The sequence below is a fragment of the Clostridium felsineum DSM 794 genome (assembly GCF_002006355.2).
GTDB classification, from domain to species: domain Bacteria; phylum Bacillota; class Clostridia; order Clostridiales; family Clostridiaceae; genus Clostridium_S; species Clostridium_S felsineum.
Window position 1 is genome coordinate 2,133,843 of the sequence record NZ_CP096980.1, and the last position, 461,373, is coordinate 2,595,215.

Genomic DNA, 461,373 nt, shown 5'->3' on the forward strand with positions numbered 1-461,373 from the left:
GTGTAGCTAGTTATTTCAATCTTAATATAACTAGTAGTAATCTTGATGGTCAGTACCACATAAGTGCAAATAACAGCACAGGTGGAAAGATTTTTCAAACAGGAACTACAGGTAAAATAACTCCAGGAGCCGCTGTAGATACTAGTGCCCCAGCTGATGTTGTAGTAGGTGTAGGAGGAGTAACTGGAGGCACTGGTTCTCTTGGAGCAGTAGATTATAGTGCAGGGCAAAACTTTTTTACCAATATATTTGGAGCAGGTTCAGTTAATTCAGCAGCTAGTGTTACTGCTACAAATGCAAATAGTGTAAGTACAACTCTAAACAATGTAACAGGTATAAGCATGGTTGATGGTGTTAATGCAAATGTTACTATAATAGAGCCAAATGGTTCAAAAGGTACTGTTGAAACTATGAATAATGATTTTATGATGGATGGTGTAGAATATGATGTAAGTAAGATTCAATTATCTCAATCTGGAAGTACATACACACCACATACAGCAAATATTCAAATGACTCTTAATGTGGACAAGATTTATAAAAAGGTAACGGATTTTATAGATAAGTATAATACTTACGTTCAGCAGATTAATGATAAAATAAACGAAACTAAAACCTATAGCTATAAACCACTTACAGATGCACAGAAAAAGGCAATGACTACTGATGAAATAACTAAGTGGGAGACTCAAGCTAAGCAGGGAATAGTTGCTAATGACTCTTATTTAGGTAATATGATTACAGATTTAAGAAAAGCATTTTATACCCCTGTTGATGGATCAGGTTTTACTTTGACAGATTTGGGTATACACTCCTCTTCTGGTGTTGGGGATGCTGTAAATAAAGCAGGACAAATGCAATATAAGCCAGATGAGTTAAAAACCGCCATAAAGAAATATGGAAGTAGTATATACAATTTATTTGCTCAAAAATCTACTGATGAACCATCATATATAAAAAATAATGATATAAATCAATCATCTCAGCAAATAGCAGCTACAATGGCTAGAAGAGAAAAAAGATATTCTCAAGAAGGAATTTTTCAGAGGATAAATGATGTTTTGCAGGATTATACAAGAGTAAGTGATGTACCACCAGGTACTTTAGTTCAGCTTGCTGGTTCGGCTACTGGTACAGATACTACAAGTACTTTAACTAAACAAATAAAAGATAAGCTTCAAGCTATATCTAATTATGATGATACTTTAGCAGAGAAACAAGAAGAATATTATAAGCAATATTCTCAACTTGAAACTTATTTGGCTCAGGCTCAAAGTCAGCAGCAAACTCTTCAATCACAATTATCAAAACTATAGTAATATACACAATTCATTTTGTAGGAGGATTTTCTACATATTTAAATATAAAATGGATTGTGTATATATTAATTTATAAGTAATTTATATTTGATAAAATAAAAATTAGGGGCAGTGGATTATGAAGAACTTAACGGAGCTTTTAACAAAATATAAAGAGTTAACGGTAAAGATATATGATAAAGTGAATAAAGATGAATATGATGAAGAAGTAGATACTTTTTTTGATAAAAGAAAAATTATAATAGAGGAAATTAGAGATAAAAATTACACAGGAGAAGAGCTTAGGACTACTGTTAAGGCTTTAAGAGTACTAGAAGAGGAAAAGAAATTAGAGGATGTTTTAAGTTTAAAAAAGTCTGAAGTCCAAAGAGCTATGGCCAAACTTAGAGTAGGAAAAAATGCTAGAAACACCTATGGCAAGGGCTTCAGTGTAGGATCATTTTATATGAGTAAAAAAATATAAATAAAAATAAATAAATATATAAAGTGATGATAAAATGAACCGATATATCTATTGTAAGTTAATTAAATAAAAAAAAATGAAGGCAAGGATGCCTAAATTCAAAATCAGGGAGGAATTTTATTATGGTTATCAATCACAATTTAAATGCAATGGATGCATTAAGACAAATGAACATCAACAATGATCAATCAGCACAATCTATTCAAAAGTTATCTTCAGGATACAGAATCAACAAGGCAGGAGATGACGCAGCAGGACTTGCAATATCTGAAAAGATGAGAGCTCAAATAAATGGTCTTAATCAATCTACAAGAAACGCTCAAGACGGTATTTCTTTAGTACAAACTGCTGAAGGAAATTTAAATGAAACTCAAGCTATACTTCAAAGAATGAGAGAGCTTGCAGTTCAATCATCAACTGGTACTAACACAAGTACTGATAGAGCTAACCTTGAACTTGAGTTCAAACAATTGCAAAGTGAAGTTACAAGAATAGCTGTTCAATCAGAGTTCAACACTAAAAAGTTAATAGATGGAAGCCTTAGCGGAACTGGTAAAGAAATGGTATTCCAAATTGGAGCTAATAGTGGACAGACTATATCTCTTGCAATCAGCAATATGAGTGCAACTTCATTAGGAGTTAACACTTCATCTGCTTCAATAGCATCACAATCAGGTGCTCAAAAAGCTATAACTTCAGTTCAAAAAGCTATTGATTCAGTTTCAAGTGAAAGAGCTAAATTAGGATCAGTTCAAAACAGACTTGAACATACTATTAACAACTTAAACACAGATGCAGAAAACTTACAATCAGCTGAATCAAGAGTAAGAGATGTTGATATGGCTAGTGAAATGATGAACTACACTAAGAGTAACGTATTAGTTCAAGCTGCTCAAGCAATGCTTTCACAAGCAAATCAAACACCAAACAACGTTCTTCAGTTATTAAGATAGTCTATTTTTTAAAAGGATGCCTAAGGCATCCTTTTATTTTTTTAAAGAAATTTTATTTTTTTTCGATAAATATATAAAATGTGAAAATACTAACATTAATCTTATAAAACATTCTTGTATAAAATAAAACGAAGAATATTCATGAAGATTGATATAAAAATAATGATATAGGTGAAAAGAATATGAATACTATAACAGAGATTACTTTAAATAATATATCTAAAGAAGAATCAGGGTACTGTATAGAAAAAAGTAAAGACGATAAAAATATTATGAAATGTTTTAAAAACGGTAAAAGTATATATCTTGGAAGCAAATATAATGTTCAAAGGGATATAGAAAATTTTTTAAAGGATATAGGGGAATATAATAAGGAAAGTGTTTTTATATGTTTTGGACTTGGAGCAGGAGAACATATTAAAGAGCTTCTTAATATAACAGAAAATAATCTGATAATTATAATTGAACATGATAATAAGGTCATAAATGCTTTTGTTAGTAAGGAAGAAAATTTAGAATTGTTAAGAAGGGATAGAGTTATTTTAACTAATTTTTGTGGAACTGATATGATAAGAGCATTTCAGGTAATGATTCCTAAGGATGAAGTTAATAATACGAATTTTGCGTTTTTTGCCAATTATAAAAGAGTATATGAAAAAGAAGCTATAGAAACTTATAAAATTTATGCTAACTTCTTAAATGGAGCACTAATTGAAATAAATACAATGATAGTTCATTCGGAGCATTTTTATGAATCCTTTATGAAAAATCTAAAATACATATTGGATAGTGTACCCGTAAATAATTTTAAGGAAAAATTCAACAAAAATATGCCAGCAGTAGTTGTTTCAGCAGGTCCTTCTCTTGAAAAAAATATTCACTTTTTAAAAGAGTATAAGGATAAGTGTGTAATTATAACAGGAGGAAGAACTTTAAAAACTCTTCTTGATCTAGGTATAAATCCCGATTATGTATGTGTCATAGATCCAGATATTCCTGCTTATAATGTGATGCAAGGAACTTTTAATTGTAATTCGCCACTAGTATTTTGTGAATATACTTATAGTGATATTCTTAGGGATTATAAGGGTGAAAAAGTATTTTTTAATGATATAGGAATGCTTGGTATACAGAAAGAATTTTTGAATTATGACGTGGATAATATATATGAAGGTGGTTCAGTTGCACATGTTTGTGCAGGGTTAGGTGTTTATATTGGATGTGACCCAATTATTTTTATAGGGCAGGATCTTGCATATACAAATGACAAAGCCCATTCTTCCTCTGCAGGCGACACAGTTATAGGAAATAAAAAAATAATTTATGTAGAAAATATAGATGGGGGAATGGTAAAGACAGATTCTGTTTTGAATCATTACAGGCTTAAGATTGAGGAAATGATAATATTTTATAAACAAAATAATTTTATAAATTCCACAGAAGGTGGAGCTAATATAAAGGGAACAAAAGTAATTCCACTTAAAAAAGCTTTAGAAAAATATTGTTCAAAAGAAAAACAATCCACTTGGGTAGATTGGAAAATAAGTGATAGAATAAGTAAAAATGAAGTTATAAATAAACTAGTTCATGCAAAGATGAAAATGCAGATTTTAAAAAAGGAATTAGAGAAGTATATTGATTTATGCAATAGTTTCCTTGAAAATGAAAAGAATTGGAATAAAACATCAATAAATAGTTTGAATAAAAAACTGTCTAAAATTGATAAACTTATAAATAGCAGTATAAAGGAAATGGAATTTATGAGAAATTTAATGATTCCTAACATTTATGAAGTTAGTATGGATAAAAAATACAAGGAAAAATATAACGAAATTGAAAAAGATAAGATAAAACGTATTTATAAAAAGAACTTATTGTTATATAATGGAATTATAGGCTCCATAGTAGATGCAATACCTGATGTCGAAGCATGTATAAAAAGTTTAGAAGGTATATGAATTAAAGAAAATTCAAATAAATACGATATAAAATATATAAAATGCTAACTTTAGGAGGATAATCATGAGTGAAAAAATAGAGGCTTTAAAAACAGCAGCTGAATATATACCTAAATTAAAAAAAGGAATAAAGGATATATATGAATATTATGAAAAGGGAGAATATGAAAAAGGAGCAGAAATAATAACGGAGGCTTCAGAAGGATTTGGATGGATAATAAATCTTATAGCAGTCACTAAGGATGTATTGAGTGAAAGTTTAGATGAAACAGAGCTTACACAAAAATTTTCTGAGGTCATAGAGGCAATGGAAAATGAAGATTATATACTTGTGGGTGATTTATTTCAGTATGAAGTTTACCCTATAATTGAAAATTATGAAAGAGTAATAAGTAAAAGTATTTTAAATTAGGGATAGGATTATAATGAATAGGAAGCTTGAAATTGTAAAAACAATGGTTGATAATTATACGTTAAAAGTAGACGGTGTATTCATTCATAGTAAATACAATCCTTTAAAGGAAGCAAAAACGTTTGTTAATAGCAACATAGAACAAATAAAAGGTGAAAAGTATGTGGTTATTTACGGATTCGCATTAGGATATCATATTGATACTGTTTTAAAATCTATGGATGAAGAAAGTTCACTTATTGTATTTGATGCGGATAAAGACATTGTAAATATAGCTAAAAGTGGAGCTTTATATAAAAGATTAATTAAGGATTCTAGGCTTAAATGTTTTTTTAATTACGATGATAAGTTTTTAAGTGAATTTTCAAAAGCACTTAGTTTAGTTAATTCGATTATTATATATAGACCATCTCTTAAAGTACTGCCAGAAAAATTTAAAGATATAAATAGATTACTTCATGGATATGAACTTGCTAAAATTGAAATAGAAAAGCATGGAAAAATTGCAGAGAATAATTATTGTGTTAACTTAAGTGGAGATTATAAGAAAATTAAAGATTTTTTAAATGCTTCTAGCTTAAATAAAAAGGATATAGTAATTGTTTCTTCAGGTCCATCTCTAGACTTTAATATAGATGCTTTAAAAAGAGTAAGAGATAAAATCAAGATATTTTGTGTTGGCAGTTCAGCTGAATTTTTAGCTAAAGAGGGCATTATACCAGATATGATATGTATAATAGATCCTCAAGATATAGTTTATAATCAACTTAAATTTGTTCTAAATGAAAATGTACCACTTTGTTTTTTAGCTTCGGCATGTAGTAGGGTAGTTTCTGAATGGAATTACGAAAAATTTATGTTTTTTAATGATTATAAACTAGCTAGCGAACATAATGATATTTTAATTGAAACGGGAAAATCCGTAGCAACTGCAGCATTAAGTATAGCAGTACTTAGTAAACCTCATAAAGTAATCCTTATTGGACAAGATTTGGGCTATTTAAATGGTAAATCTCATCATGATAATTACGGGGATGGAAAAAGCAAAGGCGGTAAAATAGTGAAGTCTGTTGATGGAAAATATATTGAAACAAATGAAGGATTTTTATATTTTAAAAGTTGGATTGAAGAGAAAATACGTAAATCAAGTGGAATTGAATTCATAAATTGCAGCAGAGGGGCACATATAGAAGGAACAAAGGTAAGTAGTCTTATTGATGCTGTTAACTAATTTTATGGAGGTAAAACATGACTACAGCAGAGTATATTAAGGAATACAAAAAGCTTAAGAATAATGTTTATAATAAAAATATAAAAATTGCATATTTACCAAGCTCAACCCTTAGAGGAGTAAAGGAAACTCTTGGGGTTATGTGCGATTCTATAGGAGTAAAAAGTGAAATTTATGTAAGTGAATATAATCAGTATACTCAACAAATATTAGATAGCAGTAGTGAATTATATAAAATAAAGCCTGATATGGTGATTATTGCGATTGATTTAGAAACTGTGCTTGGTGATGATTATTTTAGAAGTTTTACAATGGAAGGTTTTCAAAGGCAAAAACTAAAAGACAAGATTTTAAAGGAAGTAAAAAACTTTGTAAATATAATAAGAACAAGTTTGAATTGCAGCATTATTCTTCATAATTTTGAAGTGCCCTATTATTCTCCTATGGGAATATTAGAGAGCAAGCAAGAATTTGGATTTTTAGAAATGGTTGAGGAAATTAATCATAACTTAAGAAAAGAATTTAAAGCGGTTGATAGAGTTTATGTTTTTGATTATGACAAATTCTTAAGTAAACTGGGTAAAAATAGTGAAAGAGACTATAAGATGTACTATCTTGGAGATATGAAGTTAGACATGAAGTATGTTCCGGATTTGTGCATAGAATATATGAATTACATAAAGCCAACTTTGTCCATAATAAAAAAATGTTTGGTTTTAGATTTGGATGATACTCTTTGGGGTGGAGTTGTAGGAGAAGACGGCATAGAAGGAATAAAATTAGGTCCTACAGGTCAAGGAAAACCTTTTTATGAATTCCAAAAATTCATAAAATTACTTTTTGAAAAAGGGGTAATTTTGGCTGTAAATAGTAAAAATAATTATGAGGATGCCATAGAAGTTATAAGAAATCACCCTTATATGCTTCTTGGTGAAGAAAACTTTGCGGATCTTGAAATAAATTGGAATGATAAAGCATCAAACATTAGAACAATAGCAAAGAAATTAAATATAGGCACCGATAGTATAGTTTTTCTTGATGATGATAAGCTAAATTGTGAAATAGTTAAAGAAAGTCTAAAGGAAGTTAAGGTTGTAAATATGCCTAAAGATCCATCTTTATATTTAAAAACCATTATAGATATAAGTTCTGAATTTAATGTTTTATATCTTACAGATGAGGATAGAAAAAAAGGACTTATGTATGCTGAGAATAGAAAAAGGCAGGAACTAAAAGAAGAAATTCAAAGTATAGATGAATATCTTAAGGCTTTAAATATGTGTGTTGAAATAAAGGTGGATGATGAGTTTAATATTGCAAGAATAGCTCAATTAACACAAAAGACAAATCAATTTAATATGACCACTAAGAGGTATTTTGAAGAGGATATTAAAAAGTTCATGCTGGAGGATAAATATTCAGTATTAGCTATAGCTGTTAAGGATAAGTTTGGTGATAATGGAATCGCTGGAGTTTGTATAATAAAAAAAGAACATGACGTATGGTATATTGATACTTTGCTTTTAAGTTGTAGAGTAATGGGAAGAAAAATAGAATATGCCATAATGAACTATATTGAAAAGAGCGCATATAAAAAAAGTGTAAAAACTATAAAAGCAGTATATATACCTACAAAGAAAAATATTCCTGTAAAATCTTTGTATGAGGATATGGGCTTTAAATGCGTAAAGGAAGAAGAAAAAATTAAATTTTACGAAAAAAGTACAGAAAATGCAGTTAAGAAGCCTGAATTTATAGATATAGTTTAAACGAAAGGGTGTAGATTATGGATAAATTAAAATTAATATTTGCAGAAGTATTAGATATAGAGCCTGATAAAGTAGAGGATGGTTTAGAGAGAGATGTAATAGATGAATGGGATTCTTTTAGTCATTTAATGCTTATAAATGAAATTGAAAATAGACTCCAAATAAAATTTACCATGGATCAAGTTGAAAGTATTAGAACTTTTAAAGATCTTAAAAATGTTGTAAGCCAAAAATGTTAGAAGGTATTAAGTATGAATTTTCTTTATGAATTTGAGAATAAAAAGATAAGCAATTATGATTTTAAAGAAGCTCTTTTTAATTTAGGAGTTAAAGAAGGAGATATTGTATTTCTTCATAGCGACATAACCGTATTTGGAAAGCTTATATTATCCAATAGAAAAGAATTTTTTAATAGTATTATCTCCTCTGTAAAAGAAGTAGTTGGAGAAAATGGAACTATTATAATGCCAAGCTTTTCTTATAGTTTTTGTAAAGGAGAAATTTTTGATGTACAAAAGACTAAGGGAACAGTTGGAGCATTAAATGAGTTCTTTAGAAAAAGTGATGATACGGTAAGAACAGTTCAGCCTATATTTTCTTGTTCTATATGGGGAAAGGGTAAAAATGAATTTAGGGAGGTTTCTCTTGATTCCTTTGGTAAAGATTCAATATTTGATAAGCTTTTTAAAAGTAGAGGGAAACTTTTGTTTCTAGGTGCAGATTTCCATGCATGCACGTATCTTCATTATATAGAACAAAGTTTTAAAATTCCATACAGATACTTAAAAGTTTTTAAGGGAACAATAAAGAACGGAGAAAAAGATTACTTAGCAGAGTGTAAATTTTATGTTAGGTATTTAGATAAAAATGTAATTCTTGAAACAGAAAGATTAAAAAATCATCTTTTGGGAAAAAATATTATGAAACAAACTAAAATTGGAGCGGGAAGCATTTTACTTATAGGTTCAAAAGATCTTTATAATGAAGTATTTGAACTGCTAAAAAAAGACATATTTTATTTGTTAAAGGAACCAGTGAAGATATAGACTATATATTCTTTTCTCTAAGACCTTAGGGGGGATGGCAATGAATGAAATTACAAAAAATTCTATAGAAAAATCTAAAGAAAATCATTTTGAAATTAACTATGTTATTGAGAAGAGCAAGGATAATAGAAGTGTATTAAAAATCTTTAAGGATGGGAAAAGCATATATATGGGGAGTAAATATAATTCTTCCAGGGACATAGTAGATATATCAAATAAAATATTAGAGAAGAATAAAAGTATAGTAATTATCTTTGGACTTGGTTCGGGAGAGTATATAAAAGATATTCTACAGAGTTATAAAGAAATAAGGAAAATTATAGTGATTGAACCAGAGTTAAATACAATAAAGGCGTTTATGTTTACAGAATACTTTAAAGAAATAGTAGAGGATAGAAGGGTTTATTTATGTCTTTTATTGAAAGATGAGTTCTTTGTTAACCTGTCCAGTATGTTAAAGGAAAACGAGGTAGGTGAAATAAATTACATAGTATTTCATAATTACAATAGAGTATATAATGATGAACTTAAATATTGTACTGAAGTTCTTCAACATTACATAGATATAGCTTTAAGTAATAGTGGTACAAATAATAAATTTTCAAAATTATGGTTTAAGTGTTATGTAAAAAATTTAAGATATATAGTAAAAAGTACTCCTGTATATTATTTCGATAATTTATTCAGAAGTTTACCAGCGGTTATTGTATCTGCAGGTCCATCTCTTGAAAAGAATCTATCTTATTTAAAGACTTATCAGAATAAATGCGTAATAATTTCTGGAGGAAGAACCTTAAAGTCACTTTTGGAGACAGGAATAGTACCAGACTTTTTGTGTATTATAGATCCAGCAGATATTGCATACGATCAAGTTAAATCTTATGACTATAGTAGAATACCGCTTGTATATTTTGAAAAAACCAATTGGAAGGTAGTCCAAAATCATAAAGGAAACAAGATAATAAATTCTTATGATGAAAACTTAAAGAGATTACTTAAAACAGATGTAGGAGCACTTGATCATGGTGGTTCAGTTGCACATAATTGTTTAGGTCTTGCTGTTAAATTAGGCTGTAATCCTATAATGATGATAGGACAGGACTTTGCCTATACAGATGATAAAGCCCATGCTGATATTGCTAGTTCAAAAGGTGAAATAGGAAATTTAAATGATATAGAAGATAATATTTATGTTAAAGACGTATTTGGGGGGAAGGTTAGAACTGATGCACTTTTAAATATGTATAGAAAAACTATGGAGGAAATGATAAAAATTTATAATGATAGAAAGTACATAAATTGTACAGAAGGTGGAGCATACATAGAAGGTGCAACAGTGGAGGAATTTGAAAAATCTCTTTATAACCACTGTAAGGTGGATTTGAATAAGAATATTTCTAGTGTTTTTTCAAAAAATAATAAAATAAAAGTAAATAATGTAATAAAAGAATTAAAGAATACGCTTTTAGAAGGCGAAAGAATAATTGAAGATATAAACAATTCTACTATAGAAGATGGAAAGTATGAAAAAATAGTTAATTATATTGAAAAGCATTTTCTTTTGAATCATATGAGTGAAGCTTTAGATAAAAATAATTTAGATAGTAGTAAATTATGTAATGAATTGATAGAAAACTTAAAGCTTATAAAAGAAACTATGGAATATATAAAAGGACCAGGAGTGGAATAACATGGAAGAGATAAATGAGTTTATCAAAAATAGCAATGAAGTTGGAAAAAAAATATTTGCATTTATAGAAGAACTTTTTCCAATATGTAGAAGTATAACTGGAAATGGTGTAAGAGAAACTATGGGTATGATAAAAAATCATATACCATTAGAACTACATGAAGTGAAGTCTGGAACTAAAGTATTTGATTGGACTATACCTAAAGAGTGGAATATAAAAGATGCATATATCAAAAATTCTAAGGGCGAAAGAGTAGTAGACTTTAAAGAAAATAATCTTCATGTTATGAACTATAGTGTTCCAGTTCATAAAAGCATGACATTAGAAGAGCTTAAGCCGTATTTGCACACTATTAAAGATCATAAAGACAGAATACCCTATCTAACCTCATATTACAGTGAAAATTGGGGATTTTGCATGTCAGAAAATAAATTTGAGGAACTCATAGAGGATAAATATGAGGTAGTAATAGATTCATCTCTTGAAGATGGCAGCCTTACATATGGCGAATATTATATAAAAGGTGAACTTGAGGATGAAATATTATTTTCCACATATACATGTCATCCATCTATGTGTAATGATAATTTGAGCGGTGTGGCATTAATTACTTTTATAGCTGAAGCTCTTAGCAAAATAAAAACTAGATATTCTTATAGATTTTTATTTGCACCTGAAACTATTGGGTCTATAACTTGGCTTAGTAGAAATGAAGATAAACTAAAAAATATAAAAATGGGATTGGTTGCTACTTGTGTTGGCGATGGAGGAATGAAAAATTATAAAAGAACGAAATTTCATGATGCCGAAATAGATAGAATAGTAGAAAAAGTTTTAATGCATTGTAATGATAAATATTTTATAGCAGATTTTTTCCCTTGGGGTAGTGATGAAAGGCAATTTGCATCACCTGGAATAAATTTGCCAGTCGGTTCACTAATGAGATCATGTTATGGGTTTAATGGTTATCATACATCAGCAGATAATCTGTCTTATATGAGCATAGAAGGACTTTCCGATTCATATAAGACATATCTTGAAGTAATTTATACTATTGAAAATAATAAAACTTATTTAAACTTGAATCCAAAATGTGAGCCACAGCTTGGTAAAAGAGGAGTTTACAGAATGATTGGAGGAGGGAGTGATTATCCTTTCGATGAATTTGCAATGTTTTGGGTATTAAACATGAGTGATGGTAAGCACTCGCTTTTAGACATAGCTTACAAATCAAATATGGATTTTAAAAGGATAAAATATGCAGCAGATACACTTTATAAGGTAGGACTTCTTAAAATGGTATAAAGATAAGGGAGGTACTCAAAATGGGTTACTTTACAGGGAAAAACATATTGATAATTGGTGGAACAGGTACTATAGGTCATGGACTTATTAATGAGCTTTTAAGAGAAAATCCAAAAGTAATAAGGATATTTAGTAGGGACGAATATAAGCAGTTTTTAATGCAGGATGAATTTAGAGGGATTTTAGATAGATTTAGATTTTTAATAGGTGATGTTAGGGATTATGATAGGGTAGAGAGAGCAATGAATGGAATAGATATTGTGTTTAATCTTGCTGCTATGAAGCATGTGCCAGCATGTGAATACAATCCAGGGGAAGCCATAAAAACTAATATAACAGGTATGCAAAATGTTATAAAGGCAGCTACATATTATAATGTGGAATGTGTTGTTTTTACAAGTTCGGATAAGGCAATAAATCCCACTAATTCATATGGTGCAACAAAGCTTCTTGCTGAAAAATTAGTACAGGCGGCTAATTATAGTAAAGGAAATGCAAGAACAAAATTTGTAGCAGTTAGATTTGGTAATGTAATGGGTTCACGTGGTTCAGTAATACCGCTATTTAAAAAGCAAATTGAGGATAATTTAACTATAACTGTAACAGATCCTAATATGAGCAGATTCATGATGACTTTAAATCAAGCAGTGAGACTTATAATGACGGCGGCAGAGGAGTCTATTGGTGGAGAAGTGTTTATACTTAAAATGCCAGTTATAAAGCTTATTGATCTTGCGAAGGTTGTAATTGAGGAAACCTCTAGAAAACTAGATAGAAGCCCTGAAAGGATAAAAGTGAAAGAAATAGGCTTAAGGGCAGGTGAAAGGTGTTATGAAGAGCTTATGACACAAGAGGAATCTGTTAATGCCTATGATATGGGACACTCTTATGCTGTAATTCCATCAAGCTTCTATATGGGAGATTATACAGCTAGATATAATAAGTATAAAAAAGCAGAGATTGGAAGCTATAATTCATCTAATATAGAACCAATAACTTTAGATGAGGTAAGAAAGCTTTTGAAAAACTGTGGACTTATTTAGAGGAGGTAATCTGTGAATATTATTTTTGAAAAAGCTAAAAATGGCAACACTACATGTAAAATTGAAGAAAATAATAAAGTAAAATATATTTATTCTAAGTACTCACCTGAAAGAATAAATATTAATGAAAAATTTCAGTGTAATAATCTTATATTTTTAGGTTTAGGACTCGGATATGAATTGAAAGAAATTATGAATACATTTTCTGGAGATGTGTTCATCTTAGAATGTGAGGAAAAATTTGTAGAAGAAACTCAAAAGAATAAATTTACAGAAAATCTTTTAAATAGGTCAAATGTACATTTGTATATAGGTAAAGAGTATAAGAATATTCCGAACCTAGATAGTAAAGTTATTTTTAATAATGAAAAGATAACTGATTTATACAGAGAATTTTATTATGAGGCCTATAGTTTTTTACAAAATAAAACTGAGGGAATAAGAAAGAAAAAAATAATGGTTTTTGATCATGTCACTATAGCAAGAGATTGTATGGATGCTTTTGAGAACATTGGATATGAGGTTATTAGAGCGAAAAGTACTAACGAATATAATGTGGAGGATATTTTCAACATGATAAAAAAATATCTTCCGGATTATGTGTTTACAATAAACTTTATAGCAGCTATGTCCAATGTTTGTAGTAGTATAGGAGTGAAATACATATCTTGGACAGTAGATATTCCAGATTACAGTTTTTATAAAGAAGAAGTCTTTAATAGTGTAAATTACATGTTTCATTTTGATGAAGAAATGGTTTCTGAGATAAAGAAACTCGGAGCCTTAAAGGTATATTATCTTCCACAAGCGGTAAACGTTTCTAGAATAGATAGAATAAAGGTAAATGATGTTTTGAAAGAAAAGTATTTTTGTGATACAAGTTTTGTTGGAAATACTATAATGAAAAACGAATTTAATTCTATAGAAAATGATCTTAATGATGATGAATTAAATAAGATAGATGCCATTTTTAGAGTTCAAGAAAAATTTTTATCTAAGGATATAATAAATGAAAAGTTAGATAGTGGGTTAGTGTTGAGTCTTAAGCGGTTTTTTAGTAAGGAGAAGATGCCACTTATTTCAAACAGGAAATTCATGTACTTTATATTATCTAGAAAATTCGATGAACTTCAAAGAATAAATATGGCAAAGACAATTTCAGAAAACTTTAATTTTAAAGTTTATGGAGATTCAAATTGGAAAAAAGTATTTTGTGATACTAAAGTTTACAGTGGAAATGCTGAACATTATTTAGAAATGCCGCTTGTATTTAAATTTTCAAAAGTTAATATAAATCTAATAAGATCGAGTTTTAAAGCAGGGCTTCCTATGAGAGTTTTTGATATTATGGGAAGCGGTGGTTTTATGGCAAGCAATTACAAAAAAGATTTGGAAAAATTTTTTGTAGAAGGCAAAGATTTTGTGCTTTATAGAGATTTTAAAGAGCTTACTGAGATAATTAAATATTATATATGTCATGAAGAAGAAAGAAAAATAATAGCTAAAAATGGCTATGAAAAAGTAAAAAGGTATCACACTTATGAGGTAAGACTTAAAGAAATGATGGAAGTTTTAGAAGGAAAAATCGTGTAGGAGGATAAAATGAAGGTACATCATATAGGTTATGCAGTAAAATGCATAGATAAAGCTTTAGAGAAATTTAAACAGCTTGGATACACTGAAGAGACAGAAGTTGTAAAAGATGACATACGGGAAGTTTATATAAAGTTCATAATAAATGATGGCTATAGAATTGAACTTATAGCACCCAGTGGAGAAAATTCGCCAATTAATAAGACTATAAAAAAGGGGAGTACACCCTATCATATTTGTTATGAGGTTGATGATATATATACATCTATTGAAGAAATGTCAAAGATAGGATATACCCTTTTTAAAGAGGTACAGATAGCACCAGCAATAGATAATCGTAAGGTTGCTTTTTTATTTTCAAGAGATATAGGTTTAGTAGAATTATTAGAGAAGTAGGGTGATTAAAATAATAAAAGCAGTTATATTTGATTTGGATGATACCTTATATAATGAAATGGATTTTGTAAAAGAGGGTTTTAAATGTGTTGCATCTTTTCTTTCTAGTAAATATAATTTTGATGAGAAAAAATTATTTGATGATATATTAGAAATATTAAGGTTAAAGGGAAGAGGAAAAATCTTTGATACCCTATGTAAGAAATATAATATTAAAGAAGATATAAAAACTTTAGTTGAGATATATAGGAAAACAAACTCACCACTTCAAATTTATGACGATGCAAAAGAGGTTTTAGAGAGTTTCAATGGTAAATATAAAATGGGTGTAATAACAGATGGAAAAGCCTCAGTACAGTGGAATAAAATAAATAATTTAGGAATAGAAAAATATTTCGAAAAAATAATTGTAACAGATGATTTTGGTGAGAAGTTTTGGAAACCAAGTGAATTTGCTTTTATAGAAATGATAAAGTTTTTAGGATGTAAGGCTTGCGAAGCTGTGTACGTAGGAGATAATCCAAGGAAAGATTTTATTGGTGCAAGAAAAGTAGGCCTATATACTGTAAGAATAATAAGGGAGCAGGGAGACAACATGTGCTTAGAGGCAGAACATGGATATGAAGCACATAACAGTATTAATAATTTAATGGAACTTTCAAGCATAATTAAAAACATATAAAGGGTGGATAGTATGGGAAAAGTTTTTTGTATAGTACAAGCAAGGATGGGATCAGAAAGACTTCAAGGAAAGGTTCTAAAACCAATTCTAAATAAGCCAATGGTTATATATACTTTAGATAGATTAACAAAGTCAAAATACATAGATGAAATGATTCTAGCAACATCTTTAATGGAAAGAGAACTTCCCCTTGTTAAAGTATGTGAGCAATATGGCTACAAGGTTTTTAGAGGTTCTGAGAGCAATGTATTAAAAAGATATATAGATGCAGCAGAAAGCTTTGGGGCTTCTGAAAATGATGTAATAATAAGAGTTACAGGAGATTGTCCACTGGTCGATCCTATAATAGTAGATAATGTTATAACGAAATTTTTAAGTAATACTTATGATTATGTGAGATTGGATGTTCCAGATACTTTTGTAAGAGGTTTTGATGTGGAGATTTTTTCAATGAAAGCACTTAAAAAAATAAATAGTTTATTAAATAATATAGGTGAAGAAATGGATATGTATAAGGAACATGTAACTCTTTATATGTATAAGCACCCTAAAGAATTTAAAATAGGTTATGTACGTGGTGATGAGATTTATTTAAGACCTTACAGGCTTTGTGTTGATACAGAAGAAGATTTCAAGCTAGTAGAGAATATATACAAATATTTTAATGATGAATTTGTTTCTGCAAAAACTGTAATAGAGTATCTTGATAAAAATTCTGAAATAGCACAAATTAATAACAATATAAAACAAAAAGAAGTTTAAGTAGGAGAGTTTAAGATGAACATACTTTTAACAGCAGTAGGTAAAAGAGTGCAACTTATAAAGTGCTTACAAAGGAATGCAAAGGTATTTGGATGCGATATTTCAGGTTTAGCACCTGCAGCCAAGTTTGTAGATGGTTTTTTTAAGGTGAAAAAATATAATGAAGAGGGCTACATTGAAGATATTTTTAATATATGTAAAAAAGAAAAGATAGATTTTTTAATTCCACTTTTTGAAAGAGAATTTTTAAGCCTTTGCCAATATAGAGAAGAGCTTAAAAACCTTGGTACAGAACTTCTTTTAAGTGGAAAGAGTATAATTGAAATTTGCAATGATAAATGGAAAACCTATGAATTCTTTAAGGAAAATAATATAAGTTGTCCAATTACGTACATGAAAGACAAAATTAATAAAGATATTATTTATCCACTAATTATAAAACCACTTGATGGTATGGGGAGCAGCAGTGTGTTTAAAATAAATAATGAAAAAGAATTGAATTTTTTTTCTCAGTATGTTAAAAATCCAATATTGCAGCAATTTATAGAAGGAAAAGAATATACTATAGATACATTATGTGATCTTAAGGGAAGAGTTATATTTGCAATACCAAGAGAAAGGCTAGAGGTTCGTTCAGGAGAAGTTACAAAAAGCAGAACTGTAAAAGATGAAAATATCACAAAGTCAGTGAAAAACTTATGCGAAAAACTCCAAAAGGAAGCCTCAAAAAATGGTGATAATGTAGTAGGTCCTCTCACTATTCAGTGTATTGTAGATAATAGAGGAAAAGTATATTTTATAGAAATAAATCCTCGTTTCGGTGGCGGAGTGCCACTCTCATTTGAAGCAGGAGGAGATTATGGAAAGTGTTTCAAGGATATAAAAAATAATATAAATATAGAGACTATAGATGACTTTAAAGAGTTAACTATGCTTAGGTATGATGAGGCAATATATGTTTAGAAAACATTGTAAAGTGAAAATTTGCAGAGGCTTTGAATATAATGTTTTCTTTAATTAAATACATGAATAAAACAGTTTTATTAATTAATAATAAAGGTATATAAATACTCAAGTATTATGTGTAGTAGAAGAATTTTGCTCTTCAAGTTTTAAAAAAATGTCCGATAATTTAGTAAAATTAATAAGTGATAGAAAATATTATAAAGTCATGTCTAAAAAAGGCAAAAGGGAAGGCAAGTATACTTTTAAATACAGAAAAGAGTTTGAAAAAAGATTAAAAATGTAGAAAAACAAAATGTTTTTGAAGTGAGGGGGTAAGAAATGAATAAGATCGTGGACATTGGAGGAAGAAAAATAGGTGAAGGACAAAGAACCTTTATAATAGCAGAGATGTCTGCCAATCATAATCAAGACTTTAATAGAGCTGCTCAAATAATAAAGGCAGCAAAAGAGGCAGGAGCAGATGCTATAAAACTTCAAACCTATACACCTGACACAATAACCTTTAACTCAGATAATGAGTATTTTCAAATAAAGCAAGGCACCATATGGGATGGTACAACGCTCCATAAATTGTACGAAGAAGCTTACACACCATGGCAGTGGCAACCAGAATTAAAAAAGATTGCAGAAAAAGAAGGGCTTATATGCTTTTCATCTCCATTTGACAATACTGCTGTTGATTTTTTAGAAGAAATGAATGTGCCAGCTTATAAAGTAGCTTCATTTGAACTTACAGACATACCATTTATAGAATACATAGCTTCAAAAGGTAAGCCTGTTATAATGTCAACAGGTATTGCAGAAATAGGGGAGATTTATGAAGCTGTAGAAGCATGCAAAAGGCAAGGAAATGAAAATGTTATGCTTTTAAAATGTAGTAGTTCATATCCATCACCGCTAGAAGATATTAATCTTAAGACTATTCCTAATATGAGAGATACCTTTAATTGCAGTGTTGGGCTATCTGATCATACTATGGGATATTCAGTAGCTACAGCAGCTATTGCTTTAGGAGCAACTGTAATTGAAAAGCATTTTACGCTTAAAAGAAGTGATGGTGGGCCTGATTCGGCGTTTTCAATGGAGCCAGAAGAATTTAAAGCTATGGTTAAAAGTATAAGAGAAGTTGAAAAGGCTTTAGGAAAGGTAACATACGAACTTACAGAAAAACAAAAAAATAGCAGACAACATTCAAGATCATTATTTGTGGTTAAGGACATAGGGAGGGGAGAAATATTTACAAATGAAAATGTTAAAAGCATAAGACCAGCATTTGGGTTAAAGACAAAATATACAAAGGATGTAATTGGAAAGAAAGCAAGAAGGGATATTAAAAAGGGTACACCTTTGGACTGGAGTTTACTAGAATAAAATTAAAAAGGTGTGGTATAATTGAGGATTTTAATCAGAGCCGATGGAGGCAGGGATATAGGTATGGGTCATATAATGAGGACACTTACCTTAGCAAGAGAACTTAATAAGTATTTTGAGGTTATATATGTTTGTAAAACAGAAGAGGGAAATAAGAGAAATATAACTAATGGAAAATATTCTAAAGGTATTCATAAGGTTCTATCAAGTGGGTTTAAGGTGGAAATGGTACATGAAAATGATGTACTTGAAGATTTGAAAAGAATAAAAGGTGATATGCTAATAACAGATAGTTATGATGTGGATGACATGTATTTTAAGGTTACAAGTGCAGTATTTCATAGAACTATATATATTGATGACATGTGTCGTTATGATTTTAAAGGGCTTGATATGATAATAAATCAAAATATAAATGCAAGCGATTTAAAGTATAATGAAACTTTTGATAAAACTCTTCTTTTAGGCTGTAATTATGTGATGCTCAGAGATGAGTTTAAAAATCTAGAGGATAAAATTATAAGAAGAAAAGCTCGGGATGTAATGATTACGGCAGGTGGAGCAGATCCATTTTTATTAACGCTTAAACTGCTTTACTATTTAAGAGATGAGAATTATAATTTTCATGTAGTTGTTGGAGCATCCTTTGATGAAGCCTATATAGATAAACTAAAAATATATGAAAAATCAAAAAACTTAAGCTTTTATTATAATGCAGATATGTGCGAACTAATGAAAAAATGTGATATATGCATATCAGCAGCAGGAAGTACCCTATACGAGCTTTGCAGCGTGGGTGTTCCATCTCTTTCTATTACAGTAGCTGAAAATCAAAAAAAATCAGCAGAGAAATTTGATAGTCTTAAAATAATAAAAAATCTTGGGTGGCACAATGAATTAAATAGGGAAAAGGTTTTAGAAGAAATACATACCCTAAGTAGTGACTATAACAAAAGAAAAAATATTTCATTGACAGCGCAGGCAATCATTGATGGAATGGGAACTCAAAGAATAGTTGAGAAAATATTAGATATGGTTTGAAAAAATAATAGAATGTAAGAATTTAAATATAAAATCCACTGGCGAGGCAGTGGATTTTTTAAATTTCTTATTTAATATAAAACATAACTTAATTAATGCAAAATGCTTTATTTCTCACAAATAAAGTCATCTTCACCACAAAGCATTTTTAAAAGATTACATGACTTTAAAAATTCATCTATCCATCTTACATAACCATTTAAATCGCAATTTGAATATTCTTTAGGATTATTTGTACATTGCCAAATATAACGAGGAATAAAAGCAATAGATTTATGTTTTAGTGGTCTAGGATGAAAACAAACTTTATTTTTATAGGGTAAGTTATCAAATCTTTTTATAAGTTTTTCATTATCATTTGTTATTACCATCTTTATAAATAAATTTTCTTTGTTTATTTTTGATTTTCTTCTATCCCAATCATTTTTAGCATCTTCAAATGATGAATGATGGTTAAAATTAAATATAATTTTGTTATCACCTATACCTAATGAACCCTTAGGTGATTTACAGGAATAAATATCTCATTTATCGTACATTTGTAAATCTTCTTCTAAATAATAATCCATGTTTTCCGAGGATTTCATATAATCATCATTATATAAATAGAAATTAATAAAAGAAGAAGTAAATTTTAATGATAAATATTTACTTACTTTACCATCCCAGCAATCATCAGAAATAATAGTAATAGGGTTCTCAATTAATTTACAATATCTTTTAAAATCAAAATTAGGAGTAAAAAAACTTTTCCATTTATTATTTTATCTTCAGGTATACGTAATTCAATAGCTTCGTTTTTAATATTTGAAAATCGCTCTTTGTTGAATACTATTATGTAATCAAATTGATAGTTGGATATTTTAGTTTTGTCTATTAATTTTTTTTCATCAATATAACTAGAATATTTGTCTCATGATATTAGTGCTTCAATTGATAAATTTCCTGTTAATGTTTCAAATAGTATTTTATCATGTACTAAATTATATTCGTCACTTGTTCCCAAAATCGAGTAGTTATACATTTTATTGGATCTGTTAATAAAATTAGTATTATTATTGAATAAATTCCTCAAATAGTTAGTATTCATAATAAATTAACTTTATGGAATACAATAAAGGAGGTTAATTGTAAAGATAAATTAGGTTATAACGATAATTAAAGTATAAAAGGAGGGATTTTATGGATATAGCACTTTTAGCAACTATTAATAGCAATCAGAAAGTGAGTGATGCAGCAAATCTTGACGTTTTTAAAATGGCTATGAACAATTGTAAGCAAACTGGTGAAAATACAGCAGAAATGATAGAAGCCATGGACCCTAATTTAGGAAAGAATATTGACGTCAGAGTTTAAACAAGGACATGTTGTTATAGTGTGTTAATAAAAAAATTTTTTATTAACATGCTATATTTAAGTTTCATGTGGTAACTTGAGGTTAATGTTATTTCATAACTTTAATACATAAAAAATAATTGTATTGAAATAGATTACATAGTAGTATATTATATATACTTATTACCATAATATTCATAGTATGTATTAATAAAATATATACTGAAAAATTTTAAATAAATACAAGAACGTGAGCAATGATGTAAAATGTAGTTTTATTTTGAAATTATTTTAATAAGTATTAATTTTTGGAGGTGTTTTTTTGAAGGCAGTTATACTTGCAGGTGGTTTAGGGACAAGATTAAGCGAAGAAACAGTTGTAAAACCTAAACCAATGGTTGAAATAGGCGGATATCCAATCTTATGGCATATAATGAAGACATATTCTTATTATGGAATAAATGATTTTATAATATGTTGTGGTTATAAGGGATATGTGATTAAGGAGTATTTCGCTAATTATTATATGCATATGAGTGATCTTAAGGTAGATTTAAGCTCGGGAAATATAAGTTATTATAATTGTAAGGCAGAGCCGTGGAAAATAACTCTTATTGATACAGGCTTAAATACTTTGACAGGTGGTAGAATTAAAAGAGTTAAGGACTATATTGGTAGTGAGACATTTATGCTTACATATGGAGATGGTGTTTCAAATGTTGATATAAAAGCTCTCTTAGAATTTCATAGGGAACATAAGAAAATAGCTACAGTTACGGCTGTTCAACCATCAGGGAGATTTGGAGCGCTTAATATAGATGATAGTTATAATGTTAATAAATTTATGGAAAAACCTAATGGAGATGGTGCATGGATTAATGGAGGATATTTTGTGCTTGAACCTGATATATTTGATTACATAGAAGGTGATAATACGACATTTGAAAGTGAACCACTTGAAAATATTGCAAAAGAGGACAAGCTCTGTGCATTTAAACATGAAGGTTTTTGGAAACCTATGGATACTTTAAGAGATAAAAATGAACTTGAATTATTATGGAAAACAGGAAAGGCACCATGGAAAATATGGAGATAGTATAGTTAGTAATCTGATTAAATTATAGTTATCTATCAAGTTTTTACAATTAATCTGATTATAATTTAGATTTTGGTGTTAGAGAGAATAGTTCTTTAGGAATGGAAGATATATGAGCCCATAATATCAGATGGAGATAAACCATTTGATTTATTAAAAGAATTTAAAGATTTGTGGTGAATAGTATGGAAAAAATAGTTTTAACAGGTGCTACAGGATATATTGGTTCTAATCTTACTAAAAAGTTAATAGAGGATAAAAAAGAAGTATATGTAATTGCGAGAAGTACTTCTAAGTTTGATATGTTGAGTGAAGTTTTAGACAAAGTTAATGTATTTATTTATGATGGTAATGTGTTTAAATTGATAGAGCATTTTAAGCAAATTAAACCTGATGCGGTTTGCCACTTGGCATCATTATTTATTTCAGAACATAGTAGTGGGGATATTAATGATTTAATTGATAGTAATATTAAATTTTCTACCGAGATTTTAGAATCCATGAGCAAAGCAAAAGTAGATAAGTTAATAAATGTTGGAACAGCTTGGCAACACTACAATGATGAAAGTTATAATCCAGTATGTTTGTATGCAGCGACTAAGGAAGCATTTGAAAAAATAATAGATTATTATGTTCAAGCAAATAAATTTAAGGTTATTACATTAAAATTATTTGATACATATGGACCTAAGGATAATAGGGGTAAAATAATAAACCTTTTGGAAAAGTACTCTAAAAATGGGGATACACTTAAAATGTCAAAAGGAGAACAATTACTAGATTTAACATATATTGATGATATTGTTAAAGGGTTTTATACAGCGTTATTTAGCTTAGATGAAATAAAAAAGCAGTGTTTTCATGAAAAATATGGTTTGTACGGTATTAAGAGATATAAATTAAAAGATATAGTATCTATGTATGAAGAGATAACAGGTAGAAAAGTACTAGTTGAATGGGGAGCAAGGCCATATAGAAAAAGAGAAGTCATGAATCCAGCTACTTTAATAAGTCCTTTACCTAAATGGAATGCTGAAATTGATTTAAAAACTGGATTGAAGTATATGGATGAAACAAATAATTTGAATGATGTAGGTGATATAAATAATGGATGAATTATTTGCTGGAGCATACAAAGATAGTAAAGTTCTTTTAACAGGAAACACAGGTTTTAAAGGATCATGGTTATCTATATGGTTAAATAAACTTGGTGCAAAGGTTACAGGATATTCTCTTGAATCTTCAGATAAAGAACCATCAATGTTTAGAATATGTAATTTAGAAAATAAAGTTACAAATATAATTGGTGATGTAAGAAACTTGAAAAAATTAAAGCAAGTTTTTAATGATTATAAACCAGAAATAGTATTTCATCTTGCAGCTCAGCCACTTGTAAGGGTATCATATAAAAATCCCATCGAAACTTATGAAACAAATGTTATGGGAACAGTAAATGTGCTTGAGGCAGCTAAAGATTGTAAAAGTGTAAAAGCAGTTATTATAATTACAACAGACAAGTGCTATGAAAATAAGGAGTATATCTATGGATATAGGGAGAATGATCCTATGGGAGGATATGATCCATATAGTTCTAGTAAAGGATGTGCAGAGTTGGTTGTATCTGCATATAGAAATAGTTTTTACGATTCAAATAATATAGGCTTGGCATCTGTCAGAGCAGGAAATGTAATAGGTGGAGGAGATTGGGCACAAGATAGATTAATACCAGATTTTATAAGAGCAACTTTAAAAAATAGAAAAGTATTAGTAAGAAATCCGTATGCTACGAGGCCATGGCAACATGTGCTTGAACCCTTATCTGGTTATTTATGGTTGGGAGCTTTAATGTTAAAGGATAGTAAGAAATATAGTAGTGGATGGAATTTTGGACCTAATGACACGGATGTTTTAGATGTTGAAGAAATTCTAAATTTATGTATAGATAGCTATGGTGATGGGAATATAGAGATAGATAATTATCAACAATTACATGAGGCCAATTTATTGAAGTTGGATATAAGCAAAGCCAAATATTATTTGAAGTGGTATCCTATATGGAACGTAAAACAATCAGTTGATATGACAATGAAATGGTATAAGGAATTTTATGAAAACCAAGATGGAAATATGTATCAGTATACATTAAGGCAAATATATAAATATGAACAAGATGCTAAAAAAAACGATTTATTGTGGTATTAATTATAAATGTAAAATATATGAAAACAAGAAGATTTAAGGACATAATGTAACAGAAAACTTTTGATACTATAAGGTTAAATAAGAAATTTATTTTATAAAAATATACGTGAACTATCAAGGAAAAGCTTATAGGAACTGTGTTGCATTTTTTATTAATAAAATATGAATTTTAAGGAGGAGTAAGGATGTCAAAATGTAGATTTTGTGGAACTGAACTAATGCATACTTTTGCCGATTTAGGTATGTCGCCTTTGTCAAATTCTTACTTAAAAAAAGATCAACTTAATATTAAAGAAGAATTTTATCCACTTCATGCTTATGTATGTGAAAAGTGTTTTTTAGTTCAACTTGAGGAATTTGAATCACCTCAAAATATATTTTCTGATTATGCATATTTTAGTTCTTATTCAGAAAGTTGGCTTATGCATGCTAAAGAATATACAGAAATGATGATTGGAAGATTTAATATTGATACAAGTGAGTGCATTGTAGAAATAGCAAGTAATGATGGGTATCTTCTGAAAAATTTTAAAGAAAAACATTACAATAATGTACTTGGAATAGAACCAGCACAAAATATTGCAGAAATAGCTAATGAAAAAGGTATAAAAACAATCTCAGAGTTTTTTGGAACTAAATTAGCAGGTGTATTGAAAAATAAACATAAGGCAGATGTTCTCATAGGAAACAATGTTCTTGCGCATGTCCCCGATATTAATGATTTTGTAGAAGGAATGAAAATAATACTTAATAATAAAGGTATAATAACTATGGAATTTCCTCATTTATTAAGATTAATAAATGAAAATCAATTTGATACAATATACCACGAACACTTTTCTTATTTATCACTTATTTCAGTAAAAAAAATATTTGAGACTCATGGACTTGAAATATTTGATGTTGAAGAATTAAAAACACATGGTGGTTCTTTAAGAATATACGCAAGACATAAAGAGAATATTAGTTTAACAGTAAGTGAAAATGTACAAAAGATCTTAAATGAAGAACTAAAAAGTGGATTAAATAAAGTGGAGAGTTATAGGGAGTTTTCAGAAAAAATAAAGAAAACTAAAAGAAATATATTAAGCTTTTTTATAGATGCTAAAAATAATGGAAAAAGTATTGTTGGGTATGGAGCTCCTGCAAAGGGAAATACACTCCTTAATTACTGTGGAATAGCTAATGATTTTTTGGATTATACAGTAGATATAAGTCCACATAAGCAAGGTTTATACCTTCCAGGAAGTCATGTTCCAATTTATTCACCAGATAGAATACGAGATACTAAACCTGATTATGTAATAATTCTTCCTTGGAATTTAAAAAGTGAAATAGTAAAACAAATGGAGTTTATTAGAGATTGGAATGGAAAATTTGTAACATTGATTCCTAGTGTAGAGGTGTTTTAATTGATATTTAAAGAAACAAAATTAAGAGGTGTATATATAATTGAAATAGAACCAGTTGAAGATGAAAGGGGTTTTTTTGCACGTTCGTGGTGTAAAGAAGAACTTGATAAATATAATTTGGATTCTAATTTAGTTCAATGTAATATATCCTTTAACAAAAAAAAAGGAACGCTTAGAGGAATGCATTTTCAAAAAAAACCTCATGAAGAAGTGAAAATTGTAAGATGTACTAAAGGTTCAATTTATGATGTAGTTGTTGACATAAGAAAAGATTCAGAAACATACATGAAATGTATTTCTGTTGAATTATCTGATAAAAACAGAAAGATGATATATATACCTAAAGGGTTTGCACATGGATTTCAAACACTTGAAGATAACACAGAAGTATTTTATCAAATGTCTGAGTTTTATCATCCTGAATGTGCCTCTGGAATTAAGTGGGATAGTAAGAATATTAATATTCAATGGCCTATAAAAGAAAAAATAATTTCAGTAAAGGATAAAGAATATAACGATTTAGAATAGGTGTGTTTTGTTAATATAATTAAGTGTGTTTTTATGATGTGATTTTTATAAAAAATATGCTTGCTATTTAAGATAAAAGTGTATAAAAAAATAAATAAATTATCGAATTTTAGGAGATGATTAGCATGAAAATATTAATGGATACAGATAATAATAAGATGTCAATTGAAGAAAATGGAATCAATAAACAAATAGAGTTGTATTCTAAAGAAGCATTTGAAATAATATCAAATCAGTGGGTAAAAAGTAGGTTGGAATGAAAAATATACATATACATTTAGCTGGTTTGACAAGACCTATAATTCAATTGCCTGAAGATATGGTGAGGATTCAAGAGGTTATATATGATTTGAAACCTGACTGTATTATTGAAACAGGAGTAGCCCATGGAGGCTCTTTAGTGTATTATGCAAGTTTATGTAAAGCAATGGGAAAAGGAAGAGTTATTGGGGTAGATATTGAAATAAGACCTCATAATAGAAAAGCAATCGAGGAACATGAGCTATATCCATTAATAACATTAATAGAGGGAAATTCAACTAGTGACGAAGTTATTAATAATGTCAAAAATCTTATAAAGGAAGATGAGACAGTATTAGTTATATTAGATTCATGCCATACAGAAGAGCATGTTACTAGTGAATTAGAGTTATATTCTAAGTTTGTAACAAAGGAATCATACATTATTGTTCAAGATGGTATAATGAAAGACTTAGATGATGTTCCTAGAGGGAATATTTCTTGGAAAAAGGACAACCCTTCAGTAGCAGCTATCAACTTTTTGAAAAAACATAGTGATTTTATTTTAGAACAGCCAAACTGGAAGTTTAATGAGAGTAATTTAGATCAAAATATAACTGAATGGCCAAATGCATGGTTAAAAAGGAAATAGTTTTATTACAATAAAATTAAAGGAGATATAACAAACAAATGTAAAATTTTGATTCTATTGGGTGTATCTAATTAAGGAATTGAATTTTATAGAAAATAAGTACAATAAGAAATTATATGCTATAAAATTTTAATCATAATAGAAAAACTAAAATTATGAAAATATAAAACTATAAATCATTTAATTAGTTACATCTTATAGTATTAGATAGTTGAAAGGAAGTAATATTATGGATAATGTTAAATTTACTATATTGATACCAACTAGAAATAGAGCAGAAACTTTAAAGTATTGTTTGATGACATGTATAAATCAAAATTATGATAATTATGAAATAATAGTTTCAGATAACTGTAGTTCTGATAATACAAGGGAAGTTATAGAAAGTTTAAACTGTAATAAAATAAAGTATTATAAAACAAAAGAGCTATTACCAATGACTAAGAATTATCAATTTGCGTTAGAAAAAGTTAAAGGAGAATATGTTATATGTCTAGGAGATGATGATGGATTACATTTTCATGCACTAGAGTTATTAAATAAAGTAATAAAATTAGTAAAGGCACCAGTAATACACTGGGATTTAAACTATTATTCATGGCCAAATTATTTGCTCAACAATTTGGCAAATTATTTACAACTAAAAAAAATCAAAAAAAGTGAATTCTTTTGTGGGGAGGAAAAAATAAAGAAAGTTCTTAACTTTGAGGAAAGATATGATGTATTGCCAATGCTTTATATGAATTCTGCCATTAAAGTGGATTTTATAAGAGGAATAGAAAAAAAGAATGTAAAAGTATTTGATTCTTGTGCACCTGATGTATATTCTGGATTAGTAATTGCATATTATGCGAAATACTTTTTTTATTTGGGATTCCCTGTAAGCATTGCGGGATCAAGTAAAAAAAGCAATGGCATGGGAAGTATAACTTTAATAGAAGGAAATAGCGTTACTAAAGAATTTAGCATGCTAAACGAAAAATTCGGAATTAGATATTATTCTAGTTTTGATAAAATAAGATTTTCTGAAACATTAGCTGTTGAGGATTCAATGAATCATGCCCTGTCTAATTTCTTACCACGTAATAATAAATTCAATATAGATTATAAGGCTTTAATATCAAGGTTAGTAGAGGATGTCAGACACTGCTGTGGATATTATTCAGAGGATGGAGAAAAAATTTTTAAAGAAACGTTAACATATGTATATGATGTTATTAAAAGTAAATTTGATGATGATATAAAAGTATTTTTTGAGAACGAAATATTGAAAAAATTAAAGCCTATAGAATACTATGACTTTAACGAAAAGTTTTTTCCTGATTTTAACGATAAATACTTAGTTATAGATGCAAAAAACTTTGAAGCTACTAATATATTTGAAATAGCCAAGTTATCTGAAAATATATTAGGTTATAAACTTAGAGTAGATGAGTATGAAAAAAAATTGAAAAAGGTAATTAAAGCTGTAAATAAAATATGCACAAATAACAATATAGGTATTTATGGAGCAAATACTCATGGTAAGGTAGTGTTAAAACTAATAGAGTATATATGTGATATTAAAGATTATAATATTTATTTCTTTGATTCAGATAAAAACAAGTGGGGAACTAAGATTGAAGAATATACTATTAACAATCCCGAACTTATAAAAAAAATGAATATTGATAAGGTTGTAATTTGTAGTTATACATATCAAGAAGAAATATATAAAACTTTGAAAGAGTTGATAGACGATAGTAAAATCATGAAATTATATACAAGCGATGAAGAGTTCTATTTTGATATTTTAGTATGATAATATAAAAAATATTGTTAGACAAAGGGAAGGGGAAATGAAGGTGAACGAAATACCTAAAATAATACATTATTGTTGGTTTGGTGGAAATCCGAAAAACAGTATTATTGAAAAATGCATGAAATCATGGAAGAAATATTTACCTGATTATACTTTTGTAGAATGGAGTGAAAATAATTTTAATATTAATTCTGTTAAATTTGTAAAAGAAGCTTATAAAAATAAAAAATGGGCATTTGTTAGTGATTATGTGAGACTATATGCTTTATATAATCAGGGAGGAATATATCTAGATACGGATGTTGAGATAACGAATAATTTAGATAAATTTTTGAATGGTGGTTTTTTTGCCGGATTTGAAACAGAGGAATTTATAGGCACTGGAGTTATTGGTAGTAAACCCAAACACTCATTTTTAAGTAAGGTACTTAAATACTATGAAAATTTAAGCTTTGAGTATTTTAAAGATAAACTTGGTAGTATAGTAATACCTAAGATATTAACTGAAAATTTAATTAATGGATATGAATTAAAGAAGATTGATGGAGAACAAATACTAAAGGATGAAATATATATATATCCTAGAACTACTTTCTGTATAAAAAGTATACAAAAGGATAATTATGCTATACATCATTTTAATGGTTCATGGTTGCCAAATGAAGAGTTGAAAGATGAAAAAATGAAATACAAGAAGAATTATATTTTGTTATCAGAACTTACTAATGCTTATCTAAGTAATGAGAATTCATATGTAGAACAAATTAAAAAATTAAATTCAAATCATATGGCAATATACGGTATTGGTAATATAGGAAAAATGTTTTATAGTCAACTAAAAAATAATAATATTAAAGTAGAATTGTTTATAGATAATAATTCAATAACTAATATTTATGATGGAGTCAATATTGCTAAGTCTCATAAAAATGAAATTGAAAATATTGATTGTATAATTGTTACAGTAACATATGAATTTTATAAGATAAAAGAAAACTTAGAGAAAATAACTGGGGCGAAAATTGTTTCATTAGAAGAAATATTAGGAGTTAATGTATTGTTTTAACTAATAACTTATCTAATAGGGAGGTGCTTAATATGGATAAATGTAAAATCTCAATTGTTATGCCAGTGTATAATTCAAAGGAATATTTGAAAGAGGCAATTGAGAGCATATTAAATCAAACTTACAGAGATTTTCAATTTATAATTATAGATGATGGATCTACTGATGGTTCACTAGATTTAATTAATGAATATAAAGAGATGGATGATAGAATTGTAGTTATTTCAAGGGAAAATAAAGGACTTGTTTTTTCATTAAATGAAGGAATAAGTTTAGCAATAGGTAAATATATTGCTAGAATGGATTCAGATGATATATCAATCCATGATAGAATTGAAAAACAGTTTAATTTTCTAGAGGCAAATAGGGACATTGATATATTAGGTACAAACCTATATGTTTTTGGTAATGTAACAGAAAAACAAAAAGCTGCTTATTACGAAGAATTAGCTGCAAAATTTAATGATAATAATATAGAAGAAATATTTTTGACATCATGTGCAATATCACATCCATCAGTAATGTTTAAGAAAGAAGTATTTACAAAGTTGGGGGGATATAACGAAGAATATGATACTGCAGAAGACTATGATTTGTGGTTAAGAGCAATAAAAGGTGGATATAAAATATCAAGATTAGATGAGAGATTAGTTAGGTATAGAATTCATAATAAGTCTAAAACGGCTAGAGAATGGTCAAGTTATAAAACATTAAAGTTTAGCATGAAAGCAAAATTAAATTATATTAAAGATTTTAAGAATGATGATAAAGTTAACTATATAATCTGGGGTGCAGGAACAGCAGGAAAATTTGCAAAAGAGGTTGTTGATAAAGAGACAGATAATTTTAATTTTATGGGATTTGTTGATAAATTTAAAACAGGAGATTTGTGCGGATATAAAATATACAAGCCTGAAGAAATAGCTAAAATAAAAGCTGATTATATCTTCATAGCTACAGCACCAGGAAAAAAAGAAGCTAATGATTTTCTGATAAATATTGGATTGAAAAAAGTTGAAGATTATATAGATTTTGTAGTATAAAGGAAAAAGTTTATAGGGGGTGATAATTGTGAATAGTATAAGCGTTATTATGCCAGTATATAATTCAGAAAAATATTTAAGAAATGCTATTGAAAGTGTACTTAGTCAGACCTATAAAAACTTTGAATTTATAATAATCAACGATGGTTCTACCGATAATTCTATTAATATAATAAATGAATATGCTAAATTAGATGATAGAATTATTGTTGTTTCAAGGAAAAATAGAGGGCTGGTATATACATTAAACGAAGCGATAAATTTAGCAAAAGGTGAGTACATAGTAAGAATGGATGCGGATGATATTTGTATTCCTGAAAGATTAGAAAAGCAAATTAATTTCTTTAAAGAACATAAAGATATAGATATATTAGGTACTGAAGTCAAGACTTTTGGAGATGTGTCACCTGAGATAAAAATAAGAGATGAAAATAAATTAAATAGAACCTTTGATATAGGTAAGAGCAATAGAGAAACAATAATAAATTATTGGTATTGTTTGGCTCATCCATCTATAATGTTAAAAAAATCTATACTTAATAAATTAAAAGGATATAGAAACTTTAAATCAGAGGATCTTGATTTATGGTTAAGAGCAATAAAAGCAAAGCTAAATATATACAAGCTTAATGAAAAACTTATTTATTTTAGACTTCATGATGATTCCAAAACTAAGGTGGATAATAAGAATAATGAAGGACTAAAGGATGGAATTAAAATAAAGCTAATGGACGTTTTTGAAAATAAAATTGAAGATGATTTTAAATACATAATATGGGGTGCAAGTAATGGTGGTAAAACTACAAAGGAAGTTGTAGATAAATATTTTAAAAAGTCTAAATGTGTTGGATTTATCGATAAGTTTAAAGCTGGAGAATTTTTGAATAGAAGAATTTTTAGTCCAGAAAGTGTTGAGAATATTGAATTCGATTATGTTTTTATTGCGACAGAACCAGGAAAAGAAGAAGCTATTGGAAAGTTAAAAGAAATAGGTTTAAAAAGTATAGACGACTTTTTTTGCACCGTCTGATATTTTAAGAACAGGGGTAATAAAATGAAAAAGTTAGCAGTGGTAATTTGCAATTATAATAAAAAGGATTATGTACTGAAATGTATAGCTTCAGTTCTTAAATCCTCATATAAAGATTTGGATATTTATGTTATAGATAATGCATCTAATGATGAATCTATAGAAGCTATTAAAAATGAATTCTTAAGTAAAGTGAATTTGATTGAAAATAAGCAAAATTTGGGTGGATCTGGTGGCTTTAACACAGGAATAAAAGAAGCCTTAAAGCACCAATATAAATATATTATGCTTTTAGATAATGATGTTATTTTAGATAAAAATGCAATAGAAAATTCAGTTGATTATATAGAGAAGAATATAGATACTGCTGTAGTTGGTTCAAAGATATATTCAATGGATAATAAAAATAAGATTCAGGAAATGGGAGCAAAAATTGATTTTCAAAATTTTTATATAGAGCCACTATATAAAGGATATACTGATAGCGCTGATTTACCAGAAGTAGTTCAATGTGATTATGTTCCTGCATGTGCTATGTTAATAAGAGTTGAAGCTTTAAAAAAAGTTGGTATGATGGATGAAGGGAATTTTATATATTGGGACGATATTGACTTTGGATATAGGTTTAAAAAAGAAGGATATAAGGTTTCTGTTTATTCAAAATCAATAGTTTGGCATAAGATGGGCGTAGCTCAAAGAACAAATACTTTTGGAACATATTACTTTTGGCGTAATAGAATACATTTCTTTTCTAAATATATTGAAAAAAGCAAAGTTGAGAAATTTTCTTTGAAGTTATTTGATGAAGTTATGCAGGCAGTATATTCTTGTAATTATATTGGAAAATACAACAGTGCTAGAACAATACTTACAGCAGTAGATGATGCTGTGAACAATGTACGAAAAAAAGCAGATGAAGAAAAAATACTACATATTGAAAATATAGAGGATAGATTTTCTAATATAATTAAAAATAAGAAAGACATACTTATAGTAAATGATTTAAGTATAGAGATTTTGAGAAATGTTATAGAAAAACTCAAAAGCTTAAATTACAGAGGAAAATTAAATATAGCTGTAGAAAAAGATATAGATAAAATAAAAAATCAATTTAAAGAGTGTGATGTACAGAATTTAAAAAATACTAACTTGAGTAAGCATGAATTGGTAATTAAATTATGTAATCATATATTTGATGTAAGATATAAAATAGAAAATAATTTAGTTTATGTTGATAGATTTTTTAATGTAATAGAGTCTGAAAGAGATAAAGGTTATGTAGCTAACTATGATTATACATATAATTTAATGAAAAATACATGGTATCCTATATTAGAAAGTAAAATAAGAAAATTGAATAAAGAGTTAAGTTCGAAATAATATATAGGGGTTAAAAATTTTAAAGATACTAGTTATAGCGAAATTTGCTATAATTAGTATCTTTTTTTGTTATGTAAAAAATCTATAAAATAAAGTATAAATAAACAAATATATAGAACGATAATATATGTAAATGTCACATAAACAAGAAAAAAGTATAAAAAAATAGAAAAATGTTTATTATTGCTTGAAATATATTTTTAGAATTAATAAAGCATAGTTTGGGAAATAATATATTTATTGAGATAGTAGTTAAAGGAGGAATCGCAGTGAAAAAAGCTATTATAACTGGAATAACAGGACAGGATGGATCGTACTTAACAGAATTTTTACTAAAAAAAGGCTATGAAGTACATGGAATAATACGGCGTGCCAGTTCTTTTAATACGAAAAGAATAGATCATTTATTTGAAGATCCTAAAATAGGTAATAAGACACTGTTTCTTCATCATGGTGATTTGACAGATTCTAGTAATATAAACAGAATATTAGAGAAGGTACAGCCTGATGAGATATATAATTTAGCAGCTCAAAGTCATGTTCAAGTTTCTTTTGAGGTACCTGAGTATACAGTAGAAACTGATGCTGTTGGAACCTTAAGATTTTTAGATGCTATAAAGGAATCAGGAATCAAGTGTAAATTTTATCAAGCTTCTACCTCTGAGCTTTTCGGGGGAATGAAGGAAACAGCACCTCAAAATGAAAAAACTCCCTTTTATCCAAGAAGTCCATACGGAGCTGCAAAACTTTATGCCTACTGGATTACTGTGAACTATAGAGAAGCATATGGTATTTTCGCTTGCAATGGTATTCTTTTTAATCATGAATCGCCAAGGAGAGGAGAGACCTTTGTAACAAGGAAAATTACAAGAGCAATTGCAAGTATTGCAGATGGCAAACAGGATAAAGTTTCACTGGGAAATTTAAATGCTAAACGTGATTGGGGATATTCTGGGGACTACGTTGAAGCTATGTGGTTAATGCTTCAACAGGATAAACCACAGGATTATGTAATTGCAACAGGAGAGACTCATACAGTTCGTGAATTTGTAGAAAAAGCATTTAAGGTTATAGGAATGGAAATAGTTTGGAGAGGTACTGGAATAGATGAAATAGGAATTGATAAAGCTACAGGAAAAGTTCTTGTGGATATAAACCCAAGATATTTTAGACCAACCGAGGTTGAGGTGCTTTTAGGAGATGCTTCAAAAGCAGAAAGAGAGCTTGGCTGGAGGAGAAAAACTAGCTTCGATAAGCTTATTCGTATGATGGTAGCCGCTGATTTTAATGAAATATGCGGTATTAGCTTAGAAGAATACATAAAAAGAGAACAAACTTTTGAGGAGATGACATAAATTGAATAAAGCGAGCAAAATTTATGTTGCAGGACATAGAGGACTTGTAGGTTCTGCTATAGTTAGAAATTTAAAAGATAAAGGATATACAAATATAATTGGTAAAACACATAAAGAATTGGATTTGACTAATCAACTAGAAGTTAGAAAATTTTTTAAAGAAGAGAAGCCAGAGTATGTGTTTTTAGCCGCTGCTCGTGTTGGAGGAATAAATGCTAATAATACCTATCCAGCTGATTTTATATATGAAAATTTAGAAATACAAAACAACATTATAAAGACAGCTCATGATTTTAAAGTTAAAAAGCTTTTGTTTTTGGGAAGTTCATGTATATATCCTAAGGAATGTAAACAGCCAATAAAGGAAGAATATTTACTTTCAGGTTATCTTGAAAGTACAAATGAAGCTTATGCCATTGCAAAAATAGCAGGGCTAAAAATGTGTCAATTTTTCAAGAGGCAATATAAAGATAATTTTATAAGCTGTATGCCAACAAATTTATATGGACCTAATGATAATTTTAATTTACAAACCTCTCATGTTATGCCAGCGCTTATAAGAAAGTTTTATGAAGCTAAGGTTAAAAAGCTCCCTTTTGTAGAGGTTTGGGGAACGGGTAAACCATTAAGAGAATTTTTGCATGTGGATGATATGGCAGATGCCTGCACGTTTTTAATGGAAAATTATGAAGGAGAAGAACATGTTAATATTGGCACAGGAAAAGAAATAAGTATAAGTGATTTAGCTTATATGATTAAAGATATTATTTCATATGAAGGTGAAGTGAGATTTGACAAAGGTAAACCAGATGGAACAATGAGAAAGCTTCTTGAGGTTAAGAAACTTGAAGGTCTTGGGTGGAAATATAAGATTAAACTGGAACAGGGAATAAAAAACGTAGTTGAGTATATATTAAAGAACAATATACTTTCGTTATAGAGAGAGGATGATATAAATGTATTCAAAACCAAGAGTTATAGCAGAAGTAGGCTGTAATCATATGGGAGAGATGAATTTAGCAAAGGAGCTTATAAAGGTAAATGCTATTTTTTGCAAAGCAGATATTATCAAGTTTCAAAAAAGAAATCCCAAAGAAAGTCTTACAAAAGAACAATATTATGCACCTCATCCAAACCCTCAAAATTCATATGGAAAAACCTATGGGGAGCATAGAGAATTCTTAGAGTTCACAATAGATCAGCATAGGGAATTAAAAGAATTTTGTGAAGAGATGGGCACTGTTTACAGTTCATCAGTTTGGGATATGACCTCCACAAAAGAAATAGCATCCCTAAAGCCTAAAATGATAAAAATACCTTCTGCTTGTAATAATAATTATGAAATACTAAGGTGGTTATGTGACAATTATGGAGGTGAAATACATGTTTCATTAGGAATGACCACTAGAGAGGAAGAAGAAAAGCTTATAAAACTATTTGAAGATAGGGATAGAAATAAAGATTTAATTTTGTATAGCTGTACTTCAGGATATCCCGTACCTTTTGAAGATGTATGTCTTATGGAAATAAAAAGGCTCAAAAAATCCTATGGAGATATTGTAAAAGAAATTGGATTTTCAGGTCACCACAAAGGAATAGCTATTGATATAGCGGCTTATACCCTTGGAGCTGTAACAGTAGAAAGACACTTTACATTAGATAGAACCTTTAAAGGTACTGACCATGCAGCTTCATTAGAGCCAGATGGTATGAGAAAATTAGTTCGTAATTTAGATGCTGCTTACAAATCACTTACTTATAAAAAAGAAGAAATATTAGATATAGAGAAAGTTCAAAGGGATAAGCTAAAGTTTAAAGAAGGAGTAAGATGATTTCATGAAAGAAAGATATAAAAATGTTGCCTTTATACCAGTAAGAGGTGGAAGTACTTCTATAAAAAAAAAGAATATAAAACTTATAAATGGTAGACCTTTAGTATATTGGGTTTTAGATGCAGCAGCAGAGTGTAAGTACATAGATAAAATTTTTGTATCTACAGATAGCGATGAAATAAAAAGTACTGTTGAAGATTATAAAAATGAAAAAATTAAGGTTATTGATAGATCAAAGAAGGTATCCACAGACACAGCTAGTACAGAATCTACTATGTTTGAATTTGCCAAAGAATATGATTTTGAAAATATGGTTCTTATCCAAGCAACTTCACCATTACTTACATTTAAGAATTTAAATGATGGCTTTGAAAAATTTTTAAAAGAAGATATTGATAGTGTTATTTCTGTAGTTAGACAAAAGAGATTTATTTGGCAAGAAGAGAAAAACACGATTTTACCACAAAATTACGATCCTATGAACAGACCAAGAAGACAAGATTTTAATGGCTTTTTAATTGAAAATGGAGCTTTTTATATTACAAGTAGGGAAAGCTTTATGAAAGAAGGATGTAGAATATCAGGAAAAGTAGGAGCGGTTGAAATGCCGGAAGAATCCTATTATGAAATAGATGAGCCTTTGGATTGGATTATAGTAGAAAATCTATTAAAAATAAGAACTACTAAGAAAATAGGAAAAATAAAGGCTCTTTTTATGGATTGTGATGGCGTTCTTACAGATGGTGGAATGTATTATTCTGAAAATGGAGATGAACTTAAAAAGTTTAATACCAAGGATGGAATGGGAATTGAATTATTGAAAAACAAGGGAATTATAACTGGAATTATAACTGGGGAGAAACGAGAAATAGTTAGAAAACGATGTGAAAAACTTAAAATAGATGAGCTTCATATGGGAATTAAGGATAAATTAAGCGTTATTGATAGTTTAATTGAAAAGTATGAGCTTACTTATGAAGAAATTGCTTACATTGGTGATGATATAAATGATTTAGAAGTTATAAAAAAGGTTGGTTTTGGATGTGCTGTAAAAGATTCTATGGAAATTATAAAAAATGAAGCTGATTATATAACTAAACTTGATGGTGGAAAAGGTGCAGTTAGAGAGGTGGCGGAGGTTATTTTAAGAGAAAATTATGATTTATGATTATATAATAGATACTATATTTAGTAATTTGGAATTTTTAGAAAATAAAAAAGTTATTATTTTTGGAGCTGGAAATGCTGGAAAGTTCACTAAATATATTTTAAAAGGTTTATCAGTAGAGGTCATCTGCTTTATAGATAATGATAAGGGTAAAAAAGGCAAAAATATATTAGGTACTAGAATTGAAACTATAGAAATCTTAAAAGAAATGAATTGTGAATATATTATACTTATAGCTAGCACATACTATAAGGAAATTATTAAACAGTTAGATAGTATGGAATTTAATAAAGAAAAACATTACATAAATTTATTAGAAAAATTTGAGCCTAATGAAGAATATGGGTTTACAGTTGGAAAGCATACCTATGGATATGAGCAGTTTATGTATAAAGAAAACAATATAAAAAGTATAGGAGCCTTTTGTTCATTAGCTCCTAAAATAACAATAGCTAATTTTAATCATCCATTAAACTTTATATCAACTCATCCATTTTTGTATTTATCAAATAGAAGTTTTATTAAAGAAGATTTAGATGAGGTAGTTTCTAATGATGACAATAAAAAGATTGAAATAGGTAATGATGTTTGGATAGGAAGTAATGTAACTATTCTTCCAAATGTAAAGATAGGAAATGGAGCGGTTATTGGAGCGGGAGCAGTTGTGAATAAGGATATTCCTGATTATGCAGTAGCAGTTGGAGTTCCGACTAAAGTAATTAAGTATAGATTTAATAGAGAAGAAATTAAAATATTAAATGCTTCTAAATGGTGGGAATGGGAAGATAAGAAGATAAAAGAAAATGTACTTTTATTCAGAGATAAAAATGAATTCATTAGGAAGCTAAGAAATTCAATTGGTGGTGAAGAAAATGATAAGTAATAGATTTAAAGATGATGGAAAAGAAGTACTTAGTTTAAATAAGGTACAAAGTTTTATTAGGGATAATGTAAAAAAAGAGCTTGAAAAAGGCATATATAGCTGTGAAAGTGTTAAATGCATTTGTGGTAGTGAGGATTTTGAGATTTTAGCGAAAAAAGATAGGTACGGTTTGCCTGTAAGTACAGCTATTTGCAGAAAATGTGGTTTAATAATGACTAATCCTAGAATGACTCAGCAAAGTTATAATACTTTTTATGATACAGAATACAGAAAATTATACGTAGGGAAGGAGAGTCCTACGGAGGAATTTTTTAATGAACAGTTTAAAAGAGGGGGAATTATAGATGAGTATTTAAAGGTTAATGGTGTAAAAAACATAAAAAAGGTTTTAGAAATAGGTACAGGTGCAGGAGGAATTTTAAAAGCATTTAAAGATGATGGGTATGAGGTTTTAGGAGTGGATTTGGGCAAGGAGTATATTGAATTTGGAAAAACAAAGGGGATTAATTTAGTTAATTGTGAAGCTAGTGAACTATTAAAGGATTACGAAGGTGAATTTGATTTAATAATACTCAGCCATGTTATGGAGCATTTTTTGGATATAAATAGAGAGTTGAATATAATAAAAAAGCTACTAAAGAAAGCTGGAATTTTATATATTGAATTGCCAGGGGTTTTTAATATGCATTATTCCTATGACTGTGATTTTCTTAAATCGCTGCAAAATGCACATACATATTATTTCACATTGGGGACTTTAAAACAGGTTATGGAACTTAATGGTTTTTCATATCTCAATGGAGATGAATCTATTAAGAGTATATTTAAAGTTTCAGAAGATAAAATAGATAAGAGAATAATGAATTTTTATGAGGAAATAAAGGAATATCTTATGGATTTAGAAACAAATAGAGAAGAGTATTTAGAAGAATACAAAAAATTTCAAAGTACTCAAGCTGAGAAGGAAAGAAACTTTAAATTTAAAAAGGTTAAGGAGTTTTTAGAAAAGTATAGTGATAAAAGTGTAATGATATATGGAACTGGTAATCATACAAAACTTTTATTAGATGAGCTTAATTATAGTAATAAAATTTTAGGGCTTTTAGATAACAATAAATCACAGTTCAATACTGAACTTTATGGATATAAATTGATGGATATGGAAAAAATAGAGTCAAAGGTAGAGGCCATAATAATTTCTTCAGATGTATATCAAGAAATTATATATGAAAGAATAAAGCATTATCAAAAAAAGGGAATAGATATTATAAAAATATATTAAGTGTGAGGTTTTTATGTAATGTATTGTGATGAGTTTAATTTTAAATCCTTAGAGATTCTAAAAAATAAAATTAACAATAGTCCTGTTGTGTTTTTTGGTGCATCAAATCTTGGAATAACGACTTTAAAAGAATTTAAAAAAATAAAACTCCAGGTGGATTTTTTTTGTGATAATGATTCTAAAAAATGGGGAGAAGATTTTCAAGGTATTAAAATTATTTCAGTTAAAGAACTGTGGGAGATGCCAATAAATACTACTGTTATAATAACCAGCAGCTATACGGATGAGATATATAATCAAATTTCAAAGCCCCATAAATTTAATATTTTTTCTTTGAAGACTTTAGAAGTACTTTCTGAAGATGGAAGAGAGTATACACTTATTGAATATTATGATTTTAATGAAAACCAGAAACTTTTGAATAAAAATTTAGTTTATAAAAATAGTGAAATTAATAAAAGAGCTTTTTTATTAGCCACAGGACCAAGTATAAAGCTTGAAGATTTAAAAAAGCTTGAAGGTGAAGATTGCTATAGTGTTAGTAACTTTTTTTTACACAAGGATATAGAAGCAATTTGTCCTAAAATACATTTTTTTGCACCATATCATAAACCGCTAATATTAGAAAATTACATAGAATGGCTAAAGGTTTCGGATAGTAAACTACCTAAGACTACAAATATATGTATAGAAATAAGTAATAGAAGATTTGTAGAGGATTTTAAAATTTTTAAAGATAGAAAGGTCAATTATGTTAAATTTACAGATAAACCCATTAAAGAAGATGTTGATTTAACTTTGAATATCTTAGGGCCTCAAACCTCACCTATAATGGTTTTAGCTATGCTTATATATATGGGATATGAAAAAATATATTTGCTAGGCTGTGATCATACGGTTTTAAGAGACTATGGAAAAGTAACCCAAAACTTTTATGGAAAGAATGAAGATATGAGAAAAAACTCCACAGATAATAAGGCGTGGTTTGGAATAATTGAGTATCTTGAAGCTACAAAGAAAATGTTCCTTCAATATAAGTTTTATAAAGAAATGATAGCAAACAAAGGCATAAGTATAGTGAATTTATCAAGAGATTCTTGGCTTGATTTATTTCAATTTGATGTATTAGACAATGTAATTAAGAGGTGAAAAAGATGCTAAAAAATTGTTCACTTGAAGAATTTATAAATATTTTAAGCATTAATAAAAATAAAAAGCTTATTGTATTTGGAGCTTCTAAAATGGGAGAAACCGCACTAAAAATACTAAAACAAAGGAATATAGAAGTTAATTTTATTTTTGATAATGATTCTAATAAAAATAACAAATTTGTGGAAAATGTAAAAGTGGTAATGCCGCATAAAAATGAAGGAAGTAATTATATTATACTCATCACTAGTATGTATTACAATGAAATAGCTGAACAGCTTGTAGAACTAGGGTATTTAGAAAATGTGTTTTATATCAAAAACATTTGTAATTCTTATAATAAATTAGCGGATATTATTGAAAAAAATAGTTCTTATGCTCAGATAGATAGCAGTAGTGTGCTTATGGGAGATTTTGAAATTGTACGTGGTGAACTTGAAGAGAAGGTTCATTTGGTTATAGGTAAAAATTCACTGCTTTATTGCAAAATTTCTTATCAAAGAAATACTGGTTTAGTTGAAATAGGTGACAGAAGTTACATAGCTAGTAATACTAATCTAATTTGTGTAGATAAAATACATATTGGAAATGATGTTTTGATATCTTGGGATTGTACAATATACGACAATGATTCTCATGGCATTGAATTTAAATATAGAAAAAATGATGTACTTAACATGCTTGAAAGTCTTAGTACTACAGGAGAGGTAAATAGCAATAAACAGTGGAGGAATGTGAAAAGTAAACCAATTATTATAGAAGATAAGGTTTGGATTGGTTTTGGAGTTACTATTTTAAAGGGAGTTACTATAGGGGAAGGTGCTGTAATAGGTGCTAGGAGTGTTGTAACGGGTGATATACCACCATATACAATAGCAGCAGGAAATCCAGCGAGGGTAATAAAGTCAATTAATTAATTATGAAAGAGTGATTGTATGAATAAAGAGCCTTTAGTTACAGTAATAACACCATCATTTAATCAAGGAAAATATATAGAAGAAACAATAAAATCTGTTTTGAATCAAACCTATGATAATATTGAATATATTGTTATGGATGGTGGGTCAACAGATAATACTATAGAAATTTTAAGAAAATATGAAGGAAGAATAAAGTTTTTTTCAGAAAAAGACAAAGGGCAAACAGATGCAATTAATAAGGGCTTCAAAATGGCAAAAGGAGAAATAGTAGGGTGGATAAACTCTGATGATGTTTTAGAAAGTGAAGCAGTTAAATGGAGTGTAGATGAATTTGCTAAAAATGATAAGCTGGCTATAACGTATGGAAATATAATGTATATAGACGAAAATGGATTAGCAAAGACTGATGTAAAGCTTGAGAGAAAACCAATAATTACAAGAAATAAGTTGCTCCATAAAAATCCAGATATTATTCAACCAGGTAGCTTTTATTCTCATAAATTAGTTCAAAAAGTAGGCTATTTAGATGAAAAGTTAAATTATGTTATGGATTATGATCTTTTTATAAAACTACTTACCTTAGGGGATATAAAATTTATAGATAAGTTACTTGCTAAATTTAGATTGCATAATGAATCTAAAACTGTTTCTGAAAATCATAATTTTTCAAGGGAAATTTATGAGGTGATAAAAAAGTATAATATAGAACCTGAGGCTGTTTCAAATAGATATATGAAAGAAAAAGACTATAAATATTGGCACAATAAAATGGAAAAATTTATAGATAGGTTATTTGGGAAAAATACATCAGATAACATAGGCATATATGGAGCAGGAAGTCATACGAAATATTTACTTGAATTGTATAAGGAAATAAAAGGGGATATACACAGAAATATATTTATAATCGATTCAAATAATAATTTAAAGGGTAAAAAAATAATGGATTTCACCATATATACGCCAGAAGATATATCTCAATTAAAGCTTAATAACATTATTATTTCTAGTTTTACCTATCAAGAGGATATATATAATAAAGTTAAAATTTATAAAAACCATGGTGTAAAAATTACCAAAATATATGAAGAAGATGATAAGCCATTTTTTAATTAAAATATAGTACTAGTAGATTTAGGAAGTGATAATTATGAAAATACTGTACCTAGCAGATCAATTTTTGCCAGAGGCTTCAACAGGTACGACAAAGTTTATTTACAATGTAGTTAGTAATATTTTAAATAGAGGCATTGAAGCTTCATTAATAACCTATAGTTCATATCCAGATGAAGAATATAGTGAAAAGATAGATGATATTTTAGTTAAGAGATTTACATATAGAAAAATTAATGTTATTGCAATTAAGTGTTTAAATAAAAATGCTGATTTTGAATTTCAACTTCAAAATAGAAAGTTGTTTAATTTAAAGAAAATTATAATGGAAGAAAAGGCAGATATGGTTCATATTTGTCATCCAAGAAGAGTAGGTGGAATTATAGAATTGGTAAAAGAAATGAAAATACCATACATAATTACTCTTACGGATTGTTTTTTAATATGTCCAAAATTGTTTTTGATAAATAAGAAAAATGAGATCTGTTCAGGTGCAAATAGGGGAAAAGAATGTGAAAGACAGTGTGATGATTTAAAATTAAATTATAATAGTAGATATATTAAGGCTCAAGAAATATTGGAAAATGCAAAAATAATTATTACTCCATCTATATTTTTGAAAGAATTATATATAAGGGAATTTAAAGATATATCTATAAAAATAACTGTAATAAATCATGGTATGAAATTTGAAAATATTGATATAAACAACACAGTTTATGATAATAAAAGCAAAATAAATTTTGGATTTGCTAGCGCTGCATCGTATATAAAAGGTATTTTTGTACTTATAAGTGCTTTTAATAGACTTAAAAAAAATGAAAATATAAAGCTTAATATCTATGGTGGAGGAAATGAGGATTTATTAGCTATTTTGAATGAAAATTCCAATGTTAATATGTATGGTGAATATAGTAATGATAATATAAATGAAGTTTATAATTCCATGGATGTACTTATTTGTCCTTCAATATGCTATGAAAGTTATTCTTTTGTTATAAATGAAGCATTTCAGAGGAAAATTCCTGTTATAGCAAGTAATATAGGTGCTATGGCTGAATTTGTTAAGAGTGGAATAAATGGATTCACTTTTGATGTAGGGGATTCTGGGCAACTTTCAAGGTTAGTCAGGATGATATCCAATAATCCTAGAATTTTAAATTATTTAAAATCCAACATAAATATTTCTAATAGAAATATTTATAATGAAGTGAATTCATATATTGATATTTATAATAAAATAAATAATAAACAGCCAATTAAAATAGATAATCATATAGAATCAAAATATAGTTTTAAATACATACATGATGAATTTTTAGGTAAAAATATTGATAAAAGAATTCCTTTTGATATAAAAGAAGATTTTTATTATGCATTTGATATAAAGCTGAATTATTTAAGGAAAAAATTCAAAAATAAAAGAATAAATTATTTAATATGGGGAGCAAGTTATTCTGGTGAAATGACGGAAAAGCTTATTACAAATAAACTTAAAAACTTTTATTTAGTAGGTTATGTTGATAGGTTTAAAACAAGCATTATAGGGGAAACACCAATATACAATATAGAGCAAATTAAATATATAGATTTTAATTATGTATTTATATGTACGACACCTGGAAGAAAAGATGCTTGCGCTAAATTAAAAGAGCTTAACCTTAAGGTTTTAGAAAATTATTTATATGGGTATGGACAATAATTGAAGAGATGGTGATTAGATGGTTGAAAAACTTATATCTAGATTAAAAAACAAAAAACTTTTAAGCTTGGATGTATTTGATACACTTTTGTTTAGGGCCGTTAAAAATCCTTGTGAAATTTTTACAATTACAGCAAAAGAGCTTTTGAAAAATGAAAATTTGGATTTTGAATTGAGCGAAGAAGAGTTTAAAATTATGAGAATTGAAGCAGAAAAAAATGCTAGGATTAAAAAAAAGAAAATTTTAGATACAGATGAAGTGTTTTTAGAGGAAATTTACAACGAATTTCCTGATTCTATTATTAAAAACAAAAAAGAAGCTGTAAGGACAGAAGTAGAGATTGAAACAAAGTACTGTTATGTAAATTCAGAAATAATTAAATTAATAGATTATGCTTATGATAACAAAATAAATATAATTTTAACCTCAGACATGTACTTAAAAGAAGAAGATTTAAGATACATATTCTATAAAAATGAGTTTAGCTTAAAGAAAATAGATAATATATTTATGTCCAGTGAATACGGAGTATCTAAAAGAAATGAAGGACTATTTAAAATTATTTTTAATGAGTATAAGAACATTGAAAGAAATGAAATGTTACATATAGGCGATAATAGGATTTCGGATGTTACTGTTCCACATAAGTTAGGAATGGATTCGTTTTTTTATGATGTAGTTCATGAGAATGGAAACAAAGTATTTGAGTATGAAAAAATTTTATACAATTATCCACTTAAAGCTTTAGATTCACTTAGAAAATTAGCCTGCTATGATTTTAAACAAGATTATGAACTTCAAATAGGAATTTTAGTATTGGGACCATTTTTAACTGTGTACATAGATTGGGTAGTTAATAAGCTCCAGAAATATAATATTAAAGCTATATATCCACTTATGAGAGAAGGAACCTTATTAGCGAAGCTTTTAAAAAATGAAATTGAGAGGAGAAAACTAAAAATTAAAGTTAATCCAATATATGTTTCGAGAAAGTCAACCTACATTCCATCTATTTTAGAATACAATGAGGAAGAGGTAGAAAAACTATTTTTAACTAATTGGAAGCTTTGTGATTTGGCAAGAAACTTTAATTTAAACAGCCTTCTTGAAGTTTTTGGACAATTTTCAGAGGTTTATTTGAAAAAAGCTTCTGAGGTGAATTTTAAAGAAGGTTCTTTATACGATGCTTTAAAGAAATTTTTACTTAGTGAAGATATTAGAACTGAAGTTAATAAATATATTAGTAAAAAAAGAAAAGCACTTAATATGTATTTGAGACAAGAAATGGAGGGATTTGAGGAAGTAGCAACAATAGATGTGGGCTTTTCTGGAACAATTCAAAGTGCTATTGAAAATAGCTTAAAGGGTGAAAATATACAATTTAAACTTTATCATTTTTTGGCAATGTCAGATGAAAATGTGAAAAATAAATTGTTCGATAAGATAAATATATTAGGATTTTGTAGTTCATTTAAAGAAAATGAAGATTTAATAAAAAATATTAAGAGGAATACTTTTATTTTAGAACAGCTAATATTGGATTCAGTGGGAACAACATTAGATTATAAACTTACAGAAAATAAAGTTCTTCCAGTACTTAAAGATACTAATTTTAATATAAGTGAAAAAGAGAAGAAATGGTGGAAAGGCGTTATTATATTTCAAAAAAGGTGGATGGATTTAGTGAGTAAAAAGCCACTTTTGTGTAAGAATATAATAGAAAACAAAAGAGAAATATTACAAATAATTAGTAGATTGGTTAATATGCCTACCCCTGTAGAAGTAGAAGTCATAGGAAATCTAACCTTTGAAGATAAATTTGGACTTAATGTAGAAAGAAAAATCTGCACAGATAAAGATGTAGATTTAGTGAAAAAGTATGGTGAAGATTATATAGATAAAAATGGCTTTAAAGGATTTGATGAATTCAATATTCTTTGGTATGAGGGAGTTATAACGAAAGCAAATCCAAATTACTATGTAAAAAAGTATTTGGAAGATAAAAGTAATGATGAATATTTTAATGCAGCAAGAAAAGTTATTGAAAAAGTTAAAAATTATGGTCTGGATGAGGTTGTTGTATATGGAGCTGGAAAAGTAGGAGAAGCTGTAATAAAAGCGTGTTCATTTTATAGTGTTAAGATATTAAATATTGTAGATAGGAACGAAAGTCTTTGGGGAAAGAGTATAGAGGATATTAAGATAATATCTTTAAAGGATTCTTTAAAATTAGGATATAAAAATTATATTGTAGCTTCTTTTTCTTTTATAGAAGAAATTAGAAAGACCATATTAGATAAAGCAAAAGATATAGGTGAAAGTAATATAGAAATCTTTTATTTTAAGTAATAATTGTATAACTATAGTAAAAGGATGATTTTATGATTAAGGTAGGTATAATAATTTGTAATTATAATAAGAAAGAATATGTGCTAAAGTGTATAGATTCAGTTCTAAATTCATCGTATAAAGATTTTGATATATACTTAGTAGATAATGCCTCTACAGATGGTTCGGTTCAGGCAGTTAAAGAACGATTTTGTAACGAATTAAAAATTATTGAAAATGAGGAAAACATAGGTGGATCAGGCGGTTTTTATACAGGAATTAAATTTGTAATAAATAAAGGCTATAAGTATATATATCTTCTTGATAATGATGTAGTAATTCATGAAAATTCCCTCGAAAAGCTTGTTGACTATATGGAGAAAAATTTAAATGTGGGGGCTACTGGTTCCAAGATATATTATCTCGATAATCCCAAAGTAATACAGGAATTTGGATCTTTTGTTGATTGGGATGATTTTAATATGAAATTAATGAATAAAGGAAGTATTGATTTAGGTTTCAGTGATATGAAAAGTGATTATGTACCTGCTTGTTCAGCGCTTCTTAGAGTTGATGCGTTAAAAGAAGTTGGAAACATTGACAAAGAGTATTTTGTATACTGGGATGATATAGATTTATGCCATAGATTAAAACTTCAGGGATATGAAATTTGGGCTATTAACGATTCAAAGGTGTGGCATAAAGGAGGGGGAAATGTAAGGCGTAATACTTTTGGTACCTACTATTTTTGGAGAAATAGAATACATTTTTTTATAAAGTATAGCGAAGAAAGTAAAATAGAAAAGGTTGCAGCTAAACTTTTTGATGATATTTTTGATGCGGTATATGCATGTAATTATGTGGGAAAATACAATAGTGCAAAAACTATAAGCTTAGCTTTAGAAGATGCAATTCATAATGTAAGAGGAAAAGTTAGCGATGATAAGATATTTAAGGTCGAGAAAATTGAAGATAGGCTTAAAGAGATATTAAGAGGAAAAAAGTCTATAACCATTATAAGTTATAATAATGTAGATATACTTATGAATGTTATAAATAAAATTAAAACTATTAATAATAAAGTAGAATTGAGAATACTTTCCAATAACAAACTTGATATTGAACGATTCAAAGAATGCAAAATTTTAAAATCAAATGACTATAAATCAAAAGAGAGTGAAATAGTAATCAAACTATGTAATCATATATTTGATATGAGAAATGAACTTTGCAATAATATAATCTATATTGATGGATATTTTAATACTATAATTACACAGGAAGATAGAAAATATATAGAAAATTATGAAAATATATATTGTATGATGAAAAATATATGGTATCCTAATTTAGTAGATGGTATGAGAAGACTTAATAAGAAATTAAATAATTAAATTGATATTAGGAAGTGTTGTATTATATATGATGTAATATGATACTTCCTTTTTAAAAATGGTAAAGGTTTCATTATGATGCAACATAAATAAGTATTAGTATTAATTTTTATTTTACTTATACGATAAAATAATATAGTATATTTAATAGCAGGAGGGAGCATATGAAAACTCCATTAGTAAGTATTGTAACTATTTGTTGGAATAGAAAAGCTGAAATATGCGAGAGTCTTTACAATATAAAAAAAATAGATTATGAATCTTTAGAAATTATAGTTGTAGATAATGCATCTACTGATGGAACTATAGAAAAGATAGAAAAAGATTTTAAAGAAGTAAAACTCGTAAAAATGACTAAAAATTTGGGGATAGAAGCATATAATGTGGGCTTTAAAGAAGCAAAAGGAGAGTATATAGTAATTCTTGACGATGATTCCTTTCCAGAAAAAAATTCTATTAAAAGAATGGTGGAAAAATTTCAAAAAGATGATGAACTTGGTATGGTAGCTTTTGATGTTAGAAATTACTATAATTATGATGAAGTTAAAAAAATGAATTTAGAGGAAAATTTTGATGGCGAAGCAGCGGAAGCTGATGATTATATCATGGCATTTAATGGGGCAGGAGCAGGAGTTAGAACAAATGTACTCAAAGAAGCTGGTTTTTATCCAGAAGAATTCTTTTTATATTGGAATGAACAAGATACTGCTTTTAGGATATTAGATATGGGTTATAAGATAAAGTTTTTTGCCGATGTTATAGCATATCATAAATATTCACCACAAAACAGAACATCCCTAAGGGCACCTTTTTATTATACACGAAATGCCTTTTTTCTTGTGTGGAAGAATTATTCTACAAAATTTGCTTTAAAAAAGACTATGGAGCTTATATATAGTTGTTTCTATTTTTCAATGGAACAAAAGACTAGTATATATTTAAAGGCCATGTGGAATGCTTTTATCAATTTTAATAAAATAAAGGGAAAAAGAAAAGTTGTTAATAAATACATTGAGGAAAATTTAAGGATTCCACTTAATGTTTCATTTACGTTTTATAAATAACTTTAAGTAAAGAAGGTACAGTATGAAAAAATTACTTATAGTTCGCTCAGCGAGTTTTCAGCAATTGGATTTAAATTTAAAGGCTATAGAAGAAAAATATAAAGGATACGAAATAAGTATGTTAACTCATGAACATGGAGTGAAATTAGCCGAAAAGTATAATGATATAAAAAATATATATGTGTATCGTTATAAAGAATCTTTTAAAAAAGGAAATAGTGTGAAAGAGATTGAAAATATAAAATTTGATGTTATAATTGTTCCAGTCACTAATATATCGGGTGCAGGTTTTTTTAATGTTTTTAAATATGCACTGTCCATTAATGGTGATAAAATTGTAATGTGTAATGTTGTTTCTGAATTAAAGGATGTAAGTGTGTCTTCATTATATGTTATGAGAATATCAAATTTTATATTTAGGATAGTAGCGTTTCTTATTACAGGGGTTTTAGGAGTTATATTAACACCAGTTTTGCTTTGGAAATTTAAATCAGTTAGAAAAAAATAAAGATATAAATAAATTTGTAGGAGGAAACTATGTTCGATTATTTAATAGTTGGTTGTGGATTTTCTGGTGCTGTTTCAGCAAGGCTTTTGGCAGAGGAAGGAAAAAAAGTTTTAGTTGTGGATAAGAGAAATCATATAGGTGGAAATTCTTATGATTATTATGATAAAAAAGGAATACTAGTACATAAATATGGGCCTCACATTTTCCATACTAATAGTAAAAAAGTATGGGAATTCTTATCTAGATTTACTAAGTGGTATCTTTATCAGCATAAAGTATTATCATATGTTGATGGAAAACTTGTACCAATGCCTATAAATGTAGACACTGTAAATGAACTTTATGGTACAAATTATACAAGTGATACTATTATTGATTTTTTCGATAAAGTAAGGAACAAGAATATTGAAGTGAATAATGCTAAAGATATGGTAATTACCAAAGTAGGAGAGGAACTTTATAAAAAATTCTTTGAAGGATATACTAAAAAACAGTGGGGAATTATGCCTGAAGAACTTGAAAAGGAAGTTACTGCAAGAATACCTATAAGAACTAATAGAGATGACAGATATTTTACTAATGTATATCAGGGGCTTCCACTCTATGGATACACAAATATGTTTGAAAATATGTTAGAGCATGAAAATATACATATAATGCTTAACTCTGACTATAGATTTATAAAAAATGAAATTAGTTATAAAAATTTGATTTATACTGGCTGTGCAGATGAGTTTTTTGATTATAAATTTGGTAAACTTCCGTATAGATCAATAAACTTTGAGTTTGAAACTTTAAATGAAGAATGTTATCAAAGAGTTGGAACAATAAATTATCCAAATGATTATGATTTTACTAGAATAACAGAATTTAAATACTTAACAGGTCAAAAGTCTTTAAGTACGACTATAGTAAGGGAGTATTCCTCCGCTGAAGGTGAACCATATTATCCAGTGCCACGAAAGGAAAATGAAAAACTTTATCTTAAATATAAAAAAGAGTCAGAAGCTTTAGAAAATGTTTATTTCTTAGGAAGACTTGGACAGTACAGATATATGAATATGGATGTAGTAGTAGATGAGGCTATAAAGCTTGTTGACAGAATAAAAGAAAAAAATTAAAGTGGGAATTTCCTGCTTTTTTTAAATTGGGTATGGAGGGGTATTTTGAATATAGTGACATTCAATACTGTTAAGGAGTGTGAGAATACTCTAAAAGAAGCAGCTATAGAAAAAAGTTTAGATAATAGAAATATACTTCTGTTAGATGGTAAATATATTGGAAGTAAAGAGAATGTGAAAAAAGACATAGAAAGATTTATAAATAGTCTTAATATAGAAAATGCAGAAAGTGATTTTGTAATATTTGGACTTGGAAGTGGAGAACATATAATAGAGCTCATAAATATGAGGTTAAATAAAATAAGAATTTTAGTTATTGAGCCAAGAGTTGATGTTGTATCAAGCTTTCTAAATACTAGTTATGCAGATAAAATAATAAATGATGATAGAGTGTTCTTATATCTTTATAATGAAGAAGATTTAAGTGGGGTTCTTAACTTGTTTTTAGATGAGTTCAATATAGCTAATACAAAATGCAGCGTTTTTGCAAATTATAGTGATATATATTATAAAGAAATAGCTAACTTATATAGCAATTATTTAGAAATTCAAAATAGTGTGCTTGTAAATATGGGTACACATATGGTTCATTCAAAACATTTTTTTAATTCATATATGAATAATTTAAAGAGCATACAAAATAGTACAATGATAAATTATTTTAAAAATATTTATGAAGGTATGCCTGCAGTTGTTGTCTCAGCGGGGCCCTCTTTATCTAAAAATGTGGATTTGCTAAAGGAATTTCAAGATGAATTTATTATTATAACAGGTGGAAGAACACTTGAAATCTTAATAGATAAAGGAATTATACCTGATTTTGTATGTGTAATAGATCCGGATGAGCCGGCATTTGAAATAATGAAGAATGCTATGGATTCTAAAGTCCCGTTAGTATATTCTGAATTTACAAACTATAAGGTAGTAGAAGAGTATAAAGGACATAAGATATTCTTTACAGATATAGGTGCCGAAAATGCATCTAGAGATTTTTTTGAAAAAGATATAGATAATTTATATGAGGGAGGTTCAGTAGCTCATGTATGTACCTCTTTGGCAGAGTATATTGGATGCAATACAATAATTTTTATAGGTCAAGACTTTGCTTATACTAATGATATAACCTATGATTTAAGTGTTGGTGGAAGTGGTGATATAAAGAATTTTTTCTATGTACAAGACATATATGGTGAAAAAGTAAAGACAGATAGAACCCTTTATTTTTACAAAAAATCTATGGAAGAATTTATAAAGGCAAAAAGAGATATAAAATTTATAAACAGTACAGAGGGAGGAGCAAGTATAGAAGGAGCTCCGGCGGATATACTAAAAAATGTTCTTGAAAATTATAGACATAAAGTTAAGGATAGAAATGTTATAGAAAATATAATAAAAGATAATACTGAACTTATGAGTAAAGAGAATGTAGATTTAAAAATGGAAAAGATAAAACAAAATCTTACAATAGTAAATGAAATGTGTATTTCAGCTGTAGAAGATTATAATAGTTATATTATGGCTAATAAGGATGATATACAAGAAAGGGATTTTGTAGCTTACAATTTTAATATTACAAATGAATGTATATTTAGTATGATGGGAAGTCTTAAATTTCTAAATATACTTTTATCTCCAGCAATAATAAATATACTTGGTAATCCAAATTTTAAAGAAAAACAAGATATGATGGAAGAAGATAGAATTAAAATACAACTTAAGAGAAATATAATATTTTATAATAATATTATAGAATCAGTTAAAGAGTTTATGAAATATTAAGTTATATTTTATAAAGCATTAAAAAAAAATAACGATAATAATATTAATAAAATAACCTTTAGGAATTTTTTTCAAGATTTTATAAAAATTTTGGGAGTTGATATATAGTGAGAATAAATCATAATATAGCGGCATTATCGCTTTTCTATGAACAAAAGAATGTTGAAACAGAGCAATCAGGTGCTCTTGAAAGAATAAGTTCAGGATTGAAAATAAATAGCGCAAAAGATGGCCCCTCAGCTTTAGAAAAAAGTGAAAAGATGAGAATGCAAATTAGGGGAATGCAGATGGCAGCAAGAAACGTTCAAGATGGTGTTAGTATGTTTCAGACAGCAGAAGGTGGAATGAATAATGTATCAGAAATGCTAGAAAGGATGAGAGATCTTGTTCTTGAATCCGGAGATTCTAGTAAAACAGACTCAGATAAAAAAAATATACAGCTTGAAATTGATCAAATAAAAAAAGGAATAGACGATATCACAAAAAATACAAATTTTAATGGTAAGCCTCTTATAGCATCTGATGAAGAGAGCGAAATTACTATAGGAAATAATGTAGGGGATAAAGTGAAGTTTTCTTTTTATGATTTAAGTTCAGCAAGTTTAGGACAAAAAGATGCAAGTGGAAAAGTAACTAATAGTATAAATGATTTAAATCTTGAAACAAATTCCTTAAATCAAAATCTTGATACAATTGATACAGCATTATCAACAGTTTTAGATGCAAGAGCTCAGTATGGTGCTATTGAAAATAGGTTTAATGATACTTATAATGATTTAAATACATCAGTAGAAGGAGTTCAGCAAGCTGAAAGTGATATTAGAGATTCGGATGTAGCTGAGGAAATGATTACATATACCAAGACAGGTGTACTTATGCAGGCAGGTGATGCAATGTTAGCTCAAGCAAATCAATTTCCAAGGGACATTCTAAATATATTAAGTAATGTTAAATAGAGAAATTAAAATAATCTGATTAGGCTTAACGGTTTGATCAGATTATGTTTATGAAGGATACTTTTAATTATTTTCTATTTATGTATAAAAATACCGAATAATAAATTGAGATAGGAGATGAAATAGATTGAATATACTTGTAACTGGAGGAGCTGGATTTATTGGAAGATGGGTTGTAAAAAAGCTTTTAGAGGACGGCAATAGTGTTACTGCATTAGATAATCTATCAAACGGAAGTCTTGAAAATATAAATGAGTTTAAAGATGAAAAATTTAGATTCATAGAAGGAGATATAAAAAGTAAAAATGATCTGGATAAAGTTTTTGAAGAAAAGTATGATATAATCTACCATCTTGCTGCATCTATTGTAGTTCAAGAAAGTATAGATGAACCAGAAAAAACTTTTTTTAATGATACAGTAGGTACTTTTAATATTCTTGAAAGAGCAAAAAAGCAAATGTTTGGTGAAAATGGAAAGATGAATGGAAGCACATGGGAAATAGATGAAAATGATGATATTCATCCATGTAAAGTTGTTTTTATGAGTACTTGTATGGTCTATGATATTTCGGGAGAAGAGGGGATAGATGAAAATCATAATGTAAAACCAGTATCCCCTTATGGTGGCAGCAAAATAGCTGCTGAAAATATGGTGCTTTCATATTTTAATGCTTATAAGCTTCCAGTTGTTGTTATAAGACCATTTAATACATATGGTCCATTTCAAAAATCTAATGGTGAGGGCGGAGTTGTATCTATATTTTTAAAGAATTTTATTGATAATAAGCCTATAAACATTTATGGGTCAGGTAATCAAACTAGAGATCTTTTATTTGTAAAAGATTGTGCTGATTTTGTTGTTACTTCTGGATACAAAAGTAAAGTGGATGGGCAAATAATAAATGCAGGAACAGGAAATGATATAACCATAAATGACCTAGCAAAGCTTATAGCTGGAAATAAAGTTCCCGTAAACCATGTAGAGCATATTCACCCTCAAAGTGAAATTATGAAACTAAAATGTAATTACTTAAAAGCAAAGAAATTAATGGGTTGGAATCCGCATTACACACTAGAGGAAGGTATAGCTGAAACCAAGGCGTGGCTTGCGTTAAGGGTGAAATAGAATGTGGAATTAAATGGAGTGTTTAATTTGTCTAAAAATTTATATAAAACCTTTTAGAATGTTCTGAAATATAGTATAATATTTTTGTGTGTTAAAATTATATTTGTACGTTTTTATAAAACGACTTAATTTTTAAATTTTAAGAGGAATTTTAAAATTTTTGTCCAATTAAATAATAAAGGGTATTAAAGTTTATCAAAGGGAGGAGAGGAAAATAATGGCAATAAACGGCATATCAAGTAGCCAATACACGTATAATTTACTTGGAAAAGGACTTGATGCAACCTCAGAAAGAGGAAAAGCAATATCTAACAATATAGCAAATGTAAATACTAAAGGCTATAAAAGATACTATGTTAATTTTGAAGATAATTTGAAAAGTTCAATGGATAATCTTGCAATGGAAAGAACAGATTCTAGGCATATAAATGATGGGGCATCATTTGGTGATATTCAATTAAAAAAAGATACAGCAAGTAGTGTAAATGAAGATGGAAATAATGTAGACGTAGATTCAGAAATGTCAAATGAAGCTCAAAATACATTAGAGTATTATACACTTATAAATCAAATAAGCAGTAGAATAAGTATGGAAAGAAGTGTTATAAATGGGAGGTAGTAATTTATGAGTTCTTTTAGTTCTCTTAATATAAGTTCAAGTGGTCTTTCGGCAGAAAGATTAAGGATGGATACTATATCTTCTAATATAGCCAACATTTCTACTACAAAAACAGCTGATGGAGGCCCCTATAGAAGAAAGATAGCAGTTTTCCAAGATAATTTTGAAAATACGTTTAATGAGGTTACAGGTAAATATGATAAAAAACCGTTAGGTGTTAGAGCAGTAAAAATTAGCGAGGATCAATCACCTTTTAGAATGGATTATGATCCTGGAAATCCAGATGCAAATGCAGATGGTTATGTTGCAATGCCTAATGTTAATATTTTAAATGAAATGGCAGATATGATGGCATCTACAAGAGCGTATGAGGCTAATGTAACTGCAATGAATGATGAAAAGGGAATGTATACTAAGGCTTTAGAAATTGGTAAATAAGGAGTAAATATTTATGAGAGTTGATGAATTTATACCAGATAATATGAAAAATATATTGGCGGGAAGCCTGCCTAGTAATAATGTGATTGGTGGTAACAAGGCAAATGAAGACCAAAATAGTACAGGCAGTGTGGATTTTGGAAGTATATTAAATGAAAAGTTACAACAAGTTAATGACAAGCAAATAGATGCAGATAACACTACCAATGATTTTGTTAAAGGTGACGATGTTGATGTGCACAAAGTAATGTTGTCAACAGAAGAAGCTAAGTTATCTTTAGAACTTGCAGTCCAGATGCGAAATAAGCTAGTTGATGCGTATCAGGAGTTAAATAGAACGCAGTTATAGTTGGGAGTGCTGGTGATGAAAAAACTATTGGAAGGTTTAAAAAACTTGCGGAATAAATGGAGCGAACTTAGTAAAAGGAAAAAAATAGTTTTTGTGGTAATTGTTGCAGCTGTTATATTGTCATTAGTAGTCTTTTTAATGTCTACAACTAAAACTAAATACGCAGTTTTATTCTCAAAATTAGATTCAAATGATGCAGCAACAGTTATTAGCAAACTTGATAGTGATAAAATACAGCATAAGGAAGATTCCGCCACTAATACTATTTATGTTCCAGCAGCAGATGTTGATAAACTTAGACTTGAATATGCTACTAATTTAAAAGGTGGAAGCACAGGCTTTGAACTTTTTGATAATAGTAGTAATAAATTCGGAACAACGGATGCTGAGTTCAATGTTGAATATCAAAGAGCTCTTCAAGGTGAGCTTGAAAGAACAATAAAAAGTTTTGGCGAGATTGAAGATGCTAGAGTTCATTTAGTTATGGCACAGGATTCTGCTTTTGTTAAAGATTCAACTTCAGCAACTGCGTCAGTAACTGTTAAAATGAGAGCTGGAAAGACTTTAAGTAAAGAACAAGTAAAAGCAATAATATCTTTAGTTTCCGGAAGTGTTAAAAATTTACCTAAAGAAAATGTACAAGTAGTTGATGATAAGATGACACTTCTTAGCAAGGATTTGTATAATAGCAATGGTAAGGATACTGATGATAGCGGTACCGATTCAGCCGAAAACAGAAATAAAATGGAAACTAAGGTGGAAAATGACTTAGAAAAAAAGGCACTTGACTCTTTGGAAAGCATTTATGGTAAAGGAAAAGTTAAAGTTAAGATTAATGCTGATTTGAATTTTGATGCTCAAGAAACAAATAGTCAAACCTATTATGATAATAAAGGAAATCCTAATGATCCTAAGAACCCTACTATAGTTAGTCAGCATAGTCAAGAAAGTTCCAATTCAGAACCACAAAATAGTGCTTCTAGTCCTGTAGATAATAATACTAATTCAAACACTATTACAAATAACACTGGAAATTCTACTTCTACTAGCAAGGATGTTACAACTAACTATGATGTAAGTAGTGAGACAAACAAAATAGTTAAATCCCCTGGAGATGTAAAAAGACTTACGGTTTCAGTTATTGTGGATGGTAAAATTAGTGGAGATACTCAATCTACGCTTAGTAATATAGTTAGTAATGCTGTTGGTTTTGATCAACAAAGAGGAGATACTATAAGTGTAGAAGGGTTACCTTTTGATAATACAGCAGAAGCTGAGGCTAAAAAGGCCCTTAAAGACATGCAAGATGCTCAGAATGCAGCTAATAAGACTAAGCTTTATACAGAAATTGGAATAGCTGCAGGAGTTTTAGGATTAGCTTTAATTATATTCATTATAGTAATGATTAGAAGAAGAGCAAATAGAGAAGATGAAATAGATGAAGATTTAGATGGTACTCAAAATTTTGAAGCTGTAGTTGGTGACGATATTAAGAGAACTAAAACTAAATTTGAACCAATTGATTTTGAAGGCGAAGAAAATGAACAAAGTCATATAGAAAATGAAATCAAAAAATATGCTTCAACTAAGCCAGAACAAGTAGTTGATATTGTAAAAGCTTGGTTGACGAATGAAGAGGGGAGATAAAGTATGGCTAAAGATCAAACACTAACAGGAGTTCAAAAGGCGGCCATACTATTTATTACTCTTGGTCCAGAAGCTTCAGCTAGTATAATAAAAAAATTACCAGAAAGAGAAATTCAAAGAATAACTTATGAAATAGCAAATATTTCTTCTGTTAAAAATCAATATAAGCAAGAAGTTCTTACAGAATTTATAGAAATGAATAAAGCTAAGGACTATATCCTAGAGGGTGGAGTAGATTATGCAAGAGAACTTCTTTCTAAAGCTTTGGGTAATCAAAGAGCAAGGGAAATACTAGAAAAGGTTGCGGAAGAAACTGAACAATATAGACCATTTGCAATTGCTAGAAAGGCAGATGCTCATCAACTTTTAAATGTTATAATGAATGAGCATCCTCAAACAATTTCTCTAATATTATGTTATCTTCAAGCTGATAAAGCTGCACAGATTTTGTCTTCTCTTCCAGAAGAAGTTCAAAACGATGTAGCATATAGGATTGCAAATATGAGTAATACTTCTCCTATGGTTATAAAGGAAATAGAAAAAGTTCTTAATACTAAATTATCCTCGGTTGTAAGATCAGATCTTACTGTTATTGGAGGAGTTACTACACTTGTTGATATATTAAATCAAGTTGATAGAACAACAGAAAAGAATATTACAGAGGGCTTGGAAAAGGAAAATCCAGAACTTGCAGAGAAAGTCAAAGAATCTATGTTTGTATTCGAAGATATTATTACGCTTGACGATGCAGCAATTCAAAGAGTTCTTAGAGAAGTTGATAACAAGGATCTTGGAATGGCACTTAAAGGCTGTTCAGAAGAGGTTGCAGAGGCTATTTATAGAAATCAATCTAAGAGGGCTTCAGCAGCACTTAAAGAAGATATAGAATTCTTAGGACCTGTAAGACTTGTAGATGTTGAAAAGTCACAACAGAAGATAGTTTCTGTTATAAGAAGACTTGACGATGCTGGTGAAATTGTAATTTCAAGAGGTGGAGAAGATGCAATTATCCTCTAATATTATAAATAACAATAGAGTACTTGATGAAAAGAAAAAACATGTGATTACAGTTGCTGATATTAAGCCTTTTATCGCAGAAAAAGTTTCTTCAGAAGATTCAGAAATAGAAAGTTATAGTTCTATTGGTGATGCTATCATAAAGAAGGCTAGATATGAAGCTGAGTGTATTAAAAATAAGGCACTTGAAGAATCAAGAGAATTTTACAAAAAAGCTTATGATGAAGGACTTGAAGATGGTAAAAAAAGAGGCTATGAAGATGCTTATAATGAAACTGTAGTTAAAGGAAAAAATGAAATAGAGAATCTGAAATCTCTTGCGGAACAAAATGTGGCCAATATGGTTAGAAGTGCTAAATTTGAGGTGGAAGAATATTTTAAAGATATGGAAAGAAAAATAAAAAGTCTTTCTATTGAAATTGCTAGTCACATAATGAAGGAAAGAGCTAAAGATGTGGATGGCATAGATAATATGATATATGAAGCCTTAGATATATGTAAAAAAAGTAAGTCTATAATAATTAAATGCAGCAGTAATCATGCTAAAGGTGTTAAAGAGTCTCTTGATAACTGGAAAAGTACTCTTCCATATAGAGGAGATTTCTTTGTAATTGAAGATGGATATGTAGATGAAGAATCAGCTGTTATAGAAAGTGACAGTGGAAAAGTTAAAGTTAGTATTGATGATGCTCTTGAAAAAATAAAAGAAGTTGTATTTAAAACTGAATAATTCAGGTGATTATATGATAGATATTAATTTCGATAAAGTCATAGAAGAAGTAAGAGAGTGTAAGACTGAATATGTAGAAGGAATTGTAAATAAGGTTGTGGGTCTTACAATTGAAGTTGATGGAATAAAAGCTTTTGTTGGTGAAGTTTGTACAATATATAATGAAAGAAATAGACCCATACAATGTGAGGTTGTAGGCTTCAATGAAGGACATGTAATATTAATGCCGCTTGGTGAACTTGAAGGAATATCTCCTGGATGTAGAGTTGTTCAAACAGGAATTCCACTTTCAGTTAAATGCTCAGAAAATCTTTTAGGCAAAGTTTTAGATGGTTTAGGTATGCCTTTACGAGGAGAAGAAATAGAAGGTGGAGTACTTTATGCACTTGACAGAGAACCTCCAGATCCTCTCAAAAGACGTAGAATTAAAAATTCAATTGAAACAGGGGTAAGGGCAATAGATGGCTTTTTAACCTGTGGAGAAGGACAAAGGGTTGGAATATTTGCAGGTAGTGGTGTTGGTAAAAGTACGACTTTGGGTATGATTGCAAGAGAAGCAAAGGCTGATATAAATGTAATAGCACTTATAGGAGAAAGAGGAAGAGAAGTACTTGATTTTATAGAAAAAGATCTTGGAGAAGAAGGAATGAAAAGATCAGTAATAGTATGTGCTACATCAGATAAGCCAGCTCTTGTAAGACTTAAGGGAGCCTTTACAGCCACAGCAATTGCTGAATATTTCAGAGATAAGGGTAAAAAAGTAATATTAATGATGGATTCTGTTACAAGATTTGCTATGGCGCAAAGAGAAGTAGGACTGGCTACTGGAGAACCTCCTGCAACAAAGGGATATACACCTTCTGTTTTTGCCAAGTTACCAAGATTAATGGAACGTTCAGGTATGGCTGAAAAAGGTTCCATAACAGCATTTTATACTGTTCTTGTTGATGGGGATGATTTTAATGAACCTATAGCAGATGCTGTAAGAAGTATACTTGATGGACATATTGTTCTTTCAAGAAGTCTAGCTGCACAAAACCATTATCCTGCAATAGATGTTTTAAGTAGTGTTAGTAGACTTATGTCAGAAATTGCAGATAATGACCACAAAAAGGCAGCAGGACTTGCTAGAGATCTTCTTGCAGAATATAAGAAAAATGAAGATCTTATAAATATAGGAGCATATGTAAAAGGCACTAATAATAAAGTTGATGCAGCAATAAATTATAATGATAGAATAATTAGTTATTTAAAACAAGGTATAGAAGAAAAATCATCTTTTGATGAAAGTATAAATTCACTAAAAGGTATGTTTAATATAACACAGTAAAGGAAGTGAATTATGGCTGGATTTGATTTTAGACTTCAAAAACTTTTGGATTTAAGAGTTCAAAAGGAAGAAGAGAGTAAAGTAGAGTTTAAAAAATCACAAGATGTGAAATTGAAAATTGAGAAAAACTTAGTCAATATGACTGAAAATTATCACGAATATTCCCTTAAGAGATTATCAGGAACAGTAATAGAACAAAAGATTACACAAAATTATTTAAATGCATTAAATGTTCTTATTGATGAGACTAATATTAATCTCGAAAAACAAAAAAAAGTGGTTGAAGAGAAGAGAAATGTTCTTATAAAAAAGCAGGTTGAAAGAAAAACTGTAGAAGTTTTAAAGGATAAACAAAAGCTAGAATTTGAGAAGAATGAGAATTTAAAAGAACAAAGAGTTAATGATGAACTAGCTTTATACAGTTTTATTAGGAACATTGAAAGGGGGTGAGAATAGAGAATGGTTATGGTTAATGTTAAAGGTATTGGGATTTCAGAAAAGGATTCATACGAATTCAAATCAAATAATAGTAACAATTCAAAAAATACATCTTTTGAGGATGTTCTAAAGGTTAAATCTTCACAAAATGATGCAGTAAATAAATACAAACAAGATGATTCAGATTCTGAAACAAAGTCTAAAATTGATAAATATTCAGACAAGGAATCTAATGATAGTAAGAATGTAGAAGCTGATAAGTCTAAAACTACTTCAAATAAAGATACCAACGTATCTAAAAAGATTAATAAGGATGAAAGTACTGAGGACGATAAAACTGTTAAACTAAAACATGATTTAGAGGATTTATTAAATGATGTTAAAGGGGATAATGGTACTTTAGCGCTTATTAAACAAATGCTACAAATGGTAGACCAGGGAAATGGCGAAGTTAGTGATGATAAATTTAAGAGTGCCATGAAAATGCTTGGAATATCAGATGAAGTACAAGAGAAAATCATGAAGGTAGTTCATGATGTTAAGGAAATGGTAAAAAATAATCCTGGACTTGATTTTATAAAAACTCTTCAAGATACAGTAGGTGCAGCTTTAAGTTCAGACTCATCAGATCAGAAAAAATTAGTAAGTGATATAGTTGATGTATTAAAAAAGAAGTTAAGGAATGATGGTACTACTGAAAATAATTTGGTGAATTCTAATAAAGTAAATGTTGAAGATAATGAAAGTTCTAATGAAGGAATTAGTAATATTCTAATGAATTCAACTAAAAATGAAGGTAATACTAAAACTTCAGAGAATACTGAAAATCAAACTAAGAGTGGAGATTCAAAGGATTTTCTAAAAAATCTTATATCCAAAGATGATAAATCAGAAACTCAATTTTCAAAGGTTACTGCTTTTATGAATCAATTTAATAGTACTTCAGGGGCTGCAGAGGTTCAAGGAGATTCAAAGGTAATGACTGCAAATAAGGTTACTTTTGTAGAAGATATAATAAAATCAGTTAAGTTCATGGAAAACAACAACATCAAAGAATTAACTGTAAAAATTAATCCTAAGGAGCTCGGAGAAGTTATTATAAGAGTAACCTCTGAGGCAGGGGTTATGAAGGCAGAACTTACAACAGCTAATAAAGACGCTTATAATCTTTTAAATGCTAACCTGAAAGATATGAATAGTAGCTTAAATAATCAGGATTTAAAAATACAAGCTTTTTCCTTAAATGTATATAACGATGACACTACATTTTTCTCAGGGCAGGGAAATGACTCAAAGGATAGTAATAAAGAAAACCAAAAGAATGCTAAAGAAAATAGTGTAATGCTAGATTCTGAAGAAGATGATACATCAAATGCTTCGGAAGATGGTTTAATAGGTAGGTTAAATATGCTTGCATAGGAGGTATTTGTATGGCTGATACTACTAATCCACTTAATGGATTGAGCACAGTTAAAATTACTGATAACAGTAAAACAGCAGATGGAACCAAAATAGTTCGTGATACAGGTAATACATTGGGACAAGATGCTTTTTTGAAAATACTTATAGCTGAAATGTCTCATCAAGATCCTACAAGTCAGCAGGATTCAACACAATATATAGCCCAATTAGCTCAGTTTTCAAGTCTAGAGCAAATGACTAACCTTAATAGAACCATGACCTTTAGTGGTGCATCTTCGCTTATGGGAGGAACCGTTACCTTAAAGCAATATGATGATAATGGTGTTCCATATAGAGGAGAAGTTGAGAAGGTAACTAAAGATGGTGACAACATTCAGGTATATGTCAAATTGATTGACAGTGATGGAAATTTTGTTAAGCAGGAGAAAGTTGATGCAAATGGGAATATAGTTAGAGATGCAAAAGGAAATATTGAATATGAAACAGAACAAGTGCCACAAACAGATTCAAATGGAAATGTGGTTAAGGATTCAAATGGAAATATAGTTTATAAAACTCAAGATGTATATAAAGTAGAGGCTTTTGATTACAGTCAAGTTAATGGTGTTTCTGTTATTAAGGATAATATATACGATACAACGCAAAAGCAAATAGATGATCAAATAGCATCAAAAAGTGATAGTTCATCTACCACTACAAGTTCATCTGATACTACTCCATCTACTAAAACAAGTTAAAATTAAAGTGTGTGAAGAATTTAAGTGTAGGTGAGAAAGTATGGGTTATAGAGTTGTAAATGGTAAGTTATTTCAAACTCAAGATATAGCTGATTATTATATTAATAATACTTCTGCTATGAGAAAATTAAATAATCCTTCGAATGATTTTGAAAATATTCTAAACAATAGAATTAAAAATCAGAATGAGTTTACTATTTCAAATCATGCAGCTGAAAGATTAAAATCTCGAAATATTGATTTTAGTGAAAGCGATATGAAAAAAATAAATGAAGGAATTAATAAAGCTCACGATAAAGGAGCAAAGGACTGTTTGATTTTTTACAAAGATGTGGCATTAGTTGCCAGTATAAAAAATAGAACTATAGTTACTGCTGTAGATAAAAGCAGCAGCAAAGGGAATGTATTTACTAATATAGATAGTGTGGTTTTATTATAGCTGGACCTTTTAGGAAGCTTGTTTTGTGGAAAGAAGGAAGCAAAACATAAGACTATGCTTAGTATGTTATAAAAATTAGGAGGTAGAATTTATGTTAAGAGCAATGACGTCAGGTATAAGTGGTCTTAAAGTTAACCAAAATAAATTTGATATAATAGGTAGTAATATAGCCAACTCAAGTACAACAGCTTACAAGAGTCAATCAATTAATTTCTCAGATGCAATGAGTGAAACTATAAAAGGAGCATCTGGTGCAACTGCAAATTTTGGTGGTGTAAACCCAGAGCAAATTACACTGGGAGCCAAAGTTTCTGCAATAATTACAAATACAACAGGTGGAAGTGTTAATACAACAGGTAGAAACTTAGATGTTGCAGTAACAGGTGGAGATGGATATTTTATGACAGCAGCTGGTTCTGAAATGTCTGATGAAACAGATTGTATTCAGGTATCCCCTCAAGAACATAGTATAACTTCATCACCAGCAGGTGTTGATATTTCCTATACAAGAGATGGTTCTTTTAATTTAGATAATCAAGGAAATTTAGTTACAGCAGATGGTAGAAAAGTTTTAGGATATTCTATGATTGGAAGAAATACTCTTTATACAGATAGTACTGATACAACTAAAAATATATATGGAAATGTTGTTAGCTTAACAGGAGATCAATCAGCTACAACTTTAGACGCAGATGCAGAAAACGGAACTGCTTATATAACAAATGCCGCAAAAGGAAATAATGATATAAATACATCTATTGCAAAAGCTGTTGATTCATCTCCAGCAGCAGGAGATACTATATTAGTAAATAAAGGTACAGTTGCTTTTGTTGATTCCAATGATACAGATTTAAGAGCTGATAATAGATATCTTCATACTCTAAAAATACCAGCTACAGTTACAAAGGTTACAGCTACTCGTGATGCAGTAACTGGAAATCCTGTATATAAGACACAAGAGTTAAAGGTAAAAGGTTTTTCTATAGGACAGGATGGAGTTATTACGGCAAATCTTGATGATGGATCAGCAGCAGCTATAGGACAAGTAGCAATGGCATCATTTACGAATGCAGGTGGTCTTGAAAAGACAGGTGGAAACTATGTTAAACCTTCAGCAAGTTCAGGAGAACCAATGATAAGAAGTGGTGCATATAGTACTAAAATTCCTGGTGGATTTCTTACTTCCGCAAAGGGTGAAGATAACAGTGGTGGATATGGAAATATTTATAATGGAGCACTTGAAATGTCAAATGTTGATTTAGCACAGCAATTTTCAGATATGATAGTTGCAAGCAGAGCTTATCAAGCAAATGGTAAGATAATAACAACAAGTGATGAAATACTTCAAGATTTGGTAAATCTTAAGAGATAGTTAAAGCATTTAATTACTGGAAACTTGATGAAGATTTTTTACCAAGTTTCCAGTTTAAAAAAGTAGAGAGGTGAGTTAATGATAAAACTTACTGGAATGAATGGAAAAGAATTGATACTTAATGAAGAAAAAATAGAAAAAATAGAAAGAGTACCAGAGACAGTTATAACGTTTATAAACGGAAATAAGTACATTGTTGAAGAAGATGTGGATGAGGTTATAAATAAAATTGTAGAATTTAAGAGAAAAATATGTAATGGAACCTTTAAATAAATATAGGATAAGATAAAAAAATCGTATATACTATAGAAGGGAATGAGAAATTAATGAGTGAGAAGAAAAAAGATAAAGCAGAAAAAGGTGGAGGAAAGTCAAAATTAATAATAATAGTATTAGTAGCAATTATTGTAGCATTTTTAGTTGGTGCACTATTGTATTTCTTTGTATTATCTAAAAAACCTGCAACAACAAAATTACAAGAATCAAATACTGCAACGCAGCAAGAAAGTGTTGAAGAAGATACTTACAGTTTTGATGAAATTATAACTAATCTTGCAGATACTGATTCAGCTAAATATGTAAAAATAACAGTTGCTATCGGTTTTGATGCTAAGAATTCAAAGCTTAAAGAAGAAATTGAAGCTAAAGAAAAAGATATTAAAACACCTATTATGAGAGATGTCATAGTAAATGTTTTAAGAAGCAAAAAAGCAGCAGACTTTACCCCTAGTGGAATTGAAGAAATGAAAAAAGAAATAAAGTCGGGAATAAATCCACACCTTAAAAATGGTCAAATTAGTAGTGTGTATTTTTCAAATTTAGTTATTCAGCAATAATTTAATATAAATTAGGACGGGATTGTAATGGAAATTTTCTTTATGCTAATAAAAATAATAATATTTTTACCAATAGTTATACTCTTAATATATTTATCGTTGAAATACGGTGGAAGTAAACTTCAAAATATACAAAACGGTAGGTTCTTGAAGATAATTGAGAAGACGCCAATTTCAAAAGAAAATAGTATTATAGTAGCTCAAATGGGAGAAAAGGCTTATGTACTTTCTAGTACTCAGGGTAAGATCGAAATTCTTAAAGAACTTACAGAGAATGAGCTTTTAATGCTAAAGGAAAATAAAAACATTCCTGAATATAAAAATTTAAACGAACTTATTGTAAAGATTCAAAACAAACTCAAGAATAAAAAGGAAGAATAATATGAAAAAGAAAAGTTTTATTATGATTGCTGTTTTAGTAGTATTCCTTGCAGTTCTTGGAGCTAAAGTTCATGCGGCACCAATTGATACTGCAAATGCTATACAGTTACCTAAAGTCAATATTTCAGTTGACAATGCAAATTCGAATAATCCTAAGGATTTTGTAGATAATATAAAACTTCTTTTAATACTTACTGTTATTACTCTACTTCCTTCAATAATAATGATGATGACAAGTTTTACAAGGATAATAGTAGTATTGGGATTTTTAAGAACTTCTATGGGTACGCAGCAGTCACCACCTAATCAAGTACTTATAGGGTTAGCGTTATTTTTAACTATGTTTATAATGTATCCAACATATAATCAAATAAATAAAAATGCTATACAACCCTATTTAAATAAAACAATAAGTCAGCAGCAAGCTCTTGTAGAAATGGAAAAGCCACTTAGAACATTTATGTACAAACAGACCTATCAAAAAGATTTGAAATTATTTATTGATTTAGATAATAAAACAGGTAAGGTTACAAAGGATACTGTTCCTTTTCATGATATAGTTCCAGCATTTATTATAAGTGAGCTTAAAACTGCATTTACAATAGGATTTTTATTATATATACCATTTCTTATAATAGATTTGGTAGTTGCAAGTATACTTATGTCAATGGGTATGATGATGTTACCACCGGTTATGGTATCTATGCCATTTAAATTGCTTTTATTTATAATGGTAGATGGATGGTATCTTATAGTTAAATCCCTTGTATTAAGTTTTGGAGGGTGATTAAAATGAGTGAGAATATGATAATTACGATAATGAAGGATGCAATAACTACTGGACTTCTTGTAGCTGCGCCTATGCTTATAGTATCGATAATAATAGGTCTTATTATAAGTATATTTCAAGCAACAACGCAAATTCAGGAACAAACTCTTACTTTTCTTCCAAAACTTTTAGCTGTAGCTGTAGTTGGTTTTGCAGCTGGCAGTTGGATGCTTCATATGATGATGGGATTAACTAGTAGAATGTTTGATATTATTGCAAATATAACGCGTTAGGTGTGATAGAATATGAGTATTGCATATTTTACTTCGCTTTTTATGGTTATGTTAAGGGTATTTGCATTTTTTATAGCATTTCAAATTATTTTTCCTCAATCGTTTCCAAAGACGGTTAAAGTAATGTTATCAGTGTGTGTAGCATTTTTCGTAATGCCATATATAGATTTATCGCAGGTTAGTGCGCTAAATAATGGACTTTTGTATACTTGGCAGTGTATATGCGAAATTTTAACTGGACTTATATTGGGCTTCTTTGCTAACTTGATGTTCCTATGTGTAAGAATTGGCGGTCAATTTTTAGATTTCCAAATTGGATACAGCATGATGACAGCATATGATCCAACAAGTGGAAGTAGTGCATCTTTAATTGAAAGATTTTTGAATATGTTTTCAGTAGTACTGTTCTTTTCCGTAGGTGGAAATGAAGTAGTTATACATGAAATTGTGAATAGTTTTAAGACGGTTAAATTAGGTACATTTGTTATAAATGATCAGAGTGTTATGGCTGCATTTGATGTGTTTGTCAAATTTTTTACTATAGGCTTTAAAATAGCACTACCTGTGGTATTAGTACTGCTTATTACAGATATAGTTATGGGACTCATGTCGAGAACTGTGCCGCAGCTAAATGTAATGATACTTGGTCTACCAATAAAAATATTACTTGGGCTTACTTGTCTAATGATTATTTTACCACTTATAGCTAATATTTTAATTACATCATTTTCATCGCTGCCAGATATATATAAAGAGTTTTACAAATTAGTTCCTGTAGGACTTATTGTTTTTGCCGATTCCGAAAAAACAGAAGAGGCAACGCCTAAAAAGAAAGGTGAAGCGAGAAAAAAGGGTCAAGTAGCTAGAAGTAAGGAGGTCCCTCTTGCAGCAACACTTGTTACCATTACATTTATTATATCGCTCTTTGGGGACAATTTCTTTACGGGTCTTAGAGTAATGATGCAAACTTTTTTTCAATCATATATGACTAAAAACCTTACAGAACTAGGTTTAAGAGATATTATAATATTCGTAATTTTAAATGCTGGAAAATTTATATTTATGTTTGGGCTGCCAATAATGGTAGTTGGAATTGTAGCTAATATAGCTCAAAGTGGATGGTTAGTAACAACAGAACCAATAAAACCAGATTTTAAAAAGTTAAATCCTATATCTGGCTTCAAAAGAATATTTTCTATAACTACAGTAGTAAATCTTTTGAAGGATTTGGTGGTAATTACTGTACTTGGAGTTATAGGTTACAAATTTCTTATGGCTAACTACGGGGATATAGCTAACTTAAACAATTTAATGATTGATTATATTCCAAGTGCATACTTAACATATATAATAAGTATTTTTAGAATAGTAGCAGTTGTTATGATTGTTATTGCAGGATTTGATTTTGTATATAATAAATATAAATATAAAAAAGATATGAAAATGACCAAACATGAAGTTAAAGAGGAAGCTAAGCAAGCAGAAGGAGATCCTGAAATAAAAGGAAAAAGAAAACAAAAAATGCGTGAACTTTTAACAAGGACAATGCTTAGTAAGGTTCCAGATGCCACAGTTGTAATTACAAATCCTACTCATATTTCCGTAGCTATTAAATATGAGCGAGGTGTTGATAGAGCTCCTACAGTAGTCGCTAAGGGAGCAGATAGAACGGCACTTAGAATAAAAGAAATTGCAAAAGAAAATAATGTGCCTATTATGGAAGATAAGCCACTTGCAAGGTTAATGTTTAAACAAGTGGAAGTAAATGAACAAATACCTGCTGATTTATATCAAGCAGTAGCTGAGATTTTAGCTTTGGTATATAAATTAAATAAGAAACAAGGGTGATAATTGTGGAAGAGAGTAGGAGATTAAAATTTAATGTTAAAGACAGTAAAGATATTATAGTTTCACTAGCTATTGTAGGAATAGTTATTATGATGATTGTTCCGCTGCCAGCGAAGGTACTTGACTTTTTTATAGCCTTTAACATTTCTATGTCAGTAATCATAATACTTCTAACTATGTTTATTACAGAAGCACTTCAATTTTCAGTGTTTCCAACATTATTACTTATAACAACGCTCTTTAGAATTTCTCTTAATATATCCTCTACAAGACTTATTCTCTTAAATGGATATGCGGGAGACATAATAAATGCTTTTGGAAGCTTTGTTGTTGGGGGAAACTATGTTGTTGGTGTAATTATATTTTTGATAATTATAATAGTACAGTTTGTTGTAATAACCAATGGTTCAGGTAGAGTAGCAGAAGTTGCAGCTAGATTTACTCTTGATGCAATGCCTGGTAAACAGATGACAATAGATGCAGATCTTAATGCAGGGCTTATTACTGAAGATGAGGCTAAAACTAAAAGAAAGAATCTTCAGCTTGAAGCAGACTTCTTTGGAGCTATGGATGGTGCTTCTAAGTTTGTAAAGGGAGATGCAGTTTCATCACTTATAATATGTTCAATAAATATTATAGGTGGAATTATAATGGGAGTGCTTATGAGAAACTTAAGTATTGGTCAGGCAGCCCAGCAGTATGTAATACTAACAATTGGTGACGGTCTTGTAAGCCAAATACCAGCTCTGTTAATATCTGTAGCAACAGGTATACTTGTTACAAGAAGTAAAAACAATGAAAATCTTGGTAATGAAATTTTAGGACAAATAACAGCTTTTCCAAAAGTTTTAGCACTTGCTTGTGTAGTACTTATAACCCTTGCTATCATTCCAGGTTTTCCGCATTTAGTATTTTTGATTCTTGCTGTTGCAATGGGAGTTTCAGCTTATCTTCTTTTTAGAGATGAAATGTCTCAAAAGATTATAGAAAAGCAGCATGAAAATATGCAGGTTATGGAGCAAGAAAAGAGAGAACCTGAGAACGTAATGAAACTTATTTCAGTTGAACCAATGGAAATAGAAATAGGTTATGGATTAATTCCTCTTGCAGATGAGAATTCCGGAGGAGATTTACTACAAAGAATTGCATCAGTAAGAAGGCAATGTGCCATTGAGATGGGAATAGTTGTTCAACCTATAAGAATAAGAGATAATCTTCAACTTAAAACAAATGAATATGTTGTTAAAATAAGAGGTACAATAGTATCAAAGGGTGAATTGATGCCTAATATGCTTTTATGCATGGATCCTGCTAACGAAAATGCTGATATAAAAGGAATACGAACTGTTGAACCTACATTTGGACTTCCAGCTATGTGGATTAATAAAGATCAAAGAGAAGACGCAGAAATAAGGGGACTTACGGTAGTAGATCCTACAACAGTAATGATTACACATTTAACAGAGACTGTAAAAGATCATTCTTTCGAGCTTATAGGAAGACAGGAAGTAAAAGAGATTGTGGAGTCAATGAAAGAAAAGTATTCTGCTGTAGTTGAAGAGCTTATACCAGATTTATTAACTATAGGAGAACTTCAAAAAATTCTGCAAAATCTTTTAAGAGAGAAGATACCTGTTAAAGATATGGTTACTATAATGGAATGTCTTGCAGATAATTCTAGGAACACAAAAGATATTGAACTTTTAACTGAGTATGTTAGAATGTCATTAGGAAGAACTATTTGCGGTAATCTTGTAGATGAAAATAATAGCATAATAGTTGCAACTCTATCACCGGAAGTGGAAAATTTAATTTCTAATAATATTCAAAAATCATCAGTACAGGGATCATTTCCTGCAATTAGTCCTGATGTAACAACTAATCTTTTGAATTCTATAAAACAAGTTGTAAATACTGTTAATTTTAATGATGGGCAACCAGCTATTTTGGTTTCACCTAAGATAAGACCTGCTTTTAGAAAGCTTATTGAGATGGTTTTCCCAGGGGTAGCGGTTCTTTCACTTAATGAAATTCCAAATGATATACAGATAAGGACTGAAGGAGTTGTGAGCTTGTAATGGTGGTAAAGAAATATATTGTTAAAAGTATGAACGAGGCTATGAGCAAAATAAAGTATGACCTTGGAAGTGACGCTGTTATAATAAGTCAGAGAAAAGTAAAAAAGCAAGGAATTTTTGGATTTTTTTCACCGAAACTAATAGAAGTAACAGCAGCAGTTGACAATTCTAGAAGTGCGCAAAAAAGGGAAAAAGTATATGCTAAGCCTCAGTATGCTGAAGACAGTTCTGATTTAAACGAAAGTGTAGAAGCCTTAAAAAGAGCAATGCAAAAACATGAAGAGACTTCAAGAGTTGAAAAAAGAAAAGTTTTAAATGAAGTAGAAGATAAAAACAGTGAAAATAGAATTCTGAGGGAAATGGAAGAAATGAAAAAGCTTATAGGTAACATTTCTTCCTCCAAGGTTGATGAAGAAGAAAAATCTCAAATGGAGTTGAAACTGGAAGAGGCGGACGTAAATAAAAGATACATAAATGAGATTGTCAAAAGTGTGATGGAGGATAAATCCAATATCGACGAAACTTTAAAACTTAAAAATGCTTTGGAGAAAAATGTAGAAATTTCCAATACAGAGGAAAAAGGTATAATTACTTTTGTAGGGCCGACAGGTGTTGGGAAAACTACAACAATTGCAAAACTTGCTGGTAAATTTTCGTTAATTGAGAAAAAAAAAGTTGGGCTTATAACTGTTGATACCTATAGGATTGGTGCAGTAGAACAACTTAAGACCTATGCTGATATCATGAATCTTCCTTTTAAAGTAGTTTTAACATTAAAGGAAATGGATGAGGCTATAAAAAGCATGCAGAATTGTGATATAATTTTAGTAGATACTACAGGTAGAAGCAGTAAAAATAAAATGCAAATTTCAGAACTTAGAGCTTTTGTTAATAAGACAAATAGTTCTAACATAAATTTAGTAATAAGTGCTACTACCAAAAATAGAGATTTAGAGGCTATCGTTGATGGTTACAGACAACTTGATTTTCAAAATGTTATAATTACTAAACTTGATGAAACTACTACCTATGGAGCTATAGTTAATATATTAAATTATGCTCATAAGCCTATAAGTTATGTTACTACAGGGCAAAATGTTCCAGATGACATAAGAAGAATATCAAAAGGTGAAATTATAAGCTTGGTGCTAGGAGAGGATAATGTATGTTAGATCAGGCTGAAAGACTTAGAAATATGGCTCTTTCAAAAAACCATGAAAATATCAAAAAAAAGCCTGTAATAATTACAGTTACATCTGGTAAAGGCGGAGTAGGAAAAAGTAATTTTGTAGTTAACCTATCCATAACTCTTCAAAAAATGAACAAGAGAGTTTTGATTTTTGATGCTGATGTTGGAATGGGTAATGATGATATTTTACTAGGTTGTATAGCCAAATATAGTGTGTTTGATGTAATATATAATGATATGAAAATAGAAGATGTAATGGTAGAAGGACCATTAGGCGTAAAACTCTTGCCTGGGGGATCTGGAATTACTAGATTTAAGGACTTGACAGAAAATCAAATTAATGCCTTTGTTGAAAAACTGTCTAGCATTGAAGATTTTGATTATATAATAATGGATACAGGTGCTGGGGTAAATAGAAGTGTTTTAGGATTCATATCTTGTTGTGAAGAATTAATAATTTTAACAACACCTGAACCAACTTCACTCACGGACGCATATAGTCTTTTTAAAGCAGTTGTTCATTTTAATATAAAATCATATGCAAAAGTAATTATAAATAGAGTAGTTGATAACAAAGAAGGTATAGAGACATATAAAAAATTTGAAAGTGTAGTAAATAAATTTTTAAAGACAAATATAGAATTTTTGGGGAGTGTTTCTGAGGACTCAAGGCTTATTAGAGCTGTTAGGAAGCAAATACCCTTTGTTGTTGAAAATCCTAATTGTGATGCTGCTAGAGATATAAATCATATAGCGAGTAAGCTCATTGGAACTACTACCGAAAAAGATAGACTTGGTCTTGACGGTTTATTTAAGAAAATGTTTAAGATTTTTTCATAAGGAGTTGTGGTTATGAGTGACCTTGGTTTTATAGCTATTAATGACAAATGTGAAATTGTAGTAGATGACGAAATTTATAAAAGTAATATACAGGGAATTGAAGATAAATATATTGCTATAAGTATGCCAATAAATAACGGTACTTATGCCATTATGCATAAGGGGGATATAGCAGAAGTTTGGTGTTACCACAATAAGCAAGTTTATTCTTTTACATCTACTGTTATAGATAGAAAAAAAGAAGATAAAATAAAATTAGTATTAATATCAAAACCAAATTCTAAAGATGTAAAAAGGGTACAGAGAAGAAGAAATTTTAGAGTTGAATTGATTGAAAATATAAGGTATAAAATATTAAATAAAAGTGTAGCAGAAGAGGAAGCTAAGGAACTAAAAAATGGTTCCGTGCAAGAACTCTCAAATGGATACATGGTTGATTTAAGCGGTGGAGGATTAAAAATACGTATAAAGGAAAAGCCCAATATAGGAGATAGTATTTTTGTAAATTTACCTGTTGGTGATGAAAAAGTGTTTTTAATAAGTACATGCGTTAGGGCAATTAGAGAATTAAATGGTGAATATTTATGTGGACTTGAATTTGATGATGATGTAGATGAAAAAGTAAGAGAACACATAATAAATTATACTTTCAATATAATGAGAAAGCACATGAAAAAAGGATAGGGAGGATTTTTTATATGGCAATAGATGGGATTGTAGATGATAGAGAGGCTGTAATAAAAAAATATATACCACTTGTTAAGTATATTGCTTCAAGGGTAATAATTGGTAAGAGTAAGTATATAGAGTATGAAGATTTGGTAGGTTATGGCATGATAGGACTTATGGATGCCTTAAAGAAGTTTGATCATAGTAAAGGAATGAAGTTTTCAACATATTCATCTATAAGAATAAAGGGAGCTATGATAGACGAATTAAGAAAGAATAGTCCTATCTCTAAGGGAGCTATGGACAAGCTAAATAAGTATAATTTAGTAGTTGAAAGATTAGAAAAAGAATTATGTAGAGAACCAACAGAGTTAGAAATTGCAAGTGGTCTTGGTATTGAAAGAAAAGAAGTTGGTGAAATTGAAGGGTACATTAACTATATATCAGTTGTATCTCTAGAAGATTTAATATTTTCAGAGGATGATGATATGCCTTTAATAGGAACTATAGAAGATGAAAAAAGTCCAAGTCCTGAGAAAAACTTAGAGGAAAAAGAAGAGATTGAGTATCTTGCAAAGGGTATAGAGCTTCTTAATGAGAAAGATAGAATGGTTTTATCATTATATTATTATGAAGAATTAACTTTAAAGCAAATAGGAAATATTCTAAGTGTATCAGAATCAAGAGTTTGTCAGCTTCATACTAGGGCTATAATGCACCTTAAAAAAGCGCTTAAAAAATTAAAATATGAATAATTTGGAGTTGATTTAATGGCAGGAATTATTTTGATATTTATAGGGATTATTCTTATTGGTATAAATATAAAGGCAATAAAAAATGATACTTCTTTTGAAGCAAGTTTTGACAATCAGATTAAGAACACAGACAAATATGATTTAGAAATAGGAAAACTGAGACAAGAATTTGCAGAGACAATTTTAGAAATGCAGCAAGAAATAGATAGACTTAATAATGATGATTCAAATAAGTATAAAAATAATGAAAAAATAGACGATAATGAACGTAAGGCTCAGAATACAAGCATAAATGTTGTAATCGATGATAAACAAAATGTTATAGAAGAAAATGAGAATGAAAAAATAGGAAATGTAAGAAAGCTTTTTAAGGAAGGAAATACAGTGGATGAGATATCAGAAAAGCTAGATTTGGGAAAGGGTGAGGTATTATTAATTCAAAAATTGTACACAAACTAAAATCAGCTTTTGCAATTATATGTGATAGAAAAATACTTTTTGGTATAGGTGTAGGAATGATTATATCTACATTCTTCATGTACACTGTTAAAATTGGTAACTCTATGTCCAAAGGTCAAATAGAACAAAAAGCATATTCTTATGGGATGAAATATCCAACAGATATGAAGGTAAGTAAATAATAAAGGAAGTGGTTATATGGTAAGAGGGCTTTATACTGCTGTAACCGGAATGGTAGTTCAAGAAGCAAAGCAGGATGTAATAAGTAATAACCTTGCAAATACAAATACGGTTGGTTTTAAAAGTGATAGTTTGTCATCTCAATCATTTGAAGATGTACTTATTCAAAATTATTCTAAGAGGGAGAATGGTACTCCAACTAGAACAATTTTAGGAAATCTTAATTTAGGATCTAAAATAAATGATACAGCTACAAATTTTTCAGGTGGAAATATACAAACAACCAATAGTGATACAGATTTTGCAATAGAGGGAAGAGGATTTTTTACTGTTAGAAAAAATAATGGCTCAGATCAAAATTATTATACAAGAAATGGACATTTTCATGTAAACTCAGGGGGATATCTTCTTGATGATAATGGTGATTATATAATGGGAACTAATTTAGCAACTAATACTACTGAACCAATGAATCTAGGTAAGGGAAGTGTTGATTGCGATCCATATGGTAATGTAAGCGTTAACGGACAGGCTAAATATAAATTTAATTTTGTTGACTTTAACGATTATACGAAATTAAAGAAAATTGGTGATAATCTTTTTCAGGGAGATAACCCTACTCAAAATTTTAATGCTAGTGTAGAAAATAAAGCTTTGGAATCATCCAATGTAAATGTCATGAAGGGAATAACTGACATGATGACTACAATGAGGGTGTTTGAAAGTAATCAAAAAACAGTCCAATCTATTGATGAGACTGTTGGAAAAGCTGTAAATGAAGTAGGAAAGGTTTAATGGAAGTTTAAAGGGGTGTAAGAATTATGTTTAGAATTATGTGGAATGGTGTAAGTGGTATGGCAGCAGAGCAAGAGAAGCTTGATGCTATATCCAATAACTTAGCCAATATGACCACTACAGGATATAAAAGTGAGACTGTTGGATTTAGTGATTTATTATATGAAACATTAAACAGAAATGGTTATCCAAGAGTTGAGAACGATAATAATCGATATACTGGAGCAGGAGTTAAGGCTGATGAGTGGATTAGAGATGGATCTCAAGGATCATTAGCTCCAAGTGATTCTAAAACAGCATTAGCTATTGATGGAAGTGGATATTTTAGAGTTACCATGCCAAATGGAAGTAAAGCATATGAAAGAGCAGGAAGCTTTAGTGTAAATCCTAATGGAAAAATAGTTGATCCAAATGGAAATTATTTAGATATTGATTATAGTGTGGATCCTAATACCTTTAAGTTTACTTCAGATAATGTTGTTGTGACTCAAGATGGTACTGTAGGCATTGATAATGGACAAAGTACAACAAATGTTGGAAAAATAAATATATATGATGTTACGGGCAGTGATTCTATGATGTCTGCTGGAAACAGTTTGTTTGTACCTAAACCTGGAGTACAGGTATTCCAAAATAATAAGGCATCAATATATCAAAACTATTTGGAAAACTCAAATGTTGATTTGGGAACAGAAATGACAGATATGATAACTGCGCAGAGAGCATATCAGTTAAACTCAAAGAGCTTAGAGACAGGCGATAATATGTGGAGTATTGTAAATAATATGAAAAGATAAAAAAAAGCACTTATGTGCTTTTTTTTATTTTGCTTCTATTGCAGAAGTTAGTGGTGGTATTACTTGTTTTTTTCTTGATAATATACCAGGAACATATACTGAATTATCTTTAAGTTCAACATTAAAAGCTTTATTTACAATAGCAGTATCTTCTCCAGTAGCTATTAAAAGTGAGCCTTCTTTTATAATATCTGTAAGAAGTAAAAGTACTACATTAAAGCTTTCATCCTTAACTTTTTTATCCATATAAGCTAACATATCTTTTTTGTATTCATCAAAGCCTTCTATATCCATAGTTGTAACTTGAGAAACGCCTACTTTCTTATCTCCAAGATTAAACACTTTATAATCACTATTAAATATTTCTTCAACTGTTTTACCCTTTAGGGAAGTACCTGCTTTGAACATTTCTGAAGCATATTTTTCAGGATCTATATCTGCTATTTCAGCTAGCTTTTTTAAAACCTCTTTATCTCTATCTGTAGTAGTAGGAGATCTAAATAAAAGCGTATCTGATATTATAGCAGAGCACATAAGTCCAGCTGCTTCTTTTGAAGGGGTAATTCCCTTTTCGAAATACATTGAGCCTATTATTGTACTTGAACAACCTACGGGTTCATTTCTGAAGAATATAGGATAGCTTGTTTGAATGTCTGCTATTCTATGATGATCTATTATCTCAAGTAAGTGTAAAGCTTCTAGATTATCTATAGATTGAGATCTTTCATTATGATCTACCAATATTAAGTCTTGATTTTCAGATAAATTTTCTACTAATTTAGGTGCATCAACTTTAAAGTAGTCAAGTGCAAATTGTGTTTCACGGCTTACATTTCCAAGTCTTGCTGGAACAGTGTTAAAGCCTAGTTTGTTTTTTAATTCTGAATATGCTATTGCTGAACATATTGAATCTGTGTCTGGATTCTTATGTCCAGATATGTAAATGATATTTTCCATTTTTAAACATCCCTTCTCTTGGTGTAATATAGAAAAACCAAAGCACACGTTAATATATTGAAACTACTAAACATACGTATAAACCTTAGTCTTTCTATATTTTATAATTTTAATCGTAAATTGTAAAGTATTAATAATGGAATAAAATGCGTAATAATTTCTGTGCGTTTAAGCATAAAGTGTAAAAGTAGGTAGTATATAAATTATATAGTTTACAATGAGGGGTGATAAATTGATTAATGAAAATAGGGCAGCAAGTGGTTTATCAGAAGAAGAAGCAAAAAAACTACAGAAAAAATATGGATATAATACAATACAAAAGAAGAAGAAAGTTTCCACCGTAAAAATATTTCTATCTCAATTTAATGATGTTATGATATGGGTACTTATAGCTGCAACTATCATTTCAGGACTTATGGGTGAAAAAGCAGATGCAGTAACTATAATTGTGATTATAATCATGAATGCAATTATAGGATTCATACAAGAATTTAAGACAGAAAAATCATTGGAAGCACTGAAAAAGCTCACCGCACCAACAACAAAGGTAATAAGAAATGGAAGTATAAAGGTAATTGATGCAGCTAATCTAGTTCCTGGAGATTTGGTGCTTTTAGATACAGGAGATAGAATTCCTGCAGATTGCATTTTAATGGAAGGTTCAAATGTTATGGTGGATGAATCCCTACTTACGGGAGAATCTGTTGGAGTTTCAAAAGATAATAAAAATAGTGATCTTTATATGGGGACTACAGTGCTTACAGGAAAATGTAAGGGAAGAGTAATAAAAATAGGAATGACAACGGAGATGGGCAAAATTGCAAATATGCTTGAAAGTATAGACCAAGAGAAAACACCTCTTAAAGAAAAGTTAGCATCCTTAGGTAAAGTACTAGTAATACTTTGTATAGTTATATGTGTACTTGTTACAGTACTTGGAATAATAAGAGGTGAGGACAAGTATGAAATGTTTCTTCTAGGTGTAAGCTTAGCAGTTGCTGCAATACCAGAAGGGCTTCCAGCAATAGTAACAGTAGCTTTAGCTATAGGTGTGTCTAGAATGCTTAAAAGGAAAGCTCTTGTAAGAAAGCTTCCGGCAGTAGAAACCTTAGGATGTACATCTATAATTTGTAGTGATAAAACAGGAACCTTAACTCAAAATAAAATGACAGTAAAGGCTATGTATTTTAATAATGAACTTTATGAAAAAGATTTTTATTCAGAGGACAAGTTTGACTTACTTAAAAAAACTTTCATTTATTGTAATGATTGTGATTACAATTTTAAGGAAAAAAGTATTGATAAATGTCTTTTCGGTGATCCTACTGAAACTGCACTTATCAGAGCGTTTTTTAAAGATACATCAAAGTTAAATAAATTTATTTTAGAGGAAAAAAGAATAAAAGAAGTACCTTTTGATTCTAAGACAAAAATGATGAATGTAATAAGTAAGGGAAAAAGTGGAACTAGCTTATACTTAAAAGGAGCTCCTGAAAGAGTAATAGAAAAGTGTAAATATATTTATATAAATAATAAGGTTGAGTTGTTTACTTCAACATATAAAGCAAAGGTAAACTCAGTACTCGAAAATATGTCAAGGAAAGCATTAAGGTGTATTGCCTCGGCATATAAAAAGGAGAACATAAATAAAGATTATGACATGATTTTTTTGGGAATAGCAGGAATGATTGATCCTCCAAGAGTAGAGGTGAAGGATGCTGTTTTAGAGTGTAGAGTTGCTGGTATAACTCCAGTTATGATAACAGGAGATCATAAAAATACAGCTTTTGCAATAGCAAAGGAATTAAATATATGCTCTGATGTGTCAGAAGTTATGAGTGGTGAAGAACTTGATAAAATAAGTGAAAAAGAGCTCTATAACAAAACAGATAAAATAAGAGTTTTTGCAAGAGTAAGTCCCGAACATAAACTTAAAATTGTAAAGGCATTTAAAAAGAAAAATAAAGTAGTTGCTATGACTGGTGATGGAGTAAATGATGCTCCTGCAATTAAGGAAGCAGACATAGGAATATCTATGGGAATATCAGGTACAGATGTAACAAAAGAAGCCTCTTCTATGATCCTTTTAGATGATAACTTTGCTACAATTGTAGCGGCAGTAGAAGAAGGAAGAGTTATATATAATAATATAAGAAAGTTTATACGATATTTGCTATCTTGCAACTTAGGAGAAGTACTAACTATGTTTTTGTCATCAGTGTTTAATCTTCAAACTCCTCTTTTGCCAATACAAATCTTGCTTGTAAATTTGGCTACAGATGGTTTGCCTGCATTGGCTCTTGGAGTTGATCCACCAGATAAAGACATTATGCAGGATAGGCCAAGGGAAAAGAATGAAGGTATTTTTTCTAGAGGACTTAGTGAAAAAATTATTATAAGAGGATGTCTTATAGGAATATGTACTGTTCTATCATTTTTAGTGGGATTATATCTAGGATTTGGATTAAAAACAAGCAGAACTATGGCTCTTGGTACATTAATTATGTCTCAATTAATACATGTATTTGAGTGTCGTTCTGAAAAACATTCCATATTCGAGATAAAATTGTTTACCAATTTATATCTTTTGGGAGCAGTTAGTGTTTCTATAATAATGCTTGTGGGTGTAGTATATATTCCATTTATGGAGACACTTTTTCATACTGCAGCCTTGGATCTTCCTCAATGGATTATAGTTTTGTTTTTCTCGGGTTTTATAGCTTTAATAAACAGCCTATACTTATATCGTAATAAAAATTAAAAACATATAAATAAAAACACTTAAGCTTTTGTTTATATAGCTTAAGTGTTAATTTTATTTTATCCTTTGGACTTTTTTTGTGGTTTTTACTCCACCATCATCAACTTTAACTAAATCAGACTTTGTACTTAAATTTCTTATATTCATGACAGAAAAAGCCTCATTAGGTTTCTTTGAGTTCTTTTTAGGTTTTAAACCTTGAACAATTACTAGATTACCTTGAAATATGTTCATGAAAGTTGGTTTTTTAAAAAATTTATGTGTTTTATATACACACTTTAGTACTGTTTTGCTTCTATCTGGTTTTATGATAATTGTAGCGATTAATTTATTGAAAATCCATAAAATACTTTTTCTTTCAACTTTAACTGAAAGTACATTCCCTTGAACGTTGGTAAATCTATCACCATATTTTCTGAAAAAATTGTCTCTTGAAGATTCTATTAATTTATCTTTAAAACTCATATCGATAACTCCTTTATGTTGGTTTTAAAAGTGCATATGTTATTCTCGTTTATTATAGCATAGGTTGAAATATTTGTGAATGTAAATCTTAAGCTTACCAAAAAAATGTTCCTAAAATAAAACTTTAAGAATATTAATATATAATATAATGGGAAAATACTTTAACTGAACCTTTTGAATAGAAATATTTTAAAGCACAATATAAGTATTTTAATGCATTATAGAGGGGGGATTGGAGAATGATTAGAAAGCTTACTCCTGAGGAAGTTATTTATAACATTAACTTTAGAAATAAAGGGACATCTAAATTTAATATTTATGATAAATTATATGTTGATATAAAAAGAGGAATTGATATAAAGGATAAAGGATATAATATTTATCTTGTAGATAACTTTAGTGACGAGATGTTAAACAATATAAAAAGTTATGTTAATTACATTTTGAGTAAGAGGGATAGACCTAAAGATATATGTTATGTTACAGGAGAAGATGAGAATGAACCAGAAAGTATGATTTTAAATAATGGATTTGGGCAAAAACTTTATAAATGTATTGAAGATATCAAGAAAGTATATAAGGATATAATATATAAATTTTATAATTCACTAGATATTGAAGAAAGAGATTTGGTAATAGAAGAGGCAAGAAGTAATAAAAAAAATGTAATAAATAAAATATTAGAGGAAGCAGAAGAAGCGGGATTCGAACTTAAAACCTCAGAGGCTGGATTTAATTTTATACCATTAAAAGAAGGAAAGACTATTACAGAAGATGAATATGAGGCGCTTAATGAAGAGGAAAAAGAAAATATATTGAGTAATATGAAAAAGTTAAAAAATAGTACTAAAGTGGTATTTGAAAAATTAAAGACTATAGAAGAAAAGGAATTGGAAGATTTAAAAGAGTGTTTTAAAGACTATATAGAAAATAATATTGAAGGAAAAAAGTATGCTCATATGAGTGAATTTGAAACTATACCTGAGGCAGTAGTATATATCTATAAAGTATTTGATGATATAAAGGAAGAGGTCATAAAAAATTATACTTCAAATTACGAAAAGGATTCTGAAAGGATATTTAGCCTACTTTTAAAATATTATGTTAATGTCATTGTTGACAATAGTAGTAATGATAAACCTGTAGTTATTTTTGAGGATGATCCTAAATTATCAAATCTTTTAGGAAATGTTGAATATAAAAATTTAAATGGAAATTATGTTACAGATTTGAGTTTAATAAAGGCAGGAAGTATTTTAAAGGCAAATGAGGGCTGTATTATAATAAGAGTTAGAGATTTAATTGAAAAAACACATTCCTATTATTATCTAAAAAAGGTGCTGTTAAATGAAAAGGTAAGATTTGATTATAATAAAGATCATTTTGAGATTATATCATTGAAAGGTTTACTTCCTAAACCCGTAAAAATAAATGTTAAAGTTATATTAATTGGGGATTATGAAACCTACAATATTTTATATAATTTAGATGAAGATTTTAGGGAACTTTTTAGAATAAAGGCTGAATTTAATCCTGTAGTTGATATTGATGAGAATTCTATAAGATGTGTTGAAAAAATGGTTGATACATTTTTACACTGCAAAAATAATAAAGAAATATCTACATCTGCCTTTAAGGAGATATGTAAGCATTTATCTAGAATAGCTGATGATAGAAACAGGCTTCATATTTTGCCTAAAGAAATAAAAAGAATATTAACATTGACCTGTAATAATGCTGACAAGGATTCTGATAAGTATATAAATGATGAGAATGTAAGAAAGGTAATTTATAAAGAAGAAATTATAGAAGAAGAGATTATTAAAAATTATAAAGATAATAAGATACTTATGGATTTTTTTGGTGAGAAAATAGGACAGATAAATGCATTGTCAGTAATTAGTTTTGGATATAAGGATATGGGAAAACCCATTAGAGTAACTTGTACTTGCCAAAAGGGAAATGGAAATATAATTGATATTCAAAAAGAAAATTCTATGAGTGGAAATATTCATTCAAAATCAATAAGCATATTAAAAGGACTTTTAGGAGAAATATTTGGAGGATACGATAGGCTTCCAGTGGATTTTTATCTATCTTTTGAGCAAGTATATGGAAAACTTGAGGGAGATAGTGCATCAGTAGCAGAAACTGTATGTATGCTTTCAGCACTGTCCAAAGTCCCTATAAAGCAAAATGTAGGGGTTACAGGATCTATAAATCAATTTGGAGAAATTCAGCCAGTAGGTGGTGTAAAGGATAAAATTGAAGGATTTTATAAGATTGCTAATTTATATAGAAGAAATGAGGCATATTCCGTTATAATACCTCAAAGTAATATGGATTCAATAGTTCTTAATTATGAGGTTGAAAAAGCGGTTATTGAAAAAAGGTTTAATATATTTACAGCGGAAAATATTAAAGATGCAGTAGAAATTTTAATGGATTCTAACTGGGAAGAGGTAAATAAGAAAGCAAAATTAGAAATGAAAAAGTATGAAATCAAGAGAGAAAGAAGACATTAAATTACTAAAATGAGACGAAACTTTAAAATTTCGTCTCATTTTAGTAAAACTATACATTGAATCTGAAGAATACTACATCGCCTTCCTGCATGATATATTCTTTTCCTTCAAGTCTATAAAGTCCTTTTTCTTTTGCAGCAGATTCAGAACCACAATTAACTAAATCATCATAAGATACTATTTCAGCACGTATAAAGCCTCTTTCAATATCTGTATGTATTTTACCAGCAGCAGCAGGAGCTTTTGTTCCTTGCTTTATAGTCCATGCTCTTACTTCCTCAGGACCAGCAGTTAAAAAGCTCATAAGTCCTAATAATTTATAACTGCTTTCTATAAGTCTATTTAAACCAGAGTCTTCAAGTCCGTATTCTGAAAGCATTTCTTTTTGTTCATCCTCTTCAAGTGAAGAAAGTTGCTCTTCAAGACCAGCACAAATAGGAATTACTTCTGAGTTTTCACTCTTTGCATAATTTTGAACAGCTTTAACCATATCATTTTCTATATTTCCAGATAGTACATCATCTTCTGATACATTAGCTGCATATAGAACTGGTTTTGAAGTTAAAAGGAAAAGTCCTTTTACAAATTCTTCTTCATCATCAGTGAATTCAAGAGTTCTTACAGATTTTCCATCTTCAAGATGTTTTTTTAATTTTTCTAATGTAACAAGTTCTGCTTTGGATTTTTTATCACCAGAGCGAGCTGTCTTTACAGTCTTTTCTATTCTTTTTTCAAGAACCTCAAGATCTGAAAATATGAGTTCAAAATTAATAGTTTCAATATCACGTATAGGGTCAATGCTGCCATCTACATGAACTATATTATCATCTTTAAAACATCTTACAACATGAACTATTGCGGCAGACTCTCTTATATGAGATAAAAACTTATTTCCAAGTCCTTCTCCTTTACTAGCACCTTTAACAAGACCCGCTATATCATAAAATTCTATACTTGTGTGTACTTTCTTTTTTGAATTATACATTTTTTCAAGAACATCAAGTCGTCTGTCTGGAACAGATACAACTCCTACATTAGGTTCTATAGTACAAAAAGGATAATTTGCAGATTCTGCTCCTGCTTTTGTTATGGCATTAAATAAAGTACTTTTACCTACGTTTGGTAAACCTACAATTCCCAATCTCATTTATGTGTACATCCCTTCTAAAATAAATTCATCTTATAAATTATACTCTAAGAGGTGCATTTATTCAAGAATAGAAGTTTTCATAAAAAAGTTTAAGAGATTTAAAAATTTAACTTTAAAAGAAGGAATTCTAAGATTCATATAGAATAATATAGAAAGTGGTTTAAAGTGGTGTAAAGTGGGTGAAAAAACACATAAGGGGGTAGAAAGTGTGTTTATAGGAGAATATAATCATGCTTTGGATTCAAAAAATAGAATAATTATACCCTCTAAGTTTAGGGAAGAGCTTGGCGATAACTTTATTTTAACTAAAGGGTTAGATGGATGTCTTTATGTATATCCTATAAATGAATGGAAAATTCTTGAGGAAAAGTTAAAGAAACTTCCCCTGACTAATCATAATGCAAGGGCTTTTGTTAGGTTTTTCTTTTCAGGAGCAAATGAAGTTACTTTAGATAAGCAGGGAAGAGTACTTGTACCACAAAATTTAATAGAATATGCTTCAATAAATAAGGAAATTATAAGTATTGGAGTATCCACAAGAATAGAGATATGGAGCAAAGAAAAATGGGTAGAATACAATGAAGCAAGTGTGGATATGAATGAGATAGCAGAAAAAATGAGCGAACTTGGGATATAAAAGGAGATTTTGTTATGGAATTTAATCATGTTCCAGTATTATTGGAAGAAACTATAGAAAATTTAGACATAAAAGAAGATGGAATTTATGTGGATTGTACTCTTGGAGGAGCTGGTCATTCTTCTGAAATTTTAAAAAGACTTTCAGATAAAGGAAGATTAATAGGAATAGACCAGGATAAAGACGCACTTAAGGCTGCAAGTGAAAGACTTAAAGATTATAAGAATTTTACATTTGTACACGATAATTTTTCTAATATAAAAAGCATATTAGAGGAACTTAGAATAGATAAAGTTGATGGTATATTAGCGGATTTAGGAGTTTCCTCGTATCAGCTTGATGAGGCAGAAAGAGGCTTTAGTTATATGAATGATGCTCCTCTTGATATGAGAATGAATAGGGACAATGAATTTTCAGCTTATGATGTTGTTAATGTATATGACGAGGAGAAGCTTTATTCTGTAATAAGAAATTATGGAGAGGAAAAGTTTGCAAAGAGAATAGCTAGATTTATTGTAGAAAAAAGAAGTGAAGGACCAATAAATACAACCTTCGAGCTTGTGGAAATAATAAAAGCAGCAATTCCAGCAAAATTTAGAAGGCAGGGACCACATCCAGCAAAGAGAACTTTTCAAGCCATAAGAATAGAGGTAAATCATGAGCTTCAAATTTTAAACAAGACAATAGAAGATGCAGTAGATAAATTAGAGGATGGTGGAAGAATTTGTATAATAACATTTCATTCTCTTGAAGATAGAATTATTAAAAATAAGTATAGAGAACTTCAAGATCCATGTATATGCCCCAAAGATATACCTATGTGTGTGTGTGGAAAAAAACCTAAGATAAAAATAATCACACGAAAACCAATAGAAGCTTCTAGTGCTGAACTTGAATATAATCCTAGAAGTAGAAGTGCTAAACTCAGAGTAGCCAAAAAAATAAATTTGTAAGTTATAATATTGGAATGGGGTGAATAATATTGATAATAACGGATAAAGAATTTCAGGTTAAAGGTAGTAATGCATTAGCACCACAGAAAAATAATACAGACGCTAATGAAAGAGCGCTTAAAAATTACAGAGAAAGAAGAAAAAAAGAAAAAAGAATGAAGCTTATAAAAAAACATATTCAGATGAAAAAGCAGGCTAGAGTTATATTAGCCATAGTTGCTGTTTTTATATTGGGTTTTACCGTTTTATATAGGTACTCTGAGATTTATTCACTTCAAAATAAGCTTGAGATGGTTCAAAATGACTCTAATAATATATCGGGAGAAAATGATGATTTAAAGCTTGAGCTCTTTAAAAATGAAAGTATTGACAATGTAGCTGAGAAGGCAACAGGAGATTTACATATGGTTAATCCAGATAAAAATCATGCGACATATACTAACCTGCAAAAGAAAAGTATAACTATAGATAAGGATACTGAAGCTTCAAAAAGTAAAGGTATTTTAGAGATCATAGAAAGCAAGTTTTTTTAAGGAGGTATCGGTTGCCAAAAAGAATATTAGTTGATAAGGCTACTATTAGAAACAGAATTTTTGTTGTGTTTCTAATTTTAACTTGTTTAATACTGCTTTTGTGTTATAGTCTTTTTAATGTTATGGTTGCAAAATCTGTAAAGTATAAAAAAATGGCACAAGAACAGTGGACAAGTGAGGTTAAGATTTCAGCTAAAAGGGGAAGGATATTAGATAGGAATGAAGAAGAGCTAGCTATAAGTGGTAATGTCTATAGAGTAGATTTGGATTTAAATACTATAAAGAATTCCCTTGAAGAGAAAAAAATGAAAATGGACGAACTTGGAGATAAACTTGCCAGTGCACTAGAGATGGATAAAAAGGATGTTTTAAAGCAGCTTAATAAAAGATTTAAAGATGGAAGACCAATGGGATCAGCTATTTTAACAAGAAGAATAGATAAAGCTAAGGCTAACAAGGTATTAGCGATAAACGTAAAAGGAGTAATGGTATCTCCTGATACTAAAAGATATTATCCCAATAGTAACTTTTTATCACAGGTAATTGGACATACTAACTCTGATGGAGATGGATTAACTGGAGTAGAGCTTAAATATAACAGTTACTTAAAAGGTAAACCAGGGGTAAGAAAAGCAGAAATAGATAAAAATAGTGCAAATTTACCATACACAATATCTGAATATTCAAAACCGTTGGATGGCAGAGATGTTGTCCTTACTATAGATAAGAACATGCAATATTTCGCTGAAAAGTATGCTCAGGAGGCTTTAGTAAATAATAAGGCAAAGGCTGTTTCAATAATTATAATGAATCCTAAAAATGGCGAAATACTTGCTATGGCTAACAATCCAGATTATGATTTGAATAATCCTTGGGATAAAAGTAAGAGCTATGATGAACTTCAAAAAAGCTGGAGAAATAGAGCTGTAAGTGATGCTTTTGAACCTGGATCTATATTTAAGGTTATAACATCAAGTGCAGCTATGAGTTTAGGAGTGGTTCATGAGGATGATAAATTTCATTGCGGTGGAAGTATTACGGTAGCTAAAAAGACTATTCACTGTTGGAAAAGAACTGGCCATGGCGATGAGACCTTCGTTGATATCTTAAAGAACTCATGTAATGTAGGCTTTGCTGAATTAGGAGAAAGGCTTGGAGCCAAGAATCTTAATGACTATATAAATAAATTTGGTTTTGGAAAAAAGACGGGTATAGATCTTCCAGGAGAAGCAAGAGGCATAATTAGACCAACAAATAAAATAGGACCTGTAGATTTGGCTACAATAGCTTTTGGACAATCTAACACTGTATCCATGGTTCAATATATGCAGGCCTTTAATTCCGTAGCAAATGGAGGTTATTTAATAACACCACATGTAATGAAAGAAATAAGTCACGTAGAGAACAATAAGGAAGTTGTAGATAAGGAATATACCGATTATAATAAGAAAAGGATTTTGGATGAAGGTATGACAGCCACCTTAAGAGGATACCTTGAAAAGGTAGTATCAGAGGGTGGAGGTAAGAAGGCATTTATTGATGGATACCATATTGCAGGAAAAACAGGTACAGCTCAAAAACCAAATCCTAATGGTGGAGGGTATGAGCGTGGGAAGTATCTAGCATCCTTTGTTGGAATGGCACCAGCAAATGACCCTAAAGTTACGGTTATGGTTTCAATAGATGAACCAGATCCATCAAATTATTATGCAGGTCAAATTTCTGCGCCGGTAGGTCAAAAGGTTTTTAATGATATATTTAATTATTTAGGTATAAAGCCAGATGTATCAACTTCTGATGCAGCTAAAAGTATGCTTAAGGATGTTGTTATTCCGAATGTTCGTGGAATGAAGAAGGAAGACGCTATGAAGACGCTTAAGGATTTAAATATAGATTCAGAGGTTGATGGAGGAGGTGCTTATATAGCCAATATTACACCTACTCCAGGTATAACAGTAAAGGAAGGAACAAAAGTAGTACTTTACACAAGCGACACTCCTAATTATAATAGTAATGATGTTATAGTTCCAAATTTGACGGGATATAGCAAAAAAGAAGCAGAGGAAGTATTAAAAAGTCTTGGACTTGATTTTAAAATTTCAGGAGACGGTGTTGTAGAAACCCAGAGTATTGACGCAGGAAAGCAGGTCAATAAAGGCACAAGTATAACACTTGATTTAGAAGATATAAGTGATTAATTGATTTGGATAAATGACTTAAGAAGCTTTAAGTTATTTATCCATATTAAATGCTGTGCGTAAACAATTTTAAATTATATGATGTGAAAATTATATTACATTATAATGAACAGTTAAACTATGTACCTATTGAGGAGTGATTTTATGAAATTAAAACAAATACTTGGTGATGTAGAATATGAACTTATATGTGGAGATTTGAACGTAGACATTGATAATGTAAATTATGATTCTAGAAAAGTTAAGGAAAAAGGATTGTTTTTTTGCATTGAGGGGTACACAAGTGACGGTCATGCATTTATAGAAAAAGCTGTAAAAAATGGTGCAGGGGCTATAGTGTGTACTAAAGTTCCTGAAAAACTTCCTAATTGTACTGTTATTAAAGTTAAGGATGGAAGAAAAGCTATGGCTTTATTGGGTGCTGCTTTCTATGGTAATCCAGCGCTTAAATTAAAGCTTATAGGAATTACAGGAACCAATGGAAAAACTACTTCTACATATATGATGAAGTCCATGCTTGAAAGTTCTGGTTATAAGGTTGGGCTTATAGGAACTATTGCAAATTACATAGGAGATAAAAAAATAGAAAGTCATAGAACAACACCTGAGTCTCTTGAACTTCAGGAATTGTTTAGAGATATGGTGAATGAAGGAATAGAATATTGTGTTATGGAGGTTTCATCACACTCTTTATATCTATCTAGGGTATATGGAATTTCTTTTAATCAGGGTATATTCACAAATTTAACACAGGATCATTTAGATTTTCATAAGACTTTTGAAAATTATTATAAGGCGAAGATGATACTATTTGAAAACAGTAAAAATTCAATAATAAATATTGATGATACTTATGGTAAAAGAGTTTTTGATGATGTAAACAATAATAAAATAACATATGGTCTTACAAATGAAGCTGATTTAAGAGCTGAAAACTTAAAGATGACCTCTAGAGGAACAGAATTTGATTTATGTTATAAGGACTTAAAGGAGCATGTTAAAATAAATATACCAGGAAAGTATAATGTATATAATGCTTTAGGAAGTGTAGCTGCTTTACTTAATGAAGGAATAAGTATGGAAAAGGTAAAGGAAGGTCTTAAAAATTTATCATCTGTTCCAGGAAGATGTGAAATAGTTACACATAATACTAATGTTAATTTTGACGTGGTTTTGGATTATGCTCATACTCCAGATGGACTTGAAAAAGTACTTAAGGCTTCAAGAGAATTTACAAAAGGTAGACTCATTTCTGTATTTGGTTGTGGTGGTGACAGAGATAAAACTAAAAGACCAATTATGGGCAAGATAGGCGCAGAACTTAGTGATATTGCAGTTATAACATCGGATAATCCTAGAAGTGAAAAACCAGAAGAAATAATAAAAGATATAGTAGGTGGCATTAAAGGCAATAATTATGTTATAGTAGAGAATAGAAAAGAAGCAATAAAAAAAGCTATGCTTATGGCTAAGAAGGATGATGTAATAGTATTAGCAGGTAAAGGACATGAAAACTATCAAATACTAGGTGATAAAACTATCCATTTTGATGAAAAAGAGATTGTTTCAGAATTTATAAAGGAGCTGTTTTAAGTGGAGAATTTGACGTTTGATGAAATTGCAAAGGCGATAAATGGAAAGATCATTTTAAAAGGAAATAAGGATATATTTAATAATATAAGTATAGATACTAGAAAGTTAGTGGAAGGCTCTGTTTTTATTGCAATTAATGGTGAAAACTTTAACGGAAATAAGTTTGTACATAATGCAGTAGAAAAAGGAGCGGCACTTTGTATTGTTGATGAAATTCATTTTGAAAAGGATTCTTTTAATAAGGATGTATCCGTTTTATTGGTTGAGGACACAAAAAAAGCTCTTTTAGACTTAGCTGAATTCTATAGAAGTACTCTTGAAATTAAGATAGTTGCAATAACAGGATCTACTGGAAAAACTTCAACAAAAGATATTACTGCGTCAGTTCTTAAAAGTAAATTTAAAGTATTTAAAACATCAGGAAACTTCAATAACGAAATAGGACTTCCACTTATGATATTTAACCTAGATAAAAGTTATGAAGTTGCTGTACTTGAAATGGGAATGAATCATTTTGAAGAAATACACAATATGGCAAAGGCTGCAAGACCGGATATAGCCCTTATAACTAATATAGGAATATCCCATATTGAAAATCTTAAAAGTAGAGAAAATATACTTAAGGCAAAGCTTGAAATAACAGATTTCTTTACAAAAGATAGTACACTTATTGTAAACTCAGATAATGACCTTTTAGGAAAACATAGCTTTGATAATATTAATACAGTTAAAACATCTTTAAATTGCTTAGGTGATTTAAATGCTGAAGATGTAAAGCTTGGTGAAGAATCTTCAGCATTTAAAGTAAGAGATGAAAGCTTAACGCTAAATATGCCAGGAAAACACAATATTGAAAATGCCATGTTAGCTATTGCTGCGGCACTAAAGCTTGGAATGAGTTTTGATGAAATTAGAAAGGGATTAAAAAAGCTTGAGCTTACTTCTATGAGACTTGATATTGTAAATGGTGATAATATAACAATTGTTGATGATTCATATAATGCAAGTCCTGATTCTATGAAAGCAGCTATTGAAGTTACAAAGAATCTTAAAGGTACTAGAAAAATAGCAGTGCTTGGAACTATGAGAGAGCTCGGAGAAAAATCATATGAAGCACATAAAGAGGTTGGAAGCTTTGCAAAAGAAAATAATATAGATGAACTCTTAATAGTGGGGGAATTTAAAGAAGCTTATTTGGCTGGGTATGAAAATGAAAAAAACTTTAAGGGATTTGAAACTAACGAAGAACTTTTGAAGTTTGTTAAGAATGACATAAAAAAGGGAGATGTATTTTTAGTAAAAGCATCTAGACTTATGAAATTTGAAAATATAGTTGCAAAACTTAAAGAACTAGATAAGGAGATATAAAATGGGAGTTATCATTTATTCAGTACTAATTTCATTTCTATTTTCAATACTTCAAGGACCACTTTTAATACCCATACTACACAGATTGAAATTTGGTCAACCAATACGTGATGATGGTCCTAAAAGCCATATGAAAAAAGCTGGAACACCTACTATGGGTGGAATTATATTTATAACTACAGCTGTTATTGCTATGGTTATAATGAGAAAAAATCTTAATAGTAATGCCGTATTTGCGTTTATATGTTTTTTTGCATTTGCAATGATAGGTCTTGTAGATGATTTACTTAAAATTATTCATAAAAAAAATGAAGGACTTACTTCAAATCAAAAGTTCCTCCTTCAAATTATATTTTCTGCAGGTATTGCATATTATGCATATATACGTTTTGGAAGTGACACTTTTATACCATTCTTTAAAATAACATGGACAATGCCGCCTATAGTATATATGGCAGCTGTTGTATTTTACTTTGTTGCTGTTACAAATGCTGTAAATCTTACTGATGGTTTAGATGGACTTGCATCATCAATAACAATATTAGTTGTAACTTTCTTTACAGTAGTAAGTTATTCTTGGCATCAATATGAATTATCAGTATTCTGTGGAATTATTGTAGGTATACTTTTAGGCTTTTTAAAATATAACTCATATCCTGCACAAATTTTTATGGGTGATACTGGTTCATTAGGGCTAGGCGGAGCTGTTGCAGCAATTGCTTTGGTATTAAAATTACCATTGTTGGTTATAATTGTAGGTGGAATATATGTTATTGAAGTACTATCGGATATAATTCAAGTAAGCTGTTATAAACTTACAGGAAAAAGAGTATTTAAAATGGCACCAATACATCATCACTTTGAAAAACTTGGATGGCATGAAACAAAAGTTGTTTCGGTATTTTCAATTGTGACAGTTATATTGTGTCTCATAGCTTTTCTATCGTTAATTTAAGTATTGATTTAGGAGGTTTATATATGTCAAAACCAAAACTACTTCAAAAGGTTGAAGTTGATTTTGTGCTTTTTGCAACTGTGCTTTTACTTGTAGCAATTGGTGTAATTATGATCTATAGTGCTAGTTCATATAGTGCACTCAATAGTTCAATGTATAATTATGATGATATGTTTTTTTTAAAGAAGCAGGGTGTATGGGCTATAGGAAGTATAATAATACTTTTAATAGTAGAAAAAATAGATTATCATCTACTAAAAAAAATAACATCAAAGTTAATTGTAATAACTATAATTCTTCTTTTAGTAGTTTTAGCGTTTCCTCCTATAAATGGAGCATATAGATGGATAAGGATAGGACCTTTTGGAAATCTTCAACCATCTGAAATAGCAAAATATGTTATAGTACTTGTACTTGCAAAGGCTATTGAAAAAAATGGCGATAAAATTAAAAAATTCGTTCCTAATTTTGTAGCATATCTTTTTATTGCTATTATGTTTGCAGGACTTGTTTATGTTGAAAAGAATCTTAGTATAGCAACTGTAATAATGGTTGTTAGTTTGATAGTTATGTTTGTAGGAGGAGCTAAACTAAGGCATATTGTTTCAATATTTGTTGCAATGGTGCCGGCGGGTTTGTTCTTTATAACAGCTGAAAGTTACAGATATAAAAGGTTTATGACCTTCAGAAATCCTTGGAAAGATTCTCAAGGAGTTGGATATCAGCTTTGTCAGTCTCTTTTGGCACTAGGCTCAGGAGGACTTAAAGGATTAGGGTTTGGACAGTCAAGACAAAAGTGTTATTACATACCAGAACCATATAATGACTTTATATTTTCTATAATAGGAGAAGAATTGGGTCTTATAGGCTGTATTTTTATTATAATATTGTTTATTGTTTTAATACAAAGGGGTATTAAAATTGCAATGAATGCAAAAGATACTTATGGTATGCTACTGGCAGTTGGAATAACATCCGTAATAGCTGTACAGGCAATAATAAATATAGCAGTTGTAACAGGATCAATGCCTGTTACAGGAGTACCGCTTCCGTTTATAAGTTATGGTGGATCCTCACTTCTTTTTAATCTAATAGCTATGGGGATACTACTTAATATATCATCTCAAGGAAATAAGTAATTTTACAAATTTTAAAGTAAATCTACCATTTGATTTATTTTAAAATTATATAGTTACTTGATGAAAAAAATAATTTAATTTAATAGTAACTAGTTTATATCTATATGTTTTTAAAACAAAAATTGACTTATACATAGCCTGTTAGGTACTTGTATAAGTCAATTTTAAATATAAAATATCTATTATTATAGTGAGAAAAAGGTGAACGTATGAAAGAGGTAAATGAGTACATAGTTAAAAGAAGAAAGAGAAGAAGAAGAAAAAGAATGGTAATATTTTTTCTTATACTAATATGCGTACTTGTAACATTGTGTTTAAAGTTGCCGTATTTTAATATAAAATATATAACTGTAGAAGGAAATAAAATAATTAAATCCGATAATATTATAGAAAATTCTGGACTAACAAAGGGTAACAATATTTTTTATTTGAATTTAAATAAATATAAGGATAATATTTTGCAAAATCCATATATTAAAGATGTTTCAGTAAAGCAAAAATTGCCAAATACTATTGATATTATTGTAAAAGAAAGGCAATCGGTTTTTTATATAAACAAGGACTCAAACTATTTTATTATCGATAAAAATGGTGTATTATTGGAAATAAGGAATAATATATCAGGAATGAATTTGATAAAATTAGATGGAGTTAATTTAAAAAGTAATAAACTAGGAAATAAAATTCCCTGTGACTCACGAAGACTAGATGTAATAAATAAGATAACAAGTATATCCATAAACGACAGTAAATTGAAAATTACAGATGTGGACATGTCCAATATTTTGAATTTAAAGGTATATTTTAAAGATATGTGTGTAGTTATTGGAACTCCTGACGATATATATAATAAAATAAATGAAGCTGTTAATGTGATTAGTTCTCAAAAATTAAATGATAAAAAGGGATATGTTGATGTGAGTTTTAAAGGAAATCCCGTATATTCTGTCCAGCAGTAGGGAGGAAGTTGTTATGAAAAAATTTGGAGCTCAGATTGGAGTTGCTTTTGTATGTTGTATTTTGGGATTTATGATAGCCCATCAACTTAAAATTGTAAGCTTTCAAGAGACAAAACAGAATACAGGTATGGAAAGTACAGAAATCTCAGAAGAGGTAAATAAGCTTAGTAAAGAAAAGGAAGACCTAACCAAAAAAGTGAATGAGCTTCAAAGTAAAGTAAAGGGATATCAAAATGCGGCAGCTAGTAGCAGTTCTATGAACAAACAAATAGTGGATGAACTTAATATAAGTAATATGCTTACTGGGAGTGTTGATGTTACAGGTCCTGGAATAATACTTGAAATAACTCCTCAAAAGATATCATCTTCTACTAATAATAATCAAGGTCAAACTGATGTTATAACAGGAGAAAATCTATTGTATCTTATTAACGAACTTAATTTTTCACAGGCAGAAGCAATATCTATAAACGATATTAGAATAACTTCAATGACTGGAATAAGAAGTTCAAGTGGAGGATCAGATATATTTGTAGGAGATGATAGGATATCCCCCTATGAAAAAATAACAATTAAGGCTATAGGTGATAGTAAACTTCTTTATTCTGCTCTTTCTTATCCAGGAGTACTTTCAAGTGTACCCTCCGGTTATAAAGCCGACTATAATAAATATCAAAGTATTAAGATAAGCAAATCGAACAAAGTTATAAAATTCGATTATGCTAAACCTGTAAGTAAATAGTGGGGTGATTTTGTGATTGCAGTTTTTGGATTATTAGTTGGTATAATAATAGGAGTTGTATGGAATGTACCAATTCCTGATAAATTTTCGCCATACATTTCGGTAGCTATTTTTGCTTGTCTAGATTCAGTATTTGGTGCAATAAGAGCTGGTCTAGGTAAACAGTTTAAGGCTGATATATTTATATCTGGATTTTTTGGAAATGCAGTTTTATCTGTGGCATTAGTGTATTTAGGTGATAAATTAGGACTTCCAATATATTTGGCAGCAGTAATTGTATTTGGTACTAGAATTTTTAACAATTTTGCAGAAATAAGAAGGAAACTCATAGAACTAGCTAAAAATCGTTAACGAGGTGTTTGTATGAAAAACAATGAAGCTTCAGTTTTTATATTTATTGCTTCAGTTTTTTTAGGTGTTCTTATATCATCAAATATGAGTTTTGCAAATAAATCAAAGAAGGTAGTTTACTTAAGTTCAAAACAGTATGAGGATGCGTATAGAAAAAAAAGTGCACTTTTAAATGAGATAAATGATATAAATAAACAATATGTTGATTTAAAAAATAACATAAAAGATTATGATAAGGCAAGTGAAGACTTTAATAGCACAAGGAATCAAATGCAAAATGAACTTATTTTAAATAAGATACAACTTGGTACAGTAGATGTAATAGGTCGTGGAGTAGACATAACACTAGATGATAGTGGAAATCAAATTTCAGCTAGTAGTGAGGATGCTAATTTTAGAGAAGTAAGAACTATATATCAGGTTATTCATGATTTTGATATGAGAGGTGTAATTAATGATCTTAAATGTGCTGGCGCAGAGGCTATTTCTATAAATGGACAGAGAATTGTAGCTAATACTGAAATATATTGTAATGCTGAGTTTTTACTTATAAATGGTGTTAAGATTAGCACACCGTTTAATATAAAGGCTATAGGTAATATAGATAAATTAAAAACTTATATGTTATCTAGTGAAAATCATATGCAGAATTTAAAAAGAAGAAGTATTTATGTAAAGCTAAAAACTTCCAAAGATATTAAAATTCCGGCATTTAAAGGTGAGCTAAGACATTCTAAAATCAAATGAAAATGACCCAATAAAATTTTTTCTTAAGAATTTTATTAAATTATATTAAAATTTTGTTAAGTATGAAGGTTTTTTTGTTTTTATGGAGAATATATTATTAAGGGAGACGATAAAATTGGGTATAACTTCTAATCTAAAGAACGTAAGAGAAAAGATTCCAAAAGAGGTTACTCTTGTGGCTGTATCAAAAACTAAACCCATTGAAGATGTCAAAGAGGCATATAATGAAGGTGTCAGAGATTTTGGAGAAAATAAGGTTCAAGAACTTGTAAAAAAGTATGATGAAATTGCAAATGATGTACGATGGCACTTAATAGGTCATCTTCAAGTTAATAAAGTTAAGTACATAGTGGGAAAGGTTTTTTTAATACATTCTCTTGATAGTATAAAACTTTTAAAGGAAATAGAAAAACGTTATACCAATGAAGGTCTAAAAGCCGATGTTCTTATAGAAATAAATATAGGAAGAGAGGAAAATAAAACCGGAATTTTAGAAGAAGATTTAAAATTCTTATTAGATGAATGTGAGAAATGTAGTAGTGTAAATGTAAAGGGATTGATGGCAGTAATACCTATAGGTGATGAAACTAGCAATAGATTTTATTTTAGAAAGATGAAAGATATTTTTGATGATTTAAAACATAAAAATATAAAAAATATTGAAATGAAGTATTTGTCTATGGGGATGACTCATGATTATGAGATTGCTATATCAGAGGGTGCTAATATTGTCAGAGTAGGAGAAGGCATATTTGGCAAAAGAAATTACAACAAAGAATAATATTAATTAGGAGGTTAAAAAATGGCAAATAAAGTTTTAAACAAAGTGATGGGAATAATAGGTCTTAATGATGAGGACTTTGATGAGTATGAAGATGAAGTAATAGAACAAGAAGCAGCTGTAAAGGAAAATAATTACGACTATGATGAAAAAGTAAATAATAAGTCTAATAACAATAAAGTAGTAAATATACATACAGCTTCTTCAGTGAAGGTCGTTATTGTTAAGCCTAAAGATTATGATGAAGCTACCCAAATATGTGATGATTTAAAAAATAGAAAAATAGTTGTGGTTAATGTTACAGAATTGGAACCTAAAACAGCTCAAAGACTCCTTGATTTTATGGGAGGAGCAAGTTATGTTTTAAACGGTGAACTTTTAGAGGTTGATAAGGGAGTTTACTTATTGTCACCTTCAAATGTTGATATATCTAGAGATTTAAAAAATGACTTGGCGAGTAAAAGTATTTTTAACTGGTCAAAATAATAGAAAATAATAGTGGAGGGTAAGTACAATGCCTATGCTCATTATGGCTATTAATAGCATATTTACAATTTTAAGATGGATTATAATATTTGATGCTATACTATCTTTTATACCAAATAATTCTTTATATGATATAAAAGAACTTTTAGGCAAGGTAACTACACCGCTTTTGATGCCGTTTAGGAGGTTACAGGAAAGAATCATGCCGGGATTAATGGTCGATTTTTCACCAATAGCTGCCTTTGCTGTACTCAGTTTAATTCAAAGGGTTATTATTAGTATTTTTATAAAATTTATTTAGACAATGAGGAAATTAAGAAACTGAGGTGATACTGTGGATGTTAGATTAACACCAATGGATATAAATACTAAAGAATTTAGGAGAGCGTTAAGAGGATTTGATACTGAAGAAGTTGATCAGTTTTTAGATCAAGTTTCAGAAAACTATGAACAGCTTTATAAAGAAAACTCTGAGCTTAGAGAAAAAACTACTATATTAAAAGAAAAATTAGCTCATTATGAAAAAATCGAAGATACAATTCAAAACACTTTGATTTTAGCTCAAAATGCTGCAGAACAAGCAAAAGAGTCAGCAAAAACAGAGAGCGATTTGATACTTAAGAATGCTAATGATACAGCTCAAAGAATAATTGACAAAGCAAATCAAGACGTTATAAAAATAAATGATGACTATGATAATGTAAAACAGCAATTTATGAGATTTAGAGCTAAATATAGAAATTTCATGAATTCTCAGCTGGATATGTTTAATTCGCTTGAAAATGACTTTGAAAACAATTATAATGTTTCAAGTACTGAAAAGTTAAGTGAAAAAGAAATTGAAGCTGTAGACGAAAAAGTATCATCAGTAGAAGTTGACAATAGACTTGAAGATGTAGATAAAAGCTTTGCTGATGACTTAGAGGAAGTTAAGAAGTTTTTTGTGAAATAGGATTTATAGAAGCATTAATAAATTAAGCTTTATATGAATTATAAGCTTAGTTTTTAGAATCTCACTTTTATGTGAGATTTTTTTACGAATATATTTAAAAAGCAGGAGGAAATGAAAATGACAATTGGAATTATTGGAGCCATGGATGAAGAGTTAGAGATCCTTTTAAAGGAAATGAAAATGGAAAGAAAAGAAAATAAGGCTCAAATGGTATTTAATTTGGGAAGCCTTAACGACAAAAATGTAGTTATAGTAAGATGCGGCATAGGAAAAGTAAATGCTGCAATTTGTACACAAATTTTAGTAGACGATTTCAAGGTAGATGCTATAATAAATGTAGGAGTAGCAGGTGGAATTGGAAAAGATGTACTTCCAGGAGATATTGTAATAGCAGATAGCCTCGTAGAACATGACATGGATGCTACAGCTTTTGGTGATAAGGTAGGACAAATTCCTAGAATGGATACTTTTGATTTTAAATGTGATACTAAATTAGTTGAAATTGCTAATAAGGTATGTAAAAGCTTTGAAAATCAAAAAGCACACATAGGAAGAATAGCAACTGGAGATCAATTTGTTGCTGATATAGAAAAAATAAAATGGCTAAGCAGCGAATTTGATGCGTATGCATGCGAAATGGAAGGCGGTAGTATAGCACATACTGCATATTTAAATAAAATTCCATTTGTGGTAATTAGGTCAATTTCTGATAATGCTAATAATGGTGCGCATATGGATTATGAGAAATTTTTACCGATAGCTATAAAAAATTCTTCTACAATATTAAACAATATGATAAGTTTGTTATAATATTTCGTTATTTTCAAATAATAATTCATAGGGAAATAAAATTTATATCCCTAAGTCTTCTATACATCATAATGGAGGAAGAATTATTATGGATAAGAAAAAGCTTGAGTACTTTAATAATAAACTTACAGTTGAAAAAGAAAACCTCATAAAAATCATTAGAGATATGAAAAAAAATCAAACTGTAGATGCTAATGTTGAAATAGCTTCAGAATTGTCTTACTATGACAATCATCCTTCTGATTTAGCAGCTGAATTTAATGATATTGAGAGAGGAAAAGCATCTAAAAAGAATGAAGAGGCCTTACTAAAAAAAATCGAAAAATCTATGGAGCAGATTAAAGAAGGTAATTATGGAATATGTTCCTCTTGTGGTAAGCCAATAGGTGAAGAAAGGCTTGAATTTGTACCATATGCAGAAAATTGTATAGAGTGTCAAAACAAGTTAAATGATTCAATGCCAAGAGATAAAAATAATAGGCCGCCAGAAGAAGATGTAATTTCATACCCATTTTATGATGGCAATACTAGGAATGCATTTGATTTAGAAGATAGTTATGAAAAAGTTCAGGAATTTGATAAAATAGAGAAATATGAAGATTTTAATGATGATGATAGTGAAGACGAAGGATATGTTGAATCTATAGAAAAGATAAGTAATTCTCAATACAAAGATCAACTTCCTGATTAAAAAGGAGAGCGGCAAGACTATATAAGTTTAAGAGGGTCTTGCCACTCTTAAATTAATTTATAGGCAGGAGGAGCATTTGTGGAAATACTTATAGTAGTAGCTGGTATTTTGTTAGATAGGTTAAGTAAAGTTTGGACGCTAACGCAGCTGAAAAAAGTTCAACAAATACCAATTATAAAAAATTTTTTTGATTTAACTTATGTTGAAAATAGGGGAGCTGCTTGGGGAACTTTTAGTGGAAAAACAACAATACTTTCATTAGTTACTTTTATTGTACTTATAGCTATTGTAGTTTATATAATAAAATATAGACCCAAGAGTAAATTAGTAAGAATTTCATTAAGTTTAATAATTTCAGGAGCTGTTGGAAATCTATACGATAGAGTTGTCTATAAATACGTTGTTGATTTTATTTCATTTCACTATAAAGATGTTTATTATTATCCAGTGTTTAATGTTGCAGATATATGTGTTGTATTAGGTACTATAATACTTGCAATTTTTATTATATTAAAGGACGATAAAAAAAATGAAAAAATATAATTTTACGGTTGAAGAAGAAAATGAAAATAAGAGGATAGATTTATACTTGGCAGAGGAATTTCAAGATATGTCTAGATCACATATTCAGGAGCTTATAAAAAAGGGAAAGGCTTTTGTAAATGGTAAGACTGTAAAAAGTAATTACAAGTTAAAGGCTGAAGAAATCGTTGAGTTTGAAATTCCTGATAATGAAGAGCTTGAAATTGAACCTGAAAATATACCCTTAGATATAGTTTATGAAGATAAAGACATAGTTGTGGTAAATAAGGTCCAGGGAATGGTAGTACATCCCGCACCCGGAAATTATACTGGAACACTTGTAAATGCACTACTACATCATTGTAAAGATTTATCAGGCATAAATGGTGTATTAAGGCCAGGAATTGTACATAGGATAGACAAGGATACTTCAGGAATACTTGTTGTAGCTAAAAATGATGTGGCACATAAAAATCTTGCATATCAGCTTAAAGAACATTCTATGAATAGAATATATAAAGCGCTTGTTGAAGGTGTTATAAAAGAAGATGCTGGAACTATTGATAAGCCGTTAAAGAGGCATCCTGTAGAAAGAATAAAAATAGGAGTATTTAAAGACGGTAGAAATGCTGTTACACACTATAAAACCATTGAAAGATATAAAAATAATACTCTAGTAGAATGTAAGCTTGAAACAGGTAGAACACATCAGATAAGAGTGCATATGGCACATATACTGCATCCTTTAGTAGGTGACCCTGTGTACGGATATAAAAAGCAAAGATTTAACCTTAATGGTCAGATGCTTCATGCGCAAAAATTAGGATTTATTCATCCCACTAAGGGAAATTACATAGAATTTGAAAGTGAGTTGCCACCTTATTTTAAAAAAATAATAAGTATTTTAAAAAATGAATTGAAATGATGTGAAATATGTGTTAACATATGTGGTAGTAAAAACCCCTTTAAAGTGATCCTGTGAGGTCTTAAGGTTTGAAAAAATATTTATTTGGAGATAAACCTGACCTTTTTGGTTAGGCTTTTTTACTATATAAATAAAAAAATATTTCAGATTGGGGATGAGTATATGAATTTGAAAGCAAGAATTTTAGATGATAAAGCTATGAAAAGAACTCTAACTAGAATAGCACATGAAATCATAGAAAAAAATAGAGGTATAGACGATATAATTTTGGTGGGAATAAAAAGAAGAGGTATTCCTATAGCTGATAGAATAGCAGACATAATCGAAGAAATAGAAGGAAAAAAGGTTAGGGTTGGGAAAGTAGATATAACACTATATAGAGATGATTTGACAACTGTAAGTTCTCAACCAATAGTAAAAGGTGAGGAAGTATATGAGGATGTTAAAGATAAAATAGTTATACTTGTTGATGATGTGTTATATACAGGAAGGACATGTAGAGCAGCAATAGAAGCTATTATGCATATAGGAAGACCTAAAATGATACAGCTTGCAGTTCTTATAGATAGAGGTCATAGAGAACTTCCTATAAGAGCAGATTTTGTTGGAAAAAATGTGCCTACATCAAAAAGTGAATTGATATCAGTTAATGTAAAAGAAATAGATGAAGATGATTCAGTAAATATTTATGAATTATAAATAAACTTTTAATATAGTCCAGAGAGGCTACAAAGGAGGAGTTTTTTTGAAGAACTTTATAGACGTAGAAGAAAAATTACCAATAGGAAAGACAATACCACTTAGTTTTCAACATTTATTTGCAATGGTAGGATCAACAATTTTAGTACCGATTTTAACACATATGAGTCCTGCTATAGGTTTATTCTGTAGTGGAATTGGAACACTTCTCTATATTTTATGTACAAAAGCTAAACTTCCAGCATACATAGGATCATCTTTCGCTTTTATAGGACCAATGGCTGTTGCAGCTCAAAACTATGGAGTAAATTCTATGCTTTCAGGAGTTATTGCAGCAGGTATGGTATACATAATAGTATCAACAATAATAAGATTTGCTGGGGTTAAGTGGCTTAATAGAATACTTTCACCAGTAGTAGTTGGTTCAGTTGTAATAGTAATAGGACTTGGTTTAGCATCAAGTGCTATTGGCTGGGCAGGGCTTGATCCTAAGCAAGCTATAGATCCAGGAGTATCAAGAACTGCATGGATAGCAGTAGCCTTATTTACACTTGCAGTAGGTGTTATAGGAAGCATGTATTTTAAAGGATTTTTAGGAGTTATTCCAATACTTGTGTCAATAATATGTGGATATGCACTTGCCCTAGTATTAGGAGTTGTACCAGAAAAAACAATTCATGCTATACTATCAGCTAGTTTAATAGAAATTCCGCCATTTATGGCACCTAAATTTAATATAAATGCAATGATAATTATGGCGCCTGTTTCATTTGTAACAATAGCAGAACATATAGGACATGTGTATGTAACCAATAATGTGGTAGGAAGAGATTTTACAAAAGATCCTGGACTTCATAGATCAATGCTTGGTGATGGATTAGCTACTATGTTTGCTGGTTTTGTAGGAGGACCTCCAAATACAACTTATGGTGAAAATATAGGAGTTATGGCGATAACTAAGATATACAGTGTTTGGGTAATAGGAGTAGCTGCTGTAATAGCAATAATATTATCCTTTATAGGACCAGTTGCTGCTATAATAGCAAATATGCCTAAACCAGTAATTGGTGGAGTTAGTATACTTCTATTTGGTATAATAGCATCCTCTGGTTATAGGATGTTCGTAGATGATAAGATAGATTTTTCACTTAAGAGAAATCTTATAATAACATCAGTAATAATAGTTCTTGGAATTGGTGGAGCATCAATCAAATTTCAATTCAAGGGTTCACCTATAGAAATATCAGGTGTTGCACTTGCAACTCTTGTTGGAATAATATTAAATCTTGTTCTTCCAGAAAAAAGCTTATCCGAAAAAGAAGATGAAGAAAAAACTGCATAAATTTAAGCTGTCATACTAAGTATTAGTGTGGCAGTTTTGTTTTACTCTGTTAGTTAAATAAAGGTAAAGGGGGCTATTTGCTCTCTTTACCTTAAAACCACAGAAAATTAAAAAGCTTTAATTTTTTTTTAACTTTATATTGACAGGGTTAACGTGCCATATTTCCTTTGCATAGTTTTTAATGGTATTGTCACTAGAAAAATCTCCAGAATGTGCAATATTAACTGCAGACATTTCAAGCCATTTACTTTGATTTTTATACAATAGATTTATTCTATTTTGAGCCTCTACATAATCATCAAAGTCTTTTAATACAAAGAACTCATCGTTATTTGCTAATAGATATTTGTATATGTCCTCGAATTCAGATTTTGGAACACCTAAGGAACCATCTATTAAGCTATCAACTATTCTTTTAATTCTAGGATCATTGTTATAATAATAAGCAGCGTTATAGTTTTTATTCTTTTCGTAATTCATAACCTCATCTTTTTTCATTCCAAATATAACTATATTTTTGTCTCCAACTTTTTCATGAATTTCAACATTGGCACCATCTAAAGTAGCTATAGTTATAGCACCATTCATCATAAATTTCATGTTTCCAGTTCCAGAAGCTTCTTTTGTGGTTGTTGAAATTTGTTCGCTTACATCAGCGCAAGGAATGATTTTTTCAGCTAAAGAAACAGAGTAATTTTCTAAAAATAGAACTTTGATTTTCCCATTTATAGTAGTATCGTTGTTTACTAGATTCGCTACTGTATTTATTAGCTTTATTGTACGTTTAGCTAAATAATATCCAGGTGCTGCTTTTGCTCCAAAGAAGAAGGTTCGTGGAACTATATCTAAATTTGGATCATCCTTTAGTTTATAGTATAGGTTAAGGATATTAAATACATTTAAAAGCTGTCTTTTGTATGCATGAAGTCTTTTTACCTGTACATCAAATATTGAATTAGGGTCTATTGATATACCGTATTTTGCTTTAACCATTTCAGCAAATCTAATTTTATTGTTTTGCTTAATCTCATGAAGTTTATTTTTGAAATTTTCATCCTCAGAGTAAACAATTATATCTATAAGCTTCTCAGGGGCTTCAATCCATTTAGTACCTATTGTATCAGTTATTAATTCACAAAGTCTAGGATTTGATTTCATAAGCCATCTTCTATGGGTTATACCATTTGTTTTATTGTTGAACTTTTCGGGGTAAAACTCGTAGAAATTATGAAGCTCTCTTGATTTTAATATTTCAGTATGCAGTTTTGCAACACCGTTTACAGAGTGGCTTCCAACGATAGCTAAATATGCCATGTTTATAGAACCATCAGCTATAATAGCCATTTTATGGACCTTTTCTAAATCATTGTACTTTTCAAAGACTTCCTTGCAAAATCTCTCATTTATTTCATCTATAATCATAAAAACTCTAGGAAGAAGCTTTTTAAATAGTTCTATAGACCATTTTTCAAGGGCTTCAGCCAGTATTGTATGATTTGTATATGCCATAACCTCCGTAGTCATTTTCCAAGCTTCATCCCAAGGTAAATTTTCTTCATCAATTAATATTCTCATAAATTCAGCTACTGCTATAGAAGGATGAGTATCATTTATGTGTACTTGTATATAGTTATGAATTTCTTCTATCGGACGTCCTGTTTTTTTATAACTTCTAATTATGCTTTTAAGACCAGCAGATACGAAAAAGTATTGTTGTTTTAATCTTAAAATTTTACCATCAATTCTAGTGTCATCAGGGTAAAGAACTTGGGAAATGGATTCAATGGAATATTTGTGTTCAACAGCCTTTGAATATTGTCCTTTACTAAAAGATTCTAAGTCAAAATCTTTATCAATGGTTTCAGCACGCCACAGTCTCATTGTATTAACGGTATTATTTTTATATCCTATTATTGGAGTATCATAAGGAACAGCGAGTACTGACTCATAATTTATATGCTCAAAGGAGAGTTTGCCATCTTTTTCAGTTTGAATAACTTCTCCTCCAAATTTTACAACAATAGCTTTATCTTCACGTCTTACTTCCCAAACATTACCGTCTCTTAACCAATTATCAGGTATTTCTACTTGATAACCATCAACTATTTTTTGTTCAAAAAGACCGTAATCATATCGTATACCACATCCGTGTCCTGGAATGCCAAGAGATGCCATTGAATCTAAAAAACAAGCAGCAAGTCTTCCAAGACCACCATTACCAAGTCCTGCATCATTTTCTACTTCTTGCAGTTCTTCTAAGTTTATGCCTAATTCACTAAGGCCTTCTTCGCATATATCGTATATATCTAAATTTAAAATGTTACTTCCAAGTAGTCTTCCGATTAAGAATTCCATTGAAAAATAATAAACTTGCTTTCGAGATTCTTTTGCGTATTGATTATTTGTGTTCATCCATTTCTGAGCAGAATATTCTTTTATTAAACTCCCAAGAGCCAAATATTGATGAAGCTTTGATGAGTTATCTATATCCTCAGCATATAGCGTCATAAGCTTTTTTTTGAAATCATTTTTAAAGGTTTTTTTATCAACAAGCATTTAAGGGTCCTCCTAGATTTAGTATTTGTTATATGATTTAATATTATTTTCGTTTAAGAGTTAAAAAGCATTACTCAATATTGCAATTTGGATAATATTAAGTGGATAGCTAAAAAATATAAATAATAGTATTATTATTATATATATTATTACCTCTTAGATTAAATTTATGAAGATATATTCTATAATATTAATCTTTATGATATTCTTATTTATAAATACTAGTAACAAATCTTCAAAATAGAATACTATTAATATTGGAGGAGTCTTTATGAGAATAGCTTTAGCTCAAATTGATGTTTTTTTTGAAAATAAAGAAAAAACAAAAAATAAATGCCTTAAATTTATAGAAGAAGCAAAAAAAAATGAAGTGGATTTAATTGTTTTTCCGGAAATGACGCTTACAGGGTTTTCTATGAATGTAGTTAAGATAGGAGAAAAAAGTTTTGATACTGTAGAATGGTTTAAAAAAATGTCTCTAGAATTTGATATTTGTTCAGGGTTTGGCTTTGTAGAAGCTTCTAATGATGGAAAGGGAAAAAATAATTTTTCTATAACCTCTTTTTCAGGAAATGAGATTTTAAGATATACTAAAATTCATCCATTTTCATATGCTGGCGAAGATAAATATTATAGCAGTGGAAATACAATCAAGTATTGTAATATAAAAGAGTTTACACTTTCAACATTTATTTGCTATGATTTGAGGTTTCCAGAAATATTTTTAGAAGCATCTAGAAAGGCAGAGTGTATAGTAGTTATTGCTAATTGGCCCCATGAGAGAATAGGTCAGTGGGAAACCCTTTTAAAAGCTAGAGCAGTAGAAACTCAAAGTTATATTGCAGCCGTAAATAGAGTTGGCACAGGTGAAAAAATATATTATTCAGGTTGCTCTATGATAGTTAGTCCATATGGAGAAACCATAATTAGTGAAAGCATTAACGAAAAGCTTCTAATAGCTGATTTAGATTTAAATGTAGTAAAAGAATGTAGAGATAAATTTAGGTATAAAAAAGATAGAAGAGAAAAGCTTTATTGTGAATTTTTTATGAAAAGATAGGTATTTTAATACAAATAAATGGCATGTTTTAAGATTATATGATAATATTGTAATCAGGTCATACGTCCGAATTATTTTAATGTATGCTTTTAGGAGGCGTTTATTATGTGGACTTATTCAGAATTTATAATATTTTTTGGAATTTATTCTTTTTTAGGATGGATGCTTGAAACTATTTACGCTAGTTTTAATGAAAGGAAAATAGTGAATAGGGGATTTTTAACAGGCTTTTTTTGCCCTATTTATGGTTTTGGTGCTATTTTAACCGTTATGATATCAAGTTTTATAAAGTTTTCTTTTGAAAATCCAATAATAAATATAGGATTAAGTGTTATATTCTCTATTTTTATAGTTACTGTACTGGAGTATATAACGGGATTTATTTTGGAGGCAATTTTCGATTGTAAATGGTGGGATTATAGCGATGATGCTGCAAATGTCCATGGATATATTTGTCTTAAATATTCTATTTTATGGGGTGTTTTGGCATTTGTTTTAGTAGAGAGTATACATCCCATTATTTCAAGTATAGTCTTTAATATATCTGCTACTACAAAAGAAAAGATTTCTATTTTTTTATTGATGTATTTTATGCTTGATACCATAAAATCTGTAATAGATGCTCTTGAATTAAGGAATGTTATTATAAATTATTCCAATATTTCTATTAACAAATATTACGAAAAGATAGTAAAATATAAAAGATTGATTCTTGCGTTTCCACGGCTGATTATTTTAAATCGTGATATAAGGAGAAATTTAAATGATAGGTTCTATAAAATTAAACTTGAAATCAAAAACAAAATACAAGGATTCTTATAGGGAGTTTAATAAATGTATTTCTGACCTTATAAGTGAAGATATTGTACTTTCTATGGATAAATTTATACAACATAGTAATGTAAGCTGTCTTGATCATTGTATTTATGTTTCATATATAAGCTATTCTATATGTAAAAAATTAAAATTAGATTATCGTGCAGCAGCAAGAGGTGCTCTTTTGCATGATTTCTTTTTATATGATTGGCATAAAACCAAATCTAAGGACGGTCTTCACGGATTTACTCATCCATATACTGCCCTTAGAAATGCAAATAATTTTTTTGATTTAAGTGAAAAAGAGCAGGATATCATAGTAAAACATATGTGGCCACTAACTTTAAAGCTTCCCAAATATAAGGAGAGTTTTGTGGTGGTTTTTGCAGATAAATACTGTGCCATTTTGGAGATTTTTAAAATTGGAAGTAAAAACAAAATATGCAGCACCGTTAGAGAATTTTCGTCAGTTTAAATTTTAAGAGGGTGAGAATAATGGATACTTTGAGAATTAAAGATTCTAATCAGTCTAAAAAAATACTTGAAGCAGCATTTAAGTGCATATCAGTTAAGGGATATGCCAATGTATCTATGAGAGATATCGCAGATGAGGCGGGAGTTGTTTTGAGTCAGTTAAGTTATTATTACAGAAATAAAGAGGGGCTATTTAGAGAGATTGCCAAAAATATTACAGAAAAGTATTTAGGTGAAATTGATATTATTTTAAAAAAAGGTAAGAGTGAAGAGGAAAAAATATTTGGACTTATAAAATATTTTCAGGAAACCTTAAAGAATAACCCCCAGCTTTTTAGAGTCCTTTATGATTTAACAAGCATGTCTATTTGGTCAAAGCCTATAAAAAAGCTTTTAAGTAATTTTTATAGTAGAGCATCTGAACTTATACAAAATAATGTTATGGATAGACTTATAAAAAGAGAAAAATTTAAGTTTTATTCTCCAAGTGAGCTTTCTAAAATACTTCTTGGAGCTTTATATGGAACTTCTGTGCAGTTTATAATGCAGGAAAATGAAGAAGAGATTTCGGATAGTACCTTTAATGAACTTATTACGATGTTTAGTTAAAAAAAGAGTTTTAGAGAAAATATAGCTTCATATTTTCCCTAAAGCTCTTTTTTATGCTTCTAAATTTTTAGAAGTGGATTTTGTTCTATAGTCCCTGAGCCAAATTCGTATACTTTCACCTACGATTATCACTATCATTATAATTAATATAAATGACATTACACTTAAAAGAATTTTATGCTGAGGTATATAGGATATTATATTTTCAATAGCTGCCCAAACAGTATTTATACCCACAAATGCCATAGGTATTATGGTTATTGGAATGTACTTTTTCTTTCCCATTTTTAAAAGTACAGAGGTTCCAACAGCAAAGGCTATAGTAGCAAGCATTTGATTTGCAGTACCAAACAGCGGCCATATGGTGGATATATTGCCTGTATACAATAAATATCCCCAGGTGAAGGACATAATAGCACTAAATAAAATTACATTAAACCAAGAATCCTTATTGGAAAATGGCTTATATATTTTGCCAAGTAGGTCTTGAATTAGGTATCGTCCTATTCTTGTACCAGAATCTATAGTTGTGAGTATGAAAAGAGCTTCAAACATTATACAAAAGTGATACCAATAGGACATAAGTGATTTTAAATGTGGAATTTTATAGAATACATAAGACATTCCCACAGCAAGAGATACAGAACCACCAGTTCTACCTGCAAGCTTTTCACCAACTAAATGTGAAAGCATAGGAAGTTCTTTTGGAAGCATGTGAAGCTTTGCAAATAATGCGGGAGCTGAATTTATTGCAAAATAATCTGAAGTTGGTAGTACAGTTGCAGCTATAAGGGCCATAAGAGCTATAAAGGATTCTATAACCATTGAACCGTATCCGATTGGTAGTATATCCTTTTCATTTCTAATAAGCTTAGGAGTAGTACCTGTACTTATTAGAGCATGAAAGCCTGAAAGTGCACCGCAGGCTATAGTTATAAACAAGAACGGAAATACTTTACCAGGAATAATAGGACCGCCGCCGGATACAAATTTTGTTACAGCAGGCATTTGTATAGTAGGACGTACAAAGATTATTCCAATTACAAGAGCGCCTATAACTCCTAATTTCATATAAGTACTTAAATAGTCTCTTGGTAAAAGAAGCAGCCACACAGGAAGAACAGCAGCTAAAAATCCATATATAGCAAGTATAAGTGATAACTGTTTTGCGTTAAAAGTTAAAAGATTACCTAGGAAAGTATGTTGAATAGATGGACCTAAATAAACACCAAGCAAAATTAAAACCATTCCAATAACAGTGGCCTCTCCGATCTTACCAGGTCTAATAAATTTTAGATATATTCCAACTAAAAAGGCAACTGGAATTGTAAAACCAACAGTAAAGGTTCCCCAAGGACTATTGAAAAGAGAATTTACAATTGGAAGCCCTAACCCTGCCATAGTTATTATGAGTATAAATATTACGGATATAGATGTTATAAAGCCCATTTTTTTACCGAGAACATCCTTTGCTATTTCTGCAATAGATTGTCCATCGTGTCTTACGGATGAAAACAAAAGAATCATATCGTGAACACCACCAGCAAGAACACCGCCTAGTAATATCCAAAGTGTTCCAGGAAGGTATCCAAATTGTGCAGCAAGTACAGGACCTATTAAAGGACCAGCACCAGCAATGGCTGCAAAATGATGACCTAAAAGAACCCACTTGTTGGTAGGAACATAATCACGGCCATCATTATGTACGGTAGATGGAACTGTTCTTGTTTCGTCTAAAACTAGAACTTTAGCAGCTAAAAAGTATCCATAAACCCTATAACCTATAATAAGTACTAGAGCTGCTATAATTACTAAAACTATTGAATTCATAAAAAATCCCCCTTTGATGTTTATATATAATGTTATAGTACAACTTATATTTTGGAAAAAAAACACAAAAAACCCAAATAAGCAAAAAGTCGTTCTAAAATGCAAAAAATAAGGGTTGATTAGCATAAAAGAATGAAATAATATAAACATATGTATAATATTATAAAAAATGTAATTTAATTAATCGTTATATGACTAAAGAAACTAAATTAAAACATGATATACTAAATATACGAAAAAAATTCTACATTTAATATTGTTTTACATAATAAACATTACTTTTTCAACAATACTAGTTTTGGGAGTGAGGCTTAATGAGTAAAATAAAGTGTGTTTTATTAGGGGATGAGATTAAAAACTTAGGTGAGTTGAAATTCATATTAAAAGAATATGATGATATTGAAATAATAGGGGCAGCTAAGAATGATCACTTTGCGATGGAGTTTATGAAAAAATTAGAACCACAGGCTGTGTTTTTTGATATAAATAATTATGACTCTAACTGTATAGATGTGGCAAAGGAGATAAAAAAAATTGATGGTGCTATTGCAGTGGTTTTTATAACCGCTTACGATAAATATGCTGTGTCGGCTTTTGAAGCCAAAGTGCTTGATTATATATTAAAACCTTTTGATGATATAAGAATGAGAAAAACTATAGAAAGACTTAAAGAATATGTAAGTATTATGAGACCAATAGAGAATAGAGTGTTAGAACTATTAAATGGATTTAAGAAAGTAAGTAAAAATTATTTTGTGAATAAAATACCCTGCGAGAATGAAGGGAAAATTGTACTTGTAGATATAAATGATATATATTTTTGCTATATAAAGAATGAAAAAACTTATATTAAGCTAAATGATAATATATATACAACCAGTAATAATTTAAGTGAGATAGAGAAAAAGACAAGATTTTTTAGAGCACATAGAAGTTATCTTGTGAATGTTGATAAGGTTTTTGAGATTTATTCCTGGTTTAATGGTACATATAAGCTTGTTATGAAGGATTACACAAAATCAGAAGTTCCAGTTAGTCGTGGAAATGTTAGAAAACTTAAAGAAATGATAAATATATAAAGGAGAGAATGTTTTGAAACCATTAGCAGATAGGATTAGACCCCAAAATTTTAAAGAGGTGTTTGGGCAAAAGCATATAATTGGAGAAGGAAAAATATTGGATAGAATATTAAAAAGCAGTCTAGTACCTAATATGATATTCTATGGACCACCAGGTACAGGAAAAACTACAGTAGCCAATATAATAGCTAAAAGAACCAATAAAACCTTTTATAAATTAAATGCAACTACAGCATCAGTTAAGGATGTAAGAGAAATTACGGAGAGTACAAATACACTTATGGGACGCTCTGGGGTGCTTCTTTATTTAGATGAAATACAAAACTTTAATAAAAAGCAGCAGCAATCACTTCTTGAATTTATGGAAAATGGAAGTATTACTTTAATTGCTAGTACAACTGAAAATCCATATTTTTATGTGTACAATGCCATATTAAGTCGTTCTACTATATTCGAGTTTAAGCCTGTTGAAAATTCAGAACTAATAAGGGCAGTTAATAGAGCTGTCAGTTTAATAAGTGAAGAGCTTACCAGTGTAAAGATTGATATAACTGATGAGGCAAAAGAGTATGCAGTAAGCGTCAGCGGCGGAGATGTAAGAAAGACCTTAAATTCAATTGAAATAGCTATTTATTCTACAACTAGAAATGAAAACGGAGAGATATATATAGATTTAGATACCATGAAGGAGTGCACCCAAAAGAATATATTAAATTTTGATAAAGATGGTGATAATCATTATGACATTTTAAGTGCTTTTCAAAAATCCATAAGGGGTAGTGATGCTGATGCGGCGATACTTTATCTTGCTATGCTTATAAAGGGTGGAGATTTAAAATCTATAGTAAGAAGGCTTCTTGTAATAGCAGCGGAGGATATTGGTTTAGCCTACCCACAAGCGATACAAATAGTGAAGGCTTGTACAGATGCTGCTTTAGAACTGGGACTTCCAGAGGCAAGAATTCCACTAGCTGAGGCGGTAATACTTCTTGCAACCTCTCCAAAGTCTAATTCGGCAATTACTGCTATTGATAGTGCTTTAAGTGATCTTGATAGTGTAAATATAGGAAGTATACCGGATTATTTAAAGGATGGACATTACGAAGGAGCAAAAAAATTAGGAAGGATGCAGGATTATAAGTATCCCCATAACTATGAAAATCACTATGTAGAGCAAAAATATCTACCTAAGAATGTTGAAAATAAAAGGTATTATCAGTATGGAAAAAATAAGCTAGAAGAAAAATGCAGAGAATATTGGGAGAGGATAAAGGGTTAATGGAAGAAACTTCAAAGGTTAAAGTAAAAATATCTGTAAGAAATTTAGTTGAGTTTGTTTTAAGATGTGGTGATTTAGATAATAGATTTACAGGTGGAAATTCTAGAGCAGTGGAAGGTACTAAAATTCATTCAAAGCTTCAGGCCAAAAACAAAAAAATAGCTAAGGAAAAGGAAAACTATACCTATGACTCAGAGGTATTTTTAAAATATGAAGTATCATATGAAGATGTGGAGTTTGTAATAGAAGGAAGAGCAGATGAACTTTTTATAGAAGAAAATAAGGTTACTATAAATGAAATAAAAAGCACAGGAAGAGAACTTAAGCTCATTGATGAAAACTTTAACATGGTTCACTGGGCACAGGTAATATGTTACGGATATATTTATGCAAATGAGAATAATATTAAAGAGTTAACTGTAAGCCTTACTTATTTTAATATAGAAGATGAAGATACTAAGGTGCTTCAAAAAGAGGCTTCCGTAGATTATCTTGAAAAGGAATTTTTTTCATACCTTAAAAAGTATGTTTATTGGGCAAAGGATTCTATAGGATGGAAAGAAATAAGAAAAGAAGCTATAAAAAAATGTGAATTTCCTTTTGAAAATTATAGAAAAGGTCAAAGAGAGCTGGCAGTTTCTGTGTATAGAACCATTAGGCAGAAGAAAAAGCTTTTTGTGAAGGCACCCACAGGAATAGGAAAAACAATTTCAACTCTTTTTCCTGCCATAAAAGTATTAGAGGAAGAAGAAATTGAAAAAATATTTTATCTTACGGCAAAGGGAACTACGGCAATATCGGCAGCTTCAGCAGTAAAGCTTATGGCTGAGAAGGGACTTAGACTTAGAACCTTAATTTTAACTTCAAAGGAAAAAATATGCTTTAATGATGAAGTTAATTGTAATCCTGATGAATGTGTTTATGCAAAAGGTCATTATGATAGGGTAAACGCTGCACTTAAAGATATTCTCCAAAATGAAGATACCTATACAAAAGAAGAGGTGGAGCTTTATGCAAAGAAATATAATGTATGCCCTTTTGAATTATCTTTAGATATAACTTCATTGTGTGATCTTATAATATGTGATTATAATTATGTGTTTGATCCTTCTGTATATTTAAAGAGCTTTTTTTCTGACGCAAAGGGAAATTATGTGTTTTTAATAGATGAGGCGCATAATCTTCCGGATAGAGCTAGAGAAATGTATTCTTCTGAGCTTTATAAGAGCAAGGTTATGTATATAAAAAAGAATTTATCAAAAAAAGACTACATATATAAAAGTATAAACAGTATAAATACATTCTTTGTAAAAATGAAAAAGTTGAGTGAAGATAAAGGTTTTTTTGTTGATGAAGAATTGGAATACGAAGAGGCAGCTAAGGCAGTTTATAAGTTTTTAAATAAATGTGAAAAATGGATTGCTGAAAATAAAGACCATGAAATTTATAAAGAGATTCAGGAGTTTTATCTTGAGGCGTTTAAATTTATAAAAACCTATGAATTATATGGTGACAATTATATTTTTTATGGAGAAAAGGTGTCTAAAGATTTTAAAATAAAACTGTTTTGCCTAGATCCTTCTAAGTTTATTAAGGGAATAGCTGAAAAAGGTATAAGCGCTGTGTTCTTTTCGGCTACCCTTAGTCCTATGAATTATTTTAGGGAAATACTTGGAGCAGAGGAAGGGGATTATAACGTTACCTTTAATTCTCCTTTTTCAGAAGACAATAGAGTGATATTTATTGCAAGAAATATTTCTACTAAATATCAGTATAGGGAAAAGAACTACGATTCAGTAGTACAGTATATAAAATCTTTTGTAAAAGGAAAAAGGGGTAATTATATGGTGTTTTTTCCTTCATATAAATATATGAGAGATATATACGATAGATTTAGTGATATAAAAGGCTATAATACTATAATACAAGAAAGCAATATGAATGAAATAGAAAAAAATGAATTTTTAGCTAGCTTTGATAAAGTAGAAGATGAAGGAGTTATAGGCTTTTGTGTACTGGGTGGTATATTTTCAGAAGGAATTGATCTTAAGGGTGAAAAACTCATAGGAGCTGTGGTAGTTGGTGTTGGACTACCTATGATTTGTTTAGAAAGAGACATGATAAAGAAATATTTTAATTCTAAGAATAATTTAGGTTATGAATATTCATATATGTATCCAGGAATGAATAAAGTCCTTCAAGCTGCAGGGAGGGTAATACGCTCCGAAAATGACAAGGGGGCAATTATGCTTTTGGATGAAAGATTTGCAACCTATAATTATAGAAAGCTTATGCCATGTGAGTGGGAAAAGGCCATAATAAGTAAGGAAAATTTAGAAATTGAAAAAAAATTAGAAAAATTTTGGGCAGATTGCTAAAAATGCAAGTTTAGTATTGAAAAATTTCATTTTATCATTATAATATTTAATAACAGTAATTTTTAAAAGATTATATAATTTATATTGTAATTTGTTGAAAAATTAGTTTTTTTTACAATATAAATTTATCAATAATGATGGAATTGGGGGCTAAAAAATGACAAGAAAAGTTGGGTATCCTGAAAAGCAAGGATTATATGATCCTGCTTTTGAAAAGGATAATTGTGGAATTGGCTTTATTGCCAGCATCAAAGGTGAAAAAAGTCATGATATAGTAAAAAAAGGTATAGAAATTCTTGTGAACTTGACACACAGAGGTGCTGTTGGTGCGGATACTAAAACAGGTGATGGAGCGGGAATTATGCTTCAAATACCACATGAGTTTTTTAAAATTAACTGCGACAATTTAGGAATAGAGCTTCCAGAGGATGGTAAATATGCAGTAGGAATGGTTTTTTTACCTAAGGAAACAGCATTATCATATCAATGTGAAGGGATATTTGAAAGGGCAGTAGAAGAACAGGGGCAAAAGGTTTTAGGATGGAGAGTTGTACCAAGAGATAACAGGTCTATTGGGGAAACTGCTAAAGGCAGTGAGCCTGTTATAAAGCAAATATTTATAGGAAGCACAGCTGAAAATCAAATCGATTTTGAAAGAAAGCTTTATATAATAAGAAAAAGAGCTGAAAGTGAAGTTAAGAGACTTGTAGAGAGAGGATCGGAATATTTTTATATATGTAGTCTTTCAAGTAGAACAATAGTTTATAAGGGCCTTTTATTAGCAGATCAAATAAAGAGCTTTTATATGGATTTAAATGATATAAATTTTAAAAGTGCTATTGCTTTAGTTCATCAAAGATATAGTACTAATACTTTTCCTACTTGGGATTTAGCACAACCATTTAGGTTTTTGGCTCACAATGGTGAAATAAATACTATAAGAGGAAACAGAAATTGGATGAACGCTCGTGAGGGTGTATTAAAGTCAGAAGTTTTTGAAAATAATATTTCCGATTTGTTCCCAGTAGTTAATCCAAAGGGCAGCGATTCAACTTCTTTAGATAATACCTTTGAATTGTTAGTTGCAGATGGAAGACCACTTTCTGAAGCGCTTATGATGCTAATTCCTGAAGCTTGGGAAAACAATGAAGATATGGAGAAGTGGAAAAGAGCTTTTTACGAATATCAGGGAACTTTAATTGAACCTTGGGACGGTCCAGCTGCTGTTGCGTTTACAGATGGTGTACAAGTTGGAGCGGTTTTAGATAGAAACGGACTTAGACCTGCAAGATACTTTATTACTAAAAATAATATAGCAGTTTTGGCATCAGAGGCAGGAGTATTAAAATTCGAACCAGAAGAAATAGCTTATAAAGGAAGACTTCAGCCAGGGAAGATGTTCCTTATAGATACAAAAGAAGGAAGAATAATTGATGATGAGGAAGTAAAAAAGTCAATTTGTTTAAATAAGGATTATGAAAAAATAGTAAAGGAAAATAAGTTTACTTTAGATGACTTTGAGGGAGTAGCTCTAGACGAGACAATAAACGATGAGGTGCTTAAGGAAAAACAACAAGCCTTTGGATATACTCTTGAAGATTTAAAAGTAATACTTGCACCTATGGCAAAAGACGCAAAGGAACCTATAGGATCAATGGGAAATGACGCACCTTTAGCGGTTCTTTCAAATAAATCACAACTGCTTTTTGCGTATTTCAAACAATTATTTGCACAGGTAACTAATCCACCAATAGACCCTATACGTGAGGAAATGGTAACATCTCTTGTAAACTATATAGGTTCTCAAGGAAATATATTAAATAAGAATGCAGAAAATGTTCCTTTTATAGAGATAGATTCTCCTATTTTAACAGATATTCAGATGGAAAAGGTTAAGAATCTTAGAAATAAAGATTTTAAAACAACAACCATACCTATTACCTTTAAGTATGACACGGGTATTGATGGGTTTAAAGAAGCTCTTGATAAAATTTGTGAAAGAGCATCGAAGAGAATTAAAGAAGGCTTTAATATAATTGTATTAAGTGATAAGCACATAGATTCTTATGAGGCAGCTATACCTAGTTTGCTTGCATTAAGTGCTGTTCAGCATCATTTAATAAAAGAAAAAACCCGTACAAAAGTATCTATTATAGTTGAAACTGGAGAAGCAAGAGAAACTATGCATTTTGCACTTTTAGTTGGTTATGGTGCAACAGCAGTTAATCCTTATATTGCTTTTGATTCTATAAAACAATTAATAAAAGAAAAAGATATAGAGGTTTGTAGTGTAGATAAAGCTATAGATAACTATATTTATGCTATAAATCATGGAATATTAAAGATATTATCCAAAATGGGAATATCAACTATAAGAAGCTATCATGGTGCTGAGATTTTTGAAGCAGTGGGGCTTAACAGTAAGCTTGTAAATAAATATTTTGAAGGAACTCCCTCTAGAATTGAAGGAATAGGATTAGAAGAAGTAGCAAAGGAAACATTAAATAGATATAAGAATGCCTTTAATAAAATAAGAAAACCAGTATCAGTTTTAAGTAGTGGAGGACAATATGCATGGAGAAAAAATGGAGAGTACCATTTATTTAATCCAGATACTATATATAGACTTCAAGCTTCCGCTAGAACTGGCAATTACAAAATATTTAAAGAGTATTCTGATATCATAAATAATCAGGATAAAAATCTTTGTACTATAAGAGGCTTATTTAAATTTAAGAACCTTAAGCCTATACCATTAGATGAGGTAGAACCTGTAAGTGAAATATTAAAAAGATTTTCATCAGGGGCAATGTCTTTTGGTTCCATAAGTAAAGAAGCCCATGAAACTATAGCCATAGCTATGAATAGAATAGGCGGAAAAAGCAACAGTGGAGAAGGTGGGGAAGACAACGAAAGGTATAAGGCGGACGCTAATGGAGATTTAAGAAGAAGTGCTATAAAGCAAATAGCTTCTGCTAGATTTGGAGTAACTGCGGAATATTTAGTAAACGCTGATGAGCTTCAAATAAAAATGGCACAAGGAGCAAAACCAGGTGAAGGTGGTCAGCTTCCAGGAAGAAAGGTAGACGTAAATATAGCAAAAGTAAGACATTCTACGCCAGGAATCGATCTTATTTCACCACCACCACACCATGATATATACTCAATTGAAGATTTAGCTCAACTTATATTTGATTTGAAATGTGTAAATCCTTCATCTAGAATAAGTGTTAAGCTTGTTTCTGAGGTTGGCGTTGGAACTGTAGCAGCAGGTGTTGCAAAGGCACATGCAGATTCAATACTTATAAGTGGACATGATGGGGGTACTGGAGCATCACCAGTATCATCAATAAAGCATGCAGGAATTCCATGGGAGCTTGGATTATCTGAAGCTCAACAGGTATTACTTTTAAATAACTTAAGAAGTAGAGTAGTGCTTCAAACAGATGGACAATTAAAAACAGGTAGAGATGTTGTAATAGCAGCACTTCTTGGAGCAGAGGAATTTGTATTTGCATCAACAATACTTGTATCTTTAGGCTGTGTTATGCTTAGAAATTGCCATTTAAATACTTGTGAAATGGGAATTGCAACTCAAGATCCTGAGCTTAGAAAGAGATTTAAAGGAAAACCAGAATATGTTATAAACTTCCTTACATTTATTGCTCAGGAAGTAAGAGAATATATGGCACAGCTTGGATTTAGAACGATAAATGAAATGGTTGGAAGAGTAGATAAAATAGAAGAAAAAGATGCAGTAAGTCACTGGAAGGCTAAAGGAATCGATCTTTCTAAAATATTATACAAGCCAGATATGCCAAAAAGAATAAAACCATATTGCACAGTAGCACAGGAGCATGGTTTAGATAAAATAATGGATTATAAATTAATTCAAATATCAAAGGATGCCTTAAACGAAGGAAAGAAAGTGGTTGCTAACTTTGAAATTAAGAATGTAGATAGATCTGTGGGTGCTATGCTAAGTGGTAAAGTAGCAAAGCTTTATGGTGAAAAAGGACTTTCAGAGGATACTATATGCTTGAATTTCTATGGTTCAGCAGGTCAAAGTTTTGGAGCCTTTGGAATGAAAGGTATTACACTGATGCTTGAAGGTGAAGCTAATGATTATGTTGGAAAGAGCTTATCAGGAGCTAAAATAGCCATAAAAACACCTAAAAAGGCAAGCTACAAACAGGATGAGAATGTTATAGCAGGAAATACTGTTTTATATGGAGCAACAAGTGGAAAATTATTCATAAATGGAATGGTTGGAGAACGTTTTGCAGTAAGAAACAGTGGAGCATATGCAGTAGCAGAGGGTACAGGAGATCACTGTTGTGAATACATGACTGGAGGAACTATCGTAGTTATTGGAGAAACAGGTAGAAACTTTGGAGCTGGTATGAGCGGTGGTACAGCATTTGTTCTTGATACAAAAGGTGATTTTGAAGAAAAGTGCAAGGGAGAAATGCTTGAAATTACTAATGATTATGATGCTTATGACGAGAAAGTTTTATATGGCTTAATAAAAGAACATTATGAGTACACTGATAGTGTTAAGGCTAAAGCTATATTGGATAATTGGGGCGAATACAAGAAGAAATTTAAAAAGGTTATTCCAACAGCATATAAGCTTATAATAGAAAAAGCAAAACAAAAATCTGCTGAAGTTAATATGTAAGGGGGCTTTAACATGGGAAAGGTAACCGGATTTAAAGAATACAATAGAGAGGTTTCTGCCTCTCGTCCTATAGAAGAAAGAATAAAGGATTATAAAGATGTTCATGTAAGATTAAGTAATGATAAATTAAAGGTGCAGGGTGCAAGATGTATGGAATGTGGAACTCCATTTTGTTCATGGGGATGTCCTCTTGGAAATTTAATGCCTGATTTTAATGATATGGTCTACAGGGATGAATGGAAAAAAGCTTATGAAAGAATATCATTAACAAGCAGCTTACCTGAATTTACGGGAAGAGTTTGCCCAGCTTTATGTGAAGGTTCATGTACTTTAGGAGATAATTCGGATGCTGTATCAATAAAAGAAATAGAGCTTGGAATTATTGAAGAAGCGTTTGAAAAGGGATGGGTAAAGCCTAATATTCCAAAGGTTAGAACAGGTAAAAGAGTTGCGGTTATAGGTTCAGGACCTTCAGGACTTGCAGCAGCTATTGAACTTAATTCTGTAGGACATAGTGTTGTTGTTTTTGAAAGAGCAGATAAAGTTGGAGGCCTTTTAAGATACGGTATTCCAGACTTTAAGCTTGAAAAGCATGTAATAGATAGAAGAATTGATGTTATGGAAAAGTCAGGAATACAGTTTAAGACTTCAAGTAACGTTGGCTTTAATGTAAGTACACAAGAGGTAGTGAAAGAATTTGATGTAGTTCTGCTTACAGGAGGGTCTACTATTCCTAGAGATCTTAAGGTTAAAGGAAGAGATGATTATAAGGGAGTTTATTTTGCAGTTGACTATTTAAAGCAGCAAAATATGAGAAACTCAGAAACTAAAATAGAGGAAGAAGAAATAACTGCAAAGGATAAAATTGTTGTAGTAGTAGGTGGTGGAGATACCGGTTCTGATTGTATAGGTACAGCAATAAGGCAGGGAGCTAAGGCAGTGTATCAATATGAAATAATGCCTAAGCCTCCTACTGAAAGAGACGATACTATGCCTTGGCCACTATTTCCTAGAGTGTTTAAGACAACTACATCTCATGAAGAAGGTTGTGAAAGATTATTTTGCGTATCCACTAAAGAGCTTAAGGGAAAGGACGGTAAATTAGAGTCTCTTAAGGGAGTTAAAGTTAAGTGGGAAAAAGACGAAAATGGAAGAATGTCTATGAAAGAGGTAGAAGGTTCTGAATTTGAACAAAAAGTAGATTTGATTCTTATAGCTATGGGATTTTTGCATCCACAGCATAAAGGTATAGTTGAAGATTTAAATCTAAAATTAGATCAAAGAGGAAATGTTTTTACAGATGAAAACTTTATGACAAGCCATGATAATGTTTTTGCGGCAGGTGATATGAGAAAGGGACAATCTCTTGTGGTATGGGCTATGCATGAGGGAAGAGGGGCAGCAAAGGCAATAGATGAATATCTTATGGGAGAAACATCTCTTAGAGGGTAGATAAAATAAAGGTATCAGTTTTAGTGAACTGGTACCTTTATTGTTACGTGCTCAATTGACAAGACAACCAGCATTTGATATTATAATATTACAAAGTAGAGTAAAATAGTCGGAATTAAGGAAGTGAGTTAATGAAATTATCTACTAAAGGTCGATATGGCGTTAAAGCAATGGTAGATTTAGCTATTCATTACGGCGAAGATCCAGTTTCAATAAAAAGCATATCAGAGAGACAAAAAATATCGGAATCATATTTAGAGCAGTTATTTGTTCCACTTAGAAAAGCTAATTTAATTAAAAGTATAAGAGGTTCTCAAGGTGGATATGTTTTGTCAAAAGAGCCTAAGGATATTTATATATCAAATATTTTTGATGTTCTTGAAGGTCCTATAGAGATTTCAGACTGCGTAGAGAGTGATAACTGTAATAATAGTGATTACTGTGTTACACGTCTTTTATGGGTTAAGATAAAGGAAAGTATAGATAATGTAACTAAGACCATAACATTAAAGGATATGGTGGATGATTATAATTCTATTAAAAATGAGATCAATGAGTAGTGAGTTTTCCCCTATGTTTAACAGTTGTACATGAGTTAAACATAGGGGTATTTTGTTTTTTTGTATATATTTAAGTATATTAAAAAGAAAAATATGCATAATAACCTTATGGTGATGTTATATGATTAGAAGTAAAAAATTTATCAATGCAGACGTATATTCTACAGAAGGGAAAAAAATAGGAATAGTTGATGATATTATATTAAATTTTAATTCTGGGTTTGTAATTGGTTTTAAAATTAATAAAGGAAAATTATTCAATAAGAAATGTTGTATTTCAAGAGAAAATTTAGTGAGCTTTAATTCTAAGATGATTGTAAAATTTGAAGAATATAAGGGTACCTATATAGAGTTTAATAATATAAGAAACATGGATGTTGTAAATAATGATGGAACTATTTTAGGAATGGTTGAAGAAATAATATTTGATGAAAAAAATTTTAAGATAAAAGGAATCATTGTATCAAGGGGATTTTTTGCTAATTTAGTTTCAGGTAAGAAAGTCATATTGGAAGGAAATTATATGCTCGGTAAGGAAACTTTATTTTGTTTTACTGAGGATAAAAAACTTAATTTTGTGAGATTGTTTCATTCAATTTCAATGGAAGATGATGAAGATGAAAAAAATATATAAATACATTATTTTAGTTATTGCTTTTATTTTGGCATATGTTTTAATTTATTTTTTGTTTAAAAAGGTAAAAATTTTAAGTGAGATTATGTATATTATCATAGTTTCATTTTTGATAGCTTATACAATTAAGCCTTTTCATAGATATATTGTGAGAAAGGGAGTAAGCAGTAGAAAATCAGCAGCTTTTTTACTAGGAAGCTTAACATTAGTTTGTATAGTGTTTATGTTTTTTTTAGTTCCGTCCATAGTCAAAGAAACACTTAATATTAATATAACTAAACATGAAATACAGTACTATATAGACTTCTTGAACAAGAAATTAAAGTATACACTTAAGGGAGTAGCAGGAGAAACACTTATAGTTACAATATATTCAAAATTTAATAATGAACTGAGAGAAATAGTTTCTAAATTATTTAATTTTGTTGTAAGCTTTGGAAAAAACATAGTGGATATTGCTATAGTACCTATAATAGCATATTATTTCTTAGCTGATGGAGACAATATAAGCAACAAAATACTTGTAATATTTCCGCTGAACTATAGAAAACTCGTTAAGAAAATAATGAATGATGTAGATAATGTTTTAAGTAAATATAATGTAACGCAGATAATCTTAAGTACATTTGTTGGAATTCTTACATTTATTATTCTCATAGTTTTTGATGTGGATTACCCAATAATATTATCAATTATAAATGGTTTACTTAATATAGTACCTTATTTTGGACCTATATTTGGAGCCCTTCCAGCAGTTATAATAGCATTTTTAAAATCAACTAAGGTAGGTATATATACCACAGTATGTCTATATGTAGTTCAAATAATAGAGGGTAACATAATAGCGCCTAAAATAACTAGTGATTCTATTGATATACATCCATTAATTGTAATTATATTGCTTATAGCAGGAGAAAAAATTGCTGGCTTTTGGGGAATGATACTTGCTATACCTTTGGGTGTAATAATAAAAGTGGTTTATGAGGATTTGAATTATTATCTTTTTTAAACCTATGGGCAGGAATATTTTAAGATATATGGTGTAAGTGTTTATGTAGAGACCTGTGTAATTGGAAAGTACTAAACATTTTGAGGCATAAAAGATTCTAAGGTCGAACCTATAGGGTAGGAATATTTTATGCCACATAATGTAAGTACTTATGTAGAGACCTGTGTAATTGGAAAGTACTAAACATTTTGAGGCATAAAAGATTCTAAGGTCGAACCTATAGGGTAGGAATATTTTATGCCACATAATGTAAGTACTTATGTAGAGACCTGTGTAATGCAAAAGTACTAGACATTCTGAGGCATAAAAGATTCTAAGGTCGAACCTATAAGGTAGGAATATTTTATGCCGCATAATGTAAGTACTTTATGCATTACACTACTTGACATCCATACAACTATTAATTATAATATTTATATTGGTTTATACAAAAGTGATGATAAGAATTAGTAGAATCAGAGTACATATTTAGAGAAGAAGTGGTCGGTGAAAACTTCCTATGTTATGATTTGAAGCTGTCTTTGAGCTTTTTTTAAGAGAGGCACTTTATTTTAGTGTAATTAGGGTGGTACCGCGGAATAACAGCTTTCGTCCCTTTATTTTTGGGGAAGAGGGCTTTTTTTGTTTGATAAACTATTAAACTGGAGGAGATTTGATTATGGAACACATGGGATTAAATGAAATTAGAGAAAGCTATTTAAGCTTTTTTGAGAAAAAAGGACATTTAAGACTTCCAAGTTTTTCGTTAATACCGAAGAATGATAAGAGTCTTTTACTTATAAATGCGGGTATGGCACCGCTTAAACCTTACTTTACTGGACTTCAAACTCCACCTAAAACAAGAGTTACAACATGTCAAAAATGTATAAGAACTGGAGATATTGAGAATATCGGAAAGACTTCAAGACATGGTACTTTTTTTGAGATGCTTGGAAATTTTTCTTTTGGAGACTACTTTAAAAATGAAGTAATTCCATGGGCGTTTGAATACATAACTGAGGTTCTAAAATTCCCTAAGGATAGAATATATATAACAATTTATCTTGATGATGATGAAGCATTTAAGATTTGGACTGAAAAAGCAGGTGTTGATGCAAACAGAATATTTAGATTGGGAAAAGAGGATAATTTCTGGGAGCACGGTTCAGGTCCATGTGGCCCATGTTCAGAAATGCATTTTGATAGAAGAGAAAAACCTGAACTTATAACAACCAAAGAAAAATTTATAGAGCTTCAGGATAAAGACGAAGTAATTGAATTTTGGAATTTAGTTTTCACTCAATTTGACAGAGATGATGCTGGAAACTATAATAAACTTAAAAATCCTAATATAGATACAGGTATGGGTCTTGAAAGAATTGCAACTATAATGCAAAATACAGATAGTATATTTGAAATTGATACTATAAAAGAAGTACTAAACTCTGTATGCAAAATTTGCAATGTAAAATACGGAGAGGACCATAAAAAGGATATTTCCCTTAGAATTATAACTGACCATGTAAGAAGTGTTACATTTATGATAAGTGATGGAATATTGCCATCCAATGAGGGAAGAGGATATGTACTTAGAAGATTACTTAGAAGAGCAGCTAGACATGGTAAGACTTTAGGCATAGACAAAACTTTTTTATGTAGCTTGTGTGATGTTGTTATAAAAAATTCTAAAGGTGCTTATAAAGAATTGGAGGAAAAACAAGATTACATTAAGAATGTTATAGAAATAGAGGAAAAAAGGTTTGATGAAACACTTGACAGTGGCATGGAAATATTAAAGAATTATATAGATGAATTGTCGCTTCAAAATAAAAAGATAATGTCAGGCGAAAAAGCCTTTAGATTATATGATACTTATGGTTTCCCTATAGAGCTTACAGAGGAAATTTTAGAGGAAAAAGGCATTGAAATTGATATGGATGACTTCCATAGTGAAATGGAAAAGCAAAAAAATAGAGCAAGAGATGCTAGAGAAGAATCAAACTATATGGGAAAAGATATAAAAATAGTTGATAAATTACCTGAAGAAATCACAACTGAATTTGTAGGATATACTTCAACAAAAGTTGATTCACAAATTGAGATTTTAGTTAAAGATGATGAATTTGTTTCCGCAATTAAAGAAGGTGAAAGTGGAATCATTTTAACAGGTAAAACTCCATTCTATGCAGAGATGGGTGGACAGATAGGTGATAAAGGTATAATTATTGGCAAAAATGGAGAAGCTAAAGTTGTAGACTGTAAGAATAATATATCAGGTAAGACTTTACATATAGTTAAAGTTATAAAAGGTTCTATAGAAAAGAATGAAAATGTTACTCTTGAGGTTAATTCAAGAAAGAGAAAAGATATATGTAAAAACCATACAGCTACACATATGCTTCAAGCAGCACTTAAAAAAGTTGTGGGATCACATATAAATCAATCTGGTTCATATGTAGATGATGAAAGATTGAGATTTGACTTTACTCATTTTACAGCGCTTACAGATGAGGAAATTCTAAAAGTTGAAGCTATGGTAAATAATGAAATAATGGAAGCTTATGATGTTAGAACAGATGTAATGTCTGCATCTAAAGCAAAAGAAACAGGAGCTATGGCTTTATTCGATGAAAAATATGGAGATGAAGTAAGAGTAGTATCTGTTGGCGATTTCAGTAAAGAATTGTGTGGAGGTACTCATGTAGGTAACTCTGGTGAAATAGGTCTATTTAAGATAATATCAGAGGCTGGAGTAGCAGCTGGAGTAAGAAGAATAGAGGCTATAACAGGAAGAGCAGCTATAAGATTTACTGAAGAAAATGATAAGCTTATAAAAAGTATAGAACAAGAACTAAAATGTTCTAAAAAGGATATACTAAATAAAATAAATCAATGTCATAGTGAATTAAAAGAAAAAGAAAAAGAAATAAATACTCTTAAAGGAAAATTGGCTTCAGGCTTCGAAGATAGTATAATAGATTCTGCAGCTGAAATTAAAGGTGTTAAATATGTTGCTTCGGAAGTTAAAGGAGTAAGTGGAGATACCTTAAGAGAGTTATGTGATAAGGTTAGAAGTAAAATTGGAGATGGCATTGTTCTCTTAGCAAGTACAGAAGGAGAAAAAGTACAGTTTGTAGCTATGGCTTCAAAAGAAGCAGTGAAAAAAGGTGTTCACTGTGGTAAAATAGTAAAAGAGGTTGCTTCTATTTGTGGTGGAAACGGCGGAGGAAGACCAGACATGGCTCAAGCCGGAGGAAAAGATGTAGAAAAAGTAGAAACTGCATTAAAAGAAGTAGAAAAAATTATGGAAAAATTAGTAAAGTAGTATACAATTATTATAATATGCTTTATAATATATAGTATATTTTAGTAAAATATTTTCACTAAATAAAAAGGGGTGATTGTAAATTGGGGAGTGAAAGTAACGATAATACAATTGAATTTGATGTTTTAAAAAATAAAGAAGATCTAACAAAAGAAATATTAAATGAAGTCTATAATTCATTAAAGGAAAAAGGTTACAATCCTATTAATCAATTGGTTGGATATTTAATATCAGGAGATCCTACTTACATAACCAACTATAATGGTGCACGTGCTTTGGTAAGAAAGCTAGAGAGAGATGAAATACTAGAAGAAGTATTAAAATCATATCTTGGTATAAAATAAAAGTGCTCTTAGGAGCATTTTTATTTTAATTTAAGTGTATTTAATAAACAAAAGGAGATTTGTATGAGGATACTGGGCATTGATGTTGGAAACAAGACAATAGGAGTTGCTGTTAGCGATCCGCTTGGATATACAGCTCAAGGTATAACTACTATACGTAGAAAAAATGAAGAGCAAGATATAAAAGATTTAAAAGAAATATGTCAAAAGTATGAAGTAGATACTATAGTATGTGGTCTTCCTAAAAATATGAATGGTACTATTGGATTTCAAAGCGAGAAAGTACTTCAGTTTTGTGAAGTTATTAAAGAAAATATAGATTTGCCAATAAAAATGTGGGATGAAAGACTTACGACGGTAGCAGCAAATAGGGCAATGCTTGAGGCTGATCTTTCAAGAAAAAAAAGAAAAAAATTAGTTGATAAGATTGCAGCTACATACATACTTCAAGGATATTTAGATAGTATTTAGGCTGTGTATAATGTAAAATATTAGTGCATTGTGATTTGTAAAGTATTCTAGGAAAATCAAAAAGATAGAATATTTTATAAATCACAATACTAGGAATTTATTACATTATGCATATTGACAAAATTAAAAGGTAACTCTAAAATGTACTGGAGGTTTAGTTTCATGGATAATGATGTAACAGAAATAACACTTATAGATGAAGATGGCATAGAAAGAAAATTTCAAGTAGTAACTAAAATGGATATAGAGAACAAAGAATATGTAGTTGTTGTTCCAGAAGAAGCAGAGGATTCTGAAGCAATAATTCTTAGAATAGATAAAGATGATAATGATGAAGACGTATTAGTGTCAGTAGAGGATGATGATGAATTTAACATGGTAAGTGAAGCTTATGAAACGTTATTTTCAGAAGATGATACTAATTAAAATTTTATAGGAATGGGAGGTATGTAAGATGGCAAAATTATCTCCTTTAGAAATAGAAAAGTTGAAAAATAATCTTAAAGATAAAGGATATAAGCTTACTCCTCAAAGGAGAGCCGTTTTGGATATCATAATTAATAATGAGGGAAAACACCTTACGGTTGAAGAACTGTATGATTTAGTAAAAGTAGAGTGTCCTGAAATTGGTTTAGCAACTGTTTATAGAACAGTTCAACTTTTAGATGAACTGGGAGTTATAAGTAAGCTAGATTTAAATGATGGTTTAAGTAGATATGAATTGGTACACGAAAACGAGCATCATCAACATCACCATCTTATATGTACTTCTTGTGGTAAAGTAATAGAAGTTGAAGGTGATTTACTTGATGAACTTGAAGAATCTATAGAGGGAAAGTACCATTTCTTAATAAAAAATCACAGCGTTAAATTTTATGGAATATGCAGTGAATGTAGAAAAAAACTATAAATAAATATTTGTAGTTTAAATATAAAATTAAATTAATTTAGGGAAAGAAGGAGGGTAGTATATAATGCGAAGAGAAAAGGATAAAATTAAAATAATACCTCTAGGTGGGGTGGATGAAATAGGAAAAAATCTTACAGTTATAGAATATAGAGATGAGATAGCTGTTATAGATTGCGGTCTTAGTTTTCCAGATGAAGAAATGTTCGGTATAGATTTAGTAATACCTGATGTAACTTATTTAATAAAAAATAGGGAAAAGGTAAAGGGAATATTTTTGACTCATGGACATGAAGATCATATTGGAGCGCTTCCTTATGTTTTAAAAGAGTTAAATGTTCCAGTATATGGTACTAAACTTACTATTGGAATTGTTGAAACTAAACTTAAAGAGCATAATTTGCTAAGTAAGGTTGATTTAAAGGTAGTGAAACCTAGAGATATTATAAAACTCACTAGTATGTCTATTGAGTTCATAAGACAAAGTCACAGCATTGCTGATTCTGTAGCTATAGCAATACATACACCGATGGGAGTTGTTCTTCACACAGGAGATTTTAAGGTGGATTATACTCCTATAGATGGATGTGTAGCTGATTTTGCAAGATTTGCAGAGCTTGGAAAAAGAGGAGTTCTTGCTATGATGTGCGATAGCACAAACGTAGAAAGAGCAGGATATACTATGTCAGAGACTACAGTGGGAGAAACATTTAACACTGTATTTACAAAAGCCAAAGGAAGAATTATAGTTGCAACTTTTGCATCTAATATTCACAGAATACAACAAATAGTTGAGGCAGCAGAACGCTATAATAGAAAAGTGGCTGTTTCAGGTAGAAGTATGGAAAATATAGTAGCTGTTGCTATTGAACTTGGCTATTTAAAGGTTAAGGAGGGTGTACTTATAGGCATTGATGCTATAAATAGGTATGCTGACAACAAGATAGTTATAATAACTACAGGAAGCCAAGGAGAGCCAATGTCTGCACTTACAAGGATGGCAGCTCAGGAACATAAAAAAGTAAAAATACAGGAAGGTGATATGGTAGTAATATCAGCTAACCCTATTCCTGGAAATGAAAAATTAGTTTCACGAGTTATAAATCAATTATTTAAAAAGGGTGCAGAAGTTATTTATGAAGCGTTGGCAGATGTACATGTATCAGGTCATGCATGTCAAGAAGAATTAAAATTAATGCATACGCTTATTAAACCTAGATTTTTTATTCCAGTTCATGGTGAATACAGACACTTAAAGCAGCATAAAGAATTGGCAACCAATCTTGGAATGTCAAAATCAAATGTTGTAATTCCAGAAATCGGTGGTGTTATAGAATTAACAAGAAATAGCATAAGAAAAACCGATACAGTTGTTGCTGGAAAAGTATTTGTAGATGGTCTTGGTGTAGGTGATGTAGGTAATATAGTTTTAAGAGATAGAAAGCATCTTTCACAGGATGGAATAGTAACAGTAGTTGTTACTATAGAAAAAGTAAGCGGTACTGTTATCGCAGGACCTGACATAATTTCAAGAGGTTTCGTATATGTAAGAGAATCAGAAGACTTAATGGAAGAGTCAAAGGAAATTGTGAAAACAGCGCTTCTAGAATGTGAAGAGAAGCATATTACTGAATGGGCAACTATAAAATCAAACATAAAGGATGTATTAAGGATATTCCTTTATGAGAGAACAAAGAGGAAGCCTATGATACTCCCTATAATAATGGAAGTATAAATTGAGTTTTTTAAAAAGTCATAGGAATTTTATATAAATATTTTTTATGAAATAGTTTACTTAAGATTAAGTACATTGACTTTTTAAATACTTAATATTAAAATATTAATTGTTACTAGAAAATTGGATGCTTTACGTGTCCAATTTTTATTTATGATTTCACGCAGATGTGAAATATACGGAGGAAGAGAAATGGAAAAAATTAGTAGAAAAGACTTAAGAAATATTGCTATAATAGCCCACGTTGACCATGGTAAGACTACATTAGTTGACGCTTTACTTAGACAAAGCCACGTTTTTAGAGCAAATGAAAAAGTAGAAGAAAGAGTAATGGATTCTAATGACTTAGAAAAAGAAAGAGGAATAACTATACTTTCTAAAAATACATCTTTAATGCATGATGGTATCAAAATAAATATAGTAGATACTCCAGGACATGCTGATTTCGGTGGAGAAGTTGAACGTGTACTTAAAATGGTAGATAGTGTACTTCTTTTAGTAGATGCATTTGAAGGTCCTATGCCTCAAACTAAATTCGTACTTAAAAAGGCATTAGAGCTTAAACTTAAACCAATAGTTGTAATAAACAAAATAGATAAACCAAATGCTAGACCTTTAGAAGTTGTAGATGAAGTTTTGGATTTATTTATAGATTTAGGTGCAGACGAAAATCAATTAGATTTTCCAGTAGTATATGCTTCTGCTAAGGCAGGTATTGCTAAACTTGAAGTTGAAGATGAAAGTGATTCAATGGAGCCACTTTTTGAAACAATCGTTAAATACGTTAAAGCACCAGAAGGATATCTTGATGAGCCACTTCAAATGCTTGTTTCTACAATAGATTCAAATGAATATGTTGGTAGAATTGCAATTGGAAGAGTAGAAAGAGGATCTATAAAGAAAAACCAACAAGCTGTTTTAATCAGACGTGATGGAGCAAAAGAAAATGTAAAAATATCAAGCTTATTTACTTATGAAGGACTTAAAAGAGTAGAAGCTGATGAAGTTAAATTTGGAGATATTGCTGTAGTTTCAGGAATTCCTGATGTTAATATAGGAGAAACTATTGCAGATTCATCAAATCCAGAAGCATTACCTTTTGTTGATATTGATGAGCCTACATTAAGCATGTTCTTCATGGTAAATGATTCTCCTTTTGCAGGTAGAGAAGGTGATTTCGTTACTTCAAGACATTTAAAAGATAGACTTGAAAAAGAATTAGAAACAAATGTAAGTTTAAAAGTTGAACAAACAGATTCAGCAGATAAATTTAAGGTAAGTGGAAGAGGAGAACTTCATCTTTCAATTCTAATCGAAACTATGAGAAGAGAAGGATACGAGTTCCAAGTATCTAAGCCATCTGTAATATATAAAGAAGAAAACGGCAAGAAGCTTGAGCCAATCGAAGAGCTTACAATTGATGTACCTGAAGAATTCATGGGCGTTGTAATGGAAAAGCTTGGACCTAGAAAAGCTGAACTTGTTAACATGACTTCAGCAGTCAATGGTTATACAAGATTAGAATTCAAAATACCTTCAAGAGGTTTAATTGGATTTAGAAATGAATTCATGACAGATACAAAGGGAAATGGAATAATGAACTCTACACTTGTAGACTATGAACCATTTAGAGGAGATATTCCTGAAAGATCAAGAGGATCAATAGTTGTATTTGAGACAGGAGTTTCAGTTGTTTACGGATTATACAGTGCTCAAGAAAGAGGTAGATTATTTGTTGGTGCTGGAGTTGACGTTTACGAGGGAATGGTAGTTGGAGAATGTTCAAGAGCTGAAGATATAGATGTTAATGTTTGTAAGAAAAAACATCTTTCTAATACTAGATCTTCAGGAGCTGACGATGCATTAAAACTAGTACCTATTCCAGATATGTCTTTAGAGAAATGTCTTGAGTTCATAGCATCAGATGAATTAGTTGAGATTACTCCAAAGAGCATAAGAATGAGAAAACAAATACTAGATACAAACTTACGTAAGAAAAAAAGAAAGTAAATAGCTTTTAAAGGAATGGATAATATATGAAGTTAAAAACTATTTTGAAAAATAAAATTTATATATCTTTGTTTTTGGTTATAGTATTAATTGGCACAGCAGCTATATATTTTAAACATTCCATGGATTATCCTTTTAAAGTTAAAAATGATGTTAGTTTTTATGTAAAGAATGGAGATAATCTTAATTCGGTTACAAATAGATTAGCATCAAATAATATAATTAAAAGTAAAGTGTTTTTAAAAGCTTACATTAAATATAATAAAGTTCCCGGTGATATAAAGCCGGGACTTTATTCAATAAAAAAAGGTGAATCCATGAAAAAGTTCCTTCAAGATATAGCACAAGGGAATTTCTCAAATGATTATGTAAAGGTTACAATACCAGAAGGATACGATGTAGATGAAATAGCTAGTTTATTTGACAAAAAAGGATTAATAAAAAAAGATGATTTTATTAATGCATGTAAAAATTATAATATTCCTAGCTATATAAAAAATGATAATGCTAGAAAATATAAGGTTGAAGGCTATCTTTTCCCAGATACATATGAATTTAAAAAGGGTACAAAGGGAGAAGATTTAATTAATACTATGATTAAGAGATTTAATGAAGTAATAAAAGAAGCAGAAAAAAATACAAATAAAAGTGCAAGTGACATAGATCAAACTATTATAATGGCGTCTATTATTGAAAGAGAAGCGGAAATAGATAAGGATAGACCAGTAATTGCTTCCGTATTTTTTAATAGACTTAAAATTAAAATGAAGCTCCAATCTTGTGCCACAGTAGAGTATGCACTTGGGCATCATAAAAATAAACTATCTAATGAGGATTTGAAGATTAAATCTAATTATAATACTTATTTAGTGGATGGAATGCCAGAAGGACCTATATGTTCTCCAGGGAAGGCATCAATTGAGGCAGCGCTAAATCCTGCTAATACAAATTATATTTATTTTGTTTCTAACAATGATAGAACACACTCATTTACAAACAATTATCAGGAATTTTTGAAGATAAAGAAGAAAACTCAAGGATTTTAATTTGGAGGAAAATTTATGGGCAAGATAATGCATGACTACATAAGTGACTATATTAGAAACCTGATTCCTGAGCATGACGGCATATTAAAAGAACTAGAAGAATATGCAAAGGAAAATCATGTACCTATAGTACACAAGGAAATGGCAAAATTTCTTGAATTCATGATGCAGATGAAAAGACCTAAGAGAATACTAGAACTAGGAACAGCTATAGGGTATTCTGCAACTTTAATGGCATTAAATTCCAATGCAAATATTACTACTGTAGATAGAAGCGAAGAAATGGTTCAAATAGCCAAAGAAAATATAAAAAAATTCGGATTAGAGAATAGAATTAAAGTTTTAAATGGAGAATGTATAGATGTAATTAGAAGTCTAAACGAACAGTATGATATTATTTTTATAGATGCAGGAAAAGGGCATTATGAGGACTTTTTTAATGAGAGTCTTAGAATTCTAAAGGATGATGGTATAATAATCGCCGATAATGTATTATTTAGAGGAATGGTTGCAACAGATGAACTTTTAAAGAGAAGAAAGATTACAATAGTTAAAAGAATGAGAAAATACCTTGATATGGTTTCAAATAGAGAAGATTTAACTACAACAGTAATTCCAATGAGCGATGGAATTGCAATTACAACAAGGAGGCAAAATAATGAATAAACCTGAACTTTTAGCACCAGCTGGTAATTTGGAAAAGTTAAAAACAGCTATTGAATTTGGTGCTGATGCTGTATATTTAGGTGGTAGCAAGCTTAATTTAAGAGCTTTTGCAGATAACTTTTCTGTAGAGCAGTTAAAAGAAGGAATAGAGTTTGCACATAGTAAAAACAAAAAAGTTTATATTACATTAAATGTTTTTCCTCACAATGAGGATTTAAACGGTCTTGAGGAATATTTAAAAGAACTTTATGAAATTGGGGCAGATGCTATTATAGTATCCGATCCAGGGATAATTATGACAGCTAGAGAAGTTGTACCGAATTTAGAGCTTCATCTTAGTACACAAGCCAATAGCGTAAATTATAAAACAGCTATATTTTGGCATAAGCAGGGAGTTAAAAGAATAGTTGTTGCAAGAGAATTATCTTTAAAAGAAATAAAGAATTTTAAAGCTAAGATACCTGAAACTTGTGAAATAGAGGCATTTATACATGGTGCTATGTGTATATCATATTCAGGAAGATGTCTCCTTTCAAACTATATGACAGGAAGAGATTCAAATAGAGGAGCTTGTGCTCAACCTTGCAGATATAAATACTCTTTGGTTGAAGAAAAGAGACCAAATGAATACTTCCCAGTTTATGAGGATGAAAAAGGAACATACATAATGAATTCTAAGGATCTATGTATGATAGAGCATATACCAGATTTGGTAGAAGCTGGTATTAACTCCTTGAAAATTGAAGGAAGAATGAAGAGCGCTTATTATGTGGCATCGGTAGTAAAGGCATATAGAGAAGCAATTGATACTTACTTTGAAAACCCAGAGGAGTATAAATTCAATGAAAAGTGGATGGAATATCTTACTAAACCAAGTCATAGAGGATATACTACAGGCTTTTACTATGGAGAAAAGGATAGACAATACTATGATTCTTCAGCATATGTAAGAGACTATGATATAGTAGGTATTGTTAGAGGTTATGATAAAGAAACAGGCGTGGCAGTGGTAGAACAAAGAAATAAGTGCTACACTGGCGATAAAGTAGAAGTTTTAAGACCACATGGAGATAATTTTGAAATAGAGCTTAATGATATGAGAAACAAAAAAGGAGAGCCAATTGAAAATGCACCAACGGCTCAAATGATATATACAATTAAAACAGAATATGAACTTGAAAGTGGAAATATGCTCATTAAAGCTAAAAAATAAATACTTTTATTGAATAAAACACCTTATTTTAGTCTAGAATTGATTAAAGTGAGGTGTTTTTTTATGAATAAGAGAAGTAAAAGATGTAGAGCGATTTTTAATAATGAAGGTAAAAGGTGTATAGTCATTTTTTTTATAATATTTTTAGGATTTTCGTTTCTGTGTACAAGATTATATATGATTATGAATGTTTATAGCGAAGATTTGGAGACTAATTACAATAATCCGAATTCCTCTAAGGAAATAGTTAAGAATATAAATTATGATGTTGTAGATTGTAATAGTAAAAGTATGCTTACCTTTAATAGAAAGTATTATGCAGTTGTAAATCCATATACTTTTACTAGAAATAATAGTGATACCAATAAAAGGGAGCTTTATGCCTTATCATATATATTAAAAAATTATGATAATAAATATGATTTAGCAAACATAGATATTAAAAATAAGTCCAGTAAGATTTATTGGAGTATAAATGAGACACTATATAAAGATATATTAAAGTTCAAGAGTGTAAATGGAGTGTATGCTTACTATGTTGATGAAGTTAATAGAGATAAGGCTTCAGACATATGTAATATATTAACTAATCCTATGGACAAAGACAATAAAAAATTTAAATCTAATAATTCTATTGAAAAAGCTATATATAATGAATTTAAAAAGTATCCATTTCCAGAGAAAAATTTTGTAAGTGACTCTAATGGAAATTTAATTTCAGTTAATGGAGATGATACTAAAGACAAATCCCAGGTTAAGTTAACCATTGATACAGAAATTAATAACAAAGTTCAAAATATACTTGATGGCAGCAATTTAAAACAAGTGTCAGCAATTGTTATGCAAAGTGATAATGGAGCTATAAGGGCTATGGCACAAAAGGATAAATATGCCCCTAACATAAATCTAGGAGGGGGAGGAATATACTACCCTGGTTCTATTTTTAAAGCAATAGTAGAAGAAGCTGCTATAGAAACAGGTAATTTAGACTTAAATAAACCTATTAAAAATACGGGAAAGTTTAGTGAGGATAAAATTTATGATTATTGTACTCCAGAACAAGCATTTATAATATCATCAAATGATGTTTTTATAAACATAGGTCATCTGGCTGGATTTGATAACATATATGAGATGAGTAAAAGACAAGGTATGTTTAACAAAGTTTTGGATTTTGATTTGGAATCATCTGGAAGACTAGATAATAATGATTCTAATAGTGAGGGTAATTTAAGCTTACTTTCCTATGGGCAAAGCATAAGGGTAACGCCGATAGAAGCGATATCAATACCTAATACTATAATTAATAGGGGAATATATGTAAAGCCCCATATTATTGATTCCTATGTTATAAACAATACCTTAAAAGAGAGTCCGATTTACAGTTCAAGGGTAATGAAGGAAAGTACAGCAAATATAATGAAAGATCAATTTCAAAAAGTACTTACAGATAAAAATGGAACGGGTAAACTAGCTTATACTAATAATAAATGTATAGGTGGTAAGACAGGAACTGCTCAAAGAATAAATTCTAATAATAACAAGAGTGTAGATGGATGGTTTGTTGGATTTTTTGATTTAAAGGGAATAAACTATTCAGTAGTTGTATTTGTACCTGAAATAAATGAGAATTCTAGTGGAGGTATGGATGCAGCACCTATATTTAAACAAATTGTAACTGAACTAAATAAGTAGCTTTAGAAATTTATTTATTTAAAAGGAACAAAAATTACTTTTAATGAATAGTATAAATTGATAGTGTTTCTCTTTTAGACTTTAATGATAGCGATATATTGGTAAATAGTTATTTTCATAAGCATTATTAGGAGGATTACCTGTGTTTGTAATGTATTGTTTATTTAATATAGTGGGGAGTATCACATTTTTTGTGGCTTATATTGGCAATGGTGCATCATTTCCTCAACCACTTTCAGAAAGTGACGAAAAATATTATCTGGAAAAGTTAAAGGAAGGTGATCCCCTTGCAAAGAATGTACTTATAGAGAGGAATTTAAGGTTAGTAGCTCATATAGTAAAGAAGTATTCTTATTCAGGAAAAGAAGTTGATGATTTAATATCAATAGGGACTATAGGACTTATAAAGGCTATAGATTCATATAATTCATCAAAGGGTACTAGGCTTGCAACTTATGCTGCCAGATGTATAGAAAATGTAATATACGCACTAAGGCAACATAGGGTTACATATATAAATAATTAAAACTTTCAGTGAATAAGTTCTGAAAGTTTTAATTATTTATATATTACTTATTTGTGACCTCATATAATTATTGAAAACCTTCAAATGAGCTAGCTCTATCACTGATAATAAATTTACTTTAATAATATAATGTGCTTGAAAATTCAAACAATTTACAATTAGATCAAAAAGTATTATTATTCCATATAAGGGTAACTTGTTAGATTATTCAAAAAATGGATTTCCACTTAAAGTAGATAACTTAGTTGCCATTAATTCATAACTGTGGATTAATGGCTAATTTGTATTATGTTAATAATATGCAATGAATATTAGGTAGATTTGTGAGGTGCTTTATGGAAACTAAAAAGCTTGAAAATAAGCATAGGAGTATAGCATATTATATAGACGGAACTAAGTGTTCTCATAAAATATTGCTATTTTTAAATGGTCTGTATGTAGGTAACACATCCTGGATTAAACAAAAAAGATATAAATATTTTAGGGATAATTATAAAATTATTTTTATGGATTATCCAGGAGTGGGAGAATCAATTGAAAAAACTGCTGATAATTATGGAATGGATGATGTTGTAGATATAATAAGGAATATTTTGGATATGGAGAGAGACGGATTTGAAGAATGCAATCTAATTGGATATTCAGTAGGTGGAATGATTTCCTTGAGATTTATGTATAGATTTCCAGATTGTATTCAAAAGTTGGTTTTATTAAATACAGGTGCAGATGTAGATGAAGTTATAGCTAATAAAATATATGATATTACAAAGAGATTACTAACATGTGAAGAATCTTTAGAAAGTATTTTTAAATCAGTATATCCATTACATCATTCAAGTGAGTATTTAGAGAAAGTAAAAGATATGGAAAATAAAATAATTGAAGCATATGTTAAGTATAACAAAGATAGAATAGCTCTTGGTAAATTTTTAAAATCTATTAGAAATAGACCAAATTTAAGAGAATCATTTAAGAAAATAAAAATTCCAACCTTAATAATAGGAGCTGATGAAGATAAAATATTTGATCATAAATATCAGGATGAACTAGTAGATAACATAGAAATCACTGAATATCATAATATAAAAGCATGTGGACATTCATCATATATTGAAAAGTATAGAGAAATAAATAAATTGATGGAAAATTTTTTTAGAAAACAGTATTAGAAAAGTAGGCAATTAGTGGTAAAACTAATGCCTACTTTTATCGTATAATTTTACTAATAATGTGGAGGATGATTTTTAATAAATAATTTAATTTGTAAAGTTATGGACGTTCTAAGAATTTTTAAGATAAAAATCTAAAAACAAATTCTATTTATGTACGGAGAACTATCCTATTAATTACTCCAAATTTTTTAATCCAATAATTGAATACGTTTACTTTTGCATTATATGCATGTATTGTTTTTCAATTTATTTAAATTATTTTATAAAAATAGGTAAGATTATTTTTTTGCTTTTAGTCCATTAAAAGTAGTTATACAAAATATGTTATAATTTATTTATTATAACATATTTAGTTAATTGTACATAAAAGAGTGTAAATGAATATTTTGGAATTTTTTTAAATATATTTACTTAATATCAAGTATATATATATAGTTTAAGAATATAAGAAATATAGAATTAATTGTAATAAATTAATAAAATGTGTTATTATATAAGATATAGTTAATTAATAGGAGGAAACTTAAAATGGATAAAAACAATGAAGAATTAATAAATATGTTGGGAGAAATATTAGGTATTGATGATCCTGAGGAAAATATCTCACTTGAGTCTAATCTAGTGGATGATTTAGGTGCAGAGTCTATAGATTTTATTGATATATGTTTTCAATTAGAAAAGGGTTTTAAAATTGGAAAAGTAGTATCAAAGGATATATTCCCTGAAAAGTTAAGAAGTGATGCTGATTATGATGAAGAAGTATTAGATGAAGTTGTTAAGCAGTATCCTTATTTACAAGGAGAATTGGTAGAAGAAATGAAAAGTAAAAAGAATTATACAGCCATATTAACTGTTAAAGCTATTTGTAAGTTTGTAGAGTGGAGACTACAAAATGCAAAGTAAAGAACAAGTTGTAGTAACTGGAATTGGATTGGTTACACCATTAGGGTGTGATTATGAAAAAGTTTGGGAGCTTAGTTTGTCAGGAAATAATGGAGTTATAAAATTAGAAAAATCTTATGAAGCTCTTATGAAATATGGAATTCACGTTGGAGGGGTTAGTCCGGAGGTTTCCTTTGATAAATTTAAAGGATTGGACAAGCGAAAGAAGCTCAAATTAAAAAAACTAAATAAATCAACAAAAATGTTGGTATATAGTGGATTAAGTGCCTTAGAGGATGCGGATTTGGATATTAATGTTGATTCAGAAAGGTACAACATAGGGGCAATTGTAGGAACTGGGACAGCTCTTGACAGTTTATACGATGATGTAGAAGTAGATGAAAGAAACCCTAAGTGGTTTTTGGAAACTTATCCAAACATGATGCTTGGATATTTATCTATAGCAGCATCACTAAAGGGATATGGAACAACTATAGTAAATGCATGTGTTGGAGGAACTCAGGCTATAGGAGAAGCATTTAAAAAGATTCAAAATAATGAGGAACAGTTAATGTTAGCAGGAGGCGTTGATGATAAATTATCAAAAATTTACGCATCAGGTTTTAGTAGATTAAATATGTCCTCAAATAATACTGATCCTGAGTCAGCAATTAGACCCTTCGACTGTAAAAGAGATGGTTTTGTGATAGGACAAGGGGCATGTATATTGGTGCTTGAATCATTAAGTCATGCTAAAAAAAGAGGAGCTAAGATTAAGGGCAAAATAGTTGGCTATGGAAATTCTATGGATGCTACTAGTATTTCAGATACATCTAGTGATGGAAAAGCAAGAGCAATGACACAAGCCTTAGCTGATGCAAATTTAAATGCAAAAGATATAGGATATATTAATGCTCATGGCACGTCTACAAGGATAAATGATAAAGAAGAAAGTATAGCTATAAAAAAAGTATTTGGAGAAGATGCATATAATATTCCTATTAGTAGTACAAAGTCCCTAATTGGACATACATTTGCAGCATGTGGTGCCATTCAAAGTTTTATATGTATTAAGAGTCTGCAAGATCAAAAAGTTCATATTAATAGAAATTACGATACTGGCGATGATTATTGTGATTTAAATTATTTGAGAAATAATGCTGTTGATGTTGATATGAAATATTGTATTTGTAATACAAGTGGTCTAGGTGGATATAATTCATCATTAATTTTTCAGAAAATATGAAACAGTATGGAGGGTATATGAAGGAAAGTATTGTAATTAGTGGAATTGGAATTATAAGTGTTTTAGGATTAGGAATTGAACCTCATATGGTGGCATTAAAATCAGAAAAGGTTAAGATGAAAGAGGGTATAGGTTCAAATTTTGAAGATATTACAGGTATAATAGATAATATTAATGTAAAGAAATACGTTAAAAATAAAAAATCAATAAGGTTTTTTAACAAACAGACTAAGCTTGCTTGCAGCAGTGCTAAAATAGCTATTGAAGACGCTAAGTTAACAGAGGAAGATATAAAAAAAGATGAGAGAATGAACGGATTAATTCTAGGAGGCGCACATTCTAAAAGTTTAATTCCTATGGCAGATGCTCTTGTTTCATGCGTTGATAAGGATGATAATACTTTAAATTATAGCAAAGTTGGACAAGAAGGATATAGGAACTTATCACCACTTTGGATACTCAGCAGGCTGCCTAATACATCAGCTGGACAAGTAACTATAGAAAATGGAATAAAAGGACTAAATTATACTGTAGTAAATGGTGTAAATAGCGGAATTGTTTCTATTGGAGAAGCTTTTCTTGCTGTGAAGCAGAACCGTCAAGTAAGAATTATATGTGGTGGAGCTGAAGATGAAGTCTTTCCAGATTTTGTTTATGAGTTGAAAAAGGATAATTTGATAGCAGATTGTGCTGATGATAATAAAGTATTTGGTAAGAAAAGTAAGGGATATTTATGCGCAGAAGGTTCATCTTTATTTGTAGTAGAGAAAGAGAGAGAAGCACTGAAAAGAAATGCTAATATTTATGGAGAAATAATTGGGTATAGTAATTATTATATACCAAATTTAAGAGAGATAAAAAGTGAGGAAGAAATGGCTGTTCATATGGAGAAGTCTATGAGAAATGCTATAAAGATGGCAGATATAGCTGAAGAGGATGTGGATTTTATACAAGCCAGTGCAGGTGGACTAGTAATGTTAGATCATGCTGAATCAATTGCTATAAAAGAAGTGTTTTCAAAGGATGTTTACATTACAGAAACACAATCTTACGTTGGAAATACTTTATCGGCTTCTGGGGCAGTATCAGTAGCATTTGCCTGTTTACATCTCAAAAATAATTTTATTGCTCCAATTTCAGAAAATGATGATTTGTTTTTGGATGATGAACTAAATTATGTAAAAGGTAAATATATTGACAATGATAATAAAATATGTATAGTTAATTCATTTAGCTATTTAGGAGAGTTATGTACTTTAGTCTTGAGAAAGAAGTGACAATATGAACAGAGTTGTTATAACAGGAATGGGAGCAGTGACACCATTTGGATTAGGAGTGGATACTTTATGGCAATCACTACTAAAAAACAAGAATGGAATTACAAAGCTGGAACTTGACAATATTAAGGGTGACATTATTGGTATAGGAGGATGTTTGCCTGAGGTTGATTACAATGATTATTTAAGTGAAGACAAAGAATTATTTTCATATATTCCACAAAATAAAAGTAATAAAAGTTTTTTTATGGCTGTATATGAGGCATTAAAACAGGCAAATTTAGATCCAAGAAAAATGGGTTCAACTGATAATATAGGAATGCTTATAGCAGATCGTGATTCTGAAATGATGGAGTATGTTGACAGGTATTCACCTTTAATGAGAGATTCAAAAACAGAAGATGTGTATGATAAAAACAAATATTATAAGCTTCTAAATTTGTTAGATAACAATAAAAAAGAAGAATTCAATGATAGAGAAAGTATTAATCATTATGCTGCAAGAAATTACAAAATAACTGGACCGCAGTTGAGTGTAGCTACAGCTTGTGCATCAGGAAATAACGCTATAGGTGAAGCTTTTTTAAAGATTAAAAGTGGATACATAGATATAGCTATTGCTGGAGGAGCATATAGTTTGGATTTGAAAAGTATGATTGGGTTTACTCGTATAGGCGCATTAACACCTAATGAAGATCCTGAAATTGCATGCAGACCTTTTGATGCTAATCGTGATGGCTTTGTTATGTCAAGTGGATGTGGAATATTAATACTGGAAAGCTTAGAATCTGCATTAAAAAGAAATGCTAAGATATTTGCAGAGGTGATTGGTTATGGAAGTGTGACTGATGCCTATAGATCCACAGACCCAGATCCAGAGGCAAGAGCAGCAATTGCAACAATGAAACAAAGTTTGCAAATGGCAAAGCTAATGCCTAGTGAGATAGACTATATAAATGCACATGGTACATCAACTAAGATGAATGATTATATGGAAACAATTGCGGTTAAAAATGTATTTGGAGATTATGCATATAAATTACCTATATCATCAACAAAATCAATGATTGGACATTCAGTAATGGCAGCAGCGGCAATCGAAGCTATAGTATGTATAAAAAGTATTAATGATGGAATTGTTCATCAAACAAGAAATTTTAGAAAGAGAGATCCAGAATTAGATTTGGATTACGTCAAAGAAGGACCGAGAAAAGTAGCTATTAATTACGCTCTTTCAAATAGTTTTGGATTTGGAGGACAAAATTCATCAATTGTACTTTCTAAATTTTGTTGAAAAGAGGATGATATAAATGGAGAGTAAAGTAAATGAAGATATATTAAGCGCCAAATTACCTGAGGATAAATACGCTCATTTAAGAAACTCTATATTAAGTTTTAAAAATAATTCATTGAGTATAAGAATAGATTCACAAATACAAAGTTATTTAAAGGATCATGTATTTGGTGTAGAAGCCTTCGTGCCAGCTACAATGATTATTGAAATATTATTTGAATCAGCGCTGTATTATTGTGAATACCATTTGAATATTGATGTATCAAAGTTAAAGCCAAGTAAAATGGAGCAACTTAGAATACTTAGAGCGTTAAAAATGAAACCAGGAAATTCAATAGACGTAGATATACAATTTAATAAATTAGTAAAAAATGAAAATGAAATCTATATGGAAATAACTATAGCTTCAAATAGAGTAAATACTGAAAATAAAGTTGTAGGAAGAAAGATTAATGTAACTTCAAAGGTTGTATTATCTGATAAAGCCTACGAACCAATAAAAGTGAACATACCTAAATGCCACTATAATTATTATAAATTACCTAAAAATCAATTCTATAAGGATTATTTTCCGTCACTTGGACCCTTGTTTCAAACCTCGTGTGCAAAATTTGCAATAGATGATAGTAGAACATTTTATGTAGCAGAATATGATTGTAATAACAATGAAGAAAGGTTCATTGAAGGTCAGAAATCTAGTTTTGTAACATCTCCTCTTGGCAATGATTCATGTCTTCAAGCAGCTGTATTCTTTTCAAGAATTATTAATCTGATTGGCAGACTACCAATAGGGGGAGAGGAACTCTACTTTTATAGGGATCATGTAAGATCAGGAAAAGTTAATGTTTTTGTAGAGAAGGTAGAAATAGATAATGATATGAAATGTAATATCTATTCCTATGACTCTAAGGGTGTTATATTTCATGCTAAGAATTTTATTGTAAGAAAATCACCCTATCACAAATTAATGGATAGACAAGCCTTTGAAAATAATATAAAGGCTTATAAAGTAGAACCTTTTGAGTTATAAAATTGGAGGTCTGGTTTCATGAATTGCAGTACAGTATATGTTTTTATAGGTAGTGCATTAGATAATAATATTATAAGAAAAAGCTTCAAAACGGATGGGATTTGTTTTGTGGATAAAGACTCTTTAACTGATGTTGAAGCTGATTATCAAACAAAAGTTAACTACATAAATTTAAACGATTCTCAATCAATAGAAAAAATATTTGAAGACATTGAGGGCATAAAAAGTATAGTAGTATGTCCGAGTATTAACAATGAATTAAAATACGATGAATTGTTATTGGATGTGGATAGGGTACTTAGAAAACTAGTTATATTTTCAAAGGGAATTTATCCAACTGCTATGAGAAATAAAGGAATTAAAGTATGGTTTTTAGATTCTAATGTAGCTAATAATGAAAATTATGTATTAACAAAATCTTTTAGTGCTGGAGTAAATGCTATTTCAAAAACCTTTGGTATGGAGTTGGCTAGAAAAAGTACAATAGTAAATTATATAAAATTAAATGATATTGATAATTTTGAGAAAATAAGTGATTTTATTGATTTGGTATCGGATAAATCAATATATTTAGATATGCAGAATTTAATTGTGTGAGATGAATGATATGGATAAAAAAATTGCGTTAATAACAGGTGGCAGTGGAGGCATAGGGGCTAAAATATGCAGTAAATTAGCTGAAAATAAATACTATGTTTATATAAACTGTAGAAATGAAGATAAGGCAAAGAAACTATTAGATGAGATAATAGCATTAGGAGGAGAAGGAGAGGTTTTAGCCTTTGATCTTAACTCTAAAGAATCACTGATAGAAGGAATAAATAAAATTAAATTTAGTAAAATTGATATTCTTGTAAATAATGCAGGGGTGTTAAGAGATAATATTATTTATAATATGAAGATGGAAGATTATGATTTGGTTTTTAAAACCAACTTTATAGCATGTTTAGATATGTATGATGCTGTACTTAGTAGGCTAGAAAAATCAGAAGCTCCAGTGGTAATTAATATGTGCAGTATATCAGGTGTTAGACCAAGAACTGGACAACTAGCCTATGGTGTATCAAAAGCAATGTTAATTGAATGGACAAAAAGTATGGCGAAATGCAATGAAAATATAAGATATTATGCTGTATCCCCAGGTCCTGTAGAAACAGAATTAATTAAAACCTCTAAGTGGTATAATGATAAAAAATCAATTAAAAGAATACCTTTAGGGAGATATGCTAAACCTGAGGAGATTGCAGATTTTATATCTTACATCATTGAAAATCCTAAAATATTTAAAAGTGGAAGCAACATAATATTAGATGGGGGATTTTTACAAACCACAAAGGAATAATCACAAAAAAGGTTATACGATTTTTCGTGTAACTTTTTTTGTCTAAAGAATTTTTATATAAGTTTTAGAGCTGTAAAATGATTAATAATTGTAAATGTTAAAAATATACATAGGTAATGGTAAAAGTATTAGGGAGGATGGCAATTTTGCCTAGATCGAACAATGTATATAGTATAAATGTACACTATCCTAGTGATAAATCAGCTTTAGTTCAACTAAGAAAAGGAATTGGAAAGGCTTATGTTAAATTCATACAAGATTACATTAAGACCTTGCCTATAGATGATAATAAGAAGAATGAACTTTACTTTAATGTAATAGAAAAACTGAAAATAGATAAAAATGCAAATTCTTAACTGTAAATTCTATTTTGTTTGTGAATTATATAATTATTAAGGTAGGGATCAGAATGAAGGCAGCTATATATTCTCGTAAAAGCAAATATACTGGCAAGGGCGAAAGCATTGAAAATCAAATTCAGTTATGCAAAGAATATGGATTGAAGTATTTAGAAATGTCCAAAGAGGATTTTATTGTATACGAAGATGAGGGGTTTTCAGGTGGAAATACTAAAAGACCTCAATTTCAGAAAATGCTAAAGGATGCTAAAGAGAGAAAGTTTAATATATTGATATGCTATAGATTAGATAGAATAAGCAGAAATGTATCGGATTTTTCTAATTTGATCAATGATTTAAATAGATATAGTGTGGATTTTGTGTCTATCAGAGAACAGTTTGATACTACTACGCCAATGGGGAGAGCTATGATGTATATAGCATCTGTTTTTTCTCAATTGGAGAGAGAAACTATTGCTGAAAGAATAAGAGATAATATGATAGAGCTTGCTAAGACCGGAAGATGGCTTGGAGGAATTACACCTACTGGTTTTCAATCGGAAGCTATAATAAAGGTGGATTCAGGTGGTAAAGAAAAAAAAATGTTTAAATTATCTGTTGTTGAGGAAGAAATTAATGTAGTTAAACTAATTTATAATAAATATGTTGAGTTGAAATCAATAACTAAAGTTGAAAAATATTTAATAATTAATAAGATCAATACTAAAAATGGACTAGATTTTCAAAGATATTCATTGAAGTTTTTACTTGGAAACCCTGTATACGCTGTAGCTGATAAAAATATGTATGAGTATTTAATTAGTAAAAATTATGAGGTTTATTCAGAATTAAAAGATTTTAATGGAATACATGGACTCATAGCCTACAATAAAACCTGTCAAAATAAAGAACAAAGTATAAATAGATTTAGAAATTCAAGCGAATGGATTATAGCTGTTGGAAAGCATCAGGGGGTTATTCCAAGTGATATTTGGATTGAGGCACAGAATTTATTAGAACAAAATAAATCAAAGGCCTATAGGAAAGTTAAAAGTAATCAATCTATTTTATCTGGTGTTTTAAGGTGTGCATATTGTGGAAGTTATATGAGACCAAAGGCAGTACAAAGAAAAAATTCTGATGGTGAACAGGTTTTTTATTATTTGTGTGAAATGAAAGAAAAAAGCAAAAAAACTCGCTGTAATGTTTCAAATATTAATGGAAATGTTTTAGATAAATTAATAATTAACGAATTGAAAAAAATCATCAAAGAAAAATTCCCCTTATTTCAGGATATGAATTTTAAAAAAACATTAATAGAATGTAATTATATGAGTTTGGAAAATGAATTAATAGAAAAGAAAATATCTGAAATTGATTTATCTATTATGAATATAATGAGTTCAATTGAAAAAGGTCAGCCAGAAAGTGTTTTAGAAATAATGTATAAACGTATGGAGAAGCTTGACAAAGAAAAGAAGGATTTAAATAAAAGGTTGTCACAAGCAAATAGTGTAGGTAAAAATTCTAAGTCTAACTCCATAAATATGGAATTTATTTATAAGAGCTTATGTAGTTTTAATGATAGTTCCTGGGAGCTTATGAATGTAGAGGATAAAAGAAACCTAATAAAGAGTGTGGTAGATAAAATTTTATGGGATGGTAAAAAAATTGATATGCTATTATTGGGAAGTGAAATATCCTGAACTTAAAATGTTTCCGAAGTGTGAGAATAGAAAATGAGATACTAATGCTTATAAGAAATAATAAAAAGAGTAAAAATGAGGTATACCTTCAAGATCCAATTGGTGTAGACAAGGAAGGTAATGAAATATCACTAATTGATATATTGAGCAGTGATGATGATTCTGTAATTGAAATAGTTGAAAATAGAATTCAAATAGGAAAATTATATGTAGAAATAAATAGAGTATTAAAGGGACGTGAAAAAGCTATAATTAAAATGCGATATGGGCTTGGTGATGGTAAGCCGAGAAATCAAAGAGAGATAGCTCAAATTTTAGGTATATCTAGATCCTACGTTTCTAGGATAGAAAAAAGGGCTTTGAAAAAACTTTTTAGGCAACTGAATGGAAGCTGTAAAATATAAAAGAATGTAATATAGCAATATAATTGTATTTATGTCAAATTTATTTTATAATTAAAATGTTATCTTAATAATACTGAAGAATATATATTAAAAAACAGCTAGTAGTAGTAAAATATTTATTTTAACTGTGGTTAAGAAAAGATAACTCGAATATAATAGAATTAAGCTTATGCTAAAACATAGAGTGAATAAGAAAAAAATAAATAGAAAACTTAATACTAGTGATATTCAGGGGTTATTGAATAGGGAGGAATATTTATAAATGAAAAACTTAAAAGACTTACTTAAAATACTTGTTGAAGAAGGTGCTTCAGATCTGCATATTACTATTGATATGCCGCCAGTAATTAGGGTGAATGGTGAGCTTAATGTGGTAAGTGATAAAAAAAAATTAACTAAAGATGAGATAACAGGGTATGCTAAAGAATTACTTAAGGAAAACTACGATAAATATTTGGAAATTGGAGAATTTGATACATCATATACTCTTAATGGAGTTGGCAGTTTTAGAATTAATGTATATAAAGGCAATGGAAATGATGCTATAGCAATCCGAAATATTCCATTAAAAATTCCTAATCTTAAGGAATTAGGATTTCCAGATGTTTTTGATGATTTAATAAATGCTAAAAGAGGACTCGTTTTAATTACAGGACCTACAGGAAGTGGAAAAAGTACAACACTTGCATCAATTATAAATGAGTTCAATTTAAAGACTACACGTCATATAATTACACTTGAAGATCCCATAGAATATGTACATAAAAATAATAAAAGTATAATTAATCAGAGAGAAATAGGTAGAGATAGTAAATCATATGTGTCTGCGTTAAAGTCTGCATTAAGGGAAGATCCAGATGTAATACTAGTGGGCGAAATGAGAGATGCAGAGACTATTTCTACCGCTATTATGGCAGCAGAAACAGGACATCTTGTGCTTTCAACACTACATACTATTGGTGCGGATAAAACAATAGATAGAATAATTGATGTATTTGAAGAGCGTAATAAGCAGCAAATAAAAATTCAACTTGCATCTGTTCTTAGAGGAGTATTATCACAGCAACTTTTAAAGAAAAAAGATAATTCAGGAAGGCTGCCTGCTTTTGAAGTAATGACTGTAACTCCTGCAATTCAAAATTTGATTAGAGAAGGAAAAACACATCAAATACAATCTCTTATTCAAACCGGAAATAAATATGGAATGATAACAATGGATAAATGTATAATAGATTTATATAAAAAGGGAATAATATCTTATGAGACAGCTGTACAATCAAGTGTAGATAAAGAGTTCGTAACAAAAATGCTGATATTATAGACTTAAGGTGAAAAAATAAAGTAGGAGAAGCTTGTTTTAAAAAAAATGCATTAAAAGTTAATAAATTTACAATTTCATAAAATACTATGGTATTTGATAAATTTTTGTGATAAAATAACTTTGTTTAGGGGGGATACATAGTGAATGAAGTAAAGTCCATACTACATGTGATTTCACGTGTCTTCACAAATACGGTTTTTATCATATCAATGTATTATCTATGTATATCATTCTTTGGAATTATTAGAAAAAAGGATGGTAAAGAATTTAAACCAGAAAAAACCTTTGCGCTTGTTGTAGCTGCACATGATGAAGAGGCAGTAATAAGTGATATGGTTGTGAGTTTAAATAAATTGGATTATCCCGATGATATGTATGACATATTTGTAATTGCAGATAACTGTAGTGATAACACTGCTAAAAAGGCACGCGAGAAGGGCGCAAAAGTTTATGAAAGAATAAACAAAGAGAAAAAGGGTAAAGGTTATGCTCTTGAATGGATGTTCAGCAAACTATTCAAAATGGATAAAAAATATGATGCTGTAGTAATATTTGATGCTGACAATTTAGCCTCTAAAAATTTTCTTAAAGAAATGAATAAGAAGTTATGTGAGGGTTATAAGGTTGTTCAAGGATATTTAGATAGTAAAAATCCTAGGGATTCATGGATAACAGGAAGTTATTCAATAGCCTTTTGGTCTACTGACAGAATGTTTCAATTATCTAGAAGTAATCTAGGACTTTCAAATCAATTAGGTGGTACTGGATGTTGTTTTGAAACTGAAATTCTAAAGAAATTGGGCTGGGGAGCAACTTGTCTTACAGAGGACTTAGAATTCACCTGCAAACTTGTGCTTAATGGTTACAAGGTAGGTTGGGCACATGATGCAGTTATTTATGATGAAAAGCCTCTTACACTTGTTCAATCTTGGCATCAAAGAATAAGATGGATGCAGGGATTCTCAGATGTAGCAAGTAGGTATTTTTTCAAACTCTTAAAAAGTTCAATAGTTAATAAGAGTTTTACTGCATTTGATTGTGCTATATATAGTATTAATCCGTTTATGACAATTTTGTTTAGCATATCGATGATTTTGGGATTTATAGATACATCAGTAGCGACTATACATAATATGCCATCTATGTTTAATACAGCAAGAATTTTTGAAATAACACCATTAAAAGTATTTTTATTTATAGCAGCGGTATTTCAATATGCGTATACACCATTTTTATTAGCATTGGATAAAAAATTGGATATAAGAATGATATGGTATTATGTTATAATTTATCCTATATATCTTATAACATGGCTTCCTATTACAATAATAGGTATCCTAAAGAAAAATAATAAAGATTGGAATCATACAAAACACACAAGAAGTGTTGATATATCTGATTTGGAAAAAGCTAACTAGAGAAAACTTATAATAGAAAGAGGGTATCCTTGATATCCTCTTTCTATTTATAATAAAATACAATTTAAATATATTTTTTTTATAAATAAAAGGGAATTTTATTTTTATGTTGAATATATAATTGTGCTTCTCTGTGAGGGGGGAATTAATTGTATGAATAATTATATTATAGGAATAGATGTGGGTTCATCCAAAATATGTATAGCATTAGGGAAGTTAACCAAAAAAGGCGAAGTGCAAATAATTGGTATTACATCTTCAAAATGCGAAGGAGTGAAAAAATCTATTGTTGTTAACATAGATAGTACAGCTGAATCTATAAAAAATTGTATGGCTAAATTAAAAAAGATGGTGGAATTTGATTTAAGCGATGTATACGTTGCACTCCATGGAAGCATAAGCGAGCTTATACATAATAAAGGTGTAGTGGCTGTATCCTCAGATGACAGAGCAATAGCTAGCAGTGATGTTAAGAGAGTTATTGAATCAACTAGGTTTATCTCTGTACCATCTGATAGAGAAATTATTGGAGTTGAACCACAACAGTTTATTGTAGATGGTTACGATAATATAAAAGACCCTGTTGGAATGAGTGGGACAAAGTTAGAAGCAGATGTGCATGTTATTACAGTAAATTCTAATGTTGTTGATAATCTTATTAAGAGTGTAAATAAGGCTGGATATCAAGTAAAGGGTTTATGTTTTGAACCAAAGATTGTTTCAAATGTGACTTTAAGCAAACATGAGAGAGAAAGTGGCTGTGTTCTTGTAGATGCAGGTAAAGAAAATATCAGTATTTCTATAATTAAAAATGATAATATAGTGTATATTGATAATATACCGTTAGGTGGAAGCAGCATAACACAAGATATAGCACTTGGATTAAAAATACCTTTTGATGAGGCAGAAAAATTAAAGCTGGATTATTCTGATATTGATGCTAATATCAAATCTAATAATGTTGATCTTAATGTTAAATTATCTGATGGGCAAAACTTAAAAATTGATTATAGCTTTTTTAAATTAATTGTACAATCTAGAATTGAAGAATTATATGAGCTTATAAGAAAGAAATTAATAAGAAAGAATTATTATAATGAAATAACAAATGTTGTAATTGTGGGTGGTGGTATTGCTTTAGTAAAAGGTTCAATAAGTGTTGGGAGAAGAGTCTTAGATAAAAATGTAAGAATAGGTTCTCCAAATTTTGTAGGAGCATCTAATCCAATATACGCTTCGGCGGTTGGAATTGTTAGCGATATAGGTTATAATATGAAAAGTAGTAGTTTGTTTAGTTATGATGAAGAAGATTTAAAAAATGAAAACGAAGATTCATGGAATAAAAATATTAAGAGAGACGAAGAAAAAAATATCTTTTCTAAAGTAAAGAGTTTTATTACAGATCTCTTTTAATGAGGGAGGTAGTATTGTGCTTGATTTTGATGTTGATGTTCAACAGTTTGCTCAAATAAAGGTAATAGGCTGTGGCGGTGGAGGTAACAATGCCGTTAACAGAATGATTTTAGAAGGACTTAAAAATGTGGAATTTATTGCCATAAACACAGATAAGCAGGCATTGGCTCTTTCACAAGCATCACAAAAGATTCAAATAGGTGATAAGCTTACTAAAGGTTTAGGAGCAGGTGCTAATCCTGAGATTGGTCAAAAGGCTGCAGAAGAAAGCAAGGATGAAATATCACAAGCCATAAAGGGTGCTGATATGGTATTTATAACTGCTGGTATGGGTGGTGGAACAGGAACTGGTGCGGCTCCAGTTGTTGCTGAGATAGCAAAATCCATGGGTATCCTTACTGTTGGAGTTGTTACAAAGCCATTCCCATTTGAAGGAAGAAAGAGGATGCTTCATGCTGAATCAGGAATAAAGACACTAAAAGAAAGAGTGGATACTTTAGTTACAATTCCAAACGAAAGATTGCTTGCAATTGTAGATAAAAAAACAACACTTGTAGAAGCTTTTAAATCAGCAGATGATGTTTTAAGACAAGGTGTACAAGGTATATCTGATTTAATCACTATTCCTGGTCTTGTAAATCTTGACTTTGCTGATGTAAGAACTGTTATGATAAATAAAGGACTTGCTCACATGGGTACTGGAAGAGGTGCTGGAGATACAAGAGCTAGCGATGCTGCTAAACAAGCAATATCTAGCCCGCTTTTAGAAACATCTATAGTTGGTGCTACAGGAGTGCTTTTAAATGTAACAGGTGGAGAAGATTTAGGTCTTCTTGAAATAAATGAAGCAGCAAGAGTTGTACAAGAAGCAGCAGATCCAGATGCAAATATTATATTTGGAGCTGTTATAGATGAAAATTTAAAAGATGAAATAAGAATAACTGTTATAGCAACAGGCTTCGAAAATGACGGAGAAAATGGAGAGATTATAAGAAGAGAGGTAAAGGCTGAAACTCAAGAATCTAAACCTCAACAGGAAGCAGCAAGTGCACTTGATAACACAGGCAGCTTTGAATCACCTGAAAAAGATCTTAATATACCCGCATTTTTAAGAAGACAAAATAAAAATAAATATTAAATTCGTATATGTTTTTCATATAATGATTTAAAACAAACCATAAAATGTTTCTGATTATATCAGGCAATTTTATGGTTTGTTTTTTTGTTCGGTATTTTTTATGTTTTTCTAAAAAAAATGATATTAACTGTGAAATACATAGATAAATTATCAAAAAAATAAAATTAAAAAGTTGGTATTACTGGTATAAAATGACAAAATTTTAAATCATTAAGTAATATAATTATTTAAGAAAGGTGGGAGGAAATGGTTGTCTATTTAGATGTTTTAATTTTTGAAAATTCAATAGTAAATACTTTTTTATTATACATAACAGCTCAAACATTAAGAATAAAAGTTAAAATGAGATATTTAATTTTAGCAGGGATTTTGGGTGGGTTATACGTAATAGTTTTAATAATCCCATCACTTAAGATATTTTCCTGTTTAATATTTAAAATTTTAGCTGCTGTACTTATGATTATTATGTCATTTAGAAAAAAAAATTTCATATTTAATGTGAAGGCATTAGCTATATTTATAATGTATTCGATGCTTACAGCAGGTTTGTGCTTTTTTATAGAGCTTAATTATGAAAGTGACAGTCTCTTGAATGTATTTATTGGTGGCATATCCTATAAATGGATTTTAATAGCTATTATGATTATATATATGTTTGTAAATAGAATTATATGGTTTATAAATGATAGAAAATTAACTCAAAAATTAATTTATAAAATAGAAGTAGTGTTTAAGGATAACGAGAAAGTAATAAAAGCTTTTTTAGATACAGGAAATGAGCTTAGAGAACCAATTACAAATTTACCTGTTATTGTTGCTGAAAAAAATTTGTTTGGCAATATTAAATTAGATGATTATGCCAAATTTTATGTTCCATTTAGATTGTTTGATGGTAATATGGGTAAATTAGAAGCCTTCAAACCATCTTGTGTAAAGATATATATTGGTAATGAAGTTGTGGTAAAAAATATAATCATAGCTTTAATAGATAATAAATTAAGTGAATTTAATGATTACAATGCGCTTCTTTCTAGAGGCAGTATCTAAAATGGAGGGATTTTATGAAGTTTTTATTACAGCTTTTAAGCAAAATATTGTGTAGAATAAAAATGTTTTCGGGTAGACTGTATTATATAGGTGGAAATGATGCGCTTCCACCACCGCTTACTAAGGATGAGGAAGATGATTTAGTAAATAAGCTTGTAGGTGGCGATGAAAGTATTAGATCAATACTTATAGAAAGAAACTTAAGGCTTGTAGTATATATTGCAAGAAAATTTGAAAATACAGGTGTAAGTGTTGAAGACCTAATTTCTGTTGGAACTATAGGACTTATTAAAGCAGTAAATACCTTTGACCCAACAAAGAAAATAAAGCTAGCAACATATGGTTCTAGATGTATCGAAAATGAAATACTTATGTATTTAAGAAGAAACAGTAAAGTAAAAGCTGAAATTTCATTTTATGAACCACTTAACATAGATTGGGACGGAAATAAACTTCTTTTATCCGACATATTAGGAACTGATAATGATTGCGTATACAATCTTATAGAAGGAGAAGTGGATAAGCAGCTTCTTTTAGTAGCCTTAAAAAAATTAAATGATAGAGAAAAAAGAATAGTTGAATTAAGATACGGGCTTACAGGTGTTGGAGAAAAAACACAAAAGGAAGTTGCGGATATGCTTGGTATATCCCAATCCTATATTTCAAGGCTTGAAAAAAGAATAATTAAAAGACTCAAAAAAGAAATAAATAAAATGTTGTAGGTTTGTCTTTAGTATAAAATAGTTTTCCTGAGGGAATAATTCTTAATGCTATTATTTCAAAGGGGCTGATAAAGTGGTTATAAATAAGGTTGAGATTTGCGGCGTCAATACGTCTAAACTTCCAGTTCTAAAAGAAAAAGAAATGCGAGAATTATTGATCAGTATGAGAAATGGTAATATTACTGATAGGGAAAAATTTATAAAAGGAAACTTAAGGTTAGTACTTAGTGTCATCCAAAGATTTAATAATAGGGGGGAAAACGCAGATGACTTATTTCAAGTTGGATGCATAGGACTTATAAAGTCTATAGACAATTTCGATTTGAGCCAAAATGTAAAATTTTCTACTTATGCGGTTCCAATGATTATAGGAGAGATAAGGAGATACTTGAGGGATAATAATTCTATTAGGGTTAGTAGATCTCTTAGAGATATAGCATATAGAGCACTTCAAGTTCGGGATAGACTCATAAGTAAAGATAATAAAGAACCTACTGTTTCGCAAATCGCTAAAGAACTAAAAATACCTCGTGAGGAAGTGATTTTTGCTCTAGATGCAATACAAGATCCAATATCTCTGTTTGAACCTATATATCATGATGATGGTGATGCGATATTTGTAATGGATCAAATAAGTGATAATAAAAATCTAGATGATAGTTGGCTTCAGAATATTTCTATTAAAGAAGCTATGAAAAAGCTAAGTGACAGGGAAAAAATGATACTTAATATGAGATTTTTTGATGGTAGAACGCAAATGGAAGTTGCAGATGAAATAGGAATTTCACAAGCTCAAGTATCTAGGCTTGAAAAAACGGCACTTAAACACATGAAAAAGTACGTTTAAGTATAATAATTAATTTAATTTTGTATTTAATATTAAATTAATAATGCTCTAGAGGGGGGAAGCACTTAATTAAAAAGCCCCTCATATACATATATGCTAAAACAAATTTTATGATGTTTTGAATTTTTTGAGTACTTTAATCATATTTTTATAGTATATCAAAATTAATTATAAGCGTTATACTATAAAGAGGTGATAATATATGGATATACCTGCGCATTCTATAAGTGCAATGAAGTCTATGGAGGTTATAGATATTAATACTGGAACAAAGCTCGGACTCATCAAAGATTTAAAAATTGATATTGAGGAGTGTAAAATAATATCAATAATACTTCCAGGAGTAAAAGTAGGAGGATGGTTTTCTAAAGAAAAATATATAGAAATCGAATGGTCGGATATACAGAAAATAGGCGTGGATGTAATACTTGTGAATGGTGACAATTTATTTGAAAATAAGGATTGAACAATTAGCCCTAAAAAGTGTATAATTAAACTAAATATATTCTTTAATAAGGGATGTGAAAGATTTGAAATGCCCATTTTGTGGATATGGTGAGAGTAAGGTAGTTGATTCTAGATCTACCGAGGACAACATGGCTATAAGAAGAAGGCGTGAATGTCTTGAATGCAGTAAAAGATATACAACTTATGAGAAAGTAGAAGATATACCTATATTAGTTATCAAGAAAGACTCAAGTAGAGAATTTTTTGATAAATCTAAAGTAATAAATGGGCTTATAAAGTCTTGTGAAAAGAGACCAGTGTCTAGGCAACAAATAGAAAATATAGCTTCTGAAATAGAAAAATCTATAAGTAATCAAATGCTTACAGAAATAAAATCAGATACTATTGGTGAGATGGTAATGGAAAAACTTAAAGAAATAGATGAAATTGCTTATGTAAGATTTGCATCCGTTTATAGGCAATTTAAAGATATAAACACATTTATGGAGGAAATTCTAAATCTTGTAAATAAAAAGTAGTGTTTAAATAGGTAACATTAATTTGATTTTTTATTACATAGTAATTTGCAAGTTTAATTTTTTATTAGTGTATGTCTTTATATAGGGAAATCATAGTAAAACTTAATTGGTAGGTGTTATATAAGTATAGGTGAAAGTCTAAAACACATGCAGATTAAAGTATTACATGGTTTCCCTATCTGTATGTATTAACACTAAAATGACTATAATTTTAGCTGCCTAATTGTTAAAACTAGGTTAAAATAATAATAAATTCAATACAAAGATTTAAAAAAATAATATAATATAGGGGTAATATTTATGTATACAAAAAAAGAGGACAAATATAGTTTTTTAGAATTTAAGGATGATAATTTTGAGTTGTACTTTTCTACAGCTGAAAATAACTTGAATTTTAATATAAATACAACAATAGGTATAGAAAATCTTCGTAATTTAAAAAAATGGTTTAACCTAGATGATGTAGGTTACTTAAAGCAAACTCACAGTGATATCATTTTAAACTATGAGGAGGATAAGAAGGGTCTAGAAGGTGATGCATTAATTACAGATAAAAATAACATTGCTATTGGAGTGTTTACAGCTGATTGTGTTCCTGTTCTTTTATATGATAAGGTTAAAAAAGTTATAGGGGCTGTTCATAGCGGCTGGAAAGGAACGTGTGATTTAATAGTAAAGAAAACAATATGCAAAATGAAAAAAGAATTTTCATCTATTGATTCAGATATAGTTGTTTATATTGGACCACATAATAAGTCATGCTGTTACGAGTTTGGAGCTGAAAGCTTAAGCCAATTTGAAAACAGTGGTATGTATAACATAAACGAAATTTATAAAAATGGTAAGTTGGATTTGCAGAAATGTATAATAAAGCAGTGCGAAAGTGAAAATGTTCATAATATAAAATGTCTAGATATATGCACAATGTGCTCAAGTACCCACAAAATGCATTCATATAGACGCGATTCAAAAAATGCAGGAAGAATGTTTTCGTTTATAATTAAAAAATAATATAGCTGGAGGAATATTATGGCGGGAGAAAAAATACTTGTTGTTGATGATGAAGCTCATATAGTGAAGCTCATAAAGTTCAATTTGGAGAACAATGGATACAAGGTTATTACAGCGGAAGATGGAGGGGAAGCTCTGGAAAAGGCAAAGGTTGAGGTTCCTCAGTTGGTTCTTTTAGATTTAATGCTTCCGGTTATGGATGGCTATGATGTTTGTAGAGAAATAAGAAAAGATCAATCCATTTCTAACATGCCAGTAATAATGATAACGGCAAAGGGAGAAGAATTAGATAAGATACTAGGACTAGAGCTTGGAGCCGATGATTATATAACTAAGCCATTTTCAGTAAGGGAATTAGTGGCTAGAGTAAAAGCTGTACTAAGAAGAACTAAGGTAGAGTATATAGATAAAAGCTTTAAATTTGGAAATATTCAAATAGATTTTCAAAGACATAATGTTACAAAAGAAGGTGAAAAGATAGAGCTAACTCTTAAGGAATTTGAACTTCTACAAGTGCTTATAAAAAATAAAGGTAGAGTTATGACAAGGGATTTTTTACTGGACAAAATATGGGGCTACGAATATATTGGAGAAACTAGAACAGTAGATGTGCATGTAAGACATCTGAGACAAAAAATTGAAGATGATGATAAAAGACCTAAGTATATAGAAACTATAAGAGGAATAGGGTATAGATTTAACTATAGTGGTGATTAAAGTGAAGAAAAAACTTGTACTATACAATTTGGGAATTTTAATAGTAACTTTAATAATGATAACCGTCTTATTCATAAAAATTGAGGATTATGAGTACAGACAAAATGTAGAACAGCAGCTTGAAGAAAGTAGTAGGATAGTATCTAACGTTATTGATGCAAATAAAAATAAAGATATAGATAGAGTGCTTAAAGATACCTTCAAAAATTCAAATATGAGGATTACATACATAAATAAAAATGGAGTAGTTTTATATGATAATGAAATAGATGCAAAAAAACTTGATAATCATAATAAACGGGTAGAGGTTATATCTGCAAGAAAAAATGGCTATGGAACTAGTATAAGATTTAGTAATTCTTTAAAAAACAATATAATCTATTATGCTAAAGTCAGAAAGGACAATACTGTAATTAGGACAGCCATTGAACTTTCATCTGTGGAAAGATTTGAACAAAGATATCTGAAATTTTATATTTATGTTATAGGACTAAGTGTTGCAGCAGCAATATTTTTATCTTTTAAACTTTCTTATGTTATTTTAAATCCTATAAGGGATCTTCAAAATACCAGTTCTAGAATAGCAAGAGGGGAATTAGAAACAAGAGTTAATGTTGATACAAAAGATGAGATAGGACAGCTTGGTAAAACCTTCAACAATATGGCATCTAGGCTTCAAGATACAATAAAGGAGTCTATTGAAAAACAAAAAAAATTAGAAGCCATATTAGAGAGTATGGATAGTGGAGTTATTGCAGTAGATAAAAAGCATAAAATAATAATGATAAATCCATATGCAGAAAAAATATTTGGTATAGATAAAAATATAATAGGACTAAATCTTATGGACTGCATAAGGAATTATGAATTTGAAGACATATTTAATAAAAGGACAGATGGCTATGCAGAAATAAAAACTTCTTGGCCCAAAGAAAGAAATCTAAGAATAAAAACAGCGGATATAATAAATGGATATGAATGTATTGGAACTGTTGCAGTAGTTCAAGATATAACGGATATAAGAAAGCTTGAAAATATGAGAACTCAATTTGTAGCAAATGTATCCCATGAATTAAAAACACCACTTACGTCAATAAAAGGATTTTCTGAAACCTTAAGATATGTAGATGATCAAAAACAAAAGGGAGAATTCCTTGATATAATTGATGATGAAGTAGATAGGCTTACTAGACTTATAAGTGATATATTAACTCTTTCAGACATAGAAATTAGACAATCATTTAAAAAGGAAGAGGTAAATGTCAATATAGTAATAAATGCAGTATATGAATTATTAAAAAAATCAGCTAAGGTTAAAAATATAGACATAAAATTAGAGGGTGACATGGTTCCAAATTTAATAGGAGATAATGATAAGTTTAAGCAGATGATTATAAATTTGGTGGACAATGCTATAAAGTATACCGAAAAAGGCGGAGAAGTAGTTGTATCTAAAAAATGCATTGAAGATAAGCTTGTTATATCTATTAAGGATAGTGGAGTAGGTATACCGGAAAATCATCTTGAAAGGATATTTGAAAGGTTTTACAGAGTTGATAAGGCACGTTCAAGAGCTAATGGAGGAACAGGTCTTGGTCTCGCTATAGTGAAGCATATAGTCATGAATTTTAATGGAAATATAAACATTGAAAGTAAGGTAAATGTAGGCAGTAAGTTTATAATTACAATACCATATAAATCTTAATTTTAAGTAAGAGTTTTCTCTATATTTGAGAAAGCTCTTATTTTTTAACAAAGAATTAAAACAATGTAAAATGCACATAACTTTCTTTACTTATTATATAAGTATAAATCTGTTGTAAAGGGGATATTATATGAATTTTACATTGATGAAAAAGATAAAGAAAGAAAGGAAAATATCAATAGCGTACAAAATAGCACTTATAGTAGGAATATTAATAATTTCTATTATGATGATTGCAGATGGCATTATTTATTATGAAACCTATACCAATATATACGGAATAAATAAAAGCAACATGAAAGTAGTTTCTTCTGAAATATACAATAATTTTAAGACCTTAGTATTGCTTCAAAGTAATGAAGTGAAAAATCTCTCAAATGATTCTGATTTGAAAAATATAGCGGTAAATCCCAAAGATGCTTCTGAAATAGAACATTTTAAAAATAAAATTAACACAGAAGAGAAGAATAATGAAGAGGTGGAAAATGTATTTTTTGCAGGAAAGGATGGAATAACTTTAATAGCAAGTAATAGTGACTACTTTGGATATGATAATTCTCACTTTGATTACATAAAGAAAGCACTTAATGGTAAGGCGTCTATGAGCTCTGTTTATATATCCGTTATGACAAGTAAACCGGTTATAACCTTTGTAAGTCCCGTTAAAGACCAAAATGGAACTGTACTTGGTGTAGCTGGTAAAACCATATATATCGACTATTTTTCAAAAAGATTTGATAAGTTTAAATATATGGGAAATGGGTATATTTTTATAGTAGATTCAAATAATAAAGTAGTGTATCACCCACAAAAATATTACATAAATAAAGAGAATACAATTAGTGAAATAAAAAAAGTTGAAGGTAAAAAGAATTTTTTTAATAAAGAAGATTATGAGACTATAAATTACAGTTTTAATGATACAAGATATTTTGCGTCTGTAGTCAGTATTCCTGATATGAAATTAGTTTTTGTGTTAACCAGTACTGAAAACTCTTTTCAAAGTATACCGAAGCAAACAGGTTATATTATAGTTATTATAACACTTCTATCTATTTTAATTACCATACCTATTTTAGTATTTATAATCAAACTAATTTTTAAACCTATGAAGAAACTCATGAGAGATACACAGGAAATATCTAAAGGTAATTTAAGAGTGAAAAATTGCATAAATAGGGGTGATGAGGTCGGAATATTATCAAAATCCTTTTATTCAATGGTTAGTAATGTTAGCGGACTATTAGAAAGGGTAAAACGGGTTTCTAAGGAGCTTATAGATATAAATTTAGTAGTAAAGGCTTCTTATGATAATACTAATAGTAATATGGAAGTTATAAATAATAGCATGCAGCTAAGTTCAAAAAACTCTACTAAAATCTTTTATGATTTGGAAAATTGGTTTGAAACTTATGAAAATATAAGTCTTAGGGTTGAAAATATAAGAAAATCTTCTGGTAAAATGAGTGATTTATCAAAGGATATAAAAGAATTTAACACTATGGGTATTGAAAGCATTAAAACTCTTATAAGTATTAATGAATTTTTTAGGCAAAGTATAAAAGAAGTAAATATAACCTTTAAAGAGCTTCAAGATAATACAGCAAATATAAAAGATATAATAAATTTAGTGAAGGGTATATCGAACAGTACAAAAATGCTGGCATTAAATGCATCCATAGAAGCTTCAAGATTAGGAGATGCTGGAAAAGGCTTTGATGTAGTAGCCGCCAATATTAAAAAGCTATCTTATAATGTAGAAACTCAAATTACAGGTATTGATTCTATAGCCTCTAAAATAAATAACAAGATATCAGATATGCAAGGGAAAATGGATTCACTTAATGATGAATATAAAGAACAAATAGAGGCAATTAAAACTGCTAAAGAAAACTATACAAATGTATTTTCTATGGTAGAGGAAATAAATAATAATATAAAGACTATAGATGAAAATGCTAATTATGTAAGTCTTAAAAACCAAAACGTATATGATGAATTTAAAAATATAAGTGAATTTTATAATGAATTCAATAAGTCTATAGAAGAGATAAGAATAATCATGAATAAACAATATAACTCAACAAAAAATATTAACAGCATGATAAGTAAAATGGATGTAGCATCAATGGAACTTAAAGAGAACATGAGTAAATTCAATTTATAAAAAATATTCAATGTTAAATTTAATTAACATTAGTATAATACTCAATTAACATACAAATTGTAACATGTTAACTGTAAAGAGGAGAAAAAACCTATTATAAGGTTTGAAAAAATTAGTTATTAAAATAATCTATATATCTATACTTTGGAGGTAGGTTGAATGAAAAGTAAAAAAATCAAATTAATGGCTGCAGCGGTAACGATGACAATTATGGCTAGTTTATTTGTAGGCTGTAGTTCAAGTTCTAACCAAACTGACTCAAGCACTAAGAAAGATGCAAAGAAGATATCTGGTTCAATAACACTCTCTGGATCTACTGCACTTCAACCATTAGCAGAAAAATCTGTGGATGGATTTAAAGAAAAAAATCCTGATGTAAGTGTAAATGTTCAAGGAGGAGGAAGCGGTACTGGATTGAATCAAGTTCTTCAAGGAGCAGTTGAAATTGGAAATTCTGATATTTTTGCAGAAGAAAAATTAAATGCAGATGATGCAAAAAAATTAACAGATCACAAAGTTTGTGCAATAGGCTTTGCTGTAGTTACTAGCAGTGATGTAACTGTAAAGAATTTAACAAAACAGCAAGTTCAAGATATATTTACAGGTAAAGTAACAAATTGGAGCGGCGTTGGTGGACCTGACGAAGCAATAAATATAGTTCATAGACCTAAATCATCAGGAACAAGAGCAACATTCACTAAAACAGTTATGGATGGAAAAGATGAAAAGGATGATATAGGAACTACACAAGATGCAAGCGGATCAGTTAAAACATCAATGACAAGCACTAAAGGTTCTATAAGTTATTTGGCATTCTCTTATCTTGTAACAGATGAAGGTAAAAAAGATATAAACATGGTTTCATTAGATGGAGTAGAACCTACTTCAAAAAATGTTGAAAGCGGAAAATATCCTTTCTGGTCATATGAGCACATGTATACAAAAGGAAAAGGAAATGATGTAGCTAAAGCATTCATTGATTACATGATGAGCAGTGACAATAAAGCTTTAATAGAAAAAATGGGATATATATCATCATCTGATATAAAGAAATAAATAAGATACATAATTGTGCCAAAATACTAAAAAGGTATTATGGCGCAATTATCATTTTAAACTAAATAATATAATATAAAACTTAAATTGAGGTAACGCTATGGAAAAAAGAAGTTTTCTAAAAAAACTTAAAACGGAATATATTGGAAGAGGTTTTGCTACCATTTGTGGGCTTTTTATAGTTGTTTTAACCCTTTCAATAATTTTTTTTATTGCATCTAAAGGATTAACAATATTCACTAAAAGGCATTATTCTATTTTGAATTTTTTAATGTCAAGTACATGGAAGCCAGACGCTAAAAATCCCAACCTTGGGGCATTTATATTTTTAGAAGGCTCAACAGCGGTTTCAATAGGAGCGGTAATTATAAGTACACCAATGGCAATTGCTTTAGCTGTGTTTATGAATATGATATCACCTAAATTAGGAGAAAGAGTATTAAAGCCAGCTTTAGAACTCTTTGTTGGAATTCCATCGGTTGTTTATGGTTGGATTGGAGTAACTGTACTGGTTCCACTTATAAAAAGAAATTTTGGTGGTGTTGGTTTTAGTTTGGCGGCAGGAATTTTGGTACTCAGCATAATGATATTACCAACTATTGCTAGTCTTTCTTCGGATGCTATAAAAAATGTACACAACGAATATATCGAAGGCTCATACGGACTAGGTGCCACAAGATGGCAAACAATATATAAAATAATAATACCATCAAGCAAGAATGGTATACTTACAGGAGTTGTCTTAGGACTTGCAAGGGCTTTTGGAGAGGCGTTAGCTGTTCAGATGGTAATAGGAAATACTGTGAAATCAGTTCATGGGCTTTTTTCGCCTACTACAACGCTTACCAGTGTATTAACAATGGACATGGCTAATACTCCAAATGGTACTGCATGGAATGATGCACTTTGGTCTCTTGCATTTTTACTTCTTGTAATTTCTTTTGTATTTATATTGATTATAAGATTCATAGGGAGAAAAGGTGAAGTTTAATGAAATCTAAACTATACGACAAAATAGCTACAATAATTTTATACTTGATTTCCGTATTTGTTGTTTTACTACTGGCAGCATTTATAATTTATATAGTTTATAGAGGACATGATTCCTTAAATTTGAGTTTTTTATTTGGTAAACCTAAAATAGCGGAAAGCGGCGGCGGAATAGGGCCAGAACTTTTTAATTCTTTTTACATGCTTATAGTATCACTTATTATAACAATACCTATTGGGGTAGGTGCAGGTATATATATGGCTGAATATGCAAAAGAGGGGAAAATATTAAGCTTTATAAGACTATGCATAGAAACTATGGCATCACTGCCATCAATAGTTGTTGGTTTATTTGGATTATTAGTATTTGTAACAATGACACATTGGGGATATACGATATTATCAGGAGCGCTTGTCATAACTATTTTAAATCTACCTTCTATGACAAGAGTATCGGAAAATGCTATAAAAGCTTCTTCTAGTAAAGTTAAGGAAGCGAGTTTAGGTCTTGGAGCTACACAGTGGCAAACCATAAAAAATATAGTACTTCCATCTGCAATGCCGGAAATTTTAACGGGGATAATTTTAGCGTCAGGCAGAATTTTTGGAGAAGCAGCTGCACTTCTATATACTGCTGGAATGAGTGCACCAGAGCTTAATTTTAAGAGCATAAGTTTGGTAGACAAAGCTTCAGCCTTTAGTTTATTCAGACCAGCTGAAACTTTGGCTGTTCATATATGGAAGCTTAATTCTGAAGGTATGATTCCAGATGCAACAAAAATTGCCAATGGTTCTTCTGCTGTACTAGTACTCATGGTTTTAGTATTTAACTTTATAGCAAGGATCATAGGAAGAAAAATATATAGTTTATACAGCGGTAAGTAAGGAGGAGAAAAATGGGCATAATACAAACTAAAGACCTAAATTTATATTATGGAAGCGCTCAGGCTTTAAAAAAAATAGATCTTGATTTTACTAAAAATACAGTAACAGCACTTATAGGACCATCAGGCTGCGGAAAATCAACTTTTCTAAGAACTATAAATAGGATGAATGATTTAATAAGTACTGTTAAAATAGATGGGCAGGTTTTGTTTGAGGGGAAGGACGTATACAAAGATTATGATGAAATAGAACTTAGAAAAAGGGTAGGTATGGTGTTTCAAAAACCAAATCCATTTCCTATGTCCATATACGATAATGTGGCGTATGGACCTAGAATACACGGTATAAAGAATAAAAGTAAACTAGATGAACTTGTGGAAAAAAGTTTAAAAGGATCTGCACTTTGGGATGAAGTTAAGGATCGATTAAAAAAGAGTGCGCTTGGTTTATCGGGAGGACAACAGCAAAGACTTTGTATAGCAAGAACTCTTGCAGTTGAACCTGAAGTTCTTTTGATGGATGAACCCACTTCTGCACTTGACCCTATATCAACACTAAAAATAGAAGAATTAATGGATGAATTAAAACATAAGTATACTGTAATTATAGTAACTCATAATATGCAGCAGGCGGGAAGAATCTCTGATAACACAGCATTCTTTTTAAACGGTGAAGTTATAGAAAACGGCAAAACAGAGGATATTTTTTATAAACCAAAGGACAAGAGAACTGAGGATTATATAACGGGAAGATTTGGATAAGGTTTTGAAAATTTATTTGTGGGGTGTGAAATATGACAAGAAAAATTTTTGAATCTGATTTAGAGGAGCTTCACTCTGAGCTTTTGAGAATGGGCAGTATGGCAGAAAAGCAGATATACGATTGTATGGAAGCTTTAGAAAAGCAGGATGAAACTATGGCTGAAACAATTATAAAAAAAGATGACATAATAGATGATATGCAAAAGGAAATAGAAAATAAGGTTATAAGACTTATTGCAATGCAGCAGCCAATAGTTGCAGAAGATTTGAGGAATATATTTACTACGGTAAAAATAATAACTGATTTAGAAAGGCTAGGAGATCATGCTGTAGATATAGCAAAAGCTATAAAAAGATTGAATGGTGAGAAGCATCATGAAATCGTAAAAGAAATATGGAATATGGGCAGTAAAGTTAAATCAATGATAAAAGATTCATTAGATGCATATGTTGAAAGAAACTTAGATAAAGCTTATGAGGTTTGTAAAAGAGATGATGAAGTAGATGCTTTATATAAGAGAATTTTTAATGAACTTTTGGATATAATGAGTGAAGACAAGAGCAAAATAAATCAGCTTACACAATTTTTATTTGTATGTAAGTACCTTGAGAGAATAGGTGACAGAACTACAAATGTGTGTGAAAGTACCATATATCTTATAACAGGTAAGCAAGTAGATCTTAACGATTAAAACTAAAGATAGTGTAACTGTTCTAATTGTATTTTAGGATGCTTTTTAAAACCTAAAACAAAGAACAGTTATTTTTTATTTTAGGGAGAAAGCTTGTATTCTTGACTTAAAACATTTAATAATGTAATATAACTAAAGAGTTTAAATATGTAACATTATATTGTAGGGAGTAATTATGAAAAATAAAATTATTAAAATCGAGCCTCAAAGTATAGCCGAAGAAATGGATATTGAGGTTGGTGATAGTCTTTTAAGTATAAATGATAAAGAGGTTAAGGATATAATAGACTATAGATTCTTAATGGCGGACGATTATGTCGTTGTGAAAATACAAAAGCAAAACGGTGAAGTATGGGAGCTTGAAATAGAAAAAGAATACGATGAAAAGCTGGGAGTAGAATTTGAAAGTGGAATTTTAGATTCAGCTAAAAGTTGTAGTAATAAGTGTATATTTTGTTTCATAGATCAACTTCCTAAAGGAATGAGAGAAACACTTTATTTCAAGGATGATGACTCAAGACTTTCCTTCCTTCAAGGTAATTTTGTAACACTTACAAATATGAGTGATGACGACATAGATAGAATAATAAAATATAGAATAAGTCCAATTAACGTATCTGTTCAAACTACGGATCTTGAGCTAAGAAAAAAGATGTTAAACAATAGATTTGCAGGAAACCTAATTGAGAGAATGAAAAAGCTTTCTGAGGCAGGTATAATAATGAATTGTCAAGTAGTATTATGCCCGGGTATAAATAATGAAAAAGTCTTTTCAAAAACAGTAGAGGATCTATATGAGTTTTATCCATATGTTAAAAACATAGCAGGTGTTCCTGTTGGAATAACTTCTTTTAGAGAAGGTCTTTTTGAAATGAAAGCCTATGATGCTGAAAGTGCAAAGATAGAAATTGAAAATATTAAACCTCTTCAAGATAAGTTTATAAAAGAAATAGGTGCACCTTTTGTAAGGCTTTCTGATGAATTTTATGTATTGTCAGGTATACCAATCCCCAAGACAGAATTTTATGGGGAATTTGAACAATTTGAAGATGGTATAGGTATGATACGTACTTTTAGAGATAATATAGATATGTCCTTAAACAAATTAGACGAGAATATACATAAATCCTTCACTATGGTTACAGGTGTTTTAGCATATGAGGAAATATATAAGGCAGCAAAAGTACTAATGGAAAAAAGCTCTGGGCTTAAAATAAATGTGATTAAAGTAATAAATAAGTTCTTTGGTGAAAAAATAACTGTAGCTGGTCTTTTAACAGGTAGTGATATTTTAAAGTGTTTAAAGGAAAGTGAGTCTAGCGATTATATAATATTGCCAGCTAATATGTTAAAAAGTGATGAAGATATATTTTTGGATGACGTTAGAGTTACTGATATTGAGCGAGAACTAAATAAAAAGGTTCTTGTGTGCGATTATTCAGGAGAGGATTTAGTAGATATAATAAACAAATATGGCAGGGAGGAATAAAAAATGTCTAAACCAATAGTTTCGATAGTTGGAAGACCTAATGTAGGAAAATCAACTTTATTTAATAAGCTTGCTGGAAGAAGGGTCTCAATTGTTGAGGATACTCCAGGAGTTACAAGAGATAGAATATATGCCGAATCCGAGTGGGTAGGAAAGAAATTTACTATAATAGATACAGGTGGAATTGAACCTGAAAACAACGATATAATACTTACACAAATGAGAAGACAGGCGCAAATAGCAATTGAAATGTCAGATGTTATTGTCTTTATGGTGGATGGTAAGCAGGGTCTTACAGATACCGATAACGAAGTTGCTGTTATGCTTAGAAGAAGTAAGAAGCCAATAGTTTTAGTTGTAAATAAAATCGATAAAAATGTTGAAGAAAATAATATATATGAATTCTACAACCTTGGAATAGGTGATCCTGTTTCAATATCATCATCTCAAGGACTTGGAATAGGCGATATGTTAGACGAAGTTGTAGAAAGATTTAAGGCCTCTGAAGAAGATGAAGAGGAAGAAGAATATATAAAAGTTGCCTTTGTTGGAAAGCCTAACGTAGGAAAATCATCTCTTACTAACAGAATTCTAGGAGAGGAAAGAGTTATAGTAAGTGACATACCTGGAACTACTAGAGATGCTATTGACAGCTTTTTGGAAACAGAATTTGGAAAATTAATTCTTATAGATACAGCTGGACTTAGAAGAAAAAGTAGGATAAAAGAAGAAATAGAAAGATACAGTGCTGTAAGAACTATGGCAGCTATAGAAAGATGTGACGTATGCACTCTTATACTAGATGCTACAGAGCCTATAAGTGAGCAGGATGAAAGAATAATAGGTTATGCACATGAGAATAATAAAGCAATTTTAGTTATTGTTAATAAATGGGATCTTATAGAGAAAGATGACAAAACTATGGATAACTTTAAAAAGAATTTAGAAGTTAAATTCTCCTTTATGGCATATGCTCCATTTTTGTTTATATCAGCCAAAACAGGTCAAAGAGTACATAAAGTTCTTTCAGAAATAAAGAAATGTTATGATAACTATAATAAGAGAATTGCCACTGGAGTTTTAAATGATGTTATAAGCAATGCTGTTTTAATGAAGGAACCGCCAGTAGTTGCATTTAAAAGACTTAAGATATTTTATGTTACACAAACAGACGTAAAACCACCTACCTTTATATTTTTTGTAAATAATCCTGAGCTTCTTCATTTTTCTTATAGAAGATATTTAGAAAATAAATTAAGACAGAGCTTTGATTTTGAAGGTACAGGAATTAAGCTGATATTTAAGGAAAGGAAGAACTAATATGAGTGATGTGACATTCATAGGTGGGGGAAGTTTCGGAACAGCACTTGCAATAATATTAGCTAAAAAGGGCTATGATATTGTAATTTGGGATAGAAACAAAGATATACTTGATGATATAAACACACTAAGATCAAATACAAGATATCTTCCTAACAGCATAATACCTTGTAATGTTAAAGCCTCCGGGGATATTGAAAAAGCTACTAAGGAAAGTAAATATATTGTTCTCGCAGTACCATCTTTTGCAATTAGAGATGTATGCAAAAAAATAAAGGGCTCTTTAAAAGAAAATCAAATAATTGTTACCATAGCTAAAGGCATGGAAGAAGAAAGTAAAAAAAGATTATCAGAGGTAATCAAAGAAGAACTTTATAAAAATCCTGTTGTAGTTTTATCTGGGCCCAGTCATGCAGAAGAGGTTGCAAATGATATTCCAACAACTGTAGTAGTTACATCTACAGATATGAAATATGCAGAACAGGTTCAAGATGTTTTTATGACCAACAGCTTTAGAGTATACACTAATAGTGATATTGTTGGAGTTGAAATTGGTGGAGCTGTTAAAAATATAATAGCTTTAGCATCAGGCATATGTGACGGAATTGGTTATGGCGATAATACAAAGGCAGCACTTATGACACGTGGTATGAGCGAAATAATGCGAATAGGTATAAAGCTTGGTGGAAAACCTGAAACCTTCTTTGGACTTACAGGAATAGGGGATCTTATAGTTACTTGCACTAGTATGCATAGTAGAAATAGAAAAGCTGGCATACTAATAGGAAGAGGTATGTCCTGTGATGAAGCATGTAAAAAAATAGGGATGGTTGTAGAAGGTGTTAAAGCATGTCATACTTTTTATGAACTTAAGAATTCTTTGGGTGTGTCTATGCCAATTACAAATTCTATATACAAGGTTTTGTTTGAAAATGGTATACCTAAAAAAGAAGTGTCTGAACTTATGAGAAGAGATAAAAAATACGAGTACTATTTTTAAGAGATTTGCACAATTAGGAATAAATAAGAGGCTGTCCTAATATATATATATTGTTAATATTAAGGTGTGGGAGGAAGCAGCGTGGAAAACTTTAATATATATAAGGACATTACCGAAAGAACGGATGGGGATATCTATGTGGGGGTTGTAGGACCTGTTAGAACGGGTAAATCTACATTTATTAAAAGATTTATGGATATTATGGTAATACCCAATATAGATAATCCTCATAAGAAGGAGAGAGCAAAAGACGAACTCCCTCAAAGTTCATCCGGTAAAACAATTCATACAACGGAACCTAAGTTTGTTCCTAATGAGGCAGTAGACATAAGTTTAAGTGAAGGTATAAATTGCAAAGTAAGGTTAGTTGACTGTGTTGGGTATATAGTGAAAAGTGCACAAGGATACGCAGAAGCTGATAAACCCAAAATGGTATCAACGCCTTGGTTTGATCATGAAATATCTTTTGAAAAGGCGGCAGAGATAGGAACTAAAAAAGTTATCGATGAACATTCTACAATAGGCATTGTGGTAACAACGGATGGATCGATAACAGATATACCAAGAGAAGATTATATAGAAGCAGAAGAGAGAGTAGTAAAAGAACTTAAGGAAATAAAAAAACCATTTATGGTTATATTGAATTCAGCACATGCTAAAGACCCTAAAACTCTTGAACTTAGAGACGAATTAGAAAAAAAATATGATGTTTCTGTACAAGTTTTAGATGTTCAAAATATGGTTGAAGAAGATATAATAAAAGTTTTTAGCAAGGTATTAAAAGAGTTTCCTGTAAAAGAAATAAACATAGATATGCCAGAATGGATTGAAAAGTTAAGTACAAAACACTGGCTTAAAGACAACTTTATGAACATTATTAAAGAAATATGCATCAAGGTAAACAAAGTAAGGGACATTTCAAAAATTATAGACTCGTATTCAGGTATGGATTATTTAGATAAAGTGGATATGACAGAAATGAATATGGGTAGTGGTGTAGGAAGGATAATTTTCACACCTAAAAAAGACATGTTCTATAAAGTTTTAAGTGAAGAATGTGAGTGTGACATAGATGGAGAAAATAAACTCTTGTCTATAATGAAAGAAATGCATGAAGCAAAGGTTCAATACGATAGGGTGTCTGAGGCTTTAAAGGATGTAAGAGAAAAAGGTTATGGGCTTGTTGCACCACAGCTTACTGAAATGAAATTAGAAGAGCCTAAAATAGTAAAAAGCGGAGCGAGATATGAAGTTAAACTTAAGGCAAGTGCTCCAAGCTTCCATTTTATACGAGCTGATATAGAAACAGAGGTTTCGCCAATAATGGGAAGTGAAAGAGAAAGCGAAGAGCTTGTAAAATCTCTGCTTGAGCAATTTGAAAATGATCCATCTGAAATATGGGAAAGCAACATGTTTGGAAAATCATTAGAGGTACTTGTTAAAGAGGGACTCCAAAAGAAGCTTTATAAAATGCCTGATGATGTTCAAGCTAAAATACAAAAAACACTTGAGAAAATAATCAATGAAGGTAATGGCGGGTTAATCTGTATTATACTTTGATTTTATTTAATTAAAAAGGGGATTTCTTTAAAAAGGGAATCCTCTTATACTTATATATATACGTTGGTTAAATCTTTTTTATTGTGACTTTTAAAATATCACTGCTTAACATATCTTCCGATCTAGAATATTTTAAAAGTCAGAATATATAGAGTCACACAACTTATGTACTAAAAAACTAACATAGAAAGGGAGAAGCATATGAAAAAGGTTGCAGTAATATTCAATGGAGGCACAATATCAATGAAATTTGATAAAAAGGTGAAGGCAGCGGTCCCTGCCCTTACAGGAGAGGAAATAATGTCTATGGTAACAGGTATAGAAAACTTTGCCGAGATTGAATCCTTTAATTTTTCTGAATTTCCAGGACCACATATGACTCCAGAAAAAATGATGGAACTATCAAAGTTTGTTAAAAATATCCTAGAAAGAGAAGATATTGTTGGAGCAGTAGTTACACATGGTACAGATTCATTAGAAGAAACTGCATATTTTCTAGATCTTACAATAAAAAGTGAAAAGCCTGTAGTTGTAACTGGTTCAATGAGAAATAGTTCTGAACTTGGTTATGATGGTCCGGCTAATCTTTCTGCTTCTATATGTACAGCCATATCTAAAGGTGCTAAAAACAAAGGAGTCTTAGTTTGCTTTAGTGACGAGCTTAATAGTGCATCAGAAGTTACAAAAGTACATTCTATGCATCTTAATGCCTTTGAAAGCCCTGATTTTGGGCCTCTTGGTATAGTGGATACTAATAAGCCTATATTTTACAGAGATACTGTATATAATGATTACATAGAGACAGATAAAGTGGAATCTAAAGTTGCATTAATAAAAGCAGCAGTGGGAATGGATTCTGATTTTATAGATTTTGCAATTGAAAAAGGATATAAAGGAATTGTAATTGAAGCAATGGGCAGGGGTAATGTACCACCTAATATGGTAGATGGTATTAAAAGAGCCATAGATAAAGATATACCAGTAGTTCTTGTGTCACGCTGCTATAAAGGAAGGGTTCTAGATTCCTATGGATACCATGGTGGAGGAAAAGAACTTAGAAATATGGGAGTTATTTTTGGAGATAATCTTCCTGGACAAAAGGCAAGAATAAAGCTTATGGTTGCACTTGGAAGGACAAAGAAAATCAATGAAATAAGAGAAATATTTGAAGAGGATTTTTATAGAATATATAAGTAACAATAATATTTTCCATGAATACACTATATATAGAAAAAATATATATGAGTGTATTTATGGAGGTTTTTTCAATGATTAAAGTAAATAATAGACTTAAAACCATAGATGAATATCATTTTAAAAAGATAGAAGATAAGAAAAGAAAGCTCATAAAAAATGGGATGAGGATAATAGATTTAGGTATTGGAGATCCTGATTTAGTACTTAATGAAGATATAAAAAAGGAATTGGTAAAGGCTTTAGATATTAAAGATGTTAATAAATACCCACCTTATAGTGGAATAGAAAAGCTTAAATTACAAGTTATAAAATATTATGAAGACGTTTTTAGTATAAAATTAGATTTAGATGAAGTAATAATTACAATAGGTTCAAAGGAAGGTATAAGTAGTCTATTACCTTCTATTTCTGATATTGGTGATTATGTAATAGTTCCAAATCCAGGCTATCAGGTGTATACTGCTGCATCAAATTTATGGGGGGCAGTACCTTATAAAATTCCACTTACAGAAAAAAACAATTATCTTCCTAAATTAAAAGAAATACCAGAGAGCGTAGCTAGAAAAAGTAAAATTTTCTTTATTAATTATCCCAATAACCCTACAGGAGCAGAGGCAGGCGAAGATTTTTATAAAGATATAATAAACTTTTGTGAAAGAAGAAATATACTTTTAGTTAATGATTCAGCCTATAACGAAATAATAAAGAAAGAATCCACACCTATTAGTTTGCTTCAAAGTGATAAAAATAAAAGCATGATAGAAATTGGGAGTATATCAAAAACTTATAATATGACAGGTTTTAGGATAGGATATGTGGTAGGAAATAGACATGTAATAAAAGCTCTTCTAAAGGTTAAAAGTAATATAGACTCAGGACAATTTGTACCTATACAATATGCAGCAGCAAAAGCTATTAGTTTAGATAGAGATGAAATAAATAAATCACGAGAAATATACGATAATAGAAGAAACATTGCAAAAAAAATACTAAAACAAAAAGGAATAAAGTATTTTGATGCAAATGCAACCTTTTATGTTTGGTGCAGTGTTCCAAAAGGATACTCTACAGATGAATTTTGTGATAAACTTCTTACTGATTATGGGGTTGTGGTAACACCTGGATATTGTTTTGGAAATTTAGGATATAATTTTTTTAGAATTGCCCTTACCACTAATATTGAAAATATTGAAACAGCATTGAGCAAATTTGAAGATTTTAAATGAAATTGCAACTTTTAAAGGAAAAAATACTATAAAACAATAAAAAATGTGGTATAATTGAGTTTGTTATAAAAAGAACCTGTTTTTACTTGCTATATCGTGTATAATTGTTAATATAGTATTATACATGTTTTTTACTTATGGAAGGATGAGGACAATGATAAGAAGCATGACGGGATTTGGTAGAGCTTCTAATGATAATGGTAAACTTGGATTTAATGTTGAAATTAAAAGTGTAAATCATAGGTATTTTGATTTAAATATAAAGTTGCCTAGAAATCTTATTTCTCTTGAACAAAAAATAAGAAAAGAAGTAGGAAATAAGATAAAAAGAGGTAAGGTAGATATATTTATAACCCAAAATATTTATGACAGTAGCTGTTCAAATGTAAGTTTTAATAAATCTCTTGCTAACAGTTACTTTAAATGTTTAAAACAGATAAAAGAAGAGTTTAATGTGTTAGATGATATATCTGTCTCACTTATATCAAAGTTTCCTGATGTAATTAACATAGCTCAAGATGAGGAAAATTTAGATGAAATTTCTGAAATACTTCTAACTCCTCTTAATGAAGCTCTTGAAAAAATGTTAGTTATGAGAGAAAAAGAAGGAATGAAACTTAAAGAGGATATAGAGCGTAAGTGTTCTAATATTGAAGAATTGGTTTCAAAGGTAGAGGCTAGGGCTCCTTATACAGTAGAAAATTATAAAAGCAGGCTTGAGGAAAGAGTAAAAGATTTACTCACTGATAATCAAGTAGATGAAGCTAGACTTGCAATGGAGGTGACAATTTTTGCAGATAAATCCTGCATAGACGAAGAGATAGTAAGACTTAAAAGTCACATGGTACAGTTTAAAAGTACGCTTTTAAAAGATGAACCAGTCGGAAGGAAGTTAGACTTCATAGTTCAAGAAATGAATAGGGAAGCTAATACGATAAATTCAAAATCAAACGATATCGATATAGTTCACTGTGTTCTTGATATAAAAAACGAAATAGAAAAAATAAGAGAACAAATTCAAAATATAGAGTAATTTTAGGAGGAAAAAATTATGGATATAAAATTAATAAACATAGGTTTTGGAAATATAGTTTCAGCAAATAGGTTAGTTGCAATAGTTAGTCCAGAATCAGCACCGATAAAGAGAATAATACAAGAAGCAAGAGATAGAGGAATGTTAATTGATGCTACTTATGGAAGAAGAACAAGAGCTGTAATAATAACAGACAGTGATCATGTAATATTATCAGCAGTTCAACCTGAAACTGTAGCACATAGACTATCAACAAAAGATGATGGAAGTAACACAGTAGAAGAGGTAGAAGAATAATGTCAAAAAAAGGATTGTTGATTGTTATTTCGGGTCCTTCAGGCGCAGGCAAAGGAACCATTTGCAAGGCTCTTATGAAAGAACAACAATTTTGGCTGTCAGTTTCAGCAACAACAAGATCACCTAGAAAGGGTGAAGTTGAAGGTAAAAGCTATTATTTTTTGACAGTAGATGATTTTAAGAGTAAAATAGCTAAAGATGGCTTTTTAGAGTATGCACAGGTGTATGATAATTACTATGGAACACCTAAGAAAAATGTATGTGAAAAGATTGATAAGGGTGAAAATGTAATACTTGAAATAGACATTCAAGGTGCGCTTAAAGTCAAGGAAAATTATCCTGAAGGAGTATTTATATTTATACTTCCGCCTTCTATGGAGGAGCTTAAAAAGAGGATAATAGGAAGAGGAAGCGAAACAGAAAAATCGCTTATGACAAGATTTAAATCTGCGTATAAAGAAATAAATTATGTATCAAAATATAATTATGCGGTTATAAATGATACTGTAGACAGTGCTGTACAAAAAATAAACAGCATCATAATAGCAGAAAAATGTAGAGTGGATAGAATAAAAGATAATATAATTGATTCTAAGGAGGGAAAAATTCATGAACAATTCTATGATTAATCCATCAGTAGTAGACTTAAAGAAAAAAACAGGAGATAGATATTCTCTTGTAGTTATAACATCTAAAAGAGCAAGACAAATAATTGCTGGAGATAAACCTCTTGTGGACATTGATAGTAATAAAGCACTTACAATTGCAATAAACGAACTAGATCAAGACAAAGTGAATTTTAATTTGGTAAACGAAGGTATAAAATAAAATGGAATCTAAAAATGTAGTTATTGGTGTAAGTGGAGGCATAGCAGTATATAAAGCACTCGATGTTATAAGCCGCTTAAAAAAGTTAAGCTTTGGTGTTGATGTTATAATGACAGAGTCCGCTTGTAAGTTTGTAACACCACTTAGTTTTCAAAGCCTAAGTGGAAATAAAGTTATAAGTGATATGTTTGAAGAACCAAAATCTTGGGAAATTCAACATATATCCTTAGCAAAGAAGGCTGATATATTAGTAGTAGTACCAGCTACAGCAAATATAATTGGTAAAGTGGCAAATGGAATAGCTGATGATATGCTTTCAACAACCATAATGGCAGCCTACGGAAGATGTCCAATAGTGTTTGCACCAGCAATGAATACAAACATGTATAAAAATCCTATTGTACAGAGGAATATAAAGATTCTAAAGGAATATGGATATATTTTTATAGAACCTGATAAAGGAAGATTAGCTTGTGGAGATGTTGGCGAGGGAAAACTAGCTGATACTGAGCTTATCTATGAGAATATCAAAAGCATTCTATATAGTAAAAAGGATTTAGCTAATAAAAAAGTTGTGGTTACAGCTGGGCCTACTATAGCACCAATTGATCCTGTAAGATATATAACTAATCATTCCACGGGTAAAATGGGCTATGCCATTGCAGAAGAAGCAAGGGATAGGGGAGCTAAGGTCACACTTATAAGTGGAGAAACTAGTTTAAAACCACCGTTTGGAGTGGACTTCATCAAAGTATCCACTAATGAAGAAATGATGAAAAAGGTTCTAGATGAATTTGAACATAGTGATATAGTTATAAAATCGGCAGCAGTAGCAGATTATAAAGCTAAAAGCTATAGTGAATTAAAAATAAAAAAAGCTAGCGATAATTTAAACATAGAATTTATAAAAGATAATGACATACTAAAAAAACTAGGTGAAATAAAGAAAAATCAAATTTTGGTTGGTTTCGCAGCAGAAAGCAATGATTTAATTGAAAATGCTAAAGCTAAGCTAACTAAAAAGAATTTGGATTACATAGTAGCTAATAATATATTAGAAAAAGATGCAGGATTTGCTAGTGATGAAAACAAGGTTATAATACTAGGAAAAGACGGAAGCAAATTTGAGCTAAACAAAATGTCCAAAAGAAAAGTTGCAGAGAATTTATTCGATTTATTAAGTAAAAAGCGCTAATTGCGCTTTTTCTTGTTAAAGGGTGATATAGTGTATAATTTTGCAGGTATTATAATAAATAATGAAGTTACATCTCTAGATAGAGTATTTACTTATAAAATTCCAGAAGAGTTAAAAGAGAGTATAAAAATAGGTCAACTTGTTAAGGTACCCTTTGGAAATGCTAACAAAAAACTATATGGTTTCATAATTAATCTTAAGGAAGAAAACGAAGAGAATATAAAACTGAAAAACATATCATCAATAGAGAGTAAAGAGCCGGTTATAACAGATAAAGATTTAAGGCTTATTAGTTATATGAAAAAAAAGTATCTATGTACATATATAGAATGTATAAGGCTTATAATACCTACTGGAATTATGAAAGGTATGAAGCCTAAAACTACTGATGTGGTATTTTTAAGTGGCAGCGGTCTTAAAGGCAGCTTAAGAAAAGATATTTACGAGACAATATACAAAAAAGTAGAAGAAAACAATGGAGTCTACAATAGAAGTCAATTGAGTAAGAAATTTAATATTTCATTGTCATCTATTAATACAATGATAAAGCATGGGGTACTTAAAATATCAGAAAAAACTTTAACAAGATATGATAATAGAGTCTATGACTCTTACGATGAAAAAAAACTCAACGAATATCAAGAAGAAGCAGTAAACAGGATACTTTATTCTAACAAAAAAAAGTTTTTAATTCATGGAGTTACTGGTAGTGGAAAAACAGAAATATACATGCATTTAGTAAAAAATATGATTGAAGAAGGTAAACAATCTATAATATTAGTTCCCGAAATATCCCTTACACCTCAAATGATAGAAAGGTTTAAGGGAAGGTTTGGACTAAATGTAGCGGTTTTTCACAGTAAGCTTTCTGATGGGGAAAGATACGATGAATGGACTAGAGTAAAAAATGGAGAAGTTAAAGTAGCAGTTGGAGCAAGATCTGCACTTTTTTTGCCTTTTAATAATTTGGGATTAATTGTAATAGATGAGGAACACGAAGGAAGCTACAAATCAGAAAGTGATCCTAAATATAGTGCTATAGAAGTGGCAGAAATGAAAAGCAAGATAGAGGATTGCACACTTGTTTTGGGTTCCGCTACCCCAGCAATTGAAACTTATTATAAGGCATTAAAAGAAGAGTATTACTTAATTACTCTTGATCGTCGAGCAGATGGAGCAGTGATGCCAGAGGTTTCGGTTGTAGATATGAGAGAAGAGCTAAGGCAAAATAACAAGTCTGTGTTTAGTAAAAGTTTATATGAAGCTATTTATGAAACACTAGAAAAAAATGAGCAAATAATACTTTTTCTAAATAGAAGAGGTTATTCAACCTTTGTTTCTTGTAGAAAATGTGGATATGTTTTTAAATGCAAAAATTGTGATGTTTCCATGACCTATCATAATAATAAGGGATATCTTATATGCCATTATTGCGGTAGTACTCAGAGAATTCCAAGAACATGTCCTAAATGCGGAAGTAAATATGTAAAATATTTTGGAGCGGGGACGGAGAGAATAGAAAGAGAAATAAAAAAGCTTTTTCCAGATGCAAGAACTGTAAGAATGGACAGAGATACAACTGTAAGAAAAGATTCCTATGAGAGAATATACAATGCCTTTAAAAATAAAGAATTTGATATCTTAATTGGAACTCAAATGATAGCAAAGGGATTGGATTTTAAAGATGTTACATTAGTTGGAGTAGTAGCAGCTGATTTGACTTTGAATTTGCCAGATTATAAAGCATCGGAAAGAACATTTCAACTTTTGTGCCAGGTGAGTGGAAGATCAGGAAGAGGAAGTAAAAAGGGTAAAGTTATAATACAAACCTATTCTCCTGAAAGCTATGCCATAGAATACTCAGCTAAAAATGACTACAAAAGCTTTTTTAAAGAAGAAATTAAATTGCGGCATGATATGGATTATCCACCATTCAATAAGCTGCTTTTATTAAATTTTAGTTCTAAAGATGAAAAATTATTAATAAAAAATATACAAATAGTTGGTGATTTCTTAAAAAATAAGGCTAAAGAATATAGTAATATCTATATATTGGGACCTTGTCCATCACCAATCTCTAAAATTAATGAAGCTTACAGATGGCAAATAGTAGTAAAAGGTGACATAGATTATGAATTAGCAAGCTTTATAAAAAAATCTATTTATGAATTGTTGAAAAAAGTTTATAATAATATAAGAATATCATTAGATATAAACCCTTTGAGTTTATTATAATGTTTTGGAGGTAATATAAATGGCTATACGTAATATAAGAAAATATGGTGATGATTTATTAAGAAAAAAAAGTAGAAAAATAGAGAAGATAGATAAAAGATTATTAACTCTTATAGATGATATGTTTGAGACAATGTATAATGCAGATGGAGTTGGACTTGCTGCACCACAGGTTGGAATACTTAAAAGACTTGTAGTAATAGATGTAGGAGAAGGTCCAGTAGTTTTAATAAATCCTGAAATAATAGAACAAAAAGGATCATATGTAGATTTTGAAGGCTGCTTAAGTATTCCAGAAAGACAAGGTGAAGTTGAGAGACCCACATATGTCAAAGCAAAGGCATTAAATGAAAAGGGTGAGGAAATTATAATAGAAGCTGAAGATTTGTTTGCAAGAGCTATATGTCATGAAACAGATCATTTAAATGGAGTTTTATTTGTAGATAAAGTAATTGAAAGTGAGGAAGAGTAATTGAAAATTGTTTTTATGGGGACACCGGAATTTTCAGTGCCATCACTAAAAAAGCTTATAGAAAAATATGATGTAAAGGCGGTCTTAACTCAGCCGGATAAACCAAAAGGTCGTGGTAAAAAGCTATCTATGTCCGAAGTTAAAGAAGTGGCCATAGAAAATAATATTCCAGTGTTTCAACCAATCAAATTAAAAAATGATACAGAGGTTATAAATAAGTTAAAGGAAATAGCACCTGATTTTATAATTGTAGTGGCTTTTGGTCAGATTTTATCAAAAGAGGTTCTCGATATACCTAAATATGCCTGCATAAATCTACATGCGTCTCTTTTACCAAGTTATAGAGGTGCTGCACCTATAAATTGGGCAATAATAAATGGAGAAAAGAAAACAGGAAACACAACTATGTTTATGGCAGAAGGACTAGACACAGGAGATATGCTTCTTAAGGATGAAGTTGATATAGAAGAAAACATGACAGCGGGAGAATTACATGACATCTTAATGAATAGAGGAGCAGATCTTTTAGTAAAAACTATAGATGAGTTCGTTAAGGGAAACATAAAACCGGAAAAGCAGGGCACGCCAAAGACTGAATATGCAGCTATGCTATCTAAAGAAACAGGAAAGATAAACTGGAATGAAAAAAGTGAGACCATATGTAACCTTATACGAGGTTTAAACCCATGGCCTCTTGCATATTCTAGCTATAATGATAAAGTTATGAAAATTCATGAAGCAAAGGTTTTAGATAGTTTGCCAGAAGGAGAACCAGGTCTTATAACCAATGTAGATAAAGAAGGTATACAGGTTAATTCTAAGAATGGCAGAATTTTAATTACAAAAATTCAGTTTCCAGGTAAAAAATCTATGAAAGTTGGAGAATATATAAAGGGAAACAATATAGATAAGGGAGTTGTTTTAAAATAAAAAACTGAGGAGGCTTTATTATGCCGTTATATTTTGATTCTAGTTTTATAATACTTATACCAGCTCTTATAATATCTTTTGCAGCACAAGCAAAAATAAGTTCTACATTTAATAAGTATTCAAAAATTAGAAGCGTAAATGGTTATACTGGAGCAGATACAGCTCGAATGCTTTTAAACGCAAATGGTCTCAATGATATTCCTGTAGAATTAGTTCAGGGAAAGCTAACGGACCATTATGATCCTAAAAATAGAATTATGAGGCTTTCAGAAGATGTATATTATGGAGTATCCGTTGCAGCTATTGGTGTGGCAGCACACGAAACTGGTCACGCACTTCAGCATCAAAAACATTATGCACCTCTTGAAATTAGAAATACTATAGTACCTGTAGTTAATATAAGTTCTAATGCTTCATGGGTTTTGTTTTTTATAGGAGTAGTATTCAGTATTCCGGCTTTGGTTAAAGTTGGGATAGCTTTTTTTGCCGCAGTAGTACTGTTTAATCTTGTAACGCTTCCAGTTGAATTAGATGCTTCTAAAAGAGCACTTAACCTACTGGAAAATAAAGCTATACTTTATCATGAAGAAATTAAAGGGGCACGTAATGTTTTAAATGCAGCAGCAATGACATACGTAGCTGCAGCTCTTATGGCGATTTCAGAACTCATAAGATTAATAATAATTAGCAGAGATAGAGATTAAAAAGGAATGAAAATATGAATAATACAAGAAAAATTGTTCTTGATGTTTTAAATAAAGTTTTCTCAAATGATGGATTTTCCAATATAGTTTTAAACAAAGCTTTAAAAAATAGTGAGATATCTTCTAAAGATAAGGGCTTTATAACAGAAATAGTATATGGTACTATAAAATATAAATATAGTATTGATATTATAATCAGTAAATTTATAAAAACTAAAATAAATAAGGTTGATAAGAAGGTTCTTAATATTCTAAGAATGTCAATTTATCAAATGAGATATCTTGATAAGGTTCCGGACTTTGCAGTTGTAAACGAAGCTGTAAATATAGCTAAAAAACAGGTTTCTATGAAGTCTTCAAAGTTTGTAAATGCAGTACTTAGAAACTATATTAGAAATCCTGAAATGAATTTTTACAACAAAAACAATAACGTGGAAAGCCTATGCTTTAAATATTCGTTTGAACCATGGTTAGTAAAATTCTTTTTAAAGCAGTATAAGGAAAGTACAGAAAAAATTTTAAAAGGATTAAATGAAAGTCCATCTATAACAATAAGGGTGAATACCCTAAAAACTTCTCATGAAGAACTTTTTAATAAACTTAAAGAGTTAGAATATAATGTAGAGGAAGGGTACATTCTTAAAAAAGCCATAAGGATAAATAGAGGTCATGGAATAGAAAACAATCCTCTTTTTTCAAAGGGATACTTTACTGTTCAAGATGAAAGTGCCATGTTGGTATCAGAATGTATGGAAATCAATGAAAACCAAACAGTGCTTGATTTGTGCAGTGCTCCAGGTGGTAAAACCACCCATATTGGAGAGTTAATGAAAAATACAGGTGTTATTTATGCTTTTGATTTACATGAGAATAAGATAAAATTAATAAATGAAAATGCAAAAAGATTAGGAGTAGAAAACATAAAGTCATCAGTTTTAGATGCTACTACATATAAAGGCGAATTTTTAAATAAAGCTGATAGAATACTTGTAGACGCACCATGCTCCGGTCTTGGCATAATAAGGAAAAAACCTGAGATAAAATGGAATAAAAGCTTAAATGATTTAAAGAAGCTTTCTGATATTCAAAAGAATATACTACATAATGCTTCACTATATTTAAAAGAAGGTGGTATACTTCTTTATTCAACTTGTACTTTGAATAAAGATGAAAATGAAAAAAATATAATTGAGTTTTTGAAAGATAATCCTAATTTCAAAGTGCAGTCTATAGAGTTTGGAAATTTCTCCAATTTAATCTATTCCCCTTATGGAGTAACAATACTTCCTAATGAGTATATGGATGGATTCTTTATGTGTAAACTCAAAAAAATTAAGTAGGTGAAATACAATTTGGAAAATATTTTAAATTATGATGAAGCTGAACTTAAGCAGTGGATGGATGAAAACGGAGAAAAGCCTTTTAGAGCCAAACAATTTTATGATTGGATATATAAAGGTGTTTTTGATTTTGATGATATGAAAAACTTATCTCAAAAAACAATGGAAAAGTTAAAAAAGAACTTTTATATTGGTATACCTAGTGTAGTTAGAAAACTTAATTCAAAAAAAGGTGATACTGTAAAGTTTCTTTTTAGCTACAATGATGGCAATATAATAGAATGTGTTGTTATGAAATATGATTATGGTAATTCCATATGTATTTCTACGCAAGTTGGATGTAGAATGGGGTGCAGCTTTTGCGCTTCAACTATAGGAGGAAGAGTTAGAGATTTAACATCTGGAGAAATTTTAGCTCAAATATTAAAGGCTCAGGATGAAATAGGAGAAAGAATATCAAATATAGTTCTTATGGGCAGTGGGGAGCCTCTAGATAATTATCATAATGTTATAAAATTTATAAGGGTAGTTAACTCTGAAAAAGGACTTAATATAGGTCAAAGGCATATAACATTATCCACATGTGGAATAGTTCCTAAGATATACGATTTGATGAGGGAAGATCTTCAAATAACATTGGCAATATCGCTTCATGCATCAGATGATGAAACTAGAAAAAAGATAATGCCTGTAGCGAATAAATATTCTATATCTGAAATTCTTGAGGCCTGCAGAAAATATTCTGATGTAACAGGTAGAAGAATTACCTTTGAATATTCTCTTGTTAAAGGGGTAAACGATGATAAAGAAAGTGCAAAAAAGTTAGGTGAACTTCTTTCGGGTATGCTTTGTCATGTTAATTTGATTCCTGTTAATACGGTTAATGAAACTTCTTATGAAAAACCTGAGAGTTTCAAAGTTAAAAAGTTCTGTGACACACTTTTAAAATATAAAATAGAAAGTACTATAAGAAAAGAAATGGGAGCAGATATAAATGCCGCTTGTGGACAGCTTAGAAGAAATTATATTGAGGAAAGTGAAGGGAAATAATATGAAAATGGTAGGAATGCTATCTGATATTGGCACAGTTAGAAAACTTAATGAAGACTATGTTGGTTTTTATGAAAATGAAGAAATAAGATTTTATGTTGTTGCAGACGGAATGGGTGGACATAATGCTGGTGAAGTTGCAAGTAAAATCGCTGTTGATTCTGCAGTAAAATACATAAAGGAAATGAATGTCATAGATTCAGATAAACTTGGAGATATACTTTCGAGAGCAATAAAATTTGCTAATGAAGAAATCTATAAGGAATCCATGAAAAAAGAAGGTTTAAGTGGGATGGGAACAACTGTTACAGCATGCTTAATTAAGGGTAATGATGCAGTTGTAGCAAATGTTGGTGATAGTAGTTGCTATTTCATAAAAAGAGATGATATTATTAAGATAACAAAGGATCACTCCCTTGTGCAGCAACTTGTAGATAATGGAACAATCACAGAAGAGGAAGCTCTTTCACATCCCAACAAAAACATTATTACAAGGGCTCTTGGGACAGGAGAAAATGTAGAGGTAGATATATTTGAAGTAGAGATGAATAATATTTCTAAAGGAATACTTGCAACGGATGGTCTAACAAATGTAGTTGATACCCAAGAGATATATAATATAGTTTTAGAAAATGATAAGGAAATGGCGTGTCATAAGTTAATTGAACTTAGCAAGGAAAAAGGCAGCCGTGATAATATATCAGTTATTGTATTTGAAGGAGAGTGTAAAGATGATAGGGACTGTGCTGAGTAATAGGTACAAAATAGAGGAAGAAATAGGCATAGGTGGAACAGCAGTTGTATATAAGGCTATGGATACTCTTTTAAATCGTCATGTGGCTGTAAAAGTTCTTAAACGTGAATTCACAGAAGATGAAGAGTTTGTATTTAAATTTAAAAGAGAAGCATCCGCTGCAGCTAGAATTGCAAATGCAAATATTGTAAACATATATGATGTAGGTGCTGATGGAAATACTAATTATATTGTAATGGAATATGTAGCGGGAAAAACTCTCAAGAAAGTAATAAAGGAAAGTGGAAAAATTGATTTTGAAAAGATAATTGATTATTCTACTCAAATAGCAAAGGCATTAAATTTTGCCCATAAAAACGGTATTGTTCATAGAGATATAAAGCCTCATAACATAATGGTTACAGAAGATGGTATAATTAAAGTTACTGATTTTGGTATAGCAAAGGCTTCAAATGAAACAACTATAACAACTACTAATAAGGTTGTAGGTTCTGCGCACTATTTATCACCAGAGCAAGCTCAGGGAATTCCTGTGGATTGTAGGTCGGATATATATTCTTTTGGAATAGTTCTTTATGAAATGGCAACTGGAAAGGTTCCATATGATGCGGATACACCTATTTCAATAGCTTTAAAGCACATACAAGATGATGCTGTACCACCTAATGAATTAAATAAGGATGTACCTCCTGCACTTAATAAGATGATTTTAAAGTGTATTGAGAAGAAACCAGAAAATAGATATCAAAATGCAACCGAAATATTAGATGAATTGAGTAGAGTAAGGAATAATTTTGTAGATGATGAAGAGTTCACAAGAGTAATGGATCCTATGCAGCTTCAAAATGAAAAGAATAATGCAAATAAAGATTTAGACAATGATGATACTTACTACGATGGTGAACCTTATAATGCGGATAATGAAGAGGAAGAAGAAGAGGCTGTTAAAAAAGGTCCAAAGAAGAGTATAGCTTTAAATGGTAAAGTTAAAAAAATATTAGTTGTATCTATTGTTTTAGTTATAATTGTTGCTGGGTCTGCACTGGCTTTTTCAATGGGTTCAGGAATATTTAATTCTTCTTCTAATGCACAAACAAAGGTTAAAGTACCTAAAATAAGAGGCTTAAAGGAAAGCGATGCAAAGAAAAAGGTTGAAGATGCAAAATTAAAATTCCAAGTTGTAGATAAAGTAAAGAGCAGTCAACCAAAGGGAACTGTTGTAACCTGTTATCCAGACGAAGATACAGAGGTAAGTACTGGGTCTGTTGTTAGAGTTGATATAAGTGCTGGAGAAACAGAACAAAAAACACCATCATTTGTAGGCTTAACAGAAAGCGCTGCAAAAGAACAAATAAAGCAGTACGGTTGTAATGTTGGAAGTGTTACTACTGAACACAGCAGTGATGTTGCAGAAGGAAATGTAATAAGGCAATCGCCAAGCGAAGGTTCTGATTTAACTAAAGGAATGACAATTGATCTTGTAGTAAGCAGTGGACCAGAAGTGAAAAAAGCAACTGTTCCTAGTGTTTATGGTAAAAGCTCAGATACTGCATCATCTATACTTCAAAATGCAGGTTTTGGTGTAAATGTTGCAACAGAAGCGGTTAAAGATGCTAGTCAAGATGGAATTGTAATAAAGGAATATCCAAATGGTTATGTAAATGCAGGAGCAACTATAACTATAGTTATTGGTAAATACACTCAACCACAACAGCAGCCACAACAGCAGCCACAACCGCAGCCACAACAAAACAACAATAATAATAATACTAATAATACTAATAATGCTAATACTAATAATACTAATACTAATAATACTAATAATAATACTCCGGATAGTAATAATAATGGTGGTAAAGCACCAACACAATAAATAATGGTAATGTCCAAAAATAATCAATATATGGAGGAGATATGCAAGGAATTATAATAAAGGGAATAGCAGGTTTCTATTATGTAAAAGTTGAAGAAAAAGTATATGAATGTAAAGCAAGGGGAAAGTTCAGACTGGGTGAACTTTCCCCACTTGTAGGTGACAAGGTTACTATAGCAGTTAAAAATGAAAAAGGTGTTATAGAAGAAATACATCCAAGACTAAATAAACTTATAAGACCACCTGTTTCAAATGTAACACAGGCATTTATAGTATTTTCAGTTATAAATCCTGAATTTAGCAGTGACCTATTAAACAAATTTTTAGTACTATGCGAATATAACAATATAAAGGTGAAGATTTGTATAAATAAAATAGATTTAGCTTCACAAGGGCTATTAGAATCAATAAAAGATATGCTAAAAAATACAGGATATGAAATTAAACTTTTAAATGCAAAAAATAACGTGGGAATTGAAGAATTGAAAAAATCCTTAAAGGATAATATAACAGTTGTTTGTGGTCCCTCTGGTGTTGGAAAATCCACTATGATGAACTCAATAGCTGGACGTAGTGTTATGCAAACTGGAGAAATAAGTGATAAATTAAAAAGAGGAAAGAATACTACAAGGCATAGTGAACTTGTAGAAGTAGTGGGAGGCTTTTTAGTTGATACACCGGGATTTTCTTCATTGGATTTAAACTTTATAGACAAAAACGAGCTTAGAGAGCTTTTTCCTGAGTTTTATGATTATAATGGAACCTGTAAATACTCCACATGTGTTCATGATAAGGAACCAGGTTGTGCAGTTAAAAGAGCCCTTGAAGAAGGAGTTATAAACAAAGAACGATATGACTTTTATATTGATACATTGAACAAACTAAGTACTAGGAGGAATTATAAATGATAAAATTAGCACCCTCAATTTTAGCAGCAGACTTTTCAAAGCTTGGAGAAGAAATAAAAAAATTAGATGAAGCTGGAGCAGATGTAATACATATAGATATAATGGACGGAAATTTTGTGCCTAATATAAGCTTTGGTCTTCCGGTAGTAAGAGATATAAGAAAGTATACAAAACTTCCCTTCGATGTTCACCTAATGATAGAGGAACCATCTAAATATGTAGAACAGTTCGCTAAAATCGGAGCAGATATAATAAGCATACATTACGAAGCAGATAAACATATAGATAGAACCTTAAATTATATAAAATCATTAGGAGTAAAAGCGGCTGTAGCAATAAATCCAGGAACACCGACAACTGTCTTAAGAGATTTAATGAATATAGCTGACATGGTTGTTATAATGTCTGTAAATCCTGGCTTTGGGGGACAGAAATATATAGATTATTCCTATGATAAAATAAGGGAAATAAGAAGTTACGCTGACAAGCTAGGAAGAGATATTTTAATTGAGGTAGATGGTGGAGTGGATAAGGATAATATAAAAAAGGTAAAAGACGCTGGAGCTAATATTATAGTAGCAGGTTCGGCAGTATTTAAAAACGGTGATATAAAGAAAAATATAGAACTATTAAAAGGAAGTATGTAAGTATGAAGGTAGTTGTAATTTCAGGAGGAAAAATGCCCTCTGAAAAATTACTATATGATGAAATAGAAAAATGTGAGTATATTATTTGTGCAGATAGTGGGGCTAACTGTCTGTACAAATATAAAATTTCACCAAATATATTAGTGGGAGATTTTGATTCAATAGATGATGAAATCTTTAGCTATTTTAAAAACAATACAAGCATAGTGGAAGTTCCCTGTGAGAAGGACTTTACAGATACAGAGCTTGCCTTTAATGAGGCTCTAAAGTTATCTCCAGATGAAATATCATTTTTAGGCTGTACAGGCACTAGGCTTGACCACATATTTGGTAATTTGGGCCTTTTATACAAGTGTATTAAAAGTGGTATAAAAGCCTCCATAAAAGATGATAATAATACCTTATTTATGATAGATAAGACCACAAAAATACAAGGTAAAAAGGGAGAAATTTTTTCTATTCAGGGGTTTAGAGATGAAGTAAAAGCATTATATATAGAAAATGCTAAATATCCACTAAAAAATTATAATTTGAATTTTGGCGATTCAAGAACTGTTTCTAACGAGTTTTTAGATGAACCTGTTACAATTAGATTTGAAAATGGAATTGTAATTGTAATGAAATGTACAGATTAAGGAAATAATTAAAAATAACCTGCATATAATATAACGTATTATTAATGGAGGTTATACTTATGTCTAAAAAGAGATTTAAGAGTTGTGGGATGAATAAGTATGGGTTAGGAATTATAATAGCCTCTGTTGGAGCTGGTATAATAATAGCAGTTATTTTACCAATATGGGGTTGGATTATTGCAGCAGGGGGAGGACTTATATTTGTAGGTTGGTTTCTTATTAATAATTGTAATAAAAAGAAATAATTTTGTGTGGGGGATTATTAATGAAGATTGTAGCTATAAAACTTCCAAAGTTCTTATCTAATATAATTAAGTTTTTTTTCAGAAAAAAATCTTAAAATGTATATATGTAAAAAAATAAAAAATGCAATTGGGGTTACCAACTGCATTTTTTATTCTTATACAGCACGTTGTACTTTTCCAGAACGTAAACATCTAGTACATACATGTATAGTTCTAGGAGTTCCATCTACGACGGCTTTGATTTTTCTTATATTAGGAAGCCATGTTCTTTTTGATTGACGGTGTGAATGACTGTATTGAACACCAGCAACAAGACCTTTTCCGCATATATCACATTTTCTTGACATAGTCTACACCTCCCTTAGATGCGCGAAATTAACTTTTCGCAAACAAGTTATATTTTATCATATATTGTATAAAATATGCAAGTAAAAATTAACTATAGAATAAATTTACGATAAGTGTTTAAAATCATTGAATAATTATCTGTTTTAATATAAAATGGTAATGTGTTATGTATTTATGTGAGGAGGAATATATTATGATGCAAATTTCCAATGAAAAAGGTTCTATAAATTTTTCTGTAGAAACTCTCGCCAATATCGTAGGCATATCTACCATGGAGTGCTACGGAGTTGTTGGAATGGCTTCTAAAAATGCTTCTGATGGATTTTGGGAACTTATAAAAAAAGGTGGAAATTTAAGCAGAGGTGTTAAAATAAATTCTAAAGAAAATAAATTAAGTATAGAACTATATATAATAGTTGAATATGGAACAAAAATATCAGTAATAGCGAATAACATAATTCAAAAGGTAAGATATAATGTTGAAAATTATACAGGACTTAAAGTATCGAGCTTGGTGGTAAATGTTCAAGGCGTAAGAGTCTAAGGAGGTACAAGAATTGGAACACTTAACTATAGATGGACATAATTTTTATAATATGGTTGTAAATGCATGTAATAAATTAGATGAACAAAAGGATTTTGTAAATTCTTTAAATGTATTTCCGGTACCAGACGGTGATACAGGAACAAATATGTCCATGACTTTTAGAAATGCTGTAATAGAGATAGAGACTGTTAAAAATGAAGGCATAGGAGTTATAGCAAAAAAGCTATCAAAGGGTGCACTTATGGGAGCCAGAGGAAACTCTGGTGTTATACTTTCTCAAATATTAAGAGGTATAGCAAACGGTCTTGATAATTTAAATGAAGTTAACAGCGTAGAGTTTGCAAAAAGTATAATGGAAGGCTCAAAATTTGCGTATAAAGCGGTAATGAGACCAACTGAAGGTACAATACTCACAATCATAAGAAGTGCTGGTGAAAGCGCTGAGAAGAGCAAAGAGACGGATATAACAAAACTTATGAGAGAAGTATGTGATGCCAGTGAAAAAATGCTTAATAAAACACCAGATATGCTTCCTGTTTTGAAGAAGGCAAAGGTTGTAGATTCAGGTGGAATGGGTCTTTTAATAATTCTAAAAGGAATGCTAGAAGCTTTAGAAAACGATATTAAGGCTTCTTTAAACGGTGTTAAGCAAACTGTATCAATAGCGCCTAAAGAGAGTAGTAACGTTATTGAAGAAGAAATAAAGTTTGGTTATTGTACTGAGTTTATAATACATTCTGGAGATTCTGATGTATCAAAATTTAGAGACTATATATCTAAATTAGGAGATTCAATGATTGTTGTAAATGTAGATGAGATAACGAAAGTACATGTGCATACTAATGACCCGGGACTTGTATTATCTGAGGCAGTTAAGTTAGGAGAACTCTCTAGAATAAAGATAGATAACATGAGAGAAGAACATAGAGAAGTTCTTGGACTTAAAACAGAAGGTTCAAGGGTTGAAGAAAATTTAAATGATTCAAAAAACGAAGTAGAAGAAGAAAAGGATTTTGGATTTATAGCTGTGGCTTCAGGAGAAGGAATTTCTAAAATATTTAAAGATCTTGGAGTGGACTTTGTAATAGAAGGCGGTCAAACTATGAATCCAAGTACTCAAGATATACTTTCAAGTATAAACTCTGTTAATGCAAGAAATGTATTTGTATTCCCTAACAATAAAAATATTATTATGGCGGCTAATCAGGCAAGCGAATTAAGTGAGAAAAATGTTATAGTAATACCAACAAAAACAATACCACAGGGAATAACTTGTATGACTGAATTTGAGTATGATGGAAATGCTGAAAATAATAAAGAAAAATTAAATAATGCTATCAAAAAAGTTAAAACAGGCTCTATTACTTATGCGGTTAGAGATACAGAAGTAGATGGAAAAATTGTAAATGCAAACGACATATTAGGTATTGTTGAAGATAAAATTAAAGAAACAGGAAAAAATATATATGAAGTTTGTGAAAAAGTAATAGATAGTATGATAGATGAAGATAGTGAGCTTATTTCTATATATTATGGAAAAGATTGTAGTGAGATAAAAGCAAAAGAATTAGCTGAAAAGCTTGAAGATAAATATTCTGATTTTGATGTACAATTAAGTGAAGGAAAACAGCCGCTATATTATTTCATAGTGTCTGTAGAATAGATAACGTATAAAAAACGCTGTACATATGTTTTTTATAATGTTTTATATAATTTTAAAGTAAACTCCTGTTTGATTTACTTTAAAATTTGTATAAGTGACAAGTTAGGATGAATAGGCTTGCTAAATAGCTTATTTATTAAACTTGTCACTTTTATTATAAAGGGAGGATTTTTATGAATATTAATGAAGATATAGGTAAGCTTAAAGGTGTTGGACCTAAGACTGCGTTAAAATTAAATAAATGTGGTATATTCACTATATTGGATTTGCTTCTATACTTTCCAAGAGATTATGAAAACCTCTCACTTTTATCGGATATTTCGAAGGTAGAGGATGGGCAAAAGGTAGTTGTAAAATGCAAGCCTTTAAGACTTATGAGTCAATTTAGATCTAAGAGTGGTAAGATTGTTACTAAAATTTTATTTTCAGATGGAGAAAATAATTTTTATGGCATATGGTTTAACCAGCCATACATAAAAAACAAATTTAACTTTAATGAAACCTATACAATCATGGGAAAAGTAAAAAAAACAAAAAGTGAAATTACTATAAATAATCCTATACAAACGAAGGATGAAGGTTTAAGTGATGAAAAAATAGTTCCAAAGTATGCTCTTTCAGGAACTTTAAAAAATACGTTTTTTATAAGATTAATCTTTGAGCTTCTTCAAAGTATTAAAATTGAAGAAAATATGCCAGAGTGGGTTATAAAAAAGTATGCTTTTCATAGTCTTGATATGGCACTAAGAGAAATACATAGTCCTAATAATTTAGTGGAGCTTAGAGAAAGCACTAAAAGACTTAAATTCCAAGAATTATTTACATACTCCCTTAAAGTTTTGATTTTAAAAGAATACCTTAAAAAGAATAATAGGGGATTCCCTTTTAAAATAGCTAAAGAACTTGTAAGTTTAAAAGAAAGTCTTCCTTTTAAATTAACGGAAGCACAAAATTTAGTCATAAGAGATATTCTTAAGGATGAAAAAAGACCTCAAGCAATGAATAGATTAGTTCAAGGAGATGTTGGTTCTGGAAAAACCATTGTTGCATTAATAGCTATTTTTAATGTTATAAAAAATGGTTTTCAGGCAGTCTTAATGGCGCCCACAGAAATACTTGCAAAGCAGCATCTAGAATCAGCATCAGCTTTATTTAAAAATTTTGATATAAAGATAGGTCTATTAACTGGAAGTGTAACAGAAAAGAATAAAAAAATAATAAAAGAAAAATTAAAAGAGGGAGAAATAGACCTTATAATAGGAACTCATGCCTTAATAGAAGATAATGTTGAATTTAAAAATTTAGGTATAGTAGTAACAGATGAGCTTCATAGATTTGGTGTTATGCAAAGAAACAGGCTATTTAATAAAGGAAATAACATAGATGTTCTTGTAATGACAGCAACGCCTATACCGAGAACTCTGGCTTTATATCTTTATGGAGATTTAGATGTGTCTATAATTGATACTTTGCCGCCAGGAAGAAAAGAAGTAAAAACTCTAAGTATAAAAAAGAGTAATAAAGATAAGGCATATAATTTTGCTTTAAAGGAAATAAAAAGTGGAAGACAAGTGTATGTAGTGTGCCCCTTAGTAGAGGAAAATGAAAAGCTTGAACTCACATCAGTTGAAAAACTCTATAATGAATTAAAAAAAGAATATTTTAAGGATATATCTGTAGAAATGCTTCATGGAAAAATGCCGCCTAAAGAAAAGAATGTTATTATGGAAAGATTTAAAAATAAAGAGACTACGGTGTTAGTTTCAACTACAGTTATAGAAGTAGGTGTTAATGTTCCTAATGCAAGTGTAATGATAATAGAAGATGCACAGCGTTTTGGGCTTGCCCAGCTTCACCAACTTAGAGGAAGAGTTGGAAGAGGAGAGTATCAATCCTATTGTATGCTAGTTTGTGATATTAAGAGTAAGATTGCTGAAAAGAGAATGGAAATAATGTGTTCAAGTAATGATGGTTTCTATATATCAGAAGAAGACTTTAAACTAAGAGGGAGTGGAGAAGTTTTTGGAATAAGACAAAGTGGTGATGATGGACTTATTCTATCTGATATAATACAGGATATAGGTATACTAAAAGAGGCTAATAGTGCTGCTAAAAAATTAATAAAAAGTACAGTAGAAAGTGACATTGTTATAAAAAAGTCAATAATTAAAAGTTTAAAAAGTACATCGAAATATATTTGCTTTAATTAATACTAAAATATTTTGTATAATGTGTTTATGTATGATAAAATATAGACTAATGTATTTTTTATGTTAGGAGGATAAATATGAGAATAATATCTGGCAAAGCTAGGGGAAGAAAGATTTTACCACCTGTTGGAATGGGAACAACTAGACCAACATTAGATAGGGTAAAAGAGGCAATGTTTAATATAATTCAACTGGACGTTCCCGAAGCTGTTGTGCTTGATATGTTTTCTGGTACAGGAAGTTTAGGACTTGAGGCTGCCAGTAGAGGAGCAAAAGAATGTTATTTAATTGACAAAAGCTCCGTTACATATCCAATACTTAAACAAAATGTTGAAAATTTAAAATTTGATAAAGAATGTAAGACTTTAAATATGGATTCTTATGAAGCTTTAAACTACTTTAAATCAAAAGGAAAAGAATTTACACTAATATTTATAGATCCACCATACGCTAAAGAAATGATACCTCCAGCTATAGAAGAAATATCTAAGAATGAGCTTCTTACCAAGGAAGGTCTTATAGTTACTAAAATAGATTCTGATGAAACTATTTACGAAGGAAACGATGATATAACTTTAGTTGACCATAGAAAGTATGGAAAGACTATTGTATGTTTTTATAGACACAAGGAGGATAAAAAATGAAAGTAGCAGTATACCCCGGAAGCTTTGATCCCATAACTAATGGACATTTAGACATAATAAGTAGGGCTTCCAAAGTATTTGATAAGGTTATCGTAGGGGTACTTATAAATCCAGATAAAAAAGGTATGTTTACTGTTGATGAAAGAGTAGAACTTATAAGTAGAGTTACAAAACCTTTTGAAAATGTAAGTGTTCAAAGTTTTAGTGGTCTTCTCGTTAATTTTATGAAAAACAACGATTCAAATGTTATGGTAAGAGGACTAAGAAGTGTAGGAGACTTTGAATACGAACTTCAAACCTCGTTAATGAATAAAAAGCTTGATCCTAATGTTGAGACTGTATTTATGATGACTAGTTTAGAATTTTCATTTTTAAGCTCTTCAGCTATTAAACAAGTTGCTGTTTTTGGAGGATGTATTAAAGGACTAGTACCAGATGAAATTATAGAGGATGTACTAAAAAAAGCGAGATAATTTAATTATTATATTAGACGAGGCTAGTTAAATTTGTAGAGGTTAATGTTTTTTAATTTATAGGGAGAGATAATTATGAATGTGGTTAAGTTATTAGAATACTTAGGTGATATTATTGATACTTCTAGCAAAGTGCCACTTTCCAATAAAGTAATGGTAAGCAAAAAAGAAGTGTTAGATATTATTACTAAAATAATGAGCGAACTTCCAGAAGAACTCAAAAAATCTCAATGGATACTCAATGAAAAAGATAAGATTTTAAATGATGCTGTTAAAGAAGCGGACAAACTTAAAAGGCAAGAAATTGAAACTGTTAAAATGCAGATAGATAGGCATAATGTAACCTTAGAAGCGGAAAATAAGGCTAGAAGTTTAGTTGAAGAAGCGAAGATGGAAGCTAGGGAAATTAAGTTGTCTGCACTTCAATATGTTGATGATTTACTGCGCCAAGTAGATGAGCAAATAGAAGAGAGACAACAAGAATTTAATGAAAAGCTTCAAAAAGAAGCCCAGGATCTTTCGGTTAATGTTAGGAATGATTTCGATAGTATCAAGGAAATTATAAAAAATAACATAACAGAACTTAGAGAGGTTAAATAATCTTTTTTAGTTTATAGATCAACAGTGGTAACAATATTATAATTACTACAGCAATGAAAAGTAAAGAAGGAATTGGAGTATTATAATGTAAGTTAAAGGTGCTTATTGATTTATCTACATAAAATAACTTCATAAGTATAAAACATATAATGCTGCTTATTATACCTTGAACTACTTTTAGTAAGGTAAATCTTATATAAGATATTTTGTATTTTCCGATAAAAGAATAAATTTGAGCTATAATACATAGACCGCCAAAGGATGCAAAAAAGCTAAGAGTGATCATTTTTAAATCAATTGGAAAATTGTAAGAACATAACATATTAGCACCATTGGTCATTTCTATTATTCCAAGCATAAAGGTTTTGATAAAGCTGGTTTCACTGCCCTTAAAGATTATGCTTTGTTTTAAAAGACCAATTATAACTGAAAAAATTATTATAAAGCTCATTATTTGTAAAATTACTTTTACTGCATTTTCTGTGCTTATTTTAAGAGCTATACCAAAGGAATGTTTTTCGCTAACATTCCTTTTTATTTTTTTTGTAGAGGAAATAACTTTTTTATTAGGGAGTATTAATCCCATAACTATGCAAGATAAATAACAAGAAATAAGAAGTATGTAGCCTAAATGTTTATTTTTTAACATGGATGTCCCAATAGCGCCTATAATAAATAAAGGTCCTGGATTTGAAGCTATATTTACAAGTCTTCTAAATGTAGAAAAATCAATTATGTTATCTTCATATAAGTCCGAGGCATACTTGGCTCCTAGAGGATAACCACATAAAATACTTATGATAAGAACAATAGATGCTTTTTTAGGAAGTCTTTGAAAACTGCAAAGAATTGGCCCTAAGAATTTAGAGTAAATTTCTATACCATCATAACATATTATTAAATTTGATATAACTAAAAAAGGAAATACGTAAGGGAAGACATTGAAAAAGAATAATTTAGCACCAGATATAGAGGATGCGATGCAAACTTCTGGTTTTAAAATTATAAATAATATAATTAATGAAAGAAAAAAAGTCATTATGTAATTTGAAGTGCTTTTTAAATGCAGCTCTTTTATAAGTAAAAATAAAAGAACTGCTATTAAAGCTATAATAATTAGTAGAAAAAAAATTATCAAGTAAAAAACTCCTTTAATAAATGTTTATATAAATAATATATTAGCTGTGATTTAAACTATGATAATTTTCTTATAATAATCATCTAAAGGACCTACTTTTTTGTTTATTAAACTATATGCCTTAGTTGCTTTTATATCTAATGACAATTCTTCAAAGTCATAGTTATTAACTTTAGTAACTAGGGGAATTGAGCTAGTCTTTTTTAATAATTTTAAGATATCTCTACCTTTATCATTAAAGCCTAAAATTCTAGCATACTTTGGAGGCGATTTTCTTAAAACTTCTGTATTATAACAGTCGAAGCCAATGAAGTACTGAGTGAGTATCCTTGATATGCGAGAATAGGTATATCGTTTATTTTTTATCAATCTCATCAAAGAGCCCATATCATAAGAGTTTAGCATAGAATTATAGATCTTATTTTCAATACCTTCTGACACATCAGGTAAATGCCTAAAAGAGTCCTTACTTGTTAAAGCTTTATATTTTATATAATCAAAAATGTAATCCACATAAGTAAGATTATCTATATTTTCAATTATCATTTCAAAAGACTTTTCTGGCAGCGTATCTTTTATAAATTCAATATTTTCTTTACTCTTAAGTGAATTTCGTATTGCAGAGGCGCTGGAAACAGCTTTAAGCTCTAAATCGTTGTAATCATTTCCTAGTCGCTGTATAGTATAGGGCACTATATTGCTTTTAAGTTTTATTAAACTTTTACAATATTCAACTCCTAATATGTTATTAGCTGATGATAAAACATTGTGTTTTGTTTCTTTACCTGATAAAGACAAATATTCCCTTAATGCGTTTGTTCTTGCTAGAGGAAAAGAAAGTCCTTTGTCTAAATATGTTTTTAAAAAGGTTTTATACTCATTTGGCTCATCATTAAGTATTTTAGAAATTAAATTTATATCTTCTATTTCGCCACTTTCACTTCCAAAGCAAATATTTGAAATGCAGCCTAAGGAATTAAGAAGGCTTACAGCTCCGAAGGCAAAAAATTCAGCTGAAGATACAGCATATATGCAGGGAAGTTCTATTATAAGATCCACACCTGACTGAAGAGCACTTTTAGCTCTAGACCACTTATCTATTATTGCTGGTTCACCCCTTTGAACAAAATTTCCGCTCATAACACAAACGACAACATCGCTGTTGCAAATTTCTCTAGTTTTAGTCAAATGATGGATGTGTCCACTATGCATTGGATTGTATTCAGCAATTATTCCAGTAATATTCAAACTTACCACCTCAAAACGATTATACAGTATTTTCAATGCTTAATAAATGCAAACCTAGATGTAATCTTAAAAAATAAAGAGGATATTGAGTTTTAAAGTATAAAATTCCAAAATTATCATTGTTTTAAAATCAATATAAAAAAAAAAGATGTTGCAAAAATAATAAAAGTTGTGTTATAAAGTATGTATAGTAAAATGTATTCGATTTAATTTTTTAAGTCAATATATTATTGGCATTACGAAGGGAGAAAATACAATGGATTTAATGGAAAGCATATGGGAGTGTGCTAAAGGAGATAAAAAAAGAATAGTATTAGCAGAAGGTGAAGAAAAAAGAAACCTAATTGCTGCAGATAAAATAATTAAAGAAGGTTTAGCAGAGATTGTTCTTGTAGGTAATGAAGAAAATATAAAAGCAAATGCAAGTGCATTAAACCTTGATATATCAAAAGCTGAAATAATGGACCCAGAGAAATCTAATAAAACAGAAAAATATGCTAGAGATTTTTATGAACTTAGAAAACATAAGGGAATGACTATTGAAAAAGCTGAAAAAATGGTAAGAGATCCTCTATATTTCGCAACTATGGCTTTGAAAAATGACTATGTTGATGGAATGGTTTCAGGAGCTGTTCATACAACAGGAGATTTATTAAGACCAGGTCTTCAAATAATAAAAACTGCACCAGGAGTAAAAATAGTTTCTGGTTTTTTTGTCATGATAATACCTGATTGCGATTATGGTGAAGAGGGACTTCTTTTATTTGCAGATTGTGCTGTAAATCCTAATCCATCATCAGATGAACTTGCAGACATAGCAATAACTACAGCTGAAACAGCTAGAAAATTATGTAAACTTGAACCTAAAGTTGCAATGCTTTCATTCTCAACTATGGGAAGTGCAAAAGGAGAAATGGTTGATAAGGTTAGAAATGCAGTTGAAACTACTAAGAAATTTAGACCTGATCTTGCTATTGATGGAGAACTTCAACTTGATGCAGCAATAGAAAAAGAAGTAGCAGCGTTAAAAGCACCTTCTAGCAATGTTGCAGGAAAGGCAAATGTTCTTGTATTCCCTGATCTTCAAACAGGAAACATTGGGTACAAGCTTGTTCAAAGATTTGCAAAAGCAAAAGCAATAGGACCTATATGTCAAGGATTTGCAAAACCTATTAACGATTTATCAAGAGGATGTAGTGCAGATGATATCGTAAATGTTGTTGCAGTAACTGTAGTTCAAGCACAAAGAGGAATATAAGGAGGATTTTTATGAAAAATTTAGTTATTAATTGCGGTAGTTCATCAATAAAATATCAATTTATTGATATGGCAGATGAATCCGTACTTGCTAAGGGTTTAGTTGAAAGAATTGGAATAAAGGGTTCTGTAATAACTCACAAGGTAAATGGAAAAAAGTATGTTACAGAAACACCAATGGAAGATCATAAAAAAGCTATAAAACTTGTTTTAGATGCTCTTTTAAATGATGAATATGGTGTTATAAAAAATATTGATGAAATATCAGCAGTGGGACATAGAATAGTTCATGGTGGAGAAAAATATTCTAGTTCTGCTTTAATAGATGATGATGTTATGAAGTCAATAGAAGAGTGTGTTAGTTTAGCTCCACTTCATAATCCAGCTCATATTATAGGAATAAATGCATGCAGAGAATTAATGCCAAAGGCTCCAATGGTTGCAGTATTCGATACAGCTTTCCATCAAACTATGCCTGATTATGCTTATATGTATGCTATTCCAAATGAATATTATAAAAAATATAAGATAAGAAAATACGGTTTCCACGGAACTTCACATAAATATGTTTCAAGAACAGCTGCAGAATTTGTAGGTAGAAATGTAGAAGATTTAAAAATGGTAGTATGCCATATGGGTAATGGAGCAAGTATAACAGCTGTACAAAATGGTGAATCTGTAGATACTAGTATGGGCTTCACACCTCTTGGAGGTCTTGTTATGGGAACTAGAAGTGGTGACATGGATCCAGCAGTAGTAACATTCCTTATGGAAAAGTTAAATATAAGTGCTTCTGAAGTAAACACTATATTAAATAAAAAATCAGGTATTGAAGGCTTAAGTGAAATAAGCAGTGATATGCGTGATATCAAAAAAGGTAATTATGTAGATAAAGATCCTAAAGCCATTTTAGCTTATAGTGTATTTAACTATAAAGTAAAACAATTTATAGGTTCATATACAGCAATAATGAATGGATTAGATTGTCTTGTATTTACAGGCGGAATAGGTGAAAATTCCTTTGAAAATAGAAGAGAAATCTGCAAGAACATGGAGTATCTTGGCATAAAAATTGATGATGCTAAAAATGATGCAACTATGGGAGTACCAATGGATATAAGTGCAGAAAGTTCGAAGGTTAGAGTCCTTGTAATTCCTACTAACGAAGAACTTATGATTGCAAGAGACACAAAGGACATAGTAAGCAAGTTAAAATAAAACTTGACATTTATTTTGCATGCTTATATAATAAGTTATGGCTGCGTTAATGATTTAACATTAAACAGTTTATTTTGTAAATTTTAATAATAACTTATTGATTTAGGAGCTATAATAATATGTTAGATGTTTCTGATTTAATAACAAAAAAAGTCAGCAAAAAATTTGTCGATATGAAACTTGAATTGACGAATTTTAAATTTGACTCTGAGGAATATAAAATCTTGGAGCCATTAACCCTAAAAGGTCAATTGTTGATGGATGGCAGTATTGTGACATTAAGTGCTGAAGTTAAAGGTACTGTTGAACTTACATGTTCGCGCTGTCTTAAAAAGTTTCCATATAATATAAATTTGGAGATAGAGGAAAAATTCACCGACAATCCAGAAAATAAAGATGATGAAGTCATCTTTATAAATAACTATGAAGTAGATGTAAATGAAATTGTTGAAAACAATATTATACTATCTCTACCTATGAAAAAATTATGTAGAGAGGATTGCAAAGGGTTGTGCCCTATGTGTGGCACGGATTTAAATATATCTAAGTGTAATTGTCATGAGGAAAATATTGACCCAAGATTTGCAAAGCTTAAGGATTTGTTTTCGAATCATTAAGGAGGTGTATACACATGGGAAATCCAGCTAGAAAATTTTCAAAAGCTAGAAGAGATTCAAGAAGAGCTCAAACTTTTAAATTAAGTTTACCTGGAATGGTTGAATGTCCAAATTGTCATGAAATGAAACTTGCACATAGAGTTTGCAAGAAATGCGGTTACTATAAAGGTAAGGAAATAGTTGCTGTAGAAAAATAATTAAAAGAAAGTCTCGTGGCTTTCTTTTTTTTAAGTCTGTAAAACATGTTGGTGAGGTGTGAATTATGATAATATCTATTGATGGAATGGGTGGAGATAATGCTCCTGAAGCTGTAGTTAAAGGATGTGTAGATGCCATAAATGAAAATAGTAATTTGCACATTATAATTACTGGTCCCAGTGATAAAATTAATGCTGAACTAAAAAAATATACTTTTAATAAAGAAAGTATAGAATTAGTTGATGCTAAAGATGTTATAACAAATAATGAGCATCCAGTTATGGCAATAAGAAGGAAAAAAGAATCTTCTCTTTATAAAGCTTTAAACCTTGTAAAAGAGGGGAAGGCTGAAGCTGTCATTTCTGCTGGAAGTACAGGCGCTCTAATGGCAGGTGCTACATTAATGGTAGGAAGAATACAAGGTATCGATAGAGTGGCACTGTCACCTATAATGCCTGGAAAAAATGCGCCTTTTATGGTAACAGATGCAGGAGCTAATGTTGATTGTAAGCCACAGTATCTTCTCCAATTTGCACTTATGGGCAAAATATACTTTGAAAGTGTATTAAACGTCAAAAATCCAACTATAGGACTTGTTAATATAGGTGCAGAAGAAGAGAAGGGAAATGAACTAACAAAAAGTGCCCATAAGCTTTTAAAGGAATCTGGATTCAATTTTGTTGGCAATGTAGAACCGAGAGATGTGTCAAGTGGTGACACTGATATATTAGTGTGTGATGGATTTGTGGGCAATACACTTTTAAAGATGTATGAGGGTGTAGCTTCCAATCTTTTTAAAATGCTTAAGAGTGAGCTTATGTCATCTACAAGATCAAAACTTGGAGCACTGATGTTGAAACCTACGTTAAAAAGTTTTGCAAAAAAATTTGATTACAGTGAATACGGAGGTTCACCTTTTTTGGGTTCAAAAGGTATAGTCATAAAGGCACATGGAAGTTCCAATTCTAAGGCTTTTAAAAATGCAATAAAGCAAGCCGCAATTTGTAGTGAAAATAAAATAATAGATAAGATTTCCAGCCAATTAAAGGAGATAAATTAAAAATTAAGAATATTTTCACGGTATAAAGTAATAAAATTTAGTATATAAATATTGACGACAGCAATTATATGTAATATTATCATAATAGAGTTTAGGAGGTGAAAAAATGATATTTGAAAAAGTTAAAGACGTGATAGCAGATCAACTTGGAATAGACGCATCTGAAATTAAAATGGAATCCTCTTTTATTGATGATTTAGGAGCAGATTCTCTTGATATAGTCGAATTAATAATGGCTTTAGAAGAAGAATTTGATATAGAGATGCCTGATGAAGAAGCTGAAAAAGTTTCAAGTGTAGGAGACGTAGTTAATTACATAAAGGCTCATACAGAAGAGTAAGAGAAGTCCCGTTTATGCGGGACTTTATATTTAAAATAAAGTTTATTCTTGAAATTATAAAATATCCTGTCTATAATTTGAAGAATGCACTTATAGGGAGTGATTTTCAATGAAAGAAGAAAAATTAGTAGAAGAACTTGAAGAAAAATTAGGAATAAAATTTGAAAATAAGGACTTACTTATTACTGCCGTTACTCATAGTTCTTATGCCAATGAAAATAAAAATACTGAGTATAATGAAAGACTTGAATTTTTGGGAGACGCAGTTCTTCAACTTTCAATATCAGGGTATTTCTTTAGGAAGTATCCCCTTATATCGGAAGGAGAGCTTACTAAAAAGAGAGCATTAGTTGTTTGTGGTATTTCTCTTCATTCAATAGGTGAGAAGTGGGGAATTGGACAATATATAAGAATGAGTCGTGGCGAAGAACTTACTGGGGGACGTACAAGAGTTTCTATTATAGCTGACTGTGTTGAGGCGGTAATTGCAGCTATATATTTAGATAAGGGCTTTGAAGTAGCTAAAAATTTTGTCCTTGAAGTTTTTGAAGATATAATAAAGGATGCAGTAGAAGATAAAATAATACTTGATTATAAAACAAGGCTTCAAGAAATTCTTCAATCTAAAGGAATAACGGATATAAAATATACGCTTATACGATATGAAGGACCACCTCACAGAAGAAAGTTTTTTGTTAATTTGAGTTTTAATAATGATTCAAAAAGCACAGGTGAAGGATATACTAAGAAAGATGCAGAACAAGATGCAGCTGGTAAAGCATTGAAAGGAATTGATAAGTAAATGGGAAAATCTCATTATATAATACCTATATTTGTTCCACATGAAGGATGTCCACACGATTGTGTATTTTGTAATCAGAATACAATAACAGGAACAGAAAACAAAGTTAATAAACAATATGTAGAAGCTACTATAGAAGAATATTTAGAAACTATACCTAATAAAAATGCTGTAATAGAGGTGTCTTTTTTTGGAGGTACTTTTACTGCAATAAACATGGAAAAGCAAAGAGAACTTCTTTCAGTAGCAAAACATTATAAAGATATAGGTAAAATTAAATATATAAGATTGTCTACTAGACCTGATTATATAGATAATGAAATACTTACCAACCTAAAGAATTATCGAGTTGATATAATAGAACTTGGAGTGCAGTCTCTAGACAGTGAAGTACTTTTAAAATCAGGGAGAGGACATAGTGAAGCTGATGTAATTATGGCTTCAAAACTTATAAAAGAATATGATTTTACCTTAGGACATCAAATAATGCTTGGCCTTCCAGGAGATAATTTTGAAAAGGATATAGAGACAGCAAGAAAAGTAATTAGCCTTAAACCAGATATATGTAGGATATATCCTGCACTTGTTATAAATGATACACCTATGGAAAAGATGTATAGGAAAGGTATGTACAAACCTTATGAGCTTAATGAGTGTGTAGAAATAAGTAAAGTTATTTTCGGTATGCTATCTGTCAATAGTATAGAAGTTATAAGAATTGGGTTACAGCCAACAGAAGAAATAAATACTGATGGTGAACTTGTAGCAGGGCCATTTCATCCAGCATTCAGAGAACTTGTTGAGGGAAGCATTATGAATGAAATGGTTTTTCAAAATTTAAAGAATAAAAATAACACTAAGGTGGAGTTAAGTATAAACCCTAAGGATATATCAAAATTATATTCAAATAAGAAATCTTTTTTTAATGATATGAGAAGCAAATTGGATAATATTAAAATCGATGTTATACAAGATTTATCAGTAAAAAAAGAGACTATGAAATTATGTATTAATGAAGAATGTAGTTTAATATCTAAAAATGATTATTTAAAAGCAAAATACAAAGAAGGAAAATAAAGTATTTTATAGAATATATAACCTTGTTACTAATTTTATTGGGGGGTATATATTTTATGGAAGTATTAAAGGTGTCAGCTAAATCTCAACCTAAATCTGTAGCAGGTGCATTAGCAGCAGTGCTTAGAAGTAATAATTCTGCTGAAGTACAAGCAGTAGGAGCTGGAGCTATAAATCAAGCAGTAAAGGCCATAGCAATAACTAGAGGATTTGTAGCTCCTAATGGAATTGATCTTGTTGTTGTTCCTGCATTTGCCGAGATATCTATCGAGGGTCAAGATAGAACGGCAATAAAGTTTATAGTTGAATCAAGATAGAAAAAAACCGTGTTAGCACGGTTTTTTATTAAATTATTATATTTACATACTAAAAGATTCTAAGGTGGAGCTTGTTAAGTAGTAATATTTTATGGAGTACAGAGAGATATCTAGACATTTTTTATAAATTAATATAAACTTATATTGTTTACATTTTTAAATTTTGTGATATGAAAGGAAGATTAGATTATGAGAAAAGCAACTAGAGACAAAGCAACTAAAATTCTTGCTTGTATAATAGTACTTATGATGGTTATTGGATTATTTGAAGGATTTATTTTGCGAAATTAAAAAAGGAGTGCGTTTATGTTTCTTAAATCCATTGAAATACGAGGCTTTAAGTCTTTTGCCGATAAAACAGATTTAATTTTTAAAAATGGTATAACTGCTGTTGTTGGTCCGAATGGTAGTGGAAAAAGTAATATTTCTGATGCTGTACTTTGGGTTCTTGGAGAGCAAAGTGTTAAGAATTTAAGAGGCGGTAAAATGGAAGATGTAATATTTGCAGGAACTCAGTACAGGAAATCAGTTGGACTAGCTCAGGTATCATTAGTTTTAGATAATTCGGATAAAAATCTTAATCTTGATTATACAGAAGTTACTGTTAGTAGACGTTTATATCGTTCTGGCGACAGTGAATATTATATAAATAATACGAAGTGTAGACTTAAGGATATACAAGAATTATTTATGGATACCGGTATTGGTAAAGAAGGGTATTCAATAATAGGACAAGGTAAAATTGAAGCTGTTTTGAGCGGAAAACCAGAGGAGAGAAGAGCTCTCTTAGAAGAAGCAGCAGGTATAGTCAAATTTAAGACTAGAAAGATAGATGCTGAAAAAAAACTAGATAATACTAATCAAAATTTAGTTAGAATAAATGATATTTTAAATACTTATGAAGATAGATTAGAACCACTTAGAATAGAAAGTGAAAAAGCTAAAAAATTTGTGGAATTATCTGAGGAACTTAAAACAAAAGAAGTAAATACCATTGTTTATTCAATTGATAATATAAAAGGCAAAATTAATGAATTAAAAGAAAAAATGAGTAATTTAAAATTATCTATTGATGAAAATATCAGAGATAGGGATAAATTTTCTTTAGAGTTAAAAGCAGCTAGTGAAAAGCTTGATGATTTCGATATGAAATATTCTAGCAATAAAACAAAGTATTATGAAAGTAAAGAGAAGCATCAGAAAATAGTTTCAGAGATAGAATTGCTAAAAGAAAAAACAAGTAATTCAGATGTTTCAAAGGAAAAACTCTATAGAGAAATTGAAAGCTTAGATAAAAGCTTTTTGGACTTAAAGAGTAAGTATGAAATAGAAAAAGATAAGTTAGTAAAAAATAAAGAACACAATAAAGAGTTATTAAATAAAATTAATGAAAGTGAAAAGAAGAAAAAAAGTAATGATAGTCTTATTGAAAATTATGAAAAATCAATAAAGAAGTATAAAAATGATGCTATAGAAATATTAAGCAGCATAGCCCAAAATAATAATGATATTGTTATCTTAAAAAAAGAGATTGAAAATAATGAAGCAAAATTAGAGGGTATAAAAAAAGCTGGTGAAGGATATTCTAAGTCCTTAAAGATAAATGAAGAGACAAAGAGAAATCTTACTTACGAACTAGTTAAGATCAATGATAAAATAAATGTTTATGAAGAACAAATAAAAGAAAACAAAAATAAAATATCAAAATTGAATAGAATTATAACTATTGAGGAAAAATTAAACAGAGAGTTGAATTCAAAATTCAATAAATTAGAAGCTAATAAAAATATGCTTACTAATCTTGATAAGCAATATGAAGGATATAATAGATCTGTTAAAAACCTTATGCAGCACGTTAATAAGGGATTTGTAGAAGTAAAGCCTGAAAGTTCATTTGTACTTGGAGAAGTTATAAAGGTAAAGAAGGAATATGAAGTTGCTATTGAAATATCTTTAGGGGCAGCTATTTCTGATATCATAACTGTAGATGATAATATTGCAAAAAAACTTATAAATTATCTGAAATCAAAAAGTCTTGGAAGAGCTACTTTTCTACCTCTTAACATAATTAAAGATAGGAAGTTAAATATATCTGAGGGAACAAAGAAACAAGAGGGATTTATTGGAGTAGCAAGTGAACTTATAGATTATGATAATAAGTTTTCTCCCGCGGTTAATTATGTGCTTGGAAGAACTGTTATAGTAGACAACATGGATAACGCACTAAAAGTTGCCAAAACAAATTCATATTCTTTTAAAATAGTAACCTTGACTGGAGAAGTTGTAAACCCAGGAGGTTCGCTTACAGGTGGAAGTACATATTCAAAGGTAGCTAGTATAATAGGGCGAAAGAGAGAAATTGAAGAACTAAATTTAGAAATTAAGACTACTACAGTAAAGATAGATGAGTCTTCAATTAAAATAAGAGACAATAGAGAACAAGTTAAAAAATTAGATAATATTTGTCTTGATTTAACAGATTCAATTCATGGGGAAAAAATAGAACTTACTAAAATAAGAGAAAGATTAAATTCAATAGCTAGTGAAAGTGAAAAACTTAATAAAAGTTACAAAACATCTATTGGGGAAATTAGTTTCATTAAAGAAAAAATAGATGATTACTTTAAAAATCTTGAATTAAAAGAAGTTGAAAATAAAAATTTAAAATTAAAAGAAAATAATAATAATAACCTCATAGATGAATTAGAGAAAAAGCTTCAAGATGAAAATTCTAAAGTTATAGTTTTAAATGAAGAAACTATGGCTATGAAATTAGATAAAGCAAAAAATGATGAAGTTATTATGTCTTTAACTAGAGAAATAGATAGATATACTGCTGAAATGAAGAGTATAGAAAATAAAAAGATCAATCTTAAAATAGAAATAGATAATTTTGAAAATCAAGTTAAAACCTTAAAAAATAAGATTGAAGAAAATAATAATAAAGTTATAGATATAAAGAGAATAATTGATAAGCTGGAAGAGTCATTTAAAGATAGCGAATTTGAGAGAGGAAAGCTTAAGAAGGATATAGAAAATAAGAGGAACAATCTTCAAGAAATAAATTTAGTCTTGGAAAAATTAGAGACTGAAAATCATAGATACGAAATAAATTTAGCTAAAAGTGAAACTGAAAGTGAAAATTTATATGAAAGATTGAACAGCGACTTTAAGTTAACCTATTCTGAGGCCACTGAATTTAAAGAGGAAATAGAAGATTTAAGTTCTTACAAGAGAAAAATAGATGAGCTTAAAATGGAAATTAACAAAATGGGTGTAGTAAATGTAGCTAGCATTGAAGAATATAAAGAGGTTAAAGAAAAGTATACATTTATGAATTCTCAAAAAGAAGACCTAGATAATGCTAAAAGTGAGCTTATGGGGGTTATACAAGAAATGACCTCTAAAATGAGAACTGTGTTTAATGAGAATTTTAAGAAGTTAAATGAAAATTTTAAGATTACATTTAAAGATCTTTTTAAAGGTGGAAGTGCCAACCTCATCCTTAGTGGAGAAGATGAATTAACAAGTAATATCGAAATAAACGTTGAACCTCCAGGCAAAAAGCTTCAAAATATTAATCTTATGTCCGGAGGGGAAAAGGGACTTTCAGCTATAGCACTTTTATTTGCTATATTAAAAATGAAGCCAACTCCTTTTTGTATACTTGATGAAATTGAAGCGGCTCTCGATGATGCAAATGTAGCACGTTATGCAGAATTTTTAAGGAGATTTTCAGAGAACACTCAGTTTATTGTAATTACACACAGAAAAGGTACCATGGAAGCAAGTGATGTACTTTATGGTGTTACTATGGAGGAAAAAGGTGTGTCAAAGGTAATATCATTAGATTTAGATAGTGATAGAGAAAATATAGTTTAAAATACAGGAAGGTGAAAATATGTTAGGTAATTTTTTCGATAAACTTAAAAATGGTCTTTCAAAGACAAAAAGTAATCTTACAAACAAAATAAGTGATATTTTAACATCTACAGTGACTATAGATGATGATTTATATGATGAATTAGAGGAAATTCTTATAACTTCAGATATAGGGGTAGAAACATCTCTGTACATAATAGAGAAACTCAAAGAAAAAATAAAAGAGAATAAAGTTAAAGATCCTTCTCTTGTAAAAGATTGCTTAAAGGAAGTAATAAAAGATATTTTAGGAGATGAAAAAGGAAATTTAATGCCTAAAGAAGTGCCAGAAACAATCTTGGTTGTAGGAGTAAATGGTGTAGGAAAGACAACATCTATAGGTAAAATTTCTTCAAGATTAAAGGAACAAAAATTAAAGGTTATAATAGCAGCGGCAGATACCTTTAGGGCAGCAGCTATAGATCAGCTTGAAGTGTGGAGTAAAAGGGCAGATGTGGATTTAATAAAGCATCAAGAAGGCTCTGATCCAGCAGCAGTAGTTTTTGATGCAATTGAAGCTGCAAAAGCAAGAAATGCGGATGTATTAATATGTGATACTGCTGGAAGACTTCATAATAAAAAGAACCTTATGAATGAACTTGAGAAAATAAATAGAATTATTGATAGAGAGTTTAGTCAAAGTGGTAGAAGAACGTTACTTGCACTAGATGCTACAACTGGTCAAAATGCAGTAATTCAAGCAAAACAATTTATGGAAGTTTGTAAAGTAGACGGAATAATACTTACAAAATTAGATGGTACAGCTAAAGGTGGAATTGTTATTTCTATAAAGCATCAATTAAATATACCCGTTGAATTTGTTGGGGTTGGAGAGGGAATTGATGATCTTCAAGAATTCAATCCATCAGATTTTGTAGAAGCTTTATTTTAAGATTAATGGTGTTAAGTAAAAATACTTGACACCATTAATTTTTTTTGATATTATATTCTCATTGGTCGGTGATTTAAATGGAAGAAAGAATATATTTGTCAATGCTTTTAAGTACATATGGCAGTTTGCTTACAGAAAAACAAGTAAATGTCATGAAGCTTTATTATGACGATGATTTATCCATGCCGGAAATAGCAGAAATAAATAATACTACAAGGCAAGCTATACATGATTTAATAAAAAGATGTCATAAAATGCTTTTAGGCTATGAAGACAAACTGAAACTTGTAGATAAGTATAATAGAAATGAAAATATAAAGAAAAATCTTAAGGACAAACTTTGTATTTTAAGAAGTAAAATTTCAGATGAAAATAATGCGAAATTAATAGATGATATTGAAAAAAATATAAATTCTTTATAAAACGAGGAGGGGTATTACATGGCTTTCGAAGGATTATCTACAAAATTGCAGGCTGCAATGAAGAAACTCAGAGGAAAAGGTAAGCTTTCTGAAAAAGATATAAAAGATGCTATGAGGGAAGTTAAATTAGCTCTTTTAGAGGCAGATGTTAACTACAAGATAGTTAAAAACTTTGTTAAAGTAGTAGGGGAAAAATGTCTAGGTAATGAAGTTATGGAAAGTCTTACTCCTGCTCAGCAAGTTATAAAAATAGTTAATGAAGAGCTTACGAACTTAATGGGTAAAGAAGAAAGTAAGCTAGAGTTTGAGGAAAATGGAATTACAGTTATAATGGCAGTTGGTCTTCAAGGTGCAGGAAAAACTACCATGTGTGGAAAACTTGCTTTAAGTTTAAAGAAGAAAAACAAAAAACCTCTTTTGGTTGCCTGCGATATATATAGACCAGCAGCAATAAAGCAGCTTCAAGTGGTAGGTAAATCAATTGATATTCCTGTATTTTCAATGGGAGATAAGGTTAACCCTGTTGATATATCAAAGGCTGCAATGGAGCATGCTAAGGGAAATGGACTAAATGTAGTTATAATAGATACAGCTGGAAGACTTCACATTGATGATGAGCTTATGAATGAGCTTGAAAATATAAAGACTGAAGTTAAGCCAAAGGAAATTCTACTTGTTGTAGATTCTATGACAGGTCAAGATGCTGTAAATGTTGCTGAAAGCTTTAACAATAAGCTTGAACTTACAGGTGTTGTTCTTACAAAGCTTGATGGAGATACAAGGGGTGGTGCTGCCCTTTCAATAAGAGAGATGACAGGAAAGCCTATAAAGTATGTAGGACTAGGTGAAAAGATGAATGACATTGAAGTTTTTCATCCAGATAGAATGGCATCAAGAATACTTGGTATGGGCGATGTTTTAACACTTATAGAGAAAGCTCAATCAGCTATAGATGAAAAGAAGGCAAAAGAGCTTGGTGACAGAATGTTAAATCAAGAATTCAATTTTGATGATTTTCTTCAAGCTTTTGAGCAAATGAAAAAATTGGGACCTATAGGTAAACTTCTAGAAATGGTACCAGGCTTTAATAGCAGCATGCTTAAGGGCGTTGATTTGAATAAAAATGAAGGTGAAATGAAGAAATATGAGGCTATAATTCATTCGATGACTTCGAAAGAAAGAAAAACACCTTCACTTATAACATCAACAGCTTCTAGAAAAAGGAGAATAGCTATTGGTTCAGGAACTACAGTTCAAGAGGTAAATAAACTTCTTAAGAACTTTGAGCAAATGAAGAAAATGATGAAGCAATTTAAAGGAAATAAGCTTTCTAAAAAGGGTTTATTTGGTGGAAAAATGCCCTTTTAGTATATAGATAATTTAGTAGCATTTGAAGGAGGTGAATATAATGGTAAAGATTAGATTAAAGAGAATGGGTGCTAAGAAAGCTCCTTTCTACAGAATAGTTGTAGCTGATTCTAGAAGCCCTAGAGATGGAAAGTTTATAGAAGAGTTAGGATACTACAATCCAACTACAGATCCTGTTACTTTTAAAGTTGATGCTGATAAAGTTAATGCTTGGGTTAAAAATGGAGCTCAACCAACTGAAACTGTTAAAAAGCTTTTTGATAAAAGTGGAGTAACAACTAAATAGTAAATTTGGGGGTGTTTAACATGAAGCAATTACTAGAGACTATTGCAAAGTCATTAGTTGATTGTCCTGATGAAGTTCAAGTTAGTGAAGTTACTGGAGAGCAGTCCATAATACTTGAATTAAAGGTTGCACCTGAAGATATGGGAAAAGTTATAGGAAAACAGGGAAGGATAGCTAAGGCTATAAGAACTGTAATAAAGGCAGCAGCTGTTAAAGAAAATAAAAGAGTTGTTGTAGAGATAATATAAGAGTTAGGATTTTCTAACTCTTATATTTTTATTTATTGTATAAAAATGGAATCTATAGGGTATAATCTTAATATTCCTATAAATTTTGTTCTTAGATAAATTATATATGTGCTCGGAGGGAATTTTATGGAAGATTTTTTTAGTATAGGGCAAATTATAAATACTCATGGAGTTCGTGGAGAACTTAAGATATATCCTCTGACAGATGATGTTAATCGTTTTGATGCTTTAGATAGTGTTTACATTGATAATGAAGTAAGAAAAGTAATCTCAGTAAAGAAACAACCCAATAAACTTATATTAAAAATTGAAGGAATAGATACTCTGGATGAGGCTGTTAAATATAAGAATAAATACATTAAGGTTTTAAGAGAAGATGCAGTTGAATTAAAAGAAGGTCAATATTTTATTAAGGATATTATAGGCTGCAAGGTTTTTGATGAAAATGATAATCTTTTAGGTGAAGTATACGATGTTATAAATACTAAAAATAACGATGTTTACTGCATAAAAAGAGATGGAAAGCAAGACCTTTTGGTGCCAGCACTTAAAGAAATTGTTCTTAAAATTGAAATGGAAAATAAGAAAATAATAATAAAGGCTGTTGAAAAGTGGCTGGAAGATTAAAAATAGATATATTAACACTGTTTCCAGAGATGTTTGAACTGTTTAATTTAAGTATAATAGGAAGAGCAAAAAAGAATGGCATAATAGAAATTAATACTCATAATATAAGAGATTACACTATAGATAAACATAAAAAAACGGATGATTATCCATATGGTGGTGGTGCTGGTATGGTTATGACACCACAACCACTTGTGGATTCAATTAGGGACATAAAAAAGAGGAACAAAGGAAAAGTTATTTTTTTAGGACCTAGAGGTAAAACGTTTGATCAGGAAACTGCAAAAGAACTTTCAACTAGAGAAGAGATAATAATAGTATGTGGACATTATGAAGGAATAGATGAAAGAGTATATAAGTACATAGATGAGGAATATTCTCTTGGTGATTTTGTACTTACTGGTGGCGAAATGGCATGTATACCTATGGTAGATAGCATATGCAGAATGATACCAGGTGTTTTATCAAAAAGTGAGAGTTATGAAGAAGAATCCTTTTATAGTGGTCTTTTAGAATATCCCCAATATACAAGACCAGAGGAATTTGAAAATGAAAAAGTACCAGAAGTACTTCTCTCAGGTCATCATGAGAATATAAGAAAATGGAGAAGAAAACAAGCACTAAAAATAACAAAAGTTAGGCGAAAAGATTTGTTTGATAAATTAACTATGACAAAAGAAGATAAAAAATTACTAAAAGATGACCAATTGTGATTTTTAAACAAATAAATCATTGATTAGAAGCTTAATTTGTGATAAAATTTAAATGTTATTGTGCAGGCGGTCCTCTGTCAGATATTCTGGCATGAACGTCAAATATTATTTAGGAGGTAAGTGCACATGTTAGATGTTATAAGAGAAATCGAAGCAGAACAAATCAGAAAAGATCTTCCAAACTTCAATGTTGGAGATACAGTTAAAATCGAAGTTAGAATCAAAGAAGGCGAAAAAGAAAGACTTCAAGCCTTTGAAGGAACTGTAATCAAAAGACAAAACGGAGGTCTTAGAGAGACTTTCACAATGAGAAGAGTAGCTTACGGAGTTGGAGTTGAAAGAACATTCCCTTTAAACTCGCCTTCAATTGCTAGCCTTAAAGTTGTAAGAAGAGGTAAAGTTAGAAGAGCTAAGCTATACTACTTAAGAGATAGAGTTGGTAAGGCTGCTAAGGTTAAAGAAATAAGATAAAAAAAACAGGGGCCTATGGTCCCTGTTTTCTTATCATGGTGGTGATAAATTGGTAAAAAGTTTAATTGAATTTGGTAAGTCAATAATCATAGCAATAATCATTGCTATAGTTATGATTTTATTCGTTTTTGAGACGGTTAGCGTTGACGGCACATCAATGTATAGTACACTTCAAAACAATGATAGATTAGTAATCGAAAAAGTTTCTTATCATTTTAGTTTTCCTAAAAGAGGCGACATAATAGTGTTTAAATATCCTAGTGATACAACTAAAAAATTTGTAAAGAGAGTTATAGCCGTAGAAGGCGATAAGGTTAAAATTGAAAATGATAAAGTATATGTAAATGGGGTCAAATTAAACGAAAAGTATGCATATTATATGAACAAAGAAGTTACAGATGATCCTAGAGTTCACGATTATGCATTAAAAACTGTTCCTAAAGATACAGTTTTTGTTCTTGGAGATAACAGATATAATAGTTTGGATAGTAGGTTTCAAGATGAGGTTGGATTTGTAAATAAGAAACTTATTATAGGTAGAGAAATTTTAAGGGTATATCCTTTTAATAAAATAGGAAAGGTACGATAGACGATGATGATAGAATCAATAAACTGGTTTCCTGGACACATGGCTAAGACCAGAAGAGAGATAAAGGAAAACTTAAAGTTAGTTGATGCAGTAATTGAAATACGAGATGCTAGAATAGCTTATTCCAGTAGTAATCCAGATATAAATAGCATTTGCAAAGATAAACCTAGAATTATTCTTTTAAATAAATTTGATTTGGCAGAAAAAGCTGTTACAGACAATTGGGTGAAAGCGCTCTCAAATGAAAGTATAAAAGCTATTCCAGTTAATGCACTTGAAGGCATAGGATTAAACAATATAAAACCTGCTTTAAATGAACTTTTAAAAAAGAAGCTAGATAATATGGCATCAAAAGGTATTCAAAATTATATTATTAGAGCAATGGTAGTGGGTATACCTAATGTAGGAAAATCTTCTTTTATAAATAAAATGGCTAAAAATAAGATTGCTAAGGTAGGAAATAAGCCAGGAGTAACTAAAGCTAAACAGTGGATAAAAACTAGTATGGGAATAGAACTTATGGATACACCAGGAGTATTATGGCCTAAATTTCAAGAACAAAAGGTTGGACTTAATCTTGCATTTACAGGTGCAATCAAAGATGAAATAATGGACATAGAAGAGCTTGCTTTAAAATTGGTAGGATTTTTACAAGAAAATTATTCTAATAAGCTTATGGAAAGATATAAATTAAAGGACATAGAAGAAGATCCGCTTACTAATATGAATAATATAGCTCTTAAAAGAGGTGCTATTTTAAAAGGTGGAGAAATAGATTACACTAGAGTAGCCACTATGTTAATGGATGAATTTAGATCAGGAAAAATAGGAAAAATATCACTTGAAAGGCCGTGATTAAATCTTGGATTTTCTAGAAATGAGCTTTAAGGAGATTAAAAGTACTTTAGATAATATGGATGAGCAAAGTAGGCTTTCATCTGCACATGATATTATGGACGACAGTAGGAAGAACGTAAAAGCATTGTGCAAGAAGATTATAAATGCTCACGAAAAAAAATTAAATGAGATTGCAAGAGTAAAAAAATTATACGAGTTTGACAAACAATTTGGCAATATTATAATTGCAGGAGTAGATGAAGTGGGTCGTGGCCCCCTTGCTGGTCCCATAGTTGGTGCAGCTGTGGTTTTAGAGTTAAATATAAAGGATGATTTAGATCTTATATTAGGTATAAATGATTCAAAGAAATTAACTCATAAAAAAAGAGAAGAATTATCTAAAATTATAAAGGAAAAAGCTCTAGCTTTTGAAATTGCAGCTTTAGATAATAATGAAATTGACTCTAAAGGGATTTCTTGGTGTAATAATGAAATATTTAAAATTGCAGTGAGTAAGCTTAAAGTAAAACCAGAGCTTGTAATTTCTGATGGTTATGCGGTTAAAGGACTTGGAATAAAAAATCACTATATTGTAAAAGGAGATGCACAAAGTGCAAGTATAGCATGTGCTTCTATAATAGCAAAAGTATATAGAGATAATTTGATGTGTGAATATGCTAAAAATTACCAAGGATATGGCTTTGAAAGCAATGTAGGTTATGGTTCTAAAGATCATATTGACGCTATAAAAAAATTTGGAACAACCCCAATACATCGTATGAGTTTTCTGAAAAATATATTATAATGAAAACACACAACTAAAAAATAAGTTGTGTGTTTTTGCTATTGAAAAGCATTTTCTATTAATCTTAAATCATAAGAATCATTATTATGATTTAAAACTATTTCTATAACATCAAATCTAAAATTATAATCTAATAAATTTCTACTCCATATGTAGTATTTAGCAGTATTGTACAGTTTGAATTTTTTCTTGTAGTTTACAGCCTCACAAGGAGATCCAAAGGCATCATTCCAACGAGCTTTTACTTCTACAAAAGTGATAAAATCCTTATTTTTTGCTATTATATCTAGTTCACCTAAGTAACACTTGAAATTTCTATAAAGTATTGTATATCCAAGGTTCTTTAAGTGTTTTTCAGCTAAATCTTCACCATAATTACCAACAGTTTTATTTAATTTATGCATAATTTTCACCTCTTTGAACATTGTATGAGTTAAGCCAGAGCTATATAGTGCAATATTAGTACATTCTGCCACATAAAAAATTCTAAAGTAAGCTTTTGAGGCAGGAATGTTTTATATGTCAGAATGATAGTATTGTATGGGTTAAGCCAGAGCTATATAGTGCAATACTAGTACATTCTTCCACATAAAAAATTCTAAAGTAAGCTTTTGAGGTAAGAATGTTTTATATGTCAGAATGATAGTATTGTATGGGTTAAGCCAGAGCTATAATGCTACAATACTAGTACATTCTGCCACATAAAAAATTCTAAAGTAAGCTTTTGAGGCAGGAATGTTTTATATGTCAGAATGATAGTATTGTATGGGTTAAGCCAGAGCTATAATGCTACAATACTAGTACATTCTGCTACATAAAAAATTCTAAAGTAAGCTTTTGAGGCAGGAATGTTTTATATGTCAGAATGATAGTATTGTATGCATTATAGCCTATTGACATCTAAGTTTAAAATTATTATAATTGATTGAAAAATAGTATATTATTCTTATAGATTTAATAGGAAATCTATAGAAAAATGTTTAAATTAATAAAGTTTAGGAAGTGAACAAATGAGACCAATTATTGGAATTACAACAGTATGTAAAAACGAAAATGCTGACTTATTTACTTTTTTAAATTATAATTATTCCAAGTCTGTGGTGCTTGCAGGGGGAACTCCAATATTAATTCCTCTTGGAGGAGAGGAGGATGATATCAAAAATTACATAGATATAATTGATGGATTATTATTATCTGGTGGTGAGGATATAAATCCTCTTTTCTATGGAGAAAACCCAATAAGTAAAGTTATGTATACATCACCTGCAAGAGACGAATATGAAAAAAAACTATACAGTAAAGCATTGGAAAAGGACATGCCTGTGTTAGGTATATGTAGAGGTATTCAGTTTATGAATTCAGTATCTGGAGGAACTTTATATCAGGATATAAATGTTCAGTGTGATAAAGCTAATGGTCATAATCCAAGGGGAAATCCTAAATGTAATTTATATCATACTGTTAATATACTTAGGAAATCAAAACTTTTTAATGTATTTGGTGAAGAAGAGATTAAAGTAAATTCCTTTCATCATCAAGCAATAAATAGATTAAGTGATGAATTCATAATATCTGCGAAATCACCAGATGGTATAGTAGAAGGAATTGAACATATAAAGAAATCTTTTGTAATTGGTGTTCAATGGCATCCTGAATATTTATCAGCTATATACCCTGAGTTTTTAAGATTATTTGAGGCCTTTGTATTAGAGTCAAGTAAGTTCAAAAGGGAGAATAAATAAATTATACTATTTTTCCATCTATAAATTTTCTATATTGAATAGCTTCAATGACGTCTTTTGAGCCTATTTTTGAATTTTCATTAATGTCAGCAATTGTTCTTGCTACTTTTAATATTCTTGTATAGGCTCTTGTGCTAACCTCAAATTTTGATAATAATTCTTTCATTATCTTTGAGCCTTCATAATCTAACGTGCAGTATTTATCTATATGTTTTTTATTCATTTGTGAGTTACAGAATATATTATCGTGTCTAAATCTATTTTCTTGTATTTTTCTCGCAGCAATTACTTTCGTGCGTAGTTCTTTAGAACTTTTTGAAGTGTCTCTTTTTTTAATTTCATCATAATTTAAATAGTTAACGGAAGAAAAAATATCTATTCTATCCATTATTGCTCCTGATAGTTTTGAAATATATCTTTTCCTTTGATATTCTGTGCAGGTACATTCGCGATTAGAACCATAGTTGCCACAAGGACACGGATTCATGGCAGATATAAACATAAAGTTGGCAGGGTAAGTAACATTGCCAGAGGCTTTAGAAAATCGTATGACTTTATCTTCAAGGGGTTGACGAAGTACTTCAATGGAATTTCTTTTGAATTCTAACAATTCATCTAAAAATAAGACTCCATTATGTGCAAGGGAGATTTCACCGGGAATAAGCTTTATTCCACCACCAACTAATGATAATTTTGAACTAGTATGGTGAGGTGATCTAAATGGTCTTTTAAAAACTAAACTCTTAGTATCTAAATTTCCAGTTATGCTGTATATTTTAGTTACTTCAAGGGCTTCATTATAACTTAAAGGAGGTAATATGGTTGGAAGTCTTTTGGCAAGCATAGTCTTTCCTGAACCTGGAGGGCCATATAAGATTACATTATGTCCTCCAGAAGCTGCAACTTCAAGGGCTCTCACAGAACTAGATTGCCCAGCAACATCTGAAAAATCTACTCCATAAGAAAAATCGGAATCTACTGAGGTATTTCTAGTGTAAGGTAGTACATCTCTATGTTTGATAAAATTAATAACTTGAATTAAATTATTAAAGGGAAATAACTTTATATTTTTTATAATAGAGCATTCTGTTAAATTTTCTGAGGGGATTATAAATTTGTTTATATCTATATTTACGCCTTCAAGTAAAGAGGGGAGTGCACCACGTATTCCTTTCAATTTTCCAGTTAGAGATAATTCACCTATAATTAAAAAGTCTTTTATGTCATCAAAATAAATTTGTTTTGTGGAGAGAAGAATACCTATAGCTATAGGAAGATCAAAGGAAGAACCTTCTTTTTTTAGACTAGCGGGGGCTAAATTTATGGTTATTCTTGATATAGGAAATTTGAAACCGGAGTTTGTAATAGCAGCTCTGACTCTTTCTTTAGATTCCCTCACAGCAGCATCAGCTAAACCAACTATATTAAAATTAGGTAAACCTTTTGATACATCAACTTCAACTGAAACAACAAAACCGTTTATGCCAGACAAAGCTGCTGAATTTAATATTACAGTAGACATTTTTATACCTCCTCACCTTATAGCATAGATTATTGACAAATATATCAAGTTTATTCTTTGGATACTGAATTAAATTAAGAAAAAGAAATACTGATTGAAAGGGTAAGCAAATCTGGATGGATAATTTTACATGGTGGAGTTATGTAAACATGAAAGCTGATATAACACCTTTATTAGCAGTTGGAAGCTTTTTTTATGGAAAGCTAATAGAACACGATGGATGTATTTTTCTAAAGGATAATTTTTCTTTAGAACGATACAATGGATGGAAGACATTTTTGAAAAATAATAAAAAAATAATAAAAAGCAATAGAAAAAGTTATGAATGTGTATGAAGTTAGGAAATTTTTTTATATAAATACTAATTATGATGATGAAAATATAGAAGAGCAAATTGAAGCTTTAGGTAAAATACTAAAATTCTTTTGGTCCATGAGTTTTGAAAAACAATTACTAGATAAAATAATAGCGAAGATGAGTGCTATAAAAGTTTATTAGGCTTATATTTAATTTTATAAGAGGAAATATTGAGCTTTTTAAAATAATTTTATTATAGGTTAGGAGGAATAATTGGTAAATTATCGAAAAATAAGATGGAATATTAAAAATAATTAAAAAATAGAATGATAACCAACTTATTAAGTAAATTTAGCTTAATAAGATATATTGGAGGGACATTATATGGTAAAAATATATGAATATAAAGATGAGTTTAAAAACAATATTATGAAAATGATTTTGAAGATTCAGCAAGAAGAATACAATTTACCAATAACAGCAAATGACCAACCAGATTTAACAAATATAGAAACCTTTTATCGGCAGAATAACGGAAACTTTTGGGTAGGTATTGATAATGGGGTAGTTGTGGGAACTATTGCTATAAAAAGTATTGGTGATGGTAATGCAATGCTTAGAAAAATGTTTGTTAAATATGAATATAGGGGAAGTGACATAGGATTATCCAAAAAACTTCTTTCGATACTAATAGATTGGGCAAGTCAAAAAAAATTCAACAGAATATTTTTAGGGACAACGTCTGAATTTTTAGCGGCACATAAGTTCTATAAAAAAAACGGATTTAAAGAAATTAATAAAGAAGATCTGCCTATAAATTTTCCAATTATGAAAGTAGATAAAAAATTTTATTATTATAGATTATAGTTGCATAATATTATTAAGGTATGAATGGAAAATATTTATATAAAATAGTAAGTTATCAAATAGTAGAGGCAAATTTAAGTCTTTGCGATTTTTTTGCAACAAATTATTTTAGGTCAAATTGACTAACAAACTGTATGTCAGTACAATTATGTGCTTATATGCAGTTTGTTTATATTTAATTTTAAAATTTAAAAGACGAAATTAATATGAAAATTAAAGAAATTACAATGAATGTATTCAAAAATAAGCTCACTATGATAGATAATAAAATATTTATTAATTATATCAACTGAGGCTTCATATATTGATTAAGGGATATGATGTTGTTTCTGAAAAATCAATACCTATGTCTAATAACATTTTAATCAAGTGAAGATTGGGGGATGGTACTATTAAAAATATTATATTTATATATGATGATTGTGAAAAGGGAAAAAAAATTGCTTTTGCTTCAGCACTTATAACTGGAAATTCAAGGTACTCTACTGCTAATAAAATTAAAGAAGAATATAAAAAATTTGATTATATATGTTTTATAATAGGAAAATTGGATGAAAGTATAGAGAAGTTTGTAACAGAAAATAATGGATGGATTAGAAGTAAAAAGATTATACTAATATATTTTGATTATGAAAATGTAAAATTAAAGGCTAAAAAAATATTTAGTACTTTTAATGATGTATTGGAAAAAGAATTTATTATAAAACAGGGTACAGAAGATGAATATTTAAATTTTGCTATGGAAATTAAAGATTTAATTGATACTGATTATAAAAAGTGTCCTGATAATCTTCTTATAAAACAAATTGGGGATTTCCTTTATTCGCATACAACATGTACATTGTGCAGCTGCAGTGGCAGTAGACCCATTGGTACTCCTATAGAGTACATGTATAAAAGTGGATATATGTATTTTATAACTGAGGGTGGAAGAAAGTTTTTTAATATTATAAGAAATAATAAGGTGATTATTTCAGTTTATGAGGATTATAAAGGTTTTAATAAGCTTAATGGATATCAATTTTTTGGAGTGGCTTCGATTTTAGAAGATAATTCTGAAGAATATAAAAGTGTTATAACTATGAAAAAATTAAATGTTGAAGCTATAAATTCAATTAATGTAATGCTTCATGTCATTAAGGTTAAACTTGAAAGAGTAGATATTATTTCCTCTGACATAAAGAAAAAAGGGTATGATGTAAAACAAAAATATTTTTATATTTAAATTGGTTCTAGATGAATTTGATAGTATGAACAGAATAAATCCAGTGAATTAAGGAGTCAAAGTTTATGAAATACCTAGTTACAATAGAATCATTTAATGAGCTAGTGGAAGAAGAAATTATAGTTAATGTTGATGGACAAGAATTAAGATGTTTTACGCCATATGGAATAGAAAAAGATATAAATTTAGGTGATAAATATAGTGCTGAAATAGAAGCCCAGTTTTGTGATGATATAGAATTAGAAATTATACAAGAAGATATAAAAAAGATAGAATGTATAGGTGAAACATTTTCTCATTATATTTATGGAAAAGTTGATATAGATAAGTGTGTTATAAAATCTTCAATAGAAATTAAATTAGATGAATGGGATTTAGTTGAACATGGTTATTGTGATAATAAGTATGTAAGATTAAAAGTTGATAGGTTTAACCTTGAATTTATATAAGCTAATATAAATACTTTTGAATTAAGTAAGTTTATAAATTTTTTTATAGTTATATATTTAAAACTATCGGTTTCTCTTAAAAAATTTCATGATAATCATTACTGTTATAAATATTAAAATTATATATGTAAGAACGATTACACAGGAATAATTCAATAAATTATAGTGTTTTAAAAATACAAATATCCCTTCAAATGGAAGAGCCAAAACCATTAAAGTTGTTAACAATTGAATTGGAAATGTTAACTTTGGAATATATAATCCATAATCTGAATATTTTCCCAATAATGAATTACTATCAATAGAAATAATTATCATTGATAATAGTAAAATAGAAAAAAATATTAACACACTTAGTTATTAATAATACAGTAGAGAGACATACTAACAATTTTTGTATTTTAATTGTTGATATATTTTTAAGGTTTAATTTTTTACTATTAAAAGGATAGAAAGCATTAGGAAGATGATTTTTGTATTGAACAAGAATCATTTTTTTTATTTTTATTAAAAGTATGAAAAATACCAATACAAGTATATGAGTCTATTTACCACAAATTACGTAACGAAAAATTTCGCCCAATTAGTATAAACTAATAATATGGAGTAATAATACGGAGTGATAGATAAAAAAAATAATAAGGGGGAATATGGATATGAGTATTTTAGGAATTATATTTGGATTTGTAATAATAAGATTTATTAATAGATTTATTAAAAAGGGAAAGGCTAAGTAACTGTAATCAATAATAAATGCAAGGTGGTAATTTAGTTAATGCAGCAAATACCTTCAAATAAGGGGAAAGTAATTTAATAACCCCTTATTTTTATATTAGCTATTGACTTTGTATCAAAATGATGCTAATATAGTATCAAGATGATACAAAGCAAACATTTCTAATGGGGAGAGATACATAAATGAGGGACAGTAATAAGAAAAACAAAAAGGGACTAACTGAAAAGGAATTTTTAAATAGATACGTACCGGGAGATTATGAAAGGCCATCAAATACTGTAGATATGTTGTTATTTACTGTAGATGATCTACCAGTTGAAGGTAAAGATCCTAATAAAGCTTTAAAAATACTTTTAATTAAAAGAGGAGATCATCCTTATATTGGTTGTTGGGCTGTTCCAGGAGGATTTGTAAATATTGAAGAAGGTGTAAGTGCAGCTTGTTATAGAGAGCTTAAGGAAGAGACAAATGTAGAGAATGTTTATTTTGAACAGCTAAAAACCTTTGGTGATGATGTAAACCGTGATCCGCGTATGAGAGTTATCTCCGTAGCTTATATGGCGCTTTCAGATAAATCAAATATAAAACCCAAAGCAGGAGATGACGCCGATGATGCCAAGTGGTTTACAGTAAAAAAAATGTTTATAGACTCAAAGGGAACAGGGACTCAAAGAAGTGATACTTATAATATTTTATTAACCTCTGATGATGGTGAAATTAAAATTGGATACAGTGTAACTGAAAGCTTTGAAAAGAATGGAGTTGTTACAGTAAAGGTTCCGTCCTATAAGGTATTAGATTGGAGCAAAGAAGAGCTTGCCTTTGATCATATAGAAGAGATAGATTGTGCACTAGAAAGACTAAAAAATAAAATAGAATATACACCAATTGCTTTTTCTCTACTACCTGAATACTTTACATTAAGAGAAGCCCAAAAGGTTTTTGAAGCTATTCTTAATGTTGAGAAGCCTTTAACAAGAGCTAATTTCAGAAGAAAAATTAAAAAGATGGTAGTTAAAACTGAAAAAGAAAAAATAACATCTGGGAGACCTGCAACTTGTTATAAATTCAATGAAGATTGGCAGCATTCTTTTCTAGATGAATAATTAAAGGAGATAAATAATTATGAGTAAATTTGAAGAAAAAATACTACAAATGGAAAAAGAAATAAAGGGAAACACACTTAAAATAAATGATTTAGATAAGAATAAAACAGCTTTAGTTGTAGTGGATATGGTAAAGGGCTTTGTTCACAAAGGAGCATTGTCGTCACCAAGGGTTCAAGGAATAATTAAGGAAATTGTAGAGCTTAATTATAAGACTTTAGGAAGTAAAAAGATTTTTTTCTTAGATGAACATACATCAGGTTCAACAGAACTTAAGAGTTACGAGAAGCATTGTTTAAAAGATACTGAAGAAGCAGAGCTTATTGATGAACTAAAAGAAGAAAAAGAGGTTAATAGCAATATAGCAATGATACCTAAAAATAGTGTTAATGGTTTTCACGCTCCAGGTTTTAAATTATGGCTTGAAGAAAATGAAGCTGAGGTAGAAAATTATATTATATGTGGCTGTGAGGTTGATATTTGTGTTTCTAATTTTGCTAATACATTAAAAACTTACTTTAATCAAAAGGATAGTAACAAAAGGGTAATTGTGCCTAGTAATGCAGTTGAAACCTTTGATTTTGGAACACACGATGGTGATTTGATGAAAATTATTTCTTTATGGGAAATGAAGTCAAATGGAATAGAGATTGTTGATAAAATAATATAAATATATTGTCTTAAAAAATAATTTATTAGGGTAGTATATATAATAAAATAGGCCCTAATTTTTTTACAAAGACTTTGTACCAATATAATACAAAGTACTAATTTTTGAAATAATAATAGATAATGCTAGGAGAGATAAAATTATGAATACAATAGAAAAATTTGATGTTAAATACGAAAGAAACCTATCTATGCTAATGGATTTTTATGAACTTACAATGTCTAATGGATATTTAATAAATGGTCTTGGAGATAAAATAGTATATTTTGATGTATTTTATAGAAAGAATCCAGATGGAGCTGGTTTTGCTATAGCAGCAGGATTAAATCAGATAGTAGATTATATAAAAAATCTTAAATTTTCAAAACAAGATATTGAATATTTAAGAGGAAAAGAAATGTTTTCAGAAGAATTTCTTGAGTATCTTAAAAACTTTAAATTTTCTGGAAGCATATATGCTATTGAAGAAGGAACTCCAGTATTTCCAAATGAAGCACTTATAACAGTAAAAGCAAAAGTTATTGAAGCTCAGCTAATAGAGACAATGCTACTTATAACAATAAATCATCAATGTCTAATTGCTACTAAAACCAATAGAATCGTTAGAGCAGCTAATGGCAAACCTGTTTTAGAGTTTGGAGCAAGAAGAGCTCAGGGTTATGATGGGGCAATATATGGAGCAAGGGCCGCTTATATTGCAGGAGCAGAGGGAACGGCAACTACACTTGCTGAACAAATGTTTAATATAAAAGCTTCAGGAACAATGGCACATTCTTGGATTCAGTTTTTTAAGGATGAATTCGAAGCCTTTAAGACTTATGCAGAAACATATCCTGATGCATGTACATTACTAGTAGATACATATAACGTATTAAAAAGTGGTGTCCCAAATGCTATTAGGGTAGCAAAAGAAGTTTTAGAACCTATGGGAAAGAGACTTAAGGGAATAAGGCTAGATAGTGGAGATCTTTCTTATTTATCTAAAAAAGTTAGAAGTATGCTTAATGAGGCAGGACTTTATGATTGTAAAATAGTTGTATCTAATAGCTTAGATGAATACATAATTGAAGATCTTCTTTTACAAGGAGCTGAAATAGATGTATTTGGTGTTGGAGAAAGAATGATAACTGCCAAATCTGACCCTGTATTTGGCGGAGTCTATAAACTTGTTGCAGTAGAAGAAGAGGGAGAAATAACTCCAAGAATCAAACTCTCTGAAAATACTGAGAAAATAACAAATCCAGGTTATAAAATTCCATGGAGATTGTATGATAGAGAAACAGGTAAGGCTATAGCAGATGTAATTACCTTAGCACACGAAGAAATAGATGATAGTAAGCCATACACTATATTTGATCAAGAACATATTTGGAAAAAGAAAAAGTTGACAAATTTTGTTGCTAAAAAGCTTCAGGTTCCGGTATTCATTGATGGAAAATGTGTATATAAAACTCCAACGCTTAAAGAATCTAGAGATTACTGCAAACAGCAAGTAGATACTTTGTGGGATGAAGTCAAGAGATTTACCAATTCTCATAAATATTATGTAGATATATCAATGGAATTGTGGCATGTAAAGCAGGAATTAATTCAAAAATATAGAGTTAATGATTAAAAAAAATACTGTATTAGTTTATGGAGGTGCTTTTAATCCTCCATCTATTTCACATATTACTTTAGCAAAACAATTACTTAATTTTACTGACGCAGAAAAGTTGATATTTCTACCAGTAGGAGACAATTATAAAAAAAGAGAATTAATACCTGCTTATCATAGAGTTAATATGCTTAAAATTACGTGTGAAGATAATCATAGATTGGAAGTAAGTACTATTGAAGTAGATGCTAAAAAAAGATTATATACAGTAGAAACCTTGGATATTATAAAAAAACAAAATAAAAATAAAGATATATGTTTTATTTTGGGTACAGATAACCTTAAAGATATTGTTAATTGGAAAGGCTATGAAAGAATTTTAACTGAGTATAAATTAATTGTTATGGAAAGAGGAGAGGATACTTTAGACAAAATTTTTTATGATATTCCCGTTTTGGAGAATTATAAAGATAACCTTATTCATATAAAGGGGCTGCTGGTAAATGATATAAGCTCTAGCCTAATAAGAAATAATATAAAACAAAAGAAAGCTATAAAACACTTAACAGCACAAAAAATAATTGAATATATAAATAAAAATAAGTTGTATGAATATTGAAAGGTGATAGAGATGCAAATGAAAAAAGATTTTGGATATGTAAGAGTTGGGACTGCCGTACCTGAATTAAAAATAGCAAATCCCAATTATAATGTAAAAAATATATTTACTATTATGAAAAAATCCTATAAAGAAAATATAAAAGTTTTAGTATTTCCTGAACTTTGTATTACAGCATACACCTGTGGAGATTTATTTAATCAAAGTCTTTTAATAAATAAAGCAGAGGAAGCACTTAAGAATTTATTGGTATTAACTTCCGATATAAATATGGTAACAGCTGTTGGAATGCCTGTTAGAGTAGACAACCAGCTATTTAATTGCGCAGTGGTAATTAATAGAGGAAATATATTAGGAGTAGTACCAAAAACCTTTATACCTAACTACAATGAATTTTACGAAAAAAGGAATTTTGCATCAGCTGTTTCAAGAATAAGTGATGAGGCTTTATTGTGTGGAAAGAAGGTGCCCTTTGGAGAAAACTTGCTTTTTAAAGATATAAATTCTAAGCTTTGTATTGGTATAGAGGTTTGTGAAGATTTATGGGTGAATATACCACCAAGTTCTTACCACACACTTAATGGTGCTAATTTAATACTAAATCTATCTGCAAGTGACGAAAATGTATCAAAGTCAGATTATAGGAGAGATATTGTAAGGCTTCAATCAGCAAAATGTATTACAGCTTATGCTTATGCTTCAGCAGGACAAACTGAAAGTACCTCGGATCTTGTATTTTCAGGACATTCCATTATAGCTGATAATGGGAAAGTATTAAAGGAAATGAAGTTTAATGATGCTTCTTATGTTGAATATCAAGATATTGATATAGAAAAATTAATGAATGACAGAATTAAATTTAATAGTTATATGGGAAGAATAGAGAAAAGAGAATATAGAACAATTAACTTTAATTTAGGTTATAGTGAGGAGGTATCCTTGAAAAGACATGTTGAAGCTATGCCATTTGTTCCATTAGATAAAAATAAAAGGAATATTAGATGTAGTGAGATAATAAATCTTCAAGCATTAGGTTTATATCAAAGATTAAAAAAAATAGGGATAAACAAGGTAGTTATCGGGGTGTCCGGAGGCTTAGATAGTACCTTAGCTTTACTTGTTATAGTAGAGACTTTTAAAAAGCTTAAAGCTCCAATGACAAATATTATAGGTGTTACAATGCCGGGCTTTGGCACTACTAATCGTACTTATAATAATGCCATAACGCTTATGAAAAAATTAGGTATTACAATAAAAGAAATATCAATAAAAGAGGCATGTATTAGGCATTTTAAAGATATAGGACAAGATTTAAATGTTAAGGATATTACTTATGAAAATTCTCAGGCAAGAGAAAGAACACAAATACTTATGGATTTAGCCAATAAAGAGGGAGGGATAGTTGTTGGTACAGGTGATTTGTCTGAGTTAGCACTTGGTTGGTGTACTTATAATGGAGATCAAATGTCAATGTATAGTATAAATGGAAGTATCCCGAAAACACTGGTTAGATATTTAGTTATGTGGTATGCGAAGTGGGCAGAGGACAAAGAAGTTAAAAATATATTAGTAGATATTTATGACACGCCTGTAAGTCCCGAATTACTACCTCCAGATAAAAAAGGTAATATAAAGCAAAAAACTGAAGATTCAATTGGGTCATATGAATTAAATGATTTTTTCTTATATAATATGCTTCGCACAGGTTATGAACCCTTAAAAATATTATATTTAGCAAGTATAGCATTTAAGGGTAGATATTCAGAAAATGTTATACATTCATCATTAAAAAATTTTTATAAGAGATTCTTTACACAGCAATTTAAAAGAAATTGTATGCCTGATGGTGTAAAAGTTGGGTCTGTTTCATTATCGCCAAGAGGGGATTTACGTATGCCAAGTGATGCGTCATATGAATTATGGTTAGATGAATTAGAAAAGTCCAACGAAATAAAATGTTAAGAAAATATTAAATATTGCTATTTTTCTAAATATATTGAAAAATGGCGGATATATTGCACTAGCGTGAAATACTCAAGAAGGTATTCGTAAAAAATTTCATTTACTTTAAAATACATATATGTTAAAATTTTGACATCAAGATTCTGCTGAACTATAATTAAATTGTAATATAAGTAAGCAACAAATTAAATTATTATCACAAGTTTATAGTTATTAGTAATAAACGATGTGTATTTATATATTATTATCTTTAATTATCTTTTAATAGGCTTTCAAGAATAATATCTATACTGATAATTTTTAATATAGACATTATTTTTAAAATATAATAAATATTTTAGAAAGAAGTGTATATGTATGAAGGTCTCAACAACAAAAGATTTAGATGAAAGACTCAAATTAATTAAAGAAGCTCAAAAAAAATTTTCATGCTACTCTCAAGAAAAGGTTGATGAAATCTTTAGAAATGCAGCCATGGCAGCTATTGATGCAAGAATAGAATTAGCAAAAGCAGCTGTCAAAGAAACAGGTATGGGGCTGGTTGAGGATAAGGTAATTAAAAATCACTTTGCAGGAGAATATATCTACAATAGATATAAAGACGAAAAAACCTGTGGAGTTATAGAAGAAAATGAACCTTATGGAATAACCAAAATAGCAGAACCCATAGGTGTTGTAGCTGCTATAATACCTGTAACTAATCCCACATCCACAACAATATTTAAATCTTTAATAGCATTAAAAACAAGAAATGGAATTTTGTTTTCACCACATCCACGAGCAAAAAAATCCACAATACTAGCAGCTAAAATAATACTTGATGCAGCAGTCAAAAGTGGAGCGCCAGAAAACATAATAGGATGGATCGATGAACCCACAATCGAATTAACACAAGACTTGATGAAAAAAGCAGATATAACTCTTGCAACTGGTGGCCCTTCACTGGTTAAATCTGCTTATTCATCAGGAAAACCAGCCATAGGTGTTGGTCCTGGGAATACCCCTGTAATAATAGACGAATCAGCTCACATAAAAATGGCTGTAAGTTCTATAATTTTATCTAAAACCTATGATAATGGAGTTATATGTGCCTCAGAACAATCAGTAATAGTTTTAAAATCCATATACAATCAAGTAAGAAATGAATTTGAAAAAAGAGGTGCTTATATAATTAAGCAAGATGAAATGGATAGTATGCGTAAGGTGATATTTAAGGATGGAAGAGTAAATCCTAAAATAGTTGGACAATCAGCATACACAATAGCTTCAATGGCAGGTTTAACAGTCCCTAAAACTACAAGAATATTAATAGGTGAGGTTACCTCATTAGGTGAAGAAGAGCCATTTGCTCATGAAAAATTATCACCTGTACTAGCTATGTATGAGGCAGAAAATTTTGACGGTGCTTTAAGAAAAGCAGTGACTCTTGTAAATCTAGGGGGTCTTGGTCATACGTCAGGTATATATGCAGATGTAATAAAAGCACGAGATAAAATAGATAAGTTTAGCGATGCAATGAAAACAGTAAGAACCTTTGTTAATGTTCCTACTGCTCAAGGTGCAAGTGGAGACTTGTATAACTTTAAGGTACCGCCTTCGTTTACTTTAGGTTGCGGATTTTGGGGTGGAAATTCAATATCTGAAAATGTTGGACCTAAACATCTTTTAAATATTAAAACCGTAGCTGAAAGGAGAGAAAATATGCTTTGGTTTAGGGTGCCAGGAAAAATATATTTTAAATTCGGATGTCTTCAATTTGCTTTAAGGGACTTAAAAGAGTTAAATAAAAAAAGGGCATATATAGTTACAGACAAGGATCCTTATAATCAAAATTATGTTGAGCCAATAATAAGAATACTTGAGAGTATAGGAGTAGAATTTAAAGTATTTAATCAGTTAGAAAAAGAAGCAAGTCTAAAAGCTATTAAAAAGGGTACTTCTGAAATGTTATCTTTTATGCCAGACACTATAATAGCACTAGGTGGGGCATCTGAGATGAGTGCAGCCAAGTTAATGTGGGTAATGTACGAACATCCTGAAGTAAAGTTTGAAGATCTTGCAATTAAATTCATGGATATAAGAAAAAGAATATATAGTTTCCCAAAGCTTGGAGAAAAGGCTATGTTAGTTGCGGTTACGACTTCAGCAGGAAGTGGATCTGAGGTTACTCCATTTGCAATAGTAACTGATGATAAAACAGGAAACAAGTATACTCTAGCAGATTATGAAATGACACCAACTATGGCAATTATAGATGCAGAACTGATGATGAATATGCCACAAAATTTAACTGCTTATTCAGGTATGGATGCACTGGTAAATGCTATAGAGGCATACACATCAGTATACGCTTCAGAATACACAAATGGACTAGCTTTAGAAGCTATAAGATTAATATTTAAGTATTTGCCACAAGCTTATCATAATGGAAGGTTAAATGAAAAGGCAAGAGAAAAAATGGCACATGCATCTACTATGGCAGGTATGGCATCTGCTAATGCATTTTTAGGTTTATGTCATTCTATGGCAATAAAATTAAGCTCAGAGCACAATATAGCTAGGGGTGTTGCTAATGCTCTTTTAATTGAAGAAGTAATAAAATTTAATGCAGTTAACAATCCTGTAAAACAAACTCCTTGTCCACAATACAAGTATCCAAACACAATATTTAGATATGCTAGAATTGCAGATTATATAAACTTAGGTGGAGACACTGATGATGAAAAAGTTGAGCTCTTAATAAATAAAATACATGAATTAAAAAGACAACTGAATATACCAAAATCAATAAATGATGCAGGTGTCTCAGAGGAAAGTTTTTATAATTCCTTGGATAAGATATCAGAACTAGCTCTAGATGATCAGTGTACAGGAACTAATCCTAGATTTCCTCTTACAAGCGAAATAAAAGATATGTATTTACATTGTTTTAAAGGTTAGTATTTTATAATTTATCTATATTTTTATTAATATTGTTTTTATAAAATATAAAGGGAAGTGCATTAAAATGAACAACAAGATAGTTGAATTTAAAAAAATAAAATCGCTTTTTAAGGATGGTATGACAATTATGATTGGTGGATTCTGTGATTGTGGTACTCCAGATAGGTTAATTGACTTATTAGTAAGTTTGAATGTGAAAGATTTAACAATAATTAGCAACGATACTGGTTATCCAGATAAAGGAGTAGGTAAATTAATAGTAAATAATCAAGTGAAAAAGGTTATTGCATCTCACATAGGCACTAATCCTGAAACAGGAAGAAAATTTTTTGATAAGCAACTTGAATTAGAATTATCACCTCAAGGAACGTTAATAGAGAGAATACGTGCAGGTGGATCAGGTTTAGGTGGAGTTCTTACTCAAACAGGAGTGGGGACTTTGGTTGAGAAAGGAAAAAAGAAAATTTTTATAGATGGGAAAGAATATTTATTAGAACTTCCGTTAAAGGCTGATTTAGCTTTGGTTAAAGGCAGCATCGTGGATGAGGAAGGAAATATATTCTATAAAGGAACTACAAAAAATTTCAATCCGTATATGGCAATGGCAGCTAAAATAGTAATAGTTGAAGCAGAAAATTTAGTTAAATGTAGCGAATTAGAAAAAGAAGAAACTACGACTCCAGGGGTTATTGTAAATTATATAGTAAAGGGGGCGGCATAAATGATTAAGGATAAAAGCATAGCGAAAAAACTTATAGCTAAAAGAGTTAGCAAAGAATTAAAAGAAGGACAACTTGTTAATTTAGGTATAGGTATTCCTTCTATGGTTGCAAATTATATTCCTAAGAATTTTAAAATTACTTTTCAATCGGAAAATGGAATAATAGGCATGGGCTCAAAACCTAATCCAGGAAATGAAGATAAAGATGTTGTAAATGCAGGAGGACAGTATACAACAGTATCTAAAGATGGTATTTTCACCGATAGTTCTGTATCTTTTTCTTTAATTAGAGGTGGACATGTAGACGTTAGTGTGTTAGGTGCACTTCAAGTTGATGAAGAAGGTAATATAGCCAATTGGATTATACCAGGAAAAATGCTTGCAGGTATGGGGGGAGCTATGGACTTAGTTAATGGAGCTAAAAAAGTAATTATAGCTATGACTCATACAAACAAAGGTAAACCTAAAATTTTAAAGAGATGTACATTACCACTTACGGCAAAAGCAGAGGCAAACTTAATAATTACAGAACTTGGAGTTATGAAAGTTGTTCCTGAAGGTCTAGTTTTAACAGAGATTAGTAGTAATACAAATATAGATGAGATTAAAAGATTTACAGAAGCAGATTTAATAATTTCAAATAAGATTAAAGTTATGGAAGGCTAAAAATTAATCTAGTTTTAAAAGTTATAAAAAGAGCACCTTATTAATAATTTTAGAAAGTTAATAAGGTGCTCTTTTTAATTAAATATTAGGTTTATTACAAATAGTTATATATAACCTTAGCCTGAGGAAGAGTTATATCTGCTACAATATGTGAGCTGGAAACAATTTCTATCACAGGTAAATCATTAAGTGGTGCCATAGCGTGATCAAACAATTGTAAACGTGCTGGACCTGTCCATGCCTCATGTACTGTTACATCAGTAACTGTGGCACTTATAAGTTCACATATTCTTGGGTTTCCATCATAATTAGGTACTATTTTAAGCATATAATTAGGTCTACAAATGTCATCTTTGGCTGTTTTAATATCTAATTCTTTATGCTTGTATCCCATGGTAGCTGTTGCTACGCGTAGTTTTCCGTAATCAAGTGTGCCTACTAGTGTATCAGAATCCACAAAAAGTTTTGGATAACCTAACTTTTTTGGATAAGCGCTAACCTCTCTTCCAACAGCAATAGCAGGTTCATTATCTAAATACATCATGTGAAGATAATCCCCTTTGATTCCATTAAAACTTACTGGAATAGCCTGTCCGCTTTCTGTATAACAACCTAGGCCGCTGGTATCATGCATTGCCATGATTTCAAACCTAACTAATGGTTTATCAATTTCTAAAGGTTCTGGAACAATTTTACGTAGTGCATCCTTATTAGTAAGATATATAATATTAAAATATTCACGATTGTGAAATTTATAAGGACCTCTAGGAAATGCTGGTGAATTTAATGGTGTACTAAACTGCTTAATTACTTCATCTTTTAACATAAAAATCGCCTCTATAAAGTTAATAAAATTTTTAATTTTACATAATATACTTTATAATCACATTTTAAATCGCCTCTAATATTATTATTTACATCTATAATATAACATATTTTGTATATTTAGTAAACAGGTTAGACATAGTATTTATTTTATGGTATGTTGTACAATATAAAGTAATATGGTTAAATGGCAACATTTAAAACTACTTGTAGATAATTTGGGGGTGCAAATGAATGATAAAGGTATTTAATGTAAATACAGAAGATTCAAAAGAATTTTTAAGGAGAGGGTTACTGTAATTGGACCATTTTATCAATGAATTTAAAAGAAGAGCGAAAAAATTAAAATCAGATATACCCGCTTTATTTGTTGCTTTGAAAAAGAGAGAAACACCAATAATTGCAAAAATTTTTGCTGGTATTACAATTGGATATGCGTTATCACCTATTGATTTTATACCAGATTTCATACCAGTTATAGGTTTATTAGATGACCTAATAATACTTCCAATATTTGTTGTATTAACAATAAAACTTATACCTGAAGAAATATTTAATCAATGTAGAATTGCTGCAGAAAACTTATGGAGTATGGAAAAGCCTAAAAAGTGGTACTTTGCAATACCTATTGTATTGATATGGCTAATATTATTAATATTAATGATAAGTAGATTAATTATATGACGATTTTCTAATAAACTAATACAAAATATATTATATTTTATATGTGAAAATTTAAAATGTTTAGTAATGGAGGATATGTATTTGAAAAATAAATCTAATAAGAAACACATGAAGTGGACCAAAAAACAAATTTACTCATTTATCGCAAAAGTTGTATTTATGACAATAGGATCAATTTTATATTCAATAGGACTTGAGATATTTTTAATACCCAATAATGTAATTGATGGAGGAATCGTTGGAATTTCAATAATAACAAATCATTTTATAAAATTACCACTAGGTATACTTACGTTTATTCTTAATGTTCCATTTTTTGTATTTGGATATAAACAAATAGGAAAAAGTTTTGCTTTATCAACTATATTTTCAGTAATTTGTTATTCAATAGGAGTTAATTTCTTTAATCCTATTCCAGGAATAACAAAAGACATTCTATTAGCATCAGTATTTGGTGGAATAATAGTAGGTTTTGGCATAGGCTTAATAATTAGAAATGGAGGATCAACAGATGGATCAGAAGTAATTGCTATAATTATTGACAAAAAGGTAAGTTTTTCTGTTGGTCAGATTGTAATGTTTTTTAACTTTTTTATATTACTTTTTGCCGGTTTTATATTTGGATGGGATAGAGCTATGTATTCTCTTATAGCATATTTTATAGCAGTAAAAGTTATAGACATTATTGTTGAAGGAATAGATGAATCCAAAGCAATAATGATTATTTCAGAAAGACACGAGGATATATCTGAAGAGATAATGAATAGGTTAGGGAGAGGATTAACTTTATTAGATGGAAAAGGTGCTTACAAAGGAATGGAAACTAATGTAATATACCTTGTGGTATCACGTTTAGAGATAGCAGAGGTAAAAAAAATAGTAAATGAACATGATGAAGATGCACTTGTAACTATAGGACCTGTTGATGTATTTGGAAATAAGTATAAAAAAAAGGGCATGCATTAGTAAAATGTACCCTTTGTCAAGGACATTAATAAAAAGGGTCATTGTAAGACAAGAAGATGATTTCTGTATTGAACAGGAGTCATCTTTTTTAGTCCCCATTGATGCCTATAGTTATTATAGTAGACCATGTAGTCTTTAATTTCATCCTTAAGTTCATTTAGAGTTTCACATGTTTTAATATAAGCTTCATCTTTAAGGTGCCCAAAAAAAGATTCTTGCGGAGCATTATCCCAACAGTTACCACGCCTCGACATGGATTGTCCTAGTAGACTATAGCTTTTCACTAAGCTTTGAAATTTAGGGCTTGTATAGTGGAACCCTTGATCAGAATGGATAAAAGCATTTTCGGTAAGTTTGATTTCTCCTTCATTCATTAGTTTGTCTATCGTATCTGTAGCTATATTAAGTGTTAATTTCTCCGAAATATTGTACGCAAGAATTTCGTTGGTAGATCCATCTTTAATTGTTGATAGATATGCCTTCTTACCAGTGCCATAAAATAAGTAAGTTATATCAGTAAGTAGTACTTTTTCAGGCATATTTTGTTTGAAATTTCTGTTTGATAAATTAGGTAGGGTAGTATGTTCTTTAGTAGCTTTTGTCATTCTTCTATATGGATTGGCTTTTCTAATAGGACAAATAATTTCATATTTTTTCATTATCCTTCGCATACGTTTTAGATTATATACGATTCCAAATTGACCTTCTAATGTCACTTTTATTTGCCTAGCTCCCTTTTTACGTCCTTTGAAGTTATATGCTTTTAAAATGATATCTCTCGTTATCTCAGCCTTATTATTACGTTCTTTTCTCCTTCCTTGTGACTTTGACGAGAAATAGTTATAGTATCCAGAACGTGATATAGCAGCTATTTTACACAAATAACTGATCATATTTTTTGATTTATATTTTGTAACTACTAAGTTAATAATATTAAACTTATTTTCAACTGGTAGGCTTATTTCTTTTTTATCATCCTTCTTTCTAACATATCTAACTTTTTTAACAGTTCATTCTCAGCTTTCAATAAATTATTTTGTGCTTTAATACGCTCATATTTTTCTTCTATAGAAAGTTCTTTTTCACTAGGTCTTCCTGAATTTTGCTTTCTTGTATCTTGTAATCCAAGCACTCCTTGGGTTCTATAGGCTAAACGCCATCTATCAGCAGATGATTGCATTCGTTTCTTTCCTAAGATACTTATACTAAAACCACATTCTTCGAATATTATTCTTGGAAGTTTTCCATTTTCATTCTCACTTATAAAAATGCGCTTAAATTCCTCAGTATAGGTTATTCCCTTAGCGCTGACGTGTTTAACATATTTGTTTTTAGATAATATTTCTATTTCTTCATTTGTGAATAACTTTATGCTCATTCAATCTACTCCAATCTTCATTTGTTTTATTATAACAAAAATACCCTATAGGGTACATTTTATAATGTAAAATCATGTATATTAGTTACATAACAAATATTATGTAAACAAACAGCAAAAGTAAACCATAAAATAATTTTGTAATTATTTTATAATTAAGGAGGATTTTTTAAGAAATAGAAGAATATATAAAGTAATAATGAAATGCTTCTTTAGTTACCAATACTATAAAGAATTAAAATTATTAATGAAATATTTATTTTAAAACTTGATTATTAATTAATTATAATCATAATATAAAAATTTAATAAGAAAGGAGTCGATATTATGAGCAATCCAGAAGGACAAGTACAGGAGCTTCCTATAGAAGTAACTGAGCAAATGGAATCAGTAGATGCTGTTTATGGTTGCTATTGTGGACGTTGGCATATAGGTGAAGGCGTAGTTAGTTAAGAATTTAGAACAAAATAAGATATTGCATTAAAATATATGCAATATCTTATTTAAATATATAAGAGGGGGCTAACTAATTGGAATTCTCAAAAGAACTTATTTTTATAGAAGCAGGAAAAATATTAGTTTATAATTATAAACTTAATAAGGCTTGTATAATAAATAAAAATGTATATGATTTTTTCAAAAATAACGATATATCTGGTTTTAAGAAAAATATAACAGAAAAGGATTATGAATTACTATTAAAAAATGGTGTTAGATTTAAAACTTGTGTATTTACATATAACTCAGCATTGTAATTTATCATGCAGCTACTGTTACAATCATAGAAATTTAAATAAACCCGATGGCATAAATACAAATGATATTAGTTTTATTGCAAATATATTAAAAAATGTAGGAGTAGAAACAATTGTTCTTACAGGTGGTGAAGCACTATTAAGGGATGATATAATTGAAGTTTGTAAAATATTAAAAAACTTTGATTTTAAGCTACAATTATTAACAAATGGTACAATGCTTTCAATAAAACAAGAAATATTAGACTTATTAGATAAAGTTATTATTAGTATTGATACCTTTGATCAAACAAAGAATGCTAGAAATGGTCTCGATGTATTGAAATTAAAAGAAGATTTACTCAGGATAGATAGTAGTCAAAAATATAAAATTACTTTAAGGTCAGTAGTAACTCATTTAGATGAAGTTAGTTTTAAAGATATAAAGTCTTTCGCTTCTTTAAATGGTTTTAATTTTTTGCAAGCTGTGTTTATTCCAAACAAATCTTCGGATATCAATTTGATTCCTAGTATAGACGTAATTGAACCTGACGCAGAAGATTGTTTATTGAAAGCTAGTTCCTGTGGAGCTTGTTACAACGAAATTGCCATTGACTCTAATGGTGACATATATCCTTGTCAAGCACTTATACGCCCTGAATTAAAGGTGAGTAATATCTTTAAAACTAATTGGATGCAAGAATTGAAAAATTCTGATGTAACTAATATGTTTTTGAAGCGTAAAGTTGATAACATAGAAAATTGTTCTTCTTGTGAATACAGATACTTATGTGGTGGAGGATGTCCCACTATGCCTTACAATTTGTATGGAACTTTATTTAATTGTGCTAAACCTTTGTGTGGATATATTAAGCAAAATATTGAAAAAAACTTTAAAAGAATTTTAGAAAAATATTAATAAGTTAAATTATTTAATAAGGTTTTTGGCAGAAAAAATACTGGTTACAGCTCCTATAATTATTCCACAAAGTATAAATTTAAAAGAAATATCTGCAATAATTGAGTATGGTGATATTAATTTTAAAAATATATCTACAGAATAATATGCAATTTTTTTATAGATAAAATTATATAATAAAAAGCTTATTAATAATGATAGGGAGGACCCTAAAAGACCTAGTAGTATTCCTTGTAAAACAAGGGGATAAATAATAAAAAATTCTGTTGCTCCAATAAGTTTCATTGTTTTAATTTCTTCAAGTCTTAAATATATAGAAAGTTTTATTGTATTGTTAATTAAAAATAGAGATATAGCTGAAAATATAATAAAAATAGGTGTACCTAGGTATTGAAGCAATCTAATAATTGAAGAAAGTTCACTTTTTATATCTCTGTTTTCATCAACTTCAGCTATGCCTTTAATGATTTTAATTTTAGAAGTTATAAGTGATATGTGATTAGTTTCCTTTATTTTAACTATATATGATTCTTTGAAGGAGGTGCTTTTAAAGTCATTTCCTAAATGCCTTTTTAAATAAGCTAAAACGTATTTTTTATTTTGAAAAGAAACATTAGTTACACCATTCAATTTTTTTATATCATCATATATTTTTGTCTTATTTTCAGTTCTTATATTATCTTGTAAAAATACTTGTACTTCTGGTTTAAAGTCAATAGAATTATCTTTTATATTCCACAATAATATAAAAGATAATTCTAAAATAAATAATGCTAATAAAAATGTAACAACTGATGAGACACTACTTGTTGTATTTCTATATATATTTAATAATGCTTGTTTGAAAAGCCATTTAAAAGTGCTGATTTTCATAACTATGATTACCTTCCTTGTAGGTATTAACTAATTATCCTTACGAAACTAATCTGTGCAAGGATAATTAGTTAATGGTATTATTTTTCAGCAATTAGTTATACTTAACTGTAAAGGTAGCTTTAGGGCTACCTAAAAATACTATTTTACCGTTTTGAGGTAATTTAACTGTTTTATTATCTGTTATTAAAGAATCATTTACTAAGTTTTCGTTGCTATCATAAACTATAAAAGCTGCGTTATTAGGTATATCTACAGTGATTTCTTTATTGGCCTCTGAATTATCAATCTTGTACCATTTTCCATAACCATTTTTATCAATTGTACAATTAAACTCATTATCTGTTGGCAAAGTATTTATTGAAGCTTCTTCTTCATAAATATAACCATCACCAGTTAAGTATTCAAAATTATTTTTTTTATAAAATGTAAAGTCGCTTTGATCACGTGACAACATACCTGGTCCATCAAGTATAGATGATGCTGAATTTTTACCTGTTATTTTATCTACTTCAAAGTATCCTTCTAACCCTTTTATAAAATCAACTTTTAAATATTGACTTGAAAGAAGATAGTCTATAGAAGAATATTTTTCATTTAATAAGTAATATTTTTTCCCAGTTCTTTTATTCCAAGTATCAGAAACATTTTTAGGTAAGTTGTTATCATCTATTTTTTGGGCAAAATATAAATTAACAGCACCTTGACCTAAAGCTGGCATGGTTTCATACCCAGTTTGCTTTGCATAAATTTTCCCATTAGATTCTTTTACAAAACTTAAAGTCATAGAACCATCAGTTGATACAAAATTTCCGTCTTTAGTATAAACAGCTGTTTGTGAACCATATTGTGGTCTTTGAGGATCTGATAAAGTTAATGTCCCTGATTCGTCAATTTTAATATTGAAAATTTCAGAGCCAGATAAATACATTCCTTCATAGTTTTTTATTTCCTGTGGAACAGCTGCTTTTTGTGGTTCTGAAAAAGTCTTGTCTGGTATAATCTTATTAATTTCACCTTTTTCCTTTAATGCAGAGAGTAGAACTTCTTGAGCTGCTAATTCATCCTCACCACTGTGTCCACCAGAGGTTACTACTGCCATTGCCATATTTTTTTCTGGAAGTACAATTAAATTGCTGTGATAAAAGGGAGTGTCACCGCCTTTTGATAAGGCTTTTATATTATATTGATTAAAGGGGTATAGGTTTACACTATCCCAACCCAATCCATAATTTAAATTACTATCAGCATCTTTTGGCCAAAGGCCTCTCAAATACTCTTTGTTTTCCATTGCTTTTAATGATTTATTTGAAAGTATTCCATTTGAATTTTTAGTAAAGGTAGTTGCAAAAGTACATAAATCTTCTGCTGTTGAATAAATTCCACCAGCAGCTATGCTATTTATATTTTCAGTAGGCAACGAAGTAGATACTCCATTACAATATGTCTTAGCTAAATTGTTTCTGTCAAATTCACTAGCAGGAGTTTTGGTGTTATTCATTTTTAAACTGTTTGTAATATTATCCTTTATATAATTAGTAAAAGTTGTACCAGTGACATGCTCTACTAATATTTCGGCAAGAGTAAAGCCATCATTGCAATATACTGAATAAGCTCCCGGATTTGCTTTTAAACGTTGAGTTTTTAATTCTTTTAGGAAATTATCGTGATTATAGGTATCGTTATCACCAAAAAGAGAAGCATTTAAAGTAGTAGAACCCATTAAACCAGAAGAATGATTTAATAACATTCTAACAGTGATTTTTTTATATCTACTATCAGCCATTGTAAATTCTTTAATATATTTTGTTACGGGAGCATCAAGATTTACCTTTCCTTCATCTACTAGTTTCATTACTGCAGTTGTTAAAAACATTTTACTTGTAGAACCGATACCATACATAGTATCAGCTGTTAATGCCTTGTTACTGTCCTTTGAATATACACCTGCATTACCAGATAGTACAATTTTACCGTTATCAATTAAAGCATACTGTACACTTGTATCTCCACAATTTAACAGAGCTGAAGCTTTTTGATCAGCTACTGCTTTTGTTTCATTATAACTATTTTCTGAAACACTTTTTATTTGATTATTGTTTTTGGTAGTCTGTTTTCGGGTTATAGTTTTGTTTGAAAAGTTATCAATTGTTTGAGGTGAAAAATTTGACATAATTGTGTTATTTGAAGCTTTTGCAAAAACAGGTATTGAACTTGTGGTTATTAATATAAATAATGAGCATGTGATTAAATATTTTTTAATTTTCATTTTAATATTTCACTCCTTTTGTACTTATATAGGATAAATTGTATTTATATATATTATCATACATTTTATTCTTCATATAGTGACAAAAGTAATTAATTGTGTTCATTTCTTATATATGTATATTAATACCAAATCAATTCTGTTGATAAAAATTATAAATAGAATTGATTGAATGTAGATTTCCTTTATTAAAGTAAAAGTAATTTTATATTTATATTTAGAACCTAAAGTTATTCATTAAGAACTACTTAATGATAAATGGATAATCGTACAAAAACTCAATACATAATGTAACTTATGTATTGAGTTTTGGTGCGAGCTATAGTATAGTTAAATAGGTTCTTTTAGGAGAATTTATCGAAATTAAACTATTCTATAATTCAAAGGATGATATACTAATGGAAAACTCAAATGTTCTAGAACAATTTACTGATTATCTAATAGAAAACGATAAGAATACAAATACAATTGAAAGTTATTTAAGCGATATAAAGCAGTTTTTTTTATTTTATAAGAAGGATATAAAAGATTTGAACAAATTGGATATAAAAAAGTATACGCAAAAGCTCAAAAACGAAGGGCTAAAAATAAGCACAATGCAGAGAAAATTAGTTGCATTAAATCAGCTAATCATATTCTCTAATGAAATGTTGAATTTAAATATAGCAGTGAAAATAAAACAACTGAAAACAGAAAAACAATATTTTATCAATGATATGATGGAAATCAATGATCTTAAAAGAATAATAAAAGCTGCAATTAAAAAAAACGATGTGAGGGCAGTAACTGTTTTTTATACATTATTCTATACGGGAGCAAGGGTAAGTGAAATGCTTCAAATTAAAGTAAAGGATATAGACAAAAATAGCATTACGATTTTAGGGAAAGGAAATAAGTATAGAGAATTGTTAATTCCTAAAAAGCTTCAAGTTCAATGGCAAAAATATTTAGAATGTAGAGAAAACACAAGCGAATTTCTTTTTACAGGACAAAGAGGGAGTATCACTAGGCAAACAATACATAATGATATAAAAAAATATACTGGCTTAGCAAGGGGCATTGACAAAAGCATAGCTCATGCTCATGCATTCAGACACTTATATGCAAAAAGTCTTACGGACCTTGGAATTAATCCTATAACTATAGCACAGCTTTTAGGTCATAGTTTAACGGTAACCGGTTTGTATATTTCTCAGAGCAAAAAAGAATTATTAAAGACAATAAATAAATTAGATATTGATAAAATATAAAAAATATTAAGCTTAATAAGACGTATGTATTAGATTATAATCGCTAATGCATACGTCCTATTTTTGAATAAAGCCGCAAAACAATTTAGTAAATATTTTTATAAAATAAAATAAATATTTACTAAATTGTTTTGCGGTGATATAATGTAAACGTAATACAAAACTTGTTTTTGATATCAAAATATTAACTTTTGTACTTTGGAAAATTAAATATTTAGGAGGAAAAGTTATGAATCTAGGAGTAAAAGACTTGGAGGTTAAAGCAACTGAAGTAAGACGCGGTGTTTTGGATATGGTCTATAGGTCTAAAGCAGGACATATTGGTGGTTCAATGTCAAGTATAGATATATTAACAACACTTTATTATAATATACTAAATATTGATTCTAAAAAATTTAGTGATTTAGGCAGAGATAGATTTATATTAAGTAAAGGACATATTGCAGAAGCTTTATATTATATACTAGCGGACAGAGGTTTTTTTGATAAAGAAAAACTAAAAACTTATAGTAAATATGGTTCTACATTAATTGGACATCCTAATAATAAAAATAATGGTGTAGAAGTAAATACAGGGTCTTTAGGACACGGTTTACCAATAGCTGTGGGTATGGCATTAGCAGGTAAACGAGATAATAAGGATTATAGGGTTTATACATTGATGGGAGATGGCGAGCAAGCAGAAGGTTCTATTTGGGAAGGAGCTATGGCTGCACATAATTATAAATTAGATAATCTTATAGGTATAATCGATAGAAATAGACTTCAAATATCAGGAACTACTGAAGAAGTAATGGCGTTAGGTAGCTTAAAGGATAAATGGATAAGTTTTGGCTGGGAAGTAGTAGAAGTAGATGGAAATAACATTGAAGAATTAGTAAAAATATTTAGTAAAATTCCTATAAAAAAGGATAAACCCACAATGATAATAGCTAACACTGTAAAGGGAAAGGGAATTTCTTTTATGGAAAATAAGGCTAAATGGCATCATGGGGTGTTAACAGAGGAGGAATATAAAAAAGCTACTAAAGAATTAGAAGGAGGACACTTAAATGAATAAGGTTTCTAATCGTCAAGTTATATGTGATACACTAATGGAACTATCAAAGGAAGATAAAAATATTATGGTTTTAACCTGTGATTCCAGAGGGTCAGCATCTATGGGTGAGTTTGCAAAACAATATCCAGAACAGTTTGTTGAGGTTGGTATTGCAGAGCAAGATTGTGTTGGAATTGCTGCAGGACTTGCAACTTGTGGAAAAAAACCTTATGTTGCATCTCCAGCTTGCTTTTTATCAATGAGAAGTGTGGAGCAAATAAAGGTTGATATTGCTTATTCAAAGACAAATGTTAAATTAATTGGTATTAGTGGGGGAGTAAGCTATGGAGCACTTGGAATGACACATCATTCTCTTCAAGATATTGCAGTTATTAGGGCTATTCCTGGCATTGCAGTACTACTTCCAGCTGATAGATTTGAAACTAAAAAAATGATTAAAGCGCTTCAAGAATATAATAAACCTGCATACATTCGTATTGGGAGAAATCCAGTAGAAGATGTGTACGAAAATGAGGATTTTGAATTTGAAATTGGTAAAGCAAATATTTTGCATGAAGGTAATGATATTACAATAATTGCAACAGGGGAAACTGTTAAGATAGCATTGGATGCAAGTAAAAGATTAGAAGACATTGGAGTAACTTGTAGGGTTTTGAGTATGCATACAATAAAACCAATAGATGAAGAAGTGATTTTAAAGGCGGCTAAAGAAACAAAAGCTATTATTACAGTAGAAGAACACAGTATTTATGGTGGACTTGGAGCTGCTGTTTCAGAAGTGGTTTGCCAAAATGAACCTACAAAAATGAAAATTGTTGCAATTCCTGATGAAGCCCCTATAACAGGAAACTCAAAAGAAGTATTTGATTATTACGGATTGACTGCTGATAATTTAATAAAAATAGCGAAAGAATTACTAGAAAAGTAGGGTAAGGCTTATGAAAAAATATATATTGACCATTGATCAAAGTACATCATCTACAAAGGCATTAATAGTAGATGATACTGGAACTGTTAAGTATAAAATATCTAAAAGTCATAAGCAGATATATCCTCATAGGGGATGGGTTGAGCATAATCCAACAGAAATATATGAAAATTTAAAATGCGTAATAAATGAAATTATAAAAGTAAATCAAATAAAAGAAGAAGAGATAGCATGTTTATCAATTACTAATCAAAGAGAAACGGTTGTTGTGTGGGATAAGCACACAGGTCAGCCCGTATATAATGCTATAGTTTGGCAATGCAGAAGAACGGATAGTATTTGCAATGAACTTGAAGAATATGAAGAAATGATTATAGAAAAGACAGGATTAAGGTTAGATCCATATTTTTCTGGTACAAAAATCAAGTGGATACTGGATAACGTTAAAGGAGCAAGAGGAAAAGCAGAAAAAGGGGACTTGTTATTTGGAACTATAGATAGTTGGTTAATATGGAATTTAACTAATGGCAAATTTCATGTAACTGATTATACCAATGCTAGCAGAACACTACTTCTTAATATAAAAACTTTGAAATGGGATCAAGAATTATTGCAGGTTTTTAATATTCCATATTCTATACTTCCTAAAATTCACCCTTCTGACGAAATTTTTGGGGAGACCAATCTACAAGGAAATCTAAAAAAATCCTTGAAAGTATGCGGTGTAATAGGAGATTCACAGGGGGCTTTATTTGGTCAAAGATGTTTTGAAGTAGGCTCTGCAAAGTCAACCTTTGGTACAGGAAATTCAATTATGGTAAATGTAGGACATGATTATATTGAATCTAAGAATGGCTTAGTTTCAACTATAGCGTATGTTACTAAAAAGCATATTAATTACGGTATTGAAGGCATTATAAATTCAAGTGGTGATACCATAAATTGGATTCATAAAGAGCTCGGTTTATTTGAAAATTTTGATGAATTCAATAAGGCAGTTGATGAAGTTAAAAATAATGAAGGTGTATATTTAGTTCCAGCCTTTTTAGGGCTTGGCATACCTCATTGGAAAGGATCTGCAAGAGCATCAATTGTCGGAATATCAAGAAATACTAATAAGAAACATATTATGAGAGCTGCTTTAGAGAGTATTGCGTATCAAGTAAAGGATGCAATTGACGTAATTGAAAACGAAACCAAAATAAAGATAAATAATTTAAATATTGATGGTGGTGTAACTACTAATAAAATTTATAATCAATTTTTAGCTAACATACTAGATTGTAATATAGAAAAAAATATTAATGAAGAATTATCCTCATTAGGAGCTGCAATGCTTGGTGGATTAGGTATTGGAATGTGGCATAGTATGGACAACATAAAAAGCATGTGCAATAAGGTAGAAAGTTATAAAAATGAAATACAAGTTGAAGAAAGAGAAAAATTATATAAAGGATGGAAAAATGCCGTTAAAAGCGTTTTGTATTTAACTGAATTAGAAAATGATTAAAGATTAGAAGAGAGTGATAAAATGAAATTTTTCTTAGATACAGCCAATGTAAATTATATTAAAGAAGCATATGAAATGGGAGTAATAAGTGGGGTAACAACTAATCCATCCCTAATAGCAAAAGAGGGAAGAGATTTTAATGAAGTTATAAAAGAAATAACAGATATAGTAGATGGACCTATAAGTGGTGAGGTTATAAGTGAAGCTTCAAAAGAAATGATTGAAGAAGGGCTAAATATAGCTAAAATCCATAAAAATATGGTGGTAAAAATTCCTATGACAAGTGAAGGCCTTAAAGCAACTAAGGTTTTAGCAGATGAAGGTATAAAGACTAATGTAACCTTAATATTTTCAGCAGCTCAAGCACTTCTTGCTGCAAATGCAGGTGCTACCTATGTAAGCCCGTTTATTGGTAGAATGGATGATATTTCAATGAGTGGAATGGATTTAGTACGTGATATAGCAGAAATTTTTGGAGTTCATAAAATACAAACAAAAATAATAGCTGCAAGTGTACGAAACCCAATACATGTTATAGATTCAGCGAAGGCGGGAGCACATATAGCAACGGTTCCATATTCATTAATTACTCAGATGATAAAACATCCTTTAACAGAGGAAGGTCTGAAAAAATTCAAAAATGATTGGTCTGAAGCATTTGGAAAATAAATTATGTATACAAATTTAGGAGGAATTAATAATGAAAGAATTTAAAATAAAATTAGGAGTAGCATCAACACGTAGATCTATATTTAGTAAAGAAGATGCTATAAAATATAAAGACTTAACTTGTGAAAAATTAAAAAAATTAGATGTGGATTTTGTAAATATAGATGATATAAATGAAGAAGGCTTATTGTTTTTGGAGGAACATGTGGAGAAAGTAGTAGAAAAGTTTAAAAAAGAAAAGGTAGATGCTATATTCTTTCCACATTGTAATTTTGGATCGGAAGATTTAGTAGCAAAGGTTGCTTCAAAAATGCAATTACCAGTATTATTATGGGGACCTCGTGATGATGCACCACTATCTGATGGGACAAGACTTAGGGATACTCAATGTGGACTTTTTGCCACAGGAAAAATATTAAGACGTTTTAAAATACCATTTACATATATTCCTAATTCTACCTTGGATAGTATAGCATTTAAAAGAGGATTAAAAAACTTTATTGCTGCTAGTAATGTTGTTAAAGAGCTAGCAAATTTAAGAATTCTTCAAATCTCAACCCGCCCATCATCATTCTGGACTATGATGTGTAATGAGGGAGAATTATTAGAGAAATTCGGGATACAAATTTATCCAATATCAATGACGGAATTTGTAGCTAAGGTTAAAAAGGTTAAAGTAGATGAAAAAGAAAAAGTTCAAGAAACGATAACATATATGAAAAAAGTGTTAGACATAACTGTTTCAGATGATATTGTTGAAAATGTTGCAGCGTTAAAGGTTGCCTATAGTGAATTGACTAGTGAATTTGGATGCAGTGCTGTAGCAATACAATGTTGGACAGCACTTCAGGATGAACTTAAAATAATGCCATGCATGGCAAACGCATTATTAACAGATGAAGGAATTCCAGTTGTATGCGAGACTGATATACATGGAGCTGTCACATCTGTAATAGCTCAAGCTGCAGCAATGGGACAAACAGCACCATTTTTTGCTGACTGGACTGTTGCTCATCCAACTAATAAAAATGGAGAACTACTTCAGCATTGTGGATGTTTTCCTATTTCATTGACTAAAAAAAATGAAAAAGCTAAAATCTCAGTTCCATTTGCACTTGAAAGTGGGTGTACAGGAGCTTCTTTTGCAGAAATTGAGGGTGGAGATATATCTCTTTTAAGATTTGATGGAGATAATGGAGAATATTCAATATTACTTGGAGGTGCAAAGGGAGTAGAAGGACCATACATACAAGGTGCGTATTTATGGGTTGAAGTTGAAAATTTATCAAGACTTGAAGATAAATTGGTTACAGGTCCATATGTTCATCACTGTACTGGTATTCATAAAGATATATTACCAGTTGTATATGAAGCGTGTAAATACATTCCTCATTTAAATCCTGATTTTTATGATGATGTTGAAGAGAAAGTTAAAGCTTGGCTTCGTGGAGAGTAAGAGGTAGTAAAAAATTTATCAAAGCTCAGTTAGGTATAAAATTAACTGAGCTTTATTGTAATTTTATTCAAATTTTACAATTGCTATTTTGACTATAATATATTTTTTGGTTATAATTAGTACTGTAATAATTTAATAAATATTTAGTTATATTGTAAAGTCATTATAGTAATAGAAGTATAAGATGTTAATATAGATGAGGAGAATTGAAATGAAAACTATTATGCAAGATATTGCAAAATTAGCTGGTGTATCTCCAGGAACTGTATCAAATGCTTTAAATAATAGAAAGGGAGTAGGACAAGAGACTAAAGCAAAAATTATTAAAATAGCTGAGGAATTGGGATATTTCAGTACAAGAAGAAAAAGCGAGGAAAAAGTAATTAGATTAATTATTTTTAAAAAACATGGCTATGTTGTTTCTGATACCCAATTTTTCACTTCTTTAATAGGGGCGTGTGAAGATCAGTGTAGGCAAAATGGATATGAATTATTAATATCCCAAGTGATTGATGGGGAGCATAGTAAAGATGATATTACTAGTATAATAGATCAAAGAAAAGTAGATGGAGTGTTACTTTTGGCAACAGAGATGGATGAAATGGATTTCGAAAAGTTTAATAATTTAGATATTCCTATGGTTGTTTTAGATAATTATTTTGATAATAAGAGCAACGATTATATATTGATTAATAACATAACAGGGGCTTTTAGGGCTACTAAATATTTGATAGAAAATTGTCATAAAAGAATTGGAATGCTGGGTAGTTCTATTGATATAAATAATTTCAAACATCGTAAAATGGGATTTGAGAAGGCTATTAATGAATCAGGAATATTACTAAAAAAGGAAGACAATATATTACTTGAGCCTACCTTAAATGGTTCGTATTTAGATATGAAAAAGTATTTAGAAGTACATAACAAAAAAGACTTACCAACAGCTTTTTTTGCTTTTAATGATATTATAGCTTTAGGTGCGATTAAAGCTATAATAGAGCATGGAATTAAAATACCAGAGGATGTTTCTATAATCGGTTTTGATGATATTGAAATAAGTTCAGTAATTTCTCCAAGTATGACAACTATAAAGGTTTACACCACTGAAATGGGGGTGCTTGCAGTTAGAAGACTTATAAATAAAATAGATGAAGCTGAGAGATTAGTTCCTATAAAAATAGAAATTGATACAGATTTAATTGAAAGAAATAGTGTAGTAAAATTATAGTAAACCTATATGGCTTGAATAATAAACCAGTGTTATTGTTCAAGCCATATAGGTTTTAATATAATTTTAACATGTGTATACTAATATTTCTCATTTTTGTCATATGAAATGAAGTAGTACAAGTCAATATTCGTAAAAGGAAGGATTATATGCATAAAAAAATTATAAACATACTTAAAAATGCTATAGAAAATTATACTATTGAACTATTGATAATAAGTATAGTTTTAATAATATTAATAAATACACTTTTTATAAATCCTATTATTGGTAAATGCGATAATGGAGATTTTGGAAGATTGATGATATATGGAGATATAGATAACCTATCAGATAATTATAAAAAAATTTATGACTATTTTTTACACATAAATTATTCAATATCACCCTTAGGACTTCCTTTGATATTTTATAAAGATTGGGTTTCCTGTTCTTTAGTTTTAAAAATATCTTCTATTATTTTCTTTATAGTTAATGGTTTTGAATCAAATTTATTTGATATAAGATATATTGCTTTTGTTTATAGTTGTATATTTTTAATTGGAATATTTTTTATAGTTAATTGTAAAAAGTTTAATAAATTTTCAAGAATTCTTTTAGGTGTATACATAATTTTATTCTTTACAAGTACCTGCTATATTGAATATTTCAACTCATTTTTTGGCGAAGCCGGAACCTTTGCTTTTTTAATTTTAACTTTAGGAACTTATTTGAATTTAATAAGTAAATCTGAGGTGAAAAAAAGACATTTCATATACTTTTTTATTGCTTCAGCATGTTTTTTAACAGCTAAATCTCAAAATATACCAATGCTTCTCTTTATGCTGATAATTTACACGGTGTTATTTATTTCATATAAAAATATTGAGATAAGAAAAACAATATTTATAAGCTCTATAATAGTAATTTTTATGTGTTGTATTTCTTATTTTTCATTGACAAAGTTTATTAATGAAAACAATATATATCAATCAGTTTTTTCAGGAGTTCTTCGTGGTTCAAATAATCCTAAAAGAGATTTGAAAGAGTTAGGTATTGAAGCGAGATTTAAGGTATTTAAAGGGCATTCCTTCTACAAAAAAACTGATGGACTAAATCCTACAAGTAAAGATATGCTTACAAATTTTTATCCTTATGTATCTAATTTTAAAATACTCTTTTTTTATTTGAATCATCCTACTAGAATGTGGCAAAAGATTGTTGATGCTGCTAATTCTGCATATGAAGTAATGGACGTACCAGGCGCATGTAATTTTGTTAAAGGTGAATATGCACCTAATAAGAAATTTAATGCTTTTAGAAGTATTTTAATAGAAAAATTCCCTGCAATACATAGAAATATATATATATTTATTGCTTTTTCATTAATGTATTTTGCAATATGTTTATTATATTTAGTAAAAGGTAGAGATATTTTTGTTAGACTTCTAAATTTAATGCTAATTTTTATATTAGTTTTAGGATCATCTCAATTTATTCTTCCTGTTATAGGAGCGGGGCACGGTGATTTTGAAAAGCATCTTTTTTTACTTAACTTATCCTACGATATTATGTTTGGAGTTGGATTTGTTTGGGTAATAAACATGATTTCAAAGGTAGTTAAAATCGTATTAAAGCTCGTAGTTGATAGATATTAATTAAAAAGAATACACAATCACTTTTTTTTCTAAAAATCAATAGTGTAAGTATTCAAAGAAACTTTAAATTTATATGCTTCCTATAATAATGTATATAAAAATAGGAATAACCAGTACTATTAATAAAATCCTTCTTATATTAATGTGAATATAGAACTAAAAGATTGCTTTGAGGAATCTAAAATTAGTGGGTGGTATAGATGTTAGTGTAAGATATCTAATCAAGTAAGTGATATTTGAAATTAGAGATGGACAAATTATAGATATTAAATTTTATATTTATAATATGTACAAATTAGTTCTAGCTAATAAAATTTTTTGAATAAAAATATTTTTTGTGAACATAATTATGCATAAAGAATTTGTATAAAAAATAAATATTTATAAAAATTGTATTAGGAGAACAATTAAATGTACGATAATGATTTGTGGTTTACAATATTGGAGTTGCCTTATAAACAAAAATTAGAACTTCTGAAAATCTATAAAAACTCAGATGAAATTTTATATAATTTTAAGAATTCAGATATAATTAAAAAGTATAAATTTGATATGGAAAAGATAAATTATATAAAGGATATGATGTCAAAAGAAGAAATAGAAATAGTTTTTTTTAATGATGAAAACTATCCTAATATACTAAAGAACTATGATGATATGCCTTACGGGTTATTTTATAAAGGGAATATTAAAAAATTGAATGAGCTTACATATACTGTTGCTATGGTTGGTTCAAGAAAATGTACACAATATGGAAAAGATGTTACTGAGATAATTTCTCGTGATTTATCCTTAAATGGAATTGGAATTATAAGTGGTATGGCACGGGGAGTTGATACATACGCTCATAAAACATGTGTAGAAAATAAAGGATATACTTGTGCTGTTCTTGGTTGTGGAGCAAATGTTATTTATCCGAAAGAAAATAAAGATTTATATTGCCAAATTATTAGAAAAGGGTGTATAATTTCTCAATATAAACCAAATACAAAACCTATGCCATATAATTTCCCAGTTAGAAATAAAATTATAAGTGGACTAAGTAACTTGATTTTAGTTACTGAAGCAGATGTTAAAAGTGGTTCATTAATAACAGCAACAGCAGCGTTAGAACAAGGGAAGGATGTTGGGGCTGTTCCAGGATCTGTTTTCTCTAAAATGAGTAGGGGAACTAATAAACTCATTGAGGATGGTGCACATGTAATAAAGAATGCTGATGATGTATATGGAATTCTAAATTTTAAAAAAATTAATTTTAAAAAAATTCACAATAATTCATCATATGACTTAATGTCTGAAAATCAAAGGAAAGTCTACAATATTATTAGTGATAAGCCTGTTCATGTTGATGATATAAAACAAGTTCTTAATATTGACATTCAGGAACTTTATGAGTTATTATTTGAAATGCAGTTGAAAAATAAAATATTATGCTTAAGTGGAAGTTATTATGTAAGAGTAAATAGCTATTTGTAAATATATAAACTTTATTTTGGAGGGGATAAGATGGGACATAAACTAGTAATAGTGGAATCTCCAGCTAAAGCCAAGACTATAGGTAAATATCTGGGGAAAAATTACATTGTGGAAGCATCAATGGGGCACGTTAGAGATCTTCCTAAAAGTACTTTAGGAGTAGATATAGATGATAATTATAATCCTAAATATATAACAATTAGAGGAAAGGGTGAGCTTTTAGATAAACTAAAAAAAGCAGCTAAAAAATGCGATAAAGTATATCTTGCTACTGACCCTGATAGGGAAGGCGAAGCTATTTCTTGGCATCTTTCAAAGGTCCTTAAAATAGATGAAAATGAAAAGTGTAGAATAGAATTCAATGAAATAACTAAAAATGCTATAAAAAGTGCCATAAAAACTCCAAGAGAAATAAATGTTAATCTTGTAGATGCTCAACAAGCAAGAAGGGTTTTAGATAGATTAGTTGGCTATAAAATAAGTCCAATTCTATGGCGAAAAGTAAAGTGGGGATTAAGTGCCGGTAGAGTTCAATCTGTTGCGCTTAAAATGATATGCAATAAAGAAAAACTTATAAATGATTTTAAACCTGAAGAGTATTGGAGTATAGATGCTTCAGTATATAAAGATTCTAAGAAGGATAAATTTACAATAAAATTAACTTCATTTAAAGGTAAAAAGTTAAAAATAGGCAATAAGGAAGAAAATGAACAAATAATAAGTGCTATAAAGAAAAATAAATTTAAAGTTGAAAATGTAAAGGAAGGTACAAAGAATAAAAATACTTTGCCACCATTTACAACAAGTACACTTCAACAAGATGCAAATAAAAAACTAAATTTTTCAACTAAAAAGACAATGTCAGTAGCTCAACAATTGTATGAAGGAGTAGATGTTAAAGGACATGGTACAATAGGTCTTATTACGTACATGAGAACTGATTCTGTTAGGATTTCAAAAGAAGCACAAGATGCTGCTGCTGATTTCATAACTAAAGAATATGGTAAGGAATACTTGCCAGCAAACCCAAAACAATATAAAAGTAAAAAAAATATTCAAGATGCTCATGAAGCAATCAGACCAACATATATAGAGCTTACTCCAAGTATGGTTAAAGCCAGCCTAAAGGATGATCAATTTAAACTATACAATTTAATATGGTCAAGATTTATGGCAAGCCAAATGGCAAATTGCATTTTAAACACCCTTTCTATTGAAATAACAAATGGTGACTATACTTTTAGAGCTTCTGGAAGTAATATTAAATTTGAAGGTTTTATGAAAATATACAAATATAATATTGAAGAAGAAGAAGATAACGAAAAGATACCTGTATTACAAAAGGGGGACTTATTAAATGTAGATAATGTTGATGGTAAACAGCATTTTACTCAGCCACCAGCAAGATTTACTGAAGCATCCTTAGTAAAAACATTAGAGGAAAATGGAATAGGAAGACCTAGTACGTATGCTCCTATAATTTCAACACTTATTGACAGAAAGTATGTTAAAAAGGAAAAGAAAGCTATATATTTGACTGAGTTGGGAAGTATAGTTGATAATATATTGAGTGATTATTTTAAACAAATTATAGACGTTGAATTTACTGCTGATATGGAAAATAAACTAGACAACGTTGAAGAAGGCAAAGAAAATTGGAAAGAAATAGTTGATGAGTACTTTAAACCGCTAAAAGAGGCAATTGAAATTGCCGAAAAAGAAGTGGCTAAAATAACCATTGAAGATGAAGTCACAGATATAAAATGTGATAAATGCGGAAGAAATATGGTTATTAAACACGGTAGGTTTGGGGACTTTTTGGCATGTCCAGGGTATCCTGATTGCAAAAATACAAAACCTATTGTAGAAAAATTAGAAGTAAAATGTCCTAAATGTGGTGGAGATGTAATTATACGAAGAAGCAAAAAGGGAAGAAAATTTTTTGGTTGTAGTAACTATCCAAAGTGTGACTTTGTAAGCTGGTTTGAACCGGTAGAGGATAAATGTCCTGAATGTGGAAGCTTTATGGTTAAAAAATCAAGTAAATCTAAGGGTGATTATTTACAATGTTCTAATACAGAATGTAAATATGAAAAGACAAATCCTACCCCAGATAAAAAATAATTGTATTATTATAGTTATAATTGTCGTAATTGTAAATAATACGGTTGAATAAAAAAAACATATATGATATTATCTTTAATAGATGAATTGATAATTCTAAATGTTGAGAAAAATTATAATATTTTATTTACTAAATGATAAGGAAATCGGGAGGAATAGTAATGTCTATACTATTAAATAAAACACGTAAGCTAAATACAATACTCCAAAAATCGGGAACAGAACCAGTTGTCTTTGATGATATATGCAATTTATTAAGTGAAGTACTAGAATGTAATGTATATGTTGTAAGTAGAAAAGGGAAAATACTAGGTAATAATTTTTCAAGCGGATTTGAATGTGACAAGCTAAAGAAAGAAATAATTCCTAATAAGAAATTTCCTGATTCATATAATTTAAAACTTTTAGAGTGTTCAGAAACTAATGCTAATTTAAAACATACTGAATTTTGCACATTTTATGGTGATGAGAAATGTGAATTTGAAGACAAGGTATCAACTATAGTTCCAATTATAGGAAATAGAGAAAGATTGGGTACCTTAGTTTTAGCTAGGTTTACTAAAAAATTTACTGATGACGATTTAGTTTTAGCTGAATATAGTGCAACTATTGTGGGATTAGAAATATTAAGATCTAAAAATGATGAAATAGAAACAGAAGCTAGAAAAAAAGCAGTTGTTCAACTAGCTATAGGAACTTTATCTTATTCTGAACTCGAAGCAGTTGAGCATATATTTAATGAACTTGATGGAACTGAGGGATTACTTATAGCTTCTAAAATAGCAGATAAAGTTGGTATAACTAGATCAGTTATTGTTAATGCCCTTAGAAAATTCGAAAGTGCTGGAGTTATAGAATCTAGATCTCTTGGAATGAAGGGAACTCATATAAAGATTTTAAATGATAAATTGTTAGAGGGTTTACAGAAAATAAAATAATTCAAGAAACTTCTTGAACAGATATTATGTATGTGATATACTTACATAGGTAAAAATACACACACTATCCAATTTGAAATCTGTGCTATATATAATTATAGTGGTTTTAAATAAAAGGTAGTGGAGGTAATAACAAAATTTAGGAGGAAAAATCATGTCAGTTATTTCAATGAAACAATTATTAGAAGCTGGTGTTCACTTCGGACATCAAACAAGAAGATGGAATCCAAAAATGGCTCCATACATATTTACAGAAAGAAATGGTATCTATATAATAGACCTTCAAAAAACTGTAAAAAAGATTGATGAAGCTTATAACTTCATAAGAGAAGTATCAGAACAAGGTAAGGATATACTTTTTGTAGGAACAAAAAAACAAGCACAAGAAGCAATTGCTGAAGAATCAGTAAGATCTGGAATGCATTTTGTTAACAATAGATGGTTAGGTGGTATGTTAACAAACTTCAATACAATAAAAACTAGAATTGCTAAATTAAATGGCTTGAAGAAAATGGAAGAAGACGGAACATTTGAAGTTTTACCTAAAAAAGAAGTTATTCTTTTAAAGAGTGAAGAAGAGAAACTTGTTAAAAATTTAGGCGGAATAGTAAATATGTCTCAATCTAATATAGGAGCTTTATTTGTAGTAGATCCAAGAAAAGAAAAGAATGCTATATCTGAAGCAAAAATATTGGGAATTCCTGTTGTTGCAATAGTTGATACAAATTGTGATCCTGATGAAGTTGATTATGTAATTCCTGGAAATGATGATGCTATAAGAGCAGTAAGACTTATAACTTCAAAAATTGCAGATGCAATAATTGAAGGAAGACAAGGCGAACAATTAGCTGAGTAGTAAAAAAATAAGAATTTGTATATAATATAAATACTTTAATGAACAAATGAAGAAGATTTCTTCTTCATTTGTTTATGTGAATTAAAGCATAAAACGGAGGTATGAAACATGATTTCTGCAAGTGCAGTTAAAGAGTTAAGAGAAAGAACTGGAGCCGGAATGATGGCTTGTAAAAAAGCATTAAGTGAGGCTAATGGAGATTCTGAGAAGGCAGTAGAAATACTAAGAGAAAAAGGATTAGCAGCAGCTGCTAAAAAAGCAGGTAGAGTAGCGTCAGAAGGATTAGTTGTTGCTTATGTAAATGAAGATGGAAAAAGCGGTGCTATCGCTGAAGTAAATTGTGAAACAGATTTTGTTTCAGCAAATGAAGATTTCAAAGCTTTAGCAGAAAATATCGTTAAATTAGCAGCAAAAAGTAGTGCAAATACTGTAGAAGAGTTATTAGAAGAAACTTATGTAGATGGAAGTGCTAAATTAAAAGATGTTATCACTGCGTTAATAGCTAAATTAGGTGAAAACATAAATTTAAGAAGATTTACTAAGTTTGCAAATGAAAGTGGAGTAATAAAGAACTACATCCATGGTGATGGAAGAATAGGAGTTCTTGTTAACCTAAATGCTGATAAAGTTTCAGAAGAAGTTAATACGTTAGCTAAAGACATTTGTATGCAAATTGCTGCAGCAAATCCATTATACTTAGATGAAAGTTCTGTTGATCATGAAGCATTGAACAAAGAAAGAGAAATCTATAAAGTTCAAGCATTAAATGAAGGAAAACCAGAAAAAATCGTTGAAAAAATGGTTGAAGGCAGAATAAAAAAATACTTAAAAGAAGTATGTTTACTTGATCAATTATGGGTTAGAGATTCTGACTTAACAATTTCAAAGTTAATAGACAAAAAGTCAAAAGAATTAGGTGCTGCCCTTTCAATAGCTAGTTTCGTAAGATTCGAAAGAGGCGAAGGAATCGAAAAGAAAGAAGAAAATTTTGCTGAAGAAGTACAAAAACAAATGCAGCAGAGTAAATAACATATAGGAGAACACTGCGTGTTCTCTTTTTTTAAAATAAAATGATGTATAGTAGCATTGGAGGTACAGTATGCAATCAATAAAATATAAAAGAGTAATGTTAAAAATTTCAGGTGAAGCATTAGCGGGAACTAATGGCTACGGTATTGATTTTGAAGTAGCAAATAGAATTGCTAAAGAAATTAAAGAAATTGTTGATTTAGGAATAGAAGTTGGAGCCGTTGTAGGCGGTGGAAATATATGGCGTGGAAGAAACGGTAAAGGAATGGACAGAACTACTGCAGACTATATGGGAATGCTTGCAACATGTATAAATGCTCTAGCTCTTCAAGATTCACTTGAAAACATGGATGTGGATACTAGAGTCCAAACCGCTATAGAAATGAAGCAAGTAGCAGAACCTTTTATCAGAAGAAGAGCAATGAGACATCTTGAAAAAGGAAGAGTTGTTATATTTGCAGGTGGAACAGGTAATCCTTATTTTTCTACTGATACTACGGCTGCATTAAGGGCTGCTGAAATAGAAGCTGATGTAATACTTCTTGCTAAAAAAGTAGATGGAGTTTACGATAAAGATCCACATAAATACGACGATGCTATTAAGTTCGATAATTTAAATTATATGGAAGTTCTTGAAAAGAATCTTCAAGTTATGGATTCAACAGCTACTTCCTTATGCATGGATAACAATATACCAATAATAGTATTTGGACTTGATGTTTCTGGAAACATAAGAAAAGCAGTTTTAGGTGAAAAAATAGGTACTATTGTATCAAAATAGATTTGGAGGATTTATTTCTATGGTAAATGATATAATTAAAGAATTAGAAGAAAAAATGAAAAAAACCATTTCATCCTTAAAAAAAGAATTGGCATCTATGAAAGCTGGCAGAGCTACTCCAGCTATGCTTGATAGAATTGAAGTTGATTATTATGGAACTATGACTCCATTAAATCAGTTAGCTAACATATCAGTGCCTGAATCAAGAATACTTATGATTCAACCTTGGGATAAATCAGCTATGAAAAGTATTGAAAAAGCAATATTAGTTTCTGATTTGGGTTTAAATCCATCTAATGACGGTACATCAATGAGACTTGTTATTCCTGAACTTACAGAGGAAACAAGAAAAAATCTAGTGAAAAATATAAAAAAAGCTGGAGAAGATAGTAAAGTAGCTCTAAGATCTATTCGTAGGGATGCAAATGATAAAGTAAAGAACTTAAAAAAAGACAATTCTATAACTGAAGATGAAGTTAAAAGTTCAGAAAATGATATTCAGAAAAAAACAGATGCTTATGTTAAAGAAGTAGATAATGTAGTTGACGCAAAAGAAAAAGAAATCATGTCTATATAGCTCAATATATATATATTATTTAAAACCTGCTTGTTTGTGCAGGTTTTTTTTATATTAAATATATGTTAAAATATCAATGTATTTATATATTGAATGGAGAGAATAAAATGCTAAATTTTATAAAATCAGATAAAAACAACAAATACGATAGTGAAGATATTAATTTTTCTAATATACCAAAACATATTGCAATAATAATGGATGGTAATGGAAGATGGGCAAAAAAGAAAAATTTGCCTAGAACAATGGGACATAAGGCTGGTGGTGAAGCTTTAAAAAGAATAGTTAGAGAATGTAGCGATTTAGGTGTAAAATACTTAACTGTATATGCTTTTTCAACTGAAAATTGGATAAGACCTAAAGAAGAAGTTAGTGCAATAATGAGGCTTATTGTTGAATTTTTAAAGAGAGAATTTAACGAACTCCATAAAAATAATGTTATTTTAAATACTGTAGGCGATATATCAAAGCTTCCAGAATCGTGCATTACAGCATTAAATGATGCAAAAGAAAAGACTAAAAATAATACCGGCATTATGCTTAATTTAGCACTTAATTATGGTGGTCGTAATGAAATATTAAATGCAATTAAGAATATATTTAAGGATTATGAAAATAATAAGCTATCCAAAGATGATATACTTAATTTAAATGAAGATGTATTTTCATCCTATTTATACACTGGGGATATGCCTGATCCAGATATAATAATACGTCCAAGTGGTGAAAAGCGATTGAGTAATTTTTTACTTTGGCAATGTGCATATTCTGAATTTTGGTACTCTAATATAAATTGGCCAGATTTTTCCAAGGAGGATCTTCATAATGCAATTAGAGATTATCAAAATAGGAATAGACGATTTGGAGGCGTAAAATAATGAGTTTTAACAAAAGATATTTGGGCGCAGTTTTTTTAGCTCCTCTTCTAATATTTTTATTTTTGGGTGGTATATGGCTTAAACTATTTGTTTTTGCTTTATCTATGATTGGATTATATGAATATTATAAAGTATCAAAAGAAGCAAATATTAAACCTATTTCACTTGTAGGATATTTGCTTTGTATAGCTTATTATGTTTTAATAAATTATAAGCTTGATTATAAATTTGTACTTTTTATAATCGTAATGGGAATATTTCTTATGCTCTGTATACCAACTTTAAATACTAAATATAATTATATAGATATATCAGTTACAATATTAGGTTTTATATATGTAGCAGTTTTCTTTAGCTTTATCGTTTTAACAGATGATTTGAAACATGGAAATTATTTTATTTGGATTATATTTATAGCTTCTTGGGTTTGTGATACCTCAGCGTACTATGCTGGAAGATTTTTAGGAAAAACAAAGTTATGTCCTAAAGTAAGTCCTAAAAAGACTATAGAAGGTTCTATCGGTGGTGTTCTTGGTAGTATTATAGGTTGTACTGTTTACGGCTTTGCAATTTCAAAATATGGAATTAGTTTAAATTTATATCACTACATAATTATCGGACTATTATGTGGAGTTTTCTCTCAATTCGGAGATTTAGCAGCATCTTCAATAAAACGTCATGCAAAGGTTAAAGATTACAGCAATTTAATACCTGGTCATGGTGGAATATTGGATAGGTTTGACAGCATACTTTTTACATCAGTAATAGTGTATTACTACTTAAGCTTTGTAATGTAAATTCAAATATACTTTAAAAATTATTAAGGAGGAAAATACTTTGAAACTTACTAGTATTCAAAATAATATTGCAGAGGATACAAAAAATTCTTTTATATTAGTTAAAGGTAAAAAAAATACTGGAAAAAACACTGTAGCTGCATGTAGGAGTATTTTCCTTAAAAATAATTATTGTATATCAAGAGAAGATAAAATCCTAATAATTAATAGTTCAAAAAAATCTTTAAATGAATTTAAAAATGTATATTCGGCAATATACGAAAATGCTAACTTTAAATATACAACATTACTTGAGCCTGAAGGAGATGTTATAAAAATATCTACTTTAGATGACGTTATTGATTTTTTTTCAAATATAAAAGTTATAACTGAAAAGGAGTCAAGATCTATAATAGAACAATGTATAAATGAATTGAAAAATATTTATCCTGATAGCAAAATATTAAATAATAAATACATTGATTTTCTTAAGGAAGAAATTGAGTGGATTAAAAGTTCTAGATATGACGATATAAATGTTTATCAAAATATAATACGTACTGGACGTAATTCCTCTAGAAATAGCATAAATATTAGACTCAATAGGAATTCACTATTAAGAGAGTGTATTTTTAAAATTATGCTGTTGTACAACGATAAATTAACTAAGTACAATAGATTTGATAGCTGTGATAAGATTAAGCTTGCTATTAAAAATATTGGTAATAAAAATTCGTATAAATTTACACATATAATAGTTAATGGTATTGAAAATTTCACGAAGCTTGAAATAGATTTTGTTAATTCCTTAAGAAAAAAAGAAAAGTATTCAACTATGCTCTGTACATATAATAGTGATTCGATAGAAAATAGTAGTTCTTGGTTTATAAATAAGAAAAATATAAAATTGATAAATAAAAATAAAATAAAGAACTATAATTTAAAGAGTAGTTACTATAATGATAATATAACAGATTCACTAGAAAAATTTATTTATAAGGACATTAAACATAAGACTATATTTAATTTTGAACGTGATAATTATGAAGCTTCAAAAATAATTTTAACAGGTAGTTCTGAAAATATCGAGTATGCTGAAAATGAAATAGCAAAATTACCGGTTTATAATGAAATAGCTGCTGGTGAACCAATATTTATAAATTCTCAAATAGAGGATAAATTCTATTTGCCAAAATATTGGGTTAGAGGTGCTAAAGATTGCTTTATACTAAAAATAAAAGGTGACAGTATGATAAATGCTGATATTAATGATGGTGATTATGTTGTTATTAAAAAGACAGGTACTGCTGAAGATAGAGATATTGTAGCAGTTAATATTGATGGTAGTGCAACACTCAAAAGACTTAGGATAGATAAAAGTGGTGTTACTTTTATGCCAGAAAACGAACTATATTCACCAATAAAAGTAACTGAAGATGAGCAAGTAATGCTAATTGGAATTGCAGTAGGTATACTAAAAATCAACTAAAAAAATAATATAAGATGCATTCATTGAATATTAATAACTATAAGGGAAAAACCTTATAGTTATTTTATTTTGTGAGGTAATCATATTGAAAATTTATAAGAAATTAATTGAGTGTATAATTCTTCTATTTGTTTTTATACTTTTAGCTTTTTTTATAAAGTATTACTTTAAGCCATTTCTTGCTATAGTGCTTTTGATCATATTGTGTGGACCAATACATGAATTTCTTAATAATCATAAGCTTTTTAACACACAAATCAATGCTATAGTAAGTATAACTATTGTAAATATAATAATATTTTTTTCTATGCTATCTATCGGAAATTTTGTTGCAAAAAAACTAAATATATATATAGCTAATTTTTATGATATAGATAATATTAGTAAAATACCAATTATAGGTGAACTTAATGTAAATATTTTATTAAATAAAGTTAATATGTTTGTAGACAAGTTGTTTAATGCTGATTTTTTTACCAAAGGCGCTCTTTATACTACAGATAGCATATTAACATATTTTGTTGCTACTATATCGGTTTACTTTATTTTGGTAGATAAATATGATATAGTTAATTTAACTGAAAAATTATTCACTAAAAATAAGGTACATATGATTATACGAAAGTTTGAAGATATAAAAAAGTTAATAAAAGTTGAAACATTTTTGGTACTTATTACAACAATAGAAACTATAGTGGGTTTCTTTGTATTAGGAATAAATGATTATTTTATGCTTGGAATAATCTGTGGGCTTTTGGATATATTGCCTTATGTAGGTACTATAATAGTTTTTATTCCATTAATATTATATAGATTATATACTAGAAATTATATTGTTATTTTGGGATTAATAGCTCTCTATGTTTTTTTGCAAATATCAAGGCAAATTATGGAGGCTAAGTTCATGAGCAATACTTTAAAACTTCATCCACTTATAATAATAATATCTGTATACATAGGGATTAAAATTTTTGGAATAATAGGTTTATTTATAGCACCAATCTATGTTATAACTGCAAAAGAAATAATATTGTCTTAAACTAGGAGTGATACAATGAAAAACATATCTATATTAGGGGCTACTGGGTCTATTGGAACCCAAACTCTTGATGTAATAAGGCATGATAGTGAATCTTTTAAATTATTAGCCATTAGTGCCTATAGAAATTTTGAAAAAATAATAGAAATAATAAATGAGTTTAAACCAGAGCTTGTTGTTATGATAGATGAATCTGCTTATAATAAAGTTCTTGAATATTGCAAAGAAAACAATATAACAACAGAGGTGAAGCTTGGATACGACGCTCTTAATGAAGTGGCAACTTATAATGAAACTGATATTGTAGTTACATCTGTAGTTGGAATGATAGGGCTTATTCCTACCTTAAAAGCAATAGAGAGCGGAAAGGATATAGCACTTGCAAATAAAGAAACACTTGTTGTAGCTGGTGAAATAGTAACAAAGGAAGCTGAAAAATATGGTGTGAACATACTCCCTGTTGATTCAGAGCATGGAGCTATATTTCAATGCCTTCAAGGAAATAAATATGAGGATATAAATAAAATACTTTTAACAGCCTCTGGTGGACCTTTTAGAGATAAGAATTTTGATGAACTTAATAATGTAACTTTAAGTGATGCTTTAAATCATCCGAAATGGAATATGGGAAAAAAGATAACAATTGATTCTGCTACGCTCATGAACAAAGGACTTGAAGTTATAGAAGCTCATTGGCTTTTTAAAGTCAACTATGAAAAAATACAGGTATTAGTACATCCTCAAAGTATAGTTCATTCAATGGTTCAGTATAAAGATGGAAGCGTTATAGCACAACTAGGTCCTACTGATATGCGTCTGCCTATACAATATGCGTTAAACTATCCGGTAAGAAAGGAAGCCATAGCTACGCCTATTGACTTTTTTTCTATTCCTAATTTGCAATTTGAGAAACCTGATATGGAAACTTTTAAATGTTTGAAATTTGCTTATGAGGCCGGAAAGTCTGGTGGTATAATGCCAGCTGTTTTAAATAGTGCAAATGAATATGCTGTAGATTTATTTTTAAACAGTAAGATTAAGTTTACGAAAATTCAAGAATTAATTGAAGATGCATTGAATCATTTTGAGAATGTAAACAATATAAATGCTCATACTATAATAAATAAAAGTAATGAGGTTACAGAATATCTAAAAGGTAAAAATATATTCTAGGGGTGATGAATTTGAGTTTTTTAAATATAGTTATTGCTATATTGGCTTTCGGTGTACTTATATTAATACATGAATTAGGCCATTTCATATTAGCAAAACTAAATGACGTTAAGGTGGAAGAATTTTCAATTGGCATGGGACCTAAGCTTTTGGGGATACAAGGAAAAGAAACGCAATACTCAATTAGGGTTTTACCTATAGGTGGTTACGTAAAAATGCTTGGAGATGAAACAAAAAGTGAGGATCCACGTGCTTTTAACAATAAATCATCAGGTAGAAGGCTTAGTATAGTTGTTGCTGGTCCTATTATGAATTTGGTTTTAGCTGCGGTTTTATTTTGTATAGTTGGAACTGTGCAGGGAATACCACTTCCTACTGTAGCAAAGCCAACTGCTAATTCTCCAGCGCAAAAAATTGGTATAAAGGCTGGAGATACAATAGTTAAAATAAATAATTATTCAGTACATACCTGGGAAGATATTTCCTTTAACATGGCACTCAATAAAGGTGAAAGTATAAATGTAGCTTTAAAAAGAGATGGCGTACTAAAAAAGTTAACACTTAAACCTGAGTATAATAAAAAAGAAAAGCTTTATATTATGGGGATATATCCCAAGATCATAGAAAAACCTACAATAATGCAAGGAGCTAAATATGGTGCATCTGAAACTGTAACAATGATAAAAACCGTATATTTAAGTCTTAAGATGATGGTTACAGGTAAAGCATCTGCAAAAGATGTTTCTGGTCCTGTAAGTATAATAAAAGTAACAGGTGCTGCCGCTAATGCAGGTTTTATAAAACTCATTAATTTCATTGCATTTATAAGTGCACAGCTTGGAGTTATGAACCTTTTACCTATCCCTGCCCTTGATGGTGGATATGTTTTGTTATTCTTATTTCAAATGATAACTGGTAAAAAGGTTGATGATGATAAAGTAGGATTTATTAATACAATAGGTTTTGCCTTACTTATGCTATTAATGGTTGTAGTTACTATTAAAGATTTAGTATATCCTATTAATTTTTAATTTTGAAGGGATGGTAATTAAACAATGCAGAGAGTGGAGACTAGAAAAATTAAAGTCGGAAATGTGTATGTAGGAGGAGATTCAAGGGTAACAGTACAATCTATGACAAATACTGATACTAGAAATGCAAAAGAAACCATAGCTCAAATAAAAAAATTAGAAAGTTATGGTTGTGATATAGTACGCTGTGCTGTACCTGATCTTGAAGCTGCTGCTGCTTTAAATGAAATAACAAAAAATGTAACACTTCCTGTAGTTGCGGATATACATTTCGATTATAGATTAGCACTTGAAGCTATAAAAAACGGCGTTTCAGCATTAAGAATTAATCCTGGAAACATAGGAAGTAAAGATAGAGTTGAACTTGTTGCTAAAAGCGCTAAAGCGAAAAATATACCTATTAGGATTGGTGTGAATTCCGGTTCTCTTGAAAAAGATATTTTGAGCAAATATAAAAAAGTTTGTAGTGAAGCCTTAGTAGAAAGTGCTTTAAGGCATGTGAAAATATTAGAAGATGTAGATTTTAATGATATAGTAATATCTATAAAATCTTCAAATGTACAAATGATGATAGACAGTTACAGATTGATATCGAAGAAAGTAAATTATCCCTTGCATCTTGGTGTTACAGAGGCTGGAACAATATGGAGAGGAACAATAAAATCTTCTATAGGTATAGGTGCACTTTTAAGTGAGGGTATAGGCGATACTATAAGAGTATCTCTTACAGGGGATCCAGTTGAAGAAGTTAAAGTAGGAAAAGAAATTTTAAAAACCTTTGGTTATATTAAGAATGGAGTAGAGTTTGTTTCATGTCCAACTTGTGGAAGAACATCTATTGATCTTATAAAAATTGCAAATGAAGTTGAAAAAAGACTTGAAAATTCTAATAAAAACATAAAGGTAGCTGTAATGGGTTGTGTTGTAAATGGTCCAGGTGAAGCAAGAGAGGCTGATATAGGTATAGCTGGTGGAAAAGGAGAAGGCCTTATATTTAAAAAGGGCGAAATAATAAAAAAGGTCAAGGAAGAAGATTTAGTTGAAGAGCTTATAAAGGAAATATCTAACATGTAGGCTCATGTAATTAATTGTATATTCGATGGAATACATGGCTAATTATTGATACTAACAGTTTATATGTTAATTTATCCTTGAAATATAAATTTTAATATGTTACAATAACATGAGATGTTAGAGTTTACTGATAGATTTGTGCCAAGAGAGTGGGTTTGTTGCCCGCTCTTTCATTTTGTATTTTTTATTTTAAAGAATTAAAAAACTTTAAGTAGCAAATTATATATTGTGAGGAGGGGATTAAATGATAGATAAATTAATTGAACTCATACAACCTGTAGTTGAAAATTTGGGCTATGAATTTTATCATATTGAAATAGTTAAAGAAGATGGTGAAAGATATTTAAGAGTATACATAGACAAAGAAAGTGGAATATCCCTTAGTGATTGTGAAATTGTAAGTAGGGCTATAAGTGATTTGCTGGATGATAAAGATCCTATTCCTTACAGTTATTATCTTGAAGTATCGTCACCTGGAATAAATAGAACTTTATTTACAGATAATCATTTAAAAAAATACATTGGAAGTATTGTAGATATTAAACTAAAAAGTAGTCTTGAAAAATCAACAAATTATTCAGGTAAACTAATTGATTTTAATGAAGAAGATATTATAGTAACTATCTCAGAAGATAGGAATTTAAAAATTCCAAGAAAAAAAATCAAAAAAATTTGTTTGAGTGGGGAATTTTAAGGAGGTTAATGAAATGAATCAAGAGTTCATCCAGGCACTTAAGGAAATTGTGGAACAAAAAGGTATAAGCGAGGAACTTCTTTTTTCAACAATTGAGGATGCATTAGTCGCAGCATATAAAAAGAATTACGCTAAGCTTACAGAAAATGTTCACAACGTGAGAGTAAGTATGAATAGGGGAAATGGAGAAATACATGTTTACTCACAAAAGAAAGTAGTTGAAGAAGTAGAAGATAATATATGTGAGATTTCATTAGAAGATGCAAAAAATTTAGATGCAAAATATCAATTAGATGATATAGTAGATTTAGAAATAACACCTAAAAGTTTTGGAAGAGTTGCAGCTCAAGCTGCAAAGCAGGTTGTTATTCAAAGAATAAAAGAAGCTGAAAGAAGCCTTCTATATGATGAATTCTCAGAAAAAGAATTTGATATAATAACAGGAACTGTGTTAAGAAAAGATAAAGGAAATATTTTAATAGATTTAGGGAGAATTGAAGCAATTCTTGGACCATCAGAGCAAATTCCAGGAGAAGATTATGTATATAACTCAAGAATAAAATTATATATTGTTGAAGTTAAAAACACTACTAAGGGAGCACAAGTTGTGATTTCAAGAACTCATCCTGGTCTTGTCAAAAGATTGTTTGAATTAGAAGTACCTGAAATATACAGTGGTATTGTGGAAATTAAGGGTATATCAAGAGAAGCGGGTTCTAGAACTAAGATAGCTGTTTACTCTCACGATGAAAATGTAGATGCTATGGGTGCTTGTGTAGGTCCAAAGGGTATGAGAGTTCAAAATATAGTAAATGAACTTAAAAATGAAAAAATAGATATAATAAAGTGGAGTAAGCTTCCTGAAGAATTTATATCAAATTCACTTAGTCCTGCAAAAGTACTTGATGTATTTATTGATGAAGATACAAAATCAGCAAAAGCAATAGTTGATGATAATCAATTGTCTTTAGCTATAGGAAAAGAAGGTCAAAATGTACGTCTTGCAGCAAAGCTTACAGAATGGAAAATTGATATAAAAAGTAAATCTCAATATGAAAGTGAATTAAATCAATAATTTATAATGCTAAATTTTTGGTAAAGGACGGTGTATTATAGTGAAAAAAAAGAAAATACCTCAAAGAATGTGCACAGGATGCATGGAAATGAAGCCAAAAAAAGAGCTTATAAGAATTGTAAAAAATAAAGAAGGTGAGGTATCAGTAGATACTTCAGGTAAGAAACCTGGAAGAGGCGCTTACATATGTAAAAGCGTTGAATGTCTTGAAAAAGCAGTGAAGCAAAAAAGGCTTGAAAAAAATTTAGAAATTAAAATTAATGAAGAGCTTTATAATAAATTAAGAAATGAGGTTACAAATGAATAACAAATTTCTTCAATTTTTAGGCATTGCTAAAAAAGCAGGTAAAATAGTAGAAGGCTACAATAAATGTGAAGAACTTCTTTCAAAAAAGCGAGCTTACCTCATACTTCTTGCTACTGATATTTCGGAAAACAGTAAAAAAAAGTTTGAAAATTACGCTTTACAACGTAATATAGATGTTGTAAATGAGTTTTCAAGCAGTGAACTCGGAAATATACTTGGTAGTGAAAGCATAAAAGTTATATGCATTGTAGATAAAAAAATTAGCGAAAAATTAAAAAGTCTATTACCTGAAAATAATTAAATGGGGGTGTATAATGTGCCAAAAGTAAGAATTTATGAATTATCAAAAGAATTAGGTAGATCAAGTAAAGAACTTATTACCATACTTCATGATGAATTTGGTATTGTTGTTAAAAATCATATGAGTGTTATAGATGAAGAGGATGCAGATCTTATTAAAGAAATGTTATCTGATAGTGAAAATGATAAGGATAAAAAATCAGATTTAGTTGAAGAATATGAAGATATGATATCAGACAGCATAAAGGTTAGAAAAAACAAAAAAATCAAAGGAAAAGATAAAGACAAACAAGAAGATGATGAAGATAGTGAGTCTCAAGAGTTTGAAGATGTTATAGAAATTGAAAATACAATAACAGTAAAAGATTTGTCTGAAAAATTAAAAAAACCTATTACAGAAGTAATAAAAGAATTAATGTTTATGGGTGTAATGGCTGCAATAAATCAAGAAATTGATTTTAAAACAGCAACTAAAGTTGCAGCTAAATTTAATGTAGATGTAATTCAAAAGGCAGAAGAAGCTGATAAAAAGGAATTAAAAAACGAATTTGAAAATGAATTCGAAGAAGAAGAAGATGAAGGTAATTGGATTAAAAGACCTCCTGTTGTAACTGTAATGGGTCACGTTGATCATGGTAAAACATCACTTCTTGATGCTATAAGAAAATCAAGTGTAACTGAGACAGAAGCAGGTGGAATAACACAACACATCGGAGCTTATACTGTAAAAATGAATGATGGAAAAGTAACATTCTTAGATACTCCTGGTCACGAAGCTTTTACAGCAATGAGAGCTAGAGGTGCTGAAATTACAGATGTTGTAATACTAGTTGTGGCTGCTGATGATGGAATAATGCCTCAAACAAAAGAAGCAATAAATCACTGTAAAGCTGCTAAGGTACCAATAGTAGTTGCTATAAATAAGATAGATAAACCAGGTGCCAATATAGATAGGGTTAAGCAAGAACTTACAGAGCATGGATTAATCCCTGAAGATTGGGGTGGCGATACTATATGCGTTCCTGTTTCTGCAAAGACAAAGCAGGGATTAGATACCTTAATTGAAATGACTATATTGACTGCTGATGTTATGGAATTAAAAGCAGATCCTAAAAGACATGCAAGAGGAACTGTAATAGAAGGAAAACTCGATAAAGGAAGAGGTCCAGTTGCATCTTTACTTGTAGAAAATGGTACTTTAAAAGTTGGAAGTTCAATAATAGTTGGTTCAACTTATGGAAGAATAAGAGCTATGTTTGATGATAAGGGCAAAAAAATCAAATCTGCTGGCCCATCTGTTCCTGTTGAAGTTTTAGGACTTTCTGATGTTCCTGAAGCTGGAGATAAATTTAATGTGGTAAGAGATGAAAAAACAGCAAGAAATATGGCTAAAGTAAGAGTTGAAAAATTAAGAAGTGCAAATTTAGCTTCAAAACATAAGGTTTCATTAGAGGACTTATATAGTCAAATACAAGAGGGAAAAGTTAAAGAGCTTGGTATAATAGTAAAGGCTGATGTACAGGGATCTGTAGAAGCTGTAAAACAATCTTTTGAAAAACTTTCTACTGATACAGTAAAGGTAAGAGTTATTCATGGTGCAGTTGGTGCTATTACAGAAACAGATGTTATATTAGCTAGTGCTTCTAATGCCATAATAATAGGATTTAATGTAAGACCCGATAATAATGCATCTGCTTTAGCTGAAAAAGAAAATGTAGATATAAAAACTTATAGGGTAATATATACTGCTATAGATGATATAAAATCAGCCATGGTTGGTATGCTTGATCCTGAGTTTAAAGAAGAAATTATAGGTAATGTTGAAGTTAGACATATTTATAAAATATCAAGTATTGGAACTGTTGCAGGATGTTACGTAACTTCTGGAAAAATAGTTAGAAATAGTAGTATAAGAGTAATAAGAGATGGTATAGTAATACTTGAGGGCGAATTAGCTTCACTTAAAAGATTTAAAGATGATGCTAAAGAGGTAGCTCGTGGTTTTGAATGTGGTTTAACTATAGATAAATTTAATGATATAAAAGAGGGAGATGTCATTGAGGCATTCCAAATGGTAAAAGTTAAGCAAGAAGGCTAAAAGAAAACAATCTACCTATAAAGGAGAGATATTCTATGGCTAAATATAGAGCAGGAAGAATTAATGAAGAAGTAAAAAAAGCAATAAGCAGTATAATACAAAATGATATAAGGGATCCACGCCTTACATCCATGATTAGTGTAATAAAAGTTGATGTAACTAAAGACTTGAGATATGCTAAAGTTTATGTAAGTATACTTGGTGATGATGCTAAGAAAAAAGAAACTATGGATATACTTAAAAAGAGTGAATCTTTTATAAGAAAAGAATTAGGATATGCGGTTAAACTAAGATATACACCTGAAGTTATAATAGAACTTGATACTTCAATAGAAAAGGGTATGCATATTGATGCTCTTTTAGAAAAGATTAAGGGGTCTGACAAAGATGATAATAGATGATGTCATTGATAAAATTAAAAGTAGTAATAAAATTGCTATAAGTTTTCATATGTCACCCGATGGTGATTCTATCGGTTCTAGTTTGGGACTTTTAAATGCATTAAGAAATGTTAATAAAGATGCATATATTCTAAGTAAAGAGATTGTCCCAGAATCTTTTGAGTTTTTAAATTTTGCTGAAGAAATTGATGGAAATCATTTTAAGGTAGAAGATAATACAGACTTATTGATAACGTTAGATTGTGGTAATATTGAAAGGTTAAATTTTGATACTTCAGATATTTTATTAAAAAGCAATAAATATTCTATTATTAATATAGATCATCATATTACAAATGATTTCTTTGGAGATTTAAATTATATAAATACAAAAGCAGCTTCTGTTGGAGAAATAATATACGATATATTGTGTAAAATGAATATTATAATTAATAAAGATATAGCAGCTTGTCTTTATACATCAATATTAACAGATACAGGGTCTTTTAGATTTTCTAACACAACACTTCATACTCATGAAGTAGCTGGAAATTTAATTAATACAGGACTCGATTTTAGTGAGATACATAGAAAAATATTTGATAACAAGAAATTTGAAGCATTAAAGCTTCAAGCTCTTGTTTTAAATGATATGTATTTAACTTTTGATAATAAATTGTGTATCATGAGAGTGACTCACGACTTTATAGAAAAAGCAAATGCAGGGGATATTGACACTGGAGATTTAGTATCAATAGGCCTTAAAGTAAATACAGCTGAAGTTTGTATGCTATTAAAAGAAAAAGATAATTGCATTAAAGTTAGTTTGAGATCAAAGTCTTATGTTGATGTTAGAAAAATTGCTGAAAAATTTGGAGGCGGTGGGCATATAAGAGCAGCTGGTTTGTCCATAGATTCCAATATTTCAGATGTTGAAAAAATGCTTATTGATGAAATTAAAGGTGAGTTGTAGTTATGGATGGTATAATAAATATATTTAAGCCAACAGGAGTTACATCTTTTGATGTAGTGAGAAAAGTAAAAAAAATTTCAAAAGAAAAGAAAGTAGGGCATACAGGGACACTTGATCCATTGGCATCAGGTGTTTTGCCTGTTTGTATTGGAAAGTCTACTAAAATTGTAGACTTAGTTATGGCAGGAAAAAAAGTATATGATGCAGAGATGAAACTTGGAGAAATAACTGATACTTATGACAGAGAAGGAAAAGTTTTAAGAGAAGCCAAGGTAAACTTGACAAATAAAGAAATAATCGATGCAGTTATGAGTTTTAAAGGTGAAATTTCTCAAGTGCCACCAATGTATTCAGCCCTTAAAGTAAATGGTGTAAAACTCTATGATTTAGCTAGAAAAGGTATCGAAATCGAAAGAACCTCAAGAAATGTAACTATATATGACATGAATATTTTAAATATAGACATACCTTTTGTTAAGTTTCGTGTTGAATGTTCAAAGGGAACCTACATAAGAAGTTTATGTTATGATATAGGAGAAGCTTTAGGTTGCGGAGCAATGATGTACAATCTTACAAGAATATCTTCAGGAATTTTTAATGAATCTAAAAGTATACATTTAGATAATCTTAATGAGGCAAACTTTTCAGAGAATATAATTCCAATTGATAAATGCCTAATAAATTATGAGAAATTTATAGTGGATGAAAAGTTTGAAAAATTGTTAATAAATGGAGTGAATATCTCCGATAAAAGATTAGTTTCAAAAATTTTGGACAAAAAAATATATAGAGTCTATAACATAGAAAAGAAATTTTTGGGTCTTGCACGTTTAAATGAAAATGGATTTAAAATGATTAAATTACTAACTTAGGAGAAATTTATATGGAAGTTCTAAATGATAGTTTTAAAATTAAACTTAATTGTAAAACATATGTTACCATAGGAAGTTTTGATGGACTTCATATGGGACATTTGAGTTTAATAAATAAGACACTGGCTCTTAGTAAAAATAATGGTTCTATGAGTATGCTTAGTACGTTTAAATCACATCCTTTAAATATAGTAAATAAAGCTATTGCTCCTAAAATATTAATGAGTAATGAGACTAAAATAGATATATTAAAAAATTTAGGTATGGATATTTTGAATTTTTTTGACTTTAACGAAGATATTATGAAAATGATGCCAGAAGATTTTATATTAAATATGATAGAACATTATAATATAAAAGGAATAATAACTGGATTTAATCATAAATTTGGATATAAAAATTCAGGTGATATAAACTTACTAAAAAAATTAAGTGAAAAATATAATTTTGAACTTTATGTTTTGCCACCAGTATTTTTTAAAGATGATGTAGTTAGTAGCACACGTATAAGAGATTGTATTGCAAATGGAAACATCGAGGATGCAAATAAAATGCTTTTAACTCCTTTTTCTCTTAAAGGAAAGGTTATTTACGGAAAACAAATTGGTAGAAAATTAGGTTTTCCTACTGCTAACTTAAATTATGATGATAAATTTGTACTGCCTCAAATAGGAGTATACTATACTGCTGTAGAGTATAATAATTCAAAGTATAAGGGAATAACAAATGTTGGAACTAATCCAACAGTAAATGGTAACGCTCTTACTATTGAAACTTATATTTTAGATTTCCATGAAGACATATATGATAAAGAAATCAAATTGAATTTTATAAAAAAAATACGTGATCAAATTAAATTTGGTAGTATAGAGCATTTGAAGCTGCAATTGGAAAAAGATAAAAAATTTGCATATATGCAATAATATTATCTAAATAGTAATTTACATTTATAAAAAGTTTTGATATAATATTATAAGGAACCTTATGCGAAGACTATCGAGACTCCGACGATACTCTTGGAATAAGGGGATAATAATTTGGAGGTGTTTTACATTGGATAAAGCTAAAAAACAAGAGTTAATTGCAACATATAGTAGAAAAGAAGGAGATACAGGTTCTCCTGAAGTTCAAATTGCATTATTAACAGAAAGAATTAATCATTTAAATGAGCATTTAAAAGATCATAAGAAAGATCACCACTCAAGAAGAGGTCTTTTAATGATGGTTGGTAAAAGAAGAGGTCTTTTAAACTATCTTGAATCTGTTGATATTGAAAGATATCGTGATATAATAAAAAAATTAGGTTTAAGAAAGTAAGAATCAGAAAAAATGGAGCGGTTAATACCGCTCCATTATTTTAGAACACAAATTTAAATATATGAGTTGTTTGATTTTTTATCAAATACTCAAAATTTTAATTTTGAACTATATACATAAATTAAAAAAAATTTTTTATAATAATAATGTAAATTTATATAGGGAGGTAAATTATATGTCACATGTTTTAGAAACAGATATTGCTGGCAGAAAATTAAAAGTGGAAAGTGGCAAAACTGGTATGCTTTCAAATTGTGCCATGTTTATAAGTTATGGCGATACTGTTGTAATGGTTAATGTTAATGCCTCAGAAAAACCAAGAGATGGTATCGATTTTTTTCCTTTAAGTATTGAATATGAAGAAAGACAATATTCTGTAGGAAAAATACCAGGAGGGTTTGTAAAAAGGGAAGGTCGTCCTTCTGAAAAGTCTATTTTACATGCAAGAGCAATAGATAGACCTCTAAGACCATTATTTCCTAAGGGATATAGAAATGATGTTCAGGTAGTATGTACTGTTATGTCTGTTGAACAGGACAATTTGCCAGAAATACTTGCTATGAATGGAGCATCTTTAGCTTTATGCTTATCTGATATTCCATTTACAATTCCTGTTGCTACAGTATCTGTAGGATTAATTGATGGCAATTTTATTTTGAATCCTACATTAGAAGAAAGAACAAAAAGTTCTCTTGATTTGACTGTTTGTGCAACAAAAGAAAGAGTAATGATGCTAGAGGCAGGAGCAGAAGAAATTCCAGAAGATGTTATGATATCTGCTATAAATTTTGGATTTGAGGCTTGTCAAGATATAGTTGCTTTTCAAGAAAAGGCAATGAAGGAGTTTGGTAAACAAAAGGTTACCCCTGAGTTATATCATCCTAAAGAAGAAATTGAAAAAGATGTTACTGAATTTGCTTTTGATGATATTAAGGAAATTATGTACATAACGGATAGGGATGAGAGAAATTTAAAATTAAAGGAAATAAAACAAAAAATATCTGATGAATTTGCTGAGAAGTATCCTGATGATGCAGCGGATATAGATGAAATTGTTTATAGACTTCAGAAAAAGGTTGTTAGAAATATGCTTTTAAAAGAGCGTAGAAGACCGGATGGAAGAAAATTTGATCAGATAAGAAATATAAGTTGTGATGTTGATATATTGCCTAGAACTCATGGAAGTGGGTTATTTACAAGAGGTTTAACACAAGTTATGACAGTTACAACTCTAGGTCCAATAGGAGATGCTCAAGTAATAGATGGATTAGGAGTAGAAGAATCTAAAAGGTATATGCACCACTATAATTTTCCTCCATATTCTACAGGTGAAGTTAAACCACTAAGAGGACCAAATAGAAGAGAGATTGGTCATGGAGCTCTTGCGGAAAAAGCGTTGGTACCACTTATACCATCTGAAGAGGAATTCCCTTATACAATAAGACTTGTATCAGAGGTTTTGAGTTCTAATGGATCTACTTCACAAGCCAGCGTGTGTGGAAGCACTTTAGCATTAATGGATGCGGGTGTACCAATAAAAAGACCAGCTGCTGGTATAGCTATGGGACTTATAACTAGTGAAGATCTTTCTGAAGAAGCTGTTATTACTGATATACAAGGTTTAGAAGATTTCTTTGGTGATATGGATTTTAAGGTAGCTGGTACAGAAAAAGGTATAACAGCAATTCAAGTAGATACTAAAATTCATGGATTATCAAAAACTTGCATAAGAGATGCTATAATTGATGCGAGAAAAGCAAGATTATTCATACTTGAAAAAATGACTGCATGCATACCGGAACCTAAAAAAGAATTATCACTATATGCTCCAAGAGCGTATACTATAAATATAGATACAGATAAAATAAGAACTCTCATTGGAACTGGTGGAAAAACAATTAATAAAATAATTGAAGAAACTGGTGTTAAAATAGATATCAGAGAAGATGGAACTGTATTTGTTCTATCAAGTGATGCTGATTCAGCAAATAGAGCTTTAAAAATGATAGATAACCTTACTAAAGATGTTAAGGTAGGAGAAATTTATTTGGGTAAAGTAACTAAGACTACTAACTTTGGAGCATTTGTTGAAGTTCTCCCAGGTAAAGAAGGTCTTGTCCATATATCTAAGCTGGATATAGCTAAGGTAAATAAGGTAGAGGACGTAGTTTCTGTAGGTGATGAAATATTAGTTAAAGTTACTGATATAGATAATCAAGGAAGAGTAAATTTATCAAGAAAAGATGTTTTGAAACAACAAGAAGAAGATAACGCTAAAGAAAAATAATCTACCACTAATAGAAGGGCTTAATTGCCTTTTTATTTTTATCATATTTAAAGAAAGGTTATAAATATATGTATCAAAACATAATATTTTAATAATACTTTTTTAAATATGGGGGTGTTTATTATGATCGATAACATTAAATATTACAGCGAAATTGAAAAATATGAGATTATTAATATAAATGATGGTGAAAAATATGCTACTGTTGGCAATAATGATATAATTATTGATGATAGTGGTAAAATGATTTCCTTGATAATTGGAAATAACAATACAGGCTTTTCTTTGTTCAGCAAACATGAGTTTTTTGAAGTTGAATGGCAATATATAAAAAAGATAGGTGCCAAAACCATAATTATGGACGTAGACAATTCTGTAATGAAAAAAAATCGTTTATAATTTGGAGGAATATTATGAAAATCATAGTACAAAAGTTTGGAGGAACATCTGTATCTACACAAGAAAGAAGAAAACTTGTTGTACAAAAGGTAATGTCAGCAATAAATGAAGGATATAAACCTATTGTGGTGGTATCTGCAATGGGGAGATCTGGAGAGCCTTATGCTACAGATACTCTATTATCTCTTATTGATAAAGATTTTAAAGAAACAAATAAGCGTGCTTCTGATTTATTAATGTGCTGTGGTGAAATTATAAGTACAGTAATAATGAGTAACGAACTTAAAAAATCAAAAATCGCTGCTGTTCCTGTTACCGGTGGTCAAGCTGGAATAATAACAGATGATAACTATAGTAATGCAGCTGTAAAATATGTAAAACCAGAAAATCTTTTAAAACTTTTGTCTGATAATGAAATTCCTGTAGTTGCGGGCTTTCAAGGTAAAAGTGAAAATGGTTTTTTTACCACACTAGGTAGAGGTGGAAGTGATGTAACTGCATCGCTTATTGGCTGTGCAGTTAAAGCTGAAAAAATAGAAATATATACTGATGTAGACGGTATTATGACCGCGGATCCAAGAATAGTTAAAGATGCAGCTTTAATAGAAAATATAAGTTATAATGAAGTTTTTGAATTTGCAGAGCAGGGAGCAAAAGTAATTCATCCGAGAGCAGTTGAGGTGGCAATGAATGGTAATGTCCCTCTCTTAATTAAAAATACTTTAAGTGATTGCCCAGGGACTTTAATAAATAGAGAAGGAAGTATTTTAAATAAAAGTCTTATTACTGGTATAACCTCTTTAAGTGGACGAGTTCAAGTTATAACTAAATTTAAAAATGCTAAAATAAAATCATCAGATTTTCTGAATATGTTAGCTTTAAAAAATATAAATATTGACTTAATAAATGTATTTCCTAAAGAAAATATATTTACAATTGATAATAAAGACTTAAATAAACTTAACAGTATACTAAGTAAAACTGATCTCAATTATTCTTTAGAGGATAATTGCAGTAAAATTGCTATCATAGGCAGTAGAATTTGTGGTGTTCCTGGTGTAATGGCAAGAATTTTAAAAGCTATTACTAAAGAAGGTATAGAAGTACTTCAAACCGCTGATTCTCACTCAACAATATGGTGTCTTGTAAAATCTGATTTTGAGAGTCAAGTAATAAAGGCTCTTCATCGTGAGTTCAATTTAAATAATAAATGAAGTATACTTTAGTAAAACCTGCACACAATAATTTTAGTGCAGGAGGGATTTAAATGAACAACGATGAACAAACTTCAAATAATAATGAAAAAGATAAAAAAAATGATGAAATAGAATTTATACAGATCATTGGTCAAGTTGAGGGGCATGGAATACTATCTTCTCAGACAAAAACTACAAAGTATGAAGAAATTATTCCTCAACTTATGAATGTAGAATATAACCCAGATATAAAAGGAGTTCTTATAATATTGAATACAATTGGTGGTGATGTGGAGGCAGGTCTTGCTATAGCTGAAATGATAAGAAGCCTAAGTAAGCCAACAGTATCTCTTGTTATAGGCGGGGGACATTCAATTGGGGTTCCGCTTGCTACAGCATCAAATTATTCTTTCATATCACCAACAGCAACTATGATAATTCACCCAATAAGAATGAATGGACTTATTATAGGTGTCCCTCAGACTTTTCAATATTTTAATAAAATGCAGGAAAGAATATCTGAATTTATAATTAGAACTTCAAAAATAAAAAAAGAAAATTTAACAGAACTTATGCTTAAAACAGATGATCTTTTAAATGATATGGGGACAATTTTGATAGGAAAACAAGCAGTAAAGTATGGTTTAATAGACAGTGTCGGAGGTATAAAGGAAGCTTTAAATAAACTTAAAGAACTTATAGATGACAGTACGCCATAGGTAAATCTTACCTATGGTTACTATAAAATTAATAATACAGTACATATTATGTTAGAGGTGATATATTTGCCAAGAAGTAGAAAAGTAAAGAAAATGAAGCAAAATAAAATAGCTGAAAGTACATTAAATAGTGACATAGCAGGTATATCAATTTTTGCCTTTGGAGCATTTGCAGCTGTAAGTATGTTTTTTACCGATTTTGCAGGTATTATTGGTAAAGGAATGCAGAAGCTTTTATTCACACTTGTAGGTGTAGGTGCATATATATTTCCTATATTATTGATGTTTATGGGTATTTGTTACATATTGAAAAGAGGAAAAATAACTTTTAGTAGACGATTTTATGGAGTTAATGTTGCTATTATAACAACACTAATGTTTATACAAATGCAAAAGTTGAATTTGTATTATACTGGCGATTTTTTTGATGGAATAAAAAGAATATATGAATCATCAAATACATTTCATGGTGGAGTAATTTCATATACTATTGATGTACCTATATATAAGCTTTTTGGACGAGGATATTTTGTACTATTTATAGCATTATATTTAGTAGCTTTCCTTTTGATTTCCCAAAAATCTTTTGGAGAAATAATAAAAACTAATTTCAAAAATAGACCTGTAAAGAAAAACAAGCCTTCTATAGATGAAACAAAAACCATTGAATACGAAGATGAAAATAAAGGTACTGAAGAAACTCTAGCAAAAAAAATTAGTGATAAGATTAAGATTGTTGATTTTATGAAAAATGAAGGCAACCTAGATAAAAATGACAAAGGACAAGCATCGAATGAAATAGCAGTATTTGATTCATCAGAAAAAAACGAAAATGAAAGCAAAGTAATAAGCGCAGAACTTGAAAGTGCAATTGAAAAGCATTCGTTTAATGATGTTGAAATAAAATATGATTATCCACCAATCAGCTTGCTTAACGTAAATGAAACGTCTAAGCTAAAAAAGAGTGATAAAAAAGAGCTTTTGGCAAGTGCTGAAAAACTTACTGAAACTTTAAACAGTTTTGGTGTAGATGCAAAGGTTGTACAAGTTTCAAAAGGTCCCTCTGTAACAAGATACGAACTTCAGCCTAGTGCAGGTGTTAAAGTTAGTAAAATAATTAATCTTTCAGATGATATAGCTTTAAATTTAGCAGCCTCAGGTGTCAGAATTGAAGCCCCAATTCCAGGAAAATCGGCCATTGGTATAGAAGTACCAAACAAGGAATTAACAGCTGTTTTTTTAAGTGAAGTAATACAATCAGAAATTTTTGCAAATTCAAAATCCAATTTAGCGTTTGCCCTAGGAAAAGATATAAGTGGAAATTGTGTAGTTACTGATTTGACTAAAATGCCTCATCTACTTATTGCAGGAGCAACGGGATCTGGTAAAAGTGTATGTATAAACACTCTAATAGTGAGTTTGCTTTATAAATGTGCTCCAACAGATGTTAAGCTTCTTATGGTAGATCCAAAGGTAGTTGAATTAAGCGTATACAATGGAATCCCTCATTTACTCATACCAGTTGTAACAAATCCTAAAAAAGCAGCAGGAGCTTTAAATTGGGCAGTAAATGAAATGACTAAACGTTATAAAATGTTTGCAGATAACAATGTTAGAAATATAGAAGGCTATAATGAACTTTATGCTAAAAACAAAGTTGAAAGTAAACTTCCATGGATAGTAATAATAATTGATGAGCTAGCGGATCTTATGATGGTTTGTCCTAATGATATTGAAGATTATATAGGAAGATTAGCACAAATGGCGAGAGCTGCTGGTATGCATCTTGTAATAGCAACTCAAAGACCATCTGTAGATGTTATAACGGGAGTTATCAAAGCTAATATTCCCTCAAGAATTTCTTTTGCTGTATCCAGTCAAATAGATTCACGTACCATTCTAGATATGTCTGGTGCAGAAAAACTTCTAGGAAAAGGCGATATGCTTTTTAATCCAGTTGGAGAATCTAAACCAATTAGAATACAAGGCGCATTTATAGATGATGAAGAAGTTGAACGAATTGTAAATTTTATAAAAGTTGAAAATACTGAAACTCAGTATAAGGAAGAAATAATAGAGCAAATTAATAGCAATGTGTCCAAATCAGAAGGTGATGAGGATGAACTCTTAGATGAGGCTGTAAAAATAATTGTTGAAGCAAAGCAAGCATCAACATCACTTATACAGAGAAAACTTAGAATTGGTTATAATAGAGCTGCAAGGATAATGGAGCAGTTAGAAGAGAAAGGATATATATCCAAAAGAGATGGAAGTAAACCTAGAAATATTTTAATAACAAAGGATGAATTATAAAATTTACATTAAATAATGTGAAAATCCTTGTTAAATTCTCTTTAAAGTAATAAAATATAATTTGTATTTAACGTGTCACTAGGAGGAGAAACTTTGAATAAATTAAAATTTGGCTTAGTAAGTTTAGGTTGTGATAAAAATAGGGTTGACAGCGAAATTATACTTGGATCTATAAATAGAGCTTATGAAATTGTAAATGATCCTAGAGAAGCAGATATAATTCTTGTAAATACTTGTGGTTTTATAGAATCTGCAAAGCAAGAATCTATAAATACAATACTTGAAATGAATAAATATAAAGAAAAATATAATTGTAAAATGTTAATTGCAACAGGGTGTTTAACTCAGAGATACGGAAAAGAATTAAAAGAGTTAGTACCTGAAATTGATGTCATACTTGGAGTAAATGATTATAAAAATTTAGATGATGCTATAGATGACTTTTTTAATTTAGGTAAAAAGGATGTTTACTTAAATTATAGTGATAGTTCTATTAACGAAGGAAAAAGAATGAAAACTACTGGCGAGTTTTCATCATATATAAGGATTGCTGAAGGCTGTAATAATTCTTGTTCATATTGTATAATACCCAAAATACGAGGAAAATATAGAAGTAGGGAATTTGAAAAAATAATTGAAGAAGCAAAAGAATTATCTCAAAATGGAACAAAAGAATTAATACTTATTGCTCAAGATACTACAAGATATGGTATAGATTTATATGGAAAAAAAAGATTGCATGAATTATTAAATTCACTATCATTAATAGACGGCATTGAATGGATAAGAATAATGTATTGTTATCCTGAAGAAATAACAGATGAACTTATAGAAGAAATATCACGCAACCCTAAAGTATGTAATTATATAGATATGCCTATTCAGCATATAAGTGATAATATTTTAAAAAATATGTTTAGAAAGACAAGAAAGAAAGAAATATTACATAAAATTGAAGAAATAAGAGAGAAAATGCCTGATATATCTATAAGAACATCACTTATAGTAGGTTTTCCTGGTGAAACAGAAGAAAATTTTTATGAACTAAAAGACTTTGTGAAAACGGCACATATTAATAATTTGGGTGTTTTTAAATATTCAAGGGAAGAGGATACAAAAGCAGCATTAATGCCAATGCAAATAGATGAAGTAGTTAAGGAAAAAAGAGAAGACGAAATAATGATTATTCAACAGCAAGTATCTAAAGAATTGAATACTAAAAAGGTTGGTAAAACTTACAAAGTATTAGTTGAAGGTTTTAATGGTGATTATTGGTATGGCAGAAATTTTGAGATGGCTCCTGATATAGATGGAAAAGTTTTCTTTAAGTCTCAATCAGACGTTAAAGTTGGAAGCTTTGTTAATATAAAAATCACAGAAAACCTAGAATATGATTTAATAGGGGTTGTGTATAATGAATTTAGCAAATAAATTAACTTTATTGAGGATTTTTTTAGTTCCTGTGTTTTTAATATTTATTGTGGTACGTCAAATACCATATGGAAGAAGCATAGCTACAGCTATTTTTATAATTGCTGCAATAACAGATAAATTAGATGGATATATCGCAAGAAGTAGAAATCAAATAACTAAGTTTGGTAAAATAATGGACCCCCTTGCAGATAAACTACTAGTATCATCAGCGCTTATAGCATTAGTTGAGTTTCATGTAATACCTGCATGGATAGCTATTGTAATAATAGCTAGGGAATTTGCAGTAACAGGACTTAGAAGTGTGGCTGCAGGTGAAGGTATTGTTATTGCTGCTAGCTGGTGGGGAAAAATTAAAACCTTTATCCAAATAATAACGATAATATTTGCACTTCTATTTATAAATTTAAAAAAGAATTATGATTTTAGAAAATTTATAGATCAGTTTAGTTTTCTTAGTGTACATTCTTCTCAAATAGAAAAATTTTTGAAATATGGAATGGATATAACGTTAGCTATAGCCTTTATTGTAACTATTATTTCTGGAATAGATTACTTTTATAAGAATAGACATGTATTTATAAATGATAAATGATGATTTATTTTCTATAAAATGGATATAATAAAATATAGTTCCTTGCTAAAACTTTTAAAAGGAAACCAATTCTCAAATAGATTAAGTATATAGATTTTAATATGCTTAAGCTAATTTACTCTTGGTTTCCTTATATTATATTGACAAATCTATAATTTGATATATAATTATAGATAGAACAGATGTTCGATAGAAAGGTTGGTGAACCCTTACGGGATATATATGGATAATGAAAAATTAAAAGCCATTGATGCGGCTATGAGTCAAATAGAAAAACAATTTGGAAAAGGCGCCATAATGAAACTTGGTGAACAAGATATATTAAATGTAGATTCAATTTCAACTGGATGTTTGTCTTTAGATATAGCACTTGGAATAGGTGGAGTACCTCGTGGAAGAGTTGTTGAAATTTATGGACCAGAATCTTCTGGTAAAACAACAGTTGCACTTCATATATTAGCTGAAGCACAAAAAAAAGGTGGAGCTGCTGCGTTTATAGATGCTGAGCATGCTTTAGATCCACAATATGCAAAAGCACTAGGTGTTGATATAGATAATTTAGTTATATCTCAACCAGATACAGGTGAACAGGCACTTGAAATTGCTGAAGCACTTGTTAGATCAGGTGCAATTGATGTTATTGTAGTAGACTCTGTTGCAGCACTTGTTCCTAAAGCTGAAATTGAGGGAGAAATGGGAGATTCTCATGTAGGTCTTCAAGCACGACTTATGTCTCAAGCACTTAGAAAACTTACTGGTTCTATAAATAAATCAAAATGTATTGCGATTTTTATAAACCAACTTAGAGAGAAAGTTGGAATAATGTTTGGAAATCCTGAAACTACTCCAGGTGGAAGAGCTCTTAAATTCTATGCATCTGTAAGAATGGATATAAGAAAAATTGATACTATAAAACAAGGCGAAGAGATGATTGGAAATAGAGTTAGAGTAAAAGTTGTTAAAAATAAAGTTTCTCCTCCGTTTAAACAAGCTGAATTCGACATTATGTACAATGAAGGTATATCTCGTGAGGGAAATGTAGTTGATGTAGGAGTTAAAGAAAATATTGTTCAAAAAAGTGGAGCTTGGTTCTCTTATGGAGATATAAGACTTGGTCAGGGAAGAGAAAATGCTAAGTTATTTTTTAAAGAAAATCCTGAGATTAGAACTGAAGTTGAAAATAAAATAAGAGCAAAATATGAGTTACCTATTCAAGAAGTAAAAAAAGAAAATTCAAAGGCTGAAAAGGCTATTGAAAAGAATAAAAAATAGAAAAAGGTTGTAGTTTTGCTACAACCTTTTTTTGAAAATTTCTGTATTTTTTTAACAAACTCTTTAATAATACTATATCTTGACATAAGCAATAAATTAATATACAATTATCTCATATACAAATACTGGTTTAGCATATTCAAATGATTGCCAATTGAATAATATGACACCTTTTCATAGCTTCATTAATTTTACTTTATAATTCAGCAATATAAGCAAAGGGGTGTTTAGGCAATGGATATTAATAAATTAATAATTACTATGGTTTGTTTAGTTATTATAATAACTATAGTTGAAATGTATATCAGAAGAAAATACGCTTGGGCTAAAATTTCTAAAGCCGAAGAAGATGCAAAGAAAATAAAAGAAGATGCAAAGAAAGAAGCCGATACACTGAAAAAAGAGGCTACTTTGGAGGCAAAGGAAGAAGCTCATAGAATGCGCTCAGACCTAGATAAAGAAACTAGGGAGAGAAGGAATGAAATTCAAAGACTAGAAAGAAGGAATCTTCAAAGAGAAGAAACCTTAGACAAAAAAAATGATTTACTTGAAAAGAGAGAAAACGCTCTCAATGAGCGTGAGGTCTCAATACAAGAAAAACAAAACACTATAGAACAGCTTTATAAAGAAGAAAGAGAAAAGCTAGAAAAACTTTCCGGTTTGACTTCTGAAGAGGCAAAAGATTTACTTTTAGAAGAAGTTAATAGAGAAATTAAGCATGAAAAATCTATAATGATCAAAGAAGTAGAACAAAAAGCTAAAGAAGAAGCAGACAAAAAAGCAAGGGAAATTATTACGTATGCTATTCAGAGATGTGCAGCTGATCACGTTGCTGAATCAACAGTTTACGTTGTATCTCTTCCTAATGATGAAATGAAGGGTAGAATAATAGGTAGAGAGGGTAGAAATATACGTGCAATTGAAACTCTTACTGGTGTAGATTTGATTATTGATGATACTCCTGAAGCTGTTATTTTATCAGGATTTGATCCTGTAAGAAGAGAAGTTGCAAAAATTGCTCTTGAAAAGCTGATACTTGATGGTAGAATTCATCCTGCTAGAATTGAAGAAATGGTTGAAAAAGCAAAAAAAGAGGTTGAAAACAATATTAAAGAAGAAGGCGAACAGGCTACTTTCGAGACAGGTGTTCACGGTTTACATAGTGAGTTAACTAGACTTCTTGGAAGATTGAAGTACAGAACTAGCTATGGTCAGAATGTTCTAAAACATTCCATAGAGGTATCTTATCTTGCCGGTTTTATGGCTGCAGAACTTGGTATTGATCCTACTTTTGCTAAAAGAGCTGGTCTCCTTCATGATATTGGTAAAGCAGTAGACCATGAAGTTGAAGGTCCTCATGCGTTAATAGGTGCAGAGGTTGCTAAAAAGTACCATGAGTTACCTTTAATTGTAAATGCTATAGGAGCACATCATGGTGATGTTGAACCACAATCATTAGAGGCTATTTTAGTTCAGGCAGCAGATGCTATATCAGCAGCTAGACCAGGAGCAAGACGTGAAACTTTGGAAGCATATATTAAGAGATTAGAAAAATTAGAAGAAATAGCTAATTCTTATGAAGGTGTAGAGAAGTCATATGCCATTCAGGCTGGAAGAGAAATCAGAATTATGGTTAAACCAGAAACAGTTGACGATGCGGGTTCAATTGAAATGGCTAGAGGTATTGTTAAAAAAATTGAAGAACAATTAGAATATCCTGGTCAAATTAAAGTTAATGTAATTAGAGAAACTCGCGCAGTTGAATATGCAAAATAAAACCAAAAAACTAAAATGAAACAAAAAATCCTTTCAATTTTACATTGAAAGGATTTTTTTAAAACTTTTTTTATTTTTTCCATTTTTTTAAGAGGAATTTTTTATTATATGTAGAATTATATACCTATAGAAATAAAAAATATATAAAAATATGAAAATTATACTATTTAATTTACTAATTTAGGAGGGTTATTATGGAAGTATTAAAAGTTTCAGCAAAATCAAATCCAAATTCTGTAGCAGGAGCTTTAGCAGGGGTATTAAGAGAAAGAGGTGCTGCTGAAATTCAAGCTATAGGAGCAGGAGCAATTAATCAAGCAATTAAAGCAATAGCAATCGCAAGGGGATTTGTTGCACCAAGTGGCATAGATCTTGTATGCATTCCAGCTTTTACTGATATTGACATAGACGGGGAGGAAAGAACAGCGATTAAACTTATAGTTCAACCTAGATAATAATTATGTTTTGTTAAGAGACTTTTGAATTTCATAAAGTCTCTTTTATTTATTATAAAAATGTGTTAAATTATTCTTTGAAGATAATTTTTGGAGGAATATTATGAAAAAAATTGACGTAAAAGCTATGATTGCACTTATGAGACCAAAACAGTGGACAAAAAATGTTTTTGTTTTTGCAGCAATTATATTTTCTAGAAGATTTACAGATACAAATTTGCTTTTAAACAATATTATAATGTTTTTATTATTTTGTTTTGCATCTTCTAGTGTATACATTTTTAATGATATAATAGATGCAGATAAAGATAGAAAACATCCTGACAAAAAAAATAGACCAATAGCTAGTGGAAAAGTCTCAAAAATTCAAGGAATAATTTTAGATTTAATAATTCTTGTATCACTTTCAATAATTACATATAAAATTGATATGAAAATACTTATTGTAATATTAGCATATGTAATAATGAATCTTTTTTACTCATTTAAATTAAAAAATGTAGTTATAATAGATGTTATGATAATAACTGCAGGATTTTTGTTGAGAGTTGAAAGTGGAAGTATTATATCAAAAGTAGAATTATCTCCATGGCTTCTTTTATGCACTATGCTGCTCTCTCTTTTTCTTGCTTTAAATAAAAGAAAAGGTGAAATTGTAGCATTAAAAGAAAAAAGTACTGTAACTAGAAAAATACTAAAAGAGTATTCTGTGGATTTAATTGACAAAATGCTTACTATAGTTACACCATCAATATTAATTGCTTATTGCCTGTACACATTTAGTTCAGTACAAGGTAGAAATATGATGGTTACAATTCCTTTTGTACTATATGGAATATTTAGATATCAATATCTTATGGAGAAAGAAAATGCGGGAGCTAAACCAGAAGATGTTTTTACTAAAGATAAACCTTTTTTAATAAACATCATATGCTGGTGTGTTGCCACCATAATTGTAGTATATTTCAAAATGTAGCTTATAATTTAAAATAATAAACAATACAGATTTTCTATAACTAATACTTAACTAGAAAACCTATAGATTTGGAGGAAATAAAAAATGAATTTTTCTAAAAAGGCCGAGCAAATAGCTGCTTCAATAACTTTAGAGATAACTGCCAAAGCATCAGAAATGAAAGCAAATGGATTAGACGTAATAGGCTTTGGAGCAGGAGAACCAGATTTTAACACCCCAAAAAATATAAGAGATGCTGCTATATCTGCTATAGAAAATGGGTATACTAAATATACACCTGTTTCAGGAATTAAAGAACTTAAAATAGCTATATGTGACAAATTTAAAAGAGATAACAACTTAAGCTACTCTATACAAAATGTTATAGTATCAACTGGAGCTAAACAATGTTTGTCTGATATATTCTCAGCCTTATTAAATCCTGGCGATGAGGTTATAATGAGTTCTCCTTATTGGGTAACTTATCCTGAGCTTGTAAAACTAAATGATGGTGTTTCTGTTATTATAGACACCACAGAAGAAAATCATTTTAAATTTTCAGTTGAGGATTTAAAAAATGCATATACAGATAAGACTAAAGCTATACTCTTAAATAGTCCTTCAAATCCAACTGGAGCAGTTTATACAGAAGATGAACTTAGAGCTATAGCTGAATTTGCAAAAGAAAAAGATTTATTCATAGTTTCGGATGAAATATACGAAAAGTTAATATATGATGGAGAAAAGCACGTAAGCATAGCTAGTTTAAGCGAGGATGCGTTTAATAGAACAGTTGTGATAAATGGTATGTCTAAATCCTATGCGATGACAGGTTGGAGATTAGGTTATGCTGCTTCAGGATCAACTAAATTTATAAAGTTAATGTCTAATATACAAGCGCATACTACTTCAAATGCCAATTCTATAACTCAATATGCAAGTGTAGAAGCATTGAATGGTAGTCAACATGACTTACATTCAATGGTGAAGGAATTTGAAAAAAGAAGAAACTATATGATTAAAAAAGTTAATAGCATACATGGTATACATTGCTCTACGCCAAAAGGTGCTTTTTATGTAATGATAAACATCAGTGAATTATTTGGTAAAACTATAAATGGTGTAAAAATAACTGATTCTGTAGAGTTTTCAAAAGAACTTTTGAATCAAAGTAGAGTTGCTGTAGTTCCTGGTGCAGGTTTTGGAAATGATAAATATGTAAGATTATCCTATGCAACATCAATGGATAATATAGTTAAAGGGCTTGATAAAATAGAGGAGTTTATAGGTAAATTAAACTAATCTTGGCCTATATATTTGTAGTTTTTAATAAATGGTATTTTTCTTGAACATGCTATCAATTTATGTTATACTGTAAAAAGCTTGTTACAAGCTTTTATACAGTAATATTAATTTTAGAGGTGATTTGTATGGTAACTAAAAGCGTTGTTGTTAAAAGTTCTACTGGTTTACATGCTAGACCAGCAACTTTACTTGTAAAGAAAGCATCAGGTTTCAAATCAGATGTAACTATGGAATTCAATGGTAAAAAAGCTAATGCTAAGAGCCTTATCGGTGTTTTATCATTAGGAGTTTCAAAAGATAGTAACATTAAGTTAATCGTTTCCGGTGATGATGAAGCTCTAGCAGCTGAGGAAATAGTTAAATTAATCGAATCTTTAGATGAGTAAAAATTAAGTAAAAAAACAATGAAAATTAATTTTCATTGTTTTTTTATTTTATAATATGGTCAAAATGCAAACACGAACAAAAATCTTATATTTATAAAAAATATATGTTATAATATAAACGAATTTAATAAACATAATATTTATGTACGGAGGTATAATATGAGAAATTCTTATGAAACACCACTTAATAAAAGATATGCGTCTAAAGAAATGAGTTACCTTTTTTCCGACAATATGAAATTTAGAACTTGGAGAAAACTTTGGGTTGCTCTAGCAGAAAGTGAAATGGAATTAGGATTAAATATAACACAAAATCAAGTTGATGAATTAAAAGCTCATATTGATGATATAAACTATGATGTTGCAGAAGAAAGAGAAAAAATAGTAAGACATGATGTAATGAGTCATGTATATGCGTATGGAGTTCAATGTCCATCTGCAAAAGGTATAATACATTTAGGAGCAACTTCATGCTATGTTGGTGATAATGCAGATATGATCATAATGAAAGAAGCTCTTTTAATTGTGAGAAAAAAACTTCTTAATGTAATTTCAAGTTTAAGTAAATTTGCAGTAGATTATAAATCACTTCCTACCCTTGGGTTTACCCATCTTCAACCTGCTCAGCTTACAACAGTAGGTAAGAGAGCTACTTTATGGATTCAAGATTTAATGATAGATTTAGAAAATCTTGATTTTGTAATTGAAAATTTGAAATTAAGAGGAGTTAAAGGAACTACAGGAACTCAAGCAAGTTTTATGGATCTTTTTAATGGAGATCAAGAAAAAATCAAAACTCTTGAGAAAAAAGTAGTTGAAAAAATGGGCTTTAAATCAGCATATGACGTAACGGGTCAAACTTATCCTAGAAAAGTAGATTCTATAGTATTAAATACTCTTTCAGAAATAGCTCAAAGTGCATATAAATTTAGTAATGACTTAAGAATACTTCAAAACATGAAGGAAATGGAAGAACCTTTTGAAAAGAATCAAATTGGATCTTCTGCAATGGCATATAAAAGAAATCCTATGAGATCTGAAAGAATAAGTGCTCTTGCTAGATATATAATAGTAAATTCTCTTAATCCGGCTATAACTTCTGCAACTCAATGGTTTGAAAGAACATTAGATGATTCTGCAAATAAAAGAATTTCTGTTGCTGAAGCTTTCCTAGCATTAGACGGAGTTTTAAATCTTTATATAAATGTATCTTCTAATATGGTTGTCTATGAAAATGTAATAGCTTCTCATGTTAAAAATGAGCTTCCTTTTATGGCCACAGAGAATATTATGATGGAAGCTGTAAAAAAAGGCTGTGATAGGCAAGAACTTCATGAAAAGATAAGAGAATATTCAATGGAAACTGCTAAAAGAATTAAGGCTGAAGGTTTATCAAATGATTTGATAGAAAAAATCAAAAAAGATTCTTACTTTAAGCTAACAGAAGAAGAAATTGATGAAATAATAGATCCAAATAAGTTTGTAGGAAGAGCGCCTTATCAAGTTGAGGAATACATAAACAACTGTGTAAATCCTATTTTGTTAGAAAATAAGAAATATATGGGTTTAGAAGTAAATATTGATGTGTAAATTATTTACATGCGGCAAGTAAAAGTATATAATTAATCATGAGAAAAATATTTTCCTAAATTATTATATATAAAAGGTGGATATATGTTTAACCAAAAAAAAATTATTTTACTTGTCATTATAATTATTTTAACTTTTTCAGGCTGTGGAAATTTGGAGAATAAGACGAAAAATCCAGTAAAATCAAAAAATTTACCTTCAGCCACAAAAAAAGTAAAAGAAGCACCTAAGCCTAAAATTTTTAAGTTGGGTTCTAGCGGAAGTGATGTAAAAAAAATTCAAGACAAACTTAACAATTATGGGTATGCTATTACAGCTGATGGGAAGTTTGGTCCTTCTACGGATTGGGCTGTACGTGATTTTCAATACAAGCACAATATACCTATAGATGGAAGTGTATCAGATCAAACTATGAATTTACTAAAAGAGACACCAACTGATGCAACAAAAGTAAATTCTGCGGTTCAACCTGACGCTAACCCAGAAGTCCAAACAATGAAAGCTGATGCTGAAAATTTAGCTAACTCTAATGATACGCCAACTTTCACCAAATTTTTTATAATTACATCCTTAAAGGATCAAAGAGTGTATGTATTTAATGGAGATCCACATAATTGGAAGCTTATAAATACTTTTGAATGTACATCAGGCTCATCTGAAACACCGACTATAACTGGTCACTTCTATGTAGAAGGTAAAGGATTAGCCTTTAAAACTGAAAATGACGTGGTTTGTAAATACTATACTCAAATTCATGGCAATTATCTTTTTCATAGCATACTCTTTGATAAAAATGGTAATGTAGTTGATGGAACCTTAGGTGCTTCTCTTTCTCATGGTTGTGTCCGTTTGGCACTACAAAATGCTAAATATATTTATGATACAGTACCAATGGGAACAGGGATATGGATATTCTAAAAAAGTAGGATATATGCTGAGTAAAGTATATATCCTACTTTTTTAGAATAGGGAATACTAATACATTATATGTATTAATTATTGTAATAAGATGGTATAATAATATATATATATTGAAAATAAGATAAGATTAATTTAATTTATAATTGGAGTTGTGTATTATGTCTTTAAAAACTTCCTTTGAGGAAAATATGAAACTTAAAATTAAAAAACCTAAAATGTATAAAGTAATACTACATAATGACGATTATACAACAATGGAGTTTGTAATTGAAGTGCTCATTGATGTATTCAATAAAGTCCCTGCAAACGCTGTTAAAATAACCTTTGATGTGCATAAACATGGAATAGGCATAGCAGGAATTTATCCATATGATATTGCATTGACTAAAATAAATGAAGTTGAAAAATTAGCTTCTAAAAATGGATATCCATTGAAGTTGACCATGGGGGAGGTATAGAACTTGAAACTGGATGAAATTGTAAATGAAATTATTACAGCAGCATATAGCGAAGCAAAATTTGATATGCACAAATATTTTACACCTGAACATATTTTATATGCTTCACTATTTTATAATGATGGAATAAACATAATTGTAAACACAGGTGGTTCTGTAGAAAATTTAAAAAAACAACTTGAGAAATATTTCATGAAGAACGTTGAAAAATTAGAATCGGGAGATCCTACTCAAACTGTAGGGGTTGAAAATATAATAAATCAAGCAGCTAATCATGTTTTAGCTAGTGGAAAAGAGATAGTAACCTTAGGTGATATATATGTGGCTATATACGACGATAGTGCGTCTTTTGGAAGCTATTATTTAAAACAGCAGGGTATTACTAGACTTAAGCTTCTAAACTACATTACACATGGAATATCAACAGTAAACAATAGCATTGATAATGAGATAGAACCCTTACCAGAAAACGAATACTTATTTGATGATTATCATGAAGAAGAATCTTCTGCAATGGAAAAATATACAGAAGATATTACTGAAAAAGCAAAAAATGGTCTTATAGATCCACTAATAGGTAGAGAAGATATATTGAAAAAAACACTTCAAGTTTTGTGTAGAAGAAGAAAAAACAATCCTATTCATGTAGGTGAACCAGGTGTGGGTAAAACAGCTATAACAGAAGGTCTTGCAGCTTTAATTGCTGAAAACAAGGTGCCAAATGTTTTAAAAGGTAGTAAGATTTACACTTTAAATATGGGAACCATGGTAGCTGGAACAAAATATAGAGGTGACTTTGAAGAAAGAATAAAAAATGTACTCAATGAAATATCGAAATCTTCAAAACCGATAGTCTATATTGATGAAATACACACAATTATAGGCGCTGGCGCTGTATCAGGTGGAACTGTAGATGCAGCTAATATATTAAAGCCATACTTTACTGATGGTAAAATAAAATTTATAGGTTCAACTACTTATGATGAATACAAAAAAATATTTGATAAAGATAGAGCTTTATCCAGAAGATTTCAAAAAATAGATGTAGGTGAACCAAGCATTAACGAAACCTTTGATATTCTTATGGGTATAAAAACTAAATATGAAGAGTTTCACAATGTACACTATACTAATGCATCCCTTAAAGCAGCAGCTACTCTTTCTTCTAAATGCATAAATGATAGATTTTTGCCAGACAAGGCAATTGATGTAATTGATGAATGTGGAGCAGCAGCTGAAATGAATAGAAAGGGCGATGAGAAGGTATATATAAATGTACGTGATGTAGAGAATATAATATCTTCTATATCAGGTATACCAGTAAAAGATTTATCTAAAAATCAAATAGAGAAGCTTAAGAACTTAAAGAAAAATCTTAAAGGTAAAATTTTTGGTCAAGATAAAGCTTTAGAATCAATAGTTCAGTCTATTAAGAGATCAAGCGCTGGTTTTAATGATGAAGATAAACCTGTAGCAAGTTTTCTTTTCGTAGGTCCAACTGGTGTTGGTAAAACAGAAATATCAAAGCAGTTAGCAAAAGCTCTAAATATAAAGCTTATACGATTTGATATGAGTGAATACCAAGAAAAGCATACTGTTGCTAGGCTAATAGGTTCACCTCCAGGTTATGTAGGCTATGAAGAAGGGGGCCTTTTAACAGATGCAGTGAGAAAGAATCCGTACTGTGTTCTTCTCTTAGACGAAATTGAAAAAGCTCATTCTGATATCTTAAATGTACTTCTTCAAGTTATGGATTACGCAACTCTTACTGATAACAGTGGAAAAAAAGCTGATTTTAGAAATATTATATTAATAATGACCTCTAATGCGGGTGCTTCAGAAATAGGTAAAAATAAAGTTGGTTTTGGAAATAGAGTTGTAGGAGAAGATAATATAGATAAAGAAGTTTCTAAGATATTTTCTCCTGAGTTTAGAAATAGACTTGATGATATAATAATTTTTAATAAAATGGATGAAGATATGGCAGTTCGTGTGGTTAAAAAATCCATAGACGAATTCCAAAAGAAGCTAAGTAAAAAGCATATAAAAATTAAAGTCACAGATGAGTGTGCTAAATGGATTGCAGCTAAAGGCTTAACTTCTAATTATGGTGCGAGAGAAATTTTAAGAATCATACAAGAAAAAATCAAGCCTTACTTTGTAGATGAAGTTCTTTTTGGAAATCTAACAAAGGGCGGAGAAACAGTAATTGATGTAAAAAATGATGCTATAAAATTTCATAATGTAGGTAAATAATGTCTTTTGAATGTTGACAATATATAAAAATTGTACTATAGTATAACTGTTATTTAATGAAAATTATATACGTATTATTTCTTATCAAGAAGGCGGAGGGACTGGCCCAATGAAACCTGACAACCGGCAAATGTACGGTGTTAATTCCTGCAAAACTTATTTAGTTTTGAAAGATAAGAAAACAGTTTATTAATAATAAATTAATTTGTGATTAATAATCCGTTTTTCTTATGAAAGGCGGATTTTTTATATTAAAATTTATTAAGACTAGGACGGTGAACTAAATGCCTATAAAAATACCTGATAATCTTCCAGCAGCAAAAACCTTAAATGAAGAAAATATATTTTTTATGCATGAGAATAGGGCATACCATCAAGATATAAGACCACTTAACATTCTTATAGTGAATTTGATGCCCACTAAAATAATTACAGAGACACAAATATTAAGACTTATTGGAAACTCGCCCATTCAGGTTAATCCAACTTTCATTCATACGCAAACACATAAATCTCAAAACACTTCAGAGGAACATCTGATTAAATTTTATGAAACTTTTGAAGATATTAAAAATTACAAGTTTGATGGTATGATAGTAACTGGTGCTCCTGTTGAAACACTTACTTTTGAAGAAGTAGATTACTGGGATGAACTATGCAAGATTTTTGATTGGTCAGTTACTAATGTAACCTCAACCATACATATATGTTGGGGTGCACAGGCAGGTCTGTATCATCATTATAAAATACCTAAACATAGACTTAATGAAAAAATATTTGGAGTATTTGAGCATCACCTTAATGAAAAAAATATAAAATTAACAAGAGGATTTGATGAGAAATTTTATGCTCCACATTCAAGACATACTTATGTAAAAAAAGAGGATATAGAGAATAATCCTAATATAAGAATTTTAGCTGAATCTGATGAGGCTGGAGCATATATAGTTGCATCTAAAAACGGCAAAAATATCTTTGTAATGGGACATGCTGAATATGATAGTGACACCTTGAATCAGGAATATCTTCGTGATAAAAATCAAGGTATGGATATAAAGCTCCCTAAGAATTATTTTAAAGATGATGATCCAGAGAAGGGACCTATGGTTACCTGGAGAGGTCATGCTAATCTTTTATTTTCTAACTGGCTTAATTACTATGTATATCAAGAAACTCCGTTTGAACTTTAGAAAAGCTATAAAATTCATCTAGTACAATTGTTTGTAGAGATTTTTGATAAAAAATGAGAAATGTTGTTTTTAAGACATAAGCAATAGGGGTAAGGAATTCTCATGTGTTTTAAGAAAAAATAATAATGAATTTAAAGATATAAGCATTACTGAGAGGTAGTGCTTATTTTTATCGTATTATAAATATTTTAATTTAGTATAAATACATAATTGCAAAAGTATATATCGACATAAATAGCATGTGCCAAGCAAACTTTGATAGTATAAGATATTCACTAATGGTGACATAGTAATTATAAGTGATAAAAATAATACTCAATCTGCATATAGAATTTAGACAAACTTACTGTCGAACAGATTTATTATATATCAGCATATTAGCAATGAATCTTGTGTAGCAATATACATGAATATTTTGTTTGTAAATTATGTTTATATAAATAAAATTCACCCAAATTAGTATTTATTAAGTATATATATGATAATTATTGTAAATATGTTAAAAATATGGTATTATTATATTAACTTATTATAGCGAATTAAGAAGAATAATTGTATTAAAATGAAATTCATCAAAATTAACTATTCCAACAAATTATCTTGAGTTTAATTCACAAAGTGATTTTATAAGTGTATTAAAAAATATACAGGACTCACGCCTAAACAATATAGCAAAATTATTATCGTTTAGATTGGACATTAGATGCTTAAAGATAAAACATTTTTTATTCCACTTATCCTTCATTGTGAAACGCTTTTATGTTATGCCATTAGGATACACTTGATTAAATAGCATGTATATTCTTTAGATAGACTATTTATAACGCATAAAATGGATATTATATTGTTATCGAGTGGTCCTAATTTGCATATATCCCTAATCAATCCTGTTTAGATTGTTTTTAAAGTAAGGTGGTGGTAATTTCAGGTCTAATATTATTTTGTGGAATTAAAAAAATAAGGAGGATTATATGTTATGAAAAAAAAGCTATTAAGTTTAGTATTAATTTTTTCAATGATAATTTCATTAGCATATTGTGATTTTTTACCAAATAATAAAACTGTAAACGCCATGACTTCAGATCCTGTGGTATTAAGAGCTGAAAACTATTCGAATATGAGTGGTGTTCAAACAGAAACTTGCTCAGAAGGTGGTAAAGATGTTTCATATATTGATGCAGGAGATTGGATGTCATTTTATTCCGTGAATTTGCCAGTAACAGGACAATATACAGTGGAATATCGAGTTGCATCGTTAAATGGTGGAGGAGTAATAAGTTTAGAGAAATCTGGTGGAAATCCAGTTTATGGTACTGTTAATGTTCCTTCAACGGGCGGATGGCAAAATTGGCAAACTATTTCTCAAACTGTTACATTAAATGCAGGAGCTCAAGACATAGGAATAGGTGTACCAAAAGGGGGATACAACATTGAATGGATAAAATTCACCCCTGTTGGCGATACACCATCACCAGTAACATTAAGAACTGAAAATTATTCAAATATGAGTGGTGTTCAAACAGAAACTTGCTCAGAAGGTGGCAAAAATGTTTCATATATTGATGCAGGAGATTGGCTGGCATTTTATTCTGTAAATTTGCCAGTAACAGGACAATATACAGTAGAATATCGAGTTGCGTCACTAAATGGTGGAGGAGTAATAAGTTTAGAGAAATACGGCGGAAATCCAGTTTATGGTACTGTTAATGTTCCTTCAACGGGCGGATGGCAAAATTGGCAAACTATTTCTCAAACTGTTACATTAAATGCAGGGTCTCAAGACATAGGAATAGGCGTACCAAAGGGTGGATATAACATTGAATGGATAAAATTCACCCCAACTGGAAGTACACCAGTAACACCACCTACAGAAATATGGAATAACCCAGCTGTAGGCATAAATATCAATGGTCAGCAGGCCAATGGTTCAGTTTCAACAGTAAAATCTTCAAATTGGGATACCATAACAACTCCTTACTTGCCTGGAATGGCAATAGTAAACAATCTTTGGGGTATCGGAAAAAATGGAACTGGTTCTGGAAGCATATTTACTGAGAAAGTAAACAATAAAGATGCTTTTGGTTGGTCTTGGAATATGAATTCTACAAATAACAATGTAGTTTCCTATCAGGAAGTAGGCTGGGGCTGGTCTCCAAACTCCGGTGCTTGGTTTAATGGAGCAGTTCCTTTGCATCAAATTAGTGAAAATAAATCATATACAGTTGATTTTAATCTTAAACGTACTAACCGTAGTGGAGCATGGGATACAGCTTTCGATATATGGTCTTATCCTCAAACGCAACCTACAGGCGGATCAGGTGGATTCAAAGGCGGATATGAAATTATGGTATGGCTTGATCACGAAGTACAGGGTCCTTGGGGTAGTAATCCACAAGATGTTTATATCAATGGACACCATTTCAAGGTTTATGACAATGATGGAAGTTCAGGCTGGAGAGTTATTTCTTATATAAATCAAGATGCACCTATTAATGATGCTACAGGCTTTAGTCTTTCAAATTTTTGGAATGATGCTGCAACACGTTATAGTAGTGGAACTTCAAGTTCAGTAGGACTAACAAAAGATCACTATATAAATGCAATTGAGTTTGGAAGTGAATCTTGTGGTGGTCAGGGTATGCTAGAAGTTCAAAACTACAATATCAATATTGGACAATAAAACTTGCAAAAATAATATTAATTTAGTAGTTTAGCTTTTTCTAATGTGAAAATTTTAGCTGAATCTGATAAGCCTGAAACATATATAGTTGCATCAGAAAATGGCAAGAATATCTTTGTAATTAGACATGCAGAATATGATAGTGATACTTTCTGGCTTAATTATTATGTATATTAGAAAACTTCATTTTAGATTTAAGAGAATTAAGTTTTGCACAATTAAGAATGAGCATTGCTGAAGAGCAGTGCTTGTTTTCTATTTACTAAATAATGAGTAATGAAAAATGTACTTGCATATACTTTATTGAATCAGTAAGTTTTACAATGAAAAGGTAATTAAAGAAGGGAGAGGTATTATTTTGAATTTAAATATTATAGGAAACGGATTTGACCTTTATCATGGGTTACCAAGTAGTTACTTTTATTTTGGTTCGTATCTAATTGAAAATAATTCAAGTCTATATGATGAACTATCAGATATGTATGGATTTAAAAAAGGTATATATTATGGCTTTCCTGGTGATGATTTTTATTATTCAGTAGAAGGTTTTTTTTGGAAGGATTTCGAAACACATTTAGGTGAAATTAATGAATCTTGGGTAGAGGAAACACTTCAAGATGACTTGGGACTTGAGTATGATGATCCTCCTGTTGACTTAGAAATGTATCAGTATGATAATGCTAAAGAAATAAAGAAAGCTTTATCTTAATGGATAAAAAATGTTGTAGATAAAAAAGAAAACTATAATATCATTCGAGCTAAAATAAAAAAATATAAATTCAAAGTACCTTTGAGGAAAAATGACATATATTTATCATTTAACTATACACATACACTTGAGGAAATTTATAGAATTAATCAAGATCAAATTTTACATATTCATGGAGAAGCGCTAGAATATACGGAAAATACGTTGGTTATAGGACATGGTAATGGTATAAGGATTCAAGAAATAAAAAAAGATTTAGAAGAATATGAAAAAGATTATTTTGATCAAGCATCTTGTAATAGAGAAAATGAATTGAAATGTATCTTGCATAATTTAAGAGAATTACGTAAAGATGTAAATTTGTATATTAATAATTGTGATACTTTTTTAGATAAGAAAATAAAACATAAATGTATAGACACAATTAAAATTTATGGATTATCAATGGGAGAGGTCGATTTACCTTATTTGATAAACATAAGAAATAAATTTCTAAACGCAAAATGGAGTTTTTCATATTATTCACAAAATGACTTTTATAATGTAAAAGAAATTGCAAAAAAATATTTAAGTTTAGAAGATGGTCAATATGAACGATTTGAATTTTATAATAGATATTCGCATGATATTGAGTCTGAAATTGTAGCTTTGCATAAAATTAAACAATTTAAAAAAATATAAATATGATAATATTGAATGTGAGCATACTATATGTAATTAAGTCTGCAACTAAATAACAAATGATCCTAATTTATTTCTTGAAGTAGTGAACAAATTTTTGCATATATCCAAAAGTGGAATTACAACATAGAACAATTTATAAATATTATGTTGGAAATATAATTGTCACAAAGATGGCAAAACACTACTCAATTTAGTTTGAAAATCATGTGAATACAGGAGTATATAATATGAGTAAACTTATTGAACAGATGAAAGGTTATATTAAAGCATTTGAAGCCCTTAATAACACGGAAACCATGAAGGTACAGACTATGTAATTAAAAATAGCAGTAATGAATAGATTCTATTTTGTATAAATGATTAACATCTGATATTTTAAAAAACTGTAATATACTAATATTCTAAGAGTAAATTAAGAAAAAGTTTTTTAAAACTACAGGTGTTAACATATATTTTGAATCCAAAACTACAGGAGATACTATACTTTTTATTAATACAGGTATAGCAGATTCTTGTATGTGGGAAGGACCGTTTAATTTTATGGCAAACCATTTTAATGTTATTATATTTGATATTTCAGGTTATGGTTTAAGTGTATTCACTGGTGGGAGTTTTTTCTTATAATGATATTATTAATGAATTACTAAAATACCTAAATATAAATTATTGGGGCATCTTTTGGTGGGAAAATTGCTGTTGATTTTGTTTTTGCAAATAAAGATAAGTGTTTGAGTTTTTAGCATTAGCATCTCATGCACTTAGTGGCTAGCTATGAAGAGTCTAAGTATTTGCAGGACTATCAAACAATAGAAGAAAAAATGTTACAAGAGAAAAGTTTCTAAGAAGTTGCAAAGTGTAATTTTTATATGTGAGTATTCCGAAATAGACATCACAATAGTATTGATGAAAGTATAAAAGGTATGCAAAAAAACATTCTAAAGAATTATAAATTGAAAATGATTTTTTAATATATTTGTAATGGTCCATCTGTTTTGCAATTACCAGATTTATACTATATAATAGTACTAACTAAGGCTATATACCACATAAGGAGTTGATAATTATGATAAATAAAACTTTAATTCAAGATGTGCTAGAGGCATCGCTAAAAACAGGTGCAGACTTTGCAGAAATATTCGTAGAGGATACCATATCAAATGATTTATTTATGAGCAGTTTAAAACTAAAAAAATCTACTACAAGTAGAGAATTTGGGATTGGTATAAGAATAATTAAAGGATTAAGAAGTGTATATGCTTATACAAACTCAAAAGATAAGGAAACTCTTTTAAGAACAGCTAAAGAATCCTCTCTTGCACTAGGAGATTTAAGTTTAAATAAATCTATAGTATTAAAAGAAAGATTGAATTCAAATATCCATCCTGTATTATATGTTCCATCCTCTGTTGGAATTTCTGATAAAAAAGCTATAATTGAAAGAGCATCTCTCTCTGCAAAAAACTATGATAAATCTATAGTTCAAGTAGAAACTACCTATAAGGACTCTGATCAAAAAATAATAATCGCTAATAGTTTTGGATTATACACTACAGATAGAAGAATACATTCAAGAATGACTATAAAATCTGTAGCAAGTGATGGGATTGAAAACCAAACAGGATACATTGCACCGGGAAGAAGTATGGGTATTGAAATGTTTGATGTCATAAGTCCAGAAAAGTGCGGAGTAGATGCTAGCGAAATGGCAATAACAATGTTAAAAGCAAAACCATGTCCTTCAGGAAAAATGACAGTTGCTATAGAAAATGGTTTTGGTGGTGTAATATTTCACGAAGCTTGTGGTCACGCACTAGAAGCATCATCTGTATCCAAAAATCTATCAGTATTTTCAAATAAACTAGGTGAGAAGATAGCATCTAACAAAGTTACTGCTGTAGATGATGGAACTATAAAAAATGCCTATGGTTCTATAAATATTGATGATGAAGGCAACCCTTCGGAGAAAAAGGTACTAATTGAAAATGGTATATTAAAATCATATATGGTAGATTATTTAAGCGGAAAGAGAATGGGTGTTAAAGCTAATGGTAGCTCAAGGAGAGAATCCTACAAATTTGCACCTACGTCAAGAATGACAAACACATATATAAAAGAAGGGGAGGACGACTCTTCAGATATTATAGCCTCTATTGATAATGGACTTTATGCTAAAAGAATGGGTGGAGGGTCCGTTAATCCTATAACAGGTGAATTTAACTTTTCAGTACTAGAAGGGTATCTTGTTAAAAATGGTAAAATAAAAGAACCTGTAAGAGGTGCAAGTTTAATAGGAAAAAGCACAGAAATATTAAACAACATAGATATGGTTGGAAAGAATTTAGCTTTAGGCTCAGGTACATGCGGTGCAGCCAGTGGTAATATTCCTACAAACGTTGGTCAGCCTCTTATACGCGTGTCTGAAATAACTGTTGGGGGGCGTTAAAATGGATATAAGGGAATTTAAAGAAAAATTAATAGAAGAAGCAACGAAAAATAATATATCTTCTTATGAATTATATTATGAGTATATTAGCAATTTAAACATAGCTAGCTATAATTTAGATATAGACAATTACGCTATAAGTAAAACCTTTGGAATTAGCTTTAGGGGGATATATAATGGCAAATTAGGTATGGCATCTACAGAAATTTTAGATGACGCTTCTATAAATTTTCTTATAAATGCTGTCATTGATAATGCTTTGAATAATGACAGTACAGAAAAAGAAGTGATTTTTAATGGGAAAAATCAGCAGTATCATAAGGTTGATACCTTCAATGAAAATTTGGCGTCAATTTCGGCAAAGGACAGACTAGAGCTTTGTCTCAATCTTAGTGAAAAAGCTCAAAATTATAGTTACGATTCTAAATTCAAGTTAAAAACAGTTATGGCAGAGGTTAATTATGTAGAAAAGGAATATGGAATAATTAACTCAGAGGGATTGAACTTAAATTACAAATCAAACCATGAGTCTTCTATAATAGAAATAGTTTTAAACAAAGGAGAGGAGACTAATACAGATTACGCATATGCCTTTTATAAAAGCAAATCAGATTTAAATGAAGATGAACTTGTAGAAAAAGCTATAAAGAATACCATAGGTAGGTTTGATGGAGAAACTGTAGCTTCTGGAAAGTATAAAATTGTAATAAAAAATTCTACCTTTGCACTTATGCTAAGAACTTTTTGGGGGATCTTTAATGGAGAAAATGTAAACAAGGGAATTTCTTTATTAAAGGGCAAATTAGAAAAAGCAGTGGCTAGTAATTCAGTAACACTTATAGATAATCCGTTATTAAATGCAATAAACTCAAAACCTTTTGATGCGGAAGGAGTAGCAACAAAAGAAAACACCATTATAGAAAATGGAGTTTTAAAAGGTCTATTTCATAATATAAAATCAGCAGAGGAAGATAATACTGTTAGCACAGGAAATGCATCAAAAACAAAATACTCATCATCCATAGGTGTTTCCCCAACTAATCTTTATATAGAAAAAGGGAATAAAGACTTTGACGAAATAGTAAATAACGTAGGGGATGGTATTCTTATAAATGACCTTCAAGGAACACATTCAGGAGCTAATGTTGAAACTGGTGATTTTTCTCTTTCTGCTAAAGGAACGCTTATAGAAAAAGGAAAATTAACAAAAGCTGTTGAGCAGATAACTATTTCAGGAAATTTTTACACTTTGCTAAAAAATATAGAAGAGGCTGCAAATGACCTTGAATTTTATCCTCCAAATTCCACAGGAAACTTTGGAAGCCCTAGTATTGTAGTGAAAGAAATATCCGTGTCAGGAAAATAAAACAAAACTGGTAAAAATAATTTGATTTATTTTTACCAGTTTTTATTTTTTTAATTTCCAGTAAAGTAGAACCCCTAAACATAGGTAGTTGATAATAGCTTTCACTTGATTATCAATAAAATGGGTAGGAGTGAGAAAGTTTTCTAAACATATATTTGAGTTTTTTTAAGGCTTTTTTGAAATAGATTTTTATATATGTACATAATTATGATTTTACAAAAAGTATTTTTAAATTTTACATTAAAAAAGTAACTATAAAAAGAAGGATTTCGCCCCCCTTTTGTAGAATATTTATTCGTAAAATAGGAATTTGACGAAGTAAAGGAGGTTTTTTATGAAATATTCATTGAAACAGATAAACGATCCACTCTTACCAGTATCTTTAAACAACTTTTTAAATTATCTAAGAACTATTAGAGGTAAATCCGAAAAAACTATTTATAACTATAAAATAGACTTGATTCTATTTTTTAGATTTTTAAAACTATATCGTGGTCTATCTCAAAATGAGGATTTTGAAGATGTTGTAATTAGCGATATAGATGGAGATTTTTTGAAGTCCATCTCTTTAGAGGATTTATTCGCATTTTTGAGTTTTGCTGAGGAATTTAGAAACAACGGTACTTATGCCAGAGCAAGAAAAATAGCTGCACTAAGATCTTTTTTTAAGTACCTTTCGGGAAAAGTTAAATTAATAAAAGAAAACCCTACTTTGGAATTAGAATCACCTAGTATACCTAAAAGAAATCCTATATACTTAACACTTGAAGAAAGTGAAGCTCTTTTAAATGTTATAGATGGACCTTTTAAAGAAAGAGATTATTGCATAATGACTTTGTTTTTAAATTGCGGTCTTAGGCTATCGGAATTAGTTAGCATTGATATTTCCAAAATAAAGGGAGATACTTTAACTATTCGGGGAAAAGGAAATAAGGAAAGAACCATTTATTTAAACGAAATGTGTATAAAAACCATAGAAAATTATTTGCCTGTAAGAAATAAAAAAGCTGCACTTATAAAAGAAAATGACAAAGATGCTCTTTTTATAAGCAGAAAACTTGGTAGAATAAATCAGCGAACTATAGAACTCATGGTAAAAAAGTATGCTAAAAATGCAAATTTAAATTACGAAAAGCTTACCCCTCACAAATTAAGGCATACTGCTGCTACTTTAATGTATAAGTATGGAAATGTGGATATTAGAAGTCTCCAGCAAATACTAGGCCACGAAAGTGTATCTACCACTCAAATTTATACTCATATAGATGATGAAAATTTAAGGAAAGCAGTAAAATCAAATCCGCTTAATACTATAAAATAATTACATAATAACTATTATGTAAACTTATAAAAACTAGAAGAAGGTAAATTACAATTACCCTCCTCTAGTTTTTATCTATTCAACTTATCCTTTTTTAAGGTAAATATACCTGGTGATGTTTCGTTTATATACTTATTTCTTTTGTCTTCATTGTTTAAGATGTCATTCAATCCGTCTATATCGTCTATAAATTCAAATTCAAGCTCTTCATGTTCATCATTTTCTTCTATATAATCATCATCATAATCATGCAAAATTTCATCATTTTCTCCTACTATCTCAGCACTAACTGGTGTCTCATCATCTATGACATTGTCAATTAGTATAGACCTTGTATTTACATTGTCTGGATTAAGACATTTACCACAATTGTTGCATACCTTATTTGGATCCAAATCACACTTGTCACATTCACCACAATTAGTACATGGTTTATTTTCATCTAATATACAAATCTTATCCATAAAAAACTACCCTTCTTTAGAGTTTTTATACAATACAGTATATTGTATCAAATATTCTATTTCATTTCAATAACTAATATAAAATTTTTAGTTTGTTGAAAAACAGAACATAAGTTTGCATAGTTATATATATTATGCTATAATTTAATTTAATAATTAGTATATTAAAATTCTTGCGGGGTGTGTAAATTGGCTGCTGATAAAACAAGAGACGTTCAAAGTGAAATATATGAATTCATAAGGCAAGAAGTTCTAGATAAAGGATATCCACCTTCTGTTAGGGAAATCTGTGCAAAAGTTGGTTTGAGTTCAACTTCTACAGTACATGGTCACCTTTCAAGACTTGAAAAAAAAGGTCTTATAAGACGTGATCCTACTAAACCTAGAGCTATAGAGCTTATAAAGGATCCTATATCAAAAAGGGAAATGATTGATATTCCTATAGTAGGTAAGGTTCAAGCGGGTCAGCCTATTCTTGCTGTTGAAAATATAGAAGATTATCTCACTATTCCATTAAATTTTGTAAAAAACACAAATGAGCTTTTTATATTAAAAATTAGTGGAAATAGTATGATTGAAGCTGGTATATATGAAGATGATTTAGCCATTATAGAAAAAACAAATTATGCTCAAAATGGTGATATAGTAGTAGCTTTAATAGAAAATGATGCAACCATAAAAAGATTTTTTAAAGAAAAGAATCAAATAAGGCTTCAACCAGAAAATCATACTATGGAACCTATTATAGTTGACAATTGTGAAGTAATAGGTAAATTAGTAGGTATATACAGAAGATATTAAAAATAAGTGACTTTCATTGAAAGCCACTTATTTTTAATTTATTAATTTGGAAAGAGATATAAGCACACCTAACTTTGCATGGTCAAAAGTTAATCCTCCTTGAAGATAACCTATATATGGTTCTCTTATAGGAGCATCTGCAGATAATTCTATTGAAGCGCCTTGTACAAAAGTACCTGCTGCCATTATAACTTTATCTTCATATCCGGGCATATCCCATGGTTCACATTGTACAAAAGAATCTATAGGCGATGCATATTGGATTCCCTTTATAAAATCAATTAATTTTTTCTCATCATTAAACTTAATAGCTTGTATTATATCTGTTCTCTTATCATTATATTTAGGAAGAACTTCAAAACCTGCAAGTTCCATTATTCTAGCACAAAACACAGCACCTTTGACAGCTTCAATAGCAACATGTGGAGCCATAAAGAGTCCTTCATAAAGCTGTCTCATAACTCCAAATGTAGAGCCACACTCTCCCCCTATTCCTGGAACTGTAACTCTAAATGTAGCTTGCTCTACATATTTCTCTTTTCCTACTATGTATCCACCTGTTGTAGCTATTCCTCCTCCAATATTTTTTATTAAGGAACCTGCTATTATATCAGCTCCAACATCTGTAGGTTCTTTTTCTTCTATAAATTCACCATAGCAGTTATCAACAAAAACTATCACGTTTTCTTTAACGCTCTTTATTTCTTTAATTATTTCTTCTATTTCATTTATTCTTAGAGATTTTCTCCATCCATATCCTGTAGAACGTTGTATATGAACTAACTTTATACTACTGTCTTTTTTTAGTTCTTCTTTAACGGATGTTATATCAACCTTACCGTCTTTTAAATCCACCATTTTGTATTTAACACCAAATTCTCTAAGTGAACCTACCTTTTTGCTATCATCCATTCCTATTATATCGTGAAGAGTATCATAAGGCATACCACAAATAGACATCATAGTATCATTAGGACGTAAATTTCCAAATAGAGCTGCACCTATAGCGTGTGTTCCATTAACAAAATGAGGTCTTACGAATGCGCTTTCAGCGTTAAATATATTGGCATACACTTTATCAAGTGAATCTCTACCTATATCATTATAACCGTATCCACTAGAATTAGTAAAATGTGATTCACTTATTCTTTCTTCTTGAAAGGCAGCTAAGACTTTAAGTTGATTACCTTCTCTAATTTCATCATAATATTTAAATTCTTTTTCCACATCATCTAATGCTTTTTCATATAAATCTAATACTTTTTCATTAATTTTGTACTTATTCACAAGTGCTTTTTTTGTAAATTCTAGCATAAACTTCGTATTCCTCCTGGTTAAGACAAGTTTTTAATTACACACTCAAAAAAGAGGCAATCAAAAAACTTGCCTACTTTCTCTATAATTTATTCTTCATCCTGTTGTGGCTGATTAAACAATATTGGCCTTAAAGGAGTTATAGTAGATACTGCATGCTTATATATCATCATTTGTTTTCCATCACTTTCAAGTATTACCGTAAAACTATCAAATCCCTTAACATTACCTCTCATTTGAAATCCATTTGTAAGATGAATTGCAACAGGTATTTTATTCTTTCTTGCACTATTTAAAAATATATCCTGCAAATTATTTGTTGACTTGTTATTCATGATACTCACCCTCCGTTTATTTTACATAATTAATATTCTATAAAAAACTTTAAAATCCTTTTAAATTTCTTCCATAGAAGATAGAATTTTAAAAACTATATCATCATCATTTTTATATCGGTCTTTGTCTATCCAAATAGCCCTCTTATCTTTTCTAAACCAAGTAAGCTGCCTTTTTGCATAGTGCCTACTTCCCTTCTTGATAAGGTCTATTGCTTCGTCAAAGGAAATATAACCTTCAAGATAAGAAAGTATTTCTTTGTACCCTATTCCCTTCATAGATTGCATATTTGAATTATATCCCATATCCCTTAATTTTATAACTTCATCAACAAGACCATTTTTAATCATAATGTCTACTCTTAAATTTATTCTTTCATATAATTTTTCTCTGTTCATATTTAATATAAAATAATGAATGTTATAAGGTATATCGTATAAATCTACGTTACTATTTAGTTCGCTTATAGTTTTTCCTGTTATTTTATATACCTCTAGTGCCCTTATTACTCTCTTTAAATCATTTGGATATAATTTTCTATATGAATCTATGTCTATATCCTTAAGTTTTTCGTGAATATATTCCTTACCCTTATCTTGTGCAATAGATTGTAGGTGTTCTCTATATTTTTCGTCTTTATATGCTCCAGTAAAATCATAATTACATATTAAAGAATTTATATATAGACCCGTACCACCAACAATTATAGGATATTTTTTTCTACTTGTTATATCATCTATAGCGTTTTGAGCTTTTTCTTTAAAGCTTGCAACACTGAAATCTTCAGAGGGTTCAACTATATCTATTAGATGATGTTTAACCCCTTTCATTTCCTCTTTTGAGACTTTAGCAGAACCTATATCCATATGCTTATATATTTGCATTGAGTCCGCAGATATAATTTCCCCATTTATTTTTTTGGCTAATTTTATTGATATATCAGTTTTTCCTACTGCTGTAGGTCCTGCTATGATAAGTATATCTTTCATACTAAATTCATCCTTAATTAATTCTATTGAATTCTTTTAAATTTCTTTTCAAAATCATTTACTGTTAATTTTATAATAGTTGGGCGTCCATGTGGACAATTAAATGGATCCTCAGCAAATCTTAAATCTCTTACTAAACTTTTCATTTCATCGTGTGTAAGCTCATGATATGCTTTAACAGCTGATTTGCAAGCAGCTGTTGCAATGCTTCTATATTTAACGTCAGCTGTCTCACCACTTCCCATGTTTTTTAAATTATCAATTATTTCCAAAAACAAATCTTTTACAAGAGGTTTTCCCAAGAATAACGGAACCTCTTTTATTGCAACAGTATTATCTCCAAAATAATCAATAATAAATCCAGCACTTTTAAATACTTCTTTATTTTCGTCGTAATAAAGAAAATCTTCAGGAATTAATTCTACTACAGAAGGAGTAATTAAAATTTGTGATACAACCCCTTTGGTTTTAATTTCTTCTCTATAACGTTCAAATAGTATTTTTTCATGAGCTGCATGTTGATCTATTATATATAACTGATCAAAGCTCTCGGCTAAAATATAAGTATTATTAAATTGCCCTATTATTCTAAGTTCAGGAAACTTAGGCATCTTACTAGTAATTATATCATAACTCTCTTTTTCTTGGGAGTTTTCTTTTATTATATCTTTTTCTACAGATTTAAAATTAGTATTTTCTATAGCTATCTCATCAATACTTTTACTTTTAATGCTACTTTTTAAATCTATGGGTATTTGAACTTGTACTTTAGGTATCTCATTATTAAAATTGTCTCTTTGAATTAATTCTTCTTTATAATTATTTACCTTTACTTCTTCCTTTAAATCAGAAAGCTTATCTTCTTCTTTTTCTAATTCTTCAACTTTAAAAGATTCCTTTAAGCTGTTTTTAATTCCTTCATGTACTGTATCAAAGATAATTTTAAATATGTCTCTTTCATTTTGAAACTTTACTTCTGATTTTGTTGGATGCACATTTACATCTACAAACTCAGGAAATATATCTAAAAATATTACGAAGAAAGGGAACTTATTTATCATCATAAAAGACTTAACTGCATTTTCAACAGCAGCAGTTATTAATTTATTTTTTATATATCGCTTATTAATAAATATACTCTGATTGTTCCTACTACCACGGCTTATTTCAGCATTTCCTACATACCCATGAACTGATACTAAATCTGTATGACGTTCAAAGCTTATAACATTATCACATATTTTTTTACCATATATGGCTCTTATAGTATCTAATAAATTGTCTGTTGAGTACGTTGTAACTACTCTCTTACCGTTATTAACTAATCTAAAAGAAACATCAGTATGTGCTAAAGCCAAACGATTTATTATATCTGAAATAGAAGAGGCTTCTTTTGCTGTAGATTTTAAGAATTTTTCTCTTGCAGGAACGTTATAAAATAAATCACGTACCTCAATATTTGTTCCTATATTAGTTCCGCAATCTTTAACATAATCAATACTTCCACCACTTATAGATATTTCTCTTCCAAATTCATTTTCTTTAGTTCTAGACTTTAGTGTGGTTTTTGATACAGAAGCAATACTCGGAAGTGCTTCCCCCCTAAATCCTAAGGTGCTTATAGAATATATATCTTGAATCTTTGATATCTTACTTGTTGCATGTGGCATAAAAGCTTTTTCTATATCATCTTTATCTATACCGTAACCATCATCAAGGACTTTAATAAGGGTTCTTCCGCCGTTTTCTATTTCAATATTAATAGTTTTAGCTCCAGCATCAATACTGTTCTCTACAAGCTCTTTTACAACAGAAAATGGCCTTTCTACTACTTCTCCAGCTGCAATTTTATTTGAGGTATCTTCACTCAAAATATTTATTCGCAAAATTTCACCTTCTTAATCTAAAGTTTTTTAGCACGCTTTACAAATTCATATAGTTTATTCATACATTCTATTGGATTCATTTCCATTATCTCAGTATTTTTTAGTTCACTTAAAATATTTTCTTTTTCAACATAGTTAAAATCTATCTGATAAGAATCGTTTTTATTTTCTTTAGTAACCTTTTCTGTTTTATCAACGGATTTAATTTCTTCTTTAACTTCCATTTTAATTTCTGAAGTTTTAGATTTTTCTTCTTCTAAATCTTTAAGTATTTCTCTTGCACGTACTAAAACAGCTTCTGGAAGACCTGCAATTTTAGCAACCTCAATACCGTAAGATTCATCTGCTCCCTTTGCTACTATTTTTCTTAGGAAAATTATATCATCATTCACTTTTTTTACTGCAATAGAATAGTTTTTAAGTCCCTCTATCTTACCTTCAAGTTTTGTAAGTTCATGATAATGAGTTGCAAAAAGGGTTTTGCATTTTAATTCTTTACTTTTGCAGATATATTCTATAACAGCCCAGGCAATACTAAGTCCATCATAAGTACTTGTTCCACGTCCTACTTCATCTAACAATATCAAACTATTTTGGGTGGCATTTTTAAGTATATTAGATACTTCCCACATTTCAACCATAAAGGTACTTTTTCCTGCATTTAAATCATCTGACGCACCAATTCTAGTAAAAATCTTATCACATATTGATATTTCAGCAGAAGAGGCAGGAACAAAACAGCCTATTTGAGCCATAAGAACTATAAGCCCAACTTGACGCATATATGTAGATTTTCCAGCCATATTAGGTCCTGTTATAAGCATCATTGTATTGTCAGAATTATTTATTACTGTATCATTAGCTACAAAATTACCATTAGCAATAACCTTTTCTACAACAGGATGTCTTCCTCCCTTTATAGAAAGCATCCCATCATTTTTTATTATGGGTTTGCAATAATTATTTTCTCTTGCTACATCTGCAAAAGAACTGATACAGTCAAGTTCTGATAATATTTTAGCACTACTTTTTATCCTATCTATTTCTTTTTCTATTCTTTCTCTTATCTCTGAAAAGACATTATATTCTAAAAGAACTAGCTTTTCCTCAGAACCTAGAATCTTTTCTTCCATTTCTTTAAGTTCTGGTGTTATATATCTTTCACTATTTGCTAATGTTTGTTTTCGTATATATCTTCCTTCGGGTACTAAACCTAAGTTTGATTTTGTAATTTCTATATAATATCCGAAAACCTTATTATAACTAACTTTAAGTGATTTTATTCCAGTAACTTCTCTTTCTGAATTTTCAAGTGATGCAATCCACTGTTTTCCATGTGATTTAGCAAGTCTTAGGTCATCTATATCTTTATTATATCCAGTTTTTATTATATTTCCCTCTTTTATAGATAGTGAAGGATTATCATTTATAGATTCATATAACAAACTATATATATCACTAAGGTCATCTAAATTATTTTCCATGTTAATCAGAAGATCAGAATTAAAATTTTTAATTATATTTTTTATTGTTGGTAATTTTTCTATGGATCCTCTTAAAGATATCATTTCTTTTGCATTTACACTTTTGGTTGATATTTTTCCTGCTAATCTTTCTATATCATATACTTGTTTTAATGCTTCTTTTAAATCTTCATTATAGGATACCTTAGTTAACATTTCTTCTACAGCATCAAGCCTTAATTTTATTTTATTTTCATCGATTAAAGGTCTTTCTATCCATTTTCTGATTTGTCTTCCACCCATAGCTGTACTGGTCTTATCAAGCACCCAAAGAAGAGATCCTTTTTTACTTTTGTCTTTAAGGGTTTCTGTAAGTTCCAAATTTCTTCTTGAATTTATATCAATGCTCAAAAAATCAACTATTTCATATCTCTGAAGTTCATCAATATGAGTAAGAGCAGTTTTCTGAGTATCTATTATATATTTTATAAGACCGTTAGCTGAGTTTTTAAGAATGTCTGTCATATTAACTTCAGCATAATTTGAAAATTGAGCCTTTAAGTTTTCGTTTCTATATTCTTTAAAATAGTCATCTTCAAATCTATTATAAACAATATCAAATCGCTCTTTTATTTTATCTATAAATTTATCACTTACACTTTGCTGAAGAACAATTTCCTTAGGCGCAAACTTTGAAATTTCGTTCAACAAAATTTCAAGATCTAGTTCCGCCTCTGTACAGTTAAACTCACCTGTTGATATATCAGCAAAACACATAGCTAAATTCTGTCCATTAATAAATAAAGACATTATATAGTTGTTTTTCGTATCTTCAAGAAAAGATGAATCTGTATATGTTCCAGGTGTAAGAACTTTTATAACATCTCTTTTTACAATTCCTTTAGATGCAGCTGGATCTTCTAATTGTTCTGCTATTGCTACTTTATACCCTTTAGAAACAAGTTTACTAGCATAAATAGCATATGCATGATGAGGGACTCCACACATAGGAGCCCTCTTTTCAATACCACAATCTTTACCTGTAAGTACTAATTCTAATTCTCTTGAAACCATTTCTGCATCTTCAAAAAACATTTCATAAAAGTCACCAACTCTAAAAAACAAAATACAGTCCTTGTAATTTTCTTTAATAGATAAATATTGTTGCATCATAGGAGATATACCCATATTAATCATCCCTCAATCTCGTAGTAAATTTAAACTTCTTCTCCCACTAAAGAAAAAGCTTGAGCCTTAGTTATTTTAAGGTTTATAAGTTTTCCTATAGAATCTTCAGCGCCTTTAAAATTAACAAGCTTCCCGGTTCTTGTTCTTCCCATTAATTTTGTATTATCATGTTTGCTTCTGCCTTCTACAAGAATCTCTACAATCTTACCTTCATACTCTTTATTCTTCTTTTCACTTATTAAATTTACGGTCTCAAGAAGTCTATTGAATCTTTTGTGTTTAATATCATCTGGAATTTGATCTGTATATTCAGCAGCTGGTGTACCCTCTCTTATTGAATAAAGGAAAGTAAATGCTGAATCATATTCTACTTTTTTTACAAGATTTAAAGTATCCTCAAAATCTTGTTCCGTCTCTCCAGGAAAGCCTACTATAATATCTGTAGTTATAGCCGCATCTTTTATTCTAGTCTTTATTTTATTTGCAAGAGTTATATAATCTTCCCTTGTGTAACATCTATTCATCTTCTTTAACAAATTAGTTGAACCGGATTGAACTGGAAGATGAATATGTTCGCATACTTTATCACATTCAGCTATTGCATCTATAACTTCATCCGTTAAGTCCTTAGGATGGGATGTCATAAATCTTATTCTCAAAAGACCTTCTACATTATTAAGTCTTCTTAAAAGACCTGCAAAATTTATTTCTTCTTCTAAGCCTTTTCCATATGAATTAACATTTTGACCTAAGAGAGTGATTTCCTTGTACCCATTTTTAACAAGTTCTTTAATTTCATTTTCTATATCTTCAGGTTTTCTGCTTCTTTCTCTTCCTCTTACATATGGAACTATACAATAGGTACAAAAATTGTTACAGCCATACATGATAGTTACAAATGCTTTCATATCATAACTTCTATGTATAGGCATGCCTTCCACAATACCTTCTTCTTTATCCCATATCTCAACTACAGAAGTTCTTTCGTTCTCAACCTTTTTTAAATATTGGGGAAACATTTGTGTATTATGAGTTCCCATAACTATATCAACAAAAGGAAATCTCTTTTTTATGTGTTCAGCCATATCTCTTTGCTGCATCATGCATCCACACACGGTGATTATAAGATTAGGATTCTTATCCTTTAACTTTTTTAATACCCCTAAATTACCGTATACCTTTAACTCTGCATTTTCCCTAACACAGCATGTATTAAATATTATTAAATCTGCATCTTCTCTATTGTCTGATTCATTGTAGTTTAATTCTTTAAGCATTCCTGCGAGCTTCTCAGAATCTTCAGCATTCATCTGGCAGCCCCACGTTTCTATGAAAAATAGTTTATTTTTATCCATAATTTCCTCCTGGTTTTAAGCTTACGTATATTATTTTTAATTATAAAATATCAGTTAAATATTATATCATACATTTGTGAATAAAATCAAAAAAACATATAATCTGATTTTTAAAATTTGAATAATTAATTTGAAACTGAAAATAATATTAATGAAATAAATCAAAGGGGGTTTTAATATGTATGATGCTAAGTTATTAGAAAATAACGATAAACAAGCTGAGAAAGATTTGATTAGATGCAACTGCATATGTGATATAGGCTATTTCAATAATCACAGAAATATTAAATTAGTTAGTGCTACATCATATCACGTACCAACTGAAGGAATATTGAATTTGAAATAGAAATTTTTAAATTTATAATTACAAACCCTTATACGTTTATAGGGTTTCCACATAAAATAAATTATATGATGGAAACCCTATGTTTTAATGTATATTCTACTTTTTATTATTCTTTTCAAATTTAAGGTACTCTATTTCTTTTACAAATCCCATACTAATGTATAAATTTATAGCTGGAATATTATTCATGTCTACTTTTATATACACGGTTTTATAATTTCTATTTCTTAATACATTTAATATGTAACTTAAAAAGTAGCGCCCATACCCTTTGCCTCTATATTCTTCTATTATTCCAAAATTCACTATAGTAATATTATTATACTCTAATATAAATTGACCATAGCCTATTTTAAATCCATTTTTACATAAGAAAAAGGATCCATCATCAACATAATATTTTTGAGTCTCATCATAGTATATATCTTCAATAGATAGCGGTATTCTTCCTTCTGCATCAAATATTTTATTTTGAATGTAACACCTTATATTTTCATCTCGTGATTTTACGAAATTTTCAACAGTTATATCATTTGGCTTTTCTACAAAATTAATGGTCTCAAGATCTTTTTTTAACTCCATATTTCCTCTAACTATATTAAATCCTAAATTTTTTAGCACAAAATAATTATAATCATTCTTTTCACATTTATATGAGAATTTACATCCTGTATTAAAAAAATCTAACAACGTATTATAAATCTCTCTTTTTAGTCCAAATTTTTTTTCAATATACATTGCCTTTATTTCAATAGTGTTTTTATTTTTCTTTTCTAACCAAGCGTATCCAGCATATTCTTTATTAAACTTTAAAATATTAACATTTTTCTTTATAAAGAATCTTTTTATTAATGATGTTTTATTATATACAGCAAAAAAATCTTTATTTAACACATTGAAATACTTTCTCTTTTTGTTAAACTCTATAAACAAACCCAAATTTTTATCATTCAATTTTTCACAAGTAAACATAATACCCTCTTATTATATTCATTATTAATTTAAGTATAGAATTTATGAATTTTTATGTCAATTAAATTTTATAATTTTACTGATATTCAACTGAGTAATTAATATAGTTTTGAATAAAATTATTTTCATATTTATTATTTGAAACAATTTTATCTAATCTATTTATATACTTGTTTTCAGACCAATTTTTATGCTTTACATATCTCTTGTTGCCTAATTTCCAAAACTTATGTGGAAAGACTATTAAAGCTAACATTATTTCTATATCATCTTTGCTTAATTTATTTACTGAATTATATCCTTCGATTATGGTTTTTGCTTTCTCAAAATCCCACATATATTCATTTTTACTCATTAATCTTCTTATCATCTTACCTAAATCTGTTATTGGTAAATCTATTATTATACTATTTAAATCTATTATATAGTACATATCTTTATTTTTTATTATATTTTGATAATAGAAACTATTATGGCATACTGTTTTTTTAAAATTAAAATTTTTCATAATATTAAAATAAGATGACTCATTAAGTATTTTTATAGAAAAAAGTCCCCTATCATAATAAGTATCTATAAGATCTTCATACATAAAATCAAATTTATTTTTTATCTTTTTACCTTCTATTATCTTTTTAAATTCTTCCATATCATGAATGGATTTCGTAAAGCTATTAACCCAATTTTTCGAATTGCTTTTTTTTAGTTTGATTTTATGAAGGTCTATTTTTTGAGTTGCCAAATGAAATTTAGCTAAGAGCTTCGCTGCTTTAACAGCCTCATTTATATCATTTAAATTACACTCCTCGCCATCTACCCATTCCATGAGATAAAAAGCAAGATTCTTATAGGACACTATGAGTTTTCCTTCTTTTGTTGCAATATACCTAGCTAAATTATGAAACTCATTTTTTTCAAGTTCTCTTACTAAATAATTCCCATTTTCTACTTTTTTAAACTCATGACTTATTTTTTTTAAGCAAACAGTATTTGTCTCTGTTTTTATTTTATATATGCTTCTTATTTTTTTTATATGAACTAATTTTAAATCATAATTACTTAATATTCTCTTAATCATTTTTAATTCTCTATCTTTTATCTCTATGACTAAATTTTCTGTTTCGCTCATAATATCTCCTCCCTAAAAAATGTATACAATAGAATATATTATAACAAAACATAAATTAGCACTTAGAAATAATTATATTCTAAATTACATTTTAGAGCCCAAAAAAAAATCGAAACCCAATTGCTTTTCGATTTAAATAAAATTCAAACTAAATATAGTTTAAATATCACTTATTTTTTAAATCTTCTAATGTTCTCATAAGTTTTTCAGGCATTGGAAGTCCTAATTTACTGCAATTTTCAAGAATATTTATTCCTTCATTAGCTACATAGAAATAGCATGTAAACGTCCTAAAAAGCCAAGTTCCTTTATTCACAAGTCTATCTAATAAAACTGCTACAATAATAACCACTAATATAGATAATATTTTTGCAATACCCATGTAACATTGCCTGAAATTTAATTTTTTCTCAACAGCTGAAATTACTATATCCCCCAAATAGTCTATTATCATAAAAAATATTAAAACCATAAGAGGAGTATCCCAACTACCAAACATGTAACTTGACATTCCTTGCATGCACGTAAATATAACCCCTAACATTTTTTTCACCTCCACTTTGTAAGGTATTACTTTTTTACTAATGTATGGTTATTATCCTTGTGATTTTATTATACTTCGTAGCGCAAATAAGCGCAATTTGTATCTATACATTTTATGGTGATATATGAAGAATAAGTTTAATATACTTCGTTTTTCAATGTTTTTTAAAGTAATAGCATTTTGAATAACAGTAACAAATGTGCTATTATGTGCTTAGATGAAAGGGGTACAGTAACAATGGAGTTAATGGAGTTACTAAAAACGGATAGAATTAATAAAGGCATGACTCAAAAAGATTATGCTAAAGTATTGAATATAACAAGAGGAACGCTATCTCACCTTGAAAAAGGAAGGTCGCCAAGTGCGGAAACAGCAAAAAAAATTTCCTCTTATTTTAACAAACCTATTTCGGAGTTGATTGGATCAAAGAAAATCAAAAAGCTTTCTGAATTAGAAACAACAAATATGCTTATAAATTCTTTAATTAAAAAAAAAGAAATTACCAAAGAAAAGATAACTGATGAAGCAAAAAAGCTTATATGGGCATCTTTAGAATTGGAAATAAAATTAAAACTTCAAATGAAAGAGAGTCTTTAAACCTCTCTTTTCTTTTTGTCTTCAAAAGAATCAATATTTTTATTTATTGATTCTTGAATTTCTAATAATTTTAAAATAATTATATCAATTTCGTTCATATGTAACACTCCCAATACACTTATAAATTTTAAAAGACAACTAAAGTTTAATATCTTCAGAGCACATATGTGTGAAATTTTTATATTGTTATAGAAATTTACTTACTATAACTCAAATAATTAGACGCTAGAAGAAACAGATTAACAGTATCATTGAGAAATAAAAATTTATGGTTTAATAATTTTACGTCTATAGCTTTTTTGTTTATACCATAATTATACAACTAAAATTTAATTTTTCAATGATGTAATTGCTAATTTTTAATTATTATATTTTAAAAAGTATTTTTGAAAACCATTACATTACTATAGTATTACATTATAAACCCTTAATATTACTAAAGTTTTTATTTATTTTATATTCAAGTATATAATATTAATATTTTAAATAATTAAGAGTATTAATTTACCTTTTTACTATTGTTTCTAATTCAGATTTGTAAATTTTATCAAAAAAATAAGGCTTCTCTATAGGAAACCTTATTTTTGATATTTTATTCTTCAACTTCTCTTATACTTAAACCTATTTTCTTTTCATCAGAACTTACTTCTAATATTTTCGCTTTAATTTCTTCACCTATTTCAAGGGCATCTGATGGTTTTGCTATTCTTTTATGACTTATTTCTGAAATATGAACTAAACCATCAACTCCTGGTTCAAGCTCTACAAAAGCACCGAAGTCTGCAAATCTAACAACTTTACCAAGTACAACAGAACCTACAGGATATTTCTCTTCTACATTACTCCAAGGATTTTCAGTCAATTTTTTAATACTTAATGATAACTTTTTATTTTCCTTATCTATGCTTAATATATATACTTTAATTTTATCTCCTATTTTAAGAACATCTGCAGGCTTTTCAACTCTTCCCCATGATATTTCAGATACATGAAGAAGTCCATCTACACCTTCTATTTCCACAAAAGCACCAAAATCAGTTAATCTCTTAACTTCACCTTCAACTATTTGCCCTTCATCTAATTTATTCCAAACGGTTTCTTCTACTTTTTCTTTTTCCCTACTTAATAATGCTCTTCTAGATGCTACTATTTTAGTTTGTCTTTTCTTTGTTGAGTATTCAATAATTGCTACTTCAAAACTTTTTCCTATATACTCTTTAAGATTATCAACATGAAATAATTCTACATGTGATGCTGGAATAAATACTCTTATACCTTTGTATGAAGCAATTACTCCACCCTTTACATCTTCTTTAACTACAACATTTAGAGTAGTCTTATTTTCAAAAGCATCTTTAATATCTTTATATCCTTGTTCTCTTTGAAGCTCTTTTACTGATAATACTACATAATTGTCCGCATCTTTTAATTTTATAATTTTTGCTACAATTTTATCTCCAACTGTAAATAATTCTTTTAAATCTTTTCCATCATCATCTATTTCACTTTTAGGTATTATTCCATCTCTTTTATAATTTATGTTTAAAAATACTTCTTTATCAGAAACCTGAATAATTTCTCCCGTTACCGATGCACCAACATAAATTTTCTCTTCATTTTCAGCTATAAACTTCATTGCATCAGCCATTTCATTATTTGTCTCATTTGAAATTTGATTTTCACTCATTTTATTAATTGCCTCCTCAATAATCCAATCAGGTGTTGAAGCTCCCGCCGTTACACCTATGTTGATACTGTTTTTATTTTTTAATATGTTCTCAGGTATTTCGCCCGAATTTTCTACATGAATAGTATCCTTACAATTAGCTTTACATATTTCGTATAATTTGGTTGTATTTGAACTTTGTTTTCCACCAATAACAACCATAACATCTACTTTTTCAGAAAGATCATTCGCTATTTTTTGTCTTTCCGATGTAGCATTACATATTGTATTAAAAGATATAACTTCATCTACTTTACTTTCAACTTCACTTAAAACTTTTTCCCAGTTTTCAAGCTTTTCTGTAGTTTGAGAAACAATGCAAACCTTTGAGCCAATATCTTCTAAGCCTTCTCCCTTTTTAGAGATTATGGCTTTATTATTGCACCAACCATTGATTCCAATTACCTCTGGATGATTTTTATCTCCAACAATTACTATATCATATCCAAGTTCACTGTACTTTCTAACTTTTTCTTGAATTTTACTTACAAATGGACAAGTTGCATCAATTACAGTAAGACCCTTAGCTAAGAGCATATCATATACTTCTTTAGAAATTCCATGTGATCTCACAAGTATAACATCGTTTTCTTTTAATTTATCTATTTCTTTAATTTCAATAGGATATATGCTACTATTCTTAAGCTTATTAACTACATCATTGTTATGAATTAACTCACCTAAGGTATAAATCTTTTTATTATATTTCTTTTGAGTTAAAATTGCCATATCAACAGCTCTCTTTACTCCAAAACAAAAACCAGCTTTTTCAGCAAGTATAACCTTTCGCATTTACAAACTTAACCACCTTTAATTTTTAATGTTTTATAGTCTCTTTTCTATATATTTAACAATATAATCTACAACTTCTGTTATCCCCATAGATGAGGAATCAATTTCCACGGCATCTTTAGCCTTTGTAAGTGGATTTATTTTTCTTGTTGAATCAATATGGTCTCTTTTTATTATATCATTTAATATATCATCATAACATACTTTTACATGCTTTTCCATTAATTCATTATATCTTCTTTTTGCTCTTTCTTCAGGAGTGGCTGTCAAATAAAATTTAAAAGGTGCATTGTTTAAAACAACAGTTCCTATATCCCTTCCATCCATAACAACATCATATCTTCCAGCCATTTCCTTTTGTAAATGCACAAGCTTTTCTCGTACTTCTAATATAGACGCATAGTTTGATACATTTTGGCTAGTTTTCGGTAAAAGTATCTCTTCACTAACATCTTCTTCATTAACTATTAACTTGTCATTTTCAAAATGCATAGAAAGCGATTCCATAAGATCACACAAATTTTTTACATCTGATGCTTTTATATTTTTTCTCATAGCCATTAAGGTAACTGCCCTGTACATAGCACCTGTATTAATATACATAAGTCCAAACTTTTTAGCAACAAGTTTAGCTATGGTACTTTTTCCAGCACCGGCAGGTCCATCTATTGCTATATTTAATCTCAATTTAATTCCGCCTTTCTCTTTGCTGTAAGATATTACAAATTGATTATTTATTGTTGAAACACCACTTAATATTATTCTAGGTTTACCCTAAAAATCCTTTATTTTTTCTACAAAACATATTTTTTGTGCTTTTTCTAACATATTTTACATTACAACAGCAAAAACTTCACTGCATCTTTTCTATTTATATATATTAATGTAGCAATGTTGGAAATTTCGTTAAATATTCTTACCTGCTAAGTGTGCTGTTGACATTGCTATTTGAAGATTGAATCCTCCAGTATATGCATCAACGTCTATTATTTCGCCGCTAAAATAAAGATTACTTATTTTTTTTGATTTTAAAGTAGATGGATCAATATCTTTGACATCTACTCCACCTGCGGTTATAATAGCTTCAGCAATAGGTCTAAGTCCTTTTATTGTTAATGTAAATTCTTTTATTGCCTTTGCAATATTTTTTCTCTCACTTTTAGTAATTAAATTTACTTTTTTATTTTCTGCTATCTTTGATAATTTTATAATTACAGGTATTAGTTTCTGAGGAAGTAAATCATCTAAAGCATTTTTAAAGTCTTTATTTATATATTTCATAAAATCCTTTTGAAGCCTTAAATCAAGTTCCTTTTCATCTAATGCTGGTTTTAAATCTATTACAGCTTTAAGATTTTTCTTATAATTTACAACTCTACTTCCACTTAGAACTATGGGTCCTGAAATACCGTAATGAGTGAATAACATTTCACCAAAATTCTCATATATAATTTTTTTATCTTTTTTTATGTATAATCTAACATTCTTTAATGAAAGCCCCTGAAGTTCGCCTATAAAACTTTCCTCAATTTCTATAGGAACAAGAGATGGCTTAGGTTCTACTATATTGTGTCCCATATCCTTAGCAAATTTATAACCATCACCTGTGGAACCTGTTTGAGGGTATGATTTCCCTCCTGTACATAAAATAAAAATATCTCCTTTAATAATTTCATTATTGCTTGTGACTACACTTTTTATGATATCGCCTTTAAAGTCTATATTTGTTACCTTTGAATTCAAAATAACTTTTACATCTCTCTTTTTTAGTTCTTTTTCTAGAGCTGCAATTATATCCGAAGATTTATTTGATTCAGGGAAAACTCTTCCTCCACGTTCAACTTTTAGTTTAACACCTAAACCTTCCATAAAATTCATTAAATCATTATTAGTAAATGAATATAAAGAACTATAAAGGAAATATGGATTTCCTGGGATATTTTCAAAAAATTCATCAATAGATATTGAATTTGTTATATTACATCTTCCTTTTCCTGTTATAAATAGCTTTTTACCTAACTTTTCATTTTGTTCTATCAAAATAACTTGATGCTTTAATGAAGCGGTTATCGCTGCCATCATTCCTGCAGCACCACCACCTATTACAATAACTTTTGCCAAGAAATCACCTTCTAAAACTAAAATTTAAAATTTATCTTCTGTACTTCTAGAAGAATAAACTTTATATTCTTTCCAAATATTTTCCAAATCAGTAAATACATTTGAAATTCTATCTTTTTCCCTAAGTCCTACGGACACGATAAGTGCATTTATTACACTCATAGGCGCCACAAGTGAATCAACAAATGATGCCATGTTACTTTGTGCTATAAGTGTATAATCTGCTTCGGTTGCAAGCGGTGATAGAAGACTGTCCGTAAGTGCAACGACTTTTGTTTTTCTTGATTTAGCAAATCTTAAAGCCTCTATTGTTCTTGATGCATATCTCGGAAAGCCTATTCCTATAAGTAAATCATCTGAAGTTATATTTATAATTTGTTCAAAAATATCACTTATTTTATAGCTTACCACATACACATTGTCCAGTATTAGATTTAAATAGAAACCTAAAAACTCGGCAAGAGCAGTTGAACTTCTAAGACCAATTATGTATATTCGTTTTGCTGAAAATATACTATTTATAACATCATCAAAAACATTATGATTTATTTTTTCAAGTGTAACTCGTATATTTTCCATATCTGCTTTAAGAACACCTTTTAGTGAACTTTCTTCAGAAATAAATGTATTAGATAATTCTATTCTTTGTACTGTAGTGAGTTTATTTTTTATAAGTTCATGTAATGCTTTTTGAAGCTTTGGATAACCACTAAAGCCCAATTCATTAGCAAATCTAACAACTGTAGACTCACTTACACCAACACTTACTCCTAACCTTGCAGCAGTCATAAAAGCTGCTTTATCATAATGCTTTAAGATATACTCAGCTATTAATTTTTGACCTTTACTTAATCTTGGAAACTTAATTTGTATAATTCTCATCAAATCGTATTTTTCGTCTTCCAACAATACCAATCCCTTCTAGGATTACAACAATAATTGCAACCATAAAATAAATATGAATTTTTTATTTCATTTTAGCATTTAATAACAATTTATTCAAGATTTTATTTGTTTGATGTTAATAAATAATTAACTATAATTATGCACTATAAGTTTTTTAAATATTCTACTTCTTCATTACTTAAAATTCTTACATTCCCTTCTTTTAAGTCTTTAAGTTCTATCTTTCCAATTGAAATTCTCTTAAGTTCTTCAACTGGGAAACCAACAGCACCGCACATTCTTCTTACTTGCCTTTTCTTACCTTCATGTATGATTATTTTAAGTACAGAAGTTTGTTCAGTAGAGGATACCATTGTAACTTCTGCTTCCTTAGTTACATAGCCTCCTATATCTACTCCTTTTCTTAAACTTTCTAAATCCTTAAACTTAGGTTTACCTTTTACTGTTGCAAGATAGCATTTATTAACATTCTGTCTTGGATGCATTATTTTATTAAATATATCTCCATCATTAGTTACAATTAAAAGACCAGAGGTATTGAAATCAAGTCTTCCTACTGGAAACACCCTTTCTTTAAAATTTAATAAGTCTATTACTGTTTTTTTTCCTCTATAATCGCTAACTGCAGTTAAATAACCTTTAGGCTTATTTAAAATAGCGTAAACTTTTTTATCTTCCAGTTTAATCTCCTTTTTATCAAGTCTAACCTTATCTTTCTCAGGATTAACTTTAAAACCAAGTTCTGTAACAATTATTCCATTTACTTCTACTCTTCCTTCTTCAATCATTTTTTCACATTTTCTTCTTGAAGCTACTCCACATTCAGCCATATATTTTTGTAATCTTTCTTCCATAAAATCACCTATCATCTTTTTTTATATTAAAGCCACTTTTTCTTCCTGAAATACATCAACATAAATCCTGATATAGATAGCATAACCATCCACAGAATAACATACCCATATTTAAATTTAAGTTCCGGCATATAATCAAAATTCATACCATAAACCCCCACAAGAAAAGAAAGTGGTATAAATATAGTTGAAAAAATAGTTAAAAATTTCATTATTTCATTCATCTTATTACTTGCACTTGATAAGTATGTATCTAAAAGCCCTGCTACCATATCTCTAAATAGTTCAATAGTATCTATAACCTGTACTGTATGATCATATACATCTTTAAAATAAATACTAACCTTGTCTTCTATAATATCAACTTCTCCTCTTTGAAGAGTGTTTATTATCTCCCTTAAGGGCCAAACTGCTTTCCATAAATATATCATTTGTCTTTTAAGGTTATACACTTCATTAAACAAATTATTTGATACATTAACCATAAGAGACTCTTCAAAACCTTCGATTTTATCTTCAAGCTTCTCTAGTACAACAAAATAATTATCAACAATAGAATCAATTAAAGCATATGTAAGATATCCTACTTTAGTTTTTCTTATTTTTCCTTTAGGATTTCTTATTCTAGTTCTTAAATTTTCAAAAACATCACCTGCTTTGCTTGCTTCTTGAAAAGTAATAATTAAATTTTGCATACAAATCATACTAATTTGTTCAACTACAAGCTTATCATCTTTAAAATATATCATTTTTAAAACAATAAAGATGTATTTTTCAAATTCCTCTATTTTAGGCCTTTGATTGGTATTTAATATATCTTCCATAATAAGAGAATGAATACCGAAATGTTCACCTAGTTTTTGATATAAAGCTATATCTTCAAGACCATTTACATTTATCCAGGTCATATTATCTGTATCTTTATATTTATAACAATCTTCAATGTTATAAGTATCTTTTTCCTTGAGAATATCGTCTTTGTAATCCATAATATGAATTTCTGTTTTTTTTCCTGTAACAGTTCCTATATGTACTAGAGTTCCTGGTTTTAGGCCTCTCTTTCTTGACACCCCTTTTGTATATCTGTTCATAAAAAATCACCTAACTAAAATTAATTATAATGTCCTTTCTGTATTTAAAAAATTAATATACTAATTATTTTCTACAATTTATATTAACACATAGATAAACTAGTTAAAAGTGCAGTATAATAAAAATACAATAAGACATAAGAGGAGATGATTATTAATGAAAAAATCCAATGTATTTTTAGGAGGTCTATTAGTTTTAATTGGTGTTATAGCTATTTTTCAGAAATTTAATTACTTCGGCTATTTTTCATCAAAATCCATGATAGGGTTTATACTACTACTAATAGGAATCGCTTTAGATTTAAGTTATTTTGCTAGCAAAAAAAGTTCTAATAACCTTATACCAGGTGGTATACTAATAACCCTTGGAATATTCTATATAGCGAAATCATATTTTTATATATATGCTTTATCTGCTATCAGTTGGCAAATATATACTTTTTCTGTTGCTGTTGGTTTATATCAAGCGTATATATTTTCAACTAAAGATAAACCTACTCTTATCATTGCTACTGTCCTTGCAGTAATATCTATTTTCTCAGCGGTTTCTAATATGTTTAGAATATTATTACCTATATGGTTTAATAGAGGTTTTATATTTCCAATAATTTTGATACTTGCAGGTATTTATTTACTATTTAAAAATTTTAGAAATTGAGGAGATGCATAAAATGAAGGGTGATAAATTAGCTTATGATGGATGGCTCAAAGTTTATAGAAGAGATATAAATGGGAAAGCTTACGATATATTAAAAAATTATGATGCAGTATCAGCTTTCATAACAAATGAATTTAATGATGTCTTAATGGTGAAACAATTTAGACCGGCAGTAATGTCAGAAACACTTGAAATACCGGCAGGCTGCCTTGATATTGAGGGTGAATCTCCAGAAGATTGTCTTATCCGTGAATTAAGAGAAGAAACTAATTTACAAATAGAAAAAAAAGACTTACAAAAAATAATTTCGTACAAACCAATTTTAGGTTTTAGTAAAAGCATACTGCACCTTTATCATATAGAAATAAAAAAATCTGATTTGATTTCAAATAAGGTTAATGATGAGGATGTAACTGAAGTAATGTGGATAGACAAATCTACCTTCGTAGAATACATTAAAAATGGTAAGATTTCCGATGGGAAAACTATAATAAGCTATTTATACCTACAATGTATAGGAAAAGATTCATAGAATAAAATTTATACACCAAAATGCTAACTTAAAAGCACTTTGGTGTATATGTGTTTAAAATCTAATTTTACTAAACTTTATCATTAAAGAAGTCCTTTTGAGTGTAAGTCATGTTTTTTTTATCTACTTTACTTTCTGCTGCCTTATTAAAGGCTTTTTCGGATTTTTCTCCCTTAGAAGCTGTAGATGATTTTTTAACATTATTTCTTCTACTCATATTATTCCTCCTGTAATATAAAGTTTATCGATTTTATTATGCGTTAATTTTTTTTATATATACTGATTATCTATTTATAAACCCTAATATAAAATTATTTTGCCCATTCATTATTTACCCATTCACCTCTATTAAATAATATATCTTTGTAGGGTTCCAATATCTCAACAGTCTTATTTTTTAGTTTTTTTACTTCTCCACACTTCTTATCTAAAGATAAATCACCTTTTAATCCTGTAAGCACCCACATTATCTTTTTAATATTCGTTCTAATTTTAAGTTCTTTTTCTCCCATACCATCAGTAAAATAGATTAAAAAGCAATCCTCCATTCTGTTTTTATGTAAATATTCAAAAACAGGTGAGAAACTAGTGCCTCCTTTTGTGTTTGATTTTTTCTTTATATCCCTAGATTTAGTTACCTTATATACTCGTCTAACACTATTGTCACATTCGATAATTGTCAATTCGTAGTTTTTGTTTTTTAGTATATCAAAGATCTCAATCATTGCTGTGTCTATTTCACTATCACTCATACTTCCACTTATATCTAAAGCAACTACTATTTTAATTATATGATTTGATAGTTTACCCCTTAAATCCATTCTATAGGGTTGTCTTCTATCTTTTCTAGTTATAGTTTTCTTGTATCCTTTAGGCAAAGTACCAATCGCCCTTTTTAGATAATCCTGCCATGAGATTTCTGCCTTCCTGTTCATATAATCAACATACTGTTGAACCTTAGCAGGAAGTTTTCCTTTAGCTGCATTTCTTATAATTTTATTCTTAAGCTCTTCTATTTGATTTTCATAATCCTTATCATGAGTTTCATTCCATATCTTATGGATGTTCATTTCGTCAAATTCTCTATATATTTTAGCTTCATTATTCGCTTCTAATCCATCTTTTTTCTTTTTAATCTTCTTGTTAATATTCTCTTGTATAACTTTTACATAATACTCCAAAGGTTTATCATATTTAAGCTCTGTTATATTATATTGACGTTTAGTATTTTCTATATTTAAGGACCATGGTGGCAAAAAATCAATGTACTGATTAACAGAAATATCCATGCCTGTATTTATAGCAAGCATACTATATTTTTTGCTAAGCTTCTCAGCTCTTTTTATGTGATTATAAATTATATGATAAATCTCATGCTTTATAAGTGCCTTCATTTCATTTATAGAACAATTCAGGAATATATAAGGATTAAAATACATTGTGAAATACGATAGCGATGCTTTAGTTTCACAACCTGATGAAATATCACTTCGTATATCTCTTTTTATTTGTATCAGAAAAAGTGCAAAAAAATTATCTTCTCCATTCATTAACTCAAAGGTTATCTTTTCAATGAAGTTTAAGAATTCTCTTTTAAAGTCTTCTGTAAAATTCCCTTCTTTTATTTCATATAGTTTTTTTAAAAGATCCTTTTTTATATTATCCATCAATTAATCAGTCCTTTATTCCTTCATACATAAGAAAAAAATTTTCTAAAAAACTATCATTTTCTAAGAACTCATCATATAACTCTTTTGAGGAATCGCTTTTTATATTTTGCATTATTCCAAGCTTAAGATCATTTGGGTAAAGTCCTAAAAATTGTGAGAAGAGTTCTATTTTTGTGGCTCTATTTTCTATACTTTCAAGATGAAACAGAATATTTTTTGCAGCTAAAAACAATCTAGAATGACTCTCCTTTTTCACTCTTTCTTTTATTTCATAAGTTATATCATTATTTTTAAATATATCCTCTGGACTTATAATTGGATATTTACTCTCCTCTATATAATTTATAAAATCCTGTGCTATTGAAGTTCCAACATTTCCACGTATAAGATTATAAAAAATATTTTTTGACACTGCTTTGTTTTTTTCTATATATGCTTTATAAATATTAGAAACTCTCTCCCAACTTCTTGGAGTTGCCTTTATGGATTCCTTTGAATTAGGTGTGCTTAAATATTCAGGAAAACTTGCTATAAATCCAAGTACATCTTTATGTATCTTATTTTCATATCCCCATTCTAACCAAGCATTAACATCTGAGTCCAAATAAATCCACACAAATCTATCCTCTTGTGCTGGGTCCATATCATTTACTTGATAATCACTTTCTTCAAATTCATCATATTTACTAGATGGATTCATGGCAGCAATTACTGTAACATTGTCTTTTAATTTATAACCATTTATCTCTCTATTAAGGATTATATTCATTATTTCTTGCTGTACACTATGTTCGCACCTATTTATCTCATCTATAAAAAGAAGTATTTTACTATTTGGGTTATTTTTCAAAACTTCATCAATCTCAATAAATTTGTAATAAGCTGCATATACAGTTCTTTTAATTAGTGTTTTTTGGTTTTCATAATCCTGAACTATAGGAAGTCCACCAATTTCTCCTTCTTTTAATAAGTTACCATCTATATTTACATAATAATAATCTTCACTTTTAGAAAGTTCTTTTACAAGTGAAGTTTTACCAATTCCACTCTCTCCTACTAGAAGAGGCACTCCTTTAGCTTCTAAAACAAGTTTTATACCTTCCATTGCTTCTTTAAAATTCATATGTTTAACTCCTTATCTTGACAATTTATAATCTACTGTATACATCTTGGCCTTTTTACTTCCATATTTATGTATAAACTTTATTTTGTCCATCTTTATTGCTCTTATTTCCAAAAAATCTACTACATATTGTCTTTCTACCTCATTACTATTTAATTTATCAATTAAAATATCTTTAATTGTACTATCGTCCTCAAATTTTATATATTTTAAAACCTTTATATTAGCTTTTATAAATTGCTTCTTCTCATCATCACTTATATTATCTAAATACATAACTGATTCTTCATTTTTTTCTGCTGCAATTTTTTTTACCTCAAAAGGAGGATTGTCTAAATACTTTATTGCTTCCCAATTTAATTGAACAGCCTTAATCATTACTTTAAGAGATGGATTTTTTATATATCTTATAGAATCCCAATCTGTTTCAATTGCCTTAAGGCTAACTTTTTCACTTGGATTTTTAACATATTGAATAGCCCATCCTTTTGTTTTAACAGCATTTTCTATAACTTTTTCTGTTGGTTTTTTTATAAGCTTTAGTGTATTCCATGCTTTTTTTACACATAAAATGCAAAGCTCTTCATATTGATTATCTACTTTTTCTATAAGCCATGGATTTTTTTCTATATCTTTTAAATTGTAATTCATATTTTTAGCCAGATTTTATAATACTGACTAAATTCACCTCCTTATAATAATGTATAACAACTTATTAATAATAATTATTATATCATATAAATTATCCACATAAAAGTTTATAATTACTATATTATAATCTTTTCTTACATTATTTTATAATAAAACTACTTTATTTTAAAGTTTCATTTATTGTAACAATTCTCAAGATGTATAAATATGTTAATATTGAGGCTTATTCATGCTCTCACATACTGGAGGTGCTTATATTGAATTATGAAATAATAGATTGTATCGATTCAGGAACAGAATACTGTCCATGCCACCTTGCTGAATCAGGCAACTGTATACTTTGTTCTCAACTAAAAGGAAAAGATTTTTGTGATTGTACAAACTGGAAAGGTGTTTGCATATACCAAGAATATACTTGGAATGGTAATAAGGCTAAAATCGGAAGAAGTGAGTATGTCTGTAAAGTATTAAAAAAAGAATTGCTTGATGCCAACTTAGTTTCATTTACAATTCTTACAAAGAAAAAACTTACAGAGGAACTGCTTTATCCTGGAAGTTACGTTTTTTTAAGATCACCTAAAAGTTCACGTTATTATAGTTCACCAATTTCTATTATGGAAGCCTCATCTGATGAAAATGTAATAAAAGTAGTAATTGAAGTAAGGGGAACTAAAACAAAAAATATTACCGATTTAAATGAAAATGATAACATTGTCCTAAGAGGTCCTTACTGGAACGGTATTTTAGGATTAAAAAACGTGTATTCAGCCAAAGAAGGTATATCTCTTGTAATCGCAAGGGGAATTGGTGAGGCACCTATAGTACCTGTAATAAAAAAATTATATTCTAACGGAAATAAAGTTGTTGTTATTTCAGACAAAGGAAAATTTGAGAATAGCTTCATAAATAAATATCTTGAAGCTTTTAGTTCTGAAACCTATAATTTCAATACTCTCAATAACAATGGAGAGCTTAATTATGATTTCAAAGACTTTTTACTAAATTTTTTAAAATTTAATAAAGTAAATTTAATTCATACTTCTGGACCCAATATACTAACAAGTAACATTCTAGAAATTGTAAGTGAAGATGTTAAAATATCATGTTCAAATAATGCAAAAATGTGCTGTGGAGAAGGTATTTGTGGAGCCTGCACTAATGTATACAATGATGATAAAATTAAAAGAATGTGTAAGGTTCAAATAGATCCAAGATATCTTTTTAAAGGTCTTAGAAGTATTTAGTTAATAATTATTCGGAGGTAATTTTTAATGAAAGTTATAATTATAGGTGCTGGATGGGCTGGATCTGCTGCTGCTATAACTGCCAAAAAAGCTGGTGCAGATGTTTCAATATATGAAAAGACCGATATGATTTTAGGTTTGGGAAATGTAGGTGGACTTATGAGAAATAACGGTCGTTATACTGCTGCAGAAGAGTTAATTGCACTTGGTGCTGGAGATCTTATCAATATAACTGATGCAAATACAAGGCATAAAAATATTGATTTTCCTGGACATGAACATGCATGGCTATATGATGTAAATACAATAGAACCAGCAGTAAAAGAATACTTAACTCATATGGGAATAAAAATAAATTTATTAAAAAGAGTAATTGATGTAAAGAAGACTGAAAATAAAATAGAAGGAATCTTTTTATCAGATGGGAGTTATATAGAAGGTGATGTTTTTATAGAAACAACAGGTTCTACAGGTCCTATGGGTAATTGTCTTAAATATGGAAATGGTTGTTCAATGTGTATATTAAGATGCCCTTCCTTTGGTCCACGTGTAAGTATAAGTCAAAGAGCTGGTGTTGACGACTTAAGAGGTGAAAGAGAGGATGATATTGCTGGTGCTTTTAGTGGTTCCTGTAAGTTAAGTAAAGATACTTTATCACCAGAAATAGTTAAGGAACTTGATGAAAAAGGAGTTGTTATATTAAAAGTACCACCTGAAGATATAAATTTCGATAAATTAAAACTAAAGGTATGTCAACAATACGCACTTAAAGAATTTGCAGAAAACGTGATTTTGCTAGATACTGGAAATGCTAAGCTAATGACTTCCTTTTACCCATTAGAAAAACTTAGAAAAATAAAAGGATTAGAAAAAGTTAAATATATAGATCCTTATGCAGGTGGAAAGGGTAATTCCATAAGATATTTGTCCGTTGCTCCAAGAACAAATGATATGAAAGTAAAAGGTATTGATAATTTATTTTGCGGAGGAGAGAAAAGCGGATTATTTGTAGGTCATACTGAAGCTTGAACATTCAAAATACAAATTCTACATATAATAAAATTAGAGAACTATTTTCAAACTTGAAAATAGTTCTCTAAAAATCTACATAGCTCTAGTTGGAATTATAGCATCTATTACACCTATAACTAAAGCTGCTAATAATGCTCCTATTATTGATGCATGCATATTGGGTACTAAATATTGAGCAACATATATAATTATAGCTGATATAATAAAGCCCTTGAAGCCTTTTCCAAAAGGTGAAGCATCAACCTTCATAAAAGATTCTACAAGGTAATCAAGAGCAGTTATTACAACAGATGCTACTATAAACGTCCAAAAGCCTCGTATAGAAAAACCAGGTGTCAAAAATGATGTTATAGCCAAAATTATTGCAAATAAAGCTAATCTGCCTACCCAACGCATTAAATTATTATTATTATTGTTGGTAGTACGTACATCTTCATGCTGTTCTCTATTATCATTGTTATCTGACATTTAGCATCTCTCCTTTTACAATTGCAAATCTTTGTAGCAATAATAGTGTACCCAAATTAATTTAAAATATATATTTTTTAAATAGATTTTTATAAAAAAAAGAAGTAAGTAACTATAAATAGTTTATCTTACTTCTTTTTTACTTTTTACACTTTATTTCTATTTTAAAGAAATATCAAATTGATATGGTTGAAATTGTACATTATAGTCTTGTGAACTAGCTGTAATTGTAAATTTAACATTATCACCGCCGAGATTTACGTTTTTAAATACAAGAACACCTTGAGATTTAATTCCCTGCATAAGTTGAGTTTGAATTTGTGGATAATTCATTGATTGCTCTTCACTTATATCTATTTGATTAGAACCTTGAATTAACTTACTTTCAAAAGTATTTATCGATACTGTATTATTAGACGTATTACTTAACCCTAAATACACTCTTGTAACATTTTTACTTACTTCAACTTTCTGTACAGTAATAACAAATCCATTTTGATTTTGATCTTGATTCATTTGTATAGTCTTAACAGCTGGATCAAAGGCTGTAGCATAATCAGTTTTTTCCACCTTAGTAGCCTTAATTGTTGGCGTTCCATCCATTGAATCTGAAGACTTATCATCTCCGGATGATTTTATTACATGTCCAACAACATGAATTACATCATCCTTTTTTATATCCAAATTACTACTTTTTACTTTTACAAGAGTATTCATATTTAAACTATTTTCAGCCTCACACTGAATATATACTCCTCCATCACCTGATTTAGGATCATTAGAAACTTTGGCATAAAAATTGGCTTTTCTACCTACATATCCACCAGAATTAGTAGGATACATTTTTTCAAATTCAGATTTTGATAATAAGGTTGTATTAACTTTAGTTTCAGCTTTTTTTGAACTACAGCCTGTAAAGAACGTAACAAGTATAGAACTAACACAAGCAAATGCTAATAATTTTTTTAATGTTTTTTTCTTAAGTAAATTCATTATGTACCTCCTAAATTGTAACTCAATTTATTCTAGCAAATTATTGATATTTTAGCAACAGTTTAAATACAATTATAATTAATGCAATAAATTCTGAAAATATTAAATATTATTGAAGGGATACTTGTAAATAACTAATTTAATCTAATAAACTAGTTATCTATTTCACTTGAAATTTTACTTATTTTATCCTTACGTACTCTATTCTCTATTATTTCAGCTACTATTTTTGCATAAGCTTCACTAATCCTTTTTGTATCTTCTGGAACTTGCATTTTTAATTTTCTTATTTTAAACATAAAAGTCTTCCTAAAATATTATTTACCTTATAAATATATGCTTAGTTTTTTTATATAGTAATATTATTCATTAATCTTCAGTATAATTTATATAAGCAATTTACGGGATTTGATATTTTGAAAATAGCCATTTATAGTAGAAAATCAAAATTCACTATTAAGGGAGATTCTATAGAAAATCAAATTGAGATGTGTAAAACTTATATAAAAAATCACATAAAGGATCCTACTGAATTTTTAATATACAATGACGATGGATTTTCAGGAAAAAACCTTAATAGACCTAAATTTAAACAAATGCTTAATGATGCTAAAAACAAAAAGTTTAGTGTGATAATATGTTATAGATTAGATCGTGTAAGCAGAAATATCTGTGATTTTTCCTCTCTCATAAATACTCTTCAATATTTAAACATAAATTTTATAAGTATAAAAGAACAATTTGATACCACAACTCCAATGGGAAGAGCAATGATGTATATAGCCTCTATCTTCGCTCAACTTGAAAGGGAAACCATAGCTGAAAGAATTAGTGACAATATGTTAGAACTTGCAAAGGCAGGAAGATGGCTTGGAGGTCAAACACCTCTAGGTTTTAATAGTACAGCTATTTGTTATTTAGATAACGAAATGCACGAAAAAAAAATGTATTCCCTTTCACCTATAAAAGAAGAACTTGAAATAGTAAAACTTGTATACAAAAATTATATTGAATATCATTCTTTAAGCAAGGTAACTAAATATCTAATTCAAAACTCAATAAAAACAAAAACAGGCAAATTACTGTGGAATAAACAGGCTGTAAGAGATATTCTAACCAATCCTGTATACGTTCGTGCAAATAAAAATGTTATGATTTTCCTAAAGAAGCAGGGAATAAACATTATTGGAGAACCTGACAATAAACATGGAATCTTAACTTACAATAAAAAGAGAGGAACAAAAAAATTTAGAAAAACTAATGAATGGATTGCAGCTATTGCAAAGCATGAAGGAATCATAGATGGTGAAAAATGGCTTGAAGTTCAAGAATTTATTTTAAAAAACAAACATAAAGCCCCACGCATAGGAAAAACAAGTTATGCTCTTTTAACAGGGTTACTCAATTGTAAGCATTGTGGAAGTCCTATGAAGATTATACATGGGCCATTAGATAAAAGTGGCAAAAAACTATTTTATTATAAATGTTCAAAGAAAGACTATAAGGGTGAAAATAAATGTTTTAATCCCAATATAAGAACAGATGAAATTGAAATGTCTGTTATAAATGAGCTAAGAAAAATACCTTTGGATAAAGAAACTATAGTTAATACATTTATAAATTTTAATAATTACAATAAAAATATAGAAATTCGCAACATAAAACATACTATATCTAATAAACAAGCACAAGTAAAAAATCTTATAAAATACCTTTCTGTATCTAGTGAATTATCCAATGATATACTTTCCGAAATAAAAATTTTAAAAACCGATATAAAAAAATTAAAATGCAATTTAGAACAAATGTACAAAAGAACTGATTTAGAATACAAAAATATAGATAATATAAAAAAACTTTTAGGTGAAATACTTGTAGATAACTTCTTTAATATTGAAGAGAAAAAGCTTATTTTAAGAAGTATTATTGATTATATTACCTGGGATGGTGAGACTGGAACTGTTGACATTCATCTTGTAGTAGATTAATTTTAAGTTGTAAATAATACTTTGCATTAATAAATGTCAAGCAGAAGCTATTTGTACTGGAAGTCTTTCAGGACATAATGCTGTAAGAAGCTTTTTGGGTATGCCTCTTTTGACTTTACCACAAGAAACTGTAATTGGTGATATAATTTCATATGCTAACTACAAACTTATGACAAAAGAAGGCCGACGTAATAGATATACCTTTGCTGGAGCAGAATACTTTAAAAGAATGAAAGAAATAGGCTTATATTCTATAAATGGAGAAGAAATAAAAGATAAAGTCTCATCTTTAAAATTAGCAAATATATTTAATACTAAATTATTATAATTTTTAAAATACTGTAAAGATAAAACCAAAGGACAATTAAATTTATCCTTTGGTTTTACATATCTTGAAATATTTGAGAGTGTAAAATTCTTTCTGTAAAATAACTTTCTATGGTAAGTTTTAAAAGACAAGATTGTCAAAAGTGACTTTCTATCTTGTTTTAAATATACATTCTAAAAATATGTATGTCAAGAACGCCTTTAAAAACAGGCGTTTTTGGCATATTAAGCTTTTTATTCAGTAAGTCGTCCTTCATACATAATGGATAATTCACCGTACACTTTACCCCAATTTCTTAGTGGCAAACGCCATTTTTTTGTAGCTTCAAAAGTAGCAAGGTATAAAGCTTTTAAAAGTGATGTATCGCTTGGAAATACAGTTCTTTGTCTATTTAATCTACGATATGTGCTGTTGAGACTTTCGATTGCATTTGTAGTATAAATAACTTTTCTTACATCAGCAGAGAACTTAAAAATAGGGCTAATAGCATCCCAATTTGATTTCCAGCTTTTCATTGAGTTAGGATAATGTTTTTCCCATTTTCCAGTGATTTCTTCTAATTGCTTATATGCAATTTCCTCAGAAGGTGCATGATATATAGTTTTTAAATCTTTTGCAAATTCTTTTTTATCTTTATCAGAAACATACTTTAATGTATTTCTTACTTGATGAACTATACAACGTTGATATTCAGTATTTGGAAAAGCTACTGATATAGATTCCTTTATCCCTGTAAGACCATCTGCACAAAGGATAAGGATATCTTGAACACCTCTATTTTTTAATTCATTGAGAGCACTAAGCCAATATTTACTGCTTTCATTTTCTCCAATATTTATAGAAAGTACTTCTTTTCTGCCTTCATTATTTATACCAAGAATAATGTAAGCTGCAAGCTTACGTATAACGTTATTTTCCCTTACGGAAAAATGAACTGCATCAATGAAAACAATTGGATATACTGTAGATAAAGGTCTATGTTGCCATGCTTCTATTTCAGGAAGAAGTTTATTGGTTATATTTGAAACCATTCCTTCACTAACTTCAAACCCATATATATCTTCAATTTGTTCTGAAATTTGTCTGGTACTTAATCCTTTAGCATACATAGAAATAATTTTTTCTTCTATACCAGAAATATCTTTCTGGTGTTTTTGTACTATTTTAGGTTCAAAAGAACTTTCTCTATCCTGTGGTACATCTATATTCATCTCACCATATTTGCTTCGAATTCTTTTTTGTTTTTTCCCATTTCTTGAGTTTGTAGTTTCGGCTCGTTCATATGGTTCATAGCCTAAATGCTCGTCCATTTCACCTTCAAGCATAGATTGAATAGTTCCACCTAATAGATCTTTTAAAGCTTCCTGAATATCCTCAGCTGACTGAATATCATACTCTTCTATAAGAGCTGATATAATATTTCTTTTTCCTTCATTCATTGGTTTTACCTTATAAATATCTTTTTTTCTTGCCATAATAAAAGGCCTCCTATGATTTTATTTTACCATAGAAAGCCTTATTATTTTTATTTACAGACTTTTCTTCACATGCTCAAATATTTAAAATGTTATTGTATCTGGATCATGACCTATCCTAATGTCTGTATTGAGATTTTTTATTTTTTCCATATCTTCCTTAGATATTTCAAAATCATATAAATCACAATTTTCCTTTATTCTATTCTCATTTATTGACTTAGGTATAGTAACTACTCCTGTTTGTAAATCCCATCTAAGTGCTATCTGAGCTATAGTTTTATTATATTTAGTAGCAAGTTCATGCATTAATGGCATATCAAATATTTTTCCTTGCATTAAAGGTCCCCAGGCTTCCAACTGAATTTTATTTTTAGTACAAAACTCCTTAAGTTCTGTTTGTTGGAATTGTGGGTGATATTCTACTTGATTAACCATTGGAGCTATCTCACAATCTTCTAATATCTCTTTTAAATGATGTACCTTAAAGTTACTTACTCCTATAGCTCTAACCCTTTTGTCTTTATACAATCTCTCAAGGGCCTTCCATGTTTCTTTATTTAATTTCTTAGGCCAGTGAATTAAATATAAATCTAGATAATCCATATTAAGCCTTTCTAATGTATCTTCAAATGCCTTAAGTGTTTTATCATAACCATGTTTATTATTCCAAACCTTACTAGTTACAAAAATTTCATTTCTTTTAATACCACTTTCTTTTAACGCTTGACCTACAATAGGTTCATTACCATACACTGATGCCGTATCTATATGTCTATAACCAACTTCTAGAGCTTTTCTTATATAATCTACAGATGCATTTTCATACTCTATTTTATAAGTTCCGAATCCTAGCCAAGGCATTTTAACACCATTATTCAAAATTGCACAACTATTAATATCAAGCATTTACTTTACCTCCTTAAAATATGTGTAAACTCTAAAGTTTATTATAACATATAAAGAAGCCTAATTATGGGAAATTCTATTTTAATCTAGAACATTTTCCTTTAATTAGGCTTCAATTTAAAATTTTGTTCAGGTTTACTTTTTGTTTTTGTTTACATAATTTTGGTTATGTAATACATAATATAAAACTTTAAATATGATTTTAGAATATTTATATATTTTACCTAGTCCAAGCTTTTCTAAACTATTTACGTTGTAATAATTATCTTCAATATCAAAAACAACTTTAAAACTAGCATCTCCAATTTTCAAATTACCTGAAGTACTTAGTATTTCATAAGGCTCATTTTTTAGTATTATAACTTCCCTTTCATCATGAAAATCTAAAGGAAACATAATCCCAACAGATATTATATAAGGATTATTATAGTTATTCAATATATGACTGTAGATTTCCTTTATATTGTTTTTATCCACTGGATTTTTAATAGTTCCATAGACATTATAAATATTTTGTTCACATAAAAATGTTCCCACAAGAGGTGCAAGTATGTTTCCATCTAAAAGTGGATTACCTATACATATTACAACTATCTCTTTTTCTCTTTTTAGTATTTTATATAATAATTTTAAAAATTCCTCCTCTATATCTTTTTCATAATAGTATTTTTCTAAATATTCTTTAGAATCCATAATATAATCCTTCTTTTTTTAGTCTTAAGAATGTTAAAATTAGAATTTTTGAAATTGCTCTAGCTAACCTTAACACGTCTTCAAAATCACATTGTTCTAGTAGTGTTAATAAATTGTACTTTTTATAATCTTCTCTCCAAACTACTCCAACCAAGGATAAATCGCCAATGCTTACCCTTTTACCATTGTTGCCTTTTATTCCTGGTTCAAATCCTCCATTTTTTAATATAATATTATTCACATTATCTTCTGATGATATGGCAGCATCTACTACTAGAATGTATGGTTCATTAAATTTTTCATGAATTTCATTTAAAATTTTTGATATGTTAGACATATTTACTGTTTTGTCTAATGTCCCATATACATTTTTTATTCCATTCCTTTTTAACATGCTCCCAACTAAAGGTCCTAAACAATCACCTATTACAGTATCTACTCCTAATGAAACTATTACAATATCCTTCTTATTTTTTAGTATCTGAAATAAAATTTTTGAAATTCCATATTCTATATTTTCCTTGTCCACATTGTAACTGAAATAAAACCCATTTCCCTTCATTTTTGAAACTTGCTTAAACTTTTCCATTAAAACTCCTCCTTAAAATAAAAATAAAGCCGCCACAATATAAAATTGCAAACAGCTTGTCGGTATAAACCAATTCTTTTTAGTTACTGAATTTACTAAAGATTTCAGTAAATTTAATTTGATTACATTATTATTTATATGATATTCTCAAAAAATTTCTAAATTTATTTCAAATTTTTATCAAGAGTTTCCCAAGTTTTAAATTTACTTGTATCTTTTTCATTTAAGAGTATAATACGAGCTCCCCTTTCATAATTAGAATCATCGTATGCATCGTATCCTGTACATCTACCATATCCTAAGAATACCTCTCCAACCTTTCCAATAAAATCATTAGTATGATCATGACCAACAAATATAGCTTTTACATCGTCCTGTTTTTGTATTTCTTTTAATAATCCAGTATCTTTACCTTGATAACATATTTTTTCTCTTCTTTCTCCAGATAAATTATTCTTTTCAAAAGCCTCATTATATTGAATTAAAGGTATATGAAAAAACATAATTGCCGGAATTATATGTTTATACTTTTTTCTTAATCCTGATGAAGTCTCTTTGTACCAATTAACTTGTGATAGTTCAATGCATCCATATCCACCATCATCACTATAATCCCCAGAATCTAGCATATACATATTAAAAATTGGAAGTGAATCTTTAGAATTCATAACCAAAAGATTAAATTCATTTCCTTCTGTTAATTTGTTCATGTTATATTGGTATTTTGTGTATTCCTTCACCATATCTTTTCTTTTTACATCTATAGATTCAGTATCATGATTTCCAAGTACAACTGCCCATGGAATTTTTCTTTCCTCCATAGGTTTTACTATACTTTCAATAGCCTTTTTATATGTAATATTCATACAGTACCTCCCATCTATATTGTCTCCTGTTAGCATAACAAAGTCTGGTTTTTCAGAATCTATAACCTTCTCCATAAAATGTACTGTTTTTAAATTAATACTGTCATTTTGATGTAAATCCGTAAACTGTACTATTTTAAATTTTCCTTCATTATTAAATTTTAATTTTTGAGATTTAAAAATACTACTTCCATTAAGTATGTTTAAAAAAAAAGCAAATTCACAGAATAATATCATATTTGTTTTAAATACACGTTTTGTATGTATCATTTTTTCTTCACAATCCTTTATGCTATAAATTTTTTTTATTATGTGTATTTTGTGAAAAAATTATTTTTTTAATTTACTTTTTATTTTTTATACATAATTTTAATTATGTAAACTTTGATAGCTATTAAAAAGGGAGTAATTAAACTCTACTTGTTCTTTTACCCCTTTTTAATCTACTCCAAACTTTCTTATACTATACTATGATTTCTTTGATTAATAGGACGCATTAGATTGGCGTTTATTTTCTTTTCATCATAATTAATACTTTTAATTCTAACAACAAATTTCTCGCCTATGGCCGGAGAAAAATTAGACCAATTAGGAAACGGACAAAGACAATTAACTCCTTTTCTTATTGTTAAGAATATTCCATAATCCTTAATGCCTGTTACCACCCCTAAGTACTCTCCACCTTTATTTAACGTTTTTGCAATGCTAAGATATGGATCCGTTTTTGCTTCTTTTATAGAAACTACTACTATGTTCTTCTCTAAATCTAATTCTTTTATTATTGCTTGAACTACATCTCCAACTTGTACATACTTGTCCACTTTATCGATATATCCATAATCTATTTCGTTTATTGGAACCCTATATTCTATTCCATAGCAGTCAACTCTGCAGTTATTTCTTCCTACAGATGTAACTCTTACAGAAATCTTATCTCCAACTTTATGTTTCTTTAATTCTAAATTTTTTCTAAGTTCCATTGCCTCTTTTCTTGAAGCAATAGCTATTTTATTTTCCTCTTGAAAATTCATTACTATAAAGTCTATTTCAGCACCTATCATACTCCTTATAACTCTCTTATCTTCTCTTGATATATTCATTTCATTTATTGGTATAAATATCTTAAATTCATCATAAAATACTACTCCACAATCTACATTTTCATCCCTTTCTATTTTGACATTTTCTATTGCTGCTAAAGTTCCTGTAAGTATTTTTTTACTTTGCCTAGATGCTATAATATCGTACTCACTATTATTTAATTCATTTTTCATAACACTATCTTCCTCCTTAAATTGTAAAATAACATTTCACATAATTAAAATCTATATTTATATTCTAGTTTGTAAATTCTATTTAAAACTTATATTATTTATGCCATATTTACGAAATAAAAATACACCACAGTATAAACACTATGGTGTACAGAACTTCACTTTTTAATTTTCTATGGATATTATTTTTACATCTTTTATATTTCTGTCTTCAGGAAGCATAACATCAAACATATCCCCTACGTGTTTTTTATATAGTGCTTTTCCAAAAGGTGAATCTACACTTATGTATTCAGTATCCTCTTCTTCTACGTTTATATTAAGAGTAGTAACAAGCTTGGCTTTAAAAATTTCTTCCTCCCCTATTTTCAAACATACCTCTGAACCTATATCAACTTCATTAGAATTTCTATTTTTTTCTATGATTACAGAATTTTTTAATAGCCTTGATATTTGACCAAGTCTCCTATTATTATGGTAATATTCTTCTTTTGCCGCCTTATATTCAGCATTTTCAGAACGATCCCCAAATGCAGCTGCCTCCATTTTTTTCTTAGCTATCTCATGTCTTTTAACTGTATTTCTATATTCATATTCCTCTTTTAACCTATCATAATCACTTTTAGTGAGCATTCTTGACATTATTAAACACCTCTTTATCAGCAAAATTTAAAAAAATTGCTTTTAAGTAATCTATTTAATTTTCTTTATGTATATTATACTACCTCAAAAATTAAATATTAACAATTATGTTTATAAATAAATAAACTTTTATACTAGAAAATTAGTATAAAAGTTTATTTATGCATTATTAAATTTATCTTATAAGTCTTCCAATATAAAATAGTGGTAAAATACTATAATCTGTGTTAACATTAATCCTTTTCCCACTATAGTCTCCACTAATACTATTATCAACATAAATATTATTAATTACTTGATTATTTATTTGTGAATCGTTTGCGAATATTGCATGCGCACATCCAGAGGTTGAATTGTTTATATCATTGCTGCCTATTATACTGTTACTTGCTTTATAATCTACAAATACTGCTGAATTGTTATTTGTATCCCATTTTATATTTTTTGATGCATTACTATTGTATTTTGAATTACTAGATTCGTGTACTCCATAGCCACTATTTGTTATGGCATTTCCTACAACATGCAAATTATTTGATCTAAGCATATATATTCCTACATAATCGCATTTATCAAGTTTGTTTCTAACTACTGTAGAAGCTGCTAGCTCATCTATTTCCATACCAAAATAAGCAGGATTATTTATTCTGTTGTTGTCTATTACAAATCCAGTTCCCACATAGGTGTGATTGTCTATTTCTGAATTAGTATGCTCCGTTTCTGCTGCAATCTTTATACCTGATAGTGCACAATTATTTATTGTGTTATCTTCAATAATATTATTAAAGGCTGGTATTGATACAAATATACCTTGAGAATTAGAATTATTAACTACATTTCCTCTAACAACAGATGAATTACACATATAAAAGGCTATTCTTGTGCCCTCTATTGTATTATTTATTAATTTTCCATAACGTTGAAGAGCTAAAACTACTCCGTCTCCCTCATTATTTGAATATACAGTACAATTTTCTACAGCATTATTACTATCTAAATTTCCATTTTCTACTCCTTTTATGGTATCTGTATCGCTTGAATAATCTTTCCCTGCAAAATAAATAGAAAAATTACTATTTGATCCATATACTATACAATTACTCACCACTACATTATTAGAATGTCCTTCTACTATTGCAGTTCCCTTTCCATTGTACTTTTGACAATCTACAGTTAAATTTGTTAATTTTACATTACTTGCATAAATAGCAATACCATCTGCTGAAGAATTGGTTTGTATAATTTTCACTCCTGATTTAGATTCACCACTTATATCAATATTACTGTCTGATATAATTAGTGTATTGGAAATAAAATAGGTTCCATTTTTAATTAAAATATTCTTATTGCCAGCTTGTATAGCATCTTGTATAGTACTATAATCACCAGTTCCGTCTGAACTTACAATAACTCTTTTCATATCATTATTATCTGCTTTAACTATCATTGAAATGTCTATACTAAACGTGATAAAAGCAATGATTATTAATATTAAAAACTTTTTTATTCTCATAAGTTTATCATCCTCCATCTATTATATCGTTAATTTGTTTACGTTTTTATACCTTTATTGTATTTAATTTACTTATAATTTAAAATTATTTTTAATACATAATATGCTATAATAGTTTTAATTTGATATATGTTAAAGCTGTTATAATTAATTTACTAAAGGAGCGTTATTTAAACAATGATAAATGAAATAGAGACAAAAACTCTACTTTCATCTAATAAAAACCCTTCAAGCTGGTTTGGTGCAAATTATATCTTTAATATTTATAGAGGCTGTGAACACCACTGTATATATTGCGATTCCAGAAGTTTATGTTATAGAATAGATAACTTTGACGAACTTATCGTAAAAATAAATTCTGTAGATATTATAAAAAAAGAACTTAAAACAAAAAGGAAAAAAGGTTGTTTGGCCACGGGTTCTATGAGTGATCCATATACTAAATCAGAAAAAAATTACCTATTAACTAGAAGATGCCTAGAAGTTATATCTGAAAACAATTATCCTGTACATATAACAACAAAAAGTAACCTTATACTTAGAGATATAGATTTACTTGAGGAAATAAATAAGATTTACGCATCAGTCGCCATAACTATTACAACAACTGATGATCATTTATCAAGCATAATTGAACCTGGAGCACCCTCTTCTTCTGACCGTTTTAAAGCTCTTGGTGTACTTTCTACCCTTGGAATAACTACTAGTATAACAATGATGCCTGTATTGCCTTTTATAGAGGATACTGAAGCAAATATTTTGGATATTGTAAATAAAGCAAGTTATTATGGTGTAAAACATATTGTTCCTTGGCTTGGTATGTCTTTAAGAGATAGACAAAGAGATTATTACTATAAAAGTTTAGATGAAAATTTCCCATCTTTAAGAACAAAATATGAAAAAACATTTAAAGAAAGTTATAACTGCTCAGCCAGAAATGTATCAAAACTAAATAATGTTTTATTAGAAGCCTCAAGCAGATATAACATTTCTTTAAAGATGCCATCTTACCATCATAAATTGAATTCTACTCAACTAAATTTTTTAGACAAATTATAGACTTCTCATTTTTTAGAGAAGCTTTTCTTTTACCAAAAATCTGACTTTTGAGCATCCTTTTTCTTATCCTTTAAGTTATCTTTCTTTTCCTTATAATATTCAGTAGTCCAATTTGGTAAGTAGTCACTTATGTTAATGTGCTTAATTAATTTTGAAAATTTATGTTTTGTATAGTCCATTTTATTTAATAGAATAGGTTCTTGCCCTCTTAAAATAAGTATTTCATTTTTATTTGACAATCTTAATACCTCATCTGGATTCATTAAATTTCTTTTTAATGAACTACTTGTCGTATGTCCTAAATCTATAATGCCCTCAAAGCCCTCAGCTTTACTTAACTTTGTATCCTTAACAGTTGTAGTTCCTAAAAGTTTAGATACAAACTCAGAAGTTATTATATCCGTTGCCCCTAAAAATAATCTACTATCACAATTTCCTATAATTTCGGACCAGCCGTTATTAGGATATCTATTCTGAAGTTGAGCTATATTTTGAAATATTATAAAGCTTGAAATTCCTCTTGAACGCATAGTTGATATTTTCTTTGTAAAGTCTGGTATAGCCCCAATATTAGGAAATTCATCCAATATAAAATATACATCTTTTTGATGTTCTTTTGGCGCATAGTCTGCATATTTAACTAATTTTATAAAAAGAAACGAAAAAAATAGCCCTGCTATAAAATCAAAGGTTGATGACATATCTGATGTTATGCAAAAATACGCACACTTTTCTTTTTTAGGTAAAATCAAATCAATATCACTGGTTTTAGTAAGATTACAAACCAACTTATTTTGAAATATTTGAAGCTTTGATCCAAGGCCTATGACTACTCCTGTTTTTACTTTATCAGATGCCTGTGAATAAATATTATATGGCATTTTAGCTTCACTCTCTTGTGATAAATTACTAAATAGAGTATCCAGTGCTACAGTACTATTTAAAGCAAGCAGAGAATATACTGACGATAAATTTCTCTCATCCTCTGGATTTTCTTTAACAACATATAAAACTAATGCTTTTAAAAGATTCATTTCTGCTTTATCCCAAAATTCATCTTGTTTTGCACCAGGTGCTTTTGTATTTATCATAACAGTCTCAACAAAATATTGAGCTGATATATCGTCTTCTACTTCATTTAATGGATTCCATCTATCTGAATTTATCATATTTACTAAATTAAGAACCTTAACGGTGTACCCTTTATCTCTTAAATATTCAGACATAGACTCAAAAATTTCAGCCTTTGGGTCTGTAATAATCATTGATTCATTAGTTTCACTTAGCTGCATTATATTAGGTCTTACAAAGCTTCTACTCTTCATGCTTCCACTAGCACCAAATACAGCTATATTTTTATTTAGAAAAGTATTACTTGGTAAAGTCACCATTTTATTTTCTATAGTACCAAACACAATTCCTTTTTCATTTCCTATATTAAGTACTTTTTTCATTTTCTTTTTATTCATCCAATTAGCAGTTCCCTGAGTACCATTATCTCTTAAGTAAGTTATTCCTCCTGCCGTGTCTCTACTTCTAAAACCAAAATATAAAATACAAATTAAAACAGTTATAATAAAAAAGGTTATAATGAATTCTTTTAATATATAGCCATGAGTTATAATTAGTTTAAAGTTCTCAAAAGGATGCTTATACATAATAATTATTTTTTTAAAATGCACATTATAATTATTTGACATACTCATTTCAATAAATTTATTTCTAAGTACTATAGGTGGTATTAATAAATAAATACTTACTAGTATATATATTAGACTAAAGAATACTATCTTAAACCTTTTACACATAATTGTATACTACCTTCCTTTTTTAATTTCCTGTGTAAAGAAGCTTGCCTTACTAAAACATTCTTTAAATCCAAGTCGCTTTGAAATAGCTAAAAAATAATTTTCATACTCTTTAATTATTGTAAACTCTCCCCTTATTTCTCCTCTATTTTTCAAAATGGTATTGCCCACTTTGGGCATTCTAACCTTTATACTCTCTTTATTATAAAAAGAATTACCCATTATAAAATCTCCCTTCAAAAAAAATAAACTGCACCATTTTCTATAGTGCAGAATTTTACTTGCTTTTCTATTTTTATTTTTTCTTGCTGCTCCCTTTTATATAAGATTAAAATCACTCTATCTGAAATACCTCTGTTTATTACCGTTGAATAAAGACTTTCCTCTCCTTCTTTTACAACTGCTACATCAAAAACTTTATTATTTCTAAAAAATGCAATTATAAAAGGAAAGTCCTCAGGTATACACCAATGGATTGGCAATTCCTTATTTCTTAAATAAACATATAAATCCAATGCTTTAAGAATTTTAGAATTATCCCTTATATCATTCTTCAAAAGATATATATCATCTATTTTATAAATTTTTTGTTCACTTATTAATGTTTTTAGATGTTTTTCAATATCTTTTATATCTAAGAGACCTTTTAAATGTTCCAGTTTAGCACATCTAAATGTCCTTATAAAATTAAAAATTTTTTCTTGTTTTAAATTCATATAATACATATTCTCTCTCCCCCTATTAAAATTTGATCATATTACCATTAACTATTACAAATGAAATAAATATAAATGGCACAAAAGCTACTCTTTCTAACCTGAGTGTTTTATATTTTATAATCTTAAAAATACCATAGCCCCCACATAGGATCATTGATACTGCAAGCATAAATATTCCTCTATAAACTCCAAGATATAAACCACATATAGTGAATATCTCAACATCACCCAAGCCAATAGCCCTAGAAAAAGCTAAAATATACGTAACTCCTAACATTATTACTGCTCCAAACATATAACTCATTAAACTTTTTCCATCTAAAAAACTTATAAACGTGTGTCCACCGCAAAACAAAAAGAAAATACATGTGATACAAAAATATATGTTCTTTGTTTTAAAATCAATTATGGATATTAAAAAAAGTATATAGGTAATAACATATAATATTAAAAATTCAAAATTAAAGCTATTTTCTTTATAAAAAATAAGATAACTTGCTCCTAATGCTATCTCCCAAAATCTACGTTGCTTAAATGTCAGCTGATTTTCTTTTAAAACTTTTTCTGTATACTTAATGGCTATATAACCTAAAACTACACCACATAAGAAACTAAATATCAAAACATATTCCTCCTAATTAAAAAATAGCGAACAGGACTGCACTGTCCAATTCGCTATAAAAATAACTTTATTTTATTTTTGATTTTTGTTGATTTCATCCATTATCTCTTGTTGAGTTTTTGATGCATAGTCTTCATCTTGACTATTAGTCGTACTTGATTTTTGCTGATTAGTAACTGATGCATCTGAATTTTGGGGTTCTTTAACTGTTGGCTCAACTGGCTTAATTGGCTCTTGAGTTTGGTGTACTGGTGGATTATTTACAATAGGACTCTTTTTTATGGTATTTTGTCCGCTTGTCCTACTTGACCCTTGTTGATTATTACTTTGCTTTGTATTCGTATTATTGTTTTTATTAGTATTACTATTTTTTGCACTACTGTTACTTGACTCTGTTGTATTTTTTCCTGAATTTAGATTATTAGTTTCTACATTGGATTTTGAAGGTACAGTAGTATTATTTGCATTTTCTACCGACTTATTTACAGAAGCTTTATTATCTTCTTTAACTTTATCTTGAGGTTTAGCCTTAGCTTTACTTTTATCTGAAGTCTTTTCTGCGGTTACCTTTTTCTCTACAGTTTTGTTATCATGTATTTTATATACTACTCCAACTAAAACTTCACATGCTAAAATAAACCCCATGGCTCCTATAAGTATTTTCATTTTATTTGACTTATTTATTATACCTCTTTTGGATACCCTTTTTGATTTTCTAAACGTACCTAATCTCATCATCTCAATACCTCTCTTATTATTTATATAAACTATAAGCAACCCTTTTACTTATATTTTACATTTTATACTTTAATATTGCAAATTTGAGCTTTTAGCCTCTTATATAAACTTATACTATATATTGAAATTACAGCACATTTATTGCATTTTTTATTTATATTCTTTTTTTTAGCCTATCTTTTTAAAATTGACGACTTATCTATTGTAAAATAACCAGAAGCTGACTCTTTAGCTATTTTAACAGCCTCTTCTTCTGACACAGAAAATATAACAGAAGCCGCCAAAATATTTTTATCCTGCTTTTTAAGTAGTTTTCCCTCAGAATCAACTGCACCTATAACTTTAGTTTTCTTAGCAATTGTATCAGTTACAGCTTCTTCATTAACTATATTCGTATGAATTATATCAACAGTATCTCCTTCTCGCATGGTCCCTGCAAAAGCATCATTATTGAATTTAGCTAGAGGTATTGAAACCTCCTTTTCATTTTCTCTCAAAAAAACTTCTATATTGTCACTTTTATCTGAAATTCTTTGCCTATTTAACACTTCTCCTTTGTATATATCTCCAATAGCGTATTTATTTTTTATCTCCTCCATACTTATTACACTATTAGATGATATACCTTCTGCATAAGAACTAGATTTTTTAGTATTATAATCACTAAGTTTTGTACCTTGCTTTATATCTTTAGACGCTATTATAACCTCTTTTTTTAATGTTGAGCTTAATATTTTATTTTCTATTATAATTAAAAAACTAAAAGCAGCACAGCCTATAAAAACTGTACTTATTAATATTCTTATATTAAACTTTTTTACTTTCAAATATACTCATCCTTTCATTTAACTATATCTGTATCAACTGATGTGGTAACCGTATTTACTTGTCCAAAGAGAAGCTTAACATTATAACTTATAGACGTGTGTATACTTGTATTTTTAACTACCACATTATCTGAAGTCTTAACTATGTTCTCATTTTTATTTTTCACTTCACTCTTGATAAAAACATTGTCTTGTGGTTTATAAGTTAATATTTCCACATAATTGCCTTTAACGTTGTATATAGTAAATTCATTTATAGTGATAGTACCTTTAAAGCTATCATCTAAAGAATCCAAATTACTATTAAGCTTCATATTCTTTTGTAAATACTCCTTAAACGTATTAAGTGCTGAATTGCAGTCTTCTATTTTTAAATTTCTATCATCTAAACTTAAGGAATTCTGATCCACATTTTTGTAAATAGCAAGATTTGAAAAAACAACATCGTCCTGCACTCCTTCTGCTGCTTTTACTATTAACATATGAAAAAAAACAAACTCTACTAATAAACCTATTAAAATTAGCGTAAATAAGCTAAGTACAACCATTGATGCGTCACCTTTGAGTTTCTTCACCTAAATTCCCCCTTATCAAGGTTCAATTACATTTTTACTTGTAGAGCTCTTTTCAATAACTACATTTTTTTCTTCATTAGAAAAGGTTGGTATTATACTATTTACAATATTTAAATTTTTTATAGTTTCTTTATATTTCACTTTAAGATATACACTTTCTCCATAGGTAACTGGACTAAGTGTTGTACCTGAAATATCTATGTTACTTATACCAATAGACGCAAACTCATTTATCATTTTTTCTGAATTCTCTTCTTTTAAATATCCATCCTCCTCAATTTTTAACATATATTTTCTAGCTATTGTCTCTGCTTTATAAGTAGCATTTATAGGAATTATGTTTGATACAAAATAAAGAAAAACACTACTCATTATAAGGATTCCAATCAATGTAGCTATAACTATTTGAACTCCACCTTCTTTTTTCATATTTAACAAATGATGCAAATTATCTCCCCCTTTTATGAAAATATACTTTTAGTAGTATTGGTAAACCAAGTTTGAACACTTGACATAAATCCATTTATAAGGGTTTTGTACATAGGGTAGGTTATAATTAAAAAAACAGCTATAATTACTAAAACTGCTACAGTATTTACCTCTCCCTTTTTTACTTTATTAAATAATTGTTTCATAAAACCTCATCCTTTCATTTTATAATTGAAAATAAAAAAAGCTGCAGTTTCCTGCATACTTTTAACTAAACAATCCATGTGTACTTTTTAGTAAATCACTTCCTATACCATAATATACCATGCCAAGTATTCCTCCTAAAAGGAGCATGGATATAATTAAAACATATATATCTATTTTTTCTGTCTCACTAGCTGTGTAAAAAGAATTTACAGCTTTCAAGGCTGCACTTTGATCATCTATTATTTCTTCTTTTAAACCACTTGATAAGCTTTCCTTTATAATTGCAACAAAAGTATCTATTTCAGGCATATCATACTCACTATTAAATTCATTAAGTGCTTTTTCAATATTTTTAGATAAATTTATTTTAGCAGCTAATTTTATTAAACTCTTTTGGAGTCTCTTACTTTTACATACTGTATGAACTTCTAATAATGCATGTCCAATGTTCACTCCAGCAACTGTTTGTAAACTTACCAAATCATATACATCAGCTAAATCCAATCTTATTCTATTTTTATCATCTTCATTACTTAAATAATTTACGATGTCCACTGAAAAAAAGCCTAATATAGCTGCTGCTACTCCCCCTATTAAGCCTTTAGTTGATGCTCCAATATATTGTACAGCTGCCACTGCTCCTCCTAACAATATAAACAACTTTAAAAATATATAACTTTTTACATTTAATTTAAGCGGATTACCACATTTAACAAGTTTTTCTTCAATCAATTTTCTATTGAAGAAATTTATTGTATTTGTCTTTTCAATTGGGCTATATTCTGGCTTTGCTTTTTTATATTTAGAATTAAATTTTAGTTTTATAAAGTATCTTAGATAGTAAGCTATAATTAAACTACATATTAAAAGTATTAATTTAATTATATATAGCAAGTTTAGTCCTCCTTTTTATTTAATAATTGAATTTTTTAAGAGAAATACACTTATATGCTGCAAATAAAATTACACATAAAATATACCCTAACAGCACTTGTCCTCCTCTCGTATTCATAATCAAAAAACTAAAATTTTCTGTAACTTTAGATAATGCATTAAGTATTATTACTGCCATAATTACTATAACTGTAATACTTATTTGTGCAGCTCTAACTTTTCTTTTTCTCTTCTCCTTCTCTTCATAATAATTTCTAACAATTATCCTTGTCTTATCCAAAAGCTTTGAATAATTAGCATTGTTTAAAGAACATATATATAAGTTTTTAAGTATATTCTTAAACCTTACATTCTCTACCTTATTTATATAATTTTCAAAGGCTTTATCTATAGAAATTCCAAATCTTACATCCCTTATAAAATCATCATTATATGTTTTAAGTGGTTCTTTAAGTTTTTTTGTAGTCTCACCTATCATAAAGACTATATTATTTTTAATCTCAGCATTACTCTTTAAGGAACTTATGAAAAACATTATGTTATTATCAATTTTATCAAAGTTTATTTGCATCATTTCCTTTAGGATTCCATAAAAAATAATAAGTACAGCTAAAAATGCCACTACAGAAAATATCAAACTTTTATATAATTCAAAAATTAGAATTGAAAATAAAAATGATATAATAAAAACCCCAAAAGCAAAAACCTCGGAGCTCATATATTTAAAATATTTCCTTATACCTGACATATATATAATTTTATCTAATCTATTTAAAATACTATTTTGTCTTTTTTCTCTATATACCCTATTTACTTTTTTATCAAGAAGCCTTTCTCTGTACTTTTTATCAAAATGATGTAATACTGCTTTCAATTTTCCCCTGTCACCTTTTACTAATTTATATGATACCTCATAAGCTAATAAAAAAGTTACTAAAATAAAAATAGAATTTAAAATTATATATAACTTCAAACTTATTCACCTCCTATTTTATCTATTATTTTAGAACAACTCTCATTTATTTTTATAAAATTACCTCTCCTTAATTTAAATACTTCATTATAAATAATTTCACAGCTTTCTTCATTAAAGCCTGAAACCTCTGTTATTTCACTAACTTTATAATCCTTCATAAATATTATGATATCTACTAAGGAAAGTATCTTTAAAATTCCATATCTATTTAAGTTAGGATTTGCTTCCACCATATAATTAAGCAATCTCTCTATAGCTTCTTTTGCTCCATTTGAATGTACAGATCCCCAACCACTATGTCCTGTTCCAATAACCTTAAAAAGATTAAGTACCTCCTTTCCTTTAATTTCACCTATTACAATCATGTCCAAATCCTCTGTCATTGCAAATCTTGTTAAATCTGTTAACGTATACTCAGCATCATTTTCACCTATTCTCCTTTTCTCTTTTTGAAACATCATGTTAGGATGATTGGAAAAGAGTTCCTCTGATTCTTGTACTATAAGTGCTGCTCTATCATATGGGACTTTTTCAAGCAATGCATTTATCATAGTTGTCTTCCCACTGCCTCCTTTTCCACACAAAAGTATATTTACTCCTGCTCTAACATTTTTAACAAGATAACTATAAATTGCTTTATCAAACATATATTTCTTAAACATTAAGGTTTCAAGTTCTAACTTGTGTTTAGGTATTTTTCTTATAGATACATATGCATTATCTATGGAGTTTATAAAAGATGAACTTACACTTATTCTCAGATAAAATTCATCTGTATTATCTGATAAAATCTGCAAAGCATTTTTCTTATCAAGAGTTCCATTAAGCTTTATGACCATATAATTGAAAAATATATCAAAGGATTTTTTAGAAGGAAATCTTACTTCTGATGAAATCCTCTTCCCTCTATGCTTTACTTGTATATTGTCATAAGAAAGCACCCTTATATCTGAAATTTCTTCATTATCAATTAAGTCTTGAAGTACATAATACCCAAATAAATAATCTTTAACTTTTTTTATTAAAAGTCTCCTTATTTCCTCATCAATTTTAATTTCATTTTTGTCTACATAATTTAGAATTTCGTTTTTAAGAGAAACTTCTGGCAATTTACCACTCTCTGTATCATTTATTAAATATGGTCTTTTCTCTGTAAATTCTTTTATTATATTATCTACTAATTTTGCCAACTCATCTCCTATATTATAGACTTCGTCATCTATTAAATTAGTATTTTTATAATTGAGCTCTTTAATTAAATTAACTCTATTCACTAAATTGCACCTTCTTTTTTAACAAAAAATCTACTAAAAAAAGAAGCCTTAGGTACATAATCAAGCTTCTCAAGTATACTATAATATGCTTTTTTAGATTCTTTTTTCACACCTATTGTTTCTATAAAAGGCTTTTGTTTATTTAATGCATACTCTCTTATATCATCTTTAGGAATATAACCTATGAGTTTATAATCACAAAAAAGTTCTTCTATAATTTCACTATCTAAACTTTTAGGAGAAAAATCATAAATGACAAAATTCAACTTATCTTTAGTTATTACATTTTTAAAATTCTCTGCTACAAAAAGAGCATTCCTTATACTTGTATAATTAGGCTTGACGATAAATATAATTTTACTTGATAATTTAATAGGAACAAAGGTACTTCCCAGACTTATATCAGGATTTGTATTTATAAGTATAGTATCATAAATCCTACTAGCAGTATTAACTATTTTTGAAAAATACTCATTTGGCATTTTTTCAAACAACATTAAGTCATAAAGTCCAGTTGCTAAATCTATGTTTTTATATTTAGGATGCTTTTTTACAAACTTAACCAGATTATTTTCATTTAAGATATCCCTTTCCAACGCATTATACATCAAAGTAAGGCTTGTACTTTTTTCTATATCATATTTACTCTCAATGTTTATTTCTTTTTTTACTCCAAGAAAATTATCCATAACAGGGAATAAGGTATTAAAATCTAAGATTAATATTTTTTGATCAACCTTCTTTGATAAAATTACACTTAGCTGTGTTATAAAATCTGCAGTTACAAAAGCATCATCTGTTGTATACACAGTTATTATGCTCTTTTTCATTGTCCTAGTCTTATATACTATTTCTTTTACAGGAACTTCAACTTTCTTTTCAATAACTCTATTTGTGATTTTTCCTTCTTTATTTTCTAGACCGCTGTATTCTAAATATATATCAGATATATCTGAAAATGAATTTGGTTTTAGAATTAAATTAATAATCTCAGACGGTTTCACAGGATCTAACAGTATATCATTTATAGAATAATTAAAACACTCTTTTATTCCAAAAGGGTCATCTGAACTAGTTAGGTATACAACTCTAGTATTATTAGATTTTAAATCAAAAAGCAATTTAGACATCACAATATCGCCTACAAGTCTATTAGATATAACCACTATGTTGAAATGTTTAATTTTAAAAAACTCCCTATAATTAACTTTGGTAACCTCAATATCTTTTCTCCCCTTTAAAATTTCCGTAACTTTATTATCAAGTTCTGTCATACCTGTTGCCATTGCTACATCCATATATATTACCTCCTTTTTATTTTAAACTAGAAAAAAGCCTGGAAATCCAGACTTTAAAAATTAACTTTACAGATATAAATTTTTTAATAACAACTATTTTCCACAACTTCCCTAGAACAATTACATTTTAATATATATCTTCTAACGAAAACTATCTAATTACTACTTTTTTTCTACCGTAGTATTTGTAATCTTTAATTTAACTTCTTACTTTATTATTATTTAGTATACTTTACCTTATTAATTGAATATAATATTTTAGTATAAAAAATATATGTTTATAATATAAACAAATGTGCTATAATATAAATAAAGAAAGTCATTGGGCTTTATGCTTAAATATAAGATGTTTATCTAAAACGCACTTAGTGGAATGGGTGCGTTTTTAGTTTTTTGAGCTTTTATTTTCAGATTTAACTTCTATTTCAGAATTCAAAACATTTTTAATTCTTGTCTTACTTTTTAATGCTACTTTATCCTTCATATAGGTAGCAATAAATACTATAGCTGTCATAGCCAATGTTGTCATACAAACTATTGCAACAAGAATTATTTTATCACTCATCATATCACCCCCTGTTGTCTAAATTACCCAATAACTTTCTTCTGGCAAAGAAAAACTTACTGGGGTGATATATAAATATCTTATACCGTCTTCCTATATCCATATTATACCACATTTTACATAATGATATTCATTATAGGTCTATATTGTTACTTTTTAAAAAATAAAAATGCAATTCCAAAAATTAAAATACATATGTAACCAAACTTTTTTTTGAGATTTTTTTCTTTAAATATAATTCCTCCAACTACAGCAGAAACAATTATAGATATTTTTCTTAAAGGCATAACTATTGATATCTGACTGGAAGGAATATTTAGTGCTGTAAAATATATTCTGTCTGATACAATAAGTATTAAACTCATAAGTGGTACAAAAAAATCAAGCTTTACAGGACTTCTATCTTTAGCTTTGATTCTAAAATAAATCATAGCAGCACCATTAAATAAAAACATAAATAAACAAAACCAAAATTGCATTTGTCCTGCATTTATAGATTTAAGTGCTATTTTATCAATAGTTGCACTTATAGCATTTAAAATTGCTGCAATTATCATAAAATAAAAATACTTATTCTTAAATATATTTACAACTTCATTTGAACCCACTCTTCCTATAAAATAGTAAGATACAAGCATTATACCAATTCCTATATACTGTAAAAAATATAGTCTTTCATTTAATATAAAAATACCAAAGATTACAGAGAACATAGGATTTAAGGTATCAAAAGGCGTTATTACACTTATGGGTAATTTTTTTATTGCTGAAAAGCTAAGTGCCCAAGATATAAAAACAATAAATGTCTTAATAAGTATTATTAAAATCTTATCTCCTTTAATATTTAACGCATTTTGAAACTCAAAAGATACAAAAATAAACGCAAAAAAAGAATAAAAAGCCAATACTGTTATTACAGAATTCTTTTCAAAAGCTTTTTTCTTTGTTATATCCCACAACCCCAATAAAATTCCAGATAAAATGACCATCCATATCCATGAATACATAAAATTGCTCCTTCTATTGTATAATAATTTTTAAATACTCTTTTACAGTATATATTTTTATTTTATACAGGTCAATTTTCATTATTTTTAAAATTTTCTATTAAAAAAGCAGACCTTTGCCTCCTCTTAATCAATTTAATTTTATTTTAAATTCCATACTTGATAATTATATAGAAAAATAGCAAGCTTCATCCCTGAAACTTGCTATTTCAACTATATTCCTATTTTATTTTTAAAGCATCTATTATTTTATTTTCTTGATCTTGTGTAATAACCTTATCTTTTACTAATTTATCTAAGGCATCTTTAGGTTTACCTGTTGCTTTTGTAACGTTATCCATAAGTGCAGTCAATACCGCAGCTGATTGTTCCTTTGTTATTGCACTGCTTTTTTCTAAATCTTTGAGACCAGTATTATATGTCTTTTTTATATTATCCTTGTCGACCACTTTTTTTGTAGTATTTTCAGTATTTGAAGAAGAGTTATTGCTGCACCCGCAAAATGCGCATAATGTAACAATTAAAAGCAAAGCTATAGTAATAATTCTATTGAAAATTTTATACTTTTTCATTAAAAATCTTCCTCCCTAATTAAAATTAATTTATCACAATATAGCTTCTACTTTTATATTAAATTTATTCTAATATACTTCTTATATTTTAACCTGCTTAGTTCGAAATTTTATCTGTTATACTGAATTTTTTTCCATCTTCATGCCCTTTAAAATAAATATGATTATATCCATTATACTTGACTTTCATACTTATTTTTCCATTGAACTTAATCCTATTATGTTCCTTGGTAACTTCCTTATCCTTAGCTAATACAATTGCCCATTTAATATTAGATTTTTTTTGGATTTCGAAGCTTTCTTGAAGCCCATCAATAAATCCCAATGCATAATCATTTTCAATACCTTTTGTACTGATTTTTTTCTTCGAATACTCATATTTTAATCTTTTAACAATACTATTTATAGAATCTATTGCATAATTAAGAACAATATCACATATTATAATATCTTCTTCTTTCCCAAAGAAAATTATTGTATTAGTTCTTCTTCTCTTATAATAATTATAACATCCAAAATTATCAGCTATTATTTTAGCAAGATATCCTTTCCATCTTGCTTTGGTAAAAGATACTTTGCTTACTTTTTCTTCAATTATACTATTATTCACACTATACTTCGTAACTTCCTTTAAAGACAACTTGTATTTAATTAAAAGCTCTTGTGCTTTAATCATAGCTAATTTAGCTTCATTTTCGTTACTGCTTTCACTTAAACTTAATAATTTTTGTATTTTCTCAATTATTTTATTGTTCATTATTATCTCCTCTAATGAGAACTTTTTACTCTTGATTAACATTTACATTATATTAAAGTTACAGATATAATTCAAAATATATAGTTAACAAAATAAAAAAAACAGCCAGTAAAGGAGATCTAAACTGACTGACTTAATTTAATTAATTATTTTTTGTTTCTATGTTTATATATTAGCTTTCCTTTGTGACAATCATGTTACAAAAATAAGTATATTATATTAAACTTTAGTTTTAATATATATTTTATTCCAACTGTAGTTTATCTTATCTCTATCATGTTATTGACTAAATCAACTTTAATTTTAAAGCTTTGTTCACTATTGCTACTATAATATAAACTCATATAAAATTCAATAAATCTATTCTCATGCTTTTCCATATTATTTATAATTCCATATTTAATCTTTTTATTATTATCAAATAACTCAAACTTAAGTATAAGCTTTTTTAAATTTTCTTGTTTTTCTATCCCATACAAATAATTAAGTCTACATTTATTCTTCCGTATATATGAACTTAAAGCTTTATCATCATTTTTAATATTTGAAGTTTCTTTATAGAGTCTTGGCATATCGGTTGTTGCTTCCTTCACCCTTTTCTCTATTAAGAACATTTCATCGAGTGTCACAAGCTTAAAATTATATAAATCATTAATATTATCTATATAAAAATCACCATTACTTCGCCTCTCGTTATATATATTAGTTTCCATATTTACATTGTTACTATCATCACTTTGAAATTTTTTAAGTTTGCAAGTATTTTTATTTTCACGCCTTATCTCAATATTTACTCTATTTTCTTTCTCAATTTCAACATTTTTTCCTTTTAATTCTATGCTTTTCCTTGGATTTAAATTGTCACGATTTTTATAAATAAAGTTAGAGACTAAAAATATACAAACAAATATAAATGCAGCTGTAATAATACTTCCCACTATAATTAATTTCAATTTTCTATCCATTCTTATCCTCCTAACGTCTTACTTTTATATTTACTGTTCCAAAATTATCGCATCTTGATGTATCCTCAGCTCCTCCAAAGCCCATAAATAAATCTATATGATTGCCCTTTATTGCTCCACCTGTATCTCTTGCAGTATACCAGCCGTTTAAATCGTACCTTTGTCCATTTTTATTCTGATACCTTTTATCATCAGGGAATTGAAGATAAACTCTAGTGCCGAGTTTTATTACAGAAGGATCAACTGCGATTACTCTACTTGTAAAGTCCTTTCCATCAAGATTAGTTCCATCTGCTGTGGTTCCACTACCCTCCATAGCATCATGTACACCTCCATAGGCTGTACATATAAAACTTTCATACTTTATATTAGGATTATTAAATGCCCAAAACACATTAGCTTCTGCTGCTATGCCTTCCATTGGGAATTTATTTATACCTGTAGCCGGGTTAGGGTCATTAATTAGTACTTGTCCATCTGAATCTATTCCAGTAAGTACAATAAAATGTCCACCTTTAGTAAAATGCCCTGCGTGCATACTTGCAACTACTGGATTGCCATTTTTAAGCTGGTCATATATATAATTATAATTTGATGGCTCTATTTCTCCTGAGCTATTAATTCCAAACCTAGAAGTAGATATGCTATCAAATAATGCCCAAGAAGTACCTTCTCCTGAATTACTATTATATCCTGAAGCTATTGAATACTCTGCTGCTTCTCCTGGATCAAGTATTCCATCTTTATTTTTATCCCACGCTCCTAAATTTCCGCCAAGTCCTGATATTATCATTGCAAAACTTGTAGGACCGCATCCGCTTGTGGCAACATCTCCCTGACCATAAGGCACATTTGCCCACCTTGCATCTGTTTGCCTAAAAAGCGGTATTTGTCCCTCAAATCCTCCATCCGCACCTGCCTCTAATATATCATTTACTATACTATCTTGATCTGGATCTTTGTTCATCCAATCTCCATTTTGACTCTTTGTATCGTAATCATTACTGGCACCCTCTATAACAAAATGTGCAGCCATTTTAAGCTTATCCTCAGTATCTTCATTTGAAAATTCCTTTTTTATTATGCTTTTTAACCTTTCCATATCTTTTCCGCTTTCAGTTACCTTATCAATTACTGGAGTATCAACCTTTGTTGTTGTGGTTGTAGTCTCTGTTACTGTCTCCATTTCTGGCTTTTGGTTTGGATCATTAGTTATTGGCTGATTATCTTTAGGTTTTTGATATGTTCTAGTTTTTGTTTCTGTCTTCGTTTCTGACTGCACTTTATATGTTATATCTACCTTTCCTTTAAGTGCATCAGCACTTGTTAAAAGCTTTACCTTTTCTTTTGTAATCTGTGGCACTGCATTATCATTTTCCCCTGTAGAATCTTTTGTGTTGATATTAACTGTAGTAACTATATAATCATCCTTATAATCAAAATCTGGCTTTAAAAGTTCTGCATATTCATCTATAATATCCTCAGCCCCTACAATTCCTGTTTGTCCATTTCTGGATACTATCTTATCTATATCCTGTTCCTTCTCCATTTCTACAAGCGATATAAAACCTTCAACATTTCCTTCTGTAAGTGCCACCTTTTTTGCCATACCATACATATCGTCCATAGCTCCATTAGCATCTTTAACTTTTTTAGACAAGTACTCCTGAAGTTCTTTGTTTTGATACGTATTAAAGTTATCACTTATTGTCCCATCTCCCATAAAACCAGTTTTGGCTACGGATATAGCAAATATAACTATGAATAGAAAAGAGAAAAAAATAATTCCCCAAGGGAACATTATTTTTTTTATTAAACCCTTGAGAACTGTTTTGCCTTTCTTTTTAGCCATATTCTTAAACATACCGCCTAATCCATTATTATTTTTCACCTAATTTGACCCCTTTCCAAAAAACAAGAAACAGTCTATACAAACCGTATAAACTGTTTCCTATAAGATATTTTTAATTTTATGACCAGCCATTAAAGCCATCTATGGATGTATAGGGATTAGTTTGTGCTATAATTTTTGTCTTGTCTTTATCTTCTAACCTATTAAAGGGATGTGCCTTAGCTAAATTCATAGCGGCTGCACTATTGCTTCCCTGTGATATATTCTTAGAAAAGCTACTTACGTTATGAGCTGTTCTTAAAGTCTTGCCCATTTTAGTATTAGCGGTGTAACTTAATACCGCATTTGCTGGTTTATTTAAAACTTTTAACTTTTTAAAGTTAGCCTTTAAATCATTATTTCCACCAAATAAAGTCTGTATAGCCTCCTTTTTATCCTTAGCAAGTCCTAACTTTTCCATTTGTGAAGCAGTCTTATACATAGCTTTAGCAGTTGAAATCCTATTCTGAACTCCACCTACTAAATTTCCTCCTGCCTGAACTAAGCCTTTAAACATAGGATCTCCTGCTGTCATTGCTGTAAGTACTCCATTTGTTCTACTCCCTGCTTTATTTCCTGACATTTCTCTATTTAAATTATCTGCTAGAATTGAATTGTTTAATCCTTGTTTTGCACTATCCTGTTTGAATTTTTCTGTTGTAATATCAGGTTTATCCATATCATATTCTTCATCATTGTTCCCAACTGGAAAACCATCACCCATGTTATAACTTCCATAGTCTTTTAGATTGTCTCCAAAAGATGTAGCATTTTTAATTGAAGAATTTGAACCCTTTACAGAATTCCCACCCTTAAATGAACCTCCAAGAGTATTTCCCAATATCTTATTTCCTACTTCTGAAGCTTTAAAATCTTTAAAACCTCCACCGCTGTGATTTCCTCCTACTGTCATTCCAAAGGCTGATGACATGCCTCCTGCTATTGCTCCAACTGTTCCAAGTGCTCCTCCTGCTAATGTAGTTTCATCCAAGCCTGATACCTTTGTAAAGAAGCCTTGAAGTGAATTTCTAAGCATTTCTGCGATTTTAGTTAAGGCTGTCATCCATACTAATGCAAGAAGCCAGTCCTGCCATGTTGAAGCGCCTAATGCTGCTATCATTGCTGTAAAAGTAAAGGCATAAAAAAACTGCATAGAGGCATTAGTTATTATTTCCCCAAACCAAATAGCCGCCGCATGCACTTTATGATTTATTCCCCATAGAGCTATAGCTATTGGAGTAAACACATACATAACTGTAAGTACAACTTTTCTACTTAAAAATATTATGTTTATTCTAACCATTTGCCAGGCATAAAGAAGATGAACTATAGCTGTAGTTACTGGTGAACCTGTTTTTAATGAAGATAATGCAGATGTAGTAAATGCTGGACTTTTCGATACATCACCTAAGATTGATTTTGTTGCCGTAGTTAATGCATCTGTAAAAGCATTAAATAGCTCAAATAAGCCTTGAATAAATAATGGAGCTACTGCTAAAAGGAAAGCACAAATAAACCAATTCATAAGCTCTTCTTTTAAGTCTATCTTTTTTGAAATCGAATCAGAAAATAATATCATAGAAAAACCTGTTTTTGCAATCATTATTAAAAATAATGGTGAAACTAAAGTACACATAAGAATATATAGGTAATTTAAATTTTGCCACTCTGCATCTTTAAAGGGTGCTAAATTAAGCTTGTCAGTGTTAAAAATCAAATCTCCTAAGGGCTTAAATCCAATTCCTGCATCAACAATTTTATCTACTGCTTTTGGCACTGTATCTATAACATCCCCCACTGCACGCACTACAAAAGAGCCACCATCATCGCTATTATCTATCTTTGATGTATCGCTTATAGCTGCATTTTTAGTATTAAGTTCCACACCTGATGTATTAGCTACCCACCCTAAAAATCCAGCGAGAATTAAACTTATGCCAAGTATAAAACCACCAGCTGCTATTTTCCCTAGAGATTCCATAGCCTTTTCTCTTGAATCCTTTTTATGTGCTGTAAGAAGCATTTTTATACCTAGCATAATTATTGCAAATGCCATTGATATTCCGCCAAAGGCACTTATATATTCATATATTATTTTAGTAGGAGCATCCGCATTACCTGATATAAAATTCAATTTAAAACCTCCCTTCTATGAAGTTTTCACCATGTCCCACTCAAACTCAAAGGGTTTAACGTGCATAAGTACAAGTTCTTGTTCTGAAAGCAGTATTGCTTGTCCTGAAATAAAGGTAGTCATAAGCTGTCTACACCTATCTGATAAACCTAAAAACTCACATACCTTTTTAGCAATGGCTTCTTCTTGTTTTAAGAGAATCTTTGTACCACACAGATGTATAATTGCCTCTGTCTCTTTACTACCTATAAAATCCTGCATAAACTGTGTTGCTAAGGTAAGGGCTATTTTAAGTTTTCTCCCAAGTCTGGCTATAAGCTCTAAAAAATGAAGAGACCTTTCAAACTTTGCAAATAAATGCCCTTCATCAACTATAACTTCCTTTTCTATATCCTTGTATTTATAATTTGAAAAGGTTGTCCATATCCATGAAAGGCTGTTTATCATAGCATAAAACTTGGTAAATTCATCTGTTAAATGCTTGTAGCTTATAGCTATTATTTTACTGTTAAAGTTTATAGTGGACTTGCAATCAAACATCGCCATCGGACCATCACCAGTTATCATTTTCATAACCTCTATAAGCTCTTTTACTCCTTCTGATTTTACTTCTTTATTTTTCTCAATAAGAGCATTTCTTAAGTCACTTAAGGTTGGTAAATCCTTTTTAATGTTTCCTGTATAAAACTTACCTTCCTTTTCATAGGTTTTCTCTTCATAAAGACTTTTAGGCGCTTCTGTAATTCCTAAGTTTTCATAAAGTTTTGCTACACTTTCATCTACTGCTGTTATTTCTTCACCTTGAAGAGGATTTCCATTTCTAAACTTCTCCGAAAATATTGAAATCATCTCTATTATCTCTGAACGCTTCCCATATATATCAATCTTTTTCTTTCCGTTTTCATCTTCCTCAACCTCTATTTCAAATGGATTTATACCGGATTTAACTCCAGGTCTAAGTTGTATATACTGTCCTCCAAGCTTTTTAATTAAGGGTTCATATTCTTGTTGTGGATCTAAAATTACTGTCCATCTTCCGGCAGCTGCTGAACGTGCTGCTTTGAGCTTTAAAAAGACAGATTTTCCTGCGCCTGTAGTTCCACTTACAAAGGTGTGGGGATTTGTTAAGGTTGGTGCTCCTATAAATTCGTTATATACTATAGGCGATTTAGTAAACATATTTTCACCATAGAATATTCCATTTTTATGACAAAGCTCAGTATTTCCAACTGGAACTAAACAGGCAACAGAACCAGTTACCATATTTCTGAGTCCCTCTGTATACTGAATATTAAGATTAGGTAATCCTGTTAAAAAGCCTTTAATCTGATCACCCACAATACATTTACTAACAAGAGATTTTCTAGCGCAGATTGTATCGAATTTTTCAGACTTTTCTTCTAGTTCACTTAGGTTTTTTCCCCATAAAAAAACTATAGGTTGTACATAAAACATTCTTTCTGTATTAGTCTGTATTTGTGCTCTTGTTTCATCTAAATCTTCTGCCGCCAGTTTCATTCCATAATCCATAGAGTATCCATGTTTTAATTGAAGATTTATATTACTCATATACTGACTATACTTTCCAGTAAGTTTTCTTATTACAGATCCATCTGGTATGTTTTCAATATAGGTTGTAATATCAATATCTCCAATTTGAAATAATTCATTTAAATAGCCTACTGTCATATTTCTTGGAAAACCTATTATGGCGTAAACTCTTGAGTATCTTCCTGGACCAAGATAAATATAATCCTTTCCTTCAACAATTCCATCAGGCGATATAAGATCCATAATATTTATAGTTCCTTTTTTAAAGAAATCACTATCCTCTTCCTTTTTAATTTTCGTCTTCGATTTCAACAACTTTTCCTACCCCCTCTGTATATAAATCAAATGCTCCATTTTTCTCTAAATCTTCTATGTTTATATTTTTACCTCTGTTAAATATATCACCTAAAAGCTGAGCCTCACCTTCAGAAGTTAAAACATTCACCTTCATTCTAGCCCTAGAAAGTCCTCCAGCTATATTATCTACTCGTGCTTGAAGCTCATTTAAAATGTTCTTTTCATCCTTTCCTTCAAGATAAGCGCCTACTGTACAGAAACTTTTTCTAACATATATTCCTTTTTCATTTTCAAGCTTTCTGTATGATGTATAAAGCTGTGAGCAGTAGTCCTTTAAACTATCTGAAATCAGAGTATCTGAACTGTTAATTGTTTTCTCAACAAGCTCTGCCGGTTCTCTTATTTCTATTTTCTTCAAGGTTGTATGAAATTGCACTGGAAAATTTAATGACAATGCTGACATCATAAGACAGTCTTCAAAAGAGGTTTGTTCTTCATCTGTTAAAAGTTCAAAATCAGGAGAAGATATTGATAAATTAACCCTTATAGCACCATTTTTTATATAGATTTTGCTATCCTTTAATTTTTTTATTCCAATGAGTTTTTTCAATTCACTACTATTTATCCTGCTGGCTTCACTATCCTTTTCCTCTAGCACCTTCGTCTTTTTAGTTTTTCCTTTTTTCCTTGTATATAAAACAACACTTCCTAAAAATATAAAAGCCAAAATAGGAAACACCACGGCTATAACTAACATTTAGTTTCCTCCCCTCTACTTTCTAAATTTAAATATTTTATTTCTCATTTTGAACTTAAGCATTTTAATAAGGTATTTATCAAAATTATAAGTATCCTCTACCTTATAAAAGGAACATAAGGATGAAAATATAACAATTACAAATGCCACTACTAATCTTATGGTTAAATTAATTGGATGAAGTGTTATATTAGATGAATGACCTAAATTTCTTGTAACTGTCATATAGCTTCTATTAATTAAAAATAAAAGCGTAATTAAAAAGACAGAAAGAATTATCCAACCAAACTGTCTTAAAGAAATATATCCACCTATAATTTTATCCTCTTCATTTATATTGAAGGGGACTTTAAAGTATCTCATTTTTCACCTCCAAAATAAAAGAGGCAGATTTCTCTGCCCTAAAATTTATTGTCCAAATCCAAAGAAGAGACCGGCAAAAATAGCAAAACCACCTATTAAAAGTGATGCTATTATTACTGTTAAAATTGAATCCATAGCTTCACTTCTTGCTTCTTGTTTCTTGCTTGCCATCAGCATTTTTATTCCTATAACAACAACAGCGATTCCAATTAAAGCACCTCCAAAGGCTTCAGCTATCCCCTGATTGGCGGTAAATATATGTGATGCAACCTCTCCCGGCGTATGTTTTGTTATTTGGCTGTCTGCATAGGTAGAAGTACTCCAAGATATTAAGATTTCACTAATTACTGAAAAAGTGAAATATAATTTTAATCTTAATCCTTTAATCAAACTAATCATCCTTTCTAATTATTTCATTATATTTTCAATGGTCTTTAAAATTCCGATAAAGGTTGGCATACAAAAATAGAATATAAGAGTTAAAGTTACAATACCCAAATCCATTACTCCTATTTTTTTAATTGTCTTACTATGAATTAAAGCACCCATTACTATAAAAATTAAAGCAGTAGCATATCCTAAAAGTGCCAAAGGATATATTATTCCAGTAACAGTTTTATAAATAATAAAAACCACCTTAGTTAATTTATCATTTACAACTTCAGGAGAAATAGGCTCTATATTCATTAAATCATCCTCCATAAATAAAAAGTCTAATTTTTTTTATTTTTTAAATTATTCTGTATTTTTTTTAAAGCATTATATTTGATATTAGAAATTTGTTTTGTAGGCATTTTGGTTACTTCAGAAATACTTTTTATTTTTTCATCATTAATTATTACTCTATATAATATATATCTCTCTATGCATGACAGTATTTCTTTGTTATCTGATAAAATAGATAACAAATCTATTCTTTCTTCCACTTTTTTATAATTAATATCTTCATAGGAAAGCTTATCTCCAATACTAACCTTTTTATCAAAAGATCTTTTCCCATTTAGATAAGATATATTATTTATGTTGCTGAGATATATCATATTAGCATATTCTTTGTAACTTAATCCCATCTTTTCACAACTATATTTATAGCAATAATCCTCAAGTTTAAGTTCAAAAGCCTTTCTTCTGAATCTGACTACCTTAGAAACCTGATGCTCTGGCAGTTTAAAATAACTATATTTTTTTTTTATTTCCGAAATCAAAATAAAATTAATCATTTTATATACATAAGTTGAAAATTTCACATTTTTATTCAAATCATATGAATTTATAGCTTTAATTATTGCTATTATCCCCTCTTGAATGAGATCCTCTAATGATAAGCCTTTATTATTCAAGCAAAAGTTATTTGCAATCTTTTTTACATATTTTATATTATCATTTATAAGTGCAGTTTTTGCGTCATTATCTCCTGCCTTTGCTTGTATTATAATCATTTTTAGTTCATTGTCTTTCATTTAAAATCACCTTATATGGAAGATCATTTGGCTTACTCCCTGATGCCTCAACAAACTCTAAGCTTTTACTTATAGGATTATATTTATAGTGATTTAGATTCATCTCTACCATTTTTTTAGTTGAAAGCTTACTCATTCTAGACATATCTATAGCATTTTGCTTTTGAAGCTTAAGAAGTATTCTTAACTCCTCTTCTCTAATTTTTCCCCTCTTTTTCTTTATTGCTAACTTACTTTTTTCTCTATTTATTTTTCTACTTTCTCCCTTTCTTCTAGCCTTTTCATTTTTATAATTTAAATCCTTTTTTATTACTTTAGTTACTGTGGCATTACTTATGTTAAAAATTCCAGCTATTTCATAAACCTTCAATCTTTTTTCATAAAATAGTCTTGTGATTTTTTCCTCCTTTTTCGCAATTTCAAATTCACTTAATTTCCTTCTTCTTTGACTTTCCACTTCATATCTTTCATCTTTTTTTAGTATTTCATATATACTTGTCCTACTTTTTGATACCATTTTAGCAATTTTAGAAATAGCTATTTTTTTATCAAAATACAGACTTAGTATTTCATTTTTCAAAACTTTCACCTCCTAAAGAAATTATAGTAAAATGTACACATATGAATATTTTTACTACACTTTTTTTATATTAGTAACCTCAGATTTATCTTATAATAAATTCACTAAAAAAAACTAATCAATCTTATTCTTAAATACCTACACATTCATGACAAAAGACTATCAATCAACCTGTAATAATAACTTCTTAAGATGATTTATAACTTTTTTTCTAAGTCTATAATATGTTCTTTCCTTTATAAACATTTTATCCTGTATTTCAATAACACTAAAATTTTTTTTATATTTAAGTTCTATATATTTTTGTTCATCTAATGTAAGATTTATTATAATTTGTTCTAAATATTTATTTTTGAAATTCATTTCTGCAATCTTTCCTTTTATATTTTGAATTTCTTTCCCATGTTCATTGTTACTAATCATATTTTTATATTGATTATAATAACTTAACTTACTATTATAAGCTTGAATATTTATTTTATCTTCATAATAGCTTTTTAGTATTTGCTCAACTTTTTTATCTTCTAAAGATTTTTTCATTCAAAACACTTCCTTTTTTTATCTCATATTCCTTTTAATGTATGTAACTTACAATCAACATTATATCTATTTTATTTATTTTGTGCAACACTTTTTTTATATTTTTTCCATTTTTTAATAATATTTATGTTAAAATTTATATAGAAATTCACTTGAGTTTAGGAGACAAGTTATGGATAATAAGTTATTAAAAATGGAAACTGAAACCTTTGGACAATATATAAAGAGAGTGCGTGAACTTAGAGGATATTCTCAAAGAAAACTTTCAACCCTAAGTTCACTAAGCAATACAACTATTTGCAGAATAGAAAAAGGATCTGAAAACGGAATTGAAAATCCGGATATGGATACTGTTATTAAATTAGCAGAAGGATTAAAACTAGATAAGGAAATTTTATTAATTGCAGCTGGTTATCTTGATGAAAAAAAAGTAGATGAACCATTAGATATAAAAGAGTATATTAGAATTTCCCTACAAAAACTAGGTTGGATAAATTCTTATGATGACATAAACGAAGAAACTATTGACTATGTTGAATTTCTTTTAAAAAAATACGGCAATAAATACAAACAAATTCCTTAAATTTTAAGGAATTTGTTTTATTAATTTATCTATTTGCCCTTATATGTCTTATTACTTTTTCTTCCCTTTCATTTTCTAAGTCTATTAATTTAATTAAGTTTGTCTTTAACTCAGGATTAACTTTTAAAATACCTTTTACAATTTCCTCCTCCAAATAATCATATTTAGATATTAAATTTTTAAATTCCAGCCAATTTAGTTTTTCTAAAACCTCATTTAAACTCTTATACTCAAAAAAACTTCTACTATCTTCAAATCTGTTTTTAATACCTTCCTTTAAAATATCAAAAGCTTCCTCCTCTATGTAATTTCCACTAAATATTACCATCTCAATATAATCTACCACCTCCAGTATTTCATTATTACTCAAATATCCTATTGATTTTTGAATTTCCTTTTTAACTTTAGAAAATAAAAAAGAAAATTTTTTTTTGACATAAAATCGTCCCCTTTTTTTAATTTATATACATTTTTCATAATATCACTTATAATATGAATTTATCGTCTTTTTTACGACAATTAACCGCTTAATATATGACAAAATACAGTTGAAAAAGTATATATCAACTGTATTTTAAATTTTTTATTTGGTTAGGATATTTCCTAATAAATAATTTTTATATACACATTTATTATCACAATATACCTCAATTCTCCCTATCATTCCTGTATTTGATATTGGTCCTTTTATATCCTTTGATACTATTATCTTCTTAGAATATACTTTATCCTTACTACAAGGGATATATATATCATAAGGTGATGCGAGCTTTAGTTTGTTTTCTCCTTTTAGTATATTCTTGCTGTATACTATCTCACCTTTTGATACTAATTTTTTATATTCATAGTTTTTCTTAACATAATCATACATTCTCTTAGTTTCTTTCCACCTTGGAGTACAATTAAGGACTACAAATATAACATCATGACCGTTCATCTTTACCGATGTAACTAAGCACTTTCCAGCTTTCCCTGTAAATCCTGTCTTAACACCATCTGCCCCAGGTATTTGATACAATATTTTGTTTATATTATGATAACTTCTTGTGAAACTATATTGCCCAGCAGTTACATCCTTTGTACTAACAATATCATTAAATACCTTATTCTCCTTTGCAACAGAAGTTATAAATGCAAGATCATATGCTGTACAATAATGTAAATCTTTATCTAATCCATGTGGGGTTTGAAAGTGACTATTAAATGCTCCTATTTTTACAGCATATTCATTCATTAAATCAGCAAATTTTTCTGTACTGCCTGCTATACCTTCTGCAATACAGATAGCCGCGTCATTTCCTGATCTTAGCATAAGTCCATATAAAAGCTCTCTTAAAGTTATCTCTTCTCCTGATTTATACCCTACCTTTGATCCTCTTATTGAAGCTGCTCTTTTTGATACTGTAAATTTCTTATCCAAGTTTCCATACTTAATTGCTACCAAAGAAGTCATTATTTTTGTGGTACTAGCCATTGGAACTATCATATCTGCATTTTTCTCATATAAACGCATTTTAGTACTGCTATCCATTGCTATAGCGCAGGTTGCATTTAAATTTAGTTTATCTGCTTTAACAAAATTCACTGGCATAAATAATACTATAATTAGAGCTAAAGCTATACTTCTATATATCTTCATGAAAATCACCTTACTTTATTATTATTTCTCAAAGTTATTTTGTCTATTTACAAATTAAATATTCCTTTCATTATAAAAAGTATATATGTGGTTAGAATATATAATATTATCCTTATGTGGAGGTATATTATGTTTTTAATCATCATATTTTTTCTCCTTTTAGTAAGTTTAATTCCTTTTCCAATAAAAATTTATCTTCTATATTTTGATGGAAAATACTCTATTTTTATATATGGAAAGAAATTAAAATTTACAGTTAGAAGAACTGAAAGAAAAATAAAATACAATTTTGATACACTAAAGTACATTTCAAAATATAAACACAAATTTCTTAAATATAATTCAAAAGTGAAATTAACTATGGGAATTGGACTAGACGATGCAGCATATACTGCTCTTTCTTTTGGTTTAATGAGCTCTTTAGGATCAACACTTTATGATTTATTAGACATAGGTTTCAATGTTAAAGATTACAACTATAAGGTAATTCCATTTTTCAAAAAGAAAATCTTTAAAATTGAATTTGAAAGTATATTTTGGATAAGTGCAGCAAAAACTATCTATAATTTATTTATTCTAATTTTTGTATTATCAAAACTACATATCAAAACAATGATTAGAAAATTTAAAAATAAAGGGAGTGTACATTATGGATAATAATCCAATTGAAAGTTTTATGAAAACCACTATGGAAAACATAAAGGGAATGATAGATGTAAATACCATAGTAGGTGAACCTATAAAAAATACTGATGGGAGTTTAATAATTCCTATTTCTAAAGTTTCCTTTGGGTTTGCTTCAGGTGGAAGTGAATTCAATAATCATGAAAATTCAACAGATATTAAAAATGTTTATCCTTTTGGTGGTGGTGCTGGTGCTGGAGTGTCCTTAAAACCTATAGCTTTTTTAGTTATAAAAGAGGATTCTATAAGGCTCCTACCTTTAAATGCTGAAAATACTTATGAAAAAGTAGTAGATATGCTACCTCAACTTTTAGAAATGTGTAAAGGCTTTTCTCATAAATCAAAAAAAGATAAATGTTGCAATAAAGAGAAAAAAAATGATTCACCTGAGGAAAAAACTGAACCTAATGAAAAAGAAGAGGAATAAAAAAAGGGGCTGTTGCAAAACTAAAAAATAGTTTTGCAATAGCTCCTTTGTTGTATATAAAAAATGTGAGTTCCGAAGAACTCACATTGATTGTATAATTAAATTATGAACGTAACTAAATTATACACAAAAAATTATAATCAATTTAATGATAATTTGCAACTTATATTACCATTAAATTTAGAAAACTTAATACCAGAAGATGATTCGGTTCGTTTGCTAAGCTATTTGTTGGAGGGATTAAATTATAAAAAATTGTACAAGGCGTATTCTTCCGTAGGAAGAAAATCAGCAGTTGAACCCAAAATCATGTTCAAAATAATATCTTATGCTTATTCTCAAAATATTTATTCAAGTAGAAAGATAGAAAAAGCATGCAAAAGAGATATAAATTTCAAATGGCTACTTCAAGGCTTTAAAGCACCTGATCACGCTACTATAAGTAGATTTCGAAAAAAATATCTTTCAAATGAAGTGATTGAAGATTTATTTTATCAACAAGTTAACTATTTAGCTAAAGAAAAAGAATTATTATTTGAAAATGTATTTATCGATGGTACTAAAATTGAGGCAAATGCCAACCGATATACTTTTGTTTGGAAGAAAGCTATTTATAAAAATGAAGGTAAGATGTTTGATAAAATTATTGCTCTTGTTAAAACCATTAATCTTGAAAGATTAATGAAATTCACTATTGAGAGAGAAACTTTGATTGATGATATAAACAAAATTCTTCAATGGCTTTTATTTGAAAAAGAAAAAAGAAATATAGAGTTTGTTCATGGAATCGGTAAAAGAAAAACTGCAATTCAAAAGTGGATAGAACAACTATCACAATATAAAGAAAGACAAGAAAAATATAATTTAAGTAAGAAAATATTTTCAAAAAGAAATAGCTATTCTAAAACTGATACTGATGCAACTTTCATGCATATGAAAGATGATCATATGAGAAATGGTCAATTAAAACCTGCCTATAATGTACAAATAGCAGTTGATAGTGAATATGTAACTGGTGTTGGAGTATTTGATGATAGAAATGATATAGCAACATTAATACCAATGATTACTAATATGCAAGAAAAAATTGGTCATAAATATACTAATGTGATTGCAGATTCTGGTTACGAAAGTGAAGAAAACTATTTGTTTTTAGAGTCTAATAATCAAATACCATATATAAAACCTCAAACTTATGAGAAATGGAAAAAAAGAAGTTTTAAAAACGACATCAGTAAGCGTGAAAATATGAAATATGATGTTAAAACAGATACATATATTTGTCATAATAATAGAAAATTATTCCCATCATATATTATTCATAAAAAATCTGCAAGTGGGTATACGTCTGAGGTTACTGTTTATGAATGTGAAAATTGCGATAACTGCACTTTGAAATCAAAGTGCACAAAAGCAAAGAATAACCGAAAAATGCAGGTTTCAAAGACTTTTATTAAAAAGCGTCAAATTTCATACAACAATATCAAAACTGAATTGGGAACTAAATTGAGAATGAACAGATCTATTCAAGTTGAAGGTGCGTTTGGAATTTTAAAAAGCGACTATGAATTCAAAAGATTTTTAACACGTGGAAAAAATAGTGTAAAAACTGAATTTATTTTGCTTTGTTTTGGATATAACATTAACAAATTACATTTAAAAATCCAAAATGAAAGAACTCAAAAGTATCTTCACGAATTAAAAACTATTTCCTAATTATGGAATAATATAGTTAGGTTTATTTTAGTGCGTCAAAATCTCATGGAAATTCAAATAATTAATATAGTATTTAAAATATTAGGCAATTTTATAGCTTAAACAAAAAAAGAGCATCGCTCATGATTAATTTTAATCATTTTGCGACACTCCCTTTTTATTCCTCTTTTTCAACAGCAACATCATCCAAAATTTCTTCCATAGGTGGAAGCTCTTCTATATTCCCTAAATTAAAATTTCTTAAAAATTCATCTGTTGTCTCATATAATATTGGCCTGCCAGGTACATCTAACCGTCCACATTCTTGTATGAGTTTTTTTTCTTGAAGTGTTAATATTGCTCTATCACTTTTAACTCCTCTTATTTCATCCACATCTATTCTAGTTATAGGCTGCTTATATGATATAATCGCAAGCGTTTCAAGAGCCGCTTGCGATAATGCCTGCCTTGTATTAGTTTTCAAAAGTTTTCTCACGTATTCACTATTTTCATTTTTAGTTACTAGTTGATATGAATCATTAATATTTATTAATTTTATACCTCTAAAATTTTTGCTATATTTAATTATCATATCTTCTAAAATTTCTTGTGTCTGTTTTATGCTGCATTCTAATATGGCTGATATTTGTTTTAACTTAAGAGGTTCACCACTTACAAATAGTAATGATTCTATTATGGATTCGTAAAGTTCTTCTTTAGAAACTCCATTTATCTCAAGCTGCCTTTCATTTATTTTATTCAACTTCTCTCGTCTCCTCTATGTATATATCTTTGAAGTTATTTGCTTGATATACTTTTATATCTTTAAGCTTTATTAATTCTAAAAGTGCTAAAAATGTTACCACCACTTCTATTTTATTTGAACACTTATTAATTATCCTTGAAAAATACATTTGTCTATTTAATCTTATAGCTGCACTTATTTCATCCATCTTATCTTCAATTTTATAAGCGTCTGGTGCTATCTTGTCTGGAAGGCTATTATTTGTATTTATTCTACTTCTGTACATATCTATAAGCTTTTCAAACAACTTGTACATATCAAGAAGTGTAATTCCTTTAAGTATATCTGCATTATTTACTTCTTCAGTATCATCTATTATTTCTGGCTTCTTTGAAAAAACCTCTCCATATCCAAGTTCTCTATTTTTCAAAAATTCTGCTGCAGCTTTAAATTTCTTATATTCAACCAATTTTGAAACAAGTTCTTTAGTCGGATCATTTTCTTCCTTTTCTTCTTCCTCATTTTTAGCTTTAGGGAGAAGATATTTAGACTTTATCTCTATTAAAGTAGCTGCCATAACTATAAACTCAGAGGTTATTTCAAGATCCATCTCTTTCATTTCATTTAAATATTGAATATACTGATTAGTTATATCAAATATTTTTATTTCATATATATTCATTTTATTTTTCTTTATTAAATGTAGAAGGAGATCAAAGGGTCCTTGAAAATTATCTATATTTATGTTCAATGTCATACAAAATCTCTCCCATATTTTTTGTTGAATAATTAAAATTTATAAGCATATTTAAATTTCTTCTTAAAATATTTTCCTTAATTACCCCTATTATTTTTCCATCACTTTGTATAATTTTTTTTATTTCTTCTCCTCCCATTACTTTATGGAATTTCACAATATTGTTTACATAATTATGTATCTTATATTCTATATTTTTATTCCAAGAAAAAAGCATAAGTTCATATTTTGTCATTCCTTTAAGTACAACATATATATCATAGTTGTTTTGAGCTTTTAAAAGACCTTCTTCTACCTTTTTTCTATTTAAAACAAATTTTCTTATAGGATTTAAAAGTTCTTTATTTAAAAAAGAATTTTTAATAAGCGCTTTATTTAATCTTTTATCTTTTGAACAATAAATCATATTTAAAAACTTTTCATTTTGATTAGAATTAAGTACATTTTTTCCAAGTGCATTAAAATCCAAAGCTATAATGCCATACTTGCAGCATTTTCTTAACATTTCAACCCATTTATCTTCACCACAAATTAAATACAACTCTTTTACATATCTTTCAACACTTATCGTATCTAATATATTTTTCTCAATAAGCTCTTCAAATATAAAATCATCCACTATCTTAAAATCATATCTAACACTATATTTAATAGCTCTAAATATTCTTGTACAGTCCTCTTTATAAGAATTTTTGTGTATAGATTTTATAATCTTATTATTTATATTATTTATACCCTCATAAATATCTATAATTTCATCCTCTATAATATCATAAGCTAAAGCATTCACCGTAAAGTCTCTTCTATAAATATCATCAATTATAGTTGCAGGTTCAACTATAGGCAGCATACCATCCTGTAAGTATGTTTCCTTTCTGCATCTTATTAAATCTACATTAACATTATTATTAAAATATAACGTTGCTGTTTGAAACTTTTCATAATAAACATAATCTTTTAATGACTTTAAGGATTTTATTATACTTAATGGATTTTCTTCTATACACAAATCAATGTCTTTGGTTTTCACCTTAAGTATAGAATCTCTAACAGCCCCACCAATTATATAAGCTTTAATCTTCTTGCATATGCATGCATTTTTTATATCCTCTAAAGCACTTATTTCATTTTCATTAAAGCCTTTATATATATTCAAATAAATACATCCCTTTATCTATAAAATAAACTGTAAAGCCATTAAAATAGTTTTACAGTTTATTTTATCATACTCTATATTGAATTATCAAATATACTCTTTAAATCATTTTTAAAATTTTGAAAAAATCCACCTAACTTTACGTCTCTATCACAATACACCTTAACTTTTCCTGCATATTTTCCATTTACATAGTATTCGGCATACCCTATATATGAACCCTTCTTAAGTTCCTTATCCTTTTTATCTATTTTATATAAACATCTATTAGTTATATTGCATTTATCACCTCTAGGTACCACAATAGATAAATCATCTGCTGCTTTTATTAAAAAGAACTTATCACCTTTTTTGTTTAAAGGAACCTTCTTAACAATACTGTCTTTTTCAACCACTTTTTTAGCTGAAAACTTTGAAAATCCATAATTCATAAGCATAGAAGCATCTTTATTTCTAACTTTGTATGTAGGTGCTCCCATTATTATTGCAAGCATTCTGACATTATCTTTTACTGCTGTAGCACTTATACAATACTTAGCTTCATCAGTAAAACCTGTTTTTAATCCATCACAACCCTTAAAAAATCTTACTAGCTTATTGTGGTTTACAAGACCTATGGGACTCTTTCTTCCTTCACTTATAGTCTCCATATAAGTTCCCGTATATTTTAAAATTTTGGGATGTTTCAATAACTCACGTGACATAATTGAAATATCATACGCTGTAGTCATATGACCATCAGCGTTTAATCCGGTACAATTTTTAAAGCTAGTATCCTTCATTCCAAGTTCTTGAGCTCTTTTATTCATCATATTTACAAAGTTTGCTTGACTGCCACCAAGATACTCTGACATAGCAACCGCTGCATCATTTCCAGATGCTATAGCAATTCCCTTTAAAAGTTCCTCAACAGTTCTAACTTCTCCAGTATCTAAAAGCATGGAACTTCCGCCCATTTTTTTAGCTTCTTCACTTATAGTCACTTTATCAGAAAGCTTAATTTTGCCACTATCTACAGCTTCCATAGTAAGTAACATTGTCATTATCTTGGTAACTGATGCTGGTGCAAATTTTTCATGTGAATTTTTTTCGTAAATAACAGCTCCTGTTGAAGGTTCTAGAAGTATTGCAGATTTGGCATCCACATTGATACCAGAAGTATCACTTGGAACCTTACCTTCTGCATCATTCTTAGGTTCAAATGCTTTTACACTAAACGGTAAAAATAAACTTTGAAGAAATAATAGCAATAATACTATAACCCCAACGGTAATTCCCCTTTTTTTCATTTATGTATCATCCTCTCTAACAATATCGATTTTACAAATTTATTTTTACCATATCGTCAGAAATTATCACATAAATGAAACATTTTTTAGTGCCATTTTTTCTATATTATTGCTGTTACAAGTCTGGTAAATTTGTCCTTTACCTTATTTGAAGTTTCCATTACCTCTTTATGATCTAAAGGTTTATCAAGTATTCCCGCAGCCATATTCGTTATACATGATATACCTATAACTTTAATACTACAGTGATTTGCTGCTATAACTTCTGGAACTGTAGACATTCCAACAGCATCTCCTCCAAGTAGTCTAATCATTTTTATTTCAGCTGGTGTTTCGTAATTGGGACCAGACATCATAACATAAATTCCCTTAACAACATCTACTCCAATTTTATCTGCTATTCTCCTGGTTTCTTCTACCATATCCTTATCATATGCATTGGACATATCCGGAAATCTTGGTCCCATTTCATCACAATTTTTACCTATTAACGGATTTATTCCTGCAAAATTTATGTGATCCTCTATAATCATTAAATCTCCTGGTTTAAATGATGTATTTACTCCTCCTGCAGCATTTGTAACTATAAGTTTTTTTATGCCAATGCTTTTCATTATGTAAATAGGTAATGCTAAGGATTCCATTTTATTTCCTTCATAATAATGAAATCTTCCTTGCATCATAACAACATTTTTTTCATTTAACTTTCCAAATACAAATTGTCCTGCATGCCCCTTCACCGTTGAAGTTGGAAGATTAGGTACATCACTATATTTTATAATCTTCTTTTCACTTAACTTGTCTGCAAGTTCCCCTAATCCAGAGCCAAGTATTATTCCTACCTCTGGTGTTTGTTGTATTTTCTCCTTAATGTAATTAGAACTTTCCTCCACAGTTTTTATGTTCAATTATATTCTCCCCTTTATTTTATAATCATATTATTAATTATTGTTCCCTATTATGCTCTAGGATGAGTTTTTTTGTAAACTTCTGCAATTCTTGTATTTCTATACATACCAGAATAAATTTGCGTTGTTGCCATGTCTCTATGCCCTAAAAGCTCCTGTATGGTTTTTATATCAGCTCCATTTTGAAGTAAATGAACTGCAAATGAATGTCGTAAAGTATATGCATTAATCTTCTTTTTTATACCAGAATCTTCTGCATAATGTTTAATTATTTTCCAAAAACCTTGACGCGTCATTTTATCACCTTGAAGGTTAAAGAAAAGATAATCTGCATTATTAACATTTAATTTTGTTCTTATTTTTAAATATGTTTCAAGACATTTAACTGCATATGATCCCATAGGTATTATTCTTTCTTTATTTTTTATACCTCGACACTTTATGTAAGACAATTTTAAATTTATATCATAAATAGTTAAATTTAAAAGCTCTGTTATTTTCATTCCTGTAGCATACATTATCTCAAGCATCGTCTTATCTCTTATTCCCTTATTTGTACAAACATCTGGTCTTGCCAAAAGTTCTTCTACCTCTTCTATTGTAAGAATATCCGGAAAATTCCTTCTTATTTTGGGAACTTCATATTGTATAACGGGATTATCTTGCCTTATTCCCTTTATTTCTAGATATTTAAAAAAATTTCTTATTGACACTATATTTCTTACAATTGAACTATTAGCACGTCCACTTTTTTGCAAATATTGTACATATGACATTATTGTAACTACATCTACATCTTCAAATTTTTCTTCATTTTCATCTAAAAAATCATAAAACTTTTTTATATCTCGTTCATATGCATCAATTGTATTCAAACTAAGATTCTTTTTCTTAATTTCCGCAAAGTATTGTTCAACAAAATTATTCATTACAAGATCTCCCATTTTTTAATTATAACCTTCTAAAAGTCTAAAAAAATATATATATCTCAATATCAATTGTTTACTGCAATTAAATATATTATATACGAAATAAGTTCCACTACTATTAGTATTCTTTTGAACAATGTAAGTTAGTATTTTATCTATTATATCTGGAATTAATATGCCAAAAATTATTAAAATAAAAAAGCACTTAAGAAAAGTTATCATAAACTCGGCTAAATATTTGCTCATAAAAATATACTTCCCGAAAATTGCATTGCTGTGAGTTTAACTATATTAGGTGTACAATATGTCTCAAATATAACCCCCATTCCCATAAATATTCCTGCAAATAAAAATATTAAGGAATATGAGCTTATTTTACTAAAGATTCTGTTTCTTAAGCCATCATTAAATCCATACTTTACTATTCCCATAGAAAACTCCATGGCTATAACTGATATAAACAAAATACAAGGTATGTAAATCAAATTTTGAGGCAAAATTCCTAAGAATGCCATTGTAATACCTTTAACACCAAGACTATTAACAAAGAAAGTTATTGTAAACCCAAGTGTAAATCCCTTTAAAAAATCAATAATCAAAATTACTGGTATACCTAACATCGTAAGACCTAAAAACCATATAATTAATATTAGAGGTATGTTATTTTTGAAGGTTTCTAATAAGACACTATTATAGTTTATAATGCTAGTCCCACTAGTTTTTGTAAAACTTAAGATGTAGTTCATTAAATCATTTTTTTCATAACTATTCATATATTTTACTGTATAAACACCTATTACAAACCCTATACCTATGCTTAAAGAACTTATGATATATAACCAAAATCTCCCTCTTATATGATTACTTATTGCTTCAGCTATATTAATTTTCAAATCATCTCACCCTTTCTTTCTATCACTATAATAAATAATATGATATCAAAAAAAAGTTTATGCACCATTTTTAAATTAACTATAGACTTATCATATATTCCTAAAAAGAAGTGCTCACATAAAATCTTTTATGGAGCAGAATGTAAAAGCATTTTGGTAATATATATATATAAATAAATTTTACTATTAAATCCTTCTTTTGTAAATGTGCATTTTGCTATGCTTCATTCTTTAAACCTTCTTATTGTGAAGCTTTTTTTCATTAATTTGTATTCTTCTTTCAAGTTCATCCGCCCTACCTGCTGCTTTAATACATCCTATGACACCTATTAGAACAATTACACACAAAACTACTGCTACTACAATTAAAAATTTAATTACCATAATTTATTCACCAACCATAACTTTATATAATGGACCATATACTCCTCTATATATTCTCCAATATTACAATTTTTAATCATATTGATGAAAAATTCAAAAACCCCTTAAACTATTTTTTCTAGTAAAATTTTATTATACAGTTTATTTCATAATTGAAGTATATTATCATAGCATTTATTTGTCAATTAATAATTCAACATTTGCAAGAATTCTTTTAAATATATTATCAAATATCTATACATTTAATTCAAACGATTATAATTTAGTTCAATAAATATAAACCAATTACAAAAACCTCCAAAATTCATATTTCAATGAACCTTGGAGGTGTAATTCTTTATTATATAAAGTTAATTTTTAATAATTCTTTAATGTTAACTTAGCTAACTTTATTTTTAAGTCTTAATTTATCAGCAACCATAGCTATGAATTCACTATTTGTAGGCTTACCTTTTCCGTTATTTATAGTGTATCCAAATAAAACAAAACATTTAAACTATCTTTTTCTTAAATATTTATTGGTATTACTTTTATTAATATTTTATATAAAAAAATGTAATTTATTGATATTTTTATTCTAGCATTATTACAATAAAAAGTAAAGTAATTTTAAACAATACTGTTTTTTAGATTTTACTATATATTAATGTAGAAACTCAATACAACTATATAAAAAATTAATTTTCTTTATTATACCAATCTTAAATAATCATCTTCCCCTTCTCCTTGTAAATTGTATATAGCTTCATACTCTGCAAATGTTGTTTCTTCATATTCTAATCTTACTTTTGCGGAAATGTATTTACGCTGCTCATTTTCAGTAGCATGCCAAGTATTTATCACATAAGATACACTATGAAATTCATATTTAATATTTTCAAAAACAACATTTCGAAAAAAATCTTTAAAGTCCTCTTCATCTTCTTTTTTATATTCGCTAAGATAAAAATTCAAATCTCTCATTACCATTTCTTTTACATTATATTTACGTAACCATTGTTCCAATTCCATTTTTTTATACCTCCAAATTAATGTAATGCCTTATCAAACAAATCAAAAACTATATCTCCATTACTACTTTCATATCCATATATTCTAAAATCACCATATTCCTTATTTTTAACTTTTATTTCATAAGTATATTTTCCTTTTAATGGTTTACCTTTTAACTTTTTTATTCCATTTTGACCTTGAGCACCAACAATTCCTTTATCCTTTGCTTTTTCAAAGGCTTCAATACCCTTTTGCCCCCATTTTTTCTTTACATCTTTTATTGCCTTTGGAGCAATTTCACTTGGCTTATTGTAACTGCCTTTCATCTCACTAAAATAAAAATTACCTTTAGAAAAATCACTACCCATATTATAAAGTGAAGACCCAAACACTCCTATTCCATGTCCAGCTAATGCAATTCCAGCACTTTCTACTAATGGTACTGCTGGTGCAGCCGCTCCATCTGTAGCCACTGTTAATGCTCCAGCACCAAGTCCTCCAAATCCCATAATAGACAGTCCACCAAAAAGCTCAACCGTACCTTGTGCTAATCCCTCTATGTCTCCAAATGTTTTACCATACTGATATGCTGCTAAAACTCCATACCTGTTTTCATTCTCTAAATTGTATCTTAATCTTTTATCATTATACAAGCCTGTAAGATTCGGTATATTTAACGCTAAATTATCAGAAATAGAAACCATCGCACCTAAGCCAAAATACCCTATAACCTTTTCCATATTACTTATATTATCTTTTGAATCTTTAACTTTTGAGAAATCTTCTTTTCCTCTAATTATAGTATTTAATTTTATATTATTGTAACTATCTTTATCTGCTCTTATTATAGCATCTTTTGCACTATTTAATTGTATTGATAAATTATATAATGTATCTGTTATTTCTTTCCCTGATTTTAATGTATCATTTATATTTCTTTGTATTTTTATTGATGAATCACCTATATATGCATTTTCAATTCCACCTTGTGCTTGTCTTAATTTATTTATTATATTACCAAACTTATCGCCCATCTGTCTAAATTTAGATATCATGGAATCCATAATTAGTACTTCCATCTTTATTTTGTCTGCCAATTTACCACTTCTTCCTTGGTTATATCTTTATATATAATAATATTTTTCCAAGTTATTATCAAGTATTTTTTAATGTTACTAAATTTTATATTAAATCAGCTAAAATAAAATTTTATAAAACGAAAAGTTGTGCAAGCCTCAAAGGTTTCCCTTCATTGCTTTCACAACTTTTTTACTACACCGTTTAGACTATATACCTTAATAAATAGTTACCATAAAATCATCAATTTATTTTTTTCTCTCTGCAAAGTAATGTTCTGCTGCTTTTTTAACAGAAGTATCATCTATTTGACTTAAACGTGAGGCTTTACTTCTAATATTTTTAGGAAAAATTTCAAGTGCCTCATCTGTTTCCTCTTCTCGCGATATTTTACAATTTATAAAATTATATTTATTTCCTCTTTTTTCTATAGTAACAAATGCAGGGAATACCCCACCTGTACCTTCTGTTACTTTATTGTCCTTCAGATAATATTCTTCTGCCACTAACCATATATATACTTTTATTTTTTTCCCTTGTTGGTCAAAATCTATAACTTTATAATCACAAAACGGTTTACCACCAAAATATGTTTTTATTGATGTTGGTTCAACATTATGTTTTATTATTTTATCAAGAGTATAACTTGGTATAGGTACTTTTCTAGAAGATTTCTTATAAAAATAAGTAGCAATTCCAATACATAATATAATTAAAACAAAATATAGTACTAACTTTTTTTTAGAAAACATTATAATTTACCTCACATTATTAAATTTTTTGAAAACATCTAAAGGATTTTTATTACAAAAATAGAATATACTTGTGTATTTATTATATTATCTTATTTTACATTTGATGTAAAGTAAATATTTTAATTTTAAATACAAGTTATTAAATTCATTATGTTAGGAGAAATTAATCAATGAAAATGAAATCTTTAAAAATACTTTTATGCGTAACTTTAACTGTTTCTAGCTTTTGGGGAAATTATACAACTTATGCAAAAGCATTTACAAATTCCACACAAGTCTTAAATAATAGTGATTTAAATAAAGTTAAATCAAATATTAACAAAGTACTATCTTCAAAATATGAAGTAATGAAAACATGGAAAGTTAGTAATTTGAATGATGTAATTAATAATTCAGCACTACTAGATTTAATTAACAAACATAATACTTTCGATGCTTCATGGTATAAAAAATTTAATTTTAAAATAAATAGTTACAACCCATCTGTTAATATAGACAGTATATCTAAAACATCATCTAATACTTATGTATTAAATATTACATATGATGTAACATTTAGAGTTAATACTAGTAATTCTGACTCAAGAGCTGATGATAAAAAGATAGTAGAAATTAAATTTGAAAATAACAATTGGTACATAACAAAACTTCTGGATGTAGATAAATATAATAATAGTAGTAGTAGTAAAAACTATAAGAAAGTTAATAATTTAATTAAAGCCGATAATACTGTTAATGTTATTGAATCTTCTGATTACACCAACGAGATTAATTCAGAAACAAACGACATTAATGATATGTCTAGCAATATAGACGAATATTATAATAATGTTAGAGACTATTGTATCTCTAGTAAAAATACTAAAAATGATATAGTAACCTCCAAACAACAAATTTTAAAAGCAAGTAATTATTCTGGCTACAACAGTGCTGCTGCTGTAGATTATGCTCACAGATATGCAATAAGTCCAAATCCTTGGTATAGATATTATGAAGATGACGATTGTACAAATTTTGCTTCTCAAATTGTTAATGCGGGTGGTGTTCCAACTACATGGACATGGTATTCATCTATGCCAACTAGATTAAGTCCAGCATGGTATTGTGTTGTACCATTTTTTGACTATATGGTTAGCAATGGCTATGCAAGTGCTCCTGATGGTGGTTGTAGACACGCCCAATTAGGTGACATTTTACAATTATCTAGAAACCCTGGAACATGGACTCATACAATTATTGTAACTAAAATAGATAGCAACTATATGTATTATTCCGCTCATAGTGTTTCAAGATATGATGAACCTGTCATTACCGCATTTACTGAAAAAAATTACAAGTTTATCAGATTACTAAAATTCTGGCACTAAAAATTATTAAAGGGAGTGTCGCAAAATGATTTAAATTAATTAAAATTTAATCATGAGCGATGCTCTTTTTTTATTCACGCTATAAAATTACCAGATATTTTAAATAGTGTATTAATTATTTAAATTTCTACGAGATTTTAGCGCACTAAAATAAACCCAATCATTTTGTTCCATAATTAGGAAATAACTTTTAATTCATGAAGATACTTTTGAGTTCTTTCATTTTGGATTTTCGAGTGTAATTTGTTAATGTTATATCCAAAACAAAGCAAAATAAATTCAGTTTTTACACTATTTTTTCCACGTGTTAAAAATCTTTTAAATTCATAATCGTTTTTTAAGACTCCAAATGCGCCTTCAACTTGAATAGATCTGTTCATTCTCAATTTAGTTCCCAATTCAGTTTTAATATTGTTGTAGGAAATTTCGCGCTTTTTAATAAAAGTCTTTGAAACCTGCATTTTTCGGTTTTTCTTTGCTTTTGTGCACTTTGGTTTCAAAGTGCATTTATCGCAATTTTCACATTCATAAACAGTAACCTCAGACTTATAGCCACTTGCGGATTTTTTATGAAGAATATATGATGGGGATAGATTTCTATTATTATGGCAAGTATATGTATCTGTTTTAACATCATATTTCATATTTTCGCGCTTACTGATATCATTTTTAAAACTTCTTTTTTTCCACTTCTCATAAATTTGAGGTTTTATATATGGGACTTGATTATTAGACTCTAAAAATAAATAGTTTTCTTCACTTTCATAACCAGAATCTGCAATCACATTAGTATATTTATGGCCAATTTTTTCTTGCATATTATTAATCATTGGTATTAATGTTGCTATGTCATTTCTATCATCAAATACTTAAGCACCAGTTACATATTCACTATCAACTGCTATTTGTACATTATAAGCAGGCTTTAATTGACCATTCCTCATATGATCATCTTTCATATGCATGAAAGTTGCATCTGTATCAGTTTTAGAGTAGCTATTTCTTTTGGAAAATATTTTTTTACTTAAATTATATTTTTCTTGTCTTTCTTTATATTGTGATAGCTGCTCTACCCATTTTTGAATTGCAGTTTTTCTTTTACCGATTCCATGAACAAACTCTATATTTCTTTTTTCTTTTTCAAATAAAAGCCATTCAAGAATTTTATTTATATCATCTATCAAAGTTTCTTTTTCAATGGTAAACCCTTTTAAGCTTTCAACATTAATGTTTTCAACGAGAGCAAGAATTTTATCAAACATCTTACCTTCATTTTTATAAATAGCTTTCTTCCAAACAAAAGTATATCGGTTAGCATTTGCCTCAATTTTAGTCCCATCAATAAATACATTTTCAAATAATAGTTCTTTTTCATTAGCTAAATAGTTAACTTGTTGATAAAATAAATCTTCAATCACTTCGTTTGAAAGATATTTTTTCCTGAATCTACTTATAGTAGCATGATCAGGTGCTTTAAAGCCTTGAAGAAGCCACTTAAAATTTATATCTCTTTTACATGCTTTTTCTATTTTTCTACTTGAATAAATATTTTGAGAATAAGCATATGATATTATTTTGAACATGATTTTGGGTTCAACTGCTGATTTTCTTCCTACGGAAGAATACGCCTTGTACAACTTTTTATAATTTAATCCCTCCAATAAATAGCTTAGCAAGCGAACAGAATCATCTTCTGGTATTAAGTTTTCTAAATTTAATGGTAATATAAGTTGCAAATTATCATTAAATTGATTATAATTTTTTGTGTGTAATTTCGTTATTAGCATAATTTAATTATACAATCAATGTAAGTTTTTCGGAACTCACATTTTTTATATACAACAAAGGCGCTATTGCAAAACTAAAAATTAGTTTTGCAACAGCCCCTTTTCATATAACATACATATTTACTTTAAACTTCGTTTTCTATAGGCATTATAAGTTTACTATAATCACTTGTAAGTTTGTATTTTCCATTTATTATCTCATTATATTTTTCATCAAAAACATATATTTTATCGTCATCAATATTATAAGAAAAAAAATCATCTCCTATTTTCAAATTTTCTTGTATTAAATTAACTATATTCGACAAATCCTTTGCAAGTATTTTTTTTAAATCATTCAAGCTATCTTTAATCACCCCTGAAATATTTGCATTAATACTTTTTAAAGAGTAATCAAATTTATATATACCAGCAACTCGACCTTGTACCAATGCATATTTGAATAGCATTTTTTTTATATTATCATCTGCCTCAATAATTTTAACAGCATCTTTTATTTTGCAGGTTTTATTCATAAAAGAATCCTCTATCATATTATTCCTCTTTTCATTTTCTATTTATTTCATTGTCTCCCATATTCCCTTTGGCGAATTTTTTTCACATAAATTAATCCATTCTGCTAATATATTTAATGATTCTTGTATTTTTTCATCAGTTAAATTTTCTTTCTTTACTTTTTCCCAAAGCCATTCTAAGTATTCTCCCAAATCTTTTGGATAATTGATTAATTCATTCTCAAGCTTATTAATAAGAAATGGATTTCCTGCTTTATCACATTCTCCGCTCATAGGAACTGATACACATAAAAAGTTCCATCCTTTATCAGTAATTTTAAGTGAATAATCATCATCATGCCCCCATCTTCTTGAATAAATACTAAAATCAAATTCTTTGTCCATGTAAATTACCTCCAATAATTTATTTTTATATGATTTTTAATAAAAAATCATTACATTCCTCATTGTTATCTGTTTTTTCAAAATTATATTTATCACAAATGTTATTCATTGCTACGTTATCTTTTGCCACTATTCTAATTTGAAAATTTATCAAATTATTTTTTTTGCAAAATTCAACAAACCATTTAATAATATGAGAACCTGTACCTATACCTTCTTCTCTTAAAAATAAATTAGAAAGTATTAATTGTTTATCTTTAAATCTAAAAACAATATCTACAGTTCCGTTAGCTTCCCTCATATTATTAGTTAAATTCTGTTCATTAAGTATAAAATAATTCACACCATTTTCTTTTATTTTAAGCTTAACTTTTTGTTCTATTTCTATTATCTCTTTAAGCTCTTGGAAATCTGATTCTTTAAAATTTTTACATGGCATAACAGTTCACCTCCCAGTTTAACCAATATATTATTATTATGTAAAATATTTAAAAATCCTTTATCCTTAAGCTACATTAAATATAATTATTATTATATTAGTATTATTTCCGAAACTAGAATTTTGATTTTCTCTTGACTTTTGGATTTAAATTTAATAATATCGGGGAAGGTTAAGCACGTTAGTGAACGCAGTTTGCCCCTGTTCTCGGAGCATAAAAAAAAGAAAAGAACTACTACTTTATAATAGTTCTTGCAATATCGGGTATAGGCTGAAGTATCAGCTTTTAGCATTGTTATCGTTATAGTACATTAACATATAAATTACTGCCCTTATACGTGCATACAGCTTGTACTATAGCCATACAGTAAACCTACATATCTAATTTATAAAACGGTCAGATACACCCGTTTGACGGGCATGTACCACAATAACACGAATACTACATGTCCGAATAGATTTTATTTGCATCGGCTCTATCACACCACACAAAATTTTATAGTTGCTTGTTTGCTTAAACAACTAACCTACACCTTAAAAAAGAGTATAAGAATTACACCCTTTACAATTCCACTTTTTTGAAATATAATATAATTATCGAGTTTGTGGAGTAAAGGTTTCATTATCTTTATTCAATTTTAAATAAGCTTTGTTTTTGTGGAACATGGCTTATTTTTTTTACTTTAATACCATTCAATCACACCACTATCATTTCTCTAAATTCTTTTGATTGTAAGTTATAATATACTTTAAATAATTCTTTTTGTTTATTAATCACAATCACGCCTACTTTCTTAAATTTTCCAACGGACTAAATCGTTCATAATTTTTCCTTATATCATCGTCAGATAGGTCTAAATAGGCTTTTTCTGTGACAGATGTACTGCTATGTCCTAAAATGTGAGAAAGCATTGTGAGAGAGCCTCCTGCCATCAAAAAACGTCTTCCAAAATTATTTCTGAGACAATGAGGAGTTATATCTTTTTTTATAGATGTCATATTGATATACTTTTTAAAGTTCTTTTCAAAATTTGAAATTTTTAATTGTGTTCCTCTGTTAGTTGGAAATAATAAGTCAGTTTCTAAGTATCTATCTTTATACAATATCCATCTTCTTAGAAGAGCTGCTGTTTTTCTACCAAAAAACACTGCTCTATCCTTTTTACTTTTAGTAATATCAGCATTAAGAATTGCTGTTCTTCTTATAAGGTCTATGTCTTCAACCTTTAAAGCTAAAGTTTCTCCTAATCTCATTCCACTATCGAAAATCACGTTAATTATCGTATAGTCACGAAACTCAACATATTTGGTTGTATCCAAGCAAGAAAGTAATTTCTTGTACTCAAAATCTGTTATTTGGTCTTTTATTTTTCGTTTAACTCTTAAATATTTAATGCTTTTTACAATATTGTCACTAATAATCTTTTCTTAAGCACACCAATTAAAAAAAGCTTTTATATTTCTTAAATAATTATTTACTGTGCAAGCACTAATTTTTGTTTCGAAATCCCCTCTGTTTTCTGGATAATTAATTGATTTTGAATTTTGATTAGCTACAAAAGTATATTTGCCTTTATTTTTACTAAAAGCTATATACTCCTCAATGTGATTTTTTTTGATTTGTTTTATAGAATTGATATTATGATATTCCAATAAGTATTTTGATAATAATTTTAAAGTTTGATCGTAAGACTTTAAAGTTTTTTTAGATAAGTTTTTCATATCACAAAATGTTAAATATTCATCGATTGTATAATCTAAATCAGTAATTTTAAACATAAAAAAACACCTCCTGTTAACTAATAAATAATTAAGAAAACAGAAAGTGTTTATATTTTTTTTATTTAAATGTTTGTTAATATCTTTTATACAAAAGCTCATTTATTGGCTTTTTTGATTTTTGATAACTAAACCTAAACCGTTGTTAATGTTAACTTAGCTAACTTTATTTTTAAGTCTTAATTTATCAGCAATCATAGCTATGAATTCACTATTTGTAGGCTTACCTTTTCCGTTATTTATAGTGTATCCAAATAATTTATTTATAGTTTCAACTTGTCCACGTGACCAAGCAACCTCAATAGCATGTCTTATAGCTCTCTCTACTCTACTAGCTGTAGTGTTATATTTTTTTGCAATAGATGGATATAACTCTTTAGTAACTGCTGATAAAAGTTCCATATTATTTACTACCATAGTTATAGCTTCTCTTAAATACATATATCCTTTAATATGTGCTGGAACTCCTATTTGATGTATTATTGATGTAATTTCACTTTCTAAATCAACTGCCTTATTACTTGAACCTTCAGAATAACTGTCAGTTGTAATTGTACCAACAAAGCTTGACTCTTTTTCTTCAACTGGATATGCTTTTTTTTGATCTGAATTTGATATAGTATTATTAAACATCTCTCTTATCCTATTAGTGAATACATCCATGTCAAAAGGTTTAACTACATAATAATCTGCACCAAGTGTTATTGCTCTTTGAGTTATCTTGTCTTGTCCAACAGCAGATAAAACTATTATTCTTGGAAGTTTTTCCATATCTTTATTGTTAAGTCTCTCTAGCACTCCTAATCCATCTAACCTTGGCATTATTATATCAAGTACAACAAGATCAGGCTTTTTATCCTCTATGAATTTTAGTGCTTCTATACCATCTTTAGCTATTCCAACTACTATCATATCACTTTGATTTAGTAGGTAATCATTGAGAATATTACAAAATTCCTTATTATCATCTGCAATTAAAACACTTATTTTTTTATTTTCCATTTTTAACTCCCCTTTATAAAATATAGAAATATTACCACAAATTATCATTTTGTATACTTTATGTTCGACAAAACTACTTTTTATCCTTTTTTATATATATAATAATATATGTATAGTTTTATAATTCTATATTTTTTATATCTAATTAATTTTGTCTTTATCTTCTTTTCCATTTTATTACTAAAATGATAAAAAATCAAGAGAATATATTTTTTTTTATAAAATATTTGATATTCTGTTTTAAAACCAAAAATATATATAGGAAACCATATAAGACTGAAATAATACAATTAGTATCTATTTTTTCAAGTATATATCAGCTTATTAGGGTTTTCCTATATATTTTTTTATAGCAAACCTGCAGCTTTAAGCATCCACTCTATATAAACTCCATACCCTGTATCAGGTTTATTTATTAAAACATGAGTCACTGCTCCAACGACTTTATTATTTTGAATTATTGGGCTCCCACTCATTCCTTGAACTATTCCTCCTGTTTTATCAAGAAGCTCTGTATCTGTAATCTTAATCAACATACTTTTAGGATTTGGATTACTTTGATCAAATAACTTTTCTATATTTATAGAATATAATTTAGGTTTATTTCCATCAATAGTTGTCAAAATTTTTGCTGGCCCTGTTTTAACTTCATTTCTCATTGCAACATCAATTGGCTTACTGTACTCTGTATTTATGAATTTGTTATAACTTTGACCAAATAAACCACATATGGTATTATCCTTTACAACTCCAATTGGTTTTTCTTCATTTATAAATATTCCTCTTAATTCCCCTGGATTTCCCTTAATACCTTTATTAACAGACACTATAGATGAATCAATTAAATTTCCTCGACTAATATTTATTATATCACCAGTGTCTACATCTGTAATTGGATGACCTAAGGCTCCAAAAATTTTACTTTTATCAGAGTAAAATGTTAATGTTCCAACACCTGCTGTAGAATCTCTTACCCAAAGTCCTATTTTATAATTTTCATCTCTATTACATTTTACCTTGCTTACTACTTTTTTAACAATTTTGCCTTTTCTCGTCAGAGTCAATTCTACCTTTTCATTAGAATTATTATTTACTTTTTCGCCTAACTCATCTGCAGTATTTATTTCCTTTTCGTTTACCTTAATTATGCTATCACCTATTTGTATACCCGCACTAACAGCTGGACTTTGAATTTTTCCACCACTTGATTCTATATCGCTAAAGCCAACTATCAAAACACCCTTGGTATGCAATTTAATTCCTATTGGTTGCCCTCCAGGATAAACTTGAATTTTAGATTGAGGTTTAATGCTAGCAGATTTCACCGAGGATATTCCAAACATCCCCATAGTACCTTTACTTTTTTGATTTGAAGTTGTATTTTTTAAGCTAGCCTTTGAGGTAATAATTTTACTCGAATCTCGTTTTGTTAAAACACTCTTAGGAGTACTTACATATTTATTATACGCTAAAAATACAACTAAAATTACAGGAGTTAAAATGCAGTATATAATACTTAGTTTTTTATTTTTCACAATTTTACCTCCCTAATATTTGTAATTTATATATCCTACAACATTAAATTTCCCAATTTAAAATTCAATTATGCTATATTATAACTGTATTTATAGTCAATACTTAAGAATTTATCCTAAAAAATAAAAATTGAAAGAACCTATAGCTTTTCTATAAACTTAAATTCAACATAATTATAATGTACATAGACTGTCACTATAACTATATAAATTTTAGTTTAATTAGAAACTCCTTTATTCTTCCAATTTATTGTGATAAAATGCAATTTCTAATAAGTCACTATATTATCTAACTTATTATCTTTCCAATAATTTCGCTCTTTCTTTTTTGTGCAATTGATATCATTTCTTTAGCATGCTCTCTTGTTATTTCAGTGACCTTACTTCCGCCAATCATCATTGCTAATGCATTCATCTTTCCATCTGCATTAAGAGATTTTACATCTGTATATGTTTTATCATTTCTTATGTTTTTTGAAACCATAAATTGTACATCTGACATACATGCTATTTGTGGAAGATGTGTAACACAAAATACTTGGCGATTTTCTGAAATAGCATACATTTTATCCGCCACTCTCTCTGCTATTCTTCCACTTATTCCTGTGTCAATTTCATCAAATATAACCGACGGTATTTTATCCTTATTAACAAAAACAGCTTTAATCGAAAGCATTATTCGCGAAAGTTCTCCTCCTGATACTACTTTTTCAAGTGGTCTTAATGGTTCACCTATATTAGTTGATATTAAAAATTGAACTTTATCACTTCCACTTTCATTAATACATTTCTCATCAAAATCAACATTTATTTTAAATGTACTTTTACCGAGTCCAACATAATCCAGTTGCCCTTTAACTGACGCTTCTAACTTTTCTGCAAACTGACACCTTATTTTATGTATATTTTTTGCTTTTAAAAGTAGCTCATTATATACTGTTTTTCTTTTTTCTTCTAGTTGCCTTATTATTTCTTCACTATTTACTATTTCATTATATTGAGACTCTAATTTATCTCTAAAATTCAATATTTCTTGTATCGTACTTCCATATTTTTTTTTGTGATTGTCTATTAAAAATAATCTACTGTTTATATAATCCAACTCATTTTCATCAAAACTTATACTACTTTTAATAGACTTTATTTCTTCCACAACTTCACCAATACTGTAATAACTGTCTTGAAGATTTTTTACAATACTTTCAATCTTGTCATTATTATTTTCAACATTTTTGATTTTATTCACAACATAGCCAATCAAATCATACACAGACTTAGAATTTTCACTTCCATCATAAAGAACCTCAGTTGCTTCAGAAAATACTTTAGATAAAGCTTCGCTATTAGAAACAATTGAATACCTTTCTTCAAGTTCTTCATCTTCTCCAATTTTAAGCTTAGAACTATCTATTTCATTTATTTGATATTTCAAAAAATCAGCCAATTTACCATTTTCGCCATTTTTATCTTTTAATTTGCGTATTTTTTCATCTATAGCCTTTAATTTTTGGTATATATTAGTATAATCCTTTTTTACATCAAAAATAACATCCTCACAGTAATCATCTAAGTACTCAATATGCTTTAATGGATCTAATAAATTTTGATTTTCGTGTTGCCCATGTATATCAATTAGAGTTTCACTTATATTTTTAAGTGCAGAAATCAAAACAGCTTTTCCATTAACTTTTGCAATATTTTTACCTGATTTAAAGGTTTCCCGACTTACAATTACATAGTCTTCATATCCTATATCCATATTTTTTAGTTCTGACTCTGTTTTGTCATTTTCCATGGTAAACACTGCTTCTACATATGTACTCTTTTCTCCTGTTCTTATAAAACCTCTGCTTGATTTGCCACCAAGAACATAATTTATAGCATCAATTAATATAGATTTACCTGCACCGGTTTCACCAAACAAGACATTAAATCCTTTTTCAAAATTAATAGTAACCTCTTCTATAAGAGCAAAATTTTTAATATTAAGTTGAAGAAGCATAAGACTCTCTCCTATTCATCAATCATCTTTTTCAATCTTTGAACTATTGTAAACGCTATTTCCTCGGTTCTAGATAGTATAAAGATAGTATTATCACCTGCTATTGATCCTGCTATTCCATCTAAATTTAATGAATCTATGGCCTCTGCTGCTGCATTTGCCGAACCTGATATAGTTTTTACTACAACAAAGTTATTTACCCTGTCAACATTTAATACTGTTTGCGAAAAAATTGTGACTAATTTATTCGACAAAAAACTTTCTGTTGGAGAAATAGTTGCATATTTATATCTGCCTTTTGAGGATAGGACTTTTATAAGCTTCAATTCTTTTATATCCCTAGATACAGTAGCTTGTGTAACTTCCATTCCACTTTTTCTTAGTTCTTCTGCTAATTCTTCTTGTGTTTCAATATCTTTTGAATTTATAATTTCTAAAATTTTTGTATGTCTTGATACCTTCAATATTTATCACCTTCGCATTCTTCAGTTCTAAGTATTATTTTTTTCCTAAGCACATCAAAATAGTCATAATCATTTAATTTTAAAAGCTTACACTTATAATTAAGTTCTGAAATTTCAATAAAAGAAACTCCCTTTACATCTACAGGCGCTCTTCCATCTACAGTTATATATACATCTTCATTGGCATCTATACCTGATATTGTTATATTACTTTTACCATTAAGTATTATAGAGCCTCTGTGAAGGCCTTGAGGACAAATAGGTGTAATAGATACAACATCTAAGTTAGGATAAATAATTGGACCACCTGCTGATAAGTTATGCGCCGTAGATCCTGTGGGAGTAGATATAATTATTCCATCTGATTTAAATCCCATATAAAATTTATCATCAACGTCTATGTTATATTTTAGTATTTTTGCCATATTGCCTTTATATAAAACAACTTCATTCAAAGAATAAAATATTTTTTTGCTGTGTCCTTTTATAAACGAACACTTGATCATTGTTCTATCTTGCAAAAAATATTTTCCCTTGAGTATTTTTTGTATTGCAATTTTGAAATCTTTAAACTCTATAGCTGATAAAAAACCCAAATGGCCTATATTCACTCCAAATATAGGAATATTGCATGAAACTAAATTTCTTGCAGCATTTAAAATAGTGCCATCTCCTCCAAATACAATAAAGAAATCCGGCTTCATTCTACATGCTTCTTCAAAATAATTTATTTCATCATAAAATTCGACTTTGATATTGCTATTTTCTTCTTTTATGACTTTTTCTACATATTCTCTTATTTTACCATCATGGTCTTTACAGGAATTAATATTAACACCTATACTTTTCATTTAAATCTCCCCTAATCAAGCTTGCTGTGTGCATTATTAACTACACACTCTACGCTATCATAATCTACTTTTACATCTTTTTTAGAGAAATAGACTAGATATTCTATGTTACCTTCTGGTCCTTTGATTGGTGAATACGTAATTCCTAATATTGATAAATTCATTTCCTTTAAAAAATCAACTATGTTACTTATTACTTCAATATGAGTTTCTGGCTCTCTTACAACGCCCCTTTTACCAACCTTTTCTCTTCCTGCCTCAAACTGTGGTTTTATTAAGGCTGCAATCTCTCCAGTATCCTTTAATAAATTTAATACTACAGGAATTACTTTCTTTAGTGATATAAAAGAAACATCTATACTAGCAAAGTCCCCATACTCTCCTATATCTTCTGGAGTAACATACCTTACATTTGTTCTTTCCATACATACAACTCTCGGATCAGTTCTTAACTTCCAAGCAAATTGACCATATCCTACATCTATAGCAAACACCTTACTAGCACCATTTTGCAGCATGCAATCTGTAAATCCCCCAGTAGATGCCCCTATATCAAAACACACTTTATTTTTTAATTTTAAATCAAAAGATTTCATTGCTCTTTCAAGTTTATATCCGCCACGACTTACGTATGGCATTTTTTCTCCTCTAAACTCAATGTTAGATAAGACTTTAACCTTTTGGCCACATTTATCAACTCTTAAGCCATCCACGTAAACTTCTCCTGCCATTATGCTACTCTTTGCTCTTTCCCTTGATTCAAATATTCCTTTTTCAACTAAAAGTACATCCAATCTTTCTTTCTTCTCTGACATATAAACTTCTCTCCCAAACTAAAACTATATACATAACTACTTGAATGAAATAATTTTTTCACATATACTTTTCACATCAAGTCCATATAGTTTATATAAAATTTCAGTACTTCCATGTGTTATAAATTCATCCTTAAAGCCTAAAGTTAAAACATCATTTTTAAGTTTTTCACTATTTAAATGTTCAAGTATTAGGCTTCCAATTCCACCGTGAAGCACATTATCTTCAATTATTACAAACTTAAAGTTATCTCTTGCAAACTTATTTAAAAGTTCTGTGTCTATAGGCTTTATAAAGGTGGCATTTATAATAGCACAATTAATTCCAAACTTTAAAAGTTCATTCTTAACCATTAAAGCTCTCTGAACCATTTTCCCAACTGCTACAATTGCAATCTCTTTTCCATCATTTAGTATTTCCCATTTTCCATAAGTAAATTCTTTTAGTGGAACTATAGACCCTAAAATATCATCTCCACCTTTAGGGTATCTTACAGCAATAGGATAGTTCTGTTTAACTGACCATTTAATAATATATTCTAACTCTTCAACACACTTCGGCGCCATTATTGTTATATTAGGAATACTACTTAAATAGGAAATATCAAAAACGCCTTGATGTGTTTCTCCGTCTTCTCCAACAATTCCTGCTCTATCTATTGCAAATATAACAGGAAGTTTTTGAATGCATACATCATGAAGAACTTGATCATATGCTCTTTGAAGAAAGGTTGAGTATACTGCAAATATAGGTCTATACCCTGATACTGCTAATCCTGCTGCCATAGTAACTGCATGCTGCTCTGATATGCCAACATCAAAAAATCTCTCCGGAAATTCCTTCGAAAAAGGGCATAATCCACTTCCGTCTGTCATTGCTGCAGTAATACCTACAACCTTATTATTATTCTTGGCAACTTCTAATATAGCTCTTCCAAATGCTTTAGAATATGTATCCTTTGATTTAGAAAGTATTTCCCCACTTTTAAGATCAAACTTACCCACACCATGAAATTTATTGGGATTTTCTTCTGCATATTTGTATCCCTTTCCTTTTTTCGTTATAACGTGTAATATAACTGGTCCTTTAACTTCTTTAGCTTTAGATATAACACGTATTAGCTCCTCTATATTATGTCCATCTATTGGTCCGAGATACTTTATTCCTATGTCTTCAAAAAACATACCATCTACAACCATTTGCTTTATTCCACCCTTAATCTTTTCAATGGAATTAGCCACTTCCGAACCTATATTAGTTCTTTGGAGTTTAGATTTAACGTCCTTCTTCAATTTATTATACTTAGGATCTAATCGTAGGTTATTTAAATATCTAGATATACTTCCTACATTTTTGGCAATAGACATTTGATTATCATTAAGTATTATTATAACATTTGTCTTTTTATATCCAATATCATTAAGAGCTTCAATTGCCATACCGCCTGTAAGTGCTCCATCACCTATAACTGCAATAACTTTATAATTCTCTTTTGATAGATCCCGTGCTCGTGCAATACCTACTGCTGCTGAAATAGATGTGCTACTATGACCTGTATCAAATGCATCATAGGGACTCTCACTTCTTTTAGGAAATCCACTCAATCCATCAAATTGTCTAAGACTATCAAATTTATCCCTACGTCCAGTTAAAATTTTATGAACATAAGCTTGATGTCCTACATCCCATATAATTTTATCCTTCTTTAAATTAAATACTTTATATAAACTTAAGGTAAGCTCTACTACACCAAGGTTAGAAGCAAGATGCCCTCCGGTTTTGGAAATCTTTTCTATTAAAAATTCTCGTATTTCACTAGAGAACTCCTTAAGTTTATCATTACTCATATTTTTTATATCATCTAAATCTTCATACTTATCAAGTATATTATACATTTTTTCATCTATCCTTTTGAACTAGGTAAAAAAGCATCCATACCTAGTTAACTATTTTTCTGCTACTACTAATAATAATATAAGTTTTCGTAAAGTCATTTTAAGTTCACCTCATATCTTATATATAACTTAAAATATTAATTCTACAATTATATCAAAAATCACCTATATAAAAACTATATAACTTAATAAAATAAAAGCTACTAATAAATTAACTCTTCTTAGTAGCAAGTCATATGATAGAAACACACCTCTTTATGAAAATAAGCCATAAAAAGATTTTAAATAGCCTTTGTGTAAACTCTAGAATTAATTTTTTTACTTCCTAAAATGACTTCTCTAAAGTATAATACATTAATTGAAATTATAACATATAAGTTTTAAATATTCAAAAATGGCCATTTAATTTTTATCTTTAATTTATTCTTACCTTTTTCTTTTTAATAAAAGTTCTGTTATTTCTTTAATATACTCTGTATTTCCATGTATTTTATCAATTATATTAATACAATCTTCTGTTAATTCTTCACAAATAGCCTTACATTTATCTATACCATAAAGTGTAACATATGTGCATTTATCGTTTTCCAAATCACTTTTAGACTTTTTACCCATGATTTTGGTATCTCCAACAACATCCAATATGTCATCCTTTATTTGAAAAGCAAGTCCTAACTTATCTCCATATTGCGCTAAAAGTTCCAGCTCATGTGAAGGTGCTTTACCCAAAATAGCGCCACTTACTATTGCCGCCTTTATAAGTTCTCCTGTTTTTTTCTTATGCATATATCTAAGTTCATCTTCACTTATTTTTTTACCTTCACTTAATATATCTACTACTTGCCCACCTATCATTCCATTTGAGCTTGCAGCCTTAGATATTATAGAACAAGCTTTAAGTGCTTCCTCACTTTTCCCAGTGCAGTAATTAAACATTATATTCATTGCTTCATTTAAAAGTCCATCACCAGCTAATAAAGCAATAGAATATCCAAACACTTTATGATTAGTAGGTCTACCGCGCCTTAAGTCATCATTATCCATGCATGGTAGATCATCATGTATAAGGGAATAGGTATGTATCATTTCAATAGCAGCTGCTACATCAATTACTTCTTCATAATTGTCATTATATATACCATAAGAAGCAAGTAAAAGTAATGGTCTTACTCTCTTTCCTCCCGCATTTAAACTATAACTCATAGATTCATATATCTTTTTATTATAGCCAGTTTTCCCATTAAAATATTCATTTAAATATTTATCTACTTCCTCTTTAAGCACTTTATTGTTCATATGAATCACCTGCTTTTTTAAATTCTTCTTCCCCATTTTCTCCTAATAGTTTTATTTTTCCTTCTGCTTTATTTAATATTTTATATAATTTATCACAGAGCTTTACCCCATCTTCATAGCTTTTCATGGCATCTTCTAGTGGTAATTCCTCATTTTCCATGTTATTTACGATTCTTTCAAGTTCCCTCATCATGGATTCATAACTTTCTTTTTTAGAAGGCATTATTTATCACCTCTCATATTTAAATTTACTATTTAACGGTTATTTTTGCATCGATTTTACCATCTCTTAAGGTTACACTAATATCCTGCGATTTAATAAGACTTTTTATGTTACTTATATTTTTTCCATTTTCATCACTTATAATGGAATATCCCTTATTTAAAATATTAATAGGACTGTTTGATTTTAATGAAGCATTACATCTAGCTAGTTTTTCTTTTTCAATTTTTAATTTTGTCTTTATTCTCATATTTAATATATACTTAAAATTATCAACTGAAGCATATCCATTAGCTATTATTACTTCTGGACTATTTTTCTCTAATACTTTTTTATGTATTTGAAGCTTATTATATTTATTTTGTATAAAAGTCTTAATACTACTATTAAGTGTTTTTCTAAGTGCAATAAAAGAATTCATTTCTTCATTTAAATTTGGTACTGCAATTTCAGCTGCAGACGAAGGTGTTGCAGCTCTTTTATCACTAACAAAATCCACTATGGTAAAATCTGTTTCATGTCCTACACCCGTAATAATAGGCTTTTTAGAATTATATACAGCATATGCAAGTTTCTCATCATTGAAAGCCCAAAGTTCCTCTATTGATCCTCCACCACGTGCCAAGATTATAGTATCAATATCTTCTCTCTCATTTAAACAATCTAAAGCCGCTATTAATTCAGAAGGTGCATTTATACCTTGAACCAAAGTAGGGATTATGAGAATATCTATACTTTTATTTCTTCTTGTTGATACATTTATTATATCTCTTATTGCTGCTCCTGTTGGGGAAGTTATAACACCTATTTTTCTTGGATATTTAGGTATAGCCTTCTTATGTTCTTCTTTAAACATGCCTTCACTTAGAAGTTTTTCCTTTAACTTTTCAAAAGCCTCATAGAGTTCTCCCCGACCTTCAGGTGTTATCTCTGTACAATATAGCTGATAAGCTCCATCCTTAACATATACAGATACTCTTCCTTTTACATTTACCCTCATACCATTTTCAGGGATGAACTTCAGTTTTTCTGCATTACTTCTAAACATTATACAGTTTATTTTTCCACCCTCATCTTTAAGAGAAAAATATGCATGCCCACTGCTGTGAAGTTTAAAATTTGATATTTCACCCTTTACTTGTGAGTTGTTTAATATATAATCACTGTCTATAACTCTCTTTATGTAATTATTTAATTCAGAAACTGTAAGTACTTTTATATACATATTATTTTAATGCCTCACAAACATTTAATATTAACATTGTAGTAGTCATTGCTCCTACTCCACCTGGTACCGGTGTAACATATGCTGCCTTTTTTATGACATCGTCAAATACAACATCGCCTCTAAGTTTGCCATCCACTACTGTAGTACCCACATCAATTACAACTGATTTTTCGCTTACAAATTCAGAAGTTATAAAACCAGGTCTTCCTATGGCACTTACTATAATGTCAGCTTTTTTACATATATCCTTTAAGTTTTGAGTTCTAGAATGACAAATTGTAACCGTTGCGTTTTCATTCAGTAAAAGCTGAGCTGTTGGCTTTCCAACAATGTTACTTCTTCCTATTACAACTGCATTTTTACCGCATATATCTATATTAAGGCTCTTTATTAAATTTATTATACTTCTTGGAGTACATGGTATAAACGCCTTTTCACCCTTATAAAATTTTCCGGTGTTGATATCTGTAAGACTATCTATATCCTTATTGGCATTTATTTTTGAGGTAACTAGCTTAGCATCTATATGATTAGGTAATGGTAATTGCAACATTATTCCATGAACTGTACAATCTTTATTCAATTCTTCAATTGTACTTATTAACTCTTCTCCAGTTATGCTTTCATCTAAAAATATACTTTTAAATTTTAGTCCAAGACTCTCTGAAACCTTTTTTTGATTGTTAACATAATATAAAGAGCCACCATCATCTCCAACAGTTATACTTGCTACACATGGAATATTGAGTCCTTTTTTCTTTCTTTCACTGACAAAACGAACAATTTTGTCCTTATATTTTTGAGATTCCTCTTTTCCATTAATTACTTCTCCCATATAAAACTACTCCTTTAAAATCAAGATTTTTCACCGTTACTATTTATCAAGTTACCGATAATTCCATTAACAAATGAAAATGAATTCTCTTCAGCATAATTTTTTGCAAGTTCAACAGCCTCATTAGCAGAAACCTTACATGGTATATCCTTTTCAAAAAATATTTCATAAGCTGCCATTCTAATTATTGTAATATTAATTTTAGATATCCTATTTATCTTCCACTTATTAGAGGCCTCCTCGATTTTCGAATCTATAAACTCTTTATTTTCATCTATTCCTCTTAGTATTCTTTCTATGTATTCAAAATCCAGATTTTGTACTTCATTATCTTCTTTATAATTTTCTATTGTAGCCTCAATACTATTTTTATTAATAGATATTTCAAACAACAGTTTCATTGCAACTTCTCTACTTTTTTTTCTATTCATTTAATACTTTCCTCCTAGTATGTATGCCTATACATATATTATGTCCTTTAATAGTTGTTTTTAAATCTAAAATTCACATGCAATTAAAACACCCTCTTAAGAGGGTGTTTTATTAATTATCTTCTTCTATTTCTTCCACTTCTTGTACTTTACTAGCAAAAGCTACATTTTGAACAAATACATTTACCGCTGAAACATTAAGTCCTGTTAAATTCTCAACTGTTGTTTTAACATTTTCTTGAACTTTAACTGCAACGTCTGGTATCCTTAAGCCATACTCAATTACAAGATATAAATCTATAGAAGCACTCTCTTCACCTACATTTACCTTAACACCTTTAGTTAGATTCTTTTTTCCACTAAGTATCTTGGTTATTCCCCCTACAATACCGGAACTCATACCAACTACACCCTTAATTTCAGATGCAGCAATTCCCGCAATAACACAAACCACTTCATCAGATATTTTAACTATACCCATATCTATATTCTTAAGTTCCTCTTCCATTTTTTATTACCTCCTATTTTTTAACCATAAAAGCTATTCATATAATAAAAATTAAAGGCTATACCAATAATTAAATCACTCATTCTTTAAGCTAAGAGTATTATATCAAAATAATTTATATTTTACAAATACCCATATTTAAAATAATTATTAAATTAATTTTATGTAAAAAATATAGGGTTTCATATGTAAAACTCAGTTTATAAACTCTTATAAACTAAGTCTTACTTTCGAAACCCCATATCTTAATGTACTGGTTGTAAAACTTCTATGTTCCTAATTTTAGTTACATCCGTAACTACTTCTTTGATATCTCTAAGTTGATTATCTGTCAATTTATCACTATCACTTTTTACTGTTATAGTTACTTTGCTATCTGTTATTGAACAAAGTGCTTCTTTAAATCCTTTGCTTTTTAACATTGTTTCAACCTTATTGCACTTAGCATCTTCATCACTTAATGTCATCATTTTTTGTTGTGCTGATGCTTTAGTATCATTAGAAACATTTTTATCATCTACTATATTTTTTAGTGTCTGTATTTCCCTTTGATCCTTCTGCTCTCTTTCAAGTCTTCCTTGTGCAAATATATCTGTTTTAGTGCTAATCTTTTTTGAATTATCGTTAGTTGATACGGTGCTCTTATTACTATTGTCGCTATCAAAATCAGTATCATTTACATATAATGGGCTTCTTACCCTTGTTGCTAAAACCCCCGCGCATACTATAAGTACCATCAAAGTAACAATTATAACAGCTTGCTTTTTATTCATATTTTTTTTATCCTCCTTTATTTCTTTCTAAAAAATTTATATGCTTGTTTACTGTTTTCTATGATTAATTTATTTTTTCATAGGATAAACATTCACCTTATCTTCTGTAAGTTGAAATAAGTCTACTACTGCATTTACAATACTAAGCTTTATTACAGAATTATCTGCTCCTTCTGCCACAACACACACTCCTGTTATTTGGGGCTTATATTCTTTTAATATAAATGGTGATTCCTTGTCCCCATCCTTTGATGTAACAATAGTACTCCCATCAGTATCCTGAGTAGTTGTTCTTTTCCCTCCAGAATTATCTGCTTCATCTGTAACAGATTTAGTTTTATTATTATTTGTCGCAGGAATCTGTTCTTCTCCACTTCCAAAATAAATCATAACTTGAACTTTACCTACCCCATCTATCTGTTCTAGTGTTTGTTTTAATTTATTTTCCATGCTTGTTTCATAATCCTTTGAAGGCTTAGCTTCACTTTTAGTAGTATCACTACTAGTTACCTTATTTTCATTTTTTATATTTCCTTCATTAATGCTTGCCTTGGAAGTATTTTTAAAAAAGTCGGCTGCAATAATTAAAAGTACACCAACAAGACCTAGTATAAGAATATTAACCCCTGCGTTTTTTTTATTACCTTTTTCACCTTTAGCTTCGAATTTAAGATTATCCAAAAACTTCTTAAAATTCATCTTACCACCTCATCAGAGTTTATAAATTTTTATATTAGAATAAGGTATACCCATCTCATCACTTATGTAATTAGCTACTTCATTTTTTGTTTTTTCATCAATGTCATTATCCTTACTCTTTTCAATATTACCTATTTCTATTTTTTCCACTTTTTTAACTCCTTTGTTTTTAACTCCTATATTCAACTTTCTTATCAAAACTGTTTTTTTATCTTCACTATATTCAACCTCTGCTGTCACATTATAATCATTATCTGGATATTTCGTCCTTAACATTTTTGTACAATCATCCTCTAAGTTCTTCTTAAATTCATTAACTACAGAATTTACATTTTTATCGTCGCTACTCTTTAATTCTTGTCCATAAGTATCTTTTTGAAAAATATTTTGGGCGCTTAAAATATATTTATTTATGTCATCATAATTGTTAAATAATTTTATCACTGGTCCAATGATTACAGCCATTAAAATAAGTCCCAAAACAAATTTAGAATATTTTTTAAGCTTATTATCTGGAAGTATTATTTCTATAGCAGTAATAAATAATGCAGCAGTACAAATAGTTATAACCCAATGCTTAAGCCATTCAATCATATAGTTCACCAACCCTATCTCAAACTACTTTTCCAGCAGCTATGATTATAGCTAACATTATAAAGAACATTACAGCTACCCCTATAAGACAAGATCCAATTAATATTAAGCAATCTCCAACACTATTTAAGCAATTAACTATTCTCTTATCACTTATAGGTTCTACAAATGCAGCAACTAATTTATGCACAAATGCAAATAAAAATATTTTAATAATCGGAAAAAGAATCATAACTATAAGAATAATTAACCCTACTGTCCCTATTGCATTTTTAAGTAATATTGAATATCCAGCAACTGTTGAAATAGCATCAGAAAGACATTTTCCAACTATGGGTACGAAGTTGTCCACTGCGAATTTAGCAGTTTTTGCTGTTACATTATCTATTGCTTTAGCATTTATTCCTCTTATGGTTATTATCCCTATAAATATAGTCATTATCATACCTTGAATCCACATTACTGATTTTCTTAAAAGTTTTGATAAATTACTAATTTTATAGTCTTCAGATAAGTTATTTATAAATTCGAGGATAAATGATAAAAGTATTATAGGAATTAGTACATCTGTAAAAACTTTTTCAGTAAAGTTAATTGAGAATAATATAACAGGATCAAAAACTGTAGACTCCACAAGACTTCCTGAACTCACCAAAAGTGTTAACAAAATCGGAACCACAGCTCCCATCATATCACTTATATCTTTCATAGCTTCTTGCGCTGTACCAACACATACTTTAAAATTTTTCGCAATTATTATTATTATTATGGCGTAACACGAAAAATATGCTATCTGGGTTAATTTTTCTGAAGAAAAAGCAGCTTGTAAATTAGTTAAAAGGGCACATACTATACAAATAAAGATAAGAGTGGATACTAACTTTAAACTACTAGCTATATCCTGCATAAAATAACTAGCCAAAGCTTTTCCAAACTTATCAATAGACGTATTTCCTTTACCATTTTTCATATAGTATTCAACATAATCCTTTATATCAAAATCTTTAAGCACCTCATATTTACCTTTTATTTTTGTCATATAATTATATAACTGCATAATCTGCTGTTCGTTCTCTTTAGTTTCCTTAGCGTAATTATTTTCATCATATGCTTGTACTGTTATTGGAAACAGAATAAGAATAACTACAAACATTAATATTATTTTTTTCATTTTCTTCTCCTATATGATATTTAAAATAGCATTCAAAACCCCCATAAGTATTGGAACTGCCAGCATAAGTATAAGTATTTTTCCCGAAAATTCCACCTTTGAGGCTATACTATTTTGCCCTGCATCCTTACATATTTCACTACAAAAAGATGCTATATATGCAATACCGAGTATTTTAATTACAGTACTTAAGTATACAAAATCAACTTTTGCTTTAAGAGCAAATTGCTGCAAAACTTGCATAACAGCGGTTATTCTTGGTAACATAAACATGAATATAAGAATTCCAGCAATCATGCTTATGCTAATAGCTATATCTTGCCTTCTATTTTTAAAAAGCATTGTAATTGCTAAAGCTATAAATGCAAAAGCTGCTACTTTTATTATTTCCATAATATCCTCCTAAAGCTGAAACATAGTCTTGACTGCATCAAACAATTTACTAATTAAGTTTATTACCATCAAAAGGAGGATTACTATGCCTGCAATATTTGTTACCACTGCAAAATCATCTTTACCACTGGATTTAAGTATTTTATCTATGATTATCGTAAGAATTCCCACTGCTGCAATTCTAAATAAAAGCGTTACATCAAGCAAAAGCCCACCCCCTAAACGATTATGATAGTAATCATTGCGCCTATGCAAAAACCAAGACATCTGTACATTTTAACGTTTTTCTTCATTATTTCTTCTGCTTCGTTTATGTGACTCACAATATTCTGAATTGCCAATTCAAATACCTTTATTTGTCCATCTATATCTGTTTCACCTAAACTTTTCGACAAATTTAACAATATATTTTTATCGCTACTGTTTAAATTAGTTTCAATCTTTTCTTTAGTAAAAGCATGTTTAAATGCACTGTATACATTTTCAGTCTCTTTACTTAAAAGATTTTTAGATACTGATGTAAACAATAAATTTACAGGATAATTTGCTCTATCTGATATATGTTTAAAAGCTTCAATAAGAGGAACATGAGTATACACAATTTCATTTCTAAGTTCATAAAGAGAATTCTGTATCTCCCTAAGCTCTTTAACCCTTTTTCTAAAGTTCTCAGCATATCTAAATCCTAATATTGTAGAAGAAGTTATAATTAATATGCAGCCTATAATCTTTATCACCCTATAAACCCCTTTCTATTTCTTTTGTATAAAAATTATAAATATACTCTACAGTACCCATACCATTTTTACCACTTAACACTATTGCTCTTTCAAAAACATTATTATTAATAGCATCCTTAAAAACATCTCTTTTAAAAAGATCTTCAATTCCAAAACCATGTATAGTGGTCACTAACTTAACACCGCAATTTACTGCCGTAAGTATACTTTTTATGTCCTCATATGTTCCTATTTCATCGCAAATTATAACTTCAGGCGCCATACTTCTTATTGCCATCATAATACCAATACTTTTAGGACAATTATCCATTATGTCTGTTCTTATACCTATATCCATTTGATTTATACCATTAAGACACGCTCCTATTTCACTTCTCTCATCTATAACGCATACTTTTTTTCCCTTAAAATCTATATTGTTCATTCCGTAAGATATGTTTCTTGTTATGTCCCTTAGTAGTGTTGTTTTACCGCAATTGGGCGGCGATATTATAATGGTATTAAATATTGTATTATTATGAGTAATTTTTTTTATTATGCTATTAGAACACCCAATTATTTCTTTACATATTCTTATATTCAAAGAAGATATACTTTTTATGGTTTTTATTTTGTTTCCTTCTAGTACACAATCTCCGCATATACCAACTCTATGTCCACCTTTTATGGTAATATAGCCTTGCTTTAATTCATCCTCCACAGAATATATTGAGTATCCACTCATAACATTAAAACTTTTCCTTAAATCTTCCTTTGTAACAATATAATTGCTTATAATTTCTCTTTTCCCAATTTGAATTATTAAGGGCTTGTTTACTTTTACTCGTATCTCTTGTAAATCATTGTAATCAGATATTCTTTTTACTTCTCTTTCAACTTTTTCTGGTAGTATAGAAAAAATATCCTGAAGGTTCATCACACTTCCTCCCCTCTAAAGAGTTAAATGCTTATAATAAAATTCACGTATACTATCAAGTCCTACAGTTAATTATTATTTAGCATATACAAAAATTATTACAAAAAAAACCAGAGATTTAACAATTAATCATGTTAAATCTCTGGCTTTATATAAATTCAAATAAAACCTATATTAAATTTTAATAAGCGTTTTATAAATTTACTAATTACTGAACTCTTTCCATGTACTCTCCAGTTCTTGTATCAACTCTTATTGTTTCACCTTCATTAACGAATAATGGAACTTGAACTACTGCATTTGTTTCTAGCGTTGCAGGTTTCATAACATTTGATGTTGTGTTTCCTTTTACTCCTGGTTCACAAGAAACTATTTTAAGTTCTACAAAGTTTGGAGCTTCTACTGAAAAAGCTTCTCCTTTATAAAATTTAATAGTAGCAAACATATTTTCTTTTAAAAATTTGATTGCATTTTCAACTTGATCATAACTTAATGGAATTTGTTCATAAGTTTCTTGATCCATGAAATAATAAAAAGATTCATCAGAATACAAATATTGCATTTCTTTTCTTTCTATTACTGCTTCTTGCATTTTTGCTGTTGGGTTAAATGTTGTTTCTGTTACTGCACCAGTAATAACATTTTTAAGCTTTGTTCTTACAAAAGCTGCTCCCTTTCCTGGTTTTACATGTAAAAAGTCAACTACATTATAAACTTGTCCATCTAGCTCAAAAGTAGTTCCCTTTCTTAAATCTCCTGCTGATATCATTTAAGTATCCCTCCAAAACATTAATCAATATATAATATTATAACCTTTTAGGTAAAATTAATACACAATAATACAAAATAATTACAAACATATTAATTCTTTAGGTGATGAAGATATGACCTCACACCCATCATCTTTAACAACTATTAAATCCTCTATTCTAACTCCTCCAAAACCAGGAATGTATATACCAGGTTCATCTGTAACTATCATACCAGATTTTAGAACTGTTTCAGATGCAGGACTAACTCTAGGTGCTTCATGTATTTGTCTTCCAACTCCATGTCCTAGACCATGCCCAAAATTTTCTCCATATCCATGAGAAGCTATCAAATCTCTAGCAACTTTATCAACTTCTCTGCCTGTAATTCCGCTCTTTATAACTTTTATAGCCTCTTTATTAGCTTCTAGAACTACATTATATATTTCCTTCATCTTATCTGTTGGTTTTCCTATAACTATGGTTCTAGTCATATCTGAACAGTAGTCCTCAAAAATACAGCCAAAATCCAAGGTTAAAAAATCTCCATCTTCAATAACTTTTTCTGTAGCTTGCCCATGAGGTAAACAAGACCTCTCTCCACTAGCTACTATAGATGGAAAGGATAAATCTCTTGCTCCAAGCTTTTTCATTGTAAATTCAAGCTCTAATCCAACTTCTCTTTCTGTCATACCTTTTTTTATAAATTGAAGCATATGACTAAAAGCTTTATCAGCTATAGCTGCCGCTTTCTTTATAGAAGCAATCTCCTTTTCATCCTTAATTATTCTTAGATCTTCAACCATACCTTCTAATGGAACAAGCTCTGCTTTAACATTTTTCTTATATCCATTATAAGTTGAAACTGATATAGTATCTTCTTCAAAACCTATTCTTTTTATTTTTAACTTTTCTACCATATCTCCTAAAAAAGATGAAAAATTGCCACCATATTGTACAACTTCGTAATCTTTACTTACTTGCTGTCTTGCTTGTTCAGTAAATCTTGAATCAGTTATAAAAATGGCTTTATCTAAAGTTATTATGGAGAAGCTTTCATCTCCAGTAAAACCACTCATGTAATTTCTATTAGGATCACTTACAAGCAAAACACCATCTATTCCTTTGTTAACCATTGCTTTTCTTAAATTTTTTATTCTTTGATTAAACATTTAAGACGTCCCCCTTCTGATATTAAAAACATCTACGCTAAACATACTATATTAAAATCACAAATTAATTCATAATCTCCATATAACATACCTTAACATATTAATTTATTCCAAAATTACACATGGTTGACCAATGTTATTTTATCAAAACTTATAATTATTTGCAAATTTATTTTTTTATCATCATCTATTAAATTTTAACTGTATTTTACAATCCTTATTATTATCTTTGTTATTTACAACTATATTATCAATACCACCTATACTCTTTTCTTTCTTTAAATTCTCAATGACTTTTACAAACTTATTCTTATTAAAATTAAAGCTAATCGTTGCATATATAGAACTCCCGTTCCTATCATCTCTCTTGATATCTTCTACAGTAACATCATCGTATTTATTTAAAATATCTAATATTTCTTCATAATTTAATTTTGATACCTTTGTTTTTGTTACTTTAACCTTATTAATATTTACATTTTTTCTATCAGCTTTTAAATTTATTATCGCTAAACTTATACATGTAACTATTAATATCACACATATAATTATTCTATTTTTCATTTTATTCCATCCTTACACTTAAATCGTAATAGCCATTTTTATCGGCACTTCTAGAAAGCATTTGAAGTTTGAATTTTTTGTTTCTTTCTAATTGGGAAACTAATTTTTCAACACTCTTACTATCACCTTGCAAACTAAAAGTAATAGTATTATCCTTTACTATTACGTTGTCCCAGTTTGAATTATCTAAAATACAAAAAAACTCTTCCATACTGTTTTCATTATTTCCATTTATTCGTTTACTAATTACGTTCTCATTATTAACTACGTATTTATCATATGATTTTGAAGGTCTATTAATATATAAAGTGCCTATTTGGAGTAGATTTAAAAAGACTAATAAACATATAATAAGACTAATAATACGATTTTTCTTATTATATATTTTCACTTTGATTTCATAAGGCAGAAAATTATTTTCACTCATATTTTTCCCTCCACCTTATACGATTAATTTTGTAAGTTCGTTTTTATTTATTCTTTTTAAATTGCATATATTAAAGCTATTTTCTATTAGCACTAAGGCTTCTTTATCCTCTATACTTTTTTCAACTACATAAAAGTTACTAAATAATTCTTTATCGACATTATTTTCTATAAAGGTTGATAAATAATTTTTCAGAGAGTATAATTTTTTATTTCTACTTGAATATACTCCATTAGCATATATATATCCATCCTTTACCTCAACTATATAAGTATCTTCTCTATATAAAAAACAAAGTACAAAACTTTTTTCTTTTACAATTTTTTTATAGTAATCAACAAAACAAAATTGTATCATTTTTATTGCTTTTATATTTTTATTTTCAACATCTTCTTCTATTTTCTTCAAATTATCGGTGCTTATAAAAAATACAACTACTTTTAGTTTCCCTAATTTCTCTTCAATCTTTCTATAACTAAAAATTAATCTTTTTTGACCATGATACAAATACTTAAGTTCATTATTTATCATGTAATAAAGTTTCTCATCACTAACTCTAGGAAACTCGAAAAACTTTATATAGATTTCCTCTCCCTCTATTACTACATAAGTTTTTCTACTTTTTAAATCAAAAAACTTATCAGAAGCTTTTATATCGTCCATTGTAATTTTATTCAAAATATTCAAATAAGTTTTTTCAACATAGTCATAATTCACAGCATAAATCTCTTTAAACTCCTTCATAAATACATCCTCCTATAATTACTTTGATCCATCTTCTATATAAATATCGCAATTATTATTTGTTTTTACTGTAGACTTTTGAAATTCACTAATATACTTTTTTCTTTGACTTTCAAAACTATACAAATAAAATGCTATAAGTACACACAGCATTCCTAACATTAGAGCATACACCATACTGAAGCCTTTATGCCTTATTCTTTTATGGGAAAACATTTTCTAATCCTTCTTCCATCATTCAATGTTATATACAAATAAAATACATTCTTATTTTGCAATATATTAAAGCTACTTACTTTTTCAATAATATTATTAGAGGTTACTTTTTCATTAAGCTCATAATAATCCACAACAATTTTACCTGTATATGAATTTAAACGAATTATGTTAAAATCATTTTCGTCTTTAACAACCTTTATTTCATTGTCTTTTTCAATATTTACTGTACCTTCCTTTAAGAATTTATTTATAATGATAAGCCCGCTTGTAAAACTAGCCTCATCATTATTGACTTTCATATCTTCTTTATAACTTTTCACAAAATTAAAAAGTATTGATATTACAAATACTGTGAATATACAAAAAATAGCTGAAGCAGCTACAGCCTCAATAAGAGTAAAACCTTTCTTTACTTTGTAAAATTGCATACAAAAATCTTTTCCTTTCCCATAATATCCGTATAAAGCTTCAATGTTATTTTTAACGCTCCATTTTCATTTAAATAACTTACAGTAATATATGGGTATGAGTCTCCAACTGCTCTATCCTCTTTTAGATCTACTTGAGACTGATTATCTAATATTTTGTTCTTTGACAAATATATCTTTTCTTGTCTACTTAAATTATCAATATCCATAGGAGTATAGTTAAAAATCATTTCATTTTTTACAGCATCAATATAATAAGTATAATTTTGAATATCATCATTAACTTTTTTCATTTTCACTTCATCTACTCTTAAACTAACTGCAAATAAGAATAATATAGAAAATACTGAAAAAGCGCATATAACCTCAACTAATGCAAAACCTTTCTTATTCCTTAATTTGAACATTTCCTGTCCCTACACACACTGTTATAATGTGTGTTTTCTCCCTATTATCTTTATATAAAATTGAGCATGCATTTATAGATCCTTTATTATCAATTGTAATTGAGCCGTCTGAGGTAATTAAGGGCTGAAGCTTAAAATCTTCTGGTAGTACAAACCTATCTATAGTAGTCTGACTGTCTTTATAAAACATTACACAGTTTAATTCTCTATCAAAATACAATTTTCCAACTACATTTTTATCTATACAATAATTTCTACTATTATTTATAAAATTAATCATTTCATTGTTTACGTACTTTATCTCAATTTCATTTCTGATATCCTTATAACTTTTAATACTCATTACAACTACAGAAGATAAAATAAGAACAATAGCTGCAGCACAAATAATTTCAATTAAGGTATACCCCTTTTTATTTTTGTTTAAAATCGTATCTAGATTGTTCTCCATCTATCTTAACCTCATACTCTAATTTGCTTACTTTAAAATCAACAGTAATTTCACTATCGTAAAGTGATGCTACATCAACTTCATTATCTTTAATATTTAAATCTTCATTTATATTGTTTAAAACATCTTCTCTTTGAAATTTTCCATCCTTCATGTAGCTTCTCATGGAATTAGAAAATACAATTGCAGCTATATCTTTTGCTTTTTCATTATTTGCCTTTTTAATATAAGAAGATATATTAGGAACAAGTATTGCAGCTAATATTGCTATTATTGCCATTGAAATAATAAGTTCAATAAGCGTAAATCCTTTTTTTCGCATACCATCAACCTCTTTTTTATATAGAATTCATTATATTAATCATAGGTAGTATTGAAGATATTATTATGGTTCCAACAAATACAGCTAAAATTATTATCATACATGGTTCTATAAAATTTATTATTCTTTTAAGATCATCATTGAATTGTTCTTTATAAAGTTCTGATATATTTCCCATAATTTCTTCTATGTTTCCACACTCCTCTGCCATAATAAACATGTCTTTAGTTTGATTATTAAAAATCTCCATAGTAGTAAACGCTTCTCTAAAACTTTCACCATTTCTCAACTCTTCGATTACATCTTTTATGCATTTTTCTCCATAAGAATTTTCTAAAACCTCAGAAGCTATGTACATTCCTTTTATTACATCAATACCACTTTTAATAAGTATGTACAACGCACTTGAAAACCTTAGTGCTATTTTATTTTTATATATATTTTTAAGTAATGGCAGTTTAAATTTTAACTTATCTACCTTTAGCCTATTCTTTTCTATACTCATTACTTTTTTAATGAAAACAAAGCAAACTAAAATTGCTACAAGTATAATTATAAAATTTCCTCTTATAAAATAGCTTATATTTAATAAAAACTCGGTTATTTTAGGCAGCTTTCCTCCAAGGGAATTCAATGTATCTATAAACTTGGGAATTACTCTAGAAACTAAAAACACCAAAACTAACATTGTAAAAACAAATACGATAGTTGGATATGTGGCAGCATTTTTTATTTTTTCTTCTGTTCTCCACTGATGTTTATAGTGCTCTGCCATATTTTTAAATACCTCAGATAAATTTCCAGACTCTTCTCCTATAAGAATCATACTTTTAAAAAAATTTGGTACAGTACTATCTGCTTCATCTATACTTTTATATATAGAATTACCATTTTCAACACCTTTTTTTATAAAAATAATTAATCTTTGCATGTTTCCTTGAAATTTATCTTTAAGTATATTTAAACTTTCACATATATTAAAACCAGCATTCATCATATAAGCCATTTGCTTTGAAAAAATATAGAGTTCCTTACTCCTTATTTTTCTACTCTTAATAAGCATTTTTCTACTTTCCTTTAAGGACGTCAAAAAATATTTATTATTCCTAAGTTCCATTACAATTTCAAACTCACTACCTAAAAATGTCTCTCCTTTTATGACCTTCCCCTCTAAATTCACAGCTTTATATTTATACTGTTTCATTAATACACTCCTTAAATGTTATAAATTATTCTCTTAAATTCATTAAAGGTGGTTTCTCCGCTTTTTACTAGTTCTATTCCATTGTTTTTTAATGTTTTAATCCCTTTATTTATAAAGTACTTTTTAATATCTTCGGCAGTTATCGTTTTACTCATCATGCTTCTAACTTCATCATTTATATTAATAATCTCAAATACAGCTTTTCTTCCGCTATAGCCTGTAAAATCACACCTACTACAGCCTTTTGCTTTATATAATACTGCCTTTGAATTAAGACCTAGTACTTCCCTTTCATAGTCATTAGGTTTATATTCTTGTTTACAATGAATACAAAGTTTTCTAACAAGTCTCTGAGCTATAACTCCATTTAATGCATCTAGTATAAGATATTTCTTAACTCCCATATCACACAATCTATTAATGGCTGAAAAGGCATCATTAGTATGCAGTGTACTTAATACTAAATGCCCTGTTATTGCTGCTCTTACTGCTATCTCTGCAGTTGTTTCATCTCTTATTTCTCCAACCATTATTATGTCTGGATCCTGACGTAAAATGTTTTTAAGCCCGGAGGAAAATGTAATTCCCGCTTCATTATTTACATTAATTTGGTTTATTCCTTTTATAATCATTTCCACAGGTTCTTCTATTGTAACTATATTTTTTTCTTCTGAATTAAGCTTTGCCATTGCAGAATAAAGTGTAGTACTTTTACCACTTCCCGTAGGACCCGTGATCAAAAGCATTCCATAGGGCTTTTCAAACAAATTTACAATTTCATCTTTATTTTCTCCTGTTATATCGCTAAAACTCAATTCAGTACTTTTTCTATAAAGTATTCTTATTACAATTTTTTCTCCGAAAATAGTTGGTATACTAGAAACTCTAAAATCACAATTTTTGTAGTACATTCTTCCATCTTGAGGGGCTTTTTTTATAACAATATTCATATCTGACATTATCTTTATTCTTATACAAACAGATTCATAAGCTTTAAATGGAAAATCCATTACCTTTTTAAGAACTCCATCAATTCTTATTCGAACAGCTGCGCCTCCCTTAAAAGGTTCAATGTGTATATCACTTCCATTTTTACTTAAGGCTAAATCAATTATTGAATCAACAAGAAGTACTGAGGGTGAATAATTCTGTGTTTTTTTAACCTCATAAACCTTTTGATTTTGCTCCTCTCTTTTCATATCCTTTATAGCCTTATGTCCTAATTCCAAACTAGTATATATTTTTATGTACTTTTCAATTTGCTCTTTATAGCCTGTGTAAACAAAGATTTCTTTCTTAAGTAAGAATTTCAAATCATTTATAATATCCTTGGATACTTTATTAAAAGAAGCAACACAAACCTTACTTTCATCAAAATAAAAGGGAAATACATTATAACTACAAATTGACTTCATATCTATGTCCATAAGTTCTTCTCTTTTTATGTCATATTCATCTAAATCTATAACTTTTAATTCGCTCAACTAAACCCACCACACTTATACATTAACTACTTATATTTCAAATTATTGACATATATTTTTTCTTATATACTTTTTATTTAATATTTTTTAAATACTTGTTATACATTAAACATTATAATAATTTTCAAAAAAAGAGCTAAATGATATTTATTATCTATCATTTAACTCTGAAAAAATAACTATTTTTATCTACTCCACATCAAATGTCTTTATTCTATCAAATAATATATATTGTTTTTTCCCTAATACATTAAATATATAATATGATTTAAGCTTTGGGTCATTTGCTCTAGTGTCATACCAATTCATAAAATCATTAACCTCATCCTCTGATAAATTATATTCCCTTGTAACACCATCTCCCATATACAATGTCAATTTAACTTTCTTGACTTCTTGATCTGTTACTGTTACAGAACATGTAGCTATTTTACCATCAGAAGTCATAGCGGTTATTGCAGCTTGTCCTGGTTTTATTCCTTTTATTTTTCCAGACGCATCTACTGCTGCAATAGAGCTATCACTTGATGCCCACGTTACTCCTACTCCCACGGGACTTACTACTGCTGATAAACTATCTTCTTCACCTACCTTTATTGAATCGATAGTTTTATTTAAACTTATAGTTGTTAACTCTTTGACTTTGACTAAACAAGAAGTACTTAAATTGCTTCCATCTTGCAGAGCTACTGTTATTGTAGCTTCTCCTGTTTTTAATGCAGTTACTTTTCCGTTTGAATCCACTGTTGCTATGCTTGGATCACTTGAGGTCCACAGCACATTTCCATTGGAAGAATTGTTGTGTGATAATAATGTATACGTCTCACCTAATGTTAATGATATTTCGGATTTGTCTAATGATATATATGTTGCCATACTATTATATCCACTAACATTATTTTTAAGTTGATACCTTCCACCTGTGCTATCCGCTAAAACACTAGTAAAACATCCAAGCATAACCATTAAAAACACTACTAAAGAAAGTTTAACCTTGTTTTTCATTCTTATTTTCTCCTTAATATATATTTCTTTGTAAAACTATATTGCAGAAAATTAGTATTCTATTAAATATATAATAAAAATAGAAGACCTTTAAAATATTAAACATCTTCTATTTTTATCAATTATATTATAGAGCCCTTATTCCACATCAAAGGTCTGTATTTTGTCAAATAGCAAATATTGTTTTTTTCCTAATACGTTAAATACATAATATGCTTTAGTTGTTTGATTATTTGCTCTAGCATTATACCAATTTATGAAATCGTTAACTTCATCCTCGGATAAATCATATTCCTTTGCAACACCATATCCCATATATACTGTCAATTTAACTTGCTCAGACTTTACTGTTACAGAACATTCTGCTGTTTTACCATCAGCAGCTGTAGCCGTTATCTTGGCTTGTCCTGCTTTAATTCCTGATATCTTTCCATTTGAATCTACCGTTGCTATGCTTGGATCACTTGAGGTCCATGTTACTCCTACACCTACAGGATTCACTGTTGCTGATAAATTATCTTCTCCACCTACAGCTATTAAATCGGTAGTTTTATTTAAGCTTATAGTTGCTGTATTTATAACATTTACTGTACACGAAGCAAAATTACCACCCTGCATAATATTTGCCGATATAGTAACTGTTCCTTCTTTTAATGCTGTTACCTTTCCATTTTGATCTACCATTGCTATGCTTGGATCACTTGATGACCATATTACTCCCAAATATGATGGACTTACCGTTGCTGACAAATTATCTGTTCCACCCATATCAATCCAATCAGTGGTTTTATTTAAACTTATCTTTGTTTCTCCATATACCTGCACATCACATGAGGCACTTAAATTACTTCCATCTTGCAGAGTTACTGTTATCGCAGCTCTTCCTATTTTTAATGCTGTTATTTTTCCAGTTGAATAGTCTACTGAGACTACACTTGGATCACTTGAGGTCCATGCCAATTGTACATATGTAGCATCAGTACTTACTCCCAAGTTATCTGTTCCTCCTAATGGTAATGACATTGAAGTTCTATCTAACGATAGCTGTGTTGCCTTACTCATGTAACCATTTACATTGTTTTTTTGGTTATGATTTCCACTAGTACTATCTGCGAAAACACTTGTAAAACATCCAAATATAACCACTAGAAATACTAATACTGAAATTTTAAATTTGTTTTTCATTTTTGTCTCCCCCTTAATATAAGTATTTTTTACACTTACATCATTATTATAGAACATTATGTAAAATTATACAAGTATGTAATTAAAATAACTATTTGCATTTAAATTCAACCTTTTTAGCAAGATAGTATTTATGCATTTTAAAAAATATTTGTTTGTACTAAAAAATACAGAAAACTTTTTCTAATAAAATATTGTAATAAAGCATCATATCGTATAAATAACAAAATAGAAGACACCTAAAAGGCATCTTCTATAGATTTATAACTTTTTATTTATTTTTATAATCATCCACTCTAAAAGTACATATCTGATTAAATACAACGTACTCAGTTGATATAATATCAGGATTTGAACTTTCAGTTACATCAAATTTAAAAACCGAATTTCCACTGCCTGCTGCTCTTAAGTTATACCAAGATAGAAAATCATTAACTATATCCATGTTTACATTATATTGTTTAGTTTGTCCATTTGTCATAGTTATACTAAGTACTGCTTTATCTGAACTATTTACTGTTACTACACATGACACAGTTTTTCCATCAGCAGTTGTGGCTGTTATAGTAGCCTGTCCTGCTTTTATTCCTGTTATTTTTCCATCTTTATCTACTGTTACAATAGAATTGTCACTTGATGTCCATGTTACCCCTACATCTGATGAATTAACAGTTGCCACTAAGTTATCTATTCCACCTATATTTATGGAGTCTGTACTTTTATTTAAACTTATTGTGGCTGAATCTTTAACATTTACAGTACATGATGCACTTAAGTTACTTCCATCCTGTGTCGTTGCTGTTATAGTCGCTGTTCCCTTTTTTATAGCAGTTACTTTTCCATCCTTATCTACAGTTGCTATACTCGGATCGCTTGATACCCATATTACAGATTTATTTGTTATATCATTTGGTACTATTAATGCATTTAATGTATTAGTTTCTCCAACATTTACATCCAATGATGTTTTATCTAATGACATTGATGTTGCAGTATCATATGGATAACTTGGAGGAATAAAATCATTTGTCCAACGTGCTATTCCTTTGCTAATTCTATACTCATCTAAATATCCATTAAGAGATGTAATTCCATTTTCTTCTTCTCCTATACTAACATTTGATTCATCTGAAAATATAGCTGAATGAATTTGTATACTTTTAGAACCTTTTATACCATTAACAAAGCCATAGATATAATTTCCTTGCCTACATACTGCAATATGATTCCATTTATTCAATTGAATATTAGAAGCTAATACTGATAATTGTGCTATATCCCAAGATGTACCATTTGAAGTTGCATTTATTTCTAATTCACCATTACTATTTATATAAATACACATTCCACTATATGTTGCCGTATTTTTACGCTGTGCAAACAATGAATTTGTTCCATTAAAACTAGTAGGATATACCCAAAAATCAATAGTAAAATCATCATTTCCAAGATTAAAATCATTATTACTATCAGCTACTGTAAAATAATTTTTTTCATTAAAACTAGCACTACCAGTACCAAACTTTTTAGTAATGTTATTTACTATAACATTATTATTTACTACTGTATGCCCATACTCATCTTTAAAATTGTTGTTATCCATATGCATTAACAATTTTGAATATTGATCAATTTGATTATCAGATTCCCTTATAAAATTTCTTACATTACTATTATTTTGCATATTTTTTTTAATTTTAACACATTGATTACTTGCAGCAAATACACTAGAAAAACATCCAAGTACTGCAATTAAAAACACTACACAAAAAACCTTAAACTTATTTCTCATTTTTTTCTCCCCTTTGTATGTATTATTTTTACTATTAACCTATAATATTATAAAATAGTTTATAGATTCAATCAAATGCTTAAATATACAAAAAGTACCTAAAATTCAAACTAAATTATATATAACTTTAATAATGTAGTTTATTTACCTAATTAGGTGTTATTTATAATTTCTATTTTTTGTATTCAAGACAATTTTCATAGATAATTTATAATAGTTTGCTTCTTAAAAATAGGAAAATCTACTCCAGACAATAATTTCACATTGAATTCGTCAGCCCAATCAATATACTTCATAGTGTTAGGGCTTCTAGTTGTTATAAAATAATTTGCATCTTTAAACAAACTTTTTTCATCAGCTTCTTTTGTAACTAAAATCTCTGCTGCATCTTTTTTGCTTCCAATAAGCTTATGAATTTCACCAATATTTAACTCATCCTCTTTTTTAATCTTTATTACCAATTTAATATTATCTTCTTTTGAAAATACATTTAAATATTCCTTTAAGACCTTTTTCCATATAGAATATTTATCATTAAAATCCCAAATAAATAGTATATCTTTTGAATTTCTTTTATCTGTACATATGTTTATATCTTCATAAAACTCATCAATAAAAGCCTCTATTTCTTCTCCAAACCACTTAATATTATTATCTATTTTGCTTTTATCCCAATTCCACCATCGTATGCTTTGAAGCTTCTGTATTTCTTTATTATGGAATCTATATTTAATCATTCTCATAGGATTTCCAACTACAATTGCATAAGGCTCTACATCTTTAGTGACTAAAGTTTCTGCTCCCACAACAGCTCCGTTCCCAATTCTTACTCCTGACAATATGGTAACATTATTTCCAATCCAGACATCATGTCCTATTATTATTTGACCTTTTCTATGAAGTTTTCTCCTTACCTCCAGCATAGGACATGTTGAAATAGATTTATAATTATGATTTCTATCTATTAGTAATGTTACATTATATGCAATAGATGTGTAATTACCTATATGAATGTTTATAATTTCGTTACCTGTGGAGACTTGAATATTCATATCATTTATATAACTATTTTTCCCTATTGTAAAAAGTGGAAAATCCTTTTTATCTCCATTTTGAAAAACAAAAGTTCTTATTGAAGCCTTTGGACTAACCTTAATCAATTTCATTTCTCCTTTTGAAATTTTCTACACTAAATATTTATATGCAATTTTTTTAAAATAGATAAATTTAAATATAAAATAAAAAAAGTAGCCTTACTTAAAAGACTACCTTCAATAGCTTATATTTAGAGTTTTATATTCCAATTTATATTTTTTTCTAGAACTTCAACACATTTTTTTAAATATTTTTCTTCTATGCTAGTAAATCTACCTACCTCTTCACTGTCTATATCTAAAACAGCCTTAACTTCATCTCCATCAATAATAGGAAGTACTATTTCAGAATTAGAAGCTGCATCACAAGCTATGTGTCCTTTAAAATCATGTACATTTTCTATTCTCATGACTTTTTTCTCTTTAAATGCAGTTCCGCAAACTCCTTCACCAAATTTTATTTTAGTGCAGGCTGGCATACCTTGAAAAGGTCCAAGGATTAATTCCTCTCCTTCTCTTATGTAAAAGCCACACCAATTAATTCTATCTATTAATGCGTTTATGACCGCTGACGCATTGGATACTTTTGTTATACTGCTTTCCTCACCTTCTGTAAGTCCTTTAAGCATAATAACCATATTTTCATACTTTTCTTCTAAAGCCATATCCTCGAAAACACTTATATCAAACATATCTATTCAAGTAAGTTCCTAAAAACCTACTTTTCCTCCCTTCTAACGCTTTTAAAATTCTATCAATGTTTTAATCTGTATTAATTATATCTAAACTTTCCATAAAATCCAACCTGAAATTTTTCATTTCTTCTAACCTTTATAGTTGAACTACTTTCTATATAAATGTTATACTAAAAGCAATTGACATCTTACTTTTCAATGAAAGGAATTGATATTACATGGCATTAGACGGCATATACATACATAGCATACTAAACGAATTAAAAAGTAAATTATTAGGCGGAAAGGTTTCAAAGGTAAACCAACCTGAGAAGGATGAGATAAATTTAACTATAAGAACCACTGAAAATTCGAACTTGAAGTTACTCATAAGTGCTAATCCAACCTATCCTAAGCTTCATTTTACGGATTTAATGAAAACCAATCCTATAAAAGCACCTATGTTCTGTATGGTTTTAAGAAAGCATCTTTTAAATTCTAGAATCTTAAAAATAGATCAGGTTGAAAGCGACAGAATAGTAATAATGGATTTTGAAACCACGGATGAATTAGGTTTTAACAGTATATATAAATTATATATAGAAATAATGGGACGTCATAGTAACATTTCTCTTGTTAGAGAACATGATAATTTAATAATGGATTGTATTAAACATATAACTCCTGAAGTAAATAGGTATAGAACTCTTCTTCCTGGATGCAAGTTTGTTCTTCCTCCAAAGAGCACAAAACTTAATCCTTTGAGTTTTGAATATGAAGCTTTTACAAATTATATTGAAGAGAATAACATAGTACAAAATCAAAATATGTTTTCAAAAATATTTACTGGAGTTAGCTCAACCTTCTCAAAAGAATTATACTTTAACCTTGAAAAATACAATTCATTAAAAGATTTTTCACTTTACCTCAATGATATTTTTCTTAAAATCAAAAACAACGAATTTTACTTTGCTTCTTATTCAACTAACAATTTTGTTAAAGACTTTTACTGCTTAAAATTAAATTATTTAGAGGATTTTACTGAAAAGAAATATGAAACTCCTTCTTTTTTGGTTCAAGATTTCTATTATGAAAAAGATAAAACAGAAAGATTAAAAAATCGATCCTCTGACCTTCAAAAAATAGTAAATACCAACCTTGAAAGATGTAAGAAAAAAAATGAAATTTATGAAGATGAGTTAAAAGAATGTGACAGTAAAGACTTATATAAAGTATACGGAGAACTACTTACCTCAAACATCTATAATCTAAAAAAAGGAGATAAGAAAGCGGATGTATTAAATTACTATTCACCAAATAGCGAAACAATAACTATAAAATTGGATGAAAACAAGACTCCCTCTGAAAATATTCAACGTTATTTTAAAAAATATAACAAACTAAAAAAAACAGAAGAAAATGCTAAAATACAAATTAAAAATAACACAGAAGAGATAGAGTATTTGCAATCTGTTTTAACAAATATAGAAAACAGTGACACCTATAGCGAAATTGAAGATATACGTCAAGAGCTTATGGACACAGAATATATAAGATTTTCAAAAAAGAATAAACAAAAGAAAAAAGATAAAGTATCAAAACCTATGCACATTAAGTCAAAGGATGGAATAGATATATACATAGGTAAAAATAATAAGCAAAATGATTATTTAACCCTAAAATTTGCAGATAAAAGAGATATATGGTTTCATACTAAAAATATACCTGGTTCTCATGTTATAGTAAAAAATTTTGGTGATATACCAGAAAGTACGCTTTATGAAGCTGCTAGTATTGCAGCCTACTATAGTAAAGCTAGAGAATCGTCAAATGTAGCTGTAGATTATACTGAGGTTAAAAATGTAAGAAAGCCTTCTGGTGCTAAGCCAGGTATGGTTATTTATTATACGAACAAAACAATATATACAAATCCTACAGAACCAATTATAAAAAAAGAAGGTAAATGATTATTTCATTTACCTTCTTTTCTTATTCTATATTAATAAAATTATTTTAAATCCTTAATATCTACATAAAAATGCTTATTTGTCTCCAAAGATCTTACCTGTATTTTTCCATCCTTATCTGTACTTATAGCTTCAAGCCAAACTGGCTCATTTTTATAGTTCACCTCTATAACACCCTTGGATGCCAGTATCTCTTTAACTTTTTCTCTATTCAAATTATCCACCTCCCTTTATTAGGGTGGTAATCTATATAGTTTTTATGCCTACATTTTTATTTCGTTTAAATTATCTTTAATTTCCGTATATGTCTAAGGAATCTATATAATCCTTTGCTTCTTTTAAGCCCGTATTAGTAATTGTTCTATACCTTTTTATTGCTTGAATCTTATTCCCATTTTTAAGAAGTTCTCTTATTTCATAGTCAACATCCATTGAAATGTTTTCTTCAAATTTATGATTTACATTGTGTACGTTGTTCTCTAAATCAAGATTTTCACCTCTTATACTTTTTTCAGCTCTCATTAATCTAACATTTATATCTTTTATTTCTGTTTTTATCCCATTAACTCTAATGAAAATTGCCAACATTAAAACTACTATTATAACTCCTATTATTATGTATTCCATTGTTATCTCCACCTTAACTTAGTATTATTTAATTACTCTAATGATAAACTTTAATATAGTCAAAGTCAATTTAACTATATTAAATGCTTTCATAAAAAACAAACTGCACTTACATAATTTAAGTACAGTTCATTTTGAATTTATTATTTGTATTCCTTAAGTTCTTCTTTACCTTCTAAAACTCTTAAGGTTCCTTCGGCAAGTGCTAACATTTCATCTTCACCTTTATATATAGTTATTGGTGCTATAAAGCTTACTCTTTCTTTTATAAAGTTAGTTATAATATTATCATAAGCTATACCCCCAGTTAATATTATTGAATCCACTTTTCCTTTTAAAACTGCTGCAGCACTTCCTATATCTTTAGAAACTTGATATCCCATACCTTCATAAACAAGTTTAAAGGTTTTTTCTCCCTTTAGTATAGAGTTTTGTATATCTAAAGCATTATTTGTTCCACAATATGCTACTAGTCCACCTTTACCTGTTATCTTTTTTAGAATTTCTTCTTTAGTATACTTACCACTAAAGCATAATCTAACCAAATCACCTGATGGAACATTTCCACTTCTTTCTGGTGAATAAGCACCTTCTCCATCAAGTGCGTTATTAATATCAATTATTCTACCATTTTTATGAGCTCCTACAGAGACTCCGCCTCCCATATGAGCAACTATAATATTTAAATCTTCATATTTCTTTCCTATTTCATTAGCATATCTTTTACCAACTGCTTTTTGATTTAATGCATGAAATATACTTTTTCTAGGAAGCTCTGGTATACCAGAAAATCTAGCTATATCCTCCATCTCATCTACTACAACAGGATCTACTATATAAGCTGAAATTTTCAGTTTCTCTGCAATACTATTTGCAATTATTCCACCTAAGTTGGATGCATGCTCTCCTTGAACTCCAATTTTTAGGTCCTCTAACATCTTCTTATTAACTTTATAGGTTCCTCCAACAATAGGCTTTAAAAGTCCACCTCTCCCCACTACCGCATCTATTTCCTTAACATGAAAATTGTTATTTTTAAGAACTTCCAATATAGCATTTTTTCTAAACTCAAACTGTTCATGAACATTTTCGTACTTTTCAAGTTCTTTAGATGAATGCCTTAGAGTTTCACATAAAATCTCCTCGTTATTATTAAATACTGCGATTTTGGTCGAAGTTGAACCTGGATTGATAACCAATAGTTTAAAATTCATAATAAAGTCCTCCGTTTTTAAGTATTTATTGCTTAAATTAGGCTAAGTTTTAAAGAATATATTTTAAAGCTTCAGTCTGAGGGCTTAAGAATGTCTTTTGCAAACGTTTAATTATTATAAAAAAACTAAACGTTTATAAATAAAAAAAATATAACTCCATTTATTATAGCCTTTATAATTATAATATTGCTTATATATATAATTCCACAGGCATATAACATTATGGAGTTAAACTAAACTGTTTTCTCGTTATTGTTCGTGTTTTATCGACATATTTCGTCTTTCTTTTTATATGTATTTTGTTTTTTTCTTTATACCATTAGATTTAAATTCGAATTTCACAGATATATACTTGTTTTTGATCATTTAAAATATATAATTATTTTAATATAACACCTATAAGTCTGGCAAAATAAAACATTTGTTCAGGATGAAGTATGCATCCCCTTAAATCATCTATATTAAGATTAATACCTTCAATATCACAACTACTCAAATCAATATCTTTAAGTTTAGTCTCGTGTATCTGAATATCAATTAAACTTGAATTTATAAATTCAACATTATTAAAATTACATTTATAAAAATCTGCACTGTCAAAATTGCACTCCTTAAAAATTACACTCCTACATTTTAATAAGGGAAAAAGAGAATACCTTGCCATGCAATTATCAAAAGCTACATTGTTTAGAGTACTTTCTGTTAAATTTATACCCATTAGCTTGCAATTTTTAAATTGAACTCTATATATAACTGATTCCGTAAAATCTACATTTGACAAATCACACTTTTCAAATATAACATCTGTTAAATCAATGCCTTTAAATTCACTATTATTGAAATCTACATTTTTAAAAATACTTTGATTTATAGTTACTTTCTTAGCCTGCCTATTTTCCAATGATATATTTTCAATTTTCCTTAGTTCTATTTCAGTGTCATCTTTTATAATAAAATCTTCTTCCATAACTTCTTGTATATCATCATTATCTATAATTGGCATAGCAATTTTCCAATTCTTTTTTCTCTGCATATTTTTCCTCCATAATTTTCAATATAATAAATTCGAATAAAACCAGCACAAAACTTTGCGCTGGTTTTACCTAAATACTGCTGGCTACAGCCAATGAATCATAAATCCAATTAAAACATTGGTATTTTAAAAATGTGGCATATGGTAAATCAGGTGCATATATTAAATATTCAAGCTTTGCTTTAAAAGAAAAATCAATAATATCCTTCCACATTAAAAACTCGACAGTAGTTTTTTCCTTAAACATCTTTTGACTTCTAAAAGCCTCTTCTTTTTCTATAAATATTGGTATAGATTTAATTCCCTTTTTAACTTCGTACATGATATAATTTCTATTTTTAAAAATACACCAGGCTCCACCCTTCATATAAAATTCTTGAAGTAAATATTCTCTAAAAAGAAGCCTCGTAATCTTTTTATCAATAACAAGTTGAGATTTATCATTGGTATTTATACTTACTCCATTTATACTTTTTAGTTTTAATACTTCCTTTAGTATCTCTTGTGCTGAAACCTCATGTATACTATCCATATAGGAATGACTTTGGCAAAATTTTTCTGCTGCATCCATATCAGTAAACATTACAGCATACTCTTTACCATCATCAAATTTAACAAACCTTTGTATTTCATAAAAATCGCTGCTTAAGGTTGGTATATAATAGAACTTTGCTTTCTTAGCTAAGTTAGGTAATACAAAGTCCGCCTTCTTACCACTTATGCTGCACTGTTCTAAAAATTTCTTTATATTTTCCTGAGTCACTATATCACCTCCACAAACTAATTTCTTATTGCTTATCTATATTAAGTAAAAAAATTTCATCAAATAATATTTGAGCTTCATAATTTTAGGTAATTATATCCACCTCTATTTATAGTATCGTACTAATATAAATGTTGTTTATACATTTTAATAAGTTTTTTATTTTAATAATAATCGTCATTAAACTTTTCTCTATATTTATTATACTACTTTTTTATCAAAAAAATAGAAGAAATAACCTTGCATTTGCAAAATTATTTCTTCTACTTATAATTATTTGAAATACTGTACTCCGCTCTCAAATATTTTTTGATCTTGATTTCCAACTATATTTTTATAAGTTCCTCTAGAGAATCTTTCTGAATGCCCCATTTTTCCAAGTATTCTACCATCTGGACTTGTTATTCCTTCTATACAAAGCACAGAACCATTAGGATTAACCTCTGTTTCATAACTTGAATTTCCGTTTAAGTCTACATACCTTGTGGCTATTTGATCATTCTTTATAAGATTTTCTACTACTTCTCTGCTTGCAGCAAATCTTCCTTCACCATGTGAAATTGGTATGCTGTGAATATCACCATTCTTAACATTAGAAAGCCATGGGGATTTATTTGAAACTATCTTAGTGTATGCAATTTGAGATACATGTCTTCCTATATTATTGTAAGTAAGTGTAGGACATTCTTTTGTTATTTCTTTTATTTCGCCGTAAGGTACAAGTCCTAACTTAATAAGTGCTTGGAAGCCATTACATATTCCTAACATAAGACCGTCTCTTGTATTTAAAAGTTTTGCCACTGATTCTTTGATTTTTTCATTTCTTAATACAGCTGCTATAAACTTTCCAGAACCGTCTGGCTCATCACCTGCACTAAATCCACCAGGAAGCATTATTATCTGTGATTTATTTATCTCTTCTACCATCTTATTTATAGAATCTTCAATATCGCTTGTTTTCATATTTCTAAATACAAAAGTACTAACCTCTGCACCTGCTCTTTCAAATGCTCTTGAAGAATCATACTCACAGTTAGTTCCAGGGAATACTGGTATAAATACTCTTGGACGTGCCACTTTAATCAAAGGTGATTTTCTTTCTACCTCTTTAGCTTTTATTTCGTCATACAAAGATAGATTTATTTTACTCTCAGCCTCTGCCTTTGTTGGGAAGATTTTTTCTAAAGGTTCAGTATAAGCTTTTAAGGCATCTTTAAGTTCTATAGAAAAATCCTTTAAAATTATTTTATCTTCTTCTATTGTTCTACCAATCACTTTATAGTCTATATCTTTAAATATTTCTTTTAAATCCAAGGCTTCTGGTATTTCTAAAAGTATAGAACCATAATCAGGTTCAAAAAGAGACTCTTCTCCTACCATTTCAAAACCTATTTTATTTCCAAAACACATTTTACTTATAGCCTCTATTAGACCACCGTGTCTTATGCTTTGAGCACTCAAAACATTTTTGCTCTTAATTAATTCTACTGTAATATCAAAGTTCCTCTTTAATTTATCAAATATAGGAACTTCATTTTCATCTCTTTCACATTTAAGTAAAACCAACTTGCTTCCTACTTTTTTAAATTCAGGTGATATTACATTATTTATATCAACTACATTTACAGCAAAAGAAACTAATGTTGGAGGAACATTTAGGTCCATAAAAGTACCTGACATACTATCTTTTCCACCTATTGCTGGTGTTTTGAAAACTTCCTGAGCCTTAAGTGCTCCAAGTAATGCTGCAAAAGGTTTTCCCCACTTTTCTGGCTCTTTATTTAATCTTTCAAAATACTCTTGGAAAGTAAGTCTAGTCTTTTTATAGTCTCCACCCATACAAACTAGTTTTGTAAGTGATTCAATGACTGCATACATTGCTCCATGGAAAGGACTCCATTTTCCTATTTTAGGATTATAACCATAAGTCATTACTGTTCCAGTTGTGGTATCACCTTCAAGTACTGGAAGTTTTGCTGCCATACCCTCTGCTGGTGTTATTTGGTATTTTCCACCGAAAGGCATTAAAACAGTTCCTGCTCCAATAGTGCTGTCAAATCTCTCTGAAAGTCCTTTTTGACTACATACATTTAAATCTCTTAATTCACTTAAAACAGCTTCTCTTGTTACTTTCTTGTTTTCTTTACCTTTAAAATAATTTTCTTTTTCCTTTGGTGCTTTTACAAAAACATCTACATTTTGTCTAACTCCATTGGTATCTAAAAATGCTCTAGAAACATTTACTATAGCATTTCCCTTCCAAAATAATTTAAGTCTCTTAGTATCAGTTACATTTGCAACTATTACAGCCTCTAAATTTTCTTTATCTGCATATTCCATAAACTTTTCTGCATCTTTTTTTCTAACTACAACTGCCATTCTTTCCTGAGATTCTGAAATAGCAAGCTCTGTTCCATCTAAACCTTCGTATTTCTTAGGAACTAAATCTAGGTTTATATCAAGTCCATCTGTAAGTTCTCCTATAGCAACAGAAACTCCACCTGCTCCAAAATCATTACATCTTTTTATTAAAGTACTTACTTCTTTATTTCTAAAAAGTCTTTGAAGTTTTCTTTCTGTAGGAGCATTTCCTTTTTGAACCTCAGCTCCGCAGTTTTGAAGGGAATTAACATCATGTTCCTTTGATGAACCTGTTGCACCACCACAGCCATCTCTTCCTGTTCTTCCTCCTAAAAGAATAACAACATCAGAAGGCTCAGGTATTTCTCTAACAACATTTTCCTTAGGTGCTGCTCCAACTACTGCCCCAACTTCCATCCTCTTTGCTATAAAACCTTCATCATAACATTCTGAAACCTGACCTGTGGCAAGACCTATTTGATTTCCATAAGAACTGTAGCCATGTGCAGCTTCAAGTGTTATCTTTTTCTGAGGAAGTCTTCCCTTGGTTGTATCTTCAATTTTAGTTCTTGGATCTCCGCTTCCTGTAACTCTCATCGCTTGGTATACATAGGATCTTCCTGAAAGTGGATCACGTATTGCACCACCAAGACATGTTGCCGCACCTCCAAAAGGTTCTATTTCAGTAGGATGATTATGAGTTTCATTTTTGAACATCACAAGCCATTTTTCATCTTTTCCATTTACATCTGCATCTACTACTATACTACAAGCATTTATTTCCTCGGATTCATCTAAATCATTTAAGAATCCTTTTTTCTTTAATTCCTTCATTCCTATAACAGCAATGTCCATAAGACATACTTCTTTTTCTCTATCTTTATAAACATATTTTCTTGCATCAACATAATTTTTATATGCATCTTTTAAAATATCCGAATACTTTCCATCCTCGAACTTTATATTATTAAGTCTAGTTTGGAAAGTTGTATGCCTACAGTGATCTGACCAATATGTGTCTATAACTTTTATCTCTGTTATTGTGGGATTTCTTTTTTCCTCATTCTTAAAATAGCCTTGACAGAACTTTAAATCCTCCATACTCATTGCAAGTCCATTTGTCTTTAAGAATTTTTCAAGTTCTATGTCTGACATATTAGTAAAGCCTTCTATAATTTCAACTTCATATGGAAGATCATATGTAACTTCTAGGGTTTCTGGTTTATCAAGTGATGCTTCTCTTGAATCAACAGGATTAATAACATATTTTTTTATTTTATTAAAATCTGTATCACTTATATTTCCTTTTAAAATGATTATTTTCGCAGAATTAATTAAAACTTCCTCATTTCCTGTAAGTATTTTAATACACTGGCATGCGGAATCTGCTCTTTGATCATACTGACCTGGCAAATATTCTACAGCAAACACCTTATCTTCACTCTCAAGCATAAAAGCTTCATCATATACATCATCAACAGTTTTTTCAGAAAATATGATTTTTTTAGCCTCTTCATATTCACTGTCATCTATACCTGAAACATCATATCTATTTAATATGGATAAATCCTCTAAAGCTTTTATTCCTAGATTTTCCACCAAATCTTTTAAAAGTGCTTTTGCTGCAACATCAAAACCTGCTTTTTTATTTACGAATATACGCCTTACTTTTTTATTCATAATCATTCTCCTTAACCATTTTTACGAACATTTTTAAAGATATTTATATTTTCATTCGTCATTTACATCATTATTATAATACATTTCTAACAAAAATTAAAGTATTATTTGGAATATAAAAAAATAAGAATGTAAAATTTATATAAAAATCCTACATTCTTAACATTATCTTATTCTTTAAATATAGTTACTATATTATCAAATCTATCTTTATTTCTCTTTATTTTTTCTTCATTACCAAAAACGCATATACAATCTTCCCTTGACAATTTATTTAACATGTCATAAGCATTTTTTATATCATTAACTGAGCAATTTAATATTTCTAAACGCTCTTTTTCCATATAAGCATCATTTATTCCTGTTAAATATTGCGCTGATACCTTCTCACATTTTGAATAATTACTTAAAGGCATATCTATTCCACTTATAGTTCCTAAAATGTACTTATCCATCTCCCTACTATTCGCATTGAAATTTTTAACAAAATCACCAATTTCGTCATATATTTTAAATGTTTCAGTTAAGTTAGGATCTCTATAAGATGTAAACACTAAATGACCATTTCTAGAAAGCGACATTGAAGCCCCATATGCTCCACCTTTTACTCTAACATTATTCCAAAGGTAATCATAATTTGCTATAGTTCTTAATACAATAAGTGCTCCACTATGCTTAAAGTTAAACTTTTTAAAATTAAAGCCTTTTGCAACATATTGAACCTTAGTAGCCATAACAAAAGCCTCATTTAATTTTTTTAATTCGAACTTATAATCCACAAGCTCTAACCTATCTTTATTAATATTTGAAATAAAGTCCTTAAGAAGACCTTTAAATTCTTTATAATCCTCTTTTTCTGCTGCATAAGCTACAATTAAATTCTCTTTTCTAAAAACACATTCTGCTGACTTTTTTATATTCTCTGCAATTTCTTCTTTTTTATCTTCAAAATTTTTACTTAAATCAGATATAAATTTATAAAAATCAATTCCTGTTATAATATCTAAATATTTGTATGCACTGGACACGTAAGAACCAACCCTTACAGATGCTATACTGCTGCCTGAACCTCTTATAGCCATTTCTAATCTAGACTTTATCTCATCTATTATTTCCTTTAATCTTTTATAATCACTATAAATACTATGATTTATTATTTCCTCCATAAGTTCAAACATTTTAGGAAGCTTTTCTTTCAAACACTTTGATCTTACAACAAATTTCGGTAAATACTCATCATAATTTTGTGGTTTACTGTAGACATCTAGCCCAAATTCCATACCGCCCAAATTTTCCATAGCCTCATTTGATAAATCTTTGAAATTATACTTTTCCGTATCTATTCTACCTATTACAGAAGATAAAATTGATGCATATGGAATCATTTCCTCAGGTATTGTTTTTCCCTCAAAGTACACAGTTACATATTGAATACCTCTAGTATTTAATGGACACCATATAACCTTTACTCCATTTTCATCTCGTATTTCATTTTCTATTTTTTCTGGCTTTTTATTTACATCACTTATTGATATTAGTGGTATTGATATAAGATCTTCTTCGCTATCAGGCGTATCCTGTCTTAATTTTAGCTTTATATTATCGTCTAAAATCTTTTTTAATTCATATTCTTTAAGACTTTCTTTAAACCTTCTTAACTTTTCTCTTACTTCGGCCTCTTTTTCTTCTTCAAGATTTTTTCTTGGTTTAACTGTAATAAATACACCATAATTATTATTTAAAATATGTTTTTCTATTAACTCTTCAAAATAGTTTTCCTCAGCATATTTTCTTATATTTTTTATAAGTGAATTAAATCTTAAATTTTGAAATGGATCTCCTCCATAAAGCATACTTTCAAGAATTTTTTCATTGTACACAAGTCCTGCTGGATATGAATCAAAGGAGGCTTCTCTAAGTGCAAACTCCTTTGCATTTAGAATGCCTTTTATGAGCTTTTTATCTATTCCATTCTGAACTAAATTTTCAAGTGTACTTTTTACTATTTTTTTAAATTCCTCTTTATCCTCATCATTTGAATCCTTTAAAATTATAGAAAAAGTAGTCTTTAATATAGAATCATCAAAAATACCAAAAACATCTTTTCCTATATTTCTTTCTATAATAGCCCTTTTAAGTGGAGAGGAAGATGCTTCAAGTAAAATTTCCTCCAAAAGTTCCAAACCCATTGAAGTTTCCCTGTCTAATACATCCCCTGTTACAAAACTCATACCAAAATAGGTTTTATCTCTTTCACTTTCTCCTTCTGAAATTGAATACTCTATTTTCTTTTCTTCAATTTTAGAAAGTGGACTTTTTATTTGTATTTTAGTATCAATATTCTTTTTCTCAAAATTCTTTAGATAATTATCATTAATAAATGTCAAAACCTCTTTTATATCAATATCACCGTATACATATATTATGCTATTTGATGGATGATAATATTTTTTATGAAAGTTAAGTGCCTTATCGTAGGATAAATCCACTATATTTTCTACTTTACCACCTGAGCTTAGGCCATATACACTGCCTTTAAATAACTCTTCATCCATGCTTCTTGACAATATAGAAATTGGTGAAGAATAGGCTCCTTTCATCTCATTGTAAACAACACCATTATATTCAATATCATCTTCTTCATTTTCTATAGCATAATGCCAGCCTTCCTGCATTATAATTTCAGGTGTATTATATATATCAGGATAAAAAACAGCATCCAGATATACATCCATAAGATTCATAAAATCTTTTTTATTTCTACTTGCAACAGGATACATTGTTTTATCCGCATAAGTTGCAGCATTTAAATAGGTATTAAGCGAACCTTTTAAAATTTCTACAAAGGGTTCTTTCACTTTAAATTTTCTAGAGCCACATAAAACAGAATGTTCTAATATATGTGCAACTCCTGTATTATCCTCTGGAATAGTTTTAAAGGTTATAGAAAATACCTTGTTATCATCTTCATTCTTTAAATTTATAAGTACAGCTCCACTTTTTACATGTTTAAATACTCTACCTTTACTATTTATTTCATCTATTTCTGTTTCACTTTCAAACTTAAATCCACTATAAATATTGCCAATTTGAAGCTCCATAAATTTTCCTCCTGCACTTTATTTTTATGTACCTCTCATTATAATATTTACATTTTTCCCAATCAAGTTATTTAATATTATACTTTTCTTCTAATAAGTAAACTAATTATTTGTTCTAGGTACTGAAATTGAACATAAAGTGTAAATTTTGACTTTTCAGCATTTCTTTTTTCAAAGGTATAAGGCACTTCTACGATTTTTTTATATTTACCCATAACGAGTATTTCAATAAGTATTTTCCAACCTATTGCTTTAAGATTACAGTTATCTATAACCTCTCTTTTTATCATAAAAAAGCCACTGGTGGAATCGTGTACTCTCCTCAAAGGTTTCAAAAATATTTTTCCTATAACTCTTGCTGTAAATGAAGCAATTTTTCTTACTTTACTTAGTCCCCCATCGTTTCCACCTTTCACAAATCTACTGGCAATAACAACTTCTGCCCCTTTGTTTATTTCTGAAAGCATAACTTTAAGAGTTTCAGGTGGATGCTGCAAATCTCCATCCATAACTGCAAATATATTTCCTTTGGCCATTTCAAACCCACTAATTACAGCAGAGGAAAGTCCTTTTTCATTTATTCTACGCTTAGACTTTATATTCTTGTGTTTAATTATTAAAGACTTTATAACAATTGGCGTATCATCAGTGCTATCATCCACAAAAATAATTTCATATTCACAACTTTTAAGAATCTTTTCTATTCTGCAAACTAATTCTGATATATTTCCTTTTTCATTATATATAGGGATAATTACAGATAACATAAGTGCCTCCCACTTTATCATTAATCTTAATGCTTATATTATTTCCATATATTTCAATATATTCTTTTTATTTTACCACTTATTTCAGTTTTTATCACCTATAAACAATAAAGGGATATACCTCAATAAGAGTACATCCCTTTACTACTATTTATATATATTATATCCGAACCATTTTGTAGAGAGTTTCGACAATGTACCATCCTTTTTTAAATCATCAAATGCTTTTTGAAAGCTATTTCTAAGAGCCTTATCATTTTTTCTAAAAGAGGCTCCTATTGGTTCCTTTGTAAGAGTTGTATTTAATTTTTTATATTCTCCCTTATCTTTATTATTATAATAATCTCCAACCATTGGGTCTGTTACAACTGCTTCTATCCTATCATTCTTAAGATCAAGAAATGCATCTGGTGTTGAATTATATTTCTTCACTTCTTTTATTCCCGAAATCCTACTAAGTACATCTTGCCCAGTACTTCCTGCTTCACATCCTATTATTTTTCCTTTAAAATCTTTCTCGTTTTTTATAGCTGTAGTATTTTCTTTTACATAAACTGCATTTCCACCATAAACTATAGGGTCTGAAAACAACATGGTTTTCTTTCTTTCATCTGTAATACTTACAGTAGACATAATAACATCAAACTTTTTAGCATTAAGAGCCAAAAATATGCCATCCCAAGCATTGGACACAAATTTAGTTTTAACTCCCATTTTCTTTCCTATTTCATTAGCAAGATCAACTTCATACCCTACTCTTTTATCATTTTCATCCCTAAATTCCATTGGAGGATAGTCATCGTGCATTCCAACAACAAGTACTCCAGCTTTTTTTACCTTATTTAGAGAATCGTCCCCTAACACTTTAGAATTTTTTTGACTGCAACCAGCTAATATTATAATACTTATTATAAAGACAGGTATTATCAAACCTATTTTCTTGAACATTCTTAAACACCCCAATCTAGAATTTTATTACAATTATTATATTATCAATTTATTTCTATATTTTCAATCATTTATTTAGCGTTTTTTTATTTTTATTATCAAATTATTATAAGACAATTATTAACTTAGGTTGTTTATATAGATCAATTTTGTTAAAATGTGAAGGAAGAAAGGAGTGTTTAATTTGGCTTCTAATTTTAGAAATGAAACTGATTTACTTGGAAAAAAAGAAATACCTAAGGACGCTTATTATGGAATAAATTCTCTAAGAGCCTCTGAGAATTTTAATATTAGTAACAATAAGGTAAATTTAAATTTAATATATGCTATAGTACTTGTAAAAAAAGCTGCTGCTATAGCTCATAAAAATCTTAATGAACTTTCTTTAGAAAAAGCAAATGCAATAATAAATGCTTGTGATGATATATTAGAAGGAAAGTTTGATAATGAATTTATTACAAATTCTCTGCAAGGGGGTGCCGGAACTTCAACCAATATGAATGTAAACGAAGTTATAGCGAATAGAGCTATAGATTTACTCGGAGGAAAAAAAGGAGATTACTCTTGTGTTCACCCTATAGAGGATGTTAATATGTCTCAATCTACTAACGATGTATATCCAACAGCCCTTAGAATTGCAGCTATAAAACTTTTAAGGCCGCTTTCTGATGCCCTATCTAAGCTGCAAGATGCTTTTCAAGTTAAAGAAAATGATTTTGCAGATATAATTATGCTTGGAAGAACAGAACTTATGGATGCCCTTCCCATGATGGCTGGTCAAGGCTTTGGTGCTTATGCAAAAGCTTTTTCTAGGGATAGATGGAGAATATATAAGGTTGAGGAAAGGCTTCGAGAAATAAACCTTGGTGGAAATGCTATAGGAACAGGTGTAAACGCATCTTATGAGTATATTTTTTCTGTTACAGATATAATTCAAGATTTAACAGGTCTTGGTCTTGCAAGAAGTGATTATCCAATGGATGTAACTCAAAATATGGATGTATTTGTAGAGGTTTCTGGACTTTTAAAAGCCTTATCTGTTAATCTAATAAAAATCTCAAATGATATAAGATTTTTAGGTAGTGGTCCTATGGGAGGTATTGGAGAGTTAAAGCTTAAAAAGGTTCAGGCTGGTTCATCAATTATGCCTGGTAAGGTGAACCCTGTTATATGTGAGATGGTTTCCCAGGTCTCTATGAAGGTTATGGCAAATGATACTGCTATATCTCTTGCTGCTTCCTTTGGCCAGCTTCAACTAAATGCTTTTTCTCCCTTAATTAGCGATAGCCTTTTAGAATCTTTAGAAATACTTACCAATGCCATAAATATTTTTAGGGAACAATGTATAGACTCTATAACCATTGATGAAGAAAAATGCAAGGAACATTTGGAAGCTTCTACTGCAATGATTACAGCTTTAGTTCACCATATAGGTTACGATAAAGCATCCTATATTGCAAAAAAAGCTATAAAAGAAAAGAAATCAATAAAAACTCTTATTATTGAAGAAAAAATTTTAACAAAAGAAGAAATAGATAAAATTCTTAATCCATACGAGATTACAAAACCAGGCATACCAAAACTATAAATGAGGTGATTTTATAATGAATGAACTTAACTTAACTCCAAAAGGTGATAGAATACATATTGCACTTTTCGGAAAAACTAACGTTGGAAAATCAAGTGTAATCAATGCTCTTACCTCTCAAGATATTGCCTTAGTATCTAACGTGAAGGGCACAACCACTGATCCTGTATATAAAGCAATGGAGCTTCTTCCACTTGGACCAGTTATGATAATAGATACAGCTGGACTTGACGATACTAGTAACTTAGGTAATCTTAGACGTGAAAAAACCTTTGAAGTTTTAGATAAAACAGATATTGCAATTTTAGTTTTAGATGTTGAATCTGGTGTAACAGACTATGATAAAACCATTTACTCTTTACTATCTGAGAAGAAAATACCTTTAATTGGTGTTTTAAATAAAATAGATAAAAAAGATTTCAAGATTGAAGACTATGCATCACAATTTAAGATACCAATAGTTCCTGTCTCCGCTCTTAAAAATACAGGTATAGATAATTTAAAAGATGAATTAATTCGTTTAGCTCCGGAAAATGAGGATAAGTTTAAAATTGTAGGGGATTTATTATCTCCTGGTGACATAGCAATACTAGTTACACCTATAGATAAAGCTGCTCCAAAAGGAAGACTTATACTCCCTCAGCAGCAAACTATTAGAGATATTCTTGAAAGTGATGCCATTGCCATTGTAACAAAGGAATTTGAACTGAGAGAAACCCTAGAAAGCTTAAATAAAAAGCCTAAAATAGTAATAACAGATTCTCAAGTATTTCTAAAAGTTGCAGCGGATACTCCTAAAGATATCCTTATGACTTCTTTCTCTATACTCATGGCAAGACATAAAGGAGATCTAATAGAACTTGCTCGTGGTGCAAAGGCAATTGAAAACCTAAAAGATGGAGATAAGGTTCTAATAGCTGAAGCTTGTACTCATCATCGTCAATCTGATGATATAGGAAAAGTGAAAATTCCAAGATGGCTTAGACAAAAAACCGGAAAAAAATTAGAATTTGATTTTTCAAGTGGGTTTTCATTTCCTTCTAATATAGAAGATTATGCTCTTATAGTTCACTGTGCTGGATGTATGCTAAACAGACGCTCAATGCTTCACAGGATTGATGTTTCAGTAAAAAGAGAAGTACCTATAGTAAATTACGGTGTTCTTATAGCTTACGTTCAGGGAATTTTACCAAGAGCTTTAAAGCCTTTTCCTTATGCTGATATGATATTTAATTCAAATAAATAAATTAATTTCATATATAAGAAAAGTGTGTTAAAATGGTATAGCAGAAAGTTTTATTAGCTTTAGATATATTTACAAAAGGAGGATTTAAATTGGTTAAAATTGGTGAATACAACGAACTAAAAGTTGCACGAAAAAGTGATTTTGGATTTTTTCTTGATGCTGAAACTGGAAGCACTAGTGATGACATACTTTTACCTATAAAAGATATTAAAGAAGAAGATTCTATAGAAATAGGTTCCCTATTAAATGTGTTTATATATAGAGATTCAAAGGATAGACCTATAGCTACTACAAGAACACCTTATGCAAAGGTTTCTGATATAGCTTATTTAAAGGTTGTATCCAATACTAAAATAGGAGCTTTTTTGGATTTCGGTCTTGAAAGAGACTTATTTGTTCCTATAAAAGAACAAAGTTATCTATTAGAACCTAATAAAAAGTACTTATTTTATGTGTATTTAGATAAAACAGGTAGACTTGCAGCCACAACCTATATAGATAAATTTTTAGAAACTCTAGAAGATGATGAAGTACTAAAAAATGAGCTTTCAGGAACAGTATACGGTTTTCAAAGCAATGGTACTATAATGCTAGCTATAAACAATAAGTATAAAGGCGTAATATTAAAGAATGAATGTTTCATAAAGGTTACACATGGTGATGTATTAAGTAATTTAAGATTTAAAAGAAAATATGAAGATGGGCAAATAGGTTTAACAACTAGAAAATACCCTAAGAATGAAAGAATGGAATTAGAAACTACAATCTATGAATACTTAAAGAAAAATAACGGTTTTATGCCATACAATGATAAAAGTTCTCCTGAAGACATAAAAAGAGTATTTCATGAAAGTAAAAACTACTTTAAAAATGCATTAGGTGGACTTATGAAAAAAGGTCTTATTACGCAAGATAAAAGTGGAACAAAACTTGTAAAATAATCACAAAACTCTTAACTTATAATATTTACACTACTTATAAGTTAAGAGTTTATCTTTTATGCCTATTCTAAGCACCCAAAACACTTAAGGAATTTTTATTTATACTAGTCACTTGAGAAAATATAGCGCTAGTTGCATCTTGAAGCATAGAAAGTCGTGTTTGCTCCATTTGTCCACTTGCCATTTCTGTATCATTTATATTACTTTCTGTGGCATTAAAATTATAGGACATATTCGTTAACGTCTCACTTATCTGCTGAAGACTATTTTGCCCGGAACCATTTTTAACAAGATAATGACTTATTTTGTCAAATGCTTGGTCAGCTTTTGACAGCGCAGCATTGGCATTACCAGTACTAGTTAAGTCCAAATCAGAAATTCCAAGAGCACTTGTTGAACAATTATATAAATTTAGGTTGAAATTCACATCAGGATTATCTAGAACTTTTATTTTAAGGCTTGCATCCTGACCTAATATATTTATACCATTAAATTGTGTATCCTTTGCTGTACTATCAATTCCTTTTTTTATTTGATCTATTTCAACCTGAATTTGTTTTCTATCTGTATCAGTAAGATTTCCATTCAAAGATTGAACCGCAAGCTGCTTTATTCTTCCTATTTGCTTTTCAGTATCTTGAAGTCCACCATCGATTGTCTGCATAATAGATATGCCATCCTGAGTATTTCTTTTAGCTACATCTAATCCGGCTATACGCATATGTATATCCTTGTATATAGCTAAACCTGAACAATCCTCAGACGCCCTGTTCATTATGCTCCCAGAATCCATTTTTTCAGCATTTTTAGATCTTTGTGCGTTTATAGAAACATCTCTATTAACTAACATTTGCAAAATACTAGAATGATTTATTACCACTACCTAACTCACCTCCTAATAAAAAGTAAAATTTAATTACATTTTATTTATCGTAATTAAATAGCTAAAACTTAAACAAACCTAATGCTATTTTGGAAACAACTTTATTAATTGTTAATATAATATCTAGTTATTATTACTCATTAAACCCACTAACTTATGTGGCACATATGCCTCTTCCAAATATGCTATTTCTTCTTCATTCAACTTAACTAGTACAGCCTTTACCGCTTCTTCTATATGAGAAATTTTAGTTGCACCAACAACAGGAGCTGTTACCTTAGTCAATAACCATCCAAGCGCAATTTGAATCCTAGTTAAACCTTTCTTTTCTGCTAATTTTGCTACTCTATCAATAATTATGGAATCTTTTTCTGCTGTTGAATCATACTTTCCTCTTGCGTAAGTATCCTCTACTAATCTTTTAGACATTTCTGTAGGTGTTTTTACAAGACGACCTGATGCAAGAGGACTATATGGTGTAATTGCAATATTTTCTTCATTGCAATAAGGAATCATTTCTCTCTCCTCTTCTCTGAATAATAGGTTATAATGTCCTTGAATAGATACAAACTCTGCCCATCCATTTAACTTTGAAATATAATTAGCTTTTGCAATTTGCCACGCAAAACAATTTGAAATTCCAATATGACGAACCTTTCCTGCTTTTACTGCTTCATTTAAAGCTTCCATAATCTCTTCTATAGGCGTCTTATAGTCCCAAAAATGATAAATATACAAATCAATATAATCAGTAGCAAGATTTCGTAAACTTTCATTAAGTAATTTATTTATATGCTCTTTTCCACTAACATTATTAGCTATTTCATCTTGTGTTCTTGGAAAAAACTTTGTTGCCAAAACAATATCTTCACGTTTGGCATATTCTTTAATTGCTCTACCGATATACTGTTCACTAGTACCATTTGAATAACCTATTGCAGTATCAATAAAATTTATACCTAAATCTATTGCACGTTTAATTATTTTTTTGGATTTTACTTCATCCAAAGTCCAAGTATGCTGACCAATATCAGAAGCCCCAAATCCCATGGTACCCAAACACAATCTAGATACATTCAAATCTGTTTTTCCTAATTTAGTATATTTCATATCTTTTGCCGCCTTCCTTTACTATAAAGCCCCTACAATTTTGTGTGGTAAATACAACTCATCTAAAAAGTTAATATCTTCTAATGTTAAATTCACATTGAAGCTGCCTACAGCATCATCAAAGTATTTTGCTTTTGTGGCACCTATAATAGGTGATGTAACTCCTTTTGCAAATTGCCATGCAAGTGCTATCTGTGTCATAGTTACATTGTACCTATCTGATAGCTCTGCTACTCTTTTTACAATGTTAACATCTGATTCTTTTGTATGATCATATTTTCCTTTTGCGGCCACATCTGTGTGACTTCTTAATGTATCTGCGGACCAATTTCTTCTAGATAATCTTCCTGCTGCCAGTGGACTATATGGAGTTAATACTACTCCATCTTCCTTACAAATAGGAATTAACTCTCTTTCATCTTCTCTATAAAGTAAATTATAGTGATTTTGCATAGAAACAAATTTAGTCCATTCATTTTTTTTAGCTATATTTTGAAGTTTAGCAAATTGATATCCATACATAGCAGAAGCACCAATTGCACGTATTTTTCCTGATTTAACTAATCCATGTAAGGCTTCCATGGTTTCCCTTATTGGAGTTTCATAATCATATCTATGAATAATAAGTAAATCTATATAATCTGTACCAAGTCTCTTTAAAGAGCCCTCAACTTCACGTTCAATTGCTCCTTTTGAAAGTTTACCATCATTAAAATATACCTTTGTAGCAAGTACTACTTTATCCCGTTTAATATTTTTCTTTATTGCTCTACCTAAATATTCCTCGCTAGTTCCTGCTGAATAACAATTTGCTGTATCGAAGAAATTTATACCCAAATCCAATGAACGTTTAATAATTGCTTCACTTTCTTCTGAATTTAAAGTCCAAGCATGCATTTTACTGGCTGGATCTCCAAAACTCATACATCCTACACATAACTTAGATATTTTAATATTTGAATTTCCTAACTTTCCATATTCCATGATTTGTCACCTTTCCTATCAATTATTCTCCTATAAATAAAAAATTATACACATAACTTTATAATAATTAATCTTCTATTGCCTTATTAACAACTGCAAGAGCATTTAAAGTTCTAGGAAAACCTATATATGGCATACATACAGTAAGCGCATCTAATAATACATCTTTCCCATTGCCCATTGCCACATTTCCAGCTACATGTGCTACTAATTGAGGTTCACAACCACCTTGAGCTGTTATAATACTAAATGTTAATAGCTCTCTTTCTTTTAAATCTAAAGATTTTCTTGTATAAAAATCACCGAAGCAATATGCTGACAAAAAGTCTTGTATATGCTTTTGATTTTTAGGTGCTGATGCACGCATATTATCTATTCCCTCTCCAAAAATATCCTTTTGAGCTTTTATCCCTTTTTGTAATCTACTGTCTTCAGTTACTGTCTTTTGGCTTTCTAAAATTGAAATACCTTCTTCTTCAAACTCTTTATTTACAACCCCTACAGCCATTTCTGCCTTACCAAGTCCAATATAGGCACCCGTACTATATACAGCTTCCTTAATTGCTTCTGGTGCAACTTTTTCACTTAAAGCTGCCTTTGTATGCTTTGAGACTTCTTTCATTGTAAGATTAGTAGTAGCTACCACCAAAAGTATTAGTTCTCTCATTTTAGGAGATAATTTTATATGATTATACACCTCCCCATATACCAATCTTGTCTTAATATCAAAAAAATCCTTGTCTATTTGTTTTAGTTTATTTTCATCACTCCCATATAAATGCTTCATTGTTTCATTTGAAATTTCTATTCTATTCATTCCTTCAATCTCCTTATTTTTTATTATTATAATTCTCCACCTAATTCATAGGCGTCTCTAATAAAATTACTTTCTAAAACATTGGATAGTAGTACCATTCCAACATGAGTAACATAATTTAGACATTTTATCTACTCCTTATATCCTCGTACAGACATATCAAATGAAGCTTTTCCATCACTTGCCCAGGTAGCAATAAATAATGCTGTTTTGTAAAAATTAAATTCTTCATACTCACTTTCAAATTCACACTATAGTTCTATCCATAACGATTTTTAATTGTGCATTCATATTAAAGAAAAAATATACTAGTGTTGCAGATACAACTGCATCAACACTTTTGTAAACTTCTATAATATTACTTGATATACCCTTTGCCAGTTCATCTCAAAGTAAATCTGAATTTCCAGCTACATTTGGACTCGCTTAAGTTATTAATATATGTTTCATATTATCAGTTTCATTTTAGATTATTATTTTAATCAACCTTTTTTAGCCATTCTTCCAATTGCAGTTCATTAAAGGTTCCTCCATAAGTAGCAAAACCTTCTAGTACAGTAACATTCCTACACAATTTTTTCATCTGTGATTCAATACTGCTAAATCCTCCTCCACCATGAGTACAAAATGGTATAACCTTCTTTTTACCAAAATCTATACTTTTCAAAAAAGTTACTACTGGTGAAGCAATAAAAATAGTGTCATACTGCTCTATGTTTTTTACTTGTATTTTTAAATCTGGATTGTATCCCGCTTTAATCTCTTTTTTTGCTCGTTCCACAACTTCATTATAATTAACAGGATATGCATTCTCAGGTTCAATTTTAAAAAGTTCTCCATTCACCTTATTACTTATTAATTTAGCAAGCCTTTTTGTGTTTGCTGAATGTGAGTAATAGGCAATTAATATTTTTCTCAATATAATCACCTCGTATTTTTATAATTTATAAGCATCGCCAGGAGCAATTACAATGATTCTCTCTGGATTAACAATATTTTTAGAAAGTTCTTTAGGATCACCATTGAATTCTTTCATATTTGGTGCATCTACACTACCCCAATGCCATAAAATAAGTTTTGTATTGGGATAAGTATTTGCCATCTTTACAGCTCCCTGAAATCCAATGTGCCATGCGCTATCTGAAAAATCAAATAACATAATCTTTGGCGCTGGCATTTGTAATTGCTCTTCTAATAACCTAGAGTCTCCCACCGCCCAGATACTACCATCTGGCGTGTCTAACCAAAATCCACAATAATCCTCCATTTTAAACTTTCTTGTTTTATATTTAGGATATTCATTTTGCCATGCATGATCTGCTGAGGTTAAGGTAACCTTAACATTACCTACTTGAAAACTTTCATGAATATCATGCCCTTTTCCTCGTATCCCTATATCCTTCATTAGTGATGCCACATAATGTGGAGCATGAAATTCCTTGCATACTGCCTTAACCTCTTCACAGGTAATTTTGCTAAAATGATCATTATCACTGTGTGTAATCAAAACTGCATCTAAACTTGGTATACTAGAAGTTTCAATAGGCATATCAATTAAAAGAGGCATATCAAATCCCTTAAGCAGTGGATCTATCATTATATTTATTCCTCTACTATTGATTAGTGCTCCTGAATTTCCAAGCCATCTAATTTCTGTACCATCTATCTTTGCAAAGGCTTCTTTATCAAATTTCTTAGTTCTTGGTGCACATGCTTGTTTTTTCGTTTCCATATACATTCTCCTTTTAATAATAACTATCTTTATTATTAATAAACCCTTTACACTTATATAATAGCATTTAAGTATTCCTATAACTAATGCCTATATTCTATTAGAAATCATGCTTTTCAAGCATATTAAATACAAAAAAACAAATTCTAATTTTTATTTCCTTTAGCCATTATTTTTGACATATTAATAAACAAAGACGTTGCCGAATTGAATATATAATTTTTCTTCCAAATCACGACACTTTGTGTTGAAATTTTAGGAATGAACGGTGTAAAAGCAGTTTGTGAATTATCCCTTAGTGAAAGAGCACCTTTAAGACAAATGGCATAACCCAAGCCCTTTTGTACCAATGGAATTACATTTGAAATAAGATTATAGGTAGCAAACACATTTATCTTGTCGGTTACTTCAATAAACCAATTTTCAATTTCATTTTTTACAACGGATCTTTTAGGAATAATTAAAGGTAAGTTTTTAATATCTTCCAGTGAAATACATTCCTTTTTAGAAAGAACGTCATCACGTCTCATTAAAACTCCCCAAACTTCCTCTTGAATCAAACGTATAAAGCTATATTTTGATGTTTCTATAGGTTCAAGTACAATCCCTATATCTACTAGTCCTCTATCAATTTTGTCCTTAATATCATCACCGTACCCAGTATATATATCAAATTTAACATTAGGATATTTTCTTACAAAACTGCTTATTAACTCTGGCAAAATTAATGTGCCCACAGATTCTACACAACCAATAGATATTAATCCACTAACTTCCATTTGTGAATTTATGAATTGACGTTCTGTATTATCTGCTAATTCAACAATTTCTTTTGCTTTAAGCTGCAGAAGTAATCCTTCTTGAGTTAAAGTAATTTGTTTTTTACCTCTCATAAATAAACTAATACCAAGTTCTTCTTCTAACTGAGCTAATTGTCTACTTAGCGTTGGTTGAGTTATATGAAGAATTTCAGCAGCCTTTGTTATATTTCCTTCCTCTGCCACTGTTAAAAAGTAACGAAGAACTCTTAATTCCATCTCTTTCACTCCAAACAATTAAAGCCTAAATAACTTTGAATTTTTTCCACTTACCGTTTTTAAAGCGTGCAACATAAATTATAGAACGTAACATCCAGTCTGCACCCATAGCAAGCCATACACCAATTACTCCTAAATGTAATATAACTCCTAAAAAGTAACCAAAAGAAATTCTAAGTATAAGCATAGAACCAATGGAAACAATCATAGTAAAGCGTACATCTCCTGCTGCACGTAAGCCATTAGGCAATGTAAATGCAACTGGCCATAAAATAATAGCAAAACAGTTATGAATTACAACAAGTATATAAGTTAATTTAGTTACTGCTGCGGATATTGCATATAACTTTAATATCCAAGGAAGAAGTAAAATTTCACCTAAACTTATACACACAGTTCCTACATAAGCAATTTTTAATATTTTCTTTGTATAATAGCTAGCCTCTGAATAATTGCCAGCACCAACACATTGGCCTACTACAGTAACTATTGCAAGATTTATAGCTGTAGCAAAGCTAATTGCAATCATAACAAGACTATTAGTAATTCCATTGGCAGCAATTTGATCTGTACCAAATAATGAAATAATACTAATTAAAAGAATTCTTCCTAATTGAACTACTCCATTCTCTATTCCATTTGGAATGGCTATATTTAAAATTCTTTTAATCATTGAATTATCTAAGGAAAATATTTGAGAAAAGCTTATAAAAACCTCTTTATTCTTTTTTGATAATAGATAAACCATGATTATTGTTGCAATTGCACGAGCAAATATAGTGGAAACCCCAACACCTGCAACTCCTGCATGCAAAGCTAAAATTCCAATGGCATTTCCTATTATGTTTAATAAATTCATCAAAACAGAGACCAACATAGGAACTTTTGAATTTCCCATAGAACGAAATAATGCAGCCCCAGAATCATAAACAGCTAGAAAAGGATATGATATTGAATAAATAACAAAATAAATAATAGAATTTCTCATGACATCAGCTTCAACATTTCCAAAAAGTACTGTTAAAAGTGGCTTATGAAATAAAAACACAAATACCATAATCAAGCAAGAAATAATTGAAGCTATAGTAATTAACTGGCTAGCTGCTTTGCAAGCTTTCTTTTTATCATTATACCCTATATATTGCGATACAATTATAGCTCCACCAGCAGTAAGTGCAGCTAGTACATTAATTAAAAGCATGTTAATCATATCAACAAGAGAAACAGCTGAAACAGCTGCTTCTCCTGCACAAGATATCATCATAGTAGCAATTATGGAGGCTATAATAATTAAAATCTGATCCATAAATATTGGAGCAACTAATTTCTTAAGTGATTCATTTGAAAACATAAATGCACCTCAATCTTTATTATTTTATAATAGCTATACAAAATAATGCTATCACCATGTTTTTACACTATCCAATACCTATGTTCTATCCTTCATTATGCTTAAAAGTAATTAGTAGTAATGAATCAACTTAAGTCTTCTCCATTACTACTAATTACTTTTCTATACCAATAAAAAGATTTTTTCTTACTACGTTTCATAGTACCCTTTCCATTATTATCTTTATCAACATATATAAAACCATATCTCTTGCTCATTTCTCCAGTACTGGAACTTACCAAATCAATACAACCCCATGCAGTATAGCCTAGAAGATCTACTCCATCTTCTTCTACTGCTTCTTTAAACGCTTTAATATGTTGTCGAATATATTCTATTCTATAGTCATCTTCAACATATCCATTTTCATCTGCTATATCCACAGCCCCTAATCCATTTTCCACTATAAATAGCGGTTTCTCATAACGGTCATATAAAGCATTAAGTGTAATTCTAAGTCCAAGTGCATCAATTTGCCATCCCCACTCACTTGTTTTTAAGTATGGATTTTTTAATGTTGGAAATAAATTAGCAGCTGTTTTAGTATTTATTTCTGCATCAGCACTAGTTAATCTAGAACCATAATAACTAAAGGAAATAAAATCCACAGTATTATTCTTTAGAAGCTCTTCATCACCATCTTCTATTTTTAAGTTAATATTCATTCTTTCAAACATCTTTTTTGCATAATTCGGATATTTACCACGAGATTGAACATCTATAAAGAAATAATGTTCTCTATCTCTTCCCATTGCTTTCCAAACATCTTTTGGATCACAACTGTAAGGATACGTACTAGCACCTGCTAGCATACATCCTATCTTAAATTCAGGATTTATTCTCCTTGCAATTTCAGTAGCTTTTGCACTGGCAACCAATTGATGATGTGCTCCTTGATATTTAATTTCTTCTTCATTTTCACCTTCTTCAAACACCAATCCTGAACTGCCAAATGGTAGATGCAAAAGCATATTAATTTCATTGAAAGTAAGCCAATATTTTACTTTATTTTTATAACGAGTAAAAATCACCTTACATAGTTTTTCATAATGCTTTACCATAACTCGACTTCTCCATGAACCAATAGTATTTACTAGATGCATTGGTACATCAAAGTGAGTAATTGTTACTAATGGTTCTATACCAAACTTTAAACATTCATCAAAAATATCATCATAAAATCTAAGGCCCTCTTCATTTGGTATCTCTTCATTCCCATTAGGAAAAATACGTGTCCATGCTATAGATAACCTAAAACATTTAAATCCCATTTCTGCAAATAGGGCTATGTCTTCTTTATAATTGTGATAAAAATCTACTGCTTCATGACTTGGATAGTAGTGTGCATTATCACACTGCTTAACCTTCATTTTTCCTTTCATTACAGCCACACGATCTTTACCATTTGGAATAACATCAATTGCAGACAATCCTTTATTTCCATCTAAATATCCACCTTCAAATTGGTTTGCAGCAGTTGCCCCTCCCCATAAAAAATCTTTTTTTAACGACATTCTATTAATTCCTCCTATAGATAACTATTTATGCTTTAAAACTAAAATCTCATTTTCATAATCAATATCCTCATTATCTTTAATTCTAACCTCAGAGTAATTTGGGGTATTTGTAATTATAATGGGAACTTGACTTATATACTCTTCCTCTTTTATTTTATCTAAATCGAAAGTTAATAATATCTGGCCTCTTTTTACTGCTTGTCCTTGCTCAACATAGGCTCTGAAATATTTACCCTCTAATTCCACAGTGTCTAATCCAATATGAATCAATAGTTCAACTCCATTATCCGATAATAATCCTATGGCATGTTTAGTAGGAAATAATGACACTACTGTTCCATCAAATGGTGCAACAACCTTTCCTTCGCTTGGTTCAATTGCAATACCTTTTCCCATTGCTTCTGAAGAAAATGCCTCATCTTCAACTTCACTTAACTTAACTAATTTTCCTTTCAAAGGACTTATAATAGTAGTATCTTTATTTTCAATTTTTGCTTCTGTTGTTTCTTCATTCTTTTCATATTTAAGACTTAAAACGTACGTTACCACCGCAGTTACAATAGCACTTATTGCTAATGAAATTAAAATATTATAAAAGAATTGCATTGTATTATCGCCAATATAAAGTAATACTGCTGGTAAACCTGAAGAACCAGTGGCAAAACGATGTGTATGTGTTAATCCTGCATAAAGTCCTCCAAAACCTCCACCTATCATTGCTCCAACTAAAGGATATTTTTTAGGAAGATTTACTCCATATAATGCTGGTTCTGTAATTCCCATTAATCCAGTAATTCCAGATGACGTTGCAATCTGCTTTGTTTTAGCATCTTTTGTTCTTAGACTTACTACAAAAGCAGCTGTACCTTGTGCTATATTAGAACAAACACAACCAGGTCCAAAAATACTATCATATCCTAAATTAGCCATTTGCATAACCCCTAACGGTGCGACTCCATTATGTAGTCCAAAAATAACCATAACAGGTAGAAAGGCTCCGATTAAAACTGCTGGTGCCCAGCTTACATTTGTGTTTAAGAATGTAAAAAATACTGATAAATACTTTCCAATAATACTTCCAATAGGTCCAATAACTGATAATGCTAATGTTCCCATAATCAATAAAGTTAGCATTGGTAAAAACACCAATTTCACTGAATTAGGAATATATTTTTCAAGAAATTTTTCTACATGAGATTGTACAAGTACAACAAATATAATTGGTATTACACTTGCTGCATAGGTTGTAAGGGTAAACGGTATCACTCCAAATAACGTAACAGCTTCTTTCTTATTAACCAATTCCATCCAACTTGGGTGAAACATAATAGCTGCTACCGATGTAGCTAAAATTGGGTTACACTTTAACTTTTGTGCTTCCGTAAAAGCTAATAAAAATGGTAAGAAATAAAAAACTCCGTCTGCAAAAAAGTTTAAAATGTAATAGGTTTGTGATGTTTTTGATACTAATTTAAAAACAACTAATAATGCAAGTAAGGCTTTTATCATACCTGCTCCAGACAATGCTGGGATTACTGGCTGGAAGGTTCCCGCAACAAAATCAATTACAACTTCAGGTATGCTCTTTTTTTCTGCTTTTTTATCTTTGTTTTTTTGCTCTTCCCCATCTTTTATGTCTAAATGTTTTTCAATCTCCTCAAAAACATACTTAACATGGGTTCCAACAACAATTTGAAAAACTCCTCCATTAATGATAACCTTGGCAACTCCAGCTAATGCCTCTAATGCCTTTTTATTTGCTATGCTCTCATTGTCTAGTTTAAATCTTAATCTTGTTTGACAATGATATAAGTCATTAACATTCTGTGCTCCACCAACATACTCTAGTATCTTACTTGCTAACTTTTCGTATTGTTTGCTCATACAATCTCCTCCAAAATTATTATTATCTATAGATTAAAACCTTTACATTTTTGATTCTAATGCACATTATTATTCTGTTCAATACCTATAGCCCACTTAGGAATTTTCCTTCAATAATACTTACTAAATATAAAAAAAACTGAATTTTTCCTTCAATAATGTTGAAATTATATCCATATATGTTAGCAAAAAAATACCCCAAAACAAAACTTATTCTAGTTTCATTTTGGGTTCAGTATATAAAAAATTATATTTTTATTAAGATAAATTAAAATTTACTCTCAAAAATTCATCTTTAGTTCTATTATCTATAATATTTACATTTTTATCATAATTTGAAATAAAAATCAACGAGAATATAGCATCCAATATAAATTGCATTGAAGTCCTAGAAGAAAAAGTTCCAACTTTAGAATATGATTCATACACACTAGCATAAATTATTTCATCAGCATACTTACAGAGTGGTCCATCACTTGGCCCCGTTATAAGTATTATAGGAATATTTCGATTATGTAGTATCTGTGCTATTCTTAATTGATCATTTTGACGTCCATAATAAGAAACAAACATAGCCAAAGAACCGCTTTCCTGAGAAATACTTCTAATATGTGAAAATCCGGACATACTATCAAGATGTGCATTCATGCCAAGTCTTAAAATTTTAGAATAAAAATCAGCTGCTATAAGATGTGAAGAACCTGTTCCTAAAATAGAAAGATCATTATATTTACATATCATTTGAGCTACTTTATCTATCTTCTCAATGTCCATATTATTATAAGTATCTGTTAATGCTTGATAATTCAAATTTAGAAGCTTACTAATCGCATCTTTATTTGTATCAGATTTCTTAAAAGGGATGTCTTCTCTAATTCTTTCATCTGTAACATTGAAGGAATTTATTTCTGTTGCTAATTGTACTTTAAACTCTTTATATCCTTTAAGTCCTAGCTTCTGACAAAGACGGATAATGCTAGCTGTACTTGTATAAGTGGCTCCTGCTAATTCATCTGCTGTCATGTGAAGTACATTCTTAAAGTTTATTGTAATATAATTAATAATATCTAACTCCAAACTTGTAAATCTTTTTTTATCTTTCAATTGATTTAAAATTTGCATATTTTATAGCCTCCCTTTTGTGCAATTCAATATATGAAATTAATTGTATTCGAAGAAAACCTTTACACGTTTTATCTATGATTAATTTCTAATATATTTAATATCTATATCATATCTTAATAATTTATGCAATTAGAAAATTAGATTTTCTTTATAACTGTACCTTAAAAACTATTCCTTTATAATAATAAAAAATCACTGAATCTCAGTTTCGATGAAATGATATTCAGTGATTATAATTATTTTTAAATTTAGTTAATATATATAGAGCCTTTCAATAATTTCTTTACTTATGTCTATTGTAAGATCTCATGTTTCTGAAAGTGCTGTCATTCCATGAGCTGATAAATGAGTCTTTACACCAAGACTTTCAAAGAATTCTTTAGTCTTTTTAATTGCAATTTCTACTTTTTCTTCTTCACTACCACTATTAATATTCCATACACATTCTGCATATTGAACAAGCTTAGCATGCTTTTTATCAAGTCTTACATCTAATAATGCTGGTAATATAATCACTAAAGTTTGACATAGTAGCACTCCAAACATGGTTTGCACGTACATCATAGTTTTCAAATTCATTAACTGTAGTCTCCCCTACTTCTATAAGCGTTTGTAAAATACCTTCTTCCATTCTATCTTGTACCCTAGCATCTACAGGATAAGTTAAATATTGCTCAGCCACATGTACAAATGCATCAACTACACCATTTGCAACTTGAGTTTTAGGGAGCGTAAATGTAATAGTAGGCTCTACTAATGAAAACTTAGGATAAGCTAATACACTAGCCATAACATATTTTACATGTTCATGTGTTATTACCGATGAACAGTTCATTTCAGAACCAGTAGCTGGTAATGTTAAAACGTTACCAAATGGAACTACATCTACCGGAACTGGTGACATACGATATTTTGGCAAATCTATAGCATCTTCTTCATAATATGAAGCAAGTGATATTAATTTAGTTTCATCTATTACTGAACCACCTCCAACAGCAAGTATGAAATCAATATTTTCTTTTTTAACAACTGCTGCTGCTTTCATCAATGTTTCATAATGTAGATTTGGTTCTATTCCTCCAAATCCGTAAACTTTTCTTTAAGTACAGCTTTAATTCTGTCTATAAGGCCACCTCTTTTCTTTTAGCACTTCCACCACCATAAGTGATTAAAGCGGATGCCTCCTTAGAAATAACATTATCTAAACTATCAAGTCTATCTTTTCAAAATATAATATGTGTTGGATTGCATAAATCAAAATTAAACATAATATTATCACTCCTATTAATTTATTTTCTATCAGATAAAAGTTGACCACCAGATCCTATGTTTTCTGTTGAAATTTCTTTTAAAAAAACGATAATTGCCTCTTTAGGTACACTCATAATATTTGATGCCTCTAAAGTAAGATTCTTTACTAATTCACGTTTTTGCTCCTTATTTAATTTTCCTGCCTCTACTGTTATAACTGGCATAATTTTATTCCCCTTTTCTATTTTATATTTGCTTATGAGCTAACTATAACCCCTTAAGTCAGGTTAAGGTCAAGCACTTCTTTTAAAAATTTTATTTTAAAAATAAAAACCCCTTTGCTTAAGTGTATTTTATTAACCCAGCAAAAGAGTTTCCCTTTTATTTATTTTGCTTACTCTTTTTCCACTCAGCTATTAATTCATCTGTAATAGGTTGACACTTTTTATCATAAGTATCAATTTTGTAATTAATAACATCCATAGTATCTTGTATATCTTTCATTTTCTTCTCTAAGTTTGCTTTTGTTTCAAGTAATATATCCAATCTTGCATCCTTTGTTGACTCTCCTTCAATTGCGAGTTGAATATACTCGTGTATAGCTTCTAGTTGAACTCCTGCCTTTTTAAATCTCATAGCAAACTCAATCCAATGAATAGACATCTCATCATAGTTTCTAATTCCAGATTCCGTTCTAGGTACTTTAGGAATTAAACCTATCCTTTCATAATATCTTAGATTATCTACAGATATTCCCGTTTTTTGAGCAACCTCTTTTATTGTCATTCTATTCCTCCTCTTAATAATTTTTTTACATATATTTTATATCATCTAAAGTTAACTTAAGGTCAAGCACTATTTTAAAATTTAATTATTTTTTTCACTATGATTTTTTATATAACCAACATATTCATCACCCCATTCAAGCATGGTAGCAGTAACTTTTAAAAATCTTCTTCCTATTTCAGTTAATGAATATTCTACTTTAGGCGGTACCTCTCTATATATTTCCCTATGAATGATACCATCCTTTTCAAGTTCTCTTAATTGTTGTGTTAATGTGCTTTGTCTAATATCTGGTAAGGCTCTTTGTAATTCACCAAATCTTTTTACTTCATTTCGCAAATTATAGATAATTAAAAGCTTCCATTTACCAGCTACTATACTTTGTACTACAGCCATAGGACATTTGTTGCTTAGTTTTAATAATTCTTCTTTTCTCTCCATCCTTTATTTCCTCCCAATAGTACGTTTTTATGTACTATATACATAAAAAAAGAGTACTTGTATTAAACGTATTACAGTAATAGTATTATAACAAATCATATTATAAAAATAAATGTTTATAATAATATAAACTGATTAATTTAGAATGGAGAAATTAAAATGAATGAGACATTAAATAATATTTTAAGTAGAAGAAGTATAAGGAAATTCAAGCAAGAACAAATTAAGGATGAAGAGTTACAAGCAATTATTGAGGCTGCTAAGTATGCTCCAAGTGCTATGAATCAACAATCTTGGCATTTTACCGTAGTACAAAACAAAGAGGTTTTATCAAAGATAGTTGATTCTATTAAATTATCTTATAAAAACTTAGGAGAACCCAAACCAGAAAACTTTAATCCATTTTATGATTCACCAACTCTTATTATTGTAACTGGGGATGAAAAGGCAATAGCACCTCAAAATGACGGAAGCTTAGCCATTGGAAATATTTTATTAGCAGCACATTCCTTAGGAATAGGTTCTTGCTGGATTCATATATTAAATTTTATCTTTAATAAAGATGAATTTAAAGATTTAAAGAAAGAATTAGGAATACCAGAAGGTTATGTTTCTGTAGCCGCTGTAGCTTTGGGCTATAAAGATATGGAAGGAAAAGCCGCACCAAGAAAAGAAGGAACCGTAAATATTATTAAATAATTAAAGTATGGAAAGGTAATAGGTTATTATGAATTTTTGTTGGATAACATTAACCGTGAAAAACATGGAAGAATCTTTAAAGTTTTATCATGATATAATTGGTTTAAAAATTGCAGAAAGATTTAATGTAGGCAGTGATAGGGAAATTGTTATGCTTGGTAATGCTGACGGTACAAAGATAGAATTGGTATGCAATAAAACTGAAAGTATTTCAGCCAAAGCTGAAGGACTTTCTATTGGCTTTCAAGTTAAATCACTTGATTATGCTATGAAACTTTTAAAAGATAATAACATTCCTATTAAAAGAGGTCCTATTTCACCAGTACCATCATCTAAGTTCTTCTTTGTAGATGATCCTAATGGTATAGAAATTCAAATAGTTCAAAACAATTGAATATACGTTACCTTAAAAAACTCTAATCTGCAATAAGCAATGCTTTTACAGATTAGAGTTTTTTATAAATTAAGGTTAATTTCATTTATTTTATGGACTCAAATATGGAAAACGCTGTAATTTAATATTAGATATCTTTGTTAAATACCAACTTTAAGTAGCTAAAAATAAAATTGGCCCTCCTGCTAACAAAAAACTAAGGACCAAGGATGAATGATTAAAGGGATACATAATTATTTGCCCATTTGCTACTGAAATAACAATAAATAGAAAAAGCCTACATCTTTCAATTAAGTGATGATCATCAAATTTTACAGCCTCAGAAAAAAGTCTGTTTTTTAGTATTAGCTATGCAAACAACGTACCTAGAAGATCAATGGCCGATTTTTCCACCTATTCGTTTCTTACATTAGAATTATATGAAGCTCAGTTTACAATCTTTAATTCATATGTTAATCTTATACTATTATCCTCATGTTACTAGAGGTCAATATTTTATAAAAATAATTTAGTTTGGGGGATTGCGTATGTATACGCTTAAACAAATATGTGAAATAACTAACTTATCTGAACACACTGTTCGATATTATACAGATCAAGGATTGGTTCCTTCTGTTAAAAGGGATTCAAATAATCGCCGTGTATTTGATGAAAAATCCATAGATTGGCTTACAGGTATTAAACGTCTTAAAGCCTGCGGAATGAGTATTAAAGACTTAAAAACTTATGTCCATTTATGCTTAATTGGCGATGCTACTGTTGAAGAAAGATATAATATCATCTTAAATCAGAAAAAAGCAATTGACCAAAAGAAGGCTGAAATTATTCAATGTTCTGATT

General features: G+C 29.4%; 450 protein-coding genes, 11 pseudogenes, 1 riboswitch and 1 other annotated feature (2 of these 463 running past the window's edge). Of the genes and pseudogenes, 302 read left to right on the forward strand and 159 right to left on the reverse strand.

Annotation, left to right across the window (positions count from 1 at the left end):
- The 19 genes from fliD to pseG all read left to right on the forward strand — a co-directional run.
- On the forward strand, positions 1-1,316 hold the 3' portion of the coding sequence (fliD, locus tag CLFE_RS10055) for a flagellar filament capping protein FliD (RefSeq protein ID WP_077892723.1). 586 nt of this gene lie to the left of the window's left edge; the window shows 1,316 of its 1,902 coding nt (coding positions 587-1,902); its start codon lies off the left edge, out of view; it ends in the stop codon at positions 1,314-1,316.
- Between the two features lie 121 nt (positions 1,317-1,437).
- Entirely contained in the window at positions 1,438-1,782 is a 345-nt protein-coding gene (locus tag CLFE_RS10060) for a flagellar protein FliT (protein ID WP_077892722.1), read from the forward strand.
- Between the two features lie 122 nt (positions 1,783-1,904).
- Positions 1,905-2,735: a flagellin N-terminal helical domain-containing protein gene (locus CLFE_RS10065; RefSeq protein WP_077834038.1), complete on the forward strand. Its 831-nt coding sequence runs from the start codon at positions 1,905-1,907 to the stop codon at positions 2,733-2,735.
- Between the two features lie 182 nt (positions 2,736-2,917).
- Positions 2,918-4,693, forward strand: coding sequence for a motility associated factor glycosyltransferase family protein (locus CLFE_RS10070; RefSeq protein ID WP_077892721.1), 1,776 nt, complete (start codon positions 2,918-2,920; stop codon positions 4,691-4,693).
- 64 nt (positions 4,694-4,757) lie between these two features.
- A complete protein-coding gene (locus CLFE_RS10075) occupies positions 4,758-5,105 on the forward strand; it encodes a DUF8042 domain-containing protein (RefSeq protein WP_077835003.1) in 348 nt (115 codons plus the stop codon).
- A 13-nt stretch (positions 5,106-5,118) separates the two neighbouring features.
- Positions 5,119-6,336 (forward strand): motility associated factor glycosyltransferase family protein, encoded by a 1,218-nt coding sequence (locus CLFE_RS10080; protein WP_077892720.1) that lies wholly within the window; start codon positions 5,119-5,121, stop codon positions 6,334-6,336.
- A 17-nt stretch (positions 6,337-6,353) separates the two neighbouring features.
- The gene (locus tag CLFE_RS10085; RefSeq protein ID WP_077892719.1) at positions 6,354-8,105 is read left to right on the forward strand and encodes an HAD-IIIC family phosphatase; all 1,752 of its coding nucleotides are present in this window, start codon (positions 6,354-6,356) and stop codon (positions 8,103-8,105) included.
- Positions 8,106-8,122: 17 nt separating this feature from the next.
- On the forward strand, positions 8,123-8,344 hold the full coding sequence (locus CLFE_RS10090; RefSeq protein ID WP_077835006.1) for an acyl carrier protein: 222 nt from the start codon (positions 8,123-8,125) through the stop codon (positions 8,342-8,344).
- Between the two features lie 12 nt (positions 8,345-8,356).
- Positions 8,357-9,151, forward strand: coding sequence for an AAC(3) family N-acetyltransferase (locus tag CLFE_RS10095; protein WP_077892718.1), 795 nt, complete (start codon positions 8,357-8,359; stop codon positions 9,149-9,151).
- Positions 9,152-9,191: 40 nt separating this feature from the next.
- Positions 9,192-10,841, forward strand: a complete 1,650-nt coding sequence (locus tag CLFE_RS10100) for a motility associated factor glycosyltransferase family protein (RefSeq protein WP_077892717.1) — start codon at positions 9,192-9,194, stop codon at positions 10,839-10,841.
- A 1-nt stretch (position 10,842) separates the two neighbouring features.
- Positions 10,843-12,147, forward strand: a complete 1,305-nt coding sequence (locus CLFE_RS10105; RefSeq protein WP_077892716.1) for a DUF4910 domain-containing protein — start codon at positions 10,843-10,845, stop codon at positions 12,145-12,147.
- Between the two features lie 20 nt (positions 12,148-12,167).
- Complete coding sequence (locus CLFE_RS10110; protein ID WP_077835010.1) at positions 12,168-13,190, forward strand: UDP-N-acetylglucosamine 4,6-dehydratase family protein; 1,023 nt, start codon at positions 12,168-12,170, stop codon at positions 13,188-13,190.
- 12 nt (positions 13,191-13,202) lie between these two features.
- Positions 13,203-14,783 carry a glycosyltransferase family protein gene (locus CLFE_RS10115; protein ID WP_077892715.1) on the forward strand — a complete coding sequence of 527 codons (1,581 nt, stop codon included), beginning with the start codon at positions 13,203-13,205 and terminating at the stop codon, positions 14,781-14,783.
- A 9-nt stretch (positions 14,784-14,792) separates the two neighbouring features.
- A complete protein-coding gene (locus CLFE_RS10120; protein WP_077892714.1) occupies positions 14,793-15,179 on the forward strand; it encodes a VOC family protein in 387 nt (128 codons plus the stop codon).
- Between the two features lie 10 nt (positions 15,180-15,189).
- A complete protein-coding gene (locus CLFE_RS10125; protein ID WP_077892753.1) occupies positions 15,190-15,861 on the forward strand; it encodes an HAD family hydrolase in 672 nt (223 codons plus the stop codon).
- A gap of 12 nt (positions 15,862-15,873) precedes the next feature.
- On the forward strand, positions 15,874-16,623 hold the full coding sequence (locus CLFE_RS10130; RefSeq protein WP_077892713.1) for a cytidylyltransferase domain-containing protein: 750 nt from the start codon (positions 15,874-15,876) through the stop codon (positions 16,621-16,623).
- Positions 16,624-16,638: 15 nt separating this feature from the next.
- Positions 16,639-17,586 (forward strand): ATP-grasp domain-containing protein, encoded by a 948-nt coding sequence (locus CLFE_RS10135; protein WP_077892712.1) that lies wholly within the window; start codon positions 16,639-16,641, stop codon positions 17,584-17,586.
- 321 nt (positions 17,587-17,907) lie between these two features.
- Positions 17,908-18,960 (forward strand): pseudaminic acid synthase, encoded by a 1,053-nt coding sequence (pseI, locus tag CLFE_RS10140; RefSeq protein ID WP_077892711.1) that lies wholly within the window; start codon positions 17,908-17,910, stop codon positions 18,958-18,960.
- Positions 18,961-18,981: 21 nt separating this feature from the next.
- Positions 18,982-20,001, forward strand: a complete 1,020-nt coding sequence (gene pseG, locus CLFE_RS10145; protein WP_077892710.1) for a UDP-2,4-diacetamido-2,4,6-trideoxy-beta-L-altropyranose hydrolase — start codon at positions 18,982-18,984, stop codon at positions 19,999-20,001.
- Positions 20,002-20,108: 107 nt separating this feature from the next.
- Here the strand turns inward: pseG and CLFE_RS10150 are convergent.
- Together CLFE_RS10150 and CLFE_RS24540 are read right to left on the reverse strand one after the other, a co-directional pair.
- Positions 20,109-20,705: pseudogene (locus CLFE_RS10150) on the reverse strand (DUF1919 domain-containing protein).
- Positions 20,705-20,896, reverse strand: a complete 192-nt coding sequence (locus CLFE_RS24540) for a hypothetical protein (protein ID WP_490246360.1) — start codon at positions 20,894-20,896, stop codon at positions 20,705-20,707. Before CLFE_RS24540 ends, CLFE_RS10150 begins: the two are co-directional and overlap by 1 nt.
- A 287-nt stretch (positions 20,897-21,183) precedes the next feature.
- On the opposite strand from CLFE_RS24540, the gene CLFE_RS10155 reads away from it, so the two are divergent.
- From CLFE_RS10155 to CLFE_RS10430, 59 genes and pseudogenes are all read left to right on the forward strand, one after another.
- A complete protein-coding gene (locus CLFE_RS10155; RefSeq protein WP_077835016.1) occupies positions 21,184-21,357 on the forward strand; it encodes a YjfB family protein in 174 nt (57 codons plus the stop codon).
- Between the two features lie 301 nt (positions 21,358-21,658).
- Positions 21,659-22,432 carry a glucose-1-phosphate cytidylyltransferase gene (rfbF, locus tag CLFE_RS10160; protein ID WP_077892709.1) on the forward strand — a complete coding sequence of 258 codons (774 nt, stop codon included), beginning with the start codon at positions 21,659-21,661 and terminating at the stop codon, positions 22,430-22,432.
- A 185-nt stretch (positions 22,433-22,617) separates the two neighbouring features.
- A complete protein-coding gene (locus CLFE_RS10165) occupies positions 22,618-23,547 on the forward strand; it encodes an SDR family oxidoreductase (protein ID WP_077892708.1) in 930 nt (309 codons plus the stop codon).
- A complete protein-coding gene (gene rfbG, locus CLFE_RS10170; RefSeq protein ID WP_077892707.1) occupies positions 23,540-24,634 on the forward strand; it encodes a CDP-glucose 4,6-dehydratase in 1,095 nt (364 codons plus the stop codon). Before CLFE_RS10165 ends, rfbG begins: the two co-directional genes overlap by 8 nt.
- Before the next feature lie 185 nt (positions 24,635-24,819).
- Positions 24,820-26,046, forward strand: a complete 1,227-nt coding sequence (locus tag CLFE_RS10175) for a class I SAM-dependent methyltransferase (RefSeq protein WP_077892706.1) — start codon at positions 24,820-24,822, stop codon at positions 26,044-26,046.
- A complete protein-coding gene (rfbC, locus tag CLFE_RS10180) occupies positions 26,047-26,574 on the forward strand; it encodes a dTDP-4-dehydrorhamnose 3,5-epimerase (protein ID WP_077892705.1) in 528 nt (175 codons plus the stop codon). It begins immediately after the preceding gene.
- Positions 26,575-26,699: 125 nt separating this feature from the next.
- Positions 26,700-26,834, forward strand: coding sequence for a hypothetical protein (locus CLFE_RS24250; protein WP_284738953.1), 135 nt, complete (start codon positions 26,700-26,702; stop codon positions 26,832-26,834).
- A complete protein-coding gene (locus CLFE_RS10185) occupies positions 26,831-27,466 on the forward strand; it encodes a cephalosporin hydroxylase family protein (RefSeq protein ID WP_242951567.1) in 636 nt (211 codons plus the stop codon). Before CLFE_RS24250 ends, CLFE_RS10185 begins: the two co-directional genes overlap by 4 nt.
- Before the next feature lie 229 nt (positions 27,467-27,695).
- Positions 27,696-29,267 carry a glycosyltransferase family 2 protein gene (locus CLFE_RS10190; protein WP_077892704.1) on the forward strand — a complete coding sequence of 524 codons (1,572 nt, stop codon included), beginning with the start codon at positions 27,696-27,698 and terminating at the stop codon, positions 29,265-29,267.
- A 43-nt stretch (positions 29,268-29,310) separates the two neighbouring features.
- On the forward strand, positions 29,311-30,333 hold the full coding sequence (locus CLFE_RS10195) for a glycosyltransferase family 32 protein (RefSeq protein WP_207651356.1): 1,023 nt from the start codon (positions 29,311-29,313) through the stop codon (positions 30,331-30,333).
- 32 nt (positions 30,334-30,365) lie between these two features.
- On the forward strand, positions 30,366-31,376 hold the full coding sequence (locus CLFE_RS10200) for a glycosyltransferase (RefSeq protein ID WP_077892702.1): 1,011 nt from the start codon (positions 30,366-30,368) through the stop codon (positions 31,374-31,376).
- Between the two features lie 28 nt (positions 31,377-31,404).
- A complete protein-coding gene (locus tag CLFE_RS10205) occupies positions 31,405-32,406 on the forward strand; it encodes a glycosyltransferase (protein WP_139356089.1) in 1,002 nt (333 codons plus the stop codon).
- A 24-nt stretch (positions 32,407-32,430) separates the two neighbouring features.
- Positions 32,431-33,786 (forward strand): glycosyltransferase family 2 protein, encoded by a 1,356-nt coding sequence (locus CLFE_RS10210; RefSeq protein ID WP_077892701.1) that lies wholly within the window; start codon positions 32,431-32,433, stop codon positions 33,784-33,786.
- Positions 33,787-34,055: 269 nt separating this feature from the next.
- On the forward strand, positions 34,056-35,141 hold the full coding sequence (gene gmd, locus CLFE_RS10215; RefSeq protein ID WP_077892700.1) for a GDP-mannose 4,6-dehydratase: 1,086 nt from the start codon (positions 34,056-34,058) through the stop codon (positions 35,139-35,141).
- Between the two features lies 1 nt (position 35,142).
- Entirely contained in the window at positions 35,143-36,081 is a 939-nt protein-coding gene (locus CLFE_RS10220) for a GDP-L-fucose synthase family protein (protein WP_077892699.1), read from the forward strand.
- Between the two features lie 16 nt (positions 36,082-36,097).
- Positions 36,098-36,973, forward strand: coding sequence for an N-acetylneuraminate synthase family protein (locus tag CLFE_RS10225; protein ID WP_077892698.1), 876 nt, complete (start codon positions 36,098-36,100; stop codon positions 36,971-36,973).
- Positions 36,974-36,977: 4 nt separating this feature from the next.
- Positions 36,978-38,141, forward strand: coding sequence for an N-acylneuraminate cytidylyltransferase (locus tag CLFE_RS10230; protein WP_077892697.1), 1,164 nt, complete (start codon positions 36,978-36,980; stop codon positions 38,139-38,141).
- On the forward strand, positions 38,131-39,024 hold the full coding sequence (locus CLFE_RS24255) for a CatB-related O-acetyltransferase (RefSeq protein ID WP_284738954.1): 894 nt from the start codon (positions 38,131-38,133) through the stop codon (positions 39,022-39,024). Before CLFE_RS10230 ends, CLFE_RS24255 begins: the two co-directional genes overlap by 11 nt.
- Positions 39,014-40,306, forward strand: coding sequence for a class I SAM-dependent methyltransferase (locus tag CLFE_RS10240; RefSeq protein ID WP_077892696.1), 1,293 nt, complete (start codon positions 39,014-39,016; stop codon positions 40,304-40,306). Before CLFE_RS24255 ends, CLFE_RS10240 begins: the two co-directional genes overlap by 11 nt.
- An 18-nt stretch (positions 40,307-40,324) precedes the next feature.
- Positions 40,325-41,455, forward strand: coding sequence for a hypothetical protein (locus tag CLFE_RS10245; RefSeq protein WP_077892695.1), 1,131 nt, complete (start codon positions 40,325-40,327; stop codon positions 41,453-41,455).
- Between the two features lie 92 nt (positions 41,456-41,547).
- Positions 41,548-41,697 (forward strand): annotated as a pseudogene (locus CLFE_RS24545) (hypothetical protein); the annotation flags it as partial.
- 525 nt (positions 41,698-42,222) lie between these two features.
- Positions 42,223-42,372: pseudogene (locus tag CLFE_RS24480) on the forward strand (acetyltransferase); the annotation flags it as partial.
- Between the two features lie 18 nt (positions 42,373-42,390).
- Positions 42,391-43,491 (forward strand): glycosyltransferase family 2 protein, encoded by a 1,101-nt coding sequence (locus tag CLFE_RS10255; RefSeq protein WP_077892693.1) that lies wholly within the window; start codon positions 42,391-42,393, stop codon positions 43,489-43,491.
- A gap of 34 nt (positions 43,492-43,525) precedes the next feature.
- On the forward strand, positions 43,526-45,190 hold the full coding sequence (locus CLFE_RS10260) for a glycosyltransferase (protein ID WP_077892692.1): 1,665 nt from the start codon (positions 43,526-43,528) through the stop codon (positions 45,188-45,190).
- Between the two features lie 19 nt (positions 45,191-45,209).
- Positions 45,210-47,540, forward strand: a complete 2,331-nt coding sequence (locus CLFE_RS10265) for a hypothetical protein (RefSeq protein WP_077892691.1) — start codon at positions 45,210-45,212, stop codon at positions 47,538-47,540.
- Between the two features lie 32 nt (positions 47,541-47,572).
- Entirely contained in the window at positions 47,573-48,913 is a 1,341-nt protein-coding gene (locus CLFE_RS10270; RefSeq protein ID WP_077892690.1) for a glycosyltransferase family 2 protein, read from the forward strand.
- Between the two features lie 164 nt (positions 48,914-49,077).
- Entirely contained in the window at positions 49,078-49,977 is a 900-nt protein-coding gene (locus CLFE_RS10275; protein WP_077832681.1) for a glycosyltransferase family 2 protein, read from the forward strand.
- Positions 49,978-49,999: 22 nt separating this feature from the next.
- Complete coding sequence (locus CLFE_RS10280; protein ID WP_077832682.1) at positions 50,000-50,485, forward strand: hypothetical protein; 486 nt, start codon at positions 50,000-50,002, stop codon at positions 50,483-50,485.
- A gap of 29 nt (positions 50,486-50,514) precedes the next feature.
- Positions 50,515-51,606, forward strand: coding sequence for a UDP-galactopyranose mutase (glf, locus tag CLFE_RS10285; RefSeq protein ID WP_077851673.1), 1,092 nt, complete (start codon positions 50,515-50,517; stop codon positions 51,604-51,606).
- A 54-nt stretch (positions 51,607-51,660) separates the two neighbouring features.
- Positions 51,661-53,385, forward strand: a complete 1,725-nt coding sequence (locus tag CLFE_RS10290) for a motility associated factor glycosyltransferase family protein (protein ID WP_242951568.1) — start codon at positions 51,661-51,663, stop codon at positions 53,383-53,385.
- 107 nt (positions 53,386-53,492) lie between these two features.
- A complete protein-coding gene (locus CLFE_RS10295) occupies positions 53,493-54,341 on the forward strand; it encodes a flagellin N-terminal helical domain-containing protein (protein WP_077832685.1) in 849 nt (282 codons plus the stop codon).
- Between the two features lie 127 nt (positions 54,342-54,468).
- On the forward strand, positions 54,469-55,467 hold the full coding sequence (locus CLFE_RS10300; RefSeq protein WP_077832686.1) for a dTDP-glucose 4,6-dehydratase: 999 nt from the start codon (positions 54,469-54,471) through the stop codon (positions 55,465-55,467).
- A gap of 217 nt (positions 55,468-55,684) precedes the next feature.
- A complete protein-coding gene (flgB, locus tag CLFE_RS10305) occupies positions 55,685-56,086 on the forward strand; it encodes a flagellar basal body rod protein FlgB (RefSeq protein ID WP_176091636.1) in 402 nt (133 codons plus the stop codon).
- A 6-nt stretch (positions 56,087-56,092) separates the two neighbouring features.
- The gene (flgC, locus tag CLFE_RS10310; RefSeq protein ID WP_077892688.1) at positions 56,093-56,524 is read left to right on the forward strand and encodes a flagellar basal body rod protein FlgC; all 432 of its coding nucleotides are present in this window, start codon (positions 56,093-56,095) and stop codon (positions 56,522-56,524) included.
- Positions 56,525-56,537: 13 nt separating this feature from the next.
- Positions 56,538-56,873 (forward strand): flagellar hook-basal body complex protein FliE, encoded by a 336-nt coding sequence (gene fliE / locus CLFE_RS10315; protein ID WP_077892687.1) that lies wholly within the window; start codon positions 56,538-56,540, stop codon positions 56,871-56,873.
- Between the two features lie 15 nt (positions 56,874-56,888).
- Positions 56,889-58,520, forward strand: a complete 1,632-nt coding sequence (gene fliF / locus CLFE_RS10320) for a flagellar basal-body MS-ring/collar protein FliF (RefSeq protein WP_077892686.1) — start codon at positions 56,889-56,891, stop codon at positions 58,518-58,520.
- A 3-nt stretch (positions 58,521-58,523) separates the two neighbouring features.
- Positions 58,524-59,537, forward strand: a complete 1,014-nt coding sequence (fliG, locus tag CLFE_RS10325) for a flagellar motor switch protein FliG (protein ID WP_077832691.1) — start codon at positions 58,524-58,526, stop codon at positions 59,535-59,537.
- Complete coding sequence (locus tag CLFE_RS10330; protein ID WP_077892685.1) at positions 59,521-60,267, forward strand: FliH/SctL family protein; 747 nt, start codon at positions 59,521-59,523, stop codon at positions 60,265-60,267. Before fliG ends, CLFE_RS10330 begins: the two co-directional genes overlap by 17 nt.
- Before the next feature lie 13 nt (positions 60,268-60,280).
- Positions 60,281-61,597 (forward strand): flagellar protein export ATPase FliI, encoded by a 1,317-nt coding sequence (gene fliI / locus CLFE_RS10335; RefSeq protein WP_077832693.1) that lies wholly within the window; start codon positions 60,281-60,283, stop codon positions 61,595-61,597.
- 12 nt (positions 61,598-61,609) lie between these two features.
- Positions 61,610-62,047 carry a flagellar export protein FliJ gene (gene fliJ, locus CLFE_RS10340; protein ID WP_077892684.1) on the forward strand — a complete coding sequence of 146 codons (438 nt, stop codon included), beginning with the start codon at positions 61,610-61,612 and terminating at the stop codon, positions 62,045-62,047.
- Positions 62,048-62,056: 9 nt separating this feature from the next.
- Positions 62,057-63,454: a flagellar hook-length control protein FliK gene (locus CLFE_RS10345; protein WP_077892683.1), complete on the forward strand. Its 1,398-nt coding sequence runs from the start codon at positions 62,057-62,059 to the stop codon at positions 63,452-63,454.
- Between the two features lie 11 nt (positions 63,455-63,465).
- Positions 63,466-64,194, forward strand: coding sequence for a flagellar hook assembly protein FlgD (locus CLFE_RS10350; RefSeq protein WP_077832696.1), 729 nt, complete (start codon positions 63,466-63,468; stop codon positions 64,192-64,194).
- A 40-nt stretch (positions 64,195-64,234) separates the two neighbouring features.
- A complete protein-coding gene (locus CLFE_RS10355; RefSeq protein WP_077832697.1) occupies positions 64,235-64,633 on the forward strand; it encodes a TIGR02530 family flagellar biosynthesis protein in 399 nt (132 codons plus the stop codon).
- A gap of 91 nt (positions 64,634-64,724) precedes the next feature.
- The gene (locus CLFE_RS10360) at positions 64,725-66,005 is read left to right on the forward strand and encodes a flagellar hook-basal body complex protein (protein ID WP_077832698.1); all 1,281 of its coding nucleotides are present in this window, start codon (positions 64,725-64,727) and stop codon (positions 66,003-66,005) included.
- A 78-nt stretch (positions 66,006-66,083) separates the two neighbouring features.
- A complete protein-coding gene (locus CLFE_RS10365; RefSeq protein WP_077832699.1) occupies positions 66,084-66,278 on the forward strand; it encodes a flagellar FlbD family protein in 195 nt (64 codons plus the stop codon).
- 53 nt (positions 66,279-66,331) lie between these two features.
- Positions 66,332-66,841 (forward strand): flagellar basal body-associated FliL family protein, encoded by a 510-nt coding sequence (locus tag CLFE_RS10370; protein WP_077892682.1) that lies wholly within the window; start codon positions 66,332-66,334, stop codon positions 66,839-66,841.
- 27 nt (positions 66,842-66,868) lie between these two features.
- Positions 66,869-67,222, forward strand: a complete 354-nt coding sequence (fliO, locus tag CLFE_RS10375; protein ID WP_077832701.1) for a flagellar biosynthetic protein FliO — start codon at positions 66,869-66,871, stop codon at positions 67,220-67,222.
- A 1-nt stretch (position 67,223) separates the two neighbouring features.
- Positions 67,224-68,009 carry a flagellar type III secretion system pore protein FliP gene (gene fliP, locus CLFE_RS10380; protein WP_077832702.1) on the forward strand — a complete coding sequence of 262 codons (786 nt, stop codon included), beginning with the start codon at positions 67,224-67,226 and terminating at the stop codon, positions 68,007-68,009.
- Positions 68,010-68,014: 5 nt separating this feature from the next.
- The gene (gene fliQ, locus CLFE_RS10385) at positions 68,015-68,284 is read left to right on the forward strand and encodes a flagellar biosynthesis protein FliQ (RefSeq protein ID WP_077832703.1); all 270 of its coding nucleotides are present in this window, start codon (positions 68,015-68,017) and stop codon (positions 68,282-68,284) included.
- Between the two features lie 12 nt (positions 68,285-68,296).
- Complete coding sequence (locus CLFE_RS10390; protein ID WP_077892681.1) at positions 68,297-70,132, forward strand: fused FliR family export protein/FlhB family type III secretion system protein; 1,836 nt, start codon at positions 68,297-68,299, stop codon at positions 70,130-70,132.
- 5 nt (positions 70,133-70,137) lie between these two features.
- Positions 70,138-72,210: a flagellar biosynthesis protein FlhA gene (gene flhA / locus CLFE_RS10395; RefSeq protein WP_077892680.1), complete on the forward strand. Its 2,073-nt coding sequence runs from the start codon at positions 70,138-70,140 to the stop codon at positions 72,208-72,210.
- Positions 72,210-73,382, forward strand: coding sequence for a flagellar biosynthesis GTPase FlhF (gene flhF / locus CLFE_RS10400; RefSeq protein ID WP_077851661.1), 1,173 nt, complete (start codon positions 72,210-72,212; stop codon positions 73,380-73,382). Before flhA ends, flhF begins: the two co-directional genes overlap by 1 nt.
- The gene (locus tag CLFE_RS10405) at positions 73,376-74,239 is read left to right on the forward strand and encodes a MinD/ParA family protein (RefSeq protein WP_077892679.1); all 864 of its coding nucleotides are present in this window, start codon (positions 73,376-73,378) and stop codon (positions 74,237-74,239) included. The genes flhF and CLFE_RS10405 overlap by 7 nt, the downstream gene beginning before the upstream one ends.
- Positions 74,240-74,251: 12 nt before the next feature.
- A complete protein-coding gene (locus tag CLFE_RS10410; protein WP_077892678.1) occupies positions 74,252-74,923 on the forward strand; it encodes a flagellar brake protein in 672 nt (223 codons plus the stop codon).
- Between the two features lie 14 nt (positions 74,924-74,937).
- Positions 74,938-75,663, forward strand: coding sequence for a FliA/WhiG family RNA polymerase sigma factor (locus CLFE_RS10415; RefSeq protein ID WP_077832709.1), 726 nt, complete (start codon positions 74,938-74,940; stop codon positions 75,661-75,663).
- 15 nt (positions 75,664-75,678) lie between these two features.
- Positions 75,679-76,122: a DUF6115 domain-containing protein gene (locus tag CLFE_RS10420; protein WP_077892677.1), complete on the forward strand. Its 444-nt coding sequence runs from the start codon at positions 75,679-75,681 to the stop codon at positions 76,120-76,122.
- 56 nt (positions 76,123-76,178) lie between these two features.
- Complete coding sequence (locus tag CLFE_RS24260; protein ID WP_139356088.1) at positions 76,179-76,304, forward strand: hypothetical protein; 126 nt, start codon at positions 76,179-76,181, stop codon at positions 76,302-76,304.
- Positions 76,305-76,320: 16 nt separating this feature from the next.
- Positions 76,321-77,097, forward strand: a complete 777-nt coding sequence (locus tag CLFE_RS10425; RefSeq protein ID WP_077892676.1) for a flagellar basal-body rod protein FlgG — start codon at positions 76,321-76,323, stop codon at positions 77,095-77,097.
- 26 nt (positions 77,098-77,123) lie between these two features.
- Positions 77,124-77,894, forward strand: a complete 771-nt coding sequence (locus CLFE_RS10430; RefSeq protein WP_077832712.1) for a flagellar hook-basal body complex protein — start codon at positions 77,124-77,126, stop codon at positions 77,892-77,894.
- A 24-nt stretch (positions 77,895-77,918) separates the two neighbouring features.
- On the opposite strand, the gene CLFE_RS10435 is transcribed toward CLFE_RS10430, so the two are convergent.
- On the reverse strand, positions 77,919-78,851 hold the full coding sequence (locus tag CLFE_RS10435; protein WP_077832713.1) for a putative manganese-dependent inorganic diphosphatase: 933 nt from the start codon (positions 78,849-78,851) through the stop codon (positions 77,919-77,921).
- 235 nt (positions 78,852-79,086) lie between these two features.
- Between CLFE_RS10435 and CLFE_RS10440 the strand changes: the two genes are divergently transcribed.
- Positions 79,087-81,612: a calcium-translocating P-type ATPase, PMCA-type gene (locus CLFE_RS10440; protein WP_207651358.1), complete on the forward strand. Its 2,526-nt coding sequence runs from the start codon at positions 79,087-79,089 to the stop codon at positions 81,610-81,612.
- A gap of 54 nt (positions 81,613-81,666) precedes the next feature.
- On the opposite strand, the gene CLFE_RS10445 is transcribed toward CLFE_RS10440, so the two are convergent.
- Entirely contained in the window at positions 81,667-82,077 is a 411-nt protein-coding gene (locus tag CLFE_RS10445) for a hypothetical protein (RefSeq protein WP_077851656.1), read from the reverse strand.
- Between the two features lie 239 nt (positions 82,078-82,316).
- Here CLFE_RS10445 and CLFE_RS10450 point away from each other — a divergent pair, with 239 nt between their 5' ends.
- Positions 82,317-84,602, forward strand: coding sequence for an AAA family ATPase (locus CLFE_RS10450; RefSeq protein WP_077892674.1), 2,286 nt, complete (start codon positions 82,317-82,319; stop codon positions 84,600-84,602).
- 49 nt (positions 84,603-84,651) lie between these two features.
- Here the strand turns inward: CLFE_RS10450 and ychF are convergent, their stop codons facing one another.
- Positions 84,652-85,749 carry a redox-regulated ATPase YchF gene (ychF, locus tag CLFE_RS10455; RefSeq protein WP_077892673.1) on the reverse strand — a complete coding sequence of 366 codons (1,098 nt, stop codon included), beginning with the start codon at positions 85,747-85,749 and terminating at the stop codon, positions 84,652-84,654.
- 211 nt (positions 85,750-85,960) lie between these two features.
- On the opposite strand from ychF, the gene mraZ reads away from it, so the two are divergent.
- The 22 genes from mraZ (at position 85,961) to uraA (ending at position 105,135) form a co-directional block, all read left to right on the forward strand.
- Positions 85,961-86,389: a division/cell wall cluster transcriptional repressor MraZ gene (gene mraZ / locus CLFE_RS10460; protein ID WP_077832863.1), complete on the forward strand. Its 429-nt coding sequence runs from the start codon at positions 85,961-85,963 to the stop codon at positions 86,387-86,389.
- Between the two features lie 14 nt (positions 86,390-86,403).
- On the forward strand, positions 86,404-87,342 hold the full coding sequence (gene rsmH, locus CLFE_RS10465) for a 16S rRNA (cytosine(1402)-N(4))-methyltransferase RsmH (RefSeq protein WP_077851654.1): 939 nt from the start codon (positions 86,404-86,406) through the stop codon (positions 87,340-87,342).
- A 29-nt stretch (positions 87,343-87,371) separates the two neighbouring features.
- Positions 87,372-87,875, forward strand: a complete 504-nt coding sequence (locus tag CLFE_RS10470) for a hypothetical protein (RefSeq protein ID WP_077832719.1) — start codon at positions 87,372-87,374, stop codon at positions 87,873-87,875.
- An 11-nt stretch (positions 87,876-87,886) separates the two neighbouring features.
- Positions 87,887-90,073, forward strand: coding sequence for a stage V sporulation protein D (locus CLFE_RS10475; RefSeq protein ID WP_077851652.1), 2,187 nt, complete (start codon positions 87,887-87,889; stop codon positions 90,071-90,073).
- 144 nt (positions 90,074-90,217) lie between these two features.
- On the forward strand, positions 90,218-91,666 hold the full coding sequence (locus CLFE_RS10480) for a UDP-N-acetylmuramoyl-L-alanyl-D-glutamate--2,6-diaminopimelate ligase (protein ID WP_077832721.1): 1,449 nt from the start codon (positions 90,218-90,220) through the stop codon (positions 91,664-91,666).
- Positions 91,667-93,034, forward strand: a complete 1,368-nt coding sequence (locus CLFE_RS10485) for a UDP-N-acetylmuramoyl-tripeptide--D-alanyl-D-alanine ligase (RefSeq protein WP_169850890.1) — start codon at positions 91,667-91,669, stop codon at positions 93,032-93,034.
- Position 93,035: 1 nt separating this feature from the next.
- On the forward strand, positions 93,036-93,989 hold the full coding sequence (mraY, locus tag CLFE_RS10490; protein ID WP_077832722.1) for a phospho-N-acetylmuramoyl-pentapeptide-transferase: 954 nt from the start codon (positions 93,036-93,038) through the stop codon (positions 93,987-93,989).
- 23 nt (positions 93,990-94,012) lie between these two features.
- Positions 94,013-95,128, forward strand: coding sequence for a putative lipid II flippase FtsW (gene ftsW, locus CLFE_RS10495; protein ID WP_077832723.1), 1,116 nt, complete (start codon positions 94,013-94,015; stop codon positions 95,126-95,128).
- A gap of 209 nt (positions 95,129-95,337) precedes the next feature.
- Positions 95,338-96,087, forward strand: coding sequence for a cell division protein FtsQ/DivIB (locus CLFE_RS10500; protein WP_077832724.1), 750 nt, complete (start codon positions 95,338-95,340; stop codon positions 96,085-96,087).
- Positions 96,088-96,100: 13 nt separating this feature from the next.
- Complete coding sequence (locus CLFE_RS10505) at positions 96,101-96,829, forward strand: DUF881 domain-containing protein (protein ID WP_077832725.1); 729 nt, start codon at positions 96,101-96,103, stop codon at positions 96,827-96,829.
- A 12-nt stretch (positions 96,830-96,841) separates the two neighbouring features.
- Positions 96,842-97,180, forward strand: a complete 339-nt coding sequence (locus tag CLFE_RS10510; protein ID WP_077832726.1) for a small basic family protein — start codon at positions 96,842-96,844, stop codon at positions 97,178-97,180.
- Positions 97,181-97,192: 12 nt separating this feature from the next.
- Complete coding sequence (locus CLFE_RS10515; RefSeq protein WP_077892672.1) at positions 97,193-97,927, forward strand: DUF881 domain-containing protein; 735 nt, start codon at positions 97,193-97,195, stop codon at positions 97,925-97,927.
- Positions 97,928-98,042: 115 nt separating this feature from the next.
- Complete coding sequence (locus CLFE_RS10520; RefSeq protein ID WP_077892671.1) at positions 98,043-98,708, forward strand: YggS family pyridoxal phosphate-dependent enzyme; 666 nt, start codon at positions 98,043-98,045, stop codon at positions 98,706-98,708.
- 21 nt (positions 98,709-98,729) lie between these two features.
- A complete protein-coding gene (locus tag CLFE_RS10525) occupies positions 98,730-99,194 on the forward strand; it encodes a cell division protein SepF (RefSeq protein ID WP_077892670.1) in 465 nt (154 codons plus the stop codon).
- A 28-nt stretch (positions 99,195-99,222) separates the two neighbouring features.
- Positions 99,223-99,495: a YggT family protein gene (locus tag CLFE_RS10530; protein WP_077832730.1), complete on the forward strand. Its 273-nt coding sequence runs from the start codon at positions 99,223-99,225 to the stop codon at positions 99,493-99,495.
- Between the two features lie 54 nt (positions 99,496-99,549).
- Complete coding sequence (locus CLFE_RS10535; protein ID WP_169850892.1) at positions 99,550-100,146, forward strand: DivIVA domain-containing protein; 597 nt, start codon at positions 99,550-99,552, stop codon at positions 100,144-100,146.
- Between the two features lie 117 nt (positions 100,147-100,263).
- Complete coding sequence (locus CLFE_RS10540) at positions 100,264-100,956, forward strand: 5'-methylthioadenosine/adenosylhomocysteine nucleosidase (RefSeq protein WP_077851648.1); 693 nt, start codon at positions 100,264-100,266, stop codon at positions 100,954-100,956.
- Positions 100,957-101,044: 88 nt separating this feature from the next.
- A complete protein-coding gene (locus tag CLFE_RS10545; RefSeq protein WP_077832733.1) occupies positions 101,045-101,647 on the forward strand; it encodes a TraR/DksA C4-type zinc finger protein in 603 nt (200 codons plus the stop codon).
- Positions 101,648-101,725: 78 nt separating this feature from the next.
- Positions 101,726-102,190 carry a signal peptidase II gene (gene lspA, locus CLFE_RS10550; protein ID WP_077892669.1) on the forward strand — a complete coding sequence of 155 codons (465 nt, stop codon included), beginning with the start codon at positions 101,726-101,728 and terminating at the stop codon, positions 102,188-102,190.
- The gene (locus CLFE_RS10555; RefSeq protein ID WP_077892668.1) at positions 102,177-103,094 is read left to right on the forward strand and encodes an RluA family pseudouridine synthase; all 918 of its coding nucleotides are present in this window, start codon (positions 102,177-102,179) and stop codon (positions 103,092-103,094) included. The genes lspA and CLFE_RS10555 overlap by 14 nt, the downstream gene beginning before the upstream one ends.
- Before the next feature lie 162 nt (positions 103,095-103,256).
- Positions 103,257-103,793 (forward strand): bifunctional pyr operon transcriptional regulator/uracil phosphoribosyltransferase PyrR, encoded by a 537-nt coding sequence (pyrR, locus tag CLFE_RS10560; RefSeq protein ID WP_077892667.1) that lies wholly within the window; start codon positions 103,257-103,259, stop codon positions 103,791-103,793.
- 46 nt (positions 103,794-103,839) lie between these two features.
- Positions 103,840-105,135: a uracil permease gene (uraA, locus tag CLFE_RS10565; protein WP_077892666.1), complete on the forward strand. Its 1,296-nt coding sequence runs from the start codon at positions 103,840-103,842 to the stop codon at positions 105,133-105,135.
- A gap of 117 nt (positions 105,136-105,252) precedes the next feature.
- Here uraA and CLFE_RS10570 read toward each other — a convergent pair whose 3' ends face one another.
- Entirely contained in the window at positions 105,253-107,691 is a 2,439-nt protein-coding gene (locus CLFE_RS10570; protein ID WP_077892665.1) for a glycogen/starch/alpha-glucan phosphorylase, read from the reverse strand.
- Positions 107,692-107,962: 271 nt separating this feature from the next.
- On the opposite strand from CLFE_RS10570, the gene CLFE_RS10575 reads away from it, so the two are divergent.
- From CLFE_RS10575 to CLFE_RS10590, 4 genes are all read left to right on the forward strand, one after another.
- Entirely contained in the window at positions 107,963-108,751 is a 789-nt protein-coding gene (locus CLFE_RS10575; RefSeq protein ID WP_077892664.1) for a nitrilase-related carbon-nitrogen hydrolase, read from the forward strand.
- Between the two features lie 105 nt (positions 108,752-108,856).
- Entirely contained in the window at positions 108,857-109,573 is a 717-nt protein-coding gene (locus CLFE_RS10580; protein ID WP_077851643.1) for a putative ABC transporter permease, read from the forward strand.
- Complete coding sequence (locus CLFE_RS10585; protein WP_077892663.1) at positions 109,515-110,042, forward strand: HDIG domain-containing metalloprotein; 528 nt, start codon at positions 109,515-109,517, stop codon at positions 110,040-110,042. The genes CLFE_RS10580 and CLFE_RS10585 overlap by 59 nt, the downstream gene beginning before the upstream one ends.
- Before the next feature lie 20 nt (positions 110,043-110,062).
- Positions 110,063-110,650 (forward strand): TetR/AcrR family transcriptional regulator, encoded by a 588-nt coding sequence (locus CLFE_RS10590; RefSeq protein ID WP_077832742.1) that lies wholly within the window; start codon positions 110,063-110,065, stop codon positions 110,648-110,650.
- Positions 110,651-110,701: 51 nt separating this feature from the next.
- On the opposite strand, the gene CLFE_RS10595 is transcribed toward CLFE_RS10590, so the two are convergent.
- On the reverse strand, positions 110,702-112,480 hold the full coding sequence (locus tag CLFE_RS10595; RefSeq protein ID WP_077832743.1) for a carbon starvation CstA family protein: 1,779 nt from the start codon (positions 112,478-112,480) through the stop codon (positions 110,702-110,704).
- A gap of 314 nt (positions 112,481-112,794) precedes the next feature.
- On the opposite strand from CLFE_RS10595, the gene CLFE_RS10600 reads away from it, so the two are divergent.
- From CLFE_RS10600 to CLFE_RS10955, 72 genes and pseudogenes are all read left to right on the forward strand, one after another.
- Entirely contained in the window at positions 112,795-113,559 is a 765-nt protein-coding gene (locus CLFE_RS10600) for a LytR/AlgR family response regulator transcription factor (RefSeq protein ID WP_077892662.1), read from the forward strand.
- 13 nt (positions 113,560-113,572) lie between these two features.
- Complete coding sequence (locus CLFE_RS10605) at positions 113,573-114,838, forward strand: replication-associated recombination protein A (RefSeq protein WP_077892661.1); 1,266 nt, start codon at positions 113,573-113,575, stop codon at positions 114,836-114,838.
- Entirely contained in the window at positions 114,805-117,216 is a 2,412-nt protein-coding gene (locus CLFE_RS10610; protein WP_250944765.1) for an ATP-dependent DNA helicase, read from the forward strand. Before CLFE_RS10605 ends, CLFE_RS10610 begins: the two co-directional genes overlap by 34 nt.
- Positions 117,217-117,373: 157 nt before the next feature.
- Entirely contained in the window at positions 117,374-121,897 is a 4,524-nt protein-coding gene (gltB, locus tag CLFE_RS10615) for a glutamate synthase large subunit (protein ID WP_077892659.1), read from the forward strand.
- Positions 121,898-121,909: 12 nt separating this feature from the next.
- On the forward strand, positions 121,910-123,349 hold the full coding sequence (locus CLFE_RS10620) for a glutamate synthase subunit beta (RefSeq protein ID WP_077832748.1): 1,440 nt from the start codon (positions 121,910-121,912) through the stop codon (positions 123,347-123,349).
- Between the two features lie 131 nt (positions 123,350-123,480).
- On the forward strand, positions 123,481-123,909 hold the full coding sequence (locus CLFE_RS10625; protein ID WP_077851638.1) for an RrF2 family transcriptional regulator: 429 nt from the start codon (positions 123,481-123,483) through the stop codon (positions 123,907-123,909).
- A 121-nt stretch (positions 123,910-124,030) separates the two neighbouring features.
- Positions 124,031-124,543, forward strand: a complete 513-nt coding sequence (locus CLFE_RS10630) for a PRC-barrel domain-containing protein (protein ID WP_077892658.1) — start codon at positions 124,031-124,033, stop codon at positions 124,541-124,543.
- On the forward strand, positions 124,527-125,552 hold the full coding sequence (locus CLFE_RS10635; RefSeq protein ID WP_077892657.1) for an AI-2E family transporter: 1,026 nt from the start codon (positions 124,527-124,529) through the stop codon (positions 125,550-125,552). Before CLFE_RS10630 ends, CLFE_RS10635 begins: the two co-directional genes overlap by 17 nt.
- Before the next feature lie 427 nt (positions 125,553-125,979).
- Positions 125,980-126,151, forward strand: a binding site (T-box leader).
- Positions 126,152-126,210: 59 nt separating this feature from the next.
- Positions 126,211-128,856: an alanine--tRNA ligase gene (gene alaS / locus CLFE_RS10640; protein WP_077832752.1), complete on the forward strand. Its 2,646-nt coding sequence runs from the start codon at positions 126,211-126,213 to the stop codon at positions 128,854-128,856.
- 83 nt (positions 128,857-128,939) lie between these two features.
- Positions 128,940-129,200 (forward strand): IreB family regulatory phosphoprotein, encoded by a 261-nt coding sequence (locus tag CLFE_RS10645; RefSeq protein WP_077832753.1) that lies wholly within the window; start codon positions 128,940-128,942, stop codon positions 129,198-129,200.
- 63 nt (positions 129,201-129,263) lie between these two features.
- Positions 129,264-129,671: a Holliday junction resolvase RuvX gene (gene ruvX / locus CLFE_RS10650; protein WP_077832754.1), complete on the forward strand. Its 408-nt coding sequence runs from the start codon at positions 129,264-129,266 to the stop codon at positions 129,669-129,671.
- Between the two features lie 162 nt (positions 129,672-129,833).
- A complete protein-coding gene (locus tag CLFE_RS10655; protein ID WP_077832755.1) occupies positions 129,834-130,097 on the forward strand; it encodes a DUF1292 domain-containing protein in 264 nt (87 codons plus the stop codon).
- A gap of 28 nt (positions 130,098-130,125) precedes the next feature.
- The gene (locus CLFE_RS10660) at positions 130,126-130,581 is read left to right on the forward strand and encodes a Fur family transcriptional regulator (RefSeq protein WP_077832756.1); all 456 of its coding nucleotides are present in this window, start codon (positions 130,126-130,128) and stop codon (positions 130,579-130,581) included.
- A gap of 64 nt (positions 130,582-130,645) precedes the next feature.
- Positions 130,646-132,313, forward strand: coding sequence for a ribonuclease J (locus CLFE_RS10665; protein WP_077832757.1), 1,668 nt, complete (start codon positions 130,646-130,648; stop codon positions 132,311-132,313).
- Positions 132,314-132,505: 192 nt separating this feature from the next.
- Entirely contained in the window at positions 132,506-134,323 is a 1,818-nt protein-coding gene (gene typA / locus CLFE_RS10670; protein ID WP_077832758.1) for a translational GTPase TypA, read from the forward strand.
- 26 nt (positions 134,324-134,349) lie between these two features.
- Positions 134,350-135,369 carry an endolytic transglycosylase MltG gene (gene mltG / locus CLFE_RS10675; RefSeq protein ID WP_077892656.1) on the forward strand — a complete coding sequence of 340 codons (1,020 nt, stop codon included), beginning with the start codon at positions 134,350-134,352 and terminating at the stop codon, positions 135,367-135,369.
- A 15-nt stretch (positions 135,370-135,384) separates the two neighbouring features.
- Positions 135,385-136,035, forward strand: a complete 651-nt coding sequence (locus CLFE_RS10680; RefSeq protein ID WP_077892655.1) for an O-methyltransferase — start codon at positions 135,385-135,387, stop codon at positions 136,033-136,035.
- Positions 136,028-137,248 carry a peptidase U32 family protein gene (locus CLFE_RS10685; RefSeq protein WP_077892654.1) on the forward strand — a complete coding sequence of 407 codons (1,221 nt, stop codon included), beginning with the start codon at positions 136,028-136,030 and terminating at the stop codon, positions 137,246-137,248. Before CLFE_RS10680 ends, CLFE_RS10685 begins: the two co-directional genes overlap by 8 nt.
- A gap of 63 nt (positions 137,249-137,311) precedes the next feature.
- Positions 137,312-138,943: a penicillin-binding transpeptidase domain-containing protein gene (locus CLFE_RS10690; RefSeq protein WP_077892653.1), complete on the forward strand. Its 1,632-nt coding sequence runs from the start codon at positions 137,312-137,314 to the stop codon at positions 138,941-138,943.
- Between the two features lie 142 nt (positions 138,944-139,085).
- Positions 139,086-139,436, forward strand: a pseudogene (locus tag CLFE_RS10695) (sigma-70 family RNA polymerase sigma factor); the annotation flags it as partial.
- A 368-nt stretch (positions 139,437-139,804) separates the two neighbouring features.
- On the forward strand, positions 139,805-140,638 hold the full coding sequence (locus CLFE_RS10700) for an alpha/beta fold hydrolase (RefSeq protein WP_077892652.1): 834 nt from the start codon (positions 139,805-139,807) through the stop codon (positions 140,636-140,638).
- A gap of 531 nt (positions 140,639-141,169) precedes the next feature.
- Complete coding sequence (locus tag CLFE_RS10705; RefSeq protein ID WP_077832764.1) at positions 141,170-141,544, forward strand: acyl carrier protein; 375 nt, start codon at positions 141,170-141,172, stop codon at positions 141,542-141,544.
- Positions 141,534-142,769: a beta-ketoacyl-[acyl-carrier-protein] synthase family protein gene (locus tag CLFE_RS10710; RefSeq protein WP_077892651.1), complete on the forward strand. Its 1,236-nt coding sequence runs from the start codon at positions 141,534-141,536 to the stop codon at positions 142,767-142,769. Before CLFE_RS10705 ends, CLFE_RS10710 begins: the two co-directional genes overlap by 11 nt.
- 17 nt (positions 142,770-142,786) lie before the next feature.
- Positions 142,787-144,046 carry a beta-ketoacyl-[acyl-carrier-protein] synthase family protein gene (locus CLFE_RS10715; RefSeq protein WP_169850889.1) on the forward strand — a complete coding sequence of 420 codons (1,260 nt, stop codon included), beginning with the start codon at positions 142,787-142,789 and terminating at the stop codon, positions 144,044-144,046.
- A gap of 4 nt (positions 144,047-144,050) precedes the next feature.
- Entirely contained in the window at positions 144,051-145,340 is a 1,290-nt protein-coding gene (locus tag CLFE_RS10720; protein WP_077892649.1) for a beta-ketoacyl-[acyl-carrier-protein] synthase family protein, read from the forward strand.
- Positions 145,341-145,356: 16 nt separating this feature from the next.
- Complete coding sequence (locus CLFE_RS10725) at positions 145,357-146,370, forward strand: hotdog family protein (protein ID WP_077892648.1); 1,014 nt, start codon at positions 145,357-145,359, stop codon at positions 146,368-146,370.
- 18 nt (positions 146,371-146,388) lie between these two features.
- A complete protein-coding gene (locus tag CLFE_RS10730) occupies positions 146,389-146,967 on the forward strand; it encodes a hypothetical protein (RefSeq protein WP_077892647.1) in 579 nt (192 codons plus the stop codon).
- 10 nt (positions 146,968-146,977) lie between these two features.
- On the forward strand, positions 146,978-147,712 hold the full coding sequence (locus CLFE_RS10735; RefSeq protein ID WP_169850888.1) for an SDR family NAD(P)-dependent oxidoreductase: 735 nt from the start codon (positions 146,978-146,980) through the stop codon (positions 147,710-147,712).
- A gap of 146 nt (positions 147,713-147,858) precedes the next feature.
- Entirely contained in the window at positions 147,859-148,068 is a 210-nt protein-coding gene (locus tag CLFE_RS10740) for a hypothetical protein (protein ID WP_077892645.1), read from the forward strand.
- A gap of 53 nt (positions 148,069-148,121) precedes the next feature.
- The gene (locus tag CLFE_RS10745) at positions 148,122-149,756 is read left to right on the forward strand and encodes a recombinase family protein (protein WP_432706062.1); all 1,635 of its coding nucleotides are present in this window, start codon (positions 148,122-148,124) and stop codon (positions 149,754-149,756) included.
- A 26-nt stretch (positions 149,757-149,782) separates the two neighbouring features.
- Positions 149,783-150,160, forward strand: a pseudogene (locus tag CLFE_RS10750) (sigma-70 family RNA polymerase sigma factor); the annotation flags it as partial.
- 262 nt (positions 150,161-150,422) lie between these two features.
- Positions 150,423-151,481 carry a type IV pilus twitching motility protein PilT gene (locus tag CLFE_RS10755; protein WP_077832849.1) on the forward strand — a complete coding sequence of 353 codons (1,059 nt, stop codon included), beginning with the start codon at positions 150,423-150,425 and terminating at the stop codon, positions 151,479-151,481.
- Positions 151,482-151,621: 140 nt separating this feature from the next.
- Positions 151,622-152,899, forward strand: coding sequence for a glycosyltransferase family 2 protein (locus CLFE_RS10760; protein WP_077832850.1), 1,278 nt, complete (start codon positions 151,622-151,624; stop codon positions 152,897-152,899).
- 153 nt (positions 152,900-153,052) lie between these two features.
- Entirely contained in the window at positions 153,053-154,312 is a 1,260-nt protein-coding gene (ftsA, locus tag CLFE_RS10765) for a cell division protein FtsA (RefSeq protein WP_077892644.1), read from the forward strand.
- Positions 154,313-154,328: 16 nt separating this feature from the next.
- Positions 154,329-155,450: a cell division protein FtsZ gene (gene ftsZ / locus CLFE_RS10770; RefSeq protein ID WP_077892643.1), complete on the forward strand. Its 1,122-nt coding sequence runs from the start codon at positions 154,329-154,331 to the stop codon at positions 155,448-155,450.
- Positions 155,451-155,696: 246 nt separating this feature from the next.
- Positions 155,697-156,497, forward strand: coding sequence for a sigma-E processing peptidase SpoIIGA (gene spoIIGA / locus CLFE_RS10775; RefSeq protein WP_077892642.1), 801 nt, complete (start codon positions 155,697-155,699; stop codon positions 156,495-156,497).
- 14 nt (positions 156,498-156,511) lie between these two features.
- Entirely contained in the window at positions 156,512-157,219 is a 708-nt protein-coding gene (sigE, locus tag CLFE_RS10780) for an RNA polymerase sporulation sigma factor SigE (RefSeq protein WP_077832854.1), read from the forward strand.
- 73 nt (positions 157,220-157,292) lie between these two features.
- Entirely contained in the window at positions 157,293-158,066 is a 774-nt protein-coding gene (gene sigG / locus CLFE_RS10785; protein WP_077832855.1) for an RNA polymerase sporulation sigma factor SigG, read from the forward strand.
- Between the two features lie 202 nt (positions 158,067-158,268).
- Positions 158,269-158,532: a YlmC/YmxH family sporulation protein gene (locus CLFE_RS10790; protein ID WP_077832856.1), complete on the forward strand. Its 264-nt coding sequence runs from the start codon at positions 158,269-158,271 to the stop codon at positions 158,530-158,532.
- Between the two features lie 64 nt (positions 158,533-158,596).
- A complete protein-coding gene (nrdR, locus tag CLFE_RS10795) occupies positions 158,597-159,052 on the forward strand; it encodes a transcriptional regulator NrdR (protein ID WP_077832857.1) in 456 nt (151 codons plus the stop codon).
- A 300-nt stretch (positions 159,053-159,352) separates the two neighbouring features.
- Positions 159,353-160,063, forward strand: coding sequence for a peptidoglycan editing factor PgeF (gene pgeF / locus CLFE_RS10800; protein WP_077892641.1), 711 nt, complete (start codon positions 159,353-159,355; stop codon positions 160,061-160,063).
- A gap of 18 nt (positions 160,064-160,081) precedes the next feature.
- Positions 160,082-160,780, forward strand: coding sequence for a response regulator transcription factor (locus CLFE_RS10805; protein ID WP_077832859.1), 699 nt, complete (start codon positions 160,082-160,084; stop codon positions 160,778-160,780).
- Between the two features lies 1 nt (position 160,781).
- A complete protein-coding gene (gene pnpS, locus CLFE_RS10810) occupies positions 160,782-162,485 on the forward strand; it encodes a two-component system histidine kinase PnpS (protein WP_077851609.1) in 1,704 nt (567 codons plus the stop codon).
- Positions 162,486-162,615: 130 nt separating this feature from the next.
- Complete coding sequence (locus CLFE_RS10815) at positions 162,616-164,652, forward strand: methyl-accepting chemotaxis protein (RefSeq protein ID WP_077892640.1); 2,037 nt, start codon at positions 162,616-162,618, stop codon at positions 164,650-164,652.
- Positions 164,653-164,811: 159 nt separating this feature from the next.
- Positions 164,812-165,708, forward strand: a complete 897-nt coding sequence (locus tag CLFE_RS10820) for a phosphate ABC transporter substrate-binding protein (protein WP_077892639.1) — start codon at positions 164,812-164,814, stop codon at positions 165,706-165,708.
- 100 nt (positions 165,709-165,808) lie between these two features.
- A complete protein-coding gene (gene pstC, locus CLFE_RS10825) occupies positions 165,809-166,699 on the forward strand; it encodes a phosphate ABC transporter permease subunit PstC (RefSeq protein ID WP_077892638.1) in 891 nt (296 codons plus the stop codon).
- A complete protein-coding gene (gene pstA, locus CLFE_RS10830; protein WP_077892637.1) occupies positions 166,699-167,583 on the forward strand; it encodes a phosphate ABC transporter permease PstA in 885 nt (294 codons plus the stop codon). Before pstC ends, pstA begins: the two co-directional genes overlap by 1 nt.
- Before the next feature lie 11 nt (positions 167,584-167,594).
- Entirely contained in the window at positions 167,595-168,344 is a 750-nt protein-coding gene (gene pstB, locus CLFE_RS10835) for a phosphate ABC transporter ATP-binding protein PstB (RefSeq protein ID WP_077833753.1), read from the forward strand.
- 32 nt (positions 168,345-168,376) lie between these two features.
- Positions 168,377-169,036, forward strand: a complete 660-nt coding sequence (gene phoU, locus CLFE_RS10840) for a phosphate signaling complex protein PhoU (RefSeq protein ID WP_077833754.1) — start codon at positions 168,377-168,379, stop codon at positions 169,034-169,036.
- Positions 169,037-169,211: 175 nt separating this feature from the next.
- Positions 169,212-170,525 carry a DUF512 domain-containing protein gene (locus CLFE_RS10845; RefSeq protein ID WP_077833755.1) on the forward strand — a complete coding sequence of 438 codons (1,314 nt, stop codon included), beginning with the start codon at positions 169,212-169,214 and terminating at the stop codon, positions 170,523-170,525.
- 3 nt (positions 170,526-170,528) lie between these two features.
- Positions 170,529-171,845, forward strand: a complete 1,317-nt coding sequence (gene der, locus CLFE_RS10850) for a ribosome biogenesis GTPase Der (RefSeq protein WP_077833756.1) — start codon at positions 170,529-170,531, stop codon at positions 171,843-171,845.
- Position 171,846: 1 nt separating this feature from the next.
- Positions 171,847-172,845 (forward strand): NAD(P)H-dependent glycerol-3-phosphate dehydrogenase, encoded by a 999-nt coding sequence (locus CLFE_RS10855; RefSeq protein WP_077892636.1) that lies wholly within the window; start codon positions 171,847-171,849, stop codon positions 172,843-172,845.
- An 81-nt stretch (positions 172,846-172,926) separates the two neighbouring features.
- Positions 172,927-174,405 carry a stage IV sporulation protein A gene (spoIVA, locus tag CLFE_RS10860; protein ID WP_077892635.1) on the forward strand — a complete coding sequence of 493 codons (1,479 nt, stop codon included), beginning with the start codon at positions 172,927-172,929 and terminating at the stop codon, positions 174,403-174,405.
- Between the two features lie 201 nt (positions 174,406-174,606).
- On the forward strand, positions 174,607-175,602 hold the full coding sequence (locus tag CLFE_RS10865; protein ID WP_077892634.1) for an asparaginase: 996 nt from the start codon (positions 174,607-174,609) through the stop codon (positions 175,600-175,602).
- A 71-nt stretch (positions 175,603-175,673) separates the two neighbouring features.
- Positions 175,674-176,828 carry an aminotransferase class I/II-fold pyridoxal phosphate-dependent enzyme gene (locus tag CLFE_RS10870; RefSeq protein ID WP_077892633.1) on the forward strand — a complete coding sequence of 385 codons (1,155 nt, stop codon included), beginning with the start codon at positions 175,674-175,676 and terminating at the stop codon, positions 176,826-176,828.
- Between the two features lie 154 nt (positions 176,829-176,982).
- Complete coding sequence (locus tag CLFE_RS10875; RefSeq protein WP_077892632.1) at positions 176,983-177,861, forward strand: YicC/YloC family endoribonuclease; 879 nt, start codon at positions 176,983-176,985, stop codon at positions 177,859-177,861.
- 18 nt (positions 177,862-177,879) lie between these two features.
- Positions 177,880-178,158, forward strand: a complete 279-nt coding sequence (gene remA, locus CLFE_RS10880) for an extracellular matrix/biofilm regulator RemA (RefSeq protein WP_077833762.1) — start codon at positions 177,880-177,882, stop codon at positions 178,156-178,158.
- Positions 178,158-178,787, forward strand: coding sequence for a guanylate kinase (gene gmk, locus CLFE_RS10885; protein ID WP_077833763.1), 630 nt, complete (start codon positions 178,158-178,160; stop codon positions 178,785-178,787). Before remA ends, gmk begins: the two co-directional genes overlap by 1 nt.
- Positions 178,768-178,986 carry a DNA-directed RNA polymerase subunit omega gene (rpoZ, locus tag CLFE_RS10890; RefSeq protein ID WP_077833764.1) on the forward strand — a complete coding sequence of 73 codons (219 nt, stop codon included), beginning with the start codon at positions 178,768-178,770 and terminating at the stop codon, positions 178,984-178,986. Before gmk ends, rpoZ begins: the two co-directional genes overlap by 20 nt.
- Before the next feature lies 1 nt (position 178,987).
- A complete protein-coding gene (coaBC, locus tag CLFE_RS10895; protein WP_077892631.1) occupies positions 178,988-180,181 on the forward strand; it encodes a bifunctional phosphopantothenoylcysteine decarboxylase/phosphopantothenate--cysteine ligase CoaBC in 1,194 nt (397 codons plus the stop codon).
- 30 nt (positions 180,182-180,211) lie between these two features.
- Positions 180,212-182,416, forward strand: a complete 2,205-nt coding sequence (gene priA, locus CLFE_RS10900) for a primosomal protein N' (RefSeq protein WP_077892630.1) — start codon at positions 180,212-180,214, stop codon at positions 182,414-182,416.
- Positions 182,417-182,435: 19 nt separating this feature from the next.
- A complete protein-coding gene (gene def / locus CLFE_RS10905; RefSeq protein ID WP_077833767.1) occupies positions 182,436-182,888 on the forward strand; it encodes a peptide deformylase in 453 nt (150 codons plus the stop codon).
- A 15-nt stretch (positions 182,889-182,903) separates the two neighbouring features.
- Positions 182,904-183,818, forward strand: a complete 915-nt coding sequence (gene fmt, locus CLFE_RS10910; protein WP_077892749.1) for a methionyl-tRNA formyltransferase — start codon at positions 182,904-182,906, stop codon at positions 183,816-183,818.
- A 20-nt stretch (positions 183,819-183,838) separates the two neighbouring features.
- Entirely contained in the window at positions 183,839-184,522 is a 684-nt protein-coding gene (locus CLFE_RS10915; RefSeq protein WP_077833768.1) for a zinc metallopeptidase, read from the forward strand.
- Positions 184,523-184,536: 14 nt separating this feature from the next.
- Complete coding sequence (gene rsmB, locus CLFE_RS10920) at positions 184,537-185,862, forward strand: 16S rRNA (cytosine(967)-C(5))-methyltransferase RsmB (protein ID WP_077892629.1); 1,326 nt, start codon at positions 184,537-184,539, stop codon at positions 185,860-185,862.
- A 12-nt stretch (positions 185,863-185,874) separates the two neighbouring features.
- A complete protein-coding gene (gene rlmN / locus CLFE_RS10925) occupies positions 185,875-186,912 on the forward strand; it encodes a dual-specificity RNA methyltransferase RlmN (RefSeq protein WP_077833770.1) in 1,038 nt (345 codons plus the stop codon).
- A 7-nt stretch (positions 186,913-186,919) separates the two neighbouring features.
- Positions 186,920-187,666 (forward strand): Stp1/IreP family PP2C-type Ser/Thr phosphatase, encoded by a 747-nt coding sequence (locus CLFE_RS10930; protein ID WP_242950846.1) that lies wholly within the window; start codon positions 186,920-186,922, stop codon positions 187,664-187,666.
- Positions 187,644-189,530, forward strand: a pseudogene (gene pknB, locus CLFE_RS10935) (Stk1 family PASTA domain-containing Ser/Thr kinase); the annotation flags it as partial. The gene CLFE_RS10930 and the pseudogene pknB, both read left to right, overlap by 23 nt.
- A 50-nt stretch (positions 189,531-189,580) precedes the next feature.
- Positions 189,581-190,447: a ribosome small subunit-dependent GTPase A gene (gene rsgA, locus CLFE_RS10940; RefSeq protein WP_077892627.1), complete on the forward strand. Its 867-nt coding sequence runs from the start codon at positions 189,581-189,583 to the stop codon at positions 190,445-190,447.
- The gene (rpe, locus tag CLFE_RS10945) at positions 190,444-191,094 is read left to right on the forward strand and encodes a ribulose-phosphate 3-epimerase (RefSeq protein WP_077892626.1); all 651 of its coding nucleotides are present in this window, start codon (positions 190,444-190,446) and stop codon (positions 191,092-191,094) included. Before rsgA ends, rpe begins: the two co-directional genes overlap by 4 nt.
- 2 nt (positions 191,095-191,096) lie before the next feature.
- Complete coding sequence (locus tag CLFE_RS10950) at positions 191,097-191,729, forward strand: thiamine diphosphokinase (protein ID WP_077892625.1); 633 nt, start codon at positions 191,097-191,099, stop codon at positions 191,727-191,729.
- 59 nt (positions 191,730-191,788) lie between these two features.
- A complete protein-coding gene (locus CLFE_RS10955; RefSeq protein WP_242951566.1) occupies positions 191,789-191,974 on the forward strand; it encodes a hypothetical protein in 186 nt (61 codons plus the stop codon).
- Positions 191,975-192,129: 155 nt separating this feature from the next.
- Here the strand turns inward: CLFE_RS10955 and rpmB are convergent, their stop codons facing one another.
- Positions 192,130-192,321 (reverse strand): 50S ribosomal protein L28, encoded by a 192-nt coding sequence (gene rpmB, locus CLFE_RS10960; RefSeq protein WP_077833777.1) that lies wholly within the window; start codon positions 192,319-192,321, stop codon positions 192,130-192,132.
- A gap of 194 nt (positions 192,322-192,515) precedes the next feature.
- Here rpmB and CLFE_RS10965 point away from each other — a divergent pair, with 194 nt between their 5' ends.
- From CLFE_RS10965 to CLFE_RS10990, 6 genes are all read left to right on the forward strand, one after another.
- A complete protein-coding gene (locus tag CLFE_RS10965) occupies positions 192,516-192,866 on the forward strand; it encodes an Asp23/Gls24 family envelope stress response protein (RefSeq protein WP_139355688.1) in 351 nt (116 codons plus the stop codon).
- A 13-nt stretch (positions 192,867-192,879) separates the two neighbouring features.
- Entirely contained in the window at positions 192,880-194,532 is a 1,653-nt protein-coding gene (locus tag CLFE_RS10970; RefSeq protein WP_077833778.1) for a DAK2 domain-containing protein, read from the forward strand.
- 173 nt (positions 194,533-194,705) lie between these two features.
- Positions 194,706-196,742 carry an ATP-dependent DNA helicase RecG gene (recG, locus tag CLFE_RS10975; protein WP_077892624.1) on the forward strand — a complete coding sequence of 679 codons (2,037 nt, stop codon included), beginning with the start codon at positions 194,706-194,708 and terminating at the stop codon, positions 196,740-196,742.
- A gap of 77 nt (positions 196,743-196,819) precedes the next feature.
- Positions 196,820-197,386: a 16S rRNA (guanine(966)-N(2))-methyltransferase RsmD gene (gene rsmD / locus CLFE_RS10980; protein ID WP_077833780.1), complete on the forward strand. Its 567-nt coding sequence runs from the start codon at positions 196,820-196,822 to the stop codon at positions 197,384-197,386.
- Positions 197,383-197,859 carry a pantetheine-phosphate adenylyltransferase gene (gene coaD / locus CLFE_RS10985; RefSeq protein ID WP_077833781.1) on the forward strand — a complete coding sequence of 159 codons (477 nt, stop codon included), beginning with the start codon at positions 197,383-197,385 and terminating at the stop codon, positions 197,857-197,859. The genes rsmD and coaD overlap by 4 nt, the downstream gene beginning before the upstream one ends.
- Before the next feature lie 75 nt (positions 197,860-197,934).
- Positions 197,935-198,459 carry a hypothetical protein gene (locus tag CLFE_RS10990; RefSeq protein WP_077833782.1) on the forward strand — a complete coding sequence of 175 codons (525 nt, stop codon included), beginning with the start codon at positions 197,935-197,937 and terminating at the stop codon, positions 198,457-198,459.
- On the opposite strand, the gene ylbJ is transcribed toward CLFE_RS10990, so the two are convergent.
- Together ylbJ and CLFE_RS11000 are read right to left on the reverse strand one after the other, a co-directional pair.
- Positions 198,452-199,597, reverse strand: coding sequence for a sporulation integral membrane protein YlbJ (ylbJ, locus tag CLFE_RS10995; RefSeq protein ID WP_077892623.1), 1,146 nt, complete (start codon positions 199,595-199,597; stop codon positions 198,452-198,454). The genes CLFE_RS10990 and ylbJ overlap by 8 nt on opposite strands.
- 51 nt (positions 199,598-199,648) lie before the next feature.
- Positions 199,649-200,845, reverse strand: coding sequence for a nucleotidyltransferase (locus CLFE_RS11000; RefSeq protein WP_077892622.1), 1,197 nt, complete (start codon positions 200,843-200,845; stop codon positions 199,649-199,651).
- Positions 200,846-201,101: 256 nt separating this feature from the next.
- Here CLFE_RS11000 and pta point away from each other — a divergent pair, with 256 nt between their 5' ends.
- The 21 genes from pta (at position 201,102) to rnhB (ending at position 218,910) form a co-directional block, all read left to right on the forward strand.
- Positions 201,102-202,103 (forward strand): phosphate acetyltransferase, encoded by a 1,002-nt coding sequence (gene pta / locus CLFE_RS11005; RefSeq protein WP_077833785.1) that lies wholly within the window; start codon positions 201,102-201,104, stop codon positions 202,101-202,103.
- A gap of 11 nt (positions 202,104-202,114) precedes the next feature.
- Positions 202,115-203,320 carry an acetate kinase gene (locus CLFE_RS11010; RefSeq protein ID WP_077892621.1) on the forward strand — a complete coding sequence of 402 codons (1,206 nt, stop codon included), beginning with the start codon at positions 202,115-202,117 and terminating at the stop codon, positions 203,318-203,320.
- Between the two features lie 119 nt (positions 203,321-203,439).
- On the forward strand, positions 203,440-203,937 hold the full coding sequence (locus tag CLFE_RS11015; RefSeq protein WP_077892620.1) for a YceD family protein: 498 nt from the start codon (positions 203,440-203,442) through the stop codon (positions 203,935-203,937).
- Between the two features lie 14 nt (positions 203,938-203,951).
- Entirely contained in the window at positions 203,952-204,134 is a 183-nt protein-coding gene (rpmF, locus tag CLFE_RS11020; protein ID WP_010965052.1) for a 50S ribosomal protein L32, read from the forward strand.
- A 65-nt stretch (positions 204,135-204,199) separates the two neighbouring features.
- On the forward strand, positions 204,200-205,195 hold the full coding sequence (gene plsX / locus CLFE_RS11025; protein ID WP_077892619.1) for a phosphate acyltransferase PlsX: 996 nt from the start codon (positions 204,200-204,202) through the stop codon (positions 205,193-205,195).
- Between the two features lie 106 nt (positions 205,196-205,301).
- Complete coding sequence (gene acpP, locus CLFE_RS11030; RefSeq protein ID WP_077833789.1) at positions 205,302-205,535, forward strand: acyl carrier protein; 234 nt, start codon at positions 205,302-205,304, stop codon at positions 205,533-205,535.
- 109 nt (positions 205,536-205,644) lie between these two features.
- Positions 205,645-206,337 (forward strand): ribonuclease III, encoded by a 693-nt coding sequence (gene rnc, locus CLFE_RS11035; protein ID WP_077833790.1) that lies wholly within the window; start codon positions 205,645-205,647, stop codon positions 206,335-206,337.
- Positions 206,338-207,414 carry an elongator complex protein 3 gene (locus tag CLFE_RS11040; RefSeq protein ID WP_077851585.1) on the forward strand — a complete coding sequence of 359 codons (1,077 nt, stop codon included), beginning with the start codon at positions 206,338-206,340 and terminating at the stop codon, positions 207,412-207,414.
- A gap of 56 nt (positions 207,415-207,470) precedes the next feature.
- Positions 207,471-207,731, forward strand: a complete 261-nt coding sequence (locus tag CLFE_RS11045) for a stage V sporulation protein S (RefSeq protein ID WP_077833792.1) — start codon at positions 207,471-207,473, stop codon at positions 207,729-207,731.
- A 306-nt stretch (positions 207,732-208,037) separates the two neighbouring features.
- Positions 208,038-211,613 carry a chromosome segregation protein SMC gene (gene smc / locus CLFE_RS11050; protein WP_077892618.1) on the forward strand — a complete coding sequence of 1,192 codons (3,576 nt, stop codon included), beginning with the start codon at positions 208,038-208,040 and terminating at the stop codon, positions 211,611-211,613.
- A 19-nt stretch (positions 211,614-211,632) separates the two neighbouring features.
- Positions 211,633-212,544, forward strand: a complete 912-nt coding sequence (gene ftsY, locus CLFE_RS11055) for a signal recognition particle-docking protein FtsY (protein WP_077851583.1) — start codon at positions 211,633-211,635, stop codon at positions 212,542-212,544.
- A gap of 77 nt (positions 212,545-212,621) precedes the next feature.
- Complete coding sequence (locus CLFE_RS11060) at positions 212,622-212,966, forward strand: putative DNA-binding protein (RefSeq protein WP_077851582.1); 345 nt, start codon at positions 212,622-212,624, stop codon at positions 212,964-212,966.
- Positions 212,967-212,984: 18 nt separating this feature from the next.
- Positions 212,985-214,334, forward strand: coding sequence for a signal recognition particle protein (gene ffh / locus CLFE_RS11065; RefSeq protein WP_077833796.1), 1,350 nt, complete (start codon positions 212,985-212,987; stop codon positions 214,332-214,334).
- 40 nt (positions 214,335-214,374) lie between these two features.
- The gene (gene rpsP, locus CLFE_RS11070; protein ID WP_077833797.1) at positions 214,375-214,620 is read left to right on the forward strand and encodes a 30S ribosomal protein S16; all 246 of its coding nucleotides are present in this window, start codon (positions 214,375-214,377) and stop codon (positions 214,618-214,620) included.
- A 20-nt stretch (positions 214,621-214,640) separates the two neighbouring features.
- Entirely contained in the window at positions 214,641-214,868 is a 228-nt protein-coding gene (locus CLFE_RS11075) for a KH domain-containing protein (RefSeq protein WP_010965063.1), read from the forward strand.
- A gap of 126 nt (positions 214,869-214,994) precedes the next feature.
- Positions 214,995-215,495, forward strand: a complete 501-nt coding sequence (rimM, locus tag CLFE_RS11080) for a ribosome maturation factor RimM (protein ID WP_077833798.1) — start codon at positions 214,995-214,997, stop codon at positions 215,493-215,495.
- On the forward strand, positions 215,480-216,208 hold the full coding sequence (gene trmD, locus CLFE_RS11085) for a tRNA (guanosine(37)-N1)-methyltransferase TrmD (RefSeq protein ID WP_077833799.1): 729 nt from the start codon (positions 215,480-215,482) through the stop codon (positions 216,206-216,208). Before rimM ends, trmD begins: the two co-directional genes overlap by 16 nt.
- 126 nt (positions 216,209-216,334) lie before the next feature.
- Positions 216,335-216,679: a 50S ribosomal protein L19 gene (gene rplS, locus CLFE_RS11090; protein ID WP_077833800.1), complete on the forward strand. Its 345-nt coding sequence runs from the start codon at positions 216,335-216,337 to the stop codon at positions 216,677-216,679.
- Positions 216,680-216,728: 49 nt separating this feature from the next.
- Positions 216,729-217,268, forward strand: a complete 540-nt coding sequence (gene lepB / locus CLFE_RS11095) for a signal peptidase I (RefSeq protein ID WP_077833801.1) — start codon at positions 216,729-216,731, stop codon at positions 217,266-217,268.
- 3 nt (positions 217,269-217,271) lie between these two features.
- Complete coding sequence (ylqF, locus tag CLFE_RS11100; RefSeq protein ID WP_077833802.1) at positions 217,272-218,123, forward strand: ribosome biogenesis GTPase YlqF; 852 nt, start codon at positions 217,272-217,274, stop codon at positions 218,121-218,123.
- A 22-nt stretch (positions 218,124-218,145) separates the two neighbouring features.
- Positions 218,146-218,910, forward strand: coding sequence for a ribonuclease HII (gene rnhB / locus CLFE_RS11105; RefSeq protein WP_077892617.1), 765 nt, complete (start codon positions 218,146-218,148; stop codon positions 218,908-218,910).
- A 38-nt stretch (positions 218,911-218,948) separates the two neighbouring features.
- Here rnhB and CLFE_RS11110 read toward each other — a convergent pair whose 3' ends face one another.
- Positions 218,949-219,314, reverse strand: a complete 366-nt coding sequence (locus CLFE_RS11110; protein WP_077833804.1) for a YraN family protein — start codon at positions 219,312-219,314, stop codon at positions 218,949-218,951.
- Between the two features lie 606 nt (positions 219,315-219,920).
- Between CLFE_RS11110 and CLFE_RS11115 the strand changes: the two genes are divergently transcribed.
- Entirely contained in the window at positions 219,921-220,652 is a 732-nt protein-coding gene (locus CLFE_RS11115) for a gamma-glutamyl-gamma-aminobutyrate hydrolase family protein (protein WP_077892616.1), read from the forward strand.
- Between the two features lies 1 nt (position 220,653).
- Here the strand turns inward: CLFE_RS11115 and CLFE_RS11120 are convergent, their stop codons facing one another.
- The gene (locus CLFE_RS11120; protein WP_077892615.1) at positions 220,654-222,174 is read right to left on the reverse strand and encodes a YifB family Mg chelatase-like AAA ATPase; all 1,521 of its coding nucleotides are present in this window, start codon (positions 222,172-222,174) and stop codon (positions 220,654-220,656) included.
- Positions 222,175-222,323: 149 nt separating this feature from the next.
- Between CLFE_RS11120 and CLFE_RS11125 the strand changes: the two genes are divergently transcribed.
- The 13 genes from CLFE_RS11125 (at position 222,324) to ctfB (ending at position 236,032) form a co-directional block, all read left to right on the forward strand.
- Positions 222,324-222,509, forward strand: a complete 186-nt coding sequence (locus CLFE_RS11125; protein ID WP_077892614.1) for a hypothetical protein — start codon at positions 222,324-222,326, stop codon at positions 222,507-222,509.
- Positions 222,496-222,672 (forward strand): hypothetical protein, encoded by a 177-nt coding sequence (locus tag CLFE_RS11130; protein WP_169850886.1) that lies wholly within the window; start codon positions 222,496-222,498, stop codon positions 222,670-222,672. Before CLFE_RS11125 ends, CLFE_RS11130 begins: the two co-directional genes overlap by 14 nt.
- Before the next feature lie 183 nt (positions 222,673-222,855).
- Entirely contained in the window at positions 222,856-223,338 is a 483-nt protein-coding gene (locus CLFE_RS11135) for a GNAT family N-acetyltransferase (RefSeq protein WP_077892613.1), read from the forward strand.
- Between the two features lie 376 nt (positions 223,339-223,714).
- Positions 223,715-224,563, forward strand: coding sequence for a pyridoxamine 5'-phosphate oxidase family protein (locus CLFE_RS11140; protein WP_077892612.1), 849 nt, complete (start codon positions 223,715-223,717; stop codon positions 224,561-224,563).
- Between the two features lie 65 nt (positions 224,564-224,628).
- A complete protein-coding gene (locus CLFE_RS11145) occupies positions 224,629-225,012 on the forward strand; it encodes a hypothetical protein (protein WP_077892611.1) in 384 nt (127 codons plus the stop codon).
- Between the two features lie 918 nt (positions 225,013-225,930).
- Positions 225,931-226,854, forward strand: a complete 924-nt coding sequence (locus CLFE_RS11150; RefSeq protein ID WP_077892610.1) for an NUDIX hydrolase — start codon at positions 225,931-225,933, stop codon at positions 226,852-226,854.
- A gap of 19 nt (positions 226,855-226,873) precedes the next feature.
- Positions 226,874-227,524: a cysteine hydrolase family protein gene (locus CLFE_RS11155; RefSeq protein WP_077835386.1), complete on the forward strand. Its 651-nt coding sequence runs from the start codon at positions 226,874-226,876 to the stop codon at positions 227,522-227,524.
- Between the two features lie 142 nt (positions 227,525-227,666).
- A complete protein-coding gene (locus tag CLFE_RS11160; protein ID WP_077851570.1) occupies positions 227,667-229,139 on the forward strand; it encodes a nicotinate phosphoribosyltransferase in 1,473 nt (490 codons plus the stop codon).
- Positions 229,132-229,740 carry a nicotinate (nicotinamide) nucleotide adenylyltransferase gene (nadD, locus tag CLFE_RS11165; protein ID WP_077892609.1) on the forward strand — a complete coding sequence of 203 codons (609 nt, stop codon included), beginning with the start codon at positions 229,132-229,134 and terminating at the stop codon, positions 229,738-229,740. Before CLFE_RS11160 ends, nadD begins: the two co-directional genes overlap by 8 nt.
- Positions 229,741-229,752: 12 nt before the next feature.
- Complete coding sequence (locus tag CLFE_RS11170; RefSeq protein ID WP_077892608.1) at positions 229,753-231,702, forward strand: NAD(+) synthase; 1,950 nt, start codon at positions 229,753-229,755, stop codon at positions 231,700-231,702.
- A 357-nt stretch (positions 231,703-232,059) separates the two neighbouring features.
- Positions 232,060-234,642, forward strand: coding sequence for a bifunctional acetaldehyde-CoA/alcohol dehydrogenase (gene adhE / locus CLFE_RS11175; RefSeq protein WP_077892607.1), 2,583 nt, complete (start codon positions 232,060-232,062; stop codon positions 234,640-234,642).
- A 67-nt stretch (positions 234,643-234,709) separates the two neighbouring features.
- Positions 234,710-235,366 carry a butyrate--acetoacetate CoA-transferase subunit A gene (gene ctfA, locus CLFE_RS11180; RefSeq protein ID WP_077892606.1) on the forward strand — a complete coding sequence of 219 codons (657 nt, stop codon included), beginning with the start codon at positions 234,710-234,712 and terminating at the stop codon, positions 235,364-235,366.
- Positions 235,367-236,032: a butyrate--acetoacetate CoA-transferase subunit B gene (gene ctfB, locus CLFE_RS11185; RefSeq protein WP_077851565.1), complete on the forward strand. Its 666-nt coding sequence runs from the start codon at positions 235,367-235,369 to the stop codon at positions 236,030-236,032.
- 94 nt (positions 236,033-236,126) lie between these two features.
- On the opposite strand, the gene adc is transcribed toward ctfB, so the two are convergent.
- On the reverse strand, positions 236,127-236,858 hold the full coding sequence (adc, locus tag CLFE_RS11190; protein WP_077892605.1) for an acetoacetate decarboxylase: 732 nt from the start codon (positions 236,856-236,858) through the stop codon (positions 236,127-236,129).
- A gap of 299 nt (positions 236,859-237,157) precedes the next feature.
- Here adc and CLFE_RS11195 point away from each other — a divergent pair, with 299 nt between their 5' ends.
- Together CLFE_RS11195 and CLFE_RS11200 are read left to right on the forward strand one after the other, a co-directional pair.
- Positions 237,158-237,541, forward strand: coding sequence for a YkvA family protein (locus CLFE_RS11195; RefSeq protein ID WP_432706063.1), 384 nt, complete (start codon positions 237,158-237,160; stop codon positions 237,539-237,541).
- A 108-nt stretch (positions 237,542-237,649) separates the two neighbouring features.
- A complete protein-coding gene (locus CLFE_RS11200; protein ID WP_077835395.1) occupies positions 237,650-238,507 on the forward strand; it encodes a YitT family protein in 858 nt (285 codons plus the stop codon).
- A 38-nt stretch (positions 238,508-238,545) separates the two neighbouring features.
- On the opposite strand, the gene CLFE_RS11205 is transcribed toward CLFE_RS11200, so the two are convergent.
- Positions 238,546-239,885 (reverse strand): IS3 family transposase gene (locus CLFE_RS11205; protein WP_139356085.1). Its coding sequence is split into 2 segments (ribosomal slippage): positions 238,546-239,513 and positions 239,513-239,885, totalling 1,341 coding nucleotides; the frame shifts between segments, so codons are not numbered across the junction.
- A gap of 327 nt (positions 239,886-240,212) precedes the next feature.
- On the opposite strand from CLFE_RS11205, the gene CLFE_RS24265 reads away from it, so the two are divergent.
- From CLFE_RS24265 to CLFE_RS11215, 3 genes are all read left to right on the forward strand, one after another.
- Positions 240,213-240,338 (forward strand): hypothetical protein, encoded by a 126-nt coding sequence (locus tag CLFE_RS24265; RefSeq protein WP_284738955.1) that lies wholly within the window; start codon positions 240,213-240,215, stop codon positions 240,336-240,338.
- Positions 240,339-240,415: 77 nt separating this feature from the next.
- Positions 240,416-240,640: a hypothetical protein gene (locus CLFE_RS11210; protein ID WP_077892604.1), complete on the forward strand. Its 225-nt coding sequence runs from the start codon at positions 240,416-240,418 to the stop codon at positions 240,638-240,640.
- Positions 240,594-241,538, forward strand: coding sequence for a radical SAM/SPASM domain-containing protein (locus tag CLFE_RS11215; protein WP_250944769.1), 945 nt, complete (start codon positions 240,594-240,596; stop codon positions 241,536-241,538). Before CLFE_RS11210 ends, CLFE_RS11215 begins: the two co-directional genes overlap by 47 nt.
- A 9-nt stretch (positions 241,539-241,547) precedes the next feature.
- Here the strand turns inward: CLFE_RS11215 and CLFE_RS11220 are convergent, their stop codons facing one another.
- A complete protein-coding gene (locus CLFE_RS11220) occupies positions 241,548-242,411 on the reverse strand; it encodes a permease-like cell division protein FtsX (protein WP_077892602.1) in 864 nt (287 codons plus the stop codon).
- A 94-nt stretch (positions 242,412-242,505) separates the two neighbouring features.
- Positions 242,506-244,680, reverse strand: coding sequence for a serine hydrolase domain-containing protein (locus CLFE_RS11225; protein ID WP_077892601.1), 2,175 nt, complete (start codon positions 244,678-244,680; stop codon positions 242,506-242,508).
- Between the two features lie 398 nt (positions 244,681-245,078).
- Here CLFE_RS11225 and CLFE_RS11230 point away from each other — a divergent pair, with 398 nt between their 5' ends.
- From CLFE_RS11230 to CLFE_RS11510, 56 genes and pseudogenes are all read left to right on the forward strand, one after another.
- Positions 245,079-245,930 carry a tyrosine-type recombinase/integrase gene (locus CLFE_RS11230; protein ID WP_077892600.1) on the forward strand — a complete coding sequence of 284 codons (852 nt, stop codon included), beginning with the start codon at positions 245,079-245,081 and terminating at the stop codon, positions 245,928-245,930.
- A 229-nt stretch (positions 245,931-246,159) separates the two neighbouring features.
- On the forward strand, positions 246,160-246,990 hold the full coding sequence (locus tag CLFE_RS11235; protein ID WP_077892599.1) for a transketolase: 831 nt from the start codon (positions 246,160-246,162) through the stop codon (positions 246,988-246,990).
- A complete protein-coding gene (locus tag CLFE_RS11240; RefSeq protein WP_077892598.1) occupies positions 246,983-247,918 on the forward strand; it encodes a transketolase family protein in 936 nt (311 codons plus the stop codon). Before CLFE_RS11235 ends, CLFE_RS11240 begins: the two co-directional genes overlap by 8 nt.
- A 10-nt stretch (positions 247,919-247,928) precedes the next feature.
- Positions 247,929-249,428 (forward strand): glycerol kinase GlpK, encoded by a 1,500-nt coding sequence (glpK, locus tag CLFE_RS11245; protein ID WP_077892597.1) that lies wholly within the window; start codon positions 247,929-247,931, stop codon positions 249,426-249,428.
- 21 nt (positions 249,429-249,449) lie between these two features.
- Positions 249,450-250,097, forward strand: coding sequence for a fructose-6-phosphate aldolase (gene fsa, locus CLFE_RS11250; RefSeq protein ID WP_077892596.1), 648 nt, complete (start codon positions 249,450-249,452; stop codon positions 250,095-250,097).
- A 31-nt stretch (positions 250,098-250,128) separates the two neighbouring features.
- Complete coding sequence (locus CLFE_RS11255) at positions 250,129-251,553, forward strand: L-fucose/L-arabinose isomerase family protein (protein ID WP_077892595.1); 1,425 nt, start codon at positions 250,129-250,131, stop codon at positions 251,551-251,553.
- Positions 251,554-251,764: 211 nt separating this feature from the next.
- Positions 251,765-252,781: a LacI family DNA-binding transcriptional regulator gene (locus CLFE_RS11260; RefSeq protein WP_077892594.1), complete on the forward strand. Its 1,017-nt coding sequence runs from the start codon at positions 251,765-251,767 to the stop codon at positions 252,779-252,781.
- A 149-nt stretch (positions 252,782-252,930) separates the two neighbouring features.
- Positions 252,931-254,418 carry a glycan biosynthesis hexose transferase WsfD gene (wsfD, locus tag CLFE_RS11265; RefSeq protein WP_077892593.1) on the forward strand — a complete coding sequence of 496 codons (1,488 nt, stop codon included), beginning with the start codon at positions 252,931-252,933 and terminating at the stop codon, positions 254,416-254,418.
- Between the two features lie 411 nt (positions 254,419-254,829).
- Positions 254,830-255,894 (forward strand): DNA-processing protein DprA, encoded by a 1,065-nt coding sequence (dprA, locus tag CLFE_RS11270; RefSeq protein ID WP_077892592.1) that lies wholly within the window; start codon positions 254,830-254,832, stop codon positions 255,892-255,894.
- Positions 255,895-255,924: 30 nt separating this feature from the next.
- Positions 255,925-258,018: a type I DNA topoisomerase gene (gene topA / locus CLFE_RS11275; RefSeq protein WP_077833340.1), complete on the forward strand. Its 2,094-nt coding sequence runs from the start codon at positions 255,925-255,927 to the stop codon at positions 258,016-258,018.
- A gap of 161 nt (positions 258,019-258,179) precedes the next feature.
- Positions 258,180-258,956, forward strand: coding sequence for a GTP-sensing pleiotropic transcriptional regulator CodY (gene codY / locus CLFE_RS11280; protein WP_077833339.1), 777 nt, complete (start codon positions 258,180-258,182; stop codon positions 258,954-258,956).
- 154 nt (positions 258,957-259,110) lie between these two features.
- Positions 259,111-259,812 carry a 30S ribosomal protein S2 gene (rpsB, locus tag CLFE_RS11285; protein WP_077833338.1) on the forward strand — a complete coding sequence of 234 codons (702 nt, stop codon included), beginning with the start codon at positions 259,111-259,113 and terminating at the stop codon, positions 259,810-259,812.
- Positions 259,813-259,920: 108 nt separating this feature from the next.
- Positions 259,921-260,841 (forward strand): translation elongation factor Ts, encoded by a 921-nt coding sequence (gene tsf / locus CLFE_RS11290; protein ID WP_077851541.1) that lies wholly within the window; start codon positions 259,921-259,923, stop codon positions 260,839-260,841.
- Positions 260,842-260,911: 70 nt separating this feature from the next.
- On the forward strand, positions 260,912-261,622 hold the full coding sequence (pyrH, locus tag CLFE_RS11295) for a UMP kinase (protein ID WP_077833336.1): 711 nt from the start codon (positions 260,912-260,914) through the stop codon (positions 261,620-261,622).
- Positions 261,623-261,641: 19 nt separating this feature from the next.
- Positions 261,642-262,199 (forward strand): ribosome recycling factor, encoded by a 558-nt coding sequence (gene frr / locus CLFE_RS11300; RefSeq protein WP_077851542.1) that lies wholly within the window; start codon positions 261,642-261,644, stop codon positions 262,197-262,199.
- A gap of 107 nt (positions 262,200-262,306) precedes the next feature.
- A complete protein-coding gene (uppS, locus tag CLFE_RS11305) occupies positions 262,307-263,077 on the forward strand; it encodes an undecaprenyl pyrophosphate synthase (RefSeq protein ID WP_077833334.1) in 771 nt (256 codons plus the stop codon).
- A complete protein-coding gene (locus tag CLFE_RS11310) occupies positions 263,077-263,874 on the forward strand; it encodes a phosphatidate cytidylyltransferase (protein WP_077892591.1) in 798 nt (265 codons plus the stop codon). Before uppS ends, CLFE_RS11310 begins: the two co-directional genes overlap by 1 nt.
- Positions 263,875-263,914: 40 nt before the next feature.
- Positions 263,915-265,342: a LexA family protein gene (locus CLFE_RS11315; protein WP_077892590.1), complete on the forward strand. Its 1,428-nt coding sequence runs from the start codon at positions 263,915-263,917 to the stop codon at positions 265,340-265,342.
- Between the two features lie 85 nt (positions 265,343-265,427).
- Positions 265,428-266,381 (forward strand): AI-2E family transporter, encoded by a 954-nt coding sequence (locus tag CLFE_RS11320; RefSeq protein ID WP_077833331.1) that lies wholly within the window; start codon positions 265,428-265,430, stop codon positions 266,379-266,381.
- A 15-nt stretch (positions 266,382-266,396) separates the two neighbouring features.
- Complete coding sequence (gene dxr / locus CLFE_RS11325; protein WP_077892589.1) at positions 266,397-267,554, forward strand: 1-deoxy-D-xylulose-5-phosphate reductoisomerase; 1,158 nt, start codon at positions 266,397-266,399, stop codon at positions 267,552-267,554.
- A gap of 11 nt (positions 267,555-267,565) precedes the next feature.
- Positions 267,566-268,585, forward strand: coding sequence for an RIP metalloprotease RseP (gene rseP, locus CLFE_RS11330; RefSeq protein ID WP_077833329.1), 1,020 nt, complete (start codon positions 267,566-267,568; stop codon positions 268,583-268,585).
- Positions 268,586-268,609: 24 nt separating this feature from the next.
- Positions 268,610-269,659 carry a flavodoxin-dependent (E)-4-hydroxy-3-methylbut-2-enyl-diphosphate synthase gene (gene ispG / locus CLFE_RS11335; protein WP_077851545.1) on the forward strand — a complete coding sequence of 350 codons (1,050 nt, stop codon included), beginning with the start codon at positions 268,610-268,612 and terminating at the stop codon, positions 269,657-269,659.
- A 244-nt stretch (positions 269,660-269,903) separates the two neighbouring features.
- A complete protein-coding gene (gene rimP, locus CLFE_RS11340; RefSeq protein ID WP_077833327.1) occupies positions 269,904-270,353 on the forward strand; it encodes a ribosome maturation factor RimP in 450 nt (149 codons plus the stop codon).
- 13 nt (positions 270,354-270,366) lie between these two features.
- On the forward strand, positions 270,367-271,428 hold the full coding sequence (gene nusA / locus CLFE_RS11345) for a transcription termination factor NusA (protein ID WP_077833326.1): 1,062 nt from the start codon (positions 270,367-270,369) through the stop codon (positions 271,426-271,428).
- A 40-nt stretch (positions 271,429-271,468) separates the two neighbouring features.
- Positions 271,469-271,735, forward strand: a complete 267-nt coding sequence (rnpM, locus tag CLFE_RS11350) for an RNase P modulator RnpM (protein ID WP_077833325.1) — start codon at positions 271,469-271,471, stop codon at positions 271,733-271,735.
- Positions 271,728-272,036 (forward strand): ribosomal L7Ae/L30e/S12e/Gadd45 family protein, encoded by a 309-nt coding sequence (locus CLFE_RS11355; protein WP_077833324.1) that lies wholly within the window; start codon positions 271,728-271,730, stop codon positions 272,034-272,036. The genes rnpM and CLFE_RS11355 overlap by 8 nt, the downstream gene beginning before the upstream one ends.
- A 15-nt stretch (positions 272,037-272,051) precedes the next feature.
- Positions 272,052-274,133, forward strand: a complete 2,082-nt coding sequence (gene infB / locus CLFE_RS11360; RefSeq protein WP_077833323.1) for a translation initiation factor IF-2 — start codon at positions 272,052-272,054, stop codon at positions 274,131-274,133.
- A gap of 35 nt (positions 274,134-274,168) precedes the next feature.
- Positions 274,169-274,534, forward strand: a complete 366-nt coding sequence (rbfA, locus tag CLFE_RS11365) for a 30S ribosome-binding factor RbfA (protein WP_077833322.1) — start codon at positions 274,169-274,171, stop codon at positions 274,532-274,534.
- Complete coding sequence (locus CLFE_RS11370) at positions 274,521-275,486, forward strand: DHH family phosphoesterase (protein WP_077851546.1); 966 nt, start codon at positions 274,521-274,523, stop codon at positions 275,484-275,486. The genes rbfA and CLFE_RS11370 overlap by 14 nt, the downstream gene beginning before the upstream one ends.
- 2 nt (positions 275,487-275,488) lie before the next feature.
- Positions 275,489-276,358 (forward strand): tRNA pseudouridine(55) synthase TruB, encoded by an 870-nt coding sequence (truB, locus tag CLFE_RS11375; protein WP_077892588.1) that lies wholly within the window; start codon positions 275,489-275,491, stop codon positions 276,356-276,358.
- A gap of 11 nt (positions 276,359-276,369) precedes the next feature.
- Positions 276,370-277,281 carry a bifunctional riboflavin kinase/FAD synthetase gene (locus CLFE_RS11380; protein WP_077892587.1) on the forward strand — a complete coding sequence of 304 codons (912 nt, stop codon included), beginning with the start codon at positions 276,370-276,372 and terminating at the stop codon, positions 277,279-277,281.
- 130 nt (positions 277,282-277,411) lie between these two features.
- Positions 277,412-277,675, forward strand: coding sequence for a 30S ribosomal protein S15 (rpsO, locus tag CLFE_RS11385; RefSeq protein ID WP_077833318.1), 264 nt, complete (start codon positions 277,412-277,414; stop codon positions 277,673-277,675).
- A 175-nt stretch (positions 277,676-277,850) separates the two neighbouring features.
- Complete coding sequence (pnp, locus tag CLFE_RS11390; RefSeq protein ID WP_077892586.1) at positions 277,851-279,962, forward strand: polyribonucleotide nucleotidyltransferase; 2,112 nt, start codon at positions 277,851-277,853, stop codon at positions 279,960-279,962.
- Between the two features lie 123 nt (positions 279,963-280,085).
- Complete coding sequence (locus CLFE_RS11395) at positions 280,086-280,361, forward strand: YlmC/YmxH family sporulation protein (RefSeq protein ID WP_077892585.1); 276 nt, start codon at positions 280,086-280,088, stop codon at positions 280,359-280,361.
- A 14-nt stretch (positions 280,362-280,375) separates the two neighbouring features.
- On the forward strand, positions 280,376-281,575 hold the full coding sequence (dapG, locus tag CLFE_RS11400) for an aspartate kinase (RefSeq protein ID WP_077892584.1): 1,200 nt from the start codon (positions 280,376-280,378) through the stop codon (positions 281,573-281,575).
- Between the two features lie 53 nt (positions 281,576-281,628).
- Positions 281,629-282,276 carry a ClpP family protease gene (locus CLFE_RS11405; RefSeq protein WP_077833314.1) on the forward strand — a complete coding sequence of 216 codons (648 nt, stop codon included), beginning with the start codon at positions 281,629-281,631 and terminating at the stop codon, positions 282,274-282,276.
- Positions 282,277-282,324: 48 nt separating this feature from the next.
- Positions 282,325-284,589 (forward strand): FtsK/SpoIIIE family DNA translocase, encoded by a 2,265-nt coding sequence (locus tag CLFE_RS11410; protein WP_077892583.1) that lies wholly within the window; start codon positions 282,325-282,327, stop codon positions 284,587-284,589.
- 93 nt (positions 284,590-284,682) lie between these two features.
- Positions 284,683-286,020, forward strand: a complete 1,338-nt coding sequence (rimO, locus tag CLFE_RS11415; protein ID WP_077892582.1) for a 30S ribosomal protein S12 methylthiotransferase RimO — start codon at positions 284,683-284,685, stop codon at positions 286,018-286,020.
- Positions 286,004-286,615, forward strand: coding sequence for a CDP-diacylglycerol--glycerol-3-phosphate 3-phosphatidyltransferase (pgsA, locus tag CLFE_RS11420; protein ID WP_077833312.1), 612 nt, complete (start codon positions 286,004-286,006; stop codon positions 286,613-286,615). The genes rimO and pgsA overlap by 17 nt, the downstream gene beginning before the upstream one ends.
- A gap of 222 nt (positions 286,616-286,837) precedes the next feature.
- Positions 286,838-287,887, forward strand: a complete 1,050-nt coding sequence (gene recA / locus CLFE_RS11425; protein WP_077892581.1) for a recombinase RecA — start codon at positions 286,838-286,840, stop codon at positions 287,885-287,887.
- 234 nt (positions 287,888-288,121) lie between these two features.
- Positions 288,122-289,663, forward strand: coding sequence for a ribonuclease Y (gene rny, locus CLFE_RS11430; RefSeq protein ID WP_077892580.1), 1,542 nt, complete (start codon positions 288,122-288,124; stop codon positions 289,661-289,663).
- A 194-nt stretch (positions 289,664-289,857) separates the two neighbouring features.
- Positions 289,858-290,118 carry a stage V sporulation protein S gene (locus CLFE_RS11435; protein WP_010965123.1) on the forward strand — a complete coding sequence of 87 codons (261 nt, stop codon included), beginning with the start codon at positions 289,858-289,860 and terminating at the stop codon, positions 290,116-290,118.
- Positions 290,119-290,230: 112 nt separating this feature from the next.
- A complete protein-coding gene (locus tag CLFE_RS11440) occupies positions 290,231-291,094 on the forward strand; it encodes a decaprenyl-phosphate phosphoribosyltransferase (RefSeq protein ID WP_176091577.1) in 864 nt (287 codons plus the stop codon).
- Positions 291,095-291,178: 84 nt separating this feature from the next.
- On the forward strand, positions 291,179-292,375 hold the full coding sequence (locus CLFE_RS11445; protein ID WP_077892579.1) for a pyridoxal phosphate-dependent aminotransferase: 1,197 nt from the start codon (positions 291,179-291,181) through the stop codon (positions 292,373-292,375).
- Positions 292,376-292,503: 128 nt separating this feature from the next.
- Entirely contained in the window at positions 292,504-292,764 is a 261-nt protein-coding gene (locus tag CLFE_RS11450) for an HPr family phosphocarrier protein (RefSeq protein WP_010965126.1), read from the forward strand.
- A gap of 159 nt (positions 292,765-292,923) precedes the next feature.
- Positions 292,924-294,354: an adenylosuccinate lyase gene (purB, locus tag CLFE_RS11455; protein ID WP_077892578.1), complete on the forward strand. Its 1,431-nt coding sequence runs from the start codon at positions 292,924-292,926 to the stop codon at positions 294,352-294,354.
- Positions 294,355-294,438: 84 nt separating this feature from the next.
- Entirely contained in the window at positions 294,439-295,272 is an 834-nt protein-coding gene (locus tag CLFE_RS11460; RefSeq protein WP_077892577.1) for a L,D-transpeptidase family protein, read from the forward strand.
- A gap of 161 nt (positions 295,273-295,433) precedes the next feature.
- Complete coding sequence (locus CLFE_RS11465) at positions 295,434-295,733, forward strand: ATP-dependent Clp protease adaptor ClpS (protein ID WP_077892576.1); 300 nt, start codon at positions 295,434-295,436, stop codon at positions 295,731-295,733.
- Positions 295,734-295,736: 3 nt separating this feature from the next.
- Positions 295,737-297,989 carry an ATP-dependent Clp protease ATP-binding subunit ClpA gene (gene clpA, locus CLFE_RS11470; protein WP_077833304.1) on the forward strand — a complete coding sequence of 751 codons (2,253 nt, stop codon included), beginning with the start codon at positions 295,737-295,739 and terminating at the stop codon, positions 297,987-297,989.
- 78 nt (positions 297,990-298,067) lie between these two features.
- Positions 298,068-298,169, forward strand: a riboswitch (SAM riboswitch).
- A 104-nt stretch (positions 298,170-298,273) separates the two neighbouring features.
- The gene (gene metA / locus CLFE_RS11475; RefSeq protein ID WP_077892575.1) at positions 298,274-299,179 is read left to right on the forward strand and encodes a homoserine O-acetyltransferase MetA; all 906 of its coding nucleotides are present in this window, start codon (positions 298,274-298,276) and stop codon (positions 299,177-299,179) included.
- Between the two features lie 976 nt (positions 299,180-300,155).
- Positions 300,156-301,859, forward strand: coding sequence for a carbohydrate-binding protein (locus CLFE_RS11480; RefSeq protein WP_077892574.1), 1,704 nt, complete (start codon positions 300,156-300,158; stop codon positions 301,857-301,859).
- 42 nt (positions 301,860-301,901) lie between these two features.
- A pseudogene (locus CLFE_RS11485) lies at positions 301,902-302,024 on the forward strand (homoserine O-acetyltransferase/O-succinyltransferase family protein); the annotation flags it as partial.
- A gap of 193 nt (positions 302,025-302,217) precedes the next feature.
- Positions 302,218-303,249, forward strand: a pseudogene (locus tag CLFE_RS24380) (AbiH family protein).
- A gap of 1,066 nt (positions 303,250-304,315) precedes the next feature.
- Positions 304,316-305,695, forward strand: coding sequence for a TldD/PmbA family protein (locus CLFE_RS11500; RefSeq protein ID WP_077892571.1), 1,380 nt, complete (start codon positions 304,316-304,318; stop codon positions 305,693-305,695).
- A 1-nt stretch (position 305,696) separates the two neighbouring features.
- Positions 305,697-307,061, forward strand: a complete 1,365-nt coding sequence (locus CLFE_RS11505; RefSeq protein ID WP_077892570.1) for a TldD/PmbA family protein — start codon at positions 305,697-305,699, stop codon at positions 307,059-307,061.
- A 334-nt stretch (positions 307,062-307,395) separates the two neighbouring features.
- Positions 307,396-308,382: a tyrosine recombinase XerC gene (locus CLFE_RS11510; protein ID WP_077834003.1), complete on the forward strand. Its 987-nt coding sequence runs from the start codon at positions 307,396-307,398 to the stop codon at positions 308,380-308,382.
- Between the two features lie 71 nt (positions 308,383-308,453).
- Here CLFE_RS11510 and CLFE_RS11515 read toward each other — a convergent pair whose 3' ends face one another.
- Entirely contained in the window at positions 308,454-308,846 is a 393-nt protein-coding gene (locus CLFE_RS11515; protein ID WP_077892569.1) for a hypothetical protein, read from the reverse strand.
- A gap of 189 nt (positions 308,847-309,035) precedes the next feature.
- Here CLFE_RS11515 and lexA point away from each other — a divergent pair, with 189 nt between their 5' ends.
- A complete protein-coding gene (lexA, locus tag CLFE_RS11520; RefSeq protein ID WP_077834005.1) occupies positions 309,036-309,647 on the forward strand; it encodes a transcriptional repressor LexA in 612 nt (203 codons plus the stop codon).
- Positions 309,648-309,680: 33 nt separating this feature from the next.
- On the opposite strand, the gene CLFE_RS11525 is transcribed toward lexA, so the two are convergent.
- The 6 genes from CLFE_RS11525 to miaB all read right to left on the reverse strand — a co-directional run bounded on the left by CLFE_RS11525 (position 309,681) and on the right by miaB (position 318,178).
- On the reverse strand, positions 309,681-310,961 hold the full coding sequence (locus CLFE_RS11525) for a methionine gamma-lyase family protein (protein WP_077834006.1): 1,281 nt from the start codon (positions 310,959-310,961) through the stop codon (positions 309,681-309,683).
- Positions 310,962-311,050: 89 nt separating this feature from the next.
- Positions 311,051-311,296 (reverse strand): RNA chaperone Hfq, encoded by a 246-nt coding sequence (gene hfq, locus CLFE_RS11530; RefSeq protein WP_077834007.1) that lies wholly within the window; start codon positions 311,294-311,296, stop codon positions 311,051-311,053.
- Positions 311,297-311,356: 60 nt separating this feature from the next.
- A complete protein-coding gene (gene miaA / locus CLFE_RS11535; RefSeq protein ID WP_077834008.1) occupies positions 311,357-312,286 on the reverse strand; it encodes a tRNA (adenosine(37)-N6)-dimethylallyltransferase MiaA in 930 nt (309 codons plus the stop codon).
- 23 nt (positions 312,287-312,309) lie between these two features.
- Positions 312,310-314,172: a DNA mismatch repair endonuclease MutL gene (gene mutL, locus CLFE_RS11540; RefSeq protein ID WP_077834009.1), complete on the reverse strand. Its 1,863-nt coding sequence runs from the start codon at positions 314,170-314,172 to the stop codon at positions 312,310-312,312.
- 17 nt (positions 314,173-314,189) lie between these two features.
- Positions 314,190-316,823 carry a DNA mismatch repair protein MutS gene (mutS, locus tag CLFE_RS11545; RefSeq protein WP_077892568.1) on the reverse strand — a complete coding sequence of 878 codons (2,634 nt, stop codon included), beginning with the start codon at positions 316,821-316,823 and terminating at the stop codon, positions 314,190-314,192.
- A gap of 29 nt (positions 316,824-316,852) precedes the next feature.
- A complete protein-coding gene (gene miaB, locus CLFE_RS11550; RefSeq protein ID WP_077892567.1) occupies positions 316,853-318,178 on the reverse strand; it encodes a tRNA (N6-isopentenyl adenosine(37)-C2)-methylthiotransferase MiaB in 1,326 nt (441 codons plus the stop codon).
- Between the two features lie 178 nt (positions 318,179-318,356).
- Between miaB and CLFE_RS11555 the strand changes: the two genes are divergently transcribed.
- Positions 318,357-318,524 (forward strand): hypothetical protein, encoded by a 168-nt coding sequence (locus tag CLFE_RS11555; RefSeq protein WP_139355765.1) that lies wholly within the window; start codon positions 318,357-318,359, stop codon positions 318,522-318,524.
- 96 nt (positions 318,525-318,620) lie between these two features.
- Here the strand turns inward: CLFE_RS11555 and CLFE_RS11560 are convergent, their stop codons facing one another.
- The 3 genes from CLFE_RS11560 to CLFE_RS11570 all read right to left on the reverse strand — a co-directional run bounded on the left by CLFE_RS11560 (position 318,621) and on the right by CLFE_RS11570 (position 321,169).
- Complete coding sequence (locus tag CLFE_RS11560; RefSeq protein WP_077892566.1) at positions 318,621-319,496, reverse strand: GNAT family N-acetyltransferase; 876 nt, start codon at positions 319,494-319,496, stop codon at positions 318,621-318,623.
- Between the two features lie 76 nt (positions 319,497-319,572).
- A complete protein-coding gene (locus tag CLFE_RS11565; RefSeq protein ID WP_077892565.1) occupies positions 319,573-320,625 on the reverse strand; it encodes a CotS family spore coat protein in 1,053 nt (350 codons plus the stop codon).
- Positions 320,626-320,791: 166 nt separating this feature from the next.
- On the reverse strand, positions 320,792-321,169 hold the full coding sequence (locus CLFE_RS11570; protein WP_077834014.1) for a phage holin family protein: 378 nt from the start codon (positions 321,167-321,169) through the stop codon (positions 320,792-320,794).
- A gap of 237 nt (positions 321,170-321,406) precedes the next feature.
- On the opposite strand from CLFE_RS11570, the gene CLFE_RS11575 reads away from it, so the two are divergent.
- The gene (locus tag CLFE_RS11575) at positions 321,407-321,766 is read left to right on the forward strand and encodes a helix-turn-helix transcriptional regulator (protein ID WP_077834015.1); all 360 of its coding nucleotides are present in this window, start codon (positions 321,407-321,409) and stop codon (positions 321,764-321,766) included.
- 592 nt (positions 321,767-322,358) lie between these two features.
- On the opposite strand, the gene CLFE_RS11580 is transcribed toward CLFE_RS11575, so the two are convergent.
- The 6 genes from CLFE_RS11580 to corA all read right to left on the reverse strand — a co-directional run bounded on the left by CLFE_RS11580 (position 322,359) and on the right by corA (position 329,256).
- Positions 322,359-324,284: a bifunctional 4-hydroxy-3-methylbut-2-enyl diphosphate reductase/30S ribosomal protein S1 gene (locus CLFE_RS11580; RefSeq protein WP_077834016.1), complete on the reverse strand. Its 1,926-nt coding sequence runs from the start codon at positions 324,282-324,284 to the stop codon at positions 322,359-322,361.
- Positions 324,285-324,317: 33 nt separating this feature from the next.
- The gene (gene cmk / locus CLFE_RS11585) at positions 324,318-324,971 is read right to left on the reverse strand and encodes a (d)CMP kinase (protein ID WP_077892564.1); all 654 of its coding nucleotides are present in this window, start codon (positions 324,969-324,971) and stop codon (positions 324,318-324,320) included.
- Positions 324,972-325,190: 219 nt separating this feature from the next.
- A complete protein-coding gene (locus tag CLFE_RS11590; protein WP_077892563.1) occupies positions 325,191-326,405 on the reverse strand; it encodes a BaiN/RdsA family NAD(P)/FAD-dependent oxidoreductase in 1,215 nt (404 codons plus the stop codon).
- Positions 326,406-326,429: 24 nt separating this feature from the next.
- Positions 326,430-327,311, reverse strand: a complete 882-nt coding sequence (locus tag CLFE_RS11595; protein WP_077834037.1) for a MurR/RpiR family transcriptional regulator — start codon at positions 327,309-327,311, stop codon at positions 326,430-326,432.
- A 143-nt stretch (positions 327,312-327,454) separates the two neighbouring features.
- The gene (locus CLFE_RS11600; protein WP_077892747.1) at positions 327,455-328,165 is read right to left on the reverse strand and encodes a pseudouridine synthase; all 711 of its coding nucleotides are present in this window, start codon (positions 328,163-328,165) and stop codon (positions 327,455-327,457) included.
- 26 nt (positions 328,166-328,191) lie between these two features.
- Positions 328,192-329,256: a magnesium/cobalt transporter CorA gene (gene corA / locus CLFE_RS11605; RefSeq protein WP_077892562.1), complete on the reverse strand. Its 1,065-nt coding sequence runs from the start codon at positions 329,254-329,256 to the stop codon at positions 328,192-328,194.
- A gap of 157 nt (positions 329,257-329,413) precedes the next feature.
- Here corA and CLFE_RS11610 point away from each other — a divergent pair, with 157 nt between their 5' ends.
- Positions 329,414-329,914 (forward strand): hypothetical protein, encoded by a 501-nt coding sequence (locus tag CLFE_RS11610; RefSeq protein WP_077892561.1) that lies wholly within the window; start codon positions 329,414-329,416, stop codon positions 329,912-329,914.
- Between the two features lie 13 nt (positions 329,915-329,927).
- Positions 329,928-330,446 (forward strand): NUDIX hydrolase, encoded by a 519-nt coding sequence (locus CLFE_RS11615; RefSeq protein WP_077834022.1) that lies wholly within the window; start codon positions 329,928-329,930, stop codon positions 330,444-330,446.
- A 70-nt stretch (positions 330,447-330,516) separates the two neighbouring features.
- Here the strand turns inward: CLFE_RS11615 and CLFE_RS11620 are convergent, their stop codons facing one another.
- From CLFE_RS11620 to CLFE_RS11635, 4 genes are all read right to left on the reverse strand, one after another.
- Positions 330,517-330,663, reverse strand: a complete 147-nt coding sequence (locus CLFE_RS11620) for a hypothetical protein (RefSeq protein WP_139355766.1) — start codon at positions 330,661-330,663, stop codon at positions 330,517-330,519.
- A gap of 94 nt (positions 330,664-330,757) precedes the next feature.
- Positions 330,758-332,113 (reverse strand): vWA domain-containing protein, encoded by a 1,356-nt coding sequence (locus CLFE_RS11625; protein WP_077892560.1) that lies wholly within the window; start codon positions 332,111-332,113, stop codon positions 330,758-330,760.
- A gap of 7 nt (positions 332,114-332,120) precedes the next feature.
- Positions 332,121-333,239 carry an AAA family ATPase gene (locus CLFE_RS11630; protein ID WP_077892559.1) on the reverse strand — a complete coding sequence of 373 codons (1,119 nt, stop codon included), beginning with the start codon at positions 333,237-333,239 and terminating at the stop codon, positions 332,121-332,123.
- 12 nt (positions 333,240-333,251) lie between these two features.
- The gene (locus CLFE_RS11635; protein WP_077892558.1) at positions 333,252-333,890 is read right to left on the reverse strand and encodes a nucleoside/nucleotide kinase family protein; all 639 of its coding nucleotides are present in this window, start codon (positions 333,888-333,890) and stop codon (positions 333,252-333,254) included.
- Positions 333,891-334,147: 257 nt separating this feature from the next.
- On the opposite strand from CLFE_RS11635, the gene CLFE_RS11640 reads away from it, so the two are divergent.
- Both CLFE_RS11640 and CLFE_RS11645 read left to right on the forward strand, forming a co-directional pair.
- Entirely contained in the window at positions 334,148-335,134 is a 987-nt protein-coding gene (locus CLFE_RS11640) for a sulfide/dihydroorotate dehydrogenase-like FAD/NAD-binding protein (RefSeq protein WP_077834026.1), read from the forward strand.
- A gap of 27 nt (positions 335,135-335,161) precedes the next feature.
- Positions 335,162-336,160: pseudogene (locus CLFE_RS11645) on the forward strand (FAD-dependent oxidoreductase); the annotation flags it as partial.
- A gap of 78 nt (positions 336,161-336,238) precedes the next feature.
- On the opposite strand, the gene CLFE_RS11650 reads toward CLFE_RS11645, so the two are convergent.
- The 3 genes from CLFE_RS11650 to CLFE_RS11660 form a co-directional block, all read right to left on the reverse strand.
- Complete coding sequence (locus CLFE_RS11650) at positions 336,239-336,562, reverse strand: phage holin family protein (protein ID WP_432706068.1); 324 nt, start codon at positions 336,560-336,562, stop codon at positions 336,239-336,241.
- 231 nt (positions 336,563-336,793) lie between these two features.
- A complete protein-coding gene (locus tag CLFE_RS11655) occupies positions 336,794-337,627 on the reverse strand; it encodes a hypothetical protein (protein ID WP_077834028.1) in 834 nt (277 codons plus the stop codon).
- A 152-nt stretch (positions 337,628-337,779) separates the two neighbouring features.
- Positions 337,780-337,926, reverse strand: coding sequence for a hypothetical protein (locus CLFE_RS11660; RefSeq protein ID WP_169850883.1), 147 nt, complete (start codon positions 337,924-337,926; stop codon positions 337,780-337,782).
- Between the two features lie 117 nt (positions 337,927-338,043).
- On the opposite strand from CLFE_RS11660, the gene CLFE_RS11665 reads away from it, so the two are divergent.
- On the forward strand, positions 338,044-339,615 hold the full coding sequence (locus tag CLFE_RS11665; protein WP_077892556.1) for a recombinase family protein: 1,572 nt from the start codon (positions 338,044-338,046) through the stop codon (positions 339,613-339,615).
- A 100-nt stretch (positions 339,616-339,715) separates the two neighbouring features.
- Entirely contained in the window at positions 339,716-339,943 is a 228-nt protein-coding gene (locus tag CLFE_RS11670) for a hypothetical protein (protein ID WP_176124791.1), read from the forward strand.
- A 233-nt stretch (positions 339,944-340,176) separates the two neighbouring features.
- Here CLFE_RS11670 and CLFE_RS11675 read toward each other — a convergent pair whose 3' ends face one another.
- From CLFE_RS11675 to CLFE_RS11710, 8 genes are all read right to left on the reverse strand, one after another.
- Positions 340,177-341,382 (reverse strand): IS256 family transposase, encoded by a 1,206-nt coding sequence (locus CLFE_RS11675; RefSeq protein ID WP_169851037.1) that lies wholly within the window; start codon positions 341,380-341,382, stop codon positions 340,177-340,179.
- A gap of 120 nt (positions 341,383-341,502) precedes the next feature.
- Entirely contained in the window at positions 341,503-342,327 is an 825-nt protein-coding gene (locus tag CLFE_RS11680; RefSeq protein ID WP_077895400.1) for an aldo/keto reductase, read from the reverse strand.
- Positions 342,328-342,462: 135 nt separating this feature from the next.
- The gene (locus CLFE_RS11685; protein ID WP_077853192.1) at positions 342,463-343,020 is read right to left on the reverse strand and encodes a DUF1256 domain-containing protein; all 558 of its coding nucleotides are present in this window, start codon (positions 343,018-343,020) and stop codon (positions 342,463-342,465) included.
- Complete coding sequence (yyaC, locus tag CLFE_RS11690; RefSeq protein ID WP_077895399.1) at positions 343,010-343,609, reverse strand: spore protease YyaC; 600 nt, start codon at positions 343,607-343,609, stop codon at positions 343,010-343,012. The genes CLFE_RS11685 and yyaC overlap by 11 nt, the downstream gene beginning before the upstream one ends.
- Before the next feature lie 164 nt (positions 343,610-343,773).
- Positions 343,774-344,745 carry a metallophosphoesterase family protein gene (locus CLFE_RS11695; RefSeq protein ID WP_077895398.1) on the reverse strand — a complete coding sequence of 324 codons (972 nt, stop codon included), beginning with the start codon at positions 344,743-344,745 and terminating at the stop codon, positions 343,774-343,776.
- A gap of 188 nt (positions 344,746-344,933) precedes the next feature.
- Entirely contained in the window at positions 344,934-345,749 is an 816-nt protein-coding gene (locus CLFE_RS11700; RefSeq protein ID WP_077834034.1) for a S1 RNA-binding domain-containing protein, read from the reverse strand.
- 165 nt (positions 345,750-345,914) lie between these two features.
- Complete coding sequence (gene greA, locus CLFE_RS11705) at positions 345,915-346,391, reverse strand: transcription elongation factor GreA (protein WP_077834035.1); 477 nt, start codon at positions 346,389-346,391, stop codon at positions 345,915-345,917.
- Between the two features lie 175 nt (positions 346,392-346,566).
- Positions 346,567-347,904 (reverse strand): right-handed parallel beta-helix repeat-containing protein, encoded by a 1,338-nt coding sequence (locus CLFE_RS11710; protein ID WP_077834036.1) that lies wholly within the window; start codon positions 347,902-347,904, stop codon positions 346,567-346,569.
- Between the two features lie 177 nt (positions 347,905-348,081).
- Between CLFE_RS11710 and CLFE_RS11715 the strand changes: the two genes are divergently transcribed.
- A complete protein-coding gene (locus CLFE_RS11715) occupies positions 348,082-348,963 on the forward strand; it encodes an SPL family radical SAM protein (protein ID WP_077895397.1) in 882 nt (293 codons plus the stop codon).
- Positions 348,964-348,992: 29 nt separating this feature from the next.
- Here CLFE_RS11715 and CLFE_RS11720 read toward each other — a convergent pair whose 3' ends face one another.
- The 28 genes from CLFE_RS11720 to CLFE_RS11860 all read right to left on the reverse strand — a co-directional run bounded on the left by CLFE_RS11720 (position 348,993) and on the right by CLFE_RS11860 (position 372,769).
- Positions 348,993-350,771: a VirD4-like conjugal transfer protein, CD1115 family gene (locus CLFE_RS11720; protein ID WP_077895396.1), complete on the reverse strand. Its 1,779-nt coding sequence runs from the start codon at positions 350,769-350,771 to the stop codon at positions 348,993-348,995.
- A gap of 9 nt (positions 350,772-350,780) precedes the next feature.
- Positions 350,781-350,993 (reverse strand): hypothetical protein, encoded by a 213-nt coding sequence (locus CLFE_RS11725; RefSeq protein ID WP_077895395.1) that lies wholly within the window; start codon positions 350,991-350,993, stop codon positions 350,781-350,783.
- Between the two features lie 14 nt (positions 350,994-351,007).
- On the reverse strand, positions 351,008-351,496 hold the full coding sequence (locus tag CLFE_RS11730; protein WP_077895394.1) for a DUF5697 family protein: 489 nt from the start codon (positions 351,494-351,496) through the stop codon (positions 351,008-351,010).
- A gap of 16 nt (positions 351,497-351,512) precedes the next feature.
- The gene (locus CLFE_RS11735) at positions 351,513-352,112 is read right to left on the reverse strand and encodes a prepilin peptidase (RefSeq protein WP_077895393.1); all 600 of its coding nucleotides are present in this window, start codon (positions 352,110-352,112) and stop codon (positions 351,513-351,515) included.
- Between the two features lie 72 nt (positions 352,113-352,184).
- Positions 352,185-352,850 (reverse strand): hypothetical protein, encoded by a 666-nt coding sequence (locus tag CLFE_RS11740; protein WP_077895392.1) that lies wholly within the window; start codon positions 352,848-352,850, stop codon positions 352,185-352,187.
- A gap of 173 nt (positions 352,851-353,023) precedes the next feature.
- A complete protein-coding gene (cpaB, locus tag CLFE_RS11745; RefSeq protein ID WP_077836120.1) occupies positions 353,024-353,677 on the reverse strand; it encodes a Flp pilus assembly protein CpaB in 654 nt (217 codons plus the stop codon).
- A 14-nt stretch (positions 353,678-353,691) separates the two neighbouring features.
- Positions 353,692-354,252 carry a hypothetical protein gene (locus CLFE_RS11750; protein WP_242951726.1) on the reverse strand — a complete coding sequence of 187 codons (561 nt, stop codon included), beginning with the start codon at positions 354,250-354,252 and terminating at the stop codon, positions 353,692-353,694.
- A 15-nt stretch (positions 354,253-354,267) separates the two neighbouring features.
- Positions 354,268-354,699, reverse strand: a complete 432-nt coding sequence (locus tag CLFE_RS11755) for a hypothetical protein (protein ID WP_139356239.1) — start codon at positions 354,697-354,699, stop codon at positions 354,268-354,270.
- Positions 354,700-354,713: 14 nt separating this feature from the next.
- Entirely contained in the window at positions 354,714-354,887 is a 174-nt protein-coding gene (locus CLFE_RS11760) for a hypothetical protein (protein WP_139355776.1), read from the reverse strand.
- A 61-nt stretch (positions 354,888-354,948) separates the two neighbouring features.
- Positions 354,949-355,782: a type II secretion system F family protein gene (locus CLFE_RS11765; protein ID WP_077895391.1), complete on the reverse strand. Its 834-nt coding sequence runs from the start codon at positions 355,780-355,782 to the stop codon at positions 354,949-354,951.
- A 19-nt stretch (positions 355,783-355,801) separates the two neighbouring features.
- Positions 355,802-356,755, reverse strand: coding sequence for a type II secretion system F family protein (locus tag CLFE_RS11770; protein WP_077895390.1), 954 nt, complete (start codon positions 356,753-356,755; stop codon positions 355,802-355,804).
- A gap of 2 nt (positions 356,756-356,757) precedes the next feature.
- The gene (locus tag CLFE_RS11775; protein WP_077895389.1) at positions 356,758-358,032 is read right to left on the reverse strand and encodes an ATPase, T2SS/T4P/T4SS family; all 1,275 of its coding nucleotides are present in this window, start codon (positions 358,030-358,032) and stop codon (positions 356,758-356,760) included.
- Positions 358,032-359,330, reverse strand: a complete 1,299-nt coding sequence (locus tag CLFE_RS11780) for a MinD/ParA family ATP-binding protein (protein WP_077895388.1) — start codon at positions 359,328-359,330, stop codon at positions 358,032-358,034. Before CLFE_RS11780 ends, CLFE_RS11775 begins: the two co-directional genes overlap by 1 nt.
- 385 nt (positions 359,331-359,715) lie before the next feature.
- Positions 359,716-359,895 carry a hypothetical protein gene (locus CLFE_RS11785; protein WP_242950944.1) on the reverse strand — a complete coding sequence of 60 codons (180 nt, stop codon included), beginning with the start codon at positions 359,893-359,895 and terminating at the stop codon, positions 359,716-359,718.
- A gap of 149 nt (positions 359,896-360,044) precedes the next feature.
- Entirely contained in the window at positions 360,045-360,902 is an 858-nt protein-coding gene (locus tag CLFE_RS11790) for a DMT family transporter (protein WP_077836082.1), read from the reverse strand.
- Between the two features lie 221 nt (positions 360,903-361,123).
- Entirely contained in the window at positions 361,124-361,474 is a 351-nt protein-coding gene (locus tag CLFE_RS11795; protein ID WP_077836081.1) for a hypothetical protein, read from the reverse strand.
- A 97-nt stretch (positions 361,475-361,571) separates the two neighbouring features.
- Positions 361,572-362,231, reverse strand: a complete 660-nt coding sequence (locus CLFE_RS11800; RefSeq protein WP_077895387.1) for a DUF2786 domain-containing protein — start codon at positions 362,229-362,231, stop codon at positions 361,572-361,574.
- 260 nt (positions 362,232-362,491) lie between these two features.
- Positions 362,492-363,196 (reverse strand): hypothetical protein, encoded by a 705-nt coding sequence (locus tag CLFE_RS11805; protein WP_077895386.1) that lies wholly within the window; start codon positions 363,194-363,196, stop codon positions 362,492-362,494.
- Between the two features lie 10 nt (positions 363,197-363,206).
- A complete protein-coding gene (locus CLFE_RS24270; RefSeq protein ID WP_077895385.1) occupies positions 363,207-365,087 on the reverse strand; it encodes a 3D domain-containing protein in 1,881 nt (626 codons plus the stop codon).
- Between the two features lie 79 nt (positions 365,088-365,166).
- Positions 365,167-367,221, reverse strand: a complete 2,055-nt coding sequence (locus tag CLFE_RS11820) for a hypothetical protein (protein WP_077895384.1) — start codon at positions 367,219-367,221, stop codon at positions 365,167-365,169.
- A gap of 15 nt (positions 367,222-367,236) precedes the next feature.
- Complete coding sequence (locus tag CLFE_RS11825; protein ID WP_250944599.1) at positions 367,237-369,087, reverse strand: VirB4 family type IV secretion system protein; 1,851 nt, start codon at positions 369,085-369,087, stop codon at positions 367,237-367,239.
- A complete protein-coding gene (locus CLFE_RS11830; protein WP_077895562.1) occupies positions 369,062-369,826 on the reverse strand; it encodes a hypothetical protein in 765 nt (254 codons plus the stop codon). The genes CLFE_RS11825 and CLFE_RS11830 overlap by 26 nt, the downstream gene beginning before the upstream one ends.
- Positions 369,827-369,841: 15 nt before the next feature.
- Entirely contained in the window at positions 369,842-370,189 is a 348-nt protein-coding gene (locus CLFE_RS11835; protein WP_077895561.1) for a PrgI family mobile element protein, read from the reverse strand.
- Positions 370,190-370,234: 45 nt separating this feature from the next.
- Positions 370,235-370,579: a hypothetical protein gene (locus CLFE_RS11840; RefSeq protein ID WP_242951742.1), complete on the reverse strand. Its 345-nt coding sequence runs from the start codon at positions 370,577-370,579 to the stop codon at positions 370,235-370,237.
- A gap of 18 nt (positions 370,580-370,597) precedes the next feature.
- Positions 370,598-370,876, reverse strand: coding sequence for a hypothetical protein (locus CLFE_RS11845; protein ID WP_077853309.1), 279 nt, complete (start codon positions 370,874-370,876; stop codon positions 370,598-370,600).
- A gap of 26 nt (positions 370,877-370,902) precedes the next feature.
- A complete protein-coding gene (locus CLFE_RS11850) occupies positions 370,903-371,649 on the reverse strand; it encodes a sigma-70 family RNA polymerase sigma factor (protein WP_077895560.1) in 747 nt (248 codons plus the stop codon).
- On the reverse strand, positions 371,636-372,229 hold the full coding sequence (locus CLFE_RS11855; RefSeq protein ID WP_077895559.1) for a hypothetical protein: 594 nt from the start codon (positions 372,227-372,229) through the stop codon (positions 371,636-371,638). Before CLFE_RS11855 ends, CLFE_RS11850 begins: the two co-directional genes overlap by 14 nt.
- A gap of 162 nt (positions 372,230-372,391) precedes the next feature.
- Positions 372,392-372,769, reverse strand: a complete 378-nt coding sequence (locus tag CLFE_RS11860; protein ID WP_077835817.1) for a hypothetical protein — start codon at positions 372,767-372,769, stop codon at positions 372,392-372,394.
- Positions 372,770-372,941: 172 nt separating this feature from the next.
- On the opposite strand from CLFE_RS11860, the gene CLFE_RS11865 reads away from it, so the two are divergent.
- Complete coding sequence (locus CLFE_RS11865) at positions 372,942-373,352, forward strand: helix-turn-helix domain-containing protein (protein ID WP_077895558.1); 411 nt, start codon at positions 372,942-372,944, stop codon at positions 373,350-373,352.
- A 25-nt stretch (positions 373,353-373,377) separates the two neighbouring features.
- Here the strand turns inward: CLFE_RS11865 and CLFE_RS11870 are convergent, their stop codons facing one another.
- Together CLFE_RS11870 and CLFE_RS11875 are read right to left on the reverse strand one after the other, a co-directional pair.
- Positions 373,378-373,722, reverse strand: a complete 345-nt coding sequence (locus CLFE_RS11870) for a hypothetical protein (RefSeq protein WP_242952012.1) — start codon at positions 373,720-373,722, stop codon at positions 373,378-373,380.
- Positions 373,723-373,935: 213 nt separating this feature from the next.
- On the reverse strand, positions 373,936-374,991 hold the full coding sequence (locus CLFE_RS11875) for a D-alanyl-D-alanine carboxypeptidase family protein (RefSeq protein ID WP_077835814.1): 1,056 nt from the start codon (positions 374,989-374,991) through the stop codon (positions 373,936-373,938).
- A gap of 129 nt (positions 374,992-375,120) precedes the next feature.
- Between CLFE_RS11875 and CLFE_RS11880 the strand changes: the two genes are divergently transcribed.
- The 3 genes from CLFE_RS11880 to CLFE_RS11890 all read left to right on the forward strand — a co-directional run bounded on the left by CLFE_RS11880 (position 375,121) and on the right by CLFE_RS11890 (position 377,818).
- Positions 375,121-375,648: a DUF2953 domain-containing protein gene (locus tag CLFE_RS11880; protein ID WP_077835813.1), complete on the forward strand. Its 528-nt coding sequence runs from the start codon at positions 375,121-375,123 to the stop codon at positions 375,646-375,648.
- The gene (gene ytfJ / locus CLFE_RS11885; protein ID WP_077835812.1) at positions 375,641-376,102 is read left to right on the forward strand and encodes a GerW family sporulation protein; all 462 of its coding nucleotides are present in this window, start codon (positions 375,641-375,643) and stop codon (positions 376,100-376,102) included. Before CLFE_RS11880 ends, ytfJ begins: the two co-directional genes overlap by 8 nt.
- A 105-nt stretch (positions 376,103-376,207) precedes the next feature.
- Positions 376,208-377,818: an IS1182 family transposase gene (locus CLFE_RS11890; protein ID WP_250944600.1), complete on the forward strand. Its 1,611-nt coding sequence runs from the start codon at positions 376,208-376,210 to the stop codon at positions 377,816-377,818.
- A 157-nt stretch (positions 377,819-377,975) separates the two neighbouring features.
- Here CLFE_RS11890 and scpB read toward each other — a convergent pair whose 3' ends face one another.
- The 13 genes and pseudogenes from scpB to CLFE_RS11955 all read right to left on the reverse strand — a co-directional run bounded on the left by scpB (position 377,976) and on the right by CLFE_RS11955 (position 387,680).
- Positions 377,976-378,560, reverse strand: a complete 585-nt coding sequence (gene scpB, locus CLFE_RS11895; protein ID WP_077835811.1) for an SMC-Scp complex subunit ScpB — start codon at positions 378,558-378,560, stop codon at positions 377,976-377,978.
- Positions 378,553-379,299 carry a segregation/condensation protein A gene (locus CLFE_RS11900; protein WP_077894017.1) on the reverse strand — a complete coding sequence of 249 codons (747 nt, stop codon included), beginning with the start codon at positions 379,297-379,299 and terminating at the stop codon, positions 378,553-378,555. The genes scpB and CLFE_RS11900 overlap by 8 nt, the downstream gene beginning before the upstream one ends.
- Complete coding sequence (locus CLFE_RS11905; protein WP_077853314.1) at positions 379,274-380,455, reverse strand: tRNA nucleotidyltransferase/poly(A) polymerase family protein; 1,182 nt, start codon at positions 380,453-380,455, stop codon at positions 379,274-379,276. Before CLFE_RS11905 ends, CLFE_RS11900 begins: the two co-directional genes overlap by 26 nt.
- Before the next feature lie 74 nt (positions 380,456-380,529).
- The gene (locus CLFE_RS11910; protein WP_077853315.1) at positions 380,530-381,744 is read right to left on the reverse strand and encodes a D-alanyl-D-alanine carboxypeptidase family protein; all 1,215 of its coding nucleotides are present in this window, start codon (positions 381,742-381,744) and stop codon (positions 380,530-380,532) included.
- Between the two features lie 101 nt (positions 381,745-381,845).
- Positions 381,846-382,652, reverse strand: a complete 807-nt coding sequence (locus CLFE_RS11915; protein WP_077853316.1) for a purine-nucleoside phosphorylase — start codon at positions 382,650-382,652, stop codon at positions 381,846-381,848.
- A gap of 50 nt (positions 382,653-382,702) precedes the next feature.
- Positions 382,703-383,581 carry a site-specific tyrosine recombinase XerD gene (gene xerD / locus CLFE_RS11920; protein ID WP_077835806.1) on the reverse strand — a complete coding sequence of 293 codons (879 nt, stop codon included), beginning with the start codon at positions 383,579-383,581 and terminating at the stop codon, positions 382,703-382,705.
- An 18-nt stretch (positions 383,582-383,599) separates the two neighbouring features.
- Positions 383,600-383,827: a hypothetical protein gene (locus CLFE_RS11925; RefSeq protein WP_077853317.1), complete on the reverse strand. Its 228-nt coding sequence runs from the start codon at positions 383,825-383,827 to the stop codon at positions 383,600-383,602.
- Positions 383,824-384,474, reverse strand: coding sequence for a stage II sporulation protein M (gene spoIIM / locus CLFE_RS11930; protein ID WP_077835804.1), 651 nt, complete (start codon positions 384,472-384,474; stop codon positions 383,824-383,826). The genes CLFE_RS11925 and spoIIM overlap by 4 nt, the downstream gene beginning before the upstream one ends.
- Positions 384,475-384,705: 231 nt before the next feature.
- A complete protein-coding gene (locus CLFE_RS11935; protein WP_169850970.1) occupies positions 384,706-384,858 on the reverse strand; it encodes a hypothetical protein in 153 nt (50 codons plus the stop codon).
- A 379-nt stretch (positions 384,859-385,237) separates the two neighbouring features.
- A pseudogene (locus CLFE_RS11940) lies at positions 385,238-385,339 on the reverse strand (sporulation initiation factor Spo0A C-terminal domain-containing protein); the annotation flags it as partial.
- A gap of 209 nt (positions 385,340-385,548) precedes the next feature.
- Positions 385,549-385,869, reverse strand: a complete 321-nt coding sequence (locus CLFE_RS11945) for a hypothetical protein (RefSeq protein WP_077836272.1) — start codon at positions 385,867-385,869, stop codon at positions 385,549-385,551.
- 17 nt (positions 385,870-385,886) lie between these two features.
- A complete protein-coding gene (locus tag CLFE_RS11950; RefSeq protein ID WP_242951652.1) occupies positions 385,887-386,948 on the reverse strand; it encodes a molecular chaperone Hsp60 in 1,062 nt (353 codons plus the stop codon).
- Positions 386,949-387,176: 228 nt separating this feature from the next.
- Positions 387,177-387,680 carry a hypothetical protein gene (locus CLFE_RS11955; RefSeq protein WP_077894018.1) on the reverse strand — a complete coding sequence of 168 codons (504 nt, stop codon included), beginning with the start codon at positions 387,678-387,680 and terminating at the stop codon, positions 387,177-387,179.
- Positions 387,681-387,853: 173 nt separating this feature from the next.
- Here CLFE_RS11955 and CLFE_RS11960 point away from each other — a divergent pair, with 173 nt between their 5' ends.
- Positions 387,854-389,050 (forward strand): amidase domain-containing protein, encoded by a 1,197-nt coding sequence (locus tag CLFE_RS11960; RefSeq protein WP_077894019.1) that lies wholly within the window; start codon positions 387,854-387,856, stop codon positions 389,048-389,050.
- 176 nt (positions 389,051-389,226) lie between these two features.
- On the opposite strand, the pseudogene CLFE_RS11965 reads toward CLFE_RS11960, so the two are convergent.
- From CLFE_RS11965 to CLFE_RS12175, 44 genes and pseudogenes are all read right to left on the reverse strand, one after another.
- Positions 389,227-390,837, reverse strand: a pseudogene (locus CLFE_RS11965) (IS1182 family transposase).
- Positions 390,838-390,962: 125 nt separating this feature from the next.
- Entirely contained in the window at positions 390,963-391,370 is a 408-nt protein-coding gene (locus CLFE_RS11970; protein ID WP_077894020.1) for a hypothetical protein, read from the reverse strand.
- A gap of 24 nt (positions 391,371-391,394) precedes the next feature.
- The gene (locus CLFE_RS11975; RefSeq protein ID WP_077894021.1) at positions 391,395-391,736 is read right to left on the reverse strand and encodes a hypothetical protein; all 342 of its coding nucleotides are present in this window, start codon (positions 391,734-391,736) and stop codon (positions 391,395-391,397) included.
- A 25-nt stretch (positions 391,737-391,761) separates the two neighbouring features.
- A complete protein-coding gene (locus tag CLFE_RS11980; protein WP_077894022.1) occupies positions 391,762-392,175 on the reverse strand; it encodes a hypothetical protein in 414 nt (137 codons plus the stop codon).
- A gap of 786 nt (positions 392,176-392,961) precedes the next feature.
- The gene (locus tag CLFE_RS24385; RefSeq protein WP_349497207.1) at positions 392,962-393,495 is read right to left on the reverse strand and encodes a tyrosine-type recombinase/integrase; all 534 of its coding nucleotides are present in this window, start codon (positions 393,493-393,495) and stop codon (positions 392,962-392,964) included.
- 108 nt (positions 393,496-393,603) lie between these two features.
- Complete coding sequence (locus tag CLFE_RS24390) at positions 393,604-393,954, reverse strand: site-specific integrase (protein ID WP_349497209.1); 351 nt, start codon at positions 393,952-393,954, stop codon at positions 393,604-393,606.
- A 156-nt stretch (positions 393,955-394,110) separates the two neighbouring features.
- Positions 394,111-394,956 carry a sporulation transcription factor Spo0A gene (gene spo0A / locus CLFE_RS11990; RefSeq protein WP_077851299.1) on the reverse strand — a complete coding sequence of 282 codons (846 nt, stop codon included), beginning with the start codon at positions 394,954-394,956 and terminating at the stop codon, positions 394,111-394,113.
- A 347-nt stretch (positions 394,957-395,303) separates the two neighbouring features.
- A complete protein-coding gene (spoIVB, locus tag CLFE_RS11995; protein WP_077894023.1) occupies positions 395,304-396,491 on the reverse strand; it encodes a SpoIVB peptidase in 1,188 nt (395 codons plus the stop codon).
- A 289-nt stretch (positions 396,492-396,780) separates the two neighbouring features.
- The gene (gene recN, locus CLFE_RS12000; RefSeq protein WP_077833701.1) at positions 396,781-398,493 is read right to left on the reverse strand and encodes a DNA repair protein RecN; all 1,713 of its coding nucleotides are present in this window, start codon (positions 398,491-398,493) and stop codon (positions 396,781-396,783) included.
- Between the two features lie 11 nt (positions 398,494-398,504).
- Positions 398,505-398,957, reverse strand: coding sequence for an arginine repressor (locus CLFE_RS12005; RefSeq protein ID WP_077833700.1), 453 nt, complete (start codon positions 398,955-398,957; stop codon positions 398,505-398,507).
- Positions 398,954-399,808 (reverse strand): NAD(+)/NADH kinase, encoded by an 855-nt coding sequence (locus CLFE_RS12010; protein ID WP_077851302.1) that lies wholly within the window; start codon positions 399,806-399,808, stop codon positions 398,954-398,956. The genes CLFE_RS12005 and CLFE_RS12010 overlap by 4 nt, the downstream gene beginning before the upstream one ends.
- A gap of 11 nt (positions 399,809-399,819) precedes the next feature.
- Complete coding sequence (locus CLFE_RS12015; protein ID WP_077894024.1) at positions 399,820-400,623, reverse strand: TlyA family RNA methyltransferase; 804 nt, start codon at positions 400,621-400,623, stop codon at positions 399,820-399,822.
- A 36-nt stretch (positions 400,624-400,659) separates the two neighbouring features.
- On the reverse strand, positions 400,660-402,519 hold the full coding sequence (dxs, locus tag CLFE_RS12020; protein ID WP_077833697.1) for a 1-deoxy-D-xylulose-5-phosphate synthase: 1,860 nt from the start codon (positions 402,517-402,519) through the stop codon (positions 400,660-400,662).
- 426 nt (positions 402,520-402,945) lie between these two features.
- Entirely contained in the window at positions 402,946-403,815 is an 870-nt protein-coding gene (locus CLFE_RS12025) for a polyprenyl synthetase family protein (protein WP_077833696.1), read from the reverse strand.
- Positions 403,805-404,038, reverse strand: a complete 234-nt coding sequence (locus tag CLFE_RS12030) for an exodeoxyribonuclease VII small subunit (RefSeq protein ID WP_077833695.1) — start codon at positions 404,036-404,038, stop codon at positions 403,805-403,807. Before CLFE_RS12030 ends, CLFE_RS12025 begins: the two co-directional genes overlap by 11 nt.
- A gap of 28 nt (positions 404,039-404,066) precedes the next feature.
- Positions 404,067-405,263, reverse strand: a complete 1,197-nt coding sequence (gene xseA / locus CLFE_RS12035; RefSeq protein WP_077894025.1) for an exodeoxyribonuclease VII large subunit — start codon at positions 405,261-405,263, stop codon at positions 404,067-404,069.
- A 1-nt stretch (position 405,264) separates the two neighbouring features.
- A complete protein-coding gene (locus tag CLFE_RS12040; RefSeq protein ID WP_077894026.1) occupies positions 405,265-406,101 on the reverse strand; it encodes a bifunctional methylenetetrahydrofolate dehydrogenase/methenyltetrahydrofolate cyclohydrolase in 837 nt (278 codons plus the stop codon).
- A 20-nt stretch (positions 406,102-406,121) separates the two neighbouring features.
- Complete coding sequence (nusB, locus tag CLFE_RS12045) at positions 406,122-406,532, reverse strand: transcription antitermination factor NusB (RefSeq protein ID WP_077851308.1); 411 nt, start codon at positions 406,530-406,532, stop codon at positions 406,122-406,124.
- A 112-nt stretch (positions 406,533-406,644) separates the two neighbouring features.
- The gene (locus CLFE_RS12050; protein WP_077833691.1) at positions 406,645-407,040 is read right to left on the reverse strand and encodes an Asp23/Gls24 family envelope stress response protein; all 396 of its coding nucleotides are present in this window, start codon (positions 407,038-407,040) and stop codon (positions 406,645-406,647) included.
- A gap of 245 nt (positions 407,041-407,285) precedes the next feature.
- Positions 407,286-407,813: a SpoIIIAH-like family protein gene (locus tag CLFE_RS12055; RefSeq protein ID WP_077894027.1), complete on the reverse strand. Its 528-nt coding sequence runs from the start codon at positions 407,811-407,813 to the stop codon at positions 407,286-407,288.
- A 69-nt stretch (positions 407,814-407,882) separates the two neighbouring features.
- Positions 407,883-408,512: a stage III sporulation protein AG gene (gene spoIIIAG / locus CLFE_RS12060; protein ID WP_077894028.1), complete on the reverse strand. Its 630-nt coding sequence runs from the start codon at positions 408,510-408,512 to the stop codon at positions 407,883-407,885.
- Between the two features lie 12 nt (positions 408,513-408,524).
- A complete protein-coding gene (spoIIIAF, locus tag CLFE_RS12065) occupies positions 408,525-409,106 on the reverse strand; it encodes a stage III sporulation protein AF (RefSeq protein WP_077894029.1) in 582 nt (193 codons plus the stop codon).
- A 19-nt stretch (positions 409,107-409,125) separates the two neighbouring features.
- Positions 409,126-410,277 carry a stage III sporulation protein AE gene (gene spoIIIAE, locus CLFE_RS12070; protein ID WP_077833687.1) on the reverse strand — a complete coding sequence of 384 codons (1,152 nt, stop codon included), beginning with the start codon at positions 410,275-410,277 and terminating at the stop codon, positions 409,126-409,128.
- 9 nt (positions 410,278-410,286) lie between these two features.
- Positions 410,287-410,670, reverse strand: coding sequence for a stage III sporulation protein AD (gene spoIIIAD / locus CLFE_RS12075; RefSeq protein ID WP_077833686.1), 384 nt, complete (start codon positions 410,668-410,670; stop codon positions 410,287-410,289).
- A 9-nt stretch (positions 410,671-410,679) separates the two neighbouring features.
- Positions 410,680-410,877, reverse strand: a complete 198-nt coding sequence (gene spoIIIAC, locus CLFE_RS12080; RefSeq protein ID WP_077833685.1) for a stage III sporulation protein AC — start codon at positions 410,875-410,877, stop codon at positions 410,680-410,682.
- An 11-nt stretch (positions 410,878-410,888) separates the two neighbouring features.
- Entirely contained in the window at positions 410,889-411,407 is a 519-nt protein-coding gene (gene spoIIIAB / locus CLFE_RS12085) for a stage III sporulation protein SpoIIIAB (protein ID WP_077833684.1), read from the reverse strand.
- A 1-nt stretch (position 411,408) separates the two neighbouring features.
- Positions 411,409-412,326, reverse strand: a complete 918-nt coding sequence (gene spoIIIAA, locus CLFE_RS12090) for a stage III sporulation protein AA (RefSeq protein ID WP_077851309.1) — start codon at positions 412,324-412,326, stop codon at positions 411,409-411,411.
- Positions 412,327-412,534: 208 nt separating this feature from the next.
- A complete protein-coding gene (efp, locus tag CLFE_RS12095) occupies positions 412,535-413,095 on the reverse strand; it encodes an elongation factor P (protein ID WP_077833682.1) in 561 nt (186 codons plus the stop codon).
- Positions 413,096-413,176: 81 nt separating this feature from the next.
- Complete coding sequence (locus CLFE_RS12100) at positions 413,177-414,247, reverse strand: M24 family metallopeptidase (RefSeq protein WP_077894030.1); 1,071 nt, start codon at positions 414,245-414,247, stop codon at positions 413,177-413,179.
- A 183-nt stretch (positions 414,248-414,430) separates the two neighbouring features.
- Entirely contained in the window at positions 414,431-414,811 is a 381-nt protein-coding gene (locus CLFE_RS12105) for a hypothetical protein (protein WP_077833680.1), read from the reverse strand.
- 1 nt (position 414,812) lies between these two features.
- Complete coding sequence (locus CLFE_RS12110; RefSeq protein ID WP_077851312.1) at positions 414,813-415,238, reverse strand: hypothetical protein; 426 nt, start codon at positions 415,236-415,238, stop codon at positions 414,813-414,815.
- Between the two features lie 15 nt (positions 415,239-415,253).
- Positions 415,254-415,982, reverse strand: coding sequence for a hypothetical protein (locus CLFE_RS12115; protein ID WP_077833678.1), 729 nt, complete (start codon positions 415,980-415,982; stop codon positions 415,254-415,256).
- 18 nt (positions 415,983-416,000) lie between these two features.
- Positions 416,001-416,198 carry a hypothetical protein gene (locus CLFE_RS12120; protein ID WP_077833677.1) on the reverse strand — a complete coding sequence of 66 codons (198 nt, stop codon included), beginning with the start codon at positions 416,196-416,198 and terminating at the stop codon, positions 416,001-416,003.
- On the reverse strand, positions 416,177-416,629 hold the full coding sequence (locus CLFE_RS12125; protein WP_077833676.1) for a type II secretion system protein: 453 nt from the start codon (positions 416,627-416,629) through the stop codon (positions 416,177-416,179). Before CLFE_RS12125 ends, CLFE_RS12120 begins: the two co-directional genes overlap by 22 nt.
- A complete protein-coding gene (locus CLFE_RS12130) occupies positions 416,611-417,036 on the reverse strand; it encodes a prepilin-type N-terminal cleavage/methylation domain-containing protein (protein ID WP_077851314.1) in 426 nt (141 codons plus the stop codon). The genes CLFE_RS12125 and CLFE_RS12130 overlap by 19 nt, the downstream gene beginning before the upstream one ends.
- Complete coding sequence (locus CLFE_RS12135; RefSeq protein ID WP_077833674.1) at positions 417,017-417,487, reverse strand: type II secretion system protein; 471 nt, start codon at positions 417,485-417,487, stop codon at positions 417,017-417,019. The genes CLFE_RS12130 and CLFE_RS12135 overlap by 20 nt, the downstream gene beginning before the upstream one ends.
- Positions 417,450-417,809, reverse strand: a complete 360-nt coding sequence (locus CLFE_RS12140; protein WP_077833673.1) for a prepilin-type N-terminal cleavage/methylation domain-containing protein — start codon at positions 417,807-417,809, stop codon at positions 417,450-417,452. The genes CLFE_RS12135 and CLFE_RS12140 overlap by 38 nt, the downstream gene beginning before the upstream one ends.
- A gap of 16 nt (positions 417,810-417,825) precedes the next feature.
- A complete protein-coding gene (locus CLFE_RS12145) occupies positions 417,826-419,013 on the reverse strand; it encodes a type II secretion system F family protein (protein ID WP_077894031.1) in 1,188 nt (395 codons plus the stop codon).
- Positions 419,014-419,024: 11 nt separating this feature from the next.
- Positions 419,025-420,497, reverse strand: a complete 1,473-nt coding sequence (locus tag CLFE_RS12150; RefSeq protein ID WP_077894032.1) for a GspE/PulE family protein — start codon at positions 420,495-420,497, stop codon at positions 419,025-419,027.
- 189 nt (positions 420,498-420,686) lie between these two features.
- Positions 420,687-421,502, reverse strand: coding sequence for an Ig-like domain-containing protein (locus CLFE_RS12155; RefSeq protein WP_077894033.1), 816 nt, complete (start codon positions 421,500-421,502; stop codon positions 420,687-420,689).
- Positions 421,503-421,640: 138 nt separating this feature from the next.
- The gene (locus CLFE_RS12160; protein ID WP_169850971.1) at positions 421,641-422,687 is read right to left on the reverse strand and encodes an Ig-like domain-containing protein; all 1,047 of its coding nucleotides are present in this window, start codon (positions 422,685-422,687) and stop codon (positions 421,641-421,643) included.
- Positions 422,688-422,958: 271 nt separating this feature from the next.
- Positions 422,959-424,479: an Ig-like domain-containing protein gene (locus tag CLFE_RS12165; RefSeq protein ID WP_077894035.1), complete on the reverse strand. Its 1,521-nt coding sequence runs from the start codon at positions 424,477-424,479 to the stop codon at positions 422,959-422,961.
- Positions 424,480-424,676: 197 nt separating this feature from the next.
- A complete protein-coding gene (locus CLFE_RS12170; RefSeq protein WP_077894036.1) occupies positions 424,677-425,639 on the reverse strand; it encodes a CatB-related O-acetyltransferase in 963 nt (320 codons plus the stop codon).
- A gap of 125 nt (positions 425,640-425,764) precedes the next feature.
- Positions 425,765-426,265, reverse strand: a complete 501-nt coding sequence (locus CLFE_RS12175) for a GAF domain-containing protein (protein ID WP_077853117.1) — start codon at positions 426,263-426,265, stop codon at positions 425,765-425,767.
- A gap of 221 nt (positions 426,266-426,486) precedes the next feature.
- Here CLFE_RS12175 and CLFE_RS12180 point away from each other — a divergent pair, with 221 nt between their 5' ends.
- Positions 426,487-428,214, forward strand: a complete 1,728-nt coding sequence (locus CLFE_RS12180) for an Rqc2 family fibronectin-binding protein (protein WP_077853118.1) — start codon at positions 426,487-426,489, stop codon at positions 428,212-428,214.
- A gap of 41 nt (positions 428,215-428,255) precedes the next feature.
- Here the strand turns inward: CLFE_RS12180 and CLFE_RS12185 are convergent, their stop codons facing one another.
- The 9 genes from CLFE_RS12185 to CLFE_RS12225 all read right to left on the reverse strand — a co-directional run bounded on the left by CLFE_RS12185 (position 428,256) and on the right by CLFE_RS12225 (position 440,708).
- Positions 428,256-428,438, reverse strand: coding sequence for an H-type small acid-soluble spore protein (locus CLFE_RS12185; protein WP_242950839.1), 183 nt, complete (start codon positions 428,436-428,438; stop codon positions 428,256-428,258).
- A gap of 67 nt (positions 428,439-428,505) precedes the next feature.
- Complete coding sequence (locus CLFE_RS12190; RefSeq protein ID WP_077833663.1) at positions 428,506-428,841, reverse strand: ribosomal protein L7/L12; 336 nt, start codon at positions 428,839-428,841, stop codon at positions 428,506-428,508.
- Positions 428,842-428,984: 143 nt separating this feature from the next.
- Positions 428,985-430,055 carry a butyrate kinase gene (buk, locus tag CLFE_RS12195; RefSeq protein ID WP_077894037.1) on the reverse strand — a complete coding sequence of 357 codons (1,071 nt, stop codon included), beginning with the start codon at positions 430,053-430,055 and terminating at the stop codon, positions 428,985-428,987.
- A gap of 379 nt (positions 430,056-430,434) precedes the next feature.
- A complete protein-coding gene (locus CLFE_RS12200; RefSeq protein ID WP_077853120.1) occupies positions 430,435-431,088 on the reverse strand; it encodes a pentapeptide repeat-containing protein in 654 nt (217 codons plus the stop codon).
- Between the two features lie 70 nt (positions 431,089-431,158).
- Positions 431,159-431,851 carry a hypothetical protein gene (locus CLFE_RS12205; RefSeq protein ID WP_077833660.1) on the reverse strand — a complete coding sequence of 231 codons (693 nt, stop codon included), beginning with the start codon at positions 431,849-431,851 and terminating at the stop codon, positions 431,159-431,161.
- A gap of 273 nt (positions 431,852-432,124) precedes the next feature.
- A complete protein-coding gene (locus tag CLFE_RS12210) occupies positions 432,125-435,892 on the reverse strand; it encodes a phosphoribosylformylglycinamidine synthase (RefSeq protein ID WP_077894038.1) in 3,768 nt (1,255 codons plus the stop codon).
- 170 nt (positions 435,893-436,062) lie between these two features.
- Positions 436,063-438,993, reverse strand: a complete 2,931-nt coding sequence (locus CLFE_RS12215) for an insulinase family protein (protein ID WP_077894039.1) — start codon at positions 438,991-438,993, stop codon at positions 436,063-436,065.
- 77 nt (positions 438,994-439,070) lie between these two features.
- Positions 439,071-439,760 (reverse strand): polyprenol monophosphomannose synthase, encoded by a 690-nt coding sequence (locus CLFE_RS12220; RefSeq protein ID WP_242951653.1) that lies wholly within the window; start codon positions 439,758-439,760, stop codon positions 439,071-439,073.
- Between the two features lie 147 nt (positions 439,761-439,907).
- Positions 439,908-440,708, reverse strand: coding sequence for an ABC transporter substrate-binding protein (locus CLFE_RS12225; RefSeq protein WP_077894040.1), 801 nt, complete (start codon positions 440,706-440,708; stop codon positions 439,908-439,910).
- A gap of 175 nt (positions 440,709-440,883) precedes the next feature.
- Between CLFE_RS12225 and CLFE_RS12230 the strand changes: the two genes are divergently transcribed.
- The 3 genes from CLFE_RS12230 to CLFE_RS12240 all read left to right on the forward strand — a co-directional run bounded on the left by CLFE_RS12230 (position 440,884) and on the right by CLFE_RS12240 (position 444,483).
- A complete protein-coding gene (locus CLFE_RS12230; protein ID WP_077894041.1) occupies positions 440,884-442,296 on the forward strand; it encodes an aspartate ammonia-lyase in 1,413 nt (470 codons plus the stop codon).
- Positions 442,297-442,312: 16 nt separating this feature from the next.
- A complete protein-coding gene (gene hydF / locus CLFE_RS12235; RefSeq protein WP_077853125.1) occupies positions 442,313-443,542 on the forward strand; it encodes a [FeFe] hydrogenase H-cluster maturation GTPase HydF in 1,230 nt (409 codons plus the stop codon).
- Positions 443,543-443,631: 89 nt separating this feature from the next.
- Positions 443,632-444,483, forward strand: a complete 852-nt coding sequence (locus CLFE_RS12240) for a CvfB family protein (protein ID WP_077833654.1) — start codon at positions 443,632-443,634, stop codon at positions 444,481-444,483.
- Between the two features lie 67 nt (positions 444,484-444,550).
- On the opposite strand, the gene CLFE_RS12245 is transcribed toward CLFE_RS12240, so the two are convergent.
- From CLFE_RS12245 to CLFE_RS12315, 16 genes are all read right to left on the reverse strand, one after another.
- Positions 444,551-445,363, reverse strand: a complete 813-nt coding sequence (locus CLFE_RS12245; protein ID WP_077894042.1) for a flagellin — start codon at positions 445,361-445,363, stop codon at positions 444,551-444,553.
- Positions 445,364-445,489: 126 nt separating this feature from the next.
- Positions 445,490-446,476, reverse strand: coding sequence for an aldo/keto reductase (locus CLFE_RS12250; RefSeq protein ID WP_077894043.1), 987 nt, complete (start codon positions 446,474-446,476; stop codon positions 445,490-445,492).
- A 21-nt stretch (positions 446,477-446,497) separates the two neighbouring features.
- Complete coding sequence (locus CLFE_RS12255) at positions 446,498-447,460, reverse strand: aldo/keto reductase (RefSeq protein ID WP_077894044.1); 963 nt, start codon at positions 447,458-447,460, stop codon at positions 446,498-446,500.
- A 67-nt stretch (positions 447,461-447,527) separates the two neighbouring features.
- Entirely contained in the window at positions 447,528-448,277 is a 750-nt protein-coding gene (locus CLFE_RS12260) for a carboxymuconolactone decarboxylase family protein (protein WP_077894045.1), read from the reverse strand.
- A 478-nt stretch (positions 448,278-448,755) separates the two neighbouring features.
- Positions 448,756-449,196 (reverse strand): flavodoxin, encoded by a 441-nt coding sequence (locus tag CLFE_RS12265; protein ID WP_169850972.1) that lies wholly within the window; start codon positions 449,194-449,196, stop codon positions 448,756-448,758.
- An 18-nt stretch (positions 449,197-449,214) separates the two neighbouring features.
- Positions 449,215-450,009 (reverse strand): MBL fold metallo-hydrolase, encoded by a 795-nt coding sequence (locus CLFE_RS12270; protein ID WP_077894047.1) that lies wholly within the window; start codon positions 450,007-450,009, stop codon positions 449,215-449,217.
- A gap of 146 nt (positions 450,010-450,155) precedes the next feature.
- Positions 450,156-451,046 carry a LysR family transcriptional regulator gene (locus tag CLFE_RS12275; protein WP_077894048.1) on the reverse strand — a complete coding sequence of 297 codons (891 nt, stop codon included), beginning with the start codon at positions 451,044-451,046 and terminating at the stop codon, positions 450,156-450,158.
- Between the two features lie 25 nt (positions 451,047-451,071).
- On the reverse strand, positions 451,072-452,397 hold the full coding sequence (locus CLFE_RS12280) for an MATE family efflux transporter (protein WP_077894049.1): 1,326 nt from the start codon (positions 452,395-452,397) through the stop codon (positions 451,072-451,074).
- Between the two features lie 125 nt (positions 452,398-452,522).
- Positions 452,523-453,950 carry a 6-phospho-beta-glucosidase gene (locus CLFE_RS12285; RefSeq protein WP_077894050.1) on the reverse strand — a complete coding sequence of 476 codons (1,428 nt, stop codon included), beginning with the start codon at positions 453,948-453,950 and terminating at the stop codon, positions 452,523-452,525.
- Positions 453,951-453,974: 24 nt separating this feature from the next.
- Entirely contained in the window at positions 453,975-455,837 is a 1,863-nt protein-coding gene (locus CLFE_RS12290; protein WP_077894051.1) for a beta-glucoside-specific PTS transporter subunit IIABC, read from the reverse strand.
- A 258-nt stretch (positions 455,838-456,095) separates the two neighbouring features.
- Complete coding sequence (locus CLFE_RS12295) at positions 456,096-456,959, reverse strand: MurR/RpiR family transcriptional regulator (protein ID WP_077894052.1); 864 nt, start codon at positions 456,957-456,959, stop codon at positions 456,096-456,098.
- Positions 456,960-457,268: 309 nt separating this feature from the next.
- Positions 457,269-457,478, reverse strand: a complete 210-nt coding sequence (locus CLFE_RS24485; RefSeq protein ID WP_432706046.1) for a hypothetical protein — start codon at positions 457,476-457,478, stop codon at positions 457,269-457,271.
- Complete coding sequence (locus tag CLFE_RS12300; protein ID WP_432706069.1) at positions 457,441-458,007, reverse strand: iron-containing alcohol dehydrogenase; 567 nt, start codon at positions 458,005-458,007, stop codon at positions 457,441-457,443. The genes CLFE_RS24485 and CLFE_RS12300 overlap by 38 nt, the downstream gene beginning before the upstream one ends.
- A gap of 244 nt (positions 458,008-458,251) precedes the next feature.
- Positions 458,252-458,437, reverse strand: a complete 186-nt coding sequence (dmpI, locus tag CLFE_RS12305; RefSeq protein WP_077894053.1) for a 4-oxalocrotonate tautomerase DmpI — start codon at positions 458,435-458,437, stop codon at positions 458,252-458,254.
- 157 nt (positions 458,438-458,594) lie between these two features.
- Positions 458,595-458,999, reverse strand: coding sequence for a MerR family transcriptional regulator (locus CLFE_RS12310; RefSeq protein WP_077894054.1), 405 nt, complete (start codon positions 458,997-458,999; stop codon positions 458,595-458,597).
- A gap of 81 nt (positions 459,000-459,080) precedes the next feature.
- Complete coding sequence (locus CLFE_RS12315; protein ID WP_077894055.1) at positions 459,081-459,440, reverse strand: winged helix-turn-helix transcriptional regulator; 360 nt, start codon at positions 459,438-459,440, stop codon at positions 459,081-459,083.
- A 159-nt stretch (positions 459,441-459,599) separates the two neighbouring features.
- Between CLFE_RS12315 and CLFE_RS12320 the strand changes: the two genes are divergently transcribed.
- The 3 genes from CLFE_RS12320 to CLFE_RS12330 all read left to right on the forward strand — a co-directional run.
- A complete protein-coding gene (locus CLFE_RS12320) occupies positions 459,600-460,139 on the forward strand; it encodes a nitroreductase family protein (RefSeq protein ID WP_077894056.1) in 540 nt (179 codons plus the stop codon).
- 28 nt (positions 460,140-460,167) lie between these two features.
- Complete coding sequence (locus CLFE_RS12325; protein ID WP_077853144.1) at positions 460,168-460,533, forward strand: VOC family protein; 366 nt, start codon at positions 460,168-460,170, stop codon at positions 460,531-460,533.
- 527 nt (positions 460,534-461,060) lie between these two features.
- Positions 461,061-461,373, forward strand: the 5' portion of a protein-coding gene (locus CLFE_RS12330; RefSeq protein WP_077853130.1) for a MerR family transcriptional regulator. It continues 119 nt past the right edge of the window; only the first 313 of its 432 coding nucleotides appear in the window; it begins with the start codon at positions 461,061-461,063; its stop codon lies beyond the right edge, outside the window.

Coding starts and splice junctions, on each gene's coding strand:
- ffh (WP_077833796.1), top strand. CDS start 212,985: ATGGCTTTCGAAGGATTATCTACAAAATTGCAGGCTGCAATGAAGAAA.
- CLFE_RS11680 (WP_077895400.1), bottom strand. CDS start 342,327: ATGCTTGATATTAATAGTTGTGCAATTTTGAATAATGGTGTTAAAATG.
- glpK (WP_077892597.1), top strand. CDS start 247,929: ATGAAAAAATATATATTGACCATTGATCAAAGTACATCATCTACAAAG.
- CLFE_RS11435 (WP_010965123.1), top strand. CDS start 289,858: ATGGAAGTATTAAAAGTTTCAGCAAAATCAAATCCAAATTCTGTAGCA.
- rsmB (WP_077892629.1), top strand. CDS start 184,537: ATGAATAATACAAGAAAAATTGTTCTTGATGTTTTAAATAAAGTTTTC.
- fmt (WP_077892749.1), top strand. CDS start 182,904: ATGGGGACACCGGAATTTTCAGTGCCATCACTAAAAAAGCTTATAGAA.
- ruvX (WP_077832754.1), top strand. CDS start 129,264: ATGAGGATACTGGGCATTGATGTTGGAAACAAGACAATAGGAGTTGCT.
- acpP (WP_077833789.1), top strand. CDS start 205,302: ATGATATTTGAAAAAGTTAAAGACGTGATAGCAGATCAACTTGGAATA.
- CLFE_RS11045 (WP_077833792.1), top strand. CDS start 207,471: ATGGAAGTATTAAAGGTGTCAGCTAAATCTCAACCTAAATCTGTAGCA.
- CLFE_RS12025 (WP_077833696.1), bottom strand. CDS start 403,815: ATGAACAATAAAGTGCTTAAAGAGGAAGTAGATAAATATTTAAATGAA.
- flhF (WP_077851661.1), top strand. CDS start 72,210: ATGGTGGTAAAGAAATATATTGTTAAAAGTATGAACGAGGCTATGAGC.
- CLFE_RS11225 (WP_077892601.1), bottom strand. CDS start 244,680: ATGAAAATTAAAAAATATTTAATCACATGCTCATTATTTATATTAATA.
- CLFE_RS10230 (WP_077892697.1), top strand. CDS start 36,978: ATGAAAGAAAGATATAAAAATGTTGCCTTTATACCAGTAAGAGGTGGA.
- CLFE_RS10445 (WP_077851656.1), bottom strand. CDS start 82,077: ATGAGTTTTAAAGATAAATTAATAGAATCTTCAAGAGACAATTTTTTC.
- CLFE_RS11010 (WP_077892621.1), top strand. CDS start 202,115: ATGAAAAATTTAGTTATTAATTGCGGTAGTTCATCAATAAAATATCAA.
- CLFE_RS10950 (WP_077892625.1), top strand. CDS start 191,097: ATGAAGGTAGTTGTAATTTCAGGAGGAAAAATGCCCTCTGAAAAATTA.
- CLFE_RS10710 (WP_077892651.1), top strand. CDS start 141,534: ATGCAAAGTAAAGAACAAGTTGTAGTAACTGGAATTGGATTGGTTACA.
- recN (WP_077833701.1), bottom strand. CDS start 398,493: ATGCTTCTTCAACTTAATATTAAAAATTTTGCTCTTATAGAAGAGGTT.
- CLFE_RS11465 (WP_077892576.1), top strand. CDS start 295,434: ATGTCTTTAAAAACTTCCTTTGAGGAAAATATGAAACTTAAAATTAAA.
- CLFE_RS11710 (WP_077834036.1), bottom strand. CDS start 347,904: ATGAGAATAAAAAAGTTTTTAATATTAATAATCATTGCTTTTATCACG.
- alaS (WP_077832752.1), top strand. CDS start 126,211: ATGGAACACATGGGATTAAATGAAATTAGAGAAAGCTATTTAAGCTTT.
- CLFE_RS12250 (WP_077894043.1), bottom strand. CDS start 446,476: ATGAAATATACTAAATTAGGAAAAACAGATTTGAATGTATCTAGATTG.
- CLFE_RS10415 (WP_077832709.1), top strand. CDS start 74,938: ATGGCAATAGATGGGATTGTAGATGATAGAGAGGCTGTAATAAAAAAA.
- rny (WP_077892580.1), top strand. CDS start 288,122: ATGGATATTAATAAATTAATAATTACTATGGTTTGTTTAGTTATTATA.
- fliF (WP_077892686.1), top strand. CDS start 56,889: ATGAAAAAACTATTGGAAGGTTTAAAAAACTTGCGGAATAAATGGAGC.
- CLFE_RS10930 (WP_242950846.1), top strand. CDS start 186,920: ATGGTAGGAATGCTATCTGATATTGGCACAGTTAGAAAACTTAATGAA.
- CLFE_RS10570 (WP_077892665.1), bottom strand. CDS start 107,691: ATGCTTGTTGATAAAAAAACCTTTAAAAATGATTTCAAAAAAAAGCTT.
- CLFE_RS12310 (WP_077894054.1), bottom strand. CDS start 458,999: ATGACAATAAAAGAGGTTGCTCAAAAAACGGGAATATCTGTAGATAAT.
- CLFE_RS10625 (WP_077851638.1), top strand. CDS start 123,481: ATGAAATTATCTACTAAAGGTCGATATGGCGTTAAAGCAATGGTAGAT.
- CLFE_RS11650 (WP_432706068.1), bottom strand. CDS start 336,562: ATGCGTTGGGTAGGCAGATTAGCTTTATTTGCAATAATTTTGGCTATA.
- CLFE_RS11740 (WP_077895392.1), bottom strand. CDS start 352,850: ATGATGAGATTAGGTACGTTTAGAAAATCAAAAAGGGTATCCAAAAGA.
- CLFE_RS11850 (WP_077895560.1), bottom strand. CDS start 371,649: ATGAAAGACAATGAACTAAAAATGATTATAATACAAGCAAAGGCAGGA.
- CLFE_RS10600 (WP_077892662.1), top strand. CDS start 112,795: ATGAGTAAAATAAAGTGTGTTTTATTAGGGGATGAGATTAAAAACTTA.
- CLFE_RS10350 (WP_077832696.1), top strand. CDS start 63,466: ATGGCTGATACTACTAATCCACTTAATGGATTGAGCACAGTTAAAATT.
- mraY (WP_077832722.1), top strand. CDS start 93,036: ATGGGAGTTATCATTTATTCAGTACTAATTTCATTTCTATTTTCAATA.
- spoIIIAE (WP_077833687.1), bottom strand. CDS start 410,277: ATGAAAAAAATAATATTAATGTTTGTAGTTATTCTTATTCTGTTTCCA.
- CLFE_RS11575 (WP_077834015.1), top strand. CDS start 321,407: ATGGAGTTAATGGAGTTACTAAAAACGGATAGAATTAATAAAGGCATG.
- CLFE_RS11255 (WP_077892595.1), top strand. CDS start 250,129: ATGAAAGAATTTAAAATAAAATTAGGAGTAGCATCAACACGTAGATCT.
- CLFE_RS10990 (WP_077833782.1), top strand. CDS start 197,935: ATGAATGTGGTTAAGTTATTAGAATACTTAGGTGATATTATTGATACT.
- CLFE_RS11310 (WP_077892591.1), top strand. CDS start 263,077: ATGAGTTTTAACAAAAGATATTTGGGCGCAGTTTTTTTAGCTCCTCTT.
- CLFE_RS12300 (WP_432706069.1), bottom strand. CDS start 458,007: ATGAAAGCAGCAGCAGTTGTTAAAAAAGAAAATATTGATTTCATACTT.
- CLFE_RS10915 (WP_077833768.1), top strand. CDS start 183,839: ATGCCGTTATATTTTGATTCTAGTTTTATAATACTTATACCAGCTCTT.
- CLFE_RS11725 (WP_077895395.1), bottom strand. CDS start 350,993: ATGGGTAATTCTTTTTATAATAAAGAGAGTATAAAGGTTAGAATGCCC.
- CLFE_RS12280 (WP_077894049.1), bottom strand. CDS start 452,397: ATGTTTTCAAATGAATCACTTAAGAAATTAGTTGCTCCAATATTTATG.
- CLFE_RS10735 (WP_169850888.1), top strand. CDS start 146,978: ATGGATAAAAAAATTGCGTTAATAACAGGTGGCAGTGGAGGCATAGGG.
- CLFE_RS11700 (WP_077834034.1), bottom strand. CDS start 345,749: ATGAAAAATGAATTAAATAATAGTGAGTACGATATTATAGCATCTAGG.
- remA (WP_077833762.1), top strand. CDS start 177,880: ATGGATATAAAATTAATAAACATAGGTTTTGGAAATATAGTTTCAGCA.
- CLFE_RS11160 (WP_077851570.1), top strand. CDS start 227,667: ATGAATACAATAGAAAAATTTGATGTTAAATACGAAAGAAACCTATCT.
- pta (WP_077833785.1), top strand. CDS start 201,102: ATGGATTTAATGGAAAGCATATGGGAGTGTGCTAAAGGAGATAAAAAA.
- CLFE_RS10210 (WP_077892701.1), top strand. CDS start 32,431: ATGAAAAAGTTAGCAGTGGTAATTTGCAATTATAATAAAAAGGATTAT.
- CLFE_RS10095 (WP_077892718.1), top strand. CDS start 8,357: ATGAATTTTCTTTATGAATTTGAGAATAAAAAGATAAGCAATTATGAT.
- rsgA (WP_077892627.1), top strand. CDS start 189,581: ATGCAAGGAATTATAATAAAGGGAATAGCAGGTTTCTATTATGTAAAA.
- CLFE_RS10430 (WP_077832712.1), top strand. CDS start 77,124: ATGTTTAGAATTATGTGGAATGGTGTAAGTGGTATGGCAGCAGAGCAA.
- CLFE_RS11230 (WP_077892600.1), top strand. CDS start 245,079: ATGGAAAACTCAAATGTTCTAGAACAATTTACTGATTATCTAATAGAA.
- CLFE_RS10425 (WP_077892676.1), top strand. CDS start 76,321: ATGGTAAGAGGGCTTTATACTGCTGTAACCGGAATGGTAGTTCAAGAA.
- CLFE_RS11785 (WP_242950944.1), bottom strand. CDS start 359,895: ATGAGTGATAAAATAATTCTTGTTGCAATAGTTTGTATGACAACATTG.
- CLFE_RS11980 (WP_077894022.1), bottom strand. CDS start 392,175: ATGCCATGTAAAAATTTTAAAGAATCAGATTTCCAAGAGCTTAAAGAG.
- tsf (WP_077851541.1), top strand. CDS start 259,921: ATGATTTCTGCAAGTGCAGTTAAAGAGTTAAGAGAAAGAACTGGAGCC.
- CLFE_RS10500 (WP_077832724.1), top strand. CDS start 95,338: ATGAAAGAGGTAAATGAGTACATAGTTAAAAGAAGAAAGAGAAGAAGA.
- ctfA (WP_077892606.1), top strand. CDS start 234,710: ATGAACAACAAGATAGTTGAATTTAAAAAAATAAAATCGCTTTTTAAG.
- CLFE_RS11845 (WP_077853309.1), bottom strand. CDS start 370,876: ATGAATATAGAGCCTATTTCTCCTGAAGTTGTAAATGATAAATTAACT.
- CLFE_RS10745 (WP_432706062.1), top strand. CDS start 148,122: ATGAAGGCAGCTATATATTCTCGTAAAAGCAAATATACTGGCAAGGGC.
- CLFE_RS11630 (WP_077892559.1), bottom strand. CDS start 333,239: ATGAATTTTAAAGAAGCAATGGAAGGTATAAAACTTGTTTTAGAAGCT.
- CLFE_RS11235 (WP_077892599.1), top strand. CDS start 246,160: ATGAATCTAGGAGTAAAAGACTTGGAGGTTAAAGCAACTGAAGTAAGA.
- adhE (WP_077892607.1), top strand. CDS start 232,060: ATGAAGGTCTCAACAACAAAAGATTTAGATGAAAGACTCAAATTAATT.
- efp (WP_077833682.1), bottom strand. CDS start 413,095: ATGATATCAGCAGGAGATTTAAGAAAGGGAACTACTTTTGAGCTAGAT.
- dprA (WP_077892592.1), top strand. CDS start 254,830: ATGTACGATAATGATTTGTGGTTTACAATATTGGAGTTGCCTTATAAA.
- CLFE_RS11910 (WP_077853315.1), bottom strand. CDS start 381,744: ATGAAAAAAAGGGGAATTACCGTTGGGGTTATAGTATTATTGCTATTA.
- rnc (WP_077833790.1), top strand. CDS start 205,645: ATGAAAGAAGAAAAATTAGTAGAAGAACTTGAAGAAAAATTAGGAATA.
- rpsB (WP_077833338.1), top strand. CDS start 259,111: ATGTCAGTTATTTCAATGAAACAATTATTAGAAGCTGGTGTTCACTTC.
- CLFE_RS12290 (WP_077894051.1), bottom strand. CDS start 455,837: ATGAGCAAACAATACGAAAAGTTAGCAAGTAAGATACTAGAGTATGTT.
- CLFE_RS10820 (WP_077892639.1), top strand. CDS start 164,812: ATGAAAAGTAAAAAAATCAAATTAATGGCTGCAGCGGTAACGATGACA.
- der (WP_077833756.1), top strand. CDS start 170,529: ATGTCTAAACCAATAGTTTCGATAGTTGGAAGACCTAATGTAGGAAAA.
- CLFE_RS10595 (WP_077832743.1), bottom strand. CDS start 112,480: ATGAATTCAATAGTTTTAGTAATTATAGCAGCTCTAGTACTTATTATA.
- hfq (WP_077834007.1), bottom strand. CDS start 311,296: ATGAATAACAAGTCAACAAATAATTTGCAGGATATATTTTTAAATAGT.
- coaBC (WP_077892631.1), top strand. CDS start 178,988: ATGGAATCTAAAAATGTAGTTATTGGTGTAAGTGGAGGCATAGCAGTA.
- CLFE_RS11970 (WP_077894020.1), bottom strand. CDS start 391,370: ATGATAGAGGATTCTTTTATGAATAAAACCTGCAAAATAAAAGATGCT.
- CLFE_RS11610 (WP_077892561.1), top strand. CDS start 329,414: ATGAAAAAATCCAATGTATTTTTAGGAGGTCTATTAGTTTTAATTGGT.
- CLFE_RS10755 (WP_077832849.1), top strand. CDS start 150,423: ATGAAAAACTTAAAAGACTTACTTAAAATACTTGTTGAAGAAGGTGCT.
- glf (WP_077851673.1), top strand. CDS start 50,515: ATGTTCGATTATTTAATAGTTGGTTGTGGATTTTCTGGTGCTGTTTCA.
- hydF (WP_077853125.1), top strand. CDS start 442,313: ATGAATGAACTTAACTTAACTCCAAAAGGTGATAGAATACATATTGCA.
- gltB (WP_077892659.1), top strand. CDS start 117,374: ATGACAAGAAAAGTTGGGTATCCTGAAAAGCAAGGATTATATGATCCT.
- pstC (WP_077892638.1), top strand. CDS start 165,809: ATGGAAAAAAGAAGTTTTCTAAAAAAACTTAAAACGGAATATATTGGA.
- CLFE_RS10635 (WP_077892657.1), top strand. CDS start 124,527: ATGAAAAAAATATATAAATACATTATTTTAGTTATTGCTTTTATTTTG.
- CLFE_RS12260 (WP_077894045.1), bottom strand. CDS start 448,277: ATGAATAGAATAGAAATTTCAAATGAAACAATGAAGCATTTATATGGG.
- rpmB (WP_077833777.1), bottom strand. CDS start 192,321: ATGTCAAGAAAATGTGATATATGCGGAAAAGGTCTTGTTGCTGGTGTT.
- CLFE_RS11125 (WP_077892614.1), top strand. CDS start 222,324: ATGAAAGCTGATATAACACCTTTATTAGCAGTTGGAAGCTTTTTTTAT.
- CLFE_RS12215 (WP_077894039.1), bottom strand. CDS start 438,993: ATGGAGCTTCAAATTGGCAATATTTATAGTGGATTTAAGTTTGAAAGT.
- rimM (WP_077833798.1), top strand. CDS start 214,995: ATGGAAGATTTTTTTAGTATAGGGCAAATTATAAATACTCATGGAGTT.
- ispG (WP_077851545.1), top strand. CDS start 268,610: ATGCAGAGAGTGGAGACTAGAAAAATTAAAGTCGGAAATGTGTATGTA.
- CLFE_RS11040 (WP_077851585.1), top strand. CDS start 206,338: ATGGGAAAATCTCATTATATAATACCTATATTTGTTCCACATGAAGGA.
- CLFE_RS11900 (WP_077894017.1), bottom strand. CDS start 379,299: ATGACATTGAACATAAATATAGATAATTTTCAAGGACCCTTTGATCTC.
- mutS (WP_077892568.1), bottom strand. CDS start 316,823: ATGGGTATATCTCCTATGATGCAACAATATTTATCTATTAAAGAAAAT.
- CLFE_RS11260 (WP_077892594.1), top strand. CDS start 251,765: ATGAAAACTATTATGCAAGATATTGCAAAATTAGCTGGTGTATCTCCA.
- flgC (WP_077892688.1), top strand. CDS start 56,093: ATGAGTTCTTTTAGTTCTCTTAATATAAGTTCAAGTGGTCTTTCGGCA.
- CLFE_RS10515 (WP_077892672.1), top strand. CDS start 97,193: ATGAAAAACAATGAAGCTTCAGTTTTTATATTTATTGCTTCAGTTTTT.
- CLFE_RS10680 (WP_077892655.1), top strand. CDS start 135,385: ATGGGCAAGATAATGCATGACTACATAAGTGACTATATTAGAAACCTG.
- CLFE_RS11865 (WP_077895558.1), top strand. CDS start 372,942: ATGGATAATAAGTTATTAAAAATGGAAACTGAAACCTTTGGACAATAT.
- CLFE_RS11790 (WP_077836082.1), bottom strand. CDS start 360,902: ATGTATTCATGGATATGGATGGTCATTTTATCTGGAATTTTATTGGGG.
- CLFE_RS10630 (WP_077892658.1), top strand. CDS start 124,031: ATGATTAGAAGTAAAAAATTTATCAATGCAGACGTATATTCTACAGAA.
- CLFE_RS10090 (WP_077835006.1), top strand. CDS start 8,123: ATGGATAAATTAAAATTAATATTTGCAGAAGTATTAGATATAGAGCCT.
- CLFE_RS11615 (WP_077834022.1), top strand. CDS start 329,928: ATGAAGGGTGATAAATTAGCTTATGATGGATGGCTCAAAGTTTATAGA.
- CLFE_RS11510 (WP_077834003.1), top strand. CDS start 307,396: ATGAAATATTCATTGAAACAGATAAACGATCCACTCTTACCAGTATCT.
- CLFE_RS10085 (WP_077892719.1), top strand. CDS start 6,354: ATGACTACAGCAGAGTATATTAAGGAATACAAAAAGCTTAAGAATAAT.
- xseA (WP_077894025.1), bottom strand. CDS start 405,263: ATGTATATAAAAGTACTTACAGTTTCTGAATTAAATAATTACATAAAG.
- CLFE_RS10855 (WP_077892636.1), top strand. CDS start 171,847: ATGAGTGATGTGACATTCATAGGTGGGGGAAGTTTCGGAACAGCACTT.
- CLFE_RS11675 (WP_169851037.1), bottom strand. CDS start 341,382: ATGAATGAAGGAAAAAGAAATATTATATCAGCTCTTATAGAAGAGTAT.
- uppS (WP_077833334.1), top strand. CDS start 262,307: ATGCTAAATTTTATAAAATCAGATAAAAACAACAAATACGATAGTGAA.
- CLFE_RS10100 (WP_077892717.1), top strand. CDS start 9,192: ATGAATGAAATTACAAAAAATTCTATAGAAAAATCTAAAGAAAATCAT.
- CLFE_RS10190 (WP_077892704.1), top strand. CDS start 27,696: ATGGATAATGTTAAATTTACTATATTGATACCAACTAGAAATAGAGCA.
- CLFE_RS11450 (WP_010965126.1), top strand. CDS start 292,504: ATGGTAACTAAAAGCGTTGTTGTTAAAAGTTCTACTGGTTTACATGCT.
- pseI (WP_077892711.1), top strand. CDS start 17,908: ATGAATAAGATCGTGGACATTGGAGGAAGAAAAATAGGTGAAGGACAA.
- CLFE_RS10240 (WP_077892696.1), top strand. CDS start 39,014: ATGATAAGTAATAGATTTAAAGATGATGGAAAAGAAGTACTTAGTTTA.
- truB (WP_077892588.1), top strand. CDS start 275,489: ATGGATGGTATAATAAATATATTTAAGCCAACAGGAGTTACATCTTTT.
- CLFE_RS11370 (WP_077851546.1), top strand. CDS start 274,521: ATGATAATAGATGATGTCATTGATAAAATTAAAAGTAGTAATAAAATT.
- purB (WP_077892578.1), top strand. CDS start 292,924: ATGAGAAATTCTTATGAAACACCACTTAATAAAAGATATGCGTCTAAA.
- typA (WP_077832758.1), top strand. CDS start 132,506: ATGGAAAAAATTAGTAGAAAAGACTTAAGAAATATTGCTATAATAGCC.
- CLFE_RS10690 (WP_077892653.1), top strand. CDS start 137,312: ATGAATAAGAGAAGTAAAAGATGTAGAGCGATTTTTAATAATGAAGGT.
- CLFE_RS10865 (WP_077892634.1), top strand. CDS start 174,607: ATGAAAAAGGTTGCAGTAATATTCAATGGAGGCACAATATCAATGAAA.
- rpoZ (WP_077833764.1), top strand. CDS start 178,768: ATGAACAATTCTATGATTAATCCATCAGTAGTAGACTTAAAGAAAAAA.
- CLFE_RS11715 (WP_077895397.1), top strand. CDS start 348,082: ATGATAAATGAAATAGAGACAAAAACTCTACTTTCATCTAATAAAAAC.
- CLFE_RS11925 (WP_077853317.1), bottom strand. CDS start 383,827: ATGAGCAAATATTTAGCCGAGTTTATGATAACTTTTCTTAAGTGCTTT.
- CLFE_RS11075 (WP_010965063.1), top strand. CDS start 214,641: ATGAAGCAATTACTAGAGACTATTGCAAAGTCATTAGTTGATTGTCCT.
- CLFE_RS12120 (WP_077833677.1), bottom strand. CDS start 416,198: ATGTTTTCCCATAAAAGAATAAGGCATAAAGGCTTCAGTATGGTGTAT.
- CLFE_RS10260 (WP_077892692.1), top strand. CDS start 43,526: ATGAAAATACTGTACCTAGCAGATCAATTTTTGCCAGAGGCTTCAACA.
- CLFE_RS10065 (WP_077834038.1), top strand. CDS start 1,905: ATGGTTATCAATCACAATTTAAATGCAATGGATGCATTAAGACAAATG.
- CLFE_RS10505 (WP_077832725.1), top strand. CDS start 96,101: ATGAAAAAATTTGGAGCTCAGATTGGAGTTGCTTTTGTATGTTGTATT.
- miaB (WP_077892567.1), bottom strand. CDS start 318,178: ATGGATAAAAATAAACTATTTTTCATAGAAACGTGGGGCTGCCAGATG.
- CLFE_RS24255 (WP_284738954.1), top strand. CDS start 38,131: ATGATTTATGATTATATAATAGATACTATATTTAGTAATTTGGAATTT.
- CLFE_RS10225 (WP_077892698.1), top strand. CDS start 36,098: ATGTATTCAAAACCAAGAGTTATAGCAGAAGTAGGCTGTAATCATATG.
- CLFE_RS11880 (WP_077835813.1), top strand. CDS start 375,121: ATGTTTTTAATCATCATATTTTTTCTCCTTTTAGTAAGTTTAATTCCT.
- pgsA (WP_077833312.1), top strand. CDS start 286,004: ATGAATTTAGCAAATAAATTAACTTTATTGAGGATTTTTTTAGTTCCT.
- nusA (WP_077833326.1), top strand. CDS start 270,367: ATGAATCAAGAGTTCATCCAGGCACTTAAGGAAATTGTGGAACAAAAA.
- CLFE_RS10075 (WP_077835003.1), top strand. CDS start 4,758: ATGAGTGAAAAAATAGAGGCTTTAAAAACAGCAGCTGAATATATACCT.
- CLFE_RS12145 (WP_077894031.1), bottom strand. CDS start 419,013: ATGAAACAGTATAAATATAAAGCTGTGAATTTAGAGGGGAAGGTCATA.
- pgeF (WP_077892641.1), top strand. CDS start 159,353: ATGTATACAAAAAAAGAGGACAAATATAGTTTTTTAGAATTTAAGGAT.
- dxs (WP_077833697.1), bottom strand. CDS start 402,519: ATGTATAATATACTTGATAAGTATGAAGATTTAGATGATATAAAAAAT.
- CLFE_RS10155 (WP_077835016.1), top strand. CDS start 21,184: ATGGATATAGCACTTTTAGCAACTATTAATAGCAATCAGAAAGTGAGT.
- CLFE_RS12180 (WP_077853118.1), top strand. CDS start 426,487: ATGGCATTAGACGGCATATACATACATAGCATACTAAACGAATTAAAA.
- def (WP_077833767.1), top strand. CDS start 182,436: ATGGCTATACGTAATATAAGAAAATATGGTGATGATTTATTAAGAAAA.
- rpmF (WP_010965052.1), top strand. CDS start 203,952: ATGGGAAATCCAGCTAGAAAATTTTCAAAAGCTAGAAGAGATTCAAGA.
- CLFE_RS11635 (WP_077892558.1), bottom strand. CDS start 333,890: ATGAATTACAATTTAAAAGATATAGAAAAAAATCCATGGCTTATAGAA.
- CLFE_RS11570 (WP_077834014.1), bottom strand. CDS start 321,169: ATGTTAGGGGTTATATTTACGTGCATGCAAGGAATGTCAAGTTACATG.
- dapG (WP_077892584.1), top strand. CDS start 280,376: ATGAAAATCATAGTACAAAAGTTTGGAGGAACATCTGTATCTACACAA.
- CLFE_RS11015 (WP_077892620.1), top strand. CDS start 203,440: ATGTTAGATGTTTCTGATTTAATAACAAAAAAAGTCAGCAAAAAATTT.
- rsmH (WP_077851654.1), top strand. CDS start 86,404: ATGGAATTTAATCATGTTCCAGTATTATTGGAAGAAACTATAGAAAAT.
- fliE (WP_077892687.1), top strand. CDS start 56,538: ATGAGAGTTGATGAATTTATACCAGATAATATGAAAAATATATTGGCG.
- CLFE_RS11155 (WP_077835386.1), top strand. CDS start 226,874: ATGAGTAAATTTGAAGAAAAAATACTACAAATGGAAAAAGAAATAAAG.
- CLFE_RS10175 (WP_077892706.1), top strand. CDS start 24,820: ATGTCAAAATGTAGATTTTGTGGAACTGAACTAATGCATACTTTTGCC.
- CLFE_RS10705 (WP_077832764.1), top strand. CDS start 141,170: ATGGATAAAAACAATGAAGAATTAATAAATATGTTGGGAGAAATATTA.
- pstA (WP_077892637.1), top strand. CDS start 166,699: ATGAAATCTAAACTATACGACAAAATAGCTACAATAATTTTATACTTG.
- CLFE_RS10730 (WP_077892647.1), top strand. CDS start 146,389: ATGAATTGCAGTACAGTATATGTTTTTATAGGTAGTGCATTAGATAAT.
- CLFE_RS10575 (WP_077892664.1), top strand. CDS start 107,963: ATGAGAATAGCTTTAGCTCAAATTGATGTTTTTTTTGAAAATAAAGAA.
- phoU (WP_077833754.1), top strand. CDS start 168,377: ATGACAAGAAAAATTTTTGAATCTGATTTAGAGGAGCTTCACTCTGAG.
- CLFE_RS10815 (WP_077892640.1), top strand. CDS start 162,616: ATGAATTTTACATTGATGAAAAAGATAAAGAAAGAAAGGAAAATATCA.
- ftsA (WP_077892644.1), top strand. CDS start 153,053: ATGAATAATTATATTATAGGAATAGATGTGGGTTCATCCAAAATATGT.
- CLFE_RS10435 (WP_077832713.1), bottom strand. CDS start 78,851: ATGGAAAATATCATTTACATATCTGGACATAAGAATCCAGACACAGAT.
- CLFE_RS11760 (WP_139355776.1), bottom strand. CDS start 354,887: ATGAAACAATTATTTAATAAAGTAAAAAAGGGAGAGGTAAATACTGTA.
- CLFE_RS11600 (WP_077892747.1), bottom strand. CDS start 328,165: ATGGAAGAAAGATTACAAAAATATATGGCTGAATGTGGAGTAGCTTCA.
- CLFE_RS12100 (WP_077894030.1), bottom strand. CDS start 414,247: ATGTTTAATCAAAGAATAAAAAATTTAAGAAAAGCAATGGTTAACAAA.
- pnp (WP_077892586.1), top strand. CDS start 277,851: ATGTCACATGTTTTAGAAACAGATATTGCTGGCAGAAAATTAAAAGTG.
- CLFE_RS11890 (WP_250944600.1), top strand. CDS start 376,208: ATGAACGTAACTAAATTATACACAAAAAATTATAATCAATTTAATGAT.
- fliG (WP_077832691.1), top strand. CDS start 58,524: ATGGCTAAAGATCAAACACTAACAGGAGTTCAAAAGGCGGCCATACTA.
- CLFE_RS11380 (WP_077892587.1), top strand. CDS start 276,370: ATGGAAGTTCTAAATGATAGTTTTAAAATTAAACTTAATTGTAAAACA.
- adc (WP_077892605.1), bottom strand. CDS start 236,858: ATGTTAAAAGATGAAGTAATTAAGCAGTTTAGTACACCATTAAATTCA.
- CLFE_RS11655 (WP_077834028.1), bottom strand. CDS start 337,627: ATGAATTTACTTAAGAAAAAAACATTAAAAAAATTATTAGCATTTGCT.
- nusB (WP_077851308.1), bottom strand. CDS start 406,532: ATGAATAGAAAAAAAAGTAGAGAAGTTGCAATGAAACTGTTGTTTGAA.
- CLFE_RS11060 (WP_077851582.1), top strand. CDS start 212,622: ATGGAAGAAAGAATATATTTGTCAATGCTTTTAAGTACATATGGCAGT.
- CLFE_RS24250 (WP_284738953.1), top strand. CDS start 26,700: ATGAAAATATTAATGGATACAGATAATAATAAGATGTCAATTGAAGAA.
- CLFE_RS11780 (WP_077895388.1), bottom strand. CDS start 359,330: ATGGATGTAGCAATGGCAACAGGTATGACAGAACTTGATAATAAAGTT.
- ychF (WP_077892673.1), bottom strand. CDS start 85,749: ATGAGATTGGGAATTGTAGGTTTACCAAACGTAGGTAAAAGTACTTTA.
- spoIIIAG (WP_077894028.1), bottom strand. CDS start 408,512: ATGAATTTTAAGAAGTTTTTGGATAATCTTAAATTCGAAGCTAAAGGT.
- CLFE_RS11935 (WP_169850970.1), bottom strand. CDS start 384,858: ATGGTAATTAAATTTTTAATTGTAGTAGCAGTAGTTTTGTGTGTAATT.
- CLFE_RS12040 (WP_077894026.1), bottom strand. CDS start 406,101: ATGGGAGAAGTAATTAATGGAAAAGAGGAATCTCAAAAATATAAGGAC.
- CLFE_RS11670 (WP_176124791.1), top strand. CDS start 339,716: ATGCCTCTTTTGACTTTACCACAAGAAACTGTAATTGGTGATATAATT.
- CLFE_RS24265 (WP_284738955.1), top strand. CDS start 240,213: ATGAGCAATCCAGAAGGACAAGTACAGGAGCTTCCTATAGAAGTAACT.
- CLFE_RS10135 (WP_077892712.1), top strand. CDS start 16,639: ATGAACATACTTTTAACAGCAGTAGGTAAAAGAGTGCAACTTATAAAG.
- CLFE_RS10330 (WP_077892685.1), top strand. CDS start 59,521: ATGCAATTATCCTCTAATATTATAAATAACAATAGAGTACTTGATGAA.
- CLFE_RS11660 (WP_169850883.1), bottom strand. CDS start 337,926: ATGTTTAAAATAAGAAAATTAAAAATGCAAGTTCCAGAAGATACAAAA.
- CLFE_RS10070 (WP_077892721.1), top strand. CDS start 2,918: ATGAATACTATAACAGAGATTACTTTAAATAATATATCTAAAGAAGAA.
- CLFE_RS11395 (WP_077892585.1), top strand. CDS start 280,086: ATGATCGATAACATTAAATATTACAGCGAAATTGAAAAATATGAGATT.
- CLFE_RS11805 (WP_077895386.1), bottom strand. CDS start 363,196: ATGGATAGAAAATTGAAATTAATTATAGTGGGAAGTATTATTACAGCT.
- CLFE_RS11110 (WP_077833804.1), bottom strand. CDS start 219,314: ATGCATAAATTAAATAAAACTGTTGGTAATTATGGTGAAGATTTAGCT.
- CLFE_RS11405 (WP_077833314.1), top strand. CDS start 281,629: ATGAACAACGATGAACAAACTTCAAATAATAATGAAAAAGATAAAAAA.
- CLFE_RS10355 (WP_077832697.1), top strand. CDS start 64,235: ATGGGTTATAGAGTTGTAAATGGTAAGTTATTTCAAACTCAAGATATA.
- rpe (WP_077892626.1), top strand. CDS start 190,444: ATGATAAAATTAGCACCCTCAATTTTAGCAGCAGACTTTTCAAAGCTT.
- CLFE_RS12135 (WP_077833674.1), bottom strand. CDS start 417,487: ATGGAGAACAATCTAGATACGATTTTAAACAAAAATAAAAAGGGGTAT.
- pyrH (WP_077833336.1), top strand. CDS start 260,912: ATGCAATCAATAAAATATAAAAGAGTAATGTTAAAAATTTCAGGTGAA.
- CLFE_RS12155 (WP_077894033.1), bottom strand. CDS start 421,502: ATGAAAAACAAGGTTAAACTTTCTTTAGTAGTGTTTTTAATGGTTATG.
- CLFE_RS12285 (WP_077894050.1), bottom strand. CDS start 453,950: ATGTCGTTAAAAAAAGATTTTTTATGGGGAGGGGCAACTGCTGCAAAC.
- CLFE_RS11565 (WP_077892565.1), bottom strand. CDS start 320,625: ATGAGCGAAACAGAAAATTTAGTCATAGAGATAAAAGATAGAGAATTA.
- CLFE_RS10725 (WP_077892648.1), top strand. CDS start 145,357: ATGGAGAGTAAAGTAAATGAAGATATATTAAGCGCCAAATTACCTGAG.
- CLFE_RS11685 (WP_077853192.1), bottom strand. CDS start 343,020: ATGGATTCTAAAGAATATTTAGAAAAATACTATTATGAAAAAGATATA.
- fliI (WP_077832693.1), top strand. CDS start 60,281: ATGATAGATATTAATTTCGATAAAGTCATAGAAGAAGTAAGAGAGTGT.
- CLFE_RS11410 (WP_077892583.1), top strand. CDS start 282,325: ATGTTAGAGGTGATATATTTGCCAAGAAGTAGAAAAGTAAAGAAAATG.
- rnhB (WP_077892617.1), top strand. CDS start 218,146: ATGAGCTTTAAGGAGATTAAAAGTACTTTAGATAATATGGATGAGCAA.
- CLFE_RS10585 (WP_077892663.1), top strand. CDS start 109,515: ATGATAGGTTCTATAAAATTAAACTTGAAATCAAAAACAAAATACAAG.
- CLFE_RS10685 (WP_077892654.1), top strand. CDS start 136,028: ATGAATAAACCTGAACTTTTAGCACCAGCTGGTAATTTGGAAAAGTTA.
- plsX (WP_077892619.1), top strand. CDS start 204,200: ATGATAATATCTATTGATGGAATGGGTGGAGATAATGCTCCTGAAGCT.
- CLFE_RS12175 (WP_077853117.1), bottom strand. CDS start 426,265: ATGTTTGATATAAGTGTTTTCGAGGATATGGCTTTAGAAGAAAAGTAT.
- spoIIIAF (WP_077894029.1), bottom strand. CDS start 409,106: ATGATTGAATGGCTTAAGCATTGGGTTATAACTATTTGTACTGCTGCA.
- spo0A (WP_077851299.1), bottom strand. CDS start 394,956: ATGGAAAATAAAAAAATAAGTGTTTTAATTGCAGATGATAATAAGGAA.
- CLFE_RS12190 (WP_077833663.1), bottom strand. CDS start 428,841: ATGGAATACATAATAATAGGAGTTATAATAGTAGTTTTAATGTTGGCA.
- CLFE_RS10405 (WP_077892679.1), top strand. CDS start 73,376: ATGTTAGATCAGGCTGAAAGACTTAGAAATATGGCTCTTTCAAAAAAC.
- CLFE_RS10120 (WP_077892714.1), top strand. CDS start 14,793: ATGAAGGTACATCATATAGGTTATGCAGTAAAATGCATAGATAAAGCT.
- rplS (WP_077833800.1), top strand. CDS start 216,335: ATGTTAGATGTTATAAGAGAAATCGAAGCAGAACAAATCAGAAAAGAT.
- CLFE_RS12050 (WP_077833691.1), bottom strand. CDS start 407,040: ATGGAAGAGGAACTTAAGAATATAGATATGGGTATAGTTAAAATATCT.
- CLFE_RS11975 (WP_077894021.1), bottom strand. CDS start 391,736: ATGGACAAAGAATTTGATTTTAGTATTTATTCAAGAAGATGGGGGCAT.
- CLFE_RS10610 (WP_250944765.1), top strand. CDS start 114,805: ATGCAGAGAATATTGGGAGAGGATAAAGGGTTAATGGAAGAAACTTCA.
- CLFE_RS11115 (WP_077892616.1), top strand. CDS start 219,921: ATGAGACCAATTATTGGAATTACAACAGTATGTAAAAACGAAAATGCT.
- buk (WP_077894037.1), bottom strand. CDS start 430,055: ATGAATTTTAAACTATTGGTTATCAATCCAGGTTCAACTTCGACCAAA.
- corA (WP_077892562.1), bottom strand. CDS start 329,256: ATGAACAGATATACAAAAGGGGTGTCAAGAAAGAGAGGCCTAAAACCA.
- ylqF (WP_077833802.1), top strand. CDS start 217,272: ATGATGATAGAATCAATAAACTGGTTTCCTGGACACATGGCTAAGACC.
- CLFE_RS10580 (WP_077851643.1), top strand. CDS start 108,857: ATGTGGACTTATTCAGAATTTATAATATTTTTTGGAATTTATTCTTTT.
- CLFE_RS10370 (WP_077892682.1), top strand. CDS start 66,332: ATGAGTGAGAAGAAAAAAGATAAAGCAGAAAAAGGTGGAGGAAAGTCA.
- CLFE_RS11505 (WP_077892570.1), top strand. CDS start 305,697: ATGGATATAAGGGAATTTAAAGAAAAATTAATAGAAGAAGCAACGAAA.
- CLFE_RS11860 (WP_077835817.1), bottom strand. CDS start 372,769: ATGAAAAAATCTTTAGAAGATAAAAAAGTTGAGCAAATACTAAAAAGC.
- smc (WP_077892618.1), top strand. CDS start 208,038: ATGTTTCTTAAATCCATTGAAATACGAGGCTTTAAGTCTTTTGCCGAT.
- CLFE_RS11145 (WP_077892611.1), top strand. CDS start 224,629: ATGAAATACCTAGTTACAATAGAATCATTTAATGAGCTAGTGGAAGAA.
- sigE (WP_077832854.1), top strand. CDS start 156,512: ATGAAGTTTTTATTACAGCTTTTAAGCAAAATATTGTGTAGAATAAAA.
- CLFE_RS11525 (WP_077834006.1), bottom strand. CDS start 310,961: ATGCTAGAATTTACAAAAAAAGCACTTGTGAATAAGTACAAAATTAAT.
- CLFE_RS12200 (WP_077853120.1), bottom strand. CDS start 431,088: ATGCAGAGAAAAAAGAATTGGAAAATTGCTATGCCAATTATAGATAAT.
- CLFE_RS10410 (WP_077892678.1), top strand. CDS start 74,252: ATGAGTGACCTTGGTTTTATAGCTATTAATGACAAATGTGAAATTGTA.
- CLFE_RS10280 (WP_077832682.1), top strand. CDS start 50,000: ATGAAAAAATTACTTATAGTTCGCTCAGCGAGTTTTCAGCAATTGGAT.
- recG (WP_077892624.1), top strand. CDS start 194,706: ATGAATATTAATGAAGATATAGGTAAGCTTAAAGGTGTTGGACCTAAG.
- CLFE_RS10390 (WP_077892681.1), top strand. CDS start 68,297: ATGAGTATTGCATATTTTACTTCGCTTTTTATGGTTATGTTAAGGGTA.
- CLFE_RS11625 (WP_077892560.1), bottom strand. CDS start 332,113: ATGGATAATATAAAAAAGGATCTTTTAAAAAAACTATATGAAATAAAA.
- pstB (WP_077833753.1), top strand. CDS start 167,595: ATGGGCATAATACAAACTAAAGACCTAAATTTATATTATGGAAGCGCT.
- CLFE_RS10955 (WP_242951566.1), top strand. CDS start 191,789: ATGTCTAAAAAGAGATTTAAGAGTTGTGGGATGAATAAGTATGGGTTA.
- CLFE_RS11555 (WP_139355765.1), top strand. CDS start 318,357: ATGTATGATGCTAAGTTATTAGAAAATAACGATAAACAAGCTGAGAAA.
- CLFE_RS12125 (WP_077833676.1), bottom strand. CDS start 416,629: ATGCAATTTTACAAAGTAAAGAAAGGTTTTACTCTTATTGAGGCTGTA.
- fsa (WP_077892596.1), top strand. CDS start 249,450: ATGAAATTTTTCTTAGATACAGCCAATGTAAATTATATTAAAGAAGCA.
- CLFE_RS12140 (WP_077833673.1), bottom strand. CDS start 417,809: ATGCGAAAAAAAGGATTTACGCTTATTGAACTTATTATTTCAATGGCA.
- CLFE_RS12225 (WP_077894040.1), bottom strand. CDS start 440,708: ATGTTCAAGAAAATAGGTTTGATAATACCTGTCTTTATAATAAGTATT.
- CLFE_RS12325 (WP_077853144.1), top strand. CDS start 460,168: ATGAATTTTTGTTGGATAACATTAACCGTGAAAAACATGGAAGAATCT.
- CLFE_RS12105 (WP_077833680.1), bottom strand. CDS start 414,811: ATGAAAAATAGAATAATTATATGTGTGATATTAATAGTTACATGTATA.
- rbfA (WP_077833322.1), top strand. CDS start 274,169: ATGGCTAAATATAGAGCAGGAAGAATTAATGAAGAAGTAAAAAAAGCA.
- CLFE_RS10965 (WP_139355688.1), top strand. CDS start 192,516: ATGATGCAAATTTCCAATGAAAAAGGTTCTATAAATTTTTCTGTAGAA.
- CLFE_RS11445 (WP_077892579.1), top strand. CDS start 291,179: ATGAATTTTTCTAAAAAGGCCGAGCAAATAGCTGCTTCAATAACTTTA.
- CLFE_RS11150 (WP_077892610.1), top strand. CDS start 225,931: ATGAGGGACAGTAATAAGAAAAACAAAAAGGGACTAACTGAAAAGGAA.
- CLFE_RS11515 (WP_077892569.1), bottom strand. CDS start 308,846: ATGGATAAGATTTGTATATTAGATGAAAATAAACCATGTACTAATTGT.
- CLFE_RS12110 (WP_077851312.1), bottom strand. CDS start 415,238: ATGAGTGAAAATAATTTTCTGCCTTATGAAATCAAAGTGAAAATATAT.
- ytfJ (WP_077835812.1), top strand. CDS start 375,641: ATGGATAATAATCCAATTGAAAGTTTTATGAAAACCACTATGGAAAAC.
- CLFE_RS12220 (WP_242951653.1), bottom strand. CDS start 439,760: ATGTTATCTGTAATTATCCCTATATATAATGAAAAAGGAAATATATCA.
- CLFE_RS10480 (WP_077832721.1), top strand. CDS start 90,218: ATGAAATTAAAACAAATACTTGGTGATGTAGAATATGAACTTATATGT.
- CLFE_RS10545 (WP_077832733.1), top strand. CDS start 101,045: ATGGATAAGAAAAAGCTTGAGTACTTTAATAATAAACTTACAGTTGAA.
- CLFE_RS10845 (WP_077833755.1), top strand. CDS start 169,212: ATGAAAAATAAAATTATTAAAATCGAGCCTCAAAGTATAGCCGAAGAA.
- CLFE_RS11960 (WP_077894019.1), top strand. CDS start 387,854: ATGAAAATGAAATCTTTAAAAATACTTTTATGCGTAACTTTAACTGTT.
- CLFE_RS10655 (WP_077832755.1), top strand. CDS start 129,834: ATGGATAATGATGTAACAGAAATAACACTTATAGATGAAGATGGCATA.
- CLFE_RS12115 (WP_077833678.1), bottom strand. CDS start 415,982: ATGAAGGAGTTTAAAGAGATTTATGCTGTGAATTATGACTATGTTGAA.
- CLFE_RS11695 (WP_077895398.1), bottom strand. CDS start 344,745: ATGATACATACAAAACGTGTATTTAAAACAAATATGATATTATTCTGT.
- fliQ (WP_077832703.1), top strand. CDS start 68,015: ATGAGTGAGAATATGATAATTACGATAATGAAGGATGCAATAACTACT.
- metA (WP_077892575.1), top strand. CDS start 298,274: ATGCCTATAAAAATACCTGATAATCTTCCAGCAGCAAAAACCTTAAAT.
- CLFE_RS10360 (WP_077832698.1), top strand. CDS start 64,725: ATGTTAAGAGCAATGACGTCAGGTATAAGTGGTCTTAAAGTTAACCAA.
- rsmD (WP_077833780.1), top strand. CDS start 196,820: ATGAGAATAATATCTGGCAAAGCTAGGGGAAGAAAGATTTTACCACCT.
- CLFE_RS12315 (WP_077894055.1), bottom strand. CDS start 459,440: ATGGAGAGAAAAGAAGAATTATTAAAACTAAGCAACAAATGTCCTATG.
- CLFE_RS10590 (WP_077832742.1), top strand. CDS start 110,063: ATGGATACTTTGAGAATTAAAGATTCTAATCAGTCTAAAAAAATACTT.
- CLFE_RS10130 (WP_077892713.1), top strand. CDS start 15,874: ATGGGAAAAGTTTTTTGTATAGTACAAGCAAGGATGGGATCAGAAAGA.
- dmpI (WP_077894053.1), bottom strand. CDS start 458,437: ATGCCAGTTATAACAGTAGAGGCAGGAAAATTAAATAAGGAGCAAAAA.
- recA (WP_077892581.1), top strand. CDS start 286,838: ATGGATAATGAAAAATTAAAAGCCATTGATGCGGCTATGAGTCAAATA.
- CLFE_RS12320 (WP_077894056.1), top strand. CDS start 459,600: ATGAATGAGACATTAAATAATATTTTAAGTAGAAGAAGTATAAGGAAA.
- CLFE_RS10715 (WP_169850889.1), top strand. CDS start 142,787: ATGAAGGAAAGTATTGTAATTAGTGGAATTGGAATTATAAGTGTTTTA.
- CLFE_RS10620 (WP_077832748.1), top strand. CDS start 121,910: ATGGGAAAGGTAACCGGATTTAAAGAATACAATAGAGAGGTTTCTGCC.
- CLFE_RS10110 (WP_077835010.1), top strand. CDS start 12,168: ATGGGTTACTTTACAGGGAAAAACATATTGATAATTGGTGGAACAGGT.
- CLFE_RS10525 (WP_077892670.1), top strand. CDS start 98,730: ATGGCAAATAAAGTTTTAAACAAAGTGATGGGAATAATAGGTCTTAAT.
- CLFE_RS11830 (WP_077895562.1), bottom strand. CDS start 369,826: ATGTTAGTTATAGCCGTGGTGTTTCCTATTTTGGCTTTTATATTTTTA.
- CLFE_RS10275 (WP_077832681.1), top strand. CDS start 49,078: ATGAAAACTCCATTAGTAAGTATTGTAACTATTTGTTGGAATAGAAAA.
- spoIIGA (WP_077892642.1), top strand. CDS start 155,697: ATGGTTGTCTATTTAGATGTTTTAATTTTTGAAAATTCAATAGTAAAT.
- CLFE_RS11220 (WP_077892602.1), bottom strand. CDS start 242,411: ATGAAAATCAGCACTTTTAAATGGCTTTTCAAACAAGCATTATTAAAT.
- ctfB (WP_077851565.1), top strand. CDS start 235,367: ATGATTAAGGATAAAAGCATAGCGAAAAAACTTATAGCTAAAAGAGTT.
- CLFE_RS11460 (WP_077892577.1), top strand. CDS start 294,439: ATGTTTAACCAAAAAAAAATTATTTTACTTGTCATTATAATTATTTTA.
- pyrR (WP_077892667.1), top strand. CDS start 103,257: ATGAATTTGAAAGCAAGAATTTTAGATGATAAAGCTATGAAAAGAACT.
- CLFE_RS12210 (WP_077894038.1), bottom strand. CDS start 435,892: ATGAATAAAAAAGTAAGGCGTATATTCGTAAATAAAAAAGCAGGTTTT.
- codY (WP_077833339.1), top strand. CDS start 258,180: ATGTCTATACTATTAAATAAAACACGTAAGCTAAATACAATACTCCAA.
- CLFE_RS11200 (WP_077835395.1), top strand. CDS start 237,650: ATGAAGTGGACCAAAAAACAAATTTACTCATTTATCGCAAAAGTTGTA.
- CLFE_RS10270 (WP_077892690.1), top strand. CDS start 47,573: ATGATTAAGGTAGGTATAATAATTTGTAATTATAATAAGAAAGAATAT.
- ftsW (WP_077832723.1), top strand. CDS start 94,013: ATGTCAAAACCAAAACTACTTCAAAAGGTTGAAGTTGATTTTGTGCTT.
- CLFE_RS11480 (WP_077892574.1), top strand. CDS start 300,156: ATGAAAAAAAAGCTATTAAGTTTAGTATTAATTTTTTCAATGATAATT.
- CLFE_RS11170 (WP_077892608.1), top strand. CDS start 229,753: ATGCAAATGAAAAAAGATTTTGGATATGTAAGAGTTGGGACTGCCGTA.
- spoIIIAD (WP_077833686.1), bottom strand. CDS start 410,670: ATGGAAATAATAAAAGTAGCAGCTTTTGCATTTATAGCTTTAGCAATT.
- CLFE_RS10660 (WP_077832756.1), top strand. CDS start 130,126: ATGGCAAAATTATCTCCTTTAGAAATAGAAAAGTTGAAAAATAATCTT.
- CLFE_RS12030 (WP_077833695.1), bottom strand. CDS start 404,038: ATGCCTTCTAAAAAAGAAAGTTATGAATCCATGATGAGGGAACTTGAA.
- CLFE_RS10200 (WP_077892702.1), top strand. CDS start 30,366: ATGGATAAATGTAAAATCTCAATTGTTATGCCAGTGTATAATTCAAAG.
- CLFE_RS10345 (WP_077892683.1), top strand. CDS start 62,057: ATGGTTATGGTTAATGTTAAAGGTATTGGGATTTCAGAAAAGGATTCA.
- CLFE_RS10555 (WP_077892668.1), top strand. CDS start 102,177: ATGAAAAAATATAATTTTACGGTTGAAGAAGAAAATGAAAATAAGAGG.
- fliO (WP_077832701.1), top strand. CDS start 66,869: ATGGAAATTTTCTTTATGCTAATAAAAATAATAATATTTTTACCAATA.
- CLFE_RS12010 (WP_077851302.1), bottom strand. CDS start 399,808: ATGAAAAGTATAGGTGTTAATATTAATTCCTGTAAAGACCATGATGGT.
- CLFE_RS10665 (WP_077832757.1), top strand. CDS start 130,646: ATGCGAAGAGAAAAGGATAAAATTAAAATAATACCTCTAGGTGGGGTG.
- CLFE_RS10265 (WP_077892691.1), top strand. CDS start 45,210: ATGGTTGAAAAACTTATATCTAGATTAAAAAACAAAAAACTTTTAAGC.
- CLFE_RS11945 (WP_077836272.1), bottom strand. CDS start 385,869: ATGGAATTGGAACAATGGTTACGTAAATATAATGTAAAAGAAATGGTA.
- fliJ (WP_077892684.1), top strand. CDS start 61,610: ATGGCTGGATTTGATTTTAGACTTCAAAAACTTTTGGATTTAAGAGTT.
- frr (WP_077851542.1), top strand. CDS start 261,642: ATGGTAAATGATATAATTAAAGAATTAGAAGAAAAAATGAAAAAAACC.
- CLFE_RS11955 (WP_077894018.1), bottom strand. CDS start 387,680: ATGTTTTCTAAAAAAAAGTTAGTACTATATTTTGTTTTAATTATATTA.
- CLFE_RS11560 (WP_077892566.1), bottom strand. CDS start 319,496: ATGTTTACTTGTGAAAAATTGAATGATAAAAATTTGGGTTTGTTTATA.
- CLFE_RS12295 (WP_077894052.1), bottom strand. CDS start 456,959: ATGCAAATTTTAAATCAATTGAAAGATAAAAAAAGATTTACAAGTTTG.
- CLFE_RS11620 (WP_139355766.1), bottom strand. CDS start 330,663: ATGAGTAGAAGAAATAATGTTAAAAAATCATCTACAGCTTCTAAGGGA.
- CLFE_RS11500 (WP_077892571.1), top strand. CDS start 304,316: ATGATAAATAAAACTTTAATTCAAGATGTGCTAGAGGCATCGCTAAAA.
- fliP (WP_077832702.1), top strand. CDS start 67,224: ATGAAAAAGAAAAGTTTTATTATGATTGCTGTTTTAGTAGTATTCCTT.
- CLFE_RS10875 (WP_077892632.1), top strand. CDS start 176,983: ATGATAAGAAGCATGACGGGATTTGGTAGAGCTTCTAATGATAATGGT.
- CLFE_RS11130 (WP_169850886.1), top strand. CDS start 222,496: ATGAATGTGTATGAAGTTAGGAAATTTTTTTATATAAATACTAATTAT.
- CLFE_RS11800 (WP_077895387.1), bottom strand. CDS start 362,231: ATGAACAATAAAATAATTGAGAAAATACAAAAATTATTAAGTTTAAGT.
- dxr (WP_077892589.1), top strand. CDS start 266,397: ATGAAAAACATATCTATATTAGGGGCTACTGGGTCTATTGGAACCCAA.
- CLFE_RS10185 (WP_242951567.1), top strand. CDS start 26,831: ATGAAAAATATACATATACATTTAGCTGGTTTGACAAGACCTATAATT.
- CLFE_RS12055 (WP_077894027.1), bottom strand. CDS start 407,813: ATGAATAAAAAGCAAGCTGTTATAATTGTTACTTTGATGGTACTTATA.
- CLFE_RS10720 (WP_077892649.1), top strand. CDS start 144,051: ATGAACAGAGTTGTTATAACAGGAATGGGAGCAGTGACACCATTTGGA.
- CLFE_RS10165 (WP_077892708.1), top strand. CDS start 22,618: ATGGAAAAAATAGTTTTAACAGGTGCTACAGGATATATTGGTTCTAAT.
- miaA (WP_077834008.1), bottom strand. CDS start 312,286: ATGAAAGATATACTTATCATAGCAGGACCTACAGCAGTAGGAAAAACT.
- CLFE_RS11135 (WP_077892613.1), top strand. CDS start 222,856: ATGGTAAAAATATATGAATATAAAGATGAGTTTAAAAACAATATTATG.
- CLFE_RS10790 (WP_077832856.1), top strand. CDS start 158,269: ATGGATATACCTGCGCATTCTATAAGTGCAATGAAGTCTATGGAGGTT.
- CLFE_RS10700 (WP_077892652.1), top strand. CDS start 139,805: ATGGAAACTAAAAAGCTTGAAAATAAGCATAGGAGTATAGCATATTAT.
- greA (WP_077834035.1), bottom strand. CDS start 346,391: ATGTCAAGAATGCTCACTAAAAGTGATTATGATAGGTTAAAAGAGGAA.
- CLFE_RS11795 (WP_077836081.1), bottom strand. CDS start 361,474: ATGAAAAAGTATAAAATTTTCAATAGAATTATTACTATAGCTTTGCTT.
- mltG (WP_077892656.1), top strand. CDS start 134,350: ATGAAGTTAAAAACTATTTTGAAAAATAAAATTTATATATCTTTGTTT.
- CLFE_RS12255 (WP_077894044.1), bottom strand. CDS start 447,460: ATGGAATATGGAAAGTTAGGAAATTCAAATATTAAAATATCTAAGTTA.
- CLFE_RS10365 (WP_077832699.1), top strand. CDS start 66,084: ATGATAAAACTTACTGGAATGAATGGAAAAGAATTGATACTTAATGAA.
- CLFE_RS12015 (WP_077894024.1), bottom strand. CDS start 400,623: ATGTCAGAGAAGAAAGAAAGATTGGATGTACTTTTAGTTGAAAAAGGA.
- flgB (WP_176091636.1), top strand. CDS start 55,685: ATGGCAATAAACGGCATATCAAGTAGCCAATACACGTATAATTTACTT.
- CLFE_RS12270 (WP_077894047.1), bottom strand. CDS start 450,009: ATGGAAACGAAAAAACAAGCATGTGCACCAAGAACTAAGAAATTTGAT.
- CLFE_RS11730 (WP_077895394.1), bottom strand. CDS start 351,496: ATGTATTATATGAATTTAAAACAAGAAAAAATTTTTAATTTTATAAGG.
- CLFE_RS10105 (WP_077892716.1), top strand. CDS start 10,843: ATGGAAGAGATAAATGAGTTTATCAAAAATAGCAATGAAGTTGGAAAA.
- CLFE_RS10530 (WP_077832730.1), top strand. CDS start 99,223: ATGCCTATGCTCATTATGGCTATTAATAGCATATTTACAATTTTAAGA.
- CLFE_RS10870 (WP_077892633.1), top strand. CDS start 175,674: ATGATTAAAGTAAATAATAGACTTAAAACCATAGATGAATATCATTTT.
- CLFE_RS11835 (WP_077895561.1), bottom strand. CDS start 370,189: ATGAGATACTTTAAAGTCCCCTTCAATATAAATGAAGAGGATAAAATT.
- CLFE_RS12160 (WP_169850971.1), bottom strand. CDS start 422,687: ATGAAAAACAAATTTAAAATTTCAGTATTAGTATTTCTAGTGGTTATA.
- CLFE_RS11580 (WP_077834016.1), bottom strand. CDS start 324,284: ATGCGAAAGGTTATACTTGCTGAAAAAGCTGGTTTTTGTTTTGGAGTA.
- CLFE_RS11120 (WP_077892615.1), bottom strand. CDS start 222,174: ATGTCTACTGTAATATTAAATTCAGCAGCTTTGTCTGGCATAAACGGT.
- CLFE_RS10535 (WP_169850892.1), top strand. CDS start 99,550: ATGGATATAAATACTAAAGAATTTAGGAGAGCGTTAAGAGGATTTGAT.
- CLFE_RS12130 (WP_077851314.1), bottom strand. CDS start 417,036: ATGTTCAAATTAAGGAATAAGAAAGGTTTTGCATTAGTTGAGGTTATA.
- yyaC (WP_077895399.1), bottom strand. CDS start 343,609: ATGGAAAAGTTTAAGCAAGTTTCAAAAATGAAGGGAAATGGGTTTTAT.
- CLFE_RS10450 (WP_077892674.1), top strand. CDS start 82,317: ATGATTAGAAAGCTTACTCCTGAGGAAGTTATTTATAACATTAACTTT.
- CLFE_RS10060 (WP_077892722.1), top strand. CDS start 1,438: ATGAAGAACTTAACGGAGCTTTTAACAAAATATAAAGAGTTAACGGTA.
- spoIIIAA (WP_077851309.1), bottom strand. CDS start 412,326: ATGAACCTTCAGGATATTTTTTCTATACTACCAGAAAAAGTTGAAAGA.
- CLFE_RS11720 (WP_077895396.1), bottom strand. CDS start 350,771: ATGTGTAAAAGGTTTAAGATAGTATTCTTTAGTCTAATATATATACTA.
- nadD (WP_077892609.1), top strand. CDS start 229,132: ATGATTAAAAAAAATACTGTATTAGTTTATGGAGGTGCTTTTAATCCT.
- coaD (WP_077833781.1), top strand. CDS start 197,383: ATGAAAGTAGCAGTATACCCCGGAAGCTTTGATCCCATAACTAATGGA.
- topA (WP_077833340.1), top strand. CDS start 255,925: ATGGGACATAAACTAGTAATAGTGGAATCTCCAGCTAAAGCCAAGACT.
- CLFE_RS12275 (WP_077894048.1), bottom strand. CDS start 451,046: ATGGAATTAAGAGTTCTTCGTTACTTTTTAACAGTGGCAGAGGAAGGA.
- CLFE_RS10540 (WP_077851648.1), top strand. CDS start 100,264: ATGACAATTGGAATTATTGGAGCCATGGATGAAGAGTTAGAGATCCTT.
- CLFE_RS12165 (WP_077894035.1), bottom strand. CDS start 424,479: ATGAGAAATAAGTTTAAGGTTTTTTGTGTAGTGTTTTTAATTGCAGTA.
- CLFE_RS10255 (WP_077892693.1), top strand. CDS start 42,391: ATGAATAAAGAGCCTTTAGTTACAGTAATAACACCATCATTTAATCAA.
- CLFE_RS10805 (WP_077832859.1), top strand. CDS start 160,082: ATGGCGGGAGAAAAAATACTTGTTGTTGATGATGAAGCTCATATAGTG.
- CLFE_RS10420 (WP_077892677.1), top strand. CDS start 75,679: ATGGCAGGAATTATTTTGATATTTATAGGGATTATTCTTATTGGTATA.
- CLFE_RS24390 (WP_349497209.1), bottom strand. CDS start 393,954: ATGTTTAAAATTACTGATTTAGATTATACAATCGATGAATATTTAACA.
- rimP (WP_077833327.1), top strand. CDS start 269,904: ATGATAGATAAATTAATTGAACTCATACAACCTGTAGTTGAAAATTTG.
- CLFE_RS11875 (WP_077835814.1), bottom strand. CDS start 374,991: ATGAAGATATATAGAAGTATAGCTTTAGCTCTAATTATAGTATTATTT.
- CLFE_RS11240 (WP_077892598.1), top strand. CDS start 246,983: ATGAATAAGGTTTCTAATCGTCAAGTTATATGTGATACACTAATGGAA.
- rfbG (WP_077892707.1), top strand. CDS start 23,540: ATGGATGAATTATTTGCTGGAGCATACAAAGATAGTAAAGTTCTTTTA.
- CLFE_RS10080 (WP_077892720.1), top strand. CDS start 5,119: ATGAATAGGAAGCTTGAAATTGTAAAAACAATGGTTGATAATTATACG.
- CLFE_RS10245 (WP_077892695.1), top strand. CDS start 40,325: ATGTATTGTGATGAGTTTAATTTTAAATCCTTAGAGATTCTAAAAAAT.
- ftsY (WP_077851583.1), top strand. CDS start 211,633: ATGTTAGGTAATTTTTTCGATAAACTTAAAAATGGTCTTTCAAAGACA.
- gmk (WP_077833763.1), top strand. CDS start 178,158: ATGTCAAAAAAAGGATTGTTGATTGTTATTTCGGGTCCTTCAGGCGCA.
- rpsP (WP_077833797.1), top strand. CDS start 214,375: ATGGTAAAGATTAGATTAAAGAGAATGGGTGCTAAGAAAGCTCCTTTC.
- xerD (WP_077835806.1), bottom strand. CDS start 383,581: ATGAATAATTTTGTTGAACAATACTTTGCGGAAATTAAGAAAAAGAAT.
- wsfD (WP_077892593.1), top strand. CDS start 252,931: ATGCATAAAAAAATTATAAACATACTTAAAAATGCTATAGAAAATTAT.
- CLFE_RS24260 (WP_139356088.1), top strand. CDS start 76,179: ATGATTATATCTACATTCTTCATGTACACTGTTAAAATTGGTAACTCT.
- CLFE_RS11355 (WP_077833324.1), top strand. CDS start 271,728: ATGAATAACAAATTTCTTCAATTTTTAGGCATTGCTAAAAAAGCAGGT.